At 61.5% G+C, this 454,834-nt stretch carries 424 protein-coding genes, 2 tRNA genes and 3 pseudogenes (2 of these 429 only partly in view); 231 read left to right on the top strand and 198 right to left on the bottom strand.

The genetic code is table 11. The annotated features are described in order from the left end of the window. On the bottom strand, positions 1-475 hold the 5' end (the start) of the coding sequence (locus EV286_RS06360; protein WP_132956165.1) for a monovalent cation/H+ antiporter subunit A. Its footprint begins 2,447 nt before the window's first position; the window shows 475 of its 2,922 coding nt (coding positions 1-475); it begins with the start codon at positions 473-475; the stop codon falls past the left edge of the window. A 128-nt stretch (positions 476-603) separates the two neighbouring features. On the opposite strand from EV286_RS06360, the gene EV286_RS06355 reads away from it, so the two are divergent. From EV286_RS06355 to EV286_RS06335, 5 genes are all read left to right on the top strand, one after another. Further along, positions 604-873: a helix-turn-helix transcriptional regulator gene (locus EV286_RS06355; RefSeq protein WP_132956164.1), complete on the top strand. Its 270-nt coding sequence runs from the start codon at positions 604-606 to the stop codon at positions 871-873. Between the two features lie 167 nt (positions 874-1,040). Next, complete coding sequence (locus EV286_RS06350; RefSeq protein WP_132956163.1) at positions 1,041-1,616, top strand: hypothetical protein; 576 nt, start codon at positions 1,041-1,043, stop codon at positions 1,614-1,616. A gap of 224 nt (positions 1,617-1,840) precedes the next feature. Continuing rightward, on the top strand, positions 1,841-2,365 hold the full coding sequence (locus tag EV286_RS06345; protein ID WP_132956162.1) for a hypothetical protein: 525 nt from the start codon (positions 1,841-1,843) through the stop codon (positions 2,363-2,365). Between the two features lie 3 nt (positions 2,366-2,368). After that, positions 2,369-3,034 carry a response regulator transcription factor gene (locus EV286_RS06340; protein ID WP_132956161.1) on the top strand — a complete coding sequence of 222 codons (666 nt, stop codon included), beginning with the start codon at positions 2,369-2,371 and terminating at the stop codon, positions 3,032-3,034. Continuing rightward, positions 3,031-4,362, top strand: a complete 1,332-nt coding sequence (locus EV286_RS06335) for a HAMP domain-containing sensor histidine kinase (RefSeq protein WP_132956160.1) — start codon at positions 3,031-3,033, stop codon at positions 4,360-4,362. The genes EV286_RS06340 and EV286_RS06335 overlap by 4 nt, the downstream gene beginning before the upstream one ends. Positions 4,363-4,384: 22 nt before the next feature. Here EV286_RS06335 and EV286_RS06330 read toward each other — a convergent pair whose 3' ends face one another. After that, a complete protein-coding gene (locus EV286_RS06330; protein WP_132956159.1) occupies positions 4,385-5,020 on the bottom strand; it encodes a GntR family transcriptional regulator in 636 nt (211 codons plus the stop codon). 172 nt (positions 5,021-5,192) lie between these two features. Here EV286_RS06330 and EV286_RS06325 point away from each other — a divergent pair, with 172 nt between their 5' ends. From EV286_RS06325 to EV286_RS06305, 5 genes are read left to right on the top strand one after another with little or no spacing between them, the layout of a single operon-like run. Continuing rightward, positions 5,193-6,617, top strand: coding sequence for a M20 family metallopeptidase (locus tag EV286_RS06325; protein ID WP_207909752.1), 1,425 nt, complete (start codon positions 5,193-5,195; stop codon positions 6,615-6,617). Then, positions 6,614-7,333, top strand: a complete 720-nt coding sequence (locus tag EV286_RS06320) for an ABC transporter permease (RefSeq protein WP_132956157.1) — start codon at positions 6,614-6,616, stop codon at positions 7,331-7,333. The genes EV286_RS06325 and EV286_RS06320 overlap by 4 nt, the downstream gene beginning before the upstream one ends. Continuing rightward, on the top strand, positions 7,333-8,073 hold the full coding sequence (locus EV286_RS06315; protein ID WP_132956156.1) for an ABC transporter permease: 741 nt from the start codon (positions 7,333-7,335) through the stop codon (positions 8,071-8,073). The genes EV286_RS06320 and EV286_RS06315 overlap by 1 nt, the downstream gene beginning before the upstream one ends. Continuing rightward, a complete protein-coding gene (locus EV286_RS06310) occupies positions 8,070-8,852 on the top strand; it encodes an ATP-binding cassette domain-containing protein (RefSeq protein WP_132956155.1) in 783 nt (260 codons plus the stop codon). Before EV286_RS06315 ends, EV286_RS06310 begins: the two co-directional genes overlap by 4 nt. Before the next feature lie 36 nt (positions 8,853-8,888). Then, a complete protein-coding gene (locus EV286_RS06305; RefSeq protein WP_132956154.1) occupies positions 8,889-9,746 on the top strand; it encodes a transporter substrate-binding domain-containing protein in 858 nt (285 codons plus the stop codon). A 113-nt stretch (positions 9,747-9,859) separates the two neighbouring features. On the opposite strand, the gene EV286_RS06300 is transcribed toward EV286_RS06305, so the two are convergent. The 3 genes from EV286_RS06300 to EV286_RS06290 form a co-directional block, all read right to left on the bottom strand. Beyond that, positions 9,860-10,804, bottom strand: coding sequence for a sugar ABC transporter substrate-binding protein (locus EV286_RS06300; protein ID WP_132956153.1), 945 nt, complete (start codon positions 10,802-10,804; stop codon positions 9,860-9,862). 76 nt (positions 10,805-10,880) lie between these two features. Further along, entirely contained in the window at positions 10,881-11,192 is a 312-nt protein-coding gene (locus tag EV286_RS06295) for a MocE family 2Fe-2S type ferredoxin (RefSeq protein ID WP_132956152.1), read from the bottom strand. Further along, positions 11,189-12,223, bottom strand: a complete 1,035-nt coding sequence (locus EV286_RS06290; RefSeq protein ID WP_132956151.1) for a sterol desaturase family protein — start codon at positions 12,221-12,223, stop codon at positions 11,189-11,191. The genes EV286_RS06295 and EV286_RS06290 overlap by 4 nt, the downstream gene beginning before the upstream one ends. A gap of 354 nt (positions 12,224-12,577) precedes the next feature. On the opposite strand from EV286_RS06290, the gene EV286_RS06285 reads away from it, so the two are divergent. The 4 genes and pseudogenes from EV286_RS06285 to EV286_RS32410 all read left to right on the top strand — a co-directional run. Further along, complete coding sequence (locus EV286_RS06285) at positions 12,578-13,558, top strand: SDR family oxidoreductase (RefSeq protein ID WP_132956150.1); 981 nt, start codon at positions 12,578-12,580, stop codon at positions 13,556-13,558. A 35-nt stretch (positions 13,559-13,593) separates the two neighbouring features. Further along, complete coding sequence (locus EV286_RS06280) at positions 13,594-14,172, top strand: GNAT family N-acetyltransferase (protein ID WP_132956149.1); 579 nt, start codon at positions 13,594-13,596, stop codon at positions 14,170-14,172. Positions 14,173-14,343: 171 nt separating this feature from the next. Further along, positions 14,344-16,236: an adenylate/guanylate cyclase domain-containing protein gene (locus EV286_RS06275; RefSeq protein ID WP_132956148.1), complete on the top strand. Its 1,893-nt coding sequence runs from the start codon at positions 14,344-14,346 to the stop codon at positions 16,234-16,236. Positions 16,237-16,584: 348 nt separating this feature from the next. Further along, positions 16,585-16,749, top strand: a pseudogene (locus tag EV286_RS32410) (exodeoxyribonuclease III); the annotation flags it as partial. A gap of 4 nt (positions 16,750-16,753) precedes the next feature. Here the strand turns inward: EV286_RS32410 and EV286_RS06265 are convergent. Then, entirely contained in the window at positions 16,754-17,686 is a 933-nt protein-coding gene (locus EV286_RS06265) for an AraC family transcriptional regulator (RefSeq protein WP_165932793.1), read from the bottom strand. Positions 17,687-18,040: 354 nt separating this feature from the next. On the opposite strand from EV286_RS06265, the gene EV286_RS06260 reads away from it, so the two are divergent. Beyond that, on the top strand, positions 18,041-18,865 hold the full coding sequence (locus tag EV286_RS06260; protein WP_132956145.1) for a fumarylacetoacetate hydrolase family protein: 825 nt from the start codon (positions 18,041-18,043) through the stop codon (positions 18,863-18,865). A 570-nt stretch (positions 18,866-19,435) separates the two neighbouring features. On the opposite strand, the gene yghU is transcribed toward EV286_RS06260, so the two are convergent. The 5 genes from yghU to EV286_RS06235 form a co-directional block, all read right to left on the bottom strand. Then, on the bottom strand, positions 19,436-20,332 hold the full coding sequence (gene yghU / locus EV286_RS06255; protein WP_132956144.1) for a glutathione-dependent disulfide-bond oxidoreductase: 897 nt from the start codon (positions 20,330-20,332) through the stop codon (positions 19,436-19,438). Between the two features lie 155 nt (positions 20,333-20,487). Next, positions 20,488-20,886, bottom strand: coding sequence for a VOC family protein (locus EV286_RS06250; protein ID WP_132956143.1), 399 nt, complete (start codon positions 20,884-20,886; stop codon positions 20,488-20,490). Between the two features lie 177 nt (positions 20,887-21,063). Continuing rightward, entirely contained in the window at positions 21,064-22,032 is a 969-nt protein-coding gene (locus EV286_RS06245) for a substrate-binding domain-containing protein (protein WP_132956142.1), read from the bottom strand. Beyond that, positions 22,019-23,344, bottom strand: a complete 1,326-nt coding sequence (locus EV286_RS06240) for an ABC transporter permease (RefSeq protein WP_132956141.1) — start codon at positions 23,342-23,344, stop codon at positions 22,019-22,021. Before EV286_RS06240 ends, EV286_RS06245 begins: the two co-directional genes overlap by 14 nt. Next, positions 23,341-24,942, bottom strand: coding sequence for a sugar ABC transporter ATP-binding protein (locus tag EV286_RS06235; RefSeq protein WP_132956140.1), 1,602 nt, complete (start codon positions 24,940-24,942; stop codon positions 23,341-23,343). The genes EV286_RS06240 and EV286_RS06235 overlap by 4 nt, the downstream gene beginning before the upstream one ends. 216 nt (positions 24,943-25,158) lie before the next feature. Here EV286_RS06235 and EV286_RS06230 point away from each other — a divergent pair, with 216 nt between their 5' ends. Continuing rightward, positions 25,159-26,169 (top strand): LacI family DNA-binding transcriptional regulator, encoded by a 1,011-nt coding sequence (locus EV286_RS06230; RefSeq protein ID WP_132956139.1) that lies wholly within the window; start codon positions 25,159-25,161, stop codon positions 26,167-26,169. Between the two features lie 193 nt (positions 26,170-26,362). Here the strand turns inward: EV286_RS06230 and EV286_RS06225 are convergent, their stop codons facing one another. Beyond that, positions 26,363-26,638: a hypothetical protein gene (locus EV286_RS06225; RefSeq protein ID WP_132956138.1), complete on the bottom strand. Its 276-nt coding sequence runs from the start codon at positions 26,636-26,638 to the stop codon at positions 26,363-26,365. Positions 26,639-26,677: 39 nt separating this feature from the next. Here EV286_RS06225 and EV286_RS06220 point away from each other — a divergent pair, with 39 nt between their 5' ends. Both EV286_RS06220 and EV286_RS06215 read left to right on the top strand, forming a co-directional pair. Then, on the top strand, positions 26,678-27,169 hold the full coding sequence (locus tag EV286_RS06220; protein ID WP_132956137.1) for a hypothetical protein: 492 nt from the start codon (positions 26,678-26,680) through the stop codon (positions 27,167-27,169). A 128-nt stretch (positions 27,170-27,297) separates the two neighbouring features. Further along, a complete protein-coding gene (locus tag EV286_RS06215; RefSeq protein ID WP_132956136.1) occupies positions 27,298-29,103 on the top strand; it encodes a sensor domain-containing diguanylate cyclase in 1,806 nt (601 codons plus the stop codon). Between the two features lie 33 nt (positions 29,104-29,136). On the opposite strand, the gene EV286_RS06210 is transcribed toward EV286_RS06215, so the two are convergent. Then, positions 29,137-31,002 (bottom strand): tetratricopeptide repeat protein, encoded by a 1,866-nt coding sequence (locus EV286_RS06210; RefSeq protein WP_132956332.1) that lies wholly within the window; start codon positions 31,000-31,002, stop codon positions 29,137-29,139. A gap of 293 nt (positions 31,003-31,295) precedes the next feature. Between EV286_RS06210 and EV286_RS06205 the strand changes: the two genes are divergently transcribed. The 9 genes from EV286_RS06205 to EV286_RS06175 all read left to right on the top strand — a co-directional run bounded on the left by EV286_RS06205 (position 31,296) and on the right by EV286_RS06175 (position 38,975). Beyond that, on the top strand, positions 31,296-32,474 hold the full coding sequence (locus EV286_RS06205; protein ID WP_165932792.1) for a PAS domain-containing sensor histidine kinase: 1,179 nt from the start codon (positions 31,296-31,298) through the stop codon (positions 32,472-32,474). Continuing rightward, a complete protein-coding gene (locus EV286_RS06200; RefSeq protein ID WP_132956134.1) occupies positions 32,471-32,926 on the top strand; it encodes a response regulator in 456 nt (151 codons plus the stop codon). The genes EV286_RS06205 and EV286_RS06200 overlap by 4 nt, the downstream gene beginning before the upstream one ends. Then, positions 32,923-35,358: a PAS domain S-box protein gene (locus EV286_RS06195; RefSeq protein WP_132956133.1), complete on the top strand. Its 2,436-nt coding sequence runs from the start codon at positions 32,923-32,925 to the stop codon at positions 35,356-35,358. Before EV286_RS06200 ends, EV286_RS06195 begins: the two co-directional genes overlap by 4 nt. An 84-nt stretch (positions 35,359-35,442) precedes the next feature. Continuing rightward, complete coding sequence (locus EV286_RS06190) at positions 35,443-35,775, top strand: hypothetical protein (RefSeq protein WP_132956132.1); 333 nt, start codon at positions 35,443-35,445, stop codon at positions 35,773-35,775. Positions 35,776-35,805: 30 nt separating this feature from the next. Further along, positions 35,806-36,582 carry a hypothetical protein gene (locus EV286_RS32405; RefSeq protein ID WP_245500624.1) on the top strand — a complete coding sequence of 259 codons (777 nt, stop codon included), beginning with the start codon at positions 35,806-35,808 and terminating at the stop codon, positions 36,580-36,582. After that, positions 36,501-37,541: a type IV secretory system conjugative DNA transfer family protein gene (locus tag EV286_RS32400; RefSeq protein WP_245500623.1), complete on the top strand. Its 1,041-nt coding sequence runs from the start codon at positions 36,501-36,503 to the stop codon at positions 37,539-37,541. Before EV286_RS32405 ends, EV286_RS32400 begins: the two co-directional genes overlap by 82 nt. A gap of 6 nt (positions 37,542-37,547) precedes the next feature. Next, complete coding sequence (locus EV286_RS32395; RefSeq protein WP_245500622.1) at positions 37,548-37,691, top strand: hypothetical protein; 144 nt, start codon at positions 37,548-37,550, stop codon at positions 37,689-37,691. Between the two features lie 188 nt (positions 37,692-37,879). Further along, on the top strand, positions 37,880-38,080 hold the full coding sequence (locus tag EV286_RS06180; protein ID WP_165932798.1) for a type II toxin-antitoxin system Y4mF family antitoxin: 201 nt from the start codon (positions 37,880-37,882) through the stop codon (positions 38,078-38,080). A 118-nt stretch (positions 38,081-38,198) separates the two neighbouring features. Beyond that, on the top strand, positions 38,199-38,975 hold the full coding sequence (locus tag EV286_RS06175) for a hypothetical protein (RefSeq protein WP_132956131.1): 777 nt from the start codon (positions 38,199-38,201) through the stop codon (positions 38,973-38,975). Here EV286_RS06175 and EV286_RS06170 read toward each other — a convergent pair. The 3 genes from EV286_RS06170 to EV286_RS06160 all read right to left on the bottom strand — a co-directional run bounded on the left by EV286_RS06170 (position 38,964) and on the right by EV286_RS06160 (position 41,411). Next, positions 38,964-39,485: a hypothetical protein gene (locus EV286_RS06170; protein ID WP_132956130.1), complete on the bottom strand. Its 522-nt coding sequence runs from the start codon at positions 39,483-39,485 to the stop codon at positions 38,964-38,966. The genes EV286_RS06175 and EV286_RS06170 overlap by 12 nt on opposite strands. Positions 39,486-39,627: 142 nt before the next feature. After that, complete coding sequence (locus tag EV286_RS06165; RefSeq protein WP_132956129.1) at positions 39,628-40,224, bottom strand: 7-cyano-7-deazaguanine synthase; 597 nt, start codon at positions 40,222-40,224, stop codon at positions 39,628-39,630. Continuing rightward, positions 40,221-41,411, bottom strand: coding sequence for a PfkB family carbohydrate kinase (locus EV286_RS06160; protein ID WP_132956128.1), 1,191 nt, complete (start codon positions 41,409-41,411; stop codon positions 40,221-40,223). The genes EV286_RS06165 and EV286_RS06160 overlap by 4 nt, the downstream gene beginning before the upstream one ends. A gap of 576 nt (positions 41,412-41,987) precedes the next feature. Here EV286_RS06160 and EV286_RS06155 point away from each other — a divergent pair. The 4 genes from EV286_RS06155 (at position 41,988) to EV286_RS06145 (ending at position 46,023) form a co-directional block, all read left to right on the top strand. After that, positions 41,988-43,397 (top strand): hypothetical protein, encoded by a 1,410-nt coding sequence (locus tag EV286_RS06155; protein ID WP_245500621.1) that lies wholly within the window; start codon positions 41,988-41,990, stop codon positions 43,395-43,397. Positions 43,398-43,562: 165 nt separating this feature from the next. Then, positions 43,563-43,721, top strand: coding sequence for a hypothetical protein (locus EV286_RS31880; RefSeq protein ID WP_165932791.1), 159 nt, complete (start codon positions 43,563-43,565; stop codon positions 43,719-43,721). A gap of 10 nt (positions 43,722-43,731) precedes the next feature. After that, positions 43,732-45,096, top strand: coding sequence for an anti-phage deoxyguanosine triphosphatase (locus EV286_RS06150; protein ID WP_132956126.1), 1,365 nt, complete (start codon positions 43,732-43,734; stop codon positions 45,094-45,096). 75 nt (positions 45,097-45,171) lie between these two features. Next, positions 45,172-46,023 (top strand): hypothetical protein, encoded by an 852-nt coding sequence (locus EV286_RS06145; protein WP_132956125.1) that lies wholly within the window; start codon positions 45,172-45,174, stop codon positions 46,021-46,023. A 101-nt stretch (positions 46,024-46,124) separates the two neighbouring features. Here the strand turns inward: EV286_RS06145 and EV286_RS06140 are convergent, their stop codons facing one another. From EV286_RS06140 to EV286_RS06125, 4 genes are all read right to left on the bottom strand, one after another. After that, the gene (locus EV286_RS06140) at positions 46,125-46,427 is read right to left on the bottom strand and encodes a helix-turn-helix transcriptional regulator (RefSeq protein ID WP_132956124.1); all 303 of its coding nucleotides are present in this window, start codon (positions 46,425-46,427) and stop codon (positions 46,125-46,127) included. Positions 46,428-46,444: 17 nt separating this feature from the next. After that, on the bottom strand, positions 46,445-47,767 hold the full coding sequence (locus EV286_RS32845) for a HipA domain-containing protein (RefSeq protein WP_132956123.1): 1,323 nt from the start codon (positions 47,765-47,767) through the stop codon (positions 46,445-46,447). Between the two features lie 78 nt (positions 47,768-47,845). Further along, positions 47,846-48,199: a hypothetical protein gene (locus EV286_RS06130; RefSeq protein WP_132956122.1), complete on the bottom strand. Its 354-nt coding sequence runs from the start codon at positions 48,197-48,199 to the stop codon at positions 47,846-47,848. After that, on the bottom strand, positions 48,196-48,606 hold the full coding sequence (locus EV286_RS06125; RefSeq protein ID WP_132956121.1) for a helix-turn-helix transcriptional regulator: 411 nt from the start codon (positions 48,604-48,606) through the stop codon (positions 48,196-48,198). Before EV286_RS06125 ends, EV286_RS06130 begins: the two co-directional genes overlap by 4 nt. 95 nt (positions 48,607-48,701) lie before the next feature. On the opposite strand from EV286_RS06125, the gene EV286_RS06120 reads away from it, so the two are divergent. Both EV286_RS06120 and EV286_RS06115 read left to right on the top strand, forming a co-directional pair. Continuing rightward, positions 48,702-48,920 carry a helix-turn-helix domain-containing protein gene (locus EV286_RS06120; RefSeq protein WP_132956120.1) on the top strand — a complete coding sequence of 73 codons (219 nt, stop codon included), beginning with the start codon at positions 48,702-48,704 and terminating at the stop codon, positions 48,918-48,920. A 10-nt stretch (positions 48,921-48,930) separates the two neighbouring features. Continuing rightward, a complete protein-coding gene (locus EV286_RS06115) occupies positions 48,931-49,197 on the top strand; it encodes a helix-turn-helix domain-containing protein (protein ID WP_132956119.1) in 267 nt (88 codons plus the stop codon). 25 nt (positions 49,198-49,222) lie between these two features. On the opposite strand, the gene EV286_RS32740 is transcribed toward EV286_RS06115, so the two are convergent. The 3 genes from EV286_RS32740 to EV286_RS06105 all read right to left on the bottom strand — a co-directional run bounded on the left by EV286_RS32740 (position 49,223) and on the right by EV286_RS06105 (position 50,416). Further along, complete coding sequence (locus EV286_RS32740; RefSeq protein ID WP_281041078.1) at positions 49,223-49,354, bottom strand: hypothetical protein; 132 nt, start codon at positions 49,352-49,354, stop codon at positions 49,223-49,225. 177 nt (positions 49,355-49,531) lie between these two features. Further along, a complete protein-coding gene (locus EV286_RS32380) occupies positions 49,532-50,182 on the bottom strand; it encodes a hypothetical protein (RefSeq protein ID WP_245500620.1) in 651 nt (216 codons plus the stop codon). A 158-nt stretch (positions 50,183-50,340) separates the two neighbouring features. Beyond that, positions 50,341-50,416, bottom strand: a tRNA-Ile gene (locus EV286_RS06105). A gap of 162 nt (positions 50,417-50,578) precedes the next feature. Between EV286_RS06105 and EV286_RS06100 the strand changes: the two genes are divergently transcribed. Further along, on the top strand, positions 50,579-51,328 hold the full coding sequence (locus EV286_RS06100) for an SIMPL domain-containing protein (protein WP_132956118.1): 750 nt from the start codon (positions 50,579-50,581) through the stop codon (positions 51,326-51,328). Between the two features lie 162 nt (positions 51,329-51,490). On the opposite strand, the gene EV286_RS06095 is transcribed toward EV286_RS06100, so the two are convergent. From EV286_RS06095 to EV286_RS06055, 9 genes are all read right to left on the bottom strand, one after another. Then, entirely contained in the window at positions 51,491-51,874 is a 384-nt protein-coding gene (locus EV286_RS06095; RefSeq protein WP_132956117.1) for a hypothetical protein, read from the bottom strand. 229 nt (positions 51,875-52,103) lie between these two features. Continuing rightward, positions 52,104-52,433 carry a hypothetical protein gene (locus EV286_RS06090; protein ID WP_132956116.1) on the bottom strand — a complete coding sequence of 110 codons (330 nt, stop codon included), beginning with the start codon at positions 52,431-52,433 and terminating at the stop codon, positions 52,104-52,106. 126 nt (positions 52,434-52,559) lie between these two features. Continuing rightward, positions 52,560-52,982: a secondary thiamine-phosphate synthase enzyme YjbQ gene (locus tag EV286_RS06085; RefSeq protein ID WP_132956115.1), complete on the bottom strand. Its 423-nt coding sequence runs from the start codon at positions 52,980-52,982 to the stop codon at positions 52,560-52,562. 67 nt (positions 52,983-53,049) lie between these two features. Beyond that, complete coding sequence (locus EV286_RS06080) at positions 53,050-53,412, bottom strand: DUF1428 family protein (protein ID WP_132956114.1); 363 nt, start codon at positions 53,410-53,412, stop codon at positions 53,050-53,052. 215 nt (positions 53,413-53,627) lie between these two features. Further along, a complete protein-coding gene (locus EV286_RS06075) occupies positions 53,628-54,884 on the bottom strand; it encodes an NAD(P)/FAD-dependent oxidoreductase (RefSeq protein ID WP_245500619.1) in 1,257 nt (418 codons plus the stop codon). Between the two features lie 242 nt (positions 54,885-55,126). Continuing rightward, complete coding sequence (locus tag EV286_RS06070) at positions 55,127-55,474, bottom strand: hypothetical protein (protein ID WP_132956113.1); 348 nt, start codon at positions 55,472-55,474, stop codon at positions 55,127-55,129. Between the two features lie 53 nt (positions 55,475-55,527). Then, positions 55,528-56,214, bottom strand: coding sequence for a hypothetical protein (locus EV286_RS06065; RefSeq protein WP_132956112.1), 687 nt, complete (start codon positions 56,212-56,214; stop codon positions 55,528-55,530). A 9-nt stretch (positions 56,215-56,223) separates the two neighbouring features. After that, positions 56,224-58,644 (bottom strand): arylsulfatase, encoded by a 2,421-nt coding sequence (locus EV286_RS06060; RefSeq protein ID WP_132956111.1) that lies wholly within the window; start codon positions 58,642-58,644, stop codon positions 56,224-56,226. Between the two features lie 153 nt (positions 58,645-58,797). Continuing rightward, positions 58,798-59,082 carry an acylphosphatase gene (locus EV286_RS06055; protein ID WP_132956110.1) on the bottom strand — a complete coding sequence of 95 codons (285 nt, stop codon included), beginning with the start codon at positions 59,080-59,082 and terminating at the stop codon, positions 58,798-58,800. A 224-nt stretch (positions 59,083-59,306) separates the two neighbouring features. Between EV286_RS06055 and EV286_RS06050 the strand changes: the two genes are divergently transcribed. Beyond that, positions 59,307-59,789, top strand: a complete 483-nt coding sequence (locus EV286_RS06050) for an isoprenylcysteine carboxylmethyltransferase family protein (protein ID WP_132956109.1) — start codon at positions 59,307-59,309, stop codon at positions 59,787-59,789. A gap of 93 nt (positions 59,790-59,882) precedes the next feature. On the opposite strand, the gene EV286_RS06045 is transcribed toward EV286_RS06050, so the two are convergent. The 3 genes from EV286_RS06045 to EV286_RS06035 form a co-directional block, all read right to left on the bottom strand. After that, complete coding sequence (locus EV286_RS06045) at positions 59,883-60,965, bottom strand: patatin-like phospholipase family protein (protein WP_132956108.1); 1,083 nt, start codon at positions 60,963-60,965, stop codon at positions 59,883-59,885. A 232-nt stretch (positions 60,966-61,197) separates the two neighbouring features. Beyond that, positions 61,198-61,668 (bottom strand): hypothetical protein, encoded by a 471-nt coding sequence (locus tag EV286_RS06040; RefSeq protein WP_132956107.1) that lies wholly within the window; start codon positions 61,666-61,668, stop codon positions 61,198-61,200. 167 nt (positions 61,669-61,835) lie between these two features. After that, complete coding sequence (locus EV286_RS06035; RefSeq protein WP_132956106.1) at positions 61,836-63,371, bottom strand: DUF1254 domain-containing protein; 1,536 nt, start codon at positions 63,369-63,371, stop codon at positions 61,836-61,838. A 421-nt stretch (positions 63,372-63,792) separates the two neighbouring features. Here EV286_RS06035 and EV286_RS06030 point away from each other — a divergent pair, with 421 nt between their 5' ends. Then, the gene (locus EV286_RS06030) at positions 63,793-65,190 is read left to right on the top strand and encodes an MATE family efflux transporter (RefSeq protein ID WP_132956105.1); all 1,398 of its coding nucleotides are present in this window, start codon (positions 63,793-63,795) and stop codon (positions 65,188-65,190) included. Between the two features lie 18 nt (positions 65,191-65,208). Then, a pseudogene (locus tag EV286_RS32375) lies at positions 65,209-65,502 on the top strand (glyoxalase superfamily protein); the annotation flags it as partial. A gap of 380 nt (positions 65,503-65,882) precedes the next feature. On the opposite strand, the gene EV286_RS06025 reads toward EV286_RS32375, so the two are convergent. The 3 genes from EV286_RS06025 to EV286_RS06015 all read right to left on the bottom strand — a co-directional run bounded on the left by EV286_RS06025 (position 65,883) and on the right by EV286_RS06015 (position 69,132). Continuing rightward, a complete protein-coding gene (locus EV286_RS06025; protein WP_132956104.1) occupies positions 65,883-67,571 on the bottom strand; it encodes a GMC oxidoreductase in 1,689 nt (562 codons plus the stop codon). An 89-nt stretch (positions 67,572-67,660) separates the two neighbouring features. Then, positions 67,661-68,362, bottom strand: coding sequence for an isoprenylcysteine carboxylmethyltransferase family protein (locus tag EV286_RS06020; protein WP_245500617.1), 702 nt, complete (start codon positions 68,360-68,362; stop codon positions 67,661-67,663). Positions 68,363-68,430: 68 nt separating this feature from the next. Continuing rightward, entirely contained in the window at positions 68,431-69,132 is a 702-nt protein-coding gene (locus EV286_RS06015; protein WP_132956103.1) for a DUF899 family protein, read from the bottom strand. Between the two features lie 462 nt (positions 69,133-69,594). Between EV286_RS06015 and EV286_RS06010 the strand changes: the two genes are divergently transcribed. Continuing rightward, entirely contained in the window at positions 69,595-70,047 is a 453-nt protein-coding gene (locus EV286_RS06010; protein ID WP_132956102.1) for a VOC family protein, read from the top strand. A 78-nt stretch (positions 70,048-70,125) separates the two neighbouring features. Here the strand turns inward: EV286_RS06010 and EV286_RS06005 are convergent, their stop codons facing one another. Then, positions 70,126-71,478 (bottom strand): aspartate aminotransferase family protein, encoded by a 1,353-nt coding sequence (locus EV286_RS06005; protein WP_132956329.1) that lies wholly within the window; start codon positions 71,476-71,478, stop codon positions 70,126-70,128. Positions 71,479-71,766: 288 nt separating this feature from the next. Between EV286_RS06005 and EV286_RS06000 the strand changes: the two genes are divergently transcribed. Both EV286_RS06000 and EV286_RS05995 read left to right on the top strand, forming a co-directional pair. Then, on the top strand, positions 71,767-72,411 hold the full coding sequence (locus tag EV286_RS06000) for a helix-turn-helix domain-containing protein (RefSeq protein ID WP_132956101.1): 645 nt from the start codon (positions 71,767-71,769) through the stop codon (positions 72,409-72,411). Continuing rightward, positions 72,408-73,637 (top strand): MFS transporter, encoded by a 1,230-nt coding sequence (locus tag EV286_RS05995; protein WP_132956100.1) that lies wholly within the window; start codon positions 72,408-72,410, stop codon positions 73,635-73,637. Before EV286_RS06000 ends, EV286_RS05995 begins: the two co-directional genes overlap by 4 nt. A 60-nt stretch (positions 73,638-73,697) precedes the next feature. On the opposite strand, the gene EV286_RS05990 is transcribed toward EV286_RS05995, so the two are convergent. Further along, complete coding sequence (locus tag EV286_RS05990; RefSeq protein WP_132956099.1) at positions 73,698-75,065, bottom strand: amidase; 1,368 nt, start codon at positions 75,063-75,065, stop codon at positions 73,698-73,700. A gap of 346 nt (positions 75,066-75,411) precedes the next feature. Between EV286_RS05990 and EV286_RS05985 the strand changes: the two genes are divergently transcribed. The 4 genes from EV286_RS05985 (at position 75,412) to EV286_RS05970 (ending at position 82,048) form a co-directional block, all read left to right on the top strand. Then, entirely contained in the window at positions 75,412-76,806 is a 1,395-nt protein-coding gene (locus EV286_RS05985; protein WP_165932789.1) for an FAD-binding oxidoreductase, read from the top strand. 249 nt (positions 76,807-77,055) lie between these two features. Next, complete coding sequence (locus tag EV286_RS05980) at positions 77,056-77,301, top strand: DUF1127 domain-containing protein (protein ID WP_165932788.1); 246 nt, start codon at positions 77,056-77,058, stop codon at positions 77,299-77,301. A 526-nt stretch (positions 77,302-77,827) separates the two neighbouring features. Then, positions 77,828-80,401: a two-component system VirA-like sensor kinase gene (locus EV286_RS05975; protein ID WP_165932787.1), complete on the top strand. Its 2,574-nt coding sequence runs from the start codon at positions 77,828-77,830 to the stop codon at positions 80,399-80,401. A 300-nt stretch (positions 80,402-80,701) separates the two neighbouring features. Then, on the top strand, positions 80,702-82,048 hold the full coding sequence (locus EV286_RS05970; RefSeq protein ID WP_132956328.1) for an MFS transporter: 1,347 nt from the start codon (positions 80,702-80,704) through the stop codon (positions 82,046-82,048). A 299-nt stretch (positions 82,049-82,347) separates the two neighbouring features. Here EV286_RS05970 and EV286_RS05965 read toward each other — a convergent pair whose 3' ends face one another. The 7 genes from EV286_RS05965 to EV286_RS05935 all read right to left on the bottom strand — a co-directional run bounded on the left by EV286_RS05965 (position 82,348) and on the right by EV286_RS05935 (position 88,222). Next, complete coding sequence (locus EV286_RS05965; protein ID WP_132956095.1) at positions 82,348-83,391, bottom strand: cytochrome c peroxidase; 1,044 nt, start codon at positions 83,389-83,391, stop codon at positions 82,348-82,350. Continuing rightward, the gene (locus tag EV286_RS05960) at positions 83,391-84,116 is read right to left on the bottom strand and encodes a response regulator (protein ID WP_132956094.1); all 726 of its coding nucleotides are present in this window, start codon (positions 84,114-84,116) and stop codon (positions 83,391-83,393) included. The genes EV286_RS05965 and EV286_RS05960 overlap by 1 nt, the downstream gene beginning before the upstream one ends. A gap of 317 nt (positions 84,117-84,433) precedes the next feature. After that, positions 84,434-84,727, bottom strand: a complete 294-nt coding sequence (locus EV286_RS05955; protein ID WP_132956093.1) for a hypothetical protein — start codon at positions 84,725-84,727, stop codon at positions 84,434-84,436. A gap of 160 nt (positions 84,728-84,887) precedes the next feature. Further along, positions 84,888-85,883 (bottom strand): alpha/beta fold hydrolase, encoded by a 996-nt coding sequence (locus EV286_RS05950; RefSeq protein ID WP_207909751.1) that lies wholly within the window; start codon positions 85,881-85,883, stop codon positions 84,888-84,890. Position 85,884: 1 nt separating this feature from the next. After that, positions 85,885-87,231, bottom strand: a complete 1,347-nt coding sequence (locus EV286_RS05945; RefSeq protein ID WP_132956092.1) for an FAD-binding oxidoreductase — start codon at positions 87,229-87,231, stop codon at positions 85,885-85,887. A 49-nt stretch (positions 87,232-87,280) separates the two neighbouring features. Further along, the gene (locus EV286_RS05940; protein ID WP_132956091.1) at positions 87,281-87,619 is read right to left on the bottom strand and encodes a P-II family nitrogen regulator; all 339 of its coding nucleotides are present in this window, start codon (positions 87,617-87,619) and stop codon (positions 87,281-87,283) included. A 66-nt stretch (positions 87,620-87,685) separates the two neighbouring features. Further along, a complete protein-coding gene (locus EV286_RS05935; RefSeq protein ID WP_132956090.1) occupies positions 87,686-88,222 on the bottom strand; it encodes a DUF1127 domain-containing protein in 537 nt (178 codons plus the stop codon). On the opposite strand from EV286_RS05935, the gene EV286_RS05930 reads away from it, so the two are divergent. Together EV286_RS05930 and EV286_RS05925 are read left to right on the top strand one after the other, a co-directional pair. Further along, positions 88,209-88,511 carry a hypothetical protein gene (locus EV286_RS05930; RefSeq protein ID WP_132956089.1) on the top strand — a complete coding sequence of 101 codons (303 nt, stop codon included), beginning with the start codon at positions 88,209-88,211 and terminating at the stop codon, positions 88,509-88,511. The genes EV286_RS05935 and EV286_RS05930 overlap by 14 nt on opposite strands. Positions 88,512-88,671: 160 nt before the next feature. Continuing rightward, positions 88,672-89,712 (top strand): 2-dehydropantoate 2-reductase, encoded by a 1,041-nt coding sequence (locus tag EV286_RS05925; RefSeq protein ID WP_132956088.1) that lies wholly within the window; start codon positions 88,672-88,674, stop codon positions 89,710-89,712. Between the two features lie 52 nt (positions 89,713-89,764). Here EV286_RS05925 and EV286_RS05920 read toward each other — a convergent pair whose 3' ends face one another. Further along, positions 89,765-90,436, bottom strand: coding sequence for a GntR family transcriptional regulator (locus EV286_RS05920; protein WP_132956087.1), 672 nt, complete (start codon positions 90,434-90,436; stop codon positions 89,765-89,767). Positions 90,437-90,679: 243 nt separating this feature from the next. On the opposite strand from EV286_RS05920, the gene EV286_RS05915 reads away from it, so the two are divergent. The 4 genes from EV286_RS05915 to tsaA are packed head-to-tail and all read left to right on the top strand — an operon-like array spanning position 90,680 to position 94,077. Then, positions 90,680-91,717 carry an iron ABC transporter substrate-binding protein gene (locus EV286_RS05915; RefSeq protein ID WP_132956086.1) on the top strand — a complete coding sequence of 346 codons (1,038 nt, stop codon included), beginning with the start codon at positions 90,680-90,682 and terminating at the stop codon, positions 91,715-91,717. After that, positions 91,714-92,742 (top strand): iron ABC transporter permease, encoded by a 1,029-nt coding sequence (locus tag EV286_RS05910; RefSeq protein WP_132956085.1) that lies wholly within the window; start codon positions 91,714-91,716, stop codon positions 92,740-92,742. Before EV286_RS05915 ends, EV286_RS05910 begins: the two co-directional genes overlap by 4 nt. After that, on the top strand, positions 92,739-93,563 hold the full coding sequence (locus EV286_RS05905) for an ABC transporter ATP-binding protein (protein ID WP_132956084.1): 825 nt from the start codon (positions 92,739-92,741) through the stop codon (positions 93,561-93,563). The genes EV286_RS05910 and EV286_RS05905 overlap by 4 nt, the downstream gene beginning before the upstream one ends. Then, positions 93,553-94,077 (top strand): tRNA (N6-threonylcarbamoyladenosine(37)-N6)-methyltransferase TrmO, encoded by a 525-nt coding sequence (tsaA, locus tag EV286_RS05900; RefSeq protein ID WP_132956083.1) that lies wholly within the window; start codon positions 93,553-93,555, stop codon positions 94,075-94,077. Before EV286_RS05905 ends, tsaA begins: the two co-directional genes overlap by 11 nt. A 6-nt stretch (positions 94,078-94,083) precedes the next feature. On the opposite strand, the gene EV286_RS05895 is transcribed toward tsaA, so the two are convergent. Further along, positions 94,084-94,293: a molybdopterin-binding protein gene (locus EV286_RS05895; RefSeq protein WP_132956082.1), complete on the bottom strand. Its 210-nt coding sequence runs from the start codon at positions 94,291-94,293 to the stop codon at positions 94,084-94,086. Positions 94,294-94,421: 128 nt separating this feature from the next. After that, positions 94,422-94,715: a GYD domain-containing protein gene (locus EV286_RS05890; protein WP_132956081.1), complete on the bottom strand. Its 294-nt coding sequence runs from the start codon at positions 94,713-94,715 to the stop codon at positions 94,422-94,424. Positions 94,716-94,903: 188 nt separating this feature from the next. On the opposite strand from EV286_RS05890, the gene EV286_RS05885 reads away from it, so the two are divergent. Then, entirely contained in the window at positions 94,904-96,682 is a 1,779-nt protein-coding gene (locus EV286_RS05885) for a tetratricopeptide repeat protein (protein ID WP_165932786.1), read from the top strand. Positions 96,683-96,964: 282 nt separating this feature from the next. On the opposite strand, the gene gnd is transcribed toward EV286_RS05885, so the two are convergent. From gnd to dnaG, 7 genes are all read right to left on the bottom strand, one after another. Next, the gene (gene gnd / locus EV286_RS05880) at positions 96,965-97,981 is read right to left on the bottom strand and encodes a phosphogluconate dehydrogenase (NAD(+)-dependent, decarboxylating) (RefSeq protein WP_132956080.1); all 1,017 of its coding nucleotides are present in this window, start codon (positions 97,979-97,981) and stop codon (positions 96,965-96,967) included. Positions 97,982-98,203: 222 nt separating this feature from the next. After that, positions 98,204-99,250 carry a DUF930 domain-containing protein gene (locus EV286_RS05875; RefSeq protein ID WP_245500616.1) on the bottom strand — a complete coding sequence of 349 codons (1,047 nt, stop codon included), beginning with the start codon at positions 99,248-99,250 and terminating at the stop codon, positions 98,204-98,206. Between the two features lie 162 nt (positions 99,251-99,412). Then, positions 99,413-101,467 carry an RNA polymerase sigma factor RpoD gene (gene rpoD, locus EV286_RS05870; RefSeq protein ID WP_132956079.1) on the bottom strand — a complete coding sequence of 685 codons (2,055 nt, stop codon included), beginning with the start codon at positions 101,465-101,467 and terminating at the stop codon, positions 99,413-99,415. A gap of 418 nt (positions 101,468-101,885) precedes the next feature. Next, positions 101,886-102,923 carry an L-threonine 3-dehydrogenase gene (gene tdh, locus EV286_RS05865; protein WP_132956078.1) on the bottom strand — a complete coding sequence of 346 codons (1,038 nt, stop codon included), beginning with the start codon at positions 102,921-102,923 and terminating at the stop codon, positions 101,886-101,888. Positions 102,924-102,944: 21 nt separating this feature from the next. After that, complete coding sequence (locus tag EV286_RS05860; RefSeq protein ID WP_132956077.1) at positions 102,945-104,132, bottom strand: glycine C-acetyltransferase; 1,188 nt, start codon at positions 104,130-104,132, stop codon at positions 102,945-102,947. A gap of 253 nt (positions 104,133-104,385) precedes the next feature. Next, the gene (recQ, locus tag EV286_RS05855) at positions 104,386-106,260 is read right to left on the bottom strand and encodes a DNA helicase RecQ (RefSeq protein WP_132956076.1); all 1,875 of its coding nucleotides are present in this window, start codon (positions 106,258-106,260) and stop codon (positions 104,386-104,388) included. Further along, the gene (gene dnaG, locus EV286_RS05850; RefSeq protein ID WP_132956075.1) at positions 106,260-108,245 is read right to left on the bottom strand and encodes a DNA primase; all 1,986 of its coding nucleotides are present in this window, start codon (positions 108,243-108,245) and stop codon (positions 106,260-106,262) included. The genes recQ and dnaG overlap by 1 nt, the downstream gene beginning before the upstream one ends. 571 nt (positions 108,246-108,816) lie before the next feature. Between dnaG and EV286_RS05840 the strand changes: the two genes are divergently transcribed. Further along, complete coding sequence (locus EV286_RS05840) at positions 108,817-109,707, top strand: hypothetical protein (RefSeq protein WP_132956074.1); 891 nt, start codon at positions 108,817-108,819, stop codon at positions 109,705-109,707. Positions 109,708-109,710: 3 nt separating this feature from the next. Here EV286_RS05840 and EV286_RS05835 read toward each other — a convergent pair whose 3' ends face one another. Beyond that, positions 109,711-110,163, bottom strand: a complete 453-nt coding sequence (locus tag EV286_RS05835; RefSeq protein ID WP_132956073.1) for a GatB/YqeY domain-containing protein — start codon at positions 110,161-110,163, stop codon at positions 109,711-109,713. 274 nt (positions 110,164-110,437) lie between these two features. On the opposite strand from EV286_RS05835, the gene carA reads away from it, so the two are divergent. Both carA and EV286_RS05825 read left to right on the top strand, forming a co-directional pair. Further along, positions 110,438-111,643, top strand: a complete 1,206-nt coding sequence (gene carA, locus EV286_RS05830) for a glutamine-hydrolyzing carbamoyl-phosphate synthase small subunit (protein WP_132956072.1) — start codon at positions 110,438-110,440, stop codon at positions 111,641-111,643. Positions 111,644-111,769: 126 nt separating this feature from the next. Continuing rightward, positions 111,770-112,837: an acyltransferase gene (locus tag EV286_RS05825; RefSeq protein ID WP_132956071.1), complete on the top strand. Its 1,068-nt coding sequence runs from the start codon at positions 111,770-111,772 to the stop codon at positions 112,835-112,837. Here the strand turns inward: EV286_RS05825 and EV286_RS05820 are convergent. The 3 genes from EV286_RS05820 to EV286_RS05810 all read right to left on the bottom strand — a co-directional run bounded on the left by EV286_RS05820 (position 112,795) and on the right by EV286_RS05810 (position 116,675). After that, positions 112,795-114,198, bottom strand: coding sequence for an MATE family efflux transporter (locus EV286_RS05820; RefSeq protein WP_132956070.1), 1,404 nt, complete (start codon positions 114,196-114,198; stop codon positions 112,795-112,797). The genes EV286_RS05825 and EV286_RS05820 overlap by 43 nt on opposite strands. Before the next feature lie 147 nt (positions 114,199-114,345). Next, entirely contained in the window at positions 114,346-115,587 is a 1,242-nt protein-coding gene (locus EV286_RS05815) for a TCR/Tet family MFS transporter (protein WP_132956069.1), read from the bottom strand. Between the two features lie 155 nt (positions 115,588-115,742). Continuing rightward, a complete protein-coding gene (locus EV286_RS05810; RefSeq protein WP_132956068.1) occupies positions 115,743-116,675 on the bottom strand; it encodes a LysR family transcriptional regulator in 933 nt (310 codons plus the stop codon). A 112-nt stretch (positions 116,676-116,787) separates the two neighbouring features. Between EV286_RS05810 and EV286_RS05805 the strand changes: the two genes are divergently transcribed. After that, positions 116,788-117,780 (top strand): aldo/keto reductase, encoded by a 993-nt coding sequence (locus tag EV286_RS05805; protein WP_132956067.1) that lies wholly within the window; start codon positions 116,788-116,790, stop codon positions 117,778-117,780. A gap of 104 nt (positions 117,781-117,884) precedes the next feature. Here the strand turns inward: EV286_RS05805 and EV286_RS05800 are convergent, their stop codons facing one another. Then, positions 117,885-118,208, bottom strand: coding sequence for a metalloregulator ArsR/SmtB family transcription factor (locus tag EV286_RS05800; protein ID WP_132956066.1), 324 nt, complete (start codon positions 118,206-118,208; stop codon positions 117,885-117,887). Positions 118,209-118,255: 47 nt separating this feature from the next. Between EV286_RS05800 and EV286_RS05795 the strand changes: the two genes are divergently transcribed. Continuing rightward, positions 118,256-118,711, top strand: a complete 456-nt coding sequence (locus tag EV286_RS05795; RefSeq protein ID WP_132956065.1) for an SRPBCC family protein — start codon at positions 118,256-118,258, stop codon at positions 118,709-118,711. A 30-nt stretch (positions 118,712-118,741) separates the two neighbouring features. On the opposite strand, the gene EV286_RS05790 is transcribed toward EV286_RS05795, so the two are convergent. After that, a complete protein-coding gene (locus EV286_RS05790; RefSeq protein WP_132956064.1) occupies positions 118,742-119,674 on the bottom strand; it encodes a neutral zinc metallopeptidase in 933 nt (310 codons plus the stop codon). 281 nt (positions 119,675-119,955) lie between these two features. On the opposite strand from EV286_RS05790, the gene carB reads away from it, so the two are divergent. The 3 genes from carB (at position 119,956) to EV286_RS05775 (ending at position 125,640) form a co-directional block, all read left to right on the top strand. Next, the gene (gene carB / locus EV286_RS05785; protein ID WP_132956063.1) at positions 119,956-123,453 is read left to right on the top strand and encodes a carbamoyl-phosphate synthase large subunit; all 3,498 of its coding nucleotides are present in this window, start codon (positions 119,956-119,958) and stop codon (positions 123,451-123,453) included. Positions 123,454-124,065: 612 nt separating this feature from the next. Beyond that, positions 124,066-124,542, top strand: a complete 477-nt coding sequence (gene greA, locus EV286_RS05780) for a transcription elongation factor GreA (protein ID WP_132956062.1) — start codon at positions 124,066-124,068, stop codon at positions 124,540-124,542. Positions 124,543-124,572: 30 nt separating this feature from the next. Then, a complete protein-coding gene (locus EV286_RS05775) occupies positions 124,573-125,640 on the top strand; it encodes a glycosyltransferase family 4 protein (RefSeq protein ID WP_165932796.1) in 1,068 nt (355 codons plus the stop codon). 63 nt (positions 125,641-125,703) lie between these two features. Here the strand turns inward: EV286_RS05775 and EV286_RS05770 are convergent, their stop codons facing one another. Beyond that, positions 125,704-126,171, bottom strand: a complete 468-nt coding sequence (locus EV286_RS05770; protein ID WP_132956324.1) for an Lrp/AsnC family transcriptional regulator — start codon at positions 126,169-126,171, stop codon at positions 125,704-125,706. Between the two features lie 239 nt (positions 126,172-126,410). Between EV286_RS05770 and trxB the strand changes: the two genes are divergently transcribed. The 6 genes from trxB (at position 126,411) to EV286_RS05740 (ending at position 132,400) form a co-directional block, all read left to right on the top strand. Continuing rightward, on the top strand, positions 126,411-127,385 hold the full coding sequence (trxB, locus tag EV286_RS05765) for a thioredoxin-disulfide reductase (protein WP_132956060.1): 975 nt from the start codon (positions 126,411-126,413) through the stop codon (positions 127,383-127,385). Positions 127,386-127,408: 23 nt separating this feature from the next. Further along, positions 127,409-128,305 (top strand): LysR family transcriptional regulator VtlR, encoded by an 897-nt coding sequence (locus tag EV286_RS05760; protein WP_132956059.1) that lies wholly within the window; start codon positions 127,409-127,411, stop codon positions 128,303-128,305. Positions 128,306-128,901: 596 nt separating this feature from the next. After that, positions 128,902-129,195 carry a metalloregulator ArsR/SmtB family transcription factor gene (locus EV286_RS05755; RefSeq protein WP_132956058.1) on the top strand — a complete coding sequence of 98 codons (294 nt, stop codon included), beginning with the start codon at positions 128,902-128,904 and terminating at the stop codon, positions 129,193-129,195. 1 nt (position 129,196) lies between these two features. After that, positions 129,197-130,363 carry an MFS transporter gene (locus tag EV286_RS05750; RefSeq protein WP_132956057.1) on the top strand — a complete coding sequence of 389 codons (1,167 nt, stop codon included), beginning with the start codon at positions 129,197-129,199 and terminating at the stop codon, positions 130,361-130,363. Positions 130,364-130,388: 25 nt separating this feature from the next. Continuing rightward, entirely contained in the window at positions 130,389-131,513 is a 1,125-nt protein-coding gene (locus EV286_RS05745) for an alkene reductase (RefSeq protein WP_132956056.1), read from the top strand. Positions 131,514-131,596: 83 nt separating this feature from the next. Beyond that, on the top strand, positions 131,597-132,400 hold the full coding sequence (locus EV286_RS05740; protein WP_132956323.1) for an aminoglycoside phosphotransferase family protein: 804 nt from the start codon (positions 131,597-131,599) through the stop codon (positions 132,398-132,400). Here the strand turns inward: EV286_RS05740 and EV286_RS05735 are convergent. Next, the gene (locus tag EV286_RS05735) at positions 132,378-133,403 is read right to left on the bottom strand and encodes an SDR family oxidoreductase (RefSeq protein WP_245500615.1); all 1,026 of its coding nucleotides are present in this window, start codon (positions 133,401-133,403) and stop codon (positions 132,378-132,380) included. The genes EV286_RS05740 and EV286_RS05735 overlap by 23 nt on opposite strands. Before the next feature lie 92 nt (positions 133,404-133,495). On the opposite strand from EV286_RS05735, the gene EV286_RS05730 reads away from it, so the two are divergent. Then, a complete protein-coding gene (locus EV286_RS05730; protein ID WP_132956054.1) occupies positions 133,496-134,410 on the top strand; it encodes a LysR family transcriptional regulator in 915 nt (304 codons plus the stop codon). A gap of 84 nt (positions 134,411-134,494) precedes the next feature. On the opposite strand, the gene EV286_RS05725 is transcribed toward EV286_RS05730, so the two are convergent. After that, positions 134,495-134,776, bottom strand: coding sequence for a DUF2188 domain-containing protein (locus tag EV286_RS05725; RefSeq protein WP_132956053.1), 282 nt, complete (start codon positions 134,774-134,776; stop codon positions 134,495-134,497). A 231-nt stretch (positions 134,777-135,007) separates the two neighbouring features. Between EV286_RS05725 and EV286_RS05720 the strand changes: the two genes are divergently transcribed. Next, positions 135,008-136,102 carry a calcium:proton antiporter gene (locus EV286_RS05720; RefSeq protein ID WP_132956052.1) on the top strand — a complete coding sequence of 365 codons (1,095 nt, stop codon included), beginning with the start codon at positions 135,008-135,010 and terminating at the stop codon, positions 136,100-136,102. 55 nt (positions 136,103-136,157) lie between these two features. Here EV286_RS05720 and EV286_RS05715 read toward each other — a convergent pair whose 3' ends face one another. The 3 genes from EV286_RS05715 to EV286_RS05705 all read right to left on the bottom strand — a co-directional run bounded on the left by EV286_RS05715 (position 136,158) and on the right by EV286_RS05705 (position 138,347). Then, positions 136,158-136,544 (bottom strand): type II toxin-antitoxin system VapC family toxin, encoded by a 387-nt coding sequence (locus EV286_RS05715; protein ID WP_132956051.1) that lies wholly within the window; start codon positions 136,542-136,544, stop codon positions 136,158-136,160. Position 136,545: 1 nt separating this feature from the next. Then, positions 136,546-136,809, bottom strand: coding sequence for a type II toxin-antitoxin system prevent-host-death family antitoxin (locus tag EV286_RS05710; protein ID WP_132956322.1), 264 nt, complete (start codon positions 136,807-136,809; stop codon positions 136,546-136,548). A gap of 335 nt (positions 136,810-137,144) precedes the next feature. Next, positions 137,145-138,347, bottom strand: a complete 1,203-nt coding sequence (locus EV286_RS05705; RefSeq protein WP_132956050.1) for a pyridoxal phosphate-dependent aminotransferase — start codon at positions 138,345-138,347, stop codon at positions 137,145-137,147. Between the two features lie 380 nt (positions 138,348-138,727). Here EV286_RS05705 and EV286_RS31875 point away from each other — a divergent pair, with 380 nt between their 5' ends. From EV286_RS31875 to EV286_RS05685, 5 genes are all read left to right on the top strand, one after another. Next, on the top strand, positions 138,728-138,877 hold the full coding sequence (locus EV286_RS31875; RefSeq protein ID WP_165932785.1) for a hypothetical protein: 150 nt from the start codon (positions 138,728-138,730) through the stop codon (positions 138,875-138,877). A 132-nt stretch (positions 138,878-139,009) separates the two neighbouring features. After that, positions 139,010-140,176: a PQQ-dependent sugar dehydrogenase gene (locus EV286_RS05700; protein WP_132956049.1), complete on the top strand. Its 1,167-nt coding sequence runs from the start codon at positions 139,010-139,012 to the stop codon at positions 140,174-140,176. Between the two features lie 133 nt (positions 140,177-140,309). Continuing rightward, positions 140,310-141,200 (top strand): DMT family transporter, encoded by an 891-nt coding sequence (locus EV286_RS05695; RefSeq protein ID WP_132956048.1) that lies wholly within the window; start codon positions 140,310-140,312, stop codon positions 141,198-141,200. 500 nt (positions 141,201-141,700) lie between these two features. Next, positions 141,701-141,916 carry a cold-shock protein gene (locus EV286_RS05690; RefSeq protein ID WP_004116423.1) on the top strand — a complete coding sequence of 72 codons (216 nt, stop codon included), beginning with the start codon at positions 141,701-141,703 and terminating at the stop codon, positions 141,914-141,916. A gap of 147 nt (positions 141,917-142,063) precedes the next feature. Beyond that, complete coding sequence (locus EV286_RS05685; RefSeq protein WP_132956047.1) at positions 142,064-142,510, top strand: BA14K family protein; 447 nt, start codon at positions 142,064-142,066, stop codon at positions 142,508-142,510. Between the two features lie 56 nt (positions 142,511-142,566). Here EV286_RS05685 and EV286_RS05680 read toward each other — a convergent pair whose 3' ends face one another. Further along, positions 142,567-143,214, bottom strand: coding sequence for an MBL fold metallo-hydrolase (locus EV286_RS05680; RefSeq protein ID WP_165932784.1), 648 nt, complete (start codon positions 143,212-143,214; stop codon positions 142,567-142,569). Positions 143,215-143,420: 206 nt separating this feature from the next. On the opposite strand from EV286_RS05680, the gene EV286_RS05675 reads away from it, so the two are divergent. After that, positions 143,421-144,050, top strand: a complete 630-nt coding sequence (locus tag EV286_RS05675; RefSeq protein ID WP_132956046.1) for a DUF1236 domain-containing protein — start codon at positions 143,421-143,423, stop codon at positions 144,048-144,050. A 258-nt stretch (positions 144,051-144,308) separates the two neighbouring features. Next, on the top strand, positions 144,309-144,575 hold the full coding sequence (locus tag EV286_RS05670; RefSeq protein ID WP_132956045.1) for a hypothetical protein: 267 nt from the start codon (positions 144,309-144,311) through the stop codon (positions 144,573-144,575). A gap of 66 nt (positions 144,576-144,641) precedes the next feature. Here the strand turns inward: EV286_RS05670 and EV286_RS05665 are convergent, their stop codons facing one another. Further along, positions 144,642-145,532, bottom strand: a complete 891-nt coding sequence (locus tag EV286_RS05665) for a branched-chain amino acid aminotransferase (protein ID WP_132956044.1) — start codon at positions 145,530-145,532, stop codon at positions 144,642-144,644. Positions 145,533-145,788: 256 nt separating this feature from the next. On the opposite strand from EV286_RS05665, the gene EV286_RS05660 reads away from it, so the two are divergent. From EV286_RS05660 to EV286_RS05645, 4 genes are read left to right on the top strand one after another with little or no spacing between them, the layout of a single operon-like run. After that, positions 145,789-146,292, top strand: coding sequence for a MarR family transcriptional regulator (locus EV286_RS05660; protein ID WP_132956043.1), 504 nt, complete (start codon positions 145,789-145,791; stop codon positions 146,290-146,292). Continuing rightward, the gene (locus EV286_RS05655; protein ID WP_132956042.1) at positions 146,289-146,990 is read left to right on the top strand and encodes a response regulator transcription factor; all 702 of its coding nucleotides are present in this window, start codon (positions 146,289-146,291) and stop codon (positions 146,988-146,990) included. The genes EV286_RS05660 and EV286_RS05655 overlap by 4 nt, the downstream gene beginning before the upstream one ends. Positions 146,991-146,997: 7 nt before the next feature. Next, on the top strand, positions 146,998-148,407 hold the full coding sequence (locus EV286_RS05650; RefSeq protein WP_132956041.1) for an ATP-binding protein: 1,410 nt from the start codon (positions 146,998-147,000) through the stop codon (positions 148,405-148,407). Between the two features lie 22 nt (positions 148,408-148,429). After that, entirely contained in the window at positions 148,430-149,011 is a 582-nt protein-coding gene (locus EV286_RS05645) for a DUF1349 domain-containing protein (protein ID WP_132956040.1), read from the top strand. Positions 149,012-149,024: 13 nt separating this feature from the next. Here the strand turns inward: EV286_RS05645 and EV286_RS05640 are convergent, their stop codons facing one another. From EV286_RS05640 to EV286_RS05625, 4 genes are all read right to left on the bottom strand, one after another. After that, positions 149,025-149,366 (bottom strand): tRNA-binding protein, encoded by a 342-nt coding sequence (locus tag EV286_RS05640; RefSeq protein WP_132956039.1) that lies wholly within the window; start codon positions 149,364-149,366, stop codon positions 149,025-149,027. A gap of 13 nt (positions 149,367-149,379) precedes the next feature. Beyond that, on the bottom strand, positions 149,380-150,207 hold the full coding sequence (gene proC / locus EV286_RS05635; protein WP_132956038.1) for a pyrroline-5-carboxylate reductase: 828 nt from the start codon (positions 150,205-150,207) through the stop codon (positions 149,380-149,382). A gap of 1 nt (position 150,208) precedes the next feature. Continuing rightward, a complete protein-coding gene (locus EV286_RS05630; RefSeq protein ID WP_132956037.1) occupies positions 150,209-150,709 on the bottom strand; it encodes a YbjN domain-containing protein in 501 nt (166 codons plus the stop codon). Positions 150,710-151,086: 377 nt separating this feature from the next. Then, positions 151,087-151,347 (bottom strand): accessory factor UbiK family protein, encoded by a 261-nt coding sequence (locus EV286_RS05625; RefSeq protein WP_132956036.1) that lies wholly within the window; start codon positions 151,345-151,347, stop codon positions 151,087-151,089. 191 nt (positions 151,348-151,538) lie between these two features. Between EV286_RS05625 and lgt the strand changes: the two genes are divergently transcribed. From lgt to EV286_RS05590, 7 genes are all read left to right on the top strand, one after another. Beyond that, the gene (lgt, locus tag EV286_RS05620; RefSeq protein WP_132956035.1) at positions 151,539-152,396 is read left to right on the top strand and encodes a prolipoprotein diacylglyceryl transferase; all 858 of its coding nucleotides are present in this window, start codon (positions 151,539-151,541) and stop codon (positions 152,394-152,396) included. 16 nt (positions 152,397-152,412) lie between these two features. After that, complete coding sequence (locus tag EV286_RS05615) at positions 152,413-153,513, top strand: class I SAM-dependent methyltransferase (RefSeq protein ID WP_132956320.1); 1,101 nt, start codon at positions 152,413-152,415, stop codon at positions 153,511-153,513. A 99-nt stretch (positions 153,514-153,612) separates the two neighbouring features. Beyond that, the gene (gene pgeF / locus EV286_RS05610; RefSeq protein WP_132956034.1) at positions 153,613-154,407 is read left to right on the top strand and encodes a peptidoglycan editing factor PgeF; all 795 of its coding nucleotides are present in this window, start codon (positions 153,613-153,615) and stop codon (positions 154,405-154,407) included. Positions 154,408-154,412: 5 nt separating this feature from the next. Continuing rightward, complete coding sequence (locus tag EV286_RS05605; protein ID WP_132956033.1) at positions 154,413-155,564, top strand: Xaa-Pro peptidase family protein; 1,152 nt, start codon at positions 154,413-154,415, stop codon at positions 155,562-155,564. Between the two features lie 96 nt (positions 155,565-155,660). Further along, positions 155,661-156,461 carry a hypothetical protein gene (locus tag EV286_RS05600; RefSeq protein ID WP_132956032.1) on the top strand — a complete coding sequence of 267 codons (801 nt, stop codon included), beginning with the start codon at positions 155,661-155,663 and terminating at the stop codon, positions 156,459-156,461. 105 nt (positions 156,462-156,566) lie between these two features. Further along, positions 156,567-157,499, top strand: a complete 933-nt coding sequence (locus EV286_RS05595) for a ribose-phosphate pyrophosphokinase (RefSeq protein ID WP_132956031.1) — start codon at positions 156,567-156,569, stop codon at positions 157,497-157,499. A 149-nt stretch (positions 157,500-157,648) separates the two neighbouring features. Then, positions 157,649-158,209 (top strand): Kazal-type serine protease inhibitor domain-containing protein, encoded by a 561-nt coding sequence (locus tag EV286_RS05590; RefSeq protein ID WP_245500636.1) that lies wholly within the window; start codon positions 157,649-157,651, stop codon positions 158,207-158,209. 60 nt (positions 158,210-158,269) lie between these two features. Here the strand turns inward: EV286_RS05590 and EV286_RS05585 are convergent, their stop codons facing one another. The 3 genes from EV286_RS05585 to EV286_RS05575 all read right to left on the bottom strand — a co-directional run bounded on the left by EV286_RS05585 (position 158,270) and on the right by EV286_RS05575 (position 161,485). Beyond that, positions 158,270-158,617, bottom strand: a complete 348-nt coding sequence (locus EV286_RS05585; RefSeq protein WP_132956029.1) for a metalloregulator ArsR/SmtB family transcription factor — start codon at positions 158,615-158,617, stop codon at positions 158,270-158,272. A 53-nt stretch (positions 158,618-158,670) separates the two neighbouring features. After that, a complete protein-coding gene (locus EV286_RS05580; protein WP_132956028.1) occupies positions 158,671-159,168 on the bottom strand; it encodes a cupin domain-containing protein in 498 nt (165 codons plus the stop codon). Between the two features lie 205 nt (positions 159,169-159,373). Continuing rightward, the gene (locus tag EV286_RS05575; protein WP_132956027.1) at positions 159,374-161,485 is read right to left on the bottom strand and encodes a bifunctional diguanylate cyclase/phosphodiesterase; all 2,112 of its coding nucleotides are present in this window, start codon (positions 161,483-161,485) and stop codon (positions 159,374-159,376) included. A 342-nt stretch (positions 161,486-161,827) separates the two neighbouring features. Between EV286_RS05575 and EV286_RS05570 the strand changes: the two genes are divergently transcribed. The 5 genes from EV286_RS05570 to EV286_RS05550 all read left to right on the top strand — a co-directional run bounded on the left by EV286_RS05570 (position 161,828) and on the right by EV286_RS05550 (position 167,066). Next, a complete protein-coding gene (locus tag EV286_RS05570) occupies positions 161,828-162,445 on the top strand; it encodes a 50S ribosomal protein L25/general stress protein Ctc (RefSeq protein ID WP_132956026.1) in 618 nt (205 codons plus the stop codon). A 224-nt stretch (positions 162,446-162,669) separates the two neighbouring features. Next, positions 162,670-165,045 carry an EAL domain-containing protein gene (locus EV286_RS05565; protein WP_132956025.1) on the top strand — a complete coding sequence of 792 codons (2,376 nt, stop codon included), beginning with the start codon at positions 162,670-162,672 and terminating at the stop codon, positions 165,043-165,045. 19 nt (positions 165,046-165,064) lie between these two features. Next, entirely contained in the window at positions 165,065-165,790 is a 726-nt protein-coding gene (locus tag EV286_RS05560) for a transporter substrate-binding domain-containing protein (protein ID WP_245500635.1), read from the top strand. 96 nt (positions 165,791-165,886) lie between these two features. Beyond that, on the top strand, positions 165,887-166,600 hold the full coding sequence (gene pth / locus EV286_RS05555) for an aminoacyl-tRNA hydrolase (RefSeq protein WP_132956024.1): 714 nt from the start codon (positions 165,887-165,889) through the stop codon (positions 166,598-166,600). A 1-nt stretch (position 166,601) separates the two neighbouring features. Continuing rightward, positions 166,602-167,066, top strand: coding sequence for a GNAT family N-acetyltransferase (locus EV286_RS05550; RefSeq protein WP_132956023.1), 465 nt, complete (start codon positions 166,602-166,604; stop codon positions 167,064-167,066). A gap of 53 nt (positions 167,067-167,119) precedes the next feature. On the opposite strand, the gene clpS is transcribed toward EV286_RS05550, so the two are convergent. Next, complete coding sequence (gene clpS / locus EV286_RS05545; RefSeq protein ID WP_132956022.1) at positions 167,120-167,431, bottom strand: ATP-dependent Clp protease adapter ClpS; 312 nt, start codon at positions 167,429-167,431, stop codon at positions 167,120-167,122. A gap of 228 nt (positions 167,432-167,659) precedes the next feature. Between clpS and ychF the strand changes: the two genes are divergently transcribed. The 3 genes from ychF to EV286_RS05530 are packed head-to-tail and all read left to right on the top strand — an operon-like array spanning position 167,660 to position 169,718. Next, positions 167,660-168,763: a redox-regulated ATPase YchF gene (gene ychF / locus EV286_RS05540; RefSeq protein ID WP_132956021.1), complete on the top strand. Its 1,104-nt coding sequence runs from the start codon at positions 167,660-167,662 to the stop codon at positions 168,761-168,763. A gap of 32 nt (positions 168,764-168,795) precedes the next feature. Beyond that, the gene (locus EV286_RS05535; protein WP_245500613.1) at positions 168,796-169,254 is read left to right on the top strand and encodes a MaoC family dehydratase; all 459 of its coding nucleotides are present in this window, start codon (positions 168,796-168,798) and stop codon (positions 169,252-169,254) included. Beyond that, positions 169,251-169,718: a MaoC family dehydratase gene (locus EV286_RS05530; RefSeq protein WP_132956019.1), complete on the top strand. Its 468-nt coding sequence runs from the start codon at positions 169,251-169,253 to the stop codon at positions 169,716-169,718. Before EV286_RS05535 ends, EV286_RS05530 begins: the two co-directional genes overlap by 4 nt. A 7-nt stretch (positions 169,719-169,725) precedes the next feature. On the opposite strand, the gene EV286_RS05525 is transcribed toward EV286_RS05530, so the two are convergent. From EV286_RS05525 to petA, 4 genes are all read right to left on the bottom strand, one after another. Next, positions 169,726-170,268 (bottom strand): adenine phosphoribosyltransferase, encoded by a 543-nt coding sequence (locus tag EV286_RS05525; RefSeq protein WP_132956018.1) that lies wholly within the window; start codon positions 170,266-170,268, stop codon positions 169,726-169,728. 111 nt (positions 170,269-170,379) lie between these two features. After that, positions 170,380-171,261 (bottom strand): cytochrome c1, encoded by an 882-nt coding sequence (locus EV286_RS05520; RefSeq protein WP_132956017.1) that lies wholly within the window; start codon positions 171,259-171,261, stop codon positions 170,380-170,382. 26 nt (positions 171,262-171,287) lie between these two features. Beyond that, entirely contained in the window at positions 171,288-172,559 is a 1,272-nt protein-coding gene (locus EV286_RS05515; protein WP_132956016.1) for a cytochrome b N-terminal domain-containing protein, read from the bottom strand. Between the two features lie 14 nt (positions 172,560-172,573). Beyond that, positions 172,574-173,152: a ubiquinol-cytochrome c reductase iron-sulfur subunit gene (gene petA / locus EV286_RS05510; RefSeq protein ID WP_132956015.1), complete on the bottom strand. Its 579-nt coding sequence runs from the start codon at positions 173,150-173,152 to the stop codon at positions 172,574-172,576. A gap of 286 nt (positions 173,153-173,438) precedes the next feature. On the opposite strand from petA, the gene EV286_RS05505 reads away from it, so the two are divergent. After that, a complete protein-coding gene (locus tag EV286_RS05505) occupies positions 173,439-174,431 on the top strand; it encodes an endonuclease/exonuclease/phosphatase family protein (RefSeq protein WP_132956014.1) in 993 nt (330 codons plus the stop codon). Here the strand turns inward: EV286_RS05505 and EV286_RS05500 are convergent. Together EV286_RS05500 and EV286_RS05495 are read right to left on the bottom strand one after the other, a co-directional pair. Beyond that, on the bottom strand, positions 174,409-176,271 hold the full coding sequence (locus EV286_RS05500; RefSeq protein WP_132956013.1) for an ABC transporter ATP-binding protein: 1,863 nt from the start codon (positions 176,269-176,271) through the stop codon (positions 174,409-174,411). The two genes, EV286_RS05505 and EV286_RS05500, sit on opposite strands and share 23 nt — an antisense overlap. A 139-nt stretch (positions 176,272-176,410) precedes the next feature. Next, positions 176,411-178,267, bottom strand: coding sequence for an ABC transporter ATP-binding protein (locus tag EV286_RS05495; RefSeq protein ID WP_132956012.1), 1,857 nt, complete (start codon positions 178,265-178,267; stop codon positions 176,411-176,413). A gap of 379 nt (positions 178,268-178,646) precedes the next feature. Here EV286_RS05495 and EV286_RS05490 point away from each other — a divergent pair, with 379 nt between their 5' ends. The 4 genes from EV286_RS05490 to EV286_RS05475 all read left to right on the top strand — a co-directional run bounded on the left by EV286_RS05490 (position 178,647) and on the right by EV286_RS05475 (position 182,793). Continuing rightward, on the top strand, positions 178,647-179,108 hold the full coding sequence (locus tag EV286_RS05490) for a tRNA (cytidine(34)-2'-O)-methyltransferase (protein ID WP_132956011.1): 462 nt from the start codon (positions 178,647-178,649) through the stop codon (positions 179,106-179,108). A 79-nt stretch (positions 179,109-179,187) separates the two neighbouring features. Beyond that, positions 179,188-180,369, top strand: coding sequence for a hypothetical protein (locus tag EV286_RS05485; protein ID WP_132956010.1), 1,182 nt, complete (start codon positions 179,188-179,190; stop codon positions 180,367-180,369). A gap of 261 nt (positions 180,370-180,630) precedes the next feature. Then, positions 180,631-182,274 (top strand): Na/Pi cotransporter family protein, encoded by a 1,644-nt coding sequence (locus EV286_RS05480; RefSeq protein ID WP_132956009.1) that lies wholly within the window; start codon positions 180,631-180,633, stop codon positions 182,272-182,274. A 105-nt stretch (positions 182,275-182,379) separates the two neighbouring features. Then, positions 182,380-182,793, top strand: a complete 414-nt coding sequence (locus tag EV286_RS05475) for a VOC family protein (protein WP_132956008.1) — start codon at positions 182,380-182,382, stop codon at positions 182,791-182,793. Between the two features lie 12 nt (positions 182,794-182,805). Here EV286_RS05475 and EV286_RS05470 read toward each other — a convergent pair whose 3' ends face one another. After that, a complete protein-coding gene (locus EV286_RS05470) occupies positions 182,806-183,066 on the bottom strand; it encodes a hypothetical protein (RefSeq protein WP_132956007.1) in 261 nt (86 codons plus the stop codon). 177 nt (positions 183,067-183,243) lie between these two features. On the opposite strand from EV286_RS05470, the gene hemF reads away from it, so the two are divergent. The 3 genes from hemF (at position 183,244) to EV286_RS05455 (ending at position 184,833) form a co-directional block, all read left to right on the top strand. Next, entirely contained in the window at positions 183,244-184,155 is a 912-nt protein-coding gene (hemF, locus tag EV286_RS05465) for an oxygen-dependent coproporphyrinogen oxidase (RefSeq protein ID WP_132956006.1), read from the top strand. A gap of 91 nt (positions 184,156-184,246) precedes the next feature. Continuing rightward, a complete protein-coding gene (locus tag EV286_RS05460; protein ID WP_132956005.1) occupies positions 184,247-184,525 on the top strand; it encodes a hypothetical protein in 279 nt (92 codons plus the stop codon). A gap of 122 nt (positions 184,526-184,647) precedes the next feature. Beyond that, entirely contained in the window at positions 184,648-184,833 is a 186-nt protein-coding gene (locus EV286_RS05455) for a DUF1059 domain-containing protein (RefSeq protein ID WP_132956004.1), read from the top strand. A 7-nt stretch (positions 184,834-184,840) separates the two neighbouring features. On the opposite strand, the gene EV286_RS05450 is transcribed toward EV286_RS05455, so the two are convergent. Genes EV286_RS05450 through EV286_RS05440 form a run of 3 tightly spaced genes read right to left on the bottom strand, consistent with a single transcriptional unit; the run spans position 184,841 to position 187,346 of the window. After that, complete coding sequence (locus EV286_RS05450; RefSeq protein WP_132956003.1) at positions 184,841-186,094, bottom strand: CCA tRNA nucleotidyltransferase; 1,254 nt, start codon at positions 186,092-186,094, stop codon at positions 184,841-184,843. Next, on the bottom strand, positions 186,091-186,726 hold the full coding sequence (locus EV286_RS05445; RefSeq protein WP_132956002.1) for a CoA pyrophosphatase: 636 nt from the start codon (positions 186,724-186,726) through the stop codon (positions 186,091-186,093). Before EV286_RS05445 ends, EV286_RS05450 begins: the two co-directional genes overlap by 4 nt. Further along, on the bottom strand, positions 186,723-187,346 hold the full coding sequence (locus EV286_RS05440) for a DUF1285 domain-containing protein (protein WP_132956001.1): 624 nt from the start codon (positions 187,344-187,346) through the stop codon (positions 186,723-186,725). Before EV286_RS05440 ends, EV286_RS05445 begins: the two co-directional genes overlap by 4 nt. Before the next feature lie 158 nt (positions 187,347-187,504). On the opposite strand from EV286_RS05440, the gene EV286_RS05435 reads away from it, so the two are divergent. The 5 genes from EV286_RS05435 to EV286_RS05415 are packed head-to-tail and all read left to right on the top strand — an operon-like array spanning position 187,505 to position 194,755. Then, positions 187,505-188,518 carry a MoxR family ATPase gene (locus EV286_RS05435; RefSeq protein ID WP_132956000.1) on the top strand — a complete coding sequence of 338 codons (1,014 nt, stop codon included), beginning with the start codon at positions 187,505-187,507 and terminating at the stop codon, positions 188,516-188,518. A 14-nt stretch (positions 188,519-188,532) separates the two neighbouring features. Continuing rightward, entirely contained in the window at positions 188,533-189,453 is a 921-nt protein-coding gene (locus tag EV286_RS05430) for a DUF58 domain-containing protein (RefSeq protein ID WP_132955999.1), read from the top strand. Continuing rightward, complete coding sequence (locus EV286_RS05425; protein WP_132955998.1) at positions 189,450-192,263, top strand: DUF4159 domain-containing protein; 2,814 nt, start codon at positions 189,450-189,452, stop codon at positions 192,261-192,263. The genes EV286_RS05430 and EV286_RS05425 overlap by 4 nt, the downstream gene beginning before the upstream one ends. 1 nt (position 192,264) lies before the next feature. Beyond that, positions 192,265-194,334, top strand: coding sequence for a hypothetical protein (locus tag EV286_RS05420; RefSeq protein WP_132955997.1), 2,070 nt, complete (start codon positions 192,265-192,267; stop codon positions 194,332-194,334). 4 nt (positions 194,335-194,338) lie between these two features. After that, a complete protein-coding gene (locus tag EV286_RS05415; RefSeq protein WP_132955996.1) occupies positions 194,339-194,755 on the top strand; it encodes a GNAT family N-acetyltransferase in 417 nt (138 codons plus the stop codon). 67 nt (positions 194,756-194,822) lie between these two features. Here EV286_RS05415 and EV286_RS05410 read toward each other — a convergent pair whose 3' ends face one another. Together EV286_RS05410 and EV286_RS05405 are read right to left on the bottom strand one after the other, a co-directional pair. Continuing rightward, a complete protein-coding gene (locus tag EV286_RS05410; protein ID WP_132955995.1) occupies positions 194,823-196,814 on the bottom strand; it encodes a PhoX family phosphatase in 1,992 nt (663 codons plus the stop codon). A 149-nt stretch (positions 196,815-196,963) separates the two neighbouring features. Further along, on the bottom strand, positions 196,964-197,521 hold the full coding sequence (locus EV286_RS05405; RefSeq protein WP_132955994.1) for an N-acetyltransferase: 558 nt from the start codon (positions 197,519-197,521) through the stop codon (positions 196,964-196,966). A 269-nt stretch (positions 197,522-197,790) separates the two neighbouring features. Between EV286_RS05405 and EV286_RS05400 the strand changes: the two genes are divergently transcribed. Next, positions 197,791-198,780, top strand: a complete 990-nt coding sequence (locus EV286_RS05400) for a glutathione S-transferase family protein (protein ID WP_132955993.1) — start codon at positions 197,791-197,793, stop codon at positions 198,778-198,780. 7 nt (positions 198,781-198,787) lie between these two features. On the opposite strand, the gene EV286_RS05395 is transcribed toward EV286_RS05400, so the two are convergent. After that, entirely contained in the window at positions 198,788-199,276 is a 489-nt protein-coding gene (locus EV286_RS05395) for an NUDIX domain-containing protein (RefSeq protein ID WP_132955992.1), read from the bottom strand. A gap of 100 nt (positions 199,277-199,376) precedes the next feature. On the opposite strand from EV286_RS05395, the gene EV286_RS05390 reads away from it, so the two are divergent. The 4 genes from EV286_RS05390 to EV286_RS05375 all read left to right on the top strand — a co-directional run bounded on the left by EV286_RS05390 (position 199,377) and on the right by EV286_RS05375 (position 202,628). Further along, positions 199,377-200,297: a metallophosphoesterase gene (locus EV286_RS05390; RefSeq protein WP_348633519.1), complete on the top strand. Its 921-nt coding sequence runs from the start codon at positions 199,377-199,379 to the stop codon at positions 200,295-200,297. A 177-nt stretch (positions 200,298-200,474) separates the two neighbouring features. Then, positions 200,475-201,029: a hypothetical protein gene (locus tag EV286_RS05385; protein ID WP_132956317.1), complete on the top strand. Its 555-nt coding sequence runs from the start codon at positions 200,475-200,477 to the stop codon at positions 201,027-201,029. Between the two features lie 246 nt (positions 201,030-201,275). Next, a complete protein-coding gene (locus tag EV286_RS05380) occupies positions 201,276-201,788 on the top strand; it encodes an RNA polymerase sigma factor (protein WP_132955991.1) in 513 nt (170 codons plus the stop codon). A 3-nt stretch (positions 201,789-201,791) separates the two neighbouring features. Further along, positions 201,792-202,628: an anti-sigma factor gene (locus tag EV286_RS05375; protein ID WP_132955990.1), complete on the top strand. Its 837-nt coding sequence runs from the start codon at positions 201,792-201,794 to the stop codon at positions 202,626-202,628. A 66-nt stretch (positions 202,629-202,694) separates the two neighbouring features. On the opposite strand, the gene leuA is transcribed toward EV286_RS05375, so the two are convergent. Then, a complete protein-coding gene (gene leuA / locus EV286_RS05370; protein ID WP_132955989.1) occupies positions 202,695-204,416 on the bottom strand; it encodes a 2-isopropylmalate synthase in 1,722 nt (573 codons plus the stop codon). 409 nt (positions 204,417-204,825) lie between these two features. Between leuA and EV286_RS05365 the strand changes: the two genes are divergently transcribed. Further along, the gene (locus EV286_RS05365; RefSeq protein ID WP_132955988.1) at positions 204,826-205,182 is read left to right on the top strand and encodes a GFA family protein; all 357 of its coding nucleotides are present in this window, start codon (positions 204,826-204,828) and stop codon (positions 205,180-205,182) included. 20 nt (positions 205,183-205,202) lie between these two features. Here the strand turns inward: EV286_RS05365 and EV286_RS05360 are convergent, their stop codons facing one another. After that, positions 205,203-206,387 (bottom strand): benzoate/H(+) symporter BenE family transporter, encoded by a 1,185-nt coding sequence (locus EV286_RS05360; RefSeq protein WP_132955987.1) that lies wholly within the window; start codon positions 206,385-206,387, stop codon positions 205,203-205,205. Between the two features lie 182 nt (positions 206,388-206,569). Then, positions 206,570-207,157, bottom strand: a complete 588-nt coding sequence (locus EV286_RS05355) for an ATP-dependent Clp protease proteolytic subunit (protein WP_132955986.1) — start codon at positions 207,155-207,157, stop codon at positions 206,570-206,572. A gap of 158 nt (positions 207,158-207,315) precedes the next feature. Here EV286_RS05355 and EV286_RS05350 point away from each other — a divergent pair, with 158 nt between their 5' ends. Together EV286_RS05350 and EV286_RS05345 are read left to right on the top strand one after the other, a co-directional pair. Continuing rightward, a complete protein-coding gene (locus EV286_RS05350) occupies positions 207,316-208,041 on the top strand; it encodes a hypothetical protein (protein ID WP_132955985.1) in 726 nt (241 codons plus the stop codon). Between the two features lie 101 nt (positions 208,042-208,142). Beyond that, a complete protein-coding gene (locus EV286_RS05345) occupies positions 208,143-208,931 on the top strand; it encodes a DUF2076 domain-containing protein (RefSeq protein WP_132955984.1) in 789 nt (262 codons plus the stop codon). A 14-nt stretch (positions 208,932-208,945) separates the two neighbouring features. Here EV286_RS05345 and queF read toward each other — a convergent pair whose 3' ends face one another. Together queF and emfA are read right to left on the bottom strand one after the other, a co-directional pair. Next, positions 208,946-209,410, bottom strand: a complete 465-nt coding sequence (queF, locus tag EV286_RS05340) for a preQ(1) synthase (protein ID WP_132955983.1) — start codon at positions 209,408-209,410, stop codon at positions 208,946-208,948. Beyond that, on the bottom strand, positions 209,411-210,325 hold the full coding sequence (gene emfA, locus EV286_RS05335; protein WP_132955982.1) for a CDF family cation efflux transporter EmfA: 915 nt from the start codon (positions 210,323-210,325) through the stop codon (positions 209,411-209,413). 207 nt (positions 210,326-210,532) lie between these two features. Here emfA and EV286_RS05330 point away from each other — a divergent pair, with 207 nt between their 5' ends. Both EV286_RS05330 and EV286_RS05325 read left to right on the top strand, forming a co-directional pair. Next, complete coding sequence (locus tag EV286_RS05330) at positions 210,533-211,027, top strand: MarR family transcriptional regulator (protein WP_132955981.1); 495 nt, start codon at positions 210,533-210,535, stop codon at positions 211,025-211,027. Beyond that, entirely contained in the window at positions 211,024-211,704 is a 681-nt protein-coding gene (locus EV286_RS05325) for a GNAT family N-acetyltransferase (protein WP_132955980.1), read from the top strand. The genes EV286_RS05330 and EV286_RS05325 overlap by 4 nt, the downstream gene beginning before the upstream one ends. 42 nt (positions 211,705-211,746) lie before the next feature. On the opposite strand, the gene EV286_RS05320 is transcribed toward EV286_RS05325, so the two are convergent. Together EV286_RS05320 and EV286_RS05315 are read right to left on the bottom strand one after the other, a co-directional pair. After that, positions 211,747-213,936, bottom strand: coding sequence for an anthranilate synthase (locus EV286_RS05320; protein ID WP_132955979.1), 2,190 nt, complete (start codon positions 213,934-213,936; stop codon positions 211,747-211,749). Positions 213,937-214,207: 271 nt separating this feature from the next. Then, a complete protein-coding gene (locus EV286_RS05315; protein WP_132955978.1) occupies positions 214,208-216,340 on the bottom strand; it encodes a TonB-dependent receptor in 2,133 nt (710 codons plus the stop codon). 268 nt (positions 216,341-216,608) lie between these two features. On the opposite strand from EV286_RS05315, the gene EV286_RS05310 reads away from it, so the two are divergent. Beyond that, entirely contained in the window at positions 216,609-217,490 is an 882-nt protein-coding gene (locus EV286_RS05310) for an extensin family protein (RefSeq protein ID WP_132955977.1), read from the top strand. Between the two features lie 120 nt (positions 217,491-217,610). Here EV286_RS05310 and EV286_RS05305 read toward each other — a convergent pair whose 3' ends face one another. Further along, entirely contained in the window at positions 217,611-219,290 is a 1,680-nt protein-coding gene (locus tag EV286_RS05305) for a formate--tetrahydrofolate ligase (protein WP_132955976.1), read from the bottom strand. A 203-nt stretch (positions 219,291-219,493) separates the two neighbouring features. Between EV286_RS05305 and EV286_RS05300 the strand changes: the two genes are divergently transcribed. Together EV286_RS05300 and EV286_RS05295 are read left to right on the top strand one after the other, a co-directional pair. Beyond that, positions 219,494-221,041, top strand: coding sequence for a DUF2235 domain-containing protein (locus tag EV286_RS05300; protein WP_132955975.1), 1,548 nt, complete (start codon positions 219,494-219,496; stop codon positions 221,039-221,041). Between the two features lie 150 nt (positions 221,042-221,191). Then, positions 221,192-221,704, top strand: a complete 513-nt coding sequence (locus EV286_RS05295) for a TIGR00645 family protein (protein ID WP_132955974.1) — start codon at positions 221,192-221,194, stop codon at positions 221,702-221,704. 34 nt (positions 221,705-221,738) lie between these two features. Here EV286_RS05295 and putA read toward each other — a convergent pair whose 3' ends face one another. Beyond that, on the bottom strand, positions 221,739-224,858 hold the full coding sequence (gene putA, locus EV286_RS05290) for a bifunctional proline dehydrogenase/L-glutamate gamma-semialdehyde dehydrogenase PutA (protein ID WP_132955973.1): 3,120 nt from the start codon (positions 224,856-224,858) through the stop codon (positions 221,739-221,741). 111 nt (positions 224,859-224,969) lie between these two features. Here putA and EV286_RS05285 point away from each other — a divergent pair, with 111 nt between their 5' ends. The 3 genes from EV286_RS05285 (at position 224,970) to EV286_RS05275 (ending at position 226,808) form a co-directional block, all read left to right on the top strand. Further along, positions 224,970-225,431 (top strand): Lrp/AsnC ligand binding domain-containing protein, encoded by a 462-nt coding sequence (locus EV286_RS05285; RefSeq protein WP_132955972.1) that lies wholly within the window; start codon positions 224,970-224,972, stop codon positions 225,429-225,431. A 141-nt stretch (positions 225,432-225,572) separates the two neighbouring features. Further along, positions 225,573-226,304 (top strand): LuxR family transcriptional regulator, encoded by a 732-nt coding sequence (locus tag EV286_RS05280; protein WP_132955971.1) that lies wholly within the window; start codon positions 225,573-225,575, stop codon positions 226,302-226,304. Between the two features lie 48 nt (positions 226,305-226,352). Beyond that, complete coding sequence (locus tag EV286_RS05275) at positions 226,353-226,808, top strand: PAS domain-containing protein (RefSeq protein WP_132955970.1); 456 nt, start codon at positions 226,353-226,355, stop codon at positions 226,806-226,808. A gap of 46 nt (positions 226,809-226,854) precedes the next feature. On the opposite strand, the gene EV286_RS05270 is transcribed toward EV286_RS05275, so the two are convergent. Next, complete coding sequence (locus EV286_RS05270; protein ID WP_132955969.1) at positions 226,855-227,976, bottom strand: DUF2333 family protein; 1,122 nt, start codon at positions 227,974-227,976, stop codon at positions 226,855-226,857. Positions 227,977-228,055: 79 nt separating this feature from the next. Further along, on the bottom strand, positions 228,056-229,126 hold the full coding sequence (locus EV286_RS05265; RefSeq protein WP_132955968.1) for a hypothetical protein: 1,071 nt from the start codon (positions 229,124-229,126) through the stop codon (positions 228,056-228,058). A 316-nt stretch (positions 229,127-229,442) separates the two neighbouring features. On the opposite strand from EV286_RS05265, the gene EV286_RS05260 reads away from it, so the two are divergent. Next, complete coding sequence (locus EV286_RS05260; protein WP_132955967.1) at positions 229,443-229,940, top strand: hypothetical protein; 498 nt, start codon at positions 229,443-229,445, stop codon at positions 229,938-229,940. A gap of 43 nt (positions 229,941-229,983) precedes the next feature. Here the strand turns inward: EV286_RS05260 and EV286_RS05255 are convergent, their stop codons facing one another. After that, on the bottom strand, positions 229,984-230,565 hold the full coding sequence (locus EV286_RS05255) for a thymidine kinase (RefSeq protein ID WP_132955966.1): 582 nt from the start codon (positions 230,563-230,565) through the stop codon (positions 229,984-229,986). Between the two features lie 214 nt (positions 230,566-230,779). On the opposite strand from EV286_RS05255, the gene EV286_RS05250 reads away from it, so the two are divergent. The 5 genes from EV286_RS05250 to EV286_RS05230 all read left to right on the top strand — a co-directional run bounded on the left by EV286_RS05250 (position 230,780) and on the right by EV286_RS05230 (position 234,919). After that, entirely contained in the window at positions 230,780-231,733 is a 954-nt protein-coding gene (locus tag EV286_RS05250; RefSeq protein WP_132955965.1) for a choline ABC transporter substrate-binding protein, read from the top strand. Between the two features lie 75 nt (positions 231,734-231,808). After that, positions 231,809-232,654 carry a choline ABC transporter permease subunit gene (gene choW, locus EV286_RS05245; protein ID WP_132955964.1) on the top strand — a complete coding sequence of 282 codons (846 nt, stop codon included), beginning with the start codon at positions 231,809-231,811 and terminating at the stop codon, positions 232,652-232,654. After that, positions 232,651-233,697 carry a choline ABC transporter ATP-binding protein gene (gene choV, locus EV286_RS05240; protein ID WP_132955963.1) on the top strand — a complete coding sequence of 349 codons (1,047 nt, stop codon included), beginning with the start codon at positions 232,651-232,653 and terminating at the stop codon, positions 233,695-233,697. The genes choW and choV overlap by 4 nt, the downstream gene beginning before the upstream one ends. 40 nt (positions 233,698-233,737) lie before the next feature. Further along, the gene (locus EV286_RS05235) at positions 233,738-234,487 is read left to right on the top strand and encodes a pyridoxamine 5'-phosphate oxidase family protein (protein ID WP_132955962.1); all 750 of its coding nucleotides are present in this window, start codon (positions 233,738-233,740) and stop codon (positions 234,485-234,487) included. A gap of 114 nt (positions 234,488-234,601) precedes the next feature. Next, complete coding sequence (locus EV286_RS05230) at positions 234,602-234,919, top strand: metalloregulator ArsR/SmtB family transcription factor (protein WP_132955961.1); 318 nt, start codon at positions 234,602-234,604, stop codon at positions 234,917-234,919. Between the two features lie 217 nt (positions 234,920-235,136). On the opposite strand, the gene EV286_RS05225 is transcribed toward EV286_RS05230, so the two are convergent. Next, positions 235,137-237,110 carry a PhoX family phosphatase gene (locus EV286_RS05225; protein WP_132955960.1) on the bottom strand — a complete coding sequence of 658 codons (1,974 nt, stop codon included), beginning with the start codon at positions 237,108-237,110 and terminating at the stop codon, positions 235,137-235,139. Between the two features lie 314 nt (positions 237,111-237,424). Here EV286_RS05225 and EV286_RS05220 point away from each other — a divergent pair, with 314 nt between their 5' ends. The 3 genes from EV286_RS05220 to EV286_RS05210 all read left to right on the top strand — a co-directional run bounded on the left by EV286_RS05220 (position 237,425) and on the right by EV286_RS05210 (position 241,144). Then, on the top strand, positions 237,425-238,753 hold the full coding sequence (locus tag EV286_RS05220; protein WP_132955959.1) for an aspartate aminotransferase family protein: 1,329 nt from the start codon (positions 237,425-237,427) through the stop codon (positions 238,751-238,753). A gap of 143 nt (positions 238,754-238,896) precedes the next feature. After that, a complete protein-coding gene (locus EV286_RS05215; RefSeq protein ID WP_132955958.1) occupies positions 238,897-239,958 on the top strand; it encodes an alpha/beta fold hydrolase in 1,062 nt (353 codons plus the stop codon). 157 nt (positions 239,959-240,115) lie between these two features. After that, positions 240,116-241,144, top strand: a complete 1,029-nt coding sequence (locus EV286_RS05210; protein WP_132955957.1) for a CorA family divalent cation transporter — start codon at positions 240,116-240,118, stop codon at positions 241,142-241,144. Between the two features lie 17 nt (positions 241,145-241,161). Here the strand turns inward: EV286_RS05210 and EV286_RS05205 are convergent, their stop codons facing one another. Next, positions 241,162-242,376 carry an alpha/beta fold hydrolase gene (locus tag EV286_RS05205; RefSeq protein WP_132955956.1) on the bottom strand — a complete coding sequence of 405 codons (1,215 nt, stop codon included), beginning with the start codon at positions 242,374-242,376 and terminating at the stop codon, positions 241,162-241,164. A 411-nt stretch (positions 242,377-242,787) separates the two neighbouring features. Between EV286_RS05205 and EV286_RS05200 the strand changes: the two genes are divergently transcribed. Then, positions 242,788-243,891 (top strand): branched-chain amino acid ABC transporter substrate-binding protein, encoded by a 1,104-nt coding sequence (locus EV286_RS05200; protein WP_132955955.1) that lies wholly within the window; start codon positions 242,788-242,790, stop codon positions 243,889-243,891. Between the two features lie 115 nt (positions 243,892-244,006). On the opposite strand, the gene EV286_RS05195 is transcribed toward EV286_RS05200, so the two are convergent. Then, the gene (locus EV286_RS05195) at positions 244,007-244,195 is read right to left on the bottom strand and encodes a hypothetical protein (RefSeq protein ID WP_132955954.1); all 189 of its coding nucleotides are present in this window, start codon (positions 244,193-244,195) and stop codon (positions 244,007-244,009) included. Between the two features lie 2 nt (positions 244,196-244,197). Between EV286_RS05195 and EV286_RS05190 the strand changes: the two genes are divergently transcribed. From EV286_RS05190 to EV286_RS05180, 3 genes are all read left to right on the top strand, one after another. Beyond that, positions 244,198-245,919 (top strand): ABC transporter ATP-binding protein, encoded by a 1,722-nt coding sequence (locus EV286_RS05190; RefSeq protein ID WP_132955953.1) that lies wholly within the window; start codon positions 244,198-244,200, stop codon positions 245,917-245,919. Between the two features lie 141 nt (positions 245,920-246,060). Then, the gene (ade, locus tag EV286_RS05185; protein ID WP_132955952.1) at positions 246,061-247,758 is read left to right on the top strand and encodes an adenine deaminase; all 1,698 of its coding nucleotides are present in this window, start codon (positions 246,061-246,063) and stop codon (positions 247,756-247,758) included. A 13-nt stretch (positions 247,759-247,771) separates the two neighbouring features. Further along, positions 247,772-248,986: a TIGR03862 family flavoprotein gene (locus EV286_RS05180; protein ID WP_132955951.1), complete on the top strand. Its 1,215-nt coding sequence runs from the start codon at positions 247,772-247,774 to the stop codon at positions 248,984-248,986. Positions 248,987-249,002: 16 nt separating this feature from the next. Here EV286_RS05180 and EV286_RS05175 read toward each other — a convergent pair whose 3' ends face one another. Next, the gene (locus EV286_RS05175; protein WP_132955950.1) at positions 249,003-250,658 is read right to left on the bottom strand and encodes an alpha-glucosidase family protein; all 1,656 of its coding nucleotides are present in this window, start codon (positions 250,656-250,658) and stop codon (positions 249,003-249,005) included. Positions 250,659-250,945: 287 nt separating this feature from the next. On the opposite strand from EV286_RS05175, the gene EV286_RS05170 reads away from it, so the two are divergent. From EV286_RS05170 to EV286_RS05135, 8 genes are all read left to right on the top strand, one after another. Then, a complete protein-coding gene (locus EV286_RS05170; protein WP_132955949.1) occupies positions 250,946-252,526 on the top strand; it encodes a peptide ABC transporter substrate-binding protein in 1,581 nt (526 codons plus the stop codon). Between the two features lie 48 nt (positions 252,527-252,574). After that, a complete protein-coding gene (locus tag EV286_RS05165) occupies positions 252,575-253,498 on the top strand; it encodes an ABC transporter permease subunit (protein ID WP_132955948.1) in 924 nt (307 codons plus the stop codon). Continuing rightward, entirely contained in the window at positions 253,495-254,412 is a 918-nt protein-coding gene (locus EV286_RS05160; protein WP_132955947.1) for an ABC transporter permease subunit, read from the top strand. The genes EV286_RS05165 and EV286_RS05160 overlap by 4 nt, the downstream gene beginning before the upstream one ends. 1 nt (position 254,413) lies before the next feature. After that, the gene (locus EV286_RS05155) at positions 254,414-255,421 is read left to right on the top strand and encodes an ABC transporter ATP-binding protein (RefSeq protein WP_132955946.1); all 1,008 of its coding nucleotides are present in this window, start codon (positions 254,414-254,416) and stop codon (positions 255,419-255,421) included. Then, a complete protein-coding gene (locus EV286_RS05150) occupies positions 255,414-256,400 on the top strand; it encodes an oligopeptide/dipeptide ABC transporter ATP-binding protein (RefSeq protein WP_132955945.1) in 987 nt (328 codons plus the stop codon). The genes EV286_RS05155 and EV286_RS05150 overlap by 8 nt, the downstream gene beginning before the upstream one ends. 209 nt (positions 256,401-256,609) lie before the next feature. Beyond that, positions 256,610-256,951: a hypothetical protein gene (locus EV286_RS05145; RefSeq protein ID WP_132955944.1), complete on the top strand. Its 342-nt coding sequence runs from the start codon at positions 256,610-256,612 to the stop codon at positions 256,949-256,951. Positions 256,952-257,088: 137 nt separating this feature from the next. Then, on the top strand, positions 257,089-258,003 hold the full coding sequence (locus tag EV286_RS05140) for a sugar kinase (protein WP_132955943.1): 915 nt from the start codon (positions 257,089-257,091) through the stop codon (positions 258,001-258,003). A gap of 128 nt (positions 258,004-258,131) precedes the next feature. After that, positions 258,132-259,295, top strand: coding sequence for a glycosyltransferase family 1 protein (locus EV286_RS05135; RefSeq protein ID WP_132955942.1), 1,164 nt, complete (start codon positions 258,132-258,134; stop codon positions 259,293-259,295). A 23-nt stretch (positions 259,296-259,318) separates the two neighbouring features. Here EV286_RS05135 and EV286_RS05130 read toward each other — a convergent pair whose 3' ends face one another. Next, positions 259,319-260,332, bottom strand: coding sequence for an alpha/beta hydrolase (locus EV286_RS05130; RefSeq protein ID WP_132955941.1), 1,014 nt, complete (start codon positions 260,330-260,332; stop codon positions 259,319-259,321). A 233-nt stretch (positions 260,333-260,565) separates the two neighbouring features. On the opposite strand from EV286_RS05130, the gene EV286_RS05125 reads away from it, so the two are divergent. Continuing rightward, on the top strand, positions 260,566-261,006 hold the full coding sequence (locus EV286_RS05125; protein WP_132955940.1) for a MarR family transcriptional regulator: 441 nt from the start codon (positions 260,566-260,568) through the stop codon (positions 261,004-261,006). Positions 261,007-261,048: 42 nt separating this feature from the next. Here EV286_RS05125 and der read toward each other — a convergent pair whose 3' ends face one another. From der to EV286_RS05110, 3 genes are all read right to left on the bottom strand, one after another. Further along, complete coding sequence (der, locus tag EV286_RS05120) at positions 261,049-262,479, bottom strand: ribosome biogenesis GTPase Der (RefSeq protein WP_132955939.1); 1,431 nt, start codon at positions 262,477-262,479, stop codon at positions 261,049-261,051. A gap of 17 nt (positions 262,480-262,496) precedes the next feature. Further along, positions 262,497-263,180, bottom strand: a complete 684-nt coding sequence (locus EV286_RS05115) for a tetratricopeptide repeat protein (RefSeq protein ID WP_132955938.1) — start codon at positions 263,178-263,180, stop codon at positions 262,497-262,499. A 106-nt stretch (positions 263,181-263,286) separates the two neighbouring features. Further along, positions 263,287-263,871, bottom strand: coding sequence for an NnrU family protein (locus EV286_RS05110; RefSeq protein ID WP_132955937.1), 585 nt, complete (start codon positions 263,869-263,871; stop codon positions 263,287-263,289). A gap of 125 nt (positions 263,872-263,996) precedes the next feature. Between EV286_RS05110 and EV286_RS05105 the strand changes: the two genes are divergently transcribed. Continuing rightward, positions 263,997-264,983: a polysaccharide deacetylase gene (locus tag EV286_RS05105; RefSeq protein ID WP_132955936.1), complete on the top strand. Its 987-nt coding sequence runs from the start codon at positions 263,997-263,999 to the stop codon at positions 264,981-264,983. 139 nt (positions 264,984-265,122) lie between these two features. Then, complete coding sequence (locus EV286_RS05100) at positions 265,123-266,151, top strand: methyltransferase (RefSeq protein ID WP_132955935.1); 1,029 nt, start codon at positions 265,123-265,125, stop codon at positions 266,149-266,151. Between the two features lie 57 nt (positions 266,152-266,208). Here the strand turns inward: EV286_RS05100 and sbmA are convergent, their stop codons facing one another. Continuing rightward, positions 266,209-267,474, bottom strand: a complete 1,266-nt coding sequence (gene sbmA / locus EV286_RS05095; RefSeq protein ID WP_132955934.1) for a peptide antibiotic transporter SbmA — start codon at positions 267,472-267,474, stop codon at positions 266,209-266,211. Between the two features lie 170 nt (positions 267,475-267,644). Further along, positions 267,645-268,838, bottom strand: a complete 1,194-nt coding sequence (locus tag EV286_RS05090; RefSeq protein ID WP_132955933.1) for a YbfB/YjiJ family MFS transporter — start codon at positions 268,836-268,838, stop codon at positions 267,645-267,647. 155 nt (positions 268,839-268,993) lie between these two features. On the opposite strand from EV286_RS05090, the gene EV286_RS05085 reads away from it, so the two are divergent. Next, on the top strand, positions 268,994-269,581 hold the full coding sequence (locus EV286_RS05085) for a PadR family transcriptional regulator (protein WP_132955932.1): 588 nt from the start codon (positions 268,994-268,996) through the stop codon (positions 269,579-269,581). 31 nt (positions 269,582-269,612) lie between these two features. Here the strand turns inward: EV286_RS05085 and map are convergent, their stop codons facing one another. The 7 genes from map to EV286_RS05050 form a co-directional block, all read right to left on the bottom strand. Continuing rightward, on the bottom strand, positions 269,613-270,371 hold the full coding sequence (gene map / locus EV286_RS05080; protein ID WP_132955931.1) for a type I methionyl aminopeptidase: 759 nt from the start codon (positions 270,369-270,371) through the stop codon (positions 269,613-269,615). Positions 270,372-270,414: 43 nt separating this feature from the next. Next, the gene (locus EV286_RS05075; RefSeq protein WP_132955930.1) at positions 270,415-271,479 is read right to left on the bottom strand and encodes an LLM class flavin-dependent oxidoreductase; all 1,065 of its coding nucleotides are present in this window, start codon (positions 271,477-271,479) and stop codon (positions 270,415-270,417) included. A 148-nt stretch (positions 271,480-271,627) separates the two neighbouring features. Continuing rightward, the gene (locus EV286_RS05070; RefSeq protein ID WP_132955929.1) at positions 271,628-272,041 is read right to left on the bottom strand and encodes a DoxX family protein; all 414 of its coding nucleotides are present in this window, start codon (positions 272,039-272,041) and stop codon (positions 271,628-271,630) included. Between the two features lie 30 nt (positions 272,042-272,071). Next, positions 272,072-272,539 carry an SRPBCC family protein gene (locus tag EV286_RS05065; RefSeq protein WP_132955928.1) on the bottom strand — a complete coding sequence of 156 codons (468 nt, stop codon included), beginning with the start codon at positions 272,537-272,539 and terminating at the stop codon, positions 272,072-272,074. 99 nt (positions 272,540-272,638) lie between these two features. Further along, positions 272,639-273,898, bottom strand: coding sequence for an RNA polymerase sigma factor (locus tag EV286_RS05060; protein WP_132955927.1), 1,260 nt, complete (start codon positions 273,896-273,898; stop codon positions 272,639-272,641). Then, positions 273,895-274,269, bottom strand: a complete 375-nt coding sequence (locus tag EV286_RS05055) for a YciI family protein (RefSeq protein ID WP_132955926.1) — start codon at positions 274,267-274,269, stop codon at positions 273,895-273,897. The genes EV286_RS05060 and EV286_RS05055 overlap by 4 nt, the downstream gene beginning before the upstream one ends. A gap of 136 nt (positions 274,270-274,405) precedes the next feature. Continuing rightward, the gene (locus EV286_RS05050; protein WP_132955925.1) at positions 274,406-275,047 is read right to left on the bottom strand and encodes an HD domain-containing protein; all 642 of its coding nucleotides are present in this window, start codon (positions 275,045-275,047) and stop codon (positions 274,406-274,408) included. Between the two features lie 117 nt (positions 275,048-275,164). Here EV286_RS05050 and EV286_RS05045 point away from each other — a divergent pair, with 117 nt between their 5' ends. Then, positions 275,165-276,133: a GlxA family transcriptional regulator gene (locus EV286_RS05045; RefSeq protein ID WP_132955924.1), complete on the top strand. Its 969-nt coding sequence runs from the start codon at positions 275,165-275,167 to the stop codon at positions 276,131-276,133. 154 nt (positions 276,134-276,287) lie between these two features. After that, positions 276,288-277,247 (top strand): hypothetical protein, encoded by a 960-nt coding sequence (locus EV286_RS05040; RefSeq protein WP_132955923.1) that lies wholly within the window; start codon positions 276,288-276,290, stop codon positions 277,245-277,247. 49 nt (positions 277,248-277,296) lie between these two features. Here the strand turns inward: EV286_RS05040 and EV286_RS05035 are convergent, their stop codons facing one another. From EV286_RS05035 to glpK, 5 genes are all read right to left on the bottom strand, one after another. Then, positions 277,297-277,704, bottom strand: a complete 408-nt coding sequence (locus EV286_RS05035) for a hypothetical protein (protein ID WP_207909747.1) — start codon at positions 277,702-277,704, stop codon at positions 277,297-277,299. A gap of 23 nt (positions 277,705-277,727) precedes the next feature. Beyond that, a complete protein-coding gene (locus EV286_RS05030; RefSeq protein WP_132955922.1) occupies positions 277,728-279,842 on the bottom strand; it encodes an SUMF1/EgtB/PvdO family nonheme iron enzyme in 2,115 nt (704 codons plus the stop codon). A 63-nt stretch (positions 279,843-279,905) separates the two neighbouring features. Continuing rightward, positions 279,906-280,292: a hypothetical protein gene (locus tag EV286_RS31870; RefSeq protein ID WP_165932783.1), complete on the bottom strand. Its 387-nt coding sequence runs from the start codon at positions 280,290-280,292 to the stop codon at positions 279,906-279,908. Between the two features lie 121 nt (positions 280,293-280,413). After that, complete coding sequence (locus EV286_RS05020) at positions 280,414-280,818, bottom strand: OsmC family protein (protein WP_132955921.1); 405 nt, start codon at positions 280,816-280,818, stop codon at positions 280,414-280,416. A gap of 69 nt (positions 280,819-280,887) precedes the next feature. Beyond that, positions 280,888-282,381 carry a glycerol kinase GlpK gene (glpK, locus tag EV286_RS05015; protein ID WP_132955920.1) on the bottom strand — a complete coding sequence of 498 codons (1,494 nt, stop codon included), beginning with the start codon at positions 282,379-282,381 and terminating at the stop codon, positions 280,888-280,890. Positions 282,382-282,690: 309 nt separating this feature from the next. Here glpK and xdhA point away from each other — a divergent pair, with 309 nt between their 5' ends. The 3 genes from xdhA to xdhC are packed head-to-tail and all read left to right on the top strand — an operon-like array spanning position 282,691 to position 287,343. After that, entirely contained in the window at positions 282,691-284,160 is a 1,470-nt protein-coding gene (xdhA, locus tag EV286_RS05010) for a xanthine dehydrogenase small subunit (protein ID WP_132955919.1), read from the top strand. A gap of 2 nt (positions 284,161-284,162) precedes the next feature. Beyond that, complete coding sequence (xdhB, locus tag EV286_RS05005; RefSeq protein WP_132955918.1) at positions 284,163-286,499, top strand: xanthine dehydrogenase molybdopterin binding subunit; 2,337 nt, start codon at positions 284,163-284,165, stop codon at positions 286,497-286,499. Between the two features lies 1 nt (position 286,500). Further along, a complete protein-coding gene (gene xdhC / locus EV286_RS05000; RefSeq protein ID WP_132955917.1) occupies positions 286,501-287,343 on the top strand; it encodes a xanthine dehydrogenase accessory protein XdhC in 843 nt (280 codons plus the stop codon). Here the strand turns inward: xdhC and EV286_RS04995 are convergent. Next, positions 287,328-287,522: a hypothetical protein gene (locus EV286_RS04995; protein WP_132955916.1), complete on the bottom strand. Its 195-nt coding sequence runs from the start codon at positions 287,520-287,522 to the stop codon at positions 287,328-287,330. The two genes, xdhC and EV286_RS04995, sit on opposite strands and share 16 nt — an antisense overlap. A 102-nt stretch (positions 287,523-287,624) precedes the next feature. On the opposite strand from EV286_RS04995, the gene EV286_RS04990 reads away from it, so the two are divergent. Continuing rightward, a complete protein-coding gene (locus EV286_RS04990; protein ID WP_132955915.1) occupies positions 287,625-288,548 on the top strand; it encodes a LysR substrate-binding domain-containing protein in 924 nt (307 codons plus the stop codon). Here the strand turns inward: EV286_RS04990 and EV286_RS04985 are convergent. After that, positions 288,524-288,853 (bottom strand): hypothetical protein, encoded by a 330-nt coding sequence (locus tag EV286_RS04985; protein ID WP_132956316.1) that lies wholly within the window; start codon positions 288,851-288,853, stop codon positions 288,524-288,526. The two genes, EV286_RS04990 and EV286_RS04985, sit on opposite strands and share 25 nt — an antisense overlap. A 228-nt stretch (positions 288,854-289,081) precedes the next feature. Between EV286_RS04985 and puuD the strand changes: the two genes are divergently transcribed. The 6 genes from puuD (at position 289,082) to EV286_RS04955 (ending at position 296,528) form a co-directional block, all read left to right on the top strand. Further along, the gene (puuD, locus tag EV286_RS04980; protein WP_132955914.1) at positions 289,082-290,317 is read left to right on the top strand and encodes a urate hydroxylase PuuD; all 1,236 of its coding nucleotides are present in this window, start codon (positions 289,082-289,084) and stop codon (positions 290,315-290,317) included. Further along, entirely contained in the window at positions 290,314-291,648 is a 1,335-nt protein-coding gene (guaD, locus tag EV286_RS04975) for a guanine deaminase (RefSeq protein WP_132955913.1), read from the top strand. Before puuD ends, guaD begins: the two co-directional genes overlap by 4 nt. An 84-nt stretch (positions 291,649-291,732) precedes the next feature. Beyond that, a complete protein-coding gene (locus EV286_RS04970) occupies positions 291,733-292,875 on the top strand; it encodes an alpha-hydroxy acid oxidase (protein WP_132955912.1) in 1,143 nt (380 codons plus the stop codon). A gap of 134 nt (positions 292,876-293,009) precedes the next feature. Then, positions 293,010-294,146, top strand: coding sequence for a PspA/IM30 family protein (locus tag EV286_RS04965; protein ID WP_132955911.1), 1,137 nt, complete (start codon positions 293,010-293,012; stop codon positions 294,144-294,146). 4 nt (positions 294,147-294,150) lie between these two features. Next, positions 294,151-294,798, top strand: a complete 648-nt coding sequence (locus tag EV286_RS04960; protein ID WP_132955910.1) for an OB-fold-containig protein — start codon at positions 294,151-294,153, stop codon at positions 294,796-294,798. After that, on the top strand, positions 294,795-296,528 hold the full coding sequence (locus EV286_RS04955) for a flotillin domain-containing protein (RefSeq protein ID WP_132955909.1): 1,734 nt from the start codon (positions 294,795-294,797) through the stop codon (positions 296,526-296,528). The genes EV286_RS04960 and EV286_RS04955 overlap by 4 nt, the downstream gene beginning before the upstream one ends. 15 nt (positions 296,529-296,543) lie before the next feature. Here the strand turns inward: EV286_RS04955 and EV286_RS04950 are convergent. The 10 genes and pseudogenes from EV286_RS04950 to EV286_RS04905 form a co-directional block, all read right to left on the bottom strand. Beyond that, positions 296,544-297,280, bottom strand: a pseudogene (locus EV286_RS04950) (metallophosphoesterase family protein). 2 nt (positions 297,281-297,282) lie between these two features. Beyond that, positions 297,283-297,639 carry a hydroxyisourate hydrolase gene (uraH, locus tag EV286_RS04945; RefSeq protein ID WP_132955908.1) on the bottom strand — a complete coding sequence of 119 codons (357 nt, stop codon included), beginning with the start codon at positions 297,637-297,639 and terminating at the stop codon, positions 297,283-297,285. Continuing rightward, the gene (locus EV286_RS04940) at positions 297,636-298,136 is read right to left on the bottom strand and encodes an ureidoglycolate lyase (protein WP_132955907.1); all 501 of its coding nucleotides are present in this window, start codon (positions 298,134-298,136) and stop codon (positions 297,636-297,638) included. Before EV286_RS04940 ends, uraH begins: the two co-directional genes overlap by 4 nt. A gap of 1 nt (position 298,137) precedes the next feature. Further along, positions 298,138-298,464: a HepT-like ribonuclease domain-containing protein gene (locus EV286_RS04935; RefSeq protein WP_245500612.1), complete on the bottom strand. Its 327-nt coding sequence runs from the start codon at positions 298,462-298,464 to the stop codon at positions 298,138-298,140. A 32-nt stretch (positions 298,465-298,496) separates the two neighbouring features. Then, a complete protein-coding gene (locus EV286_RS04930) occupies positions 298,497-298,790 on the bottom strand; it encodes a nucleotidyltransferase family protein (protein WP_132955905.1) in 294 nt (97 codons plus the stop codon). A 56-nt stretch (positions 298,791-298,846) separates the two neighbouring features. Continuing rightward, a complete protein-coding gene (alc, locus tag EV286_RS04925; protein WP_132955904.1) occupies positions 298,847-299,869 on the bottom strand; it encodes an allantoicase in 1,023 nt (340 codons plus the stop codon). Next, positions 299,870-300,367: a 2-oxo-4-hydroxy-4-carboxy-5-ureidoimidazoline decarboxylase gene (gene uraD, locus EV286_RS04920; RefSeq protein WP_132955903.1), complete on the bottom strand. Its 498-nt coding sequence runs from the start codon at positions 300,365-300,367 to the stop codon at positions 299,870-299,872. Then, positions 300,367-301,290, bottom strand: a complete 924-nt coding sequence (gene puuE, locus EV286_RS04915; protein ID WP_132955902.1) for an allantoinase PuuE — start codon at positions 301,288-301,290, stop codon at positions 300,367-300,369. Before puuE ends, uraD begins: the two co-directional genes overlap by 1 nt. Before the next feature lie 113 nt (positions 301,291-301,403). Next, complete coding sequence (locus EV286_RS04910; protein ID WP_132955901.1) at positions 301,404-302,111, bottom strand: DUF1045 domain-containing protein; 708 nt, start codon at positions 302,109-302,111, stop codon at positions 301,404-301,406. Positions 302,112-302,212: 101 nt separating this feature from the next. Beyond that, positions 302,213-303,397 carry an FAD-binding oxidoreductase gene (locus tag EV286_RS04905; protein WP_132955900.1) on the bottom strand — a complete coding sequence of 395 codons (1,185 nt, stop codon included), beginning with the start codon at positions 303,395-303,397 and terminating at the stop codon, positions 302,213-302,215. On the opposite strand from EV286_RS04905, the gene mnmD reads away from it, so the two are divergent. Beyond that, positions 303,396-304,121 carry a tRNA (5-methylaminomethyl-2-thiouridine)(34)-methyltransferase MnmD gene (mnmD, locus tag EV286_RS04900; protein WP_132955899.1) on the top strand — a complete coding sequence of 242 codons (726 nt, stop codon included), beginning with the start codon at positions 303,396-303,398 and terminating at the stop codon, positions 304,119-304,121. The two genes, EV286_RS04905 and mnmD, sit on opposite strands and share 2 nt — an antisense overlap. On the opposite strand, the gene EV286_RS04895 is transcribed toward mnmD, so the two are convergent. After that, positions 304,110-306,752: a response regulator gene (locus tag EV286_RS04895; protein ID WP_245500611.1), complete on the bottom strand. Its 2,643-nt coding sequence runs from the start codon at positions 306,750-306,752 to the stop codon at positions 304,110-304,112. The genes mnmD and EV286_RS04895 overlap by 12 nt on opposite strands. A gap of 221 nt (positions 306,753-306,973) precedes the next feature. Between EV286_RS04895 and EV286_RS04890 the strand changes: the two genes are divergently transcribed. The 8 genes from EV286_RS04890 to EV286_RS04855 all read left to right on the top strand — a co-directional run bounded on the left by EV286_RS04890 (position 306,974) and on the right by EV286_RS04855 (position 317,451). After that, on the top strand, positions 306,974-308,557 hold the full coding sequence (locus tag EV286_RS04890) for a trimethylamine methyltransferase family protein (protein WP_132955897.1): 1,584 nt from the start codon (positions 306,974-306,976) through the stop codon (positions 308,555-308,557). Positions 308,558-308,738: 181 nt separating this feature from the next. Next, entirely contained in the window at positions 308,739-309,149 is a 411-nt protein-coding gene (locus EV286_RS04885; protein WP_132955896.1) for a hypothetical protein, read from the top strand. A 246-nt stretch (positions 309,150-309,395) separates the two neighbouring features. Then, on the top strand, positions 309,396-309,728 hold the full coding sequence (locus EV286_RS04880) for a hypothetical protein (RefSeq protein ID WP_132955895.1): 333 nt from the start codon (positions 309,396-309,398) through the stop codon (positions 309,726-309,728). A 420-nt stretch (positions 309,729-310,148) separates the two neighbouring features. After that, a complete protein-coding gene (locus EV286_RS04875) occupies positions 310,149-311,861 on the top strand; it encodes a DEAD/DEAH box helicase (RefSeq protein WP_207909745.1) in 1,713 nt (570 codons plus the stop codon). Positions 311,862-312,248: 387 nt separating this feature from the next. Further along, positions 312,249-314,030 (top strand): radical SAM protein, encoded by a 1,782-nt coding sequence (locus EV286_RS04870; protein ID WP_132955893.1) that lies wholly within the window; start codon positions 312,249-312,251, stop codon positions 314,028-314,030. A 224-nt stretch (positions 314,031-314,254) separates the two neighbouring features. Continuing rightward, positions 314,255-315,664 (top strand): circularly permuted type 2 ATP-grasp protein, encoded by a 1,410-nt coding sequence (locus EV286_RS04865; RefSeq protein ID WP_132955892.1) that lies wholly within the window; start codon positions 314,255-314,257, stop codon positions 315,662-315,664. A gap of 6 nt (positions 315,665-315,670) precedes the next feature. Next, a complete protein-coding gene (locus tag EV286_RS04860; RefSeq protein ID WP_132955891.1) occupies positions 315,671-316,612 on the top strand; it encodes an alpha-E domain-containing protein in 942 nt (313 codons plus the stop codon). A 20-nt stretch (positions 316,613-316,632) separates the two neighbouring features. Then, positions 316,633-317,451: a transglutaminase family protein gene (locus EV286_RS04855; RefSeq protein WP_132955890.1), complete on the top strand. Its 819-nt coding sequence runs from the start codon at positions 316,633-316,635 to the stop codon at positions 317,449-317,451. 31 nt (positions 317,452-317,482) lie between these two features. On the opposite strand, the gene EV286_RS04850 is transcribed toward EV286_RS04855, so the two are convergent. Together EV286_RS04850 and EV286_RS04845 are read right to left on the bottom strand one after the other, a co-directional pair. Next, entirely contained in the window at positions 317,483-318,292 is an 810-nt protein-coding gene (locus tag EV286_RS04850) for a transglutaminase family protein (RefSeq protein ID WP_132955889.1), read from the bottom strand. Positions 318,293-318,383: 91 nt separating this feature from the next. Next, on the bottom strand, positions 318,384-319,277 hold the full coding sequence (locus EV286_RS04845; protein ID WP_132955888.1) for a transglutaminase family protein: 894 nt from the start codon (positions 319,275-319,277) through the stop codon (positions 318,384-318,386). 376 nt (positions 319,278-319,653) lie between these two features. On the opposite strand from EV286_RS04845, the gene EV286_RS04840 reads away from it, so the two are divergent. Next, positions 319,654-320,133: a cupin domain-containing protein gene (locus EV286_RS04840; protein WP_132955887.1), complete on the top strand. Its 480-nt coding sequence runs from the start codon at positions 319,654-319,656 to the stop codon at positions 320,131-320,133. Between the two features lie 67 nt (positions 320,134-320,200). On the opposite strand, the gene araD is transcribed toward EV286_RS04840, so the two are convergent. The 6 genes from araD to chvE all read right to left on the bottom strand — a co-directional run bounded on the left by araD (position 320,201) and on the right by chvE (position 328,509). Next, the gene (gene araD, locus EV286_RS04835; protein ID WP_132955886.1) at positions 320,201-321,940 is read right to left on the bottom strand and encodes an L-arabinonate dehydratase; all 1,740 of its coding nucleotides are present in this window, start codon (positions 321,938-321,940) and stop codon (positions 320,201-320,203) included. Between the two features lie 62 nt (positions 321,941-322,002). Beyond that, a complete protein-coding gene (locus EV286_RS04830) occupies positions 322,003-323,436 on the bottom strand; it encodes an aldehyde dehydrogenase family protein (RefSeq protein ID WP_132955885.1) in 1,434 nt (477 codons plus the stop codon). Between the two features lie 68 nt (positions 323,437-323,504). Then, complete coding sequence (gene araD1, locus EV286_RS04825) at positions 323,505-324,500, bottom strand: AraD1 family protein (RefSeq protein ID WP_132955884.1); 996 nt, start codon at positions 324,498-324,500, stop codon at positions 323,505-323,507. Positions 324,501-324,616: 116 nt separating this feature from the next. After that, positions 324,617-325,813, bottom strand: coding sequence for a multiple monosaccharide ABC transporter permease (gene mmsB / locus EV286_RS04820; RefSeq protein ID WP_132955883.1), 1,197 nt, complete (start codon positions 325,811-325,813; stop codon positions 324,617-324,619). After that, on the bottom strand, positions 325,810-327,348 hold the full coding sequence (gene mmsA / locus EV286_RS04815) for a multiple monosaccharide ABC transporter ATP-binding protein (RefSeq protein WP_132955882.1): 1,539 nt from the start codon (positions 327,346-327,348) through the stop codon (positions 325,810-325,812). Before mmsA ends, mmsB begins: the two co-directional genes overlap by 4 nt. Before the next feature lie 96 nt (positions 327,349-327,444). Further along, the gene (chvE, locus tag EV286_RS04810; protein ID WP_132955881.1) at positions 327,445-328,509 is read right to left on the bottom strand and encodes a multiple monosaccharide ABC transporter substrate-binding protein; all 1,065 of its coding nucleotides are present in this window, start codon (positions 328,507-328,509) and stop codon (positions 327,445-327,447) included. A gap of 269 nt (positions 328,510-328,778) precedes the next feature. Between chvE and EV286_RS04805 the strand changes: the two genes are divergently transcribed. Continuing rightward, positions 328,779-329,783, top strand: coding sequence for a LysR family transcriptional regulator (locus tag EV286_RS04805; RefSeq protein WP_132955880.1), 1,005 nt, complete (start codon positions 328,779-328,781; stop codon positions 329,781-329,783). A gap of 37 nt (positions 329,784-329,820) precedes the next feature. Next, positions 329,821-330,306 (top strand): hypothetical protein, encoded by a 486-nt coding sequence (locus EV286_RS04800; protein WP_132955879.1) that lies wholly within the window; start codon positions 329,821-329,823, stop codon positions 330,304-330,306. A 6-nt stretch (positions 330,307-330,312) separates the two neighbouring features. Here EV286_RS04800 and EV286_RS04795 read toward each other — a convergent pair whose 3' ends face one another. Beyond that, positions 330,313-330,600 carry a hypothetical protein gene (locus EV286_RS04795; protein WP_132955878.1) on the bottom strand — a complete coding sequence of 96 codons (288 nt, stop codon included), beginning with the start codon at positions 330,598-330,600 and terminating at the stop codon, positions 330,313-330,315. 157 nt (positions 330,601-330,757) lie between these two features. Between EV286_RS04795 and iolG the strand changes: the two genes are divergently transcribed. Continuing rightward, the gene (iolG, locus tag EV286_RS04790; protein ID WP_132955877.1) at positions 330,758-331,750 is read left to right on the top strand and encodes an inositol 2-dehydrogenase; all 993 of its coding nucleotides are present in this window, start codon (positions 330,758-330,760) and stop codon (positions 331,748-331,750) included. Positions 331,751-331,779: 29 nt separating this feature from the next. Here the strand turns inward: iolG and EV286_RS04785 are convergent, their stop codons facing one another. Continuing rightward, positions 331,780-333,003: an ROK family transcriptional regulator gene (locus tag EV286_RS04785; protein WP_132955876.1), complete on the bottom strand. Its 1,224-nt coding sequence runs from the start codon at positions 333,001-333,003 to the stop codon at positions 331,780-331,782. A gap of 213 nt (positions 333,004-333,216) precedes the next feature. On the opposite strand from EV286_RS04785, the gene xylF reads away from it, so the two are divergent. The 5 genes from xylF to EV286_RS04760 all read left to right on the top strand — a co-directional run bounded on the left by xylF (position 333,217) and on the right by EV286_RS04760 (position 337,474). Then, on the top strand, positions 333,217-334,257 hold the full coding sequence (xylF, locus tag EV286_RS04780) for a D-xylose ABC transporter substrate-binding protein (RefSeq protein ID WP_132955875.1): 1,041 nt from the start codon (positions 333,217-333,219) through the stop codon (positions 334,255-334,257). Between the two features lie 264 nt (positions 334,258-334,521). Next, positions 334,522-335,835, top strand: coding sequence for a sugar ABC transporter permease (locus EV286_RS04775; protein WP_132955874.1), 1,314 nt, complete (start codon positions 334,522-334,524; stop codon positions 335,833-335,835). Positions 335,836-335,849: 14 nt separating this feature from the next. After that, positions 335,850-336,632, top strand: coding sequence for an ATP-binding cassette domain-containing protein (locus EV286_RS04770; RefSeq protein ID WP_132955873.1), 783 nt, complete (start codon positions 335,850-335,852; stop codon positions 336,630-336,632). Positions 336,633-336,866: 234 nt separating this feature from the next. Further along, positions 336,867-336,943, top strand: a tRNA-Arg gene (locus tag EV286_RS04765). 117 nt (positions 336,944-337,060) lie between these two features. After that, positions 337,061-337,474 (top strand): carboxymuconolactone decarboxylase family protein, encoded by a 414-nt coding sequence (locus EV286_RS04760; protein ID WP_132955872.1) that lies wholly within the window; start codon positions 337,061-337,063, stop codon positions 337,472-337,474. Positions 337,475-337,512: 38 nt separating this feature from the next. Here EV286_RS04760 and EV286_RS04755 read toward each other — a convergent pair whose 3' ends face one another. The 13 genes from EV286_RS04755 to EV286_RS04695 all read right to left on the bottom strand — a co-directional run bounded on the left by EV286_RS04755 (position 337,513) and on the right by EV286_RS04695 (position 353,262). Further along, entirely contained in the window at positions 337,513-338,313 is an 801-nt protein-coding gene (locus tag EV286_RS04755; RefSeq protein WP_245500634.1) for an ABC transporter permease subunit, read from the bottom strand. A gap of 29 nt (positions 338,314-338,342) precedes the next feature. Then, the gene (locus EV286_RS04750; RefSeq protein WP_132955870.1) at positions 338,343-339,137 is read right to left on the bottom strand and encodes an ATP-binding cassette domain-containing protein; all 795 of its coding nucleotides are present in this window, start codon (positions 339,135-339,137) and stop codon (positions 338,343-338,345) included. A gap of 67 nt (positions 339,138-339,204) precedes the next feature. Then, positions 339,205-340,209 carry a taurine ABC transporter substrate-binding protein gene (gene tauA / locus EV286_RS04745; RefSeq protein WP_132955869.1) on the bottom strand — a complete coding sequence of 335 codons (1,005 nt, stop codon included), beginning with the start codon at positions 340,207-340,209 and terminating at the stop codon, positions 339,205-339,207. A gap of 197 nt (positions 340,210-340,406) precedes the next feature. Beyond that, positions 340,407-341,111 carry an ABC transporter ATP-binding protein gene (locus EV286_RS04740; RefSeq protein WP_132955868.1) on the bottom strand — a complete coding sequence of 235 codons (705 nt, stop codon included), beginning with the start codon at positions 341,109-341,111 and terminating at the stop codon, positions 340,407-340,409. Further along, positions 341,108-341,932, bottom strand: coding sequence for an ABC transporter ATP-binding protein (locus EV286_RS04735; protein WP_132955867.1), 825 nt, complete (start codon positions 341,930-341,932; stop codon positions 341,108-341,110). Before EV286_RS04735 ends, EV286_RS04740 begins: the two co-directional genes overlap by 4 nt. Beyond that, positions 341,925-342,782 (bottom strand): ABC transporter permease, encoded by an 858-nt coding sequence (locus EV286_RS04730; protein WP_132955866.1) that lies wholly within the window; start codon positions 342,780-342,782, stop codon positions 341,925-341,927. The genes EV286_RS04735 and EV286_RS04730 overlap by 8 nt, the downstream gene beginning before the upstream one ends. After that, entirely contained in the window at positions 342,779-343,861 is a 1,083-nt protein-coding gene (locus EV286_RS04725) for an ABC transporter permease (protein ID WP_132955865.1), read from the bottom strand. Before EV286_RS04725 ends, EV286_RS04730 begins: the two co-directional genes overlap by 4 nt. Then, positions 343,862-345,448: an ABC transporter substrate-binding protein gene (locus EV286_RS04720; RefSeq protein ID WP_132955864.1), complete on the bottom strand. Its 1,587-nt coding sequence runs from the start codon at positions 345,446-345,448 to the stop codon at positions 343,862-343,864. A gap of 229 nt (positions 345,449-345,677) precedes the next feature. Beyond that, on the bottom strand, positions 345,678-346,616 hold the full coding sequence (locus tag EV286_RS04715; protein WP_245500633.1) for a helix-turn-helix domain-containing protein: 939 nt from the start codon (positions 346,614-346,616) through the stop codon (positions 345,678-345,680). A gap of 648 nt (positions 346,617-347,264) precedes the next feature. Then, positions 347,265-348,308 (bottom strand): AI-2E family transporter, encoded by a 1,044-nt coding sequence (locus EV286_RS04710; RefSeq protein WP_132955862.1) that lies wholly within the window; start codon positions 348,306-348,308, stop codon positions 347,265-347,267. Between the two features lie 134 nt (positions 348,309-348,442). Continuing rightward, complete coding sequence (locus EV286_RS04705) at positions 348,443-348,940, bottom strand: DUF1269 domain-containing protein (RefSeq protein WP_132955861.1); 498 nt, start codon at positions 348,938-348,940, stop codon at positions 348,443-348,445. Positions 348,941-349,069: 129 nt separating this feature from the next. Then, complete coding sequence (locus EV286_RS04700; RefSeq protein WP_132955860.1) at positions 349,070-352,159, bottom strand: efflux RND transporter permease subunit; 3,090 nt, start codon at positions 352,157-352,159, stop codon at positions 349,070-349,072. Next, the gene (locus tag EV286_RS04695) at positions 352,156-353,262 is read right to left on the bottom strand and encodes an efflux RND transporter periplasmic adaptor subunit (protein ID WP_132955859.1); all 1,107 of its coding nucleotides are present in this window, start codon (positions 353,260-353,262) and stop codon (positions 352,156-352,158) included. The genes EV286_RS04700 and EV286_RS04695 overlap by 4 nt, the downstream gene beginning before the upstream one ends. 661 nt (positions 353,263-353,923) lie before the next feature. Between EV286_RS04695 and EV286_RS04690 the strand changes: the two genes are divergently transcribed. Further along, positions 353,924-355,075, top strand: coding sequence for an alpha/beta hydrolase (locus EV286_RS04690; protein ID WP_132955858.1), 1,152 nt, complete (start codon positions 353,924-353,926; stop codon positions 355,073-355,075). Between the two features lie 62 nt (positions 355,076-355,137). Here EV286_RS04690 and EV286_RS04685 read toward each other — a convergent pair whose 3' ends face one another. From EV286_RS04685 to EV286_RS04655, 7 genes are read right to left on the bottom strand one after another with little or no spacing between them, the layout of a single operon-like run. Beyond that, positions 355,138-358,233, bottom strand: coding sequence for a proton-conducting transporter membrane subunit (locus tag EV286_RS04685; protein WP_132955857.1), 3,096 nt, complete (start codon positions 358,231-358,233; stop codon positions 355,138-355,140). Continuing rightward, complete coding sequence (locus tag EV286_RS04680) at positions 358,227-358,595, bottom strand: cation:proton antiporter subunit C (RefSeq protein ID WP_207909743.1); 369 nt, start codon at positions 358,593-358,595, stop codon at positions 358,227-358,229. The genes EV286_RS04685 and EV286_RS04680 overlap by 7 nt, the downstream gene beginning before the upstream one ends. Before the next feature lie 24 nt (positions 358,596-358,619). Next, a complete protein-coding gene (gene mbhE / locus EV286_RS04675; protein WP_132955855.1) occupies positions 358,620-359,318 on the bottom strand; it encodes a hydrogen gas-evolving membrane-bound hydrogenase subunit E in 699 nt (232 codons plus the stop codon). Beyond that, positions 359,315-359,659, bottom strand: coding sequence for a monovalent cation/H(+) antiporter subunit G (gene mnhG, locus EV286_RS04670; RefSeq protein WP_132955854.1), 345 nt, complete (start codon positions 359,657-359,659; stop codon positions 359,315-359,317). Before mnhG ends, mbhE begins: the two co-directional genes overlap by 4 nt. Next, positions 359,656-359,901, bottom strand: a complete 246-nt coding sequence (locus EV286_RS04665; protein WP_132955853.1) for a hydrogenase subunit MbhD domain-containing protein — start codon at positions 359,899-359,901, stop codon at positions 359,656-359,658. Before EV286_RS04665 ends, mnhG begins: the two co-directional genes overlap by 4 nt. A 5-nt stretch (positions 359,902-359,906) precedes the next feature. Further along, positions 359,907-360,167 (bottom strand): monovalent cation/H+ antiporter complex subunit F, encoded by a 261-nt coding sequence (locus EV286_RS04660; protein WP_132955852.1) that lies wholly within the window; start codon positions 360,165-360,167, stop codon positions 359,907-359,909. Then, positions 360,160-360,690 (bottom strand): Na+/H+ antiporter subunit E, encoded by a 531-nt coding sequence (locus EV286_RS04655; protein WP_132955851.1) that lies wholly within the window; start codon positions 360,688-360,690, stop codon positions 360,160-360,162. The genes EV286_RS04660 and EV286_RS04655 overlap by 8 nt, the downstream gene beginning before the upstream one ends. Before the next feature lie 497 nt (positions 360,691-361,187). On the opposite strand from EV286_RS04655, the gene EV286_RS04650 reads away from it, so the two are divergent. Next, positions 361,188-362,912 (top strand): hypothetical protein, encoded by a 1,725-nt coding sequence (locus EV286_RS04650; protein ID WP_132955850.1) that lies wholly within the window; start codon positions 361,188-361,190, stop codon positions 362,910-362,912. A gap of 34 nt (positions 362,913-362,946) precedes the next feature. Here EV286_RS04650 and EV286_RS04645 read toward each other — a convergent pair whose 3' ends face one another. The 4 genes from EV286_RS04645 to EV286_RS04630 form a co-directional block, all read right to left on the bottom strand. Next, a complete protein-coding gene (locus tag EV286_RS04645) occupies positions 362,947-364,782 on the bottom strand; it encodes an SLC13 family permease (RefSeq protein WP_132955849.1) in 1,836 nt (611 codons plus the stop codon). 201 nt (positions 364,783-364,983) lie between these two features. After that, positions 364,984-366,195, bottom strand: coding sequence for a M20/M25/M40 family metallo-hydrolase (locus tag EV286_RS04640; protein WP_132955848.1), 1,212 nt, complete (start codon positions 366,193-366,195; stop codon positions 364,984-364,986). A 45-nt stretch (positions 366,196-366,240) separates the two neighbouring features. Continuing rightward, positions 366,241-367,788, bottom strand: coding sequence for an AbgT family transporter (locus EV286_RS04635; protein WP_132955847.1), 1,548 nt, complete (start codon positions 367,786-367,788; stop codon positions 366,241-366,243). A 306-nt stretch (positions 367,789-368,094) separates the two neighbouring features. After that, complete coding sequence (locus tag EV286_RS04630; RefSeq protein WP_132955846.1) at positions 368,095-368,355, bottom strand: glycine zipper domain-containing protein; 261 nt, start codon at positions 368,353-368,355, stop codon at positions 368,095-368,097. 417 nt (positions 368,356-368,772) lie between these two features. Between EV286_RS04630 and EV286_RS04625 the strand changes: the two genes are divergently transcribed. Further along, the gene (locus EV286_RS04625; protein ID WP_132955845.1) at positions 368,773-369,963 is read left to right on the top strand and encodes a succinylglutamate desuccinylase/aspartoacylase family protein; all 1,191 of its coding nucleotides are present in this window, start codon (positions 368,773-368,775) and stop codon (positions 369,961-369,963) included. A gap of 117 nt (positions 369,964-370,080) precedes the next feature. Here EV286_RS04625 and EV286_RS32735 read toward each other — a convergent pair whose 3' ends face one another. After that, positions 370,081-371,316, bottom strand: a complete 1,236-nt coding sequence (locus tag EV286_RS32735) for a M23 family metallopeptidase (RefSeq protein WP_132955844.1) — start codon at positions 371,314-371,316, stop codon at positions 370,081-370,083. A 306-nt stretch (positions 371,317-371,622) separates the two neighbouring features. On the opposite strand from EV286_RS32735, the gene EV286_RS04615 reads away from it, so the two are divergent. From EV286_RS04615 to EV286_RS04590, 6 genes are all read left to right on the top strand, one after another. Beyond that, positions 371,623-374,694 (top strand): AAA family ATPase, encoded by a 3,072-nt coding sequence (locus tag EV286_RS04615; RefSeq protein ID WP_132955843.1) that lies wholly within the window; start codon positions 371,623-371,625, stop codon positions 374,692-374,694. Then, the gene (locus EV286_RS04610) at positions 374,678-375,907 is read left to right on the top strand and encodes a YcaO-like family protein (RefSeq protein WP_245500609.1); all 1,230 of its coding nucleotides are present in this window, start codon (positions 374,678-374,680) and stop codon (positions 375,905-375,907) included. The genes EV286_RS04615 and EV286_RS04610 overlap by 17 nt, the downstream gene beginning before the upstream one ends. A 9-nt stretch (positions 375,908-375,916) precedes the next feature. Next, the gene (locus tag EV286_RS04605; protein ID WP_132955842.1) at positions 375,917-376,675 is read left to right on the top strand and encodes a TfuA-like protein; all 759 of its coding nucleotides are present in this window, start codon (positions 375,917-375,919) and stop codon (positions 376,673-376,675) included. 44 nt (positions 376,676-376,719) lie between these two features. After that, a complete protein-coding gene (locus EV286_RS04600) occupies positions 376,720-377,898 on the top strand; it encodes a hypothetical protein (protein ID WP_132955841.1) in 1,179 nt (392 codons plus the stop codon). Positions 377,899-377,916: 18 nt separating this feature from the next. Further along, complete coding sequence (locus EV286_RS04595) at positions 377,917-378,696, top strand: hypothetical protein (protein WP_132955840.1); 780 nt, start codon at positions 377,917-377,919, stop codon at positions 378,694-378,696. Between the two features lie 136 nt (positions 378,697-378,832). Next, on the top strand, positions 378,833-379,258 hold the full coding sequence (locus tag EV286_RS04590) for a lipocalin-like domain-containing protein (protein ID WP_132955839.1): 426 nt from the start codon (positions 378,833-378,835) through the stop codon (positions 379,256-379,258). A 141-nt stretch (positions 379,259-379,399) separates the two neighbouring features. Here EV286_RS04590 and EV286_RS04585 read toward each other — a convergent pair whose 3' ends face one another. Together EV286_RS04585 and EV286_RS04580 are read right to left on the bottom strand one after the other, a co-directional pair. Beyond that, complete coding sequence (locus tag EV286_RS04585) at positions 379,400-380,251, bottom strand: aspartyl/asparaginyl beta-hydroxylase domain-containing protein (protein WP_132956314.1); 852 nt, start codon at positions 380,249-380,251, stop codon at positions 379,400-379,402. Positions 380,252-380,424: 173 nt separating this feature from the next. Continuing rightward, positions 380,425-384,729: a CheR family methyltransferase gene (locus tag EV286_RS04580; protein WP_245500631.1), complete on the bottom strand. Its 4,305-nt coding sequence runs from the start codon at positions 384,727-384,729 to the stop codon at positions 380,425-380,427. Positions 384,730-385,810: 1,081 nt separating this feature from the next. Between EV286_RS04580 and EV286_RS04575 the strand changes: the two genes are divergently transcribed. Further along, a complete protein-coding gene (locus EV286_RS04575; RefSeq protein WP_132955837.1) occupies positions 385,811-386,572 on the top strand; it encodes a response regulator transcription factor in 762 nt (253 codons plus the stop codon). A 323-nt stretch (positions 386,573-386,895) separates the two neighbouring features. Here EV286_RS04575 and EV286_RS04570 read toward each other — a convergent pair whose 3' ends face one another. Next, positions 386,896-388,134, bottom strand: a complete 1,239-nt coding sequence (locus EV286_RS04570) for a polysaccharide pyruvyl transferase family protein (protein ID WP_132955836.1) — start codon at positions 388,132-388,134, stop codon at positions 386,896-386,898. Between the two features lie 237 nt (positions 388,135-388,371). On the opposite strand from EV286_RS04570, the gene EV286_RS04565 reads away from it, so the two are divergent. The 8 genes from EV286_RS04565 to EV286_RS04530 all read left to right on the top strand — a co-directional run bounded on the left by EV286_RS04565 (position 388,372) and on the right by EV286_RS04530 (position 399,259). Then, the gene (locus EV286_RS04565) at positions 388,372-389,847 is read left to right on the top strand and encodes an oligosaccharide flippase family protein (RefSeq protein WP_132955835.1); all 1,476 of its coding nucleotides are present in this window, start codon (positions 388,372-388,374) and stop codon (positions 389,845-389,847) included. Positions 389,848-389,858: 11 nt separating this feature from the next. Beyond that, on the top strand, positions 389,859-390,875 hold the full coding sequence (locus EV286_RS04560) for a glycosyltransferase (protein WP_132955834.1): 1,017 nt from the start codon (positions 389,859-389,861) through the stop codon (positions 390,873-390,875). 201 nt (positions 390,876-391,076) lie between these two features. Continuing rightward, positions 391,077-392,330, top strand: coding sequence for a DUF4038 domain-containing protein (locus EV286_RS04555; RefSeq protein WP_165932780.1), 1,254 nt, complete (start codon positions 391,077-391,079; stop codon positions 392,328-392,330). Between the two features lie 342 nt (positions 392,331-392,672). Then, positions 392,673-393,866: a glycosyltransferase family 4 protein gene (locus tag EV286_RS04550; RefSeq protein ID WP_132955832.1), complete on the top strand. Its 1,194-nt coding sequence runs from the start codon at positions 392,673-392,675 to the stop codon at positions 393,864-393,866. A 100-nt stretch (positions 393,867-393,966) separates the two neighbouring features. Next, entirely contained in the window at positions 393,967-395,337 is a 1,371-nt protein-coding gene (locus EV286_RS04545) for a glutamate-1-semialdehyde 2,1-aminomutase (protein ID WP_132955831.1), read from the top strand. After that, positions 395,330-396,709: a DUF4038 domain-containing protein gene (locus EV286_RS04540; protein WP_132955830.1), complete on the top strand. Its 1,380-nt coding sequence runs from the start codon at positions 395,330-395,332 to the stop codon at positions 396,707-396,709. Before EV286_RS04545 ends, EV286_RS04540 begins: the two co-directional genes overlap by 8 nt. Before the next feature lie 128 nt (positions 396,710-396,837). Then, on the top strand, positions 396,838-397,905 hold the full coding sequence (locus tag EV286_RS04535; protein ID WP_132955829.1) for an NAD(P)-dependent oxidoreductase: 1,068 nt from the start codon (positions 396,838-396,840) through the stop codon (positions 397,903-397,905). A gap of 13 nt (positions 397,906-397,918) precedes the next feature. After that, the gene (locus EV286_RS04530; protein ID WP_132955828.1) at positions 397,919-399,259 is read left to right on the top strand and encodes a DUF4910 domain-containing protein; all 1,341 of its coding nucleotides are present in this window, start codon (positions 397,919-397,921) and stop codon (positions 399,257-399,259) included. 88 nt (positions 399,260-399,347) lie between these two features. Here EV286_RS04530 and rfbC read toward each other — a convergent pair whose 3' ends face one another. Beyond that, positions 399,348-399,887 carry a dTDP-4-dehydrorhamnose 3,5-epimerase gene (gene rfbC, locus EV286_RS04525; protein WP_132955827.1) on the bottom strand — a complete coding sequence of 180 codons (540 nt, stop codon included), beginning with the start codon at positions 399,885-399,887 and terminating at the stop codon, positions 399,348-399,350. Between the two features lie 329 nt (positions 399,888-400,216). Between rfbC and EV286_RS04520 the strand changes: the two genes are divergently transcribed. The 9 genes from EV286_RS04520 (at position 400,217) to EV286_RS04480 (ending at position 411,311) form a co-directional block, all read left to right on the top strand. Then, a complete protein-coding gene (locus EV286_RS04520; protein WP_132955826.1) occupies positions 400,217-401,512 on the top strand; it encodes a class I SAM-dependent methyltransferase in 1,296 nt (431 codons plus the stop codon). Continuing rightward, on the top strand, positions 401,509-402,321 hold the full coding sequence (locus tag EV286_RS04515; RefSeq protein ID WP_132955825.1) for a glucose-1-phosphate cytidylyltransferase: 813 nt from the start codon (positions 401,509-401,511) through the stop codon (positions 402,319-402,321). The genes EV286_RS04520 and EV286_RS04515 overlap by 4 nt, the downstream gene beginning before the upstream one ends. Beyond that, on the top strand, positions 402,318-402,971 hold the full coding sequence (locus EV286_RS04510; RefSeq protein WP_132955824.1) for a PIG-L deacetylase family protein: 654 nt from the start codon (positions 402,318-402,320) through the stop codon (positions 402,969-402,971). The genes EV286_RS04515 and EV286_RS04510 overlap by 4 nt, the downstream gene beginning before the upstream one ends. Positions 402,972-403,101: 130 nt before the next feature. Then, the gene (locus EV286_RS04505) at positions 403,102-403,884 is read left to right on the top strand and encodes a response regulator transcription factor (protein WP_132955823.1); all 783 of its coding nucleotides are present in this window, start codon (positions 403,102-403,104) and stop codon (positions 403,882-403,884) included. 47 nt (positions 403,885-403,931) lie between these two features. Further along, positions 403,932-406,109 (top strand): polysaccharide biosynthesis tyrosine autokinase, encoded by a 2,178-nt coding sequence (locus EV286_RS04500; RefSeq protein ID WP_132955822.1) that lies wholly within the window; start codon positions 403,932-403,934, stop codon positions 406,107-406,109. Between the two features lie 8 nt (positions 406,110-406,117). Beyond that, the gene (locus EV286_RS04495; protein WP_245500608.1) at positions 406,118-407,377 is read left to right on the top strand and encodes a polysaccharide biosynthesis/export family protein; all 1,260 of its coding nucleotides are present in this window, start codon (positions 406,118-406,120) and stop codon (positions 407,375-407,377) included. 187 nt (positions 407,378-407,564) lie between these two features. Beyond that, positions 407,565-408,821: a glycosyltransferase family 4 protein gene (locus EV286_RS04490; RefSeq protein ID WP_165932779.1), complete on the top strand. Its 1,257-nt coding sequence runs from the start codon at positions 407,565-407,567 to the stop codon at positions 408,819-408,821. Further along, positions 408,821-410,134, top strand: a complete 1,314-nt coding sequence (locus EV286_RS04485) for a glycosyltransferase family 4 protein (RefSeq protein WP_132956311.1) — start codon at positions 408,821-408,823, stop codon at positions 410,132-410,134. Before EV286_RS04490 ends, EV286_RS04485 begins: the two co-directional genes overlap by 1 nt. A 19-nt stretch (positions 410,135-410,153) precedes the next feature. After that, a complete protein-coding gene (locus EV286_RS04480) occupies positions 410,154-411,311 on the top strand; it encodes a glycosyltransferase (RefSeq protein WP_132955821.1) in 1,158 nt (385 codons plus the stop codon). Here the strand turns inward: EV286_RS04480 and EV286_RS04475 are convergent. From EV286_RS04475 to EV286_RS04460, 4 genes are read right to left on the bottom strand one after another with little or no spacing between them, the layout of a single operon-like run. Continuing rightward, positions 411,308-411,901 carry a putative colanic acid biosynthesis acetyltransferase gene (locus EV286_RS04475; RefSeq protein ID WP_132955820.1) on the bottom strand — a complete coding sequence of 198 codons (594 nt, stop codon included), beginning with the start codon at positions 411,899-411,901 and terminating at the stop codon, positions 411,308-411,310. The two genes, EV286_RS04480 and EV286_RS04475, sit on opposite strands and share 4 nt — an antisense overlap. Position 411,902: 1 nt before the next feature. Then, entirely contained in the window at positions 411,903-412,517 is a 615-nt protein-coding gene (locus EV286_RS04470; protein ID WP_245500607.1) for a YdcF family protein, read from the bottom strand. A gap of 47 nt (positions 412,518-412,564) precedes the next feature. Beyond that, a complete protein-coding gene (locus tag EV286_RS04465; RefSeq protein WP_132955819.1) occupies positions 412,565-413,401 on the bottom strand; it encodes a glycosyltransferase family 2 protein in 837 nt (278 codons plus the stop codon). A gap of 34 nt (positions 413,402-413,435) precedes the next feature. Then, the gene (locus EV286_RS04460) at positions 413,436-414,596 is read right to left on the bottom strand and encodes an MraY family glycosyltransferase (RefSeq protein ID WP_165932778.1); all 1,161 of its coding nucleotides are present in this window, start codon (positions 414,594-414,596) and stop codon (positions 413,436-413,438) included. Positions 414,597-415,230: 634 nt separating this feature from the next. Between EV286_RS04460 and EV286_RS04455 the strand changes: the two genes are divergently transcribed. Then, positions 415,231-416,433, top strand: coding sequence for an alpha-hydroxy acid oxidase (locus tag EV286_RS04455; RefSeq protein WP_132956309.1), 1,203 nt, complete (start codon positions 415,231-415,233; stop codon positions 416,431-416,433). An 18-nt stretch (positions 416,434-416,451) separates the two neighbouring features. Here EV286_RS04455 and EV286_RS04450 read toward each other — a convergent pair whose 3' ends face one another. The 4 genes from EV286_RS04450 to EV286_RS04435 form a co-directional block, all read right to left on the bottom strand. Next, entirely contained in the window at positions 416,452-417,495 is a 1,044-nt protein-coding gene (locus EV286_RS04450; protein WP_132955817.1) for a Gfo/Idh/MocA family oxidoreductase, read from the bottom strand. An 8-nt stretch (positions 417,496-417,503) separates the two neighbouring features. Continuing rightward, a complete protein-coding gene (locus EV286_RS04445; protein WP_132955816.1) occupies positions 417,504-418,289 on the bottom strand; it encodes a ThuA domain-containing protein in 786 nt (261 codons plus the stop codon). Between the two features lie 159 nt (positions 418,290-418,448). Beyond that, positions 418,449-418,790 (bottom strand): SMR family transporter, encoded by a 342-nt coding sequence (locus EV286_RS04440; RefSeq protein ID WP_132955815.1) that lies wholly within the window; start codon positions 418,788-418,790, stop codon positions 418,449-418,451. Between the two features lie 17 nt (positions 418,791-418,807). After that, on the bottom strand, positions 418,808-419,371 hold the full coding sequence (locus EV286_RS04435; protein WP_132955814.1) for a TetR/AcrR family transcriptional regulator: 564 nt from the start codon (positions 419,369-419,371) through the stop codon (positions 418,808-418,810). Positions 419,372-419,549: 178 nt separating this feature from the next. Here EV286_RS04435 and EV286_RS04430 point away from each other — a divergent pair, with 178 nt between their 5' ends. From EV286_RS04430 to EV286_RS04420, 3 genes are read left to right on the top strand one after another with little or no spacing between them, the layout of a single operon-like run. Beyond that, positions 419,550-419,939, top strand: coding sequence for a group II truncated hemoglobin (locus EV286_RS04430; protein ID WP_132955813.1), 390 nt, complete (start codon positions 419,550-419,552; stop codon positions 419,937-419,939). Between the two features lie 8 nt (positions 419,940-419,947). Next, positions 419,948-420,313, top strand: coding sequence for a DUF423 domain-containing protein (locus EV286_RS04425; protein ID WP_132955812.1), 366 nt, complete (start codon positions 419,948-419,950; stop codon positions 420,311-420,313). Between the two features lie 21 nt (positions 420,314-420,334). Further along, complete coding sequence (locus EV286_RS04420; RefSeq protein WP_245500606.1) at positions 420,335-420,883, top strand: GNAT family N-acetyltransferase; 549 nt, start codon at positions 420,335-420,337, stop codon at positions 420,881-420,883. Positions 420,884-420,901: 18 nt separating this feature from the next. On the opposite strand, the gene EV286_RS04415 is transcribed toward EV286_RS04420, so the two are convergent. The 5 genes from EV286_RS04415 to EV286_RS04395 form a co-directional block, all read right to left on the bottom strand. Then, on the bottom strand, positions 420,902-421,216 hold the full coding sequence (locus EV286_RS04415) for an antibiotic biosynthesis monooxygenase (protein ID WP_132955811.1): 315 nt from the start codon (positions 421,214-421,216) through the stop codon (positions 420,902-420,904). Between the two features lie 7 nt (positions 421,217-421,223). Then, entirely contained in the window at positions 421,224-421,502 is a 279-nt protein-coding gene (locus EV286_RS04410) for a hypothetical protein (protein WP_132955810.1), read from the bottom strand. Beyond that, positions 421,499-421,903, bottom strand: coding sequence for a DUF2325 domain-containing protein (locus EV286_RS04405; protein ID WP_132955809.1), 405 nt, complete (start codon positions 421,901-421,903; stop codon positions 421,499-421,501). The genes EV286_RS04410 and EV286_RS04405 overlap by 4 nt, the downstream gene beginning before the upstream one ends. A gap of 113 nt (positions 421,904-422,016) precedes the next feature. Further along, on the bottom strand, positions 422,017-423,342 hold the full coding sequence (locus EV286_RS04400) for an energy transducer TonB (protein WP_132955808.1): 1,326 nt from the start codon (positions 423,340-423,342) through the stop codon (positions 422,017-422,019). Positions 423,343-423,386: 44 nt separating this feature from the next. After that, the gene (locus tag EV286_RS04395; protein WP_132956307.1) at positions 423,387-423,818 is read right to left on the bottom strand and encodes a hypothetical protein; all 432 of its coding nucleotides are present in this window, start codon (positions 423,816-423,818) and stop codon (positions 423,387-423,389) included. A 201-nt stretch (positions 423,819-424,019) separates the two neighbouring features. Between EV286_RS04395 and EV286_RS04390 the strand changes: the two genes are divergently transcribed. From EV286_RS04390 to EV286_RS04360, 7 genes are all read left to right on the top strand, one after another. Beyond that, the gene (locus EV286_RS04390; RefSeq protein WP_132956306.1) at positions 424,020-424,205 is read left to right on the top strand and encodes a hemin uptake protein HemP; all 186 of its coding nucleotides are present in this window, start codon (positions 424,020-424,022) and stop codon (positions 424,203-424,205) included. An 8-nt stretch (positions 424,206-424,213) separates the two neighbouring features. Then, the gene (locus tag EV286_RS04385) at positions 424,214-425,269 is read left to right on the top strand and encodes a ChuX/HutX family heme-like substrate-binding protein (RefSeq protein ID WP_132955807.1); all 1,056 of its coding nucleotides are present in this window, start codon (positions 424,214-424,216) and stop codon (positions 425,267-425,269) included. An 89-nt stretch (positions 425,270-425,358) separates the two neighbouring features. Next, entirely contained in the window at positions 425,359-426,207 is an 849-nt protein-coding gene (locus EV286_RS04380) for an ABC transporter substrate-binding protein (protein ID WP_245500630.1), read from the top strand. A 2-nt stretch (positions 426,208-426,209) separates the two neighbouring features. Continuing rightward, complete coding sequence (locus EV286_RS04375) at positions 426,210-427,334, top strand: iron ABC transporter permease (protein WP_132955805.1); 1,125 nt, start codon at positions 426,210-426,212, stop codon at positions 427,332-427,334. Positions 427,335-427,342: 8 nt separating this feature from the next. After that, positions 427,343-428,134, top strand: a complete 792-nt coding sequence (locus EV286_RS04370) for a heme ABC transporter ATP-binding protein (RefSeq protein ID WP_132955804.1) — start codon at positions 427,343-427,345, stop codon at positions 428,132-428,134. A gap of 221 nt (positions 428,135-428,355) precedes the next feature. Next, positions 428,356-428,703, top strand: a complete 348-nt coding sequence (locus EV286_RS04365; RefSeq protein WP_132955803.1) for a DUF883 family protein — start codon at positions 428,356-428,358, stop codon at positions 428,701-428,703. Positions 428,704-428,712: 9 nt separating this feature from the next. Then, on the top strand, positions 428,713-429,117 hold the full coding sequence (locus tag EV286_RS04360; RefSeq protein ID WP_132955802.1) for a hypothetical protein: 405 nt from the start codon (positions 428,713-428,715) through the stop codon (positions 429,115-429,117). Between the two features lie 74 nt (positions 429,118-429,191). Here EV286_RS04360 and EV286_RS04355 read toward each other — a convergent pair whose 3' ends face one another. Both EV286_RS04355 and EV286_RS04350 read right to left on the bottom strand, forming a co-directional pair. Next, positions 429,192-429,746, bottom strand: coding sequence for an RNA polymerase sigma factor (locus EV286_RS04355; protein ID WP_132955801.1), 555 nt, complete (start codon positions 429,744-429,746; stop codon positions 429,192-429,194). Between the two features lie 10 nt (positions 429,747-429,756). After that, a complete protein-coding gene (locus EV286_RS04350; protein ID WP_132955800.1) occupies positions 429,757-429,963 on the bottom strand; it encodes a NepR family anti-sigma factor in 207 nt (68 codons plus the stop codon). A 238-nt stretch (positions 429,964-430,201) separates the two neighbouring features. Here EV286_RS04350 and EV286_RS04345 point away from each other — a divergent pair, with 238 nt between their 5' ends. From EV286_RS04345 to preA, 4 genes are all read left to right on the top strand, one after another. Beyond that, positions 430,202-430,996 carry a response regulator gene (locus EV286_RS04345; RefSeq protein WP_132955799.1) on the top strand — a complete coding sequence of 265 codons (795 nt, stop codon included), beginning with the start codon at positions 430,202-430,204 and terminating at the stop codon, positions 430,994-430,996. 222 nt (positions 430,997-431,218) lie between these two features. Beyond that, a complete protein-coding gene (locus tag EV286_RS04340) occupies positions 431,219-432,172 on the top strand; it encodes a sensor histidine kinase (RefSeq protein WP_132956305.1) in 954 nt (317 codons plus the stop codon). Between the two features lie 463 nt (positions 432,173-432,635). Next, positions 432,636-433,997, top strand: coding sequence for an NAD(P)-dependent oxidoreductase (locus EV286_RS04335; protein WP_132955798.1), 1,362 nt, complete (start codon positions 432,636-432,638; stop codon positions 433,995-433,997). Between the two features lie 13 nt (positions 433,998-434,010). Next, positions 434,011-435,324, top strand: coding sequence for an NAD-dependent dihydropyrimidine dehydrogenase subunit PreA (gene preA / locus EV286_RS04330; protein WP_132955797.1), 1,314 nt, complete (start codon positions 434,011-434,013; stop codon positions 435,322-435,324). A 272-nt stretch (positions 435,325-435,596) separates the two neighbouring features. Here preA and EV286_RS04325 read toward each other — a convergent pair whose 3' ends face one another. Next, a complete protein-coding gene (locus EV286_RS04325; protein WP_132955796.1) occupies positions 435,597-436,493 on the bottom strand; it encodes a Hint domain-containing protein in 897 nt (298 codons plus the stop codon). 389 nt (positions 436,494-436,882) lie between these two features. On the opposite strand from EV286_RS04325, the gene EV286_RS04320 reads away from it, so the two are divergent. Next, positions 436,883-437,542, top strand: coding sequence for a peroxiredoxin (locus EV286_RS04320; protein ID WP_132955795.1), 660 nt, complete (start codon positions 436,883-436,885; stop codon positions 437,540-437,542). Between the two features lie 45 nt (positions 437,543-437,587). Then, the gene (locus EV286_RS04315) at positions 437,588-438,625 is read left to right on the top strand and encodes an MBL fold metallo-hydrolase (protein WP_132955794.1); all 1,038 of its coding nucleotides are present in this window, start codon (positions 437,588-437,590) and stop codon (positions 438,623-438,625) included. A 78-nt stretch (positions 438,626-438,703) separates the two neighbouring features. On the opposite strand, the gene EV286_RS04310 is transcribed toward EV286_RS04315, so the two are convergent. Continuing rightward, on the bottom strand, positions 438,704-439,906 hold the full coding sequence (locus EV286_RS04310; RefSeq protein ID WP_132955793.1) for a multidrug effflux MFS transporter: 1,203 nt from the start codon (positions 439,904-439,906) through the stop codon (positions 438,704-438,706). Positions 439,907-440,115: 209 nt separating this feature from the next. Here EV286_RS04310 and EV286_RS04305 point away from each other — a divergent pair, with 209 nt between their 5' ends. Further along, on the top strand, positions 440,116-440,814 hold the full coding sequence (locus EV286_RS04305) for a TetR/AcrR family transcriptional regulator (RefSeq protein WP_132955792.1): 699 nt from the start codon (positions 440,116-440,118) through the stop codon (positions 440,812-440,814). A 58-nt stretch (positions 440,815-440,872) separates the two neighbouring features. Here EV286_RS04305 and rutR read toward each other — a convergent pair whose 3' ends face one another. Beyond that, positions 440,873-441,529: an HTH-type transcriptional regulator RutR gene (gene rutR / locus EV286_RS04300; RefSeq protein ID WP_132955791.1), complete on the bottom strand. Its 657-nt coding sequence runs from the start codon at positions 441,527-441,529 to the stop codon at positions 440,873-440,875. Between the two features lie 298 nt (positions 441,530-441,827). Here rutR and EV286_RS04295 point away from each other — a divergent pair, with 298 nt between their 5' ends. Beyond that, positions 441,828-443,081 carry a Zn-dependent hydrolase gene (locus tag EV286_RS04295; RefSeq protein ID WP_132955790.1) on the top strand — a complete coding sequence of 418 codons (1,254 nt, stop codon included), beginning with the start codon at positions 441,828-441,830 and terminating at the stop codon, positions 443,079-443,081. 54 nt (positions 443,082-443,135) lie between these two features. Next, on the top strand, positions 443,136-444,590 hold the full coding sequence (gene hydA / locus EV286_RS04290; protein WP_132955789.1) for a dihydropyrimidinase: 1,455 nt from the start codon (positions 443,136-443,138) through the stop codon (positions 444,588-444,590). A gap of 27 nt (positions 444,591-444,617) precedes the next feature. Here hydA and EV286_RS04285 read toward each other — a convergent pair whose 3' ends face one another. After that, entirely contained in the window at positions 444,618-445,031 is a 414-nt protein-coding gene (locus EV286_RS04285) for a cupin domain-containing protein (protein ID WP_132955788.1), read from the bottom strand. 120 nt (positions 445,032-445,151) lie between these two features. Here EV286_RS04285 and EV286_RS04280 point away from each other — a divergent pair, with 120 nt between their 5' ends. The 7 genes from EV286_RS04280 to EV286_RS04250 all read left to right on the top strand — a co-directional run bounded on the left by EV286_RS04280 (position 445,152) and on the right by EV286_RS04250 (position 454,273). Next, positions 445,152-445,943, top strand: coding sequence for an ABC transporter ATP-binding protein (locus tag EV286_RS04280; RefSeq protein WP_132955787.1), 792 nt, complete (start codon positions 445,152-445,154; stop codon positions 445,941-445,943). A 9-nt stretch (positions 445,944-445,952) separates the two neighbouring features. Further along, complete coding sequence (locus tag EV286_RS04275) at positions 445,953-446,288, top strand: hypothetical protein (RefSeq protein WP_132955786.1); 336 nt, start codon at positions 445,953-445,955, stop codon at positions 446,286-446,288. A gap of 2 nt (positions 446,289-446,290) precedes the next feature. Further along, entirely contained in the window at positions 446,291-447,178 is an 888-nt protein-coding gene (locus EV286_RS04270) for an ABC transporter permease (protein ID WP_132956304.1), read from the top strand. Continuing rightward, positions 447,175-448,302 carry an ABC transporter permease gene (locus tag EV286_RS04265; protein WP_132955785.1) on the top strand — a complete coding sequence of 376 codons (1,128 nt, stop codon included), beginning with the start codon at positions 447,175-447,177 and terminating at the stop codon, positions 448,300-448,302. The genes EV286_RS04270 and EV286_RS04265 overlap by 4 nt, the downstream gene beginning before the upstream one ends. A 61-nt stretch (positions 448,303-448,363) precedes the next feature. Further along, positions 448,364-449,335, top strand: a complete 972-nt coding sequence (locus EV286_RS04260) for an ABC transporter substrate-binding protein (RefSeq protein ID WP_132955784.1) — start codon at positions 448,364-448,366, stop codon at positions 449,333-449,335. A 415-nt stretch (positions 449,336-449,750) separates the two neighbouring features. Beyond that, positions 449,751-450,941, top strand: coding sequence for an efflux RND transporter periplasmic adaptor subunit (locus EV286_RS04255; protein ID WP_132955783.1), 1,191 nt, complete (start codon positions 449,751-449,753; stop codon positions 450,939-450,941). A 14-nt stretch (positions 450,942-450,955) separates the two neighbouring features. After that, the gene (locus tag EV286_RS04250; RefSeq protein ID WP_132955782.1) at positions 450,956-454,273 is read left to right on the top strand and encodes an efflux RND transporter permease subunit; all 3,318 of its coding nucleotides are present in this window, start codon (positions 450,956-450,958) and stop codon (positions 454,271-454,273) included. A 68-nt stretch (positions 454,274-454,341) separates the two neighbouring features. Here EV286_RS04250 and ureG read toward each other — a convergent pair whose 3' ends face one another. After that, a protein-coding gene (gene ureG, locus EV286_RS04245; protein ID WP_132955781.1) for an urease accessory protein UreG crosses the window boundary here: on the bottom strand, positions 454,342-454,834 show its 3' portion. The gene runs 119 nt beyond the window's last position; only the last 493 of its 612 coding nucleotides appear in the window; its start codon lies off the right edge, out of view — the gene reads right to left on this strand; its stop codon occupies positions 454,342-454,344.

Here is a 454,834-nt window from a genome sequence, read left to right as displayed (position 1 = left end):
TGTGGTGCCAATAGCTGATCAGCAGGAACGAGAAGATGCTGGTGAGTTCCCAGAACACCGAAAGCAGGATGACGTTGCCGGAGATGACGATGCCGAGCATCGCGCCCATGAACGCCAGCAGGAAGCAAAAGAACCGCGGCACGGGATCGTCTTCCGACATGTAGTATCGCGCATAGAGCACGACGAGGAAGCCGATCGCGGTGATGATCATAGAGAACATCCATGCGAACCCGTCCATCCTCAGCGTGAAGTTCAGGCCGAATTGCGGAAGCCACTCGACGCTGTATCGAAGGACCCCGCCAGAGGTGACGGACGGATAGAAACTGGCGGCAAGCAGGCACGAAAGGAAAGTCACGGAGCCGGCGATCGCGGCAGGCAAGCGACGCGACCGTGTGTTCAGCAGGAACACGGACAGGAGGCTTCCGAAAAATGGCAGGACCAGCAGTAGAAGGAGAAAAATCGGTCCGCTCGTTATCCCAACGCCCTAACCCTTTCAGTTCAAGTGCCAATTACCCAATTGTCCGCTTCTTGGAGCGGGAGCTAGGAAATGAAGCAAATTTGCCATATATGATGAATAATGACCAATATGGGTAGATTTGCGGGATGGGTCAAGGCAGCAAATTCGGGATTTTGACACCGGCCCTTTGCCGGGCAGCACGCGGATTGCTGGATTGGACACAAGCCGATCTCGCCGACGAATCCGGCGTCTCGCGAAGCACGATCCGCGACTACGAAGGCGACCGGCACGACATTCACCGCGCCACAGAATCGCAGCTGCGCCTCGCCTTCGAGAGAGGCGGCGTGGATTTCATCGCGATGGCGGACGATCGCATCGCTGTCTGCGTCGGCGCGCCGCCGCTTTCTCCCCCGTGACCTGCGAACAGGCGTGGATTGGCACTCGCGGCCCTGTAGAGCCTGACAAGGCGGGGCAGCAAATAACAGAGAGCTTCCTGACGAAATGCTGACGATCGGGCTCAGCGCCCTGTCAGTGGCCATCGGCCATCCTGTCTTCGTCCAATCGAGACGAGAAAGGAAAGGCCATGCCAATTCGTATCAGCAAGGTTGTTCTCACATCCGCGGCCGCACTCGCACTTACCGTCGCCCTCCCCGCCCTGCAGCCGACGGGCTCCTCCATCCTGTCGTCCGCAGCCTTTGCGCGCGGCGGAAGCGATGACGGCGGCGGCAACTCCGGTCGAGGCGGCGGAGACAATTCCCGCAGCGACGACCACGGCGGTGATAGTCGCGGCGACGACGGCGGCCGCAGCAGTGATGATGGCCGGACCGATAGTTACGACCGCGGCGGCGACGACAATGGCGGACACCGCCACGGCAGCGACAGGCGGGATGACGCCCGGGACGATCGCGATGACCGTCGTCCTCGCAACGACGATCGCGCCGAGCGTCCCCGAACGACTCTCGACGTCTCCCAGGATCGGCTCGACGGCCTTCTGAACGGTTCGCTGGTTGCAACCGACCAGCTTGGTCGTCGCCTTGAGATCGAGGTCGAGTTCGAGCACGGCACGCGGACCGTCGAAGCGAAAGTCCATCGCTCCGACGCCATCCGCAACCCCGGCCCGATCGGCAGCATCACCATCACGCCGGCCTCGGCGCGCTGACGTGAAGGGTCTTTCCGTTCGCGATCAAGCACGGAGGTTCGGCCACAAGATGACCCGGCCTCAGTCACGCGCGTGAGTTCGTCGGCGGATTGCCGCAACAGGCGGGGAGCCAGGTCCTGTGGCGCGCCATGTCTCCGGCCCCGCGCCCTGCCCGTCTCTCCCGGTCTTGTGTCGCAGGATCGAAGCGTTCAGTCTGTTCGTTGTGCATGCCGTACGGGGTATCCATGGGTCCAACCCGCCGCAGGTTTCTTGCTCTTCTGTTCTCGGCCGCCTGCCTGGCCGTGACGGGCTCGCTCGCCTCCCCGGCCGCGGCCAAGGACGGCGGCAGCAACAGCGGATCTGGAAGCAGCGGCTCGGGTAGCGGCAGCGGTTCGGGTGGCGGCTCCTCCGGTTCTGGTTCGAATTCCGGCAGCTCCGGCCATGGTGGAGGCGACGACGACCACAGCGGTCATGGCGGCGGGGGTGACGATGCCGGCAACGACGATCACGGCGGAACCAGTGGCAGTGGTAGCGGCTCAGGTCGTGCGGACTACGACCGTGCGCGCGACGCCGTCCGCGACGGCCGCATCCTGCCGTTGAAGTCGGTGCTGCAGAAGATCGACACCCGACGCTACGGTCGGGTCATCGACGTCGATCTCAACCGTTCTCTCCTTCGCGACGTCTATCAATTGAAGTTGCGCGACAGCAGCGGCACGATCCGCACCCTGCGCGTCGACGCCCGCAGCGGCGCGCTGCTCGGAGGCGATTGATCCATGAAGATCCTGCTCGCCGAGGATGATGCCAATATCGCAGCCCATGTCACCGAGAAGCTCGAGCGCGAGGGCTATCGCGTCGAAGTGCTTTCGGCCGGACCCAAGGTCTGGGAACAGGGCGAGACCGGTGACTACGCCGCCATCATCCTCGACCTCGGCCTGCCGGGGATGGATGGGCTGTCGATCCTGAAGCGCTGGCGTGCCGCAGGCCTCGATACGCCGATATTGGTACTCACCGCCCGCGGTTCCTGGATGGAGCGGGTCGACGGCTTTGACGCCGGCGCCGACGACTACCTGCCCAAGCCATTCCGCAGCGAGGAACTCGTCGCGCGCCTGCGCGCCCTCCTGCGACGTTCCGGGAAGGTCGAGGCGCGGGTAAGGTCGGCCGATCGCTTCACGCTAGACGAGCGGTCCCGCCGCGTCACCTTCGACGGGCGGGAACTGGACCTCAGTCCCCTCGAATACCGCATGATCTCGCTGTTCATCGAGCGGCCCGGCGCCGTCCTCAGCCCTGCTGAGCTGGCGAGCCAGGTCCAGGGTCGTGACGACGACGCGGCCAAGAATGCCGTCGAGGCGATGGTCGCCCGCTTGCGCAAGAAGACCGACAGCGACGCGATCGAGACCCGCCGCGGCTTTGGCTACGTCCTGCCGGAGAAACGGCGATGACCTCGTCACTGCGCTTCCGGCTGGCGGCCGGCGCGCTGGTCGCGATTGCGCTTGCGCTGTCACTCGTCTGGCTCGTTCTCGGCCATCTGTTCGAGGACTATGTTGCCGATCAGTATGCCAGCGAAATGACCGCCATCGCCGACGCGCTTGGCGCCCGGCTGACGGTGGAAGACAGCGGGCTCTCCCTTGCGAGCGAGCCTTCCGACCCGCGCTTTCAGATTCCGGCGGGGGGCCGCTATTGGCAGATATCCCCGCAAGGCGCACAGCAGCCACTTCGCTCGCGATCCCTGTGGGACGAGGAACTGACAAGGGACGCGCTCTCGAAGGATCTCTACTGCGGCTTCCACGAGGCGGAAGGCCCGGATGGCAACGCGATCCTCGTCTCGGCCAAGACCATGTCGATCGGCGCCGGCACCGAACAGAAGCATTTCACCATCTACACCGCCTTCTCCAAGAGCGAGATGGAAACTGCCCTTGAAAGCTATCACCGGCCCTTGCGATTGATGCTGGTGGCGACGGGCGCGCTTCTGCTGTTCGCCGCATTTCTGCAGGGCGTCATCGGCCTCAGGCCACTTGGTCGCCTGCGCAACGACGTGGCAAGGATCCGCGCCGGCGCTGGCGCATACATGGCCACCGATGGCCCGAGCGAAGTCAAGCCGCTTGTGAGCGAGATCAATCTTCTCCTGGCCGAGCGTGAAAAGGCCGTCGAGCGAGCCAGGGCGCGCGCAAGCGACCTCGCACATGGGCTCAAGACGCCGCTGACCGTGCTTTCTCATCTGGTCGAGGGGCTGCCTGAGCAAAAGCGCGAGACGGCACTCCAACAGATCGAGCTCGTTCGCCAGCGCGCGGACCGGCAATTGCAGGCCGCACGGATGGGCGTGGAGCAGATGGCGACGACCTCCGTGCTCGGAATCTCCGGCAAGCTCGTCGGCGTGCTGGCGCCGGTCACCGAAGGCAGGGGCATCGACTGGCGCGTCGACATCGATCCGGCTCTGACGGTCCAGGCCGATCCGGCGGACGTGGCCGAGGCGATCGGCAACATTCTCGACAACGCCGTGCGCTTTGCTCGCCGGCGCATCGAACTCAGCGCCCAAAGGGACGGCGAAACCATCAAGGTTCGTGTCGGCGACGATGGCCCGGGCGCAAGGCCCGATGACTACGCCTCGATGCTCGAACGCGGCGTGAGCGGCGGGGACGACACCGCCAACTCAGGCCTCGGGTTGGCGATTTCCGGCGATATTGCAGCGGCTTATGGCGGCAAGCTCAGCTTGGGAAGATCGGCGCTCGGCGGTCTGGAAGCCGTACTTTCCCTGCCAGCCGCATGTTGAAAGCTCCGGCTTGCGCTCCGCCTCAGCTCTGCAGAATGTGCTGGCGCACCAGCTCCTTCAGCGTCTCGGCTTCTTTCTTCTCGATCGCCTCGACCATCAGATGGTGTTCGCGCCCGGACCGCTCCACGCGGGCCCGCGTCCGCCATTGGGAAACCGGCGCCGAGGATGTGCGCTGACGGATTTCCGTGATGAGGTCGACGAGTTCCTGGTTCCCCCCCAGCACGAGCAGCTGGCGATGGAAGGCGAGATTGGCCTCGTAAAGCTCCAGCATCGTGCCATTGAGGACCATCAGGTCGAAATGCGCGGCCAGCGTCTTGAGGGCGGCGATATCGGCTGCCGACGCGTTTTCGACGATCGTGTCTGCAACCGCCGTCTCCAGGATGACACGAATCTCGCTGACTTCCCGCGCCCGCCGCCCGTCCGGCTCATAGACGTGATAGCCGCGGTTCGGCACATGTTCGACGAGCCGCTTCTGCGCCAGGCGATCGAGCGCGCGCCGCACTTCGGGACGCGTGCACTTGTAGCGCCGCTCGAGATCGATCTGCTTCAGCCAGGTACCGGGCAACAGCACGCCCGCCAGGATCTCCTGCAGGACGAGATCTGTCACGTCGCGGGCATCAACGGGCTCATGCTTCGAATCCATCACGACGTCAGCCATTCCAACTCCCTTTTTCGCAACCGATATCACGGCATGTCAAATTTATGTAGGCGGCCAAACCGGTTAGCAGTGGCGCAAATTTATTCATGCACAAGGATTGCGCAAAATAAGCTTGTATCCTAAATTGGCGCCAATTTTGGATACTATGCGAAATGAAGCAGCTTTGAAAGCCATGAAAAACTCGGACGCCGTGTGGGATATCGTCGAAGCCAAGCGCGAGGCCTTCTTTGCGCTCAGCGACCGCATCTGGGATATGCCGGAGACGAATTATGAGGAATACCGCTCGGCCGAAGAACATGCGCGCCAGCTGGAAGCCGAGGGCTTTCGTGTCGAGCGCGGCGTCGCGGGCCTGCCCACGGCCGTCATGGGCGAAGCTGGCGAAGGCGGCCCGGTCATCGCCATCCTCGGCGAATTCGACGCCCTGCCCGGCCTGAGCCAGGAGGCCGGTCTTGCCGAGAAGCGCGAAGCGGTCACGAACGGCAACGGCCATGGCTGCGGCCACAACATGCTCGGCGCGGGCTCCATGCTGGCCGCGGCAGCCGTCAAGGACTTCCTTGCCGAGAACGGGATGAAGGGCCGCGTGCGCTACTATGGCTGCCCGGCAGAGGAAGGCGGCTCGTCAAAAGGATTCATGGTCCGCGCCGGCGTCTTCGACGATGTCGATATCGCCATCTCATGGCATCCGGCTGCCTTTGCCGGCGTCAACAATCCCGTCTCGCTTGCCTGCAACGAGCTGAACTTCCACTTCACCGGCCGGGCCTCACATGCCTCGGCGACGCCGCATCTCGGGCGCAGCGCACTCGACGCCGTCGAACTGATGAATGTCGGCGTGAACTATATGCGCGAGCACATGCCCTCCTCGGCGCGCGTCCACTATGCGGTGACGGATACCGGCGGTGCGGCACCGAACGTGGTGCAGGCGCGTGCGACGGTGCGTTATCTCATCCGCGCCCGCAATCTTCCGGAGCTGATCGCCCTGGTCAATCGGGTGAAGAAGGTCGCCGAAGGCGCTGCTTTGATGACGGAAACCTCCGTTCGCAGCGAAGTGATCACCGGCGATGCCAACCTCGTCGGCAATGCCGTTCTGGAAGAGGCGATGTTCGCCAACCTGCAGCGCCTCGGAGCTCCCGTCTTCGATGAAACCGATCGCGAGACCGCCCGCAAGTTCCAGCAGACCATGAGCGCCGAAGATATCGCCTCCTCCTATGCGCGGTTCGGGCTAAAGCCGAAGAAGGACCAGCCGCTTTGCGCGGAAATATTCCCGCTCTACGCCGGCGACAGCTCGATCGTCGGGTCCACGGACGTCGGCAGTGTCAGCTGGGTGGTGCCCACCGTGCAGATGCGCGGCGCGACCTATGCGATCGGCACGCCGGGACATTCCTGGCAACTGGTGGCGCAGGGCAAGCTTCCGGCTGCCCACAAGGGAACCGAGCACGCGGCAAAGGTGATGGCGAGCACCGCCATCGACCTTATCCGCGATCCGGCGCTCATCGAGGCGGCCAAGGCGGATCTCAAGGCTCGCCTCGATGGAACGCCCTTCGTCAATCCGATCCCCGATGACGTGCAGCCGCCGCTGCCCGAAAGGCAGGGTCAATGAACCAGCCCGGCATCCTCGAGCTTGTAAGCTTCGGCCCCGATGGTTGGGGCAAGGCGCTGCTTGCCGGCGCGTGGATGACGGTTCTGATCGCTCTTGCCGGCTATTCGATCGGTGCCGTGATCGGCTCTTTCGGAGCCTGGGCCAAGATCTCCGGCGGACGGGCGCTGCGCATCGCGGCAGACGCCTACACGACGGTCCTGCGCGGTATTCCCGACCTGCTGGTGATCTATCTCTTCTATTTCGGCGGCAGCGCGGTGGTGACCGCCGTGGGCAGGCTCTTCGGTGCCGAGGGCTTCGTCGGCTTTCCCGGGTTTCTCGCCGGATCGCTTGCCGTTGGCGTGACGTCTGGCGCGCAGTTCACCGAGGTCTTCCGCGGCGCCTTCAAGGCGGTCCATGCCGGCGAGATCGAGGCCGCGATCGCTTGCGGCATGGGGCGCTCTCTGCGGTTCCGCCGGATCATCGCACCGCTGACGCTTCGCCATGCCTTGCCGGGTCTCGGAAACGTCTGGCAGGTCGTGCTCAAGGAATCGGCCCTCGTATCGATCACCGGCGTCGCCGAGCTGCTGCGCCAGACCCAGGTCGCGGCAGGTTCGACCGGATTGCCCTTTGATTTCTATCTGATCGCCGGGGCCATCTACCTCGTCATCTCGACCGGATCCGGGCTCTTTCTGCGGCGTGCGGAACGCCACTTCTCCCGTGGCGTGAGGAGGGGCTGATGGATTGGCAATTTCTGCTCGAGACATTCGCCAGTCTCATCTCGGCGATCCCGCTGACGCTGGAGCTCGCCGCGACCTCCATCGCGCTCGGCGCGGTCCTCGCCCTGGCCATCGCCCTTTCCCGGCTCTCCGGCATCTTCGTGCTCGAATGGTTAGCGCGCACCTACGTCTTCGTCTTCCGCGGCACGCCGCTGCTCGTCCAGATATTCCTGATCTACTACGGTCTCGGCCAGTTCCCCGCGATCCGCCACAGTTTCCTCTGGCCGCTCCTGCGCGAGCCCTATTGGTGTGCCGTGCTTGCACTGACGATGAATACGGCCGCCTATGCCAGCGAGATCATCCGCGGCGGGCTGCTCTCCGTGCCTTTCGGTCAGGTCGAGGCGGCCCGCGCCTGCGGTATGCCGCGCCTCATGCAGTTCCGCCGCATCGTCCTGCCCCTGGCAATCCGCCAGGCGCTGCCCGGATACAGCAACGAGATGATCTCGATGGTCAAGGCGACATCGCTTGCCTCGATCATCACCCTGATGGAAGTAACGGGCGTTGCAGCACGGATCATCTCGGAGACATACCGCGCGATCGAGGTCTTCATCGTGGCCGGTGCGATCTATCTCGCGATCAATTTCCTGCTGACGCGCCTCGTCCATCTCGTCGAATATTGGCTGAGCCCGCATCTGCGCCAGCCCGTTCCCCATTATTCGGCGGCCCCGGCCGCTGCAGCACTTGAAGGAGACGCCCGATGATTGCGGCGAACGCCTCCCCTTCCCCGATCGCGCTCAGCGTCAAGGATCTCCACAAGAGCTTCGGGCCGGTCGAGGTGCTGAAGGGCATCTCGCTCGATGCGCATGAGGGCGATGTCGTTTCGATCCTTGGCTCGTCCGGCTCCGGCAAGTCGACGTTCCTGCGCTGCATCAATCTGCTGGAAACGCCGAATTCCGGCGAAGTCACAGTTGGCGGCGAAACCATTCGCATGGTGTCGGACGGCAGGAACGGCAGCCGCCCGGCCGACCGCAAGCAGGTCGATCGCATCCGCTCCCAGCTCGGCATGGTGTTCCAGAGCTTCAATCTCTGGTCCCACAAGACGGTTCTGGAGAACGTCATCGAGGCACCGGTGCATGTGCAGGGACGCAACCGCGCCGAATGCATCGAAGAGGCCGAAGCGCTGCTTGCCAAGGTCGGCATCGCCGAGAAACGCAACTTCTATCCCGCCCACCTGTCCGGCGGCCAGCAGCAGCGCGCGGCGATCGCCCGTGCGCTGGCGATGCGGCCGAGGGTGATGCTGTTCGACGAGCCGACATCGGCGCTCGATCCGGAGCTTGTCGGCGAGGTTCTCCGCGTCATGCGCGCACTTGCCGAGGAGGGCCGCACCATGCTGGTCGTCACGCACGAGATGGGATTTGCGCGCGACGTCTCCAGCCGCGTCGTCTTCCTGCACCAGGGCGTCGTCGAGGCAGACGGCAAGCCGCAGGACCTCTTTGCCAATTCGACGTCGGAGCGCTTCCGGCAGTTCATCAGCAAATAATCACTTCAGCCCAAACCAAGAAAAGGGGAGCCTACAATGAAATTTTTCTCGAGCATCCTGACGGCAATGTCCGCCACTGCTCTGCTTGCTGCAGCAACCACCGCACATGCGGAAGGCAAGAAGTGGACGACGGTTACGATCGCCACCGAAGGCGCGTTCAAGCCCTACAACTTCACCAAGCCGGACGGCACGCTCGACGGCTACGAGATCGAGCTGACGAAATATCTCTGCGACCATATGAAGGTGGAGTGCAAGGTTGTCGTCCAGAACTTCGACGGCATGATCCCGGCGCTCAATGCCGGCAAGTTCGACGCCATCATCTCCGGCATGTCCGCGACGGCAAAGCGCGAGGAAGTCATCGCCTTCAGCGATTCCTACGGGTCCACCGGCCAGGCATTTGCCACGTCCAAGTCGGGTGATCTCGCCAACCTGCCGGAAAAGGGCCAGGTCTTCTCGCTCGCCAGTGATGAACCCGGCGCGATCTCCGAGATCGACAAGATCAAGCCTGCGCTCCAGGGCAAGACGATCGGCGTCCAGACCGCTTCGACGGCCGCCGCTTTCGTCGACAAGTATCTCAAGGGCGTCGTTGACGTTCGCGAGTACAAGACGACTGAAGAGCACGACCTCGACCTGAAGTCGGGCCGCGTCGACCTCGTCATGGCATCCATGGCTTACCTCACGACCGCTTCGCAGAAGCCGGGCAACGAAGACATGGCGACGACTGGCCCGCGCTTCCAGGGCGGCTTCCTCGGCCGCGGCAGCTCGGTCGGCCTGCGCAAGGACGACACCGAACTGAAGGCGATGTTCAACGACGCAATCGCCGCCGCCAAGGCCGACGGCACCATCAAGACCCTCTCCGAAAAGTGGTTCGGCTTCGACGTCACCCCCAAGTGACCGCCTGATCCCTCCAGAAAAGCCCGGTCGCGTTTCCGCAGCCGGGCTTTTCTTTTTCCGCCTGTACTTCGTCGTTGCCCCGCTTCACGCGGCGTGAGGGCTGTCTGGGAGGATCAGTTCTGGTGTGCGTACTCGGTCATGTTCTTGGGCGTGACGAGTTCGAAAGGCACCCAGACTTCCTTTTCGACGCTCTTGCCCTGCGCCAGCGCGACGGCGGCATCGACGGCATTGGCCGACTGCCCCTTGGCGTTCTGGAATACCGTCACATCCAGATCACCCGCCGCCATCGAGGCAAGGGCATCCTGCGTCGCATCGATGCCGACAACGGTCACATCGCCCATCGATACGCCTGCAGCTTTAAGCGCCTGGATTGCCCCGATCGCCATTTCGTCGTTGTTGGCGAATACCACATCGATCGGGCGACCGGCCGTGATCCAGTTTGTGGTGAGATCCATCGCGTTCGTGCGCGTCCACGCCGCCGACTGTTCGTCGGCGATGGTCACGCCCTTGCAGTCGCCTGCCGCCAGCGTCTCCTTGACGGACGAGGTGCGATCGCGCGACGCCTGATGAGCCAGGTCGCCCATCAGGATATACGCCTGCGCATCACCGGCATTTCCCTTTTCCTTCAACAGCGCGCAGGCCGCCTCGGCGCCAAGCCTGCCGGAGTCGGTCTCCTTCGAACCGACATAGGCCTCGTTCTTGGGCAGTTGGGCGATGTTGTCCGGTTCGAGATTGAGATAGACGAGTGGAATTCCTGCCCGCTCCGCCGCCTCGGTAATGCCGGGAGCCGCCGACGTATCTGCGAGTGTCACGATGATTGCGTCGACACCGGCCGCGATGAAGTTGTTGACCTGATTGAGTTGCTTGGAGACGTCGGTCTGCGCATCCTCGATCTGGAGGGTGACGCCATCCATCTCGGACGCTCTGGCGCTGAGCCCCTCGCGAAGCAGCGTCTGGAAATTGTTGTCGAAACTCTGCATCGATACGCCGATTGTCGCGGCCGAGGCAGCACTTCCCATCAAGGCGGCCGCAACGGCCGCCAGGCACAGAGATCTCATGTCATCCTCCCAAATGGGTGCCGGTCCACCCGCTCGCATTCCGGAGGCCCTCCTGGCCCGCTGCTGCTGCGTTGCCCTAGCCGAGGGCGACGCGGACTTCTCCGTCGATCACTTCGGCCGGATAGGTCTTCAGATTCTCACAAGCGGGGAGCCTGAGCGCCTCGCCCGTGCGGTAGTCGTAGGCGCCGGAATGCTTGGGACACTCCACTTCGAAATCCATGACCAATCCCTCCGCGAGATGGACCGCCTCGTGTGTGCAAAGGCCCGCGGTGCAGTAGACGCTGTCGTCCGGCGCCCGGTAGATCGCATAAGTGCGACCGCCGTGGTCGAAGCGAATGGCGCCTTCCTCTTCGATGTCATCGAGCTTACAGGCCGATACCCAGGTCATTCGGCAGCCCCCCGCACTTCAGCGCGAGCTTTTTGGGCTGCGAGCTTTTCCTTCCGCCTGCGATAGCGTTCTTGCATCTGCGCCTCGCCTTCCGCTGAGCCGTCGTGCCACGTACCGAACCACTTATCGAGCGGGATCAGCGCGTCGCCGTAGTTCACCTCGAAATACTTGTGGTGCAGGTAATGAGCATAGGCGTGGCTGTCGACCAGCTTGTCCTCGCCGACCTCGACCTTGTCGAAACCCACATGGCCGGGGATCGCACCGAAGCCCGCATAGTGAAGCTGATAGAGCATGATGACGGGGTTGGACGGCAAAATCAGGTGATAGAAGGCCGTTCCAAAGTACAGCAGGTGCTCGACCGGATGCATCGAGAGCGATGACCATGGCGAAGGATTCACCGAATTGTGGTGGACCGAATGTACCCATTTGTAGAGCAGCGGCGTGTGGATGAGCCTGTGAATGCAAAAGAAGTGGAATTCGTGGATAACCGGCACGACGAGGGCAACGATTGCCAGTGTCCACGGGTTCTCTGCAAAGCCGAGCCAGGGCGCATAGCCGTTGGCGTAGGCCCAGAGCATCGCCACCTCGACCGCGGTCCAGATCGTCACGCCGGACAGGAAGGTCCGCAGGATGTTGTCGATGTTCTGGCTCTCGAACCAGAACGCCTTGCTCTTCTGGTCCGCCGGGAACTTTCCGTTGTACTTGAAGCGATTGTCCTGCCGCTTCAGCACATAGAGATGAAGTTCGAAGGCGCCGTAGAAGAGAAACACGCAGACTGCATTGACAGCATAGAGCCAGGCGACCCAGCCGATCCCGAGCGTTCGCATTGTCTCGACCGGCGGAATAACCCATGCCCAGTACGCGACTGCCGACGCCGCGAAGATCAGGTTCCACGGAAGAAAATAGTGGGGCAACCATTTCAGGACCGCGATCAGCCGCGGCGGAAACAGAAAAAGCGGCGCGTACGCAACTGGCTGGTTCGGCGCCCAGTCTCCGCGCTTGTTGCGCGTTCCATACTTCAGATCGTCCATGGCGCTCTCCTTCGGTCGATGCAGAGCATTCGAACCCACGCTATTTCCCCGATGAATGGAGAGTGCCAGGGCGCCTTCGTCCGGACCGCCCCTTCGAAGCGCCCGCTCTCCTCCTGACTTCGAAAATAGCAGGAGATCTCCCATGCGCCGAAAGCTCATTTGATCAAAATAGATCAAACCGTGGTCCGCAACGGCATCGAGCCGCTGCTCCCTCGCAGAAGGAACCTTCCACTGGCAGAAGATGTATGCCCACGGCACAATCATGGGTACACAAGATTTACGGGAGGACGATCAGGTTCTTTCGCGTTATGAAGAGTGAATAGATCGCGCCCATTAGACACCGAGGTTTCTTACATGGCTTTGAAAGTCCTTTTCATTGGCGGAACCGGCCAAATCTCTTTTCCATGCGTCGAGCGTGCCGTTGCCCAGGGTCATCATGTCAGCATCTACAACCGCGGCTTGAGAGGCGACCCGTTGCCTGCGGGGGTGACCTCGATCGTCGGCGAACTTGGATCGGCGGCCTATGCGGATCTCGCCAAGGCCAATTACGACGTCGTATGCCAGTTCATCGCCTTCACGCCTGATCAGATTGCGCGCGACATCGAGCTGTTTACGGGCAATTGCGGCCAGTACATTTTCATCTCTTCGGCCTCGGTCTATGAAAAGCCGCCTCGCCACTATGTGATTACCGAGGAGACACCCGCGATCAATCCGTACTGGCCCTACAGCCAGGCGAAGATTGCCTGCGAGGAGTTGCTCAAGACGTGCAAGGATCTGGCCTGGACGATCGTCCGCCCGAGCCACACCGTTCGCACTGGCCTGCCCATCATGGTGGGCGACAGCGACGTCGTGGCCAGACGCATGCTGGATGGCGAGCCCATTATCGTGGCGGGCGATGGGCATACGCCCTGGACACTGACCCGCTCGGTCGATCTCGCAGTGCCTTTCGTCGGCCTTTTCGGCAAGGAGGCGGCGCTTGGCGAGATTTTCCATATCACCTCCGATCGCGCCCACATCTGGAACGATATCCAAAAGACGATCGCCAGATTGCTGGGCGTAGAGGCCAAGATCGTACATGTGCCGACGGATACCCTGATCAAATACAATCCGGATTGGGTCGGCCCGCTGATCGGCGACAAAGCCTGGAGCGCGATCTTCGACAATTCGAAGGTCAAGCGCGTAGCAGGCGACTTCACCTGCGCCGAGAGCCTGGATGAAATCCTGGCTGAATCGATCATGCACCTGAAGCAGCGCCTCGCCAAAAATCGTCCGCCAAGGGGTGAACTCGATGCTCTGATCGACAGGATCTGCGCTGCGCAAAGCGCTCTCGGCTAGAGAAATTGTCAGCCCTGGACGTCCCGGAGACGCAAATGATCAAGCTTGAGCCACCGCTACGATTTGCGAGCGAAGCAGATGCGAAGGAATTGGCTGACCTCGTCAACTTTGCTGGTGAGGGTATGCCTCTGTACATTTGGGAGGGACTTGCAAAGGACGGTCAGAATCCCTGGGAGATTGGCCGCGCTCGGCAAATAGAAAGGGTGCGCGAAGGCCAAATCGTGGTCGTGGACTTTGGCGACGGTGCCGTGGCCAGTCTGACTGGCTATCCGATCGGCTCAGAGCCCAACCCAATTGGCGATGACTTCCCCGCCCTGTTTCGGCCGCTTCAAGAACTGGAGAACAAGGCCCTCGAAAGCTGGTATGTCAACGTGCTGGCCTGCTATCCCGAGTACCGAGGCCAAGGACTTGGTTCACGCCTGCTCGATCTGGCAGAACAAATAGCCCGGGATGAGAAGCTGCCGCGGATGAGCGTCATCGTCGCCAGCAACAATGCAGGCGCAAGACGACTATACGAGCGACATGGCTATGAGGAAGTCGCAGCCCTCCCCTGTGTGAAGGAAGGCTGGGAAACCGATACAGAGCACTGGGTGCTTCTGATTAAGCCGCTTTAGTCTACTGGATCACCGCTAAATCCCTTTCCGACTATCGGGCCATGACCCGATGGAGCGCCAGCAAAGCTCGACCTGTTCCCCGATCCCGGCGTCCTCGCCTTGCGATGGACTCCCCTGCAGAGCCCTAGTACAATCTGCGGTACCTGCATTTTTCCGAAAGCAATCAGACCAATGGCCGAGGAACGCGTCCAACGGCGGCTTTCTGCGATCCTGGCAATCGATGTGGTCGGTTACAGCCGTCTCATGGGCGTTGACGAGGCTGCTACGTTGGCTGCGCTCAAAGCCCATCGCGCCGAATTGGTCGACGCCAGGATCTCCGAGCACCAGGGCCGCATTGTCAAGCTGATCGGAGACGGCATGCTGGTAGAGTTTACGAGCGTGGTCAATGCGGTCGCCTGCGCTGCCGAGATTCAAAACAGGATGCGGGAGCGCAATGCCGGCGTGCCGGAGAAACGGCGGATCGAGTTCCGAATGGGCATCAACGTCGGCGATATCATTGTTGACGGGAACGACATCTACGGCGACGGCGTAAATGTAGCTGCGCGTCTGGAAAGTATCGCCAGTCCCGGGGGCATTTCCGTCTCAGCGTCGGTTCGCGAGCATGTCGGCAACCGGCTGGACATCGTTTTCGAGGACGCCGGCGAACAGACCCTGAGGAACATCTCGCGTCCGGTTCGGGTCTATCACGTCGTGCTTGGGCCTCCTGCGGCAACTCACGCCACGGCAGCCGAGGCGACCGCTCCTGAGTGTTCCGTACGCGAAAAACCATCGATCGCGGTGCTCCCATTCAGCTGTCTGGGCGGCGATCCCGAGCAGGACTACTTCGCCGACGGCATCACCGGCGACATCATCACCGACCTGTCGCAGGTCTCCGGTCTCTCGGTGGTCGCCCGAAACTCGGTCTTCACCTACAAGGGCAAGTCTGTCACCGCCGGAGAGGTCGGCAAACGGTTCAACGTCGCAACGATTCTGGAAGGAAACGTTCGAAAAGTCGGAAATCGCGTCCGTATCAGCGCACAGCTCATCAACACCAGGGACGGAATGCAGCTCTGGGCCGACCGCTATGATCGCGACCTGACCGACATCTTCGCAATCCAGGATGAAATCGCCCACAGCATAGTGGCTGCCCTGAAGGTGCGGCTCCTTCCGCAGGAAAGTCAGGCGATCCGCAGGATCAGGACTGCGAACATCGAGGCCTATCAGTTCTATCTGCGGGGGCGTCAGTACCTCAGCCGTCACTCCACCAAGTCGTACGAGCTTGCCCGCCGGATGTTCCAGAGGGCGATCGAGCTCGATCCCGACTATGCTCAGGCCTATGCGGGCGTCGCCGATTGCGACGCGTTCTGCTGGATCATGTATAGCGAGATGTCGCTTGAACGTATAATTGCGGCCAGCAGCAAAGCCCTGGACCTCGATCCGGAGCTGGCTGAAGCGCACGCCTCCCGCGGTCTCGCGCTTTCGCTTAGCGAAGAATATGAGCTTGCCTCATCTGAGTTCGAACGGGCAATTCGCCTTGATCCGGGCTTGTATGAAGGCCACTATTTCTACGCGCGAAGCTGCGTGTTGCAGGGCAACCACGAAGAAGCTGCCAAACACTACGAGCGCGCTGTCGAAGTCGCTCCGGACGACTTCCAGGCGATAGGCGAATTAGCCCAAGAATACCATGCTCTGGGGCGTGAAGGCGACGCACTTCTGGCGGAGCGCCGCAGCTTCGAGCTTGCAGAACGTGAGCTGGAGCGTCACCCCGACAACGTGCATGCCGCTTGCTACGGAGCCATGGCGCTGACTTTCTTGGGAGATCTGGCACGCGCAAAGGAATGGGCGGAGAGAGCATTGTGGCTCGATCCGGACGACACTCAGGTCCTGTATAGCGTCGCCTGCGTATACGCCCGGCTTGGAGCCCGGGATGAGGCGCTGGATTTGCTTGCCAAAGCCCTGCAACGCATGCACCCACGCATGGCAGCATGGGCACGGCACGACGACGATTTGGCGTCGCTGCGCCAAGATTCCAGATTCGAGGCCTTGCTCGACATCGCCCAGCAGCGTCGTCCGGATGGCGACTGACCGAGATGGAACCCGATCTGACCGGCGGGCGCTGCTGGATCGGCGGACAATCTAGGCCGTGTGCTATCGCTTGCTTGCGTCCCGGTCAGTCTCGGGCATCCAGCCGCGCGTGATGCCACGGCTAAGAAAGAGGCTCGCGGTCTCAAGCTGGGTGCGCAAATGACCACAGTCCCGGAGAAGCGTCTCGATCGTCGCTCGCGCATCTCCATCGTGCCAAGCCAAGGCAAGGTCCACCGGGTCAAGGGATTCAGCGATCTTCTTTTCTGCAAGCATAGTTTCCAACCCCTTTCGGGAAGTGCGCATGGTGCGGTTGTCGTGGGAACATGCTCATTCAATCGCACGCGCTGCATGGCGTCCGTCGCCGGAGGGCTTGCTTCGGCTTTCCGAAGGGTAGCTATCGAACCGAGTCGCATCAACAGTCAGCTGGACATCCTTCTGCAATGGCCGAAGAAGGGCCTCGTTTGCCTTCAGGAGCTCAAGACCGGAGACGCCACGTTTCCCAGAAAAGAGATCGTGTTCAGGAGTGCAGGCGACGCCAGGCTGTCGGCGTCTGTCCCGTCTCGCGCCGGAAGGCGACGCCGAACGCACTCTGATTGGCGAAGCCGACTGTGGCGGCGATCTCGGCCACGCTCAGGTGACCGTCGTGAAGCAGCGTCTTTGCCCGATCGATTCTCTGCCGGCGCAGCCAGGCATGCGGTGCAATCCCTGTCGATCGCTTGAAGGCAAATGAGAAATGACCATTGGACAGACCACCGATCTTCGCCACCTCGGAAAGCGTGATATCGTCGGCAAGGCGACTTGCCATATACTCGCAAACGCGGCTCAGCACCGCCGGTGACAGTCCACCGCGTTCGAAGAACCTGGGCACGCTCCTGCGATTGGAGAGCGTTCCGACGACGTGCAGCGCCAGGAGCGTGATCGCAGACTCCGAATAGAGCAGCCCCTGACGTCCGTCGTTCTGGCACTCGTGGTAGATCGCCTCGGCCAGGTGCCACGGCAGCGGGTGCTCGTGCTCCCAGGTCTCGGCGACCTCCATGCCCTGGATATGCTGAAGCTCGGCCACCTTGAGGACATAGGACATGTCAAACTCTATGCTGACGAACCTGTAGTTGGATTTTTCCTGGATATTGAATTCGACTTCGGAGCCAGCCGGCAGAATGAGACCGTAACGTGATCTGTTTTCGTATCTCCGAAGAAGTCGCCCGCACTGCGCTGTGGCGTCTGCGCGGCCACGGTTCCAGGAGAATTGCAGTTCGAGCCTCCGCGTTCGAATTCCGGCTGCGCCCGAGGCCTTCTCGATCTTGTGGGCGGCGGCCAGCCCTCCCGGCCAGATGATCTGCCGTGAACGGTCAACCCTTCCGTTCACTTCCGACCAGAGCGTATCCGCATGGCCGGGCGCGCTGAACATCGCCACAGGCGGGATGTTAGCGGGTTCCAATGATGCTGACATTTCACCACCTAAAGACGGCATTCAAGTCATTGACGTTACTGTCATATTTTCAATTGCGCATGCTGCCTTCGTCTTCTTATGGCACCTATGTAGCTCTTTGAAATGTTCCGATCGGTTGGGATTTCAAGGCCGCCGGCACATTCCGGACAAGCCTTTGACGGCAGGTCGATCGCACCCAGGGACATTCGGTGATCCGGGCTCTGTCCCGGCATATGTCCCTCCCGCCATGGCGGCGGAATATCTTGTTCTCACGACAAACGCCGTTGTTTGCAAAGAGACGATGGCTCCGTCCGTCTGATACCCTCGGCCTTATCGCCGGGGTAATCGATAACACCAAGCGATGGAGAGCATAGGATGCAGCAATTCGCCCGCGTACTGACAGGTCAGGGCGCCGTTCCCGTCATTTTGAAAGGCAACGTGCACCTTGATCTGCGGCCGATCGTGTCGGACATCACCCCGGACACGATAGCCGGCGGCGCCTTGACCGAAGTCGACACCTCACGTCTCGTCCCCGTCAACGGCGATTTCACCTACCTGGCGCCGATCAATGGCGTTCGGCAGATCGCCGCAACAGGCTTCAACTACAAGAAGCACATCGAGGAATTCAAGATGAAGCCGCCCACGGAACCCGAAGTGTTCCTGAAGGCGATCAGTTCGCTGACTGGGCCGCTCGACCCGATCTTTCGCGGCCCCAATCAGGGCGTCAAGCTCGACTGGGAGGCGGAGTTGGCGATCGTGGTCGGGCGGGAGGCGCGGGATATCACGGCGGCCGAAGCGGACGACTACATCTTCGGCTATGTCTGCATCAACGACATTTCCGACCGCACGACACAGGTCGATGCAGAGGGCCAGCAGCATCTCGTTCGCGCCAAGTCGCGGCCCAGCTATTCGCCGATAGGGCCGTACCTGACCACCGGCATCGACGGCATGAAGCTCGACGTCTGGAGCAGGCTGAACGGAGAGTACGAGCAGCGCGGCAATACCAGCGACATGCTCTTCAGCGTCCACGAGATGCTCGCCTATTTCTCGTCGCACATGGCCTTGCTGCCCGGCGACATCCTGGCGACCGGTACGCCGCCCGGCGTCGGCTTCGGCAAGAACCGCTACATGGCGGTGGGCGACGTGCTGGAATGCGGCATCACCGACCTCGGCGCCCAGAGACACGAGATCCGGAGATGAAGGCAACAGAGCAACGCAATTATCGTCGCGTGACCATACCGCGAGCGTCCGCATGCAGACGCCGCAATCCGAGACATTCCAAAATCACCAAATATCCATAGAAATCAACGGTAGAAACCTGGCCGGTTTGAACGTATCGTCCACGCGACCTCCGAATTCCCCGGTCGGCTCCGCCAAATAGCCGACCATTGCCCCGGCGCGTTTGCAGTCACCGCCGGGGCTTCTTTTTTTCTCGGTTGGATACGCACCGTGCCCATCCAGCCTCGCAAGGTGGGGCGTGAACGAAGTGCCTCCGTCTGGATTGCGACGAGCACGTTCGGCCTCCATTGCGGGAAGCAGACTGGTCAGGGTTGGAATCGATGGCATTTGGCTCTGCCAGCCCAAAGGCCATTCGCCGCTGGGGTTTGCGGGAAAGTTCGCCACCGATCGCAAGGAGATAGACGCAGCCTACACCCAGGTAGGCTGTGGCAAGCTCCGGCTACGCAGGCAGGGATCCCGCGCCCAATTCGAAGCAGAGGTTCGTGCGTGGGCAGGCGCAAGGGAGCAGCGGCAATGCTCCAGGGCGTTTCGTCACGTCCTTTCGATCTTGTCTTGCGTCTTCGTATCGAAGTCGGAGGCGTCGTGGCGCTCGTGCAGCTGCTCGGAGGGATCACCCGTCACGCGATTGACCATGCGACCGCGTTGGACCGCCGGACGCGCGGCTATCTCAGCCGTCCAGCGCTGGACATTCCTGTAGCTCGCGACATCCAGGAACGTGCCGGCATCGCCATAGACCTTGCCTTGGGCAAGAACCCCATACCAGGGCCAGATTGCCATGTCTGCGATGGTATATTCATTGCCGGCCATGTACTCGTTGTCGGCAAGGTGACGGTCGAGAACGTCGAGGTGGCGCTTCACCTCCATCGAGAAGCGATCGACAGCATATTTGATGTGCATCGGCGCATAGGCGTAGAAGTGGCCAAAGCCGCCGCCGAGGTAGGGAGCCGATGCCATCTGCCAAAACAGCCAGTTGATGGTCTCCGTATGCGCCCTGTGCTCCCTGGGCAGAAACGCCCCGAACTTGTTGGCAAGGTAAAGGAGGATAGAACCACTTTCGAAAACGCGCGTCGGCACCGGCGTGGAGCGGTCCATCAGTGCTGGAATCTTCGAGTTCGGATTGACGTCGACGAAGCCGGAGCCGAACTGTTCACCCTGCCCGATCCTGATCAGCCAGGCATCGTACTCGGCGCCTTCGTGACCGGCAGCCAAGAGTTCTTCGAGCATGATCCCGACCTTCACGCCATTCGGCGTCGCCAGCGAATAGAGCTGCAAAGGATGCCGGCCGACGGGCAGTTCCTTCTCATGCGTGGGACCGGCGATGGGTCGGTTGATGTTGGCAAATTCGCCGCCATTTCCCTTCTCCCAGGTCCAAACCTCGGGAAGCTCGTATCCGGCAGGGAAATTGTTGGCAGGGGATTTCTCGGTCATGAAAATCTGACTTTATCCAGGGGATGAACAATAGACGAAGGGACTGCCCACGCCGTCTTCGCAGGAAGGGGTCTGTTCTCAGGTCACTTTGTCCGTATTGCCACGGACAATATCCAAAGGCTCATGAATTCACAACCGGTGCACGACTGAAGCTCCTACTTCGGTCTTTCTGCCAGCTCGATAAGAATACCGTCGGGATCCCGCAGGAAGGCGACCTTGTGCAGCACCTCGCGGTTGACAGCAAGGCGCGGTCGCTCCTTGATCTCGACGCCGGCCTTTTCAAGTTTCGTGAAGGTCTCGTCGATGTTCTCGAAGAGAAAGGTCAGATGCCTGAGGCCGGACGTGCCCTCCGGAACGTCGACGGCCCTGGCTGCCCCGTTTGCGGGCGCGAAGATCTCCAGCATCCCGCCGCCGGCATCGAGAAAGGCGATGTGAGAGCCGTCGGCCGCCATCTTGCGCAGATGCAGGCGCAGACCGAGAAGGGTGCAATAGAATTCGATGGCGCGGTCCATGTCGTTGACCGTCATGCCGATATGCTCGAAGGATTTCAGCATTCTCAGGTATCTTTCTTCTCGTCGGGTTGCGTGATGTCCGGCGGAAACCGGCCGCGCTCGTCGGCGTCCACCAGCTCGTCGCTCACATTGCGGATTTGGCGGACGGCCGGCGCAGATCCTAACGCAAAGGGCCGGCTGAAACAGCCGGCCCTTTTCATTGTCAGGACATGCGCGGTGTCAGAGGCCGTTGTCCTTCATGATTTGGCCGGCATTTTCCTTTGTCACCTTGAGGGTCGGCAATACGACGTTCTTTTCGACTTTCTCGCCGCCGAGATACTTGATCGCCTGGCGCAGGCCCTCCGCCCCCGGCGTTGCATAGAGGAAGGTCGCACTGAGCTCGCCGTTGTTCACCCAGGTCACGCCTTCTCCGGGCAGCGCATCGATACCGATGAACTTGATGTCCTTCTCACGGCCGGCATCCTTGGCGGCAAGGTAGGCGCCGTAGGCCATCGGATCGTTGTGGCCATAGACGAGGTCGATCTTCTCGTTGTTGCGCAGCGCGGTGGCCATGAGGTTGTAGGCCTGGTCCTGCTTCCAGTCGCCTGACTGCTGGTCGAGCAGGTTCTTGATGCCGGGCTCCTTGTCGGTGAATTCATGGAAGCCGTCATGCCGGTCATGCGCCGGCTGGGTTCCCATGCCGCCCCAGATCTCAACGATATTGCCGCTCGCCTTGCCCGGTCCGCCGAGCAGTTCGACGGCATATTCGCCCGCCGCACGACCGATAAGCTTGTTGTCGCCGCCCACGAACTGCACGTATTTGTCGGTATCGACGTTGCGGTCCAGCACGAAGACCGGGATCTTGGCATCGATCGCCTGCTGGACGACGCCGGTGAGGCCGGCAGATTCCTTGGGCGAGATCAGCAGCGCATTGACCTCCTGACGGATCAGGTTCTCGACATCAGCCACCTGCTTTTCGGTCTTGTCCTCACCGTCGGTGATGATCAGCTCGACTTCGGGATGCTTTGCTGCTTCCGCGATGATGTCCTTGTTGAACTGCGCCCGCCAGGGCTCGATTGTGGTCGCCTGGGAGAACCCGATACGCCACTTCTTGTCTTGCGCCGGCGCGTCATGCACAGCGAAAAGGGATGTGGTGGTGAAAAGTGCGGCAGTAACGGCCGCGAGCTTCAGCATGTCACGACGTTTCATTTCCGTTTCCTCCAGTGTTGAGAGACATTGCCTCCTTGCGCGGACGCTCCTCCCCGGATGCCTCCGATCTCGCGGGCCGTGGCAATGTCAGCCGCAACCGCGCCAGAATATCGCGGGCATTGCGCTCCTGAACGAGCACGGTGCCGATGATGATCAGTCCCTTCAGCACCAGCTGAAGGTTGGAATTGATGTTGTGGAGCTGCAGAATATTCGACAGCAGCCCGAAGATCAGCACGCCGCAAAAGGTTCCGGCAAGGCTGCCGCGTCCTCCCATCAGGCTCGTGCCGCCGATCACCACGGCCGCGATGGCGTCGAGCTCCAGCCCGGCCCCGGCATCAGGCTTGCCTTGGCGATACTGCGCGACATAGAGGATCGCGGCAATGCCCGCGAGCAGGCCGGAGACGGCATAGGTGGCGATCTTGACCCGTCCGCTGTCGATGCCCGAAAGCCGCGCCGCCTCCTCGTTGCCGCCGATCGCATAGACGAAACGTCCGAACGGCGTGAACTTGAGGACAACCGCGTAGATGACGATCGCCACGATGAAAAAGATACCGGGCATGGGGATCACGCCGAAGACGAGCGAGCGGAGGATATCGAAATCGGCCGTGGCGTTGGAGCCGGTATAGACGGGCAGAACCGCATTGTTCTGCCCCGCCGTCAGCCGGGCTATGCCGAGCGCGGTCACCATCATCGCCAGCGTGACGATGAAGGGTTGCAGGCGGCCGACAACGATGATGATGCCGTTGATGGCGCCAAACAAAAGCCCAACGGCCGGCACGACAAGCAGCACACCCAACACCCCGAACTTGCTCTCGCGCTGCGGCACGATATAGAAGAGCAGCACGATGCAGAGCGCAATAGCGACAAGCGCCGGGACATAGATGCCTCGCGTTCGGTCCAGCGTCACGTCGCGACTGTGCCCCAAGCCGGAGCTGCGCTTTTCGAGATTGGAAAAGATGAACCGTGTCACGGCAGCCCCGATGACGACCACGGCGAGCAGCACCGACGGCACCCCGAGCAGGAAGGCGGGCGTGTCCCCCTGAACCGTCAGCAACATGGCGCAGACGACACTGCAGATCGCCATCAGCGAACCGACCGACAGGTCGATGCCGCCGGTGATGATGACGGCTGTCATGCCGGTTGCGATAAGACCCGTCGTCGAGACCTGACGCAGCACGTCGAGCAGGTTGCCGCTGGAAAGGAATATGTTCTTGCCAGATGACGTCACTGGCGACAAGGCGACGCCGATCAGGAAAATCGCGATGAGGCCCCAGTAGAGTTTCGTGCGGGAAACAAGCTTTATGACGGTCATGCGGATGCCTTCTCGTGCCTGATGCTGGATCGCGGTGCCGCCAATTGCATGATCCGCTCCTCCGTCGCCGTCGCGCGGTTCAGGATACCGGTCTGGCGCCCTTCGGACATGACAAGGATGCGGTCCGAAAGATGCAGGAGTTCCGGCATTTCCGAACTCACGAAGACGATCGACATACCCTCTTCGGCCAGACGGAAGATCAGGTCGTAGATGTCGCTCTTTGCCCCCACGTCGATGCCGCGGGTCGGCTCGTCGAGCAGCAGGATGCGCGGGGTCGTCGCCAGGCATTTGCCGATCACGACCTTCTGCTGGTTTCCGCCGGACAGGGTCGCCGCGACCTGTTCAACGCCCGAGGCACGAATGCCCAACGTCTTGATGGCGTCGGTGGCAACCGCCGCTTCCGCCGCAAAGTCGCGCAGGCCGAAGAGCGCCAGCCGGCTGACGAGCGGCAGCGCGACGTTGTCCGTGATCGTATCGTGCAGGTGCAGCCCTTGCGTCTTGCGGTCCTCGGTGACGAAGGCAATGCCAAGCCGGCGGGCGTCTGCCGGCGAGCGGATCGTGACCGCCTGCCCGTCTATCAGGATCTCACCGCCGGCCTCACCATTGGTGGCACCCGTGATCGCCTGCAGGATCTCCGTGCGCCCTGCCCCGAGCAGGCCGCCGATGCCCAGGATCTCTCCCCGGGCGACATCGAAATTGACGCCGGTCAGCACCTGTTTCCAGCCGTGCCGGTTGGCCACGGACAATGAAAGATCCCGCACCGACAGCACGACACCGCCGACAGCGGTCGCTTCGTGCCTGAAGGTCTCGACACGGCTGAGATTGCGGCCAACCATGGCGGCGATGACCATGTCCTCGTCGATCTCCGACTTCGGCCTGGTCCAGACGTGTCGACCGTCCCGGAACACGGTGACGCGATCGCTGAGTTGCATCACCTCGTCGATCCGGTGCGAGATATAGATGATGCCCACGCCCTCGGACGCAAGCTGGCGCATGATGGCAAAAAGCCGCTTGCATTCGTTTGGCGACAGCGCCGATGTCGGCTCGTCCATGATGAGCATCCGGGTGTCGAGCGACAGCGCCTTTGCGATCTCGACGAGCTGCTGTTCGCCGATCCTGAGCGACGAAACCCGTGCTTCGGGATCAAGGTCGATACCGAGCCGCGAGAGCAAGGTCCGGGCGGCGTTCAGACTTCTCCGGCGATCGACAAACAGCCCGGCGATCAAGGGCTCCCTTCCGAGAAAGATATTGTCGGCGATCGACAGTTCGGGAACGAGATTGAGTTCCTGGTGGATGATGGCCACGCCGGCGATCTCTGCGTCGCGCACCGTTGCGAAGCGAACCGGAGCTTGGTCGATGATGATCGCGCCGTCGTAGTCGGCGTAGACGCCGGAGAGGATTTTCACCAGGGTCGATTTGCCGGCGCCGTTCTCTCCCATCAGCGAGTGGATCTCTCCGGCAAACAGATCGAACTTGACGTGATTGAGCGCAGCAATTCCACCGAACGACTTCGAGATGTCGACCGCTTCCAGCACGGGCGCGGTGGACGGAGGTGGCCCGTCGGCGCGCGAAGGTGAATGGTTCACTTCTTCCTGCATGACAATGACGGCCTCCCTTCCATCTTTGTCTCGCGGCTGTAAGCGACAGTAGAAGCTAATCTAAACGTTTCGAATATGTCAAGGGATCAGCCCCGTCGCAACGCTTTGATCTTGCTAAGAACTTGCCATTCTCGTAACATCTTCGACAGGCTATCGATCTAAACGTTTTGAATTATGGACCGGATTTCCTCCAAAGGACGAAAATCCCAGCCGACCATGCTGGACGTTGCTGCGACGGCAGGGGTGTCGGTCGCCACGGTCTCGGCAGCCGTTAACGGCACCGCGCCGGTCAGTTCCGAATTGCGTGGCAGGATCGAGAACGCGATTGCGGCCATCGGCTATAAACGCAACGCCGTTGCCCGCAGCCTCAAGACGGGCGCCACCAAGACGATCGGGCTCGTCATCGCAGATATTACCAACCCCTTCTTCACTGATGTCGTCGCAGTAATCCAGGACGTGCTGCATCGGGCGGGCTACGCCGTGATGCTTTGCTGCACAGATGAAGACCCCGAGCAGCAGGAGGAGCAGATCTCGCTTCTCTTGGACAGGATGGTGGACGGACTGATCATTGCGCCGGCCGGCAACGACCATGCCCTCGAGCGCGTGCTCCAGCGCGCCGGCATCCCGACCGTGCTGATCGATCGCATCAGCCACGGCATTGCGGCGGATGCCGTCGTGCTCGACAACCAACGCGCCGTGCAGGACGCGATCGACTATCTCGTCGGTCTCGGCCATCGGCGGATCGGTTACATCTCGGGTTCGCTCGACACCTCTACCGGCCTTGGTCGGCTGGCCGGCTATTGCGGCGCGCTGGAGAATGCCGGCATCCAGCACGACGACGCATTGGTGCGCATTGGAAATTTTCGCGAGAAGGACGCCTACAATGCCGCCATGCAGCTGCTCGTGATGCCGGAACGGCCAAGCGCCATCTTCTCGGCGAACAACCTGATGGTCATCGGCGTAATGAAGGCGATCCGAGACATGGGGCTGCGTTGCCCGGACGACATCTCCGTGTCGAGCTTCGACGATTTTCCGTGGGCGGATGTCTTCCAGCCGAATCTGACGACCATCGCCCAGCCGGTACAGGCCATTGGCGAACACGCAGCCCAGCTCATCCTCGACCGCCTTGCCGATCGCTCGGACCGGCCTCCACGGCAGATCGTGCTCGCGGGCCGCCTGACGATCCGCGCGTCCTGCCGACCTTTCTCTGCGCCTGAAGCAAGGTAGTTGTAAAGCGATCCGAGATAAGTGGACCGAGTTCGAAATTCTCGAAGCGGGCCGAAGACCCCTGTTCTACCCCTCCGCCGCGTTCCGGTCCGGTTGATATTCCAATGTGAAGCAGAAACAAAAAAAGCTCCTCGACGCTTACGCGGAGGAGCTTCGGTGCCAAGAGCGGTCCGCGCGGCATTCGCCGGGCAAATCAGTTGACCTGGGTGTAAGTCTCACGATTCTTGTAGGCATTCATCATCACGATGCCTTGCTCCAAGAGAAGTTCGGCTGCGCGAAGATTGCCTCCGGATAAGTCACCGCAGCCCCGGATGGTGCATGCGATCGCAAGCGAATTCGCGGCAAACTTGGCATCACCTGCCCCTTCAGCCTCCTCTGCGAATGCTTCGAGGCTCTCGACGACGATATCGGCAAAATTGACCCGTTCTTCATGCGTCATACCTGAGAGGGTCTGTGGCGTGTTGGACATGTGATCTCCTTCTGGTGCGCACGCGGTGCCGGACGGCCGATGGACGCGGCGATGGGCGCAAACTGTTGGGTGGATATTTTCAACAGCTCATATGGCCGCACCAATCTGAGGTCGCAACCGATCACCCATGCTAATTCAGAAGGCCAGCATAGTGCATGGCGCAAGGCCGCGAGCCCGAGACGACGTGAACCGCTGTGCGTCGATGCGGCAACCCGGTCCCTGCTTCCCATGATTTCCGCAGAGGAATCCGACGGCCTCATCATCCCACCTGGCCGCGTCAGCAGCGAAAAGCGCATAGCCGATGGCGAGTTTGAGAGCTGGAACACGATTGCCCTCGCAACGTTCCTTTTCGAAGGAGAATGTCATGGCAACATCCCCAACCCAGTCGACGGTCTCCGCCCCCTTTACTCCGACACCCGGCGTCCCCGATCGCACACAAGCTGTTTCGACGATTGTTGCACTGGGCGTGCGTTGCTGGCGAAAGCCATCGATGAAGCTAAGGGCACCGCGGCCGACTGTCCTGACCACTGAGCCGTGTTTCAGGCGTCGAGCGGCAGCTCTCCCGACGCGCAATTGTTAAAGCCACGTTTATCGAAACCGCTTATCACTAGTCGTATGAGTTTCGAGGCATATAACCGATAGCTGCGAGAGGTAGTCCGATGCGGATTAGCACTATCACCAACTGGGCATACGGCATAACGGTCGCCCTGACGCTGTTGTCCGGCGGTGCCTTCATCATCGCGGCCCAGAGCGCCGACCGGGAACGTGACGCCGCAGAAGCCGCCTGGAAACTTGACGATGTCGTCGAGCGCCTCGAAAGGGCCGCCGAACAGACGACCGAAGACGCGCGCCTCTATGTGATGAAGGGTGAGGAGCGGTTTCTGAGGGCATTCCAAGCCGCCGACGCGGAAGAACGGACAAGGGAGCAGACCGTCAAGCAGCTCAAGGCAGTGAAACTCACTGCACAGGAGATCGCTGCTCTACGTGAGATCGAAACAGACGCCGAACTGCTTGATGCGCTCGAGGAGCAGGCCGTCAAGGATTTCGAGGGTGGTGAAGCCGACAAGGCCCGCGCGGCGCTGTTCTCACCCGAACACGAGGACGCCCAGACCGGCCTGCTGGCAAGCGTTGCCCATTTCGCGGACCTCGTTGCGACGAGAACACAGGACGAGCTCCGTGAGGCAAAGGCGAAAGCCGATCTGTGGGGAGCAATCGCAAAATCGCTTCTGGTCCTGACGGCGCTTGTCTTCCTGAGTGTTCTCTACTTCGTCCTCAAGCGGCGTGTCGCGCGGCCCCTCCTCCAGATGAGCGGCATCGTCCAGAGGCTGGCAAAGCAGGACTACGACGTCGAGGTCCTGACCGACGCCCGTCGCGACGAGATCGGCGACATGAACGAGGCGATCCAGGTCTTCCGCGACAATGGCCTCGAGCGTGAACGCCTGGACGCAGAGCGCCGGAAGGATCAGCATATAAAGGATCTGATCCTCCAGCTGATGCATCGGCTTCAGGCCTGTCACGAAGAGGCCGAGCTCGGCCCTGTCGTGTCGCTCTACGCATCGCAGATCTTCCCCCGCCTGGGCGGACATCTGCTTGTGATGAACGACGGTCGCAACGCGCTCACCACGACAAGCACATGGGGAGCGCCCGTTCGTTCGACGCAGGAATTCCCCTCCGTTCAATGCTGGGGACTGCGCCGGGGCCGTCCGCATCTGAGCGGCGACCGTCACGATGACGTTGCGTGTCAGCATCTGGACGAGAGCGGCCATGAGGAGAGCCTGTGCATCCCCCTCGCCGCCCACGGCGACACCGTCGGCATGCTCTACTTCGAAGGTGAGCGTGACGGTGCCGAGCTCATCGAGGCGCGCGTCTACATCGAACTCATCGCGGAGAACCTCGCACTGGCGATCGCCAACCTTCAACTGAGAGACCGCTTGACCAACCTCGCGGTCAAGGACCCGTTGACTGGACTGCTGAACAGACGCTCTCTCGACGAGAATCTGAACCGGCTGCGACGGGAGGACACCGATCTCCCTGCTGCCCTGATGATGATCGACATCGACCACTTCAAGCACTTCAATGACGAATTCGGCCATGACGCTGGAGACTTCGTCATGAGGCAGGTGGCTGCAATCATGACGGACGTCGTCGGCCGCGCCGGGATCGTTCACCGCTTCGGCGGTGAGGAGTTCGCCGTCATCATGCGGAGTGTCGACAAGGACGCGACATCCAATTTGGCGGAAGCTATTCGACGTGCGATCGAAAAGGCCCCTATCAACTACCTCGGTCGCCCGTTGGGTACCGTGACGGTCTCGATCGGTCTGGCGTCGACGGCGGACGGCGAGCCGCCTGCTACCCTGATGCTGCGGGCGGACGCCGCTCTCCTGCGGGCGAAGTCGCGTGGCAGGAATGCTACGGTCGCAGACTGGGCAGATGGGTCCGGAAGCGGACGGTTGCTCGCCGGCTGAACGTTCCCCCGACGTGTGGACGAGGACGGAAGATCAGGCGGTTTCCGGAGCCTTGGCACGCGCCAGCTCATCCAGGAACCGGTCCATCAGCGGCCGGTCGCCGAACCTGCGATAAGCGCGCTCCCTTTCGAGGGAAAAACTCGGATGCGCCGCGATCAGGTTCGCCATGGTCAGCTGTGCCGCTTCTATCTTTCCGCTTCCACTCTGCAGGGCCGTCTGTATCAGCAGGCAGTTGGCGTCCCGAGGCGCCCTCAGAAGACACTCCGAGATGACGGCGGCCGCCTCGTCTCGACGGTCCGCGGCGTAAAGAGCCTGACCATGCACATAGGAATAGTACTCCGGCGCCATGGGGTGAAGGCGACGCGCCCGCTCGGCGTTGTCAACGGCATCCGCATATTGACCGAACCGAACCTGGGCCTTCGCCAGCGCCATCATGCTGTCCGGATCGTTCGGGTTGAGTTCTACCGCGCGTTTTGCGGCCTGCAGCGCGCCGGCATACTCCGCCTGGACGGCCAGTCCGAAGCTGACCACCTGATAACCGAGCGCGAGATTGGGATCGAGGCGCACGGCCTGGCGCGCTTCACTGAGACCGGTATCCAGTTCATGTCCGCCGGTTTGGCCGTCTGGCCGCTGCGCCACTTCAGCGATGTAGGTCAGCGCCAGGCCCGCACGAGCGGCGGCATAGGCCGGGTCCATCTCCAGCGCGCGCTGATAAAGGGTGCGTGCCTCCTGAAGGCTCTTGGCATCGTCGGCGCCGTGTCGGTAACGATCGCGAGCCTGCAGCACAAGATCATAGGCCTTCGGATTGTCTGTCGGGCGCTGTGCAGCGGCGGCTGCTTCACTCTTCCTGATATATGGCGCGAGTTGGGCGACGATTTCCGTTGTCAGTTCGCTTTGGACGGCAAAGACATCCGCAACCTGCCTGTCGAAACTGCGCGACCAAAGATGCGTGCCCGTCCTGACGTCAATCAGTTGCGCCGAGACGCGGAGCCGATCACCCTCGCGCCGGGCACTGCCTTCGACCAGGTAGGAAACCCCCAGCTTCGCCCCCAGCTCTCGCACATCGCTATCCTGCCCGCGCACCGCGTAGGTGGAGTCGCGCGCGATCACCTGAAGTTCCGAGTTTCGGGCGAGCGCTGTGGTCACATCCTCCGTCAATCCGTCGGCAAAGTATGGCTGGTCTCCCCCGTCGCTCATGGCGGCGAACGGCATGACTGCAACCGACGGCCTCGGGTCCGCGCGAGTCTGGTCCACGGAGAGCGCGGCCGGAATGAGGCTGACCATTGCCGCCAGCGGAAGCGGCTGGATTTGAGTGCCGATGAGAATGAGTGCTACGGCAGCGACACCGTAAGACCAGCGAGTGCCGCGAAGAACGCGTGGCAGTCTCCCCCAGGCTGACAACGGCGAATCCGTGCGGCGCACGCGGTAGACGTCGAGAAGCTCCGGAATGTTCTTTGCACGCCGGCGGCCCACGCGAGCGAAGATATTGGCGCGATTGCGGTCTGCCGCCATCACCACGGCACCGCTGACGAATATCTGACCCGGTTCGGTCATGGCTTCAAGACGGGCGGCGACGTTGACGCCATCGCCATACATATCGCCATTGTCCTCGATGACGTCGCCGAGATTGATGCCTATACGCAGTTTGAAGGGCCCTTTGTCGAAACCTCGCTGGATGGCAAGGCCGGCATCAACGGCCTCATTGACGCTTGGAAACATCACAAGGAAGCCGTCCCCGGTCGTTTTGAAAGTACGGCCGCCGTGCCGCACAATCGTGGGCTCGACCAGATCATCGAACACCTTGCGCAGATCCGCATATGTGGACGCCTCGTTTTCAGCCATCAGCAGACTGTAGCCGACAATGTCACCGGCCATGATCGCGGCAAGCTTGCGTTCCATCATCGGTCTCCCGGAGAAGGGGTCAGGGCACAGAGCTGGCATTACGGGCATTTGATGTCAGGCAGCACAGGCAGCACATTAGACCTACTAAGAGGGATGCGGCTATCAACCCGGCTCACAACTGCGTGAACTGACAAGCGATCCGGCGGGAGGTGCTGCGCAAAATCCGGGTTCTCTCCGTCGCCAGCCCCACACGCGGGTGACCGCACCGCGGGCGAAGGGCCTCGGGACAATCGTCCCGGAAGCTGCTATAAGTGCCGCATCCCCACATACATGTTTCGGAGCAGCCGAACGTGACGTACTGGAATGTAGAGTTTCAGCTACCCCAATCGCGGGCCATACGTTACGGATTTGCCGCGGCTTTGGTGGCGGTCTCGACTGCCGTCGCGCTCGCATTCCGGCAATATCATTTGAATGACGTGGCGTTGCCGGTTCTCGTGCTCGCTGTCGGTGTTATAACCTGGTACGCGGGCTCCGGGCCTGCCGTGCTGGCGGTTCTGTTGTCCTCGGCAATATTCAACTACCTGTTTGCAGAACCTCTCTACACCTTCTACGTTTCGGCCGGAGATCTCCCCTACTTCTTTGTTTTCATTTGCTCGGCGATCATGATTTCCTCGTTCAGCGCCGTTCGACGCCGCATCGAGGAGAACCTTCGCCATGCACGCGACCGGCTTCAGGTCGAGCTCGAACACCGTGAGCAGCGTGAGGCCGAAATCCGCAAGCTGAACCAGGAGCTCGTGCTGCGGGCTACGGAACTCGAAGCGGCCAACAAGGAACTTGAATCATTTGCCTATTCCGTATCACACGACCTGCGGGCACCCCTGCGCCATCTGGTCGGCTATTCGGAGCTGCTGCAAAAACACGCATCGAGTTCGCTGGACACCCAGGGTCAAAGATACCTGCAGACGATTCTGGAATCAGGGAAAAGAATGGGCAACCTGATCGATGATCTGCTGGCGTTTTCTCGAATCGGGCGGGTTGAAAGCCGGCAAGCGGCCGTGGACCTCCAGCAGGTGGTCAACGAGGTAGCAGCCGAGATCGGGCAGACGAAGGGACAAGAGATCTCCTGGACGATTGGTGCACTTCCGCCCTGTCATGGCGACCGTTCCCTGCTAAAGTTGGTTTTCGTCAATCTGCTTTCCAATGCGGTCAAATTCTCAGGCATGCGCCGCCCCGCCAAAATCGAGATTGGCTCTGTGGACCTGAATGGAGACCAGCTGGAAATCTTCGTGAGGGACAACGGTGTCGGTTTCGATATGCAGTATGTCAACAAGCTGTTCGGTGTATTTCAACGCCTGCACCGGGCTGACGAGTTCGAAGGTACCGGGATAGGATTGGCAACCGTTCAACGCATCGTTCATCGCCACGGCGGGACAGTGCGAGCCGAATCGAAGGTCGATCAGGGCGCCACCTTCTACTTCTCATTGCCCAAGGCCAAACATTTCATGGAAAGGACGGTGAGCGTGCCATGAGCGAACTCGGACGCATTCTACTCGTTGAGGACGATCCAAGGGATGTCGAGCTCACGCTTACGGCTCTCGACGAGTATAAGCTCGCCAACGAGGTTTTCCTTGTCCGAGACGGCAAGGAAGCTCTCGACTATCTGTATTGTCGAGAACAATTCGCGTCGCGCCTGGACGAGAGTCCTGCGGTTATTCTGCTGGATCTGAAGCTGCCGAAGATCAATGGATTGGAGGTCTTGCAGCAAATCAGATCCGACGAGCGGCTCAAGATGATCCCGGTTGTCATTCTGACTTCATCGCATGAAGAAAAGGACATGTTGGCCAGCTACCAGCTAGGGGTAAACGCATATGTCGTGAAGCCGGTCGATTTCCATGACTTTGTCAATGCGGTCAAGGAGTTGGGCATATTCTGGGCGGTCATAAATCAACCGCCCCCGGGAAGCGCGAAGAGGGCGCAATGAGTGCGTCTGGCCGAATTCTGCTGCTGGAGGATGATCCAGACGACGCGCGGCTCATAGAGGATCTTCTTCAAGCCGACCAACTATCCAGCAGCATCGTCTGCGTTCAGAGTCGTGCCGAGTTCGTGGCAGCCCTCAGAGACGACGACTTTGACCTTATCCTGTCGGACCATTCACTTCCTTCATTCGACGGCCTTTCTGCATTGAGCGTTGCCCTGAGTATCCGCCCGGACCTGCCCTTTATCTTTGTTTCCGGCACGATTGGCGAAGAGGTCGCCATTGATGCGTTGAAGCTCGGGGCCACTGATTATGTCCTGAAGAGCCGGCTCTCGAGGTTGGTTCCGGCCGTGCGCCGGGCCTTGCGCGAGGCAAGCGATCGAGCTTCGCGCCAAAAAGCCGAGGATGCCCTGCGTCGGAGGGAAAAGGAACTTCGGGATGTCGTTGAGGCGATACCTGCCATAGCGTTTACCACGCAGCCCGACGGCAGCAGCGTTTGGATAAACCGACAGTGGGAGGAATTTTCAGGATTGTCTCTGGAAGACACTTCGAGATCGGGTTGGCAATGTGCGATTCATCCCGACGACCTTGTTGAGAACGCGGCCAAGTGGCGTCATTCGATGACAAGTGGTGAGCCGTTCGAAAACGAGGCGCGGCACCGCAGTGCCGGAGGGGAATACCGGTGGTTCCTGGTGCGGGCGGTGCCGCTACGCGATGAACAGGGCAAGATTCTCAACTGGTACGGCGTTCTGACGGACATCACCGAGCGCAAGCGCGCAGAAGAGCACCTCCGCGTGCAGCACATCGTCGCGCATATATTGGCGGAAGCGGCCACGATCGAAGAGGCTACTCCGAGAATACTGCGGGCCATGGGCGAATGCCTGGGATGGGACGTGGGCGCGCTCTGGCGCGTGGACCGGCTGGCCGGCGCGCTGCGCTGTGTCGAGCTCTGGCATGGACCATCGATGGAAGTCCCGGAATTTGCGAGAGCCAGCCGCGAGGCCGCTTTCGGTCCGGGCTTGGGACTACCAGGCCGGGTGTGGTCCAGCCTTGAGGCCGAATACGTTCCCGATGTCGTTCCCGATGAAAACTGCCCGCGCGCATCCGTGGCCGAACGGGAGGATCTGCACGCGGCCCTGGCCTTTCCCATCCTGCTCGGCGGTGCGGCCTTGGGCGTGATCGAGTTTTTCAGCCGCGAGATCAGGCGACCTGATCAGGAGCTGCTCAAGGTGCTGGCTACCATCGGCAGCCAGATTGGTCAGTTCATCGAGCGCGAGCGCGCCCAAGCGGATTTGCGCAAGTCGGAACAGAATTACCGCATGCTGTTCGAATCGATTGACGAGGGTTTCTGCACGATTGAAGTCTTGTTTGACGGAAACGAAAAGCCCGTCGACTATCGTTTCCTGCAAATCAGCCCGTCGTTTGAACGGCAGACTGGAATCAAGGATGCCGTTGGCAGACGGATGCGCGAAATCGCGCCCCTGCACGAAGAACATTGGTTCGAGATCTACGGCAGGATCGCCCTGACAGGCGAGCCGATGCGCTTTGAAAATGAAGCCAGGCAACTCGGACGTCGGTACGACGTTTACGCCTTTCGGATCGGCGACCCCGGGCGCAGACGCGTCGGAATCCTTTTCAGCGACATCACCGAGCGCAAGCGGGCGGAAGAGACGTTGCGCGAGACGCAAATGGAGCTGGCGCATGTTAGTCGCGTGACGACCCTGGGGCAGATGACGGCCTCGATTGCGCATGAGGTCGCCCAGCCACTCGCAGCAGCACTCATCAATGCCAATACCGGGCTGCGCTGGCTCGGTTCTGACCCGCCCGACGTGGAGGGGGCCAAGAAGGCCCTCGGCCGCATCGTCCAGAACACAGGCCTCGCCCGCGACATCCTCGACCGCATCCGCGCTCTCGTCCGGAAATCACCCCCACGCCAGGATCGGTTCGACCTCACCGACGCCGTCCTCGATGTCATCGCCCTGTCCCGGAGTGCAGCGCAAAAGCACGGCGTCTCGCTGCGGACCGAACTCGCGCCGGACCTGCCCGCCGTGGGCGGCGACCGCGTCCAGGTGCAGCAGGTGATGCTCAACCTGATCCTCAATGCGGTCGAGGCGATGAGCGGTCTCGACGACGGCGCGCGGGAGGTGCTGGTCAGTACCAAGACGGATGCTTCGGGCCAGGTTGGCGTCGTGGTGCGCGATACCGGTCCCGGCCTCGAGCCGCAGGCGGCCGCGCGCGTGTTCGAGGCCTTCTACACGACCAAGCCCGAGGGCCTCGGCATGGGCCTGTCGATCTGCCGGTCGATCATCGAGGCGCATGGAGGACAATTGTGGGGCTCCCCGAATGAACCTCGCGGTGCCGTCTTCCAGTTCACCCTGCCTCCGGAACGCGACGAGACCCTCCCCGCCGAACATGCCGACCGACCGTCTGTCGCGTGAGGCGCAGGTCCGGCGGAACTTCTGTGGCGCAACCCAACGGCAAGGCTTTCCTCATGCCTGAAGATCGTCCAGGGAGATTGACCGATGAACACACCCGCCAGACCACCGATAACCGAGACCCTTTCGCCGCTGGAGCGCGAATTGCTGGGTTACGTCGAGACGTTGATGAACACCTTGCAGAGCGGAACCGCGCAATTCGAGGCGCTGGAGAAACGCTCGACCGACATGATCGAACGCCGGCAAGCGGCTTTGGAAGGATCGCTGAAATCGCTCATCGCGTCACAGGCTACCTTCATGAACGCTTGGCTCGCCTCCGGCAATCATTCCAGCGACACGGCCTCGACCGAGCTGGCGGAAGCGTTCGCCCTGCTGGAGCAAGCCGATGCGATGCTGGAGACGGTCGCGCCGCAGATGTGACAGGCCGACCGACCGCGACCGATCGTGGCCATGTCTGATCTTTATTTCCGTCCGGAGTTTCGATCCATGAATTTGATCATTCAGCCCTATCGTTATGCCCTTTCGATTGCCGTCATTGCGGCAGGTTTCCTGCTAATGGAAACCGCACCGTTGTTCTGGCCACCCATTTACCAGAACGCGCGCGCCGCGATCCTGGTTATGTTTCTCGGGTTTGCGCTGCTGACCTTGGCGGGAGACACCCAGGGCCGCATCCGCAGCGCGTCGGGCTTAGCTGTGGGGGCTGCCCTCCTTGCCGCGTCTGCTCTCGCCTTTACCGACCCGGCCATTGCGGCAAGCGTCCTGCTCGACAGCTTCAAGGCTTGGCGAAATGCCGGTTATGCCGGAATCGAGAGCATCCGAGGTATGGTTTCGACATGGGATCGCTTTACCGAGGCGCAAAAGCTGGGTTTACAGACCAGCCTTGCCATCGGCCTGCCTGTGCCGTTGTTCCTCATTCTGTGGGGGATTTCGATTGCGGCCCCAGCATCATCCAGCCGGGTTTCCAAACAAGGACCATGGCGCGCCCGTTGGATGAACCGGAGCGAGTTGCGCCAGCTCCGCCACAACGATACCGGCTTGCCGCTCGGCCTCTCCGGCGGCGCAATGCTGCGCTACCGCCCTAACCCGAAGACCGGATGGCGGGCCGCCATCATGTCGCCATCGCCGGCACACGAGCCGGGAAAGGCGTGTCCGTCGTCATTCCCGCCATCATTGACCATGACGGTCCGGTCGCCGTCCTCGATATCAAGGGCGAAAACTTCGCCGTGACGCGCAGATATCGGCAGTCGCTCGGCCGTCAGGTCGTGGTTCTCAATCCCTTCGGCGTCATCGAGCCGTCGAAGGATCGCTTCAACCCGCTCGACTATATCAGGCAAGCACACCTGGTCCGCGACATCGAGGTCATTGCCGAAGGGCTTGTTCGACCGGAAGGCGGAAACGGCGCACATTTCGCCGAAATGGCGAAATCGATGATTGCCGCCGTGATCGAGGTAGTCATGACCAGGCGCGTGGAATCCGATCGCAACCTGATTACCGTCATGGACCTGCTGTTTTCCGCCAGCTTTGAAAAGACACTGACGGAATGGGCGACATCGCCCGAGACATTCGGCACCCGCCCGGCCGCCGCCGCCGCGACGTTACTTGCAGCCGGGGAAAACAAGCGCGGCGCGATCGAGACGACGATCAAGAAGGCTTTCGATTGGGCGCGTTCCGACGAACTGCGCAGTTTCCTCAGCGCTTCCACGTGCTCGCTCGAAAACCTGTTCGAAGGCCGCGCCGACCTCTTTATGGTCGTGCCGCTCGACCAGGTGGACGCCCAGGCCGTGTTTCTCCGGCTGCTGACGAACACCATTCTCGGCATGGCCGTGCGCCTTGAGGGTGCCAGGAAGCCGAAAAGGAACGTGCTGCTCGTGCTGGACGAATTTGTTCGTCTCGGCCGCATGGAGAAGCTTATCAACATCGCCAACGTCGCCGCCGGCTGCGGAATCGAGGCGCTGTTCATCACTCATGACAAGGGCCAGATCGAAAGCGTCTATGGCAAGGGCGACGCCGCCAGCATTCTCGGCTCCTGCGTCACTACCCGCATTTTCGGTCTAGGCCGAGCCGAGTTCGAAACGGCCAACTGGGCCGCGAACGCGCTCGGCGATCAGACGGTGCTCACCCGCACCAAACAATCAGCCGCCAAGTTCGGCGAGAGCCGCAAGACCTCTACCGCCGAGCAGCGCTAGAAACTCATGACCGCCGATCAGATCCTGGAAATGAAGACGGGTAAGATGCTGCTGCTGACGGGTTCGAAACCGCCCGCGCTTGTGGACGCGATCGTTTCGCACAGGCATCCGGTGTATCGGGGGAAGCTGGACCGGAATCCGATGCTTTGAGGCGTGTGCCAAGGCTTTATGAAGCGCAAGCATTGTGATCGTTCCCAATCAGCCGAACTTTGTCTTACAGTCAACGTTCGAATGAATTTCCCGATCGGGAAATTTGTGCTCGACAAGAGGCCGATCCCGTCGATAGTTTCCCGAGCGGGAAGATCATGATGCCAAAATAAGTCAGAACGTGAGTCGATATCGGAGCCCTGGTCCGAAGCGCGCGCAAGGAGCAAAACCTGCGGCAGGATCAGCTGGCCGGCGTCTCCGGCGTCGGTGTCAGATTCATTGTGGATCTCGAAGCAGGCAAGCCAACAGCCCAAATTCGAAAAGTCCTGCATGTTCTTCGGATGCTCGGCTGCTCTGTCGATATTCTGTCCCCTGGCGAACGCCGCCGATGACGAATGCAGGTTGGCGCAAGTGTATTCTCACAAGTGTGGATGGTGTAGCGCTGACCGTCGAATCTGTCTGGACTAGGCATCGTGAAGATGGTTTAGCGCACTCGCGCAAGAGGGCAGCATGCAACAACTTTGGTTTAACATCGATGGCGACGTTCAGGAATTTTATGTTCCAAACCACGTCGAAGAAGTTATGCCCGGAGTCAAATGGGGCGCGCCTGATGAGTTTTTCACGCCATCGTTCTGGAAATATCAATCAGAAGCCCAAGTGCGTAGACGGCGATATGGAAAACACCGGCTTGGTAATACGCTGCTGGAAGAAATAGCTGTTTGTCTGCTTGGCGGCTATGGCATCCCAGCGGAGATGGGAATGGCCGCATTCCAACGCCTCAGATCCTATGGAACTCTTACTGGCCATGCTACAGAGCAAGAGCTGCTGTTCTTGCTCTCACAGCCATTTGAGATCGGAGGCAAATCACGCCGTTATCGTTTTGCGGCGCAGAAGGCTTCTTATCTCGCCCGGTCTCTTGGTCTAGCCAGGGACCTGGACCTTGCACTTAGTCACCGTCAATTGCGCGATCGGCTCCTGGAGCTACCGGGGATCGGTCCAAAGACCGCTTCTTGGATTGTTAGAAATTATCTCGACGCCGATGATGTCGCTATAATCGATGTGCACCTTCACCGGGCTTGCGTCATGATGAATGTTTTCGAGGCCAAGTCTGACCCGGCCAAGGAGTACTTCAAACTTGAGGACCTTTTCCTCAAATTTGCGAAGGCGATCAAGGTAAGAGCGAGCATTCTGGACGCCATCATATGGGACTTCATGCGGCGCATGGGCCCAACCGCGCGGACATCAGCACCAGTGATAAAGCCAGCGCAATTGCTGCTAGGCTTCTGAGGGAAGGCCAAGCGCCACCACCCCTACCGCCACCAGATCATTTGCGTCCGCGCGTATCGCTCCGACAATCTCGTGGCCTAGTATGCCGAGTGGGCAGAACGCTAGATCGAAGGCCTCCGCGATCATTGCCATCGTTTGAATGGCGGCGCCCGCATCACGCCAGAGCAGCGCTTCATAGTCTGAATACATTCTCGCGAGATCTTTGCAGTCTGCAATCAATGCTACCCAGTGCCCTTTGGCATTTGGAAGGACTTTGCTGCAGTGAGAATGAAAAGACCGAAAGCAGTCTTGGTCGAGTACAGGTAGCGCCAAAAATCGGTCCAATCCGTCGTCGTAATATAGCGGCAGCTCATCCGGCGAGATGATAACGGCTTTAACAGGGTGGAGAGCACCGGCCGAGACGACCGCTTTGCGCTTCTGTCCCTCCCTTTCTTCGGCGCCGATGAAGTCAGCTTTCAGAGTTTCGCGCACGACCGCTGCGACGACCTTAGTACTGGCGGGTAGTATCATCCTGACTGATCGTCTTGATCGCAGAACGCTGTCGAATGTTCTGTCGCCGGTGGGCATCGGTATTGGGTCGAATGTGACTTCACGAGAGTCTGACCATTTGACGCGCTCCCCAAGCGCTCGGGCCCCTACACGAGGGTGCGGATCAATAGGGGCCAACGCCAATAGCCTCCATCGTCACATAATGCTTCTGGCAACCGCGGCAGTATCCGCAGGAATACTCATTCGTATGGCAGGAGTGCGACCAGGCTAATATCTCTATCGGAGTACCGGAAGCCTTCACCAGTTCCTCGGCACTGTAGGCTGCAGCAGGGGCCTCTAGCCTTAGGCCACCTTCCTGCATAGACAATAGGGCGCTCAGGGCCTCAACGAACTCCCGGCGTCCATCGACATGAAATCCGTCAGTGCGAAGCGCGCCGACCTCCAACACGTCGATTCCATGCTTGATGCATTCCATCGCGGCTATGGTGGCGAGCATCTGGTTTCGGTAAGGCCACCATTCACTCGCGGGCGCATTGGGATCTGCCGGTTTGCCCGCCATATCACCACTTCCGAGAGCCGACAGATCGCAACGAATTATCCGATGCTCGATGCCCAAATGTCGGCAGATCGCCGTCGCTGCCCGGATTTCGCCTTCGGCGGCTTTGTGGCCGTAGTCAATTGTTATAGCGAGATCAGGTCGTCTCCAATAAGCAAGACAAGTTGAATCCATGCCTCCGGAAAGCAACAATGCTCTTCTCATGATCGCCACGCGATCTGATGCAGGGCGCTAACGTAGTCGTCATGGATAAACGCACCGGACCCTCTCGGAAGCTTAATATCAACATCCCTCATATTCTGGGCGACGCAAAACACTGGCTTGTTCAGAGCAGTGGCGAAGCCAACTTCAAAGACAGTTCCCGGACTACTACCGTTTAGGATTGCGAAAACAGCGTCACATTCTCGTACCGCAGCAAGATCGCGATGAACAACAAGGTCGGCCGAGCCTGGGCCGATGTCATGGATTGGACTGAACACACTCATTCCGAGTGATCGGAGGTGCGAGCGCGCATCGTTGATCAACATCCGTTGCCCGGTCTCCCGGAATGGCCCCGCGAGATAGATCATACCACCGGCCTTCCTCACGACCTCTCGCGTCTTGATGTTCGGTGATCCGGGTGGCTCAATCTTCGTAGACCGCGTTTCCAGGTACTCCGCAACAGATCGGCTGGCAAATTCAGCTGTCTCGAATGGGCTCATGCCAGCGACGGCCCAACCGTAAGCGAATGCAGAGACAAACATGTCTCCAGATCCTAGCGAGAACACATTCCGAGTTTTGTAGGCCGGAACGTGGTGGTAGCTTCCGCTAGCGTATACGTGGGCACCCTCAATGCCATCCTTCACAACGATGACCTCGACGTTTTGTGTCGATTGTAATGCCCCAATGGCATCGTCAACAGTTTTCGCGCCGCTCATGCTCAATATCTCGCCTTTGTTGGCAACAATTGCCAGATGCTCGGCAGTCGAGCCGTTTCTCGAAAACGAGACAGGCTTAAAGGCAGATTGGGGATCATAAATGGCGAATGTTGCGCGGACGATCGGATCAGCTTCCATCATCCCGAACTTGACTACTACATAGCCTTGCACGTCCGGCATCGACACGGGTGCCGCATTCCAATCCCGATATATCTTCGGAACTGCCAGTGTATGAACGTAGTCGAACTCGACTGGCTCGGATCTCCGCGTGACCTGCAAGTCAATTCCGACACCTCGAAACTGGGCGTCACCTACAATTTCTTCACGTTCTGAAAGGCAAGTGTGTAGGCGGACCGTATCGACCAGGCCGTTCAGCGCCAGCGCACTTCTTCCGGCCGAACCTATAAGTTCGTCCCAGTAGGGGAACGCTACACGTTCGCGGTATACGCCACCAACGATATCGATTTCTGTCATACCGGATAGATTTCCACCGTGATTGCGCCGCCATTTATTGCGACGACACGAGCGTCATAGCGCTGTCCCGCACTCATGCATTGAACGAAGTCTGCTAGCCGTGCAGACGTAATCGATCCGGCTGGATTCGATCCACTCATTACCAGCACTCGGTTTTGCTGAAGTGAGAGGGATAGTATGGACCCGACCGCGAGCGTGCCTGCCACGGCCGCATTCGGCGACGAGATATTTGTCACTTCCGTAAAGTGACACGGATTTATTCCGCCGCCACCTCCGCCACCCGAACCAGCGCCTGGTTTAGTTGTTGGCACGATCGTTGAAGTCGGCCGCCAGTCACTATCGTTCCCGCCACCACCTGACATGATTCCCTCCTGGTTGTATTTTCGATGTTATTTCGCCTTACATCCAAGTCAATTGATCCGTATCGGATAATAGCCCATCAACGCTGATAAAGTTGGGGACGGCAACGGTCACAACGTTGTCATCCGCTTTTGCAAATTGCTTTTCGGTTGCCTATCGTGGAATTGGTAGCGGGTTGAGACTTGTTGTATGAAGCGTGAGAGAAGGGCCCGCAGCTTGACCAATAATCGAGGCGATGCCCCAGAAGCCCACATGGTCCCCGATTTTCGCAAGGACTATAAGCTCGACCGGCTTGCCGAGCGCTTTAACGTGGCGCAATTTGTAAGCTTCGCTCCTTCGTTCGGCGAGCCGCTGCTTCAATATTCTAGGCTTGTGCATTTTCCTCCTAATTCTTCTTTCGACTCGTTAGAGGATGCTCTTCGGGCGTTGTTCGAGCGAAGTGCGGAAGGCACTGTGAACATCCGCAGTTTCAGTGAGGTGCAATCGCAAAGTCGCGAGTTTCTCTATGCTCTGCGTACCGTCGAGGATGCGGCCCAAGCGATCCGACGTCTCTCTTCTGAGGGGGCATTCACGATTGCCAATGAGACGATCGACGTGTCGGATGGAGGTGTCTCCGGCGTCGCCATGGGCGGACTCGTCGAATTTCGCCCAGATTCCACGCCGCGGGGCGTAGAGCGTCCCGGTTTTGCAACCTTACCTACAGTGTGGGCAACCAAGCTCTTCAAGACGGTCTATGGCTTCGATCCAGGCTTGGAAGAGAGCGAGAAAGCGCGAATAGAGTTTAGCTTGCACCCTAGGCCACGAGGGTGGCGTCAGACGAACGTGATACTTTGGGAGTACGGTAAGGTGGATCATTTCGACCGTACGGCCCACGTTGCGTGGCCGAATGATTTCAGCCAAATGATCGGAGACAAGGTTTTTGGACTTCTAATCGCTGAACTCGCTGGCCTGCCAGTACCCCGGACGGTTGTCATTCCTCGACGTGTCGCACCGTTTTCCTTCGGGATGGAGACCGGTTCGGCCGAGCAATGGATACGGACCAGCCCCATCGTTCAGGTCCCAGGAAAGTTTACTACCGCCAGAGGTTGGCAGGATCCGTTCAAACTCGTTCAGACCGAGGATCCGGAGGGAGTCGCTCTCGCGTCGGTAATTGCCCAGCACTCTGTAATTGCCGACTATTCGGGGGCCGTGATTGAGTCGTCCGAGGGCGAACTAATCATTGAAGGAACGAGGGGCAGTGGCGAAGGCTTTATGTTGGGTAGTGTCGTGCCACAGCAGCTTCCTGTGGCGGTAATCGACGCTGTTCGCGCAGCCCATGCTTCGCTGCAGCAGGTACTTGGAAGTGTTCGCTTCGAGTGGGTGTTTGATGGTTCAAAGGCCTGGGTCGTTCAGCTACACGTTGGTATCAGTCAGTCATCCGGTTTGACGCTTGTGCCCGGTGAGCCTGACGATTGGGTCACCTTCGATGTAACCAGTGGCCTTGAGGCATTAAGACAGCTTGTGGCAAGCTTACCGACGAATATGGGCATCAAGCTAATCGGAAATGTTGGTCGAACGAGTCATATTGCAGATGTTGTCAGAAAAGCGAACATACCGACTCGTTTGATAATCGACTGCAACGATTAAAGGGATGGCTCTCAGTAGGCAATTCGCCGCTTGTGTCAGGCGAGAAATTGAGGGGCCAATTCTAGACATCGAAATTAAATGTGAACGAAACGGAAACGAATTTCGTTTATGTGAAGTAGGGGGACTCACGTCGAGTCTTCGCCAATCGTACTAAGGAGGGTCAAGATGGCATACACAGCAGTTCTGGAAGCCAGAGAAATTGCATCCAAGAAGATGGGTACGTTCAGAGAGGCGATGAGGCTTCGTGAAGAGCGAAAGGCGAAGGAAAAGGCTGACGAAGAGAATCGACGTAAACGTGAAGAAATCAAAACTCAGTCTAAGTGACCGGCCATCCATGTACGTCGAGAACGACTACGAGCGGCCCGTCGTCAGCACCGACCACCAGGGCAAAGACTGGCGAAAGCCATTCTTGCGAGACTACGGGCGCATCATACACAGCGCCAGTTTTAGGCGACAACAGGGGAAGACACAGGTTTTTCCCGGCCATGAGTCAGACTTCTTCCGTAATCGTCTCACACATTCACTCGAAGTCGCGCAGATCGCGGAAGGAATAGCTGATAGGCTAAATTGGGAGAATAAAGACCGCCCAGAGCAGCAAATCGATAGTCGGTTGTGCGCGATTGCGGGCTTGGTACACGATATCGGGCATCCACCATTTGGTCACAATGGCGAGCGCGCGCTTGATGACCAGATGAAAAAATTGGGTGGCTTCGAAGGAAATGCGCAAACATTACGCATTCTGTGCCGATTAGAAAAGAAAGCCCGCTATGACAAACCAGTCAGCGGCGACGACAGGGCTGGTTTAAATCTCTGCTTTCGTACCTTGGCTGCCATTCTTAAATATGACCGGCCAATCTCGGCGGTAAGAGACAAAGGGAGCAAAGTAGCCAAGGGTTACTATCTGTCAGAAAAGCCGATCGTTGACGAAATCAAGAGGAAGGTGTTGCGCGGTAAAGCGCCACCCAAGGCAGGTGATTTCAAAACTGTTGAATGCGCAATCATGGATATCGCAGACGATATTGCGTACTCTGTCTACGACTTAGAGGATTGCTTAAAGGCGGGATTTCTCACGCCTGCCATCATACTTGCGTCCGACGACAAATTGCTGGACTCGGTCGTGGACGCTGTCAACGCACAAATCGATGATAAGATCACGAAAAATGAAATCATCGACACGTTTGCGGATATTTTCGATGGGATGATTCCGGACGAAGGGGAAGAAAACCCTCTTACGGTCTTTATGGCTGCCACGCGTGCGTCATATGAGTTGAGCAGCAATGCGTACGTCCGCACAAAGCTCTCGTCGGCCTTGGTACACGAATTTATTAACGGCGTAGAATTCGAGTTTAACGCCGAAAATCCGGCCTTATCTAAGGTGAAATTGAATCAAGAAGTAAAGAGAAAAGTTGAGATACTTAAGCAATACACATTCAATGCGGTTATTTACTCTTCCCGCGTAAAATTGGGAGAGTACCGCGGGACAGAAATAGTGACAGACATATTCAAGGCGCTAAACGCCGAAAAGGGTCACCTACTTATGCCGGATGATGTTCGCGAATTATATCTGGAGGCGAAGGATTATCCAAGTAAGGCGCGGATCATCTGTGACTTCGTTGCCGGCATGACTGATCGCTACGCCGTCGAGTTCTGGGCCAGATTAAGATCGGATGGCGCCGAGAGTATATTTAAATCAGTTTAAGAGCAAAGATGAATTTCCGCCAAGCGATTTTCACGTATTGAGTACTGCGGTTTATTCTGGAAATAGAGAAATTCATTGTCATATATTAGCGATTATCCTGTTGATGAGGCACGTGACCTCGTGCGTAATCTGCTTACGAAGCAACTGGTTATACTCGAGGCGACGGTTAGCGCAGCCGCGACCCAGGCTGAATCCCTCGACGGAAACGAACGAGAAATGCTTCGCGTTATTTGGGTCTTGATGCGAGGCATTGCGACATCAACGCGTTCTGTGCTGATACTAACAGCTGAATTCAGTATGGGTATCAGGGACTGCTATGGGATCGGGCGATCGATTTTTGAGAGTGCAGTTAATGTTGCCTACATCACGGCGGCCGGACCAGAGGTCGCACTTAAGGCTCGTCGGCATGCCATGCAAAAAGCCTATCGGAATCTGCTTCGCGAGGATCCTGCGGGACTGAACTTGCCGCGGCGAGCGCCGCCAACCCCGGCGGAAGACATCGCAGGAATGGTGGAAGCGCTAGGTGAATTCACGCAAAAGAATGGATCCGAGATCACGGATTGGGCCGGGGCGAGCGTGCATCGAAAACTAGATGCAATTTATTCTGGTTATCCCGGCGTTCAGCTTTCCATGTCGGTCGCAGTTGCAAGCATTTATCGCGATGCCTCAGAAATCCTGCACGGGACATTTTACGGGGTGGAACTGTTTTGGGAGCAATCGCTTGATGAAAACGGATCGCCAAGAAATTTTGACGACTCCTTTGTTTACAACCATCTAATTACATTATTCACCGCGATTTTTGGCTCTATCAATGGAATGCTCGAAGTTGTGGGGCAGAGGTATGCGACGTTGAAAACTATGGAGCTGGTCCTCCCGTTGCTGAAAGAAGCCGCCGGTCTTCTGAGCGAAAGCTACAGTAAACATTAGCGATTCGTTCAGCAAACAAGACGAAACGAATGTCGGGACGCAACAAATTTGCTTGGTACTTGGCATTCGACAGGAGACGCTTCTGGATTGAATACTATAACCTACGTTTTTACATGCGATCCCGCGTCCCCAAGCCGAGGAACAAAGCCAACAGCAAAGCCGAATAACCGACCAATCTTTTCTAGAGTTTCCAGTGTAGGATTGGCCGTTCCTGCTTCCATTTCTGCAACTTGGCGCCTGGAGAGCCCAAGCGTTTTGGCGAACTCCTCTTGGGTCATGCCGAAACCTTTTCGGATATCCGCAACGGCTCCGGGCAGCCTTAAGTCACCGGTTCGAGCACGCTCTGCCAGTGCTCGGCGGTTCTCAAGAATCTCTTCTTTCGTAGGTTTCTTCCAGCGAGCCATTTAGCTTTCCTCTGGCATCACTGGCACCCCGTAAGAACACTGTCTGTTATCTCTATGCAGCGCCCCATCGCACGTTCCAGAATTTCCGAAGACGCCCCCATATCTTTCGCCATGTCCGGTGCAAGCCGCAGGTGTCCGGCGAATGCGTAAAGCGCAGATACTAGAGCTTTCTGCTCATCAGGATTTGGCATCAGTTCGGCGCAAATGCGCTTCCAATCGGGAAGATGATCGAGACCACCGTCACGCATCATCGCCCAGCGGGTGGAGCGAACGATCCCCTCTTTGGCAAGCCGCATTGGTGCGAAATCAAAGAGCGGAGATAGACGGATCTTGCCGTCCGGATGCTTGCTAAGAGCCGAATTTCGGCCGTGATTATCGGGATTGCCGAGCGCCAGGTTGGCGATGTCACGCTTCAAATATTCAAAGGTATCCGCGAAAGGATCGCCCGAATATTGGCGCAGAACGTCGATATACGCCTCGTGGGTGCCTACATGGCCGAAATCGGCAACACCGATGGCGGACACGAGGCTTTCCTGGCCCAACCGGACGGTTCCGCCGCCTTCTCTCTTCTTCCGGTCGAAACGGGGAATGATCAGGACACCTTCGGCATAGATCGAGGGTTCGCTGACATTCAGACCGATCTCTTGAGCTATCCGCGAGTAGAGGGCTTCGCCTTCGAGAATAAGGCGGTCCACAGGTTCGTTGCTGCGCACCAGCTTGACAATGACGTGACGCACGGCCTCATCATCGGTCACGAAGCTGTCGGGATAATATAGCCCGTCATTCGCCTGGGTCATCGAGACCTTCGGCCATTCGCCTTGCAGGCCGCTTGATCCAGACGCGAGCATTCCAAAGCGATCGGCGACTTCCATGAAGCGATCCGACCGCTCAAGGATTTCCGCTTCTGTCACGCCTTGCCGCTCAACACCGCGCAGCCGTTCCGCTTCGGCCTCTGCTGCTTCCTTGATCCGGATATTGCCAATGCCGCCTGTGGCCGATCGCAGAAGCAGCGGGAGATCGGAAGCGCGCGCGCCTTCAGCAAGGCCGAGGTGTTCGGCAAGCTTCCGCCTTGCATGACCCTGGGGCATGAGATCCAGAAGGAACGGCGGCCAGCTGCGGCTATATCGATTTTCGAGATCAACGGGATAACGGACTGACAAGGCCCGATGGTCGCGGACCGTCTTTCCGGCCGAAAATTCCGCCGATGCCACAGGGACGAAATAGTCGAGATCGTAATCGACGATGGACGCGCCCTGAAAGCCGGCCGCATCGTCCTTGAGTTCTAGCGTCGCGGCGTGATGCCACTCACCATCAAAATGGGTTTGGAGCGTAAGGCGCATTAACTGACCCTTTCAATGGTTCAATTAATGCATTTTTTAAAGTTATTCAACCCATCAAAGTGGGTTAAATAACTTCCGTCAGAATTGCCAGCTACCGAAACGGCTATGGAAGCATTTGATCCGGCTGACCATCCTTCGGCCTTTCAACGCAATGCCAGACGCGAACAGCAACATTGAAAAGCTAAGCACGGGCGTCAACCAAGCAGCGGAACCGATTCTTGCATCAAACAGGATGAGCGAGACGGCTCCCATCGCCGCGAAAAAGACCATCCCGAAATCGTATTGCTTCGAAAGGCTCGATAGGCGGGCCGAATGTTGGGCATAGCGCAACCGTCTTGCTAATTTTCGCTTTTCGGATGCCAGTTGATCGCGCTGGCGTCCCAGAACATATACCCCCTGCATTACTTGCTCTTCGAAGCTCGATTTACTCATATCGCTGACCTCAGATATTTTTCTGCGATTTCCTCTGTGAATTCGCCGTGTTGTTCGGCGTAGTCGATCAGGAATCGGATGAGCTTCAAGCGCTTCTCCGGTTGCACCTGACAGTTTTCCCTTGCGATGAATGCGTCAACCGCCCCAGTGACATGGTGATACAAGTCGACCTTGTCCCGATTGTAAGGGCTTCCTTCTCCTGTCAGCATCCACGCGGGATTCACGTTGAATTTCACATGCAGGAGGCGGAGAAGCTTCGCGGGCATCTCGCGATTTCCGCGCTCGTAACTGTTGTAAGCGCTTTGCGACACCTCAAGCGCTTCGGCAAAGGGTACTTGCTTGAGCCCGGAGTCCTTCCGGATTTTCCCGAGCCTTTGCCCCATCGCTTCCAAAAATCCGTCTTGCATCAAAATATCTCGAATGCGATAAACATGTTGCGACTAACGCGATTATATGATTCGTTCTGTCTTGTGTCGAATTATCTCTATGGAGTTGGGCAGTTATGCAATCTCAGCTTTTATCACCCAAACAGCTCGCAGATCGCTCCGGATGGCCGATCGCACGCATTCGCAACTTGATTGCGAAGCAGGAAATCCGGCATGTCCGGATCGGAGGAAGTCTGTTTCTGCCGGAAAACGCCGTGGATGAGTACCTGGCGGCGAATATGGTCGAGCCCAAGCAGAAGGCTTTGGCGCTTACCGATAGCGCTTCCAGAACGTGAGGAACGGCATATGAAGCAGCAAGCTGAAGCGGCGACCCCACGTTCAATTTACAAGGTCGCGGTGAGCCGCGTCCGTGCGGCGGAACTTCTCGACGTGTCACCGGGCACCTTTGACGATTGGGTGCGCCGTGGGTTGATGCCGAAAGGTGTGAAGATCGGCGCTTTGCGCCGCTGGGATGCCGAGGAAATCCGCGCGTCCTGGTACGACATCAAAGAACAGGGATTGAGCGGAGACGAAGACGATGGTGAAAACCCGTTTGATTACGCGGTCGGGTAATCAGCGCGTCCCCTTCAAATATTGCTCACGGGATATCGACCGGCACGGCAACGAGCGGTTCTATCTCCGCCTTCCAGGCATGCCGAAGTACCGGATGACGTCCGCCTATCTGGACGAGGCCGGCAGCGTCACCCAGGCGTTTACGGAAGAGTATCACCGCGTTCTCGCTGGCGATCGTGGCGAGAAAACTGTCCCGATTTCCCGACGGGAGCCAGGCTCGGTTCGCTGGCTGGTCGAGACCTATTATCGGTCCAAGGCATTTCAAAGCCAGTCGCCGGCCACGCAGAAGGACAAAAAGAGCGTTCTCAATCGCTATTGCAGCAATGTGGGCGAGTTACCCTTCAAGAAGATCCGCAAATCCGACATCGAAGCCAGTCAGATGAAGCGCAGCGACACGCCGGGCGCGGCCGACAAGCTGGTGAAGTATCTGAAGGCGCTGTTCAATTGGGCCATCAGCGCCGAACTTGCGACCTTCAACCCTGCGAATGGCGTCACCAAAATCCACAATTCGCCCGGCTTCCACACCTGGAGTGAAGCGGAGTTGGCGCGCTATCGCGCAGCCTATTCGCTGGGCTCCATGGCCCGGCTTGCAATGGAACTGATGCTGAATTTGAGCGTCAGACGTTCGGATCTGGTCAAGCTCGGCTGGCGGAATCTGGTCGGGGACAGAATCGAATTCATGCCGGAGAAGGGCTCGGGCAAATATGCGCAGTCGCTTAGCCTGCCCGTCACAGACGAGCTTCGCGAGGCGCTGGACGCGATCACACATGATCAGCCGACCTTCCTTGTCACCGAATACGGCAAGGCGTTCAGCGGGAACGGGTTCGGCAACAAGATGCGCCAGTGGTGCAATGATGCTGATTTGCCGGAATGTTCGTCGCACGGCCTCAGAAAGGCGTCCGCGACGATCCTCGCCGAGGCCGGCGCTACCGAACATCAGTTGATGGCGATCTTCGGCTGGTCTGATTCCAAGATGGCGCAGCACTACACCAAAGCCGCACAGTCAAAGCGCATCATCGATGCCGGTTTCGAGCGCCGCAAAACCTACGTGGCCCGCAAAAATGTCCAACTTTCACCGAAGCGGAATTCCGGTGAGACAAATCGAGGAAAAAACGATGGAAAAACAACGTCCGAAGACAGAAATGGTGGGCCCGGAGGGACTCGAACCCCCAACCAAGCGGTTATGAGCCGCCGGCTCTAACCATTGAGCTACAGGCCCGGCGGGGGCAGATGACGGGCCCGCGCTTAGGCTCCGGAGCAATGGCTCTCCGGAGTGCGTTTCGCTCTAGCCCAATTTGCCATAAGCTACAAGCCGTCGCCGTAATAGCTTCACAATCAATAGACAAAAGCGTTTCGGGAAACGTCAACCAAGGAACGAATCATGACATTGACACGAACCAGGGATTTCGCTCGGACCGCACTTCTGGGCGGCCTTCTTCTCGCCGCTGCCGGGGGCGCAGCCATGGCGCAGGAGACGAAGCCGCGCGAGGCCATCATCATGGTGACCGGCGAAGGGGAATCGGTCATGGCGCCCGACATGGCGGTGGTCAATCTCTCTGTCGTGCGTCAGGCAAAGACGGCGCGCGAGGCGCTGGACGAGAACAACAAGGCGATGACGGACGTGCTCGCGGCGCTCAAGGCCGGCGGCATCGAAGACCGCGACCTGCAGACGTCGGGCTTCTCGATCCAGCCGCAATACAGCTATCCGCAGAGCAATGACGGCCAGCCGCAACAGCCGCAGCTCATCGGCTACCAGGCAACGAACACGTTGACGGTCAGGATCCGCGACCTTACCAAGCTCGGGGCGATCATCGACCAGTCGGTGACCCTCGGCGTCAACCAGGGCGGCGACATCCAGTTCACCAACGACAAGCCGGAAGGCGCATTCGAAGAGGCGCGCAAGATCGCCGTCACCAATGCGGCCGCCAAGGCCAAGACGCTCGCGGAAGCGGCCGGCGTCAAGCTCGGCCGCATCATCGAGATCAGCGAGAACCAGCTCCGCCCGATCCCGCAGCCTGTCTATCGCGCCGCGATGATGAAGGAAGCCTCCGATGCCGGCGCGCCTCCGGTCGCAGGCGGCGAGAACAGCTACAACATCACCGTCAACGTGACCTTCGCCCTCGAGCAGTAAGGCACCCTCGGGCGTTAGGCGGGGCATCCGCCAAACTTTGCGCCGCCGGCAGGTTCTGCCGGCGGCGCTTTTTTGTGGGGTCGAGGAAAAAAGAAACCGCCCCAGGTCGCCTCCGAGGAGGGACAAGGGACGGTTGCTTCATTGCGGACCGAAAAGTGCGCCTTAGCGGCGCACGACCGGGCAGCCTCGGACATTGGCGAAGTACATGCGGTCCGGGCCGCGGCGCCCGAAGCCGGAAACCACGACATTGCGCGGCGATACGTCGACGACGTGGGCACGGCGCAGGCCGTAGTCGCGCGCGATGTCCTCGGCGAGCTGCGGATCGCATCCTCGCGGGCGGCCGTAGCCGCGCGGCGGCGGACGGTCATAGTCCGGGCCCGGCGGACGGTAATAGCCATAACCCGGAGGCGGCGGCGGTGGGCGGCGATCCGGGCCGTCGAGATAGATGTCGACGCCAACCTGCGCCGAAGCCGGAATGACCGAACCCGCCAGGGTTCCGGCGACAAGCATCGCCGCCATGCCGACCTTTGCAATGTAATTGATCATTTGAACTCCATGGTAGAGAAACCGGAAACTCGCATCGTAAGCCGCGCTTCTGTCGATCGACGCGAGATTGGACGGATGAAACTGAACCGCGACAGAATCAACCGGCCCAGCGTGGTTCATACAGAACCGAGGCGAATTGGGGGCAAGATAGCCGATTCTCGTGGAGCGGAGATGAAAGCCGTCCCCCATTTTCGGGGGGAACGGCGCACTTGGTGCTTCGCAAGCCCGCTCAGTGCGCGCGGATCAGGGGGCAGCCGCTGACATTGGCGAAGACCACGCGGCCCCAGCCGTAGCGGCCCCTGCCCTCGACGACAACGCGGCGCGGAGAGATGTCGGAGATGTGGGCGCGGTTCATGCCGTGCCAGCGCGCTTTCTGGACCGCCTGGACCGGCGAGCAAGCCCGGCGCGGGCCGTCCCAGTCGCGGCGGCTGTCGTGGCCCATCTGGTAACCGCCGTTGTTGCGCTCCCAGCCGGCGGCCGAGGCTGCGGGTATGGTGGCGGAAAGGCCGCCGAGGGCGATCAGGGCTGCGATACCGGCTTTTGCGAAAATGCTCTTCATCGGGTGTCTCCGTGGGTCATGGATTTCGATCTCGTCTCCCTCAGGGGATTGATCGGACCATAACTGCTTGAAACTGAACGGCGTTCGAACCGGCCATTCAGAATCCGTTCATGACGGGGAAACGGATCAGGCGCCGAGATGCAACACGATTTCGCGCCGGTGCGGCCGGTCGCGATGCTCGAAGAGGTAGATCCCCTGCCAGGTGCCGAGCACCAGCCTGCCGCCTGTCACGGGAATGCCGATCGACACCTGGGTCAGCGCCGCCTTGATATGGGCAGGCATGTCGTCGGGGCCTTCCGTGGTGTGGATGACCCAGCGCATCGCGGGGTCATCGGCGGCGGGAACAAGCCGCCGGAAGAAGGCGTCGAGATCGCGCCGGACATCCGGATCGGCATTTTCCTGGATGAGAAGCGAGCACGAGGTGTGGCACACGAAAACGGTGAGAAGCCCCTCGCCCACGCCGGCCGCCCGCACGAAATCGACCGCCCGATCGGTGAACTCGTAAAGTCCCTGTCCGTCGGTGCGGATGGAAAGGATGGTCTGGGGCATCGGGTCTTCTCCGGCTGCTGCGCACGGGTGAGGTCGCGCGCAGCGCCGGCAAAGTCAAGTACGGCCGTCAGCGGGCACGGTGCTCGACAAATGTCTGGAAGCCGCCATAGATCATCCGCTTGCCGTCGAAGGGCATCACCATGTTCTCGCCGCTGATGCGCGGATCGACCATGACCTTGGCCATGATGGCATCCCGCTGCTCGCGGTTTTCGTAGACGATCCAGGAGAAGATGACCACTTCGTCCTCCTTGGCCTGCACCGCCCGCGGAAATGAGGTGAGCTCGCCATAGGGCACGTCGTCGCCGATGCATTCGGCATATTCAAGCGCGCCAAATTCCATCCAGACTTCGCCGGCCTTGCGGGCCATCTCCTTGTAGGCCTCGATATTCTCCTTCGGAACGGCGAGAACAAAGCCATCAGCATAGGTCATGACAATCCTCCTGGTTATGTCGTGCCCCTCAAGGACGTGCGAGCCCCTGCCCGTCCGACAGCCGGGTTGCACTTCCTGCGCAGAACTTGCCGCGAGCATCCATATCGCGCCAAAGCGGCCCGGCATGAACCGCCCGGCGCGGTAATTTCGCGGAATTCGGTAGCAAGTGCCACCAGCCGTGAACGCTCAGCTACGGCCGCTTCGCGCCAAGGCTGTCACGAAGGCCCTGCGATGTGTTCGACAAGGCGGGGCGCCTCCTCGCCGATTGCCAATATTATGCCTGACTTGCGTGTGGAGGCAAAATCCAACCCGGCGAAGTAGAGGCCCGGCAGGGCGGCCACGCCATCCTCGTGGACCGGCTGTCCCGCCGCATCGAGCGCACCGGGAAGCCTCATCCAGCTGAAATCGCCCTTGAAGCCCGTGCACCACACCACGGTCGTTATACCGGACCGGGCAAGATCAAGCGAAGCAATCGCCGGGTTCGGTTGTCGCATCGCGACCGTCTCCGCCGGGTCGGGTTCCGAAGCGGGCGCATCGATGCCAGCGCGGCTGATATAGTCGTCGATATGGCGTTTGATGTTGTCGGAGGCTTCATCCGCAAAGCGAGCATTCGCTTCGAGATCGTCGGCGAACGAGAGGCCGGCGCCATCCTCGACGCCAGTCAATCGCCCAAGAAGCACGATACCCTGGGCGCTGAGCGCTTGAAGGCTTATCGTGTGCAGCGAGCCAAGCACGCCGCGGGGCGGGATGCGTCCCGCAAGTCGAATGACCTCCTCCCGCCGCACGTCGAGAAACCCGCATTCGAGGAGCCAGACCATGATGTCGCGGCCCCGGTAGCGCCGCGGGAGCCGTCCGACACGACTGGTGGCAAGGAAGACTGTTCGGCCTGCTTGCGCCAACTCCTCGGCGATCTGCACGCCCGACTGGCCGCTGCCGACCACCAGCACCGCGCCATCGGGGAGATCCGCAGCGCTGCGGTAGCCGGAAGCGTCGATCTGGCGAAGGCCGGGCGGTAACGCAGCGGCGCAAGCGGGGCGCACCGGGCAATTCAGGCTGCCGCTTGCGACGATCACGTTCCGCGCCAAAAGCGTGCCGCGTGCGGTGGTCAGCCGATACGCGTCATTCTCGTGCGTGAGTTCGCTCACCGCAGTATCCGGTTCGATCGGCAGCGCGTTGCGTCTGGCGAAGTCCTCGAGGAGAGCGACGAACTGGTCGCGCGTCAGGGCACCGGATGGATCGTCGCCGTCATAGCGGTCGCCAGGCATGACGGTCTGCACGTTGGGGGTATTCATCCGAAAGGAATCCCATCGCTGCGTGCGCCAGGTCTCTCCTATGCGGCCCCGTTCCAGGACGCTATGGCGCAGGCCTCTCCGTGCCAGCCAATAGCTGACGCCGAGGCCCGCCCAGCCGGCCCCGACGACGACAGCATCGAGAACATCGGCACTGCCATTCACTTGCCACGGTGATCTCATGATCGGCAGCCCCCCAGCCATCCCCGCGCGGCATTAAGCCTTGTTCACGGCGATTAGTCCAGCGTCGCGGATCGCGACCCGACTGGCCGAGCGCACCTGATTTTCCAGCCCCGTAACCTCATGAAACTGCGCCGCAGCGCGCTCGCCAAACCGGAAAGCAAGGTCGGCTTTTGACGACGATCGCGGCCTTGGCTGTGCCTGGGAACGTCCCTTCGAAACGAAAGCACCCGTGGGAAAATCGTTTATCCAGCCTCGGCGGCAAGCCAGGCTCGTCCGAGAAGGGTCGAAAGAACCGCATGAAGGCCGACCGCCGGCCACAGGAGCGGACCCGCCATCCCGTCCCAAAGGCCGAGATAGGCAAGATACAGCGTGACGAGAACGCCGTAGGTCAACATGCCCAAGAGCGGCGAGTTGCGCCAGCAGGCGACCGCAAGCGCAATGAGGGCTATGCCCGCCACCCGGGCGGCGGCTGCCGCCATTCCGGTGAGCGCGCCTCCGAGGAGCAATTCCCCGACCAGCGACGGGACGACGAGCAGTGCTGCTCCGGTGGCCACTTCCAGGGCGGCGGCAATCGCAAGCACTCTCGTCATCGCGCCGGCCTCCTTAGGTCACTGTGCCGGGCGGAGGCCGCATCTCAACTACCTCAGTAGCACGGAGGCAGCGGATAGTAGCCGCACGCCGGCGGGCCGTAGTAAGGATGATAGTAGGGATGGTAGTAGGCGCCCGCGGCTGCCGCACCAACTGCCGCGGCACCGGCTGCGCCATACCAGGCTCCCCGATATGCGGTGCGGCGCGCGGCGCCGGCAAACGAGAGAGGCGTGCGCGGCATGCCGATGATGTCGATGAAGATCGAGGCCGGCCCGTCTGCCTTGCTGAGGCTGCCCTCGAGCACATCCACCTTGAAGGTCAGGTTGGCGCCTTCCATCTTCGGCGCCTTCAGCACGACGACCGCGTCTTCGACGTCCGAGGCGTCCTTGTTGAGAACCGAGACGGTGGCATTGGGTGGATCCTTCTCGAAGCCGCCGCCCTCTGCCCATTCCTCCAGCAGATGCGCGGTGAGCGCGTGGCCCGCGGAGCGGACCGGGCGATCGGCAAACAGGATCGAGTTGTTGGAGATCCCCGTGAGCGTCAGCGTGTCACCGCTGAGCGTGGCGCCGGCCGAGTTCATGACGATCAGGGAGGGGACGAGCTCGCTCTTCTGCGTGCTCGTCGTGCCTATGTTCTTGCTCGCAGGCGCCTTGATCGCATTTTGGGCCGTCGAAGCCGACGGCGCGAGAACGGCGCCCAACGCGACTATCGCGACGGCGCATATGATGTGCTTTCCCCTCATTGATCTCTCCTAGTGCAGGTTGAAAGTCAGTTGGTCGATCTTGCCGGCAAACTTGAATGGTGTGTCGTAGCGATATTCGAGCAATGCCACGCCGGTCCGCGTGTCCTGGCCGACGTCGAAGGTCTCATCCTCGGGAAAGGTGATCGGAATCCCGTGTTCCATGGAGTTCGTGGCCACTTCCTGGCCGTCGACGGAAAGTATCCCCGTACCCCCCTTGCCCAGGCCGGGACCGTCGGACTTGTAGTCGAAGACGATCGTATGCTTGCCGGGATCGAGCTCCGGCCCCTCCCACATCGTGCGCTTCAGATCGAGGAGGTTGTAGAGGAACACCACCCTGCCCCGGTCGACGCCGAACTCGCCCTTGCTGAGAAACAGCCCGTAGCCGCCGAACCGCCCGCCCTGCGTGACGATCATGCCTTCCGCACCGCCACTGGGTATCTCTACCTCCGCGGTGATCGTATAGGACTTGTTGAGCGTGCTTGGCGCCGCACTTGCCGGCACGCCGGTCAGCCCGCCCGTATAGGTGAACACGCTCCGCCCGGCGGTGAGGCTCGGCCGCGGCGTATTCCAGCGGGCGAGCGTCGTATTGTCGAGCGGCAGCACGTTGTATTTCTTCGCTTCTGAATAGAAGAGAGCCTGCATCTCCGTCAACTTGTCGGGCATCTTGGCGGCGAGGTCATTGGATTGGGTCGGGTCCTCGGCGACGTTGTAGAGTTCCCAGTTGTAGCCGGTGATCACGTCCGGGGGCGTCTTCGTGCTCAGCTCCCAGGGCAGCGTTGCCGGCGTCGTTGCGGCCACCCACCCGTCGTGAAAGATCGCGCGATTGCCGAGCATCTCGAAATACTGGGTCTTGTGCGTGGTCGGGGCGTTGGCGTTCGCCTTGTCCCATGTGTACTTCATGCTGACGCCTTCGATGGGCTCCTGTTGGATGCCGTTGATCGCCTCCGGCTGTACAATGCCGGCGGCATCGAGAATGGTCGGCACGACGTCGATGAAATGGTGAAACTGCCGGCGAATGCCGCCAACGTCGGTAATGTGGCCCGGCCAGGACATGACCATGCCCTGTGCGGTTCCGCCGAAGTGCGACGGCACCTGCTTGACCCACTTGAACGGTGTATCCATCGCCCAGGCCCAGCCGGCCGCATAGTGCGGGAACGTCCGCTCCGAGCCCCAGAACGGATACCAGAGGAACTGGTCCTTCACCGGAACCTCGACGCCGTTGAAGGTGGTGAACTCGTTCGGCGTGCCATTGACCATGCCCTCGGCGCTCGCACCGTTGTCGCCGCCGATATAGATGATCAGGGTATTGTCGAGCTCGCCGAGGTCTTCGACCGCCTGGATCACCCGGCCGATTTCGTTGTCGGCATAGGCAAGGTAGGCGCCGTAGACATCTGCCTGCCGGACGAAGAGCTTCTTCTCCTCGATGCTGAGCGTATCCCATTCCGGCAGCCCCTTTGGCCACGGCGTCAGCTGGGCGCTTTCCGGCATGATTCCGAGGCGCTTCTGGTTGGCGAAGATCTTCTCGCGCACCTTGTTCCAGCCCTCGTCGAAGAGGTGCATGTCGGAGACTTTCTTCACCCACTCCGATGTCGGATGGTGCGGCGCATGGGTGGCGCCCGGCACGTAATAGACGAGCCAGGGCTTGCCGGGAGCGACCTCCTTCAGCTGCCTGATATAGCCGATCGCCTCGTCGGCCATGGCAGTCTCCAGATTCCAGCCGGGATTGCCCTCGAACGGATAGATGGCGGTCGTGTTGCGGAACAGGTTGGGCTGCCATTGGCTGGCGTCGCCGCCGACGAAGCCGTAGAAATATTCGAAGCCCATGCCGTTCGGCCACTGGTGGAACGGTCCCGCCTGGCTCGACTGGTAGGAGGGCGTGTTATGGTCCTTGCCGAACCACGACGTGGCGTAGCCGTTGTCACGAAGGATCGTGCCAATCGTGCCCTTCTCGATCGGGATGATCGAATCGTAGCCCGGAAAGCCGGTCGCGATTTCACCGACGACCCCGAAGCCGACCGAATGATGGTTGCGCCCGGTAATCAGTGCGGCGCGTGACGGCGAACACAGCGACGTGGAGTGGAAATTTGTAAAGCGCAGGCCCTGGTTGGCAATGCGATCCATGGCGGGCGTCGGAATGACGCCGCCGAACGTGCTTGGGGCGCCGAATCCCTGGTCGTCCGTCATGATCAGCAGCACGTTGGGCGCGCCCTTGGGCGGCACGACACGCGGCGCCCACCAGGGCGTCGATTCGGAAGCCTTTTCGTTGATCACCCCGCCGAATTTCGGATCGGGCGGCGGAAGCTGCTTTCCGTCGATCGTCGTGGTGGCCCCCGGCGCACCTGGCGCGCCGGTCACCTGCTGAGCCCATCCCGAGACACAACCAAGCGCGAAAAAAGCCGCGCCCGCAAACATGCAGCGACCAATTTTCATGGCTGAAAGCCCCCCGGCTCGAAGAAACGCCAATTTATATAACGATATTCTAAAATATAGAGGGCCGACAATGACGCAAGTCAAAGATTCGCTGCAACGCCAGCTACCCCCGGCTTCCGGAAGAACAGGTGCCTCGCTTCGCGTTCGGCCGAGCTAGCCCGTGATGCGGAACCCGGTCGGCACCTCGGAAAGTGCCACGGGTTCCGTATGCACATCAGAGACGACAGCGGCAGGGGGCCCATCCCAGAAGCGCTTGACCATTTTCGAGATCGCCTCACCCGGCCCCGCGATGACGGCGACGACACTTCCGTCTGCCTCGTTGCGTACCCAACCCGCAAGGCCCAGCCGCTCGGCTTCGCCCTGCGTCCACCAACGGAAACTGACACCCTGCACCCGGCCGCTGATGCGGACCTGCACGGCTTCAATGTCATTGGCCATGACCGCTCCTCCGATCAATCGATGACAGCAAGAATGGGAAGACGCGCCGGCGAATGCAAGCGCTCTTGACGGCGACCGTCGCATGCAAGCCGCTCGGACGTTCGCCTGAACCTTCCGCCTTCAAATCCCTTTCGAAGCGACGTAGACTCTCGCCGATGCATCGCAGAGCACGGGCTCCGTGCGCTGGAGGCCCCGAGTGATAGGAGCGGATTGGACGGGCGGCCATGAATGAGGCGACCGGCAACCTGCGCGACAGTTCGGCTGCAGTGGTGCGGCCACCATTCGCCTGGGTGATTGCGGTGATTGCCGGGCTGGTGCTCGACCGGCTCCATCCCCTGCCGTTCGTTCCCGCAGGCCTGCCGACATCCTGGCTTGGCGGCGTCGTGTTCCTCGCCGGGTTGGGGCTGCTGGTCTGGGCGGCGACGACCCTCCGCCGCGCGGGGACGCAGATCCAGACCACCCAGCCGACGGCGACGATCGTCGACAACGGCCCCTACCGCTTCACGCGCAACCCGATCTATATCGGCATGTTCCTCGGCCTCACCGGCCTCGCCCTTGCCTTCGACAGCCTGTGGCTCATCGTCCTGCTTGTGCCGTTCTACCTCGTCATTCGCTATGGCGTGGTCGCCCGCGAGGAGGCCTATCTCGAGCGGAAATTCGGCGGCGTCTATCTCGCCTACAAGGCCCGGGTCCGCCGCTGGCTGTAGCCGGACCGGCCATCAGCCTGCACTTGCTCTCGTCTGCGCGTCTTGTCAGGCTGCATCTAATGGCGGCAGAAGCCTGCGGGAAGTATCCCTGCCCTACTGCAGGACCGTATCGAGCAGATTGGCGATATCGAAGGTCGGCCGCGTTCCGAGATCGTCGCTATGGTCGGCGAGAAACTGCTCCATGCTTGCGCGGCCATCGTCTCTCAGCATCGTCAGGAACGCCCATTCGGCATTGAGCTTGGAGGACGCGTTGAGCTCGATCATGCGTGGCGTGGTGATACGGTGAAGCCGTACCTCGGCCCAGTCCTTGGCCCAGGCGAGTTCGTGCGGCGCCTGTCCGCTATCAGCCAGTGTCCGCTGAAACACCGCAATTGCCCGCAATTCCTTCTTGAGGCTCGCGTTGAACGAGATCTCGTTCATTCGATTGAGGATTTCGCGTGCCGTCTTCGGCACGCCGCCACGCTCGATGGGATTGACCTGGACGAGCAGCACGTCGCGCGCGACGCTCTCGGCAACGAGCGGGCCAAGCAGCGGATTTCCGGAAAAGCCGCCGTCCCAGTAGGGATCGCCATCGATCTCGATGGCCTGATGGAGCAGTGGCAGGCAGGCCGAGGCCAAGATGACATCCGCACTCAGATCGGCGTTGCGGAAGACCCTAGGCAGCCCCGTACGCACGTTGGTGGCATTGATGAACAGCTTGATCGGCGAGCGTTTCAGGACCTCGAAGTCGATGCTCTCGATCAGGATGTCTCGCAGGGGATTGATGTTCGCCGGATTGATTTCGTAGGGCGAAAAGAGCCGGCTCATCAGGTCGAAAAAGACATAGGCCGACGAATTGTCGAGTGACCAGTTTCCCGTCATCACATCGAGCGGCGTGCGTTGGAACGGGCTGTAGCGCGCCGCATCGCTCACGCGGCGCCAGAAGGTTTCGAGCGCCGCGGTGGCGCCGGCAACACCATCCAGCGTGTAGCCGTAGGCGAGAACCACCGCGTTCATCGCACCGGCCGATGTGCCGCTGATGCTTTCCACGGAGAGCCAGGGTTCTTCCAGAACGCGTTCGATGACGCCCCAGGTAAACGCGCCGTGGGCACCGCCACCTTGCAAGGCAAGGTCGATTGCAAGCGGCGATCGCGTGTCGTCCGATGCGCCGGTCTTCCTGCGTTGCTGCACGGCCATAACAGTCCCTCCCGATTTCGCGGTCGCGATAGTCTGTCGCAGTGCAGCAATCTAAGATCGAAAACAGGGCCGGTGGCAAGTCTTGATTTTCAGACGCGAAAGAAGATGCCCAATGTGTCGTGCGTCACCATCTGCCCGCGTCCGCGGAAAGTAGTCGCAACTGCCAGCTCGTTTCGCGAAGTGAGATTGGCCGTATTGCACCAATTGCGGTCATCACCGGGGCTCTGGTGACCTATAGCCGCAGGTTCCAGCGGCTCGCGTCGCCGCCTAGATTCGCGGGTTTAGACACCGCCGAGAGAATGCAGTTCTCGACGTCGTCTTCGCCCGTTTTCTTTAGATAGCTGACCAACTCAAGAAATTCCTTGTCGGGAAGGCCGGTCAAAACCTTCGGATGTTCATTTACTATCCATTTTTGCATTTGAGCGGAAATAGCGGCCTTATCCGCTCCCTCTTTTCTCAGATGGAGCAAGTGCACATAGAGCGGTGCGATGACACTCCTGGTAAAACTCATGCCAACACGGCTTTGCGCGATACCCGGCACGCATTCTAGGATTGCAGTCTCTATGCTAAGCAGTGTCGCCTTCGGATCGGCCTGATAGCTGGCGAGTACCTGTTGCTGGCCCGCGGTGTTGGGTACTTTGAATGTAGCAACTGTGCCGCCGATCACGGCTGCCGCTGCCCCAATAACGATCAAGATGCGCATCTTCACCCCCGATGATTGCGGGGGATTATCGGTTGCAAGTATCAAAAAAACATTGCGTTAGCGTTAGTTTTATCAAATCGAACCTACTCGTTTTGCACCGAGGACCGCAAAGCGCCGGCCGCGGTCATTGGCGTTCCTCCACAATGCGCCGGCAGCCGTCGCGGCGGCTATTTGACCTTCTCCAGGTCGCCCGGTTTCCAACTGTAGTTGATCGCGGCTTCTTCCGGACCGTAGAGGCGAAGGATCGCGAAAAAGCCGCGTTCCGGCGCGGTGGGAAGCCAGTTCGTCTGCTTGCCATCCGGCGCTTTTGGTCCGACGTAGAGGTCTGTTGTTCCGTCGGCGTTTTGCACGGGCTTGTCCCTGGAGCCGAGCGAGGGGAACCGTCGCGCCTCGGTCGCCAGGCCCGAGGCGTTTTCCGCTTCGTAGAGGGTCAACGACCAGAACAGCTTGGCAGGTACATTGGCAGGCAGGGTGAGCTTATACGAGCCATCCCCTCTCAGCGGCTCGCCGTCCGCGTCATTGAAGGTGATCTGGTACGCGGCCCCCCGGCCTGGCGTCTGCGACACCATCCCGGGGCTGATCGAGTAGTAGTCGGTGGAGAACCATGCGCGCGGCACGACCTCGGTGAAACCCGCCTTCCTGTTGCGGAAACTAAGGTCCATGGATTTTTCCGGACCCGGCTCCGTGGCGTTGTTGACAGGGTTCAGCCACTGTCGGTCATTCCACACCCGATAGTCGCGACCGTTGACGACGGGCATCCTGCCAATCGCGCGGCTCATCTTGTAGCCCGTCTTCGCTGCTGCATCGAGGATGGCTTTGGTTTCCGCATCCGGGGTGAAGGGCTGCGCGGCAACCAGTCCGGCATTGGCGAGGATGCCCAGGCCGTCAGCGTCGGCGAGGTTGCGGCCCTCGCTGTCCACCAGCCACTTGAGCTGTTCGAACGCGGAGATGTCGGCGCGCGGCAACATGTTGGCAGCAACGCCGGATGCATTCGGGAACTGCATCGGCTTGCGTTCGGCCGCAGGCAGGTTCAGCGGATAGACTTTTGCCTGCTCCATCAACGAAACCGCAGGCTGTAGATCATTCGGGTCGTTATAGAATGCTCGCAGGAAGATGAAGAGGTTGTTGGTTCCGGAGCGGTAGACGTAGTAGCCATCAGGCACGTCTCCCGCGTATCCGGGCGGCAGGACGAGAAACTTGCCGCCCTTGCCTGCGTCCGGTCCCGGCAGGCCGACGTCGCCTGCGAATTTTCCGCCATCGACCGGGATCGGCCGCTGCCAGAAGTCGAGAAGTATGCCCTGCAGATTCGGCGGCGCTTCGAACACCACCGGTCCGGTCTCGCCCATGTCCACATAACTCATGGCGTAGATGACGTCGGAGTTCGGCGTCGTGACCAGCGTCTTGGGGTCGAGGCGCTCCTTCCAGACAGGCAGGACGTTGTATCCCGCTCCGAAGGTCGCTTCGGAGCCGTACTTCATCCCCAGTGTGTTGATCAGCGGCAGCGCCCACAGGTAAGCCTGGGTGGCCTGCTGGAACTTCAGTTCGGACAGCAGGGCAGCAGCTGTTTCGGGAGTCGGACGGTTCTGCTCAAAGGGAAGATCGGCGAGACTGTCAAAACGCGCCTGGTCGGCCACGACTGGGTTGGATGCTCCGAATACGAAGGCAATGGCAGTCGCGGATAGCAGGAAAAGCGTGCTTTTCATGGAGGTGACCTCTCACTTCGCGATTTGCATGCGTGAATACCTCATATCACGCCTCGCAATTTGACACGCAAAGTGAAACCGATCCAGCCGGCAGGGCTGACGAGGCAACGAATCGACCGAGTGCACGTGACGTCGGGTCCGCAGCATCAAATAGCAACTGCCTGCTCAAGGCAGTCTGCGGAAGCTTGGCGACACACAGGCTCTTTGAAGTCTTTGCGGCCTCAGCCCGAAACACACGCTCGTGTTGACAATGCTTGGCTGTGATGATTGTTGTGATTCAGGTTGCGGGAACCTGCCGCCTGCAGACGCAAGTCACGGTAAAGCCCGGCACACATAGACCCTTCTCACCCTCGAAGCATTTCGTCGGTGGGCAATGCAGGCCCCCCATCATAGTCGAAATGCCTCTTTGGAGGAGTGAGTGATGTCTTTGCGACAGTCACCCGACAATCGTTTTCTGACTGCCCCCTCGGGCAGGATCTTTGCCGCGACCGCACTGCCCATGGTTGTCATCATGGTGATGAACGGCATGCTCGGCATCGTAGACGCAGTTTTTCTTGGGCACTTCGTCGGGGCGGGGGCCATGGCGGCGGTCGGCATCGCCTTTCCGGTGCTGATGTTGACCATCGCGCTTTCGGCCCTTGTCAGCGGGGGGATGTCCAGCCTGCTGGCTCGCCAGCTTGGCGCGGGCTCCAGTGAGGCCGCCGCCGCGACATTCGCCGGTGCTCACGGTCTTGCCGTGATGATCGCTTCGTCGCTGATCCTGATCTTCCTTGCCGGGGGGTGGAATTTCGCCCTGGGCGTTGCTGGACCCGATGGTCCGGTCGCCGGGATGGTCTGGATCTTCGTCGCGATCACCGTCTTTTCCACACCGGTACAATTCCTGTTGGGAATTCACGCCGATGCCTGGAGAAACGAGGGGCGAGCCGGGTTGATGGCCCTCATGTCCCTTGCGGTGACGCTCATCAATATTGTGCTGAACTACGTCTTGATCGTGCTGCTGGAACTCGGTGTTGCAGGGTCGGCCCTCGGCACGGCCCTGGCGCAGGGGCTGGGACTGGCGCTTCTGGCCGGGCTGCGTCGGCACGTCGCGGGCATGATGCCGCTCGGCAGCCTTTGGCGCAACCGCTGGACCAGCGGCTGGGGACGCATGGCCGCGCTGGGCGCCCCCGTCAACCTGGGCTTCGTCGGAATGGCGCTTTCGGCCGCAAGCGTGGTTGTGGCGCTGCGTCTTGCGGGCAGCGCAGATCACACCCAGACCATCGCCGCTTACGGGATTGCGACACGGATTTTTGGCTTTGCTTTCCTGCCGGTCATGGCTGTTGCAATGGCCATGCAGAGCATCGTCGGCAACAATGTTGGAGCGCGTCTCTACGCCCGCTCGGACAATGTCCTGCGGATCGCCGTTGCAACCGCGTTGTTCTACGGTCTTGCCGTGGAAATTTTGCTCCTGAGCCAAGGGACTGTCCTCGGAGCAGCCTTTGTCACGGACCCTGATGTGGTCGGCGAGGTCGGGCGGCTCTTCCGTCCCATGGCGGCACTATATCTGCTGTCGGGGCCGGTATTCGTGCTCGGGCTCTATTTCCAGGCCATCGGCCGACCAGCCCGTGCAGCTCTTCTGACCATGGCAAAGCCCTTCGTACTGCTTCCAACTCTGGTCACGCTCATTGCGGCGATCTGGGGCGCCGATGCAATCTGGTTCGCCTACCCGCTGGCCGATGGCTTGACCGCAACGATCGGAACCCTTGTGCTTGCTGCCTCCCTGAAGGCGCGGGGAGCGGCAGCAGGTATCGGGCTGAAGGTCATGGAGGGCCTGCCCTGACCGTCAGAAACATTTGCGGAAGCGAAGGCGCAACCCGGACTCTCTGAAGCACGCACCCACCGCCGAGGCACGGTGATATGTCATCCCCAGGCGCTGGAACTGATCCCCCGACAGAATGGCGCCCGCGATTGGAACACCATGTCAGCACTTCCTCGAGGAGAAAAAGGAAGCTCACCTCAACAAAACCAACGGTTTAAGCCCTCCAACGTCCCCGCCTTCGCGTCCAATGCCTATACTTTCCCCGCCCTGCCCTCGGATACACCGGTGAGCGTCACCGGCGAGGCGGGGCCGGCGCCTTGCGGTTGGTCCTGACGCAGACCGGCCGCCAAGGGGTTCGCAGAAAATGGTCCCCCTCTCGCCTGCAACATGGCGGGGCGTGCCTGTGCGGCACACATGAATGGACCGGCGACTGGCGAAGGCCTTCGGGCCGGAAGCCTTTCGCGGCGCCGCGGGAAAATCCGTCGAGCGTCGCCCTGTAAAAGGTGCCGATCATCCGCGCAGAGGGACCGCAGTTGCGGGCAAAAACCGCCGAACGGGGCGCCGGAAGGTGTCACCAAATTCTAACTTACGAGGCAGCTTCCGCCGCCCCGTCCGTTCGATGCCGCAAAACCGGAGGGTCTCTGCCCGTCCGGTCGTTGGGCATGTTCTTTGACCTCCCGGAAAACCAGCGGCAAGCCGGCGGCGCGACGCCCTCAGCCGAAATGCCGCGACAGCCGCAGCGCGAGTGCGGCGAGCGTGCGCACCGGGTTAGCCGCCGAGCTGAACGGCATGACCGACATGTCGCAGACATAGAGGTTCTGCGTGCCGGCGACGCGCAGGTCCTCGTCCACGACCGAGGCGAAGTCGAAGTTCGCACCGAGGCTCGGTCGGTAGGGCATGCGCAGGCTCCCGGCCGAATGATGGACCGTTCCCCATCCGAAACCCTTGCCCTGCTGGCCGAACCACGCCTCGCCCTCCGGCCGCGCCGGCTGGCCATCGATCTGGAATTGGGAGAATATCCGGTGGGTCACGTCGTTCATGACCGCGAATATCTCGTCGAAATTCTTGTGCCACCCGGCAACGGCGGGAAAGCGCGATCCGGCAAGATAGTCCATCCAGCTCATGTTGCGGAAGGCGATCTCCGGGACGTAGCCGAATGGCGGAGCGGGCTTCACTTCGTTCACGTCGTCCAGCGGGTTTCCGAAGCTGAACTTGATGTCGAGGCGGGAGGGCCCAGCAAGGCCGCCCGGGGGCGGATCCGCCGAATCCGGGGAGTTCGGATCGTTCTCGCGCAGGTGCCAGTATTCGTGGTTGATGTTCATTTCCACGTTGAAGGGAAAGCGGATCTGGCCGCCATCGCGCAGCCCTCGCGAATAGAAGATGATCTTGGCATGATCGGTGCGCGGGATCGCCACATTGCCGATGTTGGTCACGAAGGTATTGACCTCGTTGGAGGTCGGATGGTCGGTGAGCCCCCGCCCGATCAGCGCCTTGGCATGGTCCGGAAACCAGGGGAACATGCTCGACCGGCGCAGGAGCTTGGGGCTCTCCAGCGAGCCCGCGGCAAGCACGACCGTCACGGCCTTGAAGAAGCGGATCTGGCCGGTCAGCGTGTTGCGCGTCACGAGCTCGAAATGGTCGCCGTGGTTCTGCACGTCCTCGACGTAGCTGTTGAGCAGCAGCTGCAGGCCGGGACCATCGCCATGGCTGACGCCCGGCGTGAGCCCGAGCTGGTTGATGAGGAGCTCGGCGGTATTGAAGACGCCGGTGGGTTCGGTGAAGAACTCGTTCTTCGGCGTGCCGTCGGGTTCGAGATAGGGCTGGTGCAGGGCGCGCGGTGTTTCCTCGATCACAAAGTCGTTTGCAAGCGGACTCTGCCGCAGCTTCGCGACGACCGCGGCAGCCGTCGCACCCAGCGTGCGCGACTCGTTCATCGTCTCGCCCGCCTCGTCGAGAAGGCCTGCGGCAAGGTCGCCCCTCACCCGCGGCGGAAAGAATTCGAGCTCCCAGGGCTGGATCGACGGGATCAGGCCGGACCAGAAGATCGACCGCCCGCCGAGATTGAGCTGCGGTTTCTCGCCGATGTAGTTCTGCGACGAGGAATCCCCCGGCTGCCAGAAGGTGTCGCAGCCGAAATGCCTGGCGACGCTCGCATTGGAAAAGCGGCAGAGATTGTAGACATGCGTCGGGTAGACGAAGGAACCGGCCTCGAGCACGAGGATCCGCTTGTTGTGCCCGAGCCGATCGGCGAGGTCATCTGCAAGTATGCCGCCGCCCATGCCCGAGCCGACGATGATGATGTCGAAGTCGTCCCTCGGTCCGATATAGCGCAGGAAAAGCCGCTGTTCGGCGGCGCCGGTTTCCGAAACGAAATTGACATAGGTCGAGGCACTGAAGGTCATGGTGTCCCTACATGGCTGATGCTCGACAGAAGGTTGCGAATGTCTCAGATATTCGCGCCGGCGTCCAGCCGCACGGCCGCGGTTCGGGCCTACCAGAGGCCGGGAAAAAGCCGATACCTGACCCGGCTGCGATACTCGGCATAGCCCGGCAGGTCGCGTGCGAGATGCTTCTCCTCGTCCAGGAGCCGCGCGACGAGGCCGGCGACGAACAGCGGCACCCCGACAAGCCCCCACCAGGAGCCAAGCGCGAGCGGAAGGCCTACTGCAAGCGGAAATGCCGCGGCATACATCGGATGGCGCACGATGCCGTAGAGCCCGTCCGAGATCACCCTCTGGCCTTCGACGATCTGGACGGTCGCCGACGCAAAGGAATTCTGCCGCAGCACGACGAAGAAGCCCAGAAAGGCGATGGCGATAAGGAGGTTGCCGGCAATCACCGCCACCCATGGCACGTCCGACCAGCCGAAACGCCGGTCGAGCGCAGAGACCACGAAAAGGACCATCATGACGAGGACGTTGAAGAGCTGGATCCGCTTCTGCGCCGGCTCGCGCTCGGCGGTCGGGCCGACCCTCATCCGCCGCTCGAGAAGTGCGCGATCGTGCCGGTAGAAATAGAGCGTCGTCGCAATGCTCCAGCCGCAGAAGTTGGCAAGGAAAAGCCAGCCTTGCCACCAGGCGAGCGTGCCAGCGCAGGCAAAGAGAAGGACAGCAAGAAAGGCCATGAACTTGAGCGTTGCCCAAGCGGCTCTTTTTCCGAGATCGTCCGGACCTGCCTGCATCCTGTCTTCCATCACCTCCCATGCGGCGCGAATTTCTCGCGCCGCAGAGTTTATCGACCGGTCGGCGCCGGCACCAGAAGCTAGTAGGAGAGCTTCGGATACCAATGCGGCTCACGCCCCTGCGGCGTCGTGTCGAGCACGGTCCAGATCGGCATCAGGTCCGGCGCACCGCGGGGATCCTGGCCGGGATCGGCGGTAACGCCTCCCATCTCCCCGCCCCAGAAGTGCCGGATGGCACCGTCGCGCCGCGTGAAGACATTGAAGGCGGCATCATCGCCGTCGTCCTCGCCGATGGCGTGGTAGTCGCGGCTGAATTCGCCGGTCGTGTCGCTGTAAAGCGGAAGATAGCGCCAGCCGCGTTCCTTCTTGAAGGCGAGCAGCCTTTCGATCGGGGAGCGCGCGACAACGGCGAGGCCGACCTGCTGCAGCATGTCCGGCACCTCGCCGTCCCACGCCGAAAGGAGCGACGTGCACATCGGGCATGGCCGTTCGCGCTGCGGTCCGTACATGTAGCTGTAGACGACCAGCGTGTCCTTGTCGCCGAAGAGGTCCGCGAAGGATGCATGGCCCTGCTCACCCTCGAAGCGGTAGTCCTTCTTAACCTCGCCACCCGGCGGAAGGGCCCGACGCTGCTCGGCAACGCGTTCGATGTGCCGGCGAAGCTCGATTTCCTCGGCGAGCAGCGCATCACGCGCACGGCGATATTCCTCGCTTTCATTCGGGTAGCGGACGCCGTTCTTGCGGGCAAGCTCCGCTGCCGGAGCCAGATATTGCTTGTCCATGCCGATATCCTCCTTGTTTCAGGCGGCGGTCGAAGCGGCCCTTCCCGCCATTGCCGTAGCAAAGCCGGCATCCGGGGAATGGTTCCGATGCCAGGGCGCGAAAGGCCGTCGCCGAAACAAAGGACGATCCGGAAGCTCCGGGATCGACACCGGTGCGAGGAAAAATGCGAACGGGGGCGGGCCAGAATGCAAAAAGGGCGCTCGACCCCTGCGGGGGAGCGCCCTCATCCTGTCGGACACCGCGCAGCTCGACGATCATCGAAACCAGGCGAATCCATTTTTCAGGCAGACCCGATATATGTGCCCCCTCCCCCTCGATTTCAAGGGGCATTTCGGGCTTTTTCCCCAGCTGTAGCGATCGCGGCCAGTTGCGCCCTTTGCGCAACAATCTGCGCGGCCGTTGTCGGGATCCTGCTGCATGGATCGTCCTAGGGCCGTTCGTTATTCGAAGGAGGAAAAGCCATGCAGAAGATCACGCCGTTTCTCTGGTTCGATACCCAGCTCGAGGAAGCGGTCACATTCTACACGTCCATCTTCAAGGACGCGCGGGTGACATATCGGAAGAACGGTCCCGACGGAAAGCTCTTCACCGCAAGCTTCGAACTCGCGGGCCAGGAATTCATGGGGCTGAACGGCGGGCCGCACTACACCTTCTCCCCGGCGGTCTCCTTCTTCGTCAAATGCCGCGACCAGACCGAGGTCGACTATTACTGGGAGCGCCTGCTTGAGGGCGGCAAGGAGCAGCAATGCGGCTGGCTGCAGGACCGCTTCGGCCTCTGCTGGCAAATCATCCCCGATGCATTGATGCGCTACCTCGGTGACGAGGACCCCGCCAAGGCCGGGCGCGTCATGCAGGCCATGATGAAGATGATCAAGATCGATGTCGCGGAACTCGACCGCGCCTATGCCGGATAGACGCGGCCCCTGGCGCGGCGAGAAGTTAGGAGGGGCCGCTGGTTCAGTCGGCCCGCCCTGACACGTTGTGGCTGGTCGTCAGCCGAGTTCGGCCTGGAGCTCGTTCAGCGAGCGCTCGAAGATGTCGAAGATATCGTTGACCTGGCTTTCCGTGATGATGAGCGGCGGGCAGAGCGCTAGGGAATCGCCGATGGCGCGCGAGATGAGGCCGTTCTTCTGCAGGAGGCCGAAGAGCTTCGGTCCGAGGGCACCCGTGGCAAAACCTTCCCGCGGGGCAAGCTCCAGCGCGCCGATGAGCCCCTTGCCGCGCGCCTCGATGGCCAGCGGATGGCTTTCGAGCGCCTTCAACCGCCCCAGGAACAGCCCGCTCAGATCGCGGACATTGCCGACAAGATCCCTCTCCTCGATGATCGCGAGGTTTTCGAGCGCAACGGCCGCGGCGACCGGATGGCCGCTCGCCGTATAGCCGTGGCCAAAGGTGCCGATCGTCTTCGATTCATCGGCGATGGGCTGGTAGACGCGATCGTTGACGAGAAGCGCGGAGATCGGCTGGTAGGACGAGGATATCTGCTTCGACAGCGTGATGAAATCCGGCCGCATGCCGAAGGTCTGGGTGCCGAACATGCGGCCCGTGCGACCGAAGCCGCAGATGACCTCGTCGGCAATCAGCAGCACGTCGTACTTGTCGAGCACCGCCTGGATCGCCTGCCAGTAGCCCTCGGGAGGGACGATGACGCCACCGGCCCCCATCAGCGGTTCGCCGATGAAGGCGGCGACCGTCTCCGGTCCCTCGGCAAGGATCATGGCTTCCAGCTCGGCAGCAAGACGCGCCGAAAAGGCGATTTCGCTCTCGCCCTGCTGCGCGAAGAGGCGGTAGTGCGGGCAGGTCGTGTGAAGGATCCCCGGCATCGGCAGGTCGAAGGAGCGGTGATTGTTCGGCAGGCCGGTCAGACTGGCGCTTGCCAGCGTCACGCCGTGGTAGCCCTTGATGCGCGATATGATCTTCTTCTTTTCAGGCTTGCCGAGCGCATTCGACCGGTAGCGGACCATCTTGACGACCGTGTCGTTGGCCTCGGAGCCGGAATTGGTGAAATAGGCCTTCGACATCGGCACCGGCGCCATGCGCACCAGCTTCTCGGCGAGATCGATGGAGGGGCCGTGCGCCTTCTGCGTGAAGGTATGGTAGTAGGGCAGCTTCTCCATCTGGCGAACGGCGGCGTCGACGAGGCGCTTCTCGCCAAAACCGACGGCGACGCTCCAGAGTCCTGCCATGCCTTCGATGTATTTCTTGCCGGTATTGTCGAAGACGTAGATCCCCTCGCCGCGCTCGATCACCAGCGGGCCCTCCTCCTCGTTCTTGCGAAGGTTCGTATAGGAATGGAGGTGGTAGGCAGCGTCACGCGCTTCGGTGGAATTCGGCTGGTAGGTCACGTCTTTCTCCTGCTGGGACTTGCCGGTTCGAGAGGCGATTTCATCCGCCGCCTGCATGCGCCGACGCTGAAACTTGTCACAGACGACGCGCCGCCGATAGCTCGTTTCCGACCTGTTTTTCACATGATCGACCAAAAGATCGTGAAACGGCGCCGTTCCGCTGCTGCGCCGGCAGCGACACACCGAATAGTCCGGGAATTTAGCTCTGGGTCGACCCGATGGAATGGTTATCCGCTCTTATGCAAAGAAATGTTTGCAAATATTTCTTTGTGATATTAGACTTGGAGAATGAAAACACCTCGACACCAGCCTGAACCACCCGCGACCGGCACCCGCAATATCAGCCGGATCGTTCCCGATCCAACGGCGCTGAAAGCGCTGGCGCACCCGGTTCGCTTGCGCATGCTGGGCATGCTCCGCGTCGATGGCCCCGCCACGGCGACGCAGCTGGCGACGCGCCTCGGCCTCAATAGCGGCGCGACCAGCTATCACCTCCGCCAGCTGGCCCAGTATGGCTTCATCGAGGATGCGCCGGGGCCGTCGCGCCGCGATCGCTGGTGGCGTGCCAGCCATGAACTTACGTCCGTTCCTGCCACGGAATCCGAGGGCGAGGCATTGGACCTCGGCGTTGCCTTCACGCAGGCGGCGCTGTCCCTTCAGGTCAGCCAGATGCAGCAGGCATCCGAAGAATATGCCGAACTGCCGGCCGAATGGCGCAAGGCGAGCACGGCAAGCGACGTCATCATCCCGATGACTGCGGCGCAGGCAGAGGCCCTGACGAACCGGCTGACCGAGATCATGCTGGAAACAATGCGGGAAGCGCCGCCCCTCGGCGAACCGCTCCCCGCGGGCATGGCACCCTTTACGGTCATGTTGCATGCCTTTCCCTATCCCGGACGCGTGCCACACCGCGAGGAGGATGCAGGGTCATGAGCACGCGCGCACCCTTCTTCGCACTGGCCGTCGCCGAGACGCTTTCTCTCTCCGGAACAAGGCTGTCGACGATCGCCATTCCCTGGCTGGTGCTGAGCACGACGGGCAGTCCCGTGCTGACCGGCCTCGTGGCAATGGCGGAGATGCTGCCCTACGTCGTCGCCAAGGCGCTCGGCGGCCCGCTGATCGATCGCGTCGGCCCGAAACGCATCGCGATCGCCTGCGACGCGGCTTCGGTCGTCACAGTCGGTCTCGTGCCGCTCCTGCATCTGCTCGACATGCTGACAATCTCGATCCTGCTGCCGATCGTCTTCGTCATGGGCGTCCTGCGTGGGCCCTCCGATGCGGCCAAGCAAGCGATGGTCCCCGACGTTGCCGAACTCGCAGGCGTCCCGCTCGAACGAGTAACCGGCGTCGTCAGCGCCATCGAGCGGCTCGCCTCGACCGCGGGAGCTGCCGGCGCTGGTGCGCTGATCGCCATGATTGGTCCGGCCCAGGCGCTCATCGTCAATGCCGTCACCTTCGCTGCTGCCGCAGCGGTCATCGGAACAGGCATCCGCCTACCGAGCCGCATCTCACCGGCCCATGCTGCCGGGCCTGTGTCCTACGGCAGCGAGCTACTGGAAGGCTGGCGCTTTCTGCGCAGGGACGCGGTGCTGGTGAGCATCGTCGTCATGGTGGCGATCACCAATCTCCTGGACCAGGCCTTCCATGCCGTCCTGCTGCCCGTCTGGACGAAGGATGCGGGTCACGGCCCCGAATTGCTGGGAGCGATGGTGGCAGCCTTCTCCGGCGCCTCGATCATCGGTGCCGCAATTGCCGCCTCCATCGGCGAGCGAATGCCGCGCCTCATGATCTATACCGTTGCATTCCTCGTGACCGGATTTCCGCGCTTCCTCGTCTTTGCGGTCGACGCGCCGCTCACCCTTGCTTTCGCCACCATGGCTATCGGCGGATTTGCATCCGGCTTTCTCAATCCGATCCTGTCTGCCGTGATCTTCGAGCGGATACCCAAGGCCCTGGTCGGTCGTGTCAGTTCGATGAACGCGGCGCTCTGCTGGGCGCTCATACCGTTCGGCGGCGTGCTCGGTGGTGCCTTGATCAGTTTGACGGGCCTTTCCGCGGCGCTGCTGATAACCGGCCTCGCTTACCTCCTGGTGACACTCCTCCCGCTGGCACGCCGAAGCTTCCGCGGCTTCGAGAGGAGGCAGCCTGCCGAGGCGTAGCTACCCGGTGGCCGCCGGCTGACCGCGCGCTGGAGCGCAGGCAGTTAGCCCTGCTCTCTCCTATGCCTCCCCGCGGATGACGGCTTCAGCCGCAAGCGCGACCGAAAGCAGCGCCTCGTCGCGATTGGCGGTTGCTGACAACAGGAAGCCGACCGGCATGCCGGCATCTCCGGTGCCGCACGGAATAGAGACACCGCACCAGTCGAGGAAATTGCCGATCGATGTGTTGCGCAGCGTACGCCCGTTGGTCGCGAAGAAGAGATCGTCGTCAGCGATGAGCGGCTCCAGAGGCGGCGCCACATGCGCGACCGTCGGGAAAGCGATGAGCCGGTCGCCGACGAGACGCTCGACATCAGCGACGAGGCGGGCGCGCGCTTCGAGAAGCGCGACGTAGCCCGGCACCGTCGTCTTCTCGCCGAGGCGCGTGCGAGCAACGACGCGCGGATCCATGGACGCCGCCTCGGGGCCGGCCAGACGCTCTCGATGGAGCGCATGGGCTTCCGCGGTCACCAGCGGGCCATGCTGGCCTGCCAGAGCGAATATCTCCTCGAAAGCCGGGATGGAAACACGCGTAACGACCGCGCCCGTCGCCGACAAGCGTTCTACCGCCGCTTCGAAGGCGGCGACGACCCCGGCTTCCGCGCCGTCGAAGACGACCTCCGCGGGAACGACGATCTCGAGGCCCCGGATCGGTCGGCGAGCGATCGACGGCGTCGAGAAACCTCGCATGGCGGCGTCGACCCAGATCGTGTCCTGTACCGTGCGGCAGAGCGGCCCGAGGGAATCGAGGCTGCCGGCAAGGGGGAATACGCCCGACATGGAATAGCGCCCGCGCGTCGCCTTGTAGCCGACGATGCCGTTCAGCGCGGCGGGGATGCGGACCGAGCCGCCTGTATCGGTACCCATCGCGACCGGGACGAGCCCCGCGGCGACCGCCACGCCGGCACCGGAGGAAGAACCGCCGGGTATGCGCGCGACATCGGTGCTACGCGGATTCTTCGGCGTGCCGTAATGCGGGTTGATGCCGAGCCCCGAAAAGGCGAACTCGCTCATGTTGGTACGCCCGACCGTGACCATGCCGGCACTCTGCAGCGCGGCGACGACGTCAGCATCACTGGCCGCCGGCGCCGCGGGCGCCAGCACCTTCGAACCGGCCGTCGTCGTGACGCCCTCGGTGTCGAAGAGATCCTTCCAGGCAAGCGGAATGCCATCGAGCAGACCGAGCGAGCGGCCCTCCTTCAGGCGCTTCGAGGCAGCAGCAGCCTCCTGCCGGGCGCGATCTTCGAGGAGGGTGACGAAAACTGCCTTGTCGGCGTAGTTCGCAATCGCCTCGAGAACGGCGTCGGTCACCTCCACCGGATCTGCAGCACCGGACTGGATGAGCGCCGAAAGCTGCGCCACAGACATTGCCCCGAAATTCTTCGCCATTCCAAATATCCCCATTGCCTCGCCAATGCGGTTGCCGGCGGCACCGCAGCCCGTCCAAGTTCATCCCCTATCACAGCGCCTTCGGCAATCGGATTTTGAAGATCGCGGCCGATTGTCCACCCACCCTGCGGGTTGCAGACGCGAAGCGAGGCGGGCGCATGTTGACTAGTGCCGACCGGCCATTCCCGAAAATAGAAAATGTAACCGAGTTCACCAGTCTCGTAACCGACCGGCAACGCGACTCGCCGAATCTATACTTCCATAACGCAAGAATTATCGAGAAACTATTCAGTGGATGGCGCGGGGCCATTGGGTTACATTTCGCGTCATTCGAAACGGAGAGATGATGTCCGATCTTATCGAAAGAACACTTTCCCGACTCGATGAAAAACTCGTGGGGCATGTGTCGCTGCCAGGCAGCGACGATTATGCCGCCGCAACCGCGATCTGGGCCCGCCCGATCGGTCGCATCCCACAGGCCATCGCCCATTGCGTGACAGCCGAAGACGTGAGCGCGGCAATCCTCGCTGCCCGCGAATGCTACCTGCCTATATCGGTGCGCGGTGGCGGCCATGACTGGGCCGGACGTGCCCTCTGCGAAGGCATCGTCATCGACATGCGCGACATGAAGCAGGTCGTCCTGCACGCCGACAAGCGCAGCATGCGCATCGCCGGTGGCGCGCTCGCGAAGGATGTCGTGGGCGTGACAGACCTCTTCGGTCTCGCGGCTGTCACCGGCTCTGTCGGCGTGGTCGGCATGGCTGGCCTGACGCTCGGCGGTGGCTACGGCCCGCTGATCGGCCGTTTCGGGCTTGCGCTCGACAATATGCTCGCCGCGGAAGTCGTGCTTTCCGACGGCCGCGTTGTGGTGGCAAGCCAGGACAGCGAGGAAGAGCTCTTCTGGTCGCTGCGCGGCGGCGGCGGCAATTTTGGCGTCGTGACGGCCATGCGCCACAGGCTGCACGAGCTTCCGAGCGTTCGATCGGGCATGGTCGCCTATCCATTCGCCGAAGCGCGCGCGGTGCTCGAACACTGTGCGGAAATTGCGGCGACTGCGCCGGATGCGCTGACCGTGCAGGTCGGCGTCGCGGCAGGACCCGACGGACAGCCTTTCGTGCTTGTTGTACCGACCTGGTGCGGCGTCGAGGCTGAAGGCGAGGCACGTGTCGCCCCCTTCCTCAAGCTCGGCACGCTGCTCTTCGGAGAGCTCAGGTCCCAGCCCTACGGTGCCTCGCTGAAGCTCTTCGATGCGCATCTGGTCAATGGCCGGCGGACCTTCATGGAGACTTGCTGGATGCCCGAACTCAATGGCGGCGGCATCGAGGCGATCATCCGGGCGGCGGAGACGATGGTCTCCCCCGGCTGCGCGCTCCTGACCCATGAGTTCAGGGGTGCGGCGTCCCGGGTTGCCGTGGAGGCGACCGCCTTTGCCCTGCGCGAGGACCATGTCCTCGTCGAGATCATCGCAAGCTGCGCACCCGCCGACGACGTCGAGGAGCAGAAGCATCGCAACTGGGCGCGCACGGCGCGCATGGGCTTCGACGCCGTGGCACTTTCGGGCGGCTATCCGAACCTTCTCGCAGACGGCGACGCGCTCCGCGCGACCGAAAGCTACGGCCGCAATGCCAACCGCCTCGTCGCGGCCAAGAGGCGATACGATCCCGACAACGTCTTCGCCTCCGCCATCCCCCTGCCTCTCGACCGGCAGCGCCACGCGCCGCTGCAGCTCGTGCGGATGTAGTCCTCCCTCCCGCTGAAGGCAGGCATTCGAAGGCGGCGCCCGAAGCGCCGCCTTCATGCTTTCCGGCCGCTCGATTTCTTCTGTTACAACCGCAACCCGCCCAGCCTCCGCCTGTCATCGAAGCGAAACCAGGTCTCGCCAAAGTCGTGGACGGAAGACGATTCGAGTCATGCGCCGGACACCGTGGTGACCTTGATCGCGCATCCTCACCTTCGTTCCAGTCGCCTTCCGCAAATTGGAGTGATGACCATGGAAAACATGAGCAGTGGGCCGCAGCCCTCGAATGCCCCCGGCCCGGTAGGAGCCGGCGAGCCGAAATTCCAGATGTCGCGAAAGCTAGGCGAATGGATCGTCTGGATCGAGAACGAGTTACGCGTCCACCGCGCCGTCAACAGGCTCTCCGGCCTTAGCGACGACATGCTCTCCGATATCGGCGCGCACCGCGGCGACATCGAGCATCTGGCGCGTCATGGCAGGGAAGTGGATCACTCCTGATCCCTGCCTCTCCCGCATGCTGAGGATCGGCGTACCGACAGGGTCGCCGATCCTTTAAACGCTTTCAGCTCATGCCTATATTACGTTTGCAACCGTTCGTGACCGTTCTGTAATACGGACGGAACGGCCGTTGTGTGTATACGGTCAGGATGGATTCGGCGCTTGGTCGGAAGATTCCAAAGGCAGGCCGGGGCGGCATAGGTGTTGCGATACTGAGATCGTGAACCGAGACCGAAGCCACGCCCCAACGGAACCTTTCTCCCGCTACGGCAATTCCGCAGGAATATACAAGACGCGACGGCGACAGAAGCTCTTCCGTTGTCTCATGGCATTCCTGACCTTACGGAAGGGTAGCGCCTTGAATGCCGGCGAGGATGCGTCTGCGGATCAAGCAGACGATGCGCTAATTCTCGCACTGGTCACGAAGGCTTGAAGCAAAGGCACCTTATGTTGACGGCAGAGAACGGGGACACGGCTTTCCATGGGCCTTCGCTCATGGCATCGAAGGACCCCGGTGGAGAACCGGATGCTGGAGCCGTATCGTGGCGCTGACTGGGACCTTGACTTTTCCATGACGGCCCATGCCTCGAAGCGCCGCGACGGATTGTATGGCAAACCCTGGGGTATCGTATTCGCGATACTTTGTGCGGTGCTTTTTGCCGTGCTTGCCTTTGCGCGCGGCCCGGATCGGGAAGCGCACACGGCCATACTGACCACGCTCCGCGCCGTCGACCTCAACCACGCCTCGCTGCAACGCGACGTCCTGAAGGCGCGTGCCGGCCTTATCCGCAACTATGACCCGCTCGTCGATTCCGTCGTCTATCTTCACGACGACCTGACCAAGCTGCGCTCTTTGCTGTCGCAGGCCGATGTCGACGACAATGGCGACCTGAGGGCGCTTCTGAGAAGCCTCGCCTATTCGGTTGATCGCGACGAGGCGCTGGTTGAGGAGTTCAAGACCGAAAACGCCCTCCTGCAGAATTCGCTCGGCATCTTCAGCCAGGTTCTCGGCAGTCTGCACCGCAGCCCCTATCAGGAAACGCAGCGGGCGGTCATGGCATCCGACGACCTCGGCAACATGATGATGCGCTTTTCGATCCAGCCGAACGAGGCATTGGCGCAGCAGATCCGTTTCGAGCTCGATGGTCTGCTGCAGTCGAATGCGGCAGTGGTGCCGGAGCTCGGCACGCTCGTCACGCACGGCCGGATGATCCTCGTCACCCTGCCCCCGGTCGATGACAAGGTCCTGGCGATCCAGGCCTCGGACACCTCCTCGCGCGCCCAGGACCTGCAGCGCAAATATCTCGAGGCCTACGACGTGGTCAGCTCGCGCTCCACATTGAGCCGGATGTTCCTGGGCTCGGTCTCGGTGACCCTTTGCGGCTACATAGCGCTTCTGGTCTACCGGCTGCGCCTCCAGACCGAGCGGCTGAAGCGCCGGCTCGACTTCGAGAGCATGCTGAACGAGATCAAGTCCTGCTTCAACAGCCACCCGCTGCAGGACTGCCGGCCCGCCGTCGAGGAATCCCTTGACGCCATCGCGCTCTTCTTCGGTGCCGACAACCATGAACTGGTGCTTCTCAATCCCGAAACCGGGGAGCGCGAAGAAGTCTACGACTCCGCCGGCACCAGAATACCGCTCGCCGATGCGCTCGTGGCGGAATTCCTGCGCGAGACACGCCGCGAGCATCCGGCTTCGGCCGAGGCCGGGCAACGCTTCTTCTTCAGGAACCTGCAACGACGCGACGATCTCGCGTTCACCCGCGATGCGACCAGCGCAGGCGTCGGGATCGGCCTGGAGATCTCGGCGCAGTGCTCCGGCGTCCTGATCCTCGAATTCGCCGAGTCGAGAAAGAAGGCGAACGCCGACGAGATCGTGCTGATGAAGGGTGCGACCGAGATGGTGATGCGCAGCATCGACGATCGGCGCAGACGCCTGGACAGAAGGACGCTCGAGCGCCGCCTCGAACACGCAGAGCGGCTGCAGGCGGTGGGAACGCTCGCGGGCGGCATCGCCCACGAATTCAACAACATCCTCGCCGCGATACTTGGCTACGGCGAAATGGCGCTGCAGATCCTGCGCCGTCCCTCGCTCACCAAGCACTACGTCCAGGAGATGGTTTCGACAGGCGAAAGAGCGACCCAGATCATTGACCAGATCCTGGCGCTCAGCCGCAAGAGCGAGCGGACAAGCAAGCCCTTCAGCATCGTGGAGGCGGTGTCCGACATCGTGCCGCTTCTGAAGATCTCGCTGCCTGACACTTTCGATCTTACGGTCAACCTCTCGGAGAAGCCCTCGGTCATCCTCGGAAGCCCGATCGAGATCCAGCAGATCCTGATGAACCTCTGCAAGAACGCGGCCGAGGCTTCCGGCGGCACCGGCAAGGCGGAAATCGAGGTCGTCCCCATCGACATCAGATCGCGACGGACGCTTTCGCACGGCGAGCTGCCAACCGGCAACTACATCCTCATGAGCGTCGCAGACAATGGCGGCGGCATTCCCGAATCGGTGCTTCCCCACATCTTCGAGCCCTTCTTCACCACCAAGTCGCGTTCCGGCGGAACGGGCCTCGGGCTTGCTGCCGTGCACGGCAACATCGTCGGCCTCGCCGGCAAGATCAATGTGGAGAGCCGCATCGGTGAAGGCACGCGTTTCGAGCTTTATTTCCCGGTCTCCCGTCAGGCGCCCATCCCGCTGCGGCAATTCTTCAACGAACAGTCAGTGCCGCTTGGCGAGGGCCAGTTGGTCGTCATCCTCGAGGGCGAAGCAGCATTGCTGCCCATGTACGAGGAGAAGCTCGCCGCCCTCGGATACGAGCCGGTCGGCTTCTCGGACCTCGACGCAATCCTCTCCTGGCTGAAGACCAGCGGACGGCGCCCGGACCTGATCATGCTCGACGTAGAGTCCCTCGAATCCAACGTCACGACGTCCGACCTCGACAGACTGTTCGGAGGAATCCCCTACCTCCTCGTCGCCGATCAGTTCACCGGCGGCCACATCGGCGAACACCGCCTGAGGCGCGCCGGTATCCTCAAGAAACCTGTGAGCTCCAAGAGCATGGCGAGCGCAATCTACAAGAAAATAAATACGGCAGCCTGAAGGATGCATTTCGCGGGTCGTGCCGGAGGCATCCCGCCCAAGGCATCTGTCCCCTGCGACGCTCCCGCGATCGCGGGCGGGTGTCGTCGGCCGCTGTTTCATTTGTAGCCGAATTCGCGCCTCATGACATATTGCACAATTTCCATTGCAATATTTTCGGGCATTATCAGTGTGGCATACAACCAGAGCCACCGGGCCAGGCGCTAGAAATGCCTTAATCATAAGCAGGGTGATATCGTGGGTCTATTATCCGGACCGATCAATCGTTTTTCGTCGCCGGTCGCGTCCGCAGAGACCAGAATCAAGCTGACTCCGACGGATTTCCGCATACTCGTCCTTGCGTCTCTCGGCGGGGCGCTTGAGTTTTATGATTTCATTATTTTCGTTTTCTTTGCGACCGTGATCGGCAAGCTGTTCTTCCCGCCGGACGTGCCGGAATGGCTGGTATTGATCCAGACCTTCGGTATTTTCGCCGCCGGCTATCTGGTGCGGCCTCTCGGAGGCATCGTGCTTGCGCATTTCGGCGACCTCTTCGGCCGCAAGCGGATATTCGCCTTTTCCATCCTGCTGATGGCGCTGTCGACACTCGGCATGGCGATGATCCCGACCTATGCGTCGATCGGAGTCGCCGCTCCGCTTCTCCTGATCATGATGCGTATCCTGCAGGGTGCGGCGATCGGTGGTGAAGTGCCCGGCGCATGGACCTTTGTCGCCGAGCACGTACCCTTTCGCAACGTGGGCTTCGCCTGCGGCTTCCTTTGCTTCGGCCTGACAATCGGGATCCTGCTCGGCTCCGTCATTGCCGCCGGCATCAACTCGCTGTTCACGCCGACCGCCTTCGTCGATTATGCATGGCGCTTCCCGTTCCTGCTCGGCGGCGTTTTCGGCCTCATTGCCGTCTATCTGCGCAGGTGGCTGCAGGAAACGCCGATCTTCTCCGCGATGGAGCGCAGCCGCCTCCTGGTTCCGGAATTGCCACTGCGTGCCGTCATCCGGGACTACCCGATCAGCATCCTCATCTCCATCGTGCTCACCTGGATCCTTTCGGCCGGCATCGTCGTAACGACTCTGATGAACCCGACCCTCCTTCAGAAGCTCTACGGCTATTCGGCCGAGGAATCGCTCCTGGCGACCGGCATCGGCACTTTGTTCCTCGCCATCGGCGCGGTATGCGCAGGCGCCATCATCGACCGCGTCAATTCAGGCAAGTTCTTCGTCGTCGGCAGCCTCTTCTTCGGCACGTCGACCTATGCGTTCTATACCTATGCGGCCGTGTCGCCGGTCCATCTCATCGTACTCCATGCGATCATGGGCCTTGCCGTCGGCATGGTCGGAGCAGTTCCCTACGTCATGGTCCGCGCCTTTCCGGCGCGGGTTCGTTTTACGGGTGTGTCATTCTCCTATAATTTGTCCTACGCATTCTTCGGCGGGCTGACACCGGTCGTGGTCGCCTCGCTTGTGCCGCTGAGCTCGATGGCGCAGGCCTATTACCTGCTCTTCATTGCAGGACTGACCTTCCTTGTCGGCATCTACCTGATGGCAAAGGGCGACGAAATGCAGTCCTACACGGGGATCGAGGAGCTCGACACGCTTCAGCGGAAGGGCGATACGCGCCAACGCGACGACGAGTTTCATCGCGAGGACTGAACGTTGCAATTCCAGATGATGTTGAGGCCGGAGGGAGCTCGCTTCCTCCGGCGAAAGCATGTCGCGGCCCTCGTGCCGGGCGGCCGGGCGACGCTCTGAAGCGCTTCGGCGGCTGAAGGGTAAACGCTTGATCGAATGGCCGGCGTACCGCCGATCCGGCTCCTTCATCAGGAACACTTCAGGCTAAGTGGAAACACTCCGCCCTTCCCCAATTGGGTGGCAGCGAGCGCGGGTCAAAGCCACGCGCTCGCTGCCAGTCCGCCCGGGCAGGCGCGGGCAATGGGGCGGCAAGCCAGCGCCTATTTTCCGCCCGGGGGAACAGTAACGTTGAGGGGCCTTCCCTTGTATTCACCCGTCAGGGTCTTGAGGAAGGCAACGATGGAAGCGACGTCACGGTCGTCGACTGTGAGGCCGAGCTGGCTTCGCGCCATGATCTTGACAGCCTCCGGCAATGTCCCGACGCGTCCGTCGTGGAAATAGGGTGCGGTGACCTCGACATTGCGCAGGCTCGGAACGCGGAAGACGCCCCTGTCGGTATCCCTGCCGGTTATCGTCCACCGGCCGAGATTACCGTCGTTTCCGGCATCGCTGTTGACGGGCATCGCCTCGGCAAAGATCCCGAACTTCTGGAAGATATTGCCGCCGACGTTCGAGCCCTGGTGGCAGGAAATGCAGCCGTAGCTTTTGAAGAGCGCGTAGCCCCGCGCCTCATCCGCAGTGATCGCATTGCGGTCTCCCCGCAGGAACTGGTCGAAACGGGCGTTCGGCGTCACCAGGGAACGCTGGAATGTAGTAAGGGCGTCGAGGAGACTCTGCCGGTCGATTTCGCGGCCGTAGACCCGCTGGAACTCCGGGCCATAGCTCTTGGAGTCGCGCAGCTTCGGAAGCAACGTCTTCCATTCGCTCGCCATCAGGTTAGGGTCGAGAAGAACGGCCTCGTTCTGCTCCTCGAGCGAGGTAAAGTTGCCGCGCCAGCCGAGCCGGTAATTGTTGGCGACGTTGAAGATGGTCGGCGCGTTGAAGCGGTGCATCTTGCCGTTGTAGCCGATCGTGCGCTTCAGGCTGACCGTCCCTCCGGCATTGAGATCGTGGCAGGACGAGCAGGCAAGCTCATTCTTGCTGGAGAGGATCGGATCGGAGAAAAGGCGCTCGCCGAGCGCGACCTTCGCCGGATCGAGCGGCGGCGGGTCGGCAAGCGGCGTGATCGGCTCGAACTGGCTGTCGGAACTGGACCTGTCGCCAATCCCGTAGACCGTCTCCCCGACCGCCGCCACTGCTGTAAGACATACTGCGAAAAGCCCGGAGACGAGCACCATCTTCGCCCCGAGACCGCGTGATGGCATCAGGATGCCATCCTTCTGCTATGCTCCGTTGTCACGTCCGCATCGAAGAAATAGCCGACTCCGCGCTCCGTCTTGATGATCTCCGGATTGGAGGAGTCCTTTTCCAGCTTGCGCCGCAGCCGCAGGATCAGCACGTCGATGCTGCGGTCGTAGATCTCTTCCTCATGGACGCGGCTCGCAGACAGCAGCTGCTCGCGCGAAAGCACCTGACGCGGGGCGTTCAGGAACGCGACAAGCAGGTTGAATTCGCCAACCGTGAGCTTGATCTCCTCGTTGCTGTCGGAGAGGAGCCTGCGCTGCTTGAGGCTCAGGATCCATCCCTTGAAGGCATAGGACTTCCGATCCTTGGCCACTGGCCGCAAGGGCTTTTCCCTGAGTGCGGCGCGCACGCGGGCAAGGAACTCCCGCATGCCGAACGGCTTGCTCACATAGTCCGTGGCTCCAAGCTCGAGCCCGACGACCTTGTCGGCTTCTTCTAGCCTGTCGCCACTAATGATGATGATTGGCGCGTCGGACTTGCTCGACAGGTTGCGTACGATCTCAAGACCGTCTTCATGACCTAGATTCAAGTCGACCACGACAAGATCAACAGCTTCGGTCGCCAAAATGCGTGCCATCTGCTGACTGTCGCCAACAGCACTTACCTTGAAGGCATGCTGTGAAAGATAGTCAATCAGAAGATGGCGCATGGCGGTATCGTCATCGACCACCAGAACGTGTTTCAAGTGCCACCTTTACAAATTGTAACCGGGGCAAGCCTCGCCCCGCGGCCCTTCGGGCCTGAACAACTCATTCCTGTCACGCTGCGACATACACCCAGCACAAATCATCACGCAGTGACAACTGACTTGTCTTACAAATAAGTTGTCGACATGTTTCAAACAAACAGCCGTTGATTACAATTGAAACATGGAAAAAATCGGGCTGAACGCCCTTCGGGCCGGCATTTGCGGAAGATTCCCGTTGCGGTCCAGGCCCTTCGTTTGAAAGACGTCCGCCGAGACACACTCCGATACGGGGCATCTCAGGCGGACGTCCTGGCCTATCGCTTCAGCATCTCGTCGTTGTACCGGGAGAAGTACTCGCTGTCTCCTCTCCTGAGCGGATTGACATCCGACAGGCCGATGTCGCGCTGGAGGTGCGGCGACAGGTCCTCGACGCTCACGTGCCGTGCGACCAGCCGTTCGCAAACAGAGACAACCGTCTGCCGACGCCTATCCAGGAAGGCTGCAAGCGAGCTTCTGGCCTTGACAGGCGAAGCATGGCGCGGCCCCTTGTTTCGGTTCGTCGGCTCGAGTTTTCCGGGGCGATAGATATCATTGATACTGATGCTCATCGTTTTTCTCCTTGACGACAACGCCAGAATGCCGGTCTCAAGTTCTGCCGCCATTTCAAACACTCCCTTTCGGGCTACCGCCGTAATCAAGGAAAACATATTTTGTAACCGCCGGCCGGGCTCCTCGCTGATGTGCCCGGCCGGCCGCCGAAGGCTGCTGTCAGGTCCTCATCGCATTGCCGAGAAAAGCGAGCAGATGCGTGTTGACGTCCTGTGGCGCCTCCAGCGCTGACATGTGGCCGGCATCCGGCACCTCGACGAAGAGGCAGTTGAGCGCATCGGCCATTTCGCGTCCCTCGTCGACGGGCCGCGAGATATCCTTCTCCCCGGTCATCACCAGGGAAGGAAGCGTAAGCTCCCTGAGGTCGGTCATCGCGTCTCGGCGCCCGAATGTAAGGCGCCCGATCGGCACGATCGAATCGACGATGCGCTCACTCGGTGCCTGTCGCAGGTTCTCGCGGAACTCGTCGGCGAATTGCGGCGACTTCTCGATTGTCTCTTGCGAGAAGACCATCGGCACCAGTGCCTCGACCATGGGATCAGGCACGCTGCCCAGCGCCTCGACCGTCGCGAGCATCGAGAGATAGAGGGTCACCTTCTCCTTGGGCTCGGCGCCTAGGTAGGTGTCGAGCAGCGCAAGCGCCTTCACCCGCTCCGGCGCCGTCATGGCTATTTCGGCGCCCCACATTCCGCCGACCGACATACCCACAAGCCCGAACTTGTCGATCTTCAGGTGATCGAGCAATGCAAGGTGCTGGCGGGCGACGTCCTGCATGTCCTTCGTACCGGCCGGCAGGGCGCCGCTTTTGCCGTGGCCCCAAAGCTCCGGCACGATTAGCCGGTAGCGATGCGAAAGGGCTTCGATCTGGTAGCGCCACATGGAAGCATCGAACAGATAGGAATGGCCAAGCACGACAACAGGCCCCTGCCCCACGTCGATGTAGCTCATGGTCGAATTGGCGATCGCGGCGGAGTGCCGGTTCTCGTCGAACTGCAGGGTCATTTTTCCTCTTTCCGCCGATTGCTGGATTTTCGTGAGTTGGTCGATGTCGCTGAGCTCCAGGTGCAGGCCGCAGAGACCCCACGGAGGCATCGGCGATGCCGATGGCCGGTCCACAGCACCGGGCTTCGGTTGCTTGGAGGGTGGGTGGGGCATGCTAGACCGTTCCTGCAAGTATGCCGCCGGGATCATATTTCCGGCGCAGCGCCTCTTGCTGGGTGTATCCGTCCGACAGTGGCGGCCGCAGTGGCGCGAGCGTCCAGAACAGGCAGTCGGTTTCCCGCTCGCCTTCGTCGCGCGGCGGCCTTTGCCGGCACGCGGTAACCTCCAGGAAGAAGCTGTTGTCGGATGCCTGACCGGCGGATCCGTTTTCGTAGGAGCCGAGGAGATGGTCGAGAAGGCTGGACGAATGCAGTTCGCCCGCCGTGGCGCCGACGACGACGCGCTCCACGAGATCCTCGGTGATCAGGGGCAGTCGATACCGGCGCTTGCCGAAGGTCCGCTCGCCGCCGAAATGCGTGTCATGCAGTTCGAGGATGCTGGCAAGAGGTCCTCGCACGATCCGCTTCGAGATCGGCGTGCCAAGCGCGCAGACCGCTGCGATCACGGCTTCACCTTCACCGCGCTCGCCGGTCCAGCAGGGCACGAGGACGAATTGCGGTTCGCCCGAGGGGTCCTGGAGAACGCCGGCTGCGATGGCAAGCCGGGGCGAAGCGGCGGCGACCATCTTCGTGTAGCCGGAAAGCACCTTTTGCATCTGCGACAGGGGGAAAGTCACAACAGCGGCGAGATGGTTGCGCTGCGGGCCGAGGCGCAGCCTCAGGGATGCGATGATGCCGGCGTTGAAGCTGCCCCACCGGATGGACCGGAAGATGTCTTCGTGCGCCGACGGTGATACGTCGGCAACGCGCTGGTCCATCAGCACGACCTGGGCGGCGGCAAGCGACGCAGATGAGGTCAGGAAGCTTCCTACCGGCGATCCGGTGCCACCGGTCACTATGAGGTTGCAAAGCTCCGCAGGCGCGATGTCGCCGGCAGCCGGCTCCAGACCGTATTCAGCGGTCGACGCAATGATGTCGCGCATGCGGATGCCGCTGCTGCAGGTCGCAACCTGCCCGTCCGGATCGACGATGAGAAGACGCATCGTCTGCAGGTCGGCGATGATGCCACGGCTGAGCCGCGCCTCCTCGGGAATGGCCGTCTGCGGCGCCCGGCGGAAATCCAGCCGGATGTCCCTGCCGTCCTGTGGCGGGTCCCAAGCCATGGAGTCGTAGCGCACGGAAAGCGGAAGGACGGACTGCTGCGCAAGCGCAACCACCGAAACGATATCGAGTGTCGATCCGCAGGCGCAGACGAGCGAAGACAAGTAGTCGGCGGGGTCGCTGACGATGTCGATCATCCGGCCCATGGCGCGACCATCCGGAAAGGCCCCGCTCGCCGCCATCCGCGCGCGAAACTGTTCGGCGAGATGGCTGAGGGACCGTAGTTCCAGATGTCTCAGCATGCAATCAACTCCTCGTCGCTCGTCGCCTCCCGATACGGGGCGAACCGCCTCAGATGGCATCCCGCCCGGTTTCGCCGGTTCGGATGCGGACGACCTTTTCGACGCTGGAGACGAAGATCTTTCCGTCGCCCGCGCCGCCGGTAGTAGCCGCCTGGCGGATGGCCTCGACCACCGCCCCGGACGCCCCGTCGTCGAGCGTGACCTCAATCTTGACTGCCGGGATGAAATCGAGGTCATACCCAACGCCGCGGTAAAACTCTGTGCGTGCGTTCTTCGGACCGAAGCCCTTCGCTTCCGTGACGGTCAGGCCCATCACGTCGAATGCGAGCAGGGCCTGCTTCACTTCGTCCAGCTTGAACGGCTTGATGATGGCTTCGATCTTCTTCATCGACAGATCTTTCTGAAGAAAGGCGGGGGCCACGCGGCCAGCCCAAGGGTGTCGCCGCGAACCGGGTCAATCTCTCGGTCTCGATTTCCGCAGAAGACGATCGAGATTGGAGCGCTCCATGCCGATATCTCGCAAGAGATAGCCATCGAGGCTCGACAGATGCTCGAGTGCGCGGGCGACTTCCCGCTCATGGCGCCAGTCGGCGACCATGCGCGTGGCACGCTCCTTGAGCTGGGCAAACCAGCCGGCAGGCTCCGGAGGACTGGAGCGCCAGGCTGCCGCTGCCGCGCGCTGCGCCTCGCCGGCAGCCGAGCCTGTGTCTACTGCCATGTGAAGGGGAAAGGTCGCAAAATCGGAGACCGAATAAACCGAAGCCGCACCGAAGGCGATGTCGTCGGCGAGAGTCGCGACCAGGGATCGCTTCGGGCGATACACATCGGGCTTCGGCTGCGCTGCAGCCGCACTCGCCTGCACGGGAGCCGCGGAAGGGCTCCTCGGATCGCGCCTCGCCCGGTCGATGGCCGCGGCCGGCCTGTCTGAACTTGCAACCAGTTGAAGATGAATCTTACCGGCCCTGGTGGGGGCCTGCTTGTCTTTCAGCATCGGAATCTCCCGAACGGTTACGGTTGGGAAGAAATTCCAATGGCCATATTACATCCGCGTCACCGGCGGCCGCGATCTGCCTACAGCTGTAATGACTGGATTTCAGGGTAAAACCTTCACAGTGCAGGAAAAGTTGGGCGCCACTGCCGTTCTTCAAGGCCCCTTCCGCATCCCGCATTACCTGACGTCACCAGTGGGGCCGGCATTGGGAAAATGCGCGCCTACCGGGCGAAGCTGCGGCGATGAAACTTCAAAAATGACAATTGTAGGCAAGACGAAGCACGGCTGAAACAGCATGGTAGCAGCCGGCTCCTACTCCTCAAGGCACAGGCAACGACAGCCGTCGCGTGCCGGGAGCTACCGCGGATGGCTCCAAGGAGCTGCACCAGTCCTGCCGCGGCAGAATCACCAAATAGCTGCCATCCTATCCGGTGGCCTGGAGATCAAACATGTCATTGAGTCTGGCCCAGCCCCCTCGGGAAGAGGAGAGAAAGGACCTGCGCGTCTGCATTGCGGGCGCAGGCGCGATCGGAATAACGCTGGGAGCGAGAATTGCCCTCGGCGGCTATCCCGTAAGCATGCTTGCGCGCGGCAAGAGCCTCTCGGCGATCAAGGAGCGGGGCCTCCGCCTGGTGGATATGACGGGCGACCACAGCCCGCGCGTCATTGCCGGAGAGCCGGCCGACCTTCCTGAAGCGGACGTCATCTTCCTCTGCCCCAAGTCCCAGGATCTCCCCGCCCTTGCGGAAGCGTCCCAGCGCATCATCGGCCCGCGGACCTTGATCGTGCCCGTCGTGAACGGCATTCCCTGGTGGTACTTCGATGGCATCAACACGCGCTTCTATGGCCGCGACGTGAAGGCCGTCGATCCCGAGGGGCGCCTGAAACAACTCCTGCCTTCCGACCGCGTGATCGGCGCTGTGACGACCATCACTGCCGAGCGTGTCGCACCGGGATTTGCCTGCAGCGTCAATCCGCTGCGCTTCGTGCTGGGCGAGATCGATCACAGCATCAGTGACAGGGTGGAGCAGCTTGGCGCAATGCTGAATGCCAGCGGCATCACCACGAGAGTCACCGACAAGATCCGCGATTCTCTCTGGACGAAGGTCATTGCCAATCTTGTCTCCAACCCTCTGTCGGTAGTCTCGGGCGCGGTGCTGCGTGATATCGGGGGGCATCCGTCCCTGTCCCAGGTCACCCGGGCGCTCGTCAACGAGGTCCTTCCCGTCGCCGCAGCCTATGGCGCACGCGTGGAGCTCGACCCGGAAGCGCTGCTGGAACTGCCGGCGGGTCTGGGAGACATCCGGACATCCATGCTGCAGGATTTCGAAAAGCATATGCCGCTCGAGACTGCAGCTATCTGCGATGCCGTCATCGAACTCGCGGAGCTCCGCGGGCTGCAGATGCCAATGACCAAGGCAATCGGCATCCTGGCGAACTACCGCAGTGCCCAGTCACGTGAGGCACGGCCGCAGCCGATTTTTTCCTGATGCCCCGCGGCCAAATCGATCCCTTGTCACAGCGAGGGATCGAAAGAGATCTTCATTGCACTTCCATGGAGATTGGCGCGGGATACTTTTCCACGTCAGCCACCGTCGCGATCCGATCGGCGCAAAGCTTGCCGGCTCGCGCCGGATCCCGGGCTTCGATCGCCGCCATGATTGCTCCAAGCTCCCTCAGCGTGGCGCCCTGCCCGGCGCGCCGCCCCAGGGAAAGCCGCCGGAGCATCGCAATGCGGTTGTTGATCTGGGTCAGCATGTCGCCCGCAAGTCTGTTGCCGCAGCCATCGAGCATGATCGAGAAGAACTCGCTCTCCGCACGCACGATATCGTTCGCGCCGTCCGGCTGGGCCATGCGCTCGAGATGGGCTCGCAGTCGCGCGACCTGGGCATCGGAAGCATTGCGCGCGAAACCCTGTGCCACGAGAGGCTCCAATGCCTTCCGCACCTCCTGGATCTCCCTCGCCTCCTCTTCTCCCATGGCGGCAACAGAACGACCCTTGCGCGGCAAGTTCACGATAAGGCCCTCCGCATGAAGGTGCTGGAGCGCCTCGCGCAGGATCGTTCGGCTGATCCGCAATTCCTCGCAAAGCTCGCGTTCCACAAGCTTCTGGCCCGGGTGCAACCCTCCGGAAAGGATGGCTTCGCGAAGGCTGTCGGTGACCTGCTCGCGAAGAGACATCTCCCGGGGAACGCTCAATCCGAGACGCGTCATGGCCGAATTCCTGTCATTACACTTTCTTCCTCCTGGGCGGAGCGCCTCGGCAGGCACGCCACTCCGGGCTGGAATCGTCGGATTCATCGTTATATTTGCATGGATATAACGTCAAGCATGACCGTCCGTCATGTGATCGGCGATGCCGTCAATTTCAGCGCGCAATATTTCCACGGACATATCGATGTGCCATAGATGTGACGGCATATTCCCCGGGAATACAATCATCAAAGGAGCCTGCCGATGCTGAAGACGATCTGGGCGTTCACGGTGCTCCTCGTGGTGGGATTTGGGGCAACGGCAGAAGCCCGCCCCTTCACCGACGCGGCCGGGCGCACCGTCGAGATACCGGACAAGGTCCAGCGGGTGCTGACGGCCGGGCCTCCGGCTTCGGTACTGATCTATTCGCTGGCGCCGGAAAAGCTTGTCGGTTGGGTACGTGAGCCGAGCGCAGCCGAGAAGCCCTACCTCTTGCCCGCCGTCCGCGATCTGCCTGCCTATGGGCGCCTCACCGGCAAGGGCGGCACAGCCAATATCGAGGCCGTGCTCGCGGCAAAACCGGATCTCATCATCGATGTCGGCACCGTCGATGCGACTTACGCCTCGCTTGCCGACAAGGTGCAGCAACAGACCGGGATTCCCTATGTGCTGATCGACGGCAGCTTTGCGAAGACGCCGGAAACGCTGAAGCAGGTGGGTGAGCTGATCGGCGCTTCGGCGCGCGCCGGCGAGCTTGCCGCCTATGCCGAAACCACGTTGAAGGAGCTCAACGAGAAGCTTGCCACGATCCCCGAGGACCGGCGCCCGCGGGTCTATTACGGACGTGGCGCCGAGGGACTGGAAACGGGCCTTGCCGGCTCCATCAACCTGGAAATCCTTGGTGCGGCGGGCGCCGTGAATGTTGCGGCAGCAGCCGGCAAGGGCGGCCTCACCAATGTATCGCTGGAGCAGGTGCTGCAATGGGACCCGAGCATCATCCTTGCCGCCGATGCCAAGTTTGCGGAAAAGGTCAGGACCGATCCGCTCTGGAGCGGCGTGACGGCCGTCAAGGAAGGGCGGGTCGTGCAAACCCCTTCTCTTCCCTTCGGCTGGTTCGATTCCCCGCCTGGCATCAACCGCCTCGTCGGTATCCGCTGGTTGGAGCACCTTTTCTATCCGGCCGATTTCAAGGGCGATCTTTCGACCGAGGTGCACGATTTCTACAAGCTTTTCTATCAGGTGGACCTAACTGACGAGCAGCTCGACGCTCTCCTGAGAACCGCAACAGTCAAGACGCAATGAACGACTATGCCGCCCGCACGACGCGCATCCCTCGCTCGAAGACGGGCGGGTTCTGGCTTGCGGCCGTGGGTCTGGCGGCTCTAGCGCTGCTTTCGATGATGGTCGGTAAATATGCGATCGGTCCGCGGCAGGTCATTGAAGTGCTCTTCGGCGGCAGCGGGACCGATCCCATCCTGACGACCGTCATCTGGAATGTACGCCTGCCTCGCGTTGCGGCAGGGCTCCTCGTCGGCGGCGCACTTGCAGCCGCGGGCGCAACCTATCAGGGCCTCTTCCGCAATCCGCTGGTGTCGCCGGATATTCTTGGCGTGTCGGCGGGCGCGAGCCTCGGCGCTGTCATGGGCATATTCCTTTCTCTTCCGGTCTTCGCCATACAGCTGATGAGCTTTGCCGGAGGCCTGCTTACCGTGGGCGCGGTCTATGCGATCGGTTCCGCGATCAGGGGGCGAGACCCGGTGCTCGTCCTCGTTCTCGCCGGGGTCGCAATCGGCTCGCTCGTCGGTGCCGGCATTTCGCTCGTCAAGGTTCTCGCCGATCCCTACGACCAGCTGCCTTCGATTACCTACTGGCTGCTCGGCAGCTTGACGGCCGTTACGCGCAGCGACGTCCTTTCCATTCTCCCGGCGCTCCTGATCGGCATCGTGCCGCTTGTACTCCTGCGCTGGCGGATCAACCTCATGTCGCTCGGCGATGAAGAGGCGCGCACGCTCGGCATCGACACGAGGCGGCTGCGGATCCTGCTTGTCGGCTCCGCCACCCTGATTACCGCCGCGACCGTGTCCATCACCGGCGTCGTCGGCTGGATCGGGCTCGTGATCCCCCATATCGCCCGCCTGCTCGTCGGCCCGGATTTCCGGCGGCTGCTGCCGGCCGCGATGCTCCTTGGCGCCGCCTACCTGCTCGTGGTCGACATGCTCGCCCGCACCATTGCGCTGACCGAAGTACCGCTCGGCATCCTGACGGCAGTGGTCGGCGCGCCGTTCTTCCTCTGGCTGCTCGCCTCCGGGCGGAGGGGCTGGCAATGAAGCTTTCGGTCGAGAATCTGGACTTCGGTTATGGCGGTACCGCAATCGGACGCAATGTCAGCTTCGGCCTTGCCGGCGGCGAAGTGCTGTGCCTGCTCGGCCCAAACGGCGCCGGCAAGACCACGCTCTTCAAGACAGTCCTCGGCCTCATTCCCGCCCAGGGCGGTCGCGTCACGCTCGACGGAAACGCGATCGGTGCGCTTTCCAACCGCGAGCGCGCGCAGTGCATGGGCTATGTGCCGCAGGCCCATGCCGCGCTCTTCCCATTCTCCGTCAGGGATATCGTGCTGATGGGTCGCGCCGCACGGCTTAGCGCGCTTGAAGCTCCCGGCGCGCGTGATCATGAAGCCGCTCAGACGGCGCTTGCCGCGCTCGGCGTGGCAGAGCTTGCCGAGCGCCCCTATACCGAAATCAGCGGCGGCGAACGGCAGATCGTGCTCATCGCCCGCGCCCTTGCCCAGGAGCCTCAACTCCTGGTGATGGACGAGCCCACGGCGAGCCTCGACTACGGCAACCAGATGCGCGTGCTCGCCCATATCCGGCGCCTCGCGGAGCGCGGCATCGCCGTCATCATCTCTACCCACAATCCGGACCACGCCTTCCTTTGCGCCGACCATGTTGCCCTTCTCCACGACGGGCGCATGGAAGCCTTTGGTGCGCCCGAGGAAGTGCTGACGACCGCAGCGCTTAAAAAGCTCTATGATATAGACGTCGTCATAGGCACCGTCGATGGAAGCAGCGCGAAGGTCTGCGCGCCGATCCTCGGCGAGAACTTGAAAACGGCAGCACGAAAGCAGGAGATAGCCCACGATGGTCCGTGAGAACGAAATTCGTGAAAACGAGGTTGGCGTCACGCCGCCTGAGCCCGTCGATGCCGGCCTGACCTTCATCGGCCGCATCTCGACGCCATGGACGTCGCGGCTCGACTGCCCGCGCCAAGGCCGCCACGACGGACCGCTCTGCCGCATCGAGATCTTCGAGCCCTGGGTCGCCGCACTTGCCGGCGTCGAAGCCTTCGAGCGGCTGGAAATTCTCTACTGGCTGGATCGGTCCCGCCGGGACCTCGTCCTGCAGAGCCCTGCCAGCAACGGCAAGGTGCACGGCACCTTTTCCCTGCGCTCCCCGGTTCGGCCGAATCCGATCGGCACCTCGATCGTCAAGCTGGAGGCCGTCGAAGGTCCGGTCCTGCTGGTTCGCGGACTGGACTGCCTCGACGGCACGCCCCTCATCGATCTGAAGCCGGATCGCACGCTGTTCAAGCCGATCGCCCCGCCGCAGCCGGGCGATTTCGAGACAGGCGATACCGGAACCGCGCATTATTGCCAGAAGGCTTGATATGCCTCAGTCGACGGCGACCATGACGTCAGAGGACTTGATGACCGCATAGGCCTGTGCGCCGACCTTGAGGCCCAGGTCGTCGACGGCACCATTGGTGATGGAAGAGGTCACGATGACGCCGCCGCCGATATCGATGCGCACATGCGCGGTCGTGGCGCCCTTGACGACTTCAACGATCTTTCCCTTGAGGAGGTTGCGTGCGCTGATCTTCATGAATGTCTCCCAGATGTTGTTGGATTCGCCAGCGAGCCATCGATATCACATCTGGAATACAACGCGAAGCCACGCCGCGGTCCCGCCAAGGACCGCAGCCACCGATGCCTGCCACTGGGCTCACGGCGCTATCCGAGCGAGTTGATGATTTCGCGATAGGCAGTCTCCGGGAATGCCTTCAGCGTGCGCGTGCGCACATTGCCCTGCATGCCGAGCGCCAGGGTAAAGCGTGCGGCGACGGCGTCGTCCGGAGCCTCGCAGACCGCCACCATGTCGTAGTCGCCCATGGTCAGATAGAAATCCTTGAATGACCCGGCCATTTCGCCGAGCAGCTTCTTTGCCGCGTCAAGTCTCTTCGGTGAATCCCGAACGTTCTTGACGCCTTGGTCGGTCCAGTTGATGAGCACGATATATGTGGTCATGTCACACCTCCCCCTGAGGGCGACCAGCGTCGGGCCCACGGAAGTGCCATCACTCCGTAATTGCTCTTGGGTCCCCTCGCGCTGCAAACTATAGACCTGTCACCGGGTAGGGACAAGGCGACAGGGACCTTCGCGATGGACACGCCGGCCTGCCATTTGGTAGTCTTTGCGAACCGGGAGGTTGGCTGATGATACGCCGGCGGGCAGCGATCTTGGATGCGGATGTCGTCGGCTACAGTCGCCTTATGGGTTTCGACGAGGCGGGCACCTTCGCCGCGTTGAAAGCGCACCGCAGGGAGCTTCTTTTCCCCGAAATCGCCAAGCACAACGGCAGGGTCTTCAAGCTCGTAGGCGATGGCACCGTGGCGGAATTCGTCGCCGCCGCCGATGCGGTCGCATGTGCGATGGCGATCCAGCATGTGATGGCGACGCGCAACGAGGCAATAGACGCCAGCCGGCGGATGGTGTTCCGCATCGGCGTGCACTTCGGCGACGTAACGGTCGAGGACGAAGACCTCTTCGGTGAAGGCGTGGACGTCGCCGGCCGCCTCCAGCGGATCGGTCCGCCCGGCGGGATCTGCCTCTCGCAGCAGGTGCATGACGAGCTTGTGGCCGCCGGGATCGAAATCGATGCAACGGACCTCGGATGCTCCACCTTCGCGGACGTACCGAATCCGGTGGGAATCTGGGCGTGGTCACCTACCGGTGATGTCGTCGCAAATCCGACCCCCACGCCCGAACCAACCCTGCCATCGAGCCGCGGGCGGCCGTCGATTGCGATCCTGCCCTTCATCAACATGTCGAATGATCCTGAACAGGAGCATTTTGCGGACGGCTTCACCGAGGAACTGACCGCGACACTTGCGCGCTGCCGCTGGCTCGTCGTCGCCTCGCGAAACTCTTCCTTCACATACAAAGGCAAGCCCTTCGACATGCGTCAAATCGCAAGGGAGCTCGAGGTCAGGTACCTGATCGAAGGCAGCATCAGGCGATCCGGCAACCGCATTCGCATCACCGCCCAGTTGCTTGCGGGCGCCGACGGCGACCTTCTCTGGGCCGAGCGATATGACCGGATGCTGGACGATGTCTTCAAGGTGCAGGACGAGATCGCCACGCAGATAACGGGCACCGTCGAGCCCGAACTGGGTGTCATCGAATTTGCCGCGTTGAGAGGGCGGACGTCCTCCGATCTCGATGCCTGGGACATCTACCTGAAAGGCCTCTGGCACCTCTACAACTTCAAGCTGGAAGACCTCAAGATTGCCAAGCAACTGCTCGAACAGGCGATCGCCATGGATCCCTCCTTCGTGCAGGCCCATGCCCGGCTGGCCTATGTGCATATTCAGCTCGGCTGGTATGGGCCGCTCGAGGAACGTGCCGCAAGGCTCGCCGATGCGTTCAAGCTTTCGGAGCGCGCGATTGCGCTCGACGACCGCGAGCCGGCGGCCTTTCTGGCGCTCGGACGCGCCTTCGCGCTCAGCGGGCGGCCCGAAAGGGGAATAGAGCACCTGCGCCACGCGCTGAGCCTCGATTCAAGCTTCGCACAGGCTCACTTCGGACTGGGCCAGGCGCTGTGCTACATCGAACGGCAGGAAGAGGGTATTCCGGAAATCCTCGAGGCCTTTCGCCTGAGCCCCTGCGATCCCCACCTCTGGACCTTCTGCAACATGCTCGCGATCGCCCACTACCAGGCCGGCCGCATGGACGAGGCCGCCAAGGCCGCACGCACGGGGCTGCAGCAGCCGAACGTCACCTTCTGGCCGGCCATGGTTCTCGTGGCCGTGCTTGGAAGCCAGGGCAAGACGGCGGAGGCGCGGCAGGCAGTTAAAGAGCTTCAACGCTTCCGGCCGGGCCTGACCAGCAGGAGCGCACGCAAGGAATTCTATTTCGGTCAAAACTCCGCCATGCCGGAGCACTTCATCAACCGCTTCGTCGTCGACCTGCTAAAAGGCGGGCTTCCGGAATGAAGCGCAGGGCCGGATCGCCCTGCCAGACTGCCGACAAACCTCTTGTGGTTCGGCACACCGTGTTTCTCCGTCATTCCGGCCTTGAGCCGGAATCCAGGCCGCCGCACCTCTGCGCGGCGAAAGAGTCTTTCTCGATCGAGGGCTCGATCGCGCTGGATACCGGCACGAGGCCGGTATGGTGGTGGCGGGTATTTTGCCGCTTTCAAAGCGATCAATCGCGTTGGCGGCTTCGTCAGCAGTCTGGCAGGCCGTGGCCGCCCTGCCCTTGCCGTCGGCTAGTTGCTACTTCTTCTCGGCGTGGCCGCCGAACTCGCTGCGCATCGCCGAGAGAATCTTGTTGGCGAAATCCGCATTGCCGCGCGAGCTGAAGCGCTCCTGCAGCGCGGCGCTCAGGACCGGCGTCGGCACGCCCTCATCGATTGCCGCAATCGCCGTCCAGCGCCCCTCGCCCGAATCCGAGACGCGCCCGGCGAACTTCTGCAGCCCCGGATCCTCGTAGAGCGCGTCGGCCGTGAGATCCAGGAGCCACGAGCTGATGACGCTGCCGCGCCGCCAGACCTCGGTCACCTCCGGGAGGTCGAATTCATACTGGTAATGTTCCGGATGCAGGAGCGGTGCGGTCTCAGCATCGACCGCATGCGTCTGTGCACCGATATTGGCGTTCCTGAGGATGTTGAGGCCTTCGGCATAGGCCGCCATCATGCCGTATTCGATGCCGTTGTGGACCATCTTCACGAAGTGGCCTGCGCCGTGGTTTCCGCAATGGAGATAGCCGAGCTCGGCAGTGCTATCGCGGGCATTCTCGACGCGGCTCTGCGTGCGCGGAATGCTACCCATGCCTGGTGCAAGTGCTGCAAACAGCGGCGAAAGATGCTGGACGGTTTCCTTCTCGCCGCCAATCATCAGGCAATAGCCGCGCTCGAGACCGAAGACGCCACCGCTCGTGCCGACATCGACATAGTGCAGGCCCTTCGGCTTCAATTCGCCGGCGCGCCGGATATCGTCGTGATAGTAGGAGTTGCCGCCATCGATGAGAATATCGCCCTTTTCGAGCAGGGGAACGAGCTTGGCAAGTACGGGATCGACGACGGCGGCCGGCAGCATCAGCCATATCGCCCGCGGCCGTGCCAGGAGCGAGACGAACTCCTCGAGCGAGGTGCTGCCCTTGGCGCCCTGGGTCTGCAGATCCGCCATGCTTTCCGGACGCGTGTCATAGACCACGCAATCATGGCCGTGCTTCATCAGCCGCTGCACCATGTTGTTGCCCATGCGTCCCAAGCCGATCATACCAAGCTGCATGTCAATTCTCCCTGAGGTCCACGACGGTTGCCGTCCGGTTTCCGAAAGCATCTCGCTGCAAGGTAGGCGGGCGGGGCGCGGCGCGCAAGCGAGGGATGAAGGGCATGCCACGTATGCGCTTACACACCAGGAGAGCTGCGCAACGCCGTATGACCAGGACCGGATCCGGAACATCAAAAGCATCACTCAACGATACGCCGGTAGCAGCGGGCCCAGGTTTAGCTACTCGAAGATTCCGCGACTCCTCCATTTACTCTTGGGAAGGGGGCCTCGGACCTTAAATGCGAAAGATAAAACCTTCATCGCATCAGAATCGACTTCACATCTAAAACTCAGGTCGTACCAGCCCAGTCTGTCGAGAAACGCTCCGCTGTTCACCTGGAGGACGGTTCCACTTTGCAGTCGATAAGCGGGCATTCTCACGGGATCGTAGGCCGGAGACGCATGCCTGAGCTGCTCTTGCAATTCACTACCGCAAAGCTCGTCAAAGCGGACACTTCGCGGCAAATTGCCCATAGCGGTCATTGCGACGGGATCATCGGTTACAGCCCTCGAAAAAAGCGTCTTTGCTTCGGTCAGTTCGCCCGGTTCCATAGGCTTTGCAGATACTGATGCTTCCTTAGAATCTGGCTTCGTTTGCTTGGGCGGCTCTGCCAGCTCAAAGGTCGTCTTGGCGTCATTCGCCGTTTGCGCCGCCAATCCATCTTTTCCCAGAGCGGCACCGGCCGTTTCGACTTCCGGCACCTTGACATCCTGCGGCACCGGGTTCGCCGGTGGCTCCTTCACCGTCCCCGCCGTTCCTATAGGCGGCGGAGGCGCTGGTGGCTCCGGCGCTGCGTGGGGCTTTGGCGCGCTCGTGGCGGGCCTTGCCTCACCCTGCGACGAGTTGCCGCCATCGGCCTTCTCAGGGCCGGTGTCTTTTTCGCCGAACTGGAAGACTCGCCGCAGCGCCGGGATCGACGGCGGTGGAGGCGGCTCCTTCTTCGCCTGCTCTTCCTTCTTCTCCGCCGGTGGAGGCGGCGGCGGTGGCGCGGGCCCTTCCTTCTTCGCCTGCTCTTCCGGCTTCTTTTCTTCCGGTTTCGGCGGCTCGGGCTTCTTTTCCTCCGGCGGCGGCACGAGCTGGACGTTGACGGTCTCTTCCTTCTCCGCCTTCGGCAGGTCCGGCAATTCGAGGAAGAAGGCCGCGAAAAAGGCGAGATGCAGCGCGACCGAGGCGACGAGGCCCCAGTTGATCCCTTCCCGCATCTCGGCAATCTTTTTCCAGTTCACGGAACGATGCTCTCCGACCATCTACCGATGTGGCCTTTTAAAAGCCTGCCATCAAGTCACAAAGATGAAAAATGCACAGCCAACCGAATGCACTGGCGCCGGCAAGAAAAAACCCGGCCAGCGTGGCTGACCGGGCTTCAACTTCAATGGCGTCTCGACGCGTCAGCTGTCCAGGAAGCTCCTGAGCTTTCTGGAACGGCTCGGATGCTTCAGCTTCCTGAGCGCCTTCGCCTCGATCTGACGAATACGCTCGCGGGTGACCGAGAACTGCTGGCCGACTTCCTCGAGCGTATGGTCCGTGTTCATGCCGATGCCGAAGCGCATGCGCAGCACGCGTTCTTCGCGCGGCGTCAGCGAGGCCAGAACGCGGGTTGTCGTCTCGCGCAGGTTCGCCTGGATGGCGGCGTCGATCGGCAGCAGCGCGTTCTTGTCCTCGATGAAATCACCGAGATGCGAATCTTCTTCGTCACCAACAGGGGTTTCGAGCGAGATCGGCTCCTTGGCAATCTTCAGGACCTTGCGGACCTTTTCGAGCGGCATGGCCAGCTTTTCGGCCAGTTCTTCCGGCGTCGGCTCGCGGCCGATCTCGTGCAGCATCTGGCGCGAGGTACGGACGATCTTGTTGATCGTCTCGATCATGTGCACCGGAATACGGATCGTACGGGCCTGGTCGGCGATCGAACGGGTGATCGCCTGCCTGATCCACCATGTGGCATAGGTCGAGAACTTGTAGCCGCGGCGGTATTCGAACTTGTCGACCGCCTTCATCAGGCCGATGTTGCCTTCCTGGATCAGGTCGAGGAACTGCAGGCCGCGGTTCGTGTACTTCTTGGCGATGGAGATGACGAGACGAAGGTTCGCTTCGACCATTTCCTTCTTGGCGATGCGCGCTTCGCGCTCGCCCTTCTGCACCATGTGCACGATACGGCGGAATTCAGAGATCGAGATGCCGGTTTCCGTTGCGAGATTCTGGATCTCCTGGCGAATGTCGCGGATCGTCGTGTTCTCGTTCTTGGCGAATTCCTTCCAGCCGCGGGCGGCAAGGTTGCCGATCGACTTCATCCAGTTCGGATCGAGCTCGGCGCCCTGGTACTGCTCGAGGAACGAATCGCGCTTGACGCCATAGGATTCGGCAAGGCGCAGCAGGCGGCCTTCGTTCTGCACGAGGCGCTTGTTGATGTCATAGAGCTGCTCGACGAGTGCATCGATGCGGTTCTGGTTGAGCGACAGCGACTTGACCGCCTTGATGAGTTCGTCCTTGAGCTCCTTGTAGCGGCGCTCCTGGGCGGACGACAGCGTGCCGGAAGCCGACAGGCGCTGCTCGACCTGCTGGTCCTGCAGCTTGCGCAGCTTCTTGTAGGTCTCGGCGATCAGGTCGAGCGTTTCCATGACCTGCGGCCGCAGTTCGGCTTCCATGGCCGCCAGCGACAGGTTGGATTCGTCCTCGTCCTCTTCCTCCTCTTCCGGAGGCAGGCCTTCGCCGCCGACATCGGTGATGTCATCGTCGCCGGTGCGTGCCCGGCGCGTCTTTTCCTTCTCCTCGGCAGCCTTGCGGTCGGCCTCGATCTTCTCGGGGCTCTGGAACTGGGGGGCGGCCTTGGCCTCGGGGCCGGAGTAGGTCGTTTCGAGGTCGATGATCTCGCGCAGCAGCGTCGTGCCTTCGTTGAGCTCGTCGCGCCAGATGATCAGTGCCTGGAAGGTCAGCGGGCTCTCACAGAGACCCGCGATCATCGTCTCGCGGCCGGCCTCGATGCGCTTGGCAATGGCGATTTCGCCTTCGCGGGAGAGCAGCTCGACCGAGCCCATCTCGCGCAGGTACATGCGCACGGGGTCGTCGGTGCGGTCGGTCGGCTCTTTCTTCTTGGCGGTCGCAAGTGCGGTACCGCTCGACGGCGCAAGCTCGCCGCCCTCGCCCTCCTCGTCGCCGCCGGCGTCGTCGTCATCGCCGCCAGCCATGCCGGCTTCTTCAGCTTCTTCGTCTTCCACGACGTTGATGCCCATGTCGGAAAGCATCGCCATCGTGTCTTCGATCTGCTCGGAAGTCACCTCTTCCGACGGCAGGACGGCGTTGAGCTCGTCCATGGTCACATAGCCGCGCTTCTTGGCGGCCTTGATCATCTTCTTGACCGCGTCATCCGAAAGGTCGAGAAGCGGACCATCGGCTGCGCCGTCGCGTTCGACTTCTGCTTCTTCGTTTTCTTTGACCTTGGTTGCCATCTATATCGTCGCTTTCCCTGACGCTTGGAATTTGCTGAGGTGAACGGACCGTCTAGGCCGGGCGCCTGTGCGCCTGCCGCAAATCACCTGAACCTACCTAACGGAATGACCTCTAATGCCTTATTAACCACGATCGCCGGCATTCGACAGCAGCGCTGGATCGCATTTGAAATTCCGGCCATGGTTTTAAGTGATCCGCCTTGACCCAGTTCACCGTTTCGATTCAAACGGTGATTCCCACAATTTTTCTTCCCGTCAAGCTTTTCCAGCAAAAAAAGCCGAGAAATCCCGGAAAAGGCCTTTTCCACAGGCCTTCACCGGGGAACAATTGCCCTCCTAATTTAGGAGCGGGCTTTCGATTGACAAGGGCGGCCGGGTGATACGGCCGATCTTTGTTCAATTGTGGCGCGAATTGGGGTTACATCCAATCCATCACTACCTTGCCGGAATTGCCGGAGCGCATCGCCTCGAAACCGTCGCGGAACTCGTCGATCTTGATGCGATGGGTGATGACCGGCGCAAGATCGAGCCCGCCCTGCACGAAGGCGATCATCTTGTACCAGGTCTCGAACATCTCGCGGCCGTAGATGCCCTTGAGATTGAGCATCTTGAAGATGACCTTGTTCCAGTCGATCTCAAAGCCGGCCGGCGCGATGCCGAGGATGGCGATCTTGCCACCATTGTTCATCTTGTCGATCATGTCGCGGAAGGCAGGCGCCGCGCCTGACATCTCCAGCCCGACGTCGAAGCCCTCGGTCATGCCGATCGCCTTCATGACATCGGCGAGATTTTCCTTCGAGGCATCGACGACGTAGTCGATGCCGAGTTCGCGAGCGAGCTCCAGCCGCTTCGGATTGATGTCGGTGATGACGACCTTGCGGGCGCCGGAGCGCTTTGCGACCAGGGCGCCCATGATGCCGATCGGGCCGGCGCCGGTGACGAGCACGTCCTCACCGACGAGATCGAAGGAGAGCGCGGTATGCACGGCGTTGCCGAAGGGGTCGAAGATCGCGGCGATCTCATCCGGGATGTCGTCCGGGATCGGCACGACGTTCGATTCCGGAATGCAGAGGAACTCGCCGAAGGAGCCCGGCCGGTTGACGCCGACGCCGAGTGTATTGCGGCACAGATGACCGCGGCCGGCGCGACAGTTGCGGCATTTGCCGCAGACGATGTGCCCCTCGCCGGAGACGCGTTCGCCGACCTTGTATTTGGTGACCGCTGAACCGATCTCGGCAATCTCGCCGCAGAATTCATGGCCGACGACCATCGGCACGGGGATGGTCTTCTGCGCCCATTGGTCCCAGTTCCAGATATGAACGTCCGTTCCGCAGATCGCCGACTTCTTTACCCGGATGAGCACGTCGTTCGGGCCAACCTCGGGGACGGGCACATTCTCCATCCAGAGACCGACCTCCGGCTTCGATTTGACGAGCGCCTTCATCATGTTGGACATGATATTATTCCTTCAAGCCTTTCAAATTACGCCAAGTTCACGGCCGGCTTCCGCAAAGGCGGCAATCGTCCGCTCCACATCTGCCCGGGAATGCGCAGCCGACATCTGCGTGCGGATGCGCGCCTGCCCCTTCGGTACAACGGGGAAAGAGAAGCCGATGACATAGACGCCCTTCTTGAGCATGAGCGCCGCCATGTCCTGCGCCAACTTCGCATCGCCGAGCATGACCGGAATGATCGGGTGCCCCTCGCCGGCCAGCGTGAAGCCGAGCTTCGTCATTTCGGTGCGGAAGAGGCTCGCATTGGCGGAAAGCCGCTCGCGTAGCGCGTCGCCGTTTTCGATGAGGTCGAAGACCTTCAGCGAAGCGGACGCGATGACTGGGGCCAGGGTGTTCGAGAAGAGGTAGGGACGCGAACGCTGGCGCAGCCATTCGACAACCTCGGCCTTTGCCGATGTGTACCCGCCGGAGGCACCGCCGAGCGCCTTGCCGAGCGTGCCCGTAATGATGTCGACGCGGCCCTCAACGCCGCAATACTCGGCCGAGCCGCGACCATGCTTGCCGACGAAGCCGACCGCATGGCTGTCGTCCACCATGACCATCGCGCCGTATTTCTCGGCGAGATCGCAGACGCCCTGGAGATTGGCGATGATGCCATCCATCGAGAACACGCCGTCGGTGGCGATCAACTTGAAACGGCTGCCTTCGGCCTTCTTCAGCTCTTCTTCCAGCGCCGCCATGTCGTTGTTGGCGTAGCGGAAGCGCTTCGCCTTCGACAGCCGCACGCCGTCGATGATCGACGCGTGGTTCAGCGCGTCGGAGATGATTGCGTCCTCCTCGCCGAGCAGCGTCTCGAAGAGACCGCCATTTGCATCGAAGCAGGAGGAATAGAGGATCGTGTCTTCCATGCCGAGGAAGGAGGAAATGCGGGCCTCGAGCTGCTTGTGCTCCTCCTGCGTGCCGCAGATGAAGCGGACGGATGCCATGCCGTAACCGTAGCGGTCGAGCGCCTTCTTGCCGGCTTCGGCGAGCTCTTCGTTGTCGGCGAGGCCGAGATAGTTGTTGGCACAGAAATTGAGAACCCGTTCGCCGGAGGCGATGGCGATCTCGCCGGCCTGCTTCGAGGTGATGACGCGCTCGGACTTGTAAAGGCCGGCCTCCTTGAGAGCGGCGAGTTCCGTGCGCATGTGCGACAGAAATGGCGAGGTCATTGGCGGCCCTTCTCTTGTTCTTTCCCGTTGGCTCGTCGAGTTATCACATCGCCATTGGCTTGTCTTGCCCGCTTGGGGCCAGCCTTGCGTCGCAATCAGAAAGACAGCGGGCCGGCGGCTCGGCCGCAACCACCTCAACCCCGGCACTGCGTCCAATCGGGCTCAAACGAAGGCATGAGATCTATGTAGGTATCGTGTCGACGTCGTTCTACTCGAGGCTCAGGCGCGCTTCATTCCCATGAGGTGCTGCGGCCTAGTCGTCGTGGGCCAGGATGATATCGAGAAACGCGTCTCCGTAGCGCTCCAGTTTCGCCTGGCCGACGCCGGATATGCCGAGCAGTTCCTTGCGGCTGCGTGGCCGCTCGCTTGCAAAGGCGATCAGCGTCGTATCAGGGAAGACGACATAGGGCGGCACGCCGAGGGATCTTGCAATCGCTGTGCGTTCGGCACGAAGCGCTTCGAACAGCGTGCCGTCGGCGCCGGAAAGGCCCGACCGTCGCTCCGAACGCTCGGTCTTCTTCGTCCGCCGCTCCGAGCGCGTCGGGTCCTTGCGGAAGAAAACCTGCCGCTCATGCTTGAAGACCGCACGCGCCTCCGGTTCCAGCTTCAAGGCACCGAAGGCATCATGATCGACGCGAATAAGCCCCATGGCGAGGAGCTGGCGGCAGACGGACTGCCAGGTGCGGGCGGGAATATCCTTGCCGGCACCGAAGACGGGCATCGTCGTATGGCCGAAGCGCTCCGTTTTCTCGTTGGCGTTACCGACGAGCACATCGATGACGTGGCCGGTGCCGAAGCGCTCTCCCGTGCGATAGATGGCGGCAAGCGCCTTGATCGCAGCGTCCGTGCCGTCCCAGGTTTCCACCGGCTTCTGGCAGGTATCGCAGTTGCCGCAACCGCCGCCATGCGCTTCGCCGAAATGCGCGAGAATCGCCTGGCGTCGGCATGACGCGGTTTCGCAGATGGCAAGCAGCGCGTTGAGCTTGGTGCGCTCGATACGCTTTATGTCTTCCGGCGAGTTACCCTCGTCGATCATCCGCCGCCGCTGGATGACGTCGGCCATGCCGTAGGCCATCCAGACCTCAGACGGCAGGCCATCGCGCCCGGCGCGGCCGGTCTCCTGATAGTAGGCTTCGACGGAACCCGGCAGGTCGAGATGGGCGACATAGCGGACGTTCGGCTTGTCGATGCCCATGCCGAAAGCGACGGTCGCCACGAGGCACAATTCGTCCTCCTTCAGGAAGGCATCCTGGTTGGCGTCGCGCACGGCCCGGTCCATGCCGGCGTGGTAGGCGAGCGCGCGGATCCCCTGCCCGTTCAGCCATTCCGCCGTGTCCTCGACCTTCGCGCGCGACAGGCAGTAGACGATGCCGCTGTTGCCCTTGTGACCCGAGAGAAAGCGCAAGAGCTGCTGGCGCGGCTGGTCACGCTCGACGATCTCGTAGGCGATGTTCGGCCGGTCGAAGCTGGTGGTGAAAACCCTGCCCCGACCGAGCGCCAGCCGCTCGATGATGTCTTCGCGCGTGTGGGGATCGGCCGTTGCCGTCAGGGCAATGCGCGGCACGTCCGGATAGAGCTCGGCCAGCCTGCCGAGCTCGCGGTACTCCGGGCGGAAGTCGTGGCCCCACTGCGACACGCAATGGGCCTCGTCTATGGCAAAGAGGGCAATCCTCGCATTGCCGATCGTTTCGCGAAAGCCGTCCGTGGCGATCCGTTCGGGCGTTACATAAAGGAGATCCAGTTCGCCTCCGGCCAGTGCACGGCGCACATTGACGAACTCCTCGCGCGTCAATGACGAGTTGAGAGCGGCCGCCCGGATGCCGAGTTGCTTCAAGGCTTCCACCTGGTCGCGCATCAGCGCGATGAGCGGCGAGACAACGATGCCGACGCCTTCACGGCAGAGCGCGGGAACCTGGAAGCAGAGGGACTTTCCGGCGCCGGTCGGAAAAAGCACGACGGCATCGCCACCAGCGACGACATGCTCCACCACCTGTTGTTGCTTGCCTCGAAAAGCGGGAAAGCCGTAGACGTTCTTGAGCACATCGAGCGGCTCCAGGCTCGATTGCCGCTGGCCGAAAAGCGTCTCCGCGGCCGAAAACCTTGCGCCATCGCGCTCCGTCAGCGACATCAGCTCTTCGCCGCTCCCTTGATCCGGCCGGACATGATGCCGAAACCATCGATAATCGCTTCCTGGTTTTCGAGACGCAGGCCTTCGAGGTGCACCTGCTGCAAGGCGAGCATCAGTTGCTCCACACGCTCGCTGTCGCCCTCCTCCGTAACTTCGGCAATCTCGCGCTCAAGTTCCACCTTCTGCCAGCGCAGCGCCTTGGTGCGTTTGTGCAGCGCAAGCGCCTGGCGGTATCCTTCGCGGGCATCCTCCATGGCCGCCTCCTCGGTCGCAGTCCAAAGGCGCGCATTGCGGATCTGCTGGTCGAGCCCTTTGAGGAGGGCCGCAAAGCCTTGCTGCTCGAGCCGCTCGAGAAGGTGCGCGCCCGTCAGATGCGGAGCGGCGGTCGCCGCCGCCGTGCCGAGCATTGCCGACCAGAGTCGCTGCAGCTCGCGGCTCTCGTAGTCGATCGCGGCAATCTCGTCATAATCGTCCTGCAGCAGCTGTGGATGGTTGACGACGGTAAGCGCCAGTACGCTCTCGCGCAGCGGCGGCATCTCCTGGTGACCCTTGATCATGCCGGAACGCACCAGCCGGTCGGACGCGGCAGGCGGGCGAGACGATTTACGGGCGCCCTGGCCTTCGCTGCGGGAGCCGAATGATCGCCCACCGTTGCGCTCGAAGCCACCACCCTGGGCATTGCGGCTTGCAAACTGCGGCTGGAAGAAAGCGTTCAGGCGGTCTCGAATATCCTGCTGGTAGTGACGACGCACATTCTCGTCCGCGATGACGCCGACCATTTGTTTCAGCCGCGCTTCCAGCTCGGCGCGGGCTTCCGGCGTGTCGAACTTGCCCGTGTTGATTTCCCGATCCCAGAGCATCTCCGAAAGTGGCTTGGCCTGTGCAAGCACCTTGTCGAACGGCGCACGGCCCTCGTGGCGAACGAGGTCATCAGGATCCTTGCCGTCCGGCAACAACGCGAAGCGCACCGACCGGCCGGGCTTCAGATGCGGCAAGGCCAGGTCGGCGCCGCGGTTGGCCGCGCGGATGCCGGCGCCGTCTCCATCGAAGCAGAGCACCGGCTGCGGCGTCATCTTCCAGAGCAGTTCCAGCTGATCCTCGGTGAGCGCCGTACCAAGCGGCGCGACCGCGTTTTCCACGCCCGCCTGGTTCAAGGCGATCACGTCCATATAGCCTTCCACGGCGATGATGGTGCCGGCGCCGTCGGCACCCTGGATGGCACGGCGCGCCCTAGCGAAATTGTAGAGCACGCGCCCTTTGTGAAAGAGCTCGGTCTCGTTGGAATTGAGGTATTTTGCCGGCGCATCGGGCGACATGGCCCGGCCCCCGAAGGCAATCACCTTTTCCCGGGACGACAGGATCGGAAACATGATGCGATCGCGGAACCGGTCATAGGAGACGGGCACGTTCTCGTGCACTACCAAGCCGCAGGCCTCGATCTGTTCCTTGGTGACGCCCTTGCCGGCCAGGAACTCCTTGAGCGCATTGCGGCTCTCCGGCGCATAGCCCAGCCGGAAGGTTTCGATCGTCCGGCCGGTCAGGCCGCGATCGCGCAGATAGGCCCTTGCCCGTGCACCGTTCGCCGTCTGCAATTGGTCCTGGAAGAACTTCGTCGCCATCTCCATGACGTCGATGAGCGAGCCTCGCTCCTTCTCGCGCCTTTCCATCTGCGGATCGGCGACAGGCATCGCGACGCCCGCCATGTCAGCGATCTGCTGCACTGCTTCGGGAAAGTTCAGGCCCTCGAGATCAGTCAGGAAACGGAAGTGGTCTCCGGTGACCCCGCAGCCGAAGCAATGATAGCGTCCCTTCCGGTCCTCGCAGTGGAAGCTCGGGGATTTCTCGCCGTGAAACGGGCAGCATGCCCAGTAGTCGCCGCGCGAGACATTGGTCTTGCGTCGATCCCACGTCACGCGACGGCCGATCACATCGGATATCGGAACGCGGTCGCGGATCTCGTCGAGAAACGTATTGGAAAATCGCATGGAAACCTCTGGCTCGTCCCATATAAGCAGGATGGCGGGCCATTGCCACGACACTTATGCGTCGCGCCCGCTATTCACAGGGTCTCGTATTGGACTGGAAGCCGCAGCGTCGTCGCAGGCAAGGGCGAGGCAGCGCCACGATGTCGAAAATGGCCGCGACTCCTCGTCGCAGTGCCGGCAATTAAACCGTGTCCAATTCAATTGGATGGTGGCGTATTTACGGCGAATCCCTGCTACCAAAAATTATATTTTTGTAATTTGAACCGGCCTGTCCGCGGCCATATTCTGACTGCGATGATGATCCCCGAGCGAGGCACCATCCCTACCCCCGGCGCCGCCTCGCAAGGGTGCCTTTGCATCAAGGAGCCTGATTTGGGCTCGGCCCTGCGTCATCAGGTGACGGCAAAGTGCAAGAAGGCAGGAGCGCCCCCAGCTCCTGCCTTCTTATCTGTCGGGCCCGGCGCAATTATTGGGCCGTCTCATCACGAATATTTCAGCATCTTTTGATAGAATTTTATTGACAGCATATTAGCTGACGGCGATTGATTTGGTCTAATCTCCGGAAGCATTCATGCCGCTCAGCGCCGAAGACCTTGTTTCAAACAGCATCTTCCCGACAGCCGTCATTCGCTGCGCAACTGAACTCATCGAGATTTATAGCGAGAATCCCCGCATGGCGTCCGTTTTTGCCGCGCGGCAGCGTTGGCTGATGGCCCAGGCCGGCATCGCGCTCTATCACGGGCATCCGGACGGCCTCCAGGCGGCTCTCTATTCCGAGCGTTTCGTTGACTTCGTAGTCGAGCACCGGATCGCAAGCCGCAACACCGCCGCGGCCTTCATGAGGGAGATGCTGACCTACCGGTTCCTGCGCCTCGTCCCTGATCTCGCCAATCGTCGCACGCGCCTGGTGGAACCCACCAGCATGGCGAAGGACCACATATGGCGCTGGCTTCACCTACATCTCCAAGTACTCGACCATCTCGATGGAAAGGACCGAAGCGATAGGCTTTCGGCCGATCCGGCCGCCTTCGAGCACATCCAGCCACGGATTGCGCTCCGGATCCTCAACAGTGCATCTATCAGGAACCCCGGCGAAACCTTCGACATATTCAACTCCGCCAATTCCGGCGGCGTCGTGATGGACTATCTGATCTCACAGATCGACAGCCTAGACCCGGCAGCCGACAAGGTCCTGATCGGGCGCATCTCGCTGCGCGAGATACACCAGCAGTTCCTGATCTCGAACACGCATCTGAAACGGCTGGTGAGCCATGCCTCGAAGCTCGGGAGCCTCGGCTGGACAGAGGCTCCAGGCAGAAGCAGCATGTGGATTTCGCGCGGCTTCATCGCCGAATACCTGCACTACCAGGCTGAGAAGCTCGCAATCATAGATGCGGCGGTGGAAGCAGTCTTCACGGAGCGGGAAGCGATAGAAGCGGCCGCGCAGATGCAGGCATGCTGAAGCTCAGCCGAGGAGAGTCTTCAGCACGCCCGATGCCTTGGCGAAATCCATCTGACCGGCGTAGCGCTCTTTCAGCACCGCCATGCACTTGCCCATGTCCTTGATGCCCTGGGCGCCGATTTCGGCAATGACGGCAGCGCAAATTTCGCGGATCTTGTCGTCTGAGAGCTGCGCCGGCATGAAGCCCTGGATGACGGTAATCTCCTCCCTCTCCTTTGCAGAGAGTTCGGGCCGTCCGCCCTCGTCGTAGATCTTCGCCGATTCCTCGCGCTGCTTGACCATCTTGGAGAGGATCTGGAGGATATCGTCGTCGCTGGCGGCCTCCTTGCCGGCGCCGCGATTTGCAATGTCCCGATCCTTGATGGCGGCAAGAATGAGCCTGACGGTCGATAGCCGCGCGGCTTCCTTGGCCTTCATCGCGTCCTTCTGGGCGTTGGCGAGGGTTTCGCGGATCATTTGTCTTACTCCTTCGATTGCAGCGTGTCTTAGACCGGGCGGCGGTAAACAATCAATCCGAAATAGTGAACCGCACGTGTCGCAAATTCCACCTATATATGCGGCGGAATGATTGACCCGCAGGCGGCGTTTGGCTATTGGTCGGCGCCTGCACGAAAACTAGATTTCAGGGCCGCAAGCCGCGACATTTGCGTCGCGCGCTTTTCCGCGGCGCAAAATGGCGAAGGCGCCGGGTCATTGAACGGCCACGGCAAGCGCCGGAAACGGGATGAAAATGACAGCTACACTTCCATGGACCACCGAGAAACCGACTGCCTTGCTCGTTCTGGCGGATGGTACCGTCATCGAGGGCAAGGGCATCGGCGCGACCGGCAAGGTCCAGGCCGAAGTCTGCTTCAACACGGCGCTGACCGGCTATGAAGAGATCCTGACTGATCCTTCCTATCTCGACCAGATCGTCACCTTCACCTTTCCGCACATCGGCAATGTCGGCACCAATGACGAAGACATCGAGGATCTGACGCCCGCCGCCCGCCACGGCGCCGTCGGCGTGATCTTCAAGGCCGATATCACCGATCCCTCAAGCTACCGAGCCGTCCGTCATCTCGACGCGTGGCTGAAGGCACGCGGCATCATCGGCATGTGCGGCATCGACACGCGCGCGCTCACCGCCTGGATCCGCCAGAACGGCATGCCGAACGCCGTCATCGCCCATGACCCCAGCAGTGTTTTCGATCTCGAAACGTTGAGGGCCGAAGCCAAGGCATGGAGTGGCCTAGTGGGCCTCGACCTCGCCAAGGCTGCCACATCAGGCCAGTCCTCGCAGTGGACGCAGACGCCCTGGATCTGGAACGAGGGCTATGGCGAACTCGACCCGAACGCCGCCAAGTTCCATATCGTCTGCATGGACTACGGCGTGAAGCGCAATATCCTTCGCCTCTTCTCCGGTCTCGACTGCAAGGTTACCGTGCTTCCCGCGACCGCAAGCGCCGACGACGTGCTCGGCCTGAAGCCGGACGGCATCTTCCTCTCCAACGGTCCGGGCGATCCCGCTGCGACCGGCGAATATGCGGTTCCCGTCATCAAGGAACTGATCAAGACGGACATCCCGGTTTTCGGCATCTGCCTCGGCCACCAGATGCTGGGCCTCGCACTCGGCGCCAAGACCGCCAAGATGCACCAGGGACACCATGGCGCGAACCATCCCGTCAAGGACTACACCACCGGCAAGGTGGAGATCGTCTCGATGAACCACGGTTTCGCAGTCGACACGAACTCCCTGCCGGAAGGCGTTGAGGAGACTCACGTTTCGCTGTTCGACGGCAGCAACTGCGGCCTGCGCGTCGCCGGCCGTCCCGTCTTCTCGGTACAGCATCACCCGGAGGCTTCGCCCGGCCCGCAGGACAGCCACTATCTGTTCCGCCGCTTCATCAACCTCGTGCGCGAAAAGAAGGGCGAGCCTGCCATCGCGGAACGGTGATCTTTCGGCCATCGCAACCGGCCTTGACCGGCGCCCGATGGCCGCAGGCGCACATCAGCATCGCCTTAACAGTGCTTTAAACCCCTGACGTTAGCCTTCCCCGCGGGTCGATCGCCGGGGAAGGACATGAACAATACGCAGCATATCGCCAGCCTTGACGGCTTGCGCGGGGTGGCGGCAATCGTCGTCGTCGTCTCGCATATCGGCCTGGTGTTTCCGTCCCTTCACCAGCTGACCTTCGCCGATATCGGCAGTACCGCCGTCGCGCTCTTCTTCGCGCTCAGCGGCTTCCTGATGGCGTATCTTTACTCAGGCCACCCGCCGACCCGGAAGGATGCCGCGGACTTTCTCGTCAGCCGGCTCGCGCGCATCTACCCCGCCTACCTGCTGGCCATTGTCGTGGCAGCGATACTCTCTGCCATTCCGGGGCTCGACTACGTGCATCCGATTTCAGGGCCTGTCGAGATCGCCCGGCATGTACTGATGCTCGGCTCAAGCGGCGTCCTCTGGTCGATCCCGCCGGAAATTCAGTTCTACATGCTGTTCCCGCTGGTCTGGCTTTGCCTTGCGCGACCGCTCGCCCACGCGAACATCCTCGCCGCCATCGGAGCCACCCTTGCAGTCGCCGCCCTGCTCGGCTTTCCCGGCCCCGGCATCCTCCTGACCTCGAAACTGCACTTCTTCCTGTTCGGCGCCATTGCGGGCCGCCTGCATCAGTACGTGCCGAAGCAGAGCGCCGGCCCGGTGATCGGCGTCCTCGCGCTCGCGCTTCCGGTGGTGATACTGATCTACCGGCAATGGTTTTCGCTGGAGAGCCCGTGGGGCATGGCTCCGGCCTTCGCCGCGGCACTGATTGTCTGGCTTGTCGCGATGGAGCACCCGATCTCGGCGCGCCTCTTTGCCGCGGCACCGCTCCGTTTTGCGGGAAATATCAGCTTCTCGCTCTATCTCCTGCACGTGCCGGTGCTTTTCCTGACCTACCGCATTCTCGACGGCATGCTTCCCGTCACGGTAATTCTTGCGCTCGGGCTGTGCCTGGCCTTCGTCGTGGCCTATGGCAGCTATCGCCTGGTCGAAGTGCCTTCACGCCGCGCGTTGCGATCGCTCTGGCAGCGATATGGCGCGACTGCGGCGCGCGTGGAGACGGCGGGTCAGGCGCCCGCCATCTCGCCATTGCGGCGGACGAGCATGTAGAAGCGTCCGCAGAGCATCACGGCCGCGGCGAGCAGGCCGAGAAGGAAGCCGTACCAGATCCCGATGCCGCCGAAGCCGAGCGGGAACGCCAGCGCCCAGGCGAGGAAGAAGCCGATGGGCCAATAGGCGATCAGCGCCAGGATCATCGGCACGCGCGTGTCCTTGATGCCGCGCAGCAGCCCGTTTGCGATCACCTGCAGGCCGTCGACGAGCTGGAACAGGCCTGCAACGACGATCAACGGACCGGCATAGGCGAGCACCTGCGGCGCGTCGGACGAGCTCACATCGAGGAACCAGCTTCCCAGGAACTCCGGTATCGTTGCGAAGACGAGGCTGCCGATCGCGGCCGCGAGCGTCGCGATGATGACCGCTGCGACCGAGGCGCGCACGAGCCCGGCGCGATCGCCCTGCCCCTGGGCAAGCCCCACCCGCACCGTTGCCGCCTGCGACAGGCCGAGCGGAATCATGAAGGCGATCGACGCCCATTGCAGGGCGATGCCATGGGCGGCAAGCTCGATGGTGCCGATACGCCCCATCATCAACGTAGCCACCGTGAACAGGCTGACTTCGGCTAGGATGGTGACGCTGATCGGCAGGCCGAGGCGAACCACCTCGCCGAACGCATGCCAGTCGGGGCGCCAGAAGCGGACGAAGATTTCGAAGCGGCGTGTGTCCGCCCTGCTCTGCATATAGGCGACGAGAAATGCGAGGCCGGCGATCTGCACCGCGACGGAAACGGCAGCCGCACCCGGCAGGCCCATCACCGGCAGACCGAAATGGCCGAGCACGATCGGATAGGCAAGCGCGGCATTGAGCACCAGCATCGCCAGCGTGACATAGAGGATCACGCCAGCCCTGCCGATGGCGCTGACAAGAGCGCGCAGGACATTGTAGAGCAGTCCGGGCAGCACGCCGAACTGGCCGATCATGATGTAGCTGTGGGCAAGCCGCGCCACCTCGGGTTCCTGGCCGGCCCAGAGCAGGATGGCTTCGGAGTTGAAGAAGGCCGGCTGCATGATCACCCAGTAGGCGATCACGACCCAGAGGCCCATCCTGATCGAACGGCGGACGGAAACGACGTCGTCGCGGCCGAAGGCCTGCGCGACCATCGGGATGACGGCGATCGAAAAGCCCGAGCCGAAGACCAGGATCGTGAAGATGAACTGCGCGGACAGCACCATGGCGGCGAGATGTTCGGCGCCGAGGCGGCCGACGATCATCACGTCGGTTGTGCCGATGCCAAGCTGCGCCAGCTGCGCACCGATCAGCGGAATGCCGAGCGAAAGCGTGGCGCGGAAATGCGCAGGCCAGGAATTGTCCTTCTTCTGCGCAGGCATGCGCATGTTCAGGGGCGTGTCCATGTCCGAAGTCTCAAGTTAAGGTTGCGCCACATGGCGCCATCGCATCTGGGCGAGCGACCGGCATTATCGCAGTCGGCCGAAAAAGGCCAGTCTGAAACGCTAAAATGATAAAGAATTCATCACATCATCAAAAAATCTGATGATTTTTTAAGCGGCCCCCAGCGCTTCGCCTGAGCGTGGGACCTTGACCCGGCCGACGAAGACGAGAGCGGCGATCAGGATGAAGATGGCGGCGACAAGATAGGGCGCGCCGGCGAAGGTGATCGGCGCATCGGGCGCGGTGAAGTGGCCGAACAGCTGGGTGAAGATCAGCGGCCCGATGATGGTCGTGATGCTGCTGAGGCTTGCGAGCGCCCCCTGGAGCTCGCCCTGCGCCGACGGAGGCACCTTGCCGGCCGCAATGCTGCGCAGCGGCGCATCGGCAACATTCTCGATCACGGTCGCCACGATCACGACATAGACGACCCAGCCCTCCCAGGCGAAGGCATAGCCGGTCAGGCCCGCGCAGGAGAAGGCAAGCCCAAGGACGGCTGTGCGCCACTCGCCGAGAACCGGCACGATGCGCGGCAGGATGACGCCCATCACGAACGCCGCGCCTATGCCGTAGATGCCAAGCGACAGGCCGATCTGGCCCTCGCTCCAGCGGTAGCGGAAGACCGACACAAAGGACCAGACCGCGGGATAGACGGCATGAGCAAGCCAGTAGAGGAACATCACCACGCAGACCCAGCCGATGCCGGGATAGTTGCGCATCTGCTTCAGCGCGCCGAGAGGATTGGCCCTGCTCCATTCGAAGCGGCGTCGGTTCTTGGCTTCCAGCGTCTCGGGCAGCAGGAAGCAGGCGGCCACGAAATTGACGAAGGAAAGCGCAGCAGCGCCCAGGAAGGGTACGCGCGGGCCGAACTCGCCGAGGACGCCGCCGATGACAGGGCCGAGCGTGAAGCCGACGCCGAAGGCGATGCCGATGAGCCCGAAATTCTTGGCGCGGTTCTCCTCCGTGCTGATGTCGGCGATATAGGCCGAGCATGTCGCGAAGCTGCCACCGCTGATACCGGCCAGAACGCGACCGACAAAGAGCATCCAGAAGCTGGTGGCAACGGCACAGATGAAGTTGTCGATCGCAAAGGTGAGCACCGAGGCAAGCAGGATAGGCCGGCGGCCGTAGCGATCGCTGAGGTTGCCGATGAAGGGCGCAAAGAGGAACTGCATCCCGGCATAGACGAGCAGCAGCCAGCCGCCATCGATGGCCGCCTCGCTCACCGTCCCTCCGGTCAGTTCCTCAAGGAAGGCGGGCAGCACCGGCATGATGATGGCAATGCCGATGACGTCGAGAAAAAGAATCATGAAGACCAGGAAAAGGCCGCGGCGGACGAACTTGGGATCGAGCATCGAAAGGCCCCTTGCTTGCCTGTCTTTGGTCATAGATACAAATGAGGAACGTCGCACAACGGGACTTGCCTACCCCAAGTATTGAGGGGAAACAATCAGGGAACAAGTGAATGTTTCAAATGGAACAAACACGGAAATTGATTGGAATCAAGCCCTTATGCAAGACTTTCCTGGTTTCTTCCATCCGGCGGGCGCCTCTGTTCGGCGCGCAGGAAGTCGACGAAGGCCCTGAGTGGAGCCGGCATGTGCCTGCGGCTGGCGTAGTATAGAAACGGCCCCGGGAACACGCTGTCCCACTCCTCCAGGACGCTCACGAGCCTGCCGGCCGCAATCGAGGGGGTCAGAAATTCCTCGAAGCTGCGCAGGATTCCGAGGCCATCGATGGCTGCCGCGACCTGCAGGTCATTCGAATCGCCAACGATGGTGGCCGGCGGAGAAATGTTGATCACTTCCCTGCCCTTCTCGAACTCCCATACCGGCATGACCCCGCTTCGGAACCTGTGGCGGATGCATCGGTGGTCGAGGACGTCACGGGGATGGCGCGGAACGCCGTGCGCTTCGAGATAGGTCGGCGACGCCGCGCAGATAAATCGCTGGCGGCGAGGCCCAATGGGCACTGCGATCATGTCGCGCGCCAACCGCTCATCATACCTGATCCCGGCATCGAAGCCCGCTGCAATGACGTCGATGAACGTATCTTCGGCGGCGACCTCCAGCCTAACGCCCGGATAGCGGAGGAGGAACCGGTTGACGATCGGCGGCAGGATGAACCGCGCCACGACCGAGGGCACGTTGAGCCGCAGCGTACCGGCGGGGCTATCCTGTGAGCTGCTGATCTGGTCGAGCGCTGAGGCGATTTCGCCGATAGCGGGCGTCAGCCGCTCGAGCAGCTTCTCGCCTGCTTCCGTCAGCGTCACGCTTCGCGTCGTCCGGTTGAGGAGCCTGACGTCTAGTCTCTGCTCCAGGCGGCGCAGGGCCTCGCTGAGCGACGAGGCGGACACACCCCGCTTGGCGGCCGCGGTCCTGAAGCTTCGTTCGCGCGCGACCGCCGTGAAGGCGTCAAGATCGGCAAGGGGCAGACTATCCATTGTGCGAAATCCCGTACAACTCGTTCTTCGATATCCGGATTATCGCACAAAGCGCCATGGGATAAAACAGCTCTCGAAGGCGCATGGAGGCGCCCGACGAAGGAGAGAAAAGATGCAACGCTATCGCCTCGGAAATACCGGTCCTGAAGTATCGGCGATCGGTCTCGGCTGCATGGGCATGTCCGGCATGTACGGGCCTGCCGACCGCGCGGAAAGCATCGCAACCATCCACGCGGCGCTCGACGCCGGCATAAACCTGCTCGACACGGGCGACTTCTACGGGATGGGCCACAACGAGATGCTGATCAGCGAGGCCCTGAAAGGCCACAAGCGCGAAGACGCCCTCGTGAGCGTGAAGTTCGGGGCACTTCGCGATCCCAAGGGCGGATGGGGCGGCTACGATTGCCGGCCTGTCGCGGTAAAGAACTTCCTCACCTATACCCTGCAGCGGCTGGGCGTGGATTATATCGACATCTATCGTCCCGCCCGGCTGGATCCGGCTGTGCCGGTCGAGGACACGATCGGCGCCATCGCCGACATGGTCACGGCCGGTTACGTCCGCCACATAGGACTATCGGAGGTCGGAGCCGATACGATCCGCCGCGCCGCGGCCGTCCATCCGATCTCCGATCTGCAGATCGAATATTCGCTCATCTCGCGCGGAATTGAAGACACGATCTTGCCTGTCTGCCGCGAGCTCGGGATCGGCGTTACGGCTTATGGCGTCTTGTCCCGCGGCCTGATCAGCGGCCACTGGCAGAGGGCCTCCACCGGCGCCGGCGACTTCCGCACGATGAGCCCGCGCTTCCAGCAGGGCAATGTCGAGAAGAACCTCGAACTGGTGGAGGCTCTCAGGCAGGTTGCGGACGCCAAGGGCGCGACCGTCGCCCAGATCGCAATCGCCTGGGTGGCCGCCCAGGGCAAAGACATCGTCCCGGTGATCGGCGCACGCCGCCGCGACAGGCTGGCCGAAGCACTCGGCGCCCAGAACCTGACGCTCTCCGCGCAGGATTTGGCGGCTATCGAAGGCGCGGTGCCGAAGAACGCCGCCGCAGGCGCCCGCTACGCCGAAACGCAGCTCGCCCATATGGACAGCGAGCGGTAAGCGCGCTCCGACACACGCTTCCCAAGAAAAGAGGCTTTTCCCGCTGAACCGGAGGGAAGCCTCTTCTTTTTGAGGCACGGGAACTCTCGCGGCAGCAGCCGCAGTCAGCTCTCCAGATCGCGCTTCAGGCGATCAAGCATATTCACCGCCTGGACGGCATAGGCGCCGATCCAGCGATCATGGATCTCCTTGATCGGCAGGGGATTGAGATGGTTCCAGCGCTCGCGCCCTGCCCTGCGCACGATCACCAGGTCCGCATCCTCGAGAACCCTCAGATGCTGCATCACGGTGCAACGGTCGAGTTGCGAGAAGCGCTCACAGAGCGCGCCTGTCGTCTGCGGACTGTCCTTCAGCTCATCCAGAATCGATCGGCGAAGAGGCGCCGCCAACGCCTTGAAAATCTTGTCGTTTTTCTCTGATGTTGACATGTTATGTTTTTATAACATAATTGGCACCACAGCAAGGGAGAAGGACCATGGAACTGAAGTTCAGCGTGTCGGGCCGCATCGCGAGGCCCGTGGGAGAGGTTTTCGAGGCCGTCGTCGATCCGGCAAGGCTGTCGCGCTATTTCACCACCGGCGGCGCAAAGGGTCGGATCGAGACGGGAGCCAACGTCTATTGGGACTTCCACGACTTTCCCGGAGCCTTTCCGGTCCATATCGTCAAGGTCGAGAAGGACCGCGAGATCGTCCTCCGCTGGGAAGCTTCGGACGGGGTGGCCGGCGCCGGCTATGACACGACGGTCACCATGCAGTTCGAGGCGCTCGACGACGGCCGAACCCTGGTGACGATCTCAGAGGAAGGCTGGCGCGACGGGCCACAAGGCCTGAAATCCTCCTACGGCAATTGCCAGGGATGGATGCAGATGCTCTGCGCCATGAAGGCCTATATCGAATATGGGATCAATCTCCGCGAGGGCATGTTCAAGTAGCCCTCGCCGCCGTTTCGACAGGCCTGGCGGTCAGACCGGATTCGAGAAGGTGTCGCAGTCGCCGACCCGTCCGCTGTCGAACCCGCGCTTGAACCATCGCATGCGCTGCGCGGATGTTCCGTGGTTGAAGCTCTCCGGCACGACATAGCCCTGGGAGCGCCGCTGCAGCGTGTCGTCGCCGATCTGTTGCGCAGCGTTCAGCGCCTCTTCGAGATCACCGGCTTCGAGGATGCCTTTCTGCTCGGTGAACTTGCCCCAGATGCCAGCAAAGCAATCGGCCTGGAGCTCCACGCGCACCGACATCTGGTTTGCCTCGGCCTCGGTCATGTGTTGGCGGGCCTGGTTGAATTTCGGCAGGATACCGGTGAGGTTCTGCACATGATGGCCAACCTCGTGCGCAACGACGTAGGCCTCGGCGAAATCGCCGGATGCGCCGAACTTCTGGGAAAGCTCATTGAAGAATTCCGTGTCGAGATAGACCTTGCGATCGCCCGGGCAATAGAACGGGCCCGAAGCCGCCGAGGCGAAACCGCAGGCAGACTCCGTCTGCCCGGAAAAGAGCACGAGCGTCGGCTCCTGATAGGTCTGGCCCGCCGCCTGGAAGATGCCGTTCCAGGTGTCTTCCGTTTCGGCGAGTACGGTTCGCACGAACGCCGTCATCTCGTCATTGGCAGGCGTGCGCGTGCCGGATTCGCTCTGCTCGTAGCCCGAGCCGCCCGTGGTGCTGCCGCCGCCATCGAGGACCTGCAGCATATCGATGCCCATGGCCTTGAGGATGAGGTACATCACGACAAGAAAAATGATGGTCCCGATGCTGAGGCCACCGCCTGCCCGGCGCATTCCGCCGCCGCCGCTCGGAAAGCCCAGGCCGCGACCAAAGGGATTGCGGCCAACTCCGCCACCAGGCGACATGTCGCGCCTGTCCTCGATGTTGTCCGACTGACGCCGTCCTCTCCACTCCATGGCCCGATCTCCCCGTCTAAGCCCGCGAGACGATGCTCGTCTACTGACGTAATTATATATCCGGCCGACCAGGGAATTCCAGTTACCATCTCTGCGGTGGGTATTATGCGTCCTCAGGCGGTACAGGCGCTTTTCCTGTCGATTCCCAAAATAGAGGGTTCCGTTTGGAAAAACATTTGCCTATAAGCCCCTTCTAGCCTGAAAAGACCCTCAATGCGCGCCCGGCCGGTGATCTCCCACCCTGGCCGGTTTTTCGCGCAGCTAGACAATGGATATTGCCCATGCCGAAGCGCCAAGACATCAAATCGATCCTCATCATCGGCGCGGGTCCGATCGTCATTGGCCAGGCATGCGAATTCGACTATTCCGGCACCCAGGCCTGCAAGGCGCTGAAGGAGGAAGGCTACCGCGTCATCCTCGTCAACTCCAACCCCGCGACGATCATGACGGACCCAGGGCTGGCCGACGCGACCTATGTCGAGCCGATCACGCCGGAAGTGGTTGCCAAGATCATCGCCAAGGAGCGGCCGGATGCTCTGCTGCCCACCATGGGCGGCCAGACGGCACTGAACACGGCGCTCTCGCTGAAGCGCATGGGCGTCCTCGACCGCTACAATGTCGAGATGATCGGCGCCAAGCCCGCCGCGATCGACATGGCCGAAGACCGCGCCCTCTTCCGCGAGGCGATGGCGCGCATCGGCCTCGAAACCCCGCGCTCGATGCTGGCGAACGCCACCGACATCAAGGACACAGACCGCAAGACGCACGAGGCCGAGCGCGCCAAGCTGCGCGAAAGCCTTTCAGGGGCCGAGCTCGACAAGGCGCTGGACGAGCTGGAAAACCAGTGGAACCTCGGTGAGAGCGACCGCAAGCAGCGTTACATGAGCCACGCCATGGCGATCGCTGTCCAGGCGCTCGACCATGTCGGGCTGCCCGCCATCATCCGCCCCTCCTTCACGCTCGGCGGCACCGGCGGCGGCATCGCCTATAACCGGTCGGAATTCTTCGAGATCGTCGGTGGCGGCCTCGATGCTTCGCCGACGACCGAAGTGCTGGTCGAGGAGTCGGTGCTCGGCTGGAAGGAATATGAAATGGAGGTCGTCCGCGACAAGGCGGACAACTGCATCATCATCTGCTCGATCGAAAACATCGATCCGATGGGCGTCCACACCGGCGACAGCATCACCGTCGCCCCGGCGCTGACGCTGACGGACAAGGAATACCAGATCATGCGCAACGCTTCGATCGCGGTGCTGCGCGAGATCGGGGTGGAGACCGGCGGCTCGAATGTGCAGTTCGCCGTCAACCCGGCCGACGGGCGCCTCGTCGTCATCGAAATGAACCCGCGCGTCTCGCGCTCCTCGGCGCTTGCATCGAAGGCAACCGGCTTCCCGATCGCCAAGGTCGCAGCAAAGCTCGCGATCGGCTATACGCTCGACGAACTGGAAAACGACATTACCGGCGGCGCGACGCCCGCATCGTTCGAACCTTCGATCGACTATGTCGTGACGAAGATCCCCCGCTTCGCCTTCGAGAAATTCCCCGGCGCTTCCCCGGTGCTGACGACGGCGATGAAGTCCGTCGGCGAAGTGATGGCGATCGGCCGTACCTTCGCGGAATCGCTGCAGAAGGCATTGCGCGGCCTCGAAACCGGCCTGACTGGACTCGACGAGATCGAGATCCCCGATTACGAGGAAGGTGAATCCAGCCAGAACGCCATCCGCGCCGCAATCGGCACGCCGACACCGGATCGCCTCCGCATGGTCGCCCAGGCGCTGCGCCAGGGCTTGAGCATCGCGGAAGTGCACGAAGGCTGCAAGATCGACCCCTGGTTCCTCGCCCAGTTGAAGAACATCGTCGACATGGAGGCCCGCATCCGCGAGCACGGCCTGCCGACCGATGCTGCCAACCTGCGTATGCTGAAGGCCATGGGCTTCTCCGATGCGCGCCTGGCGACGCTGACGCACAAGCGCCCGAAGGAAGTTGCCGAACTGCGCAACAGCCTCAACGTGCGCCCCGTCTTCAAGCGCATCGACACCTGCGCCGCCGAATTCGCCTCGCCGACCGCCTACATGTACTCGACCTACGAGACGCCCTTCGTTGGTGCCGCGCGCTCCGAGGCTGAGGTTTCAGACCGCAAGAAGGTCGTGATCCTCGGTGGCGGACCGAACCGCATCGGCCAGGGCATCGAGTTCGACTATTGCTGCTGCCATGCCGCCTTCGCGTTGAAGGATGCGGGCTATGAAGCGATCATGATCAACTGCAATCCGGAAACGGTCTCCACGGACTACGACACTTCGGACCGCCTCTATTTCGAGCCGCTGACGGCCGAGGACGTGATAGAGATCCTGCGCGCCGAGCAGGAAAAGGGTGAAGTGGTCGGCGTCATCGTGCAGTTCGGCGGCCAGACCCCGCTCAAGCTTGCCGAGGCACTCGAAAAGAACGGCATCCCGATCCTCGGCACCGCCCCGGATGCGATCGACCTCGCCGAAGACCGCGACCGCTTCCAGAAGCTCTTGATGAAGCTCGACCTCAACCAGCCGAACAACGGGATCGCCTATTCCGTGGAGCAGGCCCGGCTCGTCGCCGCAGAGATCGGCTTCCCGCTCGTCGTGCGCCCCTCCTACGTGCTCGGCGGCCGCGCCATGCAGATCCTGCATTCCGAAGGCCAGTTGCAGACCTACCTGCTGGATACCGTTCCGGAACTCGTGCCGGAAGACATCAAGGCGCGCTACCCCAACGACAAGACGGGTCAGATCAACACCCTGCTCGGCAAGAATCCGCTACTCTTCGACAGCTACCTGACAAACGCGATCGAGGTCGACGTCGACTGCCTTTCGGATGGAAAGGACGTCTACGTCGCCGGCATCATGGAGCATATCGAGGAGGCAGGCATCCATTCGGGCGACAGCGCCTGCTCCCTGCCGCCGCGCTCGCTGTCCAACGGTCTTCTCGACGAGTTGGAGCGCCAGGCAAAGGCCATGGCAAAGGCGCTGAATGTCGGCGGCCTGATGAACGTGCAGTTCGCCATCCAGGACGGCACGGTCTATGTGCTTGAGGTCAATCCGCGCGCCTCCCGCACCGTTCCCTTCGTGGCCAAGACCATTGGCGCGCCAATCGCCAAGATCGCAGCCCGCGTGATGGCCGGCGAACAGCTGGACGAGGCGTTCGCGGCCTATGGCGACAAGCCGGATCCGCGCAAGCTGAAGCACATCGCAGTCAAGGAAGCCGTCTTCCCCTTCGCGCGCTTCCCCGGCGTCGACATCCTGCTCGGGCCGGAAATGCGCTCGACGGGCGAGGTCATCGGCCTCGACACGGATTTCGCGCTCGCCTTCGCCAAGTCGCAGCTCGGCGCCGGCGTCGAGCTGCCACGCGAGGGCACCGTCTTCGTCTCGGTCCGCGACGAGGACAAGCCGCGTGTCGTGCCCGCAATCCGCCTGCTCGTGGAGTTGGGCTTCAAGGTGCTGGCGACCGGCGGCACCGCGCGCTTCCTTGCCGAACAGGGCATTACCGCGGCGAAGATCAACAAGGTGCTCGAAGGCCGCCCGCATATCGAGGATGCGATCCGCAACCGCCAGGTCCAGCTCGTCATCAACACGACCGACGGCAACAAGGCGATCTCGGATTCGAAGTCGCTGCGCCGTGCGACGCTGATGCAGAAGGTGCCTTACTATACGACAATGGCCGGCGCCGAAGCCGCCGCTCAGGCAATCAAGGCGCTGAAGGCTGGCAACCTCGAAGTCAGACCCCTGCAGAGCTACTTTTCCGCCGGCAATTGACTGCCGACACCATGAGCTTCGCCTCCGTGCCCATGGCACGGGGCGAGGCGTTCATCTTGTCCACAGCCGTGCCTTGCTGAACTGTCCGGGCATGGGACAATTCGCTCCAGATTACAACCTGTTATAACCGGTAGTTGCGTCCGTTTAAGGAAGCCTTTACCGTCAACACATGGTTAACGCGACATCGTGTCGCCAGCGCCTAGGTTTGCCCCCGTGCGAAGGCGATTCTGGAGGCTGCCGATGACGACGCGAATGAAGTATCTCATTCTCGCCGGCGTTGTTTCCCTGTTGATGTGGGTCGGCATCTTCGCGGGCATCGGCTGGATCTGGAGCACGGTCTCGATGAATGTTTGAAGCCTCGCCGCTGCCGCGCGTGCCGGTAGGCTCGTGCCGTGCAGATGGCCCATCGGCCGGCGTCACGGGGAGTTTCAAGGACGTATCGGCCCTGCCCTTTGCGGTCCTTTTGCCTCATTCGAATTCTCTGGAAACCGGCGACGCTAATCTGCTATAAGCGGCAAAACATCACTATTGCACGGTTCCGAGGTTTCCCTTCGGGACCTGTTTTCTTTTGTGTCTGCTCGTAACGCGACATAGGGAGTGAAGGACGAGAAAATGGTTGAAAAGGTACCGATGACGCAGAGCGGGTTCGCTAAGCTGCAGGAAGAGCTGCGCTGGCGTCAGCAAGAAGAACGCCCGCGAATCATCGAGGCAATTTCTGAAGCACGCTCGCACGGCGACCTGTCGGAAAATGCCGAGTACCATGCTGCGAAGGAAGCCCAGAGCCACAACGAGGGTCGCATTGCCGAGGTGGAAGACCTGGTCGCTCGCGCGGAGGTCATCGATCTTTCCAAGATGTCTGGCGACAAGATCAAGTTCGGCGCCCGGGTGAAACTCGTCGACGAGGACACCGAAGAGGAAAAGACCTACCAGATCGTCGGCGATCAGGAGGCGGACGTTAAGGCTGGGCGCATCTCGATTTCGTCACCGATCGCCAGGGCCCTCATCGGCAAGGAAGTCGGCGATTCCATCGAGGTCAACGCGCCCGGCGGCTCCAAGGCCTACGAAATCCTTTCCGTTTCCTGGGGTTGATCGTCTGTGCGCAATCGCGACGATTCGCATCTGAGCGATGTGCGCGAGATCGAAGTCATCGCGCCAAACTTCAAGCGCCGCCTCTCGGGCGTCACATCCACAATCGTGCAGCTGATACCGAAGCAGATTGAGCTCGGCTGCCGGATCGTGACGCTCGGACCGGGCCTGCCCGCCGATCTGCCGAGCCTTGGCTGGAGCCGGCTTCCCCTCCTCTGGGGACGCCCGCGCCGGCACCGGATTCGCGTATGGCATGCCCGTCGCAACAACGAGATGCTTGCCGGCCTTCTGCTGAAGGGCGTATTGCGCATGCCGCTAAAGCTGCTCTTTACCTCCGCGGCGCAGCGGCGCCACTCGCGCTATACGCGTTGGCTGATCCGGCGCATGGACGCGGTGATCGCCACCAGCACCCGTTCCGGCAGCTTCCTGCGGGTGACGCATACGGTGATCCAGCACGGCGTCGACCTGAAGCTCTTTCATCCGCCCGAGATCGCCGACGACCGGATGGCCGCCACCGACCTGCCCGGGAAATATCTCGTAGGCTGCTTCGGCCGCGTTCGCCGCCAGAAGGGCACGGATCTCTTCGTCAAGGCGATGATCGAACTGCTGCCGCAACATCCCGACTGGACGGCCGTTGTCTGCGGGCGGGTGACCACCGAACATCGCGGCTTCGCCGACGAGCTGCAAAAGGCTGTCGCGGAAGCCGGCCTTTCCGATCGCATACGCTTCCTGGGCGAGGTCGCCGACATCCGTCCGTGGTATCGCCGCGCGACGCTCTATGTGGCGCCGTCGCGCAACGAGGGATTCGGCCTTACGCCACTGGAGGCGATGGCGTCCCAGACGGCCGTGGTCGCCTCGGATGCCGGCGCCTATGCGGAGATGATCGTGCCGGGCGAAACCGGCACCGTGGTGCCGGCGGGCGACGGTGCAGCACTCACGAAGGCGATCGCCACCTATCTCGCCGATCCCTCAGCGACGCTTCGCCAGGGCGAGAATGCGGTCCGCCATGTTCGGCTGAATTTCGCCCTCGAGAAGGAAGCGACCGCGATCGGCGATATCTACGAGACACTGCTTGGCCCTCGCACCGCCGACTATCGCTGACGCGATGCCCAGCCTCGATATGAGATCTAGACGGCTGGCGGACAGACCTGAAGCGCCGATTTACTAGAGCTCGACCAAGCCGAGCTTCTTTACCTGCCGGATCGTCAGCATGGTGCGAACCGTGTCGACGTGTTCGTTCGCGGTCAAAACCTCGATGACGAAATCCTGGAAGCGCGTGAGGTTTTCCGCCACGCAATGGAGCAGGAAGTCGCTGTCGCCGGAAACCATCCAGGCCTGCCGCACCAGCGGCCACTCGGCGGTCGCAGCGGCGAATGCCTTCAGGTTGGCCTCCGACTGATGCTTCAATCCCACCATGCAGAAAGCCACCAGGTCGAAGCCGAGCTTGGGGCTGTTCAGCATGGCGTGATAGCCCTCGATGATACCCGCCTCCTCCAGCTTGCGCACGCGGCGCAGGCATGGCGGCGCCGATATTCCCACGCGGTCCGCGAGCTCGACATTGGTCATGCGCCCGTCGCGCTGCAGCTCCCGCAAAATTCTGATATCGATGGCGTCCAGTTCTGCGCGCAACACTTTCATTGCCTTCCTTTAATTTCCCCGCGCAAGCTTCTATATAATGCAGTGAAATTCGCAAGAAAGTTTCGCTGGGGTAATCGAATATTACGCCAACGTGATTTGCCTTGTTGGTAATGCAAGGCTGCCCTTGAATAAACGCATGCACCGACCATAAATGGAAGGCACGTCGCGAAACCGCACTGTTCGCGCTACGAGAGCGCTGTTTCGCCAGCCTGCAATCGAAAGGAAATGAGTAGATGTCCGCCCGCCACACCAAGGTACTGATCATCGGCTCGGGCCCTGCCGGCTACACCGCCGCGGTCTACGCCGCGCGCGCCCTGCTGAAGCCGGTGCTGATCGCCGGCCTGGAACAGGGCGGCCAGTTGATGATCACCACGGACGTCGAGAACTATCCGGGCTTTGCCGATCCGATCCAGGGCCCCTGGCTGATGGAGCAGATGCTGCAGCAGGCCACTCATGTCGGCGCCGAGATCGTCAACGATCTCGTGACGGAGGTCGACATGTCGATCCGTCCCTTCGTCGTGCACACCGATTCCGGTCAGGTCTGGACCGCCGACACGCTGATCATCTCAACCGGTGCCAAGGCCAAGTGGCTCGGTATCGAGAGCGAACAGCATTTCCAGGGCTTCGGCGTTTCGGCCTGTGCTACCTGCGACGGTTTCTTCTATCGCAACAAGGATGTGATCGTGGTCGGCGGCGGCAACAGCGCCGTCGAGGAAGCGCTCTACCTTTCGAACATCGCGAAGTCCGTGACGGTCGTCCATCGCCGTGATTCCTTCCGCGGCGAGAAGATCCTGCAGGAACGCCTCTTCGCCAAGGAAAACGTCAAGGTGCTGTGGAACACCGAAATCGCCGAGATCACCGGTACGCCGGCCAAGCCGCCGATGCCGCCATCGGTCTCCGGCACGAAGCTGCGCGACACGTTGACCGGCAAGATCACCGATATGCCGATCGACGGCGTCTTCGTCGCAATCGGCCATGCACCGGCAACCGAACTCTTCAAGGGCAAGCTGAAACTCAAGTCCAACGGCTATCTCTGGACGGCGCCCGATTCGACGGCGACCGACGTCGAGGGCGTCTATGCGGCCGGCGACGTGACCGACGACACGTTCCGTCAGGCGGTCACCGCCGCCGGAATGGGCTGCATGGCCGCGCTTGAGGCCGAACGCTATCTGGCCGGGCAGCTGCCCGTTGCCATCGCTGCGGAGTGAAGCTGCCAATGAGGGGTGGGGGCATGCCATTGGACTGGGACAAGCTGCGTATTTTTCACGCAGCTGCCGAAGCTGGGTCATTCACGCATGCCGCAGACAAGCTACATCTCTCCCAGTCAGCGATCAGCCGCCAGGTCAGCGCGCTGGAGCAGGACGTCGGGATAAAGCTTTTCCACCGGCACGCCCGCGGCCTCATTCTCACCGAGCAGGGCGAGCTTCTCTATCGCACGGCGCATGACGTTCTCCTGAAGCTCGAGACCGTCAAGATGCAGCTGACCGAAACGACGGAGAAGCCGAGCGGCAAGCTGCGCGTGACGACGACGGTCGGCCTCGGCCAGGGATGGCTGACGGACAAGATACAGGAGTTCCTGCAGCTCTATCCGGACGTGCAGATCCAGCTCATCCTCGACAACGAGGAAGTCGACGTGAACATGCGCCATGCCGACTGCGCTATCCGCCTTCGCCAGCCGCTGCAGTCCGACCTCATCCAGCGCAAGCTGTTCACCGTGCACATGCACGTCTACGCCGCCCCCTCCTACATCAACAGGCACGGCGAGCCGCAGGCGGTGGAGGATCTCGACAGCCACAGGATCATCACCTTTGGCGAGCCGGCACCGAGCTACCTGCTCGACGTCAACTGGCTGGAGATTGCCGGCCGCTCATCGGACAACAAGCGCATCCCGCACCTGCAGATCAACAGCCAGACGTCGATCAAACGCGCCTGCCTGCTCGGCATCGGAATCGCCTGCCTTCCGGACTATATCGTCGGGCGCGACCCGGGGCTGATTCAGCTCGCGATCAATGCCGACGTGCCGTCCTTCGACACCTATTTCTGCTATCCCGACGAAATGAAGAACGCCGCCAAGCTGAAGGCATTCCGCGATTTCATCGTCAGCAAAGCCAGAAATTGGAACTTCTGACCCTGATTTGTGTTTTTGCACTGCAAAATCACAGTGTATGCAATTCACGCATAACTGGCATGCACAAAAAAGAGTTGCCTACTGCCTAACGAAACACCATATCCCACTCAGCTGATGCACATGGTGGCTCTTCCTCCCAGTTCCACCGCAGCAGCTGTTCCCCTCTGGAGGTTTTTACCTTCACACCTATAAGGGCCCTGGTTTACTCCGGCGGCCCTCTTTTTTTGCCTTGCAACCAATTTCATCTGAAATCTGCTTAAACGCATATCTGACATGCACAAAAAAGCATTGCGCACTGCACAAAAAAGGATCATACCGCACATAGCTGATGCACATGGTGGCTTTTCCTCCCAGTTCCACCGCAGCAGCTGTTCCCCTCTGGAGGTTTTTACCTTCACACCTATAAGGGCCCTGGTTCATTCCGGCGGCCCTCTTTTTTTGCTCAAAATTCAGGCAATTCCCACAACTGCCTTCATCGAGGCAAGTCGTCTTTTATGCTGCGGCGCAGCAACATCCTCACGGTTTAGTGAATTGATATATCGTGATGCGACGATACATGTATCGAGATAGATCGATACGGGACTACCAAAAAGAAAATGGACAGGGACGAAATTCTCAAGGCACTGAGTCACCCCGCAAGGCTGGATATCCTGAATTGGCTCAAGAACCCGGAGCAATATTTCACCGGGCAGGAGCACCCTTTTGAAATGGGTGTCTGCGCGAGCCAGTTCGAACGCTGTGGTCTTTCGCAATCGACGGTCTCTGCCCATCTGGGCACCCTGCACCGCGCTGGGCTCGTGACGACGAAGCGCGTCGGACAATGGGTCTTCTACAAGCGCAACGAAGAGACGATCGCGGCATTCCTGGCCTGCCTGAACAAGGAACTCTAGAATGCCCATTGCACTTATCGTGCTTGCCCTTAGCTCGTTTGCGATAGGGACGACGGAATTCGTCATCATGGGACTGCTTCCGGAGGTCGCACATGACCTTTCGGTATCGATTCCACAGGCAGGCTGGCTGGTGACGGGCTACGCGCTTGCGGTTGCCGTCGGCGCGCCGATCATGGCGGTTTCGACCGCCAAGCTTAAGCGGCGCTCTGCACTGATATTGCTGATGGCCTTCTTCATCGCCGGCAATCTTCTCTGCGCCGTCGCGCCGAATTACTGGGTGCTGATGGTCGCCCGCGTCGTCACCGCGCTGTGCCACGGCGCCTTCTTCGGCATCGGCTCGGTCGTTGCCGCGAATCTGGTGACCGAAGACCGCAGGGCGCGCGCCGTCGCACTGATGTTCACGGGTCTTACCCTCGCCAACGTGCTCGGTGTGCCGGCAGGCACTGCGATCGGCCAGGCATTCGGTTGGCGCGCTGCCTTCTGGGCAGTTACCGTTATCGGAGTGGTTACGATCACGGGCCTCTACCTGGTTCTTCCGAGGGACCACAGCGAAAAGGCAAGCAGCATCATGCGCGAGGTATCCGCGCTGGCCAACCGCCGCCTCTGGCTGTCGCTGCTCACGACCGTCTTCTTCTCCGCCTCCATGTTTACGCTCTTCACCTATATCGCACCGCTCCTGCGCGATGTGACCGGCGTTTCGCCGGAGGGTGTCACCTGGACGCTCTTCCTGATCGGCATCGGCCTCACGATCGGCAATCTTGTCGGTGGCAAGCTCGCCGACTGGCGTCTCGACGCAACGCTTGCCGCCGTGTTCGGTGCGATTGCGGTCACCTCTGCCATCTTCGGCGTGACGAGCGCCTTCTTCATCCCGGCGGAGATAACGCTCTTCCTCTGGGCGATGGCGACCTTTGCGGCCGTCCCTGCCCTGCAGATCGGCGTTGTGCGCTTCGGCAAGGAAGCGCCGAACCTCGTCTCGACCATCAATATCGGTGCATTCAACACAGGCAACGCACTCGGCGCCTGGGTCGGCGGCATTGTCATTGACTCGGGCTTCTCTCTGGCCCGCGTCCCTCTCGCCGCGGCGGCAATGGCCATCATCGGCCTTGCCGTCGTCGCCCTCAACCATCTCTCCGGCAGGGCACAACCCGCGCCGGCTGCCGCGGAGTAGACACTGAAAAGCTAAGGAAGTTTTCATGGGCAAACTTTTCGAACCGACCCTGGTCGGCGATATCGCCGTCAGGAACCGCATTGTCATGGCACCTTTGACGCGCAATCGCTCGCCGGGCGCCATTCCCAACGACCTCAACGTTGAATACTACCGCCAGCGCGCGAGCGCCGGCCTGATCATCACCGAAGGCACGGCCATCACCCAGCAGGGCCAGGGCTATGCCGATGTTCCCGGCCTCTACAAACCGGAAGCTCTCGACGGCTGGAAGCGCGTGACCAAGGCCGTGCATGAAGCCGGCGGCAAGATCGTCGTTCAGCTGTGGCATGTGGGCCGAGTCTCCCATACCAGCCTGCAGCCGAATGGCGCCAAGCCGGTCTCTTCGACGTCCACGATTGCCAAGACGCGGACCTACGTCATCAATGCCGACGGCACCGGTACATTTACCGAAACCTCGGAACCCCGCGCGCTCGACACCGCCGAGATCGCAGGGATCGTCGAGGACTTCCGTAGGGCCGCGCGCGATGCAATCGACGCCGGCTTCGACGGCGTGGAAATCCACGGCGCCAACGGCTACCTGATCGACCAGTTCCTGCGTAGCGGCGTCAACGACCGCACCGACCAGTATGGCGGCTCGATCGAAAACCGCGCTCGCTTCCTCTTCGAGGTCGTCGATGCGGTAACCAAGGAAGTCGGCGCAGGTCGCACGGCCATCCGCCTTTCGCCGGTGACGCCGTCGAACGACTCCACGGATGCCGATCCGCAATCGATCTTCACCTACGTCGTCGAAGGGCTGGCCAAGTACAAGCTCGCCTTTATCCACGTCGTCGAGGGCCAGACCGGAGGCGATCGCAACTTCCAGCAAGGCGACAAGCCATTCGACTACAAGGCGCTTCACCTCGCCTACAGGAAAGCCGGCGGCCAGTCCGACTGGTTGGTCAACAACGGTTACGACCGCCAGGCGGCAATCGACGCCGTCGAAAGCGGCCGTGCCGATCTTGTCTCCTTCGGCAAGCCCTTCATCGCCAATCCGGATCTCGTCGAGCGCCTGCAGAAGGACCTGCCGCTCAACAGGCCGGACCAGGCCACCTTCTATGGCGGCGGCAGCAATGGCTACACGGACTATCCGGCTCTCGAAGAAGAAGCAGCCTGAGAACTCCATCGAGCTTTCGAAACGAGGATCCCGCCGTCAATCGGCGGGATTTTCTTTTGGCGAAGAGGCGCTACAGTGCGCCGATGTTCGATCCCTATCTTGAGCGCTGGTCGCTTGTTGCCGACGGCGCGCCTCTCTCCACCCATTCAAGCGATCTCCTTCCCGTTCTATGGCAGGGCATGCCCGCGATCCTGAAGGTTGCGAGGGAAAAGGAGGAAAGGTTCGGCGCCTTCCTGATGGAATGGTGGAATGGCGATGGCGCGGCAAGGGTCTATGGCCGCGAAGGCGACGCACTGCTGCTCGAAAGGGCAACGGGCGAACGCTCGTTGCTCGCGATGGCGATGAACGGAGAGGATGACGAAGCGAGCCGTATCATGTGCCGCACGGCCGCGAGACTGCACGAGCCACGCCGCGAGCCGCTTCCAGAACTCGTCACGCTCGAGGACTGGTTCCGCGAACTGGAGCCGGCAGCGCGAACCCATGGCGACACGCTGGCCGATTGTGCCGCAACCGCCGCATACCTGCTCTCCGAGCCTCGCGAGATCACCGTGCTGCACGGCGATATTCACCACGGCAACATCCTCGACTTCAGGCGGCGCGGCTGGCTCGCCATCGATCCCAAGCGGCTGCGCGGCGAGCGCGGCTTCGACTATGCCAACATCTTTGCGAACGAAGACCTGCCGACAATCACCGAGCCTCAGCGCCTGCGGCGCCAGCTCGCCGTCGTTTCCGAGGCGGCCGCGATCGAGCCGCGCCGGCTGTTGCAATGGATCGCCGCCTATTCGGGGCTTTCCGCCGCCTGGTTCCTCGGCGACGGCAACGAGGCGGCAGGCGAATTGGCACTGACGGTCGCCCGCATCGCGCTCAACGAGTTGCAGGCGAGCTGAGGGGCTGGCAAGCAGCGGCCATCTCCTGCTTCATTTCTGGAAGGCACCCGAAGGAGGCAAGCGTCGATCGCACCGCCTCGTCGATCGGCGTGCGCGGTTCTTCTCCGAGCATCGAGACAAGCTTTGCGTTGCTCATGCGCAGCGGCACCTGCCAGAGATAGCGCATCTCCCGCAACTCTCGTAGCACCGTCACGAACAGGCCGCCGACGGGCAGCAGCCACCAAGGAAACGACCTTACCTTGAGTCTTCCCCCGACGGCACGTTCGGTCGCGGTGATCATCTGGCCGCCGTCGAAGTCCCAGAAGCCATCCATGTGATAGACCGCGAAATCCTCCAGTTCTTCGCCACGCTCGATGAGGCGGATCATCGTCTCGGCCACGTCGGGCAGATAGGCCCATTGGTGGCCGACGCCTGCCCTGCCGGGATAAGTGGTGGAGCTCGGCACCTTTCCCGGCTTCACCAGACTTTGTGTGAACCAGTTGTTCGCCGCGCCGGGACCAAAGAAATCGCCGGCCCGGACGATGAGTACCTTTGTACCCTTCCGCGCAGCCTCCTTGAGACGACGCTCCATCTCCTTCCGGATGGCGCCCTTGCGCGTCCGCGGGTTCTGCCGGCTCTGCTCGGTGAGCAGCGGGAAGGCGTCCGGCCCGAAATTGTAGACCGTGCCGGGCAGGACGATGCGTGCGCCGACGGCAGTCGCGGCGGCAATGGTATTTTCCAGCATCGGCAGGACGAGCTTTTCCCAATCCTTGTAGCCGGGAGGATTGACGGCATGGACTATCAGCTGCACGCCTTCGGCCGCCTTGCGCACGTCCGCCGCGTTCATGGCATCGCCTCTGACCCACTCAACCGAGGGCTCACCCTGCCCCGTCCGTCCGCCGTTGCGGCTCAGTGCCCGCACATGCCAGCCGCGGGCGGCAAGTTCTCGCGCCATCGCGCCTCCTATTCCGCCGGTCGCGCCGAGCACGAGTGCAAGGTTTTCTGTTGTCGTCTGCATGGTCATCATCCGTCTCCATCACTTCGATGGGCAGACATTCGCGCGATTTCCGCATAAACAAAATTGTCAAAATACGTGGATCGGCTATACATATTTTAATGAGCACGAACGAACCGAGCTGGGATCTTTACCGCACATTTCTCGCCGTGCTTCAGCACGGATCGCTCTCGGCTGCTGCGCGCGAACTCGGACTGACGCAGCCGACGATCGGCCGCCATGTCGACGCGCTGGAGCAGGCCGTGGGCCACGAACTCTTCACAAGGTCACCGAACGGCCTCCTTCCCACAGAAGCCGCCCTTGACCTGAGGCCCTATGCGGAAACGCTGGCTGCGACATCCGCCGCGCTGGTCCGGGCGGCATCCGGCCGCGGCAACAGGATCGAAGGCGTGGTTCGCATCAGTGCCAGCGAAGTGATCGGCGTGGAGGTGCTGCCGCCAATTCTCCGCGAGTTGCAGGAACAATATCCCGCCCTCGTCATCGAACTCTCCTCGTCCGATGCCGTCGAGGACCTGCTGCAGCGCGAGGCAGACATTGCGGTTCGAATGGTGGAACCTTCACAGGAGGCGCTTCTGGTGCGCCGCATCGGTGATCTCGCCGTCGGCTTCTTCGCGCACAGCAGCTATCTCGAGCGTCATGGCCGGCCGGAAACCTTGGCCGGTCTTGCCGGCCACCGCGTCATCGGCTTTGACCGCCACACCGGCTACATTCGGGCGATGACGAAGCGCTATCCGCAGCTCAACGGGATTGGCTTTTCCTTCAAGGCGGACAGCAATCTTGCCCAGCTCGCTGCAATTCGGGCCGGCCTCGGCATAGGAATGTGCCAGGCAGGCTTGGCGAGGCGCGACCCCGCTCTCGTCAGAGTGCTACCGCAGGCATTCGAGGTGCCGCTCGATACCTGGGTCGCCATGCACGAAAACCTGAAGTCCTCGCCGCGCTGCCGTGTCACCTTCGATGCATTGGTGGAGGGACTTCTGGATTATCGCAGACGGCAGAACGAAGCCCAGCAAGCGTAAACGGCAAGAACAGATGGACAGAGCCGTTGGAGGAGACCCTCGTCGGAGCCTGGAAATTGTCCGCGGCATATATACCGGATGGTTCTATGTCCTTGGCGAGGCGGAAGCCGGGGATACCCTCCATTGGGCATCGACGACCTCGGTTTCCGGGCGGTCGCCGCCGTCGGTATATTCCTCGCGCCACTTGCCCTTCTCGTCCTGATAGCTGATTTCCGCGGGCTCCCCGCCGACCTGCTGCTCGGCCGCAACGATCCTTGCCGCCTCGAGGGCTTCGGCATGAGAGGGAAAAGCTTCGGAATAGACGTCGCCCAGTCGGTAAGCCCAGCCGCCGTCATGCGGCACGACCTCGTAAATGACCTTGACCATGCGATACCTCCTCTGCGTTTCCAAGGCCGCGGGTTCTCCGGATTTCTCCGGCTGGATCGCGGATCGCCTTGAATTCGCTCTATGAGGACGCCGCGACTTTCATTCTTGCTGACCGATGGAACGTCAGTATTCCATTAAATGCGCGGAACTGCAAATTGAGGGGAAATCGCACATGTTTGACGCATGAAAGGGGAGCCATATCTGAGATGGGGACAGGATCCGGGACGGAACATGGGCACCTTATCTTTCATTGGACGCGAGAGGCTGTTGATCCTCGCTGCGGCGGTTGCGGCTCTCGCCTATTTTTCGGAACACGCCCTTCTGGCCGCTGGCCAGGCGGGATCGCTCCTGGTGGCTTGCCTGCTTGTGGCGACGATCGTGCTCGCCTCGATCCGCATTGCCCATCACGCCGAGATTCTCGCCATCAAGGCGGGCGATCCTTACGGCACGATGATCCTTACGCTCTCGGCTGTCGCGGTGGAGGTCATCATCCTGGCGATCCTGATGAGCGACGAAGGTTCGCCGACGCTGGTGCGCGACACGATCTACTCGGCGGTGATGCTGGATATCAACGGCATCCTGGGCCTTGCGGCGCTGCTCGGCGGCCTGAAGCACGGCGAGCAGCCCTATAACGACGATTCCGGCAAGACCTATGGCGTGATGATCCTGACCGCGATGGGCATCTCGATGATCGTGCCGGAGTTCATCCCCGAGGAGAAGTGGCGCTACTACTCGGCCTTCACCATCTGCGCGATGGTAGCCCTCTATGCGCTCTTCCTGCGCATGCAGGTCGGGCAACACAGCTATTTCTTCAGCTACAGCTATCCGCGCACGAAGAAGAAGGAAACGCCGCAGGAAGAGCACAGCGAGGAATCCACCTCGCTTTCGATCGTCACCATTCTCATCGGCGTCGTCATCGTCGGCGTGCTGGCCGAGCTGATGTCGTCCTTCCTGAATACGGGCCTGAAGGATACCGGCGCACCGATCGCGCTCACCGCCATTCTTGTTGCTGCGATCTCCGCCGCACCTGAAATCCTGACCGCGCTGCGCGCGGCTCTGCGCAACCGCATGCAGGCGACTGTCAACATCGCGATGGGTGCGTCTCTGTCCACCGTCATCCTCACCGTGCCCGTGATGGAGGCGATCGCGCTCTACACGGGCCAGCCGTTCGTCATGGCGATGTCACCGGCGCAGACGGTCATGGTCGCGATCACCCTCGTCGCGGCCGCCATCAACCTCAATGACGGCCAGACAAACGCGATCGAGGGCATGACGCATTTCATCCTCTTCGCCACGTTCATCATGCTCTCCGCCCTCGGACTTTGATCCGGATTTCAAGAGCTTGGAGCAAAAGGCGGAATCGAATTGCGAGGCTATTGAATCAGAACCTGAAGGCGAGCCGGTGATCGGCCAGCGCTCGATCGACGGTGACTAGTTGCAGCCCTTCCACCAGGCACTGCGCCAGAAGAAGGCGATCGAATGGATCACGTGTCTCCGGCTCGGGCTCTGCTGCGGTGATGACGTGGGGAACGTCAATCGTCAGAATGCTTAGTCCGGACGCCTGAAGATAATCGGGGATGACGTCGAGCGGAAGGCGCGGCGTAAGTTTGCCAAGGCGGGTCTTGATTGCCATTTCCCACAAGCTAGCGACACTGACAAAGACCTCCGAGGAGGCCTCCGACAATACCGTCTCTATCACCGGAAATCGTACGCCCAATTCCCTCTGGACGATGGCAAGCACAACGTGAGTATCGAGCAAAAACCGCATCTCAATAAGACGATGGCCTGATCAGAAAGTCCTCAGGCAGCTGATCGTCAAAATCGTCGGCGATCAAGCCTTCCGTCCGATCAATGCCGTGAGCCTTGAGATAGGCTTCACCAGCCTTCAGGTCGATGCCGCCGCGCTTCTGGTGCGGTACGAGATCGAGGATCGGCCGCCCATTGCGGGTGATGACAATGGTCTCCCCGTTCTCGACCTCTCGGGCGAGTTCTGTCAGGCGATTCTTCGCATCCCGGATCGAAACAGTCTTCATGACAACAATGTAGCCACATGCAGCTACATCGTCAATTGCCAACAAAAAAGCCCGCCGTCGTCGGCGCGCCCAGACTGCTGACGAAGCCGCCAACGCGATTGATTGTTTGGAGAGCGGCAAAATACCCGCCACCGCTATACCGGCCTCGTGCCGGTATCCAGCGCGATCAAGTCCTTGATCGCGAAAGACTCTTTCGCCGCGCAGACGCGCAGCTGGCTGGATTCCGGCTCAAGGCCGGAATGACGGAGTATCAGGGTGTTCGAACCACAAGAGGTTTGTCAGCAGTCTGAGCCCGCCGTCGCCGGCGGGCCTTCGCGTAGGATGTCTATGCGTGCTTACCTGCAGGCAGCGCAGAAGCGCTGGATGCGGCGGCAGGCTTCCTCGAGCAGTTCTTCGGAAGTCGCGTAGGAGATGCGGAAGTTCGGGCCAAGGCCGAAAGCCGAGCCGTGGACGACCGCAACGCCTTCGCTCTCCAGCAGCTCCGAAACGAAGTCTTCGTCCGTCTCGATGACCTTGCCTGACGGCGCAGTCTTGCCGATGAGGCCGGCGCAGGACGGATAGACGTAGAAGGCGCCTTCCGGCACGGGGCAAACGAGGCCCTTCGCCTGGTTCAGCATCGATACGACGAGGTCGCGGCGGCCTTCGAAGATCTTCTTGTTCTTCGGGATGAAATCCTGCGTGCCGTTCAGGGCCTCGACGGCCGCCCACTGGGCAATGGAGGTCGCGCCGGAGGTCTGCTGGCCCTGGATCATGTCCATGGCCTTGATGAGCTGCAGCGGCCCGGCCGCATAGCCGATACGCCAGCCAGTCATCGCATAGGCCTTCGAGACGCCATTCATGGTCAGCGTACGATCGTACAGCTTCGGTTCCACCTCGACGGGCGTGACGAACTTGAAGTCGCCGTAGGTCAGGTGCTCGTACATGTCGTCGGTGAGGATCCAGACATGCGGGTGCTTCAGCAGGACGTCGGTCAGCGCCTTGAGTTCGGCATGGGTATAGGCCGCGCCGGTCGGGTTGGACGGCGAGTTGAAGACAAGCCACTTGGTCTTCGGCGTGATCGCCTTATCGAGGTCGGCCGGCTGGAGCTTGAAATTATGCTCCTGAGTGGCCGAAACGAAGACGGGCGTGCCGCCGCAGAGCGCCACCATTTCTGGATAGGAAACCCAGTAGGGCGCCGGAATGACGACTTCGTCACCAGGATTCAGCGTCGCCATGAAGGCGTTGAAAAGAATCTGCTTTCCGCCGGTGCCGACGATCGTCTGCTCGGGGGTGTATTCGAGGCCGTTCTCGCGCTTGAACTTTGCGGCGATCGCCTTGCGCAACTCCGGAATGCCGGAGACCGGCGTGTACTTCGTCTCGCCGCGATTGATCGCGTCGATGGCGGCCTTCTTGATATTGTCGGGCGTATCGAAATCAGGTTCGCCGGCGCCGAGCCCGATCACATCGCGGCCCTTGGCTTTGAGTTCCCGGGCTTTCTGGGAGACGGCGATGGTGGCGGAGGGCTTTACGCGGGAAAGTGCGTCGGCAAGAAAGGCCATGGCGATCGGTCCTGTTCGGTTGAATTCAGCAGAAAGCTGTTGGACCAGATTTCTGCGGTTAGCTCTATGTCGAATGTGGGGCAATGTTTCAAGCTTAAACGCGTCATGGCCGCATGATTTATCGTGATGAATCGCTTGCCGGACGGCACTTTCAGCGATCCTCACCCCTCCCCGATGTGGCCCTCTCGACCGGATCAAAGTTGCGTCAGCCCGGATCGTTTCTGCGGGCGGGTCGATCGCGCCCGAAAATCAGAGACATCGGCGTATATCTTGATTGCCATGAATTAGCCCAGACAAATACTCTCCGCTGCCGCAATTCGGTCGCGAAGGCGTCCATTTAAAGGATTCTTCTGCGCGCACTGTGCAGACAAAGGTAAGCAATGTTTCTTGACGACGAAAATGCCACCAGGCGATTGCGTTCTCGCAACCGCCTCTCCTTCGTGTGGCTTGCAGCAATCATCCTTGTCGCCTGCGTCGTCATGTTGCTCGGGGTGATTTCGACGGTTCATGCGGAAAGCATGCTCGGCTAGAGCGCCGCCGTGCCGCAGCATTTCGCCGAACACGATCACGTTATCGGCGGCATTTTGCCGGCCGTCTGGCCTTGAACGGTCTCGCCCGTCTCTCCAACTTGCCAGTAAGAGGCAGGAACAAAGGGAACGCAAATGGGCAGCAGGGTGGACCGCAGCACGTATGTGCGTGCCGGCATAATTGCGATCGCCGCCGCTCTGGCAGGCGGCGCAAGCTGGGCTGATACGCCAGAAGACGTCCCCACCAAGAAGACGACCGTCCACGTCGAAACCGTCGCCGACGGTCTCGAACATCCATGGGCCGTCGAGGTGCTGCCGGACGGCGCCTACCTCGTCACCGAACGCCCGGGCCGGATGCGCGTCATCCGCGACGGCAGGCTCTCGCCACCTCTGAGCGGCGTGCCGCAAGTCAGCGCACGCGGACAGGGCGGCCTGATGGATGTTGCACTGGACCCGGCATTCGCGACGAACCGCAAGATCTACTTTACGGCCGCGCTCCGCCGTGGCGGTGGCTCCGGAACGGTAGTCTTCAGCGCCGCCCTTTCCCCGGACGAACGCAGCCTGGCTAACGTCACCGAGATCTTTGCAATGAAGCGCTTCACGGGCGGCAACATCCAGTACGGCTCGCGCATCGCAATCGACAAGGACGGCAGCCTTTTCGTCAGCATCGGTGACCGCGGAAACCGGGACCGCTCGCAGGACTGGCGGGACGATGCCGGCTCGATCATCCACATCAATCCCGATGGCAGCATTCCGGCCTCCAATCCCGACCGGACCGGCGCCAGGGGCTTGCCGGAGATCTGGTCCAAGGGTCACAGGAATCCGCAGGGCATTACCTTCGACGCGGCCGATGGCAGGCTCTACACGGTCGAGCATGGCGCTCGCGGCGGCGACGAGATAAATGCGCCGGAGCCCGGCAAGAATTACGGATGGCCGATCATCACCTATGGACGGGATTATTCCGGCGCCGAGATCGGGGAAGGCACGGCGAAGGAGGGCCTTGAACAGCCCCTCTACTATTGGGACCCGTCGATTGCCCCCGGCGCCATCGCAGTCTACCGCGGCAAGATGTTTCCGGAGTGGGATGGTGATGTCCTGATCGCAGCGCTGAAATTCCAGCTACTCTCCCGCATGGAACGGGACAGCAGCGGCGCATTTGTCGCCGAGGAGCGGATGTTCGCAGGATCCTACGGACGCATCCGCGATGTCGTCGTGGCGCCGGATGGTGCGATCCTGATGCTGACCGACAAGGACAACGGCGAACTCCTTCGCGTCTCGAGGGCGGACAAGCCTCAGGGTTGATTGCCTTGTAATGGCGCAAGGCCGAACCCAAGATCCCGCGCGCTTGCCTCGGCCGGCTTCAACTGCTAACGGTCCGGCTGAAACACGGCCGATCCGGCCGGCCCTCCCCGCATCCCTTCCCTACAAGGTGCACATGACGCGCGTTCAGGCGAATCTTGTTCTGTTGCTGGCAGCAGCGATCTGGGGCGGCGGCTTTGTCGCGCAATCGACAGCGATGAAGGCGATCGGCCCGTTCTGGTTCATAGGGCTGCGCTTTGCAGTTGCAACCCTGGTCGTGCTCCCCTTCGTCTGGCTGGAAGCCCGCAAGGCCGCCCGACCGCTGACCAATAGCAACAGGCTGGCTTTCCTTCTCGTGGGCCTCGCCCTCTTCTGCGGTGCGGCCTCGCAACAGATCGGCCTCCTGACGACGACGGTCACCAATTCGAGCTTCATCACCGGGCTCTATGTAATCTTCGTTCCGCTGATTGCCGTGGTCTTCCTGCGTCGCGCGCCGCATTGGATCATATGGCCTGGCGCGTTGCTGGCGCTGTCAGGCATATTCCTTCTCTCCGGCGGCCAGCTCTCGCAGCTGACAAAAGGCGACGGCCTGACCGTGATCTGCGCCGTCTTCTGGGCGATCCAGATTACGCTGGCGGGTATCGCGGTAAGCAAGACTGGCCGCCCCCTTGCGCTCTCTGCGACGCAGTTCGCCGTCACGGCAGTGGCAGCCCTTGCAGTGGCAGTGGCAGTCGAGCCCATCAGCTTTGAAATCATCCGCGCAGCAGCCGGAGAGATCCTCTATGTCGGTGTCTTCTCCTCCGCCCTGGCCTTCGTCCTGCAGGTTATCGCCCAACGCTATACTACGGCGTCCCAGGCCGCGATCTTCCTTTCTTCGGAGGCGTTGTTCGGCTCGGCGCTTGCTGCGATCTTTCTTGGCGAGACCATGCCGTCGCTCGGCTATACTGGATGCGCGATCATGCTTGCGGCAATGTTGATTGTCGAACTGGTGCCCGAACTGGACCGTCGGCGGGCTTCGGCGGCCTAGTGACCTGCATTTGAGGCGCTGCTTCATGAAGTATTTCGGCCGGGCGCGCGCATTTTTTTAGAACCGCGTCATATATGCCGCCATCGGGCGACTTTTGGCAAAATCACCCCAAAATTATATTGCAGACGATACAAAAACCGTGTCCGCGCGGTAACGGGCGCCAAAAATTCGTGAATTTGGCTACTGCGACGCGATCACGCGAGCCCGTTCCGAAGAAGACGTTAAAAAACTTTTGCTTGCCAATTATAAATAAACACAGCACTCTCAGTATTGTTCGGGCATTTTGCGAGCACGGGAAGTCCTTATAAAGCATGCGCGCCGGAGACGCTGATAATCCGGCCAGCCAGGTCAGAGAACGATGCGAGAGAGTCGTTTTAGGATCCCGGCGGAGTAGCGGGACCTTTTCCTTACAATTCAAGAACTGCCTGCTCACGCCCCCTCAGGGCAATACTACAATGCTGCCCGTGTGGATGGCGGGCAGAGACAAAAGGACCTGACGCATGGCCGAGACTGGCACTGTAAAATTCTTCAATACCGACAAGGGCTTCGGGTTTATCAAGCCCGACAAAGGTGGCGCCGACATCTTTGTCCATATTTCTGCAGTTCAGGCCTCCGGCCTGGCAGGACTCTCCGAAAACCAGAAGGTAAGCTTTGACACGGAACCTGATCGCCGTGGCAAGGGGCCGAAGGCTGTCAATCTTCAGATCGCTGGCTAAAGCACTGTAAAAGCTTCCAAAATCAAGCTAAAGCCCGGCAGAAATGCCGGGTTTTATCGTTCAGCCTGCATTCAGCTTGTCCCGAATAAGTTTGGATCATTGCTGCATACGGACGGATTGCCCGCCCGCCATCAAGGACAGGACACGATGAACAGGCTCGTCAAATCCATTATTCTTTCCGCCGCCACTGCCGCGCTCGCGCTGTCTTCGGTCGCGACTGCCTCTGCCGGCGATCGCTATTGGCGCCATCACAACAATAACAATAACGACGCGCTTGTCGGCGGTGCCATCGGCCTTGCAACCGGCCTCATCGTAGGCTCCGCGATCGCCAACAGCGGCCCGCGTTATGTCGAGCCCGCTCCGGTCTATGTCGAACCCGAATATGATCCGGTGCCGGTCTATCGCGTTCCGCGCCGCGCCTATGTCGAGGACGACTACTATGGTGCCCCCCCGGCGCGCTATGTCAGCGACGACCTGCGTCCCTGGTCGCCGCAGTGGATGCGCTATTGCTCTTACCGCTACCGCAGCTTTGACGGCCGCAGCGGCACTTATGTCGGCTACGACGGCATGCGCCACTTCTGCACCGCCGGCTGATAGACTGCTACAGCCGAGGAGTTTCAAAGCGCCGCTCACAAGCGGCGCTTTTTGATTCAGATGCCGCGCAGGAAGGGATTGTTCCGGCGCTCCTCGCCGATGCGACCGCCAGGTCCATGTCCGCAGATGAAGCCGACATCGTCGCCAAGCGGCAGGACCCTGTCACGGATCGATGCCAGAAGCTGCTGGTGGTTGCCCCCCGGCAGATCGGTGCGGCCGATCGAGCCGTTGAAGAGCACGTCGCCGAGATGGGCGAAGTTCTGAGCACGGTTGAAGTAGATCACGTGGCCAGGGGCATGTCCCGGACAATGATAGACTTCAAATTCGTGGTCGCCGAAGGAAACCTTGTCGCCGTCCTTCAGCCAGCGATCCGGCATGACGTTGCGCACCTTCATCGGCACGTTGAACATCGCGGCCTGCTTTTCGAGACCCTGCAGCAGCGGCAGGTCGTCCTCATGTGGACCGACGATCGTGACACCGAGCGCATCCTTCAGGTCCTGCGCACCGCCTGCATGATCGATATGACCATGCGTGAGCCAGATCTCCTTGAGCGTGATGCCGTTTTCCTTGACGGTCTGGAGTATGACGTCGATGTCGCCGCCGGGATCCACCACGACCCCTTCCCTGGTATCCGGATCGAACAGGATGGTGCAGTTCTGCTGGAAGGGTGTGACCGGAATGATGCCGGCCTGGAGCATACCCATGAATGCCTCGCATTGCTTGCCTTTGCGTCCTCCATATAGCGAGAGCTGCCCCCGGAGAAGCCTCAAAGTGCATTCGCCCTCAATTCGCGATGTCGCAACCTCCGGGCGACGCGGATTTGCATTGCATTTCACCGCGTCACATCCCGTGAAGGAACATCGCCGGGAGGCACGCGTTACCTGCCCATCGACAACAACGGAGAAATCAGATGACCGTGAAAACCAATATCATCCTTGCCGGCGCCTTGCTGCTAGCCAGCACGGGGCTCGCACGGGCAGAGATGGTCGCGACCACGATCAACGATCTCAACATCCGTTCCGGCCCCGGCCCGCAATATCCCTCAGCTGGGCTCGCGACGCGCGGCTCCACTGCAGTTCTCGGTGGTTGCATCGAAGGCAGCCGCTGGTGCCGCATCGATGTCAACGGTGTTCGCGGCTGGGCCTATGCGCAGTATCTGGAAGTTCAGCAGAACGGCGCCCCCATGATCGTCGAAGAGCACCGCGCCGACCTTGGCGTCCCCTCAGTCACCTATGAGCAGCCGGATGGCATGATCGTCAGCAGCGTCCAGCCTCCTGTGCAGCCGAGCCCCGACGACGATTTGATCGGTCCGGTGGAAGAGGTCGATCCCATTACACCACCGACCACCGTACGCACCTACATCGACGAGAACCCCGTCGACGCGGTCCGTCTAAACGGTGACGTGGTGGTTGGCGCAACGGTTCCGCAGACAGTCACGGTCCGCACGATACCGGACTACCAGTACAGCTATATGCGCGTGAACGATCGCCCCGTGTTGGTCGATCCCGGCACGCGTCGCATCGTCTATGTCTACAACTGACCTGATGCCAACAGAAACCTGAACGAGGCGGCCCGCGGGCCGCCTTTTTCGTTTCCGGGCGCGCGTTTACCATAAGTGCAAGCTCTCCCGTTTGAGTTGCTTTTTCCCTGCCGTCGCCCCTTGAATATGATAAAATGCTAATTATCGACGCGCCATTCCTCGCCAATACCGGCGGGGGCGGAAACGCGGGTCGACCCGCCGCATCATCTCTTGCATCGGGCCGACGTGACGGTGGAATTCCGTCGGGAGGAGAAGGTCATGGAAGCCCTTATGCCACTCATAACCCAGGCAATCGCGGGCGCGGTTGGCGGCAATGCTGCGAGCGCGGCCCTCAAGCAGACCGCAATCGCCGTCGTCGCGCGCACCATAGCGGGCGCAATCGGCGGCATTGGCGGCGGTATGCTGCTGCACATGGTAGGCGGGGAAGCTGCGTTGACCGGACTGGTCGCGGATGCGATCGGCGGCCTGATCGGCGGCGGCATTCTTTCGTCGATCGTCGGCGGCGTAATGGCCCGCGCTCGATAATACAACATCGAAACGGCGACCGGCGCCGATGAAACGCGCCTGATCGCCGAGACGAGTTCGACCCTATTACGCGGCGGCGACAGCTGCCGGGTAAACTTCCTTGACGTAGTCGTTCATCAGGGTTTCGGAGATCTTGCCGGGCGTGAAGCGATATGGGCCGATTTCCGAAACAGGAGTTACCTCCGCCGCAGAGCCGGTCAGGAAGCATTCGCTGAAGCTGTCGAGCTCCTCCGGCATGATCGCGCGTTCGACGACTTGGAGGCCGCGTCTGCATGCAAGCTCGATCACGGTCTGGCGGGTGATGCCGTTCAGGAAGCAGTCCGGGGTCGGAGTGTGGATCACTCCGTCCTTGATGAAGAAGATGTTGGCACCGGTCGCCTCGGCCACCTGCCCGCGATAGTCCAGCATCATCGCGTCCGCATATCCCTTTGCTTCTGCGGCATGCTTGGAGATCGTGCAGATCATGTAGAGACCCGCGGCCTTCGATGCCACCGGCGCCGTCTTCGGATCGGGGCGACGGTATTCGGCGATATCGAGGCGGATGCCCTTGAGCTTCTCGGCCGGATTGAAATAGCTGCCCCACTGCCAGAGCGCGATCGCGACATTGATGCGGTTGTTCTGGGCAGAAACGCCCATCATCTCGCTGCCGCGCCAGGCGATCGGGCGCACATAGGCATCGGAGAAGCCCTGCCGCTGCAAGAGCTCGATCGTCGCCGCATCGAGCTCGGCAACGGAATAGGGAATCTTGAAGCCCAGGATTTCGGCCGAGCGATGGAGCCGCTCGTTGTGCTCTGTCAGCTTGAAGACGCGCCCCCCATAGGCCCGTTCGCCTTCGAAAACCGCGCTGGCATAGTGGAGGCCGTGTGTCAGCACGTGAATCTTCGCCTCCTTCCAGGCGACGAACTCACCATTGAACCAGATCTCTCCATCCAGTTGATCGAAAGGAACTGAAGCCATTTGCCTATCCTCCGGCGCCGAGGCGCCATGCCTGTTGATTATTGTCCCAATTACGCTCTATCCACTGAGGCAAGAGGGAAACACGCAGTATGCTGAAGTTTCACGAAGCCGGGCCCGGTTTGCCGGCCAGACCGCCACTGGGCACAGCTTCGGAAAGTTCGCGGAAGCTATCAATGACGTAAAAATATGTCAACAAAGCTGACATATTTTTACGATAATTTCCCGCGAGACGCAGAACAAGAAAGGAAATGCCGAGGTGCCACGACAGACCAGCCCGAAAGCAGCCAGGCCGGAGCCGCTGGCGACACCCATGAGCAATACCGATACCATCGATTTCGAGATCATCGAACTGTTCTTTTTCGCCTACCGGGACTTCGTCTCCGATCCGGATGCAATCCTTGCCGGGAGCGGCTTTGGACGGGCGCACCACCGCGTGGTACATTTCGTTAACCGCGAACCCGGCATGACCGTTGCCGATCTTCTGGATACATTGAAAATAACCAAGCAAAGCCTTGCGAGGGTCCTCAAACAGCTGATTGATTCAGGCTATATTCGGCAGGTTGCAGGCCCGGAGGATCGGCGGCAGAGGAAGCTCTATCCGACACAGGCGGGTCGGGAGCTCGCGCTTGCCTTGGCAGGGCCGCAATCGCGCCGCATTGAACGCGCATTCGAAAGCGCATCTCCGCAGGAGCGCGAAAGCGTCAGGCGGTTCCTGAGGGGAATGCGGGACCAGCAAAGATCGGAACCGGCTGAGAGATGATGATGAAGACGATGATTTCGGATGACGCGGCTCACCTCCTCGTGGTGGACGACGATACCCGTATTCGTGCACTTCTAAACCGCTATCTCACTGAAAACGGCTTCCGCGTCACGGTTGCCGCCGACGGCGGCGAAGCGAGGCGCAAGCTGCAGGGGCTGGATTTCGACCTGATCATCATGGACGTGATGATGCCCGGCGAAACCGGTATAGAACTCACCCAGGTGCTGCGCACGATCAAGAGCGTGCCGATCATCATGCTGACGGCGCTGACTGAGGCTAACTCACGCGTCGAGGGCCTGGAGGCTGGAGCCGATGATTATCTGGCCAAGCCCTTCGACCCGCGCGAACTCGTCTTGCGTATCAACAACATCCTGCGGCGCAACACTTCCCCCGAAGCGCCCAAGATCGAGCAGATCATGTTCGGCCCGTTTACCTTCTCGCTTGTTCGCAAGGAACTGAAGAAGGCGTCCGAACTCATCCGCCTGACGGATCGCGAGCAGGAGATCATGCTTCTCTTCGCGAGGCGCGCCGGAGACACGATCCCGCGTCACGAGTTGATCGGCGACGATGCGGAGGTGGGCGAACGAACGATCGATGTCCAGATAAACCGGCTGCGCCGCAAGATCGAGGACGATCCGGCCAATCCGGTCTGGCTGCAGACTGTGCGGGGAATTGGTTATCGGCTGAGCATCGACTGAGCGACACATGGCGAACTCCGGCAGGATCGGCAATCTGACAGCGATACTTGACTCCTTTCGGCGCGATCAGGAGCGATCGGTCACGCCACCCTTGCGTTCGTTCGGCAGGTGGATGCGCCGCCAGCTTCCGACTGGCCTCTATGCCCGTTCGCTGTTGATCATCATCATTCCAATGATCCTGCTCCAGTCCGTCGTCGCAGCCGTCTTCATGGAACGGCACTGGCAGATGGTGACCCAGCGGCTCTCGATGGCCGTCACCCGCGACATCGCCGGGATCATCGATATCATCGAGACCTACCCGCAGGACGCCGACTACAGCGAGATCATTCGCATCGCTCGCGAGAAGCTCAACCTCAATATCTCGATCGAGCCCTATGGCGACCTGCCGCCTCCCCGTGCCAAGCCATTCTTCTCGATCCTCGACGGTATCCTGAGCGACGAGATCAGCGACCAGATCCGCCGGCCCTTCTGGCTCGACACGCTTGGCGATTCCAGCCTGATCGAGATCCGGATCCAGCTCGACGACAAGATATTGCGAGTGCTCGCGCGGCGCAGCCAGGCCTATGCCTCGAATACCCATATCTTCCTGCTCTGGATGATCGGCACCTCGCTGGTCCTGATCGGCATCTCGATCCTCTTCCTTCGCGGGCAGATCCGGCCGATCCTCTCGCTCGCCAAAGCCGCCGAAAGCTTCGGCAAGGGGCAGAAGCCGGACGATTTCCTGCCCCGAGGCGCCGACGAGGTACGCCGCGCCGGCCTTGCCTTCATTCTCATGCGCGAGCGCATCGAACGGCAGATCGAACAGCGCACGACCATGCTCTCCGGCGTCAGCCACGACCTGCGCACCGTTCTCACCCGTTTCAAGCTGCAGTTGGCGCTCGCCGGCGACAATCCGGACCTGCAGAACATGAACGAGGACGTCCAGGACATGCAGACCATGCTGGAAGGCTACATGGCCTTCGCCCGCGGCGAGACGGAGGAGGATGTCGGCAACCTCAGCCTTAACGAAGTCTTCGAGAGACTCGAGGCTGACTTCTCCCTCCATGGCAAGGAACTGAGTTACGCCATCGATGGCGACGACAGCATTCTGGTGCGGCCGAACGCCTTCACGCGGCTAGTCACCAACCTCGCCTCGAACGCCCGCCGATATGCTAACAAGCTGCGGATCGAGGCAAAGCATGGCACCAAGTGGCTGACCGTTACCTTCGACGACGACGGTCCCGGCATTCCGGAGAACGCGCGAGACGACGTCTTCAAGCCGTTCTTTCGTCTCGATTCAGCACGCAACCTCGATGATTCCGGCACCGGGCTGGGCCTCGCGATCGTGCGCGACATCGCCCGCAGCCATGGCGGCAATGTCACGCTCGGCGACAGCCCGCTCGGCGGCCTGAGAGCCACGATCCGCATCCCCGCCTGAACAGGAAACCCAGGGAAGCCCCATGACGATCGATATCAGCGCCATGAAATGGCTGAATCCTCCGCCGAGCGCCGAGGTGCGCAACGGGCGCCTACACGTGGTCACTGGCGAAAAGACTGATTTCTGGCAGGGAACCTATTACGGCTTCCACCGCGACGACGGTCATTTCCTGCACGCGCAGCGCAAGGGAGACTTCACCGCGACCGTCACGTTCACCGGCCGTTACGAGGAACTCTACGACCAGGCGGGGCTGATGATCCGCGCGGATGCCGGGCACTGGATGAAATGCGGCATCGAATATACCGATGGCGCGAAGCATTTCAGCGTCGTCGTGACCAACCGCAATTCCGATTGGTCCGCCTTCCGGCTCGATCATGATTTCGACGAGATGTCCGTGCGCGTGACCCGCAATGGCGACGCGCTCTTCATTCAATATTGCACGGACCGGCAGCCGGACTGGCGCATGGCGCGCCTCGCCTACTTCGATCCGTCGATGCAGGACATCATGGTCGGCCCTGCCTTCTGCTCGCCGCAGCGTAAGGGATTCGAGGCCGAGTTTATCGATTTCACGCTGACGGATCCGGTTTCCCGCGACATCCACTGAGGCGCCGACGCGCCTACATTAGCTTCCTGCCATCAGGTACCGGCTGCCCCACGCCGGCAAGCACGATCGCGCCGGTCTCGTCCTCGAAGCCGAGCGTCAGAACCTCCGAGCGGAAGGGACCGATCTGGCGGGGCGGAAAGTTGACGACGCCGAGCACCTGCCGGCCAACCAGCTCTTCCGGCGTATAATGGACCGTGATCTGCGCGGAGGATTTCTTCACCCCGATCTCGGGGCCGAAATCGATCATGAGCTTGTAGGCGGGCTTGCGCGCTTCCGGAAAGGGCTTCACTTCGATGATGGTGCCGACGCGAACGTCGACGCGCTCGAAATCCGCATAGGTGATCTCTTCGGACATTCCCTCTCCCCGCTCAGCCGGCCAGTTCCTCGGCCCGCTTGCGGGCGGCGGCGATCGCCGCATCGAAAAGCGGCTGCATCCCGTTCTCGGCCATGAGGATGGCGAGAGCGGCGGCGGTCGTACCGCCGGGAGACGTCACGTTCTGGCGCAGGCGCGAGGCGTCATCGGGGGACTGGTGCAGAAGTTCACCAGCCCCCGAGACGGTTTCCCGTGCAAGACGCATGGCGAGGTCCGCCGGCAGGCCGAGTTTGCGTCCTGCCTCTGCCATGCATTCGACGAGATAGAAGACATAGGCCGGCCCGCTGCCCGAAACGGCCGTCACGGCATCGATATCCGCTTCCGTGGCAACCCACTCCAGAGGACCGGATACCTTCAGGAGATTGAAGACCCGGTCGCGCTGTGCGGCCGTCACCCGTTCATTGGCATAGGCGCCCGTGATGCCCCGCCCGATCATCGCAGGCGTATTCGGCATGGCGCGCACCATCGCAGCTTCACCGAGATGTTTCTCCAGGGAAGCGAGCGTCTTGCCGGCGGCGACCGATACGACGACCGTTTCCTTACTCACGCAGGTCCTGACCGAAGGCAATACGGCCTCCATCACCTGCGGCTTGACGGCAAGAAAGAGAACCCCGGCCTTCAACGTGTCGGGGACGGCCTGCACGTGCCTTGCGCCCGCATCGGCGATCAGCGAAAGCATGGCCTCCGAAGGGCCAGGATCGACCACGACGACGGAGGAGCCGAAAACGCCGCTCTTCAACCAGCCCGACAGCATCGCGCCGCCCATGTTCCCGGCGCCGACCAGGACGATAGGATTGTCGGACGATGACTGGTCTGGCTTCATTTCACGCTTCACCCACGGTTTCGAAGAGCACGGCATCCAGGGCGCGCTTGGCATCCATGCCCGACCAGACGACGAACTGGAAAGCCTGGTAATAGGCCTCGCTGCTGTCGAGAGCATTTGAAAGCAGTGCCTCGACCTGCTGGTTCGTCGCTTCCGCGCCGCCGGAAAGAAGCAGAGACTGCCGGAAAATAACGACATCTTCTTGGCGCCACAGGTCGAAATGTCCCATGAGCACTTGCGCATTGATCAGGGAAAGCAGCCGGATCACCTCGTTCAGGCGAGCGTCCGGAACCTTGACGTCGAATGCGCAGCCGAGATGCAGCGCCTCGAAGTCCTCCATCCAGGAGAAGGAAAGATGATAATCGGCCCACCGTCCCTCGACGGTCATAGCAATCTCGTCCTCGCCGGAGCGCTCAAACGACCAGTCGTTGGTCGCCGCGACAAATTCGATCGTATCGACCGGGTTGGAATGACGTTGAAATTCCATTTCCATCAGGCTCATGCAACACCTTTTCGACCGGATTGAATGCGATCACTTCGTGTACAGACACAGAAAAAACACACTCTACTACCGGAAATCACCACTTCGAATGATCGTCGAACGGTTGCCAGACTAACACCGTCACCCTGCCTGGGGCTTACCAAGTCCGTCTCGAATCATCATTTAAAATCAGTGTATAATGACCCGGCGGACCTGCCAGCCCTCAATTGGGAATTTGGGAACCGACTCTGTGGAAAGCTTCTGGAACTTGGATTCACGAGGGCGCCATAACCGACTCTGGCGACTGGCTTTTTTGGCAGTGTCCACAGGTTGAAAAAAAGGCACGCAAATTTCTGGGATAACAGGAGGCGGCAGATCCGCCGCCTCCGTGGAAGAGATTATTTGCCCGCTGAGGAAAGCTTTGCTTCCAGCGCTTCAATTCTTGCGAGCAGCGCCTCGTTCTCGTCGCGCGCCTTGACGGCCATCTCGCGCACCGCCTCGAATTCCTCGCGCTTGACGATATCCATGCTGTTGAGCCAGCGCTCGGCCTGAGCATTGAAGGCGGTTTCGATCTCACGGCGCACGCCCTGCGCGGCGCCCGCGGCGTCCGTCATCAGCTTCGCGAATTCGTCCATGATTCGATTCGGTCCAGTCGACATGATGATTTTTCTCCCTTCGCGCCGTGGCCCGGGGCCATGTCCGGCATATACAGATGAGGTAGGGCTTCGGCTCCTCTGATGCAAGCGCTGCCGCGCATACTGCGCTTGCCTAAATCATGCTCGCCGCACAATCGACTTGACCGCTTTCTCGCGCAGAGCCATCTTCCGCGCACATCAACGGACGGAATAACTTGCAGACAGCCGCCAACCTTCTCGCCATACTTCCCTTCCCGGAGATAGATCCGGTTGCCTTCTCCATCGGCCCTGTTGCGGTCCACTGGTATGGCCTCGCCTATGTGGCGGGCATTCTTCTTGGCTGGCTCTATGCACGCCAACTGGTCGCGAACGACAGGCTTTGGATTGGCAACGCAGCGCCGATGACCAAGACACATCTTGACGACTTCATCGTCTGGGTGGCGCTCGGCATCGTTCTTGGCGGTCGTATCGGCTACATCCTGTTCTATGACCTGCCGTCCGTTCTTGAAAATCCTGTGCGGGCGATCGAGATATGGAATGGCGGCATGTCTTTCCATGGCGGGCTGATCGGCACGACGATCGCGATGATTCTCTTCGCCCGCCGCAACGCCATTCCGGTCTGGAGCCTCTTCGACATCGTGGCTGCGGTGGTGCCTTTCGGCCTCTTCTTCGGGCGCATCGCGAATTTCGTGAACGGTGAACTTTGGGGCCGCATCAGCGATGTGCCCTGGGCAATGGAATTTCCGACCGGCGGCCCCTTCACGCGCCATCCGAGCCAGCTTTACGAGGCGGGCCTCGAAGGAATTGCCCTTCTCCTTTTCCTGCGGTTGCTTACCCACCGCATGCTGGCACTGAAGACGCCCGGCTTCGTTGCGGGCGCCTTCATCTGCGGCTACGGGCTTTGCCGCATTCTCGTGGAGTTCTTCCGCGAGCCGGACGCGCAGATCGGCTACCTCGCCGGGACGAACTGGCTGACGATGGGCATGGTGCTTTCCTCGCCGATGCTCCTGCTCGGCATTTGGGCGATGATCCGCGCCCGCCGCGCGCAGCCCGTCTCGCACGGGCAGGTTTGAGAGTCGAGAGCCCATGATGACCACCGCTCTCGCAGAAAAGATGAAAGCGCTCATCCAGGCGAACGGTCCGATCAGCGTGACCGACTATTTCTCTCTCTGCCTGGCCGATCCCGAGCATGGGTACTACAAGACGCGCGATCCCTTCGGTCGCGCCGGCGACTTCGTGACCGCGCCGGAGATCAGCCAGCTTTTCGGCGAGATGATCGGCGTGTTCATGGTTCACGCCTGGCAGCGTCACGGCACGCCCGCCGAGGTTCGCCTCGTGGAGGTCGGTCCCGGCCGCGGCACGATGATGGCGGACATGCTGCGCGTCGTCGCACGTCTCGCACCGCCTCTTTATGAGGGGCTGAGCGTCCATCTCGTGGAGACGAGCCCCCGGCTCCAGGAAGTCCAGCGCCAGACGCTCTCCGAGCAGGACGGCAGGGTCGCCTGGCATTCGGATTTCGATGACGTCCCGGCCGGCTTCACGCTGCTTGCCGCCAACGAGCTTTTCGATGCGATACCGCTTCGCCAGTTCGTGCGAACTCCGACCGGTTTTCGCGAACGCATGATCGGCCTCGATGCGGAGGGAAGGCTCGCTTTTGCCGCCGGCATGGCGGGTATCGACCCTTCGCTTCTGCCCGCCCCGGTGCAGGATGTGCCCCCCGGCACGATCTTCGAGGCTGCGCCCGCCCGGGAAGCGGTGATGACGAAGATCTGCAACCGGCTGAACGACCATGGCGGCACCGCCCTGATCATCGACTACGGCCACATGGTCTCAGGGTTCGGCGACACGCTCCAGGCGGTCCGGATGCACGAATTCGATCCTCCCCTCAGCCATCCGGGCGAAGCCGACCTGACGAGCCATGTCGACTTCCAGGCTCTTGCCGAGACCGCGATTGCCGCGCGCATCCACGTCAACGGATGCGTCCACCAGGGCGATTTCCTGATCGGCCTTGGCTTGATGGAACGAGCCGGGGCACTTGGTCGCGATAAGACCGAATATGTGCGGCAAGGCATCCAGGCCGCCGTCGAGCGGCTCGCGGGCGCCGGCGAAGGCAAGATGGGCGAGCTTTTCAAGGTCCTTGCCGTTTCGGCGCCGGCCGTCGACCTCATGCCGTTCCGCGCGGTGGATTGACATGCCGCTGCCGGCTGAGCCAACATCGCACCCAATCGGGACGCGTCGCTCTGGCGACGTGTCGTAACATTCAACTTCACTGAAAATCGGACGCACGCCATGAAGAACGAAGCACTTCCAGCTCCGATCGAAAGCGTCCTGCTGAAGGAAGCGACCGGCGATCGCATTCGCCACGGCTACTTCACGCGCACGGGTGGTGTATCCGAAGGGCTCTATCGCGGCCTCAATGTGGGCCTCGGCTCCAATGACGAGAGAGAAAACGTGATCGAGAACCGTGCCCGCGTGGCGCGCTGGTTCGACTTGCCGCCTGAAAGGCTGGCGACCGTCCACCAGGTGCATTCGCCGGACGTGGTGACGGTCGATGCGCGCTATGACGGTTCGCGCCCCGAAGCGGATGCGATGGTCACCGCAACTCCTGGCATCGTGATCGGCGTCCTGAGTGCCGATTGCGGCCCCATCCTCTTTGCCGACCCTGAGCGAAGGATCGTTGGCGCAGCTCATGCCGGCTGGAAGGGAGCGCTGACGGGCGTCCTCGAAAACACGGTAGAAGCCATGGTCAATCTCGGGGCGGAGCGCGATGCGATCATCGCCTGCCTCGGCCCTTCGATCTCCCAGGCGAACTACGAGGTCGGCCCTGAGTTCATCGACCGTTTCCTGGCGAGTAACCCGCTTTACGAGGGTTACTTCGTCCCGTCGCCGAAGCCCGGCCACGCGATGTTCGACCTCCAGGGCCTCACGGTGCAACGCCTGCGGAATGCCGGCGTGCAGGCCGAGAGCCTCGATCTTTGCACCTACCCCGATACCGACCGTTTCTTTTCATATCGCCGCACCACCCATGCCGGGGAACCGGACTACGGGCGGCAGATTTCAGCAATTGCAATTGTGGAGGCCTGATCGACATGGCACTGCATTTCGAACCCGACGAATTCGCCAACCGCCTCCAGATGCTGACCGCGAAAATGGCCGAGGAGAAGCTTGATGCTCTCCTCCTGTTCGCGCAGGAGAGCATGTACTGGCTGACCGGCTACGACACCTTCGGCTACTGCTTCTTCCAGACCCTTGTCGTCAAGGCGGACGGGACCATGGCGCTGCTGACCCGCTCCGCAGACCTGCGCCAGGCCCGGCACACCTCTATCCTCGAGAACATCCACATCTGGGTCGACCGCGTGAACGCGGACCCGACCATGGACCTCAAGGATCTGCTCGACGAAATGGATCTGCTCGGCGCCCGCATCGGCGTGGAGTACGACACGCATGGCATGACCGGCCGCGTGGCACGCCTCCTCGACGCCCAGCTTTCGACCTTCGGACAGATGAGCGATGCGTCCTACCTCGTCAGCCGCCTGCGGCTGGTGAAGAGCCCGACGGAAGTCGCCTATGTCGAGCGCGCCGCAAGCCTTGCGGACGATGCATTCGATGCGGCGCTTGCGCTGACGGGTCCCGGAGCCAGCGAGGCCGATATCCTTGCCGCGATGCAGGGCGCAGTCTTCTCTGGCGGCGGCGACTACCCGGCCAACGAATTCATCATCGGTTCCGGCGCCGACGCCTTGCTGTGCCGCTACAAGGCCGGACGCCGCAAGCTCGAGGCCACCGACCAGCTGACGCTCGAATGGGCCGGCGCTTACGCGCACTACCACGCAGGGATGATGCGCACGATCGTTGTCGGCGAACCGACGCATCGCCACCGCGAACTCTACAGTGCCGCCCGCGAGACAATCCAGGCGATCGAAACGGTCTTGCGGCCGGGGCACACTTTCGGCGACGTCTTCGACATGCATGCCAAGATCATGGACGAACGCGGCCTTGCCCGCCATCGCCTGAACGCATGCGGCTATTCGCTCGGCGCGCGGTTCTCGCCTTCCTGGATGGAGCACCAGATGTTCCATGTCGGCAATCCGCAGGAGATCGAGGCGAACATGTCGCTCTTCGTGCACATGATCATCATGGATTCCGACACCGGCACCGCCATGACGCTCGGCCAGACCTATCTGACGACGACCGATGCGCCGCGCGCCCTTTCGCGCCACTCGCTCGATTTCGTTAACAAATAACCGTCGCAGCCGCCGTCATAATCTGGAATTGACACAGGCACGGGCCCGAAACCATACTCCCCCCGGAGCGGCGGAGAATGAGAGGGTAGTCGCGGCATGGCGAAATCCGGAAAAACGGCGACAGTGCTTGGGCTTCTGGTGCTTCTTTCCGGCTGCAACACGACCGATGCCCTGGTGCCGCGCGTCGATATCGGCAGCAGCACGACGGGTTTCAGCTCCTCTCCCGTAACGCAAAGCCAGACGGCGCAGATGGCGGGTGCCCCGCAACAGCAACCCTTTGCGTCGCCGCCCCAGGCCGGCGGTTATCATCCCGCCTACGGTCAGGGCGCGGTTCCGGCTCAGCCGACCTACCAGGCAGGCACCGGGGCACCACCCACATCGCTCCAGGAACAGGCAGACCGGCTTTCCGGCGCCACGTCCGCACCTTCCGCTACCGCATCGGTCGAGGCGGAGACGCTACCCCCTGCCACCGGTAATGAACCCGCAGCACCGGCTGAGAACCAGCAAGCTGCCCTGACACCGTCCTCGGGGGGCGACAGCATCCGCTTCCTGCCTATCATCGGCGCGCCGGTACAGGCGGTCACCCCGCTGTCGCGACAGCTCGGTGCCGAGGCACGCTCGCACGGGCTGACGATCAGGAGCGCCGGCGACGCGAGCAGCAGCTATATCCTCAAGGGCTATCTCTCCGCCTTCAGCGATGGCCCCTCCGTCACCGTGGTCTATGTCTGGGACGTCCTCGACAACAGCGGCTCGCGACTGCACCGCATCCAGGGACAGGAGAACGTGCCTTCGTCTGCGGCCGATCCCTGGGCAGCGGTGCCTGCGTCCGTCATGCAGCAGATCGCATCGAAAACGATCGACGAGTTCTCGTCCTGGCGCCAGCAGCGCGGCGGTTAGCCACAATCTTTTCAGAAATATAAAAGCATATGACGCCTTGGCCCTTGCATTCAGAAGCAAGCTGGCTAAAAAGCGCGGCTATCAGGCGGTTATAGGCGGACCAACATGAAGGTTTTCGCAGGCAATTCGAACCGGCACCTTGCCGAAGCGATCTGCAGCTATCTCAATGTTCCCTTGGGCAAGGCCAGTGTCCGGAGATTTGCGGACCAGGAAATCTTCGTAGAAATACAGGAAAACGTGCGAGGCGAGGATGTCTTCGTCGTCCAGTCCACGTCCTTTCCGGCAAATGACCATTTGATGGAACTGCTGATCATGATCGACGCAATGCGTCGCTCTTCAGCACGCCGCATCACAGCTGTTCTTCCCTATTTCGGCTACGCCCGCCAGGACAGAAAACCCGGTCCGCGCACGCCGATCTCGGCCAAGCTCGTCGCAAACCTCATTACCGAGGCCGGTGCGGATCGCGTGCTGACGCTGGACCTGCATGCCGGCCAGATCCAGGGTTTCTTCGACATCCCGACGGACAATCTCTATGCCGTGCCGATCCTGACACGCGACATCAAGGCGAATTACGACCTTAGCAACGTCATGGTCGTCTCTCCTGACGTCGGCGGCGTCGTGCGCGCCCGTTCACTGGCCAAGCGGCTGGACTGTCTCCTGGCGATCGTCGACAAGCGCCGGGACCGTCCCGGCGAATCCGAAGTCATGAACGTGATCGGCGACGTGACCGGCAAGGACTGCATCCTGATCGACGACATCGTCGATTCCGGCGGCACGCTCGTCAATGCTGCGGAAGCGCTCCTGAAGCATGGCGCAACCAGCGTGACGGCCTACATCACCCATGGCGTTCTCTCGGGCGGCGCGGTAACACGCGTAACCTCGTCGAAGCTGCGCGAGCTCGTCATCACCGACTCGATCCAGCCGACCACCGGCGTGCAGTCGGCCCACAATATCCGCGTCATCACCACCGCCAACCTGATCGGCGAAGCCATCAACCGCACGAGCCAGGAAGAGTCCGTCTCCAGCCTGTTCGACTGAGACGCACCGGCGGTGCGGTCTATTGGGCTTGGATCACGGAAGCGAATGCGAGGCTTCATGTCGCACCCGACTTCGGCTAGGTTTTCGCGACCGCAACGGCTTGGAGGAGCATACGCGTGGTCAGGACAGATGAAAGCAGATCGCGGAAATTGCTGATCGTTGCGCGAATCGCGGCCGCCCTGCTGTTCCCCATTCTGTCCGCATGCACCGTTGAGACGGGTCCCGTCTACTCGCCCCCACCGTCAAACCCGCGGCCACCGCAGATATGCACGATGGAATATGCCCCGGTTTGCGGCGAGCGGGGCGGCCGCAGCCAGACCTTCCCGAACGCGTGCCAGGCTCGCGCCAGCGGTTTCATGATTGTTGGCCGCGGCGAGTGCCGGCCCACGCGGCCGCCTCCACCGCCACCCTCCCCCGGTCCGCAGATATGTACGCGGGAATACGTTCCGGTCTGTGGCGAGCGCGCCGGACGTACCCGAACCTTCCCGAACGCCTGCGAAGCTCGCAGGGACGGTTTCCGGGTCGTTGCTCAGGGCGAATGCCGCGCCGCACCTCCCCCGCCGCCCCCATCACCCGGCCCGCAGATGTGCACCATGGAATATGCACCTGTCTGCGGCGAGCGAGGCGGTCGAGTGCAGACCTTCCCGAACGCTTGCGAGGCACGGAACGGCGGCTTCCGCATCGTTGCTCAGGGCGAATGCCGGCGCTGACAGGGCAAGCCGACGCATGGGCGACGCCTCAAGCGCCGTTCAGCGTTGCCTTCATGACGGTCATTCCCCCTCGGGCCGCGTACCCCCGGCGCGCCGGATTTCGTCCGGCACGTCGAGCCGCATGTTCCAGAACTTCTCGTAGTGGCGCATCCACTCGACGCCGGCATGCATCGGCCTCACGTCGAGCCTGCAGATGTGAGTTCTCCCGCGCACCTCACGCTGAACGAGGCCCGCCCCTTCGAGCACCTTGATATGCTTGGACGCCGCTGCCAGCGATATGTCGAACGGCTCGGCAAGCTCCCCCACCTTCTGCTCGCCTTCCGCGAGGCGTCGCAACATTGCCCGCCGGGTGGGATCCGACAGGGCATGAAAGACCGCATCAAGCATTGGATCGCCATACTCAACCATAGTGTTGAATATAACGATCCGCCGCCTGTCGGCCAACCGAGCGGTTGATTATTTTACTGCCGGGGAGAAAGGAACGAGAAGATGTCGTCACGCATCGGCGGGCCGGTGATGACGGTGCCGAAGGTCTCTGTGAGTGCGGCCAACTCGTCCTGTGATGCTCCCGCCATGATGGCACGGAACATGTCCTCGACGTGTCCGGGCGAGAAGATGATCAACATGCGGACGGGCGCATCCGAGATATTGCACCAGGCATGTGAGACGCCCTTGCGGACGGTGACGGTCGAACCGGCAGGCGCATCCAGCTTCACGTCCCCCTTGGCGAAGTGAAGCGTACCCTCCAGGATGACGAAGTGCTCGTCCTCGTTCGTGTGGATATGGACAGGCACGCCATTGAGCGGCTGCGCGACCACCTCCAGCATCGTATACGCTCCATTCGTGTCCGCAGCGGATGTGCGTATCTTGCCGATCTCGCCCGGAGTGATCACGTACCAACCGTCCTCTCCAAGTTGACGGTCTATCTGAGCTGTTTGCGAAGAGTTCACTATTGCCATGTCGGAATGACTCCCTTTGGTGAACAACGCAAAGGCGGTGCCGAGAATCAGTCCCTGAGCCCCCCGAGCGCACCCTTGAGGCTAGGGAGCCCCGGTTTCGGGCGCGTGGCATTTCGACATTGAAAGGCTACGTTCGTAACCCGAAATGAGGCAGCATCTCCGGGGAAGACTTCAGCGATTCCGCAAGCGGAAGGGTTTGCGACGCTCAGGCAGCCCTATCAGCGCCATCTGCCGGCTCGGTCGCCTCGGCGGCGACAGGCACCTTCGCTTCATCCACCATGGCAAGCGGGGCAACCATCTGGTTGACGATGTCCTCGATTTCCTTGCGCGGCGCCGGCCTGCCGAAAAGGAAGCCCTGCACCTGCAAGCAACCTTCCTTGCGCAGGAACTCGATATGGTCCTCGTTCTCCACACCCTCGGCAAGGACGGGGATATCAAGGCTTGCGGCGAGGATCAGGGTCGAGCGCACGATCGCTGCCGACTGCTTGTTGGTAACAACGCCATCGACGAATGCACGATCGATCTTGATCTTGTCGAAAGGAAAGGTCTGCAGCGTCGAGAGAGAGGAATAGCCGGTGCCGTAGTCGTCCATCGCGATCCGGACGCCAAGCGCCTTCAGCCGGCGGATGATGTGCAGGGCGTGCTGGTGGTCGGCGATGATGCCGGACTCAGTGATCTCGAGTTCCAGACGCGCCGCGGAAAGGCCTGTTTCGAGGAGCACCTGATGCACGACCTCAGGTAGACGGTTATCGGCCAGCTGCTGCGGCGCGACGTTCACCGCAATGCGCAGTGGGTTCCTCCACATCGCCGCCTCGGCACAGGCCGTTCGCAGTACCCATTCGCCGAGTTCGAGGATGAAGCCGGTCTTTTCCGCGATCGGGATGAAATCTGAGGGCGGGATCATGCCACGCGTCGGATGTTGCCAGCGCAGCAACGCCTCGAAGCCGATCACGGCGCGAGTGGCCGTATCGTTCTGCTGCTGGTAGAACAGCTCGAACTCACCATTGCGGATTCCCTCGCGCATCTCGATCGCAAGCGCGCTTCGTTCACGGGCTGCCTCGTCCATCGATGGATCGTAGAAGCAGATCGTGTTCGTCGCCGTCGACTTGGCGCGGTACATCGCGACATCGGCCTGCGAGAGGAGGTCGTCCATGTTCCGTGCATAACCGGGGGACGTAGAAATGCCGATGCTGGAGCCGACGGCAAGTGAATGGCCCTGCCAGTCGACGGGCTTGGTGATTTCCTCCAGAACCCGCTGCGCGAGTTCCCGCGCGTCGGACTGCATGAAATAGTCGTACATAACCGCGACGAATTCGTCGCCGCCGACGCGGGCTACGAACTGCCCTTCCCCCATGATCCCACTGAGGCGCTCGGCAATCGTCCGCAACACAACGTCACCAGCGGAATGGCCGTGCACGTCGTTTATCTCCTTGAAGCGATCAAGATCGAAGGAAAGCACCGCCAGGCGCGCCACCATGCCCTGCTGCCGGTTCATCAGCGACGCGAGGTGCTCGTTGAAGGCGGCGCGATTTGGCAAATTGGTCAGTGGGTCATGAAGCGAGAGATGGCGGTAGCGCTCGACCGCCGCCTGCGTGGACTGGATATCGATGACGTAGGTGGAGGCGCCGAGCGCCAGAATGACGGCCATGACCGCGGAGACCAGTCCCGTCATGACGCCATCGGAAATGATGTCAGGCGAAACGACGGCCGTTGGCTCAGCGAGGACCGTGAGCGCGGACATTCCGGTAAAATGGGTCAAGACGATAGCAAGGATCAGTGCGAGCGCCGCCTCGTATTTTCGGAACCGCGTCCTGGAACGCACCGCGCGATTGGTCGCGGCTGCGCCCAGGATAGCGGCGAGGACCAGCGAGACGGCGACATAGGACCTGCTCCACTCCAGCGTTCCCTCGAGCTGGTACGCAGCCATGCCCGTATAATGCATAGCGGCGATGCCGAGCCCGAGGATCACACCGCCGGCCTCGACCATGGTCCCCTTCCGACCCATGGCCGCTATGATGAAACCGGTCATCGTCGAACCGATGCCGAGGACTAGCGAGGCGAGCGTGAGCAGCACATCATAGCCATCGCTCACCGGCGTTCGATATCCGAGGATCGAGACGAAATGTGTCGTCCAGATCGTGGCCCCTCCGATGAACCCGCAGAGGAACAGCCAGTTGACCCTCTGCAGTCCCTGTGCCCGCCTGGCGCGCGAGAACAGGCGCATCGCGAGCAGCGAACCAAGCACACATATGATGGTCGCGAAGACCAGGTGCATGGGGCTGTGCTGGACTGTGATGCAGGAGAGGACTTTCAACATTGGCTCACCCGGAAGATTGACGCGCCTCCTCTCTATTCGGCCGAACCTTAGTATTGATTGAACTGGGATGGGCTTCGTGTTTGATAGTTAAGGCTTCGAAACGGTTCGCAACCGGGAAGTCGCAGCAGCGCCGGCACGGCCCGGCATGATTGTCCCGGCTGCCGATTTCATGCCGTTTCTTCGAAACTTGCCATCCTGCTTCATTTATATTATAGGCCACGCGTCCGCGCAGACACCCTTGGAGGCAACGCGGATGAGGTTGGGCTTCGCCCGCCTCCGGTTCGACGGCACAAGGCTTTCAGCCGCCGCCGGGCTCTCCAAATAACCTCGAAAGGAATAGCCATGAGCCACGAAACTTACGAGCTCAAGGCCGAGGCGCGCGAACGGGTTGGTAAGGGGTCCTCCCGTGAACTTCGCCGCAACGGTTTGATTCCTGCTGTCATCTACGGTGACAAGCAGTCCCCCGTTTCTATTGTGCTGAACACCAATGAGGTGACGAAGCGCATCCACGCTGGTGGCTTCATGACCACCATTGCAACGATCGACGTGGACGGCAAGAAGATCAAGGTCCTGCCGAAGGACTATCAGCTTGATCCGGTCCGCGACTTCACGATGCATGTGGATTTCCTGCGCGTGTCGGGCAATACCCAGGTAACCGTGGAAATCCCGGTTCACTTCGTCAATGAAGGCAAGTCCCCGGGCCTCAAGTCCGGCGGCGTCCTGAACATCGTCCGTCACGAAGTGGAAGTCCACTGCCCGGCCGATGCGATCCCGGAAGCGATCACTGTCGATCTGAACGGCCTGAAGGTCGGCGACAGCGTCCACATCTCCGCAGTCACCCTGCCGAAGAACGTCACGCCGGTCATCGCCGATCGTGACTTCACGATCGCCACGATCGTTGCTCCGGCCGGCGGTGTCTCCGAAACGGAAGCTGAAGCCGAAGGAACGCCGGAAGCATAAGCTTTCCCGCGATCTTCGAACGATCAACCCGTCTCTCGCAAGGGAGGCGGGTTTTTCTTTGTCCGCGTGCCGGCCGCCGAATACCAGCATTTGCGGAGCGAACTCGTCCCTCGCGCTTCAGCAACCATTAATAGATTCATGAAAGCATATACGTGGTTGTTCAGACGGAACCTGCCCGACAAGACGGCAGGTCTGTGCACTGACGCGGGAGAAAAGACGGAACAATGAACCATTCCGTTGAGAACAGGTTTTTTGCAATAGTATGCGGGGCGCTGCTGATCTTCGTGGCGCCGCTGTTCGTGCTTTTCCTCTTCCTCTCGTCCGAGCGCGCAGACAAGGAAATCCGCGACCACATATCGGTTCTTCTGGCCGCCAACGCCCAGGCGCTCGCCAAGCCGATCTGGGATCTCGACGAGGAGAGCATCACCCAGATCAGCGCCACGATCGTGTCCGAGGGGGCGATCGTCAAGGTGAACGTCCGCGACCTGTCGGGCAAGCTGGACATCACGCAGTCGACCATCCCGCGATCCTTCCAGGGCGCGCTAGAGACGGTTTCGCGGTCGATCGTCTACAATACGATCGACGGCCGCAAGAACCTGGGAACCATCGCTGTCTCCTATCCCGCGATCGGCCTCTTTTCGGGCCTCAAGCAGGAGGAGATCGTCTTTGTCTCGATCTTCATTTTTGCGGTCCTCACCGTCTTTGCGACGTCGCTCATCGGCAACCGCATCTTCGTCATCCAGCCGCTGATGCGACTTACCGCCGCCATCGAGGGTACGCGGTGGCTCGGCTCCCGCCACCATGTAGACTGGAAGTCGAACGACGAGATGGGCAGGCTGGCGCAGAGCTTCAACGAGATGCAGATCAAGCTGGAGCGCGAGGAACGGGAACTGAAGATCGCGCACCGGCGAACGACAGACATATACAACCTGACCCCGGCAATGCTCTTCTCGCTCGACGAAGACGATCGGATCACGGCCGTCAGCGATTATTGGCTCGTGGCGACAGGCTACGACCGGGCGCAGGTCATCGGCCGCCCCTTCGCGAATCTCGTGCTCGCTGAATCAAGGGCCAAGTTCATCCGCCGCAAGGAGCGCGTCGAAGAAAGCGGAGCGGCACTCGACGTCACCGTGAAGTTCGTGTGCCGCAATGGCGAGGTGATGGACGTGCTGATCCTGGAGTCGCGCGCGCCGTCCGCCAATGGTGCGGATCTTGCGCTATCCGTCATGACCGACGTGACCGAGCTCAAGCAGTCCGAGGCCCGCAACCTTCGCCAGGCCATCACTGACCACCTGACGGGGCTGCTCAACCGGCAGGGCTTCGAAACCGCGCTCGACGCCAAGATCGGCGAGGCCGACCACGACGCGCGCGAACTCGCCTGCCTCTTCATCGACCTCGATCGTTTCAAGTGGATCAACGACAACATGGGCCACGCAGCCGGCGATGCGGCGCTGCGCGAACTGGTCGAACGGTTGCAGACGAGCCTTGAGGACGGCGATATCGCGGCCCGCCTCGGTGGCGACGAGTTTGCCGTGCTGCTTCCCGCCGACGATGCGGAGAGGCGCGCCTACCAGATGTGCGAGAAGATCGCGGCCATCTTCGCGACACCCTTTGGCGGCGAGGCACGGCTCAGCGCCAGTATCGGCATTGCGATCTATCCACGCCAAGCGCGCAATGCAGCCGAGCTGCTGCAGAAGTCAGACATGGCCATGTATGCGAGGAAGCGCGACGGCAAGAACGGCGCGCAGATATTCGACAGTTCCATACTCGACGAGACCCGCCGCCGCGCCGAGATCGAAAGCTTCATCGAGACGGGTCTCGCGGAGGACTGGTTCGAGGCCCATCTGCAACCGATTGTCAATCTGGACGATCGCTCGATCCGCGGCTTCGAGGCGCTGATGCGCCTGCAGCACCCGGAAAAAGGCGTCCTGCCGCCGGCCCAGATCGTGAACGTGGCGGAGGAAACCGGCTCGATCGTCGGCATCGGCAACGTCATCATGGACAAGGCAATCGGTCATCTCGCGCGCATATCGGAACTGCCGGGAATGAAGGATGCCTATCTGGCGATCAACTTCTCGCCCCTCCAGTTCGAGATGGGGCTGCCCACCCGCCTGGCGAGCCTTCTCGGGCGTCATGACATTCGCCCGAACCGCATTGTCGTCGAGATCACCGAAGCGGTACTGATGAACGACAATCCGCAAATCCGCACGATCATCAACGAGATATGCGGTTTCGGATGCCGCATTGCGCTTGACGACTTCGGCACAGGCTTCTCCTCGCTCAGCTACCTGAACCGTTTCCCCGTCGACATCATCAAGATCGACCAGTCCTTCACCCGCGCGATCGACGACAGCTCGCCCGAGGTTCGCCGCAAGAGCAGGATGCTCGTCGAGGGCATCACGACGCTCTCCCACAAGATGAACTGCACCGTCATTGCCGAAGGCATCGAGACCGAGGAGGAGTGCCTTGTGCTCCGCCAGATGGGCCTCGACTGCGGCCAGGGCTACCTGTTCCACAGGCCGCAGGCGGCCACTGCACTCATCGAGACGCTGACCCGTGGCGGACCTCTGCCCGCCTGGCCCTCGGCCCGTGCCTCATAAAAGGGAGCAAACCTTGCAGGTGAACGTGACCGGGAAGCTTCTGTTCATTGCCCTGCTGGGTTTCTCCACATTTGCCCGGGCGGAGACCATCGCCTTCACCTCCGAGGAATATGCGCCTTTCAACTACCGCGACGGCCGCCAGCCGCGCGGCACGAGCGTCGAGCAGGTACAGGCGCTGATGGCGGACGCCGGAATCGACTACACGATCGAGTTCATGCCGTGGGCGCGCGCGATCGACCGCGCGCAAACCACGCCCATGACCTGCATCTTCACAACGGCACGCAATCCCGAGCGCGAGAACCGTTTTAAATGGGTCGAGCCCCTGCTCGTCGATCGAAACATCCTGGTCGCCAAAAAAGGTTCGGGCGTCTCCGCCCGAAACCTGGAGGAGGCAAAGCGATATGTCGTCGGCACGCAGCGTGGGGACTACACTGAGACGATGCTGAGAGAAAACGGCTTCTCCCGGCTCGACGTTGCCAGCGATTTCAAACTGACGTTGAAAAAGCTCATGAACGACCGGATAGACCTGATGCCGATCTCGGAGATGTATTACGAGAAGATGCGCAAGGATGGCATCGCAGTGGAGTACGTGGCCGTGCTTTCCGAGCAGCGGCTCGGCATCGCCTGCAACAGGGATTTCCCCGACAGCCTGATCACGAGAATGCAGGGTTCGCTCGACGCATTGATCGCGCGCGGAGAGCAGCAGAAGATCTACCACAAATATGGCCTTCAGCCGGCAAGGTGAGGCAGGCTTGCTCGTCCATGCGTCGCTTTTCAGCTTGACTTTGAAGGCAATTCGCGGTCGTGAAACGGGTGGTCTCTCCCAAGGGCTGGAAAACTCATGCTCATCATTGCAGGTCTCGGCAATCCCGGCGCCAAATATGCCGGAAACCGGCACAACGTAGGCTTCATGGCCGTCGACGCGATCCAGCGCCGCCACAACTTCTCCCCCTGGTCGCGGAAGTTCAAGGCCGAGATATCCGAAGGCGAACTGGATGGCGTGAAGGTGCTGCTCATCAAGCCCCAGACCTTCATGAACCTTTCAGGCGAGTCCGTCGGCGAGGCGATGCGTTTCTACAAGCTGCAGCCGGCCGATCTTGTCGCAATCTATGACGAACTCGACCTGCCGGCCGGAAAGGCGCGGCTGAAGACCGGCGGCGGCCATGGCGGCCACAACGGCATCAAGTCGCTCGACGCTCATTGCGGCAGGGAGTACCGGCGCCTTCGTCTGGGCATCGGTCACCCGGGTGTGAAGGAACTGGTGCAGAACCATGTTCTCGGCGACTTCGCAAAGGCTGACCGCTCCTGGCTGGAACCGCTCCTGGATGCGCTCGCCGACAATGCCGGCATGCTGGTGCGCAACGAGGATTCGCAACTCATGAACAAGCTGGCGCTTGCTCTTGGAGGCAAGGGCGAGGAAGCCGAGCGGCCCGAGAAGAAGCCTGCCGGGCAGTCCCATATCCGCCAGGCACGCGGCCACAATGCGCCGAAGCTGCCGACGACCGGCCCGATGGCCGAGATGCTGAAGAAGATGTTCGGTAACAAGGGCGACTAACATGGAAGCCGCGGCAGATTTCGCCATCCGTCCGGCCTGCATTGAGGACCTTCCTGGCTTCCTTGCGCTGTTCCGGCATTTGATCCCGGACGACGACGTGCTGCCGGAGGCAGTCGCCCGCGAGCGATTCCTCGCGGTGCTTCAGCATCCCGGCCTGACCGTCTTCGGCGCGTTCGTTGATGGGCGACCGGTTTCCTCGGTCACGCTGATCGTGGTGCCCAATCTTCTGCGCGGCGGCGCTTCCTATGCCATGATAGAAAACGTCGTTACCCATGCAGACCACCGCAAGCGCGGCTATGGGCGTGCCCTGCTGCGGCGTGCGACGGAAACCGCCTGGTCCGCGGGCTGCTACAAGGTCATGGTGATGGTCGGCTCGAAGGATCCCGCAACGCTGCGGTTCTACGAGGAGAGCGGCTTTGCGAAGCTCAAGACAGGCTTCGAGGCCAGGCGCATTCCGCCGCGCTGATTGCCGCGCGTGACGGACGCGCCGACACGGCGATCGAGGCAAGGCAAGTGCCCCTACTCCTCGGGCTCTGCCGTAAACATCAGCGGATAACCCGCCTCCTTGCCGAAATCCATCGCCTCCTTGGCTTTGGTCTCGGCAATGTCCTTGGTGCAGACGACCACGACGCAGGAGCCGAGCTTGTGCGCCGTCATCATGACGCGATATCCCGCCTCCTCGCTCATGCGGAAGACGGCCTTCAGCACCACGATCACAAACTCGCGCGGCGTAAAGTCGTCGTTAAAAAGGATGACCTTGTAGAGCTTCGGCTTGTCGAGCTTCGGCTTCGTTTTGGTCTTCGGCTTTAGGGCAACATCGTTGTCACTCATCGGATTCTTATCCCGTGATGACATGGAAAGAACGGGAGGAAATCCCGTAGGTACTATATTGCACTGCACGCGGCGCAGTTCAACAACCGAGTGCGGTTCATTCGAAAAGAGGCCGGAAGCCCTGTCGTTTGGGCAAGAAAGGCACCCGCGTCGTCGCGGACCCTTGACCCGCAGCGGCCATTCCCCCATAGGCAGGGGCAAAAGTTTTCACGGATATGGACATCAGCCATGGGCTTCAAATGCGGTATCGTCGGCCTGCCGAATGTAGGCAAGTCGACCCTCTTCAACGCTCTCACCAAGACGGCCGCCGCGCAGGCGGCAAACTACCCGTTCTGCACTATCGAGCCAAACACCGGTGAAGTGGCTGTCCCCGACCCGCGCATGAAGAAGCTCGCGGACATCGCCAAGTCCAAGGAAATCATTCCGACGAGGATCTCCTTCGTCGATATCGCCGGCCTCGTGCGTGGCGCTTCCAAGGGCGAAGGTCTGGGCAACCAGTTCCTCGCCAACATCCGCGAGGTCGATGCCATCGTGCACGTGCTGCGCTGTTTCGAGGATAGCGACATCACCCATGTCGAGGGCCGCATCGATCCCGTTGCCGATGCCGAGACGATCGAGACCGAGCTGATGCTCGCCGACCTGGAAAGCCTGGAACGCCGCACCGAACAGACCCGCAAGCGCGCCACCGGCAAGGACAAGGATTCCATGGCGGCCCTGCCGATCATGGAATCTTCGCTGAAGCTGCTCAACGAAGGCAAGCCGGTGCGCACGATGCGCGCCTCGCTCGATGCGGAGGAACTGCGTATCCTCAACAGCCTCAACCTGCTGACATCGCATCCGGTCCTCTATGTCTGCAACGTCGCGGAAGCCGACGCGGCGACCGGCAATGAATACACGAAGGCCGTCGAGGAGATGGCCAAGGCACAGGGCGCGGAAACCGTCGTCATCTCGGCGGCGATCGAATCCGAGGTCGCCCAGTTGCCGGACGACGAGGCCAAGGAATTCCTCTCCGCCCTCGGCCTTGATGAGGCAGGCCTCGACCGGCTGATCCGCGCCGGCTACAAGCTCCTCCATCTCATCACCTATTTTACGGTCGGCCCCAAGGAGACGCGTGCCTGGACGATCGAACGGGGCACGAAGGCGCCGCAGGCGGCCGGCGTCATCCATTCGGATTTCGAACGCGGTTTCATCCGCGCGAACACGATCGCCTATGACGACTACATCCAGTTCGGCGGCGAAGTCGGTGCCAAGGAAGCCGGCAAGGCGCGCGACGAAGGCAAGGAATATATCGTGCAGGACGGCGACGTCATCCATTTCCGCTTCAACACCTGATGACGACGCGGACCAGCCCCATGGATGACGGGATGCTTACCTATGAGGATTACCCGCCGGGCCGGCAGTTTTCGCTCGGGCCCAAGCTGGTACGTGCCGAGGAGATCATTGAGTTCGCCCGCGAATTCGACCCTCAGCCGATGCATCTCGACGAGGAAGCTGGACGCGAGAGCATCCTTGGCGGCCTTGCTGCATCGGGCTGGCATACCTGCGCCATGCTGATGCGCATGATGACCGACAGCCATTTGCTCGCTTCCCATGCTCAGGGAGCACCCGGCATCGACTTCATGGAGTGGCGAAAGCCGGTCCTTGCCGGCGACACTCTTTCTGGCAATTCCACGGTGCTGGAAGCGCGCGCGATGCGCTCGCGGCCGGGGCTCGGCATCGTCAAGATGCGCCATGAACTGAAGAACCAGAATGGCGACCTCGTCTGCTTTGGCGAGAATTCCGTCATGCTCCAGATGCGCTCCGGACCGGAGATCGCCGCATGAGGATGATCGACCGATACGCAATCGGTGAACGCACCGAGACCGGCACCTATCATTTCACCAGGGAAAACATCCTGCGCTTCGCCACCCGCTTCGATCCGCAGCGTTTCCACGTGGACGAGGAGGAAGCCAGACACTCGCTCTTCGGCGGTCTTTGCGCTTCCGGCTGGCATACAAGCGCCGCCTGGATGCGGACCTTCCTCGACTACTGGGCGCGGGAAACGGCCCGAATCGAGGCGACCGGAGCCAGCGCGCCGAAGCTCGGACCATCCGGAGGGTTCAGGCAGTTGCAGTGGCTGCGGCCGGTCTATGTCGACGACCGCATCACCTATTCCGTGACGATCCTGGCCAGCCGACCGCTTGCCTCGCGGCCCGGGCGGATCATGAACACAATCCTCTGCGAAGGCGCCAACCAGGACGGCACCACGGTCATACGCTTCGAAAGCGACGTGCTGGAATTCGAATAGCAGCGGCTCAGTGGCCGCTGAATTCCACGAGCGTGTGAACGTCGACGCCCAGCGCCTCGAGCTTCTTGCGCCCGCCGAGATCCGGCAGGTCGATGACGAAGCAGGCCGACACGACTTCGGCCCCGATCTGACGCAGCAACTTCACTGCACCAACGGCCGTGCCGCCCGTCGCGATCAGGTCGTCGACGAGGATGACCTTCTCGCCGGGATGCACCGCATCTCGGTGCATCTCCATTTCATCGACGCCATATTCGAGACTGTAGGCAATTCGCACGGTCTCATGCGGCAGCTTCCCCTTCTTGCGGATCGGCACGAAGCCGGAGGAAAGCTGGTGCGCCACGGCGCCGCCGAGGATGAAGCCCCTCGCCTCCATGCCCGCGATCTTGTCGATCTTCGTCCCTGCATAGGGTTGCACGAGTTCGTCGACAGCGCGCCGAAATGCCCTCGGATTGCCGAGCAAGGTCGTGATGTCGCGGAAGATGATGCCTGGCTTCGGATAGTCCGGGATGGAGCGGATGCTGGCCGCAAGCTCCGATCTGATATTGGCCATTGAAGTCCAAATTCCTGTAAGGCGCAGTACCGACGCACCCTATCAATTGTCGGGGGCGGCACAAACAAAAAAGCGGCCCGAAGGCCGCCTTCCGCGCTCATTTGAAGTCACTCAGTGATCTTTTCTCGCGTAGATCGATCTCTTGGTCAGATAGATCAGAACCGTGAAAATCAGCAGGAACACCATGACCATGAAGCCGGTGCGCTTGCGCGCTTCGAGATGCGGCTCGGCGGTCCACATCAGGAATGCCGAGACGTCACGGGCGTACTGGTCCACCGTCTCCGGCGAGCCGTCGTCGTAGGTCACCTGGCCGTCCGAGAGCGGCTTCGGCATGGCAAGAACCGCTGCAGCATCGAAATAGGGGTTGTAGTGCCCGTTCGGCGGCACCTGGAAACCAGCCGGCGGCTCCTCGTAGCCGGTCAGCAGCGAGTAGATGTAATCCGGCCCGCCTTCCTGGTACTGCGTGAAGATGTCGAAGACGAACTGCGGGAAGCCGCGCTCCACTTCACGCGCTTTGGCAATCAGCGAGAAGTCCGGGGGAGCGGCACCGTTGTTGGAAGCTGCCGCGGCCTGGGCGTTGGCGAACGGCGACGGGAAATGGTCGGACGGGATGGCCTTGCGGGTGAACATGTCACCGTTGGCGTCCGGACCGTCCTGCACTTCGTAATTCGCCGCGAAGGCTTTCACCTGACCATCGTTATAGCCAAGGTCCGACAGCGTGCGGAAGGCGACGAGGTTCATCGAGTGGCAGGCGGAACAGACTTCGGTATAGACCTTCAGGCCGCGCTGCAGCTGGCCCTTGTCGTAGTGGCCGAACGGACCGGCGAAGGTCCAGTCGACTTCCCTCGGTTCCTTCAGCGGATAATGCGGCGTTTCGCTTTCCCCATGGGCGGCCGGCTCTCCATTGGCAGGAGCATGCTCCTGCGCATAGGCTGCGCCCGAAAGTCCGCCAACGACAGCGAGCGACAGAATGCTTGCAACAAGCTTTTTCATTTCTCTATTCCCCTTCCGTCGCCCATTCATGCCTTGACCGCAGCCGCAGTCTGGCCGTTCTTTTCGAGCACCGCCTCGGTGATCGAATTCGGTATGCGTCTTGGTGTTTCGACGATGCCGAGAACCGGCATGACGACGAGGAAGAAGGCGAAGTAGAAGAGCGTGCAGAACTGCGAGATCGTGGTGTAGAGGCCCTCAGCAGGCTGGGAACCGAGCCAGCCGAGCACGATCGCATTGATCACGAACAGCCAGAAGAACAGCTTGTACCAGGGGCGGTAGACCGCCGAGCGCACCTTGGAGGTGTCGAGCCAGGGCAGGAAGAACAGCACGATGATGGCGCCGAACATCACGAGGACGCCGCCGAGCTTGGAGTCGATCGGCCCGATGTTGAAGGTGATGGAGCGCAGCATCGCGTAGAACGGCAGGAAGTACCATTCAGGAACGATGTGGGCCGGCGTCTTCAGCGGGTCGGCGGGGATGTAGTTGTCGGCATGGCCGAGGAAGTTCGGCAGGTAGAAGACGAAGTAGGCGTAGACGATCAGGAAGATCGAAACACCGAGTGCGTCCTTCATCGTTGCATAGGGCGTGAAACGAACCGTGTCGGTCTTCGACTTCACTTCGACGCCCGTCGGATTGGTCTGCCCGGTGACGTGCAGGGCCCAGATGTGCAGCACGACAACGCCCGCAATGACGAAGGGCAGCAGGTAGTGCAGCGAGAAGAAGCGGTTCAGCGTCGGGTTTTCGACGGCGAAGCCGCCGAGCAGGAACTGCTGCACCCATTCGCCGACCAGCGGAAAGGCCGAGAAGAAGCCGGTGATGACAGTCGCACCCCAGAAGGACATCTGGCCCCAGGGAAGAACGTAACCCATGAAGCCCGTCGCCATCATCAGCAGGTAGATCAGCACGCCGAGGATCCAGAGGATTTCGCGGGGTGCCTTGTAGGAGCCATAGTAGAGGCCGCGGGCGATATGCAGGTAGACGGCAACGAAGAAGAAGGACGCACCGTTCGCATGCATGTAGCGCAGCAGCCAGCCGTGGTTGACGTCGCGCATGATCTTTTCGACCGACGTGAAGGCGATATTAGCCTCCGCGGCGTAGTGCATGGCGAGCACGACGCCGGTCAGGATTTGCACCACCAGCATCACGGCAAGCATGGCGCCGAATGTATAGGCGTAATTCAGGTTACGCGGCACCGGATATGCGACGAAGCTATCGTAGACCATCCGCGGCAGAGGCAGACGCGCGTCGATCCACTTTTCGAGACCGGTTGACGGCTCGTAGCTGGAATGCCCACTCATGAATCAGTCTCCCCTCAACCGATCTTGATGACTTTGTCGGAAACGAACGAAAAGGTCGGGACCGCAAGGTTCTGCGGCGCCGGACCCTTGCGGATACGGCCGGCGGTGTCATAGACCGACCCGTGGCAGGGACAGAACCAACCGTTGTACTCGCCGGCCTGCCCGAGCGGCACGCAGCCGAGATGGGTGCAGGAGCCGATCATGACGATCCAGTTCTCCTTGCCGTCGCCTGCGGAGCGGGCGACGTCTGTCGCCTGCGCATCGGCTGCGAGGTTGGCGTTACGGGCAACCGGGTCCTTGAGATCGGCAATCGGAACGGCCTTGGCCTCGTCGATTTCCTGCTGGGTGCGGTTGCGGATGAAGATCGGCTTGCCGCGCCACTTTGCGGTCAGCGACATCCCCGGCTCAAGGCTTGAAACGTCCACCTCGATCGAGGCAAGAGCCAGCGTCGAAGCATCGGGACGCATCTGGTCGATGAAGGGCCACGCAACAGAAACCGCTCCCACCCCTGCTGCCATTCCAGTCGTCAGATAAAGGAAATCACGGCGAGTAGGCCCGCCCAAGGTTTCGCTTTTCAAGTCGTGTTCGCTCACCGCTAAGCCATCCTCTCCGCAAATTTCTGCGTAAAACCGAAATTGCCCCTCACACCAGCGAATCTTACAAGACACAATTCGGCCATAGATTCCCCGGTAATCGGGCGCGTTCTATGCTTGATCGCAAATTATGTCCAGCCTTGACAAGGGGATATGGGCACAATGTCGCGGGAAAACTCGGCGCTTTAGAATAGCGGAAAGCCGAACCGCGCTCGTGTTGCGTTGCAACATTAGCAATCGCATGATAGTCGCAATTATCAACCCGCGCCCAAGCGAGCACGCGCCCATGAGAGACACCCTATTTTGTGTTCTGAGCGTCCTGGTCTCGCTCGCCTTGGCTATCGTTTCCCTGCGATATGTTACCGACTACTGGCTGCTGGCCTTCGTCTACAGCTTCCAGATCCACATCGCGCTTGCCTGCCTTGCCGTCGCGCTGCTGGCGCTTCTTGTCAAACGACATTGGTACGGAATGTTTCTCGTCGCCACCTGCCTTGTGCTCGCCGGACACGGCATCTTCATGCTTAGGCAGTTCGCGAATGGGTCCGCGCCGCTTTTTGCGCGCACTGCGGTCGCGGCCGATAGTGGGCACTCCTACCGGCTGGTGTCGTTCAATATCTGGAATACGAACCTCGAGAACGGCGCGAAGATCGCCGATGCGATCATTGCCTCCAAGGCCGACGTAGTCTTCGTCCTGGAATCGATGCCGCTCCTCGGCGAGCTGTCGCGGATTTCGCAGACCTATCCCTATCGCATCGGCTGCGGCGTGGAGATGAGCAACTGTGACCTGATGATGCTGTCCAAACGGCCATTCCTGACGAAGAGCGTGCAGACGCTCGGCGGCATCTGGTCGGATCGCTTCATCCTCACGTCCGTGGATCTCGACGGCCAGCCGGTGAATTTCGCCGCCGCTCACCTCACGAAGCCCTACTTCGACGAATTCCATACCGTCGAGCTGGAGAGGCTGTCCGGCATCCTCAGCGAAACGAAGGGTCCGCTCATTCTCGCCGGCGATTTCAATTCGTCGATCCTCGCGCCTGACATGCAGAACTTCCTGCGAACCGACGGTCTCCGTAACGCGTTCCCCGAACCGGCGACCTGGCCGATCGAGGCCGGACGCTTCGGCATCGCCATCGACCACGTCTTCGCCCGTCCTCCCGTCACGCTGAAATCGGTAAGCCGGATCGACAATATGGGATCGAACCACTACGGGCTGGTTGCGGATTTCACGATCGCAGGCGAAACGCCTGTCGCCTCGCTCAGCCAGCCTCGGCTGCGATGAAGCCGCCGGACTGCCGCGCCCAGAGGTCTGCATAGAGCCCGCCCCGCGCCAGCAGCGCCGCATGCGATCCCTCCTCGATGATCCTGCCCTTGTCGACGACGATCAGGCGGTCGAGTGCCGCAATCGTTGAAAGACGATGGGCAATCGCAAGCACGGTCTTGCCGTGCATCAGATCGTCGAGATGGGACTGGATGATCGCCTCGACCTCGGAGTCGAGCGCGGAAGTCGCCTCGTCGAGCACAAGGATCGGCGCGTCCTTCAGCATCACGCGGGCAATCGCGATGCGCTGGCGTTGGCCGCCGGAGAGTTTCACGCCGCGTTCGCCGACATGCGCCTCGAAGCCCCGGCGTCCTTGTTGGTCCCGCAGGGTCTCAATGAAGCCGAGCGCTTCCGCCTTGCGTGCGGCATCGCGCAGCTGCTGCTCGTTCGCATCGGGCCTGCCGAAAAGGATGTTGTCGCGGATCGATCGGTGCAGGAGCGCGGTATCCTGGCTCACCATTCCGATCTGCGCCCGCAGCGACTCCTGCGTGACCGCAGAAATGTCCTGGCCGTCGATCAGGATGCGCCCACCCTCGAGGTCGTAGAAGCGCAGCAGCAGGTTCACGAGCGTCGACTTGCCGGCGCCGGAGCGGCCGACAATGCCGACCTTCTCACCCGGGCGAATGGCGAGCGACAGGTCGTCGATGACGCCGCCCTCCCTGCCATAATGGAAGCGGACATGCTCGAAGCGGATCTCGGGACGACGGACGCGAAGTTCCGGGGCTCCTGGCCGATCGACCAGCTTGATCGGCTGCGACACGAGCTCGGCTGAGTTCTGCACCGTTCCGATGTTGCGCATGATCGCATTGAACTGCGTCATGAGGCGCCCGAGCAGGAAATTGAGCCGCAGGACGAGCGCGAGCGTGAAGGCGACCGCACCGGAGCTGACCTGCCCTGCGAGCCAGAGATGTATGCTGAGCCCGGACATCGTCACGATCATGATGCCCGAAAGCAGCGCCATCGAGGCGCGTACGCCGGTGATGAAGCGGGTGAACCTCAGCTGCGTCTCGTGGTAGATGTCGAAGCCCTGCCGCATGTAGCGGTCGTTCTCTTCCGCGCGCGCGAAGAGCTTCAGTGTCTGGATGTTGCTGTAGGCATCCACCATTCGCCCGCTCAGCATCGAGGCGGCCTCGGCCGTCGCGCGCGAGTGGCTGCGGATCCTCGGCACGAAGAAGCGGGCGAGCACGCCGAAGACCCCGAGCCAGACGAGGACGGCAACGGCAAGCGACAGGTCGAGTTGCCCGATCAGGAATAGCGTCGACAGCGCGTAGATGCAGACAAACCAGACGCTGTCCATGAGGGCGGTGACGAGATCGCCTGTCGCCTGTGCGCCCGACCAGACCTTTGTGACGATGCGGCCGGAAAAATCGTTCTGGAAGAAGGAAAGCGATTGGCGCGAGACATGCAGGTAGGACTGCCAGCGCACCAGGTTGTAGAAGCCGGGAGTGACAACCTGCTGGTCGACCAGCGCCATCAGCATGGCAACCACGAAGCGGATCATGCCGATCAGCACCAGCATGACGAAAAGCTCGCCGCCATGCGCTGCGAGAAGCCCGCTCCACCCATCTGCCGGTCGCACGGTCGCGAGGATATCGACGATACGGCCAACGAACCAGAACAATGAGGCCTCGATCGCCGCCGTCGCCCCGCCGAGAAGCAGCATCGCGACAAAGGCAAGCTTCGCCTGGCCGACGTAGAACCAGATGAAGGGGATGAGTTTTTCCGGCGGACGCAACTCGTCGCGCGGCTCGAACGGCCGGATCCAACTTTCGAAGGCGGCAAGCAGCGGGCTGAGGATCATGCAGCCGATATAGACGGATTCCCGCGAAGGGCAAAGACAAGGTGGCTGGCGCAGCGGCACATTCGCGCAATCTGCGGTAACATCATCGTGTTGACGAAGGCCACTCCCCCGGACCTGCCCCGGGGGAGTGGTGCATCTTTTACTGTGCGGCCGCTTCGGCCGCCTCCTCGTGATCGGCCAGGAAGCCGCCGGACTGGCGGGTCCACAGGTCGGCATAGACGCCGCCATTGGCCACGAGCTCCTCGTGGGTGCCGACCTCGATGATGCGGCCCTTGTCGAGGACGACGAGCCGGTCCATCTCGGTCAGCGTCGACAAACGATGGGCGATGGCGATCACCGTCTTGCCCTCCATGAGCGCGAACAGGTTCTCCTGGATCGCCGCCTCGACTTCGGAATCGAGCGCCGAGGTCGCCTCGTCGAGCACCAGGATCGGCGCATCCTTGAGGAAGACGCGGGCGATCGCGATACGCTGGCGCTGGCCGCCGGAAAGCTTCACGCCGCGTTCGCCGACCTGCGCATCCAGCCCCTTGCGGCCCTGCATGTCGACAAGCCCTTCGACGAACTCCCACGCATTCGCCCGTTTCGCAGCCTCGATCGCTTCCTCGTCGGTCGCGTCAGGGCGGCCGTAAGCGATGTTGTCGCGGATCGAGCGGTGCAGCAGAGAGGTATCCTGCGTCACCACGCCGATCAGCGAGCGCAAGCTTTCCTGCGAGACACCCGCGATGTCCTGCCCATCTATGGTGATGCGGCCGGCCTCCAGATCGTAGAAGCGCAGCAGCAGGTTCATCAGCGTCGTCTTGCCAGCGCCCGAACGGCCAACCAGACCCACCTTCTCGCCAGCCTTGATGTCAAGCGAGAGATTGTCGATGACGCCTTGGCTCTTACCATAGTGGAAGCGGATGCGGTCGTAATGGATCGCACCCTTGTGCGCCTTCATGTCGGGCGCGCCGGGCTTGTCGACGATGTCGTGGCGCTTGCTCATCATCTCCATGCCGTCATAGACCGTGCCGATATTCTCGAACAATGCCGAGACTTCCCACATGATCCATTGCGACATGCCGTTGACGCGCATGGCAAGACCGATGGCGATGGCAATGGCGCCGACCGAGATCGCCCCGTTCAGCCAGAACCAGATCGACATGCCTGATACGACGAACAGCGCAACGCAGTTGTTCACGTAGACGCTGATGTGGAAAAGCGTCACCCTGCGCATCTGCCTGTGAACGGTCTGCAGGAACTCGTCCATGCCCTCCTTGGCATAGACCTCCTCGCGGCCCGCATGTGAGAACAGCTTGACCGTCGCGATGTTCGTATAGCTGTCGACCACGCGCCCCGTCATCATCGAGCGAGCATCGGCCTGCTGAGCCGCGATCTTGCGCAGCCGCGGCACGAAATAGGAGACGATGACGATATAGACGCCGAGCCAGACGAGGATCGGGATCATCAGCCGCCAGTCGGCAGCCGCGATCACGATGATCATCGTCAGGAAGTAGGTGACGACATAGACGAAGACATCGAGGATCTTCATCACCGTTTCGCGCACGGCAAGCGAGGTCTGCATCACCTTGGTCGCGACGCGTCCGGCAAACTCGTTTGCGAAGAAGGTCATGCTGTGACGCAGCAGGAAGCGGTGCATCTGCCAGCGCGCGATCATCGGATAGTTGCCAAGCATCATCTGGTGCATGATGAGCGAATCCAGCCCCGCCGCGAGCGGCAGGCCGACCAGCACCAGTGCAGCCATCCAGAAGAGCTTGTGGCCCTCCGTCTGCAGGAAGGTCGCTCGGTCTGCTTTGGTCAGCCAGTCGACGATATCGCCGAGAAACTGAAAAAGCGCCACTTCGCCGACGGCAATCAGGGCCGTCAGCACGGCCATCAGACCAAGCCACGGCGCTGCCGGCTTGCTGTAGTGCCAGCAGAAGGCAAAAAGGCCCTTGGGAGGAGCAACCGGCTCCTCGCTGGGAAAGGGATTGAGGCGCTGCTCGAACCAGCCAAACATGAAAAGCTCCGAAACTCAGCGTTCCGGCCCCCGGCTTCGCGCGATGGCGCGCTGTCAGCACATATGGGAACCCGACGTTCAAAGGGCGAGGCCATGACAGCCGCACAATGGATCAAAAAGGGGATTAGGAAGGTGAGCGCGTCAGGCGCGCCAAATGTCAGCCGGTGGCATCACGCGTCGGAGGCGGACGTACAGCAATATTTTCATCTGAGCCTCCCTGCTGACGATTGAAGTCGCGCACGAATAACCCAAATACGAGTATTTTTCCAGTCCCCATTCAACGAAAATTGAACTTGCGTGGTCAAAAAAACGCCATTCAAAGCGAAATCGCGCCGCTGCGATCCGGCGGCCACGACAGTCTGAATAGAAGCGAAAAGCGATGACCGACCTCAGAATTGCTCTCTACCAGCCCGACATCCCCGGCAACACCGGTACCATCCTGCGCCTTGCCGCGTGCCTCGGCCTGGCGGTCGACATTATAGAACCGGCGGGCTTCGACATTTCCGACCGAAACCTCAAGCGCGCCGGCATGGACTACCTCGCCTCGGTCACGCTGGCGCGGCACGTCAACTGGGAAAAGTTCGAAGCGTGGCGCGCTGAGGCCGACCGGCGCCTTATCCTCGCCTCTACCAAGGCCGCCGAACGCTATACCGACTTCACCTTCAGGCCGAACGATATCGTGCTTTTCGGCCGGGAGAGCGCAGGCGTGCCCGACCTTGTGCACGCGCGGGCGGACGGACGCATCCTCATTCCAATGGTCGCCGGACAGCGATCGATAAATCTCGCGATGTCCGTCGCGATGGTGGCCGGAGAAGCCATGCGTCAGACCGCCTGGCTTTGAATGCAGTGCACAATGATTGCGGTTGGCAGGCCATATATTTTGTGCAAATCTAAATTAGGCAATACCGGCGAGGTGACCAATGTTCCAGACGGCCTTCACGCTGAACCTAACCCAGTTTGCGCGTACCTTGAGCCTTCCCGAACGCCTTCAGAGGACGCCGGGGCGAAACCTTGCGCTCGAGACGCTACGCCTGCGCAATACCGCGCTCGACGCGATCTACTACGACGTCAAGTCCATCACGCCCGAGGAAGCTTTCTACATCAGCGATTCACTAGCCGCGGAAGGTTCGATCATGATCGTGCCGCCGACAGGCGCGGGTCCCCTGACCCTCTGCGACACGCTGGAGGAGTTCATCGTGCGAGGCGGGCAGAATGTGCACGTGCTCGCGGTGGCGGGCGTCGGCAGTTCGGCCCTCGGCGCGGCGGCCTTCGCGCGCAACGTTGCCGACGCAGCGGGTGAGCCGGTCGCGGTCGTCGTTTCCGGCTATGGCTTTTCCGATGTCGTTACGGAAGCCTGCGGCGGGAACTTCCTTTTCGGCTATCTGAACGGATTGCGGCATACATTTGAGCTGCTTGATGAATTTTCCGGCCGGCCGAAGCTTGGCGCTGCCAACTACAGTAACGGTGGGGCAGTCAGCCGTATCAGCCTCGACACGAAGACGACAAAGGCGATCCTCGCAGACCCGCGCCTCTCGTTCCATTTGGTCGTCGGGCATTCCAAGGGAAATTTCGTGATCTCCGAAGCGCTCTACGACCTGCAGAAGGCCGAGCGCGCCCGCGTCCAGGTCCTCGCCGGCATGGTCAAGATCGTCACCTTCGGCGGACGGATCGCCATGCCGCCCGTCTTTACCGACGTGATCGACGTGCTGGGAGAATGGGACTGGTTCGGGGAAATAAACTCCCGCCCCTCCATCGCGACCGATCGCCGCGTCGCCAGTGCCGGCCACCACACGAACACGGAACTCGTCGGCCATCTGCCGGTGACAGCCGTGCTGCGCGAAGTGCTTGCCGAGGTTGCGAAGACCAGCGAGCAGGTGGAGGCAAATGCGGTGCCTGCGCTCGTCGAGCCACCGCAGTCCGAGAACGCCGTGGGCGAGAAGGCCCCTGTGGGCGCTGCAGCAAAGCCGAAGAAGAAACGCGCTCCGCGCAAGGCCGCCTCGGTGAAGGCGAGCACTGCGCCCATCGCCATCCCCCGCGACGTCAGTCCCCAGAGCGCCAACGTCGTCTCCTTCGCCGGCGCCGGGCCACGCAAGACGCACTGACGGCAAAGACGGCCGAAAAACCCGCGGCAGCGTTTCGCGCTGGGAGCAGCACAGCCGTTAGATCTGCCTAAACGGTGGCAGCGATGTCGCACGCAGCATCGTGAACGTGCCCGGGAGCTCCTATAATTCTTAGCCGGATAACCAAGTATGCCTCTTTCTGCTTGAATTTTCAGTGGTTTGATAAGACCATGCCGGTTGCCCGCGACTGAGATAGTGCTATTTTTCGCCACTTGTGGTGAACGTCAAATACAGAAGAATGCCATGGAATCCACAATTGTCATGATCAACCTGTTCGGCGCCGTAGCTTTGCTGCTCTTCGGGCTGGCGCAGGTCAAGGATGGTGTAACACGTGCCTTTGGAGCGAAACTCCGGAGCGGCCTTGCCAGCGGCACGCGGGACGGCTTCCGATCGTTTTTTTCGGGCCTTCTCGCGACCATCGCACTGCAGAGTTCGACGGCAACGGCCCTGACGGTCTCCTCTTTCGTCGAGCGTGATCTCATCAAGCCGCGAATGGCGCAGATCGTCCTGCTGGGGGCCAATGTCGGCACGGCGATCACGGCATGGATCGTGGCGCGGGGCATCGAATGGCTTTCGCCCCTCATCATCCTCGTCGGTATCGTCCTCTACCGCAGCTCCTCGACGAACCGGCAGGGGGGCGGCACCGCCCTTATCGGCGTTGGCCTGATGCTTCTGTCGCTGCACCTTCTGAGCAGCGCCACCGATCCGATACGGCAATCCCCCGCCCTCGCCTCCTTCATCGCCCTTCTGGACGGCGCGTGGCCGGTGGCAATGATCTTTTCGGCGGTCCTCGCCTTTGCATCCTCGTCCAGCCTTGCCGTCGTCGTCCTTATCCTCTCTATCTCGGCGACCGGCATTCTCTCGCCGGGGCTGATCGTCGTGCTCGTACTCGGCGCCAACCTTGGCGGCGCCATACCGCCGGTCGTGGCGACGCTGTCGGGGCCTGCGTCCGCGCGCCGTGTCACGCTCGGCAATCTCATCGTACGCACGATAGGCTGCCTTATCATGCTCCCGCTTGCGCAATATGCCGCCGATGTGCTGGTGCGCATCTCGCCATCGCCGGGCAAGCTGCCCGTTGATGCACACCTCCTCTTCAACATAACCCTCGTGATCGTCGCCTGGCCGCTGTCCGGCTTGCTTTCCAACCTCATGGCCAGGATCGTTCCCAACGACGCAAAACCGGAGACCGGGCCGCGCTACCTCGACAGGAGCGCCATGTCGACGCCGATCGTCGCCCTTGCAAGTGCAACGCGCGAGGTGCTCGGCGTCGGCGATCTCATCGAGAAGATGCTGATGCGTACGGCCGACGCCTTCGAGCGCAACGATCTGGCGCTCCTGAAGGAGATTGACGCCCTCGAGAGGCAGGTCGACCTGATCCAGCAGGAAGTGAAGATCTACCTGTCGGAGCTCGGCCGCCATGGCCTCAGCCACGAGGATTCCCAGCGCTCGATCGTCATCATCGACTACGCCATCAATCTCGAACACATCGGCGACATCATCGAAAAGGGCCTGTTCGAGCAGGTGACGAAGAAAGTCAGCCTCGGCCTGAAATTCTCGGAAGACGGCTTCCAGGAGATCAAGGGCCTGTTTCACCTGACGATCGACAACCTGCGTGTCGCGCAGACCATCCTGGTGACCCGCGACTTCAACCTCGCCCGTCAGCTGATGGAGGTGAAGGTGAGCGTCCGGCGACTGGAGAAGCAGTCATCCGAGCGCCATCTGGAGCGGCTGCGCGACGGGCGTACCGACAGCATCCAGACAAGCACGCTGCATCTCGACATGCTGCGCGACCTGAAGCGCATCAACGCCCACATCATCTCCGTCGCCTACCCCATCATGGATGAAAGCGGCCTGTTGATTGAAAGCCGGATGAAGAGCGTACAATAGGCGCGCGGTCCGCGCGCTCCTGCGGCAGCGATAAACATCGGTCACATTGAAAGCGCAGGATAGGCGCGTTGGTATCGTTCAATGGCGGAACGGGAGGAGAGCGCCATGCAACTGACCCCCTATCTCATATTCGACGGCGATTGCCGGCGGGCCTTTGAATTCTATCAGAAATGCCTCGGCGGCGAAATCGTCGCCATGATCGACCACAGCATCCCCGAGGTAGCCGACCACGTGCCCGCGGATTTTCGCAGCAAGATCATGCATGCGCGGCTGGTAACGAAAGGCGCAATCCTCATGGGTTCCGACAATCGGCCCGGAGAAACCAGCAGCAAGGGCGGCTTCTCCGTTTCGGTTCAGATCGAGACGCCCGGCGAAGCCGAGCGCATATTCCAGGCACTGTCGGAGGGCGGCAAGGTGACGATGCCGATGGCGGAAACCTTCTGGGCAAGCCGCTTCGGCATGCTCGTCGATCGCCATGGCGTGCCGTGGATGGTCAATTGCGAGAAGTCTGCGGCCTGAGGCTCGAGCGTATCAATCGGCCGATGGCAGGCGGCGCATTGTGAACTCGATGCGGTCGCCATCGAGCTGCCGCCAGCTTTCGACCTCGGTCCAGTATGCCGCCTTGGGAAAAGCATCGAACCATTCGCGTGCCTTGGCGCGCGCTTCCGGGCGGTTGAGACAATAAGTCTCACGTACGAAAACGCCCCCGCTGCGCGCCGGTTTTTCCTGCCGATGCTTTTCAATTCTGCGCTTAAGCCCGTCAAATGACGGCGGTCCGGGTATTTTCGCCATGAGACCTTACCTCTGAAGGGAAACGTAATGTCGGCGAAGCGAATTTGCGAGTCGAATCTGGCCGGATTTGTCGCACCCCCAAAACTGGTGGCGACCCGGACTGCCTGATAGACAAAAGCGCGTTGAAAACGAGAAAGAGTCGCGCCGGAGTGGAATGCCGGCGCTCGGAGAAAGACAATGGAAAGACCTGAATTGCCCGTCGGCCTGCCCGCGGATATCGAGGAGAAGAAGAATACGGCGCGCGCCTGGTTCGAGGGGCTGCGCGACACGATCTGCGCCGAGCTCGAGACCCTGGAAGACGAACTGACCGGTCCGCATTCGGACCTTGAGCCGGGTCGCTTCGTCGGTAAGGACTGGCAGCGGGAGGAAGGAAACGGCGGCGGTGGCCGCATGTCGATGCTGGCGGGACGAGTCTTTGAGAAGGCCGGCGTCCACACCTCGACCGTCTTCGGCGAATTCAGCGGCGATCTTCGCGCCCAGATGCCCGGCGCCAAAGACGATCCGCGCTTCTGGGCATCCGGCATTTCGCTGATCATCCATCCGGTCAACCCAAATGTTCCGACAGTGCACATGAACACGCGCATGGTGGTCACGGCCAGCCATTGGTTCGGCGGCGGCGCCGACCTGACGCCGGTTCTGGATCGCCGCCGCACGCAGACCGATCCGGACAGCGTGCTCTTCCATCGCGCCATGGAGCGCGCCTGCGAACCGCACGAGGTCGCGGATTACGCCCGATACAAGGAATGGTGCGACGAGTACTTCTTCCTCAAGCATCGCAACGAACCGCGCGGCATCGGCGGCATCTTCTTCGACTGGCTGCATTCCGCGGAAAAGCTCGGCGGCTGGGGAGCCGATTTTGCCTTCGTGCAGGATGTCGGACGCGCCTTTGCCGACGTCTATCCCAAAATCGTGCGCGCAAATTTCAACAGCCCATGGAGTGAACAGGACCGTGACGAACAATTGATCCGTCGTGGCCGTTATGTGGAGTTCAATTTGCTATACGATAGGGGTACAATCTTCGGGCTTAAGACTGGAGGGAACGTGGAATCGATTCTGTCGTCCCTACCGCCAGTCGTCCGTTGGCCGTAGAAGACGCGTGAAATGAGCAGCGGTGCCCTTCACCTAATGGGGAAGAGTACTACTTTGTTGGTATGTGCGTTTCAATCGGAGGAGGATTGTCATGCCGGTACAGAGCGGCTTAGCCGTCGCAGCAAAGCTGGAAGAATCTTCGTATTCAGGCGATACGCCGGAATTCGTCACACGCATAGCCGAAGAAATCAGGGCAAGCAGCGGATCCGATCTTCCGCTGTCCTGCTTCGTTCAGCAGGTAAAGCTTCAACTCGCGGCTGGTAAGTCAGTCGAGGAGCTGAAGGAGAAGTGGCATCGCGGTTCCAAGAACAGCGCCGCCACGCAATACCAGTCGTCGGATTGCTTCAAGTCCTGGGCGATGCCGGATTAGGTTGGGGACCTTCGTCAACCTGGAACTATCGGGGTCGGGCGGGAGTTTAGGAGCACCCGGCTCCACCGTTCGCCGGGACCTTGCGGGCGCAGCCCGCGAACAACCTCACGGAGGAGGTAGACATGCGACTTTTCGAATGTGGTACCCTCGTTCCGGGCTGCCAGTGGCATACCCGGGCAGACAATGACGCCGAGGTCGTCCGCCGTGCCGTAGAGCACATGAAGGCGGCGCATGGCGAGACCGTCATCCGCGAAAACATGGTCGACAACATCAAGGCTCGGATCCGCAACGAGGCGAACGCGGCCTGAGGCCCGGCTATTTCGTCAGATCCTTCAGCCGGGCGAGAAGCGTCGCCCGGTCATCGATGAAATTGCCTTCAATCCACTGATTTTCGATATCGGCAAGCAGTTCGCCCACGCGCGGACCGGCCTCTATGCCGGCCGCGATGACGTCTGCCCCGCTGAGACCGAAGACAGGCTTCTTCCAGTTCGTCGCCCTGTCGAGGAGCTTGCTCAAGCGCGCTGTCCGCGCCATTTCCTCGAAATCGAGCTCGGCCTTGCCACGGGCCAAAGCAAGGGCAAGCTTGAGGCGTACGATGATGCCCTCCGACCCATGCCGATAGAGAAGCTGGTCCAAGGCAGCGACGGACTTGTCGTCGCGGATATCGGGGCTTTTCGCCCAGGCATTCAGATAGGCAGCTTCGGCGTTGGCGAGGCGCAGCCGCACGGCAAGCTTTGCAAGCCTCTCTGCATCGGGCGGGACAATTCCGGCAAGTCTCAGCAATGGCTCCGGGCTCCAGCCAAGTCCCCGTTCGGTTGCGATCAGGGCCGGCACGAGATCGATGCCCCATTTTTCCGTTTCCGGTAGGACCTCGGTCAGGATACCCGCCTGGCGCATCCAGAGCAGCGCGCGCCCCGGATCCGGCGCTGACAGCAGCTTCTTCGTCTCCGACCAGACGCGCTCCGCCGACAGCGACTTCAGGTTCGACCGCGCCGCCGCCGCGGCGCGCAGCCCATCGGCATCCGGCCTGCCCGAGCCGTAATAGGCGAAGAAACGGAAGAAGCGCAGAATGCGCAGATAATCCTCGGCGATCCGGGTCGCGGCGTTGCCGATGAAGCGGACCGTCTTCGTTTCTATGTCGGGCAATCCTCCGACGAGATCGATCACTTCGCCGTCGGCCTTCGCGTAAAGTGCGTTGATCGTGAGGTCGCGCCGCTCGGCATCCACCTGCCAGTCCGTGCCGAAAGCGACCTGGGCGCGCCTGCCGTCCGTCTCCACGTCCCGTCGGAGTGTCGTTACCTCGAAGGGCCTGCCCTCCAATACCAGCGTCACCGTGCCATGGGCGACACCCGTCGGCACGGCCTTGATGCGAGCCGCCGCGGCGCGCTCGATCACCGTCTGCGGCGGCAATGTCGTCGCCATGTCGATGTCGCTGACCGGTAGCCCCATCAGGCTGTTGCGCACGGCGCCGCCTACGATCCGCCCTTCGCCGCCATCGGCGTTGAGAAGCGCGAAGACCCTCGTCAGCGCGGGATCCTTGAACCATGCTTGGCCGGCCAGGCTGGTCATGCATAAAGCCTTTCATAGAGCGTGCGGACGATGCCCGCCGTAATTCCCCAGATCATGTGCGTTCCGTAAGGTATGCGGTAGAAGTGCCTTTCGATGCCTTCCCAGATTCGGCTGTCGCGGCCGTGGTGATCCGGATCCATGAGGAAGGAAAGCGGCACCTCGAAGACGTCCTCGACCTCGTCCGGATTGGGCTGCAATTCGAATCCGCGACGCACGACGCCGAGAACCGGTGTGATGCGGAAACCCGTGGCCGCGAAATAGTTCGGCAACCGCCCGACCGTCTCCACATAGGCGCCGCCCAGCCCGATCTCCTCTTCGGTTTCCCGCAACGCCGCCATTTCAGGGGAAATGTCGCCGGGATCGATGGCGCCGCCGGGAAAGGCGATCTGTCCCGAATGCTTGCGCAGCGTCGACGTCCGCGTGGTGAAGATGACGCTCGCTTCCTCGCCGTCATCGACGACCGGCACCAGGACGGCCGCGTCCCGCAGGGCGATGTTCTCGACCCGTGCGACGATATCAGGGTTGAGGATGTGGTCGCCGTGGTCGCGCCAGGCGTGATCGATCGGGGCGCCGACCTGGTTGAGGGCGCGGCGGCGGAATTCGGCGGCGGAAAAAAGTGGATAGTCTGTCATCGGGCAAGCGCATCCAATTCGGCTGCCGGCATGACCGGGAAGACCGCGCCCGCCGACCGTATACAGAATGTCGCAACGCCGGCGATCTCGATCACCTCGCCGAGTTCCACGATGTCGTACATCACGGCGCGCGCTACCAATGCCTCGAGCCTGCCCCGCACATGCAGGTAGGGCTTGAGCTCGTTGTTTTCGCCGTGGATCACGAAGCGCAGGGGATGGTCGCCACCCGCCTCCACCACATCGCCGACATTCGTTCGGAATGTGAGTACCTGAAGGCCGTCACGCTCGGTCACGCTCATCTCGACTGCGACGAATGGCGCGTCCACGACGCGTATGCCGACCTTCTCCACGGGCGTGACGAGGTAGGTGGCCCCATCCTCGTCCTTGCGCAGCACGGTCGAAAAAAGCCGCACGAGCGGCGCCCGGCCTATCGGCGTTCCCATGTAGAACCAGGTGCCATCGGCCCGGATTTCCATGTCGATATCGCCGCAAAATGGCGGATTCCACCTATCGACGGGTGGCGGCCCTTTCTTCTGGCCCTCCGTCTGACTGGCGGCGCGTGAAATCAGCGCAGCAAGACCGGCGGCGTCCGCAGTGGCCCTAATTTCCTCGCCTGCCATTCTTCCGTCCGGTTTGTTCTTAACCATTGTCGGTCACGACATAGTCATTATGCAAGGTTCTTGCCAGCACGCATCATGGGGATAAGTTGTATTGTCTATGAAGCAAATGTGTACGAAACGCGATAGCCTGTGAACATCTTGAGCCGCGGGAGATACTTATGGGATTGATGAAGTCGACCGAAGACAGCCTTGACGAGAAGGCGATCATCGCAGCGGCCGAGCGTGCGCTCGCCGATATCGCCTCGATCCGCGAGGAGGTTTCAAAGGTGATTTTCGGTCAGGAGAGCGTGGTCGAGAACACGCTGCTCGCAGTCCTGTCCGGCGGCCATGCGCTTCTTGTCGGCGTTCCGGGCCTTGCCAAGACGAAGCTGGTCACGACCCTTGGCGATGTTCTCGGCCTCGGCGCCAACCGCATCCAGTTCACGCCCGACCTGATGCCCTCCGATATCCTGGGCTCGGAGGTGATGGACCAGGACGCAAGCGGTCGCCGCTCGTTCCGTTTCGTCAAGGGACCGGTCTTCGCCCAGCTGCTGATGGCTGACGAAATCAACCGCGCATCTCCGCGCACCCAGTCGGCCCTGCTGCAGTCCATGCAGGAATACCACATCACCGTCGCCGGCCAGCGCTATGACCTGCCGAGCCCATTCCATGTTCTTGCGACCCAGAACCCGCTTGAGCAGGAAGGGACCTATCCGCTTCCCGAAGCACAGCTCGACCGCTTTCTTCTCCAGGTCGACGTCGACTATCCGGAGCTTGCCGCCGAACGCAGGATCCTTCTGGAGACGACCGGCCTCAGCGAGACGAAGCCGGAGGCGGTCATCGATGCCGACCGGCTGCTGGAAATCCAGCGGCTGATCCGCCAGATGCCCGTCAGCGACACCGTCGTCGATGCGATCCTCTCGCTGGTGCGTTCCGCGCGCCCCGGACAGGGCAACGCTTCCACGGACAAGAATGTTGCCTGGGGCCCCGGCCCGCGCGCCGGCCAGGCGATGATGCTCTGCGCACGCGCCCGGGCGCTCTACGAGGGACGCCTTGCTCCGTCTCTCGATGACATCTATGCCCTGGCCGAACCGGTGCTTGAACACCGCATGGCACTGACCTTCGCCGCCCGCGCCGAGGGCATGTCCGTGCGCAGCGTCATTGCCGGGTTGGTGAAGCAAGCCAGGGCTTGAGGAGCAAGTAACGCGTGGCGCCAATCGGACAGATCGTATCACCAACACCCGGCAGTGAAGCTCTCTCCCGCGCCCGCAGCCGCGCCGTCCTCATACCCGACTGTCTGGTAGAGGCGAAGCGCATCGCCAACACCGTGATCGCCGGCTGGCATGGCCGGCGCAAGCGCGGCATCGGCGAGAATTTCTGGCAGTTCCGGCCCTATACGGATGGCGAAAGCCTGTCGCGCATCGACTGGCGCCGTTCGGCGCGCGATGACCACACCTATGTCCGCGACCGGGAATGGGAGGCAGCGCACACGATCTGGCTCTGGGCGGACATGTCGCCGTCCATGATGTACAAGTCGAGCTTCGGCTCGGTCTCGAAGGAAAGCCGTGCGCTCGTCATCATGCTGGCGCTTGCAGAAATCCTCGCCCGCTCCGGCGAACGCATCGGCTGCCCCGGCGTGATGGAGCCTGTTTCGGCACGAAATGCTGCCGAAAGGCTCGCAACCGCACTGGCTCACGCGCCGCTGACCAGCGGCCTTCCGGATACGCGGATGATCCGCGGATGGAGCGATATCGTCCTGATCGGCGATTTCCTCGACGATGTCGACAAGATCATGGAACGGCTCGGTCCGCTCGCCCAGCGTGGGCTGCGCGGCTATGTGGTCGAGGTCGCTGATCCTGCAGAGGAACTCTTTCCGTACGACGGCCGAACCGAATTTACCGATCCCGAAACGGGGGCAAAGCTGGTTTCAGGCCGCGCCGAAAACGTTCGAGAGGCCTATACGCGCGCCTACCTTGCACGTCGCGAAAATCTTGGTGAGACCCTGCGTCACCTCGGCTGGAACTTCGTCAGCCACCGCACCGATCATCTGGCTTCTGAAGCGCTCGTCGCCATCCATATGTATCTCTCCGGCATGCCTGCCAAGGCAACTCACGGAGGACAGCTATGAGCGCCCTGCCCTTTGCCTTCGCCTATCCCGTGGTTCTTGGCGCGCTGGTGGCCTTGCCGCTTATCTGGTGGCTGCTGCGCCTCACGCCGCCCAGGCCGAAGAGCGAAGTGTTCCCGCCACTGAGGATTCTCGCGAGCGTCCTGAAGCGCGAAGAAACGCCGGCCAAGAGCCCGTGGTGGCTGACGCTCCTTCGAATGCTGCTTGCCGCCGCCGTCATCCTGGCGATCGCCGATCCGGTCTTCAATCCCCGCACGAGCTCGCTCGCTGCCGGCGGTCCCTTGCTTCTGCTCGTCGACAATGGCTGGGCATCGGCTTCCGATTGGGACAAGCGCGTGCAGACGGCCGAAGCGCTGATCGACGATGCCGAGGCCAGCGGCATGCCGATCGCAATCGCCTTCACAGCAGACCCGAGTCATGAATCACTGCCTGGCACGGCCCTGGCAGCGCGCGACAAGCTGCGCGCCGCCCAGCCCAAGCCGCTCGTCCCGGACCGTGAACGGACGATAGCGGCCGTGAAGTCCGCGCTGAATGGTACGCATCCCGGCACGATAGCCTTTCTCTCGGACGGCATCGCCGCAAAGGACAACGATGCGACGATAAGGCAACTTGCCGACCTGCAACCGGGCGAACTTCGCCTGATAGAAGGCGACAGCGACCAGGCAGTTGCCCTGACGGCAGCCTCCAACGCAGCCGACGCCATGACGGTAACGGCAACCCGCCTGAACGCTTCTTCGGGCGCGTCCTTCGCCCTGAGCGCGCAGGATGGCCAGGGTCGCGCGATCGCCTCGGGGAACGTCGCCTTTGCCGCCGGCCAGACAATAGCCACCGGCTCGATCTCTGCCCCATTCGAAATGCGCAACGATTTTGCCCGCGTGAGCCTCGACGATCACGCGACCGCGGGTTCCGTGCACCTGCTCGATGACGGCTTCAAACGCCGTCGCGTCGTGTTGCTTTCGGGAGCAGCCGGCGACGAATTCCAGCCGCTGCTTTCCCCGCTCTACTATATCCAGCGTGCGCTCCAGCCTTACGCCGATCTCATGGAGCCCAACGAGCCCGACCTCGCTGTTGCTATCCCGCAGCTGCTCACGAGCAATCCGTCGGTGATCATCATGGCCGACATCGGCCGTCTGCCACAGGAGACTTATCAGCCGCTCCAGCGCTGGCTCGCCAATGGCGGCACACTGATCCGCTTCGCCGGGCCGCGCCTTGCGGCAGCACCGTCCGATGACCCGCTCGTTCCCGTTATTCTGCGACAGGGCGAACGTGCCCTCGGCGGCTCGCTTTCCTGGGCGGAGCCTCAGCCGCTTGCGGATTTCCCGACCTTCGGCCCGTTCGCCGGGATGGGGCGTCCGACCGACGTCCTCGTCAAGCGGCAGGTGCTGGCCGAACCGACGCCCGATCTTGCTGAACGTACATGGGCAAGCCTTGCCGACGGCACGCCGCTCGTCACGGAAAAGCAGATGGGCGCTGGCCGCATCGTGCTCTTCCACGTCAGCGCCGAAGCCACATGGTCCGACCTGCCGATCTCCGGCAGCTTCGTCGAGATGCTCCGTCGTGTCGTGCAGCTCTCGAGATCCGGCGGCGTCACGTCCGAAGCAGGCGGTGGCGCAAGCACGGCCGATGCACTGCCCCCCTTCCGCCTTCTCACGGCAAAGGGCGTGCTGACGGCCGAGACCGGCACCGCCCGGCCCCTGATCCCCTCCGCAAAGGCAGAACCCGTGGCGAACTTCGACAATCCCCCGGGACTCTATGGCTCCGAAGATGGCTTCACCGCGCTCAACGTCCTGCCGCAGGGCGCCGAATTGAAGCCGCTCGACACGGCCGGTGCCACCGTGATCAGAGAAGGCCTGATCGGTGGTGAGGCATGGTCGGCAAAACCGTCGCTCTTCCTGATCGCCTTCCTCCTGCTCGTTTCCGATAGCATCATCGTGCTCTTCATGAACGGGGCCTTCTCACGCTTGCGGCCGGCAACGCGCGCGGCTGCCGTCATCGCGGTCGCGATGAGCGCAGCCTTCATCCATCCGGGCGATCTGCGCGCCGACGATTCCAAGCCCGGTGACGACCAGATCTTCGAGCACCTGGACAATACGCACCTCGCCTACGTCGTGACCGGCGAGGCCGATGTCGATCGCATTTCAGAGCGCGGTCTCGAAGGGCTCAGCCAATTCCTGACCTATCGCACGACCCTGGAGCCGGCAGCGCCCGTGGGACTAGACATCAGCAAGGATGAGCTTGCGTTTTATCCGATCATCTACTGGCCGATTTCAGCGAGCGCGCCGATGCCCTCGCAGACCTCGATCAACCGCATCGACGCCTTCATGCGCAGCGGCGGGACCGTGCTCTTCGACACCCGCGACCAATTCAGCTCTCTCAACGACAGCAGTGCACCGAGCGCGAACGGCGAACGTCTGCAGGCGATCCTCGCAAATCTCGATATACCGCCGCTCGAGCCGGTGCCGCCCGATCACGTTCTCACGAAATCCTTCTATCTGCTTTCGAGCTTTCCGGGCCGCTATAGCGGCAGCCCGCTCTGGATCGAGGCCCGGCAGGACAACAACCGCGCGAGCGACAACAAGCCCGCCGTTTCGGCGGATGGCGTTTCACCGATACTGATAACGGGCAACGACTTCGCCGGAGCGTGGGCAGTGGACGACAACGGCGCACCGATGCTGCCGACGGTCCCGCAGGATGAAACACAGCGCGAATACGCCTACCGCGCGGGCGTCAACATCATGATGTATATGCTCACCGGCAACTACAAGACCGACCAGGTGCATGTCCCTGCCCTGCTTGAGCGCCTGGGGCAATAGCATGACAGTCGAATTCTCCCCTTTCCTCCCCTGGACCGTGCTCGCAATCATGGCCGTCGCGGCGGCCGTCATATCCGCCTATGCCATCTGGCGCGGCGTGCGCGGCGCCTGGGTCAGATCACTTGCCGCACTTGCGCTCCTTGCCGCGCTCGTAAATCCCCTCCTTCTGCAGGAAGATCGCGACCAGCTTTCGACCATCGTTCCGGTCGTCGTTGACCGCAGCCAAAGCCAGCAGACGCCCGAGCGGATCAAGATGACCGACGAGGCGCTTGCTGCGCTGAAGGACAGGCTCTCCCGCTTCCCGAACATCGAGGCGCGCTATGTGGACTCGACGGAGCCCGAGGACACGGATGCGCCCTCCACGCGCCTCTTCTCCACGCTTTCGACAGCCGTGGCAGACGTTCCGCCGGCACGCATCGGCGGTGCGATCTTCCTGACCGACGGCGAGGTTCACGACGTGCCTGCGGCCAATCAGTCGCTCGGCTTCGACGCACCGATCCATGGCCTGATCACCGGCAAGGCGAACGAATTCGACCGCCGCATAGAGGTCATCCGCGCACCGCGCTTCGGCATCGTCGGCGAGGAACAGCAACTCGTGATGCGTGTCATCGACGATGGGCCAAGCCCCGGCGGCACGGCGACCGTTACGGCGAAACTGAACGGCAACGAGATCGCAACGCTGCAGGCCACGCCCGGCCAGGACACGCCGTTCAGCTTCAAGGTGCCGCGTGGCGGCAACAACGTGCTGGAATTCAGCGTCGCCGAGCTTCCCGGCGAAGTGACGGCCGCAAACAACCGCGCCGTTCACCTGATCGAGGGCATCCGCGAGAACCTGCGCGTCCTGCTCGTCTCCGGCGAGCCGCATTCGGGCGAGCGCGCCTGGCGCAACCTGCTGAAGTCCGACGCCTCCGTGGACCTCGTCCACTTCACCATTCTGCGTCCGCCGGAGAAGCAGGATGGCACGCCGATCAATGAGCTCTCGCTGATCGCATTTCCGACCCGTGAACTCTTCGTCGACAAGATTAACGATTTCGATCTCATCATCTTCGATCGCTACCAGCACCGCGGCGTCCTGCCGATCCTCTACTACGACTATATCGCCCAGTACGTGCAGAATGGCGGTGCGCTGCTGATTGCCGCCGGCCCCGAGCACGCCGGCCAGGATTCGATCGCGCTCACGCCGCTCTCCACAGTGCTGCCAGCCGCGCCGACTGGCCAGATGATCGAGAAGGCCTTTTACCCGCGCCTGTCGGAAGAGGGCCGCAAGCATCCCGTCACCCGCGGCCTCGATGGCTCCGGCGACGAGCCACCCCATTGGGGACGCTGGTTCCGCAGCGTCGATGTCGAGCAGCCGCAGGGGCAGACCGTCATGGTTGGTGCGGACAACCACCCGCTGCTGGTACTGAACCGCGCCGGCCAGGGCCGCGTCGCGATGCTGCTCTCCGACCAGGGCTGGCTCTGGGCGCGCGGCTTCGAAGGTGGCGGCCCGCATGTCTCGCTCTATCGCCGCATCGCGCACTGGCTGATGAAGGAGCCGGCGCTCGAAGAGGAAGCACTGACGGCCCGCGCCGCCGGGCGTACCCTCGAGATCACGCGCCAGACGATCGGCGGCGACCCGGGCAACGCCACGATCCGCTCTCCTTCCGGCAAGACGGAAACCGTGCAGCTGTCGCCATCGGAACCCGGCCTCTACCGCGCCGAGAAGCGCATGGACGAGATCGGCCTCTTCGAGATCACCAATGGCGACCTGTCCACGCTCGTCCATGTCGGCGCTGTCGACGCACCGGAATTCAAGGCAATGATTTCGACGCCCGACGCCATGAAGCCGGTTGCGGACAGGACCAAGGGCCTAGTCACGCGCGTTGCCGACGCACGCGGCTCCGTGACCGTGCCGCCGATCCTGCCTGTCCGCGGACCGGTGCGGATTGCCGACGACGACCGCATGACGATCCGCATGACGGACGAGACCGTGCTGAAGGGTATCAACACGCTGCCGCTTTTTGCCGGCTTTGCAGGTGTCTCCGTTCTGCTCTTTGCCTTTGCCGCCATGTGGTGGCGCGAAGGACGATAGCCGCATGCCTCTACTTGACCTGACGGACGAACCCTCGGAATCCGACCTTTCGGTGATCTCGGACGGTATCGCCCACTTCAACGACGAGGATATCCGCCCTTCGGAACGCAGACCGCTCGCGGTGCTGATCCGCGACGACGACGGAAAGGTAATCGGCGGACTTTCGGGCCGCACCGCCTGGGGCTGGCTTTTCGTGCAGCTTCTTTTCGTGCCCGAGGCCCTGCGCGGCCAGGGCATGGCGGGCCGGCTCCTTGCGAAGGCAGAAGACGAAGCCCGCGCACGCGGATGTCAGGGCGCCTGGATCGACACTTTCAATCCGCCGGCGCTGCGCGCCTATCTTCGCCAGGGCTACGAGGTCTTCGGCGAACTGCCGGATTATCCGCCCGGCCGCACCCGCAGCTTCCTGCGCAAGCGCCTTTAGCCACGGTTCCCGAAATCCAGATGCCCCGCCGTCGTTGGTAACGGCGGGGCATCGTGTCTTTCACTCGTCAGACGGCGATCTTGCCGCCACCGATCTTGGTGATGGCCACGACCGCCGGACGTACCGGCATGTCGTCGTTGAAATCCGGCCAGCGGGTCGACAGGTCCTCGTAGTAGGACGGGCGGCCATGGCCCGACCAATCGTCGCCGCCGTCGCCCGGATGCTGGACGGCAACGAACGCCGTCTGGTCGTCGGGCAGAAAAAGTGGACCGCAGAGTTCGCCGCCGACCGGCACGCGGTAGAACAGTTTCGAGGTCGCCCGCGCGTCGCCTTCCGTATCGACGGCCCAGAGGCCGTCCGTGCGTCCGGTCGCCTTGTTGTTGTTGCCATCGGTCGCCACCCAGAGGCGGCCGGCGGCATCGATGGAACAGTTGTCCGGCATGCCGAACCAGCCGTTCTTCGTCGTCTCGGTCGAGAAGGAGGCGCCGACATCCGCAACGGAGGGATCGCCGCACTTCAGCAGCACTTCCCACTTGCCCGAGGTCGCACCGAAGGCGCCGCCATCCTCGCTGATCTCGATGATGTGGCCGAAGGAGTTTTTCGCACGCGGATTGGCGGCGTCCACCTGCTCGGGCTTGCGGTTCGAGTTGTTGGTCAGCATGACATAGACCTTGCCATTAACGGCATTGGGCTCGATGTCTTCCGGCCGGTCCATCTTTGTCGCTCCGAGCAGATCGGCGGCGCGGCGGGTCTCGATCAACAAATCCGCCTGGCTGGCAAAGCCGTTCTCCGCCGTCAGCGGACCCTGACCGTGGGTGAGCGGCAACCACTGCAGCGTGCCGTCCTCGGAGAACTTGGCGACGTAAAGCGTGCCTTCGTCGAGCAGGTTCATGTTGGCTGCGCGGTCGTTGGCGTTGTAGGTGCCGGACGTCACGAACTTGTAGACATAGTCGAAACGCTCGTCGTCGCCGAGGTAGAAGACCACGCGGCCGTCCTTGTCGACGATCGAGGCAGCACCCTCGTGCTTCGTGCGGCCGAGCGCGCTGCGCTTCTTCGGGGTCGAGGTCGGGTCGAAGGCATCGACTTCGACGATCCAGCCGAAGCGGTTCGGCTCGTTCGGCTCCTTGGCGAGGTCGAAGCGATCATAGAAGTTCGCCCATTCATAGGCGCCTTCCGGTACGCCGTAGCGCTTGTAGTTGGCGGCTTCCTTGTGATCGGCCGGCAGTTCGCCGGAGAAATAGCCGTGGAAGTTCTCTTCGGCCATGATGTAGGTGCCCCAGGGCGTCACGCCGCCGGCACAGTTGTTGAGCGTGCCGATCACCTTCGTTCCGGTCGCATCAGCGGAAGTCTTCACGCGGTCGTGGCCGGCGACGGGACCGGTCAGTTCCATCTCCGTGTTGGAGGTCACGCGACGATTGTACTTGCTGTCAGGCACGACCTGCCATTTGCCGTCGACCTTGCGGATTTCGACGATCGTGCCGCCGTGAGCGGCCATTTCGATGTCCACCTGTTCCTTGCTGAGCGGCGCCTGCTTGATCTTGCCGTCGGCGATCGTCACGATGCCGGGGAACATCAGGTGCGGGTTCGTATACTCGTGATTGACGACGAGCAGGCCGTGCTCCGCCGAACCGTCGATCGGGATATAGCCGACATAGTCGTTGTTGTATCCGAACTGGCGGCTCTGGGCTGCAGCCGACTGGCTCTTGGGGTCAAAGGCCGGGGAGTCCGGGAAAAGGGCGTCGCCCCAGCGCAGCAGGATATCGGCATTGTAGCCGTCGGCGACGTGATGATCGGCATCGACCCCAGCTTCAACTTCGGTGAAGGAGAAAGCCGACCCGCCTGCCGCACGCGCCTTCTCGGCGCTGAGAAGCGCGATCGGGCTGACGGTCGCCGCGATCGCCGATACGGCGAGCGATCCCTGCAGGAAGCCGCGGCGCGAGAAGCGCCTGCCGATGATCTCCCCCATCGTCGGATTGTCACTGCGGTTGTGGCCCTCGCCATCCGCGCCCTCGAGCTGGCTGGTCGGGAAGATTTCCTTTTGCGAAATATGTTCGGTCATCGAATTACCCCCATAATATTGACCTTTACGCTCCACTTTAGAGCGTTTCCAAAGTTTAGGGACTGCGCGTGACAGTCCTGTGATCAACCAAATTTGAAGTGGGGATAGCGTAATCTCGAAGGGTCGGAAGGGCCGACCCTTGGGGGCCGTCAGCAGGCGGCAGCGCGGACCGGCTCGATATGGGAGACACCGGAGATGTCCGCCGCCTGGTCCCGCCAGGCGATGGTCCCCTTCAGCCGCGCATGGATGTCTTCGCCGATCGGGACGACAAGCACGCGACCGGGATCGACCGGCCCGGGGAAGGTCAGCGCGCCATAGGCGACACGTTCGAAGCCGAGCGGACCGTAATATGGTGGGTCGCCGACCAGGATGACGGCTTCCGATCCCCTGCGCCGTGCCGCTTCGACCGCGATCCGAACGAGCTCCCGGCCGATGCCCTGGTTCTTGTGCGATGGCCGAACCGCGAGCGGACCGAGCAGATGCCCCTTCACCGCGCCGGCAAGCACCGGCGTCATGCGCACAGATGCGATGGTCTCGCCATCGTCGGCGCAGACATAGGAGAGTGTCCGGTCGTGCGGTCCCTGCTCGCGGATACGCGCCGCGGCACGGACGAACCGGCCCGGACCGAATGCTTCTTCGTTTATATGTTCGATGACCGCGTCATGGGACGCGTCCTCAGTGAGGTAGACCAGATCGTGCTTGTGCATGAGACGACAAAAACCGCGTGGACAAAATAGATGGTTCTCGAAAACGCCGTCGGGCGTTCGGGATCATCGGCGTCGTCGCAGGTTTCTGAAAGCAGCCATTAATCGGTTTCCAAATGTGACGACGCGGATAGCAGGAAAAATTTCGGACGTCCAATGCTATTTTTCCTGGAGGCTCGCCCGTCCGTGACGGACTGTTCACCCATTGCCCTCTCGAAATTGCCCTCACGTGTCCGTATGTTCCGCCTAACACCGCGAAAGGAACAGAGAAAATGGGCATGCTGGTTGATGGCGTCTGGCATGACGTCTGGTACGACACCAAGGAAACCAAGGGGCGTTTCAAGCGTGCGGCCTCCCAGTTCCGCAACTGGATCACCGCCGACGGAGAACCCGGGCCGAGCGGCACCGGCGGCTTCAAGGCGGAGGCCGGTCGCTATCATCTCTACGTCTCCTATGCCTGCCCATGGGCGCATCGCACGCTGATCTTCCGCTCGCTCAAGAAGCTCGAAAACCTCATCTCGGTCTCGGTCGTCGATCCGCTGATGCTCGCCAACGGTTGGGAATTCCACGAGCGCGATGGCGCCACGAAAGACCATCTCTTCGGCTCGAACGCGCTCTGGCAGGTCTATGTAAAGGCAGACCCGCACTATTCCGGCCGCGTGACGGTGCCTGTCCTCTGGGACAAGAAGACGGGAACGATCGTCAACAACGAATCTTCTGAAATCATCCGCATGTTCAACAGCGCCTTCGACGCGCTGACGGGCTCTACCGACGACTACTATCCCGAAGATCTGCGCGGCGAAATCGATACTCTCAATGATCGCATCTACGACACCGTCAATAACGGCGTCTACAAGACCGGTTTCGCCACCACGCAGGAAGCCTACGAGGAGAATGTCGTCCCGCTCTTCGAAACGCTCGACCTGCTGGACAGGCGCCTTGCCACGAGGCGCTATCTCCTCGGGGATCAGGTGACGGAGGCAGACTGGCGGTTGTTCACGACGCTGCTGCGCTTCGATCCGGTCTATGTCGGCCACTTCAAGTGCAATATCCGCCGCATCGAGGACTACAGCAACCTGCCGGGATACCTGCGCGACCTCTACCAGACGCCCGGCGTGCGCGAGACCGTCAACATGGCGCACATCAAGGACCACTACTATCGCAGCCACCGGACGATCAATCCGACCGGCATCGTCCCCGTCGGACCCGAGCTCGATTTCGACCGGCCGCATGGCCGCGGGCAACTGCCGGCCGCCGCCTGATATCTGCTTACCAGTGGTTCGCCGGCGAAGCCTCCCCACGCAGCTCGGCAAGGCGCCTTAGCGTGGCGGGGGTCGTACCCACCGGCAGCTTGTCCATGGGAAAGAAACCGCATTCCACGATCTCGCGATCGGGCGCGCGCGGCGAGGTCTGCTCGACATCCACGCGATAGAAGAGCACGTGGTCGCGATTGCTTGCCGCCTTGTTGAAGTAGACGTGGAAAAGCTGGGGACGGCCGAGAATGGCGAGATTGCCCTCCTCGCGCAATTCCTTGGAAAGCGCATCGGCGGCGGTCTCGCGCCGCTCCAGTCCGCCGCCCGGCATATGCCACCCCGGCACATAGGAATGCTTGACGAGGAACACCCTGCCTTCGGCATCGAAGCAGGCGGCACGAACGCCGATCGTCATGCCCCGCGCGACTGCGAAATAGCTGTGCGCCAGACGCCCGATCAGCTTTGCCTTCCATCCGGCAATATCCGGAGGAGAACCATCGCTCATTGCATTTCTCCTTTTGCCGCCGATGCCGGCCGCCCTTCATGGCCTGTAGCACCACAACCCGATGCGGCGGAAGTATTTTGACTTGAAATCATAGTGGGCTATGTCTGCAACCATGTTCAAGCTTGCGCATATTTCCGATATCCACCTGGGGCCTTTGCCCCAGCTTTCAATCCGTGAACTGGCCTCCAAGCGCATCACCGGTTTCGTGAACTGGCACCGCAATCGGCGCAAGCACCTTTTCGGCGGCACACTCGACCTGCTGCTGGATGACATCCGCGCAAGGCAGGCCGATCACCTTGCCATGACCGGCGACCTCGTCAATCTCGCAAGCAATACGGAAATTCTCGGCGCGGCAGAATGGCTGCGTAGTGTCGGCGATCCTGCTGACGTCTCGGTCGTGCCCGGCAATCACGATGCCTATGTGCCGGGCGCCTACGAAAAGTCGGTGCGCAGCTGGTACGATTACGTGCGGGGCGATCGCTCGCCGAAGTCATGGGAGAAGAACAAGCACGTCTTTCCCTATCTGAGGATACGCGAACGGGTCGCAATCATCGGCTGCTCGACGGCGGTCGCCACGCCGCCCTTCGCGGCCAGCGGCTATTTCAGCGCGAGACAGGCCCGCGAAACGGTCAACATGCTGCGGGCAACCGGAGAAGCCGGGCTCTTTCGCGTCGTGCTGATCCACCACCCACCCATTCGCGGGGCAACGCCTTTCCACAAGCGCATGATCGGCATACGCCGCTTCGCCGCCGTGGTTTCGACGGGCGGCGCCGAACTCGTGCTGCACGGCCACACCCATCTCAATACACTCCACTGGCTGCGGGGTCAGACCGGGCCGGTACCGGTCGTCGGCATTGCATCCGCCTCCCAGGGCCCCGGCGGCATAAAGCCGCGCGCCGCCTACAATTTCTTCAGCATCTCCGGCTCGCCGAAAGCATGGGAGATTCGCGGCGAGCGCTTCAGCCTGAATGACGCAGGCGATGGAATTTCAGAGAAAAGCGTCGATATTTTCGCGCGTTAGCGGGCCTTTCTGATTCAGTTTCGCATCGATCGCCGGCGGGCGCCGACAAGTCGGGTCGTCGGACCTCGACAAAATTCCGCATCTGCGAAACGCGGCTGACCGTGGCGTTTTGCGCCGCGTCGGATTACAATCGCATCTACCAGATTTGTCACACGGAGGTGCAGCATGTCCGCATGGATGAACTCGGCTTCAATTCGTCGCGCAGCCCTGACCGCAGGCATCGTCGTCGGGCTTTCGGCGCCGGCCTTTGCCGTGGGTTCTCAATCCGATGAGACGAGCCCTCCCCCCAAGACGAAAACCACGACGACCTGCAAGCGCGGCCAGGTCTGGGACCAGGCAAGAAAGAAGTGCGTCGACCCTAAGAAGAGCGAGCTCAACGACGATCAGATCTTCGATGCAGCGCGCGAATTCGCCTATGACGGGCAGTATGAGAACGCCATCAAGGTGCTCAATCTCGCAAAGAACCAGAACGATCCGCGCATCCTCAACTATCTCGGCTATGCCAACCGCAAGGCCGGCAGGATGGAACTGGGCATGTCCTATTACCACAAGGCGCTGGACATCGACTCCAACTACATCCTCGCCCGCTCCTACATGGGTCAGGCGCTTGTCGAGGAAGGCGACGTCCAGGGCGCACGCGTCCAGTTGATCGAGATTCGCGACCGCGGCGGCGAGGATACCTGGGCCTATCGCGCCCTCCTGCAGTCGCTTCACGGCTACCGCAACTACTAAAGTGCAAAGGGCGACGTCACCCGCCCACCCTCACCAACGAAAACCGGCGAAGAAGACCTGCGTCTCCCGTAATCTTCATCGCCGGACTCTTGCAGAACCGCATGAATTTGCTCCATAACGAAATATGCAAACTCGCCATTGGCAATCCCATTCCGCGCGTCCGGCTGCGGTACGGGGAAAGCCTTTCCCGGCGGGCGCGCGCCGATCTTGTGCCCGACCGACCATGAACGCCTCCTTGGGAAAACTATGCGCCAACCGGTAACCGCGATAGACATCAGACGAGATCTGGTCGGTCTCCTTCCGAAGCTTCGCCGTTTTGCCATGGCGCTCACCGGCGACGCGGCCAGCGCCGACGATCTCCTTCTCGCCGTCTGTCAGAGGGCGATCACGAGAAGCCATCTCTGGAATGGCGAGGGACGGCTCGAAAGCTGGATCTATACAATGGCGCGGCACCAGTGGGTTGACGAGGCCCGCAAGCGGAAGGTGCGCGCCAACGCCGGCAAGGGCAGCGTCGTCGAGCATATGGCGCATGATGCCGCCCATGAGAAATCCGTCGATGCCGGCGAAATCCACGAGATGATTGCCTCGATGCCGGAAGGGCTCGCATGCACCTTCATTCTCGTCGATGTCGAAGGCCATGACTACAAGCACACAGCCGAGATTCTGGGCGTCTCGATCGGCACTGTGGCGTCGCAGTTGGCAGCAGCCCGCGCACTGCTTGCGAAAATTGCGGAAGAGAGCCCGGCTCGGAGATATTGAGAATTGCAAGACCTGAAGAAAATGCCGCTTGAAGTCCAGCTTTCCGCCTTCCTGAACGGAGAGACGACGCCGGAGCAGAAAAACGAGCTGGAGCATCTGCTTGCCACCGATGCCGAAGCTCGCGAAGTCTACGAGAAGCTCAGGCATGGCACGGAATTCGGCCGCAAACGCTTCGATGAATTGCTGAAGGAGCCGGTGCCTCTCTCCATGGTCCGCTCGATCAAAAGCGCTCAGCCGCCGAAGAAACCGGTCGCGCCGCGGTTCAGCCGTCCATCCCTGAAGATCGCGCCCACCGGGCCGCAGGCGCTTGCCGCCGGGCTTATCCTCTTTGCACTCGGCTGCGGTCTTGGCTATTTCGCCGGCGTGGGTCCGGCCGCGCATTCGCCGCAGCAGACGGCCGTTGCGGCTACGTCGCCAGGCTCGTGGCTCGACGATATTGCCTCCTACCAGCGCATCTACTCGCGCCAGCAGCGCCATCTCGTCGAGGTTCCGGCAACAGATTCCGAAGAGATCGTCGCCTGGCTGACGACCAATGTCGGCGTTCGTTTCAATATCCTCGATCTGACTGCAGACGGCCTGGTGTTTCAGGGCGCGCGCCTCCTCGTTGCGAATGGCAAGCCGGTCGGCCAACTGGTCTACAGGAACGAGGAGAACGACGTCATCTCGATCTGCTTCATGAGGGATGCCATCTCTCCCGATACCGACGAGGTCAGGGAGATCATCAAGGACGATATCGGCCTCGTCTCCTGGCATCGTGCCGGCGCTTCCTATGTGGTCGCAGGCCCCTCCTCCGAGGCGTCGCTCGACGATCTCGCAGAAAAGGTCGCGGCGGCGATCTGATCGCCTGCCGCCAAATGAAAACGGCAGCGTCACCGCTGCCGTCCAATCTTCCGACTATCGCATTTTCTACCTGGTCTCGATGACCCGGTTCGCAGCCGATACGATCGCCTCCAGCGAGGCGGCGACGATATTGGTATTTATCCCCGCCCCGAAGAGCTTCCCGCCCGGATAGGATGTCTCGACATAGGAAATGGCCGCGGCATTCGAGCCGTGCTGAAGCGAGTGCTCCGAATAGTCCTCGACGGTCATCGGAACATCGAGGTAGATCGAAAGCGCATTGATGAAGCCGTCGATCGGGCCGTTGCCTCGACCTTCAATGCGCTTGAGCTCACCATTGTCGGTGATCTCCGCGGCGACGATGCGCTGTCCCTTTCTCTCCGGATCGGCAAAGGTGTGGTGGTCCACGAACCTCAGCCGTCCTTCGGGCTGCGTCACGTAGCGTTCGATGAAGCGATCGTAGATGCGGCGCGACGGAAGCTCCTTGCCTTCTTCATCGGTGATGCGCTGGATGTCCTCGCGGAACTCCACCTGCAGGTTGCGCGGCAGGTTGAGGCCGTAGTCCTGATGCAGGATATAGGCGATGCCGCCCTTGCCGGACTGCGAGTTGATGCGGATGATCGCCTCGTAGGTCCGCCCGACGTCCTGCGGATCGATCGGCAGGTAGGGAACCTCCCAGACCGGATGATTGGCGACCTTGATCGCCTTCATCCCCTTGTTGATCGCGTCCTGGTGCGATCCGGAGAAAGCGGTGTAGACGAGCTCGCCGACATAGGGGTGCCGCTCGCCGATAGCCATCTGGTTGGAATACTCGAAGACTTCCTTCATGCGCTCGATGTCGGAGCAGTCGATCTCGGGATCCACCCCCTGCGTGAACATGTTGAGCGCCATCGTCACGACGTCGACATTGCCGGTACGCTCTCCATTGCCGAAAAGCGTACCTTCGACGCGATCGGCGCCGGCCATCAGGCCGAGTTCGGCGGCAGCGATGCCGGTACCGCGATCATTATGCGGATGCAGCGAGATGATCAGGTTCTCGCGATTGTCGAGGTTGCGGCACATCCATTCGATCTGGTCGGCATAGACGTTCGGCGTCGCCATTTCCACTGTCGACGGCAGGTTGATGATCAGCTTGTTGTCGGGCGTCGGCTTCACGACCTCGATGACGGCGTTGCAGATCTCCAGCGCCACTTCCAGCTCCGTGCCGGTGAAGCTCTCCGGTGAGTATTCGAAGCGATATCCGCCGCCGGCCTGGGCGGCCATGTCGGTGATCATCTTGGCCGCATCCACTGCAATCTGCTTGATGCCGGGAACGTCCTTGGCAAAGACGACGCGGCGCTGCAATTCGCTGGTTGAATTGTAGAAATGCACGATCGGTCGGTTGGCGCCTTCCAACGCTTCGAAGGTGCGTGTGATCAGCTCCGGGCGGCACTGCACCAGCACCTGCAGGGAAACGTCGTCGGGCACATTGCCCTGTTCGACGCACCAGCGGGCAAAATCGAAGTCCGTCTGCGATGCGGAAGGAAATCCGATCTCGATTTCCTTGAAACCGATGTCGAGCAGAAGCTGGAACATGCGCGCCTTGCGGTCGTGTCCCATGGGGTCGACGAGCGCCTGATTGCCGTCGCGCAGGTCCACCGAGCACCAGACCGGCGCCTTGGCGATCGTCTTCGAAGGCCAGGTGCGGTCCGGAATGTTCACCTGCGGATAGGCGCGGTATTTGACGGCCGCGTCGGGCATGCCTTTGGCCTGGGCCGAGCCGTTTGCAGAGGATTGGGGTTTCGCGTCCATTGTCTCGTCTCTCCTCGTCCAGGCACTTGTCCGCGTCTTAGCCGATCACATGCGGCTTGGCGATAACAAATGCGGACCTTGATCGGTCATTGGTCAAATTGGGAAATCAATCGCGAGGAGCGCTTGCCGGGCGGGCTTTCGGCCGCCGGGCGCTCCTCAAAGGACCCGGCAACCGCGCGTAAGGCCGAGAAGGAGAAGCGACTTGAAGGCGCGCGAGCTGTCACGCAAGGCCATGCGGCTGCGTGCGATTTGCTCGGAAATGGTTGCGCCCTTCAACTTCATGGCGTCGCTTATAGCTTCAGGCAGGAAATGTGGCAACCCCTCGTGCGGCTTTTGGTCTCTGCGACCTTGACGAACCATGGCGCGTGGCGATGATCGATGTGATCCGGGGGAAAGCCATAGGTGGGTCATGATAGAAGGTTCGTGCCATTGCGGCCTGATCTGTCTCGAGATTGAGACCGCGCCGACGACCGTCACCGACTGCAATTGTTCGATCTGCCGCTGCTACGGCACGCTCTGGGCATATTATTCGCCGGGGAGTGTCCGCATCCGATCGAAAGGTGAAGAGACGCATACCTACATGTGCAACGACCACATGCTTGCATTCCATCGCTGTCCGAATTGCGGTTGCGTCACCCATTGGGCAGCGACTGACCCCGCTCTCGACCGCATGGGGGTCAACGCCCGGCTGCTACCCGCGGAAATCGTCGAGACCGCCACGATCCGCCGCTTCGACGGCGCCAGCACCTTTAGCTACCGCGACTGAAGAGGAAGGCTGCCGACGCCCTACCGCTTTGCCATCGCGACAAAGCGCGACAGCGCCAGCATGAGTCCGCCGGCGATCAGGCCCCAGAATGCGCCGGAAATGCCCGCGAAGGAAACGCCGGAGGCAGTGACCAGAAAGGTGATCGCTGCAGCCTCGCGCGATTCCGGCGCCTGGAACGCCGCCATCGCCGACCCGGAAAATGCGCCGACGAGCGCAAGCCCCGCCACGGCCTGGATCAGGACGGGCGGTGCCAGGGCGACAAAGGCGGTAACCGCACCGGCAAGGAGGCCGAGCACCACATAGGCGATGCCGGAAACCAAAGCCGCCCAGTAGCGCCGCGAGGGATCGGCATGGGCATCCTGGCCGGCACACATGGCGGCGGTGATTGCGGCCAGGTTGACGGCATGCCCTCCGAATGGCGCCGCAAGCACGGAGAACAGCCCGGTCGCGGCGAAAAGCCCTCCGGGTTTCGGATGGTAAGCGTTGACCTTCAGAACCGCGATGCCCGGAATGTTCTGCGATGCCATCGTTACGATGAACAGCGGCAGGGCGATCGAGACGAAGCCGGCGAAGCTGAATACGGGGTTCACGATCTCGACCGGCGGAACGAGAGACTGTTCGAGCGACGCCAGCGCGCCCGGCTGAATGTCCACCCCAAAGGCAAGCACAAGCGCGAAGGCGAGAAGTGCAGCCGGTACGGCCCAAAGCCGTTTGAAGGCGCCAACGACGATCCAGGCCAGCACGATCGGCAGACCGAGCAGCGGATTGAAGGCGACGGCCTTCACCGGCGCGAAGCAGAGACCGATTAGGACGCCTGACAGCATGGCATTGGCAAGCGGCGCGGGGATGGAAGCGACGGCGCGGCCAAGCGGCCGGAAGAGCCCGGCAATGATGATCAGGACACCACAGAGAATGAAAGCGCCGACAGCAGCCGGAAACCCGCCCTCGATTGCGCCGGTGCTGGCCAGGAGCGCCGCACCCGGTGTTGACCAGGCGACGCTGATCGGCTGGCGCGTCACAGCGCTGAGGATGATGCCGCACACCCCCATCGCGACCGAAAGCGCCATCAGGCCAGACGCAGCCTCGCTGTCCGTCGCACCGACCGCCAGAAGCCCGTGCAGCACGACGGCAAAAGAACTGGCAAATCCGACGAAGGCCGTCAGCAGGCCCATGAAGAGACTTTGGACCGAGAAGTCTTTGAGCATTCCACGCAAATCCCTGGCTGCGAGAGACGCGCATGGAGCATCATGTGCAATGGTCGCGCAAGTGCAGATTGGGCTGTGCCGGTTCGCCTGACAGGCGGCCTGGGGAGGAATTCCAGCCCTCTCGACAAAAAAACGCCCTCGCTGGCATCAAGCAAGCGAGGGCGCATGTTCTGTCGGGGGAATCAGATCTCGGCTTGCGAGGTCACGATGCGCGAAACGAGGCCGTAGGCCTTCGCATCTTCGGCAGACAGCCAATAGTCACGGTCGGTGTCCTTGGCGATCTTTTCGATCGGCTGGCCGGTGGCCGCCGCGAAAATCCTGTTGAGGCGCTCGTTCATCTTGATGATTTCACGCGCCTGGATCTCGATGTCGGACGCCATGCCCCGCGTGCCGCCGGAGGGCTGATGCAGCAGGAAACGCGTGTTCGGCAGGCAAAGCCGCTGTTCCTTCGGAGCCGCGACGTAGATCAGCGCACCGGCGGAAGCGACCCAGCCGGTACCGATCATCCAGACCTTCGGCTTGATGAACTTGATCATGTCATGGATCGAGTCGCCGGATTCCACGTGGCCGCCGGGCGAATTGACGTAGATGCGGATGTCATCGTCGTTCGCGGCGGAGAGCGCCACCAACTGGGTGCAGACCTTCTGCGCCAGTTCCTGGGTGATCGGCCCGTAGATGAAGATGGAACGCGACTTGAAAAGATTCGCCTCCGTTTCCTTGCCGAGCGAGAGTTCCTTCGTCTTGTCGTCCTGTTCTTCTTCGTCGTTCATTCGAACTTCTCCGCGATGATTTCTCGTCTACCGCACATAGTGCGACTCAATGCGTAAAACAATGCGGGAAAAAGAGGAAGGTATCGAAGACGTAAAGACATGCAGGTGACAACGCGCCGATGTGGCCGCATCTTCCAAAATAACCGGGAGGAACAAATATGACGTCATCGCTGCTGCGCGCCGCGATCAGCAACAATGCGCACTGGTGCGACGCCGTCTGTGCAGTCCACGGCTCGCCGGGGGAGTTTGCCTCGGCGCTCTGGTTTCATCGCCATGGTACACCCCCGTTCTATCCCGACATCGTGACGCTGACGGATGTGGCGACGAAGGCCGAGCAGGAAGAGGCGATCGCAGCGTTCGTCGGTCGCGAGGATCGCACCTGGACGGTGAAGGACAGTTTCGCCGCGCTCGATCTCAGGCCGCTTGGCTTCAACATCCTCTTCGAGGCGCAGTGGATAGGGTTGGAAAAGCCGGCAAGCATGAAGCCAACGGAGGACGTCACCTGGCGCGTGATGCGCGAAGACACTGATCTCGTATTCTGGGAACGTACCTGGGCCGAGGGTAATCCACCTGCGGCAATGCCGCGGATATTCCGCGACAAGTTGTTGCAGGGTCCCGACATCGCCTTCGTTCTCGTCCTCGAAGGCGAACAGCCGATCGGTGGCGGTATTCTCAACCGGGCTTCCGGGGTCGTCGGTGTTTCCAACGTCTTTGCCCGAGAGCACCGGGGGAAGGACATATGGCGAGCCGTGCTTGCCGAAGCGGCCGCTCGTTTCCCGGAACAATCTGTCGTCGGCTATGAGCACGGGGACGAGCTCTATGTTGCTATCGATGTCGGTTTTCAGCCCCTCGGCTATCTCCGCATCTGGCAGAAGGCCGCCTAAGCTAACGAAAATGTAAGCTGCGCGAGGCTTTGAAAAGCCGGGGGGCCTCCCTAACTCAAGGCTCATGCGGCACGAGCCGCGCGGCATCAAAGGAGATTGCCATGTCACCGGAAGAACGCCAGATGCTCTCCGATCTTTTCACCCGCGTCAAATCCGCCGCCGCGACCCCACGCGACAGCGACGCCGAGACGCTCATCAATCAATCCATCCGAGACCAGCCCTATGCGCCCTACTTTCTGGCGCAGGCAGTCATCGTCCAGGACCACGGCCTGCAGGCGGCAGCCGAACGCATCAAGCAACTCGAGGCAAGGGTAAACGAACTGGAACAGGCGCCCAGCAACAGTCAATCGCAGAGCAGCGGTGGCTTCCTGGGCGGCCTCGGCTCACTCTTTGGCGCCGGCTCGGCCGCACCGGCAGAGCAGCCCCGCGCTTCTGCGGCGCCCGCCGGCGGTCCCTGGCAGAACGGCGGCCAGCAAGGCCGGCTTGCGGATGACTATGCGAGAAGCATGCCCCCTCAGCCGCAGCAGCCGGTTGGTCCGTGGAACCCTCAGCCCGGCGCGCCCTCGATGGGCGGCAGCTTCCTGCGCGGTGCGCTCGGCACGGCGGCTGGCGTGGCAGGCGGCGTATTGCTTGCCGACTCGCTGAGCAGCCTGTTCAGCCCCCACATGTCCGGCCTCGGCATGGGTGGCCTCGGAGCGGGCGGTTCGCCGTTCGGGCTCGGCGGCACGCCTGAAGCGCCCGTCGAAGAAACGGTGATCAACAACAACTATTTCGGCAACGATGGTGATCGCGACAACAACGATCAGCAGCAGGACGATCAGCAGGACGTCAGCGACGACCAGGACTATGACGATTCCGACGACAACAACGACGGCAGTTTCGACGTCTAGTCGCCGCCCTCGGCTCAGCCGCGCCCGCGATAGGGCGCGACCCCCTGCTCCGGCAGCCAGACGCCTTCGGGAGGCGCGCCTGTCTGCCAGAAGACATCGATCGGAATTCCGCCGCGAGGATACCAGTAGGCGCCGATCCTGAGCCACTTGGGCTGCAAGAGATCGACGATCCTCTTGGCGATGTAGATCGAGCAATCCTCGTGGAAAGCGCCGTGATTGCGGAAGGAATGCAGGAAGAGCTTCAATGACTTGGATTCGACCAGCCATTCGTCCGGTATGTAGTCGATGACGATATGAGCGAAGTCCGGCTGCCCGGTCATCGGGCAGAGTGAGGTGAATTCCGGCGCGGTGAAGCGCACGACATAGTTGGTGCCGCCGTGGCCGGCCGGAACTCGCTCGAGTACCGCCTCTTCGGGCGTTTTCGGCGCTTCGGTATTCGTGCCGAGCATCGTCAAGCCGGAAACATCGGTATTGGGCATTCAAGCCTCCTTGATGACTTTGACGCGGATGCCATGGGCCTTCTCGCCCTCCGGCTCCACGTGAATGGTGATCCTGGCGCCCGCATGGATCTCCCCTATGGCATCTTCAAGGCGATCGCAGATGTCATGCGCCTGGCGCACCGACATGCCGGCCGGCACGACAAGGTGGAAATCGACGAAGGTCACCGCCCCTGCCCGGCGTGTTTTCAGATCGTGAACACCGAGCGAGCCGTTGGCATGGGTCGCAATCGCTTGCTTGATCACCTCTTCCTCATCCGGCGTGACCGCCTGGTCCATCAGCCCCCCGATCGAATGGGAAATGACTTTCCAGCCCTGGAACAGGATATTGATGGCGACCAGGATCGCGAGCACCGGATCGAAGATCGCGTAGCCTGTCGCAATCGCGAGCAGCAGGCCTATAAGCACGCCGACCGACGTGACGACGTCCGACATGATGTGCTGCCCATCGGCCGAGAGCGCCGGAGAGCGGTGCGCCTTGCCTGCGCGGATCAGAAGCAGTGCCCAGACGGCATTGATTACGCCGGCAACGAAATTGATGCCGAGGCCGAGCACCGGCGCGTCAAGCATTCGCGGCGCGTAGAGATGACTGATCGCCTCCTGGACGATCAGGAGTGCGGCGACGACGATCAGGATACCTTCCGTGACCGCCGAAAGATATTCGGCCTTGTGGTGTCCGAAGGGGTGATCGTGATCGGCAGGCCTCTGGGCGTAGCGGATCACGAAGAAGGCGATGAAGGCCGCCGCGACGTTCACCACGGACTCCAGACCGTCGGACAGCAGCGCCACAGATCCGGTTACCCACCAGGCGGCCATCTTCAGTCCCAGGACGCCAAGCGACAGGGGGATGCCCCAAAGCGCGAGCTTGCGGACCGCAAGATTGCTCTCTTCGTTCATGTCGTCTCCCTGCGGATGCGAACGAGTTGCATAAGTTGCGCCATTTAAACGCAAAACCGCCCGCGCGGAGTTCGCGCTGGCGGCATTATTAAGGCTCATATGGGGGAACGCGAACCTTTTGTCAAAGGCAGTTGCTCGCTCTCGATGCGCATTGACTCTGAACCCATAAGCATTTATATAACACGTTATGTAAATTGGAGATTTCCGGTGGTTGAAGATGTCGTTCGAACGCTGGGCTTCCTCTGCCTCGGCAGCCGCTTCCGCCGCATTGGCGAGCGCCTGCAGGCCGATACCCAGCAGATCATCGCGGAACTCGGCGTATCGATACAGCCGGCCCAATATCCCTTCCTTGCAGCCCTCGACAGGGCCGGACCGCTGACCATCGGGGAACTGGCGCAAGCCGTCGGCATCACCCAACCGGGCGCGACCCGCACCGTCGCCCAGCTCCTCGAGCTGGGTTTCATCGACATGCAGCCCTCGGCCGAGGACCAACGCCGCAGGCTGGTCTCGCTGACGACGCAGGGACAGGAACTCGTCGACTTTTCGAAACGGGCGGTATGGCCCCATATCTCGGCCGCGGTGGCCGATCTTTGCGGCGATCTCGATGGGCCGCTTCTCGAACAACTCGCAACAATGGAAGAAAGACTCGCCGAAGCACCCTTGGTCCGGCGCAGCGGCCTTACAAAGGAAGAAGTATCATGAGTCACATCCTTGACCGGCCGATCTGGAACGCACTGCGGACCGCTCACGCAAACCTTGCCCAAGGTGGAGAACGCGCCCGTCGATACCCGCCTTCGATCGTGCCGTTCGCAGCCACTGTCGACAACACGCCAGAGAGCCTTGAAGCCCTGGAAAGCCTGCCGGGCGCAGAAGAGGCCATGGCGCTCATCGAGGCGGGCCCTATCGTCGTGCCACAAGGGCTGGAGATCATCCTGGAAGGGATGCTGGTGCAGATGATTGCCGAACGGCCCTATGAGAGGATCTCGGATAGTCGAATCGAGCCGCTGACTGAAGCCGACGCAGAAGACATGCTGGCGCTGGCGACCTTGACCAAGCCCGGTCCGTTCACGCTGCGCGCACAAAGCCTTGGCACCTTCTGGGGCATCAAGAGCGACGGCCGCCTGATTGCGATGGCCGGCCAGCGGCTGCGCGCGCCCGGATTTGGGGAACTGAGCGGGCTCTGCACCCATCCCGATTTCCAGGGCCGCGGTCTCGCCACCCTCCTCTTTCGCTTCGTCGCCGGAGAGATTTCGGCCCGCGGCGAAACCGTCTTTCTGCACGCCTTCTCGACCAACACACCGGCCATCTCGCTCTACAAGTCGATAGGTTTCCGCCTGAGGGCCGAGATGAACCTGCGCGTCGTCAAACGCGCGGCCTGACGGAACCGGCCGGCCCCATTGGACCGGCCGAATGCATGACAATCACGCCGCCTTCGTCTTCGCCCTTCTCGCAAGATGCGCCACGACGTTCTCGATCATCCGCATCCCGGCGTCACCGCCGAGCGTCATGATCGATTCGGGGTGAAACTGGACGGCAGCGATCGGCTCCTTGACGTGCTCGATACCCATGATCGTGCCGTCCTCGCTTTCGGCGGTGATCATGAAGTCGCGCGGCAGCGTGGCCGGATCAGCGAAGATCGAGTGATAGCGGCCGACCGTCACCTCCTTGCCGAGACCGGAGAACACGATGCCAGGTTCCAGCACGCGGATGCGCGAGGGCTTGCCATGCATCGGCAGCGCCAGATGACGCAGTTCGCCGCCATAGGCTTCGGCGAGCGCCTGCAATCCGAGGCAGACTCCGAAGATCGGCAGCTCGCGTGCCCGTGCCCTTTTGATCGTCGCCTTGCAGTCGAAATCCTTCGGATTGCCGGGACCCGGCGACAACACGACCAGATCGGGTTTCAGCCGGTCGAAGATCTCCTCCGGTACCGGCGTGCGCACGGTCGAGACAGTCGCACCGGTCTGGCGGAAATAGTTGGCAAGCGTGTGGACGAAGCTGTCCTCATGGTCGACGAGCAGGATGTTGACGCCCTTGCCCACGCAAGCGACATCCCGGCTCGCCTTGCCGGAATTTCCTGTCCTTGCGTCACGGATGGCGGAGAGCATGGCGGAGGCCTTCAGTTCGGTTTCGGCTTCTTCTTCCTCTGGGATGGAATCGTTGAGTAGCGTCGCGCCGGCGCGCACTTCGGCAATGCCGTCCTTGATGCGCACCGTGCGCAGCGTCAGCCCGGTATTCATGTCGCCGTTGAAGCTGACCATGCCGATTGCGCCACCATACCACGCCCGCGGGCTCTTCTCATGGCTTTCGATAAAGCGCATCGCCCAAAGCTTCGGTGCGCCCGTGACTGTGACCGCCCAGGCATGGGACAGGAAGCCGTCGAAGGCGTCCATGTCGTCGCGCAACCTTCCCTCGATATGGTCGACGGTGTGGATGAGGCGCGAATACATCTCGATCTGCCGGCGGCCGATCACCTTGACGGAGCCCGGCTCGCACACGCGGCTCTTGTCGTTGCGATCGACGTCCGAGCACATCGTAAGCTCGGATTCGTCCTTCTTCGAGTTGAGCAGCTTCAGGATCTGTTCGCTGTCGGCAATTGGGTCGTCGCCGCGCTTGATCGTTCCCGAAATCGGGCAGGTCTCGATGCGGCGCCCGGACACGCGCACGAACATCTCCGGCGAGGCGCCGACGAGATATTCCTGGTTTCCGAGATTGATGAAGAAGGAATAGGGCGAAGGATTGATCGCCTTCAGGCGCTTGGAGATGGCAGACGGCCTGCTTTCGCAACGCTCCATGAACTTCTGCCCCGGCACGACCTCGAAGAGGTCGCCCTTGCGGAAACTCTCCTTTGCCTTGACGACGAGCTGGGCATATTCGCCGGGGCGATGATCGCTCTTCGGCGGAATGGAATCGGTCTGCTTGAAGGGCTCCGGAGCGATCTCCTCGGCCTTGCCCTCGGTCGACTTGCCGTCCCTGGCGAAGTCGTAGCGATCGACCCAGGCCTTGGCTGCGTAGTTGTCCACGACGAGGATCTCGTCCGGCAGGTAGAGAACCATGTCGCGCTGGTCGGACGGGCGCTCCAGCTTCAGGTCGATCGCGTCGAACTGGAAGGCGAGATCGTAGCCGAAGGCGCCGTAGAGGCCGAGGTTCGAATCCGCCTGCGAGTAGAAGAGATCGGTCACGGCGCGCAGGACGGTGAAGACCGTCGGTATCTTCGAGCGCTCTTCCTCGGTGAAAACGCGATTCGGCATGTTGACCGCAAGCTCGAGCCTCTTGTTCGTCAAGGCGCCGAGCGTGAGATCGGCCACATCCTTCAGCCTCTCCGCGATGAAATCCAGGAGAACTTCGCCGCGTCCGTTGTACGCCTCGATCCAGACGTTTCGGCCAAAGCAGGAAATGCCGAGCGGCGGATCGACGATGGCCGTATCCCAGCGGGTGTAGCGGCCTGGATACTCATAGTTGGAGGAGAAGACTGCGCCGCGCCGTTCGTCGAGCTTGTCGACGTAGGACGATACGGCGTCGCCATAAGGAATTGCACGACGCTGCCGGGTGACGGTGATGCCGCCCTTCGTCTCGTAAATTTCCGCACCATCATCCCGAAGGATCGTTACCATTGTTCCTCACTCCGTTATCGGGCCCGGACGACAGGCGGCTCTTCCAAACAAAAAAGCCGCCTCGAAGTTTCGGGCGGCTCACTCGTCGTCTTAAGACACGATTGGTCGAGGCCGCCTCAGCGAGCCCACCACCAAACTGCAATGTTCTTAGACGTGTTCATGGGCGAAATTGTTAGCGTGAGACCGCCGCCAGCGCAAGCGCTAATCAGCCGCAGGCGGAATGGAAAAGGCGGCCCTCGCAGGCCGCCCCCTCCGCCGCATTTCCTGTCGCTTAGAACTTCGCTCGCGCCGTGACCATGAAGGTGCGGCCGCGCCCCGTGTCGATCGTGTTGCCGGCAATCGTGCTCGAAGCCGGCGTATAGGTCTTGTCGAACACGTTCGTCACGCTTGCCGTCAACTCGAAGCCCTTCTCGAACTTGTAGTTGGCGAAGAGATCGACGAGGCCGTAGCCCGGCTGGTAGGGCTCCTGTCCCGCGGCGGCGTTCACCTCGCCGATAAAGGCGTTGCTGACCGCGTAGAGACGGGAACCAACCGTCAGGCGCTGATCCTCGAGGAAGCGGCCGCCGATCGTCGCGCTGAAGATGTTGTCCGGCAGGTAGCTCTGCACGCCGAAACCGTTGACCTGCGATGGAAGGTCCGTGCTGGTATAGGTGTATGCGAGCTGCCCGAAGACGAAGCCGGCATCGTAGGCGGCTTCGATTTCGATACCGTCGACGTGTGACGTCCCTGGATTGTTGATGAAGAAGATCTGCCGGCCGCCGCCTGCCATCGCCGCGGTAATGTAGTTGTCGATCCGGTCGTTGAAGTAGTTGGCCTTGAGGCGGAAATTGTCGCCCGCATCAAAGAGGCCGTCGACCTTGATGTTTGCACCGATTTCCCAGCCCTTGGAGGTTTCCGGCTCGAGGAAGGGGTTCGGGAAGAAGGACTGACCGCTCGAACCGGGGTGGCTGCCGCCGGCAAAGATTTCGTTGACGGTCGGCGGACGCGAGGCCTCGGCATAGGTGATGTAAGGCTGCAGCCACTCCGTCGGGTTGAGGGCAACCGTCACGCTCGGATTGAGCCGCCCTTCTGAATTGTCGACCGTATAGGGACCGGTCGGCAAGCCGAGGGGATCGTTTGCGACCACGGAGCCCGAGCCGTCGATGTTGAAGTGGTCGTAGCGCAGGCCGAGCGTCAGGTCGGCGATGCCGTAGCTCAGCGTCGTGGATTCGAAGATGCCGAGACTGCCGTTCTTGCCGCTGCCGTTGACGCCGCCTTGCGGCTGCGTCCTGCTGTTGATGACGTCGTAGTTGTCGTGGAAATATTCGACGCCGTAGGTCGACGTTACGGCAACCTCGCCGAGGTCGAATTGGGATGTGTTGTAGACGTCGAAGCCGATGCCCGTGTCGGTGATACGGCGTCCCGCAGCAGAACCGCCGCCGGTGATGTTGGCGTCATACTGCATCTTCAGGCGGTTGTAGTAGAAGTTCGTGTGGAAATCGATCAGCGGGTCATCCGGCGTGTAGGCGTAGCCGGCCGTAAAGGTCTGGTTCTTGATGTTCTGGAAATACGAGTTCGCGAAGAAGTCGTTGTCATAGGTGATGCCGCCGAACTTGATCGTGTTATCGGCATCCGGCGTGATCTCGGCCTTCAGTATCCCGGAGATCAGGTCCTCCTCCGTGAAGGGGACCACGACTCCGTTGCCATTCTCGTAGTTGCCCGGATCGGCCTTGCTGATACCACCGAGAACGGAGAAGACATCATTGAAGCGGTAGGCGCCGATGGCCGATTCCGACCAGCCCGTCTCGTTGCTGCCATAGGTGACGGAGCCGATGCCGCCGTAGTTCTTGCCGGGATCGATCAGGTCGTCGACATTGTAGGTTTCGAAGTTGACCGAGCCGGCGAGCGCGCCGCCACCAATGCCGGTGACCGCGCCGCGGGTCACGTCGATGCCGCGCAGGAAGGCGGGATCGATATAGGTGAAGCCCTGCGCCTCATGGCCGGTAAAGCGGAAGTTCTGCCTGACGCCGTCGATCATCATGTTGACGCGGCCGGAGCCCTCGAAGCCGCGGATGTTGACCGCAACGCCCGGGTTCTGCGGGTTATTGGCGGTGGAGGTGCCCGGCACGTTGCGCAGGATGTCGTCCGTGCTCAGGCCGGTCTGGAGATCAATCTCGTCCGGCGTCACGAAGCTCGAGGGACCCGGCTTGTTATAGGGGTCGCTCGCCGCATAGCGGCTCCCCTTCACAATGATGGGCGACAGGAAGGTATCGCCCGTTTGTGCCTGTGTCTGTGCCTTATCCGCCTCGGCCGGAGGCGGCGTCTGACTTGTGGCCGGCGCAGTCTGCGCGCGGGCGGAAATAGGCAAAAGAATAGCAAGCGCCGTGCAGGCCAAAAGAACCGAGCGCGAATGCCGGACAATCATGAAACCAACCCTCTTGAATGAATGAACCGGGCTGGCTGGTCGCGGCGCAATACGCTCGAGGGGCTGGCTAGGCTGTGCTTCGGGCGGAGCAATTTCCGCCTTCTTTCTGCCGCATAAAAAACATGACTTTTTTTGTCAATATACGGCCGTGGATAAATTATGATTTAAACAATCAAGTTTATTCTGGCCCAGACCTCGTTGCTAAATTGCAACGAAATTGCCCGCCGAGCGTTTGTCCTCCCACATGTGGCTGCAAACGGACCAGAGCATGCGGAAACTATGGGCGACCGGAATTACCATCACCTGCACGTTGATTCTCTTGGGAGCCACCCTGCCCCAGCGTGGGCCGTTGCCGTCGGAAAAACCGCCGGAGAAGCAGACCGCAGTCCCCTCGCCTGACGCCGTGCCCGTCCCCACGCAGGCGCCGCAATCCTCTCCGGTCGAGGCCCCGCTACCGGCCGAGAAGCCGAAGACCGAGGAGCGTGGTGTCTATGGCCCGGTCGCGCCGCCGGGCGCCCTTCCTCCTTCGCCCTCCACTCCCGAGGAACCGAAGTCTCTCGCTGAACAACATCTGACCATCGAGCCCGAAAGCGATGCCGAGCACGCCGCCTGCCTGAAGGATTTGCAGGCGATGGGGACAACCTTCCGTGAAATCAAGCGCATCGACGACGGCAATGGCTGCGGCATCGACAAGCCGATCGCGGTGAGCGAGGTGCTGCCGGGCATCAAGCTGCTGCCCGAGGGGCAGATGCGATGCGAGGCTGCGCTTTCTCTTGCCCACTGGCTGCGGGAAAGCGTAATTCCAGCGGCATCCGTGGCGCTCAAGGACAAGGGCGATATCGTCGCCGTCAACCAGGCATCATCCTATATCTGCCGCCTGCGCAACGGCGCCGAGGCAGGCAAGATCTCGGAGCATGCGCGCGGCAACGCGATCGACATAGCCAGCTTCACCCTGAAGAAGGGCAAGCAGGTCGCCGTTGAACCCCGCAGGGAGGACTCCACCCTGACGGGCGCCTTCCAACGCGCGGTCAGCGCTTCGGCATGCCTCTATTTCACCACCGTCCTCGATCCGGAAAGCGATGCCGCTCACGAGAACCACTTCCATCTCGACGTGATCGACCGGAAGGGTGGGTATCGGTATTGCCACTAGCCTTTTCAATAAGTTGCGGCCAAGACTTGAATCTAGCCGTAAGATACTGTCAATCGACCCGGATTTCGAGAAACGACAGCAACGCGATCTGATCGAGCGGTTCGCCAAGCCATCCCTGGCTCAGAACAACCCCTCCACATAGCCCTGGTCATTGAGGTAGATCCGCTCCGCCGAAGGCGATTTTGGAAGGCCGGGCATGGTCATGATTTCGCCGGTGATCGCTACGACGAAGCCGGCGCCCGCAGACAGGCGGACCTCGCGGACGGGAACGATGTGCCCCTCCGGCGCACCCCTCAGGTTAGGATCGGTCGAGAAGGAATACTGCGTCTTCGCCATGCAGACCGGCAGGTCGCCATAGCCCTGCTCCTCCCAGGCCCGCAACTGGTCGCGAACCGCCTTGTCGGCAGTCACCTCCCCTGCATGATAGATCTTCGATGCAACGATCTCGATCTTCTCGAAGAGCGGCAGGTGATCGGGATAGAGCGGCTGAAACCGGGCCTGGCCCGACTCCGCGAGTTCCACCACCTTGTAGGCGAGCTCCTCGATGCCGGCGGAACCCTCGGCCCAGTGCCGGCAGACGATTGCATCGGCGCCAAGGCGGGAGACGTACTCCTGCACGGCGCGGATCTCGGCGGGGGTATCCGAAATGAAGTGATTGATCGCAACCACGACGGGCACCCCGAACTTGCGGACATTCGCGACATGCCGCCCGAGATTGGAACAGCCCTTCACGAGCGCTGCGACATTCTCGCTCCCGAGATCGTCCTTCTTCACGCCGCCATTCATCTTCAGGGCGCGCACGGTCGCCACGATGACCGCGGCGTCCGGCGAAAGCCCGGCCTTTCGGCACTTGATGTCGAAGAACTTCTCCGCGCCGAGATCGGCACCGAAACCGGCTTCGGTCACGACGTAATCCCCGAGCTTCAGCGCCGTCTCGGTCGCTACCACCGAATTGCAGCCGTGGGCGATATTGGCAAAGGGGCCGCCATGGACGAAGGCGGGATTGTTTTCGATCGTCTGCACGAGGTTGGGCTGCATGGCGTCCTTGAGCAATACGGCCATCGCGCCGTCCGCCTTCAGGTCGCGGGCGTAAACCGGGCTGCGATCGCGCCGATAGCCCACGATGATGTCACCGAGGCGGTTTTCGAGGTCCTTGAGGTCCTTCGCCAGGCAGAGGATCGCCATCACTTCCGAGGCGACCGTGATGTCGAAACCGCCTTCGCGCGGATAGCCGTTCGCCGCGCCCCCGAGCGAGGAAACGATATTGCGTAGCGCCCTGTCGTTCATGTCCATGACACGCCGCCAGGTGACGCGCCGCAGATCGATATTCAGCTCGTTGCCCCAGTAGATGTGGTTGTCGATCAGCGCCGCGAGCAGGTTGTGGGCCGAGGTGACGGCATGGAAATCACCGGTGAAGTGCAGGTTTATGTCCTCCATCGGGATGACCTGCGCATATCCACCGCCCGCGGCACCGCCTTTCACGCCGAAGCATGGGCCGAGCGAGGCTTCCCGGATACAGACGATCGCCTTCTTCCCGATGCGGTTCAAACCGTCGCCCAGCCCGACGGTGGTCGTGGTCTTGCCCTCGCCGGCGGGCGTCGGGTTGATCGCCGTAACGAGGATCAGCCTGCCCTTCTTCCTGCCCGCGAGCCCGGAAATGAACTCCGCGCTGACCTTCGCCTTGTCATGGCCGTAGGGCATCAGCTGGTGCGCCGGAATGCCCAGCTTCTCGCCGATCTCCCAGATCGACATCTTCTTGGCCGCTCGCGCAATCTCGATATCCGACTTTACAGCTGACACGGGCATTTCCTCTCGGCAAATGTCTTTTTCGATTCAGGGACATTGACCTCATTACCGGTCCGAATTCAAGGCGTCCGTTAGAACAGGCACGCATGCTGCTCTCGTTTGCGCCCCACACACAACTCAACCAGAAGAGGTGTAATTATTGACGCCAACGCGATAGTGTGTTGTCGTCATCACCGGTGACACTGGGGGATTACGCCATGAATCTCATCGTCTGCAGCGACGGCACCTGGAACACGCCGGACGAAATGGAAGCCGGCCTGCCGAGCCCCACGAATGTCGTAAAGCTCTACAACGCGCTCGGCGCCGCCGACAAGGACGGCGAGCAGCAGAAAAGCTACTACCACCCTGGCGTCGGAACCGACGGAACATGGTGGGACAAGGCGCTCGGCGGAGGCACGGGCAAGGGCCTCGACCAGAACATCATGAGCGCCTATTTCTGGCTGGCGAGGAACTACAGCCCCGGCGACAGGATCTGGCTCTTTGGTTTCAGCCGCGGCGCCTACACGGTGCGCAGCCTCGGCGGCATGATCTCCAAATGCGGCCTGCTGAAGCTCGGGGCAGCCGGCTCGACGGACACGAAGGACTGGAATGCGGTCGACACGGTCTTTCAGGCATATCGCGCGTCCGGACCGAGCAAGATCGTCGCGACAAGGGCCATGCCCTTCCACAATACGGACGTCGGAAATCTGCCCAGCAAGCAGACACCGCTCCATTTCATCGGAGTGTGGGACACGGTGGGCTCCCTCGGCATTCCAGACGATCTCGTATTTCTCAACCTGCTCGACAATCCGAACGATCATCGTTTCCACGATACCAAGCTCAGCGACATCGTGGTCCATGCGCGCCATGCCGTGGCCTTGGACGAAATCCGCCAGAGCTTCATTCCGACGTTATGGGAGGGCAACGCCACCAGCGACCTGAAGCAGCTCTGGTTCCCGGGCGCCCATGGCGATGTCGGTGGCGGCTACGGGCATTGCGGACTCTCCGACGGCGCCCTCTACTGGATGATCGAGGAGGCGACCGCCGCCGGACTCTTCTTCCGGCAGAATGTCCTGCAGCAGCTTAAGCCTGATGCCCGCGGCCTGCTGCACAACTCCGTCAACGGCGTCTTCAAGGCCCTGAAGACGCGCCCGCGCGCCGCGCCGGTGATCGACGCCCAGATGAAATCGCCCGGTGTGCACGCCTCGGCGATGGATCGGCACGTGAACTCACCGCTCGACCAGGGCCGCTTCTGGCCGCTGAAGACCCTACCGGTTACGGTCGATGTCTATGCGCGCGACAAGTGGAATTACACCGGCATCTTCCTGAAAAAAGGCAAGAATTACAAATTGACGGCGAAAGGCCAGTGGATGGACGGCTCGATCGCCTGCGGCCCTGCCGGCACGCGCGACGGCAACTTCCAGGCGTCGGAAATCGCCCACATCGCCTCTTCCGTCCTTGGAAGTGTCGAGACCATCGTAAAGAAAGTGACGCGGAACCAACAGGTCGATTTCTGGTGGACGCGTCGCGAGGAAGACATCGACTGGCTGGCGCTTGTCGGGCTGGTTGCCAACGACGTCCCACCTCCGAAGAAGAAAGCGAGCGACAAGTCGGTCGAACGCCTGCCCCACGAGGTCTTCGTGATCGGAGACGGTTGCACGTTCACGCCAAAGGGCGACGGTTACCTCTATTGCTTCGCAAACGACGCCTGGCACGCCTACGACAACAACAGGGGTAGCATCCGCTTGACGATCGAGGAGGCCTGAAGCGGAGAACGCGTTAACAGGGCAATGGCTCGACCGAGCCGTGCCACGCGTCTAATCTGCAGCGGATGACCATCATGCCTTGCCGCAAGGACGGAGCCCAGCCTATTTTGGCTTTCGAATCGCACGAAAGATGATGGGAGAGCCCGCGCAATGAAATCACTGGAACTGCTTGTCGAGCGCATCATTCTCTCAAGCCGGTGGCTTCTTGTCGTCTTCTATCTCGGGCTTGTGGCCGCGCTTGCGGTCTACGCAGTCTCCTTCGCCTTCAAGTTCCTGAAGGTTGCGAAGGGTGTCTTCGAACTCGACGAGGCCGAGATGATCCTCGCGATGCTCGGATTGATCGACGCGGCGCTGGTCGCGAGCCTCATCGTGATGGTGATGATATCCGGCTACGAGAACTTCGTCAGCCGCTTCGACGAGGCCGAGGGTGAGGTGTCCTTCCTGGGCAAGCTCGATTCCGGCAGCCTGAAGATCAAGGTCGCCTCGTCGATCGTCGCGATCTCGTCGATCCATCTGCTGCAGGTCTTCCTCAACGTCGACCAGTATACGGACGGCAAGATGATGTGGCTGACGCTGATGCACCTGACCTTCGTCGTCTCGGCCGTCATGCTCGGCTTCCTCGAAGGCATCATGGCCAAGCTGAAGCCCGCCGCGAAGAAGTGAGCGGGCCGCCCGAGGCGGCCCTTGCTCCTACCCCTTAGCCCTCGCCCATTGCGATCAGGCTGGCATTGCCGCCGGCGGCCGCCGTGTTGACCGAAATGACCTGCTCCTGCGCGAAACGCTGCAGATAGGCCGGGCCGCCGGCCTTGAAACCGGTGCCTGAGAGACCCGAGCCGCCGAAGGGCTGGGTGCCGACGACGGCGCCGATCATGTTGCGGTTCACGTAGACATTGCCTGTATCCAGCGCATCGACAACCTTGCGGATCGTCGCCTCGATGCGGCTGTGCACGCCGAGCGTCAGGCCATATCCGGATGCAGCGATCTCGGCGATGACCTTGTCGAGCTCCCTGGCCTTCCATTTCACGATATGCAGCACGGGACCGAAGACTTCCTTGGTCAGCGCACCGGACTTGTCGAGCTCGACGATGTGCGGGGCAAAGAACGTGCCCGCCGACGGCGCCTTCCCGGCATAGCGGACCTTCTGCGTCTTCGACATGTCGGCGATATGCGCCTCAAGCATCGCCTTCTGCTTCTCATCGATGATCGGGCCGACATCAGTCGTCTGGAGCGCCGGATCACCGAGCGCAAGCTCGCGTGCAGCACCCTCGATCATCTGCGTCATGTTCTCGGCAACGTCCTCTTGCAGGAAGAGAAGCCGGAGCGCCGAGCAGCGCTGCCCAGCCGAGCGGAAGGCAGACGTTACCACGTCATCCGCCACCTGTTCGGGAAGCGCCGTCGCATCGACGATCATCGCGTTCAGGCCGCCGGTTTCGGCTATCAGCGGCACGATGGGACCATCCTTGGCTGCAAGCGCGCGGTTGATCGACCATGCCGTCTTCGTCGAGCCTGTGAAGGCAACGCCCGCCAACGCCGGGTGCGCGGTAATGGCAGCACCCACCTCCGGGCCACCGGGGACGAACAGCAGCGCATCCTCTGGTACGCCGGCGCGATGGAAAAGCCTTACGGCCTCGTAGGCGATCAATGGCGTCTGCGGCGCAGGCTTTGCAATCACCGCATTTCCGGCGACGAGTGCTGCAGAAATCTGTCCGAGGAAGATCGCAAGCGGGAAATTCCACGGCGAGATGCAGGCAAAAACGCCCCGTCCGCGCCAGAGGTAGCGGTTGTCTTCACCGGTCGGGCCCGGCATCTTCGCCAAATCGCCGAAGAGCCTGCGTGCCTCGGCCGCATAGTAGCGGCAGAAGTCCACCGCCTCGCGAATTTCTGCAATGCCGTCGTCCAGCGTCTTGCCCGCCTCGGCGGCAAGCAGCGTGAGCAGCCGGTCGCGGTCTTCCTCCATCAGGTCGGCCATGCGCTCCAGCGCCGCCGCACGTTCTTCGACGGACTTGCGCGACCAGCTCCGGAAGCCCTTGGCGCCGACGCCGAAGGCCTTGTCGACATCGGCAGCCGTGGCATTCAGCACCGTGCCGACTTTCCGGCGGTGATCGACGGGCGAGAGGACGGCGGTTTCCTTGCCATTCGGCGAAGCGCCGGGGATCAGCGGCGTGGCAGCAATTGATGGGATGCCATTGGCGACGCCGGACATCAGCTTTTCGAGGCTCTGGCGGTGGCCGAACTCGAGGCCGGCACTGTTCTTCCGCTTGCCGTAAAGATCGGCCGGCATCGGGATCTTGCGGTTGCGCGCGCTGGTGCCATGGTCGAGCCCGAGTTTCTCGGCCGGACGCTCCAGGAGCGTCTTTATCGCCACGTTCTTGTCGCCGGCGAGCGCGACGAACGAGGAGTTCGCCCCGTTCTCGAGCAGTCGGCGCACGAGATAGGCCAGCAGATCGCGGTAGCCGCCGACCGGTGCATAGATCCGGCAGGCTATGCGGTCGTTGCCGGAGAGCAGGTGATCATAAAGCGTCTCCCCCATTCCATGCAGGCGCTGGAACTCGAAGCCCGAGCGATCGTTGCCCGCAAGCTCGATGATCGTCGAGACCGTCAGTGCGTTGTGGGTCGCAAACTGCGGAAAAATGCGCGCCCGCTTCGTCAGCAGCTGGCTGGCGCAGGCAAGATAGGACAGGTCGGTCGCCTGCTTGCGCGTCCAGACCGGATAGTCCTCAAGCCCGCGTTCCTGCGCACGCTTGACCTCGGTATCCCAATAGGCGCCCTTGACGAGCCGAACCATCATCCGCCGGCCATGCGCCTCGCAAAGCCTGTCGATATAGTCGATGACCGCCGTTGCCCGCTTCTGATAGGCCTGGATAGCAAGACCGAAGCCATCCCATCCCGCAAGCGAAGGATCGGCGAAGACTGCCGCGATCACGTCCAGCGAAAGTTCCAGCCTGTCGGCCTCTTCCGCGTCCACGGTGAAGTTCAGTTGGTGCTCCTTCGCCATCTGCGCAAGCTTCAGCAGATCGGGCACCAGCTCGGCGAGCACGCGATCGCGATGAGTCGCGAGATAACGAGGATGCAGTGCCGAAAGCTTGACGGAAATACCCATCCGATCCGGCAATTGCTTGCCCTTGGCATTCTTCTGGCTCCAGGCGCCGATCGCCTCGATCGCCGCCGCATAGGACTGGAAATAGCGCTTGGCATCTTCCGCCGTGCGGGCGCCCTCACCCAGCATGTCGAAGGAGTGGCGGTAGCCCTTCTCCTCGCTCTTTGCGGCGCGGCTGAGTGCGTCCTTGATTGTTTCGCCCAGGACAAAATGATGGCCGAGGAAGCGCATGGCCTGCTTGGTCGCGTTGCGGACAGTGGGCAGGCCAAGCCTCTTGAGAAGGCCTCGAACTACGCCTTCCGGCGTGTCACCCGGACGGAGGATGCGCGCCGAGAGACCGAGCGCCCAGGCGGAAGCCGAAACGAACCAGCTCTCGCCGCGCCCTTCGTGCTCGCTCCAGCCGCCTTCCTTCAGCTTGTCCTCGATCAGCTTGTCCTGCGTCAGCGCATCGGGAACGCGAAGCAACGCCTCCGCTAGCACCATCAGCGCAAGGCCCTCGCGCGTTGACAGGCCATATTCGCGCAGGAAGTCCTCGACGCCGCCGATCGAGCCGGAATTGCCGCGGATCGCCTCGATCATGCGCGTGGCGCGCTTATCGATCGCCGCGTCGTGCGACGCAGTGAAGCTCAGCCGGCCGGCGAGGCCGTGCAGCAACCGGTCGTCGTCGCCGGCGAAGGGCGCGTTGAATTGGGGAATATTCGATAGAATCTTGGTGTCCATTGACCCTCTCCGTGATATCCGCAACATAGCTGTTCCTTTGTGGCGTTTTTCACCGAAATGCGATATGCGTCCAGCATATTCGGCTATAGAAATGGGAAAGCGCGGCGATTTATGAAAGATCTGGACAGGCTCGACCGCAAGATTCTCCGGGCCTTGCAGAAGGAAGGCCGCCTCTCGAATATCGAACTGGCCGAACGCGTCAGCCTGTCACCGACAGCGACCGCCGAGCGCGTCAAGAGATTGACCCGCGACGGCTATATTACCGGATACATGGCCATCCTCTCCCCGCAGATGCTCGGGCGCACCTTGCTCGTATTCGTGCAGGTGAAGCTGGATCGTACGACCCCTGACGTATTCGATTCCTTTGCCGCGGCGGTCAAGCGAAGCGATGATGTGATGGAGTGCCACATGGTCGCCGGCGGCTTCGACTATCTCGTCAAGGCTCGCGTCGCAGGCATGGAGGCTTATCGCCAGTTTCTCTCCGAAGTCATACTCCCCTTGCCGGGTGTAAGGGAGACTCATACTTACGCAGTCATGGAAGAGGTAAAGGGAACGGCGATGCTCCCCGTTTAGGATGTGCCCAAAATGCGAACAGCGATGATTAAATGTTCAGAAAATGAATTAATCAGTGCTCATCATCTCGAATTAAGCTAGCATCCCCGCTAGTTTCAGTATTTGCTAACGATAGCAAAAAAGGCCCGTTTAGTTCGTTCCATGTCGTATATGACCGCCTCTGAAAGACAGTCAGCGCTCACCTCCGAGTTGGTGTCCGCCCGCACGAGTAGCTTGTTCGCACAGGCGCTGGATCATGTCGCAGCGGCTTTCGGCTATGGGCATTTCACCCTGGCCAATGCGCCGGCGCCCGAGGATGTGCTGCTGGCGCCTCTGGTCATAGAGACTACCCTGCCCACGCCCTTTCTGCGCGAATTCGACAAGGCGCATCTCTTGCGCGATTGCCCGATCCTGCCGCGCACACGCGAATCCGCGCTACCACAGCACTGGCATCTCAGCGACAAGAGCCTGCCGGCCGGTCTTCCCATCCTCGGGGAACTGCGCGCGCTCCTGCTGCGTCAACGCCTTCCCATGGGAAGCGTGTTCCCGTTGAACGCGATGGACGGCCAGAGGCTGGTCTTCTGGTTCAACGGCAACCGCAATCCGCTCAGCCAGTCGGAGATCAACGAGCTGGCGATGATCATGGTGCAGGCTCTTGATACGCACAACAGCCTGAAGCGGAACGACGCGGGTAACCTCAACATGCTTTCCGCCCGCGAACTCGAGGTCGTCCGCTGGACGGCCCAGGGCAAGACCTCGGTCGAGATCGGCCAGATCCTTTCCCTCTCGGATCACACGGTCAACGCGTATATGACCAATGCCATCAAGAAACTCGATTGCGTGAATCGCACGCAGTTGGTAGCTAAAGCCATCAGGCTGAAGCTGATCAACTGACGACTCGGGGGTCAACGGCAGCGTAACATCCTCATCCCAGGAGGATTTGTGCCTCTTCGCTTTGAATTGTCTTCAACTGCCAAGAAGCCCCAGGATCGATCGCACATACGCATTTCCGATGCTGAGATCGTGGAGTTGTCTTCCGCTTACCGCCTTTACGGCTGTTGGCGATGGGAGATCGACACCGGCCATTTCTTCGCGAGCGAGGATGTCTATGAGATCTTCGGCATGACCTTCTCGAAGGGACCGATGAACCTCGTCGAGGTCATGTCCCGCATCCACGAGGACGACAAGTCGATCATGGCCGAGACCTACGAGCAGGCAAGCCTTCACAAGCTCGGCTTTCACTTCATCTACCGCGTCGGGACTGCCGATGAAGGCTTCAGGTATGTCCGCAGCGTCGGCAAATTTCGCAACGACGATAACTCGGGCGGCGAGATCATTGGCATCACCTATGAACTCCTCGAGCGCATGCGCACCGTCGGCTTCGGTGAAGAAGCCTAGAGCCGGTTTAGACCGATGGTAAGCGCCACCTGTCGTCCGGCTCGCCTCATCGGTCGAGCACGGAGCGAACCTCGACGAGGTTGGAGCGAACGCGAAGTATGTAGAAGCCCATCGTCGCGAGATGGCTAGGCATAATCCAGCCGTCCTCGCGTCCGTTCGAGATGATCGCCGGCTGGATGCGCAGCGCCGCCTGGAACTGCTTCAACGTCCCCGCGAAGATCGCGCTCAGGTTACGCTCGGCGACGACCTGCGAGAAATCCGCCTGTGTTGCCGCCAGGATTGCGTAGTAGCCGTAGAGCTGGCCGTAGGCGAACCAGAAGCGATCATCGGCGCGCGTGTCGAACCAGCCGCGATTGTGGTTCTCCGAACGCTCGGCAAGGATATCGGATGTGCCGCCGAGATCGTTGGCGATCCGGTCAATGAACTGGACAAGATTGTCGGCGCGACCATCGAACGTCGCGTTGCAGGCGGCAAGATCCGTATTGAACTTGCGCAGGCTGCCGATCGCCGAACGGTAATAGGCAGGTGTCGGCGTCTTGGGCCCGAACGGGTTGAGCCCGAAATACCAGCTGTATTCGTCGAACTGCAGGTTGCCGCGCGCGCTCTGCAGGTCGCTGTTGATGCCGGATGTGCCACGCACGCGCCCGAGCGTGTCGACGAGCTCCGCCGTGGTACGTCGCACCGCCTGGTTGACGCCGCGCTGGAACGACGCCTTGTTGTCGAGGAAGGGCGTGTGGTCCCAGTCGAGACCGAACAATCCGGCCTTGTAGAGCAGCATGGACGAGATCCATGCGTTCTGGTTGACGTTGAAATCGGTGAGATCGGCCGCGACCTCGACGATCGCCGAAGGCTGGCACTTCCGGGCCGTCCCGTCACCCGTCGCCGGCAGTTCCTGTCCGGCCGGTACTGTGCGTTCGGAAAGCTTGTAGCCGTCGACGAAATTCGGGTTGAAGCCCGTCCAGATTTGCGTCTGCCAGAAGAAATAGCCGTAGAGCCCGATCATCAGCACGAGAAAGAGCAGGATCGGTATCTTGATTATCCAGCTACGCTGCACGTACCAGCCGCGAGTAGCAAGAAAGGGCCAGCCAAGCCAGGCAAAGATCATGCCCGCCAACCAGCGGACCGCTCCAAACAGTCGCCTGAAGAACGCAGTGACCCATTCAAGCATCGTCTACTCCCATGTCGTCGCGGCGATTGCCGAAGTGCCCTGACCCAGCAGATATGCGTTCGCGCGGTCAGGCACAACATCAAGGCAGCATTTTTCGCGGCGCGCCGGCCCCCACAAGCGCTGCATTCTTGTCGGCCGTCGCCGCGGTAGCGTCCACATCCGCGTTCTCGCGGTTGAGCCAACGAGTGAAGGCCTCGTCCGCCGCCTGCCGCCGCCGGGCGTCGTCATGCGCCGCCAGCATGTGCCGCGCACGCCGTTCGAGGAGACCGGAGATATGGCGGAAGGACGACGCTTCGATGTCGACCATCGCCTTGTCGTTCACGGCTTCGATCTGCGCCATGCAGAGGGCGATCCACCGCTCGGCATCGATTGTCAGCTTGTTGATGAGGACGTTGCGCGCGGCAATCTGGCTGTTGAGCGCATCGACGAAGGTCTCGAACATGTCGATATGCCGCTCCCTGAGCTTGAATTCGCCGAGAAGCCGGTTCTCCTTCTCCGTCACCTGCGAATATTCTGAAACGACCTCCTCATGCTCGCCTGCCAGTTCCTCGCGGGACCGCGGATCCTTCTCCGTGTCGAGCCGCTTCATCAGGTCTCGGCGCTTGGGGACAAGCTGCTTCAGCCGGAACTGCGCGCCGTCAATTGCCTCGAGCATCGCCTTGTGTTGCTCAATGATCGCGACAAGGCTTGCCTCGCAAGCGCGGTGGTCCGCGGTCAGGGCCGTACGCTGCCCCTTCAATATTCCGAGCAGCCTGTCAGCGTGGAAAAGCAGCTCCTGGAACTCTTTTGCCAGCGGTGCGCGCTGCATCCTCTCCTCTTGCATGCGCTGCATCCGCGCCGCCGAGAAGAAACCGGCAAATCTCTCGCGAAGCGTGTACTGCTTCAGGCGTCCGATGCGGTCGGAAAAGGTGCGTGCGCCGCTCTCCAGGCCCGTCACCAGCGCCGCAAGTCTTTCCTCAAGCGACCGCTGCCGTTCCACGAGTTCCCGCAACCGCCGGTCCTCGACCTCCGCAGGGCCGCCCGCCACGTCCGGTGTCTCGCCGCCGCAACGCTCGAGAAAGCCCCGGATCTGCTCGCTTCCTGCGTTCACTTCCGCGGCGAGCGTGAACACGCCTTCGAGATCGCCCTCCAGCCGCTGAAGTTCACTCATTCGCCGCCCCTTGAAATCCATTCCGTACCCGCTCCGGCAGCAACCTATCTGCTTCGTGCGACAAAACAATCCCGGTCGGCCATCTGTAGCGGCAAGTCGATCTCTAAGCGATCCGAGAGACTTTTGCGGCGCTCCATCGGGCGCCGCCAACGATGCGAGATCGGTGCACACGTAATCCGCGACATCGTACTAAGTGATTAGCCAATATTATACAAAATGGGGTAGAACGGATTGCATAGCGATTGAAACAACCTTAACGATAATCACGTGGCTTCCCAGTGGGAGTTTTGGGAAAGCGCAGGAGGATATCGCTGGGATGCAGCGTTTTGTTCCAGAGATCGGAACCCATATTCGCCTCACGGCGGACTGGAGCTTTTGCTTTCAGGATGAATATCGCAACCGCGATGTCTGGAAGGCGTTGAAGCTCGACCAAAATCCGACCGTTCTCGCCCAGAAGAAGACGATGGAGATGAATGTCGCCGAGCGCGACAGGCTCGCCCAGATTGTACCGTTGAAGGACCCGGACATGGTGGCGCAGTTGCGCGAACTCACCGAGGCGACGAACTGGCACAGGAGGGTTCTCACCGCCCCCGTGACCCTGCCGAAGGAAACGCTCCTCAGCGTCGATCGTACCGACCTGGGCGGGCACGCAAGCGACCTTTCCTCAATTACCTTCCGGATCGACGAGACCTCGTATCGCGAACTCATGCCGGCGGTGCGTGGCGGCCTTTTCAGGCGCAGGGGCTATCGCTTCTGGGTCGGCCTCGGCGATCTCAACACGATGCAGTTCAAGGTCGAGCCCCGGGCTCGATAAACGGGCGCCGCCCTCCCCGCGCGGTGTGCGACAAGGGCACAGTTCAGCCGCCGTTCATCGTCTCCTCCCAGTGCCGGCGGCAGAGCGAAACGTATTTTTCGTTGCCACCGATCTCGAACTGAGCGCCTTCGTGCGCGACGGCGCCGCTGCTGTCGAGGCGTACGACCATCGTAGCCTTCCGCCCGCAATGGCAGATCGTCCTGACCTCGCGCAGCTCGTCTGCGATCGCAAGGAGCTCCTGCGAAGCGGGAAAGAGCTTTCCCTGGAAATCGGTGCGCAGGCCATAGGCCATGACGGGAATGCCAAGCCTGTCAACGACATGGGCCAGCTGCCACACATGCTCGCGTGTCATGAAATGCGCCTCGTCGACGAAGACGCAGGCGATCGACTGCTCCTTGTTCAGGTCCTCGACGATGGCAAAGAGATCGTCTGTGCCTTCAAACGGAGTGGCCTCCGCCGAGAGGCCGATGCGCGAGGAAATCCTGCCGCGCCCCGCCCGGTCGTCGAAGGCGGCGATCAGCGCGACCGTGTGCATGCCGCGCTCCTGATAGTTGTAGGACGCCTGCAGGAGCAGGGTCGTTTTACCCGCGTTCATCGTCGAGTAGTTGAAATAGAGCTTGGCCATGACGTTCTCCTTGACTGCTTCATGAAATCCGCGAGCGGCAAAGGAAAGTCCCGACTTGCGAAAGTCACAGGAAATCCTCGTCGTCCTGCACGCGACAGCAGAGAAAGTGAAGGCGTCGCAATCGGACCTTCCAAACCGGCGCAAACGCACCGGAAGCGCTTGAAAATATCGGATATTGGTGATTGGCTTGGAACGTCAGACTGGGAGTCAAAAAATGACAACAAGAAGTATACTGAAATTCACCGCCGCGGCAGCCCTTTCGGTGCTGTCGATGAGTGCATCCGCCTTCGCCGCAGATCCGGATAGCTGTGCCACCGTCCACTTCTCCGATGTCGGCTGGACGGACATTACCGCAACCACCGCCATCTCCTCAGTCATCCTGAAGAACCTCGGCTACGAGGCTGATGTCAAGGTTCTTTCCGTGCCTGTCACCTACACGTCGCTGAAGAACAAGGACATCGACGTTTTCCTCGGCAACTGGATGCCGACGATGGAAAACGACATCAAGCCCTACCGCGACGACAAGTCAGTTGAAACCGTTCGCGAAAACCTGGAAGGCGCAAAGTACACGCTCACCACCAACACCAAGGGCGCGGAACTCGGCATCAGGGACTTCAAGGACATCGCCGCCCACAAGGACGATCTCGACGGAAAGATCTATGGCATCGAGCCCGGCAATGACGGCAATCGCCTGATCATCGACATGGTGGACAAGGACACCTTCGGCCTCAAGGGCTTCGAGGTTGTCGAATCCTCCGAGCAGGGAATGCTTGCGCAGGTTGCGCGCGCCGAGAAGGAGGGCAAACCGATCGTCTTCCTCGGCTGGGAGCCGCATCCGATGAACGCGAACTTCAAGCTCACCTACCTCACCGGCGGTGACGACATCTTCGGCAAGGATCTCGGCGGCGCCACGATCTACACGAACGTCCGTGCCGGCTACACGCAGGAATGCCCGAATGTCGGCGCCTTCCTCAAGAACCTGAAGTTCACCCTCCCGATGGAAAACGAGCTGATGGGCAAGATCCTCAACGACGGCGAAGAGCCCGAGGCTGCGGCGACCGAATGGCTGAAGGCTAATCCGTCCGTCCTCGATGCATGGCTCGCCGGCGTGACGACGCGCGACGGCGGCGACGCTGTTGCAGCCATCAAGTCCGGCCTCGGCCTCTGATGACCGGATGGGGCAGCCTGTGCTGCCCTTTTCGTTCTACTCATATTTTGGGCATTTTCATCATAGGCTGGCGACGTGAACTGGATAACCGAAGCTAAGATTCCCATCGGTCCGTGGGCCAAGGCCTTCGTCGACTGGCTGACCACGAACGGCGAATGGTTCTTCAATGAGCTCGCTGCCCTGCTCACGCATGTCATCGACGCATTGCTGTTTGTATTGCAAACACCGCACCCGCTCATCGTGCTCGTGGTCATCACCGCGATCGCCTACTGGCTTCGGCGCTCCGTCGGCATCGCCGCCTTCACCTTCTTCGGCCTCCTGTTGATCATGAACCAGGGCTACTGGAAGGAGACCACGGAGACGCTTGCGCTGGTGCTGGCATCGACCTTCGTCAGCATGATCATAGGCATTCCGCTCGGCATCGCCGCCGCCCGGCGCGCCTGGATCTATTCGATCATGCGGCCGATTCTGGACCTCATGCAGACCATTCCGACTTTCGTCTATCTGATTCCGGCGCTTATACTTTTCGGCCTCGGCATGGTGCCCGGCCTGATCGCGACGGTGATCTTTGCGATCCCCGCTCCGATCCGCCTGACGCGTCTCGGCATCATCTCGACGCCACCCTCGCTCGTCGAGGCGGCCGAGTCCTTCGGCGCGACACCACTTCAGGTGCTGCGCAAGGTCGAGCTTCCCTATGCCATGCCGCAGATCATGGCAGGCCTGACGCAAACGATCATGCTCTCGCTGTCGATGGTCGTCATCGCCGCCCTCGTTGGGGCGAATGGGCTTGGCGTGCCGGTCGTGCGTGCGCTGAACACGGTCAACGTGGCCCGCGGCTTCGAAGCGGGGCTCTGTATTGTCATTCTCGCGATCATTCTCGATCGCATGTTCCGGACGTCGGATGCAGGAGACGGGGCATGAGCGCGGCGGTCAAGTTCAACAACGTCAATATCATTTTCGGTGACCGTCCCGAGAACGCCCTTGCCCTTGTCGATCAGGGCAAGTCGCGCGACGAGATCGGCGCCGAAACCGGCCTCGTCCTCGGCGTGGCAAACGCCTCGCTCGAGATCGAGGAAGGCGAGATCCTGGTGCTCATGGGCCTTTCCGGCTCCGGCAAGTCGACCCTTCTGCGGGCCGTCAACGGCCTTGCGCCCGTCGTACGCGGCGAGGTCTCCGTCGTCACCAAGAGCGGCATCGTCAATCCCTACAAATCGACGGCCAAGGCATTGCGCGACCTGCGCATGCACACGGTCTCCATGGTCTTCCAGCAGTTCGCGCTGCTGCCGTGGCGGACGGTGGCCGACAATGTCGGCTTCGGCCTCGAGCTTGCCGGCGTCGCTGACGCCGAGCGGCGCAAGCGCGTGGAAGAGCAGCTCGAGCTCGTCAACCTTACGAAATGGGCGGGACGCAAGGTCAACGAACTGTCCGGCGGCATGCAGCAGCGCGTGGGCCTCGCCCGCGCTTTTGCGACCGGCGCTCCGATCCTGCTGATGGACGAGCCCTTCTCCGCGCTCGATCCCCTCATCCGCACGCGCCTGCAGGACGAACTCCTGGAGTTCCAGCGCCGGCTGAAGAAGACCATTCTGTTCGTCAGCCATGATCTGGACGAGGCCTTCCGCATCGGCAACCGCATCGCCATCATGGAGGGCGGGCGGATCATCCAGTGCGGCACCCCGCAGGATATCGTCAAGAATCCTGCCGACCAGTATGTGGCGGACTTCGTGCAGCACATGAATCCGATCACCATGCTGACGGCACAGGATGTGATGCAGCCGGGGCTTGGCCACGCGGCGGCCGGAAGCAGCGTCAGCGGCACGGCACGCGCCTCCACTCCGCTCGTGGACATTCTGGATGCGCTCTCGCGCCAGCCGGGCAGCATCGGCGTGGTTGACAACGGTGCCGTTATCGGGACGATTTCGGCGCAGGATATAGTGGCCGGGCTGACGCAACACCGGCGGAAATGACGATGGGCCTGCCCACGGGCAGGCTTGCAAGGGGATGCGAATGAAGGATCAGGCCTCGGTTCTGCGGGAAACGGATGACGAGGCCCGCAGGCAGGCCCGCGTGTTGTTGCGTTCGGCCCGCTATGGCGCGCTGGCGGTGCTCGATCCGGAAACGGGTTTCCCCTCGGCGAGCCGCGTTCTCCTCGGAACCGATATCGATGCAGTGCCCGTCATCCTGGTTTCCGGGCTGTCGGCCCACACCCGGGCGCTCACCGCCGATCCACGATCATCGCTGCTCGTCGGCGAGCCCGGAAAGGGCGACCCCCTCGCCTATCCGCGCCTCTCCGTGCAATGCCTTGCCGAGAGGATCGATCGGCAGGCGTCGCACCACGCCCATCTCCGGACGCGTTTTCTCGACCGGCACGCCAAAGCGAAGCTCTATGTCGACTTCCCCGATTTCTGCTTTTTCCGGCTGGTTCCACAGTCGGCCGGCCTCAATGGCGGCTTCGCGAGAGCCTATGTCCTGCCGGGTTCGGACCTGGCGATTCGAGCGCCCCTCGCCGAGGCGTTCGCACGGCAGGCTTCAAAAGCAGTGCGAGAATTAGTAGGATTGCATCCCGGCATAGCAGACGATTTGGCTGCTAAAATAAGCGGCAGATCGGAAGCCGGCTGGCGAGTATGTGGCCTTGATCCTGCGGGTTTGGACCTCGTTTCGGGGGATAACCTCCTCCGTTTCGAATTTGACGACCCCCTCCCCGAAGAGGCGCATATAATTTCACACATATCTAAAATAGCATACTCAATACCTTAAATTTAGGTATATACAATCTTTGGCCACTCTTGTTAGGTTTTAGGATCAGTTACATTCCCCGACTGATGACCTGTGCCCGGTACTGACGTACGATCCGCATTAGGAATTAAAAAAATGAAAGCAACAGAATTGTCCGACCACTCCGCCGTGGCGGCCGCCCTCTTGTCTGCAATGGCAAATCCCAAGCGACTCATGATTCTCTGCAGCCTTGTAAAGGGCGAAGTTCCGGTTGGCGTCCTCGCCAATCAGGTGGGTCTCAGCCAGTCGGCCCTCTCCCAGCACCTTTCCAAGTTGCGCGCTCAAAAGCTGGTCAAGACCCGCCGTGACGCTCAGACGATCTACTATTCCAGTTCGTCCGAGTCCGTCATCAAGGTTCTTGCAACCTTGGAAGACATTTATTGCGAGCCGGAGAGAAGCAAGACGGCTGCGTAAATGATAGCGCTGACATAACGTCATCGTAGAAAACCGTTCCACGCCCGGGATGACCCCAGAGCGTGGGATTAAGCAGGTTTTTATCACCAGATGCATATTGTCTTGGCCGGCAAATCCTCGATTTGCCGGCTTTTCCTATGCATGCTGACAGGCTGTCTCCGACTGCTGACGGCAAGAGTGTCTGGCGGCGGAAGGAACTTCCACCGCCAGCACCAACTCAGCTTCCGACGACGCCATTGGCCGAACGGCTGAGAACGACGAGCGAAGGGCGCGCCGGCATTCCCGGCTTGAAATCCGGCCAGTTCGTGCCCGCATCCTCCATCGACGTCGCATCCTCATTGTCGGCCATCCGCAGTTCGCCCGGATGCTGTACCGACATGAAGACGCTGGAGCCGTCCGGCGTAAACGTCGGCGAACAGGTCTCCGAGCCGACCGGCGCGATGTAGATGAGCTTCGGCAGCGCCCGACCCGGCCCTTCCGTATCCATCACATAGACCGAGTCCGCGATGCCCTCCGGCGGCGGGCCGTCGGTCGTGACCCAGAGGCGGCCGCTAGGGTCGACGGCGAGATTGTCCGGATCGGTGAACCAGCCCGACGACGTCGTGGCCGGGTGGAACATCGCTTGGTCTTCCGGCTTGGCCGGATCGCCGCAGAGGATGAAGACGTCCCACTTGAAGCTCTCGGCCGCATAATCCGGCTTCTCCGGACCGCCTGGCGCGGCAAGCTCCAGCAGATGCCCGTGCGGATTGGGGCCACGCGGATTAGCAACGTTGACCTGCTCCTTCTCGTCGTCTCCCTCGCCCGTCGGCAGGCGATCCTCGTTTTCGGTCATGGCGACATAGAGCTTGCCGGTGCCGAGATGCGGGATAAAGCCTTCCGGGCCGTCCATCGGTGTTGCGCCAACGAGGTCGGCGGCAGCGCGCGTCGCCAGAACGACGTCGGCCTGCGTCTTGAAGCCGGCTTCCGCCGTCAGCGGGCCCTCGCCGGCGATGAGCGGAATCCAATGCAGCGTTCCATCGCTGTCGAAGCGCGCGACCGAAAGCGTTCCGTTGTCGAGCAGGTCCTTGTTGGCGGCGCGGTCGTTGGGGTTCCACGGATCGCGGGTCACGAAGCGATAGATATATTCGAAGTCGTCGTCGTCACCCATGAAGACCACCACGCGACCGTCGGGCGCGCCGCAACACTGGGCGCCCTCGTGCGTCATGCGGCCGAGCGACGTGCGCTTCACCGGCCTGGCCGTCGGATCGAACGGGTCGATCTCGACCACCCAGTCAAAGCGCATCCATTCGTTCGGCTCTTCCTCGAACTTGAAGCGCGGCTCCACGCGGCTCACCGAATAGATGTCGTTCTCGTCCTCGTCCCAGCCCTGGCGTTCGACGAGCTCCTGGTTCGGCAGCGTCTTGTAGTCTCCCGCGAAGACGTCCATTGCGCCTTCCTCGCCCGAGAGCATCGTGCCCCACGGCGTGATGCCGCCGTTGCAGTTGGAGATCGTCCCGAAGACGATCGTGCCGGTCGGATCGGCCCTGGTCTTGAGACGGTCGTCGCCCGCGGCCGGACCGGAAATGCCGATTTCGGTGCTCATGTGGATGCGACGGTTGTACTTGCCGTCCTTGACGATCTCCCACTTGCCGTCGGTCTTCTTGACTTCGAAGACCGAAACGCCGAGCGCAGCCATGATGGCGCGGATCTGGTCGTCCGCCAGCTTCTCGCGATAGTCCTCGTCCGTCAGTCCCGGGAACATCAGGAAGGGCGTTGCATATTCGTGGCTGACGACCATCAGGCCGCGATCCGAGGTCTTCTCGCCCCAAGGCAACGGCAGGAACTGCGTGAAATCGTTGTTGTAGCCGAACTGGCGTTCGGCGGCCTTGCCGGTCAGTGTCGCGGCGTCGAATTCGGGACTGTCGGGAAAGAGCGCGTCGCCCCAACGTGCCAGGATCTGCCGTTCATAGCCTTCCGGCCAATGGTCGGCCGTGTCCCGCACGCGCTTGAGTTCCGGAAAGGTGAGCGTGGAATCCTCGGCTCGTGCCTGTTCCGGGCCGAGCGCCGGCGCGAGGGCTGCAGCGCCCAGCGTGGCGAGGAAGCCCTTGAGGACGGTGCGGCGGCGCACTCCCTCCTCGAGAATGGCGCCATAGCTTGGCGCGAATGCATGGCGTGGCGTAGGCCGCGCCCTGGTCTTCTGGCGGTCCGACATCGTTACCTCCGGGGTCGAAATGCGTTGAATGACAGGAGAATGATTTATCCTGATCTTGGGCCAATGGCCGCCCATTGCCCTAGCAATGACAAGCGAAGGATTGATGACGCAGCCAGGGCGCCTTCCCCTTGCATCGCGCGATCTGCGCCTGGTTCCGGCCCCGCAGGGAAAAAGGGGCGACAAAACGCGTCGTGAACTGTCTCGTCGATGTCTTGACGCCTCCCGGCGCGCTGATAGTTTGACCAGACAGTAAAAAAATCCGGCACAACACTGCCGGAATCGACGGGAACCGACGAAATGAATGGGAGACTGCAATGTCCAACCGCTTGAACGCAACGCCGAATGACCTCAGGGCCTTCTGGATGCCCTTTACCGCGAACCGCCAGTTCAAGAAGGAGCCGCGCCTCTTCGTCGGCGCCAAGGACATGTACTATACGACCCATGACGGCCGTCAGGTGCTGGACGGAACGGCCGGTCTCTGGTGCGTGAACGCCGGTCACTGCCGGCCGAAGATCACCGAGGCGATCCGCGAACAGGCAGGCGAACTCGACTATGCACCGGCCTTCCAGCTCGCCCATCCGAAGGCTTTCGAACTTGCAAACCGACTCGTCGACATCGCGCCCGAGGGCCTCGACCACGTCCTTTACACCAATTCCGGCTCCGAATCGGTCGAAACCGCGCTGAAGGTCGCGCTCGCCTATCATCGCGTGAAGGGCAACGGCTCGCGCTTTCGCCTGATCGGCCGCGAGCGCGGCTATCACGGCGTCAATTTCGGTGGCATCTCCGTTGGCGGCATCGTCTCCAACCGCAAGATGTTCGGCACGCTGCTGACAGGCGTCGACCACATGCCGCACACGCATCAGCCCGGCAAGAACGCTTTTACCCGCGGCGAGCCGGAACATGGCGGCGATATCGCTTCCGAATTGGAGCGCATCGTCACGCTGCACGACGCTTCGACCATCGCCGCAGTGATCGTCGAGCCCGTCGCCGGCTCGACGGGCGTTCTGATCCCGCCGAAGGGCTACCTGCAGAAGCTGCGCGAGATCTGCACGAAGCACGGCATCCTGCTGATCTTCGACGAAGTCATCACCGGCTTCGGCCGTCTGGGCGCCCCCTTCGCTGCTCAATACTTCGACGTCAAGCCGGACATGATTGTCACCGCCAAGGGCCTGACGAACGGCGTCATCCCGATGGGCGCGGTGTTCGTGACCTCTGAGATCCATGACGCCTTCATGACCGGTCCCGAGCACATGATCGAGTTCTTCCACGGCTACACCTATTCGGGCAATCCGATGGCGTGCGCCGCCGCCCTCGCCACGCTCGACACCTACAAGGAAGAAGGCCTGCTGACGCGAGCCGCAGAACTTGCCGGCTACTGGGCCGACGGACTGCATTCGCTGAGAGACTGCCCGAACGTCATCGACATCAGAAACACCGGCCTGATCGGCGCGGTCGAACTCGATCCGATCGCCGGCGAGCCAACGAAGCGCGCCTTCACCGCCTTCCTGAAGGCCTACGAGAAGGGCCTCCTGATCCGCACCACGGGCGACATCATCGCGCTCTCGCCGCCGCTCATCATCGAGAAGCGCCAGATCGACGAACTGTTCGGCAAGCTCCGCGAAGTGCTGCAGAACAACATCTGAGTTCGATCATCCTATTTGGGATATCGGGGCGAGGCGCTGGCCTCGCCCTTTTTCGTTGCCGCGATGGCGACCTTGATCGCGTTATCGGTCTCAGAACTCCGTGATGTCTGGCAGGAAGGGAATGCCATCCCACGGAGATCATCATGCTGAGACCTACTCTCGCCCTCCTCCTGCTTTTCATCTCGTTCGCGCCCTCTGCCTATGCCAAGACCGGCTTCCGCGAAATCAACGTGCCCGAGAAGGAAGGTGACCGCCCGATGCACGTCAGCATCTGGTATCCGACCGCATCGGACATCAATCCGGTTCTGCTTGGAGAGACGCCGGCCTTCATCGGCCAGCCGGTCATCAAGGATGCCGCGCCCGTTGCAGGCCCGCATCCGCTGGTGGTTATTTCCCACGGCTACGGCGGCAGTTGGCGCAATCTCTCCTGGCTCGCGGCCGACCTAGTGAGCAGGGGCTACGTCGTTGCCGCACCCGACCACCCGGGCACCACCACCTTCGACATGCTCAAGCCCGATACCGTGGCGCTGTGGAATCGTCCGGGCGATCTCAGCCGTACCATCGACGCTCTCATCGCCCAGCCCGACTTGACCGGCGGCATCGCAGCCGGCCGCATCGCAGCCATCGGCCATTCGCTCGGCGGCTGGACCGTCGTCGAACTGGCAGGGGGCCGGTTCGATACGGTGGCGGTGACGGAAAATTGCATGGCCGACTTCGGCCCCCTCTACTGCAAGATCTTCGAGGCATTGGGCATCGGTCGCGATGCCGCCAACGCGGCAGCCCTCGGCGCCGATCTCAGCGATTCCCGCATCAGGGCCGTCATCACGCTCGATCTCGGTCCCGGCCGCGGCTTCACGCCTGAAAGCCTCGCCGCCGTCCAAATTCCGATGATGGTGCTGGCGGCAGCCGAAGACGTGGACAAGGACAGCGCCGAAAAGGCCAACATCGCCGCCACCAACAAGGACTCCGCCTATCTCGCAAGTCATCTGCCAGCCGCCACGACCGTCTATATCCCCGTTCCGGGAACCCTGCACTTCAGCTTCATGCAGCTCTGCAAGCCGGGTGCGGCAGGACTGATCGAAGAGGAGGCACCCGGTGAAAGCATCGTCTGCCGCGACGGTAGCGGAGGCAATCGCGACACGATCCACGGACAGGTCGCGGACATGATCGGCGAGTTCCTCGATAAAACGCTCGTGTCGCATTAGCATCTGTTTCGGAACCGGGCGCGGCAGGCTGCGCGACGTGCTCGTCGCCCGCGGGCGCCTCAGGTGAAATTCCTTCGGCAAAGCGCAGTTTGCTGATATCATTGCGGTATTGAGGCGCTCGGCAGGTGGCAGGGGGTGCGCCTCGGGAGTGCCCGAGATGCTGGAGCAAGTAAAGCAGACACTGACCTACGGCGACGAACCGGGCCTGCGGTTTGCCCTGTTGCTCGATGGACGCGGCGGTTGCTCGAAACTCAACATGGACCGCATGTGCGACTGGAAGCCGGAAGATGGTATCGTCTGGTTTCACTTCGAGCGCGACCATCCCGCGACCGCCGAATGGGTGACGAAAAAGGGCGGCTTCGATCCCCTGGTTGCAGAAGCGCTGCTGGCGGAAGATTCCCGGCCGCGCGTCGAGCCTGTCGGCGATGCCTTGCTGATCATCCTCAGGGGTGTTTGCGCGGCACCTCCGGAGGAAGAGGAAAACCCTTCCGAGGACATCGATCTCGTACCGCTACACGCCTGGGTCGATGAACGGCGTCTCGTCACGTTTCGTGACAGCGGCCACTACATAACGGCCCTGCGGGATATTCGCCTCGCGCTCGAGAAGGGAAACGGGCCGAAGCAGACGGGAGAACTGCTCGCTCTCGTCAGTGACAAGCTCGTCCGCGATCTCGAGCCGGTCCTCGACGAGATGGACGAGGAAGTGGATGAACTGGACGAAATGATCTTTCAAGGGGACGCCGGCGAGGTTCGCCAGCGCCTGAAGCTCTTGCGCAGGCGGTCGGTCCAACTTCGCCGCTATCTCGCACCTCAGCGCGATGCGCTCAACCGGATCGAGCATGACGATGCGTCCTGGCTCTCCGAGCGCGACAAGCTGCGTTTTCGGGAGGTGATCGACAAGCTGATGCGGTTCATCGAATATCTCGACTCCATTCGCGACCGCACGGCAATCCTGCATGACGACCTCTCGACGGTCATCAGCGAGCGGATTGCCCGCAACTCCAATCGCCTTTCGGCGCTCGCCGCGTTGCTCCTTCCGCCAAGCCTTGTCGCGGGGCTATTCGGAATGAATGTCGGTGGCATCCCCGGTGTAAACGATACCTGGGCCTTCGTAGTCATCGTCGCCCTCGTGTCCATCACTTCGGCGGTGACGCTCGTCATTCTCAAACGAATAAACTGGCTTTGAGCAGCGGTCACCGGTGCTCAGCCAACTCCCAGAGTCGCATCGAGCCAATCCAGTGCGCGCCGGTTCAGCAGCGACCGATTTCCCATTTCGCAGTGATCTCCCGCTCCCTCGGCGGTCGCGAAGCGAAGCAGGGTCTTCGGGCAGCGAAGCCTGTCGAAGAAGGTCAAAGCCTCCTCTGACAGCGGATCGCTCTCCGCCTGCGTGACCAGCGTCAGGCAGGTCATGGTCTCGATCCGATCCTCCATCGTGAACTGTTCGGCGGATCGCAGGTAGTCGCGCAAGTTGTCGACACCATGAACCCAGTAGCCGCGCTGAACGAACGTCCAGTACAGCTTGCGGTTCGAGGAGACCACCTCCATCATCCGGTCCAGAACCTGCTGGTCCAGATCGCTCGGGCGGCTCCCGACTGCGGCGGTGATGCCCAGCCTGGCGAGAAACCCTCCGAAGGAAGTGGCGATGCCCATCCTGCCGGGATCGGCAATGCAGGCGGCAAGCCGCGGTTCACCCGACGCTGCCCGCGGCGCAAGATAGCCGCCAAGGCTCCCGCCGCTGAGTGCGATCCGCGACGCATCAACCCCAGGAAGCCCGAGCGCGAAATCGACGACGGCCTTCACCACCGTCTCCCAGTCAGGTCTGAGATGTATCCCCCGCTCGTAGAGCATCGCCCCCTGGCCCGGACCGTCGAACATCAGGCAATGGTAGCCGCGACGCGACGCCGCCGCGGCGGAAGCGAAATACATGTCCGTGATCGTTGCATCATATCCGTTCGTCAGGATCAGCAGGGGACGGACACGATCCGCAGCCCCGCTGGCCGGGATGAAGTAGGCGGGCATGGGCGTGCCCTCGAACGGAATCTTCAGCGCTCGCACCGGCGGGTCGAAAAGGGCGAAGCCCTTGTCCAGCACGTCGGTCTGCTTGCGGAAGGCCGCGAGCAGGCGCGGATCGACCGGAAAGCCGTAGAGCGGATGATAGGACGCCGAATAGAAGGTGCTGGCACGCAGATAGAGTTCGCGCGCACTCACCAGCCGTCCGGTCCGCTCACACTCGGCAGCCTCCGCGGCCAGCCTGTCGCCGGCGGAGACCCACGCATTGTGGAAGGCGCCGTCGTCGCCATCGCCGACCGCCCGGGCCACGGCAAGAATTTCGCCGAAGTCAGCGCCGCCATACGGAATATAGGCAAGTGGCCAGCTTCCAAATTCGTTATGCAGTTCGTCTTCGAAGAGAGATGCCACCGCTGTTCCTCCAGCCCGCATCGACAATATTTCGCAATTCTAATAATTGCGTGACGGCGACCCTCCTTGCAACCCGCAGAGCAAGACCGCCAGCCGATTGCGGCTGGCGCCGTGGCCTCCCATTTTCGCGATAGTGCCGAGACGGCAAGAAACGCCGCAAAACTCGACAATCCAGGGTCCGATCGACCGATCTCGACAAAAATCGCGGTCCGTTTGTTATCTTCTTGCGGAATCCCGGCAAAATTCCTAGAAATCTTGCCACACGCCTTTCGAGCCAAACATGGCCGCAAGGTGCGTTGATTGTGCCGCCGGCGATCGTCCTTGGCATGGCCCGATGGGGTCTTGAGCGATCCAGAATGGCCGGCGCGTCACCCAACTTGGGCCGCATGGCCCAACCCAAGGAGAAAGAAAATGACTCTTAAGACTTTGACGGCGACCCTCGTCGCCTCGATTGCGTTCGCGCCACTGGCACATGCCGATATCGTCATCGGCCTGATTTCGCCGCTGACTGGCCCCGTCGCCGCCTATGGCGACCAGGTAAAGAACGGCGCGCAAACCGCCGTCGACGAGATCAACAAGAACGGCGGCATCCTCGGCGAGAAGGTCGTGCTCAAGCTTGCTGACGATGCAGGCGAACCGAAGCAGGGTGTCTCCGCCGCAAACCAGATTGTCGGCGAAGGCATCCACTTCGTCGTCGGCCCGGTTACATCGGGCGTCGCCATCCCGGTTTCCGACGTATTGGCCGAAAACGGCGTGCTGATGGTTACCCCGACGGCAACTGCGCCGGACCTCACCAAGCGCGGCCTCACCAACGTGCTGCGTACCTGCGGACGCGACGACCAGCAGGCCGAAGTCGCCGCCAAGTATGTTCTTGCGAACCTCAAGGACAAGCGCGTCGCGATCGTCAACGACAAGGGCGCCTACGGCAAGGGCCTGGCCGATGCCTTCAAGGCGACCCTGAATGCCGGCGGCGTCAACGAAGTCATCGATGATGCGATCACACCCGGCGACAAGGATTTCAGTGCCCTCACCACCCGCATGAAGGCAGAGAAGGTCGACCTCCTCTATTTCGGCGGCTATCACCCGGAAGGCGGCCTGCTCGCGCGCCAGCTGCATGACCTTTCCGTCAACGCCCAGATCATCGGCGGCGACGGCCTCTCCAACTCCGAGTTCTGGACGATCGGCACCGATGCAGCCGGCGGCACGCTCTTCACCAATGCGTCTGACGCGACGAAGAGCCCGGATTCCAAGGCCGCCGCTGATGCGCTCGCCGCCAAGAACATCCCGGCCGAGGCCTTCACCCTCAACGCCTATGCCGCCGTCGAAGTGCTGAAGGCTGGCATCGAAAAGGCCGGCAGCGCCGAGGATGCCGAAGCGGTCGCCGCCGCGCTGAAGGGCGGCGAAGCGATCCCGACCGCGATAGGCAAGCTCACCTACGGCGAAACCGGCGACCTGACCTCGCAGAGCTTCTCGCTCTACAAGTGGGACGCCGGCAAGATCGTCGCCGCCGAGTAAGCAAGGCGAACCACAGTGCTACTTACCACCGGGTGCCCAAAAGGCACCCGGCTCTGCTCGAGGCATCCGTTTTGCAGCGGTTGCGCTCTTCGAGCCCGAAAACCACCCAGGGATTTCAGATTTCTGCAATCGGCATGGTGACATCGCCGGCTCGCCGCACTATAACGGCGTCGCGAAACATGAAGAGGGTTCGAACGATGAGAAATTTCGGCACATCACAACGCTGACCGGCGGTGCCGAATGCGGGCTGCCTGATCAGTCCGTCTTCATCGAATGATCGACCTTTTCCGCCCTTGGAGGGCATTCATGTTACGCCGCTTTTTCTCCTATTACGCGCGCTACAAGACGTTGTTCGCCCTCGATTTCGGCTGCGCCGTTCTCGCCGGCCTGCTTGAGCTTGGCTTTCCGCTTGCTGTCAAGCTCTTCGTCGACGACCTCCTGCCGAGCCGCAACCTGTCTCTGATCGCGCTGACTGTCGCCTTGCTGCTCGCTGTCTATGCCCTCAACACAGGCCTGATGGCGATCGTCAACTACTGGGGCCATGCGCTTGGAATCTCGATTGAATCCGACATGCGGCGCCAGGCCTTCGACCATATCCAGAAGCTGTCGTTCCGCTATTTCGACAACACCAAGACGGGCCATCTGATCGCCCACGTCACCAAGGACCTCGAGGAAGTGGGCGAGGTCGCCCATCACGGCCCCGAGGACGTCTTCATCGCCATCATGACCTTCATCGGGGCCTTCATCCTGATGTTCACGGTGCACTGGAAGCTCGCCCTGCTGACAACAATCATCGTGCCTTTCCTGACGTGGCTCGTCAGCCGCTACGGCGCCAGGATGACGCTTAACTGGCGCAGCCTCTTTGCCAAGGTGGGCGACTTCAACACGCGCATTCAAGAAAGCGTCGGTGGCATTCGCGTCGTGAAGGCCTTCGCCAACGAGGACTATGAAAGCCAGCTTTTCGCCCGCAACAACGAGAGCTACAAGGCAACCAAGCTCAACGCCTATGCCTATATGACGGCGAGCATGACGCTCAGCTATCTCAGCACGCGGCTGGTGCAGCTCCTCATCATGATTGCGGGTACCTGGTTCGTGATGACGGGCGAACTGACCTATGGCGGCTTCGTCAGCTTCCTGCTCCTCGTCAACGTCTTCTTCCACCCGATCGACAAGATCACCTCTGTTCTGGAGATGTATCCGAAGGGCTTTGCCGGCTTCCGCCGCTTCCTCGATCTGATCGACACCCAGCCCGATCTCGCCGATCGACCGGGCGCACTTGCGGTCCGGCACCTCAGGGGCGACATCGTCTATCGTGACGTCAGCTTTGCCTATTCCGAGCAAGGCAGCATCTTCGAACACCTGGATCTCTCGATCGCCGCCGGCGAGACCGTCGCCTTTGTCGGTCCGTCCGGCACGGGCAAGACAACGGTGTGCTCGCTGCTGCCGCGTTTCTATGACGTCACCTCGGGGGCTATCACCATCGACGGCATCGACATTCGCGACATGACGCAGTCCTCGCTGCGCAGCCAGATCGGCATCGTCCAGCAGGACGTCTTCCTGTTCGGTTCGACGATCCGCGAGAACATCGCCTACGGGCGGCTCGGTGCCACCGACGAGGAAATCATCGAGGCGCTGCGTCGCTCCGCCCTCGACGATTTCATACTGTCGCTGCCGCAGGGCCTCGACACGCCGATCGGTGAGAGGGGCGTCAAGCTCTCGGGCGGCCAGAAGCAGCGCCTCGCCATTGCGCGCATCTTCCTGAAGAACCCGCCGATCCTGATCCTCGATGAAGCGACATCGGCGCTCGATTCCGCAACGGAGGTTGCGATCCAGCAATCGCTCGCCGAACTCGCGCGCGGCCGCACGACGCTTGTCGTCGCCCATCGCCTGGCAACGATCCGCAACGCCGACCGCATCGTGGTGATGGGGCCTGATGGCATCGTCGAAGAGGGCACGCATTCGGCGCTTCTGGCTTCGCGCGGTGCCTATGCGCGCCTTTACGAAGCACAGTTCGGGGCCGTGGCTTGATCCGATCGAGAACTGGAGGGACGGAGGCAGATGCCTCCGTCCCTCCAGACTTGAAACGCCGGCGCGACCACCCCAAAAGCTCGCGCATTCCCCTGCCAGCGATACGGCGGTAGACTTCCCCAGGATTCGCGAGGGAAAAGAATGACAACCAAACTCGAACGGATGATCGACCAGGGCACCGGCCGCGAGCCAGCCGACATCGTGCTGAAGGGCGGCCGCTTCTTCGATCTAGTCACCGGGGAGCTGGTCGAATCGGACATCGCCATCTGCGCGGATCGCATTGTCGGCACCGGCGAAACCTACCAGGGAAAGGTGGAGATCGACATATCCGGCAAGGTCGTCGTGCCGGGCTTCATCGATACCCACCTCCATATCGAATCCTCGCTTGTGACGCCGCTGGAATTCGACCGCTGCGTTCTACCCTACGGCGTGACGACGGTGATCTGCGATCCGCACGAAATTGCCAACGTGCTCGGCGACGAAGGGATCCGCTACTTTCTCGACTGCGCGGCAGAAACGATCATGGATATCCGCATCCAGCTGTCATCCTGCGTGCCGGCGACCCATCTGGAAACGTCCGGCGCAGACCTGCCGATCGAAAAGCTCCTGCCCTTTCGCGACCATCCGAAGGTGATCGGGCTTGCCGAGTTCATGAATTTCCCGGGCGTCGTCCACAAGGACCCGGTCTGCATGGCGAAGCTGGAGGCCTTCCAGGGCGGGCATATCGACGGACACGCGCCGCTGCTCTCCGGCTACGACCTGAACGGCTATCTCTCGGCCGGCATCCGAACCGAGCACGAATCCACGACCGCCGCCGAAGCGCTCGAAAAGATCCGCAAGGGCATGCACATCCTCGTGCGCGAGGGTTCCGTCTCGAAGGATCTCCACGCGCTGATGCCGATCATCACGCAGCGGCTCTCGCCCTTCATCGCCCTCTGCACCGACGACCGCAACCCGCTCGATATCGCCGAACAGGGCCACCTCGATCATATGATCCGTACCGCGATCGCCCATGGCGTGGAGCCTCTCGCGATCTACCGCGCGGCCTCCATCTCTGCGGCGCGCGCCTTCGGACTTCGCGATCGCGGCCTCGTGGCGCCCGGCTGGCGCGCCGATCTTGTGGTACTGGACAGTCTCGAAGGTTGCCGGGCGGAGAAGGTCTTTGCCGCGGGCCAGCTTGTCACCGACGCATTGTTCGCAAAGAGAAAGCAAGTTGCCCCGGTGGGCCTCAACAGTGTCAAGGCACGCGCGGTCAGTGCGGCCGATTTCGGCGTCCCGGTCACCGAAGGCGAAACACCGGTCATCGGCGTGGTACCCGGCAAGATCATCACGCAGCACCTGCGCTATCGCCTGCCGGCCAGGGGCAATCAGACGACCGTCGATCTCGGAAACGACATCATCAAGGTTGCCGTCATCGAGCGCCACGGCAAGAACGGCAATCACGCCAACGGTTTCGTCCGGGGCTTCGGGCTCAAGAAGGGTGCCATCGCCTCCACCGTCGGCCATGACAGCCACAACATCTGCGTCGTCGGCGTCAGCGAGGATGACATGGCGCTTGCCGCCAACCGGCTCGGTGAGATCGGCGGCGGCTTCGTCGTCGTCGAGGACGGGAGGATCACAGGCGAAATTCCGCTTCCGATTGCCGGCCTGATCAGCCTTGAACCTTATGAAGTGGTGCGCGATACGCTTCATCATCTGCGCAAGGCCGCCTATGCGCTCGGCACGACACTGGAAGAGCCGTTCCTGCAGGTCGCATTCCTGCCCCTGCCCGTCATCCCGCATCTGAAGATCTCCGACAAGGGCATGGTCGACGTGGATGCCTTCACGCTGATCAGCTGACGGGTCCCGCGCAATGAAAGAGGTTGCAATCATCGGCGGCGGTCCCGCGGGCCTCATGGCAGCGGAGGTTCTTTCGCTCACCGGACATTCGGTCACCGTCTATGAGGCGATGCCCACTGTCGCCCGCAAGTTCCTGCTGGCCGGCAAGTCCGGGCTCAACATCACCCATGCCGAGGACTATGCAGTCTTTGCAACGCGCTTCGGCGCCGCCTCGCCGCGGCTGCGTGCGGCACTCGACGCTTTCACGCCAACCGACGTGCGCAATTGGGCCGATGACCTCGGCGCCGAGACATTCACCGGCTCTTCGGGTCGTGTCTTCCCAAAGGCAATGAAGGCGTCGCCGCTCCTGCGCGCATGGCTGAAGCGGCTGGAGGCACGGGGCGTGCGCATCCTCACCCGTCATCACTGGTCGGGCTTCGCCGGCGACGGCTATGCGATCGAGACCCCAACCGGGCAAAGGATCATCCGCCCCGACGCCGCCTTGCTGGCGCTCGGCGGTGCGAGCTGGCCCCGGCTCGGATCGGACGGGGGATGGATCCCTCTGCTCCGGGAGAGAGGTGTTGCGGTCGAGGATTTCAAACCCGCCAATTGTGGCTTCGACGTCGAATGGAGCGACTTCTTCGTGGAGCGCTTCGCGGGCGAGCCGGTGAAGTCGGTCGTCGCGACCTCCGATGACGGCTCCTCCCAAGGTGAATTCGTCGTCACGCGAAACGGCATAGAGGGCAGCCTCGTCTACGCCCATGCGGCAAGCCTGCGTGACCGGCTGGATGCGGAGGGAAAGGCAGCACTCACGCTCGATCTCGCGCCCGGCCGCACCGAGACACGCCTTGCCCGCGATCTTGCGCGGCAGGATGCGAAGGCAAGCTTTTCCGGCCGCCTGCGCAAGGGCGCCGGCCTCGACGGGGTCAAGGCGGCGCTGGTGCGCGAACTTGGCGGGCAAGCCGACCGGACAAATCCGGAGCGCCTCGCGGCCACGATCAAGTCCCTACCCGTGCCTTTGCTTCGTCCGCGCCCCATTGCCGAAGCCATCTCTTCGGCGGGCGGCATCCGTTGGGAGGCCGTGGATGAGGCCCTCATGCTGAGCGCACTGCCGGGTCTGTTCGTCGCGGGCGAAATGCTCGATTGGGAGGCGCCGACCGGCGGCTACCTTCTCACCGCCTGCTTCGCGATGGGCCGCGCCGCCGCGCGAGGCATCGACGCCTGGCTGACGCGACCCGCAAATACCTGACGCCACGGCCCGGATATCATAGCCGCGCGCAGAACGCGTCCAGTGCATCGAGCGAAATGCCGGAGGTTGCCTGCGCCGGCACGAAACCCGGTATCGACAGGATCTCCTTGACGGCGATCCCCTTTGGCAGTGCCACCTTTACCGGCACACGCGTCAGATTGAAGACAAACAGGAGCGTCTCGCCGCCCTTGTGCCGGGTGAAGGCAAGCACGTCCTTACCCGTCTCCACGAAGGTCAGGTCGCCATCGAGAAGCGAGGAATGCTGCCTGCGGAAGGAAAGCGTGCGCCGGTAATGGTGCAGGACGGAGTTGTCGTCCGCCTCCTGAACGTCGACCGAAAGCGCCGCCTGCTCGTAGGGAACCGGCAGCCAGCTCTTTTCCGCCGAGGTGAAGCCGGCATGAACCTTGGCCGCCTCCCAGGGCATGGGGGTACGGCAACCGTCGCGGCCTTTGAAGGCCGGCCAGAAGCGGATGCCGTAGGGATCGCGGAGGTCCTCGAAGGCCAGTTCCGCCTCCGGCAGACCGAGTTCCTCCCCCTGGTAGAGGCAGATCGAGCCGCGAAGGCTCGCGAGCACCGAGATGGCAAGCTTTGCAATCCGCGGGCGCTCCTCTTCCGTCAACGCGAACCTGCTCACATGCCGCATCACGTCATGATTGGAGAAGGCCCAGCAGACCCAGCCGTCTGTGACGGCCTCCTGGAAGGCGCTGACGCAACGGCGAATGTGCTTTGCAGAAAACTCAGGTCCGAGAAAGTCGAAGGTATAGCACATGTTGAGCTTGTCACCGCCGCTCGTATAGGCGGCCACAGTCTTCAGCGATCGCGCGCCATCACCGACCTCGCCCACGGTTGCCCGTCCCCCGTATCGATCAAGAAGAGCCCGGAACCTTTTGAGGAAGCTGATGTTTTCCGGCTGCGTCTTGTCATAGAGGTGGTGCTGCATCCCGTAGGGGTTGGTCTCCGGCGCATCGAGGCCGGCAATGTCCTCGTCGGGGATCGCCGGCGGATTGTCCCGCAGGAGCTTGTCGCAGAAATAATAGTTCACCGTGTCGAGGCGAAAACCGTCCACGCCCCTTTCCAGCCAGAACTTGACCGCATCCAGCACCGCGTCCTGGACCTCAGGATTGTGGAAGTTCAGGTCAGGCTGCGAGGTCAGGAAGTTGTGCTGGTAGTATTGCCGGCGCACGCCGTCCCATTCCCAGCCCGGGCCGCCGAAGATCGACAGCCAGTTGTTCGGCGCCGTGCCGTCAGGCTTGGGATTGGCCCATACATACCAGTCCGCCTTCGGGTTGACCCGGCTCGAGCGGCTCTCGACGAACCACGGATGCCGGTCGGCCGTGTGCGAGATCACCTGGTCGATGATGACCTTGAGGCCCAGGCGGTGCGCCTCGGACATCATCTCGTCGAAGTCGGCGAGCGTGCCGAAGATCGGGTCGACATCGCAATAGTCGGATACGTCATAGCCCATGTCGGCCATCGGCGACGTGAAGAAGGGCGCGAGCCATATGGCATCGACGCCGAGCGAGGCGATGTAGCCCAGATGGCGGGTGATCCCCTTGAGGTCGCCGAGCCCGTCGCCGTTCGTATCCTGGAAGGAGCGCGGATAGACCTGATAGATCACCGCGCCACGCCACCAGCCATCGACTGCACCCGACTTTTCGTTTTCCACAGCCATCTGGCCCGACCTCGCGCAAATAAGTGTTGCGTGAACACTAAATGCCGAAACGGAAAAGACAATCCGCGATACGCGAAACCTTCGGCGATTGTCGCCGCGGGCCATGACGCAAAGAGACGCGGGGGCGGCGCTTATAAAGCCAGTACAGCCTGTGATCCATAGCCAGCTTTAGGGGTTGCAAGGCTAAATCTTTGCGATAATGTGCGCGCTGGCCTGCATATAGCCAGGCCAAACCGGGAACAAATGTCCAAAAAACAAGGCAAAAAGCCTAGAAAGGTGGACCCACCATGAACCATTTCACGAAAAAATTTCTAGCGTCAGCGATGCTTGGCACGTTGCTGGCCTTTTCGGCGCACGCGGCCACAATCAATATTCACAATGGCGGCGATACAACGTCGCTTGACCCGCAGAAAATCTCCGGCGACTGGGAAGACCGCATCGCCGGCGACATCTTCGAAGGCCTCGTAACCGAAGACGCCAAGGCCGATCCGATCCCCGGCCAGGCAGAAAGCTGGACCATCTCGGACGACGGCCTCGTCTACACCTTCAAGCTGCGCGACGGCATCAAGTGGTCAGACGGCCACCCTGTAACGGCCGGCGATTTCGTCTTCGCCTTCCAGCGTCTCCTCGATCCGAAGAACGCCGCCGATTACGCCTACCTCCAGTTCACGATCAAGAACGCCGAGAAGATCAACAAGGGCGAGATCACCGATCTCAACCAGCTGGGCGTCAAGGCGATCGACGACAAGACGCTCGAAATCACGCTCGAGAATCCGACCCCCTACTTCATCAACGCGCTGACGCACTACACGGCCTATCCGCTGCCGAAGCACGTCATCGACGCCAAGGGTGCTGACTGGGTCAAGATCGGCAACATCGTCACCAACGGTCCGTACAAGCCAGTCGAATGGGTCCCCGGCTCGCACGTCACGACCGCCAAGAACGATCAGTGGTACGGCGCCAAGGATCTGAAGATCGACGGTGCGAAGTTCTTCACGCTCGAAGACCAGGAAGCCGCGCTGAAGCGCTACCGCGCCGGCGAGTTCGACGTCCTGACGGACTTCCCGAAGGATCAGTACGAGTGGATCAAGACAAACCTGCCGGGTCAGGCGCACGTCGTGCCGTTCCTTGGCACCTACTATTATGTCGTCAACTCCACCAAGCCGCCCTTCAACGACAAGCGCGTCCGCCAGGCGCTCTCCATGGCAGTCAACCGCGAAGTCATCGGTCCGAGCATTCTCGGTACCGGCGAGCTTCCGTCCTACTCCTGGGTTCCGCCGGGCACGGCGAACTACGGCGAGCCGGCTTATGCCACCTGGAAGGACCTGCCGTACAATGAGAAGGTCGCAGAAGCCAAGAAGCTGCTTACTGAAGCCGGCTTCGGCCCTGACCATCCGCTGAAGGCACAGCTGCGCTACAACACCAACGACAACCACAAGCGCATCGCGGTCGCGATTGCCTCCATGTGGAAGCCACTCGGAGTTGAAGTCGAACTGTACAACACCGAGACCAAGGTCCACTATGACGAAATGCAGCGTGGCCAGGTCGAGATCGGCCGTGCTGGATGGCTTGCAGACTATGACGATCCGGACAACTTCCTGAGCCTGCTCGTTACCGGCGTTCCGAACAACTACGGTCGTTGGAGCAATGCGGAATACGACAAGCTCATCAAGGAAGGCAACAACACGAGGGACCTGAAGGCTCGCGCCGAACTCCTGAAGAAGGCAGAGCAGATCGCCCTCGACGAAAGCGCAGCTATCCCGATCTACTACTACGTCTCCGAAAACATCGTCTCTCCGAAGGTTCAGGGCTTCGAAGACAACGTTACGGACAAGCACCGCACACGCTGGCTGTCCTTCAAGGAATAAGGCCCAACGGCTCTTCCCGGCCCTGCCGGGAAGAGCTGGCTCAAGATCATGATCAATTACGCACTCCGTCGATTGCTGTCGACAATCCCCGTCTTGTGGATTGCCGTAACAGTGTGCTTTTTTGTTTTGCGCCTTGCCCCCGGCGGCCCCTTCGATGGCGAAAGGCCATTGCCGCCGGCCATCATGAAGAACCTCGCAGCCCACTACAACCTCGACAAGCCGCTCGTCGAGCAGTACGTCATCTATGTCGGCGACCTGCTGAAAGGCGACCTTGGTCCCTCATTCGCCAGTGAGGACTTCACGGTCACGCAGCAGATCATGATCGGGCTGCCCTATACCTTCACGATCGGCTCTGCGGCCTTCGTGCTTGCGATCATCGTCGGCGTGGCAGCAGGCTGTCTTGGGGCGCTTTACCAGAACAAGGCGCCGGATTATTGGCTTGGCACCATCGTGCTCGTGGGAGTCGTGCTCCCGAACTTTCTCATCGCCCCCATCCTGCAACTCATCTTCGGCATCCATCTCGGGTGGCTGCCCGTCGGCGGTTGGGGTAACGGCTCCATCAAGTATCTCATCCTGCCGGTCATTGTTCTGGCGCTGCCGCATGCCGGGCGCATCTCGCGCATCACCCGCGGTTCGATGATCGAGGTCATGAATCAGAACTTCATACGCACGGCCAAGGCCAAGGGCATCGGCGCGCGGCTGACGGTCATGCGCCATGCGTTGAAACCCGCCATGATGCCGGTCGTCTCCTATCTTGGTCCGGCAGCAAGTTACCTTCTCACCGGCTCGCTCGTCGTCGAGAGCATCTTCGGATTGCCCGGCATCGGCCGCTATTTCATCAACGCAGCGCTGAACCGCGACTACGGCATGGTTCTCGGCACGGTCATCTTCTACATGGTGCTGATCGTCTTCCTGAACCTTCTCGTCGACATCGCCTATGCGTGGCTCGATCCGAAAGTGAGAAACAGATGATCCTCAACCCTGCAAAGAGAGAACTGCTCGCCGCAGAGCTGCTGGAGGCCGAAGGCCTTGCGCCGGAAGGACGCTCGCTGACCAAGGACGCGCTCCGCCGTCTTTCGCGCAACAAGGCTGCCGTCATCTCCATAGTCGTGTTGGCGCTCCTCATCCTCGTCGCCTTCATCGGCCCCTGGTTCATTCCCTTCGGCTATGAGGATCCGGACTGGGCCGCCTTCCGCGTGCCGCCGTCCATCGAGAGCGGCCACTATTTCGGCACAGATCCAAACGGCCGTGACCTGCTGGCTCGAGTGCTCTACGGCACCCGCGTCTCGCTCGCCGTGGCAGTGACCGCAACCCTTGTCTCCGTCGTCATCGGCGTGCTCTACGGCGCGATCTCCGGCTATATGGGCGGCAAGGTGGACGCGGTCATGATGCGTTTCGTCGACATCATGTATGCCCTGCCCTACATCCTTTTCGTCATCCTGCTGATGGTGATCTTCGGGCGCAACGTCTACCTGCTCTTCGCCGCGATCGGCGCGCTCGAATGGCTGACCATGGCCCGCATCGTGCGCGGCCAGACGCTGTCCATCAAGCAGCGCGAATTCATCGAGGCAGCCCGCGCGTCCGGCCAAAAGCCGTTCAAGATCATCATCAAGCACGTCATTCCGAACCTCGTCGGCCCGGTCGTGATCTTCGCGGCGCTGACCGTTCCCGAGATCATCGCCACGGAGAGCTTCCTTTCCTATCTCGGTTTCGGCGTTCAGGAACCGCTGACCTCGCTCGGCACGCTGATCGCGGAAGGAACCAACGCGATGGAAAGCATGCCGTGGCTGCTGGTCTTCCCGGCAATCTTCCTCGTCGCACTGCTGCTCGGCCTGCTCTTCATCGGCGACGGCCTGCGCGACGCGTTCGACCCGAAGGATCGCTGACATGTCCCAGCAAACAACAGACGATGCCCTTCTCGAACTGAAGGACTACTCGATCACCTTCGACACGCCGGATGGCCAGGTGAAGGCGGTTTCGAACATGAACCTGTCGATCAAGCGCGGCGAACGCGTCGCGATCGTCGGTGAATCCGGATCGGGCAAGAGCCAGACGTTCCTCGGCCTCATGGGCCTGCTCGCCAAGAACGGAAAGACCACCGGCAAGGCGCTGCTGGGAGGCAAGGACGTGCTTGCGCTCAAGCCGCGGGAACTCGACCAGGTTCGCGGCAAGGACATGGCCATGGTGTTCCAGGACCCCATGACGGCCCTGAATCCATCTCTGAGGATTTCGCGGCAACTCACTGAACAGCTTGAGGTTCATCGCGGCTTTACGGCCCGCGCCGCCTCTGCGGAAGCGCTCGACATGCTGAAGCGGGTCGGCATTCCCGACCCCACCCGGCGCTTCAGCCTCTACCCGCACGAGCTTTCGGGCGGCATGCGCCAGCGTATCGTCATTGCCATGGCTCTCCTCACGAAGCCGAAGCTCCTGATTGCGGACGAGCCGACAACCGCCCTCGACGTCACGATCCAGGCACAGATACTCGATCTCTTCAACGATCTGACTGCGGAGATGAACACAGCGCTCGTGATGATCACCCACGACCTCGGCGTCGTGGCCGGCCTCGCCGATCGTGTCGCCGTCATGTACGCCGGCCGCATCGTCGAAGAAGCGCCGGTGGACGAGCTCTTCGAAAACCCGGCACATCCCTATACGGCGGCGCTCCATGCTTCGATCCCGCGTCCCGACCAGGATGTCGACGACCTTGCCGTCATCCCTGGCCGGCCGCCGAACCTGCAGCACCTACCCAGGGGCTGCAGCTTCTCGCCGCGCTGTTCGATGGTGCAGGACGACTGTCTCGAGAAACCCCCGCAGCTTGAGGTTCTGGCGTCGCGCCACTGTGCCGCCTGCTTCCATCCGTTCCCGCGCCGCGAGGAGTTGCTGAGCCATGGCTGAACGATCGCTTCTCAGGGTCGAGCGACTGACGACCCAGTTCGAGATCCCGTCGAAATCATTCTTCAAGGGTCCGTCGCTGCTTACGGCGGTCAACGACGTCTCCTTCGAACTCAACGAAGGGCGCACGCTCGGGATCGTCGGCGAGTCCGGTTGTGGAAAGTCCACACTCGGCCGCTCGATCCTGCGCCTGCTGAAGTCGCAGAAGGGCCGCATCCTCTGGCAGGGGCGCAATCTTCTCGATCTCACGGACGAGGAAATGCGAGCCACCCGCCGCGACATGCAGATCATCTTCCAGGATCCGATCGCCTCGCTCGATCCCCGCATGACTGTCGGCGATATCATTGCCGAACCGCTCACGGTCTTCGAGCCGAAGCTCTCCCGCGCCCAGCGGCAGGACCGCGTGCGCGAGATCATGGCCGCCGTCGGCCTGGTGCCGGAGATGATCAACCGCTACCCGCACGAATTCTCGGGCGGCCAGGCACAGCGCATCGGCATCGCCCGTGCGGTGGTGACGAAGCCGAAGCTGATCATCTGCGACGAGCCGGTCTCCGCCCTCGACGTGTCCATCCAGGGTCAGGTCATCACGCTTCTGCGGCAGTTGCGCAAGGAGTTTGGACTGACGCTGATCTTCATCAGCCACGACCTCTCCGTCGTGCGTCTGATTTCGGACGACGTTCTGGTGCTCTATCTCGGCAAGGTCGTCGAGGCCGGCGACTGCGCCACGGTCTTCGATCGTCCTGCGCACCCCTATACGCAGGCGCTCTTCTCCGCGGCTCCGATCCCGGACCCGAAGCTTGCCCGCCTGCGCACTCGCATCCGTCTGCAGGGCGATCCGCCCTCGCCGCTCAATCCACCGCCGGGCTGCGTCTTCTCGCCCCGCTGCTGGAAGGCGACAGACGTCTGCAAGACGGCGATGCCGCCGACCGAGCAGGTACGTCCCGGCCAGTCGGCCGCCTGCTACCACATGGATCGGCCATAGAAATCCTGCTCTTTGGGGCATCCAGCAACGGCAGCAAGTCATTGCCGCCGTTGTTCTTTTCAGAGTCTTCACCACATGATGACGCGCCCGGCACCCCGCCCCTCTCGGAACCTTTCCCTTACCGGCGCAGTTCCTCCACCGTCAAAGACTAACAAGCGGCGGGATCAGAAACGGACATCGTACTCTTCCGCCGCACCATGGAGGTAAGCATGTTGAAGCTTCTTTCGACGACCGGCCTGGCGGCGACATTGGCGATCGGCTCTATGATAGTCCCGGCCGGTATCGCTCATGCCCAGGATGTGCAGTTGCAGATCGGCCCGGATGGCCTTCGCGTCTATGATGGAAACCGCGACCGTGACGACAACCGCTATCGCGAGGTCCGACGCGGCTGCGACGCCGAAGACGCAGAGGATGCTGCTCGCGATGCCGGCCTGCGCCGCGCCCATGTCGTGTCCATGACGCGACGCGCCGTCGTCGTTGAAGGCATGACGCGTGGCGGCCCTGACCGGATCGTCTTCGCCAACGTTCGCGGCTGCCCGGAAATCGGCTAAGCGCGCGCTTCGGAAGGCCCCGCCGTAACGGTGGGGTCTCGCTTTTCCCATCACTGATGCGTTAGCATCGACCTCCCTGCCTTGTCTCAATCCGCCGAGCCCGCTATCAGCAAGAGGTGGCAACGGAGGAGAGAGTAGTGGCTGGACGTTTCCTATCGATCGGCGAATGCATGGTCGAGCTGTCGCAGGCCGGCGATGGACTGCTGCGCAAGGGTTTTGCCGGGGATACATTCAATACCGCCTGGTATGCGCGCGCCTGCCTGCCCGCCGACTGGCAGGTGGATTATTTCACCGCGCTTGGCGACGATCAGATGTCTGCCGAAATGCTTGCCTTCATGGAAGCTGCCGGCATCGGCACCGCCGCTATCCGCCGCATCCGCGGCAAGACGCCGGGTCTTTACATGATAAACCTGAAGGACGGCGAACGCTCCTTCAGCTATTGGCGCGAGAGCTCTTCCGCGCGCCAGCTTGCTGCCGATGGCGATCGCCTGCGCGAGGCGATCGAAGCGGCCGACGTCGTCTATTTCTCGGGCATCACGCTTGCGATCCTGCCCCGCGAGGATGTCGACACGCTGCTTTCCGAACTTCGCCGCGCCAAGGCGGCCGGCAAGACCGTCGCCTTCGACCCAAATATTCGCCCCCGCCTTTGGCTTAGCCTCGATGTGATGCACACCACGATCAGCGAAGGCGCGCGCGCCTCGACCCTCGTCATGCCGAGCTTTGATGACGAAGCCGCGCATTTCGGAGACGATTCCATCGACAGGACGATCCTGCGCTATCGTGGCCTCGGCGCCATGAACGTGGTCGTCAAGAATGGCGCGGACGGCGTTACCCTCAACTTCGACGGCGAGCAGAGCTTCGTACCCGCCGCAAAGGTGAAGAAGGTCGTCGACACGACGAGCGCCGGCGACAGCTTCAACGGTGCCTTTCTCGCGCGCTACCTACAGGATGGCGATGCCCAGGCCGCGGCGCGTTTCGCGGTCAGGATCGCTGCCCGCGTGGTCAGCGAGCACGGCGCGCTTGTGGATCCGGAGAAGCTCCGGATCGCCTGACTGGAGCTGTAATATTTCCATCATATAAGCCCTTCAAAATACGGCCATGCGGGAATCGTCCCCACGATTTCCGTCTGGGGGTTGCGCCATCCGCATCGACGGTGGATGGCGCTGATGGAAATCGGAACATGCTTCAACGTCCGACGCATACCTATCAAGGCCAGAGCTGGGCCAATGCGACCGCTGCAGGTCTGCTGCCCGAGCGCCTGGTCATCGTGACCGACGCCTGGCATCCCCAGGTCAACGGTGTCGTGCGCTCGATCGAAAACACCAATCGCGAATTGGCGAAGATCGGTGTCGAAGTCTCGATGGTCACGCCGGAGCGTTTCAGCAGCATTCCCTGCCCGACCTATCCGGAAATTCGGCTTTCGATTGCCGGATACAGGCGTGTCGCCGCGGAGATCGAAAAGAGCAACCCTTCTTATGTCCATATCGCGACGGAAGGCCCGCTTGGCCTGACCGCGCGGCGCTGGTGCCTCAGGAACGGCATGCCGTTCACGACCAGCTACCATACGCGCTTCCCCGAATATGTCGCCGCGCGCCTGCCGGTGCCGAAGAGCTGGCTCTATGCCTTCGTCAGATGGTTTCACAATGGTGGCTCCGGATGCATGGTCGCCACGCAGAGCCTCGCGAACGAACTGAGGAACAAGGGCATCCGCAACCTCATGTCCTGGAGCCGGGGGATCGACGCGGAGCAGTTCAAGCCTGAACCGCTTGAGGAGAAGCCCTTTGGCCTGCAGCGCCCGATCTTCATGACCATCGGCCGCGTCGCGCTGGAAAAGAACCTGCCGGCTTTCCTCGATCTGGACCTGCCCGGATCGAAGGTGGTGGTCGGTGACGGCCCGGCGCGGGCGGAACTCGAGGCGCGATATCCGGATGTGTTGTTCACCGGCCCCAAGTTCGGCGCTGAGCTCGCCCATGCCTATGCGCAGGCCGACGTCTTTGTCTTCCCATCCCTGACCGATACCTTCGGAAACACGATATTGGAAGCGCTTGCCTCCGGCGTGCCGGTCGCCGCCTACCCCGTCACGGGGCCGCTCGACATCGTCGGACCCAATGCCAGCGTGGGCGTTCTGGACGAAGACCTGCGCAAGGCCTGCCTCGCCGCCCTCTCCCGCTCTCGTGAGGATGCACGGGAATTGGCGCTGACCTATTCCTGGGAAGCCGCGAGCCTTCAGTTCATCACCAATATTCGCGTCGCGAACGGGCGCCTCAAGCCGGTTAGGGCGGCATGGCGGAACGTGCGCCTTAAATGGAAAGGTCCGCGCGGAAGGCTCCGCCCGGACCTCTGATACTTCGCGCCTGCCTTCCGCTCTTACTCGGCGAATGTTTCCCGGAGAGTTTCGTTGGCGACCTTGACCGCGCCGCGAACGGCCGGGGTCTCGGCAATGGCATTCAGTAGCACAAAGTCGTGGATGGTGCCGTTAAAGCGCATGGAGGTAACCTTCACGCCCGCCTGGCTGAGCTTGCGGGCATAGGCCTCGCCCTCGTCACGCAGCACGTCATTCTCGTCGACGATGATCAGTGCCGGCGGCAGGCCGTTCAACTGTTCCAGCGAGGCCTGCAACGGAGAGGCTGTCGGCTCGTTCCGCCTGGATGCGTCCGGCAGATATGCGTCCCAGAACCATTTCATCGCAGCCTTGGTCAGCCACGGGCCATCGGCAAACTGGTTATAGGATCCCGTTTCGAAATTGGCGTCGGTGACGGGATAGAAGAGCACCTGCTGATCGATGGCCGGGCCACCGCGTTCCTTCGCAAGCAGGGTTACGGCCGCGGTCATGTTGCCGCCGACGCTATCGCCGACGACCGCGAGGCGGCTGGCATCGACGTTGAACTCGCTTGCATGCTCGGCCACATATTTCGTGGCGGCATAGGCCTGCTCGATAGCGATCGGATAGCGCGCCTCAGGCGAACGCTCGTAGTCGACAAAGATCACGGCGGCGTTTGCGCCATTTGCAATCTCGCGGACAAGCCGGTCATGCGTGTCGGCGTCACCGAGCACCCAGCCACCGCCGTGAAAATACATGACGACGGGAAGCGTACCCTCGGCATGGTCCGGGCGAATGATGCGGAGCTTGACGCTACCGGTCGGTCCGACCTTGATGACCTTGTTCTCGATTGAAGCGGGTAGCTTGTTCACGTCGATCTTCTGTGCGCCGGCGAGGACGTCGCGGGCATCGGCGGGCGACAGCGTGTAGATCGGTTTACCGCCGGCCAGCGAGTCGATGAACTTCTGCGTCGTCGGCTCCAGGACCGGCTCAGCTGCTGCGCTGACAGCGGAGACTGCCAGGATCGTTGCGGCGGAAAGCATGCTCTTGATCGGGGACATCGTCGGGTTTCCTTTTCTGTTGGTTTCGTCGTGAACACGTAATTTGTATCGCGCACGATAATTTATTTTGCGATATATTATTTCGCATGGCCGCTATGCGTTAATAGCGTCTACGATTATTTATCGCACGATGTATATTGCCGTGTTCGGACGCGCACCGTTGGTGCATGCGATGCTGCGGACTGACATTGGTTCTCTTTTCGGAACCGGATCATGCGCCAGGAACCATGACCATGAGTGACGACCCGCTTGGACTCGACAGTTTCCTCTGCTTCGCGATCTATTCGGTGACCCACGCATTGAACCGGGTCTACAAGCCGATCCTCGATGAGCTCGGGCTCACCTATCCTCAATACCTGGTGATGGTCGCGCTTTGGGAAAAAGACTGGCAGACCGTCGGTGGCATCGGCGAAAGGCTCTTTCTGGAGTCCAGCACCCTGACGCCACTCCTTAAGCGCCTCGAGGCAGCCGACCTCATCAGGCGCGAGCGGAGCAAGCAGGACGAGCGCCAGGTCCTGATCCGGCTGACACCACAGGGCAAGGCTCTCAGAGACAAGGCCGTTAATGTGCCTGCCTGCATCGTCGAGGCGTCCGGCACGACGGCCGAGAACGTTCAGCGCCTCAAGTCGGAGCTCGTCGCTCTGCGCAACGCCTTCGACAAGTCGGCGACGTGATGATGCGATCCGGCTTCAATTCGCCGGAACCGGGCCGGGAAATTACCGCTTCTTCTTCGTCTCGTAAGGATTGTCCGGCGAGCGGAAGTGAATGCGGATCGGCACCGACGGCATGGCGAAGTCCTCGCGCAGGCCGTTGATGAGATAGCGCACGTAGGACTCCGGCAATGCGCCGGCGCGCGTGCTCGAAATCATGAAGGCCGGCGGGCGCGTCTTGACCTGGGTCATGTACTTGAGGCGGATGCGGCGACCCGAGACGGCTGGAGGCGGATGCTGGACCTGCTTGGAATCCAGCCAGCGATTGAGCTTTGCCGTCGAGATACGCTTGTTCCAGACCCGGTCCGTGTCGACGATCGCCTGCATCAGCCGGTCCAGCCCGTCGCCGGTCTGGCCCGAGATCGGCACCGCACGGATACCACGCGCCTGCGGCAGCAGCCGGTCGGTCTTTTCGCGAAGATCTGCCAGAACCGCCTGGCGGTCCTCGATCAGGTCCCACTTGTTGAAAGCAAGGACCGCCGCACGCCCCTCGCGCAGCACGAGGTCCACGATATGCAGATCCTGCTTCTCGAAGGGTATGGTGGCATCGAAGACGATCACCACCGTCTCGGCAAAGCGAATGGCGCGCAGCCCGTCGGCGACGGAAAGCTTCTCCAGCTTCTCCACCACCTTTGCCCTGCGGCGCATGCCTGCAGTGTCAAACATCTTGATCGTGCGCCCACGCCAGGCCCACTCCACGGAGATGGAGTCGCGCGTGATACCCGCCTCGGGGCCGGTCAGCAGCCGGTCCTCGCCGAGGAAGCGGTTGATGAGTGTCGACTTGCCGGCATTCGGACGGCCGACGATCGCAACGCGCAGCGGCTTCGTCTCGTCGTAGGCCGGTTCTTCCTCGTCGTCCTCTCCCAGTTCGTCGATCTCGCCGGATTGAGGAATGTCGACATCGGTTTCCGCAACGTCATCCCGTTGCGGAAAGGCACGATCCTCGCCGAGCGCCTCGACGATCGCGTCGCGCAGGTCGAGCATTCCCTCGCCATGTTCGGCCGAGATCGGGCAAGGTTCGCCGAGCCCGAGCGTGAAGGCATCGTAGAAGCCACTGTCGGAGCCCCGTGCCTCGGCCTTGTTGGCAACGAGCACCACCTTCTTGCCATGCCGGCGCAGCATCTCGGCAAGCGTCTGGTCGACAGGCGTCAGGCCAGACTTGGCATCGACGACAAAGAGCGTCAGGTCCGCCTCGTCGATCGCCGCCTCGGTCTGCGCGCGCATGCGCCCCTGCAACGTCTCTTCCGCGGCCTCTTCCAGGCCTGCGGTGTCGATGATGCGGAATTTGAGGTCGATGAGACGCGCGTCTCCCGGCCGCCGGTCTCGGGTCACGCCGGGCGTGTCGTCTACCAGCGCCAGCTTCTTGCCGACCAGCCGGTTGAAAAGCGTCGACTTGCCGACATTCGGACGACCGACGATGGCGACCGTGAAACTCATCCAGTTTTCCTTCAGGTTCAGCCCTGCGCGACGGGCGCCTTGCCGGATGCCGTGATGATATCAAGCATCATCTGTGCACGGTTGGCAACATTGCGCGGCGCCTGCGGATCGTCGACGATCTGCTGGAACCACTGACGAGCCTTTACCGCGTCGCCGGCCTTGTAGGCCGCAAGGCCGAGGGCCTCCCGGGCGGAGTGGCGAAGCGCGTTCTGGGGAACGGCCATTTCCTCGACTTCGGCGGAAACCTGCTCATAGGTGCCGTTGTCGACGAGCAGCCAGCCTGCACGAAGGCGGGCTGCCTCCCGCACGGCGGCAGGGATAGCCGTATCCTTGCCGATCTCGGTGAAGGCCGCGACTGCGGCAGCGGTATCGCCCTTTTCCGCCTGCAGCGTGGCCGCGCGCATGCGAGCCAGCACCGGATAGGCGCCATGGCCATCCTTCTCGAGCTGGGCAAGCGCAGCGAGGGCCTCGTCGGTCTTCTTCTCGTCGGCGAGCTTCAGGGCGGCCAGGAACTTGTCGCCCGCTCCGGAAGAACGATGGTCCTGCCAGTATTCGTAGCCGCGGTAACCGGCAGTGGCGAGGACGAGTAGAACGGCAGCCCCGACGACGTAGCCGCCGAAGCGCCGCCACACGTTCCGGGCGTGGTCGGAGCGTAGCTCCTCGTTGACCTCACGGATAAAGCTGTCGTCGTTGAATGCCATTCTCGTCTCCGCCCCTGAAAAAACAGGTTCGCGCCCGCGCGCAACACATAGTGTGGCGCCTTCTACTCCATTTTGCGGCCGTTGTAAGGGGGAAGCGCAGAAATCGTCACATGACGAGCGGCGAAACCCCGATCAACCACACATGGAGCCTCCAGATGATGAGCGCCCAGGCAACTACACCTATGATGATCGCATAAATATCGTATTTCGCCGAGACGAACGGACGCAGCTTGATCTCGCCCGCGCGCTCGCGCCGCTTCAGCGAAATGCGCAGGATCACGCCCCAGGCCAGAAACGCCGCAAACAGCAGGACAGCAGAGGTCTCCCCGTTCGCAAGCAGATGCGCAAGGGCCCAGATCTTCACGGAAAGCACCATCGGATGCTTGGCCCTCACCGCGATATGCCCCGCCGGCAGCAGCGAGGCGGCAAGACAGATCATCGCAAGCAGCATCAGCGTCAAGGCGATATGCGCCATCCAGATCGGAGGCGTATAGAGGATTCCGGTCTGCAGGCGAGCCTGGCCGAAGGCATAGATCAGGAAAACGAGCGTTGCGATGCTGGCGAGCGAGTAGATGCCCTTCCAGCCGTTCTCACCCAATGTCGCGATCATCGACTGGCGGAAGCCGGGCACGAAGACCCGGATCAGGTGAATGCCCAGGAAGAGAATAAGGCTGACAATCAGTAATCCCATGAATGAAACCCCGTTTACGTGCTGTTATCCAATAACGGCCGGAATGCGTTGAAAAATTGCGATCCACCCCAGCTTCGCCGCATTCCTGCAACAAGGAGCTTTCGAAGCAGATTGCCACGGTCCCCATGTTTCGAGTCATTTCGCTCTTTTCTATCGTTCTTTCCTTCGTCGTGCCAGCGAGCGTCAGCGCCGCCGAGAAACCAAAGCAGCTGCTGCTGATTTCGTTCGACGGCGCCCATGACAACGCGCTGTGGGCGAAGAGCCGCGAGATTGCCGCGCGCAACGGAGCGCACTTCACCTATTTCCTCTCCTGCACGTTCCTGATGAATCAGGATGCGAAGAAGGCCTACCAAGCCCCTCACCAGAAACGCGGAAGGTCGAATGTCGGCTTCGCGCAGAGCGATGACGAAATCCGCCTGCGGCTTGGCAATATCTGGCACGCCCACCTCGAAGGCCATGACATCGGCAGCCATGCCTGCGGCCACTTCGACGGCAGGGAGTGGTCGCAGGCCGACTGGTCGCATGAATTCGCGACCTTCCACGTCACGCTGACCAACGCCTGGAAGAGCGTCGACCTGCAAGCGCCTGATGGCTGGCGCGAGCTCGTGGACCACGGCATCAAGGGCTTTCGCGCGCCCTACCTTTCGACGAGCGAAGGCGACGGCCTGATCGCGGCAGAGAAGGCCGCGGGTTTCGGCTACGATGCCAGCCTCGTCACGAAGGGGCCGGCACTTCCGGTCGACAGGGACGGTATCGTCGGCTTCGGCCTGCCATTGATCCCTGAGGGGCCGCAGCACCGGCCGGTGATCGGCATGGACTACAACCTCTTCGTCCGCCATTCGATGGGCGTCGAGAACAAGACCAATTCGGCAGCTTTCGAAGAGCGCGCCTACGACGCCTTCAAGGCCGCCTTCGACAAGCAGTATGACGGCGAGCGCATTCCGCTGCAACTCGGGTTCCACTTCGTGGAGATGAACGGCGGCGCCTACTGGCGCGCCCTCGACCGGCTGGTGAGCGACGTCTGTCACAGGCAGGACGTCGCCTGCGTCAGCTATTCGGAAGCGATCCCCCTCATCGCAGCCCGCAAGACCCAGCAAGCCTCGGGCCTCTGAACCCTCCCCGCAGCGCGGCAACCGGCCCCACGCAACGCGCAGGCAACTGCGCTGTTGCGCGCATTCTTTCCACACGCCGCTTGTGATAACCTCCCGAGGTGCTTCGGGATGATCCGAGCACGAGCAACGGGGAAGCCGGATGTCGAAGGTCGATGCGGGAATGGATGCATTGGCGGACATGGCCTTCCTGATCCGGGCGCTCCAGATGTCGAGAATGATCGAGGTCATCTGTTCGCTCGGCCTGCCGGACCATCTGGGCGAAGGACCAAGGCCGTTGGACGAGCTGGCGGCGGAGTGCGGCGCTGATCCGCAGGCGCTGCTGCGCCTGTGCCGGGCGCTTGCGGCCTTCAAGATTTTCAGCCTCGATGAAGCTGGCAATATCAGCCATACCGAGCGCTCGCATCTGCTTCGCGCCAATGCCAGCCCCACGCTCCATCATGCCGCCCGCTACTGGGGAATGCGGAGCACCTGGTCCGTCTGGGGCCATCTGGAACAGGCAATCCGCACCGGCAACGCCCCCTTCGAAGCCATCTACGGCATCCCCTTTTTCGAATACCTGAAGGCGCACCCGGCCGAATCCGATGTCTTCAACAGCTTCATGCAGCATAGCCCCGATGACCGTCATGCGGCGGTGGTCGAGGCCTACGATTTTTCCACTGCCGGCGTGGTGGTCGACATCGGCGGCGGCAGCGGCGCACTGCTGAACGCCATACTTTCAGCAAATCCGCGCGCCGAAGGGATATTGTTTGACCAGGAGGCCGTCGTCGCGCTCGCAGACGGCGTGCTCGGGACTGTGGCGGAGCGCTGCAAGACGCATGCAGGCAGCTTTTTCGACAGCGTGCCGAGCGGCGGCGACGTCTACACCCTCTCGCAGATACTCCACGATTGGAGCGACGAGCACTGCCTGACGATCCTCAAGAACTGTCGCGCAGCCATGCACAACGACGCGCGGCTGCTGGTTGTAGAGCGGATTCTCGAAACGGCGCCGGATCGCGCCAATCCGCTGAACTTCCTCTCCGACATTCACATGATGATGCTCTTTCCGGGCGCCAAGGAGCGCACGCCGGCGGAATTCACAAAGCTCTTTCGCGAAGCGGGTCTTGCCGATCCGCGCATCATCGCGACCCGTTCCGCCTTCTGCATCATCGAGACACGCGTACGCGGCTGATCGGGCCGCCGCTCGGCGCAGCGGCCCGCAGATGACGCATTGACGACAAGCGTCGGATCAGGCGTCGACGTTTTCCTTCATCGCCTGCCGCTCGAGGAAGTGCCGGTCGATGGACGGGAGCGGTTCGTCGTCGATCGCCGATTCAAAGGCGCGAAGGCGTTTGTAGATGGAGAGCAGCTCGACGATCGTCGACCAGGAGTTCACGAGGTACTGGAAGGATTCGCGCACCTGACCGAAGACGTTCAGGATCTGGTTCATCACGCCGAGCGTCAGCTTGCCCGCGACGATCGAGGGGACGAGAACGAAGGTGCCGAACAGGTTGTCCGCCTGCAGGTAGAAGATGCGGGCGACGTTGAAATACATGTAGTGGAAATAGAGGCGGAAGTAGTTCTTGCGGACGTTGGCGAAGAGTTCGGCGACCGAAATCGGATCGGCGCGGTTGGGATTGTCCTCGCCATAGACGAGTTCCTTGCGGTAGGCGGCCTCGACGCGCTGGTTGCGGAATTCGAGACCCGGCAGCTTGATGCCGACCACCGCGAGAAACACGGTACCGAAGATCGACCAGAGCACAGCCGCCCAGACCAGCGCATGCGGCACCGTGCCGATGAACGGCAGATCGGTCACCTGGTTCGAGAAGTTGAAGAGGACTGGAAGAAAGGCGATCAGCGTCATGACTGAGCTTACGAGGTTGACGCCGAGGCTCTCGACGGTCGTCGAAAAGCGCATCGTATCTTCCTGCACGCGCTGGGATGCACCCTCGATGTAGCGCAGCTTCGGCCAGTGGGTCATGTAGTACTGGTTCATCGCCGTGCGCCAGCGGAAAATCCAGTGGCTGACGAAGAACAGATTGAGCACGCCGATGGTCACCGCCACGAAAGCAATGCCGGCAAAGCCGATCATGCCCGAGTAGAGCTGCCCCGCCGTCACCGGCGCCGTCTTGGCAAGCGCCTGCTGGATGAGGTCGTAGAAGGGACCATACCACGCGTTGATCGCGACGCTCACCTGGACCGAGAAGTAGGTGTTGAAGATGATGAGAGCCGTTCCGAGCACCGACCAGTATTGCCAAGGATGGGGCCTGAACCGAAACCAGAACGCCGCAAAGATCGCCACGACGATGGCGTAGTAGATGTAGAACCACAGGAACGGCGGCGACCAGAATACCGACACGCCGATGGTCGGCTCCTGTCCCGGCGGAAGCGGTGGTAACCCGATCGCCGAGCCTGCACTATACCCACCGAGATACCATACGATCACGGCAACAAGGGTCCAGGCGATGGCAGAAGGAAAGAACAGTTTCGGCTTGGGAAAGTAAGATTGGAACACGGAGGCGTGGCTTTCTTCGACGGGGGCTGCGCAGCGCGAAGCAGTTGACTGCCGCGAAACTAAGGCAGTTCCCACAATGCGGCAATGGCATCACCCCATTGTTACGCATTTGTAACTGCGCCGGGCCTCCGGCCTGCACACCATCTGGTGCCTGTTGGAAAGGACCGTCTTCAGTGTCCGTGACGAAGTCTCGTCATGACCGGCACGACCAGAGCGACGCATAGGGCAAGCACCACCGCAGCGATCATTGTCGGCAGTTCGAAGCTGCCGGTCGCCTGCGCGATCCATCCGGCAACGATCGGCCCGATGATCTGGCCAAGCCCGAAGGCCGCGGTCATCGTCGCCAAAGCCCGACGCGGACTTGCCGGTGAAAGCCGGCGCCCGAGCTGAAGCCCGTAGGCCGTGATCGCCAGAAACGTGACGCCGAAAAGCGCGCCGCCGACGAGTGGCGCGACCGAACGCGGCAGCAGCACCGTTGCGAGTACACCAACAATCTCGACCAGCATCGCCGCGACATAGGTACCGCCCAGATCGAGCGAGCGAACCAACGGCTTCCAGAGGAAGAGCGAAACGGAGGCCGCGATGCCCGCGATGAACCAGCAGAGAAACTCTACCGTCTGGCCGGCCGCTGCCATGCGCGCGATCGTCACCAGGAAGGTCGCGGTGATCACGTAACCGAAGCCGAAGAGCCCGTAGGAGGTGGTGAGCAATACCATCGGCCGTGTCCAGCGCAGCGGCGGCTCCTTCTCTGCATGCGCGGAACGAACGGGGCCTGCCGGCAGCAGATACCAGACAGCGACGAGAGCAACGGCCGCGATCACGGCGCCGCCAAACCAATCGAGACGCCAGCCGCCTGCTCCGTCATGGAAGAAGAAACCGATCAGCGCGACCATTACCGATGAGAGCGCGATGCCTGCGCCCGGCCCGCCGAAATGGGCTGCCTGCACATGGTCGTTTCCGGCGGCCGCACCGTGGCTGAGGACGATCGAGGAGGTGAAGATCATGGCAAAGGCGCTCGCGACGCCGGCCAGAAAGCGGATGACCGCGAAGGCGGCGACACTCGCCGTCATGCCCATCGCCGCTAGGAGCACAGCGGTGGCAAGCAGCGAAAGCAGCGCCACGAGCCTCTCCCGTCCAGCCGCCCAGCCATAGGCGGCAAGGACCGCCCCGACGAGATAGCCGACGAAGTTCGCCGAGGCGACGAAGCCCGCATCCGCCGCCGAAAGCGGAATTCCGCTCATCATACCGGGCAGGATCGGCGTGAAGGAAAATCGACCAAAACCCATTGCGGAAGCCATCGCGATGGCGCCTGCGGCAGCTGTGAAGAAGAGATCGGTGGGAGAATTTTCGACGCGAACGAGCATGGCCCTGTATCGCGCTGCAGCATCGCAGGGACAACCGACTAATTCTGATTGATCGATCAATTCCGCAAAAGCATCACGGCACTTGCAACGTTATATCTTACGATATATGTTTTACGACATATCCAACGATGCATCTAACGATGAAGGAGTAAACTATGAGAGGTTTCAAAGGTGGAATGTTCGGAGAAGCGGTACGCATGGGCATGGGGCGAAAGTTCTCGGCCGGCGACCTGCAGCTCGTGCTGCTTGCGCTGCTCGATGAGCGGCCGCGACACGGCTACGAACTGATCAAGACGCTGGAGGAGCGTTCCGGGGGGTTCTACGTGCCGAGCCCCGGCGTCATCTATCCGGCGCTGACTTATCTCGAGGAGACGGGTCTGGCGGAGGTGGAGAACGAGGGCACGAAGAAGCTCTACAAAATCACCGAGAGCGGCAGGCAGCGGGTCGAGGAGAACCGGCAGATGATCGAGCACACGTTGAGCAAGCTTGAGCGCATGGGCGAGAAGATGGCCTTCGTCAACCGCATGTTCGACCCTCAGCAGCATGGTCGCCACCGGGAGAACGACGAGGACGAGGAGTTCATGCGCGACAATGGAGACATCCGCGCCGCGCGGCAGTTGCTGCGTTCGGCGCTGAGGATGCGCTATCCGTGGTCGCCAACGGAAGCCGCCCGGATTTCCGGAATTCTCGAACGCGCTGCGATGGAAATCCTGCAAGGCGGCAAGCCCGATCCGCAGGCCTGAGCACGGTCCCTGCCCTCGATGGGCCTGGATATCAGCTGCGGTCGTCCGGCAGCGTCAGGATGATGGGTCCGCTGCTGGTCGCGACGACCGTATGCTCGAACTGCACCGTCGGCGCGCGCGGATCGCTGTAAAGCGTCCAGGCATCGTCGCCGCCGTCGGCCCAGGTTGCGCCGAGCGACAGGAACGGCTCGACTGTGAAGACAAGCCCGTCAGTCATGATGCGCTTCTCGCTTGGATCCGCCCAGGTCGAAAGCTCGGACGGCTCCTCGTGCAGCGAACGGCCGATACCATGGCTCGCGAGGTTGGTAACGAGCGTATAGCGGTTCTTCTGGGCGAAGGCGCCGACGGCCTGGCCGATCTTGGCCAGCGGCTGGTTGCTGCGTACCTGGTTGAGACCGACCCACAGCGCGCGCTTGCCGTCACGACATAGCTTCTCGATCTTCGGCTTGACCGGCGCCACCGCAAATGAGGCGCCGGTATCGGAAAAGAAGCCGTCCTTCTCTGCCGAGACGTCGAGATTGACCAGATCGCCAGGCTGGATGACCCGTGTACCGGGTATGCCGTGGGCGACCTCCTCGTTGACGCTGATGCAGGTTGCGCCCGGAAACTGGTAGCACAGCTCCGGCGCAGAACGCGCGCCGGCATCCTCCAGCACCTTGCGGCCGATATTGTCGAGCTCGATCGTCGTGATGCCTGGCCTAAGCGCAGCCGCCATGGCCTGCAAGGCATTGGCACAAATGCGGCCAATCTCCTTGAGCTTGGCCAGTTCGTCGTCGTTGCTGACAATCATGAAGGGTTTCCGGCGATCATCTGGGCAGCGGAAGCCGCTGCAGCTACGCCGAGGCTTTGGCGTCTTCCTCCGCCCCAGTCAACGCCTTTCTGACGAGTGGCGCGACTTTCGTGCCGTAGAGCTCGATACCGCGCATGATCTGGTCATGCGGCATCAGCCCGATTGCCATCTGCAGCAGGAAACGGTCGTTCCTGAACAGCCGGTGATGCGCGATGATCTTCTCCGCGACCGTCTCCGGGTCACCGACGAACAGCGCTCCGTTCGGGCCACGAGACATGTCGAAATGCGCCCGGCTCGTCGGACCCCAGCCACGTTCACGGCCGATGCGGTTCATCACCTCGGCCTGCGGGCCATAGAACTGGTTCGCGGCGACGGCGGTCGTATCGGCGATGAAGCCGTGGACGTTGATGCTGGTCTTCAGCTTTGCAGCGTCTTGTCCGGCGCGGCGTGCCGCCTCACGATAGAGATCGAAGAGCGGCGCAAATCGCCGCGGCTCCCCGCCGATGATGGCAAGTGCGACCGGAAGGCCAAGCGCGCCGGCACGGGCGACCGATTGCGGCGTGCCGCCGACTGCGATCCAGACGGGAAGCGGATCCTGCAACGGACGCGGATAGACACCGCGATCATGGATCGGCGCGCGGAGCTCTCCCTCCTCCCAGTTCACAGTCTCGCTTTCCCTCAGCGCCAGGAGCAGATCGAGCTTTTCCTCGAAGAGCTGATCGTAATCCTCGAGCTTGTAGCCGAAGAGCGGGAAGGATTCGATGAAGGAGCCACGGCCCGCCATGATTTCCGCGCGCCCGTTGGACAACAGGTCGAGCGTCGAGAACTGCTGGAAGACACGCACCGGATCATCCGAAGAAAGCACGGTGACGGCACTTGTGAGGCGGATGTTCTTCGTCTTCACCGCGGCAGCAGCAAGGGCAACGGCCGGCGCCGAAACGGCATAGTCGGGACGGTGATGCTCGCCGAGCCCAAAGACGTCGAGGCCGACCTGGTCGGCAAGCTCGATTTCCTCGATCAGTTCCTTCAGCCGGCGCGCACCCGCAGGACCCTTGCCGCCTGCAGGATTCGGATCGACATCCGCAAATGTATAAAGTCCAAGCTCCATCGGCCTTCATCCCGTTCAATCTGCAGAAGGAGATAAGGATGCGACGTATCTGTGGCAAATATAAATTCTGGAATGAATTGTTCGAGAATGTCGATGGGCTGCCGCGCCAACTTGCGCGGCAGCTAAAATGAAATGCCGTTCAATCACTTCAGAGCTTGAACGGAATCATTCTTCGAACCGCCTCATAGCGGAGATACAGCCCGCCCCACGCCATAAGGCCGAGATAGACCCCGAAGAGCAGGTGCGAGAAGACAGGGCTTCCAACTCTCAGATGCGTCGCAATCGCTCCCCCGAGCAACCCCGTCAGGAGGATGGCCCCGAGGACGGACGTCCTCGGAATGGCATAAAGGACCGCGCAGGCGAGCGTGATGACGCCGAGCGCGCGGGCAAGCACCGGATCGCCGGAATAGCCAAGCGCCGTCAATGTGTCCGTCACCGGCGCGATCGGCACCAGCTTGATCGCTCCATCGAAGATGAGAAAGACGACGATCAGCCCGCTGAGCACGGTACCTGTAATCGTCTGCCAGCGCGGCAGCGGCGTTGAATCGATGACATAGGACATCGCTCTATCCTCCCGTTTCGACTCTGGAATTCACAGCTTGGCGACGACCGCGGCCAGCTGATCGGCAGCCGTGCCCCAGCCCTCGTGGAAGCCCATCTTTTCGTGGGCCTCCTTGTCCTCGGCCGTCCAGTGCAGTGCCTTGGCCGTGTAGCGCGTGCGGCCGCCCGGAAGTTCCTCCAGAAGCACGACTGCGGTCATGAACGGCTTTTCCGAGGGAACCCAGGCGCTCGTATATGCATCGGTCAGCACGATCTTCCTGTTTTCCACGACCTCCAGATAGACGCCGTAGTTGGGGATCTTCTCCCCCTCGGGACCTTCCATGAGCACATAATTGTTGCCACCGGTGCGCACGTCGAGCTTTGCGTCAGTCACCTTCCAGGGCAGCGGGCAGAACCATTGCTTCAGGAGTTCGGGATCCGTCCAGGCCCTGAAGATCTTCGCGGGCGACGCGTCGAACTCGCGGACGAGTACCAATTCATGCTGCGTATTCGTAGTCATCGTCTGTTCTTCCTCTCAATTTGAACAGTGCTTCTCTGCGTGTGCCCCAAGGACGGCGGCGACCTGGTCGCACCGACAGTGCATTGAAAATTTTCTGGATTATCTCGCGTCTGGGGCTGACGCATCCGCCTTCAGACGGTCGAGCTGCATGCGGATATGGGCTGCCTCCGCCGACGACTTGGCGAGAGCGATCGCACAATCGAACGCCTCGCGCGCTTCGGCGTTGCGCCCGATCTGCATCAGGAGATTGCCGCGCAGCCCATGATAGTAAAAGTAGCTGTCCAGCTTTTCGCCAAGAGGTTCCACGATCGCCAGAGCTTCCTCCGGCCCCTTGAGTTTGGATATCGCCACCGCCCGGTTCAAGGTGATGACCGGTGAAGGCTGAATGCGTTCCAGCGTGCGATAGAGAAGCTCGATCTGCTCCCAGTCCGTGTCTTCCGCCCGTTTGGCCCGCCCATGCAGCGCGGCGATTGCGGCCTGGATCTGGTAGGGACCGGGTTGGCGATGTCGGATCGCCTTGTCCAGCAGAGCCAGTGCCTCGTCGATCATCTCCCGGTTCCATTGAGAGCGATCCTGATCCTCCAGCAGCACGATCTGCCCATTCTCATCGAAGCGCGCGCTTTCTCGCGAATTTTGCAGCAGCATCAGGGCGAGAAGCCCCATGATCTCCGGCTCTGCAGGAAAGATATGCAGCAGCAGCCGCGCGAGCCTGATCGCCTCGCCGGCGAATGCACAGCTGTCGCGCTTGGGATCGCTCGAGGAATAGCCTTCGTTGAAGACGAGGTAGACCATGGCGCCGACCACCGACAAACGCTCCGCCCTTTCGTCCGCCCCCGGTGCCTCGAAAGGCACGCCGGCCTTTGCGACACGCGCCTTGGCACGGGTGATCCGCTGTTCCATCGCACTTTCCGAAACGAGGAAGGCGCGCGCGATCTGCTGGACCGAAAGGCCGGAGACGATCCTGAGCGCCAGCGCGATCTGCTGCGTCGCCGGCAGATCCGGATGACAGCAGATGAACAGCAGCCGAAGTATGTCGTCGCGATAATTCGAACCATCCAGCCGCTCGGCGAGATTGGCCTCGGCATCGCCGGTATCGGATATGAGCTCCTCGTCAGGCAGGGCCTGCGTTTTTGCCTGACGGCGCACGGCGTCGATACCGCTGTTGCGCCCGACGAAGATCAGCCAGGCGACCGGATCGCGCGGCGGACCCTTGTCCGGCCACGTCCGAAGGGCACGCAGGCAGGCTTCCTGGAAGGCCTCTTCCGCGATGTCGAGATCACGGAAGTAACGCAGGAGAGCACCGAGCGCCTTTGGTCGGGCGGAGGCAAGCGCAACGTCGATCCAGGCGATATCCGTCATGGGGACGCATTCCCCGACATGAAGACGTAAAACGGCCGGATCTCGTACCCCGCAGAACCGGCATTGGCGGCGGAGAGCTCTTTTGTGAAGTTGATTGCCTCGTCGAGCGTTTCGAAATCCACCACGTAGAAGCCGAGAAGCTGCTCCTTGGTCTCGGTGAAAGGGCCGTCGAGGATCAACGGTTCCTCCTTCCCCTTTCTCACCGTCGTGGCCGCGGTCGTCGGCATCAACCGCCCGACCGGGCCAAGCTTGCCTGCCTTGGCAACCGGCTCCTGCACGGCGTAGAGCCGTGCCATCGCTGCCGCCTCTTCCTCCTTGGACCAGGCAAAGACGGTTTCCTCATTCGCGTAGCAAAGAATTGCGTAAAGCATCTGTTACTCCTCCTCTTAATGACGAAGGAGTAACGCGCCCACCGACAGGAAGCACCAGAAAAATACGGACCGGAGAACGAGTGCTCCCGATGGTTGACCAGATGCAAGTCGTCGAGGCGTGGCAGCCGATCGGCGGTCAGCTTGCCCAGTGCGAGCGACGGATGACGTTGCAGAAATTGCCGCGATGGAAATGCGGCTCCTTGTCCGCCAGCACGTCCGCCTTCACATTGCCGAAAGTCGTCTCCGGCTTGTGCCAGATGCCGTCGTAGAATGCCTGGATGATGTTCTCCTTGAAGTGATCACCACGCGGATGGGTCTGCACGACGGCCTCGCGCACGGCATCGTCATATTCGTCGTAGGCGATGCCCAGGACGTCCATTTCCACGCCCGCCGTCACCAGTGCCACGACCGGATGCATGTGTTGCGGGATGCCCGGCGTCGTATGCAGCGCAATCGCCGTCCACACGGTGTCGATATCGGCCTGGGCAATGCCACGACCCTCAAGGAAGTCTCGCGCGGCGTTGGCGCCATCGACTTCGAAGCGTTCGCACGGACTGCTGTGCTGGTGCATGAGGCCCATGTCGTGGAACATCGCGCCGGCATAAAGCAGTTCCGGATCGAACTTCAGCCCGCGACGCTTTCCCGCGAGCGCACCGAAATAATAGACGCGGCTGGAATGGTGGAAGAGCAGCGGCGATTCCGTGTCGCGCACCAGTTCGGTCACCTCGCGGGCGAGTTTGCTGTCGGGGATGCTGATGCCTTCTATCGAAAATGTCATGGCCTTTCTCCTTGTATCTGGGACACCACAAGGGTAAAAGGCGGCGAACATGGCAGCAATCGACGCCACACGTCATTTTCTGCCAATCACGGCGGAAGACGGACATGGAGTGCCGGCATGAAAGCAAAGGTCATCGCCATTCTTGCCGTGCCGGGCGTGCAGCTGCTCGATGTGTCCGGGCCGCTCGACGTGTTTGCCGAGGCCAATATCCAGGCCGGAAGGGAAATCTATGCGCCCCTGGTCATCGCGGCAAAGCACGGCCATATCCGCAGTTCGTCAGGCGTCCGCCTGGTGGCGGACCACGTCGTCGGCGAGACGTTGCCCGCGATCGACACGCTGCTCGTCGCCGGATGCCCGAACGCGACCGAGATAAGTCTCGGCGATGACCTTCTCGACTGGCTGAGGTCGACTGCGCCGAAGGCCCGGCGCTATGGGTCGGTCTGCAGCGGCGCCTTTCTGCTCGCGGCGTCAGGCCTGCTCGACGGCCATCGCGTCACGACCCATTGGGCTGTCGCCGAGGCACTCGCGGCCCGACATCCCGCCGTCACGGTTGAAAAGGACGCAATTCACGTCAGGGACGGCCGGCTGCGCACGGCAGCGGGCGTGACAGCCGGGCTCGACCTCTCGCTATCGCTCGTCGAGGAGGATCTCGGCCGCGACATCGCCATGAAGGTTGCAAGCCAGCTGGTGATGTTCTTCACGCGCCCGGGCGGGCAGATGCAGTTCAGCCGCGGCGGCGAGGCAGCGCCGGCAGGACGTTCAGCACTTCAGGAGATCCAGCGGTGGATAGCCGCAAATCCTGCGGCCGACCATAGCGTCGCGGCTCTCGCAAAACGCATGGATGTCAGCCCGCGGCACTTTGCGCGGCTCTTCCGTGAGGAGGTCGGCACCACCCCCGCCGTCTGGGTGGAGGCGGCGCGCATCTCCGCAGTACGGCGCCGGCTGGAGGACGGGCAGGCGCCGAAACAGGTCGCCAGCGAATGCGGTTTTGCGGATGTGGATACGCTGCGGCGGGCCTTCACACGCCATGTCGGCATCACGCCCGCAGAATACCGCAGGCACCATTGGCGAATTGACGAAGCCTGATGCCTGGGCCCGCGTTAACCGGTCAAAGCGCTCCCCGTTAACGATGCCGTCAGCCGCTCGGCAAGCCGCCACGGAGTTGCCTTCTTCGCCCCGGATGGGTGTCGCGGCGGAATTCTTGCCGCAGACATCAGCACATTCGATTTTCAGGACGAACATGAAGACCCTCGTAGCCCTGGCCCTCATCGCACTTGCCGCCCTCTCCGTCCCTGCCCGCGCTGCATCAGATGCGCCGCAGAACTTCATCTATACAAGCTCCGGCAATCTGGCCGGCGCCAAAACGCTTCTCGCGCGACCGGATATCGGCGGCGCCCAGGTCGTCTATAACTGGAAGAGCCTAGAGCCGGCGAAGGGCGAATACGACTTCTCCGCGATCGAGCAGGATCTCGCCCTTGCCCAAAGCCTCGGCAAGAAACTCTTCATCCAGGTGCAGGACCGCTTCTTCAGTCCGAAGGCAAGAAACATTCCCGACTATCTGCTGACGGAGCCCGAATATGATGGCGGGCTTACCGCCCAGTTCGACAATCCCGGCGAGAACAAGCCGGTCGGCTCCGGATGGGTGGCGCAGCAGTGGAATCCGGCGGTCCGCGAACGCTACCAGGCGCTGCTGAAGGCCCTCGCGGAGAAGTTCGACGGCAAGGTCTACGGCATCAATCTGCCTGAGACGGCGATCGACCTCGACCCCAAGAACGAGCCGAAGGGCTACAGCTGCGACGCATACTTCGAAGGTGAGATGGCAAACCTCGCTTTCGCCCGCAAGGCCTTCCTGAAGTCGCAGGTGGTGCAATACGTCAACTTCTGGCCCTGCGAGTGGGAAAATGACCACAACTACATGGGCCGGCTCTTCAAGTTCGCGGCGGAGTACAATGTCGGTCTCGGCGGTCCCGACATCGTGCCGAACCGCAAGGCGCAGATGAAGAACTCCTACCCCTTCTTCAACCAGTACAAGGGCAAGCTCGCCTATGTCGGCATGGCGGTGCAGGAACCGACGCTGACCTACAAGAACCCGACGACGAAGAAGCCCTTCACCAAGGAAGAGTTCACCGCCTTCGCGCAGGATTACCTCGGCGCTAGCGTCATCTTCTGGAGCGTCCGCTCGCCCTGGCTGAAACAATAGCGTCACCATGCCATGGCCGGCGGGATTGCCTTGCCAATCCCGGCCGGCTCTAGGCCTTGCCCGGAGCCGTCTCGACTTCGACCCGCGCATCGCCCGCGACGGCGGCAAGCTTCGTGCCGGGTTTCTCGCGCTTGAAGACCATCTTGATCGCGCCACGCCCTCCGGCCTTGCCGCCGGTGCCGAGGATGCTGATCTGGCCTTCGGAGCTGATCTCGACGGAGAGCTCCAGTTGGTCGAGCGACAGCGCCGAGCGCTCCATGGTCTGGTCGAAGGCATACTGGACGACTTCCAGCAGGTTGGAGACCTGATTGCGCAATCCTTCGGCGCTAAGGCTCACCATTCGGAATGCCCCGCTCTCCTGGCGGGAGCCGAAGCCGCCACCGACATCATCGCCGCTGCGGGCTCCGTCCCTCGATACCGGATCGGCATCGGTGATGACCTTTATCTGCCTGTCCATCGTCATCCTCATCTCGGTTTGAATCAAACTTCGCAAACGACCCTTAGCCCTATGCGCCCCTCCCAGCCGCGATTTGTCTCGCTGATGCTTTCGCGGTAGGCGGAACGGCAGATCGCCGGGTTGTGAGACCACGAGCCGCCGCGCAGCACGTGTAGATCCGGCCGGCCGCCGACATACGCGCTGCCGTCGCCGGGTATGTCGGCGAGACGGGCCGTCCAGTTGTCCAGGCAATGTTCCCAGACGTTGCCGTGCATCTCGAACATGCCAAAACGGTTCTGCGGATAGGTGCGCACCGGCTTGGTCGAGCCATTGAAGACGCCCTCCGGCCCCAGCGCATAGGAGCCGTTCTCATAGGCAATGCCGTCATATTCGAGGCTCGCGACGTCCTTCCCGAAGCTCGTGCCGCAGACGGCGCCGCCCGTGCCGCAATAATTGGCAAGATCGGAAGTCAGCGTCGGGCCGAAGTGGAACGGCGTCGTCGTCCTCGCCCTGCAGGCATATTCCCACTCCGCCTGGCTCGGCAGGCGGCAGACGAGGCCGGTCAATGCTGAGAGCCTCGCGCAAAACTCCCAGGCCTGCTGCCAGTTGATCGTCTCGACTGGCAGTTCGTCGCCCTTGAAGGAGGATGGATCGATCGGCAGAGCCCAGCGCTTCGCCTGCGGCTGGGCGACAACGAGCGCGCGCCATTGCGCCTGTGTTATCGCCGTCCGGCTCATGGCGAACTGCCGCAGGCGCATGAAGACGGGTCCTTCGTTGTCACGACGAAGATCCTCGCCCATCGGTGAACCCATCGAAAATTCACCGGCGGGCACCATGCTGAAGTCGATGGCGTTGCGGTCGTCTATGTATTGCGTGAAATAGGAGACTTCCTGCCAGTCGGCCGGCAGGCTCGCGCCGAGGGTATCCACGCTCTGCACCGAGACCATTTCGGTTCGAACAGCCGGTAGGGCACTCTTCATGAAACGCGAGTAGATGTAGAAACCGGTATTGCCGAGCAGTGCGGTCGCGGCAATACCGGCGAACACCTTGCGGCGTGAAAACCGCCAGCCCAGCTCCTTGTTCTCGTGCTTCTCCTCCTCCTTGCCCTGCTCTGCCGCCCCCCCCTCTTTCTCCGGCTTCGTCGGCTTCTTGTCGCCGTCCTCATCCTCATGGCCTTCCGGCAACGGCTCGTCACCACCGTCCAGTTCGTCGCCTTCGATCTTCTTGTGGCGTTCGTGTTCGGCAATACGCTCCAGCTTGGCGGCGATGCGCCGGATCGCCTCCCGCGATTGGGCGTCGGTCGGAGACACGGCGTTGATGCGCCACCAGAGCTGCTCTGCAAGCGCGAGATCACCGATCGCTTCCGCCTGCAGCGCCTCTATCTTCAGCGGCTCCAGATCTTCCGGCAGCGCGGCGGAAGGAAGTAGGATGAAATGCCGCTTCGAGAGCGGCTCTGCGAATGTACAGGGCGTCTGCCGTGGCTTGCCGTGCATGCGGCAGATTTCCGGAACCCTTGTCTGCAGGTAGCCGTCCAGTCGCTCGACCGTGGCACAGTTCTGCTCGCCATGGAGCTTCAGCCCTTCCAAGAGGCCATAGGTGAAAGCGCCATGCCCGAGATCGCTGATTTCGTAGGAGAACTCGGCCGGACTGCACGAACTGACGGTAACGGTGCCTTTCTGCCGCTCCAGCCCCACCCCCTGCCCGTCGCGCGCGCCCTCGTTGCGGCATGCATCGAGAAGCAGGATCACGTTTTCCGCGCCGCTCTTGCGTAGCCTTTCGGCCACATAGCGGACCGGAATCCCGGTTTCTTCCACATTGCCGGGGTCGGCGTCGAGCGGCAGCAGATAGTCCTGGTCGCGCTCACGTCGGCCATGACCGGCGAAGAAGAACCAGAGATTGTCGCTTGGCTCCATGAAGGGCTGCTCGAAGCGGACACGCAGGAACCGCATGAGGTTGCCGAAGGTCGGCCTCGACTGTAGCGGCTGACCGTAGTCCGACTTGAGCGGTGGCGCATCCTCGGCAAGGAAATAGACGTCCTTGAAACCTGCCTCCTTGCTGAAGAACGAACTGACAGCCTCGGCATCCTGGCGCGCATAGTCGAGCGGTTTCAGGTTGTCATACCTGTTGATCCCGATGCAAACGGCCAAGTTCTGGCTCATTGTGGCAAGTCGCCCCCTAGCAAGGAATTCCGATTTCAAGATCGCAAGGACAGAGCCCGGACGCTACATGCCGCCGCCGTCGCCGCCATCACCGCCCATGCCGCCGCCGCCGTCGCCGCCACCCATTCCGCCGCCGGTGTCACCGCCACCGGAGTTGCCGCCGCTGTCGGATGAATTCGAACTGCGCCCGCTGTCGCCTCGGTCCTGCTTGTCGGAACGCTCATAGTTAGGGCTGTTGCGCGCCGCCTGCGTCGGGCAGGCCCAAAGCGTCCGGCTGCCCATCTCGACAATCCGGCAGTTGGAGTAAGGCCTTCTGGTCTGCCTCCCCGATGTCGTCTTCGTCGCGAAGTACATGATCCGCTCGGCCGTCTGCGCCTCTGAGGCGAAATCGCCCCACGCCAGACTTGCAAGAAGGATAACTGCAATCGACACCAGGCGTAGTCCGCGCATTGCTTCCTGCCCTCCGGATGCATGGCGCTAATTATAGATCGCTGATTTAGCAACTTCTACAAGAATATAGCCCATGCGGCCGCATCCGGCAGGGCTTTGGTCGCAGCCAGCCGCAAGCCTGTCAGGCTGTTGCGATTGCCACGGGAATGCCGTTTCGCAGCGAATTGCTCACCATGCAGGTGGCCTTTGCCCTCTCGATGACGCGTGATGGATCAGATCCATTCAATGTCTCGCAGGCGACGGTCACTCTAGCGGCCTTGGTCAGGAGCGGATCGCCTTCGAGGTCAATGGTGACGGAGATAGAAATCTTGCCGAGCCCGACACCCATCTCATAGGCAGCATAGCGCAGGTCGTTGCAGAAGCAGCCGCCGAGCGCCAGCGCAAGCAGCTGTGCACCATTGAAGCCGAGACCCATTCCGCCCGCCTTGCCTTCCGGGCGGTCCACGATGATGGTGTGCGCTCCGGCCCAGCCCATCGCCGCCTCGGTGCTTTCCACATTGCGCAATTCCACTGTCGTCGAGCCCATCGTCCACCTCCTTCGCGGCCGGTCGAACGAAGCTTAAATGACAGCGTCCTTTAGCGAAAGACAATATACCTATGCCTCGCTCAACGTCCGCTTGACGGCATTCTTCCAGCCCTTGAGCTTGGCCGCCCGCGTCTTCTCGTCCATCGCAGGTTCGAAGCGGCGATCGCGCTTCCAGGAGCGTGCGAAGTCCTTGCGGTCGGCCCAGACTCCGGCGCGACTGCCGGCAAGCCATGCGGCACCGAGCGCCGTCGTCTCCAGTATGGCCGGACGATCAACCGGCGCTTCGAGGAGATCGGCAAGCCGTTGCATGGTCCAGTCGGAAGCGACCATCCCCCCATCGACGCGCAGCACGGTCTCCTCGCCGTCACTCTTCCAGTCCTTGCGCATCGCCTCCAGCAGGTCGCGGGTCTGGTAGCAGACGGATTCGAGCGCCGCGCGGGCAAACTCCGCCGGGCCGGTGTTGCGCGTGAGGCCAAAGATCGCGCCGCGTGCCTTGGGATCCCAGTGCGGCGCGCCGAGCCCGGTGAAGGCCGGCACGAGATAGACCTCCTGCGTCGAGTCAGCCCTGGCTGCCAGTTCACCGCTCTGCTCGGCCTTGCGAATGACGCCGAGCCCGTCGCGCAGCCATTGCACCGCCGCACCCGCGATGAAAATCGAACCCTCCAACGCGTAGGTCGTCTCACCCTCGAGCCGGTAGGCGATGGTGGTCAGCAGCCGGCTCTTCGAGCGGACCATGTCGGCGCCGGTATTGAGCAGGGCGAAGCATCCCGTACCATAGGTCGATTTCAGCATGCCCGGCTCGAAGCAGGCCTGGCCGATCGTCGCAGCCTGCTGGTCACCGGCCACGCCGAGGATCGGGATAGCAACGCCGAAAATGCCCGGATCGGTGACGCCGAAATCGGCGGCGCAATCCTTCACTTCGGGCAGCATCGCCGCCGGCACGCGCAGGATTTCGAGGAGATCCTCGTCCCATTCGTTGGTGCCGATATTGAACATCAGCGTGCGCGAAGCATTGGTGGCGTCCGTCACGAAGCTCTTGCCACCCGTCAGCCGCCAGATGAGGAAGGTGTCGATCGTGCCGAAGCAGAGATCGCCCTTCGCCGCGCGGGCCCGCGCACCCTTCACGTTGGCGAGCATCCAGGAAAGCTTGGTGCCGGAGAAGTAGGGATCGAGCAGCAGGCCGGTCTTCCTGGTGAAGAGCTTTTCGAGATCCTGGCGCTTGAGATTGTCGCAGTAATTGGCAGTCCGACGGTCCTGCCAGACGATGGCGTTCTGTATTGGCCGGCCGGTTTCCCGTTCCCACACGACGACGGTCTCGCGCTGGTTGGTGATGCCAAGCGCCGCAATCTCCCTCGCCTCGATCTTTGCCTGCCGCAGCGCCATCCGGACGGTCGAGATGACGGAAACCCAGATTTCCTCCGGATCATGCTCCACCCAACCTGAGCGCGGATAGATCTGGGTGAATTCCTTCTGGCCCATTCCCGCGACCTTCATGTCGCCATCGAAAACGATCGCCCGCGTCGACGTCGTTCCCTGATCGATCGCCAGCACATATCCACCCATGCCGTTCCTCCCGGTCGGTTTTTCTGCAAGGAAATCAATATGGCAACGCGGGAGCCGAGGAAAGAGGATAAATGTTCGCCGATCTTGCGTCGGGGCATTCTACCCCTACGGATGTAGCGGAGTAGCAATTGCCAGCCGCATCGATTTGGGCATAACGTCATAACCAAAGCCGCGGTGCAGCATTGCGCGTTCCGGCTCCGTCTTCCCGCCGGCGATGCAAGGCAGGAGACCAGCGGTAAGCGGTCCATTGACGCGACGCGGACTGCGGCATAACGATTCAAGGTTAAAGCGAGACTAGCAAGGAACATCATGACCGACAGCATCCGCTTCATCCTCAACGGCGAAGATGTGTCGCTCTCTGTTGTCCGCCCCACTGAGACGCTTCTCGACTACCTGCGCCTTAGGCGGCGGCTGACCGGCCCCAAGGAAGGATGTGCCGAGGGCGACTGCGGCGCCTGCACGGTACTGGTTGGGCGGCTCATCGACGGATCTCTTCATTATGAGAGTGTGAATGCCTGCATCCGTTTCCTCGGCTCGCTGCACGGAACGCATGTCGTTACCGTAGAGCACCTGGCAGCCAAGGACGGAACGCTTCATCCCGTCCAGCAGGCGCTTGTCGATTGTCATGGCTCGCAATGCGGCTTCTGCACACCGGGCTTTGTCATGTCGCTCTATGGCCTGTGGCTCTCGACCGACAAACCCAGCCGCGCGCAGATCGAAAAGGCGTTGCAGGGCAATCTCTGTCGCTGCACCGGCTACGAGCCGATCGTCAAGGCTGCCGAGCAGGTGAGCGCGGCGCGCCCGAGCGCGCTCTTCGATCCGCTGGAAAAAAGCCGCGCTGATATCATCGGGCGGCTCTGGTCGATGCAGACGGATGAGACGATCGTTGTCGTCAGCGGCAAGGAGCGGCTGCTTGTTCCTGGCTCGGTGGCAGCGCTTGCCGATCTTCTCGCCGAAGAGGAGGACGCCACCGTCATTGCCGGCTCGACCGACGTCGGCCTCTGGGTGACCAAGCAGATGCGCCCGCTCAATCCGGTGATCTTCATCAATCACCTGAAGGAGCTGCAGACGATCACGGCAGGCGAGACCGGCTTCACGATCGGGTCCGGCGTCACCTACAGCCGCGCCTTCTCCGCCCTTGCCGCAAAGGTGCCGGCGCTTGGCCGTCTGATCGACCGCATCGGCGGCGACCAGGTGCGAAACATGGGCACGATCGGCGGCAACATCGCCAACGGTTCGCCGATCGGCGACACGCCCCCACCGCTGATGGCTCTTGGCGCGACCGTCAAACTGCGCTCCATAGAGGGCTTGCGGGCGGTGCCGCTCGAGGACTTCTTTATCGCCTATGGCAAGCAGGACCGCCGGCCGAGCGAGTTTGTGGAGAGCATCTTCGTGCCCTACCCGTTGGAAGGCAGCCACTTCGCAATCTACAAGATCACCAAGCGTCGCGACGAGGATATTTCCGCTCTTCTCGGCGCCTTCCACCTGAAGCTGGACGACGCGGGCAACGTCGCCGACGTCCGCATCGCTTTCGGCGGCATGGCGGGAACGCCCAAGCGCGCCCGCACGGTGGAGGTCAAACTGCTGGGCAAGCCATGGACGGAAGCAACGGTGGAGGCCGCCCGCCCCGCCTTCGACGCCGACTTCCAGCCGTTGACCGACTGGCGCGCTACCGCTGGATACCGGCAACTGACGGCCAAGAACCTGCTGCTGCGCTTCTATCTGGAGACAGCCGGAGCGCCGCAGGAACTCAGGCGTTTCGCTGAGGCGGAGGTGTAGGAATGGACAAGTCCACCTTCGAGGAACGCAAGATCATCAACGGCTCCGTACACGGCTCGCTGCGCCACGATTCGGCGCACAAGCACGTGACGGGCACCGCCGACTATATCGATGACATTCCGGAGCCTGCCGGGCTGCTCCACGGTGCGCTCGGCCTTTCCGATCGTGCCCATGCCGAAATCCTCAGCATGGACCTCTCCGCGGTAGCCGCCTCCCCAGGCGTCGTCTGGGTCTTCACCGGCAAGGACGTGCCGGGCGTCAACGACGTCAGCCCGGCCGGCCGTCATGACGAGCCGTTGCTCGCCGAAACGCTGGTCGAATTCCACAACCAGCCGATCTTCGCCGTGATCGCCGAGACCCGGGACGCCGCGCGCCGCGCTGCCCGAAAGGCGAAGATTGAGTACCGCGACCTGCCGCACTGGAGCGACATCAACGGCGCGCTGACGAACGGCAGTCCGCTCGTCGTCGAACCGATGACGCTGAAGCGCGGTGAACCGGAAACGGAAATGGCGAAAGCGCCGCACCGGCTGAAGGGCCAGATGCGTATCGGCGGCCAGGAGCATTTCTACCTCGAGAGCCACATCGCGATGGCGATTCCAGGCGAGGACGATGAGGTCGCAGTCTGGTCCTCGACACAGCATCCGAGCGAGATCCAGCATATGGTTGGCCATGTGCTCAACATCCCCTCCAATGCGGTGACCGTCTATATACGGCGCATGGGAGGCGGCTTCGGCGGCAAGGAAACCCAGGGCAACCAGTTCGCAGCCCTGGCCGCGATCGCTGCAAAGAAGCTCGGCCGAGCGATCAAGTTCCGCCCCGACCGCGACGAGGACATGGCAGCGACCGGCAAGCGCCACGATTTTCTCGTCGACTACGAGGTCGGCTTCGACGAGGAAGGGCGGATCCACGCTGTCGACGCGACCTATGCGGCCCGCTGCGGCTTTTCCGCCGATCTCTCGGGGCCAGTGACCGACCGCGCACTCTTCCATGCGGATTCGAGCTACTTCTACCCGCATGTGCACCTGACCTCGAAGCCGCTCAAGACCCATACCGTTTCAAACACGGCTTTCCGTGGCTTTGGCGGCCCGCAGGGCATGCTGGGGGCCGAGCGCTTCATCGAAGAGATCGCCTACGCCGTCGGCAAGGACCCTCTCGATATCCGCAGGCTGAATTTCTACGGCGCCAAGGGCTCCGAGCGGGTGTTGACGCCCTATCATCAGGAGGTTGAGGACAACATCATCGCACGCGTGGTCGATGAGCTGGAAGAGTCTGCCGACTACCAGGCCCGCCGCCGGGCGATCATCGAGTTCAATCGCTCGAGCCGCTTTATCCGCAAGGGCATTGCGCTGACCCCGGTCAAGTTCGGCATATCCTTCACGATGACCGCCTTCAACCAGGCGGGCGCGCTCGTCCATGTCTATCAGGACGGCTCGATCCATCTCAATCACGGCGGCACGGAGATGGGCCAGGGCCTCTACACGAAAGTGGCGCAGGTTCTCGCCGATGCCTTCCAGGTCGATATCGAACGGGTGAAGATCACCGCGACGACGACCGGCAAGGTTCCGAACACCTCCGCGACGGCCGCCTCCTCCGGCTCCGATCTCAACGGCATGGCCGCCTTCGACGCCGCCCGGCAGATCAAGGAAAGGCTCGTCGCCTTCGCCGCAGAGAAATGGGGCGTCGACCCCTCTCTTGTCGTGTTCCTGCCGAACCGTGTGCGTATCGGCGATGCCGAGATACCCTTCCCCGATCTGATCAAGCAGGCTTACTTCGCCCGCGTCCAGCTTTCGGCCGCCGGCTTCTACAAGACGCCGAAGATCCACTGGGACCGCCAGGCCGGGCGCGGCAGGCCTTTCTATTACTTCGCCTATGGCGCGGCCTGCTCGGAGGTGTCGATCGACACGCTGACGGGCGAATATCAGGTGGAGCGTGCCGACATCCTCCACGACGTTGGCCGCTCGCTCAACCCGGCCATCGACCTCGGCCAGGTGGAAGGCGCCTTTGTACAGGGCATGGGTTGGCTTACGACCGAGGAGTTGTGGTGGGACAGCAAGGGACGGCTGCGCACGCATGCGCCATCGACCTACAAGATCCCTCTCGCGTCCGACCGGCCGAAGATCTTCAACGTTCGCCTCGCCGAATGGTCCGAAAACGCCGAGGCGTCGATCGGGCGTTCCAAGGCGGTGGGAGAACCGCCTTTCATGCTGGCGATTTCGGTGCTGGAGGCCATTTCCATGGCCGTTGCGAGCGTCGCCGACTATAAGGTCTGCCCGAAACTCGATGCTCCGGCCACGCCGGAGCGCGTCCTGATGGCAGTCGAGAGGTTGAGGCAGGTGTGATATGTCGCGGCGCGAGATCCTGTCCGGGTTCATTCCCAAGAGCGACTTTCGCGTTTTCCTCGCGACGCGTCCGGACGTCATCCTCGTAGAAATCGTCGGCACGCAAGGCTCGACGCCGCGCGAGGCAGGCACCTTCATGCTCGTTGCCGAGAATGCCATGTGGGGCACGATCGGCGGCGGCCAGTTCGAATTCCTCGCCATCCGCAACGCCCGCGAACTTCTTTCGGGCGCGGGCGGAGCGGAAACGATGGATATTCCGCTCGGCCCCGAAATCGGGCAGTGCTGTGGTGGCCGCACGCAATTGCGCTTCCGGCGCGTGACGGACCCGATCGTCAGCGAACTGGAAGGCCGGCGGCGCGGCGAGGCGGACCAACTACCGGAGGTCTACCTCTTCGGGGCGGGCCATGTAGGGCGTGCGCTTGCGGCCGCCCTCGCCCCACTTCCCGTCTCCGTCACCGTCGTCGAGACGCGCAAGGATGAACTCGCCAATCTGCCCGCGGAAATGAAGACCCTGCTGGTGCCGATGCCGGAGGCGATCGCGAGGGAGATACCGGCAGGTGCGGCCGTGGTGATCCTGACGCACGACCACGCGCTCGACTTTCTCATCGCGCAGGAAGCCCTTGCCCGCACCGACCTTGCCTATATCGGCATGATCGGCTCGGCAACCAAGCGGGCGACCTTCGCCAGCTGGCTCGTTCGTGAAGTTGGCGGCGATCCGTCCTGGCTCGGCCGCCTCACCCTTCCGATCGGCGGATCGACGGTCAGAGACAAGCGGCCGGAAGTCATCGCCGCCATGACAGCGGCCGAAATCCTGACGGCGCTCTCAGCCTACCATCCTTCGTAGGGCGGGTCGCGCCCGTCCAGAAATCCGAGATCCCGCTTCACCCTGTCCGGCATCGCTTCGAGATCGAGCCGCGAGGAATGGACGAACGTGCGATTGAACCAGGCCTGGAGGCGCGAACCGAGCGTCGGCAGCGATAGATCGACATGGCCTTCAGTCCGTTCGATGGTTGAGCAATCCATGATGGTCACCTGCACTCCGTTGATGATGTACTTGCAGTGTGGGCCAGAAAATGCTGCAATTCCAATCGAACAACCGTCTGCATGCATAAAGAGAGCTTATCCATGAAGCTATCGAGGCAGTTTCCGCTGAACGCGCTGCGCGTCTTCGACGCCGTGGCGCGGCTTGGCAGTTTCACCAAGGCTGGAGAAGAGCTGGGCATGACCCAGACGGCCGTCAGCTATCAGGTGAAGCTGCTCGAAGAGAACGTCGGTGAACCGCTCTTCCTGCGCCGCCCGCGGCAGATCAGCCTGACGGAAACCGGTGAGCGGCTGGCGCCACAGGTCGCCGAGGCCTTCGAGATGTTGCAGCTTGCCATGGCCGAGGCGCGCGGCGAAACGGAAGTGATGCTGCAGATCACCTGTCTGGCGACATTCGCGTCCCAATGGCTCGCGCGCAAACTTGGCAATTTCCAGCTCGCCAATCCGAATATTGCGGTGCGTCTCAGCACCTCCGATACACTGGTCGATTTCGCCCGTGAAGCAGTCGATGTCGGCATCCGTTCGGGCAAGGGAGATTGGCCCGGGCTGCGCGCCGACAAGCTGATGGACGTCCATTTCACGCCGATGCTAAGCCCGGCGCTTGCCGAGAGCATTGGTGGCGTCCATGAGCCCGCGGACCTCCTGAAGCTCCGGATTTTTGATCTCACCGATCCCTGGTGGCACCAATGGCTCGAAGCAGCCGGTGTGTCCACCGCGGGCTTGGGGACGCGGACCACCAGCTTTTATGGCGCCCAGGCCTACGAGGCAGCCGCTGCTGTCGCAGGCCAGGGCGTGGCCATTCTGACACCTGATTTCTATCCGGAAGAACTCGCGACCGGAAAGCTGTTCCGGCCGTTCGAACTCCAATGCACCGATGGCCGCGGATACTGGCTCGCCTATCCGGAGAACCGCCGCAACGTTCCGAAGATCAAGGCGTTTCGCAACTGGATACTGAACGAGATGCCGGGCGGCAACACGCAGCCTCAGAATCCCATGTCAGGAGCATAGAAACAGCGTGGAGTATTTTCGTCCGGGAACAGGCAGAGGTGGTATTCGCTGTCCTGCGACCGTCTGGCGGTCTGCTGCGGCAGCTTGAAGACATGACTCCGTGTGACGAGCCTGTGATCGCCCGGAGCAAGCGTGACCTGATATCCACCCTGGACTATCCTCACGCTCTTGGTTGGTATCATCTGGCAATCACCGGTGTGGTTGTTGCCGTTGCAGCAGTAAGGTTCGTATTTCCAACCCGACTGTGCATCATGGGCATTGGCGCATGACACGTACGCAAACATCGTCGACATCACGGCAATCATTGCAATCATTGCATTGCGCATGGGCTATTCTCCGTTGATGAATGCCCCGCCGTTGCTGCGGTTTCCACCTCATCCCGGCGGCCTTGCAATACAAATGTAACAGAAGCTTCACATTTCCAGTACGATTATTTTGCAGTGCAGCAAAATTCGTCGGCTTGCGCGCTTTCTCTTTCCTCCTGTCGGAACATTTTGCATGCTAGTGAATCGGAGGAAGAACAGGGGTTAGTGATGTATGAGTATGCCATTGCGTGGGAGTGGCTGGCCTTTGCGGCCCGCTGGTTTCACGTCGTTACAGCGATCGCCTGGATCGGCTCGTCCTTTTATTTCATTGCCCTCGACCTCGGCCTTGTGAAGCGCCCGCATCTTCCCGAAGGCGTCCATGGCGAGGAATGGCAGGTCCATGGCGGCGGCTTCTACCATATCCAGAAATACCTCGTGGCGCCGGCCCAGATGCCGGAGCACCTGACCTGGTTCAAATACGAGAGCTATTTCACCTGGCTCTCCGGCTTCCTGATGCTCTGCATCGTTTATTACGGCGGCGCCGATCTGTTCCTGATCGATCGCCATGTGCTCGACATCAACGCCCCCACCGCGATCCTGATCTCGCTCGCCTCCCTCGCCGTCGGCTGGATCGTCTACGACCTGCTCTGCAAGTCGCCGCTGGGCAACAACACCTGGGGCCTGATGATCGTGCTTTACGCGGTTCTCGTCTTCATGGCCTGGGGCTATACACAGGTCTTCACCGGCCGCGCCGCCTTCCTGCATCTCGGCGCCTTTACGGCCACAATCATGTCGGCCAACGTCTTCATGATCATCATCCCGAACCAGAAGATCGTGGTTGCCGACCTTATCGCTGGGCGCACGCCGGATCCGAAGTACGGCCAGATCGCCAAGCAGCGCTCGCTCCACAACAACTACCTGACGCTGCCCGTCATCTTCTTCATGCTGTCGAACCACTATCCGCTGGCCTTCGGCACCGCCTACAACTGGGTAATCGCTACGCTCGTCTTCCTGATGGGCGTGACCATCCGGCACTGGTTCAACACCACCCATGCCCGCAAGGGGCGGCCGACCTGGACATGGATCGTCACGGTCATCCTTTTCATCATCATCATGTGGCTTTCGACCGTGCCGAAGGTGCTGACCGGCGGCGATCAGGCTTCCGTCGCTCCCGCCTTCCAGCAATTCGCCGGCGATCCGCACTTCCCGGCGGTCAAGGAACTCATCTCCACGCGCTGTTCCATGTGCCATGCCGCCGAGCCCGTCTATGAGGGGTTGGCCCGGCCACCGAAGAACGTCATCCTCGAAAACGATGCCGAAATCGCCGCCCATGCGCGCGAGATCTATATACAGGCGGGCCGCAGCCACGCCATGCCGCCCGGCAACGTCACGGACATCACGCCGGACGAGCGTAAGCTGCTGGTCGCCTGGTTCGAAAGCGCAGTTCAAGGCAAGAGCCAATGACGAAGACACTTCTGCGCGGGCGCCTGCTCTCCTTCAGGCGCGCGCCACTCAGCCTGACCGACACCGAAAGCTACCTCTACGAGGAAGACGGCGGCTTGCTGATCGAGGACGGCCTGATCGCCGCAATCGGCCCCTACGCGGACATCAAGGCCGAGGCGCCCGAAAGCATCGCCGAGATCGATCATCGCCCGCATCTGATCATGCCGGGCTTCATCGACATGCACCTGCACTTCCCGCAGATGCAGGTAATCGCCTCCTATGCCGCAAACCTGCTGGAATGGCTGAATACCTACACCTTTCCCGAAGAATGCCGGTTCGTGGAGACTGCCCATGCGCAAAGGATCGCGGGGCATTTCTATGACGAACTGATCCGCCACGGCACGACGACGGCGGTCGCCTATTGCTCGGTGCACAAGACCTCCGCAGACGCCTTCTTCGCGGAGGCCGTGAAGCGCAACATGCGCATGGTGGGCGGCAAGGTGATGATGGATCGCAACGCCCCGCAAGGCCTGCTCGACACGCCTGAGATGGGCTATGACGAAACCCGCCAGGTGATTGCGGACTGGCACGGCAAAGGGCGCAACCACGTTGCCATCACGCCGCGCTTTGCGATCACCTCTACGCCGGCGCAGATGGAAGCGGCGGGAGCGCTTGCCCGCGAGTTTCCGGACCTGCACATCCAGACTCATCTCTCGGAAAACCACGACGAGATCAAATATACCTGCGAGCTCTATCCCGAAGCGGCCGACTACACCGACATCTACGCCCACTACGGCCTGCTCGGCGACAGGACGCTCTTCGGCCACTGCATCCACCTCTCCGAGCGCGAGGCCGACGCGATGAGCGAGGCGGGCTCCATTGCCGTCCATTGCCCGACCTCCAACCTCTTCCTCGGCTCCGGCCTCTTCCCGATGAAGGCGCTGGTGCGCCGGGAGAAGCCGGTCCGGATCGGCGTTGCCACCGATATCGGCGGCGGCTCGAGTTATTCCATGCTGCGCACCATGGACGAGGCCTACAAGATCCAGCAATTGCTCGGCGAACGGCTGAACCCGCTGGACAGCTATTACCACATGACGCTCGGCAACGCCGAAGCGCTGTCGCTCGAGGACCGTATCGGCACGCTTGAGCCGGGAACGGACGCCGACCTCGTCGTTCTCGACGCCGCCGCGACACCGGCGATGGCGCTCAAGATGGAGGTGGTAAAGACGCTGCCGGAAGAGCTGTTCCTCCTCCAGACCATGGGCGACGACCGCGCCATCGCCGAAAGCTATGTGGCCGGAGTGGCGGCAAAGGCAAACTTGTCGAACAAGCAGAGAGAGACCGCGCGATAACCTCAAGGCAACATGGGAAATCAATGCCAGGACGCCATAAAGCGTGCTATTTTTGTAATATTTGGCAGATCTGAAAGATTGCGGATGGGCACGCCTCTTACTATTGCCGACCTCAAGAAACGCGCGCGGCGGCGCGTGCCGAAGATGTTCTTCGACTATGCGGATTCCGGCGCCTGGACCGAGCAGACCTATCGGGCGAATGAAAGCGACTTCGGCCAGATAAAGTTGCGCCAGCGTGTTATGGTCGACATGGACAACCGGACGCTTGAAACGACCATGGTCGGCCAGAAAGCATCCATGCCGGTGGCGCTCGCCCCGACCGGCATGACCGGCATGCAGCACGCCGACGGCGAGATGCTGGCGGCCCGTGCAGCGGAGGAATTCGGCATCCCCTTCACGCTGTCGACGATGAGCATCTGCTCGATCGAGGACGTTGCCTCGGTGACGACGAAACCCTTCTGGTTCCAGCTTTACGTCATGCGCGACAGGGACTTCGTGCTGAGCCTCATCAACCGCGCCAAGGCGGCCAAGTGCTCCGCCCTGGTGCTGACGGCCGACCTCCAGATCCTTGCCCAGCGGCACAAGGATCTGCGTAACGGCCTCTCCGCCCCCCCGAAATTGACGCCAAAGCATCTCTGGCAGATGGCGGCCCGGCCGTTCTGGTGCCTCGAGATGCTGAAGACGAGGCGGCACAGCTTCGGCAACATCATCGGCCATGCGAAGAACGTCTCCAGCATCTCCTCCCTCTCCACTTGGACGTCCGAGCAGTTCGACCCGCGGCTTTCCTGGAGCGACGTTGCCTGGATCAAGGAGCAATGGGGCGGTCCGCTGATCATCAAGGGCATCCTCGACCCGGAAGACGCAAGAGCCGCCGCCGACACGGGTGCGGACGCCATCATCGTCTCCAATCATGGGGGCCGCCAGCTTGACGGCGCCTCATCCACGATCGGCATGCTGCCGAAGATCGTCGACGCGGTGGGCGATCGCATCGAGATCCATCTCGATGGCGGCATCCGATCGGGCCAGGATGTGCTGAAGGCAGTCGCGCTCGGCGCCACGGGCACCTATATCGGCCGCCCCTTCCTCTACGGCCTGGGCGCCATGGGCAAGCAAGGCGTAACGCTCGCGCTTGAAATCATCCGCAAGGAAATGGACCTCACCATGGCGCTCTGCGGCAAGCGCGACATAAAGGACATAAACTCCTCGATCATCGTCGGCCGTCAGTAGCGTCCGTTCGCCACTCCTTGTCGTTATTCCGCAATGGCGAGCTATCAATGCCAGCAATCAGGCGTTGTTAACTATCGAAGATTCTTTTTTAGGCATCCCTTGAAAGCACCAAAGCGGTACTTTATGTTGTGCTCATGGTATCGTCGACAAAAGCATCTCCACAATCCACGCTGCGCTACATGTTGGCGCCGTCGGATGATGCGCGCGTTGCGATAGATGAAACGATCGCCGCGTATAACCGGATGGCCGCTATCGTAGGGGGTATCGTGTCCGAGAAGGCTGGTGCCAATCTCGTGGTCCTGCACGAGCTTGCCTACGAGAAGGTGCGTGAACAGACCGGCCTGCCAGCGCGTCTTGTGACGCTGGGCCTGCGCGACTTTGCGTCAAATCGCGCACCGGCCGGCAGCATAAACCATCTACCGCTGGATGAAAAACTCTTCGCCATCAAGGGGCCCTCCGATCTGACGATCGCGACGGTCAGCGGCCGGGTAGCGGTGCCATTCGATGTCGCGGGCTACTCGTCGGGATGGGTCAATATCTTCCCGGCATTTCTCGTCGTCACGGGAGGCCGCTATGAAATCCACATCGGCGTCACGCCGAATTCGCCACGGATGGAGGAAAGCATGAATGAGGGTGTTCTTTCGCGAATGGGCCGCCTGATCGCGGGCGTTGCAAACGCCGCCATCGACAAGGCCGAAGGCGCGAACAAGCTCGCGATCATCGAGCAGGCGATCCGAGAGATTGATTCTGCGGCCGAGGAAGCACGAACCGATCTCGGTAGGGCGCGCGCCGAGGAATATCGCATCACAGGCCGCCGTACCGAGATAGACGAAGACATAAGCGCCCTGGATGGAAAGATCCGTCTCGCGGTGTCGTCCGGGCGCGATGACCTCGCAAAGGCTGGCGTTTCGAGGCAGATCGATCTCGAAGCCCAGATTGCTGCCCTCGACAAGGCGCTTGCCGACGCAAAGGAACATGTGGACGAGGGCCAGAAGGCACTTCAGGCGGTGCTTGCCACCCGAAGGGAAGCCGAGGCCCGCCTCTCCGACTACAAGCGCAGCCTTGCACAGCATGCATCGAAATCGTCGCCTGGTGGCGCCCGCGCGCAACCCGGCGCCAGCGCAGCAAAGGCAGCGGCGGCGGTCTCGCGGGTAACAGGCGTACCGTTAGGAGAAGTTGCCAGCGGCATCGAACTCGATGAACTCGACCGTTTGCACCGTGAGAAGGCAATCGAGGCAAGGCTCGCGCGTTTCAAGGTGGGTAGCCAATAATCTCATGAACCTCCTCTTCGCCCCAGAGTGCGCCCCCTTTGCGGCCGCGGCCCTCATGATGGCCGGCCTGACCGCAATCGAAGTTCTCGCCATGCTGCTCGGCTTCTCCTTCGGCGAGATGATCGACAAGCCGCACACTGATGGACATGAGGGGATTGCGGGTCTCCTGTCCTGGCTGAATGTCGGCGGCGTCCCTATTCTTGTCTTGATACTGATGGCGCTCGGCCTCTTTTCGATTGCCGGTTTCGTCATACAGGCCATTTCCAATGCCCTATGGACGCCGCTGCCCGCACTGGCGGCAACTGTCCCCGCGATTGTGCTGGCTGTGCCGCTGGTCCGCGCGTCAAGCCGGACCGTGGCTCGCATCGTACCGCGCGACGAAACCTATGCCGTCGATCTTTCGGATTTTGTAGGACGAACAGCGGAAGTGACTATCGGACCACTCAATCAAGGACTTCCCGGTCGCATCCGCCTCAAGGATGCGCATGGCAACTGGCACAGCCTTCGAGCGAAAGCGGCAAAGGACGAGCGTCCCCTCGCCGTTGGCGCGAGGATCCTGCTCGTCGATCGCAGGGCGGATATATTCATTGCAGTTTCGGCTCCGGACGAGCTCATCGCACCGGGCAATTTATCTTTGGGAGAGAATTCATGATTTACGACGTCATTCTGCCTGCGAGCATAGGGATTGTCCTCATTCTGGGCATCGGCTTTGTGCTCGCCTCGCTCTATACCCGCTCGAGCCGCGATGAAGCCTATGTGCGCACCGGCCTTGGCGGGCAGAAAGTCGTACTCGACGGCGGTTCGGTCGTGCTGCCCATCTTCCACTCCATCGCCCGCGTCAATCTCAAGACCCTGCGCCTGGAGGTGCGGCGTGGCGAGGGCGATGCCCTGATCACAAAGGATCGCATGCGCGTCGATATCGGTGCCGAATTCTATGTGCGCGTCAAGCCGGACGCCTCGTCGATCGCGCTTGCCGCTCAGACGCTGGGCAATCGCACAAACGATGCCGAAGAGTTGCGTGTGTTGATCGAAGCGAAGTTCGTCGATGGTTTGCGCTCTGTCGCCGCAACGATGAACCTCGACGCGCTGCAGGAGCAGCGCATGGATTTCGTCAAGGCCGTCCAGGAGGCCGTCGGCTCGGACCTGCAATCGAACGGTCTCGAGCTGGAATCGGTCTCCCTGACGCGTCTTGACCAGACCGATATAAAGCACTTCAACGCCAATAACTTCTTCGACGCACAGGGCCTTGCCGCGTTGACGCGGATTACCGAAAGCCGCAAGAAGGAGCGAAACGAGATCGTGCGCGACACCGAAGTCGCCATCGCCCAGAAGGATCTCGAGGCCCGCCAGCAGTCGCTCGCCATCGAACGCACTAAGCGCGAGGCCGAGCTCAGCCAGGAACGCGACATCGCCAACAAATCAGCGGCAACGCGCGCCGAGACGGCTCAGCAGGAACAGGCTGCGAAAAGGGCGGAAGAAGAAGCTCGCATCGCATCGCAGCAGGCGATCGCGGAACGTGAGGCTGCCGCAAAGCAGGCGCGTGAAAGCGCCAATATCGACGCAACACGCGCCGTCCAGCAACGCGACACGGAAGCCAAGCGCGACCTCCAGATCGTGGCGCAGGAAAGCGCGATCGCTGTCGCCAACAAAAGCCGCGAGGAATCCGAAGCGAAGGCTACCGCCGAAGCAGCTCGTGCACTCGCCATAGCTGCCGAAGAAAAGGTCGAAACTGCCAAGGCCGTCGAAATCGCGGAGCGTGAAAAGCAGATCGCGGTCATTGATGCGCGCAAGAAAGCCGAGACGGAGGCAACTGCCGTCACTGTCGGAGCCGAAGCCGAAAAGCAGGCGGCACTCGATCAGGCCGAGGCGATCAAGACCCTCGCTACCGCCGAGGCCGATGCCGCCATCATCAAAGCAAAGGGCATATTGGAGACGGGCAAGGCAGAAGCCGAGAGCGAAGCACTGCTCAACGACGCCCGCAACAAGCTCAGCGCAGCGATCATCGAGTTCGAAATCACCCGCGAGCGGATTCGCATCATCCCGTCCGCGCTCGCCGAGGCCGTCAAGCCGATCGAAAAGATCTCCGACATCCGCATATTCGACACCGGCGGCATGCTCGGCCGTGGTGGAGGTGTGGGCAGCAACGGCTCGGGCATCGGCATGGGAGAAGGCCTCGCCGGGCAGCTTCTTGCGTACCAGGCAAACAAGCCGATCCTGGACAAACTGATGAGGGAAGCGGGCTTTGATGGCGAGAATGCGGTCTCGTCGCTGCTTGCAAATCTCGATAGCCCGAAACCGAAGGCCGCCACCGCGGGACCGATTCTGGTAAATGCCCCCGGATCGGCACCGGCTCCCGCCCCCAAGGATGCTTCCGAAAGCTAAAGCGAACTTCCGCTCTCACACCCGTCCCGTCGCCAACGCGGCCGCCCATTCCGGGCGGCCGTTTTTCGTTGCCCGCTTCGACATCGCCATGTGGTCGTAGGGGACGGTGCGAAAATATGCGGCCCAGCCAGCCGTTGTCTTCTCCAATATAGCGTAGCTTGCCATCGGATGCCCCGTCTCAACCTTGTGCTGATAGGGCCTGTCGTCCTCATAGGCCGGGCAGCCGACGCTGCCGGGATTGACGAGCAGACGTCCGCCCGAGAGCCGCACGATGCGCGGAAGATGCGTATGGCCGCAGAGGATCAACGGCAGGTCGACGCCCGCAGCCAGCGTCTCGATCTCCGGCTGCGGCCGCAACGATACCCGCCCGTCCTCGGCCACGGTTTCCATCCAGTAGAGACAGTCGTTTCGCGGCGTCGCGTGGCAGAGATAGGCCTCTCCCCTATGACAAGTTCGGTCGGAAGCTTTCGCAGCCATTCGAGATGGGCGTTGGCCAGCTGGCGGAAAGCAGTAGCGTCCGAAGCATGCATTTCGTCTAGCGCCTGAGTGATCAAGTACCGGTCGTGATTGCCGCGGACTGTCGGCAGATTCAGTTCAAGAAGCCGGTCTGCCGTCTTTCCCGCCTCCAGCGGACCGCTGAAGCAATCCCCGAGATCGACAATGTCCGAGATGCCTTCAGCGCGGATATCGGCAAGCACTGCGTCAAGCGCCAGGCAGTTGCCGTGAATGTCAGCGATTGCCGCAAAGCGCATGCCTAGCTGCCGCGATAGGTGGAATAGCCGTAGGGCGAGATCAGGAGCGGCACATGGTAGTGCGCCGAGGTGTCTGCGATGCCGAAACGGATCGGCACGAGATCGAGGAAAGCCGGGTGCGGCAGGGCTGCACCCGAGGCCCGCAGATAGTCACCGGCATGAAAGAGGAGCTCGTAGTACCCAGCCCTGAACTCCTCTCCATGAAGAAGCGGGCCTCCGTCCACCCGGCCGTCAGCGTTTGTCTCGAACGTCTTCAGATGGGTGCGATAATCGTTGTCGACGCGGAAGAGCTCGATCCTCAGCCCTTGGGCGGGCCTGCCGAGAGCTGTGTCGAGTACGTGGGTCGTCAGTCCTGTCATAGGGCCGGTTCTCTGATGATGAACGGGGTTTCGAAGAAGAATTCCTCAAGATTATTGCCAGGGCCGTCGCGATCGACAACTAGGAAATCGGAGGCTTCGCCAAGCGCCATCAGCGGATGGTGCCAGACGTTGCGGTGATAGTTCACGCCCTGACCACCTCGTGCCAGAAATGCCTGCGGCCGCCCCGGCTGCCCCCCCTCGTCGGACGACACGACCACAAGAAACGGCCTGTTCGATAGCGGCGAGAAACTCTGGCTGCCGAAGGGATGCCGCTCCATCATGACGACCGCGTGGGGGAAGACCCGCGGCTGGCCGCGGAAGATGTTGATGATCACGCGCGCGCCCTCGCCTGCGGCTTCTGCTGCTGCGAGTGCATGGAAGCGCTCCGTCGTGCCATTGTTGATGAGGCGTACCGTCGTGGGATCGGCCTCGATGACGTCGCCGAAAGGCCCGAAGGCGGATTTGGTGAGCGGCTTGATGTCGAGATATTCGGACATGCTATTCGCCTTGGGCTCGCCAGTTGCGGAGCGTGTAGATGTTCGCAACCATATCTGGAGCCTCGAAACGAGCGGTATCCCATACCTTGTCGAGGTCGATTTCAAAATAGCCATGAGCTATCCGGTTGCGCATGCCTCGTATTGAACTCCAGGGAAGCTCCGGGTGCTCGGCAACAAACTCTGGATACTTCTCCATGATCTGCGTTGCCGCTTCAGCGGCCATCAAAAGGCTCATTCCGACTGCGCGCTGCAGCACGACATCCGCCTTGAATGCCTCCCTATCCATGCCGTCTGTAAAACGATTGGCGTCAGATGCCGCCTGCAGCATGCGATCAAGATTGAGGCGAAGACGATCTGAATTCATATGGGCTTGGCTTCCGCAAGAACACGTGAGCGAACGTGCTCGGGGAAGTCCCCCGGCGTCAGCAGATGAATTGGCGTGCCGAGCATCATTTGTTCAAGGGCATCCTGAAGTCCCCCCAACGTCAGAAGGGTCGATCCCGGCAGCGCATCCACGAGAATATCCAGATCGCTATCCGCCTTGTCCTCGCCCCGGGCCACCGATCCGAAGACGCGCGGGTTCGCCGCGTTGAAGCGTTTCGTCGCTTCACGGATCGCCTTCCTGTTCTTTTCCAGCACTTCAGAAGGTCTCATGCGGCATCACTCCCGATGCCGCAAATATAGGCGAGCCGCCATGAAGAAGGAAGCGCTCAAGCCTTCACCCCGTAGAGCCTCAGCCGCATCGTGCCGCCGTCCGGATGCATGGCATAGCGCACATGCGTCACGGGCCCGATATCGGCGATCGCGCCGGCGCCATATTCATGGGTGTGGTCCGCCTGCAGCTTGCTGCGCGACAGGATCGGCTTCCAGGTCTCCGAAGCCGCGATATCGGCCTCGGAAAGCGTATCGCCCAGCTCCGGCAGGTAGGCGCCGAGCAATTCGCAGGTGTCGGGGAAATTGCCCTTGTAGAAGGCGGTATCGACGACGATGCGTTTCAGCACGCCCGGATGACCAAGGCGGATGATCGCCCAGTCATGACCGGGGCCGCGACGGCGCTTGGTCTCCCAACCGTCGCCCATGTTGATGCCGCGGCCGGGTCCAAGCATCTTGTCGGGATGGCCGTAATGGGCATCCGACCAGGCAAGCGATTTCGCACCGTTGAAGATATAGCCGAGGTCGACTTCCTCGCCCGCGCCGACCTTTGTCCAGTCGAAATAGGCAGAGCCATAGACGCGAAGACGCGCCACGCCGCCGTCGGGATAGATGTGCAACCGCAGATGCGTCCAGATCTTTTCTCTGTCGGCATTTTCGAAGAAGTGCTGGGCGCTGGGGCCGAGCGGCGATTTCGCCAGGATCTCCGTCCATTGCGTCGCATCGGTCGGGTCACCGCTCTCGACGAAGGCTGCCTCGATCGAGCAGTGCGGCGGGTAGTTGCCGGTGAAATAGCTGGTATCGACGTCGAAGCCGAAGATGCGGCCCGGCATCGCGAGCTTCACGATGGCCCAGTCGTGGCCGGAAACGCGCTTGCGCCGGCTTTCCCAGCCATCCATGTACTTGCCGTTGTCGTCATAGAGGTCCGGGTCGAAGCTTGCCGGCACGTCCTGCAGCATGCGCTCAAGCGGAGCGAAGAACTCGTCCGTCGCGTAGATGCCCTTTGCGCCGAGCCGGGCTGAAGCGAGATTGATGGCGCCGGTGGCAAAAGATGGCAGGCTCGATGCGGTATTCTCGGTCATTCATTTCTCCGGAAGCATGGATGTCAGGCGCAGAAGCGCAATCTTTTCGACCTGCGTGGTCGCTGCCGCGAATTCCTCCTCACGGCTATTTTTGATCCGCCTTTCGAAGGCGGCGAGGATGTCGTTCTTGTCGAGCCCCTTCACCGCGATGATGAAGGGAAAGCCGAATTTCTCGACATAGGCGTTGTTGAGTTCGGTGAAGCGCGCATGCTCGGCAGCGCTCAGGCGATCGAGGCCCGCGCCGGCCTGTTCCTGCCTGCTGTCTTCCGTCAACTCGCCGGCAATCGCCAGCCGTCCGGCAAGATCGGGATGGGCGCGCAGAACGCCGAGACGCTCCTCTTCGCTCGCCGCCCGGAAGATTGCCACGAGCGCTGTATGCACGCGATCGACCGTCAGAGCCTCGCCGATGAAGCCATCATGATAGGCACGCTCGGCGATGAAGGGGGAATGTTCGAAGACGCCGCCGAAGCGAGATACGAACTCATCGCGAGAGATCATCAGATTGCTTCCGGCTTGTGGTGCTCGTGCCAGTGACGAGCGATCTCGATGCGCTTCGGGATCCACACCTTGTCGTGCTTCAGAACATACTCAACGAAGCGGCGCAGCGCCGCGGCCCGGCCCGGTCGCCCGACGAGGCGGCAATGCAGGCCGACGGACATCATCTTCGGACTGCCTTCCCGGCCCTCTTCGTAAAGAGTGTCGAACGCATCCTTCAGATAGGTGAAGAACTGATCGCCGGAGTTGAAACCCTGTGGCGTCGCAAAGCGCATGTCGTTCGTATCGAGCGTATAGGGGATGATGAGGAATGGCTCGGCATCGACACCCTTCACCCAATATGGCAGATCATCGGCGTAAGAGTCCGAGGAATAAAGGAAACCGCCCTCCTCCATCACCAGCCGCAGCGTATTGTCGGAGGGTTTGCCCTGATACATCCCGTAGGGCCGCTCGCCGGTGAGTTCGGTGTGGAGCCGTACCGCTTCCAGAATATGCTTGCGTTCCACGTCCTCGGGAAAATCCTTGTACTCCAGCCAGCGATAGCCATGGCTGGCGATCTCCCAGCCGGCCTCCTTCATCGCCGCGACCGCCTCCGGATTGCGTGCCATCGCAAGTGTCACGCCATAGACCGTGACCGGGACCTTGAGACCGGTGAACATGCGCCAGAGCCGCCAGAAGCCGGCGCGCGAACCATACTCGTAGATCGATTCCATGTTCAGGTTGCGCTGACCTGGCCACGGTGCCGCACCGACGATCTCCGAAAGCAGATTCTCCGAAGCGGGATCGCCATCAAGGATAGAACTCTCCCCGCCTTCCTCGTAGTTGAGAACGAACTGAACCGCTACGCGCGCGTCGCCCGGCCACTTCGGATCAGGAGTGCTGCGGCCGTAGCCGACAAGATTGCGGGCATAGGTCTCGGATACCATCGGATCACCTTCTCGAATACCTGGAGACGGTAAGCACGGATGGCCTGCTTGTCGAGACTGAAAGTACGGAAGCGAGTTTTGCCTCGCGGGCACAAGGGTTTAACGCGGGTCGCTCAGGCGAACTTGCGGGCGCTCACCTTGCCCATCGGATGCAGCGAATGCACCCGGAACGGCCCGCCGTTTCCCTCTTCCATCAGCAAAGCGATATTGGAGACGGGGATCGGATCGGCCAGCACCGGTTCGAAGAAGCTGCGCAACGCCTGCTCGAGACGGGGCATGTCCGCCGAGTTCACAGGCCCCGTCAGCATCATATGGAAACGGAATTCGTCCATCACGTAAGGATGGCCCCAGCGATGCAGATTGGAGAACTGGGCGGCCGACAGGCCGTCGGGATCGCTGCGCTCGATCTCGGCTTCAGACAGCGGTGCCCGGAAGCAATCGAACTGCTGCACCAGGGCCGATGCGAGGTGCTCGAGAGACTCGCAGCGGTGGGAGGGAACGAGACCGTAGAAATTACCGAGCCGGGCGATCTCCAGGCAGGGAATCGTGAAAGGCAGGAGCGTGCCGGAAAAGCGCATGAGTTCCCGCAGCAGGGCTGCTTCCGAGACGTCCGGCGCGAGGCGGAAAGGCGCCTTCAACCCTCCATGAAACCCGTACCGGCGCGGCAGCGCCGTGTGAAAGGCGACCTCATGGATGCCAAGGCCGCGGATGCCGGGCGGTTCGACCATCTCGCCGGAATAGACGTTCCGGCCCAGCCAATTGGCCCCCGCAAACGTCAGCGGATCGCTCGCCGAGGGCGTAAAGCAGATAGCGTAGCGCATGCGGCCTCCTCCGTAGGCGTCTGCCGGCGCGTATTTTAGCCGACGGCGAAGGAGATAGGTGATTTGCGTGACAGATTGACGAAGCGCAGCAACCTTGCCGCTCACGATTTGTGTGATGCGACCGCAATATGGTTCGCTAGCGAGAAGCTCCGTGGCAGGGCGACTGCATCGGGTTCGTCGCGGGCCAGGCCAATGGCTGCCGCGGCGAGCCGGTGCGCAAGACCGAAGCTGACCTTGAACCCGCCGGTCAACGCAATCAGCCCTGGGTTGTCGGGATGCGGCCCGACCATGGGATCTCGATCGATCGCCTTCGGCCTCAATCCCGCCCAGCGTTCCACCACGGTCGCGTGACCGAGACATGGCGCCAGAGCCCGGGCCGCTGCGACAAGGGCGTCCAGACGCTCATCGGTCGTGAAGGGCTCTGCAAAGCTGTCCTCGCTGGTGCTGCCGACCGCGACATGCCCGCCCTCATGCGGCACGATATACAGCCCGTCCCTGAACATGACGGGCAGATCAGGATCGACCTCCGCTTTCAGAAGCGCCGCCTGCCCCTTCACCGGTTGGCCGAGTGGTACTTGAAGACCGGGAGTCATGGCATCGAGCAGCGGAAACGACCGGTAGCCGGCAGCAACAATGCAGCGTCCGAAACGGATATCGCCCGTGCTTGTCCTCGCAATGCCCTGCCCTGCGTCAAGCGCCAGCACTTCCGTCCCTTCGACGATGCGTACATGTCGGGCGTTGCGCAGGAAGGCAGCAAGAACCGCAGTCAGCGAACGTGGCGCCACGCGTGCGGCAAGCGTGTCATGGACAAAGCCACTTTCGCCCGACGCGGGATCGACCCATTCGCCTACCGGGGCCTCGTCGCGGAGATGCCAGTGAAAACGTCTCTCGCCATGGCGCCAATGGGCCTCAGCGTCACGAGAATGACCCTCGGCGATGCGACGCAGATGCGGCTTCGGCAAGGGCACGATCCGTCCCGAACGCCGATACCCGGCGCTAAGGCCGGTGGCGGCCTCCAGGGCAGCAATCTCGGCCTCAAGTGAGACCAGTGCCTCGAACTGGAACTGCTTCTTCTCCGACCAGCGGTCCGGCATGTGAGGCATAAGCGCGCCGAGAAGCCCGCCGCTCGCTCCGCTCCCGAGCGCCGCCGCATCGAAAAGCACGGTATTCAAGCCCGCACGCTCCGCATGGACGGCGGCCCAGAGCCCCATGATTCCGCCGCCGACGATCAGCAGATCGATCGACGATTGACCCGGCGGCGCTGCGGGATTATCCGCTCGTTCCATGACAGATACTCATTCCCGTGAGACCGGCGGCCCGATGCAACTCGAATGGCGCGATGGCGATATGCCCTATTCGACGGCCTTTGGCGACCACTTTTATTGCCAGACGGACGGGCGTCTGGAATGTGGGCACGTCTTCCTGAACGGCAACGGTCTCCCGGAGCGCTGGCGGGGCCGGCAATCCTTCCTGATCGGCGAACTGGGCTTCGGCACCGGCCTCAATTTCTGCGAGACCTGGCGCCAATGGAAGCTGGTTCGCGAGGCGGGTTCGACGTTGCACTTTGTCTCGTTCGAGCTTTTCCCGATGCGGGGCGACGACATAGACCGCGCGCTAGCGCACTGGCCGGAAATTGACGCCGAGCGCAAGGCTCTCGTTGCTGCCTGGCCCGACCCCGCATCCGGCACTGCAAGTCTGGAGCTTGATGGACAGACCCGCCTCAGCGTCGTCTGTGGCCCGGCGTTCGAAGGCGTCGCCGCGTCAAGCGAGGTGTTCGACGCATGGTATCTGGATGGCTTCGCGCCTTCGCGCAACGGTGACATGTGGTCGGCCGAATTGATGCAGCTTGTCCATGACAGGACCCGGGAAGGCGGCAGCTTCGCGACCTATGCCGCGGCGGGCTTCGTGCGGCGCAATCTTCAGGCTGCGGGCTTCGCCGTCGAAAGGCGCAAGGGCTTTGCGGGCAAACGCGAGATGCTTTGCGGCCTGAAGCCGGCCTCAGAGGCCTGACCGTCCCGAACGGACGAATGCCGAGCCGAGCCATCGCGAAATCTTCGCTTCGAGCAGTTCCGGACTGATGGGCTTCGATATGTAGTCGTCCATCCCCGCTTCGAGGCACAGATCCCGGTCGCTCTCCATCGCATGCGACGTGACGCCGACGATGGGCACGTGCCGGCCCTGGCATTCGGCAAGCTCGCGCGAACGGATCGCACGGGTCGCCTCATGGCCGTTCATCACCGGCATGGAGACATCCATCATCACCAACCGGGGGCGATACCTATCCCACGCATCGATTGCTTTGAGGCCATTGTCGACCACGAGGAAGCTGAGGCCGGTCGCCTGCAGGATCTGGGTAAAGACGATCTGGTTGACCTCGTTATCCTCGGCCACGAGCACGTCGAGGATTCCGGTAGGCGCCACGGCGCCAGCGAGCGGCTGCCGCTCTTTCTCGGGTTCGACGACAATGGGGGTTCTCTCCCCTGCCGCATTGCCTGCGATCGGAGCCGCAGTCGGCGGCATTCGCGCAGCCCGCACGACCTCCACGATCGTGTTGCGCAGCACGTTGGCACGCGCCGGCTTCATGAGATGTGCCTGGCCGTTCAGGGCGGCGAACTCCCGGTCCGCTCCCGCAATGTCCATGGACGTGAGGAAGATGATCGGAATGGCGTTGAAGCGACTGTCGGCGCGGATGAGCTGCGAAACCTCGGCCCCATTCATCACCGGCATCTGATAGTCGAGAACGACGGCATCGATCGTCAGTCCGAGGGCAAGCGCCTCCTCGATGATCGCGAGCCCCGTCGCGCCGTCCTCTGCGGCAAAGCCGTCGAAGCCCCAGCCCTGAAGCTGCTCCGTCACGATCCGACGGTTGATCTCGTTGTCATCGATGACGAGAATGCGGGCGCCCTTGACGTTCACCGGCAGAAACCGGGGATCGCCGCGCGCCGCTGCGGGCTTGAACGGCAGATGCACGGTGAAGACCGAGCCCTGGGCAAGCTCGCTTTCGACCTCGATATGGCCGCCGAAGAGATTGACAAGGCCGGCGGTGATCGCAAGGCCGAGGCCGGTGCCCTCGTGCCGGCGGGTGGAGGAAGAATCGGCCTGCGAGAATTTCTCGAAGATGATGTCGAGCTTGTCGACGGAAATGCCGATGCCCGTATCCTCGACCCGAAGGCTGAGCGTGGTCTCTTCGTCCTCGCCCGGCCGGCAATCCATCTCGACGAGAACATGTCCCCGTTCCGTGAACTTCACTGCATTGCCGACGAGATTCGTAACGATCTGCCGAAAGCGGCCCGCATCGCCTGTCACCATGGACGGCAATGTCGGCGCAAGGCGAACGAGGAGCTCCACGTCCTTTTCTGCGGCCGCCGATGACAACAGGGATGCGACATCCTCCACCGCCTCGGCCGGATCGAAGGGAGCTGGGCGCAGCGTCATTTGCCCGGCATCGATCTTGGAGAAGTCGAGCACGTCGTTGATGATCGTCAGCAGGGCATTGCCGGACTTGGCGATCACATCGACGAAGGTTTTCTGGCGGGCGTCGAGATCGGTCTTTGCGAGCAGTTCCGCCATGCCGAGCACACCGTTCATCGGCGTGCGAATCTCATGGCTCATATTGGCTAGGAATTCGGACTTGGCACGATCGGCGGCCTCGGCCCTGGCGAGAAGCCGCTGCAGCTCGCTTGCGCGCTCCTTGAGCTCCGTCACATCGACCCGCAAGCCTATGAGGCTGCCATCCGGCAGGCGCTTGTTGATCATCCGCAGCCAGCGGCCGCTCAGCGTCTTTTCGACCGTTTCGTGGAAAGGGTGGGAGAAGTTCTCCAGCCACTCGCCGATCCAGCTCTCGCGATCGGCATTCGGCAAGCCTTTCTGCGCGGCCAATTCGCTGCGGAAGGCGTAGAGGCGTTCCAGGACTGTGCGCAGATCCGTGCCGATGTCGATTTCGCCGATCAGCGGACGATAGAACTCCCGCCACGGCGCGTTCGCATAGGCGAGGCGATTGTCCGGATCGTAGACGCAGACGCCGACGTCGATCAGGTCGAACGCGCCTTCGGCAAGGCTGGAGGAGAGCTCGGCTCCGGGGTCCGGTGCGCGCGAAGAGGAAGCCGGGGCCGGCGCAGCGGAACTGTCGTCCTCGCCGGCACGGTACGCCGCATTCGCGACGATCGTTCGCCCGTCATCGGCAAAAATGCCCAGCGGATAGGGAACGGTTTCCAGCGCCTCTTGAATCCGCTCGAGGTCCGCGTTGCGGTTAGCATTGGACGGCTGCCCTTCCCCGATCGCCCGCCCGGCGATTTTCTCGTGCACCAGGCCGAGAATGTAAGCGCGGTCTTGCGAAGGGATGAAGCTTTCGATCTGGAACTCGAAACGCTCGCTGCCGGAGGGATCGAGGCAGGACGCCAACTCTTCTGTCCCGAACACGAGCGCCCGGCGCTCCTTGTCCTCCCGGTCCCTTGCCTCTGCGCCGGCGAACATTTCGCTCGTGCGGCGGCCGATGAAATCCGAGATATCGAGGCCGAAGAAATGGGCATAGGGCTCGTTGACCGCCACATAGCGCAATTCGCTGTTCTTGACATAGGCGGGCCGATCCAGATCGGCGATCCGGCCACATGCCATTTCAAGCAACTCTTCCCGCCGCTTCAAAACTATCTCACACTTCGCGACAATCGGCCTTACAGGGAATCAGTTGTAACGCCTCTCATTTTAACAGGACCTTAACCATAGGAGTATCGGTCGTCGGTATGATCCACGAAGGTTTTCACTCGACCGCTATCCCAGAAAAGTCGGGCACCCGTCGCAAATGACAGAGGCATCACGGGACGAATTCTGCAAGGAATCCGGAGCGATGAATCGAGTGGATGGACATGACGGACGCGACAAAATCCCTGCATGAAACCGACACATCAGAGCCTCTGCCGGAGCGCCGCAGGCGCAGCGGCGGACGGTCGGCCGAAAGGGTTCGCAAGTCCGGTACCTCCAAATATCTCAACATCGTCAACAATCTCGCCAGGACCGAACTCCTCTCGCCAGAAGCACTGGAGGATATCCACAACGCTTCGCTGACGATTCTCGAAGAAATCGGCATGGATATCATCCTGCCGGAGGCGCGCGAACGGATGAAGGCGGCGGGCGCGGATGTGACGCCGGGCACGGAACGCGTGCGCTTCGATCGCGCCATGATCACGGAGCTGATATCGACGGTTCCATCCACCTTCACGCTGCATGCGCGCAATCCGCAGCGCAACGTCCAGATCGGCGGCAGGAACCTCGTTTTCGCCCAGGTCGCCTCCGCGCCGTTCGTCTCCGACCGCGAGGGCGGCCGCCGGGCTGGCAACCAGGAAGATTTCCGCAAGCTGATCAAGCTCGCCCAGTCCTACGACGTCATCCACATGACTGGCGGCTATCCGGTTGAGCCGATCGATATCCATGCCTCGGTGCGCCATCTGGATTGCCTCTCCGACATCGTCAAGCTGACCGACAAGGCCTTCCACTGCTACTCGCTTGGCCAGCAGCGCAATCTGGACGCCCTCGAGATCGCGCGCATCGGCCGCGGCATCAGCATGGAGCAGATGGAGGCCGAACCCTCCCTCTTCACGGTCATCAACTCGTCTTCGCCGCTGCGCCTTGACGGCCCCATGCTGCAAGGCATCATCGAAATGTCTTCGCGCAACCAGGTCGTCATCATGACGCCGTTCACGCTTGCGGGCGCCATGGCGCCGGTCACGATCGCGGGCGCGCTCGTCCAGCAGAATGCAGAGGCGCTGTGCGGCATCGCCTTCACGCAGATGGTGCGCAAGGGTGCGCCGGTGATGTATGGCGGTTTCACCTCGAATGTCGACATGAAGACCGGCGCTCCCGCCTTCGGCACGCCGGAATACATGAAGGCCGTCGTCGCCGGCGGCCAGCTCGCCCGCCGCTACGGCTTTCCCTACCGCACCTCCAACACCAACGCCTCCAACACCATCGATGCGCAGTCGGCCTATGAGTCCGCCCTATCTTTGTGGGCACTGACGCAGGGCGGCGGTAACTTCGTGCTGCATTCGGCGGGCTGGACTGAGGGCGGCCTGACCGCATCCTTCGAGAAATTCATCCTCGATGTCGATATGCTGCAGATGGTCGCGGAGTTCCTCACGCCGCTCGATGTCAGCCAGGATGCGCTTGCGCTGGACGCCGTGCGCGACGTCGGTCCGGGAGGTCATTATTTCGGCACTCAGCACACGCTTGACCGATACGAGACGGCTTTCTATTCGCCGATCCTGTCCGACTGGCGCAACTTCGAGACCTGGACGGAAGCCGGACGGCCAACGACCTATGATCATGCCAACCGCATCTTCAAGGAGACGCTGAACCGCTACGAGAGCCCGCCTCTCGACCCGGCGATCCGCGAGGAACTGGACGCTTTCGTCGCCCGACGCAAGGCCGAAGGCGGCGTCGCAACTGACTTTTGAAACCGTTTCCGAGACAGATGAAACCCATTCACGCGTCCAGTCGCGGGAAGGTTTGCAGTCGCGATCAAACGTGAGCGCAAAGTGACTAAACCGAGCAGAATTCGGCAAGGCTAAGGCGCTGTTCGACACCATATTTCCTTTTGGCTCCAACACGAGCCCAGACACCAAAAAGGAATATGTCATGTCCAAGCTTCGCACTATCCTCGCGACGGGTCTCGTCGCGCTGACGATGGCGGGCGCATCCATCGCATTCTCGACACCGGCCGAAGCTCACGGCGGTGGAGGCGGTCACGGTGGAGGCGGCCACGGCGGCGGCTTCGGTGGTGGTCATTTCGGAGGCGGTCACTTCGGCGGTGGTCACTTCGGCGGTGGTCGTTTCGGCGACCACGGCGACTTCCGCGGCAGGCCGATCTTCTTCGCGCACGGTCACCGCTTCCACGACCGCTTCGATCGCTTCCCATTTTTCCTGGGTAACGACGACGATGATCCGTTTCCGTACTCCTATGCCTACTATCCCTACTACGACAACTGCCATCCCGGCTGGAGCCGCGACCGGGCAGGTCATCTTCACCGCGTGGAGATCTGCGAGTGAGGAAGTCTGACGAGCAGGCTCGACGATCGGGTTTTGACGGGCTCCGGAAAACCTCCGTGGTTTCCAGCAACGCCCTTGCAGCTATCGGTCGGTCGGCGGCGAAAATCGGCCGCAGAACGTTGAATTCCGGCATTAAATGATGAACGAAATTTAACCTCGTTTTGCGCTCACCCGACATTGCGGCGCCCCGATTAAGGCACAATCTGGCAATGGCTTAGATAAGCCGGAATTTCGAAAGGAAATGAAATGCATACGCTTCGCAACATGATGGCCACTGGCCTGATAGCGCTGACAGTCGCCGGAGCTTCAATTGCAGTCGCCTCCCCGGCAGATGCCGCACCCAATTTCGGCGGTGGCCGTGTTGGCGGTGGTCATTTTGACGGTGGCCATTTCGGTGGCGGTGGACGGTTTGCAGGCGGCGCGGCTGCCGGCCTTGCCGGCGGTTTCCTGCTTTCGCAGATCGCACGCCCCTATCCGTATCAGGCATACTCCTACGGGTCTGACACCGCCTATTGCCACATAGAACTGGTGCGCGGTGAATCGGGCCGGCTGCACCGCGTGGATGTCTGCCCGCAGTAAGCCGCGCGACACTCGGTGACCTCATCTATCCTCCCTGACCACGACAGTGAAATCTGACAGCGCCGCATTCCCGAAAGCGGCGCTGCCGCACAAGAGCCCCTGAACCCTTCCCATCCTGCGCGCCTCGCGACAGCGTCATTGACCGCCTCCCCTTGACTTTGGCCGCGAATTGTCCCAAATGCACGCCAGCTTTCACCTTTCGGCCGCCGCGTGAGCGAGCCCTGCGAGACAAGAAAATCGCAAGAGAAGGACAAAAGCGCCTTTAAAATGAGATTGCCACCCCTTTGGCAGTCGGATGCGCAGGAAAGCTTTTTCCAACTTACAAGTTCCCACTTCACGCGGGGTTCTTGACGCCAGAATGACGCCGGACCGCATGGTGCGACCCGGCCGTTCGTCTTGGCGCCCCCGAAAGGTATTGAATTGACAAATTTCGAATCGCTTGGCGTTTCCAAGCCGGTTGTAGCGACCCTCTTGCAGCTCGGCATCGAGACGCCTACGCCGATCCAGGAGCAGGCCATTCCGCTCCTTCTTCAGGGCCGCGACCTCATCGGCCTCGCCCAGACCGGCACCGGCAAGACCGCAGCCTTCGGCCTGCCCCTTATTGAGAAGCTGATTCCGGAAGAGCGCCGCCCGGATAACCGCACCACGCGCACGCTGATCCTGGCGCCGACCCGCGAGCTGGTGAACCAGATCGCCACCAATCTGAAGAACTTCCTTCGCAAGTCGCACCTGCGCATCAACGTCGTCGTCGGCGGCGTCTCGATCAACAAGCAGCAGCTGCAGCTCGAAAAAGGCACCGACATCCTGGTCGCCACGCCCGGCCGCCTGCTCGACCTGATCAATCGCCGCGCCATCGGCCTGACGGCCGTGCGTTACCTCGTGCTCGACGAAGCCGACCAGATGCTCGACCTCGGTTTCGTGCACGACCTGCGCAAGATCGCCAAAATGGTGCCGAAAAAGCGCCAGACGATGCTTTTCTCGGCCACGATGCCGAAGGCCATCGCCGACCTCGCTGCCGACTTCCTGACCGACCCGGCCAAGGTCGAAGTGACGCCTCCGGGCAAGGCTGCCGACAAGGTCGAGCAGTACGTGCACTTCACTGGCGGCAAGAACGACAAGACCGACCTTCTGAAGAAGTCGCTCTCCGAGAATCCCGACGGCCGCGCCATCGTCTTCCTGCGCACCAAGCATGGTGCCGAGAAGCTGATGAAGCATCTGGAACATGTCGGCTACTCGGTCGCCTCGATCCACGGCAACAAGAGCCAGGGCCAGCGCGAGCGCGCCCTCAAGGCCTTCAAGGACGGCGACATCAAGACGCTGATCGCCACCGATGTCGCCGCCCGCGGCATCGACATCCCGGCCGTCAGCCACGTCTACAACTACGACCTGCCTGAAGTTGCCGAAGCCTATGTCCACCGCATCGGCCGTACGGCCCGTGCCGGTCGAGACGGCATCGCGATCGCCTTCTGCGCGCCTGACGAAACGCGCCTTCTGCGCGACATCGAGCGCCTGATGAGCATCCAGATCACTGTTGCAAGCGGCGAAGCGCCGGCCAACATGAATGCGACACCCCGCCGCGCCAACGGCAACGGCCAGAACCGCAACCGCAATGGCGGCCAGGGTCGTGGCGAGAACCGTGGCGGCGAGCAGCGTTCCGGCCAACGCCAGGACCGTCGTCCACGCCGCGAAGGCGAACAGGCTGAAGGTCGCGCCCGTGGCGAAGCCCGCGGTCATGGTGAAGGCCGGGGCCACGGTGGCGAAGAGCGTCGTGACCGTCCGGCGCGCGATGCGCGTCCGCAGCGGGAAAACCGCCGCAACGAGGACTTCCGTGGCCAGCGCCGTGGCGAAGCCACACCGCAGGGTGCCGATAACGATCTCGCTTCGACGTCGGATTTCCGTCCAGCCAACAAGCCGCATCGCAGCGGTCCCGCCAACGCAAATGGCGGTGCTGCCCATGACGGCGCCCATCGTGGCCCCCGTCACGCCCATGGCCGGCCGTCCGGCCGTCATGGCGAGGAGCGCGGCCACCAGGGCCAAAATCACGGCGGTGAGCGCCAGGACGCCAATGGCGGCATGAAGCGCCGCGGCCCCCGCAACGGCGGTGGCGGCGGCCAGCGTCGCGAACGCGCCTGATTTGAAAAAGAAAAAGGGGCCGGATGAAAATCCGGCCCTTTGCGCTTGAACGCGCTGTTGATCACGGTGCGCGGCGCGCGTTCGTGCCTGGCACTTCTGGGTTGCCGGCCTTGTAACTCGCAACGCTTACCGATAATCTCCGGCCAAATGCCGATGTTTCTCTCGCTGGGCTGAGGGGCCCTCACTGTTCCAACTGCGGCGCGGACCAAGGCCGACCACACAATGCGGTTGACGATTGAAAACGCCAATGCAGTGCCGGCTGGTCTGAAACATCTATCTGACACAGACCGACCTTATTGAACCTGTAGAGACGACAACTTACCTGTGGCCGACAGAAAGTCCGGCGCCTGCATTCGAGGCCATCGCCTCTCACGCGAAAGATCCACTTTGTCAAATGCTTCAGAGACTGCCCGCAAGCGCTTCCAGCTCGTCCTAGTCAAGCCGTCGCACTATGACGACGACGGATATGTGATCCGCTGGTGGCGGGCCATGATCCCTTCGAATTCCCTTGCCGCCATCTACGGGATCGCGAAGGACTGCGCGGAGCGGCAGGTTCTCGGAGCCGATGTCGAAATCGACATCACGGTCATCGACGAGACCAACACCCGCGTGAATACCAAGGCGATCCTGGAACAATTCCGCAAGCACGACAATTTCGGCATGATCTTCCTGATCGGGGTCCAGTCGAACCAGTATCCCCGCGCGCTCGACATCGCCCGACCATTCCGCAAGGCGAACCTTCCCGTCTCCATGGGCGGCTTCCATATCTCGGGTTGCCTGTCGATGCTCGACGGGACCGCGATCGAACTCGATGCCTGCCGCGACATGGGAATATCCATGTTTGCCGGCGAGGCCGAGGGCCGGCTGGAAATGGTGTTGCGTGACGCGGTCGCCGGCGAACTGAAGCCACTCTACAATTTCATGAACGACCTTCCGGGCATTGGTGGAACGCCGGTTCCCTTCCTGCCCAAGGACAATATCCAGCACACGCTCGGTCTCAGCACCAGCTTCGATGCCGGCCGCGGCTGCCCCTACCAGTGCTCGTTCTGCACCATCATCAACGTCCAGGGCCGCAAATCGCGCTTCCGCACGGCCGACGACGTGGAACAGCTGGTCCGGATGAACTGGGCGCAGGGCATCCACAAGTTCTTCATCACCGACGACAATTTCGCACGCAACAAGGACTGGGAGGCGATTTTCGACCGCCTGATCGAACTCAGGGAAAGGGACGGCATTCCGCTCGGTCTGATGATCCAGGTCGACACGCTCTGCCACAAGATCCCGAACTTCATCGAGAAGTCCAAGCGCGCCGGCGTCACCCGCGTCTTCATCGGCCTGGAAAACGTCAATCCGGACAATCTGACCGCCGCCAAGAAGAATCAGAACAAGATCACCGAATATCGCAAGATGCTGCTCGCCTGGAAGGCGCAGGGCATCATGACGCTCGCGGGATATATCCTCGGCTTCCCTGCCGATACGCCCGAATCGATCCGCCGCGACATCAGGATCATCCAGGAAGAACTGCCGCTCGACGTCATCGAATTCTTCGTGCTGACGCCGCTTCCCGGCTCCGAGGACCATCAGGTTCTCTGGAAGAAGGGCGTCGAGATGGATCCCGACCTCAACATCTACGATGTCGAGCATGTCTGCACCGCCCATCCCAGGATGAGCAAGGCGGAGTGGGAAGGCATCTATCAGGAAGCCTGGTCGCTCTACTATTCCAAGGAGCACATGAAGACGCTGCTGCGCCGCGCGATCGCCACCGGCGTTCCGCTGGCAAGCCTCGTCAAGGTGCTGGTATCCTTCGCGACGACCGTGCCGCTGGAAAACGTGCATCCGCTGCAGAGCGGCCTGCTGCGCCTCAAGCATCCGTCGGAGCGCCGTCCGGGCCTCAAGCAGGAGAGCCCCCTGCTCTTCTGGCCCCGCTTTGTCACGGAAACCGTCGTCAAGCATGTGAAGCTGGCCGGTGTCATCGGCAAGCTCGCGGTCGCTGCCTATTTCATCGCCAAGGACCCGGCGTCGAAGACCTATATGGACAAGGCCCTGACGCCGGTCGCCGATGACGACGACGAGAAGCTCGCGCTCTTCACCAAGACGGCGGGCGGCACCGCTGCCGTGACGCATGTCAAGAAGATCGCCCGCCTGACGCATCCGGATCTTGCCAGCTGACCAATAGTTAGCCCGCCAGCGCGCAAAATGATCATCTGCTGCTGTTTTCACCAACGGCAGCAGATCGGTGGCACTGCCATGTGCCCGGCCCCGCGCGAAATGACGGTCTTTTCGGCGGTTTCCCCTATCCGCGCCGATTTCACAATTCTTCGCTGCAAACTGTGCACGCTTCTTGCATTGCAATAAGCGTTGTATTCAAATGAGCAAAAATGGGGATCGCAGCTTTGGCATTTGATGAAATGATAACTGCGGGTGAAAGTCCGCGCGAGCCTTATCAGCAGTATTATGAGTGGTATTCCGGCCAAGATCGAACGCATCTGATCTCCAAGTCCCGCGACGCGGAAAACATCTTCCGCAAGACCGGAATCACTTTCGCGGTCTACGGACATGCGGATTCTTCCGAAAAGCTCATTCCCTTCGACATCATTCCCCGCATCATTTCCGGCCGTGAATGGCGCAAGCTCGCCCAAGGCATCGAACAGCGCGTCATCGCGCTCAACGCCTTCCTTGACGACATCTACCACAAGCAGGAGATCATCCGTGCAGGACGCGTTCCGCGCGAACTGATCGAAAGGAACGATGCCTTTCTCCCCGAGATGATCGGATTCCGTCCGCCGGGCGGCGTCTATACCCATATCGTCGGCACCGATATCGTGCGCACCGGCGAGGACCAGTTCTACGTGCTCGAGGATAATGCCCGCACACCCTCCGGCGTCAGCTACATGCTGGAGAACCGGGAGACGATGATGCAGATGTTCCCGGAGCTGTTCCACCTGAACAAGGTCCGGCCCGTGGAAGACTATCCGCTGCTGCTGCGCCAGAGCCTTGCCTCCCTGGCGCCCCCCGGCTGCGAGGGCAAGCCGCGCATCGCGGTGCTGACCCCCGGCATCTACAACTCCGCCTATTACGAGCACTCCTTCCTCGCCGACATGATGGGTGTAGAGCTTGTCGAGGGCTCGGACCTGCGCGTCATCGACGGCAAGGTACAGATGCGCACGACGCGCGGCTACCAGGCGATCGACGTCCTTTACCGCCGCGTCGACGACGACTTCCTCGATCCCCTCACCTTCCGGGCGGATTCGGCCCTCGGCATCCCCGGCATCATGGACGTCTACCGCGCCGGCAACATCACCATCGCCAACGCTCCCGGCACCGGCATTTCCGATGACAAGGCGATCTATTCCTACATGCCGGAGATCATCGAATTCTATACCGGCCGCAAGCCGATACTGGAGAACGTGCCGACCTGGCGCTGTTCGGAGCCCGGAAGCCTGAAATACGTGCTCGAACGGCTGGACGAGCTCGTGGTCAAGGAGGTTCACGGTTCCGGCGGTTACGGCATGCTGGTGGGGCCGACGGCCACGAAGAAGGAGCGCGCCGATTTCGCCGAGAAGCTGAAGCTGAAGCCGGGCAACTACATCGCCCAGCCGACGCTGTCGCTCTCGACGGTTCCGATCCTCGTCAACAAGGGCATCGCGCCGCGCCACGTCGATCTCCGGCCCTATGTGCTCGTCTCCGACAAGGTGCAGATCATACCGGGCGGGCTTACCCGCGTGGCGCTGAAGCAGGGATCGCTGGTGGTCAATTCCAGCCAGGGCGGCGGCACCAAGGATACCTGGGTACTGGAGGACTGAGACGCGATGCTGGGAAGAACTGCCAACGGGCTCTACTGGATGTTCCGGTACATCGAGCGGGCGGAAAACATAGCGCGTCTCATCGATGCCGGCCTGCGCATGTCGCTGACGCGCAGCGGCTCGGGAGACGAGGACTGGGACGGCGTGCTGCAGAGCGCCGGCGTGCGCGAAGCCTACGACCAGGCGCATGGCAAGCTGACCACCGCCGATGCCGTGGACTACCTTCTGCGTGACCGCTCGAATCCCTCGAGCGTAATGTCCTGCGTCGACTTCGGTCGCAACAATGCCCGCATGGTGCGCACGGCCCTGACGCGCGAGACATGGGAAGCGACGAACGAATGCTGGATCGAGCTGAAGGCATTGCTCGCCCGACGGCTTAGACCTCCCGAATTGCCCGAGGCGATCGACGTCATCAAGCGCCGCGCGGGTCTCATCCGCGGCGCCTTCCACGGATCGATGCTACGCAACGAGATATACAATTTCGCGCGTATCGGAACCTTCATCGAGCGGGCCGACAATACCAGCCGCATTCTCGACGTGAAATATTACGTGCTGCTCCCTTCGGTCTCGGCCGTCGGCTCGTCGCTCGACAACGCCCAGTGGGAATCCATCCTGCGTTCGGTGTCAGCCCATCGCTCCTACGGCTGGGTCTACGAGGCCGAATACAGGCCGGCCAACATTGCGGATTTCCTGATACTGAACGTGCAGATGCCGCGCTCCCTCGCCTACAGCTATGAAAAGATCGTGAGCAACCTGGGCTATCTCGCCCATGACTACGGCGAGCGGCTTGCGGCCCACGACACGGCCGACGCGATCCGCACGACGCTGCAGACGCGCCGGGTCAGGGATATCATGGATCAGGGCCTGCATGAGTTCCTCGAGGATTTCGTCTCGCGGAACAACAAGCTGAGCCAGGAAATTTCAGACGGCTATCGCTTCTACCAGTGAGCGGGCACGGGGGTGCGGACATGCGACTGAAAATCGATCACATCACCGAGTACAAGTACGAGGAGCCCGTGCAATTCTCATTGCAGCGGCTGCGACTTACGCCACGCGACACGCCCGGCCAGCGTGTCATCAACTGGACGGTCGATGTCGGCGAGGCCCATAGCGAAGTGGAGTATGACGACCAGTTCGACAATCTGGTGAATCTGGTCTCCGTGTATGGCGAGCGTGAGGGCACGCGCATCGTTGCCTCCGGCGAGGTGGAGACGGAAGACCTGACCGGCGTCGTCGGCCCTCATACGGGCTTTTGCCCGCTCTGGCTCTTCCTGCGCGAGACATCGCGGACGAAGCCCGGAAAAATGACGCGTGAGCTGATCCGCCGCGCAGAGGGCGACAGCGAGCTCGCCAGGATGCATGCACTGATGGATGCCATCCACGAGCAAGTCGAATACAGGCCCGGATCGAGCAACACGGAAACGACCGCCGAGCAGGCCCTCGAGGCGCGAAGCGGCGTCTGCCAGGACCACGCCCATATCTTCGTCACCGCCGCCCGGGCATTGCAGATCCCAGCCCGCTACGTCTCCGGCTATCTGATGATGGAGGGCAAGGCGGAGCAGGCGGCGACGCATGCCTGGGGTGAGGCGCATATACCGAGCCTCGGCTGGGTGGGCTTCGACCCCGCCAACAACATCTGCCCCGACGACCGGTATGTGCGGATCTCGTCCGGCCTCTGCTACCGGGACGCCGCACCGGTTTCCGGGATGCGCATCGGCACGCCCGGCGAAAAGCTGTCCGTGACGGTAACGGTCAAGGGTCAAGAACAGGTACAGAGCCAGAGTTGACGACGGCCCGGGCCTCGGTCATCGAACGGTCTTATGTCGCGATCTCCTCGGTGACCACCGAGAACTCGGCGAGTTCCGCAGGACCGAAGGCGGTCGACAAGGCGACGTCGGTGGCATCTCGGCCGGTCGCCATCAGTATCCGGCCGATGCGCGGAACATTGTGGCGAGCATCGGCCGTATGCCAATGGCCGCCAAGGAACACCTCGAACCAGGCGCTGAAGTCCATGGGTGCAGGATCGGGCGGCACACCGATATCGCCGAGGTAGCCGGTGCAATAGCGCGCGGGAATGTTCATGCAGCGGCAGAGCGTAATGGCGAGATGGGCAAAGTCCCTGCAGACGCCGGTCCTGTCGACATAACCGCCGTGGGCCGTGCGAAGCGCATCGGCCTTCTGGTAGTCGAAGGTTATGTGATTGTTCACGAAATCGCAGATCGCCTGAACCCGCGCCCAGCCGAGCGGCGTATCAGAGAACGTCTTCCAGGCAAAATCGCCCAGCCGGTCGGTATCGCAGTACCGGCTTCCCAGCAGAAAGACGAGAACATCGTCCGGCAGATCCTTGATTTCGTGCTGCACGGCATCGACCGGAACGGTATCAGGCTGGCCGCTGTCGTAGATCTCGAATTCCGTTGAAATCGTCATCAGGCCGCCGGGCGCCATGATGCGCGTGCACGAATTGCCGAACGTATCGATATAGTTCCAGGCGTCGATGGGCTGGCTGAAGCTGAGAACCTGAGCGGTCAGAAGATCGGTGCGGCGCGAAGGATGAATGTTCAAGACCAGCAGCATCGGGGTCGGATGCGCACATTTGTACCCGATAGTGAAACCAGCCCGAATCTTCATTGATACTCCCCGTCAACGACGCTGCCTCCGGTTTGGAGGCTAGGGTGAACGCCGCCGATGCGCGAACGTTCCAAAGTCGCCGGGGAATTCTCTAGAGTCCTTGTTCGACCGGCGCCTCGGTAGTGACATTCACCTGCACCATCATGTCGTCGAAGTCCTCGGCTTCGCCGTCATAGCTTCCCGAAAGCGGAATGGCCTGCCGGGGATCGCGCGCGACGCCGACCCGGATGAGATCGCGGTTGCCGACGATGCCGTTTGTGGGATCGAACTCGACCCATCCGGCTCCCGGGAGATAGACCTGGCACCAGGCATGGGTCGATCCGCCGCCGAGCGTGGTCGAGCCGTCGCGATCCGGAACATAGATGTAGCCGGTGACGAAGCGGGCGGCCAGGCCAAGGGAGCGCGCGGCCTCCATCATCAGCAGCGCAAAGTCGCGGCAGGTACCCTGGCGTCGCTGTAAGGTTTGGGTCGGCGTCTGCGTGCCGCGCTCCGAGCGCCGGGCATAGACGAAGCTTTCGCGAATGGCATAGCACAGCGTCATCAGCAGGTGACCGGTCTGCACGGTCTTGCCGGAAGGCACGAACTGCCTCGCCCAGCGCGCCACTTCCTCATCCGGGTCGGCATAGTGGCGGACCATCGTGCAAGCGAGATCCGCCTCCTCATCGGCATCGTAGGAAAACGGATAGATCAATGCCTCATGATCGATCTCGAGATCAAGGGAGACCTGCGGCGTATGCTCCAGACGGATATGCGTCTCAAACCGAAGTTCGCGCGCCGGACTGGCGATATCGATGAGCGCGATGCAATTGCCGAAAACGTCATGGATCCACCGGATCTGGCTCGGCTCCGGCTCGACCTTGATCTTCGCATCCAGAAGCCGTTGATCGAAACTATCGCGCGGCCGGAACATCACCCGATGCTCGCCGAAGGCGACGGGCCGCTTATAAAGATACTGGGTGATATGCTTCACTGAAAAAACGGTCATTGCTTAACCCGGAAAACAGGCTTGGAAAGGTCGAGGCGCCGACGTCGATGGCGAACGGCGGAGTTTCGCTGGTCAAATTCCCGCCCCTGCGCAGAGCGGAATGAGAAGAGGAATTGACCGCACTCGCCCACCGGCGGGACCCGCCTCGCAGATCGAGGCGACTGAACCGGCATAGTCATTGACGAGGGTTTGCGCAACGCAAATCGCCGTGCCCTGTCTTTTCGCGTTGTGCGGGCTGAGGGCCCCGATTTGTCCCCTTAGAGGCTCCATCACGAGAATGCGTCGCCGAAACTTTCCGTCATCTCCAGATGCCAGTTCCATGATATCCTCGCCGTCGGAATGCAGCTCAACACCTGATATCCGGGGGGAACAGGCCATGTCAGCAGTGCAGACCGATACCTATTATCTTCTGGGAATTCTTCTCCGCTTCCTCGCGCGAAGCCCGGAAACGGGCGACACCTTCAGCCTCGTGGAAGCCACCGTTGCGCCCGGCGCCGGCCCGCCGCTGAACCGTCATCCCGATGACGACGAATCCTTTTATGTCCTGGAGGGAACCTTCGAGTTCATCCTCGAGGGCAGCGCGAGGCTCGTCTCCACGGGAAGTTTCGTGAAGGTGCCCAGGGGCGCGGTACACGCCTTTACAAATGTGAGCGACGCACCCGCGCGCATGTTGATCATCAATGTGCCCGGCAAGGTGCACGACACCTTCTTCTCGGAAGCCGGCCGACCAATGCCGCCCGGAACACGTGAGCTGCCCCCGCCGGACGGCGAGGCGCCGGATATTCCGCGCCTGATCGAAATCGGCCAGCGCGCTGGCATCGAGTTCGTATTGCCGAAGGAAGCGGCAGCCGAATAGCGGTCAAAGAAAAGGCGGAGCTTACGCCCCGCCTCATCGTCGATTTGCAGTTCGGATGCGCCCAGCCTTAGTGGCTGTCCTTACCGACCGCGTTTCCACGACATCCCTTGAGGAAGTCGAGGTCGGCGCCGGTATCGGCTCCCTGGACGTGCTGCTGATGCAGCCAGGCGTAGCCGGACGTCGGCAGATCATGGTTCGGCTGCCATTCGGCAAGCCGGCGCGCCATTTCCTCGTCGGAAATGTCGACATGCAGGCGGCGGTTAGGCACGTCGAGCTCGATTATGTCGCCGTTCTTCACCACGGCGAGCGGCCCGCCGACAGCGGCTTCCGGCGACGTGTGCAGCACGACCGTACCGTAAGCCGTGCCGGACATGCGGGCGTCGGAGATGCGCACCATGTCGGTGATGCCCTTCTTCAACACCTTGGGCGGAAGGCCCATGTTGCCGACCTCGGCCATGCCCGGGTAGCCCTTCGGCCCACAGTTCTTCATGACCATGACGCAGGTCTCGTCGATGTCGAGATTGTCGTCGTTGATCTTGGCCTTGTAGTCGTCGATGTCCTCGAACACCACGGCGCGGCCACGATGCGTCAACAGATGCGGCGAAGCGGCAGACGGCTTCAGCACCGCACCCTTCGGCGCGAGATTGCCACGCAGCACGACAATGCCGCCCGACTGCGTCAGCGCCCTTTCGGCCGGGAGGATCACGTCCTCGTTCCAGTTGACGACGTCCTTGACCTCGTCCCACACGGTTTCGCCGGAGACCGTCAGCGCGTCCTTGTGCAGGAGACCCGCCTCGCCGAGGCGCTTCAGCACCACCGGCAAACCGCCAGCGTAGAAGAACTCTTCCATCAGGTACTTGCCCGACGGCATCAGGTTGACGATCGTCGGCACGTCGCGGCCACAGCGATCCCAGTCGTCCAGCGTCAGGTCGATGCCGACGCGGCCGGCCATGGCGAGCAGGTGGATGACGGCGTTGGTCGATCCGCCGATCGCCGCATTGGTGCGGATGGCGTTCTCGAAGGCCTGCTTCGTCATGATGTCGGAGGGCGTCAGGTCGTCCTTGACCATCTGCACGATGCGGCGACCGGTAAGCTGCGCCATGACCTTGCGGCGAGAGTCGACGCCCGGGATCGCGGCGTTGCCGGACAGCGCCATACCGAGCGCTTCAGCCATGGAGGCCATGGTGGAGGCGGTGCCCATGGTGTTGCAGGTGCCCGACGAGCGGCTCATCGAGGCTTCAGCTTCCAGGAACTCGGCCTGCGTCATCTCGCCGGCCTTCACCATCTCGGAAAACTTCCAAAGATGCGTGCCGGAGCCGACGCGTTCACCGCGGAAATAGCCGTTCAGCATCGGGCCGCCGGTGACGACGATCGAAGGCAGATTGACGGAAGCGGCTCCCATGATCAGCGACGGCGTAGTCTTGTCGCAGCCGACCAGCAGCACGCAGCCATCCATGGGCTGGCCGCGGATCGCCTCCTCCACCGCGAGAGCGGCAAGGTTGCGGTACATCATCGCGGTCGGACGGAAGGTGTTTTCCGACGCCGAGAACACCGGCACCTCAAGCGGGAAGCCGCCGGCCTCCCATACGCCCGCCTTCACCTTCTCCGCGAGTTCTCGCAGATGGCCGTTGCACGGCGTCATATCCGACCAGGTGTTGAGGATGCCGATAACCGGACGCCCGTCGAACAGGTCGTGCGGATACCCCTGGTTCTTCAGCCAACCGCGGTGATAGATCACGTCGCGGCTCGTACCGCCGTACCATTCCTGCGACCTCAGCTTCCGCGGCCACTCGGCTTTCTTCTTCATAATCTTCTATCCTTCAGGCGATGACCGAGCCTGCTCTCGAGGCCCGGGTCATCGCAAATGCCTCAAGCCAGCGTGTAGCTGGTCTTGACGGTGGTGTAGAACTCTGCGGCGTACTTGCCCTGCTCGCGCGGGCCATAGGACGAGCCCTTGCGGCCCCCGAACGGCACATGGAAGTCGACGCCTGCGGTCGGCAGGTTGACCATCACCATGCCGGCCTCAACGTTGCGCTTGAAATGCGTCGCGTGCTTGAGGCTGGTGGTGGCGATGCCGGCCGAGAGGCCGAAGGGCGTGTCGTTGGCGGTTGCCAGCGCCTCGTCGTAGTCCTTGACCCGGATAAGAGACACGACCGGCCCGAAGATTTCCTCGCGAGAGATGCGCATCTGGTTGGTCGCCTCGGTAAACAGCGTCGGCTGCAGGTAGAAGCCGGGCGTCTCGCGCGTGACAAGTTCGCCGCCGAAGGCGAGCTTGGCGCCTTCCTTCTTGCCGATCTCGATGTAGTCGGTATCGGTCTTCAGCTGCCGCTCGTCCACGACCGGGCCGATGTGCGTGGTCGGCTTCATCGCATCATCGACGACCAGCGTCTTCAGCTTTTCGGTGAGCGCCGCTACGAACTTGTCGTGGATGCCTTCCGTAACGATCAGACGCGAGGAAGCCGTGCAGCGCTGGCCGGTCGAGAAGAAGCCGGAATTGGCGGCCGCTTCGACAGCAACGGTGAGGTCGGCGTCGTCAAGCACGACCATCGGGTTCTTGCCGCCCATTTCGAGCTGGAACTTGCGGTTATGCTCGAGCGATGCAACGGCGACGCGCTTGCCCGTGCCGGTCGAGCCGGTGAAGGTGATACCGGCAAGATCGGGGCTGTCGAGCATCGCCTGGCCAACCACCGAGCCCTTGCCCATGACAAGGTTCAGGACGCCTTTCGGCAAGCCGGCGCGATGCAGGATGTCGACGATCGCCCAGGAGCAGCCGGGCACCAGTTCGGCCGGCTTGAAGACGACGGTGTTGCCGTAGCAGAGCGCCGGCGCGATCTTCCAGGCGGGAATGGCGATCGGGAAGTTCCAGGGCGTGATGATGCCGATGACGCCGAGCGGGTCGCGGGTGATCTCGACGCCGATGTTCGGGCGCACCGAGGGGATGATCTCACCCGCAAGCCGCAGCGCCTCGCCGGCGAAGAATTCGAAGATCTGCGAAGCACGGATGGTCTCGCCGATCGCCTCGGGCAACGTCTTGCCCTCCTCGCGGGCGAGCAGCGCGCCGAGTTCGTCCTTGCGCGCCATGATCTCATCGCCGGCCTTCTTCAGGATGACGTGGCGCTCCCAGATTCCCGAACGCGACCAGGCCGGAAACGCAGCCTTCGCCGCAGCAATCGCTGCCTTCGTGTCGGTGGCGCTGCCGTTGGCGTAGAGACCGACGACTTCCTTGGTGTTGGACGGATTGATGTTCTCGGTTGCGTCCGAGCCGACCCATTCGCCGGCGATCAGGTTTTGATAAATGGTCATGGGCCTTACAAGCCTCCTTTACCGTTCACAAATAGCGACTCGGCCATGAAGCGGCCGGGCCTCGAAACTCAAAGCTGCTTGACAGCGATCTCTTCTTCAGCCGCAACCTTCAGCGGGTTCTTCAGCGGCAGCCCGAAATCGGCGACTTCGATTTCGAAGACATCCCCCTCTTCCGTCTTGACGCCATCCGCGAAGGAAAGGGTCGCCGTGCCGAACATGTGCACATGCACGTCGCCGGGCACTCGGAACAGGCCATACTTGAAGTGATGGTACTCCAGATTGGCGAAGGTATGGGACATGTTCGCCTCACCCGACAGGAAGGGCTTCTCGAAGATCACCTTGTCGCCGCGGCGGATGCGCGAGGTGCCGCGGATGTCCTCAGGTGCCACGCCGATGCGGATTTCGGGGCCGAAGCTCGCCGGACGCAGCTTGGAATGGGCGAGATAGAGGTAGTTGATCCGCTCGGTGACGTGGTCGGAAAACTCGTTGGAAAGCGCAAAGCCGATGCGGAAGGGTGCACCGTCCTTGGCGATCACATAGATCCCCGCCATTTCCGGTTCCTCACCGCCGTCGAGGGCAAAGGAGGGCGAAACCAGCGGCTGACCAGGAGCGACGGCGCCGTAGCCATTGCCCTTGTAGAACCATTCGGGCTGCACACCCTTCTCTCCGGCTTTCGGCTTGCCGCCCTCGATGCCCATCTTGAACATCTTCATCGAGTCGGTGAGCGTTTCTTCAGCCGCCTCGGTGGTCTTCTTGTGCATGGAGTCACGGGTTGCGGCCGAGCCGAGATGGGTCAGGCCGGTACCGGTCAGGTGCAGGTGCGCCGCGTCGGGATGAGTAACCGGCGGAAGGAAACGACCTTCTGCATAGGCCTTTTCGAGGTCGATCGCGTCGCCGAAACCGTGAGCCTCGATTACCGAGACCAGCGACTTGCCGTGGTCTGCCGCTTCAAGCGCCAGCCTGTAGACGCTGCCCGCATTCTTGACGACCTTGGCGGAGCCGCCCGGCTCGCGCACGGCAACGATGATCTCTCCGTTCGAACCCTTGATCTGAGAAATAAGCACGGCTTTCTTCCTTTTCCTGTAAGGCGGCGACGGCGGCAATGCTCCGCCTTTCCGGCTCCCGCTGGAGCCGGAATACGCCTATCGCCTGACTGCAAATCGAAGCTGATCTTCTGGGATCAGCCCTTGTTCTTGTTGTAGACGTCGAAGAATACGGCAGCGAGAAGAACGCCGCCCTTGACCATCTGCTGGAAATCGATGCCGAGACCGATGATCGACATACCGTTGTTCATCACGCCCATGATGAAGGCGCCGATGACCGCACCCGTGATCTTGCCTACACCGCCGGAAGCGGATGCGCCGCCGATGAAGCAGGCTGCGATCACGTCGAGTTCGAAGCCGGCGCCGGCCTTCGGCGTCGCCGAATTCAGGCGGGCAGCAACAATCATGCCGGCAAGACCGGCGAGAACGCCCATGTTGACGAAGGTGTAGAAGCTCAGCCGCTCGGTGTTGATACCCGAGAGCTTGGTCGCCTTTTCATTGCCGCCCATCGCATAGATGCGGCGGCCGATCGTCGTGCGACGCGTCACGAAAGCGTAGGCCGCAATGAGCACCAGCATGACGATCAGGACGTTGGGAAGGCCCTTGTAGGACGACAGATTGTAGCCAAGGAACAGGATGGCGGCTGCAACGACGAGGTTCTGTACCAGGAAGAAGCCGAAGGGCTCGACGTCGATGCCGTGGCTCTCGTTCACCTTGCGGCGGCGCCATGCCATGTAGAACAGCACCGCCGGGATGATGACTGTCAGCACGATGGACGTCGAGTGGATTGCACCCATGTCGACGAAATCGGGGATGAAGCCGGTGCTGATGAGCTGGAATTCCTTCGGGAACGGGCCGATGTTCTTGCCGTTCAGCACGAAGAGCGTGAGGCCGCGGAAGACCAGCATGCCGGCCAGCGTCACGATGAAGGACGGGATGCGGTGATAGGCAACCCAATAGCCCTGCGCGGCACCTATAAGCCCGCCGATCGCAAGGCATATGATCATCGCCAGCGCGAAGTTCATCTGCCATTGCACGGTCAGGATAGCCGCGATCGCGCCGATAAAGCCGACGATCGAACCGACCGACAGGTCGATGTGACCGGCGACGATGACCAGCAGCATGCCGAGCGCCATGATGACGATGAACGAGTTCTGCAGAACGAGGTTCGTCAGGTTGACCGGCTTGAACAGGATGCCGCCCGTGTAGAGCTGGAAGAACACCATGATCACGACGAGCGCGATCAGCATGCCATATTCGCGGATATTGCCACGGACGTAGTCGATGACGGAGACGACGTTGCGCTCTTCAGTGGCTGGGTTAACCGGAGTCATTGCTTCTTCTCCCCTGAGCGCATGATAGCGCGCATGATGGTTTCCTGGCTCGCCTCTCCCTTCGGCAGTTCCGCAACGATGCGTCCTTCGTTCATGACGTAGATGCGATCGCACGTACCGAGGAGTTCGGGCATTTCCGATGAGATCATCAGAACGCCCTTCCCGTCAGCGGCGAGCTGGTTGATGATAGTATAGATTTCGTATTTGGCGCCAACATCGATGCCGCGCGTCGGCTCGTCGAGGATCAGCACCTCCGGATCGGAGAACAGCCATTTCGACAGCACGACCTTCTGCTGGTTGCCGCCGGAGAGATTGACCGCTTCCTGAAAGATGCTGGACGAGCGGATACGCAGCTTGGAGCGATAGTCCGTGGCGACCTTCATCTCCTTGATGTCGTCGATCACGCTTGCGTTCGAGACGTCCTCGAGATTGGCAAGCGTAGTGTTGTGCAGAATGGTGTCATTGAGCACGAGGCCGAGCTGCTTGCGGTCTTCCGTCACATAGGCAAGGCCCGCGTCGATCGCCTTGCGCACGGTCGAGACGTCGACCGGCTTGCCGCCGACCAGCACCTCTCCGGAAATCTTGTGGCCGTAGGCACGGCCGAAGACGCTCATCGCGAATTCGGTGCGGCCTGCGCCCATGAGCCCGGCGATGCCGACGACCTCGCCCTTGCGGACGTTGATGTTGATGTCGTGGAGGATCTGACGATCGCGGTGCTGCTGGTGGAAGGCGTTCCAGTTCTTGACCTCGAGGATCGTCCCCCCGACGGGAACCGAACGAGGCGGATAGCGATCGGCCAGCTCGCGGCCGACCATGTTGCGAATGATGATGTCTTCGCTGATCTCTTCCTTATGACAGTCGAGCGTCTTGACCGTCATGCCATCGCGCAGGACCGTGATCTGGTCGGCGACCTTGCGGACTTCGTTCAGCTTGTGGGTGATGATGATCGAGGTGATGCCCTGCCGGCGGAATTCCATGAGCAGGTTGAGCAACGCATCGGAGTCCGTCTCGTTGAGCGAGGCGGTCGGCTCATCGAGAATGAGCAGCTTCACGCTCTTGGACAGCGCCTTGGCAATCTCGACGAGCTGCTGCTTGCCGACGCCGATGTCGGTGACCAGCGTGTTCGGAGATTCCTTCAGGCCGACCTTGCTGAGAAGCTGCTTCGTGCGGTTGAAGGTTTCATGCCAGTTGATGACGCCTTTTTCGGCCATCTCGTTGCCGAGGAAGATGTTCTCGGCGATCGACAGCAGCGGTACGAGCGCAAGCTCCTGGTGGATGATGACGATGCCGATCTCTTCGGAATCCTTCAGGACCTTGAAGTTTCTGACATCGTTTTCGAAGACGATGTCGCCTTCGTAAGTGCCGGTGGGATAGACGCCCGAGAGGACTTTCATCAGGGTGGACTTGCCGGCCCCGTTCTCCCCCACCAATGCATGAATTTCACCCTGGCGAACCTTGAGGTTCACGTTTTCGAGCGCCTTAACACCCGGAAACGTCTTGGTGATGTTCCGCATTTCGAGGATAGTATTTTCCATATTCGGTATCCAACGCCGGCGATCCCGCGGGAACGGCCGGGCGATCACAAGATTGAAATCAGGGCCTGCGGAACCGCGGGCCCTGACAGACTTATATTACTTAAGCTGGTCTTCGGTATAGTAGCCGCCGTCGACCAGAACCTGCTTGTAGTTGTTCTTGTCAACTGCAACCGGCTTCAGGAGGTAGGACGGAACAACCTTGACGCCGTTGTCGTAGGTCTTGGTGTCGTTGACTTCCGGCTCCTTGCCTTCCATCAGCGCATTGACCATGGCAACGGTCACCTTGGCGAGATCGCGGGTGTCCTTGAAGATCGTGGAGTGCTGCTCGCCGGCAATGATCGACTTGACCGAGGGAACTTCCGCATCCTGGCCGGAGATGACCGGCATCGGCTGTTCGGCAGTGCCATAGCCTACGCCCTTGAGCGAGGAGATGATGCCGATCGAAAGACCGTCGTAAGGCGACAGGACGGCGTCAACGCGGGCGTCCGTGTAGTTGGCCGAAAGCAGGTTATCCATGCGAGCCTGGGCAACAGCACCGTCCCAACGCAGCGTGCCGACCTGGTCCATGCCGGTCTGGCCGGACTTCACGACCAGCTTGCCGCTGTCGATGTAGGGCTGCAGGACAGACATTGCGCCGTCATAGAAGAAGAAGGCGTTGTTGTCGTCCGGCGAACCGCCGAAGAGTTCGATGTTGAACGGGCCCTTGCCGTCCTTGACGCCGAGCGCGTCAACGATCGAAGTCGCCTGCAGGACGCCAACCTGGAAGTTGTCGAAGGTGGCGTAGTAGTCGACGTTCGGGCTGTTGCGGATCAGGCGGTCGTAGGCAATGACCTTGATGCCGGCATCATGAGCCTGCTGCAGGACGTCCGACAGGGTCGTTCCGTCGATCGAGGCGACGACGAGAACCTTGACGCCCTTCGTGACCATGTTCTCGATCTGCGAGAGCTGGTTCGGGATATCGTCGTCGGCGTACTGGAGGTCGGTTGCGTAACCGGCATCCTGCAGCTGCTTGACGATGTTGTTGCCGTCGTCGATCCAGCGCGCAGAGGACTTGGTCGGCATTGCAATGCCAACGGTACCCTTGTCCTGCGCCAGAGCGGGCGCCACGAAAGACGCTACACCGAAGGCAGCAGCGGCCATCAATGAGATAATGGATTTCACTTCTCTCTCCCTTGCTATTGAGAAGGCGGACGCGAAAACGCCCGCCTGGTAATGTGGCAGGTTGCGCAGATTGGATCGTTACTTCAGATGGTGAGAAACGAAGTAGGTCTCCTCCACGGTCTCACACGCGTTGAGTGCCAGCACACGGCGCGCAAACTGGTATGAATCCCTATAACTGTCAAATAGAATAAGTGGCAGACAGCATTACAAAATTGTTATATCGTTAAAAAGTAGTACTTTTTGGTGAGTAGGGAGGATTGTCTGCAACCATGGCGCAAGAATTGGGGCCGTTTTCGCTCGAAAAAATTGATATTCACTCCGAAAATTTCGAATCGGAAGGACTTTTGCGGTCCCGGCTGAAGCTCAATCACCTTCGCATGATCGTCGCAATTGAGGATACCGGACAGATTTCGGCGGCCGCGGAGGTGCTCAACATGTCGCAGCCGGCCGCTTCGCGCATGCTTTCGGAGATGGAATCGATCGTCAAGACTCCCCTCTATGAGAGGGTCGCACGCGGGGTCCTTCTCACAACCTTCGGTGCGGCCCTCGCCCGGCGGGCGCGCAAGATATTGCTCGAACTGAGGGAGGCAAGCCGCGAGATCGCCGAGCTGCGAACCGGCAAGGGAGGTTCTGTCTTCATCGGTGCGGTAACCGCCCCGGCCATGAGCCTCGTCGTTCCAGCCATTCGCCAGGTGACCGCGGCTTATCCGGGCATCGAGATCAATATCCAGGTCGAGACGAGCAACGTGCTCGCCCGCGAGCTGCTGGCGGCACGCCATGATTTCATCCTGAGCCGAATTCCCGACGACCTCAATCCACGGCTCTTTCACGTTCACGAGATCGGCGTTGAAAGGGCGTGCCTGATCGTACGCGAGGGGCACCCCCTCTTCCAAAAGCCGGTTGCGAGCCTCGAGGACCTGCCGGGATACGACTGGGTCTTCCAGCCGCCAGGTACGCTGCTCCGCCGCACGCTGGAGGATGTGTTCCTGTCCAAGGGCGTGCCTCTGCCCGACAATATCGTCAATACCTCGTCGCTGTTGCTGACGCTTGCGATCGTCTGCAGCACGAATGCGATCGCGCCGATCGCGCTTGAGATGGCACAGTTCCTCGCAGGCCAGACCTCCAAGGCCGGCGAGGCGCGCATCCTTCCCATCGATTTCGAGATCAATGTCAGGCCCTACAGCCTTATTACAGCACGCGAGCGGGCACTCCCGCCAAGCGCAAGGCTGCTCTATGACATGATACTGGAACAAAGCCGCGCGCTCGCCCCATGACAAGCCCGGCACCATCCAGCTCTGCTCAACTGCGGCAATGTTATTTGGCCAGTCATTGTTCCAGTCGGTTCTGGAGAGATTGAATGCAGGCGACGAACTCCCGGAGGAACCCGCGGAGGCGCCTTCCCATCGCGTGCGCGGGCTGAACACAGGCTTTGCGGCAAACGTTCTCGATGGCGTCTCGGTCGGCTCGCAGCGGCCGGACCAGGCCTATCTCGACAATATCGAGACCGCGCCGCCGGAACTTCCCCTTACGGAAGAACATATCGTTGCGGAAGAGCCGCCGGCGCCTCCCCCGATGCCCGAGCATCTGGCGCGTGTCGCCCCGGACGAAATCGCAGCCGAACTGGCTATCTCGGCTGCCGACACCATGCAGAGCCTCGGAGCGAAGCGACGGGCCTTCGCGCGCGCCAATCACCCCGATGGCGTCGCCCTTCCCTATCGTCATGACGCTACGGTGCGCATGATGATCGCCAACCGGCTGATCGACGAGGCGATCCGCCGCCTCACTCGAAAGATATGAGAAGGATTATTCCCGCTCCTTGCGCTCCGGAGCCTCGTCTGCCCTCGGCGCTTCCGCAGGCTCGTCCTCCTCGGGCTCGTCGTCGGGTCTGACGGCTTCCGTCTCCGGCGGCTTCGGATCGAAGTTCAGGAGAAGCATATAGGCGGAATAGGCGCCCGCCCCGCCTGCAAGCACGGCCCAGAAGGGATCGCCGGTCGCCAGTTCCAGCCCGGCCCAGCCGAAGCAAACCGCGACGATCAGCAGCCGCACCCACAAGGGCCGGTACACCGGATGGTTCGGATCGATCAGTTGCATCTTGCCTTCCTGCGCTCGCCATGGTCTCGCCATGTCTTTAAGATGGATTTCCGAATTGTGAAAGGCCCTCGGGCTTGACGGGCGACACGGAAAATGGAATGAAAATTCCACTTAGATCACAATTCGGTTTATTTGTTCCGAATTCAGGGAGGTAGCGATGACTGTAAGATTTGGACTTCTGGGTGCCGGCCGGATCGGCAAGGTTCATGCGAAGGCGGTCAGCGGCGACCCGAACGCGAAGCTTGTTGCGGTTGCCGATGCGTTCCCCGCCGCGGCCGAGGCAATCGCGACCGGTTACGGATGCGAAGTCCGCACCATCGAGGCGATCGAAACAGCCAAGGATATCGATGCAGTCGTCATCTGCACCCCGACCGACACGCACGCGGATCTGATCGAGCGCTTTGCCCGCGCCGGCAAGGCGATCTTCTGCGAAAAGCCGATCGATCTCGATGTCAGCCGCGTAAAGGCCTGCATCAAGGTTGTCGAGCAGACGGGCGCAAAGCTGATGGTCGGCTTCAACCGCCGCTTCGATCCGCATTTCATGGCGGTGAGGAAGACGATCGACGAAGGCCGCATCGGTGAGGTCGAAATGGTGACGATCACCTCCCGCGATCCCGGCGCGCCGCCTGTGGACTATATCAAGCGTTCCGGCGGCATCTTCCGCGACATGACCATCCACGACTTCGACATGGCCCGCTTCCTGCTTGGCGAGGAACCCGTCAGCGTGACGGCGACCGCGGCCGTCCTCGTCGACAAGGCGATCGGCGATGCGGGCGACTATGACAGCGTCTCCGTCATCCTGCAGACGAAGTCGGGCAAGCAGGCGATCATTTCGAATTCCCGCCGGGCCACCTATGGCTATGACCAGCGCATCGAGGTGCACGGCTCGAAGGGCATGGTCGCTGCCGAGAACCAGCGTCCCGTCTCCATCGAGGTCGCAAACGGTGACGGCTATACCCGTCCGCCGCTGCATGATTTCTTCATGACCCGCTACACGGAAGCCTACGCAAACGAGATCGCGGGCTTCATCGCCGCAATCGAAAAGGGCAGCAAGGTCGCTCCCTCCGGCGCCGACGGACTTGCCGCGCTCGCGCTTGCGGACGCTGCGTTGCAGTCGGTGAAGGAAGGCCGACTGGTCAAGGTCGGCTGAAGCCGGATACTCAAGCAGACTTCGTCACCTCAGGCCGGTAGTGGCATGCCTGAGGTGACAATATCTTGGTCGATGACCGAAAGTGCCCGGTTGAGATGCCCCTCGAAAACGAGGTTCTGCTCGTCGGCCACGACCCTTAGCTCCGGCATTCCGTTCATGCGCACGGCAGAGGATTGCCCGAGCCCCTCCTCTATCCCCTGGCGAAGCAGGTCATAGTAGCGTGTTCCCGGACCGGTGACGGCGATGGGCATGCGCTCGTGAAGGCTTACGAGGCGCGAAAGCCCGTTGCCGAGGGCGAGACCGGCCTGCCGGAAGGCAAAGCTCGACATGCGATTTCCCTGCCGCGCCTGGGCGGCGATCTTGTCGAGTTCGGCGACAGGCACGAACTTTGCCGGAATCGTATCAGGCGGCACCTCGAACGCAGCGCGCAGGATCGCGTAGAACCCGGCATAGGCCTCGATGCAGCCCCGCGTGCCGCAACGACAAAGCCCGCCGTTTGCGACGTGCAGCATGTGGCCGAAATTCGGGGCGGTTATGTCGTATTCGCCCTGGCTCGTCTGGTGGACGACGCCGAGGCCGATACTGTGCCCGAGCGACAGTGCGGCAAGCGCCCGAAAGCTCGGTCCCCTTTCCTTCTCCTCGCGCAGGCCGAGCGCGGCGGCGACGAGCAAAGTCTCGTTGCCGAGGATGATCTTGGCTTGCCATTCCGACCTCAGGATCGCGCCGAAGTCGATCTGCTCGCCGCCGAAGATCGGAGACCAGACGAGGATCGGATCGACGGGATCGACGATGCCCTTGCTGCTGATCGAGATGGCGAGCACGTCGTCGCGCGCCAGCCGCGAGCGCTCTATGATGCGCTCGAGCCCGCTGCGAATTGCCGCCGCAAATAGCCCTGCCCCCGCCGGATCATGCGAACGGCCTTCGTGAAAGCGGTCGATCAGCTTTCCGGCGTAGTCCACAAGCGAATACTGCACGGCATCCGAGGAAATCACGACGACAATCAGGTAGCCGCAATCGCGTCGTTGGCGAAAGAGCACGCGTGGCCGCCCGCGCCCGCTTGCGGCCTGTTGCTCCGACTTCTCGATCACCTCTGCCTTTTCGAGGTCGGCGGTGATGGCCGAAACCGTGGCCGAGGAAAGCTTGGTGAAATCCGATATTTCGGTATGCGCGAGCGGGCCGTGCCGCCTGAGCGCAGTCAGCACGAGCACACTGTTCCTTTGACGGACCAGTTCCGCGCTCGATTTGGTCAGCATCAACGCCGTCCCCCGACTTGTTCCCACCCCTGCCACCGGCATCTTCGGCGGTTGAAATTAAGCCGATAGTGCGGTGTTGACAGTTTTCAAAATCTCTGACAGTTAATTTCTCGACTGTCGAGAAAAAAATCCAACGGTTTTCTCGACAGCGCTATCGCTGCGACCGACGGGAGCTTTGGGTACGTGCGGTCGCATCCACTCGGGAGGATAATTATGAAAGCTATTGTGAAGCTGATGGCCGGCGCGGCTATCCTTGTGACGCTGCAGACCGCTGCCATGGCTGCCGATATGGTCGTGGGCGTTTCCTGGTCGAACTTCCAGGAAGAGCGCTGGAAGACCGACGAAGCTGCCATCAAGAAGGCTCTTGAAGCGGCCGGCGCAAAGTACATCTCTGCCGATGCCCAGTCTTCTGCGGCAAAGCAGCTTACCGACGTTGAATCGCTGATTTCCCAGGGCGCCAACGCCCTCATCGTTCTGGCCCAGGACTCTGACGCCATCGCGCCTGCCATCGAAAAGGCAGCTGCTGAAGGCATTCCGGTCGTCGGCTACGACCGCCTGATCGAAAATCCGGCAACCTTCTACATCACCTTCGACAACAAGGAAGTGGGCCGCCTGCAGGCTTCCGAAGTGTTCAAGGTCAAGCCGGAAGGCAACTACGTCTTCATCAAGGGCTCTTCTTCCGACCCGAATGCTGACTTCCTCTTCTCCGGTCAGATGGAAGTGCTGAAGGCTGCCATCGACGCCGGCAAGATCAAGGATGTCGGCCAGGCCTATACAGACGGCTGGAAGCCGGAAAACGCCCAGCGCAACATGGAGCAGTTCCTGACGGCAAACGACAACAAGGTTGACGCCGTTGTCGCTTCCAACGACGGCACCGCCGGCGGCGCGATTGCTGCGCTCGATGCGCAGGGCCTCGCAGGTTCCGTTCCGGTTTCGGGTCAGGACGCAGACAAGGCGGCGCTGAACCGCGTGGCCCAGGGTACGCAGACCGTATCGGTCTGGAAGGACAGCCGCGAACTCGGCAAGCGCGCCGCAGAAATCGCGCTCGAACTCGCCGGTGGCAAGACCATGGAGCAGGTCGAAGGCGTCCAGACCTTCAACGGCGGCCCGAAGGGCGTCGCCATGCAGTCGGTCTTCCTGAAGCCGCTTCCGATCACCAAGGACAACCTGAACGTCGTCATCGATGCAGGCTGGATCTCCAAGGCGGAAGCCTGCCAGGGCGTGAAGGCCGGCTCGGTCGCAGCCTGCAACTAACGCCATTCGGGCAAGCCTGAATTTCGGCGCCGCAACGACAACCGTTGCGGCGCCGGATGCGGATGGGGCCATCGGGCGATGCCCTCTTCCGCCTACCGCACCGTCGGGCGCCCAGATTCCCTGCCGGAGGCACGCCGAGACTCATAATCGGCCGCATCCCGGAAATCGCGCGACGGTAAAACTGAAGAACGGGGCGACAGACGCCGGACGCGGCCTCACGGCCAGCCGAGGCGCCTGCCCAACAGATGGGGGAACGGCAAACCCATGGCCGAAACGCTACACTCCACAACGTCAAAGGGACCGCGCGACGCCGAAGCTAATCTGGTGACGCGCTTCTTCCGCGCGACCGAGATCGACACCAGGCTTCTCGGCATGATCGGCGCGCTGCTGATCATCTGGCTCGGCTTCCAGATCATGACCGGCGGGCTCTTCCTGACCCCGCGCAACCTCTGGAACCTGTCGGTTCAAACCGCCTATGTCGCCGTCATGGCGACCGGCATGGTGCTCATCATCGTCACCCGCAACATCGATCTGTCGGTCGGCTCCGTGCTCGGCTTCTGCGGCATGATCATGGGCGTCACGCAGGCGCAGATCCTGCCGCAGTATCTCGGCTTCGACAATCCGGCGACATGGATCATCACGCTGATCGTCGGCCTGATCGTCGGCGGCCTCATCGGCACGCTGCACGGCATGATCATCGCGTTCCTCAACGTCCCCTCCTTCATCGTCACCCTCGGCGGGCTGCTCGTCTGGCGCGGCGCGACATGGTTCGTCACAAGCGGCCAGACGGTCGCCCCGATGGATGTCAATTTCCGCATCATGGGCGGCGGCACGGAGGGCTCGATCGGCGCCACATGGAGCTGGATCGTCGGCATCATTGCCTGCCTGGCCATCGTCGCCAGCATCATAAACTCCCGGCGCCAGCGCAAACGCTTCGGCTTTCCGCGCCGTCCCCTCTGGGCCGAATATTTCCTTTCCGCCCTCGGCTGCTTCCTCGTCCTCGGCGCGATCGCGATTGCCAACAATTACTACTGGCCGACGAACATCGCGAAACGATATGCCGAGGCCAACAGCATCGCATGGCCCGAGGCCGGTCTGCAGATCCCCTATGGCATCGCCGTACCCGTGCTGATCGCCGTCATGGTCGGCGCCATCGTGACCTTCATCGCAACGCGCCTGCGCTTCGGCAGATACGTCTTCGCAATCGGTGGAAATCCTGAAGCGGCGGAACTCGCCGGCATCAAGACCCGCTGGGTCACCGTGCGCATCTTCGCGCTGATGGGCGTTCTCTGTGCCATCGCGGCGGCAATTTCGACTGCCCGCCTCAATGCAGCCACCAACGCCCAGGGCGAGCTCGACGAGCTCTACACGATCGCCGCGGCCGTTATCGGCGGCACGTCCCTTGCGGGCGGCACCGGAACGATTGCCGGCGCCATGCTCGGTGCGCTCGTCATGCAGTCGCTGCAATCCGGCATGGTGCTGCTCGGCATCGATTCGCCGCTGCAGAGGATCGTCGTCGGCGCCGTTCTCGTCATCGCGGTCTGGCTGGACACGGTCTACCGCTCGCGTGCCAAGTAAGAGGAGTTCGAACAATGACTGATCAACGCACTCCCCTTGTGGAAATGAAGAATATTTCCATCTCCTTCGGGGGCATCCATGCCGTCGACAACGCTTCCGTCGACCTCTTTCCGGGCGAGGTCGTCGCGCTCCTCGGCCACAACGGCGCAGGCAAGTCGACCCTCATCAAGATCCTCTCCGGCGCCTACAAGCGCGACAGCGGCGACATCCTGATCAACGGCGAATCGGCGGACATCCGAAATCCGCGCGACGCCAAGAAATACGGTATCGAGACGATCTACCAGACGCTCGCTGTTGCCGACAATGTCGACGCCGCCGCAAACCTCTATCTCGGCCGCGAGATCCGCACGAAATGGGGCACGCTCGACGATGTCGCCATGGAGGCTTCCGCGCGCGAGGTGATGGGGCGCCTGAATCCCAACTTCAAGCGCTTCAAGGAGCCGGTGAAGGCGCTTTCGGGCGGCCAGCGGCAGTCGGTGGCGATCGCACGCGCGATCCTCTTCAACGCGCGCATCCTGATCATGGACGAGCCGACCGCCGCACTTGGCCCACAAGAGACGGCTCAGGTCGGCGAGCTTATCAAGCAGCTGAAGCGCGAAGGCATCGGCATCTTCCTGATCAGCCACGACATCCACGACGTCTTCGACCTCGCCGACCGCGTTTCGGTGATGAAGAACGGCCAGGTTGTCGGCCATGCCCGCACCGAGGATGTGACCAAGGACGAAGTCCTCGGCATGATCATCCTCGGCAAGGTACCGCCCAAGGCCATCCCCGGGCCCGGCGCGATGCAGGCCTGACGGTCCGAGCGGCCATGCGATGGCCGCTTCCAGGCTCCGTGTTGGCATTGCGGTAAGATGGACGAAAAACGGGGCATTTGCCCCCGCTAAGGAGAGGCCGTGGAATCGCAACGCCGCGGCCTTTCGTATTTCTCGGCGCGGATCGCCCTTCGTGCATTTTCCGCATTGAAGACGCCGCGCACCTGGGTTAAGAACCAGCCATCGGATCAGGGCGATTCAACCCGCCCCAGGCATGCACCCGTAGCTCAGCTGGATAGAGTGTTGGATTCCGATTCCAAAGGTCACAGGTTCGAATCCTGTCGGGTGCGCCATTCTTCCCCATTTCTTTGTCACCATATAAGCGTGAATCGCACGTGCAAATTCGCGCTTATATGGTGACAAAGATTGCCGCCGTCCATTGATCGGCTCCAATGCAAGGGAGAGAAACCATGTCGACCGTAAAGCTTCTAACTGACCGGGAGGCCGACGCCATTCCCGCCGTCAAGGCTGTATTCGACGATATCCGCGCCACGCGCAAATCCGAGTTTATCAACAATTTCTGGCGCGGCCTCGCCAATGATCCGGCTCTTCTGAAGCGCACCTGGGAGGGGCTGAAGGCCGTGATGACCGTCGAAGGCGCGCTCGATCCGCTGGTACGCGAGATGGTCTACATCGCTGTCTCCACCGCCAACGGCTGCTCCTACTGCGTCCATTCCCACACGGCCGCAGCGAGGGCGCGGGGCATGACGGAGGCGCAGCATGCCGAGCTCCTCGCGGTCATCGGTCTTGCGGGTCAGACAAACCATCTGGTGACGGCAATGCAGATCCCTGTCGATCCGGAATTCGACGTCAGTGCGAACTGAGTGAGTACAAGTGGTCGCGCGCGCTCGCCTCGTTCGGCTCAGCGGTGGGCGGACCACGGTACGAAGATTCGCTCGATCAAGCGCGCGAGGATTTCCAGAAGGAAAGCGATTGCCGCTATGACGATGATCCCGCCGATGACGATATCGGTGACAAGGAATTGCGCCGCGGACTGGATCATGAAGCCGAGCCCCTGGCTTGCTGCGACGAGTTCGGCCGCCACCAGCGTCGACCAGCCGGCGCCCAATGCAATGCGGGTTCCCGTCAGGATCGAAGGAACCGTACTTGGCAGGATGACACGGCCAAGCACCTGCCAGCGCGTGGCCCCGAAGGATCGTGCGGCATTGATGAAATCCGCGGGCACGGATTTGACGCCGGCCGCGGTCGAGAGGATGATGGGCGGCAGCATGGCGAGAGATATGACGGTAATTTTCGAAGCTTCGCCGATGCCGACCCAGATGATGATCAGCGGCAGATAGGCAAGCGGAGGCAGCGGCCGAAGAAACTCGACGATCGGATCGAGTATCCCCTTCCCTACGCGGCTCGTCGCGAGTGCGAGCCCTGCGGGTACGCCAATCGCAAGCGAGGCGGTGAGCGCCGCGAAGATGCGCAGGAGGCTCGCCAGCGTGTGCTCTGCCAGCGTTGAATCGACGAAGCCGTTGACCGCTACATTGTAGAGGGACCTCGCGACCACGAGCGGCGAAGGCAGGAATACCGGAGACACTGCCCCATAGGCTGAGGCCAGGCTCCAGGCGGTGATGATGACCGCAACCGTCAGGAGCGAAATCGCCAGCGTGCCACGCCGCTTCGCGCGGACCTCAGCAACCGGTTGCCCGGGCATTGCTGTCGGCAGTATTTCGGTTTCGACGCTCATGCCGCGATCTCCTCGTCGTCGGCATGGATCAGCGCCGTCAATTCGTCATGCAGGCTCTTGAAGCCTGCAAGCGCCTTCACATCCTTCGCGCTTCGACCACCGAGCAATGCTTGACCGAACTCGGCCGGGATATCGGCAATGACTCGTCCCGGAGCCGGCGCCAGCACGATGATGCGGGTCGCCAGAAGCAAGGCCTCGTCTATGCTGTGGGTAATCAGCAACGCCCCGGTGCCGCTCCGCGACCAGACATCAAGCAGAAACAGCTGCATGCGCGCGCGCGTCAGAGCGTCGAGCGCACCCAGCGGCTCGTCGAGCAACAGGAAGCGCGGATCGGAGGCGAGCGCACGGGCGATGCCGACGCGCTGGCGCATGCCGCCCGACAGCTCGCAGATGTTCTTTCGACCGGCACCTTCCAGCCCGACCTTGACCAATAGTTCTTCAGCGCGCTGGAGCCGTTCGGCTTTCGGTAGCCCGCGGAGCTTGAGCGGAAAGGCGATGTTGTCGGCGGCATTGAGCCATGGATAGAGGGCGTCGTCCTGGAAGACGACAGCGCGGTCGGCGCCGGGGCCATCGATGTCCCTGCCGTCGACGAGGACGCGGCCTTCGCTCGGCTGGGTGAAGCCCGCCGCCAGATTGAGAAGGCTGGTCTTGCCCGAGCCGGATCGCCCGATCACCACCACGAACTCGTCGGATGCGATGTGCAGGTTTATCCCGTCGAGCACGCGTCTTGCCGTGCCGCCGCGGGCATCGGCATAGTCGAGCGACAGGGATTGCAGTGAAAGAATGCTCATGGGCGACGCCTGTTCATGCAAAAACCCGGTGCGGCAGAAGAACTGCCGCACCGGGACCTTGGGAGGATTAAAGACCGGCCTTCTCGGCCTCCTTGACCCAGCGATCGGAAACATATGGGCTGTAGTCGCTAAGGACAGCCGGGATCTTCCCCTGTTCCAGCAAGAATGCGGAGGTCTGGGCAACCGCCTTGGTCGTGGCGCCACCAAGGAGTTCGGCCGAAGCCTGTTCCTTGAGCGTCGGGAAGTAGTAGCCTTTCAGCAGCTCCGGCACTTCCTCCACCTTGGCGCCTGTCAGCTTGGCGATCTTCTCCGCCTCCGGCGACTGCGCGTTCCAGGATGCCGGATCCTTGCGATAAGCATCGTAGGCAGCGCCGGTGACCTTGACGAAGCCGGTCACGATTTCGGGATGCTTGGAGGCGAACGTCTTGCTGACGATCCAGGCATCGAAAGTCGGGCCGCCCCATTTCGCCACATCGGCCGAAGTGGCGAGAACCGTGCCGCTCTTCTTCAGTTGGGCGAGCACCGGATCCCAGACATAGGCGCCGTCGATATCGCCACGCTCCCAGGCAGCCGCAATTTCCGGCGGCCGCAGGTTAAGGATCTGCAGCGACTTCGGATCGACATTCCAGTGCTTCAGCGCCGTCAAAAGGCTGTAGTGCGCGGTCGAAACGAAGGGCGTTGCTATCTTCTTGCCCTTGAGATCCTCCGGCTTGTCGATGTTCTTGACGGCCAATGCTTCCGCCTCGCTGATGAGGCCGACGACATAGATCGTCTCGATCGGCAGTTCGCGGCTGGCGCCGGCGGCAAGCGGTGACGAGCCGACGTAGCCGATGTCGATCGAGCCGGAGGCAATCGCGGCGATGACATCAGCGCCCGAGTCACATTTCTGCCAGTTGATCTTGGCGCCCGTTTGCTTCTCGTAGGTGCCATCTGCCTGCGGCACGCGCGATGGCTCTACGATCGGCTGGTAGCCGATGTTGACGGTAACCTCGGCCGCATGGGCGAAGCTGGCGGTGAGGCTGAATGCTGCGGCGGCGGCAGCGGCCAGCAGGTGGCGACGGTCTATCTTCATGTCCCTCTCTCCGGCTATGGATCCCTAGACGTCTTCCGGCGGACGATCCGAGGAAGAGAATTCCATCATCTTAAAATCGATAGAAATGATAGAGATATAAAAGTGCCAAGTTCGAAGAGTCCGGACAATTTGCTTCTCTTTTTTCGCCGATAACCGGATGGATAGATTTCGTATCGCCTAAAATAACGATCCGCCGGCTATGCCTGAAGTGACAAGGCAGTACGGTCGAGTATGTGCTCGACCGAGCCCTTCGCCATCATGGCCACTCGATCGCACATATGGGCAACGACGCCGGGATCGTGGCTGACCAAGATGAAGGTCATGCCATGCGAGGCCTTCAGATCGTTCAGCAGGTTAAGGATTCCCGCCTGCACCGAAACATCGAGTGCCGAAGTCGGCTCGTCCAGAAGCAGAAAGCTGGGTTTCAGCAGCAAAGCTCGCGCAATCGCCACACGCTGGCGCTGTCCGCCGGAGAGTTGGTGCGGATAGCGCTGTGCAACGGCTGCCTGCAGGCCTACCTGGTCGAGCGCGGCATGCACACGCTCTGTGACATTCGGTATGCGTCGGATCGACAGCGGCTCGCCGAGAATTCGTGCGATATGGTGACGAGGATGCAGCGACGAATATGGATCCTGGAAGACCATCTGAATGTCTTCCCGCATGGAACCGACGATCTTTTGGCCGGGTACCAATTGCGCGCCGGAAACGGAAATCTCGCCCTGCCAGTTCGTATTGAGCCCTGCAATGGCGCGCAGCACCGTCGTCTTGCCGCAGCCGGAGGGTCCGATCAGCCCAAATGTCTCGCCAGCGGCAACCTCGAAGCTCACGCCGCGCACCGCGGTAAAGCCTTTGGAGCCGCCCTGGAAGGTGACGGAGAGATCTTTTACGGACAGCGCGCTCACGGTTCGCCCCCATAGACCGGCAGGCGCGTCCCATAGGTCGCGGCCGACGGCCGGGCAGCCCATAGCGCACGGGTGTAAGGTGATCGAGCTTGGGAGAGATCGGTCGCCGCCATCTCTTCCTCGATACGCCCCCGTCGCATCACCAGGACTCGGTCAGCATAGCGGGCGACCTGCTGCAGGTCATGGCTGATGAGCAGCAGGCCCATGCCAAACTCCTCTGTCAGTGAGCGTAGCAGCGTCAGGATCTGATCCTGGAGGTCGCGATCGAGAGCCGAGGTCGGCTCGTCGGCAATCAGAAGCTTCGGCCGGTTGATGAGCATTGCAGCAATCATGACGCGCTGCCCCATGCCGCCCGAGAGCGCCGCGGGATAGCTCGCGTAAACGCGCTTTGGATCCGGCAGCCCAACTTTGTCCAGCATGTCGAGCGCCCGCTCCCGGCGCTCCGCGCTTGAAAGTCTGGTGTGCAGGAGCAGCGCCTCCTCCACCTGCCGGCCGACCCGGTGCGCCGGGTTCAGCGAATATCTCGGGTCCTGGAGGATAAGTCCCATGCCCGTCCCACGCAGTGCGTTCCACCCGGACGCCGAAATTGCGCGCAGATCCTGCCCGTCAAAGACCAGGCGTTTGGCCCGCATCTCCGCGCCGCGCGGCAAGAGGCCCATGAGCGCCCGCCCCGTCATCGACTTGCCGGAACCGGATTCGCCGACGAGCGCCAGGACCTCGCGGCCAATGGAAAAGGAAATACCATCGACGGCGGCGGTGCGGCCGGCATCAGACGGGAAGGAGATCAAAAGCTCCTCGGCCGAAAGAAGCAGCTCACCCATGGCGCGGATCCAGTATGTCGCGCAGGCCGTCGGCCAGCAAATTGAAGGCGAGCGATGTCACAAGGATCGCAAGACCCGGCACGGCCGCTACCCACCATTGATCGAAAATCACCTGTGTGCCTTCCGCCACCATCGATCCCCATTCCGCCGTCGGCGGGCGGACGCCAAGCCCCAGAAAACCAAGGCCGGCGGCGGCAAGGATGATGCCTGAAAGATCGAGCGCGAGCCGGATGATGGCCGATGGCAGCACCAGCGGCAGGACATGGCCCCAGAGCAGCCGGACGCCCCTGATACCGACCATCTCGGCCGCCGCCAGATAGTCGCTTCGTCTGAGGATCGCCGTCTCGACGCGAGCCTGACGCGCATAGGCGGGCCAGCTTGTCAGCGCCAGCGCCAGCGCGCCATTGATCAGTCCCGGCCCCATGATCGCCACGAAGGCGAAGGCCAGCAACAGCCGTGGGAAGGACATGACGATGTCGGTCACCCGCATCAGGATGCGTTCGATCGTGCTGCCGAAGAAACCGGCGAAGATCCCGACCGCGATACCGAGCGGCGCCATTAAAAGTACGACGACAAGCACCAGGAGCAGCGTGGGCCGCGCACCGAAGACCAGCCGCGAAAGGATATCGCGCCCGAAGCCGTCCGTTCCCAGCCAATGCGCAGCACTCGGCGGCATGAGCCGGTTGGCAGTCTCCTGGAGGTTCGGATCGTAGGGGACGATAAACGGAGCCAGTAACGCGGCCGCGAGGATGAAGAGCACGACGACGCTACCCGCTGCTGCCGAGGGCGAGTGGAGGACTCGCCGGGCAAACGACCGTCCACCGATCGGCACTTGTTCGACCGCGCTCATCGCTGCCTCCCCCTTTCCAGGCGTGCGACGCCGAGATCGGTCAGCGCATTGAGCAGCACGAAGGAGGCGCCGACCACAAGCGTGGCACTCAGGATCGCCGGCATGTCGCCGGCAAACATGGCGGTTGTCAGGTAACGGCCGATGCCCGGCCATGCGAAGACCGTCTCGGTCAGGACGGCGCCCTCGAGCAGGCTCGCATAGGAAAGCGCAATCACGGTCAGAACGGTCCCGGAAATGTTCGGCAGGATATGAATGAAGACGATCCGTCGCAGGCTTGCGCCTTTGGCACGTGCGGTCGTCACGTACTCCTGACCGAGCTCGGTGAGGATCGCCGCCCGCGTCAACCGTGAGATCGCTGCGAGGGCGTGGAAGGCGAGCACGATCGCCGGCAATGCCAGATGCGCCAACGCATCGCGGAAGGCGCCGGGCTTGCCGGAGATCCATGTGTCGATCAGTGCGAAACCGGTGGCGGGCTTGACCGTATACTGGAAGACCACGTCCGCCCTGCCCGGCCCCGGCGCCCAATGCAGCCGGGCATAGAAGAGCAGCAGCATGAGGAGGCCGAGCCAGAAGATGGGCACCGAATAGCCGAAAAGCGAGATGAAGCGAACAAGACTGTCGACCCACGTCCCATGTCGCATGGCGGCAGCGATGCCCAGCGCGAGGCCGATCGCCGCGCCCAGGATGATTGCCGTCGTCGCCAGTTCGATCGTCGCCGGGAAAGTGCGGGCGATATCCCTGGCAACGGGCTGTCCCGTGGAGATCGACTGGCCGAAATTACCCGAAAGCGCGGTCTCGAGATATCGCAGGAACTGCACCGGCAGCGGCTGGTCGAGGCCAAGCTGAAGCCGGGCCTGCGCATAGGTCGACTGGCTGGCATGGTCGCCGACGAGCTGCAACGCCGGATCGATCGGTGAAAGCCGCGTCATGGCAAAGGTCACGAGCGCCAGCCCGAAGAGCGTCAGCGCAAAGGACCATAGCCACTTGAGCAGCGGCGAGACGAACGACAACTCCCGCCAGGCCTTCAGCTGGCGGGAGTTGTTCATGTCGGCGTCGGGGTTTGTTGCCGCTTGCGGCACTTATTTTTCTACCTTGTCGTAATAGACCTGGTCTGCGTTCAGGCCCTGGGCATAGTTCTTCACCTTGTCGCTTAGCACGACCTGGTCGTTGCCCTGAAGCATGAATACGAAGGGCGAGCTCGCCTGGATCTTTTTCTGCAGATCCTGATAGAGCGCGACACGCTTGGCCGGATCCTGCTCCTTGACGGCAGCGAGCGTCTCGTCGGTCAATTCCGGGATCACCCAGCCGGCATATTTCGCGGCCGTGTTGGTGGAATTATCGCGGTTGATCGCAAAGGCGCTGGCGTTGGAATGCGGGTCGAAATAATCCGGGATCCAGTAGCGCAGCGTCATCTCGAACTTGCCGGAGCGACCGCGGGCATAGATGTCGCTGGCAACACCGGGCTGGATGTCGAGCTCGATGCCGGCCTTGGCGAAGGTCGACTGCAGCGACTGGGCGATCGACAGGAAGGGCTGGTCGTTGAAGACGATGAACTCGACCTTGAACGGCGTCTTGATACCGGCATCGGCGAGGATCTTCTTGGCCTTTTCGACATCGAGCTTGAAGGGCGTATCGGTCAGCGCGCCGGGGAAGCCGACCGGCAGGAAGGCCTGGTGCACACTGCTCTGGCCGCGCAGCAGATCCTTGGCGATGCCGTCATAGTCGACGAGATAGCGGGCGGCGTCCCAGAAGGCCGGTTTGCCGAGCGTTTCGTTCGCCTTGGTGTTGAGCAGGATGTAGTCGGTGCGGGCTGACGGAACGGAAAGCACCTTGATGCCGCTCTTGTCTTTCAGCGCCTCGATCTGGTCGGCAGAGAGGCCGCGGGCGATATCGGCATCGCCCTGCTCGACCAGCAGCCGGCGGGCGCCGACGTCCGGCACGTTGCGGACGATGACGCTTTCGAGCTTCGGCTTGTCGGAGGAATTGGCGTTGGCCTGCAGCACCAGCGCCTCGTGTGGTGTGTAGGTGGCGATCGCGAAGGCGCCGCTGCCGGCGGAATTGGTCTTCAGCCAGCCGTTGCCGAAATCGTTATCCTTGACCTGCGCCGACACGGTCTGCTCGTCGACGATCGAGGCGATCGGCGCCGTCAGGAGAGACAGCGCGAAGCCGGAGCCGACATCGGCGTTCCAGGAGAGCTTGACATGCTTGTCGTCGACCTTGGTGACGGCGGCATCGACATTGTCGGCCGACCAGCCAAGCTCGTTCAGGATGAAGGCCGGGGCCTTGTTGAGCTTCACTGCACGCGTCAGCGAGAAGATGACGTCCTCCGGGCGCACCGGATTGCCGGAGGCGAACTTCGCGTCAGCCAGTTCGAAGGTCAGGCTCTTGCCGTCGCTGCCGGCATCCCACGACGCGGCGAGCGCCGGCTCGATCTTGGTGCCGTCATCGCGGTTCGATTGTACGAGGCGCTGGTAGAGATTGTTGAAGGACTGCACGGTCGTCAACTCGAAGCCCTCGGCGGGGTCGAAGCTGACGGCATCATCGATCGATTGTGCGACGACGAGAACATTCGGCGGCGTCTCGGCGTGAGCGGCCGGCGAGCCAACCAAAAGCCCCAGGCTGAAAACGGAACCGAGCAATTTCGAACGGCCAAAGGCGAAGTTCATGTATGTATCTCCACGAGGTAATGTGCTTAGCGCGGCAATCTGGCTGGGGCCGCCTAGCCTCCACTTGCGATCCGCAAAATAGCGAAGCGCTCGACCGCCACGAGGCTCGATCGTTCCATTTTTCCGCTCAGCAATGGAAAATCCTTCCGACGACCGCCGAGCCGGCAAGCTTCCTTGCGGGGAGCAGCAGATGGATGGAGGGCCCCGCGTTTGGCGGCGTCTCTTCCGGCTATCCCTGCAATCGGCGCAGAAGCGCGCCCAGCCGCTCTTCTGATGGGCAATCCTCGACGTCCGATCGAATTGGGATGCCGCCTCCGCCTCGGTGCCTCACCTCGCTCGGGCTGTCACCGAAGGCCCGCTTGAACGCGCGGCTGAACTCCGCGCCGTCGCTGAAACCGCGCTCCTCGGCGATCTGGAATATGAGGCGCCGATCGTTGGGATCCGTCAGCGCTGCATAGGCGCTGTGGAGCCGACGGTGCTGGATATAATGCATTACCCCGCCAAACGGCTCGAATAGGTTGTACAGCCGCGTGCGCGAGATAGCGAGTTCCCGTCGCAGCAGGTCGGACCCGAGTTTCGGGTCGAGCAGCCGGCTTTGTATGAGTTGCCGCGCCCTTTCGAGAAGGACATTGGCGATCGGCCCCTCGGCCGCGTCGATATGGTCGGCGGATGGCGACACGCATGCGAGGATCATCGCGCGTGTGGCGGCAGCAAGTCCAGGCAGATCGGCCTGGGTAAGCATCGGCAAACGATTGGCCACATCGACAAGGTAATCCGAGAACAACCGTCCCATGCCGGTGCCAAGCGTGGAAAACTCAGCCGAGCCAAGGATGGCCGCCGTCTCGAGCGAAAGATCACGCGGCACAAAGAGCATGATCATCTCGCTTCTGTCGACGACGCCGGTAAAGGAGCGACCAAGCGAATGAATCTGCACCTCGCCCGGACCCGCCGCAAACCGATTCCTTGCTGCATCGGTCCGGATCGATCCGGATAGCAGAACGGTCATCGTCCAGTGATCGACCGGATCCCGTCGAGCATGTGCGGGGAGGCTAGAAAATGCGAGGCTATCAGTGCTGATTTGTGCAAAGACAAGACTTCCAAGATCCCAGAGCTTCTGTCGGCCGCTGAACTCGGTTGTCGTTGGGTCGATCTCGGCTAGTTCAAGCATGGGCGCGAAGCTATTGCGCCACGAAGCAAACTGGTCCGATCGCGGCAGTCCTGCCGTCGAAAATTCAAAGGACGGCAAAACCGATGCCCTCCCCGTTACTGATATCGTGCCTACTGCTTCGTAAGCCGAGGTCTCGAGACTATCGTCGTCAAATTGCCGCTCAAGCATCGTGGTATGCGTTAGGACATCTTCATCTGTCATCGCATCACCTCCAGTGGGCCGATGGCAGGACGCAATCGGCCGCTGAGTGTCGAAAAGCTCTCGCCTACGGAAAATGGCGGGCCTCTACGCCGCGCGCGGGGACCTGTGTGCAGCAGCCCTGCCCAACGCGCGCGATGAGCGGCAGCTCACCGTCGAGCGCAGCGTACCTACCAAGCATGTTGCAGTCACTTGCCGCTTACTATGCCGTGGTCATGGGGCAAGCGATTTGTTTTCCGTAGGTGTCTAAGGCGACGTTTCATTGTCCACGACAGATATCACCGCCGGGAGCTCCACTGCCGTTCTTTCTGTGTGTTGCGACTTGCCCCTTCTCGCAGCCGCCTTATCCCTAACGCGCAATCTAGCCTTTTCGACTTCGTTTCTCAACCGTCAGATGCACTTACGGTAATTTAGCAATATCACAGGTCGCTCGCGCTCCGCGGGCCCATTTCAAGACCCGTTATCCAGCTCGACCTTTGAACCACCCGACAGCAATGTCGCGATCCACTTTCCCGATGGCGTGGCGGCGCAATAGACGATGAACGCGATCAGTATTGGCACTCCGATGAAAGCACCCGAGATGCCCCACATGAAACTCCAGAAAAATACTGCAAAAATAACGGCAAACGGGGATATTGCCAACGAAGCTCCCGTCAGTCGCGGCTCCAGGTAACTGCCGATGATGAACTGGATGACGTTGAGGCTAGTGAAGATGACGACCGCCGTCTGCCACGAGTCGAATTGGGCAATGGCGAACAGTGTCGGAAGTGCCGTCGCAACAAACGGCCCGAGAAACGGGATGTAGTTGAGGGCGAAGGCAATCGCACCCCACGCCCCGGCAAGCTCGAGTCCCGCCCCCAACGCAAATACCCAGACCACCAGTCCAGTGAGAACGCTGGCGAAAGTCCGGACAATCATGAATCGGCGCAGCTTTGCTCCGATCACTCGGTTGGCAGCGAGGATGCGCATTCCGTAAGGCTGGGCGGCAGGCGCAAGAAGGCGCGTATTGAAATCTTCAACCTCCAGCAGGCCGAGCATGACGAAGATGAAGACCAGCAAGGCGAAACCGGCGAAGCTGTTTAACCGCCCTGCCATTCCCTGCACGAAGCCAACCAGCCAGGAAACATCGAAACGGTCTGCCAAGGGGCCCGCGACAGCGACGCCGTGCCCTTCCAGCCAGTTTGTCCACTCGACATAGATCGTCTGGAAGCGCTCAGCGTTGACGAAGAGCCATTGCGCAAGCTTGCCGAACCCCCACGCAACTGCCGACCCGATGGCGACAATGACGACCATGGTCACGATTAGCGTGATCAGAAGTGCCAGGAGCTTTGGCAGCCAGCGCTGCAAAGCGGCCTGACACGGCCAGACCAGCGCAATAACGAATAAGGAGAAGATAAGCGGCGCAAAGATCGATTGTGCAACATAGAGCAAAGCGACCACGAGGATACCGGTCGTGACCGAACCGATCATGCGACTGCCGCCTGCTTCGACCATACCCGCCCCTGGAGTTTTTTACCGTTTTCCGAGCTCCGCCCCATGAGATCGGAGCTTGACTTGCCGTCGCACGAAACAGCGGCCGTTCCGGTCTAGGCCGGCACGGACCGCCCGATACGCCTGATCATTGGAAACTAGCCGGCCGCGGTTGTCTTCTGCAGCGCGTCACGCAAGACCTCTTCCTTCGTTTCATCGAGCGATGTCTTGAGCACGACGCCGCCATAGGGCGATATTTCCTTGAGCACCTTGTCCGCGGTCATCTCCTTGATCAGCACGAACAAAGCTCCGTTGCCCGGCTGAAGATTGGCGGCGAGATCCTTCATGAAGGCATCGTTGATGCCGACGTCGGTCAAGGCGCCGCCGATGGCGCCCGATGCGGCACCCACCGCCACGCCCAACAGCGGATTGAGAAACAGAACGCCGATCAGCAGACCCCAAAAGCTGCCGGACGCAGCGCCGGCGGCCGTGGTGTTGACCATCTGATTCAATTTGATCTTCCCGCCTTCGGTCTTCGTGGCGATGACGGCATCTCCGACCTTGATCAGGTATTCCTTCTGCAAATCGAACAAGCGCTGGCGCACTTCCTCGGCTTTGGCTTCGGTAGGATAAACAATTGCAATCAGATCAGACATTGTTACTCCCCCTTGGACAGGACTTTGAACAGAAGCACCGGCATGAAATCATAGCCGGGAATGTACTGATGGAATTAGCGAGGAATCCCGCGGCTTGGCATTGCGTCTCTTTCTGTTGCCCGAAAGCCGTCACCTCCCGACCGCGGCCGGTTCCGGCGCAGTAGCATCGGCCTTGGTGGGCTCGGCCTCGGCGGGAATGCGGAACCACAGCACATAGAGCACCGGCAGGAAGATCAGTGTCAGCGCCGCGGCCACCACCAGACCGCCGATGACGGTAAAGGCAAGGGGCGACCAGAACGGATCGCGGATGATCGGCAGCATGCCGAGAACAGTCGATCCCGCCGTCAGAAAAACCGGCCGCAGACGCTGCGCCGTGACGTCGATCACGCTCCGCCACGTCCGGCCCTTCTCTTCGATGGCAAGGTCGATCTGGTCGATCAGCACCACTGAGTTTCGCGTGATCATGCCAATCAGCGCGATCATCCCGAGAACAGCGATGAAGCCCACCGGCGTATTGGTCATCAGCATGATCAGCACCACGCCGATCAGCCCCAGGGGTACGACGCTGATGACGAGCAGTAGCCGCTGTACGCTCTGCAGCTGGAACATGAGCACGATGAGGATGACGATCGCCATCACCGGAAGCATCTCGACGACCGCGGCAAGCCCATCCTCTGCGCCTTCGACCGCACCGCCGACCTCGATCGGGTAGCGCGGGTTGGCCTGGCGCAGCTCATCGATCTTGGCGGCGGCAGCTTCAACGACGCTGGCGGCCATCACACCCTCCGCTGTGTCCGCCTGGACTGTGATGGTGGTTGAGCCGTCACGACGCCAGATGACAGGTTGCGTCGTCTGGTATTCGATCGTGGCGATGCTGGAAAGCGGCACCGTATTGTTGGAGCCGACCGGGATCTGCAACGAGCGGATCGTTCCGACGTCCACGCGCTGCTCCGCGGTTGCCCTGGCAACGACGTTGATGAGGTAGATCGAGTCCCGAACCTGCGTGATCGGAAGGCCGGACGCGGTCGCAAACAGCGTCTGGGCAATCACGGACGAGTTGAGCCCCACCAGTCTGGCGCGATCCTGGTCGACATTGATGACGATCTTTCGGATCGGTTCGCTCCAATCCAGATTCGGCTGGAGGACGCCCGGCACCTTGTTGATCGCATCAGCCACCTGCCAGGCGACATTGCGGACTCCCGGGATATCCGGTCCGCTCACTCGGTATTGGACAGGCCAGCCGACGGGCGGCCCCATCTCGAGCGGCGAGACGCGCACGATGTCGTCCGGAAACCTTTCGTCGAGAGCCTTCTGCAGGCGTGCCTGCAGCGCGTCGCGTGCGCCGACACTTTTCGCAATCACCACCGCCTGGGCGCGGGATGGCGCGGGAGCCTGAAGATCCATCGACAGATAGAAGCGTACCGGATCGGAGCCTATGTAGAAGCTCCAGTCGGCCACATCCTCGTCAGCGGCGAGAACCTCTTCGACTTTCGACACATGGGCAGCAGTGGCTTCCTGAGATGCACTCTGCGGCAGGGTCAGCTGCAAGATAAGCTCCGGCCGGTCGGACGCCGGAAAGAACTGCCGCTTCATGGCGGACGATCCGAGAAGCGCTGCCGCAAACATCGCAGCGGTGGCAAGGACCACCACCAGGCGCATCCGCATGCAGGCACGAAGGAAATTCTTGAAGCCGCGGATCAGCGCGCCGTCCGGCTTGGGACCCGTTGCGCTACCCGATTTGAGGACGGCGAGACCGACGATCGGCGTCAGCAGCACCGCCACCAGCCAGGACACGATGAGCGCAAAGCCGATCACCAGGAACAGCGAGCGCGCATATTCGCCCGAAGAACTGCTTGCGAAGCCGACCGGAATGAAGCCGGCAATCGTCACCAGCGTGCCTGCGAGCATCGGAAATGCGGTTGACGTATAGGCATGCGAGGCCGCCTGGATGCGATCGTAGCCCTGCTCTAGCTTCGCCATCATCGTCTCGACGGTGACCATCGTGTCATCGATCATCAGCGTCAACGCGATAATCAGCGCACCGAGCGAGACACGCTGCAGGGCGATGCCCGTGATGTCCATGAACAGGAAGGTCAATGCAAGAACAAGCGGAATGGAGACGGCAACCGCGATACCGGCGCGCAGCCCGAGTGCAAGGAAACTGACACCAAGGACGATGACGACCGCCTGACCCAGCGACGTCGTGAACCCACGAATCGCCGTCTTGACCACCGCCGGCTGGCTCGCCACGTGCGACAGGTTGATGCCGATCGGCAGGTCGTCTTCCAGCTTCTGCATCGTCGCGTCGATGTTTTGGCCGAGTTGCAGGATGTCACCGCCCGAGGCCATGGAAACGGCGATGCCGATCGCCGGCTTGCCCCTGACGCGGAAGCGTGGCTGGGGCGGGTCCACCGTCCCCCTTACCACGCTGGCTATGTCGCCCAGGCGCACGAAACCGGATGTGGTGGGAATGTTCAGCTGCTTGATGGTAGCCTCGTCCGAAAGGCTGCCGGATACTTGCAGGATGGTCCGATCCTGCGCGGAAGTTATGAGACCGGCTGGCAGGACTGCGTTCTGCGCCTGTATGGTGCTGATCACCGTTGCAGCGCTAAGGCCGAGGCTGGCCAGCCGCTCGGTAGAGAATTCGATATAGATCGTCTCATCCTGCGTGCCGATAAGCTGAATTTTGCCGATATTGCCGAGCTTGAGCAGGCGGTTGCGCGCCTCGTAGGCCCAATCGCGCACCTCACGATCGCTGAATCCGTCGGAAGTGAAAGCGTAGATAATGCCGAACGTGTCGCCGAAATCGTCGTTGAAGAATGGCCCACGCACACCTTGGGGCAACGTCGAGACCATATCGCCGACCTTCTTGCGGGCCTGATACCAGGATTCGCCCACCTGATCAGGCGGCGTCGCATCGTCGAGCGTGACGTAGACGATCGATTGCCCCGCCGTCGTCAGGCTGCGCAGGTTGTCGAGATTTGGCACTTCCTCGAGCGTCCGCTCGAGACGGTCGGTAATCTGATCGGTGGTCTGCTCGATCGTCCCACCCGGCCATCCTGCGGAGACGATCATCGTCTTGAATGTAAACTCCGGGTCTTCGTCACGCCCCAGGTTGAAATAGGCAATAACGCCTGCAATGGCGCTCAGAAGTACGAGGAAGAGAACCAGGCTCTGCCGTTTAATCGCCCAGCCCGATAGGTTGAAGCCCTCGTTCATTCTGCGCTTCCTTCAAGCAAGCGGACAGGCATGCCGGGACGAAGCTGCTGCACCCCGGCGACGACGACGTTGTCTCCGCTTGAAAGCCCCTTGGTGACGAGGAAATCCATCGCGTCGAAGCGATGCACCTCGACCGGCACGAGCTTGGTCGTGCTGTTGGCCGCATCGACGATCCAGACGGCGCTCTGGTCGCCCTGGCTGAACAACGCCGCGATCGGCAGCCGCGCCGCCGGCTCGCCAGAAAACTGGATCGTACCGCGTACGGCACTGCCGAAACGGAATTCGTCCGGCGCCGTGTCGAGCCCGACGCGCACCGTGAAGTTGCGGGTGATCGGATCGGCCGTCGGCGAGATCTCCCGGACCGTTCCCGTCGCCTTGATGTTCGGGTTGCTGAGAAGCTGCACGTCGACGCGCGCATCGCCGCCGGTGGTCTGGATCGTGGCTTCGGGAACCTGGAAGACGGCGTCTCGGGTTCCAAGCTGTGCAACGCGCACCACCATCTGACCGCCACCGACAACCTGCCCGACCTCGCCGCCGATCGCGGTGACGACACCGGCGGCGTTTGCCTTCAGGACGCGGTTGTCGAGATTGGTCTGGGCGATCCGGAGGCCGGCTTGGGCTGCGTCGACACCAGCCTGCGCCATGCTCGCCTGAGCGGTGGCGGCCTCGAGGGCCTGGCGAGTCGAGGTGCGCGGGTAAAGCTGCTGTTGCCGTGCCCGCTCGGTCTCGGCGTTCTGGGACTGGGCCTGCGCCGAAAACAGATTCGCCTCGGCCTTGCGCACAGCGTCCTGCGCATCCTCGGCGTCAAGACGCGCGAGAACGGTTCCGACTTCGACAAGATCGCCGACCTCGACGTCGCGCTCCCGGATCTCGCCGCCCTGCCGAAAACTGAAGCTGGTTTCGGTGCGTGGCCGAATCTCACCGACAAGCGATCCGTACGTATCGTCGGGGTTGAACGAAACAGCAACCGTCCTGACGGGCCTCGGCGGCCGCTCCTCGGCTTCATCCTCGCCCTGGCAGCCGATCAGGAAGAAGGCCGCGAGCACGGCCGCGGACACGCCGAACGCAGCGCGAGATCTCGATGCAGCAAGGCGTATGGTCATGGTTGATTTCCCCGAATGCTTTACCGGCACGACGGTTCGACGCCACGCGTGGATGATTGAAGAAATGAAGTAACGTCAATAGGATAGCGCCGCCGCATAGGACTTGACGCGTCATGTCGCACTAGGCGGGCGATGAATGCCATTGACGGCACGGGAGCACTCGCGAAGGAACGCGGCGGCGAGAAAATGCGCCCGTCATTCATCGAAGCGTCTGTCACGGTGATCAAGGCGAACGGTGGAAGTCGTGAGTAGGAACCCAAGTGATGATGCTCCCCTAAACGCCCGCATCAGCTTGCCCGCTGTCCCGGGAACCCGAAGGCGCGGTGCTCCGCCGAGAACTATAGTGCGCTTCAAGAAGCGAAGTGATCAGCATAGAATCCCGCAAACACGCCTGCAGTCCAGATTTTCGCAGTCGATTGCGGAGAACAGCTCTCTCCATGCAGGATTGGCGCATTGTAGTTTTGTCGCCTGAAAGACACGAAACTCCAGATACGACGAATACACCCGGAACTCATCTTCCGCACCCGCCGCGGATAGCTTAAAACTGCGAAATGCTTCGCCTAATGCGGGTAATCCGGGTGATAGCGATCCGAACCGATTGTCTGCGAGGCGCTCTGCTGTTCACGGATTTGAAGAGCTTGCCAGGGAATTGAGCCGAGTCATGCCCTCAGTCCGAGTGTCCGTCATTGTGATCATGCTGCTGGCTCTCGTCGGCTGTGGCGGACCACGCGCGGTGCTCGGCCTTCCCGGGACATCATCGTCAGGAGCGGAGCCGGAGGCAATCGTTCCGATATTCGTCGCGACCACGCGCGCACGATCCGACAATCTTTCACTGCCCTTTTCGGCCGAGCGGTCGAAGACGCTGAATTTCGCGAAGCTCGACATCGGAATCCCGCAAAACCATGTCACCGGACGCGTCGAGAAAACCGGCCGCGTCCCGGATCCGAGTAGGCATTTTTCGGCGATTACGTTCCAACCGATCGATCGGAGACAGGAGTTCATCAGGCAGTTGAACGCGGCCCTTGCGCAGCGCGCACCCGAAAATCGCGAGATCTTCATCTTCGTCCACGGTTACAACAACAACTTCGCCGACAGCGTCTTCCGCAATGCTCAGATCGTCTACGACTACAACATAAAGTCGGTGTCGCTCCACTACGCCTGGCCGTCGGGAGCGTCGATTCCTCTCTACGTGTTCGATCGCGATAGCGCCCTGGTCGGCCGGCGGGGACTTGCCGAGACGATCGAGATTGCCGCACAGACCAATGCGAAGAGAATAATCCTGGTCGGTCATTCGATGGGTGCCTATGTCGTCACCGAGGCCTTGCGCGACCTGGCCCTCAGAGGCCGCACCAAGACTCTGGAGCGCTTGGGTGGCGTGGTCCTCGCGAGCCCTGACATCGACGTCGACGTGTTCCAGAGCCAGATTGAGGACATCGGCGACATCCCTCGACCGTTCACGATCGTCGTTTCACGCCGCGATCGCGCTCTCGGGATTTCCCGGCGCCTGGCGGGTGGCCATCCGCGCGTCGGCAGCGGCTCCGATATCGCGATGCTGCAGGAAAGAGAGATCGGCGTTATCGACGTCTCGGACGTCGACGGCGGCCGGCACAGCGTCTTTGCCACTTCGCAGACGCTGATGGATGTCGTGAACAACGATGCCCTGATGCGCAGCGTACTCAGGGAGGATGAAGCCCCGGCGGGACAGACGATGCTCGCCGACGGTGCATCCGTTGTCGAGGGAGCGGCAAGGCTGGTGATCTTCCTTCCGGGTCGCATTCTGGGCGGAATGGCGCAAGCCGTCGCCGGGCAATAACCGGACTTTGCACAGTTGAGCCGAGGCAGGCCGCCTTATGGGCAGCAAGGCCTCGCCGCCCCTCAGCCCGCGGTGAATCTCAACGTACCGAGCAAATATATCGCAATCGCATAGTAGAGCACGTGGAGCGCATAGGTCTGGCCGTTGCCGGTGTAGATTCTGCGTACCAGTCCCGCCGCGCCGACGGTCAGATCGCAGACGCCGTCCCAGACGAAGTTGGCAACCGGTGTAACGAGCGGCGCGAAGACGGACCGATAGAAGCGGTAGAAATGCGTTGTACTCACCGGAAGGGAGCGACCCCGCCCGGCTCTGTAGATCAACAGGGACAGCCCGAGCAGAACGGCGGCAGCCGCCACGCTGAAGGCCATGACGGGAATGGGATTCCAGTAGCCATAGATGGTCTCGAGCGACATGCCCTGCCAAACCAGCGTCGAAGCGAAATAGGGGTCGATCGCGGCTGAAACGGGATCCATCACCAGCTTCGGGAAGAAAGACAGCACAAGAATTGCCAGAACCAGGACGAACTGCGAGGCGAGCAACGGCAAAGGCGCCTCCCTCACCTCTTCGTGGCCCGGCCGTCGTGGTCCCATGAAGATCGAATAGGCAAAGCGAAACATGTAGAGGAAGCCGATGAACGTCGCCAGCACGCCAACGATCGCGAGGCCGTACCACCCCCTGTCCGTCATCGCACTCAACAGCAACCACTTGCCGCCAAAGCCGGCGAGCGGCGGCAGGCCGGACATCGAGATCAGAGCAACGACAACGGCCGCAAAGGTAAGCGGCATTTTTCCGGCAAGGCCGCCCGTCTGATCAAACAACCTGGTGCCGGTTCGCAGGATGACGCCGGCCGCAGCGAGAAACAGGATACCCTTCACCATCAGGTGGTTGGCGACGAGATAGAACGCCGTCACCCAGCCGAGGTGGCTCATCAGCGCGATCGCCGTGATGATGTAGCCGATCTGACTCATGCTGGAATAGCCGAGCATGCGTTTGATGTCGCTCTGCTGAAATGCCATCACGGCACCGGCAATCGTCGTCAAGAGCCCTATCCAACCCATCACATGCGCCATCTCGAGCCCGACCTCGGAGCGAATGGCGAGATAGGTGACCATGAAAAGCCCAAAGACCGCGACCTTGCTGATGACGGCGGAGAGCATGGCCGACAGATCGTCGTCGGCCTCGGCATAGGCTCCCGGCAGCCAGACATGAACACCGACGGCGCCGGCCTTGATCAGAAAGCCGATCGCCAGGAACATGAAGGCCGGAGCTGCTTCCGGTCCGGCAGTGACAAATGCCGCGAGCGCAGTCGTGCCGTTGGCGGTGGTGGCAATGCCGAAGCCTGCAAGCAGGCAGAAGGCCGACACCAGCGAAAACAGCAGGAACTGCAGCACATAGGGATGGGCACCGGGCCGCTGCGCGATCAGGAAATAGGAAGAAAGGGTTATCATCTCCCAGTGGAAGAAGAATTCCAGACTGGTGGTAGCGCGCAGCAGGCTGGCAATCGACAGCAAGAGGATCGCCATCATCGGGTAGAAACCGCGGCGAGGATCGGAGCGATAGAAGCTGGCGAAAGCAATGACTAGCCCGCCGGCAAGGAGGAGCACCGCAAACAGCCGACGCAAACCTTCGATATCATGAATGATCCACAGACCGGCAAAGAGCACAGCCAACAGCATCAGCGCGCACTTGATCCGTCCGGGAAGCCAATCCAGGATGCAGAGACCCGCGCCCACGACAAGCGGTGCGGCGAGCAGCGGCGATGCCGCGCCAGCCAGGCTTGCTGCGCCATAGCCGCTCACGAACAGCAGAGCGGCACAGGCGACCACGGGCACAAGCCTACCCGGTGTCGGGCTGATCGTCGTTCTATCAGGCAGCGGGCGCGTTGCATGCTTGAACCAGCTGAACATATAAGCTGCCTCGAGCAACGACCCGACTAGGATGACGGCAATCCAGATGTTCCGCCCGCCCGCCGCGGCCTGCATCACGAGTTCCCATTTCGCAAAGAAGCCGGGAAATGGCGGCAAGCCGGCAATCGCGACCAGGAACACCGCAAGGATGGAAAGCACGAGGGGATTGCCCGCGACATCGGACCAACTGTTGGTCTCACGGCGGCCGACGATCCCGGCGAGCCAGAACAGGCCCGCCTTGGCGAGGAGATGGTTGGTGAAGAGCCCACCGACGACCAATGGCAGCGCCTGCTCGGCGTCGAGCTGGTGCAGCAGGGCAAGCGCGAGCATGAGAAGCCCCATCTGCGCGATCGAGGAGTAACCGAGCATCCGTTGCACGCTGGTCTGCCTCAGCCCGACAAGATTGGAGAAGAGGAAAGTTATCCCGCCCGAAATGGCGAGGATGCTGAGATAATCTTCAAAAAGCGGCAGCAGCTTGAAGAGCGCGAAGAACACACCGGCCGACACCCCGACAGAGACAAGCGCGGCGATCCCGCTCGTTGCCGTCTCATAGACATCGAGCCCCCAGCCGTTTGCCGGGAATGGCTTCAGCTCGGGCACAAGGCAGGAGAGGACAAACAGCAGCGCCGTCACGCCGATGGGGCCGGCGATCAGAACCCGGGTCGTGATTATGTCGTCGATATTGAGCGTGCCGGTCACATGGTAGAGCAGGCCCGCACCAAGCAGGAAGAAGGACGAGGCAAGCACGGTCGCCATGATGTACTTGAAGCTGGCCGCAAGCGCCGCGGGGGTCCGCTCCAACCCGAGGAGCCCGTAAGTGCCGATCGAGACGATCTCCAGGAAAACGAACTGGTTGAACAGATCGCGGGTCATGACCATGCCGTTGATGCCCATTGTCAGGATCAGGTACAGCAGCAGCGCCGGATAGCTCGGGCGCAGACGCTCCCAAAGGTGCCACGCGCCGAGCACCGCGACGACATTGACGCAGACTGAGAAAAAGCCTTCCCAGAGGCCGAAACGCATGTTGATCGAGAACGGCGGCACGCTGCCTGCGGTCAGCACCTCTATGGTCGATCCGTCATGATGGACTTGCCACAGGCAGACGCCTGAAACGACAGTCATTCCCAAAAGGGCGATGATGAATCCTGCGGCCGGCAGCGGCTTGGCGATTTTAGACAGCAAGGGAATGAGAAAGCCGCCGCCGAGGCCAAGCAGAAAAATGTTCAGTGGCTGGAGAAGGCTATCTACCATCTCGACTCCGTCAGCGCGTCGATCGAAAGGGTCTTTCGGGTAGCGTGGAGCCGGATCGCGAAGGACAGCATGATCGCGGTCACCGAAAAGCCGATGACGATGGCGGTCACGACTAGGGCCGCGGGAATTGGATCGACCGCGCGCGTGGCGGCCTCCGTTACGCCGAGCGCCTCATCGATGATCGGCGCGGTGCCGCCCGTAACGTAGCCGGTCGCCACCAGAACAATATGCATGCCGGTATCGATCAGCGAAAAGCCAATGATGATGCGCAGGATGTTACGATGCCGCAGCATGCCCCAAAAGCCGATGAGCACGAGGAGAAATCCTGTCGTGAGAAGTATCTGTGAGATCGGCAGTCCCATGGTGATCCCCTGTCTCCCCGCGGCTCAACTGCGGAAGCGGTCGATGATGACACTCAATTCCGCGCCGACCTTGATGCCGAGCAGGGTTGATATCAGCGGGATGGCCCCAGCGCTGAACAGCGTCCCGAAGTTGCCGCGCGGCAGAATATGGCTGTCGAGAAAGCCGCCGGCGAAGACCATGCCCAGGATGCCGATGGAGACATAGAAGACGCCGGCGAGCGTTTCCGTGATGGTGAGAAAACCATGGTGGATCGGCCCAGTGGGATAGGCGAGCATCAGGAGCATGACGCCCGAAGCAACGACCGCGCCTCCCTGGAAGCCGCCGCCAGCCGAGAGGTGGCCATTCATGATCACATAGATGCCGAAAAGGAAGATAAGCGGAAGCACCACCTCGGCGCCGTTGCGCACCAACTCGCTCGGCCCCTGCCCTTCGTCGCCCATTGCCGAGAGCAAACGCGGTTTTTCACCCGGTTCGCTTGCGAGAAGAACGCCGACGCTCGCCGCCACCATGAAAAGCACCGCGACCTCTCCCAGCGTATCGAAGCCGCGAAACGAGATCAGGATGCCGGTCACGACATTGGGGGCACCGAGGTTGGCCGGAACCTCGATCAGGTAATACGTGGCCAGAGCCGACAAGGTCTGGCGCTCACCATAGCCGCCGACAATCCCGGCAAAGATGACGCCGAACGCCACGACAGCGAGCAGGTTGAACACGCGCCTCATGAGGAGCCCTCTCCGGCAGAGGCGCCATCCTCCTCGCGCAGAGCGTCAACGACGGTTGTCCCAGCCATAGGCGTGCGGATCGCATGGGCGGCGCGTGACAGCGCATGCGAAGACAGCGGATTGGTCATCAGAACGAAGTACGCGACGATGAGCAACTTGAGGGACCAATCCGGGTGATAGATGCCGAGACCGGCAAGAACCAGAATGTTGCCCAGGGTCGAGGCCTTCGTCCCCGCCTGGATACGAGTGAAAACATCCGGCATGCGCAACAGGCCGAGGCCTGCCGAAAACAGGAAAAACGCGCCGACAAGAATGACGATACTGCCGATCAGCTCACTCATCCGTCATGTCCTCCGCTGGTCTTGCGGATCGCGTAGAGGAAGATCAGCGTGGCCAAGCCCGAGCCGATGGCAGCCTCGGCCATGGCGACATCGGGCGCGGCAAGCAAAACATAGGAGGCAGCCGCAAACAGGCTTGCGAGCCCGGCGCTGACCATCGCCGCCATGAGGTTGTTGAGCGTCACGGCAAGGACGCCACTCACCAGAATGCTGCCGCACACCAACAGGATCAGCAATTCCAGCATGATGGTCAGGGCCCCTTTTCCAGAAAGCGAGCAATGGCGAGGACCGCCAGAAAGCTGAGCAACCCATAGACAAGGGCGACGTCGAGATAGACGAACCGGCCGGATATGTGCGCATACAGCGCGATCAAGGCGATCGTCACGACCGTCAGCATGTCGATGGCCACCACGCGATCGATCGCGGTCCGGCCGATGACGAGCCGCAGCACGCCGAAGACGATGCTGAAGAAAATCAGGACGACGGCGATCTGCAGGATGATCTCAGCCAAAAACCGCCCCCAGATGCTTCTCGAACGGCCCAATGATCATCCGGGTCGCCTCCTCCGGATCGGTGGTCTTGACGTCGAGCCAATGGATGAACAGCGCTTCGCCCCTGAGGTCCATGACCAGCGAGCCGGGCGTCAGCGCAATCGAATTTGCCAAGGCCAAGCGGCCGATCGGTGACTTGAGCGGCATCCTGACCTTGACGATGCCGGGGCGAATGTCGATGCGCGGGGCGTAGACATAACCCAGCATGCTGATGTTCGCTTTCACCAGCTCGACCAGGAAGACGCCGGTATAAGCGAGGAAATGGAAGACCTTGCGCGGCGTCAGCCCGATCCGCCAGACGTCGCCGCGGCGCACGAATATCCCAGCCACAGCGAGTGAGGCCAGCGCGCCGGTTGCGATGATCGGCGGTTCGACCGAAGAATTGACCACAAGCCAGACAACAAACAAAAAGCCCCAGAGAACAATCAGACTCTGCGGCAATCCCGCTACGTGTCGTTGCGTTGTTCCGTGGTCTTCTGGCATCGCCCAGGCTTTCGGCAGGTGACGAAGGAATGATAGCGCGCACTCAAGGCAGGCAAGCCTGACTCATGCCCCCGGCCGACCTCATTCCGATGCGGCGCATGAGCCGATCCGGATGGGCACTGATGCATTGTGGCGATACATTAGCATCGCCTGTGTTGAGCTGTGATCGGCACTGAATCCGGAAACTTTGCTTCAGGTCCGATATGTCGCGGCATCATCCCGCTTTTCGACGCCGACGAGCCTTGCGACAGGCGGCACTATTGACCTGTCGTCAAAACGGGGAAATCAATCGCTGTTTGCTTCGCCTGTCTAGGCGCTGTCTGCCTTGCGGCGAAACGGCATTGTGGACAGGATCGGAGCGGGCGCGATCGCAGAGGGAAAGATGGCATGACCAGACCCGCCTCTATTACCCGCCAACCGGAACTTGGATCCGGGAAGACATCAGGCGCAATCGGCCCGCAAAAGTCTGCAAGTGGGGCCAGGCGGATGCAGGGCCCATGAACGAGAAAGCACCGGAAACCGGATCTGTCGTTGCCATCGCTGCCAGCCTTGCCGGTTTCCGGCCTCTCAGTGCCGCCGAGGCCAAGGTTGTGGCGCATCTGCAGCTGGGCGATTTTGACAGGTTGGGTGACGGCTTGCGTCCCGAGCGGGAAGACCCCGAGCGAACCGTGCGCGCCGAACTTCTGCGCCTTCTCATTCTTGGCAGCGACGGCTACCGGTTGCACGAGAAGGGGCTGAGGCTGAGCGGAGCCTGGATAACCGGTATTCTAGACCTGGAGGGGTGCCGGATTCCGCGCGACATCGGTCTCAAGGACTGCCACTTCGAAGCCTCGCCGGTGCTGCGCTCCGCCATCATCGACAATCTGTTCCTGGACGGCTCGGCTTTACCCGGATTGCAGGCCGAACGGCTCGAAGCGCGTGGTTGCCTCTCGCTCCGCAGCGCGAAGGTAAGCGGCGAAATCCGGCTTCCGGGCGCCCGCCTGGGCGGCGGCATCGAGGCGGACGGCGTGTCGATCACCTCGCCCGGCGGCATCGCGCTTGATGCCGACGGATTGGAAACCGGAGGCGGCATTCTATTGCGCGGCGCGGATGTGCGCGGCGGCATCGATCTTTCGGCGGCTCGCCTCACCCGCGACGTCAACGCAGTGGGCGCGCGCATCGAGCGCCCGGGCGAAGTTGCCTTGAACGGCGACGGGATCGTGGCAGGAGGCGACCTCGCCTTGCGAGGGGCGACCATTGTCGGCGAAGTCCGCGTGCTGGGCGCCCGCTTCGGCGGAGACGTCGATTGCACTTCGGCATCGCTCTCGCAGCCAGAGGGCTACGCACTGAGGCTCAACCGCACGACGATAGATGGCGCCTTCTTCCTGCGGCAGAACGCGTCGGTCATCGGTACGCTCGACCTGACGGCCACGACGATGGGGGCGATCGACGACGAACAAGCGAGCTGGCCAAGGAGCGGCGATCTGCTGCTGAACCGTTGCCAATACGGCGCCTTCATCGGCGGGCCGGTCGATGCGGAAAGCCGGCTTGACTGGCTCTCACGGCAAACCCCGGATCGATGGAAGGCGGATTTCTGGCCGCAGCCTTACGAACAGCTTTCCATGGTGCTGCGCGAGATGGGCCACGACGAGGATGCCCGCGCGGTCCTGATTGCCAAGGAACGGCTGCAGCGGCGCGCAAGACGCGCTCGTGCAGGAAATCCGGTGTTGCGCTTCGCCCTGGCGACTATGGACGGCATTCTCGCGATAACCCTTCGCTATGGACGCCAGCCCCTTCTTGCGCTGGTCTGGCTCCTGCTGTTCTGGGCAATCGGCACGGGCGTATTCGCCATAGCCTATCGGACTGGTGCGATGAAACCGAACAGCCCTGTCGTCCTGCGTTCACCTGAATGGACGATGTGCGACCTTGAGCGGACCGAAAGCCGGTTTATGCCGTCGAGCGGACAGGTCCTGACTGGGCGCGCGGACGTCGGACAGAACCAACTCTCGTGCTTCCGCAATCAGCCGGAGGCTTCCGGCTATCCGGAGTTCAGTCCAGTGATGTATTCGTTGGACGTTCTCTTGCCGGTGCTGTCGATCGGGCAGAAGGAGTATTGGCGACCGGACTCGATGAAGCCCAACGGAACATTCACCTTGAAATACTATTTCCTTCAATCAGTCATCGGCTGGGCCCTAAGCCTGCTGGCGGTTGCCGGGTTCTCGGGGCTGGTCAAATCGACATAGCCCGCGTCCTGAGCGCCGAAGTCTATCGGTACCCTTAGAAGCGCCAGATCAGCGGCACGATGAACACAGAGACGACAAAGAACCAGATCAGCAGCGGCAATCCAAGCTTCCAATAGTCGTTGAAAGCGTAGCCACCCGGCCCCATCACCATCAGGTTCGTCGGCGTTGCTATCGGCGTGAGGAACGCGCCGGCAGCCGCCACCGCAGTGCTCATCAGCACCGGACGCGGAGAGACGCCCATGGCAGTCGCCGCCGCCACGCCGATCGGGATGACGATCAGCGCGGTTGCGGTGTTACTGATCAGCTGCCCCATGATCGCCGTCAGGACGAACAACCCGGCGAGCAGCGCGACAGGGCCGGCATCGCCGACAAGGTTCACCAAGTGCTCCGCCATCAGCTTGGCCGCACCCGTCTCCACCATGGCAGTGGAGAGCGGCATCATCGCGCCGACAAGGATCACCGTCGTCCAGCCGACGGCGCGATAGGCCTGCTCGACATCCATGATCCCCGACAGGATGATGGCACCGGCAGCAAGCAAGCCGGCGACCGCCGGCGGCACGATGCCGGTGGCGAGCAGCAGGACCATCGCAATCAGGATGATCACAGCCTGCCGCGCACCGGGGCCCATCGGCACAGCTTGGCGACGAACGAGTTCGGGCGAATTGACGACCAGAACGTTCGGGTCGTTCAGATGAATGTCGAGGGCCTTCCAGGTGCCCTGCAGCAACATGGTGTCGCCAGCCTGCAGCACAATGCCGCCGGCATCCTTGGTTGCCCTTTCGGCTGCAATCTGCGTACCCGCTCGCTGTACCGCCAGGACAATCAGGTCGCCGCTATCGGTGACCATGCCGGGGAAAACGGCTTCGCCGATGAGGCCGGAACGCGGCGGGATGACGACCTCTGCGAGGCCCGAGCTGCGATTGAACAACGTCTCCTCGCCTTGACCATTCGCCTTCTCGTCACGAAAGGCGAGATGCATCTGGGCGGCAAATGCAGCTGCGGTTTCCGCCTCGCCGCGAACCAGGAGATGGTCACCCTCAGCCAATAGCGGTCTGCGGAGCGGCCCCGCTGTTTCGCCCTCCTGAATGGCAACAAGCTGCAGCCCTGGATGCGCGGAGAGATCCATCACGGACGACGATCCGCCGACCAATGGCGAACTTGCGCGCACGCGCATCTGATAGATTCCACTCGCAAGCCCATACTGCTCGACAAGCGTCTTCGCGTGCTGGCTGAAATCGGCAGGCATGGTTGCGCCATTGCGTTCGGGCAGAAGCTGCTTTCCGAACAGCACGATGATCGCCATGGTCCCCAGGAGGAGCGGGATACCCACAAGCGCGAACTCGAAGAAGCCAAAACCACCGACGCCCGCATCGATGCCTGCTTCCGACACCAGCACGTTTACGGGCGTTCCAGTCAGCGCGAGCATGGAGCCGGCGTGCGCGGAAAAGACGAGTGGCATCAGAAGCTGCGAAGAATTCCGCTTGAGGCGAACGGCGATGACGACCACGACGGGCAGAAGCGCTGCAACGGCGCCGTTGACGCTGATCAGCGCAGTCAGGAGCGAGACAAGCGCCATCGTCAGGACGAGAAGGCGCGTGCGGCTCTCTTGGCCAGCGCCGCGGATCAGCAGTTGCCCGGCCCAGGCTGTAACGCCGGTGACCTCGAGCCCCGAGCTGACGACGAAGAGCGACGCGATAAAGATGACGGCAGGATCACCGAAGCCGCCAAGCGCCTGGCCAAGCGTGAGGACGCCGCTCGCCCACAGCCCCAATGCGGTCAGCATGGCCACGAAGACGACGGGCAATTTGTTCCAGACGAACAGAACGACGGCAACGACGATGATGGTGGCTGTGTACGCTATCGGACTCAATCGATCTGCTCCTCATTTGGCCCATCCGGACCGTCCAAACCACACAGCCGCGCTGACCACGCAACGTCGCCTTACCCCACGCTTCCGGTGAACTCGCCTCGATCCATCACGCGGCTCCGCAAAGGGCGCGCTGAACGCGGGCGGGTCGGAGATGGATCGCAGGGACGCCCTCGCCCACAGACGGGTGGTCTCGCCAAGCCGCTAGTCATCCATGGTCGCCATGAGGATGCCCAAGCGGCAACCCTTCTCGTACTCCTTGAGATTCACATATTCCTTGATGGTATGAATTTCGGCCTGGCCTGCGCCGATGGTGATGGTGGGCACGCCATGCTTATCGAGCCAATTGGCGTCCAGGCCACCATTGGAGAAGATGTAGACAGGCTCGATACCGAGGATCCCCAGCGCCTTGGTGGCGCGCTTCACGACCGGCGTGTCCTTGCCCAGTTCGAACGGCGGATAAGACGCGACGTGGCTGAATTTCACCTCGGCCTTGTCGCCCTCGTCGGTCGTCACCTCGCTTTGCGCTTTGGCGAAGGCTTCCTTGTAGCCGTTGGCGATTTTCGTCGCGAAAGCCGCCTCGGGGCTGCGCGCCTCGCCTTTGAGATAGGCGTAGTCAGTGACGACATTGGTGGCGTCACCGGCCGGCGTGTTGTCCTTGCCGCCGAAGATGCCGACATTGCTGGTACCCCGGCCGTCCGGTTTCACCACTTTGCCGAACCAGCCATTGCGTCGCGCTTCGGCCAGGCCCATGGCGCCGACCATGGTCGCAGAGATGCCCTTCTCCGGCGCAACGCCTGCATGAGACGCCCTGCCCGTGATCGCGACTTCCCAATTTTCCTGCCCGACTGCGCCGACGATCAGGTCCGCAGCCAGTTGGCCATCGACATTGATGCACATCACCGGACCCTTGAGCTCAGCGGGATTGAGTTCCCGTGCGCCATGCAGCCCGCTCTCTTCGCGCACCGTAAACAGCAGCGTGATCGGCGGGTGCGGCAGCTTGTGCTTGATCAGTGTCTCGGCGACAACCACAAGAAGGGCGACGCCGGTGCGAGCATCGCCGCCAAGCGCGGTCGTACCATCCGAGACGATACGGTCGCCCTCTCGTCGCGGCTTGGCGCCGGCGCACAGTGGCACGGTATCGAGGTGCGTCGAAAAGAGCAGGCGTGGTCCGGGCCGCGTTCCCGGGATATCCACGATCAGATTGCCCGTTTCCGTCGGCAGCGGAATGCGTTTGTTGACGTCGTCAAACCGAATGGCAGACTCCGGCACGCCGATTTTCTTCAGCGCGTCGCAAACGGCAAGGCCGATGTTCTTCTCCTGTCCGGTAACGCCCTCCACCGAGAGGAACCGTATTAGATGTTCTTCCGCCGCGGCGACGTCGAGAGGAATAGAGGTGTTGCTCATGATATCCATCCGATTATCTGCGTGTTGAACCGTTCAGACCAGTCGTGGCGACCCTCAGAGACCCCACGGCAGGCCGAGAGCCTTCCAGACAGCGAAGAGACCCGTCCACAGCACGAAGATCAGCACGACATAGGGAAGCATCAGAGAAACGATCGTGCCGACACCCGCTGACCTGTCGTATTTCTGGGCGAAGCCGACGACGAGCGCGAAGTAGGCGTTGAGCGGGGTGATGGCATTCATCGGCGAGTCGCCGACGCGATATGCGGCCAGGACCGCTTCCGGCTCCACGCCAAGTTTCATCAGGAGCGGCACGAAGACGGGCGCGAAGATCGCCCATTTCGCGATCGCGCCGGTCAGCAGCAAGTCGATGATCGCCACGACAACGATGAAGCCGATCAGCAGCGGCAGAGCGCCGATATTGGCAGCCTGCAGCACGCCCGAAAGGCTAAGCGCCATGACCGTACCGATATTGGTATAGGTGAAATAGGCCACGAACTGGCTGAGAACGAAGAACAGGAAGATGGTTCCGCCCATGTTCTTGATGGACTTTTCGATCGCTGCGATCACCTCCGCAAGCGTCTTCAGCGTGCCAGCGCCGACGCCGTAGGCCCAACCGGTCACCAGGAAGATCAGCATGATGAGCGCGATCAGGCCGTTCATGAAGGGCGAATTGCCGATCAGCTCGCCAGTGGTCGGATTGCGAAGCGGCGCACCGCTTGGGACGGTCAAGAGCAGGAAGACCACGAGAAGACCGATGAGCCCGTAGAGGGCGTACCGCAACCCACGCGACTCCCGATCGGAGAGTGTCGCCCCCTGCCCCTGGACATCGCCTTCGGCCGCTGCAGGATTATACTCTCCCAGGCGCGGCGCGATCATGCGATCGGTGATGAAGGCGATCACGACCGTCAGGAACAGCACTGAGGCGATGGAAAACCAGACGTTCGACGCCAGGCCGATCGACCGTCCAGGATCGACGAGATGCGCCGCGTCATTGGTGAACTCGACAAGCACGGCATCGAGCGGCTTGATCAGCATGTTGACTGTGAAGGCAGCCGCCACTGCAGCGAAGCCAAGTGCAAGACCCGCGAGCGGATGCCGCCCGACGGCCAGATAGGCGACGCCGGCAAGAGGTATCAGCACAAGATAACCGGCGTCAGCCGCGATGCTTGCAATGATGCCGACGAAAGCCAGGATGTAGGTCAGCGCCCAGCGCGGCGAGACGATAACGAGCTTGTGGATCAGCGCCGTAACCAGTCCGGATTCCTCGGCGACGCCCGCGCCGATCATCGCCGCGATCATCAGACCCACGGCGGTAAAGCTCATGAAATTGGGAATGAGCGACGAATACAGGAACCGGATGCCCTCGATGTTGAGCAAACTGCGGATTTCGGTCGACGCCTGTTCGATCTCGTGCGTATCCGGGTTGATCCGCTCGTAGCTGACGGCCGCTCCGAAAGCGCCGAGCACGGCCGACAGAACGATGACAATGCCGATGAGGATCAGGAAGATGACCACAGGATGGGGAACCATGTTTCCCACTTTCTCGACGCCGTCGAGAAATCTCTGCATCGTGGTCTTTGGTGCGGCAGTGGCAGTGGCCATGTCTTGCCTCCGTTAAGTCAAAGAATGCGCCCGAGAAGGACGCTGGAATTGACGTTCGGGTGGATGCGCTTTCCAGACGGTGGCCGGACACCGAATTGACATCACCCCTGGTGCGCTGTCGGCCTGACGTCTTCTCCGGCCAACCCGGACCCGGAGACTATCATTCAACACCAATCGCTTTTCAGAGGAGCGGACGAAAGGAGCAGCGAAGAGAAAATCCGCGTCACACAACCCACCTGAACGGCCATAGGCGCATTGGGCGCTGGCGCGGAACACATCAATCGTGATTGCGTGTAGCGCTCCGGTTCAGCTTGGGCAGGGCGCAACATATTGACGACCGGTATTGCGATCCCGGAACTGGCATTGGCCTGGCTGGCCTACCACATGGCCGATCATGGCTCCGCCCGCGCCGCCGATTGCAGCGCCAACCGCTGCACCGCGGACATCGTTCCTGATGGCACCGCCAACGACAGCACCCGTTGCAGCACCCATGCCGGCACCCTGTTGAGTCGGCGAACAACCGGAAAGCGCGAGACCTGCCAAGAAGCACAGCACTAACTGCTTCATCACTCTCCCCCTATGTGAAGCTCAACGGTCCTGAAGGCCGCAGGAGAAGCCACACGCACCATCTCCTAAGTATTATGTCGCTCAACACTGCCTGTGATCGGCATAGAATCCCAAAACCACGCTCTGAGTTCAAATCTCCTCACTCAAGCGCAGCCAGCAAAGCCCGGATACTGCAGGAAATTGTGCGCAAGAGAGGCAATCTCGTATTCCGCCCCGCATGACCGAATCCCGGATTGTGTGTCTCCGGACCTTGCCGAACGACACAGCAAGATTGCAGCCCCCAACATGAACCCGCGGAAATCTTGCAACCTTGCGAGGTTAGGAACATGTTGTGGCGCAAGATGCGGCGAATTTATTGTGACTGATGTGCATTCCGTTGTTCCAACGCAGTTTTCAAATCACAAAGGGCCCCCAATCATGCCGGACAAACCCAAGCAAGGTCTCGATCGCCGCGACTTCATGATCGCATCCATCGCCACAATGGGCGCTTCAACTGTCCTCGCCGCCAACGCTGGCCCTGCGAAGGCCCAGGGGACCGCAGCATCCTCCGGAGCCACGTCGGGAACGGTCTATACCGGCGATGTCGTCGACGGGAAGAAAGTCGTGAGCGCGCTCGACGTCAACGACCTGGAGCCCGGCAAGAAGCACTTCCTGTATTTTCAGGGGGTCGAAATGCCAACCGGCCAACACTGGCTTGTGTCGGTGACCGTCGCCAAGGGAGCAAATCCGGGCAAGCGCGGCGTGCTAACCAGTGGCGTGCATGGCGACGAGATGAGTTCCATTCACACCGTCCATACCGTGATGAACCAGCTCGATCCCGCGCAGATGTCGGGCAGCGTGACGGCGGTGACGGACATTTCTCGCCCGGCCCTTGAGAGCATGCAGCGCCGATGGCCCAATTCGGGCAGGGGCATCGACCTGATCGACATGAACCGGGAATGGCCCGGTAACGAGAATGGCTTCACTGCGCCCAGCCGACACGCCGGGCTGGTGTTCAACCGGCTGCTCAAGCCAAACGCCGACTTCGCGATCGACTTCCACACCGGAACGACAGGTTTCGAGGTCACTGCATTCAATATTGCCGAGATGGACATACCCGAAATCAAGGCCATGGTGGACCTCTATCCCGTGGGCCAGATCTTCGATAACCCCACCTATCCCAGTGTCCTCCACAACGCGTTCAACGCCGCGGGCATCCCCTCCTTCTGCCCGGAGATCGGGGCTGCCCGCCACCTGGACCTCGAGATGATCTCGCTGTTCGTGGAAGGCACGATGAACGTCCTCAAGCATCACGGCATCCTGGCCGGGCCTGTTGGGCGCACGGGCAAGGACGTGACCGTCTTTGTCGGCAACAGTTCGTTCCCGATCCTGGCCACCGCGGGTGGGATCGTCGAGCATCTGGTCAAGCTCAACGACAAGGTCGAACCCGGGCAGAAGGTTGCGGTCCAGCGCAACAGCTTCGGCGAGGTGGTTGCGGAGTACACGAGCGGCGTGGCCGGAGAGATAACCGGCCAGCGCAGCGATGTGTTGTCGGAGCCCGGCAACCCCTTGGTATTCATCCTTTTCCACCAGGCGGCGCCAGAGGCTAATGAGACTTATCCCGAATAACCCAACCGCATGGGCGATCTGACAGAAACCGTCTTTCGGTCGTCGAGATTGCCTAAAGCCTGTCGCTGAAACTTGCCGCCGTGCCATTCCCTGATCATTGGCGTGGCGGCAACCCGTTCACTCGAAGTCGACGACCTCGTTGTTCAGTGGCAGCTGCGCGGCGTGGTCGCCGACGAGCCGGGCGTCGATGACGGCCTGCTTGCCGTCCTGGATTGCATCGTCGGAGCCCGGCGCAAGCACACCGCGGCTGGAAAAACGCGTGAAGGCAAAGGGCAGTCCATTTGCATCCAGCGGCATCGGCCCGTCCATTACGTGAAAATGCAGGTGCGGCGCCGTGGAATTGCCGGTGTTGCCGAGAAGACCGATCACCTGCCCTGCCTTCACGCGGTCGCCGAGTTTCACTTTCAGGCTCCCTTTCTGCATATGCGCATAGAAGGTGAAGACACCGCCGCCGATGTCGATGACCAGCATGTTGCCGCCGATGTTTTCGAGATTGATGCCCTTGGCATTCGCGCCCGGCACTTGCTCACCCGCCTCATCATAGAGATTGACGACGGTGCCATCGGCAGCGGCATGGATCGGCGTTCCGTAGTAGGCGTAGCTTGAGAGTTGCGAGACATCGCCGGTAAAGAGCCGTCCCTGGTCATCCAGTTTCACCCAGTCGATGGCAAAGCGTTCCGGCACGCGCAGCTGACCATTGAAGGCCATCACGGCGCCGCGATGGGAGGTGATGCTGTCACAACATCCGTTGACCGCGACCCAGCCCTGCCCCTCGAGCGGAGGCTCGAGGACGACGGCAGGTCGGCCGACTGCCGTCGAGGCGCCGGTGAAAGTGAATGTCGAGGGAATCGGGCTGTCCTTCGGCATCGGCACTGGCTTGCCGTCCTCGCCGGCACTCTGGCGAGTGGCCGTGACGCGCGCCGAAACCTGGGACGGCACCTTTTCGCCTTCGCTGAGGCTCACATCCATCAGGACCGCCACGCTGCCCCCTGGCGACAGCAGGCGACCAGTGCCACCGAATGCAATGGTCAACGCCGCCAAGCCATCACCGTCGACCGTCCAAAGGCCGCGTCCCTCACTGTCGAGTGCCTCTACCTTGTCCAGTGTCACGAACAGCTTGCTCGGATTGACGACCATAAGCTCGTAGGCAAGGTGCGTGCGCCCGTCTGCGCCAATGACCGGATTGGGTTCGCTGATAGGCCTGAGCGCAATCGAACTATAAACGTCGTCCGTCTTCAGGGCTTCGCCCAGCGCCATTGGCGCAGCAAGAAGCGCCGCCCAAGCGGCAAGCATCGGCAACATGCGCATGACCCACCTCGGCAACTTCATGCCGCCGGCGCGGCGGCCCGTCATGATAGCCCGCTGAGTTCACCGCATGTCAAGGGACCGACGCCCCACCCTCTCCTGCGGAGCTTCGTAAGCCCGTGCGCCGCCTTGCAGAATTCCGAGCGGCATGGAGCAAATTCCAGCGGCAGTGTACCGGCATGAATACTTCCCGTCTTATTCTTCCATTGCGTAAATTAGACTTTCAAAGGATTGGTTTTTGAACGATAGTTGTCTGCCGCGCAGGAGTGCGTCCAGCCGGCAAATACTTCCCCATCGTTCAGGGGCATTTCGGAAAAGAGAAGGATCCAGAAACCGCAAGGCAAGGGGTTGCGTATGCCGGGCGAAGATTGGGTCAATAAGCCAAGGCAATCGAAGAGGCGGCCGCGGGGGAGCGGGCGCTCGTCAACGCTTGCCGGCGAACGGCAGATCGTGACCGCGCTTTGCTACGATCTCGTTGGATCGACCAATCTCTTCCACAGCCTCGACATTGAAGACTACCAGGAATTGATCGACACATTCCAGCAGGCGGCCAAGCAATCGGTCTCCATGCACTCCGGTCTCATGCGGGTCGAGGCCGGCGATGGCGGCGTGGCACTGTTTCCGGTCGAGCTCGGTGCGCGGGACGCCGCCACGCTGGCCATCCAGGCCGGCTTCGCCATCATCGAAGCCTGCAAACGCATCGGCCAGGAGACCCGGCACGACCTTCATGTCCGCATCGGAATCGCCACCTCCGTCGCGCTTGTCCAGGAGCGATCCGAAAAGGACGCGTCCTCCGAACCCGTCGCCGGAGCCGCGCTCGCCATGGCAACCCGGCTCGAAGCGGTCGCCGCTCCGGACAGCATCCTCGTCTCCCAGCAAACACGCAACCTGGCGGGCAGATCGCACGCCTTCGCGTTCGAGGGCGTCAGGACGCTCAAAGGTTTTGCCGAGCCAGAAAGGGTCTGGCGTGCGCTCGGGCATCGAAAGAAGGTCGGCCGGTTCTATGCCTTTGGCAGGCTCGGCGGGCCATTCATCGGCCGCAGGCACGAACTGGAGACGATAGCCGATGTCTGGAAGGATACCCTTTCTGGCCGCGGTCAGGTGCTGGCGATCGAAGGCGATGCTGGGATTGGAAAATCGCGCCTGCTGCGCGAGATCCGCAGGATGACGCGTGAGAGCTGCGCCGGATCCTTCCTCTTCCAATGTCTGCCGGGCAGCTCCCGTTCAACGCTTCATCCGATGGTGAACGGATTTCCCGGCGTGCTGCAGGCTGGCAAGCAGCTGCCGCTGACTGCCTCGACCGTGACAAGCACATTTCGGCGCCACGGCATCGTTGACGAGGAAATAATCGAGATATTCGCTTATCTGCTGGGCGCGACCGGCAGGAACGAGAACCTGTCGCGCAGCGATCCCAAGACAATAAAGGAAAAAGCCTACCTCGCCCTCTCCCGCATACTCGAGACCGTCTGCAAGCGCGGACCTGTCGTACTTGCCGTCGAAGACATACACTGGATCGATCCGACGTCGCGAGACCTGCTGGCCGAGACCGCGCGGGTCGTGCGCCGGTTGCCGGTTCTCCTCGTGGTGACGACCCGCCGCGGCGTCCCCACTGAGTGGCTCGAGGATGCCGCTCCCACAAGGATGGCGCTGCAGCCCCTCGATCAGGAAGAGACGAAACTCGCGATAGAGGCGAAATGGCCGGAGCATCGCAGAGCCGTGCTTCCCGATTTCCTCGAAGCGAGCGAGCGGGTGTCGGGTGGCGTGCCGCTCTTCATCGAGGAGATCTGCCAATGGGCTGCGGAAAACGCCGGCGCTGACGCGATGAGTGTTTCCTCGACGGTGCCGCGCACGCATGTATCCGCATTCGAGGGCATTCTCGATGCGCGTCTCGCCCAGCTCGGACCGATCCGCGAGGTGGCGCGCGCTGCATCGATTGCCGGCTCTCGCTTCACGCTGCCGCTGCTGCGCGAACTGCTCCCGGATCTCAGCAGGAAATTCCTCGTCAATGCTGCCGAGACCCTTTGCGAAACCGGGTTTCTGACGCGACTCAGGGCCTCGGGGCCTCCTGCGTATGGCTTCCGCCACGCCCTGATACAGGAAACGATCTACAATGCGCTCCTGAGAAAGCAGCGCCAGTTGCTGCATCGAAGGCTATTCAACGCGGTCAGTGCCAAGCGCGAGATCGCACGCTGGATCGACACCGGTGTGCTTGCCGAGCATGCGGAGCGTTGCGGGCAGGTCGAAAATGCGGTCCACTTGCTGATGCAGGCGCAGGAAGAGAGTGCCGGCCGCTCCGCAATGATAGAAGCGCGTCATCACGTGGAGCACGCCTTGGCGCTTTGCGATTCCATGCAAGAGGGCACGACCGCGGACGTTCTTCGGCTTTCGGCGATCAGTGCGCTTGGCCCGATCCTGACCGGAACGGTCGGGCTCAACTCGCCGGCAGCGCGACAACTCTACGAGGAGGGCATGGCAATCGCCCGCCGCCAGCCTCGCGAGGACCAGCCAAGGTGGTTCCCCATATACTGGGGTTGGTGGCTGACCGGGGAAGATTTCCTCGTCATGCACGACCGCGCCTTGCAGGTGCAGGCGATTTTGGCCGAAGTGGACGATCCCGAAATTCAGTTGCAGGTCAACCATTGCATCTGGGCGATCGATTTCGACCTCGGCTGGCACAAGGAGACGCAGGCAGCGATAGTCTCGGGACTGGCCCTCTATGACGAGCAATCCGCGAAGACGGCCAGGACGCTTTACGGCGGCCACGACGCCAAGGTCTGCGGCCTGGGACAGTTTGCACTCTCGCTCTGGATGACCGGGCAGACAAAGGCATCCGACGAGGCTCTCGCCGAAATGATCGCCTTCGTTGATCGGATAGCGCATATTCCGAGCAAGGCTCATTCGCTCGATACCGAGGCCGTGTCGGCGTTCTACCGGGACGACTACGTGCAGCTCGCGGAGGTTTCCGCAAGGATGATGGAGTTCTCGCGAAAATATGAGATGCAATCGCTGGCGGGCCTTTCGCTACTGTTTGGCGGCTGGGCGACTGCCCATCGGGGAAATCTCGGCCGCGGCCACGACATGTTTCGCGAGGGCCTGTCACTGCTGAGGCGACTTGGCGCTGTCGCGGACCTTCCCCTCTATCTTTGCATGCAGGCGACTATATTAGGGCTCGAAGGCAGCCACAGCGTCGCGGTCCAGGTCGCGACCGATGCCATCTCGGAAGCAAAGCAGACCGGACATGCCTACTGGCTTGCCGAGCTTTATCGATGCCGGGCGGTGCTTCGCGCCAAAGGCAATGCCCCGAGAGACTTGGTCGTGGCGGACTTTCAAGAAGCGATAACAATTGCAAGGGGTCAGGGTGCAACGGCTTTGCTTGAACGCGCGGTGCATTCGATCGAGGAGCTGAAGGTTGCCATCAAGATCTGAGATCATTGGCGACAATGGTGGCAGCAGCGACGGCGGCGCCTCGGATTTTCGTGCTTCGATCATGTCGCAGCTTCATGCCGAATTTCCGTCGCGCGCCGGGAATGCGGATCTTGAGCAGTTCTATCGCCGTCTCCTCCCGCTCAGCCGTCGTGCCTGCATCACGCGGATCGGCGACATCACGGGGCTCGACCGCCTCGGTCTTCCGGTTGTCCAGACAGTTCGTCCTGCCGCCCAATCCGAGGTGACATCGCTTGGTCGTGGCTTCTCTATTGCCGAAGCGGCGATAGGCGCGATCATGGAATCGCTCGAGCGCTTCTATTCGGAGTCGATATCGCCGGACCGCGTCTATCTTGCCGCGGCCAAGGATCTCGGCATCGAAGACGGTCTATTCGATAACCTGCTGGCCGCCGGCCAGACGGATAGCTGGCGAGGAAAGGCGACCGCCTGGATCAACGGAATCGACATGGCTACGGGGGCAGTCCAACCCGTGCCGCTGGAACTGGTCCATACATCTTATACCGATCCGCCACCGAGCCACGACGGCATCTTTCTCCGCACCACCACCGGTCTTGCCTGTCACGCGAACGGCTACGAAGCATTCCTTCATGGACTGTTCGAGTGCATCGAACGTGACGCGATTGCGCGCGCCTTCGCGACCCATGGCTTCTTTGATCGGGCCAGGCTTGATGAAGCAAGTCTGGGCGGGAAGGTAAGCGAGCTCTTGTCGCTGGCTGGGCAGCACGGCATCGTCTTTGGTTTGTGGCACGCACCCTCGCCCGCCGGCGTTCCGGTAGTCTGGTGCCAGTCGATCGAAACCGGCCGTGGCGAGCCGATCCTCGCATTGCCGACCGAGGGCTATTCCGCAGGCACGAACATCGAGGCCGCAGCTGTGAATGCCATGCTGGAGGCGCTCGCGGCGCGTGCCGGCGCGATCTCTGGTGCGCGCGACGACCAAACGATTGGGCACTACCGCAGAAGCACCGATGCCATCGTTAGCGATGCCGTTCGGCTGATCGTCAGCAATGGCCCGAAGCTGCGACCCGGCGACAAGAATTCCCAGCCGATTTCCAGCCTGAGTGCCCTGATCGACAGCGTCCTGTCTGCTGGATTAGGCCCCGTGATCGCCGTCCCCGTCGCCTTCGACATGGCAACGGGCGTTTGCTGCGTCAGGACCATCCTGCCCGGCGCATGGCCACTGACCGTAATCCGTTGAGGGTTTCACATGACCGCATCGAGCGATAGCCGTCCGATCCTGGCCTTCATCGGCCCGACGCTGCGGCTGGCTGAGGCCGAGGCAGCCCTCGACGCCATCTACCTGCATCCCGTCTCGCAGGGCGACATCATTCTCGCAGCCCACGCATTCCGCCCGCGCGCAATGGTGTTGATCGACGGACAATTCGAGGAGAGGCCGTCCGTCAGGCACAAGGAGATACTCTGGGCGATGGCCCAGGGTATCACGATGATCGGTGCAGCCAGCATGGGCGCGCTGCGGGCCGCCGAATTGGATAGTTTCGGAATGATCGGCATCGGCCTCATCTATCGTTGGTATCGACGCTTCGCGCTCACGCCGGACGATGCTGTCGCTGTCCATTCGGGCCCCGCTGAGCTCGGCTTCCTGCCCTTGACGGATGCGCTGGTAGACCTTCAGCGCTCATTGGCAAAATTGCAGCGGAGGGGCCTGATTTCCGTCGGCGAGCGGCGTCTCCTTGCCGAGGCGGCACATGTGGCCAACTTTCGCGATCGCACCATGGAAGCCGTTCTAACGGGTGCCGGACTGCCGGAGACCAGAATAGAGGCGCTACGACGTGAGGTGGTAAGGCAGAAGAAGGCCGACGCACTGGAGGCGCTACTCCTCGCCCCGGGCATTGCTGCCCGGAATGCCGGAATTCAAGGCAAGGAATCCTGGATTGCAACGAACACTTTCATGCGCGATCTGGAGGCATCGGGGATTGACATTAAATTAGTATTTTCTTATAAATAAAACCTATTGGTGTCTTCTTTAGACGCGAGGGGCGGTTTCTTGCGATGCGTCCGTTTGAGAACACCGTACTTGATACTGGCGACTCGCGCATAGGCACGCGCTTCTGGATATTCCCCCAGCCTCCCTTCATTCCTGGCTACGAGCAGCCTGACCGCGTTTGGCTTTCGATCCCGCCCGACGAGATCGGAGAGGGCCCAAGCGACAGGCTGATGTACGTCGTCGACCCGCTGATCAACAAGGAGCCGTACGGGCTCACGCAGCTCCCTCCCTTCGAGGGCACGATTCATCCACCCGCGCGATCAGGACCGGACGGCAACTTCGACAATCTGGACCCGACTTCGCGCGCATTCCTCGGCGCCCACGCCTATGCCTGCGTGCATTTCACTCTCGACGTATGGCAAAACTATCTCGGCCATCCGATCCGGTGGTTCTTCAGCGAGGTCTATCCGCGGCTCGAGATCATTCCTTTCGTGGACTGGGACAATGCGCAGGCCGGCTACGGCTTCTTGGAGCTCGGAGCTTGCGAGGTCGGCAAGGTATTGTGGCCCTATGCGCTGAACTTCGATTGCATCGCCCATGAAGTCGGGCATCTCATCAGCTTCTCGGAAATCGGCTTCCCTGTGAATGCCGCGGCGGATGCAGACTACTTCCCCTACTCCGAAGCGTTTGCCGACAGCATATCGCTGGTCTCGATGCTTCACTTCGAATCCGCGATCGATCGCCTCCTGCGGCGCACCAGGGGCGATCTGCTGCTACAGAACGAACTCAATCGTTTTGCCGAAAAAAGCCCGGAGACCCAGATCCGCCTTGCCAGCAATACACGGCGGATGTCGGAGGTCAGCCGCGAACCGCACGACAGGTCGCTCCCATTTCTTGGCGCGATCTTCGACAGCCTCGTCGAGCTCTACCACGGTGCGCTTGTTGCGAGCGGCTGTGCCAGTCCGCGGCTGCTGCAGGTCGATATCCGCGATCTCGAGCTCGATGAGTTCGACAAACTGCGGGCGGAAATTGCGGATGCGTTCCGGCTCAAGCCTGGCTACTTCAACATCGCCCTCGCCACGGCGCGTGACCAAATCGGCCAGGCGCTTGCCAATTCGCTCAAGCGGATTGACCCGGACACCCTGCGCCTTGAGCAAGCTGCCGCTGCCATTATCGCCGCCGCGGACGCGAAGGCCGCAGCTCAGCTGGAAGAGAATTTTGCATGGCGTGAGATCATCAGATGAAACGCGAGGGAGAGGACAATGAGCGACTGTTGCGCGAATCCGAAAGTGGGCAAAAGCCTCGAGAAGTGCAAGGAACCAGCTTCGCCGAAATGTGCAGACCTTGAATACGACTGCGCATACAACCCCACGGAAGTGAGGCTGTATGGTCGTCCTGTGGAGCCAGAAGCAAAGGAGTGCTTCACATTTGAAGATATCGAAGCCAGAAAGGAAATTATCGAAGGCAACGAAGACTTTCAGAACAACTTCGGCGCTAACAAGGAGGCATTTTGGAGGACTATTCAGTCTATTTACGGGGTCGGCCTCGCCAATACCGAATCAGATAAAGAATGCGGCTGCAGTGATAGCGACTCATGCAAGGAAGACTGCTGCGAGGACGATTGCAAAGGACACCACAAATCTGGAAAAATCAGAGTGTCCATTGAGAGATGTGGGAAAACCATCTCTCTTCCAATAACGTTTGGTGATAGATACAAACAGAAAAGGATGAGGAGCATCGGAATTATCTATGGCTACGCTTACGAGGGACATTGCTACAAGCTTCCCAAGCCTAAGATCATGATTCTTCCGACATGCCCCAGATGTATTGTCCATGGCGATTGTGGCTGCGATTGTGGCTACGACCCCGCGCTGGGTTACGCAGTGTGGGAAATTGACAAATTGCAGCGTGTCGTGGCCCTTGATGTGCGTGCCGACGACCTCAAGACACTGGTCTTGGACGAGAACATGCCGGGCAATCGCTCGCCGCTGGCCTATTCCCAGCATATGGTGACGGCGCCACAGCGGCCACGCGAATATTGAACTATTGGCGGATCGTCAGTCGCGAACGGCCTGCGGATGGGCAGACCGCGGGCTTCGATGCTAGGGTTACGTGCCCAGGTGGCATAGCCCGGAAGAGTTCTGTTCGCCCAGCCCGACATTTCCCAAAGAGGCATCGATGACTGACGCAAAGACATTGCTAGGCACATGGAAGATGATCTCCTGGACGCGAACCGTCGTCTCAACCGGCGAAGTCAGCAATGCGATGGGTGCCGATCCGATCGGCTATATTGCCTATCATGCCGACGGGCGGATGATGGCGTTTGTTGCCAACCGGCAGCGCCCCAAGTCGAACGGCACGGCTCTCTCCACACAGCAGAAGGCCGATCTATTTGACACGATGCTCGCCTATGCGGCCACCTACACACTCGAGGACGGCAGGCTCATCCATCACGTCGAGGCGGCCTGGAACCCTGCCTGGCAGATCGACCTCATCCGGCCCTTTGCCTTCAACGGCGAGACGCTCGTCATCAGTGACGCGCCCGGCAATGATCCGGTCACCGGCGAAGAGGTTATCTATCGGCTCGAGTTTCGGAAGCTTTGAAGCGGGAGCGACGCCCCCCATTCCGAACCCTCTCCCAGGCTACGCTCCATGGAGACGGCACGAGGCACGATCTCGGGCAGTTCCTTCGCCAGTGACAGCCGATCGAAGACGCCACCGGCAGGGGGCCAATTCCGGCGTGCCCTACCCCGCCTTGCCCGGGCGGTTCCTCAGCGCTTCCGCCTCGGCATAGAAGCGCTTTTCCCATTCCTTGTGGTTGTCCAGCCCTTCACGGATGAAGGGAGTGAAGACCGCCAGGTTCATCAACAGCCAATTGATGAAATTCGCAGGAAATTTCAATGGCTTGACGAAATCGACAAACAGGACGACGCGCGTCTTGTCGGTATGATTCCACGCCTCGTGCTCATAGGCATCGTCGAAGATCAGAACCTTGCCTTCCTTCCAGTGGCATATCTGGTCGTTGACGCGGATGGCAAGCTGGTCTGCAGGTTCGGGCACGATCAGACCTAGATGCAGCCGCAGCACGCCGTTGTAGGGACCGCGATGTGCCGGCAGATGCTTTCCGGGCTCGAATATGGAAAACATCGCCGTCTTCAGGCCCGGTATCCCCTGCAGGGCTCGCCAGGTCTGTGGGCAGGCATGGATGTTTTGTTCCGATTTTATGCCGAACCCCAGCAGGAAGAAGGTTTTCCAGCGGCTATCGGTGGAAATGGTCTTCACGTCGGTTGAGATGTCCTGAAATGTCGGCAACTCGCTCTGGCGAAGAAGTATATGGTCGAGTTCGGCGCGTATTACCGGCCATTCCTTTTCAATCTCTGCGGCCCATGGAAAGGTCGCGTTATCGTAGACCGGCGGGTTGCCGAGCTTCGCATATCTGAAGTTAAGCCGCTCTACCCAGGCGACGATGCCCATGAAGAAGCGCGTGACAGCGCTGGGGCGGTTCATCGGGGCGATGCCATCTGTGCCAAACGTCTGGTCGGGGGAAGAGGATTCCCGCTTCATGGGAGCGATTACGGTCACGATACTCTCCGTCATTTCTCTCGACATCTCGAATCGCATTCGGAGGAAGGTCTCGGCGGCGATGCGCAAGCGTTGACTCATGCCTCGACCCCACAGTCCATCACCAAGAGGCTGCAAAATCAATGCTATACAATGTCACATTCGCTGTGCTTGGAAAGTCCCCCTGCGTTCTGCGGAGGCGATGGCGACTACTCGCGGACTGCGAGAACCAGCCGCACGAGAGCCGGCAGCGATTTCGCTCCCGTCTTCTTCATGATGACGGCGCGATGATTTTCAACAGTGCGCTGGCTGATGCCGAGGTTGGCCGCGATGATCTTGCTGGGCTGACCTGCAAGAACCAGCTCCATGATCTCCTGCTGCCGGGGAGTAAGGCTCGCCAGCTGCTTGCGGATCATATCGTGACTTGAGACCTGCTTGTGCGTATCACGAAACTGCCCGACCGCCCGTTCGACGCTGGCAATGAGGTCGTTGTAGCCGATTGGCTTCTCGATAAAATCAGATGCCCCGGCCTTCATCGCCTTTACCGCCATCTGGACGTCGCTGTTGCCGGTGATCATGATGGCCGGCGGCCGGCGCCCAGCCTCCTCGAGTATGCCGAGTAGCTCGAGGCCGCTCATGCCCGGCAGATACGCATCGACAAGCAGGCAACCTTCCCGGTCCGGCTCGTACGCATCGAGAAACGCCTCGCACGTTTCGTAGGTCTCAACGCTCCACCCCTGCCCCTCGAAAATGTCTCGAATGCTGTCGCGTATGCTGCGGTCGTCGTCGACGACGAAGAGCAGCCCCGCAATGCTCTCCACTGCCGCCTTCTCCAGCACCTCCTGGCGCTGCGCCTCCCGCGTTGGCGCTTTCTTCAGAAGCTGCTGGATCGTCTCGGTCACCTCCCGCAGCCGAACCGGCTTGCTAAGATGGACGAGATCGTGATTGGCGAGCCTCTGAAGGGCGCCGGTCGTAATGTCGCCGGTGAGGATGATCGCCGGCAGCTCGCGGTGCAGCGCCTCGCGGAACTTCATGATCGTTTGCAGGCCATCCATGCCCTGCGAGAGATTGTAGTCGGCCAGAATGAGCCCCGGCCTCGCCACCCCGCGCCGCAGGAGATCGAGCGCCTCGAAGCCATTGGAAACGGCCATTACGCGGTGGCCCTGATCCTCCAGCGCGATCTTCAACAGGTCGCGAACGTCGGGCTCGTCTTCGATCAGGAGGATCGACGTCACGGAAGGTATGACGCCGATATCGCCAAAGGCGTGCTCGATCGCTGCAGGCGCCGGGGCAGGCGTGGCGGCCTCCCGCTGCGCGAGGGCTGCCTCGATGGCGAATACCGACCCCTTTCCAAGCTGCGAACGGACGAATATCCCGTGCCCGAGCAGGTCTCCGAGCCGCTTGACGATCGAAAGGCCAAGCCCGAGGCTATGGCCATGTTCGCCGGCTCCCGCGTTGAGCTGGTGATACTCGGCAAAGATGGCGTCGAGCTCGTTGCTTGGTATGCCGATGCCGGTATCCCACACCTCGATGGTGAGGCTTTCCTTGTGCCTGCGGCAGCCGAGGAGGATGCTGCCGCTCTTCGTATATTTCATGGCGTTGGAGAGGAGATTGCGAACCATCTGCTCGAAGAGGCGCGGATCGGTGCGGACCGCAAGGCTGGAGCCCACCACGTGCAGCGACAGACCCTGCGCATGCGCCGCATAGGCAAATTCCTTGCGCATCCGCAGAAGCAGGTCATTGACCGGAAAGTCCGTCAGCTCGACGCGCAGCGTCCCGGCCTCGATCTGGTTGATGTCGAGAAGTGCGTCGAGGATGCCCGACATGGATACCAGCGTTTCCTCGAAGCGGGATAGGAGCGTACGCGCCCGCTCGCCTTCGATGGTCACCTCGAGAAGCCCGTGAAGGAGCTTCAGCGTCTGAAGCGGCTGCCTCAGATCATGGCTAGCTGCCGCAAGGAAGCGGGATTTGGCGGCATTGGCAAGCTCTGCCTCGCGTTTGGCGACCTCCTGTGCTTCTGCGGCCTTCATCTGCTCGGTATTGTCGATGAAGGTGATGACAACGCCGGCTATGGCGCCGTCCGGTGTTCGATAGGGGAGCATGCGTTGGATGTACCATGCTCCGCTGCGCGCGTTGATGTAGCGCTCCGGCGCCTTGCCCCGGCCGAGGACGGCGCGGGCATCGGCAAGCAGGGTGTCGGCGATCGCGGGTGAGCTCAAGTCGGCAATGGGTCGGCCCACATCGCCAGGCAGGATGTTGAACAACGACCGGATCGCCGGCGTGAAGGAGCGTATGTTCAGCTCGCTGTCGAGAAACAGCATCGCGACATCGGTACTATAGAGCACGTTCTGGAGATCGTTCGACATTGCCCGCTGCCGCTCCAGGCTCTCCTGAAGCTGCGCATTGAGGGCCGTCAATTCTTCATTGAGGGACTGCAGTTCCTCCTTGGAGGTTACCAGTTGCTCGTTGGTGGACTGGTATTCCTCGTTGAGGGAGAGGGCTTCAGCGGCAATGGCCTTTTGCTCGTCGCTCGCTATTTCCAGGTCGCGGATCGCCCCCTGCAGCTCCGTTCTCGTCTCGTCGAGCTCGCGCTCCAGCTCGGCCACCCGGGTCGCCTCGGCTGGCAGCAGCGGCCGCGCAGACTTTTCTTCACGCTTCGGCTCGTTCACGAAGCAGATCAGGAACAGTTCCTCGCCTTCCAGGGACAAGGGTTCGACATGGATGTTGAAGCTGACGGCGACGCCGCCATGCTCCACACGTCCGCCGCGGGCAACGATCGGTTTCCTCTCCTCGGTCGCCCGATGGACCGCGGACCTGACCTTGCTGCCGAGCGCCTTGGGAATCATGGCAAACAGATCATGGGTGGCATGACCCGGTGCCACTTGCAGATACCGGTAAGCGGGCCCGAGCGCGTAGAGGAACTCGTATGCGCGGTTGACCAGGACCGCGGCCGGCGCATAATTCTCCAGCACGATGCGCTTTGAAAGGTCCGCCAGCGTGTCCTGCCTCAGCACTCCCGCACCGCGCACAGGCGCCGAGCCCACTTTCACGGTAGCCGGTGGCGGGTTGGCTGCGAACTCCAGCCCCGCCGGGCGCCGCTGGCCGACACGACGGTATATCCGCGCCGCCCGCGAAATGGGGTCGAAATGATCCTCGAGGTTGCCTACCGTCTCGCCGCTACCGAGTACCAGGACACCGTCATGGCGCAGGGCGAACCCGAAGAGCGAGATGACCCTCTCCTGGGCCTCCGGCGCCAGATAGATGAGGACATTGCGGCAGGAGAGCAGATCGACGCGCGAAAAGGGAGGATCCGAGAGCACGTTCTGCACGGTGAAGATCACCGAGGCGCGCAACTCCGGAAGCACCCGCCAACCCTTGCCCTCTCTCGTGAAGAATCGCTCGAGTCGCGCCGGCGAGACGGTCTCCTCTATGCTCTCTGAGTAGAGTCCCTCCCTCGCGAAGGCCACGGCCTGTTCATCCGCGTCGGAGGCGAAGACATGCAGCTCCATCTTCACGTTCGCTTCGGCAATCTTTTCGCGAAAAAGCATGGCGAGTGAGTAGGCTTCCTCGCCGGTACTGCAACCGGCGACCCACACACGGATCGCCCGGTCGGGTGAATGCTTACGGATAAGTTCCGGGACGATCCTTGCACTCAGCAACTCGAAGACGGCTGCATCACGGAAGAAGCTGGTGACGTTGATCAGCAGATCCCGGGCCAGAAGGTCGAGCTCCTCACTGTCCTTTCGTAGTAGATCAAGGTATCGCGACATCTCGCTGACCGGGGGCACGAGCGTCGCCATCCGCCTTTCAATACGGCGGTTGAGGGTCCCACGCTTGTAGAGCGAAAAGTCGTTCGTCGTCGCGACGTGCAGCAGCTCGATGATCTCTGAGAGAGGATCGCGGGCCTTCACCTCCGCCGAACCGTTCTTCCTGTCCCGGCCAAGACTCTCGCCATGACGAACAAGGCTTTCGGCAATCTCCCCCACCGGCAGGACGAAATGCGCAGCGCCGGTCATGATCACGTTTCGCGGCATCGCTTGATGTGCCGCTTCCTCGGGATCCTGGGCGACGACGAGGCCGCCAGCCTGCCGCACCGACATGACGCCAAGGCTTCCGTCCGCTCCGTTGCCCGAAAGTGCCACGGCCACAGCACGTTCGCCATATTCGGACGCGATCGCCCGCAACAGGAAATCGAATGGCAAACGCGTTCTATGGTGAATTGCCCGCGTCGACAGATGCAACGCGCCGCCCTTGATGGACGGATAGGCGCCGGCAGGCACCACATAAAGGTGATCGGGCTCGATAGGGAGGCCATCCGCGGCCTCCAGCACCGTCATCGTGGCGCCGAGAGCCAAGGTTTGCGCGCCCATGCCTTCGCGGCTGGCGTCCGGATGCAGGATCACGATGAAGGCCATGCCGCTCTTTTCCGGAAGCGCGGCGAGTAGCTTTCCACACGCTTCGGCCCCGCCGGCCGAAGCACAAACTCCTACGACTGGGAAATCGGCTGCAGCCAAGGACTTGCTTCGGGCCGAAAACTCACCCCCAGCAAGCTGCGACCGATCCGCCTTGACGTTTCGCGGACGGCTTTCCGTCATTTAGCCTACTCTCACAAAAGTCCTCCTCGCAGGAGGCTCCAGCGGTCGTTCCTGCTATATTACGCGGCATCTGCTGTATGGTTACCTGTCGGCCCCAATCGACACCCCGACACCGGCGGCTTATCCAATAGTATACAAGCGACTGATAGCGGCTACTAGGGATAACCCCCTTATCGTTATGGTTATTGCCCTGTTTTTCTATTGTAGATTGCATAAAATTCGCGGAAAATCAATAATACCTCCCGCAATCGGCAACAGGAGATTGAAAGCGGGTTGAACAGGACGATGCAAAGAAAAGCCCGATCTATATTAGACGCCATCAGCGAATTTCGTTGAATAACGGAGTATATCCTCAAATTTACGTTGCGTTAACTATTTTGAGAACCGGCGAGCTGATGTATATTTTCATGCAAAGAAGCGCCGCGACGCAAGTCTTAAACCGGGCCAGAACAAGGTCACCCAAGCATCTTCTGGTTGCTGTGAGCCCGCTGTACCAAGCAATCACCCTCGCGACGTAGGCGAAGTTAAGTGCTACTCCCGTAGCCTATATTTGGTACTCGCTATACTTATTTGGTCGGTTGCCGCAATACATGGAACAAACTACAACCTATCATGGATATTGATCAGGACGGAGGTAATTGGACAGAGTCGGTAGAAGTAGTGAGTAGATTCCGAGTCTACCGTCCAAGAATTGCTCATATATAGATTTACTAACAAGAAATCCCTCATTCGAACGATGAATGAAGCATTTCTGCAGTACGAAGACTTCAGGGGGAGTAAAAAACAACTACAACCTCGGACGTAAGGGGTCCTGCGGTATCTTGCCGCAGTGCCGGGTGTACCGTGGGGAGACGTGCGCTAACCACTATCAAGTCAGCTGAAATTTGATGGCAACAGACGCGATTGTTCTGTGTTCACCGCCTGTAAGAAAAACGCACCATCATGAGGCCTTATTGATTGGCGTGCGTAGGAGTTCGGTCAAGGTCACGGAGTTAAGAGGATGAAAATCCCGGCAACAGCGAATAGCCAGACTTATTACCATCACGACTTCATATCGAAGTCGCCACCGTTTCATCTCATTCCACGGCAGGACGACGCCCCCCTCCCAGGGGAATTCGAACAGCCGAACACGCTGGCAATCATCGACGAGCGAGCGCTTGATCGGGAATGCCTCGCGCAGAGCCTGCTTTCGCATGGCCTGGACATGGACATCACGCTCTTCGGCTCCATCGAAATGTGGAAGAGGTCGTTCAGCCCGAAGTTCTGCGGTATCCTCATCAATGTTGGTAACCGCGACTTTCAGGAACAGATGATTGCCGACGAGATCCGCCAGCTGATCGCGGAATATCCCGATGTGCCGGTCGTCATTCTCTCCAACAATCACGACCTGAAGCAGATCCTCGCAGCGCTGGAAATCGGCGTGAAGGGATACATCCCTTCAGCGATCGGGCTCACCGTGTGCGTCGAGGCCATCTCGCTTGCACTCGCCGGCGGCATCTTCATTTCGGCCGAGAGCCTCACCGACCTGCAGCGGATGCTGGTCGCGGCAGGCCAAAAGGAGCGGCGGCGCGCCGAGATGTTCACTCCGCGCGAGGAGGACGTTATCGAAGCGCTTCGCCGCGGCAAGGCAAACAAGATCATCGCCTACGAGCTCAACCTGCGTGAGAGCACGGTGAAGGTCCATATTCGCAACATCATGAAGAAACTGAAAGCTCGCAACCGCACGGAAGTGATCTTCAAGATCAACAACATGTTCGGTTGACACTGCCAGTCGCCGCTGCGTTCACGATTGTATCAGCGTAACCCGTGCCGCAGCAAATGGATGGCGTAATAAAGATGATCCGGTCAGGCCCGTAAAATCGGCCTGGCCGGATCGTCGTTTCAGCGGGGGGCTGCCTGCGCTGAGTTCTCAAGCGGACCCGCCTCGCCGCCAATGACCTTCTATAGGCGCCTTGCCTTTGCCGAAAGGCGCCGGTGCAGTTGCACATCGTGAACAGCGATCCAACCTTGTCAGTTCCGCCCGCTTTTCCATTGGTGGAGACGGCTCCGTCGAGCGCGTCAAACCGCCCTGACCGGATTGTTGTTTCAGTTGGTGGCTGTCTGCAGCTGGGTTCTCGAACGGACCGCTTCGCCGCGAATGATATCGAGAAGGATGTCCTCCTGAACTGCGAGGCGCCGACGAAGTTCCACGTCGTGGACTGCGATCCGGTCCGTCAGTTCAGCACGCCGTTCGATCAGCCAGACGAACTGCGCCTTGAGTGCTTCGACGTCAAAGGTTTCGACGTGCTGGCAGAACTCATCGAGCCCGGCATCAGCCATAAGCGCATGGTTTTTCGTCGAATATTCCAGCGAGACGACGGGCCTCGAAAGCTTCAGCGAGCAGACCAGGTTGTGATAGCGGGTGACCACGGTGACGTCAGTCCGGGCGATGTCGGCCATGACATCTTGAAGCGTGCTTCCGCGGACAGCGGTGATGCGCTCTTCTGAAAGGACGCGGTCCGGGTGCAGCGCAATCATCTCCGCCTTGAGGTCCTCGATCGCCTTCCAGTCGCCGCCGTCTCCGGTCAGAAGGCGGATATTGTAGCCGCGCTCAAGGAGCCAGCTGATGAATTCGTCGAGCTTCCTGAGGTATGGCCGATAGATCGTTGCATCCGCATCTCCGGCTGGCGCCCAGCCGAAATAGGACATGACGCCGACACCGATCGTCAGCGGGTCATGCTCGCGCTTCTCCTGCTTTGGTACCGGCAGGCTGAAGACGATATCCGGATAGACCTCGTCGGCACGCGTGTCGATGCCAAGTTTCGTCATGAACGTTTTCGAAGCCTTGTCCCTGTAAGACCTGTAGCTTGCCGTTCTTGCAGCAGCCTTCATGAAGAAGCGGCTGAGCCAGTGTCGTATCGGCCCAGCCCCGATGCTGACGAGCAGCACCTTGCGACGAGCAAGCCATGCGGATCCAAGCCATTTCAGCACGCCGAACGGCCAGCCGAAGGGCGTGTCGCTGAAGTCGTCGAGAAAGCCGGTTCCCGGAACGATGATGATATCGAAGGTGCGCACCAGCAGGAATGCGTGAAGGATGCCGGCGACGCGGCGCGGAATGTGCAGCAGCACGCGGTCGAATGCCAGGCCGAGCCGGCTTCCGTAGATGGGTGGGTTGCTGGCAATTGCATCTACGCCGAGTCCCTGGCGCACCACATCCGGAGCCGGACAAATGCATGTCAACTCCGCGTCCGGACAGGCACGGCGCAGAAACAGCACCATCGCTTCCAGTGAGGCATCGTTTCCGCTGTTGCCGCAGCCAAAGAGCCCAAACAGTCCAATCTTCATTTACAGCAGTCTCCGACCACGGCTGGGGAGTTTCGCCGCATACTGTCCTCTTGTCCCAGGGTCGAACAGCTATCCTTTAGAGGGAGCATGGTGCGCCGCAATACCAACACGCCCACCATCTGCGCTCCCTGCTCGTCGCTACCCCGCATGACCGGCGGCTACCTCCAATTGCTGCATTCTCGCGGAGGTTGGATGTGGTAGTTTTTCGCCAATGCCATCCGAGGAGTGCCTGAAACCATGCAGCAAGTCCGCCGCGCATTTGTGATGGCTACGCTAGGCCAATATCTTCGCCTGGTGATCGGCTTTGCGATGATTGCCGCCGTCTCTCGGTTAATGACGCCTGCTGAAGTCGGTCTGTCTGCCATTGGCCTCGGCGTGTCGATGATCGTCTTCTCCCTTCGGGAGTTCGTCAGCTGCGACTTTCTCATTCAGCTCGATCGCGTGGAACGGGAGGATGTCCGCACGGCGATGACGGTCATGGTCGGCTTCACGATCACGCTGTCGCTGGCTCTCCTCATCACGTCCCCGTGGATCACCCATTTCTACGGTGAGATAGAATTGCAGGATTTTCTGCTCGTCGCGATCGCCGCCGCTCTCGCCGAGTGCATTTCCCTGCCTCACATATCGCTGCTGCGTCGCGACATGCAGTTCGGCATGGTCACCCTTGTCGATACGGCACGCACGACCGCCGCTGCCGTCGCCACCATTCTCTTTGCATGGTACGGATGGAGTGCGATGAGCTTTGCGATAGGCAGTCTCATCGGCAGCGTTGCAGCCACCGGCCTCGCCATCTTCCTGCGCCAGTGCTGGTGGAGCTTCAAGCCTTCCCTGCAATCGCTACCCGCCATCATCGAGTTCGGCCGGTACAGGGGTGCCACGTCCGTGGCCGACCGCGCCTATGACTCCCTGCCGCCGATCATTCTTGGTGCTGTCATGCCCTCTGCAGGCGTGGGTAGCTACAATCGCGCCATTGCGGTTTCGAACCTGCCCGATCGACTGATCCTGGGTTCGGTTTTTGCCGTCTCCTTCCCCGCACTCGCTGCTGGCGTTCGGGCGGGACTTGATCTCAGGAAGTCCTATCTGCGCGCGCTTAGCTTCATAACGGTTATCTATTGGCCGGCCCTGGTCCTCGTAGCGATCCTGGTGAGACCGATCGTTGACCTTGTCCTCGGCGGCAACTGGGACGACGTCGTCCCGATAGCGCGCATCCTGACGTTAGCCTCTATCTTCTGGTTTCCTGTCATCCTCACTTCGCCGCTGCTTATTGCGCTCGGCGCCAATCGGTCCGCCTTCCTCTACAATGTCGTTTCACGCGCCATTTCTGCCGTGATCCTCGGCATCGCGAGCTTCTTTGGCCTGATCGCGGTCGCGCTGAGCCAGTTCATTACCCTGCCTTTCCAGTCGGTACTCGCTGTGCTCTTCGTCCGGCGCTACGTGACATTCGGCTGGCGCGACATGGGGAAGGCCGTGTTGCCGAGCGCGCTCGTGACACTCGCCTCGGCCGTCGGCCCGCTTGCCATCGCCGCGGATAACGGATTCAGTTTCGAGTTCTCCCCAGGCGAGGCCGCAATTTCGGTAGGTCTCGCAATCGTTGGCTGGTTCGCCGGCCTCAAGCTGACGAACCATCCCTTCCTGAACGAGATCACCGGCTTTGTGGGTGACAGCCTTCGGGGAATGCGCCTTGGCACGCGTGGCCACGCCAGCGCAGAATAGGAGCCCGGGCCATGGCCAGGATCGATATCGCAATTCCGAACTACAATTACGCACGCTATCTTCGCCAATGCGTCGATAGCATCGCCAGGCAAGGAATTGACGACCTGCGCATTCTCATCATCGACAACGCGTCCACCGATGACAGCGCCGACGTTGCACGCGAGATCGCTGCTTCCGATCTTCGCGTCGAATTGCGCCTGCGGCCAATGAATCTCGGCCCCCACGCCTCCTTCAACGAGGCGATCGACTGGGCCCGATCTGACTACTTCGTCATCCTCTGTGCTGATGATTTCTTGCCGGATGGCGCGCTGCGCCGCGCGATCACGGCGCTCGACCGGCATCCCGACGCGCATCTTGCGTTTGGCGAAACGCTGTTCCTGCACAGCGAGGACGAACTTCCGTCACCGCGATCGGCCGACGGCAGTGCCGATTGGCGATACATTTCCGGTGACGCGTTCCTCGAAGAATTCTGCCGGACCGGCCGAAATCCGGTCGGCGGCCCGATGGCCGTCGTCAGGACGAGTACGCAGAAGTCTATCGGCCACTACCGCCCTGAACTCCCGCACACGGATGATGTCGAGATGTGGATGCGCTTCGCCGCACGTGGCGCCGCCGTCCAGATTGCCGATGTGCAGGCCGTCGCCCGTGTGCATGGCGCAAACCAGCATGCCGCCTTGTCGAATATTCACCTCTGGAATCTCGAATCGGAGGCTGCCTTCGAAACCTTTTTTGCCGGTGACGGGAAGACGGTCGAGGATGCAGCCAGGCTGATGCGCATCGCGAGACGCAGCCTGAGCGACAGGGCCTATTGGTGTGCCGTCTCGCACCTCTTGCGCGGCGATCCCGGCGTGCGCGACCTCTTGGCCTTCGCCGTAAGGCTGCGTCCTCTCAGCGCTTTCCTGCCTCCTCTCGGCTACGTGCTCTGGCGGCGGCCAGACGCGAAGGAGCGAATGAAGGCACTGTTCTCCCGTAGCGGTCGCCGCACCGCACCGGCCTCGGTTGGCCCCTCGGCGCTGCCGACGAACTGACAACCTGGAGCAGGCGTCCGATCGCACCGGAGTTCAACAATGAAAGCATATTCCCGGGAGTCTGGTCGCGGTCAGCTTCGCGGCGAAGTTGCGGCGCAGTACCCGGGCCGTAGGGCAGCTTGGCTCCTTCCGCGAATAGTTTGCCCGTCGCGGATGCGCTTATGGTTTTGGTTTCTTGCTGCGTTTTTGGCCGGCACTATCATGGCAAAGGCGCAGGATGCGTCCTTTCCGTTGCATGTCGCTGCCGACGGTCGCCATCTGGAGGATGCTGGTGGCCGCCCCTTTCTTGTCACTGGCGATGCAGCCTGGTCCCTGATCGCCGAACTCACCCGCGAGGAAGCCGAGGAATACCTTCAGCAACGACGGCGCCAGGGTTTCAACACGCTGCTTGTTTCGCTTCTGGAGCACAAGTTCAGCCGCAAGGCGCCGAGAAACATCTATGGCGACGCCCCCTTTTTGGCCGGCAAGGAATTTGAAGAGCCGAACGAGGCCTACTTCAAGCACGCAGACTGGGTTCTTCAGCGCGCCAACGAACTGGGATTTCTCGTATTGCTGACCCCGGCCTATCTTGGCTCGCAAGGCGGCGACGAGGGCTGGTACCAGGCGATGAAGCGGGTGGGCGTTCCCACCCTCCACGCATATGGTGAGTATCTCGGCCGGCGCTATGCTCGTCTTCCCAACATCGTCTGGGTTAACGGCGGCGACTATGATCCGGCCAATCGAGCATTGGTCGCCGCGGTCGCGAGCGGGCTTGCCTCTACGAACCCAAGTGCGCTGCAAACCGCCCACGGCGATCCGGAGACCTCGATCGACGAATTCTGGGGCGGCGCCAAGTGGCTCAGCTTCGACACCGTCTACACCTACCGGGACGTCGCTCAGGAGTCGCTCCGCCGTTATCTGAGGGGAACAAAGATGCCCTTCGTCCTCATCGAAAGCCGTTATGAAAACGAGGGAGCCGACGAGGAGAAAATCAGGCAGATTGCCTACGGCGCGTTGCTGTCCGGTGCCGCCGGCCAAGTGTTCGGCAATAGTCCGGTCTGGCACTTCAGCGGACCCGGCGTGCAGGGCAACTTCGGCGATTGGCGCGCGGCCCTCGGAAGCCCCGGCGCTCGAAGTATCTCCTATCTGAAGAAGCTCTTCGACACCCTGTCCTGGTGGAAGCTGGTGCCGGACCAAGGCAAGCTGGCCGGCCGCGGCGAAAATGTCGTCTGCGCACGCGCCGATGACGGTTCCTTTGCACTCGTCTACATCACGGGCGACAAGGCCGTTTCCCTGGATCTCGAAGCGATTTCAACATCGACGTTGAAGGCCAGATGGTACGATCCGTCGTCCGGAACCTATACCGGGGCGTCCGCGATGCTGGAGACGTCAGGCACGACAAGGTTCGAGGTTCCTGCCCCTAAGAACAAGGCGGGCTATTCGGACTGGGTGCTCGTGGTCGGAGGCGCCGGTTAACGTTGCGTCATATCCTGCCGAAATGCCGATGGCGCACGCCCAAAGACCTTGCCGGAGAACCGTGTTTGTCCGTCTTTGCGTCCGAGCACGTTACCGCCTCCCCCATGGCAGATGTCGCCCGCCGACAAACATCCGGCTCTTTGGAAGAACGGAAATGATCCAAAAGGCTTAGCTGGGCGTCGCTTAACGCGCCGAAATGCTGGGGTGTGTGCCATCAAGAAGCACTCAAGGGCGATGATCCCTTGCACTATGATCCAGTTCGTCGGTTCGCGCCGTTAGCGCTAGAGCGCGCCATTGAGTTGGCCGGCTCGATGGTATCGATCGGATTTTGGGGAGAATTCGATGAAGTTTGCATATTTCGTCTTTCCGCATATTGGCGGGACCTACTCGGTCTTCAAGCAATTGCGTAAGGGACTGGCAGAGTACGGAATCGAGGTGTGCTGGCTGAGCGTTGGAGCAGTCAACCTTCGCGAAGATCCGCAATGGACCTCCGAGATGGCATACGGCACGCACGTCGAAGCCGCAGCCGACCTGACCGAACGCGAGCGGGCCAAATTGCTTGCCAAGGAGATCGAGACGGGAGGATATGACGGGCTGTTCGTCAGCGTGCTCGGCGACAGGATCGAGACGAACATCGTCCGCTATCTGCCGAAGAACATCCTTCGCATCATGATCGTCCACAATATCACGCCTGGCACCTATGCGGCGGCAGCGGCGATCCGGGACCATGTCCATGCAACTGTCGGTGTCTCGCGGCGTTGTCGCAGCGACCTCGTGGCCAAGTTCGGCTTTCCGGCGGCCCGTACCTTCTCGATCGCCAACGCCGTCGATACCCGCGGATCGAGGACGATCGAGCGATTGCCGCGCACCCAGCCCGACCTGAGAGCTATCTATCTCGGGCGCATCGAGGATGTCTCCAAGGGCGTCTTCTGGCTGCCGGCGATCCTCGATGGCGTCTCGCGCAACATATCGCTCACGATTGCAGGAGACGGGCCGGATCTGCCGGCACTGCGCACCAAGTTCGCACCGCAGGGTGACCGCGTTCGTTTCCTTGGTTTCGTCGACCCGAGCGACGTCTTCAGCCTGCTGCTGAACCACGATGTCCTCATCATGCCATCGCGCTTCGAGGGTTTTGGCCTGACGATAATCGAAGCGATGGCAGCCGGATGCGTGCCCGTGGTTTCGCGTCTGGAAGGGGTCACGGACACGATCGTGGACCACGGCGTCAACGGTTTTCTCTTCCCCGTGGGTACGGTCCGCGGCGCCATCGAAAGCATCTCGGCACTCGATAGGGCTGATGTCTGGCAGGGCATGTCGCAGGCGGCACGAACAAAGGCCGAGACGGCCTTCACCGTCGAGCGCATGGCCGCCCGCTACAGCGAAGTAATTCGCGACCTCCAGCACACCAAGCCGTCGATCGCGGCTCCCCTCGACCTTTCCACCTGGTCGATGCCAAAGGGCCTGCGTTCCGGCTTCAGGGCCTTCGTACCCCGACCGGTGAAGAACTGGTTGCGCGTGGCCAAGGAGCGTATCTGACTAAGCCTTTTGATGGGCCCGGCCCGCCAAATTACCGGCGTGAACTCGCTCCTCCGGCTCGTCATAGTTTTTGTTGTCATGAACGACGTAGGATTTGGGCATGAGCGCTTTCATCGGGAATTTTGAGGAATCCAACAGGCTTCGCGAGCGGGCAAGGGATCTGATTCCCGGAGGCGCTCATACCTATGCCAAGGGCGACGACCAGTATCCGATCCTCTCGCCGGGCTTCATCGCCCGCGGCCAGGGCTGCCATGTGTGGGACGTCGATGGCAACGAGTACATCGAATATGGCATGGGAAACCGCGCAGTTGGCCTCGGCCATGCCTATGCTCCCGTCCTGGATGCCGTGAGAAAGGAGCTCGAGTATGGCTGCAATTTCACGCGTCCGGCAAGCATCGAGGTTGAGTGCGCGGAAACCTTCCTTGAGATGGTCCGCGGCGCCGATATGGTCAAGTTCTCCAAGAACGGCTCCGACGCCACCTCGGGCGCGATAAAGCTCGCCAGGGCAGTGACCGGACGCGAAATGATCGCCCGCTGCTCGGATCATCCCTTCTTCTCGGTGGATGACTGGTTCATCGGGACGACCGAAATGAACACCGGCATACCGGAGGCGATCCGCCAGCTGACCCTCGGCTTCAAGTACAACGATATCGAAAGCCTACGCAGCCTCTTCAGGCTCCATCCGGGCAAGATCGCGGCCGTGATCCTTGAAGCAACGCGTGGCGAGCATCCCAAGGATCGCTTCCTTCACAAGGCAATGGAGCTTTGCAGGAGCAACGGCGCCCTTTTCATCCTCGACGAGATGATCACCGGGTTCCGCTGGCATAGCGGCGGCGCCCAGGAGCTCTACAACATCGAGCCCGATCTTTCGTGTTTCGGCAAGGCGCTCGGCAACGGTTTTTCCGTTTCCGCGCTTGCGGGAAAGCGGGAATTCATGGAACGCGGCGGCCTGGAGCAGACGGCTCACCCGCGCGTCTTCCTTCTGTCGACGACGCACGGCGCAGAGACCCATGCTCTGGCGGCGGCAATAGCCACAATGCGCATCTATCGGGACGAGCCGGTGATCGAGCACCTCTATCGGCAGGGAGAAGCCCTGCAGGTCGGCATCGGCCAGGCGATCACGCGACATGGACTGCAGGATCACTTCTATCTCACCGGGCAACCCTGCTGCCTCGCCTTCGCCACGCTCGACCGCAACCTGAAGCCATCGCAGGCATTTCGAACGCTGTTCCTTCAGGAAACCATCCGGCGTGGCATTCTCGCCCCCTCGCTGGTCGTCAGTTACACCCATGGTGACGAAGATATCGAACGCACGGTCGAGGCATTCGACGGCGCGCTCGGCGTCTACAAGCTCGCCCTCGAGCGTGGCGTTGGGCACTACCTGGTCGGACGGCCGTCCGATTTGGTGTTCCGGCGCTTCAACAGGCCGCCGCTGCCGGCGGACGAGGTTCTTGTTGCGAACAATGGCTGACTATGCCCGTCGCTCGCTACAGGCACTTCTGCTGACGGCGGCGGTTTTCACCTCCGGGCCCGCCATGTCGGGCGCGGACGTCTTCCCACTCCATGTTTCCACCGACGGCCGGCATCTGAACGACATCTTCGACCGGCCCTTCCTCGTCACCGGCGACACGGCATCATCGCTACTCGGCGACCTCTCCCAGGAGGAGATCGAACTTTACCTGCGGCAACGCCAACGTCTCGGCTTCAACGCACTTCTCGTCAACATGATCGAGCACCGCTTCAGCCGTAGACCGCCGTCCAACTTCTACGGCGAGCCGCCCTTTAGGGATGGGCGAGACTTCGCGGCACCTAACGATTCTTACTTTGACCATGTGGAATGGTTTCTGAGGCGCGCCCGCGCTCACGGCTTCCTGGTTTTCCTGGCGCCTGCCTACATGGGCGTCAGCGGTGGCCCCGAAGGCTGGTATCAGAAAATGACCGCTGCCGGGCCCGGCGCTCTGAAAGCCTACGGCGAATATCTTGGCAGACGCTTTGGCGGCTTTCCGAATATCGTCTGGGTGCATGGCGGCGATTACGACCCGCCCGACAAGGCGCTCGTCGAGGCCGTAGTCGCCGGCCTCATGGCCGCCGCCCCCAATGCTCTGCAGACGGTGCACGGGGCAATTGGAAGCCGTGTTCGGCAAACCTGGTATGACGCCTCCTGGATCGATATCGACACGCTCTATACCCACGAGGACACGGCCGTGCGTGCCGAAGATCTGTACCGTATCAACCCGCCCAAGCCCTTCGTGTTGTTGGAAGGCCGATACGAGAACGAGGCGGATACCAACGCGGCGAAGGTTCGAGCACAGGCTTATGGAAGCCTGCTCTCCGGTGCGACCGGCCAGTTCTTTGGCAACAATCCCGTCTGGCATTTCGCCGGACCTGGTGTCTTTGCAGCCAATAGCCGCTGGCAGGACGCCCTCGACAGCCCCGGCGCGCAAAGCATGGCTTATCTGGATGCGCTGTTCGCGAAGATCGACTGGTGGGCTCTCGAACCAGACCCGTCGATCCTGGCTACCGAAGGCGGCCTTCCCGTCAACGACATGACAATCCCCGCCGCGGCCAAGGACAGGTCTTTCGCCATTGTCTACGTGACCGACGTTGCCGTCGTGCGCATTCGCCGCGATGCCCTGCCGCCAACAGTGATGAACCGCGCCCGGTGGTTCGACCCCTCCTCCGGCGCTTCCATGGAAGCCGCGCCGATCGAGAGCCCGCGAAGCGTGGGATTCCGTGTTCCCGCCATCGCGAACGCCGCCGGCGACAGCGACTGGCTGCTCCTCCTCGGCCAGACGGAAGCTGCGGTCGCACACCAGCAACAGGCGAATGGCAGCCTCCGATAAAAGGCGTATGGCCGCGACCGGAACTACGGCCTTAGGCTTCGTTTTTCACCAATCTCCTCAATCGCAGCTTTGCCGATGCGGCTGTAGCTTCTGCACGAACGCTAATATCCGGGAGAAGGGCTAGAGCGATGAAAGTACTCGTGACGGGGCATAGGGGCTACATTGGTTCGGTCATGGTGCCGATCCTGCAGAAGGCGGGACATGAGGTACATGGCTACGATAGCGAGCTTTACCGGCGCTGCCACTATGCACCGGGTGGGGCCATGCCCGAAGTTCCCGGCTTCCGCAAGGACGTCCGCGACGTCACCGCGGCCGACCTGAAGGGTTTCGACGCCGTCATCCATCTCGCAGCGCTTTCGAACGATCCGCTCGGCAACCTCAATCCGGACATCACCTACGAGATCAACTACAAGGGCAGCGTCAAGATGGCCGCGGCGGCGAAGGAAGCCGGCGTCGGCCGCTTCCTGCTGGCATCCTCGTGCAGCAATTATGGCCTTGCCGACGAGGACATGATCTCGGAGACCGGCAAGCTCAACCCCGTGACGGCATATGGGCGCTCCAAGGTGCTCGCCGAACAGGAAATCTCCACGCTGGCCGACGACAGCTTCTGCCCGGTCTATATGCGCCCGGCAACGGCCTACGGCCTCTCGCCGATGCTGCGCTTCGACATCGTGCTCAACAACCTCGTCGCATGGGCCGTCACCCAGGGCGTCATCCTGCTCAAATCCGACGGCACGCCCTGGCGACCGATCGTCCATATCGCGGATATCTCGGCCGCGTTCCTTGCAGCGATGGAAGCACCGCGGGAGGCCGTCTACAACGAAGCCTTCAACGTCGGCCAGACCGCGCACAACTACCAGATCCGCGACATCGCCGAAGTCGTTGCGGCGACGGTGCCCGGTTGCCGCCTCGACTATGCGAGCGACGCCGGACCGGACACCCGTTCATACCGCGTCGACTTCAGCAAGATCGCCCGCGCGCTGCCGGCCTTCAAGCCGCAGTGGGATGCAAAGGCCGGCGCCGAGCAGGTCTACGCCGCCTACAAGAGCTCCGGCCTGACCCTCGCCGAATTCGAAGGGCCGCGCTACCAGCGCATCGCCCATATCCGGCACCTGATGAGCGACGGCAACCTGGACGAAGACCTGCGCTGGGCGCAGCCGGAGGCCGCTCGCCCGCTTGCAGAGGCTGCGATCTGAGGACGGTCCGGACATGAATGCGCGTGAGATCCCCCCGGGGCGGTTTGCGGAGCGCGATGACACGGATATCGGCCAGCACATTTATGCGCTGGCCAGCCGTCTCTTCCCGATCTGCCGGAGCATCACCGGCAACGGCGTTCGGGACACGCTGGGCATCCTGCAGGAATATGTCGGCCTTGAGCGCCACGAGGTCCCGACCGGCACCCAGGCTTTCGACTGGACGGTGCCGCGGGAATGGAACATCCGCAACGCCTATGTGAAGGATGCCTCCGGCCGCAAGGTCATCGACCTTGCCGAGTCCAGCCTTCACGTGATGAGCTACAGCACGAATGTTGCGCGCACGATGCCGCTCGACGAGCTGAAGACGCATATTCATACCCTGCCGGAACAGCCGGACCTGATACCCTACAAGACCGCCTACTACACCGAGGAATGGGGCCTGTGCATGTCTCACAATCGGTTCCTGGCGCTCGAGGATGGGGACTACGAGGTCCTGATCGACACCGAAAAGACCGATGGACACCTCTCCTACGGGGAATATTTCCATCCCGGCACCACGGACAGGGAAGTCCTGTTCTCCGCCCACATCTGCCACCCGTCCCTCGCCAACGACAATTGTTCGGGCCTCTCCGTGCTTGCCTTCATCGCGCAAGCGCTGAAGGGTCGCGATACGAGATACGGATACCGATTCCTGTTCGCACCGGGCACGATCGGTTCGCTGACATGGCTTTCACGTAACGAGGATCGGCTCGATCGCATCGATCACGGTCTCGTCGTCTCCTGCGTCGGCGACGCCGGCGGCCCTAACTACAAGCGCAGCCGCCGCGGCAATGCCTTCATCGACCGCGCGGTCGCCTCCGTGCTCTGTGATGGTCGCAAGCCCAACATGCTCGACTTCAGCCCCTACGGCTATGACGAGCGGCAATTCTGCTCGCCGGGCTTCAATCTTCCGGTCGGCCTGCTGCAGCGAAGCGTCTTCGGCACCTTCCCCGAATACCACACCTCCGCCGACAATCTCGATTTCATACGGCCGCAGCACCTCGGAGCATCCCACCGGATGGTCATGGACATCATCGATGTCCTCGAAAACGATTGGGTTCCTTTCAACCTCTATGGGAAGGGAGAGCCGCAGCTCGGACGTAGGGGGCTCTACTCCAAGATCGGCGGACACACGTCCACGGGCATGACGATCATGTCCTATCTCTGGGTGCTGAATCTTGCGGACGGAGAGCACTCGCTGCTCGACATCGCCGAGCGGTCGGGCATGCCCTTTTCCGCAATAGCCCGCGCCGCCCAGCTGCTCAAGGAATCCGGCCTTCTTTCAGACGTAACTGCCGGCGAGGCAAAATCCTAGCCGTCCTCGCGGGACGGCCAGGGTGAAAAACTCCATATTTTCCAGATAATTATACCCGCACCCTCAGACGCGACCGGCGGATCTCGCGTCAGGCGGCTTCGAGCTGCATCAGCGGCCAGCTCATGTCCTTGTCGGACATGACCGATGGCTTGGCCGGCCAGCTCACCGAAATCGCCGGATCGTCATAGCGCACCCCTGTCGAGGCAGCGGGAGAATAAGGTGCGGAGATCAGGTAGTTCACGACCGAATCGTCGCGCAACGACTGAAAACCGTGGGCGAACCCCTTCGGGATATAGAACTGTGCCCGATTGTCCTCCGAAAGCACCGCGCCGGTCCATCGAAGGTAGGTCGGCGAGCCGGGCCTCAGATCGACGGCCACGTCCCATATGGCGCCGCGCAGGCAGGAGACCAGCTTGTCCTCCTGGTGCGGCGCCTTCTGGAAGTGCAGCCCACGCAGCGTGTGCTTCATCACCGAGTGCGACATGCTGTGCTGAACGAAGCTCGTCACCAGCCCATGCTCTTCGAATTCCTGCGTGCAGAAGGTCCTGGCAAAGGACCCGCGGCTATCTCCGCTCGCGACCGGCTCCACAAGCCACACGCCGGTCAATCCGGTCTCGGTGAAACGCATTTCTCTACCCTCTTCACACTGCCGCAGCCCGCGGCCTTTCTGAGGTTGATTCTCTCAGAAAACGCCGGGATCGAAAGTCGATCATAAGTCGTAGACGCTGTCGGGCCTCAAAAAGCGCTCCGCGGAAAAGAGCTTGCCGATCAGGCTCTCCGAGGTGGTAACCCGATAGGCAAATAAGAGTTACCTTATACAGCTTTTGGACGAAGCGAGTGAACGCTTTGCGGTATCGCCTCTCGCCGCGGCGATGCGTAAGCTCCTGTTATGAAAAGTGGATCGAAGGGCAAAGACGCGATCCATTCAGGTTTGTAGCAAAGCGTAGGGGCGTTTTCATGAATGTACAACCGGATCAGCTTCTGACACGGGCGGCGCTGGGCGAAAAAGCTCGTCCATGCCGCCTTTGTGGCTCGCAGCTTACCCATACCTTCGTCGATCTCGGAATGTCGCCTCCCTGCGAGAGCTTCGTTCCGGCAAGCCGCTTGGGCGATATGGAGCCCTACTATCCGCTCCACGCCTTCGTCTGCAGCGAGTGCCTCCTGGTGCAGCTGGAAGAGGAAGTGAGCCCCGAAGCGATCTTCGAGGAATACGCCTATTTCTCCTCCTTCTCGGACAGCTGGGTCGCGCATGCCAAGCGCTATTGCGACCAGATCGCCGAGCGCCTCGGGCTGGACGGCAACAGTTTCGTCGTGGAGCTGGCCAGCAACGACGGCTATCTCCTGCAGCATTTCGTGGCACAGAAAATACCGGTTCTCGGCGTCGAGCCCGCAATCAACGTTGCAAAGGTCGCCGTGGAAAAGGGCGTGCCGACCAAAGTCACGTTCTTCGGCAAGGAAGTCGCGCAGCAGATGCGCGATGAAGGCCAGGATGCGGACCTTATCATCGGCAACAACGTGCTGGCGCAGGTGCCTGATCTCAATGACTTTGTCGCGGGCATGAAGGTGCTGCTGAAGCCGGAGGGTGTCATTACCCTCGAGTTTCCGCACATCGCCACCCTGATCGCGCAGAACCAGTACGACACGATCTACCACGAGCACTTCTCCTACTTCTCGATGCTGACGATCGAGATGATGGCGCAGCGCCATGGCCTGCGCGTATTCGATGTCGACGAGGTCCCGACGCATGGCGGCTCGCTTCGCGTCTACCTGACCCATGACGACAGCGCCTGGCAGCGCAGCACGAACGTGGACGAACTCGTGAAGCGTGAACGCGAAGCAGGGCTCGATGTGATCGACACCTACACCTCGTTCGCGCAGGCCGCGCGCAGGGCCAAGCGCAACCTGCTTTCCTTCCTCATCGAACTCAAGGAACAGGGCAAGTCGGTCTGCGGCTACGGCGCACCGGGCAAGGGCAATACCCTGCTCAACTACTGCGCCATCGGCACCGATTTCCTCGACTTCACGGTCGACCGCAATCCTTACAAGCACGGCCGTTACACGCCGGGAATGCACATTCCGATCGAGACGGTAGACGCCATCGATCAGAGGAAGCCGGACTACATCCTTATCCTGCCCTGGAACCTGAAGGACGAAATCGTGGCCCAGATGCGCCACGTCGGCGAATGGGGGGCAAAGTTCATCATTCCGATCCCTGAAGTCCAGGTGATCGATCCGAGGGAGCTGAAACTATGAAGGTCGTTCTCTTTTGCGGCGGTTTGGGCACCCGCATCCGGGAATACTCCGAGAGCATTCCGAAGCCTATGATACCGCTCGGCTCGCAGCCGATCATGCGCCATGTCATGCAGTATTATTCCGACTACGGCCATGACGAGTTCATCCTGTGCCTCGGCTACAAGGCGAACATAATCAAGGACTTCTTCCTGAATGCTAAGCCGCAGGCGTTCTCCGACTGCGTGGTGTCGGGCGGCGGCCACGTCGAACTCCTGGGCGAGGCCCAGAAGGACTGGCGCGTCACGCTGATCGATACCGGCATCTGGCGCAACATCGGCGAGAGACTCTGGGCCGTGCGTGACCACGTGAAGAACGAGCGCATGTTCATCGCCAACTACAGCGATGGCCTGACGGATGTGAACCTCGACGACATGATCGAAAAGTTCGAGGCAAGCGGCAAGATCGCATGCTTCCTCGCCGTGCGCCCGCCGCTCACCTATCATCTCGCCGATATCGACGATGACGGTCGTGTGAAGGAATTCCGCAGCTCCAATCGATCCGACATCTGGATCAACGGCGGCTACTTCCTGATGCGCGGCGAGATCTTCGACTACATGCGCGAGCGGGAAGAGCTCGTCCTCGAGCCCTTCGAGCGGCTGATCAAGGACGACATGCTGATGGCCTACAAGCACGAGGGCTTTTGGCGGTCCATGGACACCCTGCGCGACTGGCAGTCGTTGGAGGAGATGGTCGAACGCGGCGACATGCCGTGGACGCACCACTCGGCGAACGGCCAGCCCCAGGGCCTGCGGATGGCGAAGCTGCCATGAGATCGCTGTCGCTGGCAACAGGCGGAGAGCGCCTTTCGATCCTATGTCTCGGAGCACATTCCGACGACATCGAGATCGGCGTCGGCGGCACGATCCTAGGTCTCATCGCCCGCGGCGTGCGCCTCGATGTCCATTGGTGCGTACTGAGCGCTCCGGGCGCAAGGGCGATGGAGGCCCACGGTTCGGCCCAGGCCTTCCTTCGCGGCGCCTCGTCGCATTCGATCGAACTCGGCGACTTCGAGGACAGCTTTTTCCCGAGCCAGAACCGGGAGATCAAGAACTGGCTGATCTCGCTGCGCGAGAGAGTCGATCCGGATGTCATCTTCACGCACAGCCGTGACGACGAGCATCAGGACCACCGCGAGGTCAACCGGCTGACGACCAACGTATTCCGCAACCACCTGGTGCTGGAATACGAGATCCCGAAGTGGGACGGCGACCTCGACCGGCGCAACACCTACGTGCCCCTGTCGACGGACGTCATGGACACGAAGATCGCCCTGCTTCTCGAGCATTTCGCGACGCAGCGGTCCAAGGATTGGTTCGATGCAGAAACGTTTCGCAGCCTGGCGCGGCTGCGGGGAATGGAATGCAGGGCTCCGGCGCGTTTCGCCGAGGCCTTCACGATAAGGAAGCTTTCACTGGGCTGAAGCTTTCCTTGGTTAAGCATCAATTAACTTTAGCATTGCGTAACGTTAGTACATTCGAATAATACGAAATGCAGTCATGCCGGAATACGGGAATTCGACAGTGTAACGCGTATCAAGGGGTCGTAAGGTCATGAACGAGGGGCGCATCAATAACCACCGCATTGAACTGGGGACGCAGGAATCGAAGGAGCCGTCAGAGCTTCTGCTGACGAACGTGCGTTCGCGCGGCCACCAGCCGCACAAATACGGCGAAAACGACTATGTCGCGCTGATCGACAGGCGGACGCTGGAGCGTCAGTGCCTCGCACAGGGGCTGAGCAGCCACAATATCGGGATGAAGGTGTTCACCTTCGGCAGCCTCGAAGAGTGGCAGCAAGCGAGGGAGCGTCTCGGCACGCTGCGTGCAGTTCTCTATAATGCCGGCAATGGCGATATTGCCCATGGCAGCCTCGAGAGCGAAATCGCCGACATGGTGGCAACCTTCGATCCCGCAGCCGTGATCGTGCTCTCGGAAAACCAGGAGCTTTCCGCGGTCCTCCACGCGATCGGGCTTGGCGTACGAGGCTACATCCCGACATCGGTCAGCATCGACGTCTGCATCCAGGCGATCGGGCTCGCCATCGCCGGCGGCAAGTTCGTGCCGGCAAGCAGCGTCCTGGCCATGCGCGGCCTTCTCGGCGTCAGCAGCACCGCGAAGCCGCAGATCACGTCCTCCTTCACCGCGCGCCAGTCGGCAGTGGCCGAAGCGTTGCGCCGCGGCAAGGCCAACAAGGTAATCGCATCCGAACTAGACCTCTGCGAAAGCACCGTGAAGGTTCATATCCGCAACATCATGAAGAAGCTCGGAGCAACGAACCGCACGGAAGTCGCGTACAAGATCGGTGACATGATTTCCGATCAGCCGCACGCGTAAGGCGACCAGAGCAAGAAGACTCATAACAAAGTTCAGGAAACGCCAACATGATCTGGTCGCAAGAAACGCGCGCAAGCGAAGCAATCGCCATGCCGAGGCTCGTCTCTATCCTGCTTGAGAGAAAGATGACCGTTGCCTTCTGCATCCTGGTCGGTTTCTGCCTGGCTGCTGTCGGTTACCTCTATTCGCCCAAGCGCTACCAGGCAGAAGCAATTCTCGCCCTTGACGTGCGCAAGCTTCAGGCACTTCCGTCTGAATCGGTCGTCTCGTCATTGCCGCAGGAGAGCCCGGCCCTGCGGACCGAGCTCGACATCATCGGCTCGAGAATGATGGCCGAGCGTGTTGTTCGGCTGCTGAAGGACAAGGATGCATCCAGGGGAGTGACGGCTGGCGTTTCCGACACTCCTGCTCCGCTTCCGGCTCAGAATTCGCTTTCCGCCGATGACCAGGAGACGCGTGATCGCGAGATGATCAACGATCTCATATCGCATGTCGGGATATCGAACGATGGGCGCTCGCTGACGATCTACATATCATTCAAGGCCGACACGCCTGAGTACGCAGCCCTCGTCGCCAATGCCTATGGCGAGGCTTATATCGACTACCAGATCGACCTGAAGACCTCGGCGACGCGCAGGGTCAGCGAATGGCTGGGCGACAGCCTTGTCAACCTGCGTACGAAGCTCGAGCAGTCCGAAAGGCTTGCGACGGATTTCCGCGAAAAGGCAGGTATCGTCAAGATCGGCAACACCACGCTCAAGGCGGAACAGATCGCCGGTCTGAACAATGAATTGACGACGCTGCGCGCCCGACTGGCTGGTTCCGAGGCACGGCTGGCGACTGCTTTAGACACCGAAAGGGGCGATGACAATCTGGCACTGGCCGAGGTTCTCGCCTCGCCCACGATCCAGGCATTGCGGACCGAAGAGGCGCGCACGAAGCGCGCGATCAGCGAGATCGACGAAAGCGGGGCGATCATGAACCCGCAGCTGCCGCAACTGAAATCCCAGCTCGCGTCACTGAAGACGCAGATCAACGCTGAAATCGAGCAGATCATCGACAGCCTCCGCAACGAGATCGTCTCCATGAAGCGGCAGGAGGCCGGCATCGAGACGAACCTCAGGAAGATGCAGGAGGAGATGTCCGAGACGAACCAGGCGCTCGTCCATGCCGACCAGCTGGACCGTGAGGCAAGTGCAAACCGCTCGATCTACGAGAGCTATCTGACACGCTACAAGCAAACGATCGAGCAGGACGGCATCGTCACGGCCGAAGCCCGGATGATCTCCCGCGCCATACCGCCCGGCGCGCCGACGAGCCCGAACCTGAAATTCTGGATTCTCCTCGGCCTCGTTACCGGCAGTGCCGCTGGTGTCGCCGCCGCCTTCCTTCTGGATCGCAGCGACAAATCCGTGCGCTCGGCCGAAGCACTCGAAACGAGAACGGGCCTTGCTGTCATTGGCAGGATCCCGAAGCTGTCGGCCCGCGAACGTGCAGATACCATCGGAATGGTTCGCGACGGCAAGTCGAACTTCGGCCAGGCGCTCGCTGACCTCCAGGCCCAACTCAGACTCGGAACCGACTCCGCACCGTCCCGCGTCGTCGCGGTTGGCTCGGCGATCGACCGGGAAGGCAAGACGCTGATCGCGGCCAACCTGGCGCGCTCGCTTGCGGCGACTGGCGTCAAGACGATCGTCATCGACGCCAATCTCAGAAGTCCGTCAATCGATCAGGAGTTCGGAGCCAAGTCTCCCAATCACCTGGAGCAAGTCATCTTTCGTGGGCTGGCACTCGAAAAGGCCATCCAGAACGATCCGGTGTCCGGCGTGGACTTCATCGCAGCGCGCGAGAGCGCCGTACCGACGGAGTTCCTCCTCGGCAACCGCCAGTTCGCATGCGTCATCGGAGAGTTGAGGCAGCGCTACGAGCTCATCATCATCGACACGCCCGCGATCGCCGCCGGCCAGGATCTGATGCGCATAGCCTCGCTCGCCGATACGACGGCCCTCGTCGTGCGCTGGGAAGCGACCGACATGAAGCAACTGCAACTGTCCGTCAAGAAACTGCGCGCTGCCCGCCGCAACATCTGCGGCATCATCCTCAACGGATCTCCGCGACAGGGAAAGTTGCCAAATCAACCGGCCTTCTACCGCCTCAGTCCGAACCGGACCGCAGCACAGACGCCAGCCATCAAGAAGCCAATTCCAGTCGCCGTGAAAGCGTGAGGTGGAGCATGTTCAGTAATCTCTTTGGCGAACGAAGCAATGGGGCATTCCGCACCCGGTTCGCACACCTCATGGCGGCGATCCTGCTGCTTCTCTCATCCGGCCTTCTGTCCGCTGCCAGGGCCGAGGCCTACAGGGTCGTACCGGGCGATGTATTGTCGATCACGGTCTACGGCAATCAGGATCTCACTGGCGTGTTCCCGGTCAGCGCCGACGGCACAATTGGCTACCCGATCCTCGGCAACGTCACCGTGACCGAGGCAACGCCGACCGAAATCGCCGACAGGATAGGCAAATCGCTCAGCCAGCATCTCGCGAATCTTTCCGTGGCGGTCACGGTCAAGGAATACGCGCCGGTCTTCGTCGTCGGCGATATCCAGAAGGCCGGGAAATTCGAGTTCCGACCGGGAATGATCATGCTCGAGCTCTTCGCGCTGGCGGGCGGCCTCCGGCAGGCATCAAGCCAGACGGACACTGCCGGCATGCAGCTCGTGACCGCCCGACAGGAATATGAGGACATGGGCCTGCAGCTGCTGTCTCTGGACGTCAGGCGCACACGGTTCGAGGCAGAGTACAACGACAAGACCTTCGACTACAATTTCGATCCGGCGATGGGATTGACGGATGCGACCTCCGCACAACGCATCATCCAGTCCGAACGGAATATCTTCGACCTGCGCCGCGCCGGGGTCGACGAACAGCGCCGAAGCCTCGAGACCCAGCGACAGAACTTTATCGAGGAGATCGCCTCTCTGGAGAAGAGTTCCGAGTTGAGGGGCCAGGAATATCAGCTTCTCCAGCAGGACGTTGATGCCTCTCGCGGACTTTTCGAGCGCGGCGTTACCTCCGAGTCGGCATTGCGGGAAAAAAAGAGAGAAATGCTCGCGATGAACCGCAATACGGTCGAGGCAGGCTCGTTCCTCGCCCGCGCCAAGCAGAACAGGGATCTGATCGATCAGAAGCTCCAGGATCTGCAGGGCGAGCGCCGCAACGACGCGGCAAAGGGTCTGGGAGACATAAGCCTCGAGATCCTGAGGTTGCGAAAGAAGATGGAATTCAGCCTTCAGAAGATGGCCGAAATCAGCGCGAGCGCAGGACGCGCAGCAACGCTCGAGCAGAGCATGAAGACGGTCTTTTCAACCGTGCGGCTCGTCGACGGACAATACAAGGAAACGGTCGTCGAGGAGCATACGCCGATCCGGGCGGGTGACATCGTCCGCGTGAAGCTGATGCCGATCGCCGAGACCATGACCAGCAGCGTCAACTGACGCGATGCCGTTGGCGCCACGAGCGCCAAAGAGGGAGCACAGATTCGCCTTTTGGTGGAACCGGACTAGCGGAGGAGCCGCGGCCTATTGCCTTTGACCAGCTTGTGGTCCGGTACTGGCTTGCGAAAATCGAGACGACTTATCGCTCGTGCCTGGTTGCACGGGGGACACCTGGGGAGACTTCAGCATGAAAATCATCCTGGTAAACCGCTACTTCTTGCCGGACCAGTCCGCGACGAGCCGCGTCATTTCCTCGCTTGCCGATGCCCTCACCCGCAATGGGTTCGAGATCGTCGCGCTGACGAGCCGCACGCTGCACAATCAGAAGAATGTCTCCCTGCCTGCGGAGGAAATGGTCGGCGACGTCACGGTCAAGCGTCTCGGAACCTCGCATTTCGGCCGGCACAACATTGTGGGAAGGGCATTTGACTATCTTTCCTTCCATGTCCTTGCCTTCTTCTGGCTGCTGCGCCACGTCTCGCGCGGTGATGTCTGCATTGTCTGCACCGATCCGCCGCTGCTCTCCGTCACCTGTGCGTTGCCGATAAGGCTGCGCGGCGCGCGAATGGTCAATTGGATCATGGATCTTTTTCCCGAGGTCGCGATGGAGCTCGGCATGCTGAAGGCGGCAAGCGTCGGCGGCCGGCTCGCAATATGGCTGCGCAACTGGTCCCTGAAAAGCTCTGCGCTCGTCGTCTGCCCAACAAGAACGATGGCCGACTATATCCGCGAACTCGGCATTCCCCGCGATCGCCTGGTCGTTCTGCCTCATTGGTCTGACGAGAAGGAGATCTATCCGGTACCACGCGAGAAGAACGGCTTGCGTGAGCAGTGGGGGCTGGCCGATACTTTCGTCGTCGGTTACTCGGGTAATTTCGGCCGCGCCCACGAGTTCGGCACACTCATCGAGGCGGCGACCCGTCTCAAGGATCGCGACGACATACGCTTTCTCATGATCGGGGCCGGCCAGCAGCACGCCCCCGTGCAGGCCGAGGTCAGCGCGCGCGGACTGGGCAACGTCATCTTCAAGCCGTTGCAGCCGGCAGAACAACTGGCGGAAAGCCTGAGCGCCGCCGACGTGCATATCGTCTCCCTGCTGCCGCATCTCGAACATTGCATCATTCCGAGCAAGTTCTACGGCATCATGGCCGCCGGACGTCCGACGCTGTTCATCGGCGACAAGATGGGAGAAGTGGCGAGGGTTATCGCCGAAACCTCTTGCGGCCAGGCGGTTACGATCGGCGACAGCGAGGGCCTGGTTTCAACCATAAGCGCACTGCAGGAAGCTCCAGATCGCTGCATGGAAATGGGACGCATCGCTCGCCAGGTTCTCGAAACCGAATACGCACGAGAAAAGGCGATCGCGTCATGGTGCGCGCTCATCGCCCGTCTCGACCGGCACGCCGCGTCCGTGGCACGCAACGCTCTGCAGAGGCAATCATGATGAACGGAAGCGTCGTCGTCAGCCAACTTGGTGCCCGGATGCATTATGCGGTGCCCCAGATTCTCGCCTCTGAAGGAAAGCTCGCGCATTTCTATACCGACATATGTGCCACGAAGGGCTGGCCACGTGCGCTGCGCCTCATTCCGACGTCGGTAATGCCAGCATCGATACGGCGGCTCGCCGGCCGCGTGCCCAGAAATATTCCGAGCTCCCTGACCACGGTGTTCCCGTTGTTCGGCGTGCGTTCGGCCATACGTCGACAGCGAATGAAGGGCTTTGCGGAAGAGATGGACCACACGCTCTGGGCAGGCGAGGAATTCTCGCGTCTGGTTGCCCGCAGCGGCTTTCACGGCGCGACCGGTCTCTACGCCTTTGCCGGCGACGCTCTGGAGCAGATGCGTGCTGCTAAGAGAGAGGGGATGTGGACCGCGGTCGAACAGATGGTGGCACCGCGCGAAGTCCTGGAGCAGCTTCTGAGCGAAGAGATGGACAGCTTTCCGGACTGGATGGGACCGTCCGCCGTCAACCCCTTCGCCCACCCCTTCGCCGAGCGCGAAAAAGCCGAGTGGGATCTTGCCGACCTGATCGTCTGCCCGTCCGAATTCGTTCGGCGGCATGTCGTTGCCTGCGGCGGTATCGCGGAGCGCTGCGTTGTCGTTCCCTACGGCGTCAATGGGCGCTTCACCGCCGAGCGCCCGCCGCGCGCACCTGGGCCGCTTCGCGTATTGGTCGTCGGCGAAGTCGGCTTGCGCAAGGGCTCGCCCTATGTCGCCGAAGCGGCGCGGCTCCTGCGCGGATCAGCGAAGTTTCGCATGGCCGGTCCATCCTGGCTGCCGGAGCGAAAGAAGGAGGAACTGTCGCTTTCGGTTGAATTGAGGGGAGTCGTGCCGCGCGCGGCAATGGCCGAGGAATACCAGTGGGCGGATATCTTCCTTCTGCCATCGATCTGCGAGGGTTCGGCGACGGCAGTCTACGAGGCGCTGGCCGCCGGCTTGCCTGTGATCACGACGGAAAACACCGGCAGCGTGGTGCGCCACGGCATCGATGGCCTGATCGTGCCACCACGCGACAGCCAGGCGATTGCCGAAGCGGTTACCATGCTTGCCGACAATGTAGCGGTGAGAACCGAGATGGCCGCCAGCGCCCGCAAGAGATCGACCGAGTTCACGGTCGAGCGATACGGCGCGCGCCTGCTTGCGGCTCTCTCCACGCTGCCCGCCGAGCGGACCTCGAGATGGGGCCTCTATCACTCGGACAATGGCGCCGATCGGCTTTTTCCGGTGCAACGGCATCCGACGGCACACGCAGGGTAAATTGGCGGAGCGGAACACAATGAAGATCGTCCATGTCATCTCGCATATAGATCCCAAGAACGGCGGCCCCCAGGCCGTGGTCATGCGGATCGCCGCCGCCCAATCCGCCTTGGGACACGATGTCCATATCGTCAGCTACGGCGACGGCGAGGCACGCGACCAAGCCTTTGAGGCCGGGCGCGCCATACCCGACTTCTCGCGGATCCATTGGCATGTCCTTCCGGAACCCGGGCTCACCGAAAAACTCTTCTGCTTCGACGGTCGGAAACTCCTACGCAAGGTCCTGCCGTCCGCGGCCTTTGTTCATCTCCACGGCGTGTGGGAGCCGATACTGCCCTGTGCGGCCGCGGTGGCGAGAAGCGCGGGCGTGCCCTATTGCCTCTGCCCTGCCGGAATGCTGGATAAATGGAGCATGCAGCAGCGCCCGCTGAAGAAGCGGCTGGCACTCGCACTGGGCTACAAGAGGATGCTCGACGAAGCCAAATTCATCCACGCGCTGAATGTGGACGAGGCCGATCTGATGGCGCCCTTGGCCCTCAAGGCACCCAAGGTCATCATCCCGAACGGCGTCTTTCCGCAGGAATTCGATCCCTTGCCCGACGCCGGCGCCTTTCGCGACAAGATCGCGCTCAGAGACGGGCGACGCTACATCCTCTTTCTCTCCAGGCTTCACTTCAAGAAGGGCCTCGATATTCTGGCGCGGGCGTTCCACCTGATCGCCGACAAATACCCTGACGTCGACCTGGTGGTGGCAGGCCCGGCCGCCGGCGCCGAAGATGAGTTCATGTCCCTGATCCGGCAATTCGCACTGGAAGACAGAGTGCACCTGACCGGCCCGATCTACGGGCAGGCCAAGCTGGATGCCTTCATCGATGCCGCCTGCTTCTGCCTGCCGAGCAGGCAGGAAGGCTTCAGCATCGCGATCACCGAGGCGCTCGCCTGCGAAACGCCTGTTGTCATCACCGATGCATGCCATTTCCCCGAAGTCGCGACCGCCGAGGCTGGCCTCGTTGTACCGCTCGATCCATCGGCGGTGGCCAAGGGACTTGCCGCCGTCCTGCGCGATCACTCCATGGCCCAGCAGATGGGAAAGAACGGTCGTCGCCTGGTGATGGAGCACTTTACCTGGCCGGCAATAGCCGAGCTGGCGATCCGCAACTACGACGTCGCAGTTTAGCTCGCCGCCGCAGCCCTGTTGCGGACGCCGACCGGCTTGGCCGGATTGCCGACATAGACCGTCCAGGCCCGAAGCGGCTTTGCCGCAACGCCACGGGCACCCAGTACGGCGCCCTCCCCGACAGTCACGTTCGGCCCGACGAAGGCTTCCGCCGCAACCCAGCAATTCGCTTCGAGCGTGATGGGGCCGCTGACAAGCGGGAAACCGGGGTCCTGTATGTCATGCGATCCCGTGCAAAGATGTGCCCGCTGGGAAACGATGGCGAAGTCGCCGATCGTGACCGGGGCAAGATTGTAGCAGATCGCGCCGGGACCGATGGAGGCATACTTGCCCATTTCTAGATTGCCCGGCCACCAGACCGTGGCTCGCGCATGCACCGTCGCGGTTGGATGAAGCCTGGCGCCGAAGCGCCGCAGCAGCCAGTTCCGCCACCGTGTCAGGGGTGGCGGAGTCCAGGCTGCAAGGCCGGACCAGGCCACCGCCCAGAGCAGACGCTGGATGCGGAATTTTAGAGAATAGGTCGGCCCGCCGAAACGGGGCAACGCACTTCCGGCGTGATCGAACTGCGGATCCTCGTACCGTGCACGCATCTCAAGACCCCTCCCTAGCTGCAGTCGTCTGGTCCATCAACGCGAGGACGAAACTGCTCAGATCGTACCATGGCAGCTTTATGTATTCCTTGAATATCTGAATCCCCAGTGTGTCGAAGGCCAGTGCCAGGGAAGACATTGGCGGCTCGGCAGGAACCGACATCCATCTGATGTCGCTCGAAGACGCAGCGAAGGTGGCAAGCGCTCTGCGCGAATGGAACCAGCTTGTGACCAACACCGCCTCGCGGACGTTGTGTCGCTTCAGGATGGGCCCTGAGAATGCTGCATTTTCCCTGGTGTTTCTAGACAGACACTCGACCTCGATCGCATCCCCGTCGACGCCGCGCTCAATCATTGCCCGACGGATGTAGTTGCAATCGCCATCACCGCTGACGAGAACCCGAGGCGCTACCCCCTCATTCCAGAGAGCCGCCGCGCGCGCAGCGCGCGGCGGACCGTCGCCCCCCAGCACGACAATTATGTCCGCCTTGGCGACGGGGTCACGAACGCTGAGCAAACGATCCGCACCTGCCAGCGCCGCTAGATAGACGCAGAACGACACGCTTACAAACAGAAGGGGCAACACCCACAGAAGCGCGCGTGCGCGCCTCGTCACGATCCAACGCCTTTCCTTCTGCCTTACTACCGTCCCTTCGGAGCGACTCACACCGGTAGTCCACGCTCGCGCCGCCGAAGCTCCATTGTCTTGATGACGATCATGTACTCATAGGCGGCAAGCAGGCGGCAATAGTGGTACCCCTGCATGCCATCGAGGAAACCAAACCGCAGGAAGTACATGTAGACGAAGCGCGCCGTCGCGCGGAACGGCACATGCATTGAAAGCTCCTTCAGGCCGCGGCGGCGTACTTCCGCACGGCTGCTGAATACCTCGCCCCAGGGGATGCGCCGCTCGCGCAGGCTGACAGCCGTCTCCTTCGCCTCCGAAGAGGAATAGCGATTGTGTTTGTCGTACCAGGCCTTCATGCCCTTGTTGAAGCTGTAGTGGATGAAGTGCGAGTTGAGGCGTCCCTCCGGCCCAAGGCCGTTGCAACGCAGATGAACCTCACGGTCGAACCCGAGTATCCGATCAGGGCGGAAAAGGCGCGGGATCCATGACGGATAGAGGCTGCTGTGCTTGATCCATCGGCCCATGAACATGTTCTTGAAGCGGATCCGGAAGAAAGATTCGGGCCGGCTCGCGTCGGCCGCAATGGCCAGCATCTCGTCACGCAGCTCCGAGGGAGTGATCTCGTCCGCATCCGGCATGTAAACCCAAGGATATTTGTAGTTGATCTGCTTGAGGGCATATAGGCGCTGTGTGTGCTCGCCGTCATAGGCACGCTGGTAGACGCGTGCGCCCGCCGCCCTCGCAATCTCGACCGTGCGGTCGGTACTGTAGGAGTCAATGACCACGATATCATCGCACCAGGAGAGCGTGGCCAGGCACGCAGGAAGGTTCTCTTCCTCGTTCAAGGTCAGGATGCACACAGATATCGACAAGTTACACCTCCTGCAGAGACCGATCCAAGCATACTCAGGCTTCGATACCGGTCTTTTTCGCCACTATGGATTTGCCGTAGTCACCGTCGCTGCTCCGCAGGACGGCAACCTCAGGCGTTGGTTGAGACAATATCTGCTGGCGCAGTCCGAGCGCCCGCGCCCAGGTCGGAGCATGGCCGCTTGCCAGAAGCACGAAGACGGTGTGGGCCCCCACTGGCAGGATCAGGCTGAAGGCCATGACGCCGGCGGGAACCTCGGCACGCGCGCCTATAAAGCCGATCGCACCGCAGATCGCCGAGGCGAGCATGATCATCCCGGTTGTGCCGGCAGGCGAGAACCCGTTGTCCAGGAAAAGATGGTGGAGATGCCAGCGGTCGGCCGACATCGGGCTGCGCCGAGCAAGAATGCGCCGGGTCATCAGGCTAAGCGTGTCGACGACCGGGATAATGACGATCCACAGGAGCGCCGGAAACGTGACGGCCGATTCGAGCGTCGAGAGAATGACGATCAGATAGGCGATGGTCAGGCCAAGAGCCGTACTGCCCGCATCCCCGAGGAAGACGCTCGCCCGTGCCCGCCAGGGGCTGCGCATGTTGAAGGCGAGGAAGCCGCAGATCGCAGCCACCAGGGTCTCGATCGGAAAGACGAGGCCGGGCACGGCTTTGAAATCCGCAATGATCAGGAGCCACATCAGCGCGACCGCAGCCGAGCCGCCCGCCAGCCCGTCAACGCCGTCCATCATGTTCCAGGCATTGATGAGACCCGCTACGAAGAGGATCGCAATCAGGAACAGGAACGGCGGATGGGCCGCTATTTCCGCAGGCAGCAGCGCTCCGAAGGAGAAAAAGGAAATATGGACGCCGCTCACAAGGATGATGGCGGCGGCGAGCTGGGCTGCAAGCCTTACGGTCGCAGGCAAGGGACGCTTGTCGTCGATGACACCGACGGCGACCACAATGAAGAGCGCCAGCCAGTAGTTCGCCCCGAGCGCCGACAGATTGCCGACAAGCAGGGAAATGGCTGCAAAGGTCAGGAAAATCCCGATGCCGCCGCAAAGCGGAATGACACCGTCGTGCCGCTTGCGATGATCCGGATGATCGATCAGCGAGAGCGCACGCGAAACCCTCTTGAGTACCGCGATGAGAAACGCACTCATCGTCAAGGTAAACAGACTGTCGACTGCCAGTACGAACATGCCCAGAACCCCCGTCCCGATGCCATGACCATGCCTCCGGCGGCCGGGCCAGAGATCGCTGCTCATGTCTTGCCTGAAGGATAGGAGTCGGCCTGTGGGTTCGATACGTGGGAAAAAGGCGAACCCCTTCCCCCTTAGGTGGGTATCTGTTGGCTTCGTTTACCGCCCTCGGTTCCATTGGGACGAGGTTCACCGTCTATCGGCTGAGCCAAAAGGCACTGAGGCGGCCCGCAGGCTGGAAAGACTGACGTTTTGCGCGCCCCGTCGAGCGCGGTCACGCGGATGGTCATTGAGACTGCATCTGGAATAAATCTTTAAAAACAGGCAATTACCAGCCAGCCATTCGCCTGACTTGGTTGTGGCGCATTCCCACCGCCCGGCACCGGCGGCAGCAGCAAAAGGATGATGCAGGGTCGCATGAAGTGCCCTGCTCTAAGCCTATCGGTGGATGGTTTGGGCTTGACCTAAGATGATTGACCGAGCCGGGCTTGCGAATCGTCGTGCTGGCATTTCCAGCGGTTTTAGATCAGATGGTCGTCGGAGGTACTTCTCATACGCGGCCGTCCCGTTTTGCGGGCGCAAGCGGGTGAAGCGCTCGTGACGACCAGGGGAGATAAGGTCCGGTCCGATGCTGATGGCGAAAACGCAGGAACACAGATCCGACTATCTGACGGCCCGCCGGCTGGCCAAGATATTGGCGCTCGACGATTTCGAGGGCGTGGCAAGGCGGCACCTGCCGCGACCGCTTTTCGGCTATATCGCTGGTGCAAGTGAAACCAATGCCTCGCTCAGAGACAACCGAAACGCATTTGCGGAGTTTGGCTTCCGCCCGCATACACTGCGGGACGTATCGCTTCGCTCGACGGCGACCACGATCTTGGGAACCCGCTATGCCGCGCCTTTCGGGATTGCGCCGATGGGCATCAGTGCCCTGATGGCCTATCGCGGCGACATCGTTCTCGCACGTGCAGCCGCCGAAGCCGACATTCCGATGATCATGAGCGGCTCGTCGCTTATCCCTCTCGAAGAGGTGGCGAAGGCGGCGCCGCATTCCTGGTTCCAGGCCTATCTTCCGGGCGAGCCCGACCGGATCGACGCGCTTCTCGATCGCGTCGCCGCGGCTGGCTTCGGCACCCTGCTGCTAACGGTCGACGTCGCCATTCTGCCCAACCGCGAGAACAATGTGCGTGCTGGCTTTTCGACGCCGCTGCGCCCAAGCCTGCGCCTCGCCTGGCAGGGACTCACCCACCCCTCATGGACTGTGGGCACATTTGCGCGCACGCTCCTGAACCACGGCATGCCCCATTTCGAGAATTCCTACGCGACGCGTGGCGCACCGATCATCGCCCGATCCGTCTCGCGCGATTTCGGCAAGCGCGATCACCTGAACTGGGAGCATCTCGAACAGATCCGCCGCCGCTGGAAGGGCCGACTCGTCGTCAAGGGGATCATGCGTGCGGACGATGCGCTAAGGGCCGCGGAATACGGCGTCGACGGCATCATCGTCTCCAATCACGGCGGCCGACAGCTCGACGGCACCTTGGCGCCGCTGCGTGTCCTGCCGCGCATTGCCGAGGCTGCCGGCGACAAAACGACGGTAATGCTCGATGGTGGCGTGCGGCGCGGGACCGACGTCCTGAAGGCGCTAGCGCTTGGCGCGAAGTTCGTCTTCGTCGGGCGCCCGTTCCTTTATGCTGCGGCGGTTGGCGGCCATGCCGGCGTGATGAAGGCCGCCAACATTCTCAGTGAGGAAATCTGGCGCGACATGGCGCTCCTCGGGATCAACTCCATCGAGGAGCTGACCACCGACTATATCGAACGTCTGCGCGGGGATTGAAGAGCAGCAAGGTGCGGCTCAGACCTTCGATTCCTTGCGTTCACGTTCGGTGACCATCGCCAGATCGAGAACCTTTTGAAGGTTTGCGGCGTGGCGGAAATTGGGATCCGGCTGGACACCCGTCGCCACCGCCTCCACGAAGCGCTCGTAGTTCGTCGGCACAGGCGCAACTTCGATCGTCTTCCATACGGCGCTTTCCGCGTCGTCGCCAACGCAGCCACGCAGTTCGGATTCGCCGGTGCGATGCATGACTTCGAGGCCACCCCTCTCGCCATAGATACGCAGCTTCAGTTCGTTGAGGTGGCCGGTCGCCCAGCGGCTCGCATGGATCACACCGAGCGCGCCGTTGGCGAAATCGACCGACATGGCGAAGCTGTCGTTGGCATCGAGCATATATTCGCCGATTTGGCCGCCAGGCGCCTTGTTGAACGTCTTCAACCGGGCAAAGACGTGGTCGATATCGGTCGCTGCGCCATAGGCAGCAAAATCGAGAATGTGGATGCCGACATCGCCCAGAACGCCGTTCGACCCATGGCCGGTCGAAAGCCGCCAGAGCCAGGTCGATTCGGTGCGCCAATCGCCCCAGGCCTTGGAAACCAGCCAGCTCTGCAGATAGGACGCCTCGACATGCTTGACCGTGCCGATCTCGCCGGCAAGCACCATCTGCCGCGCCCGTTGCAGCGGCGCGACGTTGCGGTAGGTCAGGTTCACCATGTTGATGACGCCCGCCCTCTCGGCCGCCTCGGTCATCTCGAGGGCCTTTTCATAGTTTTCGGCCAGCGGCTTCTCGCAGAAGACATGCTTGCCCGCTGCAATGAGGGCAAGGGTAGTGGGATGATGGACCCGGTCGGGCGTGACATTCGAGGCGGCATCGAAATCTCCCCAGGCGATTGCCTCGTCCAGAGAGAGAAAGCGCTTCTCGATGCCCCACTTGTCGGCAAAGGCCGCAAGCCGGTTTGCATCGCTGTCGACCGCGCCGACGACTTCGACGCCGTCAATGCGCGTGAAATGGTCGAGCTGATTCTTTGCCATCACGCCCGTGCCAACAATGATAAGACGCATGCTATACCTCAGCGGTAACCGGCTTCGCCGGCCTGGTGCAGTTTCGGTCCGCGTTCGACGATCGGCTCCAGGGCCTTCTCGACGGGAACATTTGGCGCATCGTGAATCGCAGTCAACGCCCCCTCGGGGTTGTGGGCCCACTTGACCGCGTTGGACAGCACCTTCTTCACGTTGGCATCGTGATAACTCGGATAGGTCTCGTGTCCGGGGCGGAAATAGAAGATGTTGCCCGCGCCGCGCCGCCAAGTCATGCCGGACCTGAACACCTCGCCGCCCTGGAACCAGGAGATGAAGACCGTCTCCAGCGGTTCAGGCACGGAGAACTGCTCGCCATACATCTCCTCGTTCTCCAGGACGAAATTGTCGTCGAGACCGGCAGCGATCGGATGGCGCGGATTGATGACCCAGAGCCTCTCGCGCTCGCCCGCCTCACGCCACTTCAGCGCGCATGGCGTTCCCATCAGGCGCTTGAAGATCTTCGAGAAGTGGCCGGAGTGGAGCACGATGAGACCCATACCCTCCCACACCCTTTTCGCCACGCGCTCGACGATCTCGTCGTCGACGGCACCGTGATCCTTGTGGCCCCACCAGAGCAGCACGTCGGTCTCTGCCAGCCGCGCCTCGTTAAGGCCGTGCTCGGGCTCCTGCAGCGTGGCCGTCGTCGCCCTGATTGCCGGATCGGCATTGAGCGCGTTGGCAATCGTGGTGTGCATCCCATCTGGATAGATTTCGGCGACGACCTTGTTGGTGCGCTCGTGGATATTCTCCCCCCAGACAACGGTGCGGATGGTCATAACTATCTTACTCCTCTGCGGAATTTGTAATCGCGGCAATCATCCAAAGCGCTTTGGACGAAGCGTACTCCTCTGCTCCGCCAGCTGCCCGCGCTCCAGCAACACATAGAGGCTTCGCAGAGTTTGACAAAGAGGAAAGTGAGGAGATCCTCACCCGTTTTAGTGAGAGACAGACTTCGAAAACAGGTTGACGACGACCACGCCGGCGATGATGAGGCCGAGCCCGATAACAGCAGCCAGATCGAGCTTCTGCTTGAAGAAGACAAGGCCGACGGAGGAGATCAGCACGATGCCGAGCGCGCTCCAGATCGCGTAGGCGACCCCGACCGGTATGCTGCGCAAGGTCAAGGATAGGCAATAGAAGGCACCCGCATAGCACGCAATGACCGCGAGAGTGGGCCAGAGGCGCGTGAACTGTTGCGACATCTGCAGGGCGGTCGTGCCGACCACCTCGAGCACGATGGCGACGAAGAGCATTGCGTAGACTGCAGTTATGTTCATGGCTGGTTCCTGGGGCCTTAGAGGCTGGCGAGTTCTGCGAGGCGCTCGAGCATTGCCTGCCGTTCGGCGGCGTCGAGCTCATGGCTCCCCAGCATGTCCGCGAGCCAGAGCCCGTCGGCGGCAAGGCGAACGATCTGCGCATTCACCGAGGAATCTGTGCCGACATACTCCTCCTCGCGCAGCCTGACCCATTCACGCCACCGGTGGCGGAGGCGCGGCTCGGCAAGCAGAGCCATGGTGATCTGCGTCCAGCCGCTGGACTCGGCCGGCCGGTCGCGGAGGCTGGCGCAGATACTGAGATAGGCGCGCGTAAACCGCCCATGCGGAACGGGATCGTTGCGCATCACCTCTTCGATCTCGGCGCTGAACCTCTCGGAAAGACTGTCGAAAAGCGCGTCGAGAAGGGCATTCTTGTTCGGGAAATGATGCAGCAAGCCGCCCTTGCTGACGCCCGAGGCGCCGGAGACGGCGTCGAGTGTCACCGCCGTCATCCCCTGCTCTGCGGCAAGGCGCGCCGCGACCTCCAGCAATTGCCGGCGGACGAGAACAGGTTGCTTTCTACGGTGGTGCGCTTCTGACATGGCCTCTAAAGATACCGTCCGGACGGTTCTGTCAAGAATTAACCCGGGCTACTCCTGCGAAGCACAAAGGCAAAATCCGGCGCCATTTATCCGTGACGCCAAATGCCGCACACACATATTGTTGCACGAGGGATCGACGCAGGGCATGAAGGAACAATTATAGTCCGAAAGGCGGTTCATGACAGGGGAAGCCATCACGTTGTACGAGGCGATCGGCGGTGAGAACACCGTGCGGGCGCTCGTGCACCGCTTCTACGAACTGATGGACACGCTTCCGGAAGCAAGCCATGTCCGCGCCATCCATCCGCCAAGCCTCACCGGCAGCGAGGAAAAGCTTTACGAATACCTCACCGGATATCTCGGCGGGCCGCCCCTCTACGTCGAGAAGCGCGGGCACCCGATGTTGCGTCGGCGCCATTTCGTGGCCAGCATCGGACCGGTCGAACGCGACGAGTGGCTGCTCTGTTTCCGGCGCGCGATGGAAGAGACTATAGCCAACGAAAAACTGCGCGCCATCATCTGGGAGCCAGTCGAACGGCTCGCCTACCACATGCAGAACCGGGAATAGGACTGATCATGAGCCTCAACGACCGCCTGGTGCCGTTCTTCTACCTGCTTGCCGGCCTCCTGGGCTTTGCCGGTGTCGCGCTTGCTGCCGTGGCGGCCCATGGCGGCGGTGACGCTCAACTGCCGGCTTCGGCTTCGGCCATGTGCCTGGCCCATGCCCCTGCCCTTCTGGCGCTTGCGATCGGTGCAAGTAAGATCAGGATCGCCTGGCTCGCCGGCTTGCTGATCGGTGTCGGTACGCTCCTCTTTGCAGGCGATCTCGTTTCCTTGCGCTTTGCCGGTTCCGGCCTCTTTCCCCTGGCGGCACCGACTGGCGGCTTTACCATGATGTTCGGCTGGCTCGCGGTTGCCGCCGGGAGCGTCATGCGCCGCTAAGCCAACGATCGAGGAGCAGGGATGATGCCCGTCGACGAGAGATACCCGCATATCCCCACGAGGCTTGCGCGCTTCGACGAACTCGACGAGCTGACGGTCATCGAGATGGACGCCGCCGAGGCACTGATCGAGGCCGGTGTTCCCTTTCCGGACGAACCGCATCCGCTTGCGCACGACCAGCTCGCCGCCTGTCTGTCAGAAGGATTGCTTTTCGTTGCCGTGGACGAAAGCGACCGGCCAATCGGCTTTCTCGCCGCCGAGGAGATCGACGGCAGGCTCTATATCGCGGAGATCGACGTTCTGCGCCGCTATCAGCGCCGTGGGATCGGTCGTGGCCTGATCGGTACTGCGCTCGACGCTGCGCGAAGGCGCGGCTTTTCCGCCGCGATGCTGACGACGGATCGCTTCGTGCCGTTCAATTATCCGTTCTATGCATCGCTGGGCTTCCATGAGCCCGGTCCCAAGGCGGCGCCGGCCGCCCTCAAGGCAATTCTCGACAAGGAAATTGCAAGCGGCATGGGTGCCGACCGCCGGGCCGGCATGGTGCTCAAGTTTCGGACCGAAGAGTAAAGCTCGTCGGAGGCCTGTTCAGACGTTTTCGACGGCGTTGAAACCTTCGAACACCGGCGGGCCTAAATACATGGTCCGGTTCTCGCCGGCATTGCGATGGGCCGCGCGGAAATTCTCGGACTTCGTCCAGTTAAGAAAGTCCTCTTCGCTGCGCCAGATCGTATGGGAGGCAAACAGCGTGTAGCCTTCCTCCTCGTTGGCCCTGCCCCGCAGCAGGTGGAACTCGACGAAACCGGGAACCTGCGAAAGGCTGGAATCGCGCTTGCGCCACACGTCCTCGAAAGTCGCTTCGGATCCGGTGGCCACCTTGAAGCGGTTCATCGCGATATACATGTCAACCTCAGCTTCTTTTCTTTTCCGCCGAAGTTTCGCCCGTTCGAGCCGGGAAAGCAATCACGTTGCCGCCGTTTGCCGCGTCTTCGGCAATCGGAAGCGCCGGCTGCTCGCCTGGCATGCGGGCTTCCCAGACCGGGAACTGCGCTACGTTTGGCTGGTTCATCTGGCGCTCGGCATTGCGAGCCAGGAGTTCATAGAGTTCAGGCACGAGGCCATCGCCATTCTGCGAGGCGAGCTTGTGCAGGCCTATCATCATAAACCCGTCAGGGCGTTCATTGCTCATATGGAATTGTTCCGTTCATTCATCGTGTGGAGCGCACGCTCCAGGCTAGACTTGCTGCCGTTCCGCAGCGGAATGAAAGCCTTGCCGAACTTCTTGCAGCCCGTCTTCACCCGCAAGCAGGCATCGTGGCTGATACAGTCGATAGGGCAGAAGACACAATCGACGGACGGTAAGACCGTGTCGATCCGCGAAACCGCTTCGCGCAACCCGCCGTCATGATGGATGAGTTCGGCGCCGAAGCTGCTGGCGATTTCGCGCAGATGCGCCACCTGGCAATCACGACCACCAACATAAAGGAAGCTGCGGCCATCAAGCTTGGATTTTCCGGCTGCATTTTCCTTCTGCGCCGGAGCGGCCTCGCGGTTCGCGCGCTTCGCTTCCTTCTTCGCCTTTTTTGCCATGCCCCACCCGTTCGCTGGTTGCTCTCACACCGTCGATTCCGACCGGCGCGAACGGGACCTTATTAAACTTGATTTTTAGAGTAAAGTATAAAGTTGATTGTGATTGTCATATTTTATCGACCGGTAACCTGGACTTCCTGCGTGAAGGACCAGCTCGGCCTTCCCCATTCCGCCGGCAACGGCGGGAAGGGCGATGCACGGCGCACGCCTTCGATAACCGCCTGATCCAACGCAGGTATTCCGGAGCTGCGCGCCACGGAAAGACCGCTGAGCGACCCGCCGGACTCGATGGTAAGCCGCACACGCACCGTCGTCGACGCACTCATGCGCTTGTATTCGGAAGGCACGCGGACGGAGCGACGGATGCGTGATTGCACTTTGCCGGGATAGTTGGCGACAGCAGCACTGCCCGCCCCGGAATTGTTGCCGGCGCTGCGGGAGTTGCGATCCGACTGGGCAACTTCCTCGCCGTCCGAGCTTCCCCTTTTCGAATCCTGCTTGTTTTCGCCACCGGACCCAGCCTTGGTCTTGGCCGCCTTCTTCGGCGGCTCCTTCTTGGTGGTTTCCTTCGGCTTCTCAACCGGCTGCATGGCCTCGGGCTTCGGCGCGGGCGTGGCCACCTCTTCAGGCGGCACCGGCTCAGGCAATGCCTCGGCGACCGCCGCGGTCTCCGTCGGCTTGATCTCCTCCGGCACCGTCGCGGCCATGGGCTGCACGACAGAGGTCTCCGCCGGCGCCGTGGTCGTCAGCACTTCCGGCTCGGGCGTTGCGACCGTCTGAGGGGAAGCGGTTTGCACCGGCTGGGCAGCCTCGACAGGTGCGGCCTCTTGCACCGGCTCGGGCGCAACGGCCTGCGTCTGCTGGGGCTGGATCTCTGTGGGCTGGGTTTCCGCCTGCTGCACCGGCTGGGCTTCTGTCGGCTGCAGCGTCTTCGGCTGCACGGCCTCCGCGACGATCTCCTGCGGCGGCTCTTCCTTCTGCTCGCCGGCAGAGGCCTGGTCGGCATCCGAGTCGCCGAGAATGACGACGCTGATGGCGTCCCCGGCCTCCTCCTGCGACTCCTCATGCGTTGCCACAAGACCCATCGCGAGAATTGCCACGAGCCCGATATGGAAGAAGGCGGAACCGAGGCAGGCGAAGGTCACTCGCTTCCCGGCAGGCTTTGCCCCCGGCATCGGTTTCTCGGGCTCGGCATTCATCGCCGGCGCATCGGCCTTGGCGACAGGCTCGCCGTGATGCGCGTGAACGGGGAAAGAACCGATATGGGCGAAACGGGCATAGAGGACGACTGCTTCGCCGGCCGGCTGGCGAGGCACCCCTTCCAGATCCGACAACTCATGCCCGGGATGAATTCCGGGCACATTGTCGTTCACGCTTTTTCCGGCATGGGGATCGGTCACGAAAGCACCCACGGGTCTGGACTTCGCTGAAATTCTCATGCCTGCGCCTCGCAACTACTGAACCGGTGCGACCTTCCCCGACCTCAGCCCTCGAACGGGACAGAGATCTGGGAGCGGGTCACAAGCCCCTTCATGCAGGCGCCGGCTGCCGGTCCGTCACAGACAGGCGTGTCGTTGATCAGGATGCGGCTCACGTCCTCGCACTTCACATTCGGCATGTCGAACTGGCGCACCCGCTTCTTGCCGAGCGGCAGGTCGCGGAAGTCGAGCACCGTGATGCGGTCGACGGTGTTCTTTCCGTTGAAGAAGGCGAGTTCGAACGAAATCTTGTTGACCGGGGCTTCGAGATTGTTCTCGGCCACGAAGGTCATCATGCAGCCCTTCTGGGACGGTGCCAGGGCATTGAGCTCAACATTCAGCGTGGCACCCGCGGGAGCCGCCGCATCCTGGGCCAAACCGACATTCGCGGAAAAGGCGAATACGCCCGCACACAGCGGGCCCAGCGTCTTTCTCATCAACATCAAACACACCTCTTGGAGGCGTCCATCGACCAATGCGGAGTGAAACTGCAGGCGTCCGACGGGCGGCTCAAAAACAAAGTTGACTGTAATTGTCTTCTATTGCGTCTTTAAAAAAGTATGAGTATGAAAGTCAAGATAATTATCCCCTCAGCGGGATCGGGATCCCCTGCATTCTTGCGGAAAAATCAAACTGAAATGGTGGCTGAAAAGCTGGATACACATAAGCATTTGCCGGCGCGGACGGCAGAACCCGCGGCAGAGGTCAGGGTGCTCGAAAGCACCGACATCTTTCGCGGCCAAAGCGAAATCATGATTCGACACGAAGGCGCCGTCTACCGGATGAAGATCACCCGGCAGGGCAAGCTCATTCTCAACAAATAGGCATCGACATGACTGAAAAGACCAGACCCTCCCCGGCCGAGATCCGCGCGTTCCGTGCGGAAAACCCGAAGATGCGCGAGCGCGATATCGCTGCCCAGTTGGGCGTCTCGGAAGGTGCGCTTGTCGCCGCCGAAGTCGGGCTGACAGCGACGCGTGTCGACGCCGATGCCAACCGCTTCCTTGGCCGAGTTGCAGAGCTCGGAACCGTCATGGCCCTGTCTCGCAATGAGAGCGCAGTCCACGAAAAGATCGGCGTCTACGAAGGCATCGAGACCGGCGTACATGCCTCGATCGTGCTCGGCGAAAACATCGACCTGCGCATTTTCCCGAGCCGCTGGGCGCATGGTTTTGCGGTCGTCAAGAAGGATGGCGAACAGGATCGTCTCAGCCTTCAGTTCTTCGACAAGGCCGGCAACGCTGTCCACAAGGTGCATCTGCGGCCGGAGTCGAACATCGACGCCTATCATTCGATCGTTGCCGATTTCCGCCTCGAGGATCAGTCCCAGGAGTTCGTCGAGGTCGCGCTCGCCAACAGCGCTGCCGATGAAGAAGGCAACGTCAGCCGCGACGAGCTGCGCGACAGCTGGAGCCGGATGACCGACACCCACGAGTTTTTCGGCATGCTGAAGAGGCTGAAGATCGGCCGCCAGGCGGCGGTTCGCTCCGTCGGGGACGACTATGCGTGGCTGCTAGAGAACTCGGCGGTCGCCGACATGATGCATGCATCTGTCGCCGTGGGCCTGCCGATCATGTGCTTTGTTGCCAACAACGGCATTGTCCAAATCCACTCCGGCCCCATCTTTAACGTCCAGCCGATGGGTCCGTGGATCAATGTGCTCGATCCGACCTTCCATCTGCACCTGCGCCAGGACCACATCGCCGAGGTATGGGCGGTGCGCAAGCCGACCAAGGATGGTCACGTCACGTCGCTCGAGGCCTATGATGCCCATGGCGAGATGATCATCCAGTTCTTTGGCAAGCGGAAGGAAGGCTCCGGCGAGCGCGAGGATTGGCGCGATATTGTAGAAAATCTGCCGAGAAACGGTGCGAGCGTGGCGGCATAAGGAGCGAACCGATGAGCTCTTCAACAACAAGGCGGCGTGCGACCAGGCTTCTTGCCGTTGCAGCCCTGGCAGCGGCCGCTGCCTCTCCGATGCTTCCGGCCGGCAGCCTGTTCGGCTTGGTTCGGCCGGCGCTCGCCGATGAAGCCAAGAAGCTGGATACGTCCCGCCTCGTCAGCATCGGCGGCGACATTACCGAGATCGTCTATGCGCTCGGCGAAGAAAACAAACTGATCGCACGCGATTCCACCAGCCTTTACCCGGAAGCAGCCACGAAGCTGCCTGACGTCGGCTACATGCGGGCACTCTCGCCGGAAGGCATTCTCGCCGTCAATCCGACCGCGATCATAGCGGTCGAGGGATCCGGTCCGCCGGAAGCACTGAGCGTGCTGCGTAATGCGAGCATTCCCTTCGAGACCGTGCCCGGCAAGTTCGACCGGGATGGCATTCTGGCCAAGATCGACAGGGTCGGAACCCTGCTCGGCGTCGAGGACAAGGCAAAGGTGCTGGAACGGCAGGTGGCGACCGATCTCGATGCGGCAACCGCCCACGCGGAGAAGCGCCCGGAGGCCGAGCGCAAGCGTGTGCTTTTCATACTGAGCACCCAAGGCGGCAAGATCCTCGCCTCCGGCACGGGAACAGCCGCGGACGGTATCATCAAGCTGGCCGGCGCCACCAACGCCGTCGGCGATTTTCCCGGCTATAAAGCTCTCGCCGATGAAGCTATCATCGAGGCCAAGCCGGACGTCATCCTGATGATGGACCGCGGCGGTCCCGCCGCGACGACGGATGCCGAACTCTTGGGACAGCCCGCCATCGCCCTGACGCCGGCCGGAGAGAACAAGGCAGTCATCCGCATGGATGGGCTGCATCTTCTCGGCTTCGGCCCGAGGACGGCCAGTGCCGTGCGCGAATTGAACGCCGCCATTTACGGGGGCTGAGAATGGTCATGCATACAGCCATGCGGGGGCAGCGGCGTTCGCTGCCGTCGCTGGCATATATTCGGGAACGTCATCGCCAGGGCGACCGTTCGCTGCTCGCGCTCATCGTGATCGCGGCCTTGATCGTCGGCGCCCTGTTTTCACTGGCCTTCTCGATCACGACTGGTGCGTCGGATGCCTCCGCGCTCGATGTGTTCAGGGAGGTCATGGGCGCGGGAGGAACCGAATCCGCCCTCAGCGCGCGCGACCGGATCATCATCTTCGACATCCGTCTTCCCCGCGCGATCCTCGGCTTTCTGATCGGCGCCTCGCTTGCCGTGTCCGGCACGGTCATGCAGGGCCTGTTCCGCAATCCATTGGCCGACCCGGGCCTTATCGGCGTCACGTCCGGATCGAGCCTCGGAGCGGTCACGATGATCGTGCTCGGCGGCACCGTTGCCGCGCCGATCTATGCGCTTTTCGGCATCTTCGCGCTGCCCATCGCGGCGTTTGTCGGCGGGCTTGTCGTCACCATCCTTCTCTACCGCGTCGCCACGCGACATGGTCAGACATCGGTCGCGACCATGCTTCTCGCCGGTATCGCGCTCGGAGCGCTCGCGCTCGCCTTCACCGGCATTCTCATCTACATGGCCGACGACAAGCAGCTGCGCGACCTGACCTTCTGGAGCATGGGTTCGCTCGCCGGTTCTACATGGGTGAAGGTCGCGGCCGTCGGGCCGATCATGTTCCTCTCGTTCCTCGCCCTTCCCTTCATGGCGCGGGGTCTCAACGCCATCACGCTCGGCGAGGCGGCGGCCTTTCACATGGGAGTGCCGGTGCAACGCCTGAAGAACGTGGCGATCGTCGCCGTCGCGGCTGCGACCGGCGCATCGGTCGCCGTCAGCGGCGGCATCGGCTTCGTCGGCATCGTGGTTCCCCATATTCTTCGCATGCTGATTGGTCCGGACCACCGCTTCCTGTTGCCGGCCGCTGCCCTGCTGGGCGGGTCACTGCTGATTTTTGCGGATGTCTTCGCGAGAACCATCGTAGCCCCGGCGGAGTTGCCGATCGGCATCATCACCGCTGCCGTCGGAGGTCCCTTCTTCCTCTGGATCCTTCTCCGCCAGCGCTCGCGCCTCAGCCTCTGAGTTTTCCCATGATCGAAGTTTCCGGCCTATCCGTTCGCCTGTCGGGCAAGAGCATATTGCACGATGTTTCGTTTGCGGCCCGGCCCGGCGCGTTGACGGCAATCGCCGGACCCAACGGTTCCGGCAAGACGACAACGATGAAGGCGATCGCCGGCGAGCTTTCCTACGATGGCTCCGCGCGGATCAATGGACATGAGATCACCGGAATGGCGCCCTGGCGGCTGGCGGCCATGCGCGGCGTCCTTCCCCAGTCGAGCGCGATCTCCTTTCCCTTCACCGTGCGCGAGATCGTCCGCATGGGACTGACATCGGGTATCAACAGCCGCCCGCAGGACGCCGAGAGCGTCGCCGCGGAAGCGCTGGAGGCAGTCGACCTCTCCGGTTTCGAAGGTCGCTTCTATCAGGAACTTTCCGGCGGCGAACAACAGCGCGTCCAGCTCGCGCGCGTCCTTTGCCAGATCCCGGAACCGATCGTGGACGGGCAGCCCTGCTGGCTGCTGCTGGACGAGCCCGTCTCAAGCCTCGACATCAGTCACCAGCTGACCATCATGAAGCTCGCACGCGACTTCTGCGAGCGCGGCGGCGGCGTCATAGCCGTGATGCACGATCTCAACCTCACGGCGCTCTTCGCCGACCGGATGGTCCTGATGAAGGGCGGCGAACTTTCGGCAGCCGGCACGGTGACGGATGTCCTGACCGACGAGCACATGCTGTCGGTCTTCGGCTGCCCGCTCAGGGTCAATCGCGTCCCCGCAGGCGACACTCCCTTCGTCCTTGCCCACAGCGCGCTGGAGCGCTGAACGTCGGGATCGTAGGCGTCGGCGCCTATTCGGCCTACCCGACGACAGGGAACTTTCGATGCGCGCACGCGTTGTGGCATCATACTGGCGGAGGCTGTCCGTTAGCGGGGGTGATCTGTTTGCTTTCGATCAATGCGAGCTTCGCTTCCCCGTGCAAAACTTGGACCTCTTTCGTTCCTGATCGCGAACGGCGCCGTCGGCGCCCAAAAAGGGAGAAGATCATGGCCAATTCCATACTCCACTCCGTCCGGGGCAAGCGCAACGGCGGCACGTTGCACGACATCGAAACCGGCATCGAAGAGCAGATCGAGCACCTGCGCGCGGAGATCGCGAGCCTGACCAAGCTCGTCGGCAAGAGCAGCGCTGGAAGCGGTGAAAAGCTGCGGCATCAGGCCGAGGCAGGCTTTGAGGATCTCGTGGCGCGCAGCGAGGAGCTTCTGCGGGATATCCACAGCGGTTACGTTCGCGGCGCACGTGAAGTGCGCGCCACCGTGCGCAGCCACCCTGCCGCAACAGTTGCAGCCGCCGCGGCCCTCGGCCTCGTCATTGCGCTGCTTGCTCGCCGCTGAGGGACCTGGATGCTCCTTCCGCTCGTCAGCATGCTACTTACGGGTACGGTGCAGAGGCGCGTTGCGCGGGTCCAGCGCAACGCCATCTTTATTGCGATCGCCGCCCTGTTTCTCCTTAGCGCCTACGCGCTGGCCGTGGTGGCCGCGGGCATATGGCTGGCCGGCATCTATGGCGCGCCTGGAGCTGCCCTTTTCCTCGCCGCCGCCGCGTTGCTTCTTGGTCTTATCGTCCTGACGATCATGTTGATCATGAACGCGCAGGAAGCCCGGCGCGCTCGCGAACGGCGGCTCGCCATCGAATCGATCGCGGCGACCGGCATCGGCCTGTTTCGCGCCCAGCCTATGTTGACCGCAGCCATCGTGGTCGCTTTGCTGGCGTCGAATTTCATCGGATCGAAGAAGGACGCGGATTGACCTGTCCGCCAGAAAGCAGAAAACCGACACGGGAAACCGTGTCGGCTTTTTGATGCGTGCATATTTATGTTTGATCAGAAGGCGAAGGCCCGCGACGTAAGCGGAGAGGAAGTCGCATCCGGGCCGAAATCTGCCTCGCCCGAAACCTGAAGCAGTTCCTGCAGTCGCTGGCGCGCACGGTTCACGCGGCTCTTGATGGTGCCGACCGCGCATCCGCAGATTTCGGCAGCCTCCTCATAGGAAAACCCTGAAGCACCCACGAGGATGATTGCCTCGCGCTGGTCGGACGGGAGCTGCTCGAGCGCCTTGCGAAAATCCTGAAGGTCGAGCGCGCCATATTGGGCTGGATGGGTTGCCATCGATTCCGTGAAGATGCCGTCGCTGTCCTGTACTTCGCGGCCAGCCTTGCGCATCTGGCTGTAGAGCTCGTTGCGAAGGATGGTGAACAGCCACGCCTTCATGTTGGTGCCCATCTCGAAATGATCCTGCTTCGCCCAGGCCTTCATGATGGTGTCCTGGACGAGATCGTCGGCACGGTCGTGGCGGCCGATCAAGGAGATGGCAAATGCGCGAAGGCTTGGCAGCGCAGCCAGCAGTTCACGCTTGAAACTTGGTTGCGTCTTTTCCATGGGAGCTCGCCTACTCCGCCATCTTTGCCGAAGCCATCTGCTCGGCTTGGTCGAGCTTCTCAAGGAGGTCCAGAAAACGCTCGGGGATAGCCTCTTCCTGAACCGCGGCATAGAGCGAACGCAGCTTCATGCCGATCTGGTTGTTGGGGTCGAGTATATCGCGCGCCTTCCGATCCGGCCGCTGCTGATCCGCTGCTTCAGGGTTTTGTGTTGTCATCAAACTCATCACTTCTCGCATAAGATTTCATTCATAGGCCATTTTTCCGAACGAACCGCGGATGAACTTGGTTCCGCAGGTCGCTTGCCAAAGGTCTGAGGAACGGGTGAAACCCATCATGCGCCGGCCAGAACAACGCGTGCTCCTCAAAAAAGTTCCGGTGGGCGGGGAACTTTTGTTCGAAGGCTACGTTACTCCAGCCATTAGAGCCCATACGGCTTACTGACGGGAGTTTTTTATGACACTTTCAACTCGGATCGCGCCGCACCTTCCCTACCTGCGTCGCTATTCCCGTGCTCTCACCGGAACACAGACCTCTGGCGACGCCTATGTCGCCGCCGTACTGGAAGCAATCATTTCCGACATATCCATTTTCCCGGATACCGAGAATGATCGTGTTGCACTCTACAAACTGTTTTCCAAACTCTTTGGTTCCGCCTCAATCCAAATTCCCGAGCCTATTTCGCCCTTTGCTTGGGAACAGCGTGCCTCCGTCAATCTCGCCAAGGTTTCGCCTGTCGCACGTCAGGCGTTTATCCTGGCATCGGTCGAGAATTTCCGCCTCCCGGAAATCGCCAACATTCTTGAGGTCGAAGATGAAGAAGTCGCAAGGCTTCTCGAGACTGCATCGCAGGAGATCTCCCGGCAGGTAGCGACCAACATCATGATCATCGAGGACGAGCCGCTGATCGCGATGGACATCGAGCAGATGGTCGAAAGCCTCGGCCATACAGTGACCGGCATTGCCCGCACGCACACCGAAGCCGTAGCGCTCTATAACAAGACGAAGCCCAGCATGGTGCTTGCCGACATTCAGCTGGCGGACGGAAGTTCCGGCATCGATGCGGTGAACGACATACTGAAGACGTCAAGCATACCGGTCATCTTCATCACCGCGTTCCCCGAGCGGTTGCTGACTGGCGAGCGGCCCGAGCCGACATTCCTGGTGACCAAGCCTTTCAACCCGGACATGGTGAAGGCCTTGATCAGCCAGGCGCTCTTCTTCAACGAATCGACGAGGGTCGCCGCCTGAGGCGACTCGATCCTTTCGCGTAAGAGGGAGGAACCGGCGCTCCGGCCGCCACCGGAGCGCTTAACGATCCGTATAGTCGCGTCATAGTATGATCGGCAGCAAGCTTTTCGCATAAAGACACTTCTTGCCGGCGGCATCCTGAGGAATCGAAGGTGAGGCAGCTTCGTGAAGACGACTGAACCATTATCGGGTGCGCCCTTCTCCATGGAGGGCAAGGCCGTAATGATGGAACGGGCCCTGGCGAGCGCCGGCATCTCGATCCTCTACCAGGATTCCGCGCTCGCAATCCGCTATGCGGAGAACCTGCCGGAGCATCTCAAGCCCCCGTTCAAAACCGGTACCGATGATCTGCGCCTGTTCGGCGAGAAGAACGGCGAGCAGCTGAAGAACCTGAAGGTTGCCGTGCTGGCGACCGGGCGTCCGGCGAGCATCGAGGTCGAGATCGCGGCGGGAAGCGAAGCTCGCATCTACGAGTTCAAGATCGAACGCGTTGGCCCGAAGTCCTCGCCTGGCATCCTTTCCGTCATCTCTGAGGTAACGGAATCCCGTCATCGCGAGAAGGTCCTGAAATCCCTCCTGCGCGAACTCTCGCATCGGTCAAAGAACCTGCTGGCCATCATCCAGGGCATCGCGACCCAGACGGCGCGTCACACGCTCTCTGTGGATGGCTTCCTGGTAAAGTTTCGTGGCCGGCTGCAGTCGCTGTCGAACTCCCAGGACCTGATCACGGATTCGAGCTGGAGAGGCGCGTTCCTGTTCGAGCTGGCGCAAAAGCAGTTTGCGCCCTACTGGCCGGATTCGACCGGCGCGATGCCCATCTACGGTATCAACGCCCATCTGACGCCCAATGCCGCCGTCCATCTGGGGCTTGCCCTGCACGAACTCATCGTCAACTCCGCATCCCATGGGGCAATCGCGGCCGGAGCTACCGCCATCCGCCTCGACTGTGTCGAGACCACGCTCGATGGCAGGGGCGCAATAGAAGTTAAATGGACCGAGCGGGTCCTGGCGACCGATGCCGGAGTGGACCTTGAAGACAACAGCTTCGGACGCACGGTGCTCGAGCGCGTCGTGCCGACGTCGATGAATGGACGCGCTTCGTTTCTCAACGAACCGGGTTACATCGAATACCGGTTGGTAATTCCCGAAACCGAATACGAGATCCTCAGACGATAGCGACCTGTCAGACGAAAAATAGCCAGTGCGAGGGCGGCGCACTGGCTGTTTTCACTCATCGGGAGGGGACCGTGAGTTATATCCGGAGATGATTGGGGGCGCGCATGCTGGGTCGATGCGTCATCTCCTAGATAGGCTGATAACGGGAAGTTGCCGCAAAAGTTCCAAAGAAATTAAGAAAACTTGATTTTTTCGGGAGCACCCAAGAAGCCTCGTCGAAGCACCGCATTTCGTGTCCGGACAAACGGCCTGCGGCGGAAGAACTCAGGCTCCCGAGAGCCGCGCGCACCACGACAAAAAACCAATGAAATTATAAGCTTACGTCACAGGTCTTCGGGAAGATTTTCGCGCCAAAGGTCCCAACGTTCCCAGGTGGCCGACCTAGAAATTTTACCATTTGATAAATTTTTTATCCTGAGTTACCGTCTTTATATCAGGCGTTTACAATAAAGAGGGAACTTCAATGGAACGACTGAAAAATGGGATTCGTTCCGGCCGGCTTTCGTCCGCCGAGTACGATGCTAATTTTTCCGATCTACATCCGCGCCTCGACAACCACGAAGCGCTGGTCGCGGCCGACCGCTGTTATTTCTGCTACGACGCGCCGTGCATGACGGCCTGTCCCACCTCCATCGACATCCCGCTCTTTATCCGCCAGATATCGACCGGCAATCCACTGGGCTCGGCAAAGACGATCTTCGACCAGAATATCCTGGGCGGCATGTGCGCCCGCGTCTGTCCCACCGAAGAGCTTTGCGAGGAGGCCTGCGTACGCAATACCGCAGAGGAACGGCCGGTCGAAATCGGTCGCCTGCAGCGCTACGCCACTGATGCCGCCATTCAGGCGGGCAAGCAGTTCTACGCGCGTGCCGCCTCCACCGGAAGGAAAGTCGCTGTCGTCGGCGCTGGACCGGCAGGGCTTGCCTGCGCTCACCGGCTTGCGGTCAAAGGCCATGCGGTCGTTATCCTCGACGCGCGTGAGAAATCAGGCGGCCTCAACGAATACGGCATCGCGACCTACAAGGCGGTCGACGATTTCGCCCAGAGCGAGGTCGAATACGTGCTGTCGATCGGCGGCATCGAAGTCCGCCACGGCCAGATGCTCGGTCGCGATTTCACGCTTGCCGACCTTACCTCTCAGTATGATGCGGTCTTCCTCGGGCTTGGCCTTGCCGGCGTCAATGCACTTGGAATCGCCGATGAGGATCTTGCCGGCGTGGATGATGCCGTGACCTTCATCGCCGGGCTCCGCCAGGCAGCAGACAAGGCCGCTGTCGCGATAGGAAGACGCGTCGTCGTCCTCGGCGGCGGCATGACCGCCATCGACGCGGCCGTGCAGGCGAAATTGCTCGGCGCCGAGGAAGTGACGATCTGTTATCGCCGCGGCAAGGAACACATGAACGCCTCGGAATTCGAGCAGGACCTCGCGACCTCCAAGGGCGTCATCATCCGCCATTGGATGGCGCCTAAGTCCATCATCTCCGACGCCGGCAAGGTCGCCGGTCTCGAGGTGGAATACACGGCGATCACTGATGGCAAGCTCGCTGGCACCGGCGAAACGGGCGTCATCGCGGCCGACCAGATCTTCAAGGCGATCGGCCAGACCTTCGACGGTTCCGTCCTCGGCGGGCTCAAGCTCTCCTCCGGCCGCATCGTCATTGATGGCGAAGGTCACACCTCGCTCGAACGCGTCTGGGCAGGTGGCGACTGTGTGCTTGGCGGTGACGACCTGACGGTCTCTGCCGTTGCCCAGGGTCGCGATGCGGCCGAATCCATCAACCGCGTGCTCGCTGCCGGTCAGCGGCCCGCCACAGCCGTTGCCTGAAGGAGGATAAGTCATGGCCGATCTCAGGAATAATTTCGTCGGTATCAAGTCGCCGAACCCGTTTTGGCTGGCTTCCGCGCCACCGACAGACAAGGCCTACAATGTCGAGCGTGCCTTCAAGGCAGGCTGGGGCGGCGTCGTGTGGAAAACGCTTGGCGAGGAGGGCCCGCCGGTCGTCAACGTCAATGGCCCGCGCTATGGCGCTATCTGGGGCGCCGACCGCCGTCTGCTCGGTCTCAACAACATCGAGCTCATCACTGACCGGGACCTCTATACCAACCTGCGCGAAATGAAGCAGGTAAAGATGAATTGGCCGGATCGGGCGCTCATCGCCTCGATCATGGTTCCCTGCGAGGAAAATGCCTGGAAGGCGATCCTGCCGCTGGTCGAAGAGACGGGCGCCGACGGCATCGAACTCAATTTCGGCTGTCCGCATGGCATGTCGGAACGCGGCATGGGCTCCGCGGTCGGACAGGTGCCGGAATACATCGAGATGGTCGTGCGCTGGTGCAAGCAGTACACCCGAATGCCGGTCATTACCAAGCTTACGCCCAACATTACCGACATTCGCAAGCCGGCCCGCGCCGCAAAGGCCGGCGGCACCGATGCCGTATCGCTGATCAACACGATCAACTCGATCGTGTCCGTCGACCTCGACAATTTCGCGCCGAACCCGACGGTCGGCGGCAAGGGCAGCCACGGCGGCTATTGCGGCCCGGCGGTCAAGCCGATCGCACTCAACATGGTGGCCGAGATCGCCCGCGACCCGGAAACATACGGCCTGCCGATCTCCGGCATCGGCGGCATCACCACTTGGCGCGACGCTGCCGAATTCATGGCGCTCGGCGCCGGCAACGTCCAGGTCTGCACCGCAGCCATGACCTACGGCTTCAAGATCGTCCAGGAGATGATCACCGGCCTTTCCGACTGGATGGATGAAAAGGGCCACCGCAATCTCGATGACATCACGGGCCGCGCCGTGCCGAATGTCTCCGACTGGCAGTATCTGAACCTCAACTATATCGCCAAGGCGAAGATCGATCAGGAAGCCTGCATCAAGTGCGGCCGCTGCTACATTGCCTGCGAGGACACATCGCACCAGGCGATCACCAACTTCGTCGATGGCGTCAGGCATTTCGAGGTCAAGGATGAGGAATGCGTCGGCTGCAATCTCTGCGTCAGCGTCTGTCCTGTCGAGAACTGCATCACCATGGAGGAACTGCCAGCCGGCAGCCTCGACAAGCGCACCGGCAAGGTGGTCGACCCCAACTACGCGAACTGGACCACCCATCCGAACAACCCGATGGCCCGCCAGGCCGCGGAGTGATCCCGGGCACCCCTCGCGGCGGCTTGTCCGCTGCGAGGGCCCGCCGCTATTCAATCAGCAAATCCTTCTCACAGCCCTGTTTCGACGGAGCTGCCCACTGCTGCATAAAAAAAGCGCCCCGAAGGGCGCTTATGAGCCGTGGCAGCGTCGGGTCGAACGCGCCACGGTAAAATGAGGCGGACGGGATTGGCTGGGATTCCGGCCCTGCCCTTGCGGCAGCCATTCCCCTCCCTTGTCGTGTCCGCCGTTGCCGGCGCCCTCCCCGCCGGAACTTAAATGGCCAGTTCCACGGCTCGCGCGGCGATCTTGCCGTATGCTTCTTCGATCGGATCGCGCTGCCGCATTAAGCGCGGCGTCGCAAGCCGAAGAAGAGCCTTCAGATGCGCATGCCCGCCTTCGTAGCCGACGACCGGCGCGAAGGGCTCCATCGTGGAACGCGCTTCCGCAGGGTAGAGCCGCTCGTACTCGGCAAAATTCGCAAAGGTTTCGTGATTGGCGCCACGCACGAGGAAAGTCTCGGCAGGCACGCCTTCGGCGAGAATGACCTGATGCGTATCGAGCAGGATGTTGAAGTATTCGATTTCTCCGGTTTCTTCCGGAAGTGCCTGCGCAATCGAGCTACCGTTGACGAGTTCCTTGACGCGAATGAGGACGCCATCGAGGTAGAGCGCGTGGTTCGCAGAGAGATAGAGATCGGCGTGCGGGGCTTGCTGGCCGAGCGCGTTGCGAGAAACACGAACCGGCATCACGCCGTCCTGCCAAGCCGAACCGGTCTTCCTGTAGTGCTGGCGGCCGATCCATTTGATGGCAACGGTCTTGCCATGCGCGGTCTTCACAAGGTCGCCAATACGCAGATCCTCGATGCGCACCTCGCCCTCGGGGGTCGCAATGCAGGTGCCGCGCAGAAAGCAACCGGCATCGCTGCCCGAGCCACCGCCGCCGTTGCTGCCGCCTCCACTTTCACCACCTCCATTTTCGCCGCCACCGCCATTGTTGCCGCCGCGACGCCCCCTGCCCCACAATATCCCCGAGGCACGGCTCGGCGTCGAGAGTGCCGCCATGGTGACACTGGCGGCAGCAGCGATCTTGGCACCTGTAACAGCAGTAAGACCAAGGAAGTGACGCCTCGTCCTATTCGCGGGCAGAGGCCGGTCCTTATCTGGCGACATAACTTTCTCCTTTTGTTTCTTGTTATGGTGTTGCGCATTTTTTCCATCGGGGATTGCCATTGATAATAGCGAAGTCCATCGGGGCTAACTCTTCGGAATTTATGCTTCTCCCTTGCTGAAATAGACGTATAGATCGCTATGAAAGGCGTAGATCGCGATAATCGTTCTTCTCTAGCGGGAGGATACAGCCTGAACGTGCGATGGAGGGCATATTCGGGCGACGCGTCAGGCGCCGATTTCCAGTACCCATGCGCGAGTAAATTATGTCGACTGCAATCCGAGTCGTGACATCTGCAACCAATTATCCGGACGCCCGACGTTGTCCGGCAAGGCAAAAGGTGCAGACTTCGGTGGTTACAAACCCCTTTCACGACAAGAGGTATGCAGCCATGCTGGCAATCAACGAAATAGCACCGGATTTCACCGTTGAGACGACCGAAGGCGAGATTCGCTTTCACGACTGGATCGGTGATTCATGGGCGGTGCTTTTCTCGCACCCCAAGGACTTCACGCCCGTCTGCACAACCGAGCTCGGCTACATGGCACGGATGAAGCCGGAGTTCGACAAGCGCGGCGTAAAGATCATCGGCTTGTCGGTCGATCCACTGGACCGCCACGCCGGCTGGGCGAGCGACATCGAGGAGACCCAGGGCTTCGCTCCCAACTATCCCATGATCGCCGACGTCGACTACACCGTTTCCAAGCTTTACGGCATGCTGCCCGCGCCGGTTTCCGGCGATCCAACGAAACGCACCCCTGCCGACAACCAGACCGTGCGGAATGTCTTCGTCATCGGCCCCGACAAGAAGATCAAGCTGGTCATGATCTATCCGATGACCACAGGTCGCAATTTCGATGAGATCCTGCGCGTGGTAGACTCGCTGCAGCTTACCGCTCGCCACAAGGTCGCAACCCCGGTCAACTGGCAGCAAGGCGAGGACGTGATCATCGCCGGCAGTGTCAGCGACGAGGAAGCGAAAAAACAATATCCGGAGGGCTGGCGCGCACCGAAGCCTTATATCAGGATCGTTCCCCAGCCGAAGGGCTAGGGTCATGGGTCATCGCCCCGCCAGTCCAACGCAAGGGAGGCATAAATGATTTTCCGTCAGCTTTTCGACAGCGTTTCCGGCACTTACACCTACCTGATTGCCAGCAGGCGGGGCGGCGAGGCGCTCATCATCGATCCGGTGCTCGAAAAGGTCGATCGCTACCTCAAGCTGGTCGAGGAGCTCGACCTCAAGCTGGTGAAGGCGGTCGACACGCATCTGCATGCCGATCACATCACCGGGCTCGGCGCTCTGCGCGACCGCACGCACTGCGTGACCGTGATGGGGGAGCAGACCCTTGCCGACGTCGTCTCCATGCGGGTCGCCGAAGGAGATCGTATCGCCATCGAGGGACTGAGCCTAGACGTGCTCTATACCCCCGGTCACACGGATGACTCCTACTCCTTCCTCATGGAAGGGAGAGTCTTTACCGGCGATACGCTTCTTATCCGCGGCACGGGCCGAACCGACTTCCAGAATGGCAACCCGCGCCAGCAATATGATTCGATCTTCAACAAGCTGCTGAGGCTGCCAGACGAAACCCTGCTCTATCCCGCCCACGACTATAAGGGCGACACTGTTTCCACGATCGGCGAGGAGCGGCTCTTCAATCCGAGACTGAAAGTCCAATCGATCGACGAATATGTCGACCTCATGAACAACCTGAACCTGCCTAACCCGAAGATGATGGATGTTGCCGTACCCGCCAACATCCATGTCGGCCTACATCAGGACTTGATTGCCTTGAATGGATGGGCGCTCTCCGCGACGGATGCCATGGCGATACGCGGCCGTTCCGATGTAGCCATCGTGGACCTGCGCGAAAGAAGCGAGCGCGAAAAATACGGGGTCATTCCCGGTTCGCTGCACGCACCCTATGCGGATCTGCAGGAAAACATCAGCGCAGGCGGCATGCTGCACGAATTGGCGGCAGCGACCGGCAAGCGGATCGTCTTCTACTGCGCCTTCGGCGAACGATCCGCGATGGCGGTACAGGCCGCCCAGGACGCGGGCCTCGTGACGGCCTGCCACATTCAGGGTGGTATCGATGCCTGGAAGAAGGCCGACGGGCCGATCGCCCACTGACGGCGAATATCCGGGGAATGCAAAAGCGCCGCCCTCAGGGCGGCGCTTTGATGTTCGGAGAAGAGTTTCGGGTGCGACCTATTCCGCCGCAGCGGGCGAGAGGCGGCGTCGACCGATCGTCGCCTGCGTAAGGATGAACGCGGCTACGGCGCAAAGCGCTACACCGGCGGCCATCGGCACGGCAGTGCCGTCAAAGAAGATACCGGCCACCAGCATGGCGATTGCCGCCGTAACGAACTGCAGCGTCCCCATGAGCGCCGAGGCGGTGCCGGCGATTTCACCATGGTCCTCGAGCGCGAGTACGCCAGTCGTCGGAATGACAAGGCCGAGGAAGCCGTAGCCGACGAAGAGGAAAGCCGCCATCACGGGTAGCTGGCTGAAGCCCAGGCTCATGACGATGACCATCACGGCCATGGTGAGAGCGAAGAAGGTCACCGCCGTGCGCATGACGCGCACCAGACCGAAGCGTTCGCCGAGCCAGCCTGTCGCCTGCGATACGGCAAAGAACGACACGGCATTGATCGAGAACGCAAAGCTGTACTCGGTCGGCGTCAGCCCGTAGTGGTCAATCAGCACGAAGGGTGAGTTTGCGAGATAGACGAGGAAGGACGAGATGCCGAGCCCGCCGATGAAGGTGAGCGTCAGGAAGTTGCGATCGCCGAGCAGCAAACGATAGGCCGCCATGGCGCTGCGGAGGCCGCTTTCCGAGCGATCCTCCTTCGGGCGCGTCTCATGCAACTGCGTCGCCAGCAGGATCAACCCGATTAAGGCTGCGATCATCACGGCCCAGAAGACGCCGCGCCAGCCATAAAAGGCAATGACGCCGCTGCCGGTGAGCGGTGCAAGGATCGGCGAAATGCTGAAGACGAGCATCAGCAGCGACATTAGCCGCGCCGCCTGGACGCCCGTATGCATGTCACGCACGATCGCCCGCGGAATGACCATGCCTGCCGCCCCGCCGATGCCCTGCAGGAAGCGAAAGGCGATGAGGGTCTCGATGTTCTGCGCCAGTGCGCAGCCCACGCTTGCCACGGCGAAGAGGCCGATGCCGAGATAGAGCGGCAGCTTGCGGCCCCACATGTCCGAAAGCGGACCATAGAATAGCTGGAAGACCGCAAATGGGATGAAGAAGAAAAGCAGGCTTAGCTGGACGAGGCTGTTCTCGGCGGAGAGATCCTGGCCGATCGAAGGCAGGGCCGGGAGATACATGTCGATTGCGAAGGGGCCGATGGCAGAGAGAAGACCAAGTATGAGCGCCATGCGAAAGAAGGAAGCCGTCATAGGGAAATCTTTCAAAACAGCGGTGCACGAAACCGAGCGCCTGCACACCGCGTCGCTCTTGAGGGTTTGAAGGAATTGGCGGTCATCGACATGATCGCGTGCTTGGGAGGATCACGCGGATGCGTCGATAACCGGTGTCAACAAATTTGGACACTAATGTAAAATTAGACACCATTGTCTAATCCGTCAAGACGCATTACCTTTGTGGTATGAAAAGTCGCAAGCAGCCCGCAGCGAAGAATACCGGCCACACCCAACGCGGTCAGTGCGTTAAGCGCGTCTCAATCGTTGAGGCCGCAGCAGAGGTCTTCTGCCGCGAGGGTTTTTCGGGCGCAAGCATCGATGAGATTGCCGCCGAGGCCTGCGTCTCCCGCCAGACAATATATAATCACTATCGGGAAAAGGAGACGCTGTTTGTCGCAGTCGTCGAAGAAGTGATGAGCCGCGCCAATGCGAGGCTCTTCTCGATACTTTCGACCTTTCCCGATAGCGACGACAATCTGGAAGACGACCTCACGGCCTTTGCCGTCAGCCTGACGCGCAACTGCATATGCAATCAGGACGGCAAGTTCCTTCGCAAGCTGGTGCAGAGCGAGGGCGAGCGCTATCCGCATCTCTTTGAGACGTGGCGCCAGCACGGACCGGGCAAGACGGGCACGGCGCTTGCTGCACTTTTCTCGCGTCTCGCCCACAAAGGCGCCCTGCAGATCGATGACTTCGATCTCGCCGCCCGGCAATTCCTGGCTCTCATCAATGCCGACCTGCAGATCATCAGCCTGTTTGGAGAGGCGCTGACCGACGAGCAACTGGAAAGCTCTTCCCGCGCCGCCGTCCAGACTTTCCTGCGCGCTTATGGAAAGCCAGCGACTCGAAGGTCGCAACTGGCGCTCGAAGAGGCGAATCTCTAACGCCCACGGCCGCTCTGCGCCTTGGACAACAACGTCCAACGGTGCGCAATGGCACGCCCTATCCGGCCTTCACCGCATGCCGGACACCCAGCCCACCGATGAAGAGCTGCTCGAGAAAACGGGCAGCATCCTCGAAGCGCCCTTCCCCCGCATGTTCCTGGCCGAGTACGGCGCGCACCTGCACGTCGAAGTCCGCATAGTGCTGGGTTGTGGACCAGATGGAGAAGATCAGGTGATAGGGATCGCATTTGGCGATCTTGCCCGCCCGCGCCCAGGCGCGGATCACCTCCGCCTTCTCGTCGACAAGGCTCTTTAGAGGTCCCTTCAACTCGTCTTCCACATGCGGTGCGCCCTGCAGCATCTCGTTGGCAAAAAGTCGGCTTTCCCGCGGATAGTCGCGCGCCATTTCCAGCTTGCGGCGGATGTAGCTGCGGATTTCGCTTTCGGGATCACCCTCGGCATCGAAGGCCCGCAACGGCTCCAGCCAGGTGTCGAGCACCCGGTCGATAAGGGCGCGGTGCATCGCCTCCTTGGTACGGAAATAATAGAGCAGATTGGGCTTCGACATGCCCGCAACTTCGGCGATCTGGTCAATCGTCGAGCCACGGAAGCCATGGACCGAAAACACGTCCAGGGCTGCCTCAAGTATCTGCTCTTCCTTTTCTTCCTGGATGCGTGTGCGGCGCTGTGTCCTTGCTGCGCGCGGGATGCCCATGTCCTCGTTTTCCCCCTTGAAAATCAGAGCCTTGGTCAGGCATGCAAATCCTGCAAAGGTTGCCGGCAATTTCAGCAGCTGCCTGTAATTTTGTCTGTATTTTTTGTGTTTTTCGTCTTGAGCGCCGCGATGGAAGTTGTAATGTTTACCAAACGGTCAAATTATCGTCCACTTGTCAAGTAAAGACAACTGTCGATTCTCCGGCGAAAGAGAAACAAAAATCGCGCCGGCCAGTGACCACGGGAACAGACGGGAATGCCAACGGCAGGACCGCGACAAGAACTGGTGAGGACGCAAAATGGTGGCAGCACCTGGCGAAAACATGCGCGTGAACGGCGATCGCCTGTGGGATAGTCTCATGGAGATGGCCAAGATAGGCCCGGGCGTTGCGGGCGGCAACAACCGTCAGACCCTGACGGACTCCGACGCCGAGGGGCGCAATCTCTTCAAATCCTGGTGCGAGAAAGCCGGCCTGACGCTCGGCATCGACAAGATGGGCACGATGTTCGCGACCCGTCCCGGCACCGACCCGGATGCGCTGCCCGTCTATGTCGGCTCGCACCTCGACACCCAGCCGACCGGCGGCAAGTACGACGGCGTGCTCGGCGTGCTGGGCGCCCTTGAAGTGGTCCGCACCATGAACGACCTCGGCATCAGGACCAAGCACCCGATCGTCGTCACCAACTGGACGAACGAAGAAGGCGCGCGCTTTGCACCGGCCATGCTCGCCTCCGGCGTCTTTGCCGGCGTCCATTCGCTGGAATATGCCTATGAACGCAAGGATCCCGAAGGCAAGACCTTCGGCGAGGAACTGAAGCGCATCGGCTGGCTGGGCGACGAGGAAGTCGGCGCCCGCAAGATGCACGCCTATTTCGAGTATCACATCGAACAGGGGCCGATCCTCGAAGCCGAAGAGAAGCAGATCGGCGTCGTCACGCACTGTCAGGGCTTGTGGTGGCTGGAATTCACGCTGACCGGTAGGGAGGCTCATACCGGCTCCACGCCGATGAACATGCGCGTGAATGCCGGGCTTGCCATGTCGCGCATCCTTGAGATGGTCCAGGGCGTGGCGATGGGCGAGCAGCCGGGTGCGGTCGGCGGCGTCGGCCAGGTCTTCTTCTCGCCGAACTCCCGCAACGTCCTGCCGGGCAAGGTCGTCTTCACCGTCGATATCCGCTCGCCGGACAAGGCGAAGCTCGACCGCATGCGGGCGAAAATCGAGGCAGAAGCGCCAAAGATCTGCGAAGCACTCGGCGTTGGCTGTTCCATTGAGCCAATCGGCCATTTCGCGCCGGTGACCTTCGATCCGACGCTCGTCACTGCCGTGCGCAACGCAGCCGAGAGGCTGGGCTACAGCCACATGAACATCATTTCCGGCGCCGGTCACGATGCTTGCTGGGCTGCCAAGGTCGCGCCGGCAACCATGGTCATGTGCCCATGTGTCGGCGGCCTTTCGCACAACGAGGCCGAGGATATCTCCAAGGAATGGGCAACGGCCGGCGCCGACGTGCTCTTCCATGCCGTGGTCGAGACGGCGGGCATCGTCGCATAGCCGCCACGGCAGAGCATCGCTCGAAACGACAACACAAAATCGGGAACAGATGTCATGAGCACAGTCATCAAGGGTGGAACCATCGTCACGGCCGACCTGACCTACAAGGCGGACGTGAAGATCGAGGGCGGCAAGATCATCGAGATCGGACCCAACCTTTCCGGAACAGAGACGCTGGACGCCACCGGGTGCTACATCATGCCGGGCGGCATCGATCCGCACACCCATCTCGAAATGCCATTCATGGGCACCTATTCGTCAGACGATTTCGAGAGCGGCACGCGGGCGGCCCTTGCCGGCGGCACGACGATGGTCGTCGATTTCGCGCTCCCCTCACCCGGCCAGTCGATGCTGGAAGCGCTGCAGATGTGGGACAACAAGTCGACGCGCGCCAATTGCGACTACTCCTTCCACATGGCGATTACCTGGTGGAGCGAGCAGGTCTTCAACGAGATGGAGACGGTCGTCAAGGAAAAGGGCATCAACACCTTCAAGCACTTCATGGCCTACAAGGGCGCGCTGATGGTGGACGACGACGAGATGTTCTCCTCGTTCCAGCGCTGCGCCGCTCTCGGAGCCCTGCCCCTCGTCCACGCCGAAAACGGAGACGTGGTGGCGCAGATGCAGGCAAAGCTGCTCGCCGAGGGCAACAACGGCCCGGAGGCGCATGCCTATTCGCGACCAGCCGAGGTGGAGGGCGAGGCTACGAACCGCGCCATCATGATCGCCGACATGGCAGGATGCCCCGTCTATATCGTCCACACCTCCTGTGAGCAGGCACATGAGGCGATCCGCCGGGCCCGGCAGAAGGGCATGCGCGTCTATGGCGAGCCCCTTATCCAGCACCTGACGCTGGATGAGACCGAATATTTCGACAAGGACTGGGATCACGCCGCACGCCGGGTCATGAGCCCACCCTTCCGCAGCAAGCTTCACCAGGACTCACTCTGGGCAGGTCTTGCCTCCGGCTCATTGCAGGTCGTCGCGACCGACCACTGCGCCTTCACCACGGCGCAGAAGCGTTTCGGCGTCGGCGATTTCACCAAGATCCCCAACGGGACCGGCGGTCTCGAGGATCGCATGCCGATGCTCTGGACGCATGGGGTGGCAACCGGCCGCCTGACGATGAACGAGTTCGTCGCCGTCACCTCGACCAATATCGCCAAGATCCTCAACATCTATCCGAAGAAGGGGGCGGTCCTCGTCGGCGCCGACGCCGACCTCGTCGTCTGGGATCCGAAGCGCTCCAAGACGATTGCGGCAAAGACCCAGCAATCCGCCATCGACTACAATGTCTTCGAGGGCAAGACGGTGACCGGGCTGCCGCGCTACACGCTGACGCGCGGCGTCGTGGCAATCGAGGAGAATACGGTCAAGACGCAGCAGGGCCATGGCGAATTCGTCCGCCGCGATCCCTTCCCCGCCGTCAGCACGGCACTCTCCACCTGGAAGGAAATCACCTCGCCGCGCAAGGTCGAGCGCAGCGGCATTCCCGCAAGCGGGGTGTGAGGCTTGCTCACAGCACTACGAAATGCGTCATTGCGGCACCAGCGCATCGAGTTCCGGCAGGAGGACGACGCTCTCCTGTTCGTTCGGATCGGTGCGCGCGATGATCGCGGTGCAGGGCGTACTGCTGAGGTTCGCAGGCAGGTGCGGCACGCCGGCGGGAATGTAGAAGAGCTCGCCGGCATGGACGACGATATGGTTTTCCAGTCGGTCGCCATACCAGGTATGTGCCTCGCCGGAGAGCATGTAGATCGCGGTCTCGTGCGCCTCGTGGAGATGGGCCTTGGCCCGCGCGCCGGGCGGTATCGTCAGGATATGCATGCAGATGGCATTCGAACCGACGGTCTCGGCGGCGATGCCTTCGAAATAGCTGAGCCCCTGCTTTCCGCCGTAGGTGTGATGCGGCTTGACCAGATGGCAGGTGGGTTTTGACTTCGCGTCCATCGCTCTTCTCCACAGGAATTGTCGCCGGGGTTTCCATCCCTTGTTCTTACGCGACCTTCACAACAAGAATAACATGCAACATGCTGTCGCCCTTATGCAAAACATGACTGGTATCCCTTGATGAATTCTCAGAGCGCCTCCGTCGTCTCCGCCAAGGACCTCTGTCTGACCTTTCAGACCAATGACGGTCCCGTGCATGCCCTGACGAATGTCGATCTCGACGTACGCAAGGGTGACTTTGTCTCGTTCATCGGTCCATCCGGTTGCGGCAAGACCACCTTCCTGCGCGTCATCGCCGACCTCGAACGGAAAACGTCGGGCACGATTACCGTCAACGGCATGACACCCGACGAAGCGCGCAAGGCGCGCTCCTACGGCTATGTCTTCCAGGCGGCCGCGCTTTATCCCTGGCGCACGATCGAGAAGAACATTGCGCTGCCTCTGGAGATCATGGGTTATTCCTCCGCCGAGCAAAAGAAACGCATCGAGCAGACGCTGGAACTCGTCAACCTCACGGGCTTCGCCCACAAATATCCCTGGCAGCTTTCGGGCGGCATGCAGCAGCGCGCCTCGATCGCCCGCGCGCTCGCCTTCGACGCCGACCTGCTCCTGATGGACGAGCCTTTCGGCGCACTCGACGAGATCGTCCGCGACCACCTGAACGAGGAGCTTCTGAAGCTCTGGAAGCGAACGAACAAGACAATCTGCTTCGTGACGCACTCGATTCCGGAGGCGGTCTATCTCTCGACGAAGATCGTGGTCATGTCGCCGCGGCCGGGCCGTGTTACCGACATCATCGAATCGACGCTGCCGGCAGAACGCCCGCTCGGCATCCGCGAAACCCCGGAGTTCCTCGAAATTGCCCATCGCGTCCGCGAGGGCTTGCGCGCGGGACATAGCTATGAGGAATAGGAGCCGCCGATGAAAGCCCAGTTCATCCTCTGGCTCGCCGCTGCCATGGTCGTGTTCCTCAGCGCCGCCACCGCCTCGCGCGCCTATGTCTCGAACAGCAACCTTCTCGTCCTCGTCCTCTCCCTTGCCCTCTACTGTGTCGGCAACCTGATGATGGTGCGCCTGATGCGCGAAGGCGGGCTTGGCCTTGCCATTTCGGCCTCGGCCATCGCGCAACTGCTCCTCATCAACGTCATCGCCTTCGTGATTTTCGGCGAGCGGCTCAACAATCTGCAGATCGCGGGCGTCGGGCTGGGCGTTGTCTCGATGGTGCTGATGCTTTTGCCGCTGCAGGGGAAGGCGTGATGATGGAAAAGGAGCAGTTCTTCAGACATCGCTTCCTGCCCGTCACGACAATCGTGCTTGCGTTGATCGTCATCTGGTATGTCTTCGCGGTAATCCTCAACGCGCCGTTCCAGCGCGACATGGACACGCGCGCCAATGAAACGCCCGGCTCGGTGGAGTTCATCGGGAGAACCCTGTCCCAGCCAAAGCCGGTGCTGCCCGCCCCGCACCAGGTGGCGCAGAACGTCTTCGAGAACACCTTCATGCGAAGGCTCTCAAGCAACCGCAGCCTCGTCTATCACAGCTGGGTAACGCTCTCGTCCACCATGCTCGGCTTCGGCTTCGGCACGCTGCTTGGCATCGTGATTGCGGTCGGCATCGTGCATATCCGGGCGCTCGACCGCAGCCTGATGCCCTGGATCATCGCCTCACAGACCGTGCCGATCCTCGCCATCGCGCCAATGGTGATCGTCGTGCTCGGGGCGATCAACATCACCGGGCTCATTCCGAAGGCGCTGATATCCACCTATCTGTCCTTCTTCCCTGTCGCCGTGGGGATGGTGAAGGGCCTGCGCTCCCCCGAGGTCATGCATCTCGACCTGATGCGGACCTACAATGCCACGGCCGCCCAGACCTTCTGGAAGCTGCGGGTGCCGGCCTCCGTCCCGTTTCTCTTCACCTCGATGAAGGTGGCGATCGCCGCAAGCCTCGTCGGCGCGATCGTCGGCGAGCTGCCGACCGGCGCCGTCGCCGGCATCGGCTCGAAGCTGCTGGCCGGATCCTATTACAGCCAGACGATCGATATCTGGGCAGCTCTGGTCGCCGGCTCGGTGCTGGCCGCCCTGCTCGTCACCATCGTTGGTCTGGTGGCCAAGGTCGTCGACCGCTCCATGGGCGGGAGGGCGGCATGACGCGCCTCGATTTCTCATGGCAGGGCATTCTGAGCCTTCTGCTCTGCGTCGCCGCCATCGCAACGCTCCCGCTCGTTGCCGAGGGAGCCGCTGCACCGTTCAGTGCGACAGATACGGCGATTATCCTTCTGTTCCTTGCGGTTGCAGCACTTCTCTCCTTCGTGAATATGCCGGCCGTGTTTTCGGCGGCGATACTCTTCGTCGGCTCCCACTATGCGGCATGGCTACTCCTGAGCGACATCGCGGGCAACGAGGGCAAGGCGCGGATTTCTTTCTTCATCCTGCTTGCGGCCAGCTGGCTCTTTGCCTGGCGCTGCGTGGTCGTACTCTCGGGCATGACGTCGCGAACGAGCATGGGAAACCTGTGCCTCCGGCTCATCATCCCGGCAATCTTCGGCGCCTGGATCCTCATCATCTGGGAAGCGGTGACGCGCGGAGCAGGCATTCCCTTCGTCCTACTGCCCCCGCCGAGCTCGATCGGCGCGCGCATTGCCGGCTCCATCCCGATCCTGGCCGCCGACGTGCGGCAGACAATCTTCAAGGCTGTGCTGATCGGCTATGCCATCGGCTGCGCCAGCGGCTTCATCGTTGCGATTCTCGCCGATCGCATCGCCTTCCTGCGGCGCGGCCTGCTGCCGATCGGCAACATGGTCTCGGCCCTGCCGATCATCGGCGTTGCGCCGATCATGGTCATGTGGTTCGGCTTCGACTGGCCCTCCAAGGCCGCCGTCGTCGTCGTCATGACCTTCTTCCCCATGCTGGTGAACACCGTTGCGGGACTTTCGGCATCGGGAGCAATGGAGCGCGACCTGATGCGTACCTACGCCTCCGACTACTGGCAGACGCTCCTGAAGCTGCGCCTGCCCGCCGCCATGCCATTCATCTTCAACGCCCTCAAGATCAATTCCACGCTCGCGCTGATCGGGGCGATCGTCGCCGAATTCTTCGGTACGCCAATTGTCGGCATGGGCTTCCGGATATCGACAGAGATAGGCCGCATGAACGTTGACATGGTGTGGGCCGAAATCGCGGTTGCAGCGCTCGCGGGTTCGGTCTTCTATGGCGTTGTCGCGCTCCTGGAGAGGGCAACGACTTTCTGGCATCCGTCTGTCCGTGGTGGGTAGGCTGAGTCCTGGGCCGGCAACGGTGCAAGGGCATAACTTCAGAGGGAAAAGGAAGAAAAAAATGAAAAGAATGATGATTGCATTGATGGCGGGGGCCATGTCTCTCGCAGCGGCGCAGGCGATGGCGGCCGACAAGGTGACGCTGCAACTCAAGTGGGTCACCCAGAGCCAGTTCGCGGGCTACTACGTCGCCAAGGAAAAGGGCTATTACGAGGAAGAGGGTCTCGACGTCGACATCAAGCCGGGCGGTCCGGACATTGCACCGGAGCAGGTCATCGCCGGCGGCGGCGCCGACGTGATCGTCGACTGGATGGGCGGCGCATTGGTGGCGCGCGAAAAGGGCGTTCCGCTCGTCAACATCGCCCAGCCCTTCCAGAAGTCAGGCATGGAAATGATCTGCCGCAAGGACGGCCCGATCAAGACCGAAGCCGACTTCAAGGGCCATACGCTCGGCGTCTGGTTCTTCGGCAACGAGTATCCCTTCTTCGCCTGGATGAACAAGATCGGCCTCAAGACCGACGGCGGCGCGGACGGCGTCACCGTTCTCAAGCAGAGCTTCGACGTACAGCCGCTGCTGCAGAAGCAGGCCGACTGCATCTCCGTCATGACCTATAACGAATACTGGCAGGCGATCGATGCCGGCCTGAAGCCGGAAGACCTGGTCGTCTTCAACTATACGGCCATGGGCAACGACCTCCTGGAAGACGGCCTCTACGCTTCGGAAGAGAAGCTGAAGGACCCGGCCTTCAAGGAAAAGATGGTCAAGTTCGTCAAGGCTTCGATGAAGGGCTGGAAGTATGCCGTCGACAATCCTGACGAAGCGGCCGAAATCGTGGTGGACAACGGCGGCCAGGACGAGAACCATCAGAAGCGCATGATGGGTGAAGTTGCCAAGCTGATCGGCGACGGCACCGGCAAGCTCGACACGACGCTCTATGACCGCACGGCCAAGGCCTTGCTCGACCAGAAGATCATCAACAAGGAACCGTCGGGCGCCTGGACCCACGACGTCACCGACGCCGCCCTGCAGTAGCAGCCAGCGTACTTAACGAACGGCAAACGCGTCGGAGCCATCCGGCGCGTTTTTTCATTTTGTAACAAACTGCTAAAAAGACTGGCGATCTGCTGTCGGATAATTAAAACCTCGTTCGTCTTAATGCCGAGGATCAAAGATCGTCATGCTTGCATAAGCGAAGGGTGATTGATTTGGCATGGACGCAGAACTAAGACTTGAACAGCGGGAATTGTTTTCTACCGCTCTTGTACGCTGCGCAAATCAATACCACGTTTGAAAAGATCTTTGCCGCATGAGGGAATTTACAACATGGAAACGGCAATTGAGACCGGCAGGCAGCCGCTTGGATATTAGTCGATAGCAGCGCATCTCGCGGGCGCCGAACAAGTGCCGCGAATTTGGATTATCCTATCATAAAGATGGAATAGGACGCATGGCTCTGATGCCAAACAGAACTCTTCGTGCTTCGGCTCTCCTGCTCGCGATGCTTGCAGCTTCAACTGCGCTCGCGCAGGAAAAACCCATCACCGACGCGCCCCAGAACCTGCCGGCGATCGTCGTCACCGGCGCCACTGCGCGCGACATGGTAGACCGTGTCGTTGCCACGGGCACCATCAAGCCCGTTGAGGAGATCTACATTCAGCCGCAGATCGAAGGGCTCTCGATCCGCACGCTGAATGTCGACGTCGGAGACAAGGTCAAGGCGGACAGCACGCTTGCGGTCCTCAACGACGACGCGCTGCTTCTGCAGAAAAGCCAGATGCAGGCGACCAAGTCGAAGGGCGAAGCAACGCTCGCCCAGCTTCGCGCGCAGCTGAGCGAAATGCAGGCGAACGCCGAGCAGGCCGAGCAGCAGCGACAGCGCGCTGAGGCGATGGTAACCAGGGGCACGACACCCATTTCGCAACTCGAGCAGGCAAATGCCCTTGCCGCAGCCACGAGGGCGCGTGTCAGATCCGGCGAGCAGGCGATCATCGTGGCCGAGGCTGACCTTAAGGTCGTCGACAGCCAGATTGCCGACACGGACCTCAAACTTGCCCGGACCGACGTGAAGTCGCCGGTCGATGGCACGATTTCTGCCAAGAACGCCAAGGTCGGGGCCATTGCCAGGGCGGCCAGCGATCCGCTGTTTACCGTCATTCGCGACAGCGCCGTCGAACTGGTCGCCGAAGTTCCCGAAAATGAGATCGTCAAGGTCAAGGCCGGCCAAGTGGCAACGATCTCGCTCGCCGGTGGCATCGACAAGCTTGCTGGATCCGTGCGTCTCGTCTCCCCGACAGTCGATCCGGTGACGCGGCTTGGCCTCGTCCGCATATCGATCGACGACGATGCCCGTGCGCTTAGCGGCATGTATGGCAGCGCCGAAATCATAGTCCAGAAGACGCGCGGCGTTTCGCTGCCGCTGACCGCCGTGAACACCGACAGCGAGGGGTCTTCCGTCCGCAAGGTCGAGGACAATGTCGTAAAATACGTGACGGTGCAGACCGGCATTCAGGACGGCCCATATGTCGAGATCGTCAAGGGGCTGAAGGACGGCGACCAAGTGGTCGCCAAGGCGGGTGCCTATGTTCGCGACGGCGACCGTATTTCACCCGTGCGTGACGCATCCGCCGTGTCCAACTGAGGAATTTTAGCACCATGAACTTCTCAGCCTGGTCAATTCGAAATCCGATCGCTCCCCTGCTGGCATTCTTCCTTCTGGTCGTCGTAGGCATCCAGTCCTTCAACAGCCTGCCGATCACCCGTTTCCCGAATATCGACGTCCCGCTTGTCGCTATTACCGTGACGCAGAGCGGCGCTTCGCCGGCCGAGCTGGAAATGCAGGTGACGAAGGAGATCGAGGATGCTGTTGCCTCAATCAACGGCATCGATGAAATCCAGTCGACCGTGACCGACGGTCAGTCGCAGACCGTCGTGATGTTCCGCATGGAAGTACCGACGGAACAGGCGGTCCAGGACACCAAGGACGCAATCGACCGAATCCGCAGCGACCTTCCGGCGAACGTCGAGGAACCGATCGTCTCCAAGATCGATGTCGAGGGACAGGCGATCCAGACCTTTGCCGTCTCATCGCCGAACATGACGCTGGAAGAGCTCTCCTGGTTCGTCGACGACACGGTCAAGCGCGCGCTCCAGGGACAGGCCGGCATCGGCCGCGTTGACCGCTATGGCGGCGCCGATCGCGAGGTTCGCATCGAGCTCAATCCCGACAAGCTGAACGCCTATGGGATTACGGCTGCCAGCGTCAACCAGCAGCTGCGCGGCACCAACGTGGACCTCGGATCCGGCCGTGGCCAGGTCGGCGGCAGCGAGCAGGCGATCCGCGTGCTCGGTGATGCGCGCAACGTCACCGAGCTGACCGACACGACGATTGCGTTGCCCAACGGCCGCTTCGTGAAGCTCTCGGATCTCGGCACCATCAAGGACACCTACGAGGAGCCGAAGTCCTTCTCGCGCTTCAACGACACGCCCGTGGTCACCTTCGGCGTCTTCCGCTCCAAGGGCGCAAGTGAAGTAAGCGTCGCCGAGACGGTCGCGGAGAGCCTGAACAAGGTGCGGGCGGACAATCCGGGCGTCACGATCGAGCTCATCAGTGACTCGGTCTACTTCACCTATGGCAACTACGAAGCCGCCATGCATACGCTGCTTGAAGGCGCGCTTCTCGCGATCATCGTGGTCTTCCTTTTCCTGCGCAACTGGCGGGCGACGCTGATTTCAGCCATTGCCCTGCCGCTTTCGGCGATCCCCACCTTCTGGATCATGGACATGATGGGGTTCTCGCTGAACCTTGTCAGCTTCCTGGCACTGACGCTTGCGACCGGTATTCTCGTCGATGACGCAATCGTAGAGATCGAGAACATCGCCCGCCATATCAAGATGGGCAAGACGCCATATCGCGCCGCGATCGAGGCGGCCGACGAGATCGGTCTTGCCGTCATCGCGACCACGTTCACGATCATCGCCGTCTTTGTGCCCGTCTCCTTCATGCCCGGCATACCGGGGCAGTATTTCATCCAGTTCGGCCTGACGGTGGCCTTCTCGGTGTTCTTCTCATTGATGGTGGCTCGACTCATCACACCGATGATGGCCGCCTATCTCATGCGCGCCGAAGACGGCATGGAAGACCACCACGACAACGACAGCCGGCTGATGAAGGGCTATACCGGCCTGATCCGTGTGACGACGCGGTGGCGCTATACGACGCTGCTCGCCGCCATCGGCTTCCTCGTCGGGTCCCTCTACTTCCTCTTTCAGGTCCCGGGAAGTTTTCTGCCGCCGGAAGATGCCTCGCGCATTGTCCTCTCGGTGGAGCTGCCCCCGAACGCGACGCTCGAGGACACGGAAAAGACCACCGACATCATCTATGACCGTGTGAAGGATATCGGCGGCGTCGAGAGCGTCTTCGTCCTCGGCGGCGCATCCCCCAAGGGCGACCTCGAGCTTCGCCGCGCGACGGTTACGCTAGCGCTCGACAAGCTGGATCATTCGCTTGTTAAGATGCTCGTCAACAACTTCCTGGGCTCCATTCCGGTCATCGGCCAGTACCTGCCGAAGGTCGAGGTGCATGGCCGCGAGACGCCGCAATGGGAGATCGAGAAGGAAGTCTTCGCCCGGGTCCGTTCTATCCCCGATGTCCGCATCCTGAAGCTCAACGACCGTGGCGAACGCGATCTGTCGTTCAACTTCCTCTCCAAGAATGAGAAGGACCTGAGCGACGCGGTCGGCATTCTGGAGGCCAAGCTGCGCGCCGATCCGCTGCTCGCCAACGTCAGCGCCGACGGAGCCCTGCCCCGGCCGGAACTGCAGATTCGCCCGCGCAAGGACCAGGCCGCCCGCCTCGGCATCACGCCGCAGGAGATTTCGGAAACCGTGCGCGTGGCAACCATCGGCGATGTCGACGCGGCACTCGCAAAGATCTCTCTGGACGACCGGCAGATTCCGATCCGCGTACAGGCCTCCTATGACATGCGCCGCGATCTCGGCGCCATCCGCTCGCTGAAGATCCGTACGGCAAGCGGCGGCACCGTGCCGCTGTCGACGGTGGCCGACATCAACTACTCGGAAGGCCCGAGCTCGATCAAGCGCAACAATCGCAATCGCGTTGTCACGATCGGCTCTGACCTGCCGCAGGGTGTCGCGCTGAACACGGCTTCCGACAGGTTCCGCCAGATCGTGCGCGAGGCGGACATCCCGTCGACCGTCCGGCTCGTCGAAAGCGGTGACACGAAGGTGCAGAACGAGATGCAGCAGAGCTTCGTCAACGCCATGTTGATGGGCCTGATGCTGGTGCTGACAGTGCTGATCCTGCTCTTCAAGGACGTCATCCAGCCCTTCACCATCTTGTTCTCGCTGCCGCTGGCCATCGGTGGTGTCGCGGCCGCACTGATCATCACCAACAACCCACTGTCGATGCCCGTCCTGATCGGCATCCTCATGCTGATGGGTATCGTCACGAAGAACGCCATCCTGCTCGTCGATTTCGCGATCGAAATGATGCATCACGGGATGCCGCGCATCCCGGCCATGATCGAGGCGGGCCGCAAGCGCGCGCGCCCGATCATCATGACCTCGATCGCCATGTCTGCGGGCATGCTGCCCTCCGCACTCGGCGTCGGCGAAGGTGGCTCGTTCCGCGCCCCGATGGCCATCGCGGTTATCGGCGGCATCATCGTCTCGACGGTGCTGTCGCTCGTCGTCGTGCCCTCGTTCTTCCTCATCATGGACGATCTCTCGCGCCTGCTTGCCTGGATCTTCGGCCGCATGGTCGGAAAGAAGGAAAAGGAAGAGGAAGCCCTCACCCCCGAGGAGCTGACGAAGGCCGTGGACGAGAATGCGAAGTCGCTCGTCGCTCTCGACGAACGTCTGGAGGCGATCGAGAAGCCGGAGAGCAAGAAGCGCGTGGCAGGTGGCAGCGAAACGAACGTCCTTCGCCTGCCGCCCTTCGCCGCAGAGTAGCAGAGTCCACTGACGCAAAAGAAAAGCCGGGCAAAGCGCCCGGCTTTTTTATGCCTTCAAGGCAAAGGTCAGAGGCCGCCCTGCTCCTTGAGGAAACTGACGATCGTACCGATGCCGTCGCCGCGTTTCATGTCCGAGAAGACGAAGGGGCGGGCTGCGCGCATCCGGGTTGCGTCGCGATCCATGACGTCGAGGTCGGCACCGACATAGGGCGCAAGGTCCTTCTTGTTGATGACCAGGAGATCCGACCGGGTGATGCCCGGCCCGCCCTTGCGCGGAATTTCCTCGCCCTGGCAGACGGAGATGACATAGATCGTGATATCGGCGAGGTCGGGAGAAAATGTCGCGGCCAGGTTGTCGCCGCCGGATTCGATGAAGACCACGTCGAGATCCGGAATGCGCTCGTTCAGTGCGGCGATGGCCTGCAGGTTGATCGTTGCATCCTCGCGGATCGCCGTGTGCGGGCAACCGCCGGTCTCCACGCCCACGATGCGGTCGGAGGAAAGCGCCTGCATGCGCACCAGCGCCTCCGCATCCTCCGTCGTGTAGATGTCGTTCGTC

The sequence above is a fragment of the Rhizobium sp. BK251 genome (assembly GCF_004345245.1).
Taxonomy (GTDB): domain Bacteria; phylum Pseudomonadota; class Alphaproteobacteria; order Rhizobiales; family Rhizobiaceae; genus Rhizobium.
Note: the sequence above shows the minus strand (reverse complement) of the source record. Positions and strands in the feature narration are given on the sequence as shown.

Excerpts from the sequence above, each read along its gene's own strand:
- EV286_RS06355 (WP_132956164.1), top strand. The coding sequence starts at position 604 with ATGGGTCAAGGCAGCAAATTCGGGATTTTGACACCGGCCCTTTGCCGG.
- EV286_RS06350 (WP_132956163.1), top strand. The coding sequence starts at position 1,041 with ATGCCAATTCGTATCAGCAAGGTTGTTCTCACATCCGCGGCCGCACTC.
- EV286_RS06345 (WP_132956162.1), top strand. The coding sequence starts at position 1,841 with ATGGGTCCAACCCGCCGCAGGTTTCTTGCTCTTCTGTTCTCGGCCGCC.
- EV286_RS06340 (WP_132956161.1), top strand. The coding sequence starts at position 2,369 with ATGAAGATCCTGCTCGCCGAGGATGATGCCAATATCGCAGCCCATGTC.
- EV286_RS06335 (WP_132956160.1), top strand. The coding sequence starts at position 3,031 with ATGACCTCGTCACTGCGCTTCCGGCTGGCGGCCGGCGCGCTGGTCGCG.
- EV286_RS06330 (WP_132956159.1), bottom strand. The coding sequence starts at position 5,020 with ATGGCTGACGTCGTGATGGATTCGAAGCATGAGCCCGTTGATGCCCGC.
- EV286_RS06325 (WP_207909752.1), top strand. The coding sequence starts at position 5,193 with ATGAAAAACTCGGACGCCGTGTGGGATATCGTCGAAGCCAAGCGCGAG.
- EV286_RS06320 (WP_132956157.1), top strand. The coding sequence starts at position 6,614 with ATGAACCAGCCCGGCATCCTCGAGCTTGTAAGCTTCGGCCCCGATGGT.
- EV286_RS06315 (WP_132956156.1), top strand. The coding sequence starts at position 7,333 with ATGGATTGGCAATTTCTGCTCGAGACATTCGCCAGTCTCATCTCGGCG.
- EV286_RS06310 (WP_132956155.1), top strand. The coding sequence starts at position 8,070 with ATGATTGCGGCGAACGCCTCCCCTTCCCCGATCGCGCTCAGCGTCAAG.
- EV286_RS06305 (WP_132956154.1), top strand. The coding sequence starts at position 8,889 with ATGAAATTTTTCTCGAGCATCCTGACGGCAATGTCCGCCACTGCTCTG.
- EV286_RS06300 (WP_132956153.1), bottom strand. The coding sequence starts at position 10,804 with ATGAGATCTCTGTGCCTGGCGGCCGTTGCGGCCGCCTTGATGGGAAGT.
- EV286_RS06295 (WP_132956152.1), bottom strand. The coding sequence starts at position 11,192 with ATGACCTGGGTATCGGCCTGTAAGCTCGATGACATCGAAGAGGAAGGC.
- EV286_RS06290 (WP_132956151.1), bottom strand. The coding sequence starts at position 12,223 with ATGGACGATCTGAAGTATGGAACGCGCAACAAGCGCGGAGACTGGGCG.
- EV286_RS06285 (WP_132956150.1), top strand. The coding sequence starts at position 12,578 with ATGGCTTTGAAAGTCCTTTTCATTGGCGGAACCGGCCAAATCTCTTTT.
- EV286_RS06280 (WP_132956149.1), top strand. The coding sequence starts at position 13,594 with ATGATCAAGCTTGAGCCACCGCTACGATTTGCGAGCGAAGCAGATGCG.
- EV286_RS06275 (WP_132956148.1), top strand. The coding sequence starts at position 14,344 with ATGGCCGAGGAACGCGTCCAACGGCGGCTTTCTGCGATCCTGGCAATC.
- EV286_RS06265 (WP_165932793.1), bottom strand. The coding sequence starts at position 17,686 with ATGTCAGCATCATTGGAACCCGCTAACATCCCGCCTGTGGCGATGTTC.
- EV286_RS06260 (WP_132956145.1), top strand. The coding sequence starts at position 18,041 with ATGCAGCAATTCGCCCGCGTACTGACAGGTCAGGGCGCCGTTCCCGTC.
- yghU (WP_132956144.1), bottom strand. The coding sequence starts at position 20,332 with ATGACCGAGAAATCCCCTGCCAACAATTTCCCTGCCGGATACGAGCTT.
- EV286_RS06250 (WP_132956143.1), bottom strand. The coding sequence starts at position 20,886 with ATGCTGAAATCCTTCGAGCATATCGGCATGACGGTCAACGACATGGAC.
- EV286_RS06245 (WP_132956142.1), bottom strand. The coding sequence starts at position 22,032 with ATGAAACGTCGTGACATGCTGAAGCTCGCGGCCGTTACTGCCGCACTT.
- EV286_RS06240 (WP_132956141.1), bottom strand. The coding sequence starts at position 23,344 with ATGACCGTCATAAAGCTTGTTTCCCGCACGAAACTCTACTGGGGCCTC.
- EV286_RS06235 (WP_132956140.1), bottom strand. The coding sequence starts at position 24,942 with ATGCAGGAAGAAGTGAACCATTCACCTTCGCGCGCCGACGGGCCACCT.
- EV286_RS06230 (WP_132956139.1), top strand. The coding sequence starts at position 25,159 with ATGCTGGACGTTGCTGCGACGGCAGGGGTGTCGGTCGCCACGGTCTCG.
- EV286_RS06225 (WP_132956138.1), bottom strand. The coding sequence starts at position 26,638 with ATGTCCAACACGCCACAGACCCTCTCAGGTATGACGCATGAAGAACGG.
- EV286_RS06220 (WP_132956137.1), top strand. The coding sequence starts at position 26,678 with ATGGACGCGGCGATGGGCGCAAACTGTTGGGTGGATATTTTCAACAGC.
- EV286_RS06215 (WP_132956136.1), top strand. The coding sequence starts at position 27,298 with ATGCGGATTAGCACTATCACCAACTGGGCATACGGCATAACGGTCGCC.
- EV286_RS06210 (WP_132956332.1), bottom strand. The coding sequence starts at position 31,002 with ATGGAACGCAAGCTTGCCGCGATCATGGCCGGTGACATTGTCGGCTAC.
- EV286_RS06200 (WP_132956134.1), top strand. The coding sequence starts at position 32,471 with ATGAGCGAACTCGGACGCATTCTACTCGTTGAGGACGATCCAAGGGAT.
- EV286_RS06195 (WP_132956133.1), top strand. The coding sequence starts at position 32,923 with ATGAGTGCGTCTGGCCGAATTCTGCTGCTGGAGGATGATCCAGACGAC.
- EV286_RS06190 (WP_132956132.1), top strand. The coding sequence starts at position 35,443 with ATGAACACACCCGCCAGACCACCGATAACCGAGACCCTTTCGCCGCTG.
- EV286_RS32405 (WP_245500624.1), top strand. The coding sequence starts at position 35,806 with ATGTCTGATCTTTATTTCCGTCCGGAGTTTCGATCCATGAATTTGATC.
- EV286_RS32395 (WP_245500622.1), top strand. The coding sequence starts at position 37,548 with ATGACCGCCGATCAGATCCTGGAAATGAAGACGGGTAAGATGCTGCTG.
- EV286_RS06175 (WP_132956131.1), top strand. The coding sequence starts at position 38,199 with ATGCAACAACTTTGGTTTAACATCGATGGCGACGTTCAGGAATTTTAT.
- EV286_RS06170 (WP_132956130.1), bottom strand. The coding sequence starts at position 39,485 with ATGATACTACCCGCCAGTACTAAGGTCGTCGCAGCGGTCGTGCGCGAA.
- EV286_RS06165 (WP_132956129.1), bottom strand. The coding sequence starts at position 40,224 with ATGAGAAGAGCATTGTTGCTTTCCGGAGGCATGGATTCAACTTGTCTT.
- EV286_RS06160 (WP_132956128.1), bottom strand. The coding sequence starts at position 41,411 with ATGACAGAAATCGATATCGTTGGTGGCGTATACCGCGAACGTGTAGCG.
- EV286_RS31880 (WP_165932791.1), top strand. The coding sequence starts at position 43,563 with ATGGCATACACAGCAGTTCTGGAAGCCAGAGAAATTGCATCCAAGAAG.
- EV286_RS06150 (WP_132956126.1), top strand. The coding sequence starts at position 43,732 with ATGTACGTCGAGAACGACTACGAGCGGCCCGTCGTCAGCACCGACCAC.
- EV286_RS06140 (WP_132956124.1), bottom strand. The coding sequence starts at position 46,427 with ATGGCTCGCTGGAAGAAACCTACGAAAGAAGAGATTCTTGAGAACCGC.
- EV286_RS32845 (WP_132956123.1), bottom strand. The coding sequence starts at position 47,767 with ATGCGCCTTACGCTCCAAACCCATTTTGATGGTGAGTGGCATCACGCC.
- EV286_RS06130 (WP_132956122.1), bottom strand. The coding sequence starts at position 48,199 with ATGAGTAAATCGAGCTTCGAAGAGCAAGTAATGCAGGGGGTATATGTT.
- EV286_RS06125 (WP_132956121.1), bottom strand. The coding sequence starts at position 48,606 with ATGCAAGACGGATTTTTGGAAGCGATGGGGCAAAGGCTCGGGAAAATC.
- EV286_RS06120 (WP_132956120.1), top strand. The coding sequence starts at position 48,702 with ATGCAATCTCAGCTTTTATCACCCAAACAGCTCGCAGATCGCTCCGGA.
- EV286_RS06115 (WP_132956119.1), top strand. The coding sequence starts at position 48,931 with ATGAAGCAGCAAGCTGAAGCGGCGACCCCACGTTCAATTTACAAGGTC.
- EV286_RS06100 (WP_132956118.1), top strand. The coding sequence starts at position 50,579 with ATGACATTGACACGAACCAGGGATTTCGCTCGGACCGCACTTCTGGGC.
- EV286_RS06095 (WP_132956117.1), bottom strand. The coding sequence starts at position 51,874 with ATGATCAATTACATTGCAAAGGTCGGCATGGCGGCGATGCTTGTCGCC.
- EV286_RS06090 (WP_132956116.1), bottom strand. The coding sequence starts at position 52,433 with ATGAAGAGCATTTTCGCAAAAGCCGGTATCGCAGCCCTGATCGCCCTC.
- EV286_RS06085 (WP_132956115.1), bottom strand. The coding sequence starts at position 52,982 with ATGCCCCAGACCATCCTTTCCATCCGCACCGACGGACAGGGACTTTAC.
- EV286_RS06080 (WP_132956114.1), bottom strand. The coding sequence starts at position 53,412 with ATGACCTATGCTGATGGCTTTGTTCTCGCCGTTCCGAAGGAGAATATC.
- EV286_RS06075 (WP_245500619.1), bottom strand. The coding sequence starts at position 54,884 with ATGAGATCACCGTGGCAAGTGAATGGCAGTGCCGATGTTCTCGATGCT.
- EV286_RS06070 (WP_132956113.1), bottom strand. The coding sequence starts at position 55,474 with ATGACGAGAGTGCTTGCGATTGCCGCCGCCCTGGAAGTGGCCACCGGA.
- EV286_RS06065 (WP_132956112.1), bottom strand. The coding sequence starts at position 56,214 with ATGAGGGGAAAGCACATCATATGCGCCGTCGCGATAGTCGCGTTGGGC.
- EV286_RS06060 (WP_132956111.1), bottom strand. The coding sequence starts at position 58,644 with ATGAAAATTGGTCGCTGCATGTTTGCGGGCGCGGCTTTTTTCGCGCTT.
- EV286_RS06055 (WP_132956110.1), bottom strand. The coding sequence starts at position 59,082 with ATGGCCAATGACATTGAAGCCGTGCAGGTCCGCATCAGCGGCCGGGTG.
- EV286_RS06050 (WP_132956109.1), top strand. The coding sequence starts at position 59,307 with ATGAATGAGGCGACCGGCAACCTGCGCGACAGTTCGGCTGCAGTGGTG.
- EV286_RS06045 (WP_132956108.1), bottom strand. The coding sequence starts at position 60,965 with ATGGCCGTGCAGCAACGCAGGAAGACCGGCGCATCGGACGACACGCGA.
- EV286_RS06040 (WP_132956107.1), bottom strand. The coding sequence starts at position 61,668 with ATGCGCATCTTGATCGTTATTGGGGCAGCGGCAGCCGTGATCGGCGGC.
- EV286_RS06035 (WP_132956106.1), bottom strand. The coding sequence starts at position 63,371 with ATGAAAAGCACGCTTTTCCTGCTATCCGCGACTGCCATTGCCTTCGTA.
- EV286_RS06030 (WP_132956105.1), top strand. The coding sequence starts at position 63,793 with ATGTCTTTGCGACAGTCACCCGACAATCGTTTTCTGACTGCCCCCTCG.
- EV286_RS06025 (WP_132956104.1), bottom strand. The coding sequence starts at position 67,571 with ATGACCTTCAGTGCCTCGACCTATGTCAATTTCGTTTCGGAAACCGGC.
- EV286_RS06020 (WP_245500617.1), bottom strand. The coding sequence starts at position 68,362 with ATGGAAGACAGGATGCAGGCAGGTCCGGACGATCTCGGAAAAAGAGCC.
- EV286_RS06015 (WP_132956103.1), bottom strand. The coding sequence starts at position 69,132 with ATGGACAAGCAATATCTGGCTCCGGCAGCGGAGCTTGCCCGCAAGAAC.
- EV286_RS06010 (WP_132956102.1), top strand. The coding sequence starts at position 69,595 with ATGCAGAAGATCACGCCGTTTCTCTGGTTCGATACCCAGCTCGAGGAA.
- EV286_RS06000 (WP_132956101.1), top strand. The coding sequence starts at position 71,767 with ATGAAAACACCTCGACACCAGCCTGAACCACCCGCGACCGGCACCCGC.
- EV286_RS05995 (WP_132956100.1), top strand. The coding sequence starts at position 72,408 with ATGAGCACGCGCGCACCCTTCTTCGCACTGGCCGTCGCCGAGACGCTT.
- EV286_RS05990 (WP_132956099.1), bottom strand. The coding sequence starts at position 75,065 with ATGGCGAAGAATTTCGGGGCAATGTCTGTGGCGCAGCTTTCGGCGCTC.
- EV286_RS05985 (WP_165932789.1), top strand. The coding sequence starts at position 75,412 with ATGTCCGATCTTATCGAAAGAACACTTTCCCGACTCGATGAAAAACTC.
- EV286_RS05980 (WP_165932788.1), top strand. The coding sequence starts at position 77,056 with ATGGAAAACATGAGCAGTGGGCCGCAGCCCTCGAATGCCCCCGGCCCG.
- EV286_RS05975 (WP_165932787.1), top strand. The coding sequence starts at position 77,828 with ATGCTGGAGCCGTATCGTGGCGCTGACTGGGACCTTGACTTTTCCATG.
- EV286_RS05965 (WP_132956095.1), bottom strand. The coding sequence starts at position 83,391 with ATGCCATCACGCGGTCTCGGGGCGAAGATGGTGCTCGTCTCCGGGCTT.
- EV286_RS05955 (WP_132956093.1), bottom strand. The coding sequence starts at position 84,727 with ATGAGCATCAGTATCAATGATATCTATCGCCCCGGAAAACTCGAGCCG.
- EV286_RS05950 (WP_207909751.1), bottom strand. The coding sequence starts at position 85,883 with ATGCCCCACCCACCCTCCAAGCAACCGAAGCCCGGTGCTGTGGACCGG.
- EV286_RS05945 (WP_132956092.1), bottom strand. The coding sequence starts at position 87,231 with ATGCTGAGACATCTGGAACTACGGTCCCTCAGCCATCTCGCCGAACAG.
- EV286_RS05940 (WP_132956091.1), bottom strand. The coding sequence starts at position 87,619 with ATGAAGAAGATCGAAGCCATCATCAAGCCGTTCAAGCTGGACGAAGTG.
- EV286_RS05935 (WP_132956090.1), bottom strand. The coding sequence starts at position 88,222 with ATGCTGAAAGACAAGCAGGCCCCCACCAGGGCCGGTAAGATTCATCTT.
- EV286_RS05925 (WP_132956088.1), top strand. The coding sequence starts at position 88,672 with ATGTCATTGAGTCTGGCCCAGCCCCCTCGGGAAGAGGAGAGAAAGGAC.
- EV286_RS05920 (WP_132956087.1), bottom strand. The coding sequence starts at position 90,436 with ATGACGCGTCTCGGATTGAGCGTTCCCCGGGAGATGTCTCTTCGCGAG.
- EV286_RS05915 (WP_132956086.1), top strand. The coding sequence starts at position 90,680 with ATGCTGAAGACGATCTGGGCGTTCACGGTGCTCCTCGTGGTGGGATTT.
- EV286_RS05910 (WP_132956085.1), top strand. The coding sequence starts at position 91,714 with ATGAACGACTATGCCGCCCGCACGACGCGCATCCCTCGCTCGAAGACG.
- EV286_RS05905 (WP_132956084.1), top strand. The coding sequence starts at position 92,739 with ATGAAGCTTTCGGTCGAGAATCTGGACTTCGGTTATGGCGGTACCGCA.
- tsaA (WP_132956083.1), top strand. The coding sequence starts at position 93,553 with ATGGTCCGTGAGAACGAAATTCGTGAAAACGAGGTTGGCGTCACGCCG.
- EV286_RS05895 (WP_132956082.1), bottom strand. The coding sequence starts at position 94,293 with ATGAAGATCAGCGCACGCAACCTCCTCAAGGGAAAGATCGTTGAAGTC.
- EV286_RS05890 (WP_132956081.1), bottom strand. The coding sequence starts at position 94,715 with ATGACCACATATATCGTGCTCATCAACTGGACCGACCAAGGCGTCAAG.
- EV286_RS05885 (WP_165932786.1), top strand. The coding sequence starts at position 94,904 with ATGATACGCCGGCGGGCAGCGATCTTGGATGCGGATGTCGTCGGCTAC.
- gnd (WP_132956080.1), bottom strand. The coding sequence starts at position 97,981 with ATGCAGCTTGGTATGATCGGCTTGGGACGCATGGGCAACAACATGGTG.
- rpoD (WP_132956079.1), bottom strand. The coding sequence starts at position 101,467 with ATGGCAACCAAGGTCAAAGAAAACGAAGAAGCAGAAGTCGAACGCGAC.
- tdh (WP_132956078.1), bottom strand. The coding sequence starts at position 102,923 with ATGTCCAACATGATGAAGGCGCTCGTCAAATCGAAGCCGGAGGTCGGT.
- EV286_RS05860 (WP_132956077.1), bottom strand. The coding sequence starts at position 104,132 with ATGACCTCGCCATTTCTGTCGCACATGCGCACGGAACTCGCCGCTCTC.
- recQ (WP_132956076.1), bottom strand. The coding sequence starts at position 106,260 with ATGTCGCTGACGGAGCGCGATGGCGCAAGGTTTTCGGCCGCGGAGACG.
- dnaG (WP_132956075.1), bottom strand. The coding sequence starts at position 108,245 with ATGCGATTTTCCAATACGTTTCTCGACGAGATCCGCGACCGCGTTCCG.
- EV286_RS05840 (WP_132956074.1), top strand. The coding sequence starts at position 108,817 with ATGCCGCTCAGCGCCGAAGACCTTGTTTCAAACAGCATCTTCCCGACA.
- EV286_RS05835 (WP_132956073.1), bottom strand. The coding sequence starts at position 110,163 with ATGATCCGCGAAACCCTCGCCAACGCCCAGAAGGACGCGATGAAGGCC.
- carA (WP_132956072.1), top strand. The coding sequence starts at position 110,438 with ATGACAGCTACACTTCCATGGACCACCGAGAAACCGACTGCCTTGCTC.
- EV286_RS05825 (WP_132956071.1), top strand. The coding sequence starts at position 111,770 with ATGAACAATACGCAGCATATCGCCAGCCTTGACGGCTTGCGCGGGGTG.
- EV286_RS05820 (WP_132956070.1), bottom strand. The coding sequence starts at position 114,198 with ATGGACACGCCCCTGAACATGCGCATGCCTGCGCAGAAGAAGGACAAT.
- EV286_RS05815 (WP_132956069.1), bottom strand. The coding sequence starts at position 115,587 with ATGCTCGATCCCAAGTTCGTCCGCCGCGGCCTTTTCCTGGTCTTCATG.
- EV286_RS05810 (WP_132956068.1), bottom strand. The coding sequence starts at position 116,675 with ATGGATAGTCTGCCCCTTGCCGATCTTGACGCCTTCACGGCGGTCGCG.
- EV286_RS05805 (WP_132956067.1), top strand. The coding sequence starts at position 116,788 with ATGCAACGCTATCGCCTCGGAAATACCGGTCCTGAAGTATCGGCGATC.
- EV286_RS05800 (WP_132956066.1), bottom strand. The coding sequence starts at position 118,208 with ATGTCAACATCAGAGAAAAACGACAAGATTTTCAAGGCGTTGGCGGCG.
- EV286_RS05795 (WP_132956065.1), top strand. The coding sequence starts at position 118,256 with ATGGAACTGAAGTTCAGCGTGTCGGGCCGCATCGCGAGGCCCGTGGGA.
- EV286_RS05790 (WP_132956064.1), bottom strand. The coding sequence starts at position 119,674 with ATGGAGTGGAGAGGACGGCGTCAGTCGGACAACATCGAGGACAGGCGC.
- carB (WP_132956063.1), top strand. The coding sequence starts at position 119,956 with ATGCCGAAGCGCCAAGACATCAAATCGATCCTCATCATCGGCGCGGGT.
- greA (WP_132956062.1), top strand. The coding sequence starts at position 124,066 with ATGGTTGAAAAGGTACCGATGACGCAGAGCGGGTTCGCTAAGCTGCAG.
- trxB (WP_132956060.1), top strand. The coding sequence starts at position 126,411 with ATGTCCGCCCGCCACACCAAGGTACTGATCATCGGCTCGGGCCCTGCC.
- EV286_RS05760 (WP_132956059.1), top strand. The coding sequence starts at position 127,409 with ATGCCATTGGACTGGGACAAGCTGCGTATTTTTCACGCAGCTGCCGAA.
- EV286_RS05755 (WP_132956058.1), top strand. The coding sequence starts at position 128,902 with ATGGACAGGGACGAAATTCTCAAGGCACTGAGTCACCCCGCAAGGCTG.
- EV286_RS05750 (WP_132956057.1), top strand. The coding sequence starts at position 129,197 with ATGCCCATTGCACTTATCGTGCTTGCCCTTAGCTCGTTTGCGATAGGG.
- EV286_RS05745 (WP_132956056.1), top strand. The coding sequence starts at position 130,389 with ATGGGCAAACTTTTCGAACCGACCCTGGTCGGCGATATCGCCGTCAGG.
- EV286_RS05740 (WP_132956323.1), top strand. The coding sequence starts at position 131,597 with ATGTTCGATCCCTATCTTGAGCGCTGGTCGCTTGTTGCCGACGGCGCG.
- EV286_RS05735 (WP_245500615.1), bottom strand. The coding sequence starts at position 133,403 with ATGACCATGCAGACGACAACAGAAAACCTTGCACTCGTGCTCGGCGCG.
- EV286_RS05730 (WP_132956054.1), top strand. The coding sequence starts at position 133,496 with ATGAGCACGAACGAACCGAGCTGGGATCTTTACCGCACATTTCTCGCC.
- EV286_RS05725 (WP_132956053.1), bottom strand. The coding sequence starts at position 134,776 with ATGGTCAAGGTCATTTACGAGGTCGTGCCGCATGACGGCGGCTGGGCT.
- EV286_RS05720 (WP_132956052.1), top strand. The coding sequence starts at position 135,008 with ATGGGCACCTTATCTTTCATTGGACGCGAGAGGCTGTTGATCCTCGCT.
- EV286_RS05715 (WP_132956051.1), bottom strand. The coding sequence starts at position 136,544 with ATGCGGTTTTTGCTCGATACTCACGTTGTGCTTGCCATCGTCCAGAGG.
- EV286_RS05710 (WP_132956322.1), bottom strand. The coding sequence starts at position 136,809 with ATGAAGACTGTTTCGATCCGGGATGCGAAGAATCGCCTGACAGAACTC.
- EV286_RS05705 (WP_132956050.1), bottom strand. The coding sequence starts at position 138,347 with ATGGCCTTTCTTGCCGACGCACTTTCCCGCGTAAAGCCCTCCGCCACC.
- EV286_RS31875 (WP_165932785.1), top strand. The coding sequence starts at position 138,728 with ATGTTTCTTGACGACGAAAATGCCACCAGGCGATTGCGTTCTCGCAAC.
- EV286_RS05700 (WP_132956049.1), top strand. The coding sequence starts at position 139,010 with ATGGGCAGCAGGGTGGACCGCAGCACGTATGTGCGTGCCGGCATAATT.
- EV286_RS05695 (WP_132956048.1), top strand. The coding sequence starts at position 140,310 with ATGACGCGCGTTCAGGCGAATCTTGTTCTGTTGCTGGCAGCAGCGATC.
- EV286_RS05690 (WP_004116423.1), top strand. The coding sequence starts at position 141,701 with ATGGCCGAGACTGGCACTGTAAAATTCTTCAATACCGACAAGGGCTTC.
- EV286_RS05685 (WP_132956047.1), top strand. The coding sequence starts at position 142,064 with ATGAACAGGCTCGTCAAATCCATTATTCTTTCCGCCGCCACTGCCGCG.
- EV286_RS05680 (WP_165932784.1), bottom strand. The coding sequence starts at position 143,214 with ATGGGTATGCTCCAGGCCGGCATCATTCCGGTCACACCCTTCCAGCAG.
- EV286_RS05675 (WP_132956046.1), top strand. The coding sequence starts at position 143,421 with ATGACCGTGAAAACCAATATCATCCTTGCCGGCGCCTTGCTGCTAGCC.
- EV286_RS05670 (WP_132956045.1), top strand. The coding sequence starts at position 144,309 with ATGGAAGCCCTTATGCCACTCATAACCCAGGCAATCGCGGGCGCGGTT.
- EV286_RS05665 (WP_132956044.1), bottom strand. The coding sequence starts at position 145,532 with ATGGCTTCAGTTCCTTTCGATCAACTGGATGGAGAGATCTGGTTCAAT.
- EV286_RS05655 (WP_132956042.1), top strand. The coding sequence starts at position 146,289 with ATGATGATGAAGACGATGATTTCGGATGACGCGGCTCACCTCCTCGTG.
- EV286_RS05650 (WP_132956041.1), top strand. The coding sequence starts at position 146,998 with ATGGCGAACTCCGGCAGGATCGGCAATCTGACAGCGATACTTGACTCC.
- EV286_RS05645 (WP_132956040.1), top strand. The coding sequence starts at position 148,430 with ATGACGATCGATATCAGCGCCATGAAATGGCTGAATCCTCCGCCGAGC.
- EV286_RS05640 (WP_132956039.1), bottom strand. The coding sequence starts at position 149,366 with ATGTCCGAAGAGATCACCTATGCGGATTTCGAGCGCGTCGACGTTCGC.
- proC (WP_132956038.1), bottom strand. The coding sequence starts at position 150,207 with ATGAAGCCAGACCAGTCATCGTCCGACAATCCTATCGTCCTGGTCGGC.
- EV286_RS05630 (WP_132956037.1), bottom strand. The coding sequence starts at position 150,709 with ATGAGCCTGATGGAAATGGAATTTCAACGTCATTCCAACCCGGTCGAT.
- EV286_RS05625 (WP_132956036.1), bottom strand. The coding sequence starts at position 151,347 with ATGTCGACTGGACCGAATCGAATCATGGACGAATTCGCGAAGCTGATG.
- EV286_RS05615 (WP_132956320.1), top strand. The coding sequence starts at position 152,413 with ATGACCACCGCTCTCGCAGAAAAGATGAAAGCGCTCATCCAGGCGAAC.
- pgeF (WP_132956034.1), top strand. The coding sequence starts at position 153,613 with ATGAAGAACGAAGCACTTCCAGCTCCGATCGAAAGCGTCCTGCTGAAG.
- EV286_RS05605 (WP_132956033.1), top strand. The coding sequence starts at position 154,413 with ATGGCACTGCATTTCGAACCCGACGAATTCGCCAACCGCCTCCAGATG.
- EV286_RS05600 (WP_132956032.1), top strand. The coding sequence starts at position 155,661 with ATGGCGAAATCCGGAAAAACGGCGACAGTGCTTGGGCTTCTGGTGCTT.
- EV286_RS05595 (WP_132956031.1), top strand. The coding sequence starts at position 156,567 with ATGAAGGTTTTCGCAGGCAATTCGAACCGGCACCTTGCCGAAGCGATC.
- EV286_RS05585 (WP_132956029.1), bottom strand. The coding sequence starts at position 158,617 with ATGGTTGAGTATGGCGATCCAATGCTTGATGCGGTCTTTCATGCCCTG.
- EV286_RS05580 (WP_132956028.1), bottom strand. The coding sequence starts at position 159,168 with ATGGCAATAGTGAACTCTTCGCAAACAGCTCAGATAGACCGTCAACTT.
- EV286_RS05575 (WP_132956027.1), bottom strand. The coding sequence starts at position 161,485 with ATGTTGAAAGTCCTCTCCTGCATCACAGTCCAGCACAGCCCCATGCAC.
- EV286_RS05570 (WP_132956026.1), top strand. The coding sequence starts at position 161,828 with ATGAGCCACGAAACTTACGAGCTCAAGGCCGAGGCGCGCGAACGGGTT.
- EV286_RS05565 (WP_132956025.1), top strand. The coding sequence starts at position 162,670 with ATGAACCATTCCGTTGAGAACAGGTTTTTTGCAATAGTATGCGGGGCG.
- pth (WP_132956024.1), top strand. The coding sequence starts at position 165,887 with ATGCTCATCATTGCAGGTCTCGGCAATCCCGGCGCCAAATATGCCGGA.
- EV286_RS05550 (WP_132956023.1), top strand. The coding sequence starts at position 166,602 with ATGGAAGCCGCGGCAGATTTCGCCATCCGTCCGGCCTGCATTGAGGAC.
- clpS (WP_132956022.1), bottom strand. The coding sequence starts at position 167,431 with ATGAGTGACAACGATGTTGCCCTAAAGCCGAAGACCAAAACGAAGCCG.
- ychF (WP_132956021.1), top strand. The coding sequence starts at position 167,660 with ATGGGCTTCAAATGCGGTATCGTCGGCCTGCCGAATGTAGGCAAGTCG.
- EV286_RS05535 (WP_245500613.1), top strand. The coding sequence starts at position 168,796 with ATGCTTACCTATGAGGATTACCCGCCGGGCCGGCAGTTTTCGCTCGGG.
- EV286_RS05530 (WP_132956019.1), top strand. The coding sequence starts at position 169,251 with ATGAGGATGATCGACCGATACGCAATCGGTGAACGCACCGAGACCGGC.
- EV286_RS05525 (WP_132956018.1), bottom strand. The coding sequence starts at position 170,268 with ATGGCCAATATCAGATCGGAGCTTGCGGCCAGCATCCGCTCCATCCCG.
- EV286_RS05520 (WP_132956017.1), bottom strand. The coding sequence starts at position 171,261 with ATGAAAAAGCTTGTTGCAAGCATTCTGTCGCTCGCTGTCGTTGGCGGA.
- EV286_RS05515 (WP_132956016.1), bottom strand. The coding sequence starts at position 172,559 with ATGAGTGGGCATTCCAGCTACGAGCCGTCAACCGGTCTCGAAAAGTGG.
- EV286_RS05505 (WP_132956014.1), top strand. The coding sequence starts at position 173,439 with ATGAGAGACACCCTATTTTGTGTTCTGAGCGTCCTGGTCTCGCTCGCC.
- EV286_RS05500 (WP_132956013.1), bottom strand. The coding sequence starts at position 176,271 with ATGATCCTCAGCCCGCTGCTTGCCGCCTTCGAAAGTTGGATCCGGCCG.
- EV286_RS05495 (WP_132956012.1), bottom strand. The coding sequence starts at position 178,267 with ATGTTTGGCTGGTTCGAGCAGCGCCTCAATCCCTTTCCCAGCGAGGAG.
- EV286_RS05490 (WP_132956011.1), top strand. The coding sequence starts at position 178,647 with ATGACCGACCTCAGAATTGCTCTCTACCAGCCCGACATCCCCGGCAAC.
- EV286_RS05485 (WP_132956010.1), top strand. The coding sequence starts at position 179,188 with ATGTTCCAGACGGCCTTCACGCTGAACCTAACCCAGTTTGCGCGTACC.
- EV286_RS05480 (WP_132956009.1), top strand. The coding sequence starts at position 180,631 with ATGGAATCCACAATTGTCATGATCAACCTGTTCGGCGCCGTAGCTTTG.
- EV286_RS05475 (WP_132956008.1), top strand. The coding sequence starts at position 182,380 with ATGCAACTGACCCCCTATCTCATATTCGACGGCGATTGCCGGCGGGCC.
- EV286_RS05470 (WP_132956007.1), bottom strand. The coding sequence starts at position 183,066 with ATGGCGAAAATACCCGGACCGCCGTCATTTGACGGGCTTAAGCGCAGA.
- hemF (WP_132956006.1), top strand. The coding sequence starts at position 183,244 with ATGGAAAGACCTGAATTGCCCGTCGGCCTGCCCGCGGATATCGAGGAG.
- EV286_RS05460 (WP_132956005.1), top strand. The coding sequence starts at position 184,247 with ATGCCGGTACAGAGCGGCTTAGCCGTCGCAGCAAAGCTGGAAGAATCT.
- EV286_RS05455 (WP_132956004.1), top strand. The coding sequence starts at position 184,648 with ATGCGACTTTTCGAATGTGGTACCCTCGTTCCGGGCTGCCAGTGGCAT.
- EV286_RS05450 (WP_132956003.1), bottom strand. The coding sequence starts at position 186,094 with ATGACCAGCCTGGCCGGCCAAGCATGGTTCAAGGATCCCGCGCTGACG.
- EV286_RS05445 (WP_132956002.1), bottom strand. The coding sequence starts at position 186,726 with ATGACAGACTATCCACTTTTTTCCGCCGCCGAATTCCGCCGCCGCGCC.
- EV286_RS05440 (WP_132956001.1), bottom strand. The coding sequence starts at position 187,346 with ATGGCAGGCGAGGAAATTAGGGCCACTGCGGACGCCGCCGGTCTTGCT.
- EV286_RS05435 (WP_132956000.1), top strand. The coding sequence starts at position 187,505 with ATGGGATTGATGAAGTCGACCGAAGACAGCCTTGACGAGAAGGCGATC.
- EV286_RS05425 (WP_132955998.1), top strand. The coding sequence starts at position 189,450 with ATGAGCGCCCTGCCCTTTGCCTTCGCCTATCCCGTGGTTCTTGGCGCG.
- EV286_RS05420 (WP_132955997.1), top strand. The coding sequence starts at position 192,265 with ATGACAGTCGAATTCTCCCCTTTCCTCCCCTGGACCGTGCTCGCAATC.
- EV286_RS05415 (WP_132955996.1), top strand. The coding sequence starts at position 194,339 with ATGCCTCTACTTGACCTGACGGACGAACCCTCGGAATCCGACCTTTCG.
- EV286_RS05410 (WP_132955995.1), bottom strand. The coding sequence starts at position 196,814 with ATGACCGAACATATTTCGCAAAAGGAAATCTTCCCGACCAGCCAGCTC.
- EV286_RS05405 (WP_132955994.1), bottom strand. The coding sequence starts at position 197,521 with ATGCACAAGCACGATCTGGTCTACCTCACTGAGGACGCGTCCCATGAC.
- EV286_RS05400 (WP_132955993.1), top strand. The coding sequence starts at position 197,791 with ATGGGCATGCTGGTTGATGGCGTCTGGCATGACGTCTGGTACGACACC.
- EV286_RS05395 (WP_132955992.1), bottom strand. The coding sequence starts at position 199,276 with ATGAGCGATGGTTCTCCTCCGGATATTGCCGGATGGAAGGCAAAGCTG.
- EV286_RS05390 (WP_348633519.1), top strand. The coding sequence starts at position 199,377 with ATGTCTGCAACCATGTTCAAGCTTGCGCATATTTCCGATATCCACCTG.
- EV286_RS05385 (WP_132956317.1), top strand. The coding sequence starts at position 200,475 with ATGAACTCGGCTTCAATTCGTCGCGCAGCCCTGACCGCAGGCATCGTC.
- EV286_RS05380 (WP_132955991.1), top strand. The coding sequence starts at position 201,276 with ATGCGCCAACCGGTAACCGCGATAGACATCAGACGAGATCTGGTCGGT.
- leuA (WP_132955989.1), bottom strand. The coding sequence starts at position 204,416 with ATGGACGCGAAACCCCAATCCTCTGCAAACGGCTCGGCCCAGGCCAAA.
- EV286_RS05365 (WP_132955988.1), top strand. The coding sequence starts at position 204,826 with ATGATAGAAGGTTCGTGCCATTGCGGCCTGATCTGTCTCGAGATTGAG.
- EV286_RS05360 (WP_132955987.1), bottom strand. The coding sequence starts at position 206,387 with ATGCTCAAAGACTTCTCGGTCCAAAGTCTCTTCATGGGCCTGCTGACG.
- EV286_RS05355 (WP_132955986.1), bottom strand. The coding sequence starts at position 207,157 with ATGAACGACGAAGAAGAACAGGACGACAAGACGAAGGAACTCTCGCTC.
- EV286_RS05350 (WP_132955985.1), top strand. The coding sequence starts at position 207,316 with ATGACGTCATCGCTGCTGCGCGCCGCGATCAGCAACAATGCGCACTGG.
- EV286_RS05345 (WP_132955984.1), top strand. The coding sequence starts at position 208,143 with ATGTCACCGGAAGAACGCCAGATGCTCTCCGATCTTTTCACCCGCGTC.
- queF (WP_132955983.1), bottom strand. The coding sequence starts at position 209,410 with ATGCCCAATACCGATGTTTCCGGCTTGACGATGCTCGGCACGAATACC.
- emfA (WP_132955982.1), bottom strand. The coding sequence starts at position 210,325 with ATGAACGAAGAGAGCAATCTTGCGGTCCGCAAGCTCGCGCTTTGGGGC.
- EV286_RS05325 (WP_132955980.1), top strand. The coding sequence starts at position 211,024 with ATGAGTCACATCCTTGACCGGCCGATCTGGAACGCACTGCGGACCGCT.
- EV286_RS05320 (WP_132955979.1), bottom strand. The coding sequence starts at position 213,936 with ATGGTAACGATCCTTCGGGATGATGGTGCGGAAATTTACGAGACGAAG.
- EV286_RS05315 (WP_132955978.1), bottom strand. The coding sequence starts at position 216,340 with ATGATTGTCCGGCATTCGCGCTCGGTTCTTTTGGCCTGCACGGCGCTT.
- EV286_RS05310 (WP_132955977.1), top strand. The coding sequence starts at position 216,609 with ATGCGGAAACTATGGGCGACCGGAATTACCATCACCTGCACGTTGATT.
- EV286_RS05300 (WP_132955975.1), top strand. The coding sequence starts at position 219,494 with ATGAATCTCATCGTCTGCAGCGACGGCACCTGGAACACGCCGGACGAA.
- EV286_RS05295 (WP_132955974.1), top strand. The coding sequence starts at position 221,192 with ATGAAATCACTGGAACTGCTTGTCGAGCGCATCATTCTCTCAAGCCGG.
- putA (WP_132955973.1), bottom strand. The coding sequence starts at position 224,858 with ATGGACACCAAGATTCTATCGAATATTCCCCAATTCAACGCGCCCTTC.
- EV286_RS05285 (WP_132955972.1), top strand. The coding sequence starts at position 224,970 with ATGAAAGATCTGGACAGGCTCGACCGCAAGATTCTCCGGGCCTTGCAG.
- EV286_RS05280 (WP_132955971.1), top strand. The coding sequence starts at position 225,573 with ATGTCGTATATGACCGCCTCTGAAAGACAGTCAGCGCTCACCTCCGAG.
- EV286_RS05270 (WP_132955969.1), bottom strand. The coding sequence starts at position 227,976 with ATGCTTGAATGGGTCACTGCGTTCTTCAGGCGACTGTTTGGAGCGGTC.
- EV286_RS05265 (WP_132955968.1), bottom strand. The coding sequence starts at position 229,126 with ATGAGTGAACTTCAGCGGCTGGAGGGCGATCTCGAAGGCGTGTTCACG.
- EV286_RS05260 (WP_132955967.1), top strand. The coding sequence starts at position 229,443 with ATGCAGCGTTTTGTTCCAGAGATCGGAACCCATATTCGCCTCACGGCG.
- EV286_RS05255 (WP_132955966.1), bottom strand. The coding sequence starts at position 230,565 with ATGGCCAAGCTCTATTTCAACTACTCGACGATGAACGCGGGTAAAACG.
- EV286_RS05250 (WP_132955965.1), top strand. The coding sequence starts at position 230,780 with ATGACAACAAGAAGTATACTGAAATTCACCGCCGCGGCAGCCCTTTCG.
- choV (WP_132955963.1), top strand. The coding sequence starts at position 232,651 with ATGAGCGCGGCGGTCAAGTTCAACAACGTCAATATCATTTTCGGTGAC.
- EV286_RS05235 (WP_132955962.1), top strand. The coding sequence starts at position 233,738 with ATGAAGGATCAGGCCTCGGTTCTGCGGGAAACGGATGACGAGGCCCGC.
- EV286_RS05230 (WP_132955961.1), top strand. The coding sequence starts at position 234,602 with ATGAAAGCAACAGAATTGTCCGACCACTCCGCCGTGGCGGCCGCCCTC.
- EV286_RS05225 (WP_132955960.1), bottom strand. The coding sequence starts at position 237,110 with ATGTCGGACCGCCAGAAGACCAGGGCGCGGCCTACGCCACGCCATGCA.
- EV286_RS05220 (WP_132955959.1), top strand. The coding sequence starts at position 237,425 with ATGTCCAACCGCTTGAACGCAACGCCGAATGACCTCAGGGCCTTCTGG.
- EV286_RS05215 (WP_132955958.1), top strand. The coding sequence starts at position 238,897 with ATGCTGAGACCTACTCTCGCCCTCCTCCTGCTTTTCATCTCGTTCGCG.
- EV286_RS05210 (WP_132955957.1), top strand. The coding sequence starts at position 240,116 with ATGCTGGAGCAAGTAAAGCAGACACTGACCTACGGCGACGAACCGGGC.
- EV286_RS05200 (WP_132955955.1), top strand. The coding sequence starts at position 242,788 with ATGACTCTTAAGACTTTGACGGCGACCCTCGTCGCCTCGATTGCGTTC.
- EV286_RS05195 (WP_132955954.1), bottom strand. The coding sequence starts at position 244,195 with ATGCCCTCCAAGGGCGGAAAAGGTCGATCATTCGATGAAGACGGACTG.
- EV286_RS05190 (WP_132955953.1), top strand. The coding sequence starts at position 244,198 with ATGTTACGCCGCTTTTTCTCCTATTACGCGCGCTACAAGACGTTGTTC.
- ade (WP_132955952.1), top strand. The coding sequence starts at position 246,061 with ATGACAACCAAACTCGAACGGATGATCGACCAGGGCACCGGCCGCGAG.
- EV286_RS05180 (WP_132955951.1), top strand. The coding sequence starts at position 247,772 with ATGAAAGAGGTTGCAATCATCGGCGGCGGTCCCGCGGGCCTCATGGCA.
- EV286_RS05175 (WP_132955950.1), bottom strand. The coding sequence starts at position 250,658 with ATGGCTGTGGAAAACGAAAAGTCGGGTGCAGTCGATGGCTGGTGGCGT.
- EV286_RS05170 (WP_132955949.1), top strand. The coding sequence starts at position 250,946 with ATGAACCATTTCACGAAAAAATTTCTAGCGTCAGCGATGCTTGGCACG.
- EV286_RS05165 (WP_132955948.1), top strand. The coding sequence starts at position 252,575 with ATGATCAATTACGCACTCCGTCGATTGCTGTCGACAATCCCCGTCTTG.
- EV286_RS05160 (WP_132955947.1), top strand. The coding sequence starts at position 253,495 with ATGATCCTCAACCCTGCAAAGAGAGAACTGCTCGCCGCAGAGCTGCTG.
- EV286_RS05155 (WP_132955946.1), top strand. The coding sequence starts at position 254,414 with ATGTCCCAGCAAACAACAGACGATGCCCTTCTCGAACTGAAGGACTAC.
- EV286_RS05150 (WP_132955945.1), top strand. The coding sequence starts at position 255,414 with ATGGCTGAACGATCGCTTCTCAGGGTCGAGCGACTGACGACCCAGTTC.
- EV286_RS05145 (WP_132955944.1), top strand. The coding sequence starts at position 256,610 with ATGTTGAAGCTTCTTTCGACGACCGGCCTGGCGGCGACATTGGCGATC.
- EV286_RS05135 (WP_132955942.1), top strand. The coding sequence starts at position 258,132 with ATGCTTCAACGTCCGACGCATACCTATCAAGGCCAGAGCTGGGCCAAT.
- EV286_RS05130 (WP_132955941.1), bottom strand. The coding sequence starts at position 260,332 with ATGTCCCCGATCAAGAGCATGCTTTCCGCCGCAACGATCCTGGCAGTC.
- EV286_RS05125 (WP_132955940.1), top strand. The coding sequence starts at position 260,566 with ATGAGTGACGACCCGCTTGGACTCGACAGTTTCCTCTGCTTCGCGATC.
- der (WP_132955939.1), bottom strand. The coding sequence starts at position 262,479 with ATGAGTTTCACGGTCGCCATCGTCGGTCGTCCGAATGTCGGCAAGTCG.
- EV286_RS05115 (WP_132955938.1), bottom strand. The coding sequence starts at position 263,180 with ATGGCATTCAACGACGACAGCTTTATCCGTGAGGTCAACGAGGAGCTA.
- EV286_RS05110 (WP_132955937.1), bottom strand. The coding sequence starts at position 263,871 with ATGGGATTACTGATTGTCAGCCTTATTCTCTTCCTGGGCATTCACCTG.
- EV286_RS05105 (WP_132955936.1), top strand. The coding sequence starts at position 263,997 with ATGTTTCGAGTCATTTCGCTCTTTTCTATCGTTCTTTCCTTCGTCGTG.
- EV286_RS05100 (WP_132955935.1), top strand. The coding sequence starts at position 265,123 with ATGTCGAAGGTCGATGCGGGAATGGATGCATTGGCGGACATGGCCTTC.
- EV286_RS05090 (WP_132955933.1), bottom strand. The coding sequence starts at position 268,838 with ATGCTCGTTCGCGTCGAAAATTCTCCCACCGATCTCTTCTTCACAGCT.
- EV286_RS05085 (WP_132955932.1), top strand. The coding sequence starts at position 268,994 with ATGAGAGGTTTCAAAGGTGGAATGTTCGGAGAAGCGGTACGCATGGGC.
- map (WP_132955931.1), bottom strand. The coding sequence starts at position 270,371 with ATGATTGTCAGCAACGACGACGAACTGGCCAAGCTCAAGGAGATTGGC.
- EV286_RS05075 (WP_132955930.1), bottom strand. The coding sequence starts at position 271,479 with ATGGAGCTTGGACTTTATACATTTGCGGATGTCGATCCGAATCCTGCA.
- EV286_RS05070 (WP_132955929.1), bottom strand. The coding sequence starts at position 272,041 with ATGTCCTATGTCATCGATTCAACGCCGCTGCCGCGCTGGCAGACGATT.
- EV286_RS05065 (WP_132955928.1), bottom strand. The coding sequence starts at position 272,539 with ATGACTACGAATACGCAGCATGAATTGGTACTCGTCCGCGAGTTCGAC.
- EV286_RS05060 (WP_132955927.1), bottom strand. The coding sequence starts at position 273,898 with ATGACGGATATCGCCTGGATCGACGTTGCGCTTGCCTCCGCCCGACCA.
- EV286_RS05055 (WP_132955926.1), bottom strand. The coding sequence starts at position 274,269 with ATGCTTTACGCAATTCTTTGCTACGCGAATGAGGAAACCGTCTTTGCC.
- EV286_RS05050 (WP_132955925.1), bottom strand. The coding sequence starts at position 275,047 with ATGACATTTTCGATAGAAGGCATCAGCATCCCCGACAGCAAACTCGCC.
- EV286_RS05045 (WP_132955924.1), top strand. The coding sequence starts at position 275,165 with ATGAAAGCAAAGGTCATCGCCATTCTTGCCGTGCCGGGCGTGCAGCTG.
- EV286_RS05040 (WP_132955923.1), top strand. The coding sequence starts at position 276,288 with ATGAAGACCCTCGTAGCCCTGGCCCTCATCGCACTTGCCGCCCTCTCC.
- EV286_RS05035 (WP_207909747.1), bottom strand. The coding sequence starts at position 277,704 with ATGGACAGGCAGATAAAGGTCATCACCGATGCCGATCCGGTATCGAGG.
- EV286_RS05030 (WP_132955922.1), bottom strand. The coding sequence starts at position 279,842 with ATGAGCCAGAACTTGGCCGTTTGCATCGGGATCAACAGGTATGACAAC.
- EV286_RS31870 (WP_165932783.1), bottom strand. The coding sequence starts at position 280,292 with ATGCGCGGACTACGCCTGGTGTCGATTGCAGTTATCCTTCTTGCAAGT.
- EV286_RS05020 (WP_132955921.1), bottom strand. The coding sequence starts at position 280,818 with ATGGGCTCGACGACAGTGGAATTGCGCAATGTGGAAAGCACCGAGGCG.
- glpK (WP_132955920.1), bottom strand. The coding sequence starts at position 282,381 with ATGGGTGGATATGTGCTGGCGATCGATCAGGGAACGACGTCGACGCGG.
- xdhA (WP_132955919.1), top strand. The coding sequence starts at position 282,691 with ATGACCGACAGCATCCGCTTCATCCTCAACGGCGAAGATGTGTCGCTC.
- xdhB (WP_132955918.1), top strand. The coding sequence starts at position 284,163 with ATGGACAAGTCCACCTTCGAGGAACGCAAGATCATCAACGGCTCCGTA.
- xdhC (WP_132955917.1), top strand. The coding sequence starts at position 286,501 with ATGTCGCGGCGCGAGATCCTGTCCGGGTTCATTCCCAAGAGCGACTTT.
- EV286_RS04995 (WP_132955916.1), bottom strand. The coding sequence starts at position 287,522 with ATGGATTGCTCAACCATCGAACGGACTGAAGGCCATGTCGATCTATCG.
- EV286_RS04990 (WP_132955915.1), top strand. The coding sequence starts at position 287,625 with ATGAAGCTATCGAGGCAGTTTCCGCTGAACGCGCTGCGCGTCTTCGAC.
- EV286_RS04985 (WP_132956316.1), bottom strand. The coding sequence starts at position 288,853 with ATGATTGCCGTGATGTCGACGATGTTTGCGTACGTGTCATGCGCCAAT.
- puuD (WP_132955914.1), top strand. The coding sequence starts at position 289,082 with ATGTATGAGTATGCCATTGCGTGGGAGTGGCTGGCCTTTGCGGCCCGC.
- guaD (WP_132955913.1), top strand. The coding sequence starts at position 290,314 with ATGACGAAGACACTTCTGCGCGGGCGCCTGCTCTCCTTCAGGCGCGCG.
- EV286_RS04970 (WP_132955912.1), top strand. The coding sequence starts at position 291,733 with ATGGGCACGCCTCTTACTATTGCCGACCTCAAGAAACGCGCGCGGCGG.
- EV286_RS04965 (WP_132955911.1), top strand. The coding sequence starts at position 293,010 with ATGGTATCGTCGACAAAAGCATCTCCACAATCCACGCTGCGCTACATG.
- EV286_RS04960 (WP_132955910.1), top strand. The coding sequence starts at position 294,151 with ATGAACCTCCTCTTCGCCCCAGAGTGCGCCCCCTTTGCGGCCGCGGCC.
- EV286_RS04955 (WP_132955909.1), top strand. The coding sequence starts at position 294,795 with ATGATTTACGACGTCATTCTGCCTGCGAGCATAGGGATTGTCCTCATT.
- uraH (WP_132955908.1), bottom strand. The coding sequence starts at position 297,639 with ATGACAGGACTGACGACCCACGTACTCGACACAGCTCTCGGCAGGCCC.
- EV286_RS04940 (WP_132955907.1), bottom strand. The coding sequence starts at position 298,136 with ATGTCCGAATATCTCGACATCAAGCCGCTCACCAAATCCGCCTTCGGG.
- EV286_RS04935 (WP_245500612.1), bottom strand. The coding sequence starts at position 298,464 with ATGCTGCAGGCGGCATCTGACGCCAATCGTTTTACAGACGGCATGGAT.
- EV286_RS04930 (WP_132955905.1), bottom strand. The coding sequence starts at position 298,790 with ATGAGACCTTCTGAAGTGCTGGAAAAGAACAGGAAGGCGATCCGTGAA.
- alc (WP_132955904.1), bottom strand. The coding sequence starts at position 299,869 with ATGACCGAGAATACCGCATCGAGCCTGCCATCTTTTGCCACCGGCGCC.
- uraD (WP_132955903.1), bottom strand. The coding sequence starts at position 300,367 with ATGATCTCTCGCGATGAGTTCGTATCTCGCTTCGGCGGCGTCTTCGAA.
- puuE (WP_132955902.1), bottom strand. The coding sequence starts at position 301,290 with ATGGTATCCGAGACCTATGCCCGCAATCTTGTCGGCTACGGCCGCAGC.
- EV286_RS04910 (WP_132955901.1), bottom strand. The coding sequence starts at position 302,111 with ATGCGCTACGCTATCTGCTTTACGCCCTCGGCGAGCGATCCGCTGACG.
- mnmD (WP_132955899.1), top strand. The coding sequence starts at position 303,396 with ATGACAGATACTCATTCCCGTGAGACCGGCGGCCCGATGCAACTCGAA.
- EV286_RS04905 (WP_132955900.1), bottom strand. The coding sequence starts at position 303,397 with ATGGAACGAGCGGATAATCCCGCAGCGCCGCCGGGTCAATCGTCGATC.
- EV286_RS04890 (WP_132955897.1), top strand. The coding sequence starts at position 306,974 with ATGACGGACGCGACAAAATCCCTGCATGAAACCGACACATCAGAGCCT.
- EV286_RS04885 (WP_132955896.1), top strand. The coding sequence starts at position 308,739 with ATGTCCAAGCTTCGCACTATCCTCGCGACGGGTCTCGTCGCGCTGACG.
- EV286_RS04880 (WP_132955895.1), top strand. The coding sequence starts at position 309,396 with ATGCATACGCTTCGCAACATGATGGCCACTGGCCTGATAGCGCTGACA.
- EV286_RS04860 (WP_132955891.1), top strand. The coding sequence starts at position 315,671 with ATGCTGGGAAGAACTGCCAACGGGCTCTACTGGATGTTCCGGTACATC.
- EV286_RS04855 (WP_132955890.1), top strand. The coding sequence starts at position 316,633 with ATGCGACTGAAAATCGATCACATCACCGAGTACAAGTACGAGGAGCCC.
- EV286_RS04850 (WP_132955889.1), bottom strand. The coding sequence starts at position 318,292 with ATGAAGATTCGGGCTGGTTTCACTATCGGGTACAAATGTGCGCATCCG.
- EV286_RS04845 (WP_132955888.1), bottom strand. The coding sequence starts at position 319,277 with ATGACCGTTTTTTCAGTGAAGCATATCACCCAGTATCTTTATAAGCGG.
- EV286_RS04840 (WP_132955887.1), top strand. The coding sequence starts at position 319,654 with ATGTCAGCAGTGCAGACCGATACCTATTATCTTCTGGGAATTCTTCTC.
- araD (WP_132955886.1), bottom strand. The coding sequence starts at position 321,940 with ATGAAGAAGAAAGCCGAGTGGCCGCGGAAGCTGAGGTCGCAGGAATGG.
- EV286_RS04830 (WP_132955885.1), bottom strand. The coding sequence starts at position 323,436 with ATGACCATTTATCAAAACCTGATCGCCGGCGAATGGGTCGGCTCGGAC.
- mmsB (WP_132955883.1), bottom strand. The coding sequence starts at position 325,813 with ATGACTCCGGTTAACCCAGCCACTGAAGAGCGCAACGTCGTCTCCGTC.
- mmsA (WP_132955882.1), bottom strand. The coding sequence starts at position 327,348 with ATGGAAAATACTATCCTCGAAATGCGGAACATCACCAAGACGTTTCCG.
- EV286_RS04805 (WP_132955880.1), top strand. The coding sequence starts at position 328,779 with ATGGCGCAAGAATTGGGGCCGTTTTCGCTCGAAAAAATTGATATTCAC.
- EV286_RS04800 (WP_132955879.1), top strand. The coding sequence starts at position 329,821 with ATGTTATTTGGCCAGTCATTGTTCCAGTCGGTTCTGGAGAGATTGAAT.
- EV286_RS04795 (WP_132955878.1), bottom strand. The coding sequence starts at position 330,600 with ATGCAACTGATCGATCCGAACCATCCGGTGTACCGGCCCTTGTGGGTG.
- iolG (WP_132955877.1), top strand. The coding sequence starts at position 330,758 with ATGACTGTAAGATTTGGACTTCTGGGTGCCGGCCGGATCGGCAAGGTT.
- EV286_RS04785 (WP_132955876.1), bottom strand. The coding sequence starts at position 333,003 with ATGCTGACCAAATCGAGCGCGGAACTGGTCCGTCAAAGGAACAGTGTG.
- xylF (WP_132955875.1), top strand. The coding sequence starts at position 333,217 with ATGAAAGCTATTGTGAAGCTGATGGCCGGCGCGGCTATCCTTGTGACG.
- EV286_RS04775 (WP_132955874.1), top strand. The coding sequence starts at position 334,522 with ATGGCCGAAACGCTACACTCCACAACGTCAAAGGGACCGCGCGACGCC.
- EV286_RS04770 (WP_132955873.1), top strand. The coding sequence starts at position 335,850 with ATGACTGATCAACGCACTCCCCTTGTGGAAATGAAGAATATTTCCATC.
- EV286_RS04760 (WP_132955872.1), top strand. The coding sequence starts at position 337,061 with ATGTCGACCGTAAAGCTTCTAACTGACCGGGAGGCCGACGCCATTCCC.
- EV286_RS04755 (WP_245500634.1), bottom strand. The coding sequence starts at position 338,313 with ATGCCCGGGCAACCGGTTGCTGAGGTCCGCGCGAAGCGGCGTGGCACG.
- EV286_RS04750 (WP_132955870.1), bottom strand. The coding sequence starts at position 339,137 with ATGAGCATTCTTTCACTGCAATCCCTGTCGCTCGACTATGCCGATGCC.
- tauA (WP_132955869.1), bottom strand. The coding sequence starts at position 340,209 with ATGAAGATAGACCGTCGCCACCTGCTGGCCGCTGCCGCCGCCGCAGCA.
- EV286_RS04735 (WP_132955867.1), bottom strand. The coding sequence starts at position 341,932 with ATGGGTGAGCTGCTTCTTTCGGCCGAGGAGCTTTTGATCTCCTTCCCG.
- EV286_RS04730 (WP_132955866.1), bottom strand. The coding sequence starts at position 342,782 with ATGAGCGCGGTCGAACAAGTGCCGATCGGTGGACGGTCGTTTGCCCGG.
- EV286_RS04720 (WP_132955864.1), bottom strand. The coding sequence starts at position 345,448 with ATGAACTTCGCCTTTGGCCGTTCGAAATTGCTCGGTTCCGTTTTCAGC.
- EV286_RS04715 (WP_245500633.1), bottom strand. The coding sequence starts at position 346,616 with ATGCTTGAACTAGCCGAGATCGACCCAACGACAACCGAGTTCAGCGGC.
- EV286_RS04710 (WP_132955862.1), bottom strand. The coding sequence starts at position 348,308 with ATGGTCGAAGCAGGCGGCAGTCGCATGATCGGTTCGGTCACGACCGGT.
- EV286_RS04705 (WP_132955861.1), bottom strand. The coding sequence starts at position 348,940 with ATGTCTGATCTGATTGCAATTGTTTATCCTACCGAAGCCAAAGCCGAG.
- EV286_RS04700 (WP_132955860.1), bottom strand. The coding sequence starts at position 352,159 with ATGAACGAGGGCTTCAACCTATCGGGCTGGGCGATTAAACGGCAGAGC.
- EV286_RS04695 (WP_132955859.1), bottom strand. The coding sequence starts at position 353,262 with ATGACCATACGCCTTGCTGCATCGAGATCTCGCGCTGCGTTCGGCGTG.
- EV286_RS04690 (WP_132955858.1), top strand. The coding sequence starts at position 353,924 with ATGCCCTCAGTCCGAGTGTCCGTCATTGTGATCATGCTGCTGGCTCTC.
- EV286_RS04685 (WP_132955857.1), bottom strand. The coding sequence starts at position 358,233 with ATGGTAGATAGCCTTCTCCAGCCACTGAACATTTTTCTGCTTGGCCTC.
- EV286_RS04680 (WP_207909743.1), bottom strand. The coding sequence starts at position 358,595 with ATGGGACTGCCGATCTCACAGATACTTCTCACGACAGGATTTCTCCTC.
- mbhE (WP_132955855.1), bottom strand. The coding sequence starts at position 359,318 with ATGAGGCGCGTGTTCAACCTGCTCGCTGTCGTGGCGTTCGGCGTCATC.
- mnhG (WP_132955854.1), bottom strand. The coding sequence starts at position 359,659 with ATGAGTGAGCTGATCGGCAGTATCGTCATTCTTGTCGGCGCGTTTTTC.
- EV286_RS04665 (WP_132955853.1), bottom strand. The coding sequence starts at position 359,901 with ATGCTGGAATTGCTGATCCTGTTGGTGTGCGGCAGCATTCTGGTGAGT.
- EV286_RS04655 (WP_132955851.1), bottom strand. The coding sequence starts at position 360,690 with ATGCCAGAAGACCACGGAACAACGCAACGACACGTAGCGGGATTGCCG.
- EV286_RS04650 (WP_132955850.1), top strand. The coding sequence starts at position 361,188 with ATGAACGAGAAAGCACCGGAAACCGGATCTGTCGTTGCCATCGCTGCC.
- EV286_RS04640 (WP_132955848.1), bottom strand. The coding sequence starts at position 366,195 with ATGGATATCATGAGCAACACCTCTATTCCTCTCGACGTCGCCGCGGCG.
- EV286_RS04635 (WP_132955847.1), bottom strand. The coding sequence starts at position 367,788 with ATGGCCACTGCCACTGCCGCACCAAAGACCACGATGCAGAGATTTCTC.
- EV286_RS04630 (WP_132955846.1), bottom strand. The coding sequence starts at position 368,355 with ATGAAGCAGTTAGTGCTGTGCTTCTTGGCAGGTCTCGCGCTTTCCGGT.
- EV286_RS04625 (WP_132955845.1), top strand. The coding sequence starts at position 368,773 with ATGCCGGACAAACCCAAGCAAGGTCTCGATCGCCGCGACTTCATGATC.
- EV286_RS32735 (WP_132955844.1), bottom strand. The coding sequence starts at position 371,316 with ATGACGGGCCGCCGCGCCGGCGGCATGAAGTTGCCGAGGTGGGTCATG.
- EV286_RS04615 (WP_132955843.1), top strand. The coding sequence starts at position 371,623 with ATGCCGGGCGAAGATTGGGTCAATAAGCCAAGGCAATCGAAGAGGCGG.
- EV286_RS04605 (WP_132955842.1), top strand. The coding sequence starts at position 375,917 with ATGACCGCATCGAGCGATAGCCGTCCGATCCTGGCCTTCATCGGCCCG.
- EV286_RS04600 (WP_132955841.1), top strand. The coding sequence starts at position 376,720 with ATGCGTCCGTTTGAGAACACCGTACTTGATACTGGCGACTCGCGCATA.
- EV286_RS04595 (WP_132955840.1), top strand. The coding sequence starts at position 377,917 with ATGAGCGACTGTTGCGCGAATCCGAAAGTGGGCAAAAGCCTCGAGAAG.
- EV286_RS04590 (WP_132955839.1), top strand. The coding sequence starts at position 378,833 with ATGACTGACGCAAAGACATTGCTAGGCACATGGAAGATGATCTCCTGG.
- EV286_RS04585 (WP_132956314.1), bottom strand. The coding sequence starts at position 380,251 with ATGACGGAGAGTATCGTGACCGTAATCGCTCCCATGAAGCGGGAATCC.
- EV286_RS04575 (WP_132955837.1), top strand. The coding sequence starts at position 385,811 with ATGAAAATCCCGGCAACAGCGAATAGCCAGACTTATTACCATCACGAC.
- EV286_RS04570 (WP_132955836.1), bottom strand. The coding sequence starts at position 388,134 with ATGAAGATTGGACTGTTTGGGCTCTTTGGCTGCGGCAACAGCGGAAAC.
- EV286_RS04565 (WP_132955835.1), top strand. The coding sequence starts at position 388,372 with ATGCAGCAAGTCCGCCGCGCATTTGTGATGGCTACGCTAGGCCAATAT.
- EV286_RS04560 (WP_132955834.1), top strand. The coding sequence starts at position 389,859 with ATGGCCAGGATCGATATCGCAATTCCGAACTACAATTACGCACGCTAT.
- EV286_RS04555 (WP_165932780.1), top strand. The coding sequence starts at position 391,077 with ATGGCAAAGGCGCAGGATGCGTCCTTTCCGTTGCATGTCGCTGCCGAC.
- EV286_RS04550 (WP_132955832.1), top strand. The coding sequence starts at position 392,673 with ATGAAGTTTGCATATTTCGTCTTTCCGCATATTGGCGGGACCTACTCG.
- EV286_RS04545 (WP_132955831.1), top strand. The coding sequence starts at position 393,967 with ATGAGCGCTTTCATCGGGAATTTTGAGGAATCCAACAGGCTTCGCGAG.
- EV286_RS04540 (WP_132955830.1), top strand. The coding sequence starts at position 395,330 with ATGGCTGACTATGCCCGTCGCTCGCTACAGGCACTTCTGCTGACGGCG.
- EV286_RS04535 (WP_132955829.1), top strand. The coding sequence starts at position 396,838 with ATGAAAGTACTCGTGACGGGGCATAGGGGCTACATTGGTTCGGTCATG.
- EV286_RS04530 (WP_132955828.1), top strand. The coding sequence starts at position 397,919 with ATGAATGCGCGTGAGATCCCCCCGGGGCGGTTTGCGGAGCGCGATGAC.
- rfbC (WP_132955827.1), bottom strand. The coding sequence starts at position 399,887 with ATGCGTTTCACCGAGACCGGATTGACCGGCGTGTGGCTTGTGGAGCCG.
- EV286_RS04520 (WP_132955826.1), top strand. The coding sequence starts at position 400,217 with ATGAATGTACAACCGGATCAGCTTCTGACACGGGCGGCGCTGGGCGAA.
- EV286_RS04515 (WP_132955825.1), top strand. The coding sequence starts at position 401,509 with ATGAAGGTCGTTCTCTTTTGCGGCGGTTTGGGCACCCGCATCCGGGAA.
- EV286_RS04510 (WP_132955824.1), top strand. The coding sequence starts at position 402,318 with ATGAGATCGCTGTCGCTGGCAACAGGCGGAGAGCGCCTTTCGATCCTA.
- EV286_RS04505 (WP_132955823.1), top strand. The coding sequence starts at position 403,102 with ATGAACGAGGGGCGCATCAATAACCACCGCATTGAACTGGGGACGCAG.
- EV286_RS04500 (WP_132955822.1), top strand. The coding sequence starts at position 403,932 with ATGATCTGGTCGCAAGAAACGCGCGCAAGCGAAGCAATCGCCATGCCG.
- EV286_RS04495 (WP_245500608.1), top strand. The coding sequence starts at position 406,118 with ATGTTCAGTAATCTCTTTGGCGAACGAAGCAATGGGGCATTCCGCACC.
- EV286_RS04490 (WP_165932779.1), top strand. The coding sequence starts at position 407,565 with ATGAAAATCATCCTGGTAAACCGCTACTTCTTGCCGGACCAGTCCGCG.
- EV286_RS04485 (WP_132956311.1), top strand. The coding sequence starts at position 408,821 with ATGAACGGAAGCGTCGTCGTCAGCCAACTTGGTGCCCGGATGCATTAT.
- EV286_RS04480 (WP_132955821.1), top strand. The coding sequence starts at position 410,154 with ATGAAGATCGTCCATGTCATCTCGCATATAGATCCCAAGAACGGCGGC.
- EV286_RS04475 (WP_132955820.1), bottom strand. The coding sequence starts at position 411,901 with ATGCGTGCACGGTACGAGGATCCGCAGTTCGATCACGCCGGAAGTGCG.
- EV286_RS04460 (WP_165932778.1), bottom strand. The coding sequence starts at position 414,596 with ATGTTCGTACTGGCAGTCGACAGTCTGTTTACCTTGACGATGAGTGCG.
- EV286_RS04455 (WP_132956309.1), top strand. The coding sequence starts at position 415,231 with ATGGCGAAAACGCAGGAACACAGATCCGACTATCTGACGGCCCGCCGG.
- EV286_RS04450 (WP_132955817.1), bottom strand. The coding sequence starts at position 417,495 with ATGCGTCTTATCATTGTTGGCACGGGCGTGATGGCAAAGAATCAGCTC.
- EV286_RS04445 (WP_132955816.1), bottom strand. The coding sequence starts at position 418,289 with ATGACCATCCGCACCGTTGTCTGGGGGGAGAATATCCACGAGCGCACC.
- EV286_RS04440 (WP_132955815.1), bottom strand. The coding sequence starts at position 418,790 with ATGAACATAACTGCAGTCTACGCAATGCTCTTCGTCGCCATCGTGCTC.
- EV286_RS04435 (WP_132955814.1), bottom strand. The coding sequence starts at position 419,371 with ATGTCAGAAGCGCACCACCGTAGAAAGCAACCTGTTCTCGTCCGCCGG.
- EV286_RS04430 (WP_132955813.1), top strand. The coding sequence starts at position 419,550 with ATGACAGGGGAAGCCATCACGTTGTACGAGGCGATCGGCGGTGAGAAC.
- EV286_RS04425 (WP_132955812.1), top strand. The coding sequence starts at position 419,948 with ATGAGCCTCAACGACCGCCTGGTGCCGTTCTTCTACCTGCTTGCCGGC.
- EV286_RS04420 (WP_245500606.1), top strand. The coding sequence starts at position 420,335 with ATGATGCCCGTCGACGAGAGATACCCGCATATCCCCACGAGGCTTGCG.
- EV286_RS04415 (WP_132955811.1), bottom strand. The coding sequence starts at position 421,216 with ATGTATATCGCGATGAACCGCTTCAAGGTGGCCACCGGATCCGAAGCG.
- EV286_RS04410 (WP_132955810.1), bottom strand. The coding sequence starts at position 421,502 with ATGAGCAATGAACGCCCTGACGGGTTTATGATGATAGGCCTGCACAAG.
- EV286_RS04405 (WP_132955809.1), bottom strand. The coding sequence starts at position 421,903 with ATGGCAAAAAAGGCGAAGAAGGAAGCGAAGCGCGCGAACCGCGAGGCC.
- EV286_RS04400 (WP_132955808.1), bottom strand. The coding sequence starts at position 423,342 with ATGAGAATTTCAGCGAAGTCCAGACCCGTGGGTGCTTTCGTGACCGAT.
- EV286_RS04395 (WP_132956307.1), bottom strand. The coding sequence starts at position 423,818 with ATGAGAAAGACGCTGGGCCCGCTGTGTGCGGGCGTATTCGCCTTTTCC.
- EV286_RS04390 (WP_132956306.1), top strand. The coding sequence starts at position 424,020 with ATGGTGGCTGAAAAGCTGGATACACATAAGCATTTGCCGGCGCGGACG.
- EV286_RS04385 (WP_132955807.1), top strand. The coding sequence starts at position 424,214 with ATGACTGAAAAGACCAGACCCTCCCCGGCCGAGATCCGCGCGTTCCGT.
- EV286_RS04380 (WP_245500630.1), top strand. The coding sequence starts at position 425,359 with ATGCTTCCGGCCGGCAGCCTGTTCGGCTTGGTTCGGCCGGCGCTCGCC.
- EV286_RS04375 (WP_132955805.1), top strand. The coding sequence starts at position 426,210 with ATGGTCATGCATACAGCCATGCGGGGGCAGCGGCGTTCGCTGCCGTCG.
- EV286_RS04370 (WP_132955804.1), top strand. The coding sequence starts at position 427,343 with ATGATCGAAGTTTCCGGCCTATCCGTTCGCCTGTCGGGCAAGAGCATA.
- EV286_RS04365 (WP_132955803.1), top strand. The coding sequence starts at position 428,356 with ATGGCCAATTCCATACTCCACTCCGTCCGGGGCAAGCGCAACGGCGGC.
- EV286_RS04360 (WP_132955802.1), top strand. The coding sequence starts at position 428,713 with ATGCTCCTTCCGCTCGTCAGCATGCTACTTACGGGTACGGTGCAGAGG.
- EV286_RS04355 (WP_132955801.1), bottom strand. The coding sequence starts at position 429,746 with ATGGAAAAGACGCAACCAAGTTTCAAGCGTGAACTGCTGGCTGCGCTG.
- EV286_RS04350 (WP_132955800.1), bottom strand. The coding sequence starts at position 429,963 with ATGACAACACAAAACCCTGAAGCAGCGGATCAGCAGCGGCCGGATCGG.
- EV286_RS04345 (WP_132955799.1), top strand. The coding sequence starts at position 430,202 with ATGACACTTTCAACTCGGATCGCGCCGCACCTTCCCTACCTGCGTCGC.
- EV286_RS04340 (WP_132956305.1), top strand. The coding sequence starts at position 431,219 with ATGATGGAACGGGCCCTGGCGAGCGCCGGCATCTCGATCCTCTACCAG.
- EV286_RS04335 (WP_132955798.1), top strand. The coding sequence starts at position 432,636 with ATGGAACGACTGAAAAATGGGATTCGTTCCGGCCGGCTTTCGTCCGCC.
- preA (WP_132955797.1), top strand. The coding sequence starts at position 434,011 with ATGGCCGATCTCAGGAATAATTTCGTCGGTATCAAGTCGCCGAACCCG.
- EV286_RS04325 (WP_132955796.1), bottom strand. The coding sequence starts at position 436,493 with ATGTCGCCAGATAAGGACCGGCCTCTGCCCGCGAATAGGACGAGGCGT.
- EV286_RS04320 (WP_132955795.1), top strand. The coding sequence starts at position 436,883 with ATGCTGGCAATCAACGAAATAGCACCGGATTTCACCGTTGAGACGACC.
- EV286_RS04315 (WP_132955794.1), top strand. The coding sequence starts at position 437,588 with ATGATTTTCCGTCAGCTTTTCGACAGCGTTTCCGGCACTTACACCTAC.
- EV286_RS04310 (WP_132955793.1), bottom strand. The coding sequence starts at position 439,906 with ATGACGGCTTCCTTCTTTCGCATGGCGCTCATACTTGGTCTTCTCTCT.
- EV286_RS04305 (WP_132955792.1), top strand. The coding sequence starts at position 440,116 with ATGAAAAGTCGCAAGCAGCCCGCAGCGAAGAATACCGGCCACACCCAA.
- rutR (WP_132955791.1), bottom strand. The coding sequence starts at position 441,529 with ATGGGCATCCCGCGCGCAGCAAGGACACAGCGCCGCACACGCATCCAG.
- EV286_RS04295 (WP_132955790.1), top strand. The coding sequence starts at position 441,828 with ATGGTGGCAGCACCTGGCGAAAACATGCGCGTGAACGGCGATCGCCTG.
- hydA (WP_132955789.1), top strand. The coding sequence starts at position 443,136 with ATGAGCACAGTCATCAAGGGTGGAACCATCGTCACGGCCGACCTGACC.
- EV286_RS04285 (WP_132955788.1), bottom strand. The coding sequence starts at position 445,031 with ATGGACGCGAAGTCAAAACCCACCTGCCATCTGGTCAAGCCGCATCAC.
- EV286_RS04280 (WP_132955787.1), top strand. The coding sequence starts at position 445,152 with ATGAATTCTCAGAGCGCCTCCGTCGTCTCCGCCAAGGACCTCTGTCTG.
- EV286_RS04275 (WP_132955786.1), top strand. The coding sequence starts at position 445,953 with ATGAAAGCCCAGTTCATCCTCTGGCTCGCCGCTGCCATGGTCGTGTTC.
- EV286_RS04270 (WP_132956304.1), top strand. The coding sequence starts at position 446,291 with ATGGAAAAGGAGCAGTTCTTCAGACATCGCTTCCTGCCCGTCACGACA.
- EV286_RS04265 (WP_132955785.1), top strand. The coding sequence starts at position 447,175 with ATGACGCGCCTCGATTTCTCATGGCAGGGCATTCTGAGCCTTCTGCTC.
- EV286_RS04260 (WP_132955784.1), top strand. The coding sequence starts at position 448,364 with ATGAAAAGAATGATGATTGCATTGATGGCGGGGGCCATGTCTCTCGCA.
- EV286_RS04255 (WP_132955783.1), top strand. The coding sequence starts at position 449,751 with ATGGCTCTGATGCCAAACAGAACTCTTCGTGCTTCGGCTCTCCTGCTC.
- EV286_RS04250 (WP_132955782.1), top strand. The coding sequence starts at position 450,956 with ATGAACTTCTCAGCCTGGTCAATTCGAAATCCGATCGCTCCCCTGCTG.